Origin of the sequence: Streptomyces azureus (assembly GCF_001270025.1) — a bacterium.
Classification (GTDB): domain Bacteria; phylum Actinomycetota; class Actinomycetes; order Streptomycetales; family Streptomycetaceae; genus Streptomyces; species Streptomyces azureus.
The window spans coordinates 103,796-430,460 of record NZ_DF968533.1 but is presented as its reverse complement, the minus strand read 5'-3'; the positions used below and the strand labels follow the sequence as shown (position 1 = coordinate 430,460).

Here is a 326,665-nt window from a genome sequence, read left to right as displayed (position 1 = left end):
GCTCAGTGCCGCGCTGGTGCGGGGCGAACGGGAGACGCTGACCCTGCCGCCCCAGGAGGTGCGCTCCGTACCCGAGGAGCGGCTGTACGACGGCGCGTTGCGCACGCACTCGCCGACCGTGTGGCCGAAGGGCGTGCCGTCGGAGCGCGCCTGGGAGCGGGAGTTCGACAGCCCGGTGGCGCTGAGCACCTGTGAGCGGGAAGGGGAGGACGAAACCGGGGCCGAGGTCCCCTACCACCGGGACACCGTCGTCGGGGTCGACGACGACCTCGCCGCCGAGGGCGCGTCCGTGATCGGTGTCGACGCCCGCACGGGGAAGGAGCGCTGGCGCTACACGGTGCCGACGACCCGGCACGCCACCGTCGAGCAGGTCGGCGTGAGCGAGGACTGCGGCGTCCTCGTCCTGGTCGACAACTCCGTCACGACGCTCGACGCCTTCGACGGCTCGGTACGGGGGCGGCTGCTGCTGTCCTCTCTCCACCTCAGTGAGCAGACGAACTCCGGCGGCGGCAAGGCGGGCGTGAGGTGGGCGTTCATCACCTCGACTCGCCACACGCTGGACGACGAGGGCAACCCGCCCCGGGTGGTACCGCTGCCGGGGCAGGACTACGCCTACCTCCTCACCCCCAAGTCGGCGGTGCTGGCCGTCCGCAAGAGCGACGGCAGCACGGCCGCGGTGGGGTTCGACGACGACGCCTGCGGCCATCTGGTCCACGGCAGGTACTCGAAGTGGGGGCAGACGATGGTCGCCCACGACTGCCGCGGCGAGGAAAGGCTCCGCAGCTTCGGGATCGAGGAGCACGACGGCGAGGGCGAGACGACGCCGCTGCTTTACGGCAAGCCCCAGATGTCCTCGCCCGTCCCGACGGAATGCGGCGGCGCGGGTTCGGCGACGGCGGCGGTCGAGGGAGTCGGCAGGCTCCTGGTGCTCTACGAAGGGTGCCCGGCCGACCGGCGCGGGGCATGGTGGGTCACCTTCGATCCCGAGCCGTGGCGGGACGACCCGATGGTGCGGTGGGAGCGCTGGACGGGGTACTCGCCCCGGATCCGGGAGGCCACCCAGCCCGTACACACGCACACCGGTTTTGTACTCCCGCACCGCGACGGCATGCTCGTCGTGCACGACTTCTACCGCAAACCGTCGGACACCCGCGTCGTCCCGCTGCCGGGCCGGGACCCGGCGGTGGCCTTCGCGATGGAAGAGGTGCAGGGCATCAACAGCGACCGTATGCGCGACAACGGCCTGCTCGTCCTCGGCGGGTCCGGGAAGGTCCACGCCGTCGTCGAGACCATCACCGGCGCCAACGAGTTCAAGGTCACCGACAGCCAGCGCTCCCCCGTCGCCCCGGTGACCGGCTGCCAGGGCCGCACCGGCCTCCTGGCCGCCCACACCTCCCCGACGATGGTCCTCACCTGTACGTCCGGGAAGAACGGCAGCACGAAAGCGGTCGCGTACGCCGGGGAGGAGCGCGCAGAGAATTGGTACGAGCCGGATGAATGAAGTGATCGGCAACCAGGGAACCGTGAAGGCTGCCGGGTAATTGCCGTGATCCCCGGGCGTGGGCTGAGCGAAGATGTCCCGACCGGCATATTGGACACGGGACTTGGGGGATCTGTGTTTCGGTCCGCCGGCTCTGTGCGTCTCTGTTCCCGCAACCGCAAGGAAGGTCCACGCATGAGACTGGCCCGAGCCGCCCTGACCGTCGCGGCCACCGCCCTGACGCCCGCCCTGCTGCTCACCACCCCGGCCTTCGCCGCGTCCGGTGCCACGACCGTGGCGACCGCGTCCGACGCGACCGGCTCGGGCGTCGGCGAGATGTCCGGCGACGACGTCCGGGTCGCGATCATGCGCATCATCGCCGACCCGAACACCGGCAAGGCCGTCTACGCCGCCGCGCAGGCAGCCATGGACGGCACCATCGAGGACCAGCGGTACTTCCTGGAGACGGGCCGCTGGATAGCCCAGGCCGAGGACGACCGCGTCGCGATTGCCCGCATCCTCGCCCCCGCCGACCCGAAGACCGACAAGGCGGTCATCAGGGAGGCCAACGAGGCCCTCGACACCAACACCCCCGAAGCCCTGCGCGCCTTCCTGGAGACCGGCCACCGCCTCGCCGTGGCCGAGGACGACCGCGTCCGCATCGCCCGCATCCTCGCCGACCCGGCCATCAGCGACGCCCTGCGCGCGGCGGCCAACCAGGCCATCGAGGGTACGCCGGAGGAGATGCGGTACTTCCTGGAGGTCGGGCAGTACGAGTACCGCTAGAGGGAGCTGACGAAGAGGGCCCAGGCTCGGGTGGGGAACACCAGGGCGGGGCCCTCTGGGGTTTTGGAGTCGCGGACGGGGATGACGCCGGGGAGGTTGTCGGCTACCTCTACGCACTCACCGCCGGTTCCGCTGCTGCATCACAGAGCGCACACGGAGGCGTACCCCATGCACCCCCACCCCCACCACGAAACCGACACCTGCGTCGATGACCTCCGCGCAGCCCTGGAGGCGAACGGCATCACCCTCCCTTCCCTTGGCGTGGACCTGCCGACCTTCGCGAGCGCGCTCCCCGCACGGCCGCTCATCGCCCTCGGCAACTGCAACGAGGTCACCGCCCGCGCCCTGACCGCCGCCCTGCGCAAGGCGGCCGACCAGTGACCGAACCCCTCACCCTCGAACTGCTCGCGCTCCCCAAGGCCGTCCCCGAGGCCCGCCGTGCCGTACGCGAGCACCTGGGCGTGCCCTGCCCCGAAGTGCAACTCCGCGTCAGTGAGTTGCTGGCCAACGTGATCAACCACGTGGGCGAGGAAACCCCGGTGACGCTACGGCTGATCTCCACCCCCGACGACGGCACCCGCGTGGAGGTCACCGACCCCGACCCGTACACCTGGGTCGTCCTGCGCCGCCCCGGCGCTCAGGACGAGGCCGGACGCGGCCTGATGCTGCTGGACGCGATGGCCACGCGCTGGGGTGTGACCGAGGACGTTCGCGGCAAGACCGTGTGGTGCGAGGTGCCCGGCCGTCCGTGCGGGGCTCAGGGCTCGCTCTCCCACCGGAAGCCCGCGAGGCCCGCTGTCCCCTCCCCGCCGTCCTCTCCCGACACGTCGTCGGCGTCGTCGTAGCCCCGCAGCCGGCGGACGAGATGCCCCGCCGCGACCATCGCGCCCAGCATGAGCCCGGCCAGACAGAGGAGGCCGATCAGAAGACCGACGACACCCACAAGGCCGTATCCGCTCCAGGTCACCACGATCTTGTACGGGTCCATGCATCCGCAGGCCAGCATGCCGCCACCCCCTCCTGGCCGACAGTACTCGTCTTACGCGCGCCGCGGCCGGGAGAAGGGACGCCCCCCGCCGCAGTCTGGAGCACACCCACCTCCTGCCGTACCTACAACTTTGCAGGTTCCCCCGGACACCGGCCTCGCCCACCATGGCCACGCCACAACGGCACGGAAAGAAACGGGGGAAGACATGAAGCACTTCCGCGGATCCCGCACGGCCGCGGGTGCCGTCGCCGGTCTGACGCTGCTGTCCGGTCTCGGCATCGGCGTCGCCACCGCGGCACCGGCCGCCGCGTACGCGGGCTACTGCAACGACGGCTACGCGACGGTGTTCAGGAAGCTCGCCGGCGGCAACACCTACACGGCGTACCTGCCCGGCTACAAGGCCGACATGGTCTGCACGATGGGTAGCGGAGCGCAGAGCAAATCCGTTGCCATGCTCCAGCGGTCGCTGAACGTGTGCTACGGCAAGGACCTGGACTTCAGCCTGAAGGTCGACGGGATCTTCGGGCCGAACACCAAGAAGGCCCTCGCAGCCGCTCAGCGCGATGAGGGCATCGCGGGCGACGGCATCTACGGCAAGGACAGCCGCACCCACCTGAAGTGGGAGTTCACCCACCACACCACGACTACGTGCGCCCGGATCTGACATGAAGGAGTCCCTCATGCTGCGTACAAAGGCCGGCATCGCAGCCGGCGCGATACTGCTGTCCGGTCTCGGACTGGCCGCTACGACCGCCACTCCGGCCAACGCCGCCACCTACTGGTGCAACAAGACGAACGGCAATTTCATCGGCGGCGGCAACGGCCACGAGCTGGCCCAGATCCCCGCCTACAACAACACCTTCGACTGCATCACCGCCGAGGGGGCTTCCGGCCCCCACGTGACGGCGATCCAGAACGCACTGCGGCACTGCCACGGGCGGACCAGGGTGGCGGTCGACGGCCACTTCGGGCCGATCACCGAGGCGGAGCTGATGAAGGTACAGGCCGCCCTGCGCCTGGACGACGACGGCGTGTACGGCCCGAAGACCCGAGACAAGCTGAAGTGGCGCAGCAGCAACGGCCACTGCGCCACCCTCCCGTAGCCGAGAATCCGAAGGAAGCCATGCTGAAGAGACTCGCCGCCGCCGTGTCGACCGCCGCCCTCACGGCAACCGGCCTCGCCGTCACGGCCTCCTCCGCCGAGGCCGCCTCGTACCCGACGTGCGACTCCAAGAGGGTGGTGTACGCGTCCGGGTCGTCGCTGTTCACCTACCAGCCCTACTACACCGGTACGGGTTCACGGAACTGTGTGATGTCGCAAGGCGCCCAGTCGGACGCCGTCTACGGCCTGCAGATCGCCATCGACACCTGCTATCAGGACATCTCGCGGGACGGTATCTACGGCCCTCAGACCAAGGAGGCGGTGAAGGACGTGCAGCGAGCCGAAGACGCGGGGGTGGACGGCGTGTACGGACCGGAGACCCGCAAGGCCATGAAGTGGCCCCTCTACAAGGGAGGCAGCGGCTCGGTCCACGGCTGCTCGCGGCTGGGCGTCTGATGCGCGGCCGCGGTGAGGGTCACGTTTCCCCCGCTTACCGCGGCCGTCCGGCATGGCCCGGCGCCCCGTTCCCGGCTCCTTGGGGCCACTCCCCGACCCTCACGCGATAGCCTCACGTCAATTGACGGGGCTCAGCAGCGTGTTGGGAAGAAGCAGCACTCGGGGGATCGATGACAGACCAGCGGCAGCACATGCCGTCACACACCCCGGCGTCCGGTGACGCCGCTCTGAGGCAGGCTGGGGCGACACCGCTCCAGCCGCCGGATCCGGGGCGCATCGGACCGTACGTACCGCTCGGACGGCTCGGCACGGGCGGCATGGGCCGCGTCTACCTCGGTCGCCCCGCCGACAACACCCCCGGCCTCGCCGCCGTCAAGGTGATCCGCCCCGAGTACGCCGAGGACTCCCGTTTCCGGCGGCGTTTCGAGCGGGAAGCCGCCCTGCACGTCCGAGTGCGCACAGCGCGGGCGCCGCAGCTGCTCGGCACCGGATTTGACGACTCCATGCTGTGGATGGCGACGCAGTATCTGCCCGGCCTCAACCTCGCCGATGCCGTCCGCGAGTGCGGCCCGCTCGACGTCACCGGGCTGTGGCGGCTGGTCGGCGATCTCGGGCAGGCTCTGGCGGCGCTGGCCGTCGCCGGTGTCGTGCACCGGGATCTCAAGCCGTCCAACGTGATCCTTTCCCAGCAGGGCGCGCACATCATCGACTTCGGCATCGCGCGGGCCACCGACAGCAGCGCGATCACCTCGACCGGGAACCGGGTCGGCACGCCCGCGTTCATGGCGCCCGAGTATCTGCGCGAGGGCCACTGCGACACCGCCTCCGACGTCTTCTCCCTCGCGGGAAGCCTGATCTACGCGGCCACGGGGCGCGCTCCTTTCGGTGACGGGACGGGCGTCGACGTGATGCACCGTGTCGCGTTCGAGGAGCCCAAGGCCGAGATCATGGCCGGACTGGCGGCCCGGGACGCCGGACTGGCCGCAGTGCTTGCCGCCTGCCTCTCCAAGGATCCCGCCGGCCGCCCCACGCCTCGGCAACTGACCGAGGCCGCCGAGGCCGCCGGGGACTCCCACGCCGCCTCCTGGCACGAGCCGCTGCGCGACCGGCTGCTCGCCCGACGGCAGGCCTGCGACATACTGGAACGTTTCGCCGCACCGAAGGCCGCTCACGAGACCGTCCAGTTACGTACGCCGGCGCAGGGCACGGCGGTTCCTGCCCCCAGCCCCGGCCCCGACCCTGAGCAGAGTCCCACGCGGGACAGCGGCGGTGGGCGGACGAAGCAGAAGGTGTACCTCGCCGTCGCGGCCGGTCTCGCCGTGTGCGCCGCCGTTGCAGGAACCTTCTTCCTCTCCCGTCCGTCCGTCGGCGACACCGCCTCGGCCGCACCGACAGCGGTCGCTACCAGCGGCCGCGACGACGCTCGGACCTCCCCTCTGCCCGGGTCCTCCACATCACCCTCCGGCGCCAAGGACAAGGAGAAGGAAGAGGGCGGGGAGGAGAATCGAGGCGCATCGGGGGCGCGAGCGGACGAGGCGTCAACCGACCCGAGGGCAGACGGAGACGAAGCCCGAGCCGAACCCACCGCCGAAACCTCCGGCGCCTCGGACGGTGGCGAAGGCGGCGGCAGTGGTGGAGGCGACCCGACCGCCGCACCCACCAAGACGGCGACCGCGCCCGCCGACCCTCCCTGGATCTCCCGGTGCACGTACTACTCCGGCACCGAGCTCACCGTCCGCGGCGACAAGGGGCAGCGCGTGGTCCAGGTGCAGTGCATGCTCACCCAGCGCGGCTTCAAGGTCGGCGACGCGGGCGTGGACGGGCAGTTCGGCGGCGCCACGCTGGCCGCCGTCAAGAAGTTCCAGAGGGCCAAGGGCCTCTCCGCGGACGGCGACGTGGGACCCGACACCTGGGCGGCGCTGCGCAGTTCGACGTAGCTGCCGATCCGGCGCGGCGCCGCCCGGGTGGGGTGGAAACCGTCAGTGGAAGAAGTGCCGCGTCCCCGTGAAGTACATCGTGACGCCGGCCTTCTGCGCGGCCTCCACGACCAGTTCGTCACGGACGGAACCGCCGGGCTGCACGATGGCCTTGACGCCGGCGGCACCCAGGACGTCGATGTTGTCGGGGAACGGGAAGAACGCGTCCGACGCGACGTACGAGCCCCGGGCCCGCTCGGCCCCGGCCCGCTCCACCGCCAGCTTGCAGGAGTCGACCCGGTTGACCTGCCCCATGCCGACGCCGACCGAGGCACCGTCCTTGGCCAGCAGGATCGCGTTGGACTTCACCGCGCGGCAGGCCCTCCAGGCGAAGGCGAGCTGCTGGAGCTCGTCGGCGTCCAGCGCCTCGCCGGTCGCCAGCGTCCAGTTGGCCGGGTCGTCGCCGTCGGCCTGGAGCCGGTCGGTCACCTGGAGCAGCGCGCCGCCGTCGATGGGCTTGACCTCGACCGGGGCGGAGGGCCCGTCGGGGCAGCGCAGCACACGGATGTTCTTCTTCTTGGTGAGGGCTTCCAGGGCGCCGTCCTCGTAGTCCGGCGCGACGATGACCTCGGTGAAGATCTCCGCGACCTGCTCGGCCATCTCCTTGCTGACCGGGCGGTTGACCGCGATCACGCCGCCGAAGGCCGACAGCGGGTCACAGGCGTGCGCCTTGCGGTGCGCCTCGGCGACGTCCGCGCCCACCGCGATGCCGCAGGGGTTGGCGTGCTTGATGATCGCGACACAGGGCTCGGCGTGGTCGTACGCGGCACGGCGGGCGGCGTCCGTGTCCGTGTAGTTGTTGTACGACATCTCCTTGCCGTGCAGCTGCTCGGCCTCGGCGAGGCCGCCGCTGCCGGAGACGTACAGGGCGGCCGGCTGGTGCGGGTTCTCGCCGTAGCGCAGGGTGTGCTCGCGCTCCCAGGTGGCGCCGAGGAAGTCGGGGAACTGCGACTCGTCGACGGGCGCGTAGGAGGAGGCGAACCAGGAGGCCACGGCGACGTCGTACGCGGCCGTGTGCTGGAAGGCCTCGGCGGCCAGGCGCTTGCGGGTGGCGAGGTCGAAGCCGCCGTTCTGCACGGCGGACAGGACGTCGGCGTAGCGCGCGGGGCTGGTGACGACCGCGACCGAGGGGTGGTTCTTGGCGGCCGCCCGGACCATCGACGGGCCGCCGATGTCGATCTGCTCGACGCACTCGTCGGGGGTGGCCCCGGAGGCGACGGTCTCGCGGAACGGGTAGAGGTTGACGACGACGAGGTCGAACGGCTCGACACCCAGCTCGGCGAGCTGCCGCTGGTGGTCCTCCAGGCGCAGGTCGGCGAGGATGCCGGCGTGCACCCGGGGGTGCAGCGTCTTGACGCGGCCGTCCAGGCACTCGGGGAAGCCGGTGAGCTCCTCGACCTTGGTGACGGGGACGCCGGCAGCGGCGATCTTCGCGGCGGTGGAGCCGGTGGAGACGAGCTCGACCCCGGCCTCGTGGAGCCCGCGCGCGAGGTCCTCGAGCCCGGTCTTGTCGTAGACGCTGACGAGCGCCCGGCGAAGGGGCCGCTTGTTGCTCTCGGCGGTCACTGGATAACTACCTTTCGTCCCTCAATGCGATAGCCGTTGCGGGCGAGCCGCCCCACGACCTCGACGAGCAGCCTTCGCTCGACTTCCTTGATGCGCTCGTGCAGAGCGCTCTCGTCGTCCTCGTCCCGGACCTCGACCACACCCTGGGCGATGATCGGTCCGGTGTCGACGCCGTCGTCGACGAAGTGGACGGTGCAGCCGGTGACCTTGGCGCCGTACGCGAGCGCGTCCCGTACGCCATGGGCCCCCGGGAAACTGGGCAGCAGGGCGGGGTGCGTGTTGACGAACCGCCCGCCGAACCGCGCGAGGAACTCCTTGCCGACGATCTTCATGAACCCGGCGGAGACGACGAGGTCGGGCTCGAAGGCGGCGACGGCCTCGGCGAGCGCGGCGTCCCACTCCTCGCGGCTGCCGTACTCCCTGACCTTGCACACGAAGGTCGGCAGCCCGGCGCGCTCGGCACGGGCCAGCCCCTCGATGCCCTCGCGGTCGGCACCCACGGCCACGACCTCGGCCCCGTAGGCCTGCGCACCGGCGGCGTCGATCTCGTCGAGGAGCGCCTGAAGGTTGGTGCCGGATCCGGAGACCAGCACGACGAGGCGCTTGGCGCGCTGGGCCACGGGCTTGGCGGCCACGGTGGGGGCCTTTCTCGGGGGAGCGTCTGTCCAGGCGGCCGGCCTCGGCGTTTGTGCATTCATACGAATGCTTCGCGCCCCCGGATACGGGGAAGCCTACGAACCGGCCGACCGTCAGCAACGATACCGGCACACCGGGCAGCCCCCACGGGACGGGGGCATGGCCGGAAGGTAGCGTCTGGGCGGAGCCGGTTCGGGAACGCCGTCCGGACGTGATGCGTTCAAGAGGTGGCGGACCCGGGTCCGACACCGTTCAGTTCTGTCCACTCATCCCTGCTCTTCGATTCATTCCTACTCATCAACGGGAAGACGCTCACTTGATGCCGGACCGCAGCATGCGACTCCTCACGTTCCCCCAGCTCTCGGCGCAGGGAGGGGAGCGCGGCAGCGTGCTGCTGCGGGAGCGCCCCAGCTCACCACCCGACGCGCCTTCGGACGGCGACCGCGGCGACGAGCGAGGGCGCGGGTCCCAGGAGGACAATCCGTTCGCGCCGCCGCCCGAGGGCACCCCGGACCGGCCCTGGCAGCCGCGGCGCCCGTCGGGCGACGACTCCCAGGACGGCGGCGAGGGCGACCGCGGGCCGTGGGGCCGGCAGTGGAGCGACCGGCAGCCCGGCCGCTCGTCCGGCGGCTTCGGCGACCGCCCCCGCGGCGGCCCCGAGGGCCAGGGCGGTCCCCAGGGTGGTCAGAACCCGCGCTGGGACCCGACGGACCCCGCCCAGCGCCATGCGCGCTACGCCCTGCTCTCGGGCATGTGGGCCTTCTTCTTCGCCCTCTTCAGCTGGCCCTACGTGGCACTGCTGCTCGGCGCGCTCTCCCTCTACTGGGGCATCAGCGCCCTGCGCGCCAAGCCCCGCAGGGCCGACCCGGACAGCCCGGTCCCCGAGCAGACGGGCCGCCCCCAGACGACGGCAGCGGTGAGCGGCCTGGTGACGGCGTCCCTGGCCATCGCCCTGGTCGCCGCGTCCTTCACGGCCCAGTTGGTCTACCGCGACTACTACACCTGCACGAACGACGCCCTCACGAACGAGGCCAGGCAGTCCTGCACGGAACTTCTGCCGAAGGAGCTGCGGGGGTTGCTGGGGGCAAACGACTGACGGGCGGCCCGCTGCCTCACGGGGTGTCCGGCTCGGGAGCGGAGTCAGGCGGAGGCAGGACGTCGTAGGGCTCGGGGGCCGGGTCGGCCGGCAGGAAGTCGTACGGTTCGAATGCGGTGTCGTCCCGCTGGTCCTGGAGGCCGAACAGGGCGCCGTGGTCGAAAGCGGCGTAGGGGGCGTCCGGTGTGGGGGGCGAGGTGTCCGGCTTCGCGTCCCCGTCGGTCGGGGAGGCGTCGCCCCCTGCGACTCCGGCGATCCCGGCGATCCCGGCGACTCCGGCGATCCCGGCGACTCTGGCGATCCCGGTGATCCCGGCGACTCTGGCGATCCCGGCGACTCCTGTGCGTGTGAACCAACCCCGGCCGGGGCGCATGCCCTTCCGCGGTCGCCTGCCCTTTCGGGTGCCCTCGGCCGGTTTCTCCCGCTGCTTGCCGATTCTCGGGCCGTCCGCCTGGGGCGCCCGGCATCGCCAGGCCCGTACGGTCAACGCCGTCGGGACGGCCACCAGCACCAGCCACGCCAGTGTCGCCGCACCCACCTGCCACCACACCGGACCGAACCGGGCCAGGACGGTGACCCCGAGCGGCCCGCCCGCCAGCGCGGCGAGACCCGCGAGTACGGCCGCGCACAGCCCGGCCGCGAGGGCGGCGGCACGGGCGGTGCGCCCCGGCGGCCAGACGGCACCACACCCGCAGCCCGGCCGCGTCCCGCCGCGCTCTCCGGAGGCAGCCCCCCGCGCCACGACCCAGCCGACGACCACCCCGGCGGCCACCGGCACGACACCGGCCGCCGCCCAGTGCACCAGCCGCCCCTCCCCCGCCTCAGGCACCGCCGCCAGCAGCGGAAACGGCGGCAGGAACGCAGCCGGCGCGGAGGACAGCGGGTTGACGACATGGCCGGCGCCGAGGGCGAAACCGGGGCCGAGGGCGTAGGCGGCACCCCACACCGCCGCGTTCGGCACCAGGGCCGCACACAGCAACAGCACCGTGAACCGCCCCGACCACCCCTCCGTCAGCCGCAGCAGCGCCGCCTGGGCCGCCATGCCGTGCCCCACCAGCGACACCGCCACCAGCAGCGCACCGCCTCCGAGGAGCACCGCCACCCCGGCCGCCGCGGCCCGGGCGGCGACACCCGGGCGCCCCTCCGGCCCGAGGAGCAGCGGCCGTACGCCCACCGGCAGCACGCCCAGCAGCCGCCGCAGCGGCCCGCCCGGACGGCCGTACGCCGACCACACGCCCACCCCCGCCGCCACGACGGCGACCAGCGGCACGCACACTCCCGTCCACACCCACGACGGCCGCAGCGCACCGCCCGCGGCGTACAGGGCGGCGGGCGCGGCGACGGCGAGGTAGCCGAGGGCGACCCCCGCCCACGCGGTACGGGCCGAGACCAGCGGCGGCCCCGCGACCACCGCGATGTCCACGACCCCCTGGATGCCGTCGTCGAAGCCGTCACCCCCGTCCACCGCTCCGCCGTCCGTGGCATCCCGCGCCGCCCGGTGCAGCAGCCACACCGGCAGCGCGAGCAGCAGCAGCGGCGGGACACCCACGGGAGCCGGGACGCCGGCGAGCGTGTCGGTGCGGACCAGTTCGGCTCCGTGGGCCAGCAGCCACAGCGCCGCCGCCACGTGCAGCGCGCCGCCGGGCCCGCTGTCGGGATACGGCGAGGTGATCCACAGCATCATCACCAGCACGGCGAACGACACGAGTCCGAGTCCTGCCGCGACCGCGCCACCCACGAGGGCGCCGACCAGTCCGGGCGAGCGGTCGCGCATCCGGGTGAGCAGGGGAGACAGCTGACGTCGGCGAGCGGTCATCTCGATCACGCCGCCATGCTCCCAACGACACGCCCTTCCCTGTCGTAACAGGCGAACCATCGCTGTGTCGCTCAATATGCGTTTATGTACTTTTCCGTACGCAGGGGCGCCCTGTGACACAGAGCCCTGCCATCCCTCTCCCCCCGCCCAAGGAACGCCGACACCTGCGCGAGGCCGCCTCGCTGACGCGGGCTCAGCTGGCCTCCCGGGTGGGCGTCACCAGCGAGACGGTGCGCGGGTGGGAGACCGGCCGCTCGACGCCGCGCGGCCGAAAAGGGGAGAAGTACGCGAAGCTGCTGAACTCACTGGGTACGGAGGCGGACGCGACACCGCCTCGTACGGAGCGTAAAACCGCCGCCGCGAGCGATCGGAGCCGCCCCTCGGCCGGGGACCGAGGCCGTGCCTCCGGCCGGTACCGGGGCGGCCGCACCGCCGTCGCGCAGCAGGACCGCACCGCCGTCGGCCGCCGCAGCCGTGCCTCGGCCACCGAACGCAGCCGCGTCGCCGACCGGAACCACGCCATCGGCACCGATCGCGGCCACACCGCCGTCACCGATCACCACCACACCGCCGCCGCCGACCACGGCCGCACCACCGTCACCGGGCGGCGCCCCGTCCCGTCCCGCGCTGCGGCCCCGCGGCGGCCGGATGACGCGGCCGCCGCCCTGACCCCCGATCAGGCCTTCGACGCGCTGTACGCGTTCTGTGCGCCCGCGCTCGTCCGGCAGGCCTACCTGCTGACCGGCCGCCGCGAGCTGGCGCGGGAGGCGGTCGAGCGGGCCTTTCACATCGTCTGGCAGCGCTGGCCCGAGGTGGCCCGCGACCGCGACCCGGCGGGCTGGGTGCGGGCGGTGGCGTACGACTGTGCCCTCTCCCCGTGGCACCGGTTCCGCCTCCGCTACCGGCATCCCGAGCCACCGCCCTCCGACGCGTTCGACCGCGCGCTGCTGGACACCCTGCTGAAGCTGCCGCCCTCGTACCGCCGCACGCTGCTGCTGTACGACGGTGTCGGTCTCGGCCTGCCGGAGACGGCGGCGGAGACGGAGGCGAGCAGCCGCGCGGCCGCGAACCGGCTGATGCACGCGCGGGAGGCGGTCGCCGAGCGGCTGCCGGAGCTGGCGGACCCGGAGGTGCTCCACTGGCGGCTGGTCGAACTGGCCTCCATCGAGCGGCTGCGGGCCGCCAAACCGCTCGTCGTGCGCCGCACCGGGGAACGCCGGGCCCGTTTCTGGACCCGGGCCGCCATCGCCTTCACGATCTTCCTGATCGGGGCCACGGCCCTCACCGCCCGCACGGCCCCCACGCACTACGAGCCACCGGTGCCGCAGGGCGAGACCGTCCGGGACGTGCCGCCACCGATCGCGCCCGGACCGCTGTCGGAGTCGGAGCGGGAGCTGCGGGCGAAGCTGCGCGAAGAGGAGCTGCGGGGGCCGGTCCGGCTGATGCCGCAGCCACGCTGACGCCTGCTTGTGCTTGCTTCCGCTTCCGCGAAACGGCGGTGGGCCCGCCCCCGTGCAGGGAGCGGGCCCACCTATGAGCTGTACGACTGAGCGCAGGGCGCTGCCCCTGCTCAGCCGGCGAGGATCGCGCGAGCCAGCTTCGCCGTCTCGGTCGGCGTCTTGCCGACCTTGACGCCGGCGGCCTCGAGGGCCTCCTTCTTCGCGGCGGCCGTGCCGGAGGAGCCGGAGACGATGGCGCCGGCGTGGCCCATGGTCTTGCCCTCGGGCGCGGTGAAGCCCGCGACGTAGCCGACGACCGGCTTCTTCACGTTCTCCTTGATGAAGGCCGCGGCCCGCTCCTCGGCGTCGCCGCCGATCTCACCGATCATGACGATCAGGTCGGTGTCGGGGTCGGCCTCGAACGCGGCGAGGGCGTCGATGTGGGTCGTCCCGATGACCGGGTCGCCACCGATGCCGACGGCGGAGGAGAAGCCGATGTCCCGCAGCTCGTACATCATCTGGTACGTCAGCGTGCCGGACTTCGACACCAGGCCGATGCGGCCCGGCTTGGTGATGTCGCCCGGGATGATGCCGGCGTTCGACTGGCCCGGCGTGATGAGACCGGGGCAGTTCGGGCCGATGATGCGGGTCTTGTTGCCCTTGGACACGGCGTAGGCGTAGAACGCGGCCGAGTCGTGGACCGCGATGCCCTCGGTGATGACGACCGCGAGGGGGATCTCGGCGTCGATGGCCTCGACGACGGCGGCCTTGGCGAAGGCCGGCGGGACGAAGAGGACGGATACGTTCGCGCCCGTCTTCTCGATCGCCTCGGCGACCGTGCCGAAGACCGGGATCTCGTTGCCGTCGATGTCGACCGACGTGCCCGCCTTGCGGGGGTTCACGCCACCGACGATGTTGGTGCCGTCGGCCAGCATGAGCTTGGTGTGCTTCATGCCCGTGGCACCGGTCATGCCCTGGACGATGACCTTGGAGTCCTTGTTGAGGAAGATAGCCATGGCTGTTTAGTCCCTCGTCCCTTACTTCGCAGCCGCGAGCTCGGCGGCCTTGTCGGCCGCGCCGTCCATGGTGTCCACACGCTGCACCAGCGGGTGGTTGGCGTCGGAGAGGATCTTGCGACCCAGCTCGGCGTTGTTGCCGTCGAGACGGACGACGAGGGGCTTGGTGACTTCCTCGCCCTTGTCCTTCAGCAGCTGCAGCGCCTGCACGATGCCGTTGGCGACCTCGTCACAGGCGGTGATGCCGCCGAAGACGTTGACGAACACGGACTTGACGTCCGGGTCGCCGAGGATGATCTCCAGGCCGTTCGCCATGACGGCGGCGGAGGCGCCACCGCCGATGTCGAGGAAGTTGGCGGGCTTGACGCCACCGTGCGCCTCACCGGCGTACGCGACGACGTCCAGGGTGCTCATGACGAGACCCGCGCCGTTGCCGATGATGCCGACCTCGCCGTCGAGCTTGACGTAGTTGAGGTTCTTCTCCTTGGCGGCGGCCTCGAGCGGGTTGGCCGCGGCCTTGTCCTGGAGGGCCTCGTGCTCCGGCTGACGGAACTCGGCGTTCTCGTCCAGGGAGACCTTGCCGTCCAGGGCGATGACGTCACCGGAGGCGACCTTCGCCAGCGGGTTGACCTCGACCAGGAGGGCGTCCTCCTTGATGAAGGTGTCCCACAGCTTGACGAGGACGTTCACGACCTTGTCGGCGACCTCGGCCGGGAACTTCGCGGCCGCGACGATCTCGCGGGCCTTCGCCTCGGTGACACCCTCGTTGGCGTCGATCGGCGTCTTGGCGACGGCCTCGGGGCGGGTGGCCGCCACCTCCTCGATCTCCATGCCGCCCTCGACGGACGCGATGGAGAGGAAGGTGCGGTTGGCACGGTCCAGGAGGAAGGAGACGTAGTACTCCTCCACGATCTCCGGGGCCGTCTCGGCGATCATCACCTTGTGGACCGTGTGGCCCTTGATGTCCATGCCGAGGATGTTGGTCGCGTGCTCGACCGCCTCGTCGGGGGTGGCGGCGAGCTTGACGCCGCCGGCCTTGCCACGGCCGCCGACCTTCACCTGGGCCTTGACGACGGACTTGCCACCGAGGCGCTCGGTGGCTGCGCGGGCCGCCTCAGGCGTGTCGATGACTTCACCGGCCAGCACCGGTACATCGTGCTTGGCGAAGAGGTCCCTCGCCTGGTACTCGAACAGGTCCACGCGCTTCCGTCCCTATCAGTGATCTCGCGGTTCGTTGTCTGCGTGGGCGTGCCGCGAGGGCAACGTGACGTCCGCTGTCTGTCACAAGGGAGGCGCACACGGTGTCCGAGCGCGCGGCATGTCCGTCTCGCAGGTTATCGCTGCTTGCGGGGGGCCTCTAAATCGAGGGTCACACCTGAGCGGTGATACCTGTCACATGATGCCGCGCTCTCTGGCACGGCGTGCCTGGGGTGAGGGGCCTCACCGGGCTGGGGTTGACCCGGTGAGGCCCGGCTGACGCTCCCGAAGGACCACAAAGGCCCTGTTCAGGGCCCGGCTCTCCGGGGCGCGGGGTGGTTGGTCCCCACCCCAATGGGGACCACCCGACCCCATCCACGAGGTTTCGGCCTCGGACGACCGATGGTTTTCGCCCGTCCTGAGGCGATGCCTCGTGAAGTCGGTGGGGTGAGGGCACGGGGTGCGGGTGCGGGGTGCGCTCTCGTCGGTGAGTCAGGGAGTGGGTTGCACCGGCCCTGGTACTCCCGCCCTGGGCGATGGGATGCCGAGTGCTGTGTCCATCGAGCGGCACCGGAGGGTGGCGGTCTCCCCGTGCTAGTGCCCCGGCAGGCAACGTTTGCCCGGCAAGGAGCGGCGTCCGGTGCGTGCTCTGGGGGTACCCCCTGCTCGAAGAGCTTGGGGGAGTGCCGGCCGGAAGCCCTCGTACGGGGGATGTACTCGGGCTTTCGGCCGGTGCGGCGAGAGGGCGTACCGGGCGTCGCGACGGGGCGAACGTTGCCTGCCGGGGCACTAGCCGGGGAAGACGGGAATGTCCCGGTGACCGTCCCGGGTGCCGGCCGCGCAGGAGCGGGCCACGACACCGGGCAGGAGCCTCAGCGGCTCCCGGTCGCTCAGGGTGACGGCGTGCGGGTCGCCGTGGCGCGACGTGCCGTTGTCGGCCGCGGACCGGTTGCCGAGCGTGCCGTCAGGCCGACCTGCGGGCGCGTGCCCGCCGTGGCCGTGTCCGACGTGGACGGACGGGCCGGCGTGGTCTGCGGCTCTGGGGTGGCCCGCGTGCTCTGTCCAGCCGGCGGCGCGGTGCTCGGCGCCGCGCACGACGGTGTCCGCCCCGGAGGCGGCGAACTCCGCCCCACCGCTCCGTCCGACGGAGACAGGCCTGCCGGCCGGGGACGGCGCCGTTCTGCCCGGCTGTGGGTCGGCTGTGACCGGGGCGGGGAGGGGGTGGCCCGGGAGTGCGGGGTAACTGGGGAGGCCGGGAAGCCCGGGCGCTTCTGGGAACGTGCCTTCACCGGTGGGGGGTACGGGCGGGGGCGGGAGGAGATCCGACGGCCCCGGGAGGTCCGGGAAGTCTGGCGGGTTCGGGAGGTCCGGGAGGTCCGGGAGGTCTGGTAGGTCCGGCAGGTCCGGGAGCACTGGCAGTTTGGGCAGTGCGGGCAGGTTCGACAGGTCCGGCAGCGTCGGCGGCTTCGGAGCCGTCGGTGGGTCGGACGGCGCGGGCAGCTCGGACAGCACCGGCAGCTTGGGCAACGGCGACGACGGGGACGGCTCCATCGCCTGTGCCTCTCCCAGCCCCTTGCGCACCGCCTCGCCGGCATCACCGGCCACCCGTACGCCCCGCTCCCCCACGGCTCCCGCGTCGGACCCCGTGAGGGGAACACCGCCGACTCCGGACACGGAGCGAGGGCCCCGCGAGTCGATCCGCCCGGCCGGGGCGTGCGCGGTGGGCCGCTGCCGGGGCTCCGGGGCGTGCGCGTCCGGCCGGACCCTCCCTGCCGGGACGTACACGTCAGGTCGGGCCAAGGGCCTCTGCTCGTCGGCGACCCACGCCGCCGTGCGGTCCGTCAGCGCCCGCACGCCGTCCGCCGCATACGCCCGCTCCCCGCACAGCAGCCCGATGACGAGCACCCCGCCCACCAGCAGCGCCACTCGGAGCGCACGCCACCCGGCCGCCGTGCGCGGCATGCGCACAGCGGCACGGGGCAGGACTGCTGACCAGGTCAAGAGAGGGAACTTCCTCCCGTGCTACGGAACAAGTGCGGAACGCATCACGCGTTACGAGCAACGAGTCGGCACAACGTGGTGCTGCCCGGCGCGGCGCGACGCACCGCCGAGCAGGCGCAGATCCTCGCACGGGAGTGCGGAGGTTGCGCAAGCCCTTTCCCACTGATGGCCAGTCATATCCGTTTTACCGGCCGGAGTCGGACGACGATGCATCGACAAGTCGCCATCTGACATCCGACCACCCCTCACCCCCGCGATCCTCGGCACCTCACGCCGCATCCGGTATCGGCAGCGGACGCTTCTCGATCGCCGCCGCCATCACCTCCGGGAACAGATCGGGCGTGCAGGCGAACGCCGGTGCCCCCAGCGCGGCCAGCGCGGCCGCGTGCTCCCGGTCGTATGCCGGCGCGCCCTCGTCCGAGAGCGCCAGCAGCGTCACGAACTGCACCCCCGAAGCCTTCATCGCCGCGACCCGCTTGAGCATCTCGTCCCGTATGCCTCCCTCGTAGAGGTCGCTGATCAGCACGACCACCGTCTCCGCGGGCCGGGTGATCTGCGACTGGCAGTAGGCGAGTGCCCGGTTGATGTCCGTGCCGCCGCCCAACTGCGTCCCGAACAGGACGTCGACGGGGTCGTCGAGCTGGTCCGTGAGGTCGACGACCGCCGTGTCGAAGACGACGAGTCGCGTGGAGATCGTCCGCATCGAGGCGAGCACCGCTCCGAACACCGATGCGTACACGACCGATGCCGCCATGGATCCCGACTGGTCGATACAGAGGATGACCTCCTTCTTCATGGACTGGGACGCTCGCCCGTACCCGATGAGCCGCTCCGGCACGATCGTTCGGTACTCGGGCAGGTAGTGCTTGAGGTTGGCCGCGATCGTGCGGTTCCAGTCGATGTCGTGATGGCGGGGCCGGCTGATCCGGGCGCTGCGGTCGAGGGCCCCGGTGAGGGTGGCCCGGGTGCGGGTGGCGAGCCGCTTCTCCAGGTCCTCGACGACCTTGCGTACGACGGCCCGTGCCGTCTCCTTCGTCGTCTCGGGCATGGCCTTGTTGAGCGACAGCAGCGTGCCGACGAGGTGCACGTCGGCCTCCACCGCCTCCAGCATCTCCGGCTCCAGCAGGAGCATGGCGAGACCGAGCCGGTCGATGGCGTCGCGCTGCATGACCTGTACGACGGAGGAGGGGAAGTACGTCCGGACGTCCCCGAGCCAGCGCGCCACGGACGGCGCCGACGCCCCGAGTCCCGCCGAACGGTCCCGGCCTCCCTGCGGCTTCTCCCCCTTGCCGTAGAGCGCGGTGAGCGCTCCGTCCATCGCAGCGTCCCGCCCGGACAGTTCGCACCCGGTGCCGTCCGCCGCGTCGCCCCCGAGCACGAGCCGCCACCGCCGCAACCGCTCCCGCGCCGGGTCCGTCACCTCGGCCGTCATCCGCGTCCTCCCTCGCGAGGCCGTTCCCACAGCGGGATCACCGGCACGGCCCTCGTCGGCCGGCCTTCCGCCGGCGAACCGTCCCCCGCGCTGTCTCCCGTCTCCGCGCTCGGAGTCGATCGCCTCAGTCCGTCGGTCGTCATCCCGTCACCCCCACCAGGTTGTTGCCGATGCGCTCTTCCCCTTCGTCCAGCCCGAGCAGCAGCCGCACGACCGGCAGCACGGCGTCCGCGCGCACCGTGTCGAGCTCGGTCGCGAAGCCGGGTGTGCCGGAGCCTGTTCCTGCCGCGCTGCTCCCGGCCCCCGGTCCGCGCCGGACCAGTTCGCCGAGGGTCCGCCGCACCCCGGGCTCGTACGCCGAGAACGTCCGCCGCAACAGGGGCAGCACGTCCGTGAACGCCTCCGCCGGCACCTCGGTCAGCCACGCGTCGACCAGCCCGAGCAGCCGCTCGTCGTGCACCAGGAGCATCCCGCCCCCGGAGCCTCCTCCGACGAAGCCCTCGATCCACGCGGCCGCGTCCGCCGGTGGCGTGCCCGGGGACAGGACGAGCCCCATGAGGCGCGCCGCCTCGTCCTGCGCCAGCTCCCCGTCGTCCAGCAGGAGCCGCACGGCACGCCCCCTGATCACCCCGGGTACGGTGTCCCGCCCGCACAGCACACGCAGCACCGACTGCCAACGGGCTCGCAAGTGGCCTTGTCCCGCTGCGGGGGCCTCCCCCAGGAGACCCACCGCCCCGTGCACCGCGTCGACATGACGCCGCATCTCCTCGGCGCCGTCCGCGTCGAGCGCGGCGCAGGCCGGGGGCAGGCCGACGAAGACCCGCTCGGCCAGACCCGCCGCGACCTCTCCCAGGGCCCCGGTGTCCGTGCCGCGCACATCGCCGTAGCGCAGGGTGCGGACGAGGGCCGGCAGCGCCTGGGCGAGCTGGCCGACATCACTGTCGAGGGCCGCCCGGTCGGCGAGGATCCGCATCACCGTCGGCAGTACGTAGGGCAGTTCGGCCAGCAGGCAGCGCTCAGCGAGCGCGGTGACGTCGGTGAGCCCCTGCGCGGCGACGGCGTCCGCCTCGGCCTTGGCGGTCGCGGCGGACAGGACGGTCGTCCCCCACACCCCGGCCTCGGCGACCCGCACGGACAGCTCGGGCTCCCAGCGCAGCCGCCACGTCTCCCGGAACGTGCCCGTGCTCCCCCGCGAGGCGGCCGGTCCGCCCCACGCGACGCCGAGCAACCTCAGCCGGTGCAGCAGTCTGCTGCGGGCGGCGTCGGTCTCCTTGCGCAGGTCGAGCTCCAACTCCCGCTCCAGCGCCTCCGGCTTCAGCCGCAGCCGGCGCTGGAGCCGGGCGAGGTCCCGCTGCAACGGAACCGCCGGCGCCGTCGCAGGCACCTCCCCCAGCACGTCCCCCACGATCAGCCGGTCCTGCACCAGCGCCAGCGGCACGTCCGAGCCCTCGCACATCACCGCCCGCACCGCGTCGGTCGTCTCGCTCAGGCCGGGCAGCGGACGGCCGCGCATCGCGGCGAGCGTCTCGGCCAGCCGCACGGCCTCGATGACGTGCGCGGAGGAGACGAGCCGGTCCTCGGCGCGCAACAGCCCCGCCACCTTGGTCATCCACCGCTCGACCGGCCGGTCCGGGGCGCTGAACAAGTGCCCGTACCAGCCCGGCGAGTCGATGCCGGCGCCGTACCCGCTGATCCGGGACAGCCGGCGGTGGGTCCACGGCACCCAGGTCATGTCCGCCTTGACCTTGGGCAGCCCTTTCAGCAGCGCCTTGTCGGCGGCGACGGTGGTCTTCCGCCGCAGGGCGGGCACATGCCACGCCCCGCACACGACGGCCACGCTGTCCTCGAACTCCCGCTGCGCGGCCCGCACCTGGAGCCGCATGTACGCCTCGCGCACCAGGTCACGGTCATGTCCCCCGCTGCCGTAGGTCTCCCGCAGCGCCCCCATCGCCTCCTCGAGCACGGTGAACGGCGCGAGCGCGTCCCCCTTCCCCGCGCCCCGGTGCTCCACGACGTCCTCCCACCACCGCTCCGGGTCGTCGTAGCCGGCGGTCGCGGCGAGCACGCCGAGCGGATCGATCCGCAGGTCGGCGGGGCCGGGGCAGAGGCCGGGGCCGGGGTGGGGGCCGGAGTCGCCCTCGCGGTCCGCCGTCTCGGCGTCCAGAGGAGAGTCACCCTCCACTGCGGCCTCGTCCTCCTGCCTCGCCCAGGCCAGCGTGTGCGTGGCCGGCAGGTCGATGAAGCGGGCCGGGACGTCGTGTTCCAGGGCCCAGCGGATGGCGACCCACTCCGGGGAGAACTCGGCCAGCGGCCAGAAGGCCGAACGGCCGGGCTCGTCCACGGCATGGGCGAGCAGGGCGACCGGCGGCCGCATCTCCTCGTCGGCGGCGAGCGGAATCAGGGCATCGGCCTCGGGCGGCCCCTCGATCAGCACGACCCGCGGCCGGGCCTCCTCCAGCGCCGCCCGCACCGCCCGCGCCGACCCCGGCCCGTGATGCCGCACCCCGAGCAGCAGCGGCCCCGATCCGGCCGCCCGGCCTACAGCCTCTTCCCAGCCCGTCACTTGTTCCCCTCCCATCGCATACCCGGCCCCGCAACCGGCCCCCGCCCCGCGTCGCTCACACGCTCACCTCCCGGCAGGCGCGGTAGAAGTCCTTCCAGCCGTCCCGCTCGCGGACCACTGTCTCCAGGTACTCCTGCCAGATGACGCGGTCGGCCGCCGGGTCGCGGACCACCGCGCCGAGGATGCCCGCGGCCACGTCGCCCGGCCGCAGCACGCCGTCGCCGAAGTGGGCCGCCAAGGCGAGTCCGTTGGTGACGACCGAGATCGCCTCGGCCGTGGACAGCGTGCCGCTCGGCGACTTCAGCTTCGTCCGTCCGTCGGCCGTGACCCCGTCGCGCAGCTCGCGGAAGACCGTGACGACCCGGCGGATCTCGTCGAGGCCGTCGGGCGCGGCCGGCAGGTCGAGGGAGCGGCCGATCTGGTCGACGCGGCGCGAGACGATGTCGACCTCGGCCTCGGGGCTCTCCGGCAACGGCAGCACCACCGTGTTGAACCGGCGACGCAGGGCGCTGGACAGGTCGTTGACCCCGCGGTCGCGGTCGTTGGCCGTGGCGATCAGGTTGAAGCCGCGGACCGCCTGCACCTCCTGGCCCAGCTCCGGTATCGGCAGCGTCTTCTCCGACAGGATCGTGATGAGCGTGTCCTGCACGTCGGCCGGGATACGCGTCAGCTCCTCGACGCGGGCGGTCATGCCCTCGGCCATGGCCCGCATGACAGGGCTGGGCACGAGGGCGTCGCGGCTCGGGCCGTGGGCGAGCAACTGCGCGTAGTTCCAGCCGTACCGGATCGCCTCCTCCGGTGTGCCGGCGGTGCCCTGCACCAGCAGCGTGGAGTCGCCGCTGACCGCCGCGGCCAGATGCTCGGAGACCCAGGTCTTCGCCGTGCCGGGCACGCCGAGCAGGAGCAGGGCGCGGTCGGTGGCGAGCGTGGTGACGGCGACCTCGACGATGCGGCGCGGGCCGACGTACTTCGGTGTGATCACCGTGCCGTCCGGCAGCGTCCCGCCGAGCAGGTACGTCGCGACGGCCCACGGCGACAGCTTCCAGCGGGCCGGACGCGGACGGTCGTCCTGCGCGGCCAGCGCGGCGAGTTCGCCGGCGAAGGCGTCCTCTGCGTGCGGCCGCAGCGCTTCCGCCCCAGTCACGTCCGCGGGTGCGCCCACCCCCGCGTTCGCGGGCGCGGACCCGTTCTGGCTCGGGTCGACGGACGTCGGTTCTACGGACACAGGCATGGCTGAGTCCCCCTCCAGCTCGGCCGGTTCGGATCTGGCATCCACGTTGCACCACGCCACTGACAATGCGTTCCGACCTGCGCAAACGCCCAGCCTGAGCCGCTCGTGGACCCGATTGTCAGTGGTGGGATCTACCTTCGGTGGCATGACTCAGCAGGGGGTGCGCTGGACCGCGGACCAGGTGCTGGCACTGGCGCCTGACGCGGCATCACGCAAAGCGGGGAGCAAACTCGGCGCGGCGGGGCCGTGGTCCGAGGTGGGGAGTTCCGACGACGGGACGGTGTGGGGGCTGTGCAAGGGCAGCGGAAGCAAGCCGTATCAGACGGTCGTCGACATCGCGGACGCCTCCGGGCCCGCGTACAAGTGCAGTTGTCCGAGCCGCAAGTTCCCGTGCAAGCACGCGCTCGGGCTGCTGCTGCTCTGGGCGGGCGGCGACGCCGCGGTGCCGACGGGAGAGGCGCCGGCGTGGGCCGGGCAGTGGCTAGCCGGGCGGCGTAAGCGCGCGGAGGAGAAGAAGGCCGGGGACATCTCCGGTTCACCGTCCGGGGCCGCTGATCCGGAGGCGGCGCGCCGCCGGGCGGAGCGGCGGGCAGAGCGGGTCACGGCGGGCGCGGTGGAGCTGGAGCAGCGCCTGGCGGATCTGTTGCGCGCCGGCCTGGCGACGGCGGAGCAGTCGGGTTACGGCCTGTGGGAGGAGACGGCGGCCCGCATGGTCGACGCCCAGGCGCAGGGCCTGGCCGGCCGGGTCCGGGAGTTGGGGGCGATCCCGTCCACCGGGCCGGGCTGGCCGGTGCGTCTGCTGGAGGAGTGCGCGTTGCTGCATCTTCTCGGTCAGGGCTGGCTGCGCCGCGAGCGGCTGCCCGATGCCCTCGCCGCCACGGTCCGCTCCCGCATCGGCCTGCCGGCCTCGGCGGACGGCCCGCCGGTGCGGGACCGCTGGCTGGTGCTCGCCCAGTACGACACGGCGGACACGCGCCTGACGACCCGCCGGATCTGGCTGTACGGCACCGACTCGCACCGCACCGTGCTGCTCCTCTCCTACGGCGCCGCGGGCCGCGCCCCGGAGCTGGCACTGCCGGTGGGACTGGCCCTGGAGGCCGAGGTGTCCGCCTACCCGGGCGCCGGGCAGCTGCGGGTGGCCCTGGGCGAACAGTTCGCACCGCCCGCGCCGACGGCGATACGCCCGCGGGGGGTGACGACGTCCCAGGCGGCCGCCCGTTACGGCGACGCCCTGCGAGACGATCCCTGGCTGGAGTCCGTCCCGGTGACGCTGGGCCGGGTCGTCCCCACCCCGGACGGCGACTCCTGGCAGTTGGCGGACGCGGACGAGGACGCGGCATTGCCGCTCACTCCCGCCGCGCGCTCCCGGCCGGGTCTTTGGCGGCTCGTCGCGCTGTCCGGAGGCGCCCCGGTCATGGTCTTCGGCGAATGCGGCCACCAGGGCTTCACGCCGCTGACGGCCTGGCCCGAGGGTCCGGGCGGCGGCGCGATAGCCCTGTGCTGAGCCGACGACAATTCCGACACCCACGCGAATGTCGACGCCGGCGCCGGTGGCCCGGCCTTTCCGACCCGACCCACCCTTCTCTCAAATCCACGAATCTTTCAGGCATCCCGGGACAACCGGTAAGAGTGAGCCTTCAACCACCTCCGGGCGCCCCATGGAAAGGAAGCTCATGAACAGGACCTCCGCTCCTGTGGACGCGCCCGTGACGGGCGCCTGGGAGGGGCTCGTCACCACGGCACTGCTGGGCACGGACCGGCGCACCCCGCCAGGCACCGGGCCGGGCCCGGAGGCACCGGTGGCCCTGCTGGACGCGGCGGCCGCGGAGACCGTACGACGACGGGCCGGTCTGCGTCCGGCGCGGGCGGCGGAGCGTCCGCAGCCGGCCCCGGAGGACCCGCGTCCGCCTCTGCCGCCGGCGGCTGCCCGCAGACTCGCGCTGCTGCTGGCCGACCGCCCCGGCGCGTCCGGCGGCAGCCGCCGGGGCACCGCGCCCGACCTGACGGAGCTGCTGCCCCAGTGGCTCGCGGCGGCCAACGCCCGTGGCTTCGCACCGCCTCCGCAGATGCTTCCCGCGTTGCTGGACGCGGCCCGGGGGCGTACCGACCTGCGTCCGGCGGCGCTGGAGTTCGCGGGGCCGCGGGCCCTGTGGCTGGCGCGGCTGAACCCGGACTGGCGGTTCGCCCTGCGCTCGACACCGGGCGGCGGTGCGGCCCTGCCGCATCTCGAGGACGACGACAGCGTCCGGCAGCTGTGGCAGGAGGGGCTGTTCGCCGAACGGGTCGCCCTGCTGTCCGCCCTGCGCTCCCGCGACCCTGCCGCCGCGCGCGATCTGCTCGCGACGACCTGGTCGACGGAACGGGCCGAGGACCGGCTGATGTTCCTCGACTCCCTGCGCACGGGCCTGGGCCCGGACGACGAGCCGTTCCTGGAGCAGGCCCTGGCCGACCGCAGTCGCAACGTCCGGGCGACGGCGGCGGAACTGCTGTCGGCGCTGCCCGGTTCGGCGCTCGCCGCGCGGATGGCGGTCAGGGCGGAGGCGTGCGTGGCCATCGACCACACCCAGACCGTCCAGGCAGCAGGGATCGCTGCGGCTTCGGGAGCCACTGCGGCCACGCCGACGATCGCCGTCGAAGCGCCGCAGCAGTGCGATCCGGACATGGAGCGCGACGGCGTCGTGGCGAAGGCGCCCGCCGGGCGCGGGGAACGGTCGTGGTGGTTCGGCCAGCTGGCGGAGGCCGCCCCGCTCGGGACCTGGTCGCGGCGGCTGGGCGTACGGACACCCCGGGAGATCGTGGCCCTGCCGGTCGCGGACGGCTGGCAGGGCGAACTGCACGCGGCGTGGTGCCGGGCCGCCGTGCGTCAGCGGGACGCCGAGTGGTCGCGCGCGCTGCTCGGGGAGCCCTCGGCACCGGAGGCGGGCGGCCCGGGCGCGGTGTCCCTGGCCGAACGCGCCAAGCTGCTCGGCACGCTGGACGCCGCCGAGCGGGCCGACTGGGTGGCCGGCTTCATCGCGACGCACGGCCTGTCCGAAGCGTTTCAGCTGCTCGGGGTGTGCGCGGTGCCGTGGGCGCCGCCGCTCGGCCGGGCGGTGGTGGACGCACTCAACATCGCGCGGGACGCGGGGAGTTATCCATGGAGTTTCAGCGGAGTCATGGGCTTGGCCGAGCGCTGCCTGGACCCGTCCGAGGCCGGCCGCCTGGACGCCCTGCTGGCCGTACCGGACGAGCCGGAGAACGCGTCACCCGGCGCCGGAGGCTACTGGGCGGAGGCCTTTCAGCGCCTGGTCACGACGCTGCGCCTGCGCGCGGCGATGGCCGAGGAGCTGAACACTCCCTGACCCCGGCCCGCATCACGGAGCCGGCAGGAGCCGCAGCGGCCGAGCGTGTTGCCGTCACGCCAGAGGGCGACCACCCATCGACGACACCCCGGACCACCGGCCCGGAACCCGGCGCCACCGCCGGAGGCCTAGGCCCCGGCCGGCTGGCGTACGTTCGCCCGGACCCAGTCGACGATCGACGCCGTCGTCGCGCCGGGCGTGAAGATCTCCGCGACGCCCTTCTCCTTCAGCAGGGGAATGTCCGCCTCGGGGATGATCCCGCCGCCGAAGACCAGGATGTCCTCCGCGTCCCGCTCCTTGAGCAGGTCGATCACCGCCGCGAAGAGCGTGTTGTGCGCGCCGGAGAGGATGGACAGCCCGATCGCGTCGGCGTCCTCCTGGAGCGCCGTGTCGACGATCTGCTCGGGAGTCTGGTGGAGCCCGGTGTAGATGACCTCCATACCGGCGTCGCGCAGGGCCCGCGCGATCACCTTGGCCCCGCGATCGTGGCCGTCGAGCCCCGGCTTGGCCACCACCACGCGGATCGGACCGGCTGCCACACCCATCACTGCCTCCATGAAGCGACTACATCCATCCGTACCGACAAGTACCGCACAGATCGCGCACGCCGTACAGCACGGACACCCCGCCCCGAACCGTCCGGGCAAGTGAACGAACGTTATCTCCAGGATCCCGCAACCGGCAGTTTCGCGGTGCGGACCGAGGGGGAAATCACACGATGGGACAAGCGCAAGGGGAGCCGCGACGAAGTCGCCGTACCGCCGCCCCACCCACCACGCACAGCGGCGGTACGGCACTTCGGCGAAGGCACGCGGGACACGCAGGGCACGCACAGCACGCAGGGCAGACACGGCGCAACAGCGGGGAGCCTCGTCGCCACACCGACAGGGGACCTCGTCGCACCACGGGCGTCACATGCGCCACAAGCCGCGCTCCGTCCCCGCGGCTCACGCCGCTCACACAGTCGCCTGCCGTCTTCGCCGCTGCTTTCCACGAGGGCACACGGGGGGCGGCTGTCCTCCCGCGTGCCGACAGGAGGTCGGCCATGAAGGTCACCGGGGCTGTTCTGCCCTTTCTTCCGTTCTGCCAGCGTCTGCTGCCGAGCCGGCTGGCGGGACTCTCCCTGGCGCTCCTGAAGGCCACGGCCCTGGAGATCGCGATTCTGGCCGGGCATCTCCTCCTCTATCCCTCCGGCATCACGCAGGAGCGGCGGACCCCCGCCCCGGCCCTGCCCGCAGCCGGCGCCGCCCAACTGCCCACGGAGGCCAAGCCCCCGGTCGTCCTGCTGCACGGCTTCATCGACAACCGCTCGGTCTTCGTCCTGCTGCGCCGCAGCCTCGCCCAGCACGGCAGGCAGCAGATCGAGTCCCTCAACTACTCGCCGCTGACCTGCGACATACGCGCCGCGGCCGAGCTGCTCGGCCGTCATATAGAGGAGGTCTGCGAGCGCACCGGCGCGCCCCAGGTCGACGTCGTCGGGCACAGCCTCGGCGGCCTGATAGCGCGTTACTACGTGCAGCGGCTCGGCGGCGACACGCGCGTGCGGACCCTCGTGACACTCGGCACACCGCACTCGGGCACCCGAGTGGTGCCCCTGGCCAACGCGCACCCCATCGTGCGCCAGATGCGCCCCGGCTCACCGGTGCTCGAGGAGCTCACTCGGCCGGCCCCGGGCTGCCGTACGCACTTCGTCAGCTTCTGGAGCGACCTGGACCACGTGATGGATCCGCTGGAGACGGCCTGTATCGACCATCCCGATCTGACGGCTGAGAACGTGCGGGTGACCGGCATCGGCCATCTCGCCCTGCCTGTGCACCCCGCCGTCGCCAACGGAGTACGGCAGGTTCTCGACACGGCCCGCCCGGGTGAACCGTCCGCCGGCCGGACCGGCGGTCTGACGGTGGCCTGAGACTCGTCATACAGCCGACACGTAGCGTCGAAGCACCGACCAGCCTCGAACAGACTTCGAACACAGGGCCAAACCCGTGCCCGCAGTCCGCCAAAACACGGCCGAATGCCCGTTTCCTGCGCGCACGAAACCTGCCGAAGATTGTCGTGCCCGCGTACCGCCGGGTACAGTCGCCGCACTGCTCTGGCAGCCCCTGTTGTCGAGGCGAAAGAGAAGTTGGTGAACGACCGTCACCCGTCGGGGACCATGACCCCGGCTCCGGCTTCCGACGCCGACCCGGCGCACTACGCGTCGTACGGCACCCAGGAAGCCCAGTACGGCGACTTCACCACGTACGGCGACTACGCCGCCACCGGATTTGACACCACCGGTACGGACGGCACCGGTTTCGCCGCCACCGGCCACACCACCGCGACCTTCGCCAACGATCCCCTCTTCGGCGACATGCCGGGCAGCGGCCACGACACGGGCACGTACGACACCGGCCACTGGCCCACCGGCACGCATGAGAACCCGCACTACGACGCGTACGCGGCCCAGCACCACGCCGCCTACGACACCGGCGTCTACGACACGACGACCTGGACGGGCGAGCAGCAGCCGCTCTCGGTCATCCCGCCGCAGGCCACCTCCCCGGACGCCACCGGGCAGTGGGACGCCGGCACCTGGCTCCAGCCCGACCAGTCCGGCAATCCGGCCGACCCAACCCAGCAATGGGAATGGGGCACGCAGGCCTTCGACACCGGTGCCTACGACGCCACGCAGTGGAACACCGACGGCGCCGCCACACCGGCCCCCGACGCGTACGAGCAGCACGGCGAAACCTTCGAGCAGCACGAGACCGCGACGTTCGAGCAGGTCGCCTACGACGAAGCCGCCGGGGCGGCCTCTCACGACCCCGCCGCGGGCGACGGCGAGCCGGCCGCCACCGGCGAACTGCCCACCGTCGCCCCGCTCCTGGACGACCAGGAAGAGGCCGGCCCGCGCGCCGCCTCACGGGCGGCCTCGCGCGCCGGGTCCCGTTCCCGCCGCCGTACGCCCGCCAAGCGCTCGGCACTGATGACCATCGCGGTGCCCTCGGCGTGTGTGATGGGCGTCGCGGGGATCGCCGCCGCTTCCGTCGGCAGCCTCACCGACGACGGCGCCGTGGAGGCGCAGACGACCGCGGCGGACGCGCAGCCGGTGAAACCGGCCGCCGCCAACAACAAGCTGGACACACAGCTCCAGAGCCTCGCGGCCGGCGCCGACGACTTCGCCGACCGGGCCAGCCGTACGCAGGAGCGCATCGACCTCAAGGCCCAGCAGGCGGCCGAGCGGAAGCGGGCGGCAGAGGAGGCGGCCCGCAAGGAGCGGCTGCGCCCGAAGTTCGCCCTGCCGGTGGCCCGGCACGGACTCAGCGCCTACTACGGCCAGTCCGGCATCAACTGGATGTCTCTGCACTCCGGCATCGACTTCCCCGTCTCGTACGGCACGACGGTGATGGCCGCCACCGACGGCACCGTACGCACGCAGTGGAACAGCGCGTACGGCAACATGATGATCGTGACCGCGAAGGACGGCACGGAGACGTGGTACTGCCACCTCTCCACCTACACGGTCCCCTCCGGTACGACGGTGAAGGCCGGCGATCCGATCGCGCGATCCGGCAACTCCGGCAACTCGACCGGCCCTCATCTGCACTTCGAGGTGCGTCCGGCCGGCGGCTCGGCGATCGACCCGCTCCCGTGGCTGCGCAGTCACGGCATCGACCCGGCGTAACGTCCCGGCAGCCCCCGCCGGTCGCCCGGCAGGGGCTGGTCTCTCTGGCCTACAGCTTCTCCACCGGCGCGTACCGCAGCAGCAGGCGCTTCGGCTTGGTGTCCCCGAAGTCGATGGTCGCCTCGGCGTTCGCGCCCGTTCCCTTGACCGCGACGACGGTCCCGAGCCCGAACTGGTCGTGCGTGACCCGGTCCCCGACCGCCAGCCCCACGACCGGCTTCTCGGAGGTGCGGCGCGTGGCGAAACCGGACGCGCCCGACGCCGACGAACGCGAACGGGAAGAGGACAGCGAGGCCGCCACCCCGGAGACCGGCCCGGAGGACGCGGGCGCGGTCGCTCCCGTCCGCTTCCACTCCACGTAGGCCGGCGGGATCTCCTCCAGGAAGCGGGAGGGCGGGTTGTACGACGGCTGGCCCCAGGCGCTGCGCAGGGTGGACCGCGTCAGGTACAGCCGTTCCCGCGCGCGGGTGATGCCGACGTACGCCAGGCGCCGCTCCTCCTCCAGTTCCTTGGTCTGGCCGAGGGCGCGCATGTGCGGGAAGACGCCGTCCTCCATGCCGGTCAGGAAGACGACCGGGAACTCCAGGCCCTTGGCGGTGTGCAGGGTCATCAGCGTGATGACGCCGTCGCCGTCCTCCTCGTCGGGAATCTGGTCGGAGTCGGCGACCAGCGCGACCTGCTCGAGGAAGTCGGACAGCGTGCCCCCCGGGGCGGCAGCCCCTGGGGTCACCGTGTCCTCGCCGCGCTCCTGCTCGAACTCCATGGCGACGGCGGCGAGTTCCTGGAGGTTCTCGATCCGGGTCTCGTCCTGCGGGTCGGTGGAGGCCTGCAACTCGGCGAGGTACCCGGTGCGTTCCAGGACGGCCTCCAGCACCGTGGCCGGTCCGGCGCCGGACTCGACGATCGTACGAAGGTCCTCCATCAGCGTGTTGAACCGCTTGACGGCGTTGGTGGAGCGCGCGGCCATGCCGTACGCCTCGTCGACGCGCTTCAGCGCCTGCGGGAAGCTGATCTTCTCGCGCTGGGCCAGGGCGTCGATCATCGCCTCGGCGCGGTCGCCGATGCCCCGCTTGGGAACGTTGAGGATCCGGCGCAGCGGCACCGAGTCCTCCGGGTTGGCCAGCACACGCAGGTAGGCCAGGACGTCCCGGACCTCCTTGCGTTCGTAGAAGCGGACTCCGCCGACGACCTTGTAGGGCAGGCCGACGCGGATGAAGATCTCTTCGAAGACACGGGACTGGGCGTTGGTGCGGTAGAAGACGGCGACGTCGCCGGCCTTCGCCTCGCCGGCGTCCGTGAGGCGGTCTATCTCGTCGGCGACGAACTGCGCCTCGTCGTGCTCGGTGTCGGCGACGTAGCCGGTGATCTGCGCGCCCGTGCCCGCGTTGGTCCACAGGTTCTTGGGGCGGCGGGACTCGTTGCGCTCGATGACCGCGTTGGCCGCGCTGAGGATTGTCTGGGTGGAACGGTAGTTCTGCTCCAGCAGGATCGTCGTCGCGTCCGGGTAGTCCTCCTCGAACTGGAGGATGTTGCGGATCGTCGCGCCGCGGAAGGCGTAGATCGACTGGTCGGCGTCACCCACCACGCACAGCTCGGCGGGCGGGACGTCGTCCGGGCCCGGCGGTACGTCGACGGAGTGCTCGGAGGTGCCGACGAGCTCCCGGACGAGGGCGTACTGGGCGTGGTTGGTGTCCTGGTACTCGTCCACCAGCACATGGCGGAAGCGGCGGCGGTAGTGCTCGGCGACGTCCGGGAAGGCGCGGAGCAGGTTGACCGTCGTCATGATCAGGTCGTCGAAGTCGAGGGCGTTCGCCTCGCGCAGCCGCGACTGGTACATCGCGTAGGCCTGGGCGAGGGTCTTCTCGAAGCCGTCGGCGGCCTGGGCGGCGAAGTCCTCCTCGTCGATCAGCTCGTTCTTCAGGTTGCTGATCTTGGCGCTGAAGGACTTCGGCGGGAAGCGCTTGGGGTCGAGGTCCAGGTCGCGGCAGACCAGGGCCATCAGGCGCTTGGAGTCGGCGGCGTCGTAGATCGAGAAGGAGGACGTGAAGCCGAGCTTCTTGCTCTCGCGTCGCAGGATGCGCACGCACGCGCTGTGGAAGGTCATCACCCACATCGCGTTCGCCCGCGGGCCGACGAGGTGCTCGACGCGCTCCTTCATCTCCCCGGCGGCCTTGTTGGTGAAGGTGATCGCGAGGATCTGGCCCGGGTGCACCCCCCGCTCGGCGAGCAGGTGGGCGATGCGGTGCGTGAGCACGCGGGTCTTGCCGGAGCCGGCGCCGGCCACGATGAGCAGCGGGGAGCCGGAGTGGACGACGGCCGCGCGCTGGTTGTCGTTCAGCCCCTCCAGGAGGGCGGCGGTGTCCACCACCGGGCGCGGGGCGCCGTCGCGGTAGTAGGCGTCCCGGTCCGGGGGCACGTCGAACTTCCCGCCGAACAGATCGTCCGGAACCTGCTCCGGTACGTGATCGTCCTCGGGTGGCGGCGGGGGCTCGTCCGCGGGGCCCCGCTGGGCCTGGAGGTCCGCCAGGAAGCTGTCGTCAAAGAGGCTGCTCATCGCTCTCCGAGTCTAGGGCGCCCCACTGACAGCCCGCCGCCGCCCTGAGAACATCACCGAAAGACCCCCCTCGTCACCCTGTATCGCCGCATGATCACGGTGCGCTATGACCGTCACATTCATGGACGACTCGTGACCAACCCCCCGCGATCGATCACTCTCGGCGACGCTCCGGGATAAGGTCACAGAAATGTATCGGGCATATCACCCATCAACCTTCACAAGGGCCACACGAGTTGGCTACCGTGCGGGCAGGCCGCACGACCCCCTCCGGCGAACGTCGCCGGGCCGCGCGGCCACCGCCGAGTCCGGTGTGCCGCAGCGGCAGCCGGAGCCGGGGACCCAACCGAGAACTCTGGGGTGAATCGGCCCCACTCCCTTCGCGGAGACGGCCGTAGGGCAACCCTTCCGATGTACCCGCCCGAACCCGACAGCTAACCCGGTAGGCGGAGCATGGAAGGAGTCGCCTCCCTTGGCGTCGCACCGCAAGTCGCGTCCCGCGGGTACGCGCGTCGCAGGCATACGGACCCCCGCCCTCGCAACGGCGGCCCTCACGTCCGTGGCCCTGCTGTCCCAGTCGGCCAACGCCGCCCCCGAGGCCGACGACAAGCCGAGCCTGGAGGAAGTCGAGAAGAAGGTCGACGACCTCTACCGCCAGGCCGAGTCGGCCACCGACAAGTACAACGCGGCCAAGGAGAAGACCGCGAAGCAGCGCAAGCGGGTCGACACCCTCCTCGACGGCGTCGCGCAGCGAACCCAGAAGCTCAACGAGGCGCGGGAGAAGCTGGGTTCCTTCGCCGCCGCCCAGTACCGCACCGGCGCCTCCGCCCCGGACACGGCGACGTTCCTGCTCGCGGACACCCCGCAGGACTACTTCGACCGGACCCAGCTGATGGACCGGATGACCGGCCGTCAGAAGGTCGCGGTCGACGACTACGTCACCCAGCAGTCCGAGACGATGAAGAAGCGCCAGGAGGCCACCGAGAGCCTCGAGACGCTCAACGAGACGCAGGGCGAACTGAAGACGGCCAAGGCGACCGTCCAGCGGAAGCTCGCCGACGCGCGCGAACTGCTGTCGAAGCTGACCGCCGAGGAGAAGGCGCGGCTCGCGGCGATCGAGAGGGCGAAGCAGCAGGAGGCCGCCCGCAAGGCCGCCGAGCTGGCCCGGCAGCAGGCCGCACAGCAGCAGGCGCAGGAGGATGCCGCCCAGCAGCAGGAGAGCGGTTCGTCCTCGTCGTCGGGCTCGGCCTCGTCCTCCTCCTCGACGGCCCCGGCCGACTCCTCGTACGCCACCAAGGCCGAGAAGGCGCTCGCCTTCGCCCGCGCCCAGATCGGCAAGCCGTACGTCTGGGGCGCCGTCGGCCCCGGCTCGTACGACTGCTCCGGCCTCACCCAGGCCGCGTGGAAGGCCGCCGGTGTGACCCTGCCGCGCACGACCTACGACCAGGTCAACGCCGGCACCACGGTCTCCCTGGCCGACGCCCGGCCCGGTGACCTGGTCTTCTTCTACGACGACATCACCCACGTCGGTATCTACATCGGCAACGGGATGATGATCCACGCCCCGAAGCCCGGCACCTATGTGCGCGAGGAGTCGATCTACTACGACGGCGAGTCGTCGATCCACAGCGTGGTGCGGCCGGCCTGAGGGCCCGTACGTCACCGAGGACACGCGCGCGTGAGGGCGCTCACGCGTTTTTGAGGAGCACGCGCGCGTGCCCCGCAGGGAACGGACGCGGCGCCTCCTAGCATCGGCTCCATGCCCGGCCCCTCCCCCTCCGCCGCCTGGTGGGCGCAGCGAGCGCCGTCCGCGAGCGCCGCCGTGCTGGCGACCGGCACCCTGGCGGTCGGTCTGGGTCTGGCGGGGTACGGCGTCCTCTCCCGGATCACCCTCGGCCTGGCCTGCGCGGCCTGGCTGATGCTCGCCGCGGACTTCACCCTGCGGCTGCTGCTCGCCGGCACGAGATGGCGGGCGTACGCGGCGGTGCCGGGCCTCCTGGACACCGTGGCGACGGCCGCCCTCACCACCGTGGCGGCGACGGCCGTCCTGGGCACCGGCTTCTCGGCGGCCGGCTCGCAGTCCCTGGCGGCGGCCCTGCTGGTGCTGGCCGTGCTGCTCTGGCCCGTGCCGCCGGCCCTCCCCGCGCAGGACGGGGAGCGGCGCCGGCCCGGGACGGTGTTCGCGCGCTGCATGGCCACGCAGGGACTCGCCGTGCTCGGCGCCACGCTCGCCGCGGCGGAGTCGGCGGCCTGGCTCGCGCACGCGGCGCTGGTGCTGTTCTGGCTGGGGCTCGTGCTGTACGTCCTCGCCCTGGCCCGTTTCGATGTGCGGCAGGTGGCCGAGGGGCGCGGCGATCACTGGCTCGCGGGCGGGGCGCTCGCCATCTCGGCGCTGGCCGGGGCGCGGCTGATCAGCTCCGACAGCGCACGCATGTACCTGTGGAACGACGACGACCGCGGCGTCCTGCGCCATGTGACGGTCGTGCTGCTCGTGCTCGCACTGGCCGGCTGCGCCGTCCTGCTCGCCGCCGAGTTCCTACGGCCCCGGCCCCGTAACGACATCCGCCGCTGGGCGACCGTGTTCACCTGGGCCGAGACGGCGGCGGCGGCACTGGCCGTCGCCGCCGCCCTCGACGTCTCCTGGCTCGACGGCCTCGGGGAGGTCCTGCTGTGGGTCGCGGTGGCCGCGTGGCTCGGGGCCACCGCATGGGCGGTCGCCTCGGCCCGGACCTACGTCCTGCCCGGCCGGATCAGGTCCAGAGGACGGCGATGAAGATGTTCGCCGTGGTCAGCGCCCCGACCAGGCCGAACAGGCCCTTGTCCACCTGCTCGTCGTCCCGTTTCACGTAGACCAGGCCGAGGATCACGATCAGCAGGGCCAGCTTGACGCCGATCTTGATGTTGTTCACGGTCTGGTCGTCGGCCTGGTTGAGGCCGACCAGGATCACACCGGTGACCAGCATCGTCAGCGCGCCGTGCAGCATCGCGGGGGTGTAGCGGGCGGTGCCCGCGCCCATCGCCTTCATCTGGGTGAGGAAACCGCCCAGGAGGGCTGCGATGCCGATGATGTGGAGGCCGACGAAGAGGTGGATGAGTACGTCCATGAGGCCGGAGCCTAATCAGGGGCTCCACAGCCGCCCGACACCGGCCCGTCGGACGCATATATGCGCCCTATAGCACTCGCCCGCCGTCCCGCGCCCATGATTCGGCGCATCGGTCATCACGCTGAGTTAAGCCGACGGCGGCGAGACCAGGTCACGGTCGCATACGGTCACCGCCGGTCCTCTCGGGACACTTCCGCGCACCCGCCACCGGGCCGCCGCGACAAGCTTTAGCGTCCTCCCCCAGGTGCCCGGCTCCCCACCGCCGCCCGGGCCAGGGGCGGCAGTCGGACACCACCGCCGAGAAGGTCCGGCGGCGGTCCGCTTCCCCTGTGCGGGCCGTCGCCGGACGCGCACGCCGCCCGTCCGCTCCCCCTGGCGGCCGTACGCACCCGTCGGCGGTCGCAGGAAAGGACGTGGCCCCCAGGTGGCAGCGCATCGCAAGCCCCGCCAACGCTCCGCGAACGGCAACAAGGCCCGTACGGCCGCCACGATCGCCCTCGCGGGCGCGGCGACCGCGACGGGCTTCGACGGCACCGGACACGCCGAACCCGAGCTCACCCCCGGTCAGGTCAAGGCCAAGGTGCACGAGCTGTACCAGGAGGCGGAGGTCGCCACCGAGAAGTACAACGGCGCGAAGGAGAAGGCAGAGGCGGCCGGCCAGCGGCTGAAGGACCTCCAGGACCAGGCGGCACGCAAGGAGGCGCGGCTCAACTCCGCCCGCGATGCACTGGGTTCGGTCGCCGCCGCCCAGTACCGCGGGGGCGGCATCGACCCCGCGGCCCAGCTCGCCCTGTCCGACGATCCCGACCGGTACCTCCAGAACGCCGAGTTCGTCGAGCGGGCCGCCAACCGGCAGCACGCCGACGTCGCGCGCGTACGCCGGCAGCTCCGGGAGATCGAGCAGCTGCGCGGGGCCGCCCGCATCGAGCTGACCTCCCTGAAATCACGGCAGACGGAGCTGAGACGGCACAAGAAGACGATCACCGGCAAGCTGGGCTCCGCGCGTCAGCTGCTGTCCCGGCTCAGCGCGCAGGAACGTGCCCGCATCAGCGACGCGAGGGGCACGGACCGCGCCTCACGCTCCTCGACGGGCGCCCGTGACAGCCTCGCCGCCCCCGGGCCCGTCGACACGCAGGCGCCCAACGCCCGCGCGGCCGCCGCCGTCTCGTACGCCTACCAGAAGCTCGGCAGCCCCTACGTCTGGGGCGCCACCGGCCCGAACGCCTTCGACTGCTCGGGGCTCGTCCAGGCCGCGTACCGCTCCGCGGGCGTCTCCCTGCCCCGCACGACGTACTCCCAGATCGACGCGGGCCGCCGCGTCTCCCGCTCCGAACTCCTCCCCGGCGACCTGGTGTTCTTCTACGCCGGCATCAGTCACGTCGGCATCTATGTGGGCAACGGCCGGATGATCCACGCCCCGAACCCCTCCGCCCCGGTCCGGGTCGCCCCGCTCGACGAGATGCCGTTCACGGGCGCCACCCGGGTGGTGTGACCGGGCGTGGCCACAGCACCTTCGCCGATTCGGCCGCTCCCACCGTCGTCAGGCGACCCGGACTTCCCGCGTCACACCAGCCGCCGTGCCGTCGCCCACCGCGTCAGCTCGTGCCGGTTGGAGAGCTGGAGCTTGCGCAGGACCGCCGAGACATGCGACTCGACTGTCTTCACGGAGATGAACAGCTGCTTGGCGATCTCCTTGTACGCGTATCCCCGGGCGATGAGCCGCAGCACCTCGCGCTCGCGCTGGGTGAGGCGGTCCAGGTCCTCGTCGACCGGCGGCGCGTCCGTGGAGGCGAAGGCGTCGAGGACGAACCCGGCCAGCCGCGGGGAGAAGACCGCGTCGCCCTCCTGGACACGGAAGATGGAGTCGACGAGGTCCGTGCCGGTGATCGTCTTGGTGACGTATCCGCGGGCCCCGCCGCGGATCACGCCGATCACGTCCTCGGCGGCGTCCGACACGGACAGCGCGAGGAAACGGACGGGCTGCTCGGCGTCGGCCATCAACGGGGCGCAGCGGCGCAGCACTTCGACACCACCGCCACCGGGCAGGTGCACGTCGAGCAGGACCACCTCGGGCCGGGTCGCGGTGATGACCGTGACCGCCTGGTCGACGTCCGCGGCCTCGCCGACGACCTCGACACCGGTCTGCTCGGTCTGGCCGATCTCGGCCTGGACCCCGGTACGGAACATGCGGTGGTCGTCCACGAGGACCACGCGCACACGACGTCCGCCGGTGCCACCGCCCGGCTCCCCGGGCCCGGCCGCCTCCGCCGATCCCGCCGTACTGTTCGCCTCGGTCGGGTCGCTCATGACGTCTTCTCCGCCCTCTCCATCTCCAGCTCGACCTCCGTGCCGCCGTCCGGTACCGCGCGCAGCCGCGCCGTACCGCCGTTGCGCTCCATGCGGCCGATGATCGATTCTCTGACACCCATCCGGTCGGCGGGTATCGAGTCGAGGTCGAAGCCGGGGCCGCGATCCCGTACGGACACGAAGACCGTCTTCCCCTCGACCTCGGCGTAGACCTGTACGGCGCCGCCCTCGCCACCGTACTTGGCGGCGTTCACCATTGCTTCGCGCGCGGCCTGCATCTGTGCGGCGATTCTCTCGTCGAGCGGGCAGTCGCCCACGACCACGACCTCGATGGGCACGCCGTGCTTGTCCTCCACCTCGGCCGCGTTGCGCCGCACGGCGTCGGCGAGCGTGGTGGGTTCGTCGGCCTCGTCCTTGCCGGTGCCCTCGGGCTTGTAGAGCCAGGTGCGCAGGTCGCGCTCCTGGGCGCGGGCGAGGCGGCGCACTTCGTTCGCGTTCTCCGCGCTGCGCTGGATCAGGGTGAGAGTGTGCAGCACCGAGTCGTGCACATGCGCGGCGACCTCCGCGCGCTCCTGGGCGCGGATGCGCATCAGGCGCTCCTCGGAGAGGTCCTGGGTCATGCGCACCAGATACGGCCCGGCGAGCAGCGTTATCCCGACGAGGACCGCGAGCGCCGCCTGAAGGACGGAGCCTAGGTGCGCGGCGGAGCCCTGCAGCACGAAGATGCCGGAGACGCCGGCCGTCACCAGCAGCACCCCGCCCACCGAGCGCAGCAGCGTGACCGTGCGCCGGCGGCGGCCGACCTCGACCCAGCGGGCCCGGCGGGCGTTGTCCGCCTGCCGCCAGACCAGGGCGACGCCCGCGCCGACGAGCACCATCGGCCACAGATACGCCCTGGCCCCACCACTGAGGTTCACGTTGCCCACGAACACCATGGCCACGACGACCATGAGGAGCAGGGCCACGATCTGGCCCTTGTCGGGTCTGCGGGCGACGAGTCTGCGACGGCCGTCGGGCGAGGTCTCCGAGGCGACCGGCGTCGGCGGCTTCTGTGCCTCGACCCCGCCGACGCCGAGCGGGACGAAGAACCAGAACGCGGCGTACAGCAGCGCACCGAGGCCGTCGGCCATGAACAGGCCGACGAAGACGAGCCGTACCCAGATCACGGGCAGCCCGAGGTGCCCGGCGAGCCCTCGCGCCACACCACCCAGCCAGCGTCCGTCACTGCTGCGGTAGAGCTTGCGCGGCGGCCGCGGTTCGGCGAGTGGCGCTGCTGCGGCTTCCGACATGCCATTGATGGTCACACGGCCGCAAGGCCGGAGCATCAGGGTCTGCCCCGGAGACTCCCCTGATCTCCGAACCCGGCCCCTCGAACGCTTCCCGGTCCGTCCCTCAGGGCCGATATCAGGGTCCGGCCAGGGTCGTTCCGACTGCCGCCGCACCGCCGCGCCCGTCACCATGGACCCATGACCGATCACGACCACGCCGCGACGGGTCCGGGACCCGGCTCCGGCCCGCGCCCCGCACCGGGCGCCGGGCCGCAGGGTGCCGCGCCCGCCGCGGGCGCCGCCCCCGCCGGTTCCCCCGCGCCCCCGGGCTCGCACGGGCACGCGGGCGCGGAAGGACAGAGGGGGAGTTCGCCCGGTGCGGCTTCCCCGGCCGGGGAGGCCATCCCGCCCGGACCACCGCACAGATTCCGGCGCGACCGCCGCCACAAGGCCCTGGCCGGCGTCTGCGCCGGGCTCGGGCGGCAGTGCGACATGGATCCGGTGATCTTCCGGATCACCCTCGCGGTGCTCTCCGCCACCGGCGGCATCGGCCTCCTCTTCTACGGCTTCGCCTGGCTCCTCGTCCCGTACGACGACGAGGACGAGAACGAGGTGCGCAAGCTGCTGACCGGCCGCGTCGACGGCCAGGCCCTGACGGCCGTGCTGTTCGCGCTGGTCGGCTGCGGAGTGTTCCTGACCATGCTGAACAACGGCGGGGTGCTGACCTTCGCCGTCGTCCTCTCCCTCCTCCTCGCGGGCGCCGGTTACTGGTCGCGGCAGCGCGGTGCCCCCAGCCCCGACCCGCTGGCCGCCCAGGCCGTCGCCGACGCCCCACCGGAGCCTCAGGCGCCGCCGGTGTTCCTCACGACCCCCTCCTGGTGGCGCGACCCCATCGTCAAGGACGGCACCCACATCGGCGGCACGGGCTACCTCTGGGGCCCTCGCGACTCCCGCGACCTGGACGTGGCGGCAGCCGTCAACATCAGCCTCGGCGTCCAGCCCCGCGACCGCGAGGACACGCCCGCCCCGCACACCCGGCCACCCAAGCCGCGCGGCCCCCGCTGGATCGGCGGCTGGGTCTTCCTGCTGGCCCTGCTCGCGGGTGCCCTGGGCACGACCCTGACCTGGGACCAGCACCCGCTCGGCACGAGTCTCCAGACCGGCCTGTCCTGCGCACTCGCCGTCCTGGGCCTGGGCATAGCGGTCAGCGCCTTCCTGGGGCGGACCGGCGCCGGCTCGATCCTCCTGGCGATCATCACGGCCGGTCTGCTCGCCGCCTCTGCGGCGCTGCCCAAGAACATCGGCACACAGTGGGACCGCACGACCTGGCAGCCCTCCTCGGTGACGGACGTGCGACAGCAGTACGACCTGGGCACGGGCGTCGGCACCCTGGACCTGACCCGGGTGGACATAGGCCGGAACCAGACGGTGACGACACGCGCCGACATCGGCGTGGGCCAGGTGAAGGTGCTCGTGCCCGAGGACGTGACCGTGCGGCTGAGCGTCGACGTGGGGATCGGAGACCTCCAGCTGCCGGGCGACGACAAGAAGGACGTGGACGTGAAACCGGGCCGGCACAAGGAGATAACCCTCTCCCCCGCCGAGGGCGTCAAGAAGTCGGGCACCATCGACCTGGATCTCCAGGTCGGCATGGGACAGGCGGAGGTGGCCCGTGCTGCGTCATGAACTTCACCCCGGAAAGCTGGTCGCCGGCACCGTCCTCACCCTGGCGGGCGTCCTCTACGCCGGTGACGCGGGCGGCACCTGGGAGACCCCCTGGTTCGTGGCGATCCCCCTCGTCACGGGCGGGTTGTGCCTGGCCGGCGCGGTGGGATTCCTGACGGGCCGGATACGCCGACGCCGCACCTCGGGCCGTACCAGCACCGACGAGCCCGGCCCGGACATGGCGGCCTGACGAGAGGCCAGCCCGCCGCCAAGCCCACTGTCCGTCGCTCGCTACCGGTACCCCCCTGACCTCTGCCGTCGCCGCGACCGCAGGGCGGCATCCACGGAGAGCAGGGGAGCACCCGCGAGTACGAGAGGGATCCAGGCCATGAGGTAGGCGAGATCGTTGCCGTAGTAGTACGGGTCGGAGGCCCAGCTCACGGTCAGCCACAGGCTGAGGGAGATCAGCGCGCCGCCGAGTGCGGCCAGGCGGGCGAACAGGCCGAGCAGGGTGCCGATGCCGACGACCAGCTCGCCGAAGGCGATGGCGTACCCGAAGCCGACAGGGTTCTTCAGAGAGAGGTCGACCAGGGCGGGGAGGGCGGAGGAGTCGCGGACGGCACGCATCATGTCGCCGATCGAGCCGGAACCGGCGTCCTTCATGAAGGCACTGTCGGTGAGCTTGTCCAGGCCGGCGTAGATGAAGGTGATACCGAGGAAGATCCGCAGAGGGAGGAGGGAGTAGCGGACGGCGGTGTCCCGCCAGTCTCCTCCGCTGCTGAAGTGGGGGGTGTGCGTGTCCGATCTCATGCCGTGAGTCATCGCTGCTAGCCGCCTCTCGCCCGCCGGTGCCGAGACCCCCTCAACAGACCATACGTACGACGAACCGACCCGGCTCAATCCTGTGCGGCGGCTTTTGTTACCGGGGAGCCCGGCCCCGAGCGGCACGAATGCCCGCAGCCAGGGCAGGACAGCCGGCCCTCACTCCGTCACGTCAACCGCATACCGGTTCGTCTCCACCCCCGCCGCCGTGACCACCTGCACCTCCACCCGCCCCGGCTCCACATCCGCCGGCACCGGCACAGTCAGCAGCGTGTCCGTCGGGTTGCTGAATCCCCCGGGCACCGGCACCAACGGGACGTGCACATGCACGGCACCCACCCGGACGACCATCCGGGCCAGCCGGTCCGCCCCCTGCGCACCCGGCGGCACGAATCCGGCGCCCCGGATCTCGATGTCGTCGCCCGTGCGGATCGGCCCGTCCAGGTCCCCCGCCTCCCGCGACCGCACGACGGAGAGGATGACCGGCCGGCCACCCTCCGCGTACTTGCCGGCCAGGTACGTCGCCGCCGACACCAGGACCACCACCGCCAGCCCCCACGGCAGATCCGGCAGCTGGTCCGGCCGCCTGGCCAGCCGTACCGCCGCGAAGACCAGGGCGACGCCGCTGATCACGACGTACTGGATGTCGGCGAAGGTGCCCCGGCCCGCGTCGTCGGTCAGCAGGTCGGCGGCTCGTGGCCGGTCGGCCGGCACCTTCTGGAGCCGCTGCCCCAGCACCCGCAGCCCGACCACCCGCCGCACGAGCACGGCGATCCCGCACACCACGGCGAGCACGGTCACGACCCCCGCCCCGCGGGCGAGCTCCAGCCCGGACAGCAGAGCGTCCCGGTCGGCGTGCCGGGAAGCGCCCACCAGCCGCCCGGCCAGCACGAGCACCGAGTAGGCCACGAAGAGCACCCACGCCCCGGCGACCGTACGGGAGGTGGACAGCCGGTTGTCCTCACCGATGAGGGGGGCCAGCGCACCGCCCTTCGCCCGGTGGAACCACGACGCCGCCGTCAGCGCCCCGGCGACCACCAGCGCGGCGGCCAGCCCGGCCGTACGGGCCGCCGTCCAGCCCGCGCCGACCGCGGTGAGGGACTGCCCGAGCAGCAACAACACGACGGCCGCCCACACCACACCCGCCGTGCGGCGCCACAGGCCGGCCAGCCAGGCCTTGCCCTCGGCCCGGCCGCGCTCGGCGACGAGTTCCGCGGACTGCGCCAGTTCCTCCGAGACCCACTGGCGGGAAGCCGAGGCGGAGTGGGCCACCGCGGCCGGCAGCCCCTGCCCGGCCGCGAACTCGTCGCGTCTGCGCAGGAACGCGGCGACGGCCCGCCGATGCCCCTCACGCGCCCCGTGCGGACAGTCCCCACAGGCGCACCCACCTCCGTGCACACCGCTGTGCATACCTCCGGGCACACTTCCCTGCGCACCACCTCGGCCGCCCGCATACCCACCGGCATACGCACCCGCGGCCCCACCGGTGTACCGCCCCGCATACGCACCCGCGTCCGCATACGCACCCGCGTCCGTATACGCACCCGCGTCCGCGCCGCCCTGTCCCGACTCGCGCACTGTCACGCCCGACGCCCGCCTTCCCGCGACCCAACCACCGTCGGTCTTCCGGACCCCGGAAACACCGCTGAACAACTCCCGTGCGACGACAGCGGATTATCCCTTCACCACCCGGTCCGCGTCCGCCCGGTCAGGTCAGCACGGGTGAACTTCGGTGCGTCGTATTGACTTGGCTGCGAGAATTCCCTTATGGCCGAGATCATCCAGCGTGACGGGGCCTGGGCCTTCGACGGCAGCACGGTCCGGATCACGCCCGGTCTGCACCGCTCCGTGCCGCTGTTCCGGCAGACGTACGGAGAGATCGCTGGCCGCTGGAGGCGGTATCGGAAGGCGCCATCGAACCCGAACGCAAGCGCGCAGGGCTACGCTTGCGGCTGCGGTAGGGCGCCGACCCGCTGCTCCAGGCGACCGGCGGGCGGCTGCCGGACGCGCCGACCCGTACCGGCGGGCGGTGGACGTCGACCGGACGGGAGTCGCCGAGTACGTCGCCGAGGAGATCCGCCGCTCGCTGCTTCTCGACCGGATCCCGAAGGAGCCGGCGAAGGCCTGTCTGCTGCACGGCCCGCCGGTTCCGGTGCCGGTGCGTTCGTCCGACGGGACGGTCTCCTTCGACGGGAGCCGGGTACGGATCGACTGGGCCGACACCTCCGAGCGGGTCAAACGCGCCACCGGCCCGCGCATCATCAACCTTGGTGACCTGGTCCAGGTCGAGTGGCTGCCGAACTCCGGCCACGAGGACGGCTTTCTGCGTTTCGTCACCCGCGAGACGGTGTTCTCGAAACTGCCGCCGGAGAAGGACCCGTACGCCCTGGTCCTGTGGGGCAGTGCCCGCCGGGACCTGCTGACCGCGCTCATCGGGACGGCGGTCACCGCCCGGCTGCCGCACCCGTCCACCCGCACCTCGCCCGGGAACCACGAGGCCGACGCGCACGGCCCCAGCCCGGCACCCGCCGTACCGCCCGCGGCCGACCACCACGACGTAGTGCTGCGCCGCCTGCGCGAGTTGGGCGAGTTGTACCGGGACGGTGTGCTCACCGGCGAGGAGTTCGCCCTGGCCAAGGCGGCAGTGCTCCGCGGCTTCTGACGGGCCGGCCTCTCAGCTCATCAGATCCGGCTCACTCCGGCTGACCTCCTGCCACATCGGCTGGTAGTTGATCCACGCCACCAGGTCGCCCCCCAGCTGCTCCCGCGTCGCCACCGCCATCCGGTGATCGATGCGGACCGGCCGCCCGGCCGCCTGCGCCGTCAGCTGCACCTGGCATGACCGTTCCATCGATACGAACCACCAGGCGGCGGCGTCCACCGAGTCGCCGACGGTCAGCAGCCCGTGGTTGCGCAGCACGAGCGCCTTGCGGGAGCCGAGCGCGGCCGCGATGCGCCGCCCTCCCTCCGCGTCGACGGCGACGCCGGTGTAGGCGTCGTAGAGGGCGTGGTCCTCGTAGAAGGCGCAGCTCTCCTGGGTGATCGGCTCCAGCAGCTCGCCGAGGGCGGCGAGCGCCCGGCCGTGCACCGAGTGGCAGTGGGCGACGGCGACCACGTCGGGGCGGGCGGCGTGGACCTGGGCGTGCACGGTGAAGGCGGCCTGGTTGACGTGGTAGCGGCCGTCGACGACCTGGCCGTCCTGGTTGGCGAGCACCAGGTCGCTCACGGTGACGTGCCGGAAGGGAATCCCGAACGGGTTGACCCAGAAGCAGTCGCTGTACTCGGGGTCGCGGGCGGTGATGTGCCCGGACACGCCGTCCTCGTAGCCGAGCCGCCCGAAGATCCGCAGGGCGCCCGCGAGCCGTTCCTTGCGGTGCCGACGCTCGTCCTCGAGCGACTCGTGCATCGGCGGCATCGCGAACCGCAGCCGGTCGGTGGGCAGCGGCAGGGGCGGGGTGGGCCCGTGCATAGGTCCTCCAGCGCTGGTTCTACGTACGGGGCGGAAGCTACCGCCGGTCGGGCAGGGAAGAACAGAACCGTTTCGTGAAGATGAGGCGAGTGCCCCGGAGAACGCCGTGTGCGCACCAGTGCGCACCCCTTTCGCTCCCGGTCTCCCCGACCCCACGAATAGCGGACAGAGGATGTCGGGTTTCGGCGCCAGACTCTCCGTATGACAGAGAACTGGGCGGCTTTCGCCACCGCCGAACCGGATCTGGCCGGCACCGTCGAGAAGCGCTTCGGCGCCTACACGCACCACATCCTCGCCACCCTCCGGAAGGACGGCTCGCCCCGCACCAGCGGACTGGAGGTGCGGTTCCTGAACGGCGAACTGTGGCTCGGCATGATGCCGAACTCGCTCAAGGCGCTCGACCTGCGCCGCGACCCGCGTTTCGCGCTCCAGGCGAACCCCGGGGAGGGCACCGGCATGGGCGGCGGCGACGTCCGGATCAGCGGCCGGGCGATCGAGGTCGACGACGTGGAGACGAAGGCCGGATACGTCGAAGAGGTGGAACCGCCGGAGCCGTTCCACCTCTTCCGTACCGAGCTCACGGAGGTCGTGCGGACCTACGTCGAGGACGACAAGTACCTCGTCGTCCAGATCTGGACACCCGGCGAGCCCCTGCGCACGATCAAGCGCACCTAGGGGCAGGGGCCTGTCCGAAAGGCCCTACTCCCACTCGATCGTCCCCGGCGGCTTCGAGGTCACATCCAGAACGACACGGTTGACGTCACGCACCTCGTTGGTGATCCGGGTCGAGATCCTCGCGAGGACGTCGTACGGCAGGCGCGACCAGTCGGCCGTCATGGCGTCCTCGGAGGAGACGGGCCGCAGGACGATCGGGTGGCCGTACGTGCGGCCGTCGCCCTGGACGCCGACGCTGCGGACGTCCGCGAGCAGGACCACCGGGCACTGCCAGATGTCCCGGTCGAGGCCGGCCGCCGTGAGCTCCTCGCGGGCGATGGCGTCGGCCTCGCGCAGCAGGTCCAGACGCTCCTTGGTGACCTCGCCGACGATCCGGATGCCGAGGCCGGGGCCGGGGAAGGGCTGGCGCTGGACGATCTCCTCCGGCAGGCCGAGCTCCTGGCCCACCATGCGGACCTCGTCCTTGAAGAGCTTGCGCAGCGGCTCGATCAGCTGGAACTCGAGGTCCTCGGGGAGGCCGCCCACGTTGTGGTGGGACTTGATGTTGGCGGTGCCGGTGCCGCCGCCGGACTCGACCACGTCCGGGTAGAGGGTGCCCTGGACGAGGAACTCCACCGCCGGGCCCTCGTCCGCGATGATCTCGGCCTGGGCCTGCTCGAAGACCCGGATGAACTCACGGCCGATGATCTTCCGCTTCTCCTCGGGGTCCGAGACCCCGGCGAGCGCCTTGAGGAACCGCTCCTCCGCGTCCACGACCTTCAGCTGCACGCCGGTCGCGGCGACGAAGTCCTTCTCGACCTGCTCGGTCTCGCCCTTGCGCATCAGGCCGTGGTCGACGTACACGCAGGTCAGCTGAGAGCCGATGGCCTTCTGGACGAGGGCCGCGGCGACGGCGGAGTCCACGCCGCCGGACAGCCCGCAGATGGCGCGCTTGTCGCCGACCTGCTCACGGATCGCGGCGACCTGCTCCTCGATCACGCTGCCCGTGGTCCAGGACGGGGTCAGGCCCGCGCCCCGGTACAGGAAGTGCTCCAGCACCTGCTGCCCGTGCGTGGAGTGCATCACCTCGGGGTGGTACTGGACGCCGTAGAGCTTCTTCTCGTCGTTCTCGAAGGCGGCGACCGGGACGACGTCCGTGGAGGCCGTCACGGAGAAGCCCTCGGGGGCGGCGGAGCAGGCGTCGCCGTGCGACATCCAGACGGCCTGCTCGGCGGGGGTGCCCTCGAAGAGGGTGGAGGACGACTTGGAGACGTGCAGTTCGGTGCGGCCGTACTCGCGGGCTCCGGTGTTGTCGACGGTGCCGCCGAGGGTCCGCGCCATCAGCTGGAAGCCGTAGCACATGCCGAAGACGGGGACGCCGGCCTCGAAGATCTCGCGGTCCAGGCTCGGGGCGCCCTCCTCGTACACCGACGAGGGGCCGCCGGAGAGGATGATCGCCGCGGGGTTCTTGGCGAGCATCTCGGCGACCGGCATGGTGCTCGGCACGATCTCGCTGTAGACCCGCGCCTCGCGGACACGACGGGCGATGAGCTGGGCGTACTGCGCGCCGAAGTCGACGACCAGGACGGTGTCGGTGGCGCTGGCAGCGGGAGTCGCTGATGACACAGGGTGCCTTCCGGCGGTGGGGCGGGGGTCTTGTGCCACCCGATTCTACCGGGGTGCCGCAGGGTACCGTCCGGGCGCCGGGGACCGGGGCCGTCTCAGGATGCGAACCGTGTTGGACGCCCCCGGGGAGCGGGGCATACTTGCCCCATGCTCCAGCACCAGACGTTCGTCTTTACCTATGGCATCCGGCCTGCCGGCTGCCATGGTCGTGCTGCTTGAGCAACTGACAAGCGACTTCCCAGGCGCCCCGGGCCGGCAAGGCCCGGGGCGTCTGCCGTCGTCCGGGCCTTGCCGCTCCAGGGCACCCCTTGACGACAAGGAATTCCCATGAACGCCACCGACGTGACCGGCGCCCGTACCACCGAGGCCGCCGGCGTGATCACCGGCGCCCGTGAGCGCATCGACGCGCTGGACGACCGGATCATCGGCCTGATCCAGGAACGGGCGGCCGTCTCCGCCGTCATCCAGGAGGCCCGGATCTCCTCCGGCGGCCGGCGCGTGAACCTCTCCCGCGAGATGGAGGTCCTCGGCCGCTACCGGGAGGCGCTGGGCAAGCCGGGCACCGCCCTCGCGATGACCCTGCTGGAGCTGTGCCGCGGCAGGATCTGAATCCCCGTTCCCAGGACAGACGCGCGCCCCCTTCTCACCCGTACGGCGCGTGACCGCCCCGCGAGCCGCTTCGTTGGTCCCGGTGTCCGTGCCAGCCAGGCGCGGGCCCGACAGAAACCACGCGTGGCTCGCTGGAGCGATGAGACGTACGGATCGTGCCGTGCGTCGTGGGACCTCGCTCCAGGGAAGTGACCGGACGGCAGGGGACAGCAGCCCGGTCACCCATGAGAACGGCCGGCTCCGGGGACGCCCGGGGCCGGCCGGCGGACCTTCAAAATGCACCCAAGGATGGGTCGAACGGTTGCGGGCGCCGCATTCATCCAGCACGATGCGCAGACAGCCCGAGTTCCCCCGCGGACACCCGCATGGCCCGACCGCCAGAGGTCGAGACCAATGGTCCGGTCGGGTCCGGTCGAGACCAGCGGCGCACCCCCCGGCGCCGCTTCCAGGCACCGGCGCTGCCCTGACGTCGGTGCTGACGAGAAGAAGGGCCCCGCGGCTCCACCCCGCGGGGCCCTTCGCTCTGCGTCGGCAGTCCCGCGCCGGAAGCCGTCCTGCGCCAGCAGGCGTCCTGCGTACCGGCAGTCGCCCCGAAGGGCGTCAGGTGCGCGACACCGTCCCGCACTCGTCCGGATCGCGGTCGAGGTCCTTGCTCCGGTCGTACGGATCCGTCGTCGGGCCGCTCGGCGGCGCGCCCGTGGGCTCGCTCGACGAGAACTCCGGGTGCAGGTAGCCGTCGTGGACGGCGCAGGAGGAGTTGCCGATCTCCTGGTCGTACTCCAGGAGCAGCAGCCGGCCCGGGGTGACCTCGTACTGGGCGGGGTCGGCGAGTTCGACGTCGAGCACCCGGCGCACGATGGTGCGGGTGACCTCGACGGGGCCGTCGGCGCGCACGACGGGGTAGACGAAGGTGTAGTCGGCGCGTATCGCCACACCCCCGTGGGATCCCTTCTTGAACGTCATGCGCCCGCGTGTCTTGACCACGTCGCCGACCGGACGCACCTCGTCGGGGTCGAAACGGCTGAACAGCGTCACCGGGTCGTGCTTCTCGCTCGGGGAACGCAGGGCGGTGCCGAGCTCGTCGAGGAGTTCCGGCTGCTGGGGGTCGAGCACGGAGAGCGCGGCCTCGGGGCGGGCGCCGCGTACCGCCTTCGGGTCGAGGTTGGCGCCCACCAGCAGCTTCTTCGTCAGCTTGAGCGCCTGCTGCACACGCTCCTTGGGGACCGAACCGACGGCCTTGGCCTCGGGCAGCACGATACCGGCCTCGCCATCGGCCCAGCGCAGCGCCGGGGAGCCGGCGAACGGCTCGTCCAGAGTGGGGAGTTCGGGGTCCGACGCCCCGGGCGCGGCGGTGGGGGCCGCGGTCTCGACGGGCAGCGGTGAGGCCGCGGCCCGCGTCTCGTCCGTGCCGAAGGGGTCGCCGGGCAGCAGCGACGGCCTCAGGGCCACCAAGGCCACGGCGACGGCGACCGGCACACCGAGAACGGCCCACAGCTTGCGGCGCCGGGAAGCGCGCCCGCCCATCTCCTGCCAGGCCGGACCGGTGCGCCACCCCGGAGACGACTCCCCCCGGGCCTCCTGCTGCCGCAGCCGCTCGGTCACCATGCGCGCCCGCGCGGACGGTTCCTTCGGGGCGGAGGTGTGGATGTCCCGCTCGTTGTCGCGGGTGAACTGCTCCCAGACGTCGTCGGGGATCTCCGGGGCCGACGGCTGGTCGTCGGACGGCTTTTCAGACACGAAGTCCAGATCTAAGCGGACGGGAAGCACCTTCACAAGAATGTCTTGAGTGTGACCCAGCCCACATAAGAATTCTGTGAATGCCAGCACAACCATTCACAGGTTTCACGGATCAAACCTGCCGAACCACGGGCCACTCCCGCGCCCCACACGCGGAGGCCTCCCCCAACGTTCGTATCGCCTCCCGCGGTACGCCGGACTCTCCGAGGTCTTCATGAAGCTTCGCCGCGCAATGGCAGCAGCGGCCGCAACGGCGGTCATAGCCCCGGTGGCACTGCTCGCGGCACCGGCCGCGTACGCGACCGACGAAACGACGCCCACCCCGAGCCCGTCCGTGAGCGAGTCCACTCCCGAGACGTCTCCCTCGCCGAGCACCTCCGTGAGCGAGTCCGCTCCCGAGACGTCGCCCTCGCCGAGCACCTCCGTGAGCGAGTCCGCCCCGGAGACGTCGCCCTCGCCGAGCACCTCCGTGAGCGAGTCCGCCCCGGAGCCGAGCACGTCGGCGCCCGAGGAGTCCGAGACCCCGGACCCCGAGCCCTCCGTGTGTGCGGACACCAAGGTCGACGTGAGCATCACCGGCCTGCCCGGCAAGATCGCCGCGGGCAGCGGCTGGCACAAGTTCTCGCTGAACGTGGTCAACAACTCCGACTCCACGCTCAACGACCTCGACTTCTTCGCCGGGGCCTCCGCCGACAAGTACGGCGAGGAGTTGTTCTCCAGCAAGAAGGTCCAGCTCCAGGCCTGGGACCCCCAGGACAAGATCTGGGTCGACCTCAACGCGGGTGGCTACGCGGTCGGTTACGTCGGCTACACCGACGAGCTGAAGCCCGACTACCAGGTCAACATCCCGCTGCGCCTCAACGTCAAGCCGTCCGCCCCGGTCGGTGCCGGCTTCTCGCTCGGCGCGACGATCTACGGCGACAACGACGACGAGTGCACCGGCTTCGGTGAGATCTCGTACAAGTTCCAGATCGTCTCCGCCGGTACGGACACCGATGGCACCAAGCCGACGGAAGGCGGCAAGGCGCCCGTCACCGACGAGAAGCCGAGCGGCAACACGCCGGAGGTCACCGGCAGCCTCGCCGAGACCGGCTCCAGCTCCGCCCTGCCGATGATCAGCCTCGTCGGCGGTGCGGCGGTCGTCGCCGGTGCCGGTGCGATCTTCGTGGTGCGTCGCCGTAAGGCCGGCGCCCAGGCTTAAGACGGAGCGCCCCGCAAGGGGCGACGCCAAGCAGAAGAGGGACCTGCGCTCGGAGGGGGGCGCAGGTCCCTCTTCTGCTGTCTGCTGCCGGTCAGTTCTTCGGCGGTACCGCCGGCACGCCCAGGAACGGCAGCCGCAGCGCGCCGAACGCTTCCGCCGGGACCGCCGGGGACTTCGGCTCGACCGGCTGGAGACGTTCATAGGCCGCGCCCTGCCGCGGGCGCGGGTCGGGCTCGCCCTTGTTGGGCCAGAACGACATCGCCCGCTCGGCCTGGGCGGTGATGGTGAGGGAGGGGTTGACGCCCAGGTTGGCGGAGACCGCGGCGCCGTCGACCACCGAGATGCCCGGGTGGCCGTAGAGGCGGTGGTACGGATCGATCACGCCGGTCTCGCGGGAGTCGCCGATCGGACAGCCGCCCAGGAAGTGGGCCGTGAGCGGGGTGCCCATCAGTTCGCCGACGTTCGAGCCCGCGAAGCCGTTGATCTCGGCGGCGAGTGCCGACGCGCTCTCCGTGGCCGCCTTGATCTGCTTCGGGTTGGGCGCGCCGTGGCCCTGGCGTGCGGTGAGCAGGCCGCGGCCGACGCCCGACGGTTTCAGGTACGTCGTCAGGGAGTTGTCCAGCGACTGCATCACCAGGCCGATGATGGTCCGCTCCGACCAGCGGCGGTTGGACAGGGCGCGCAGCACCAGCAAGGGGTGTTTCGCCGCGTGGGCGAGGAAGCCCAGGACCCGCGAGGCGCCCGAGTTGTTCCCGGCATACGGGACCTGGAGGATCGACAGGCTGCCCATCGAGTTGGAGCCCTTGCCGTAGCGGACCGGCTCGATGTGGGTGTTCTCGTCCGGGTGGATCGAGGACGTGATGGCCACGCCCCGCGTGAAGTCGGCCTTCGGCGCGCCGTGCGCCTTGCGGTAGCGCCGGTCGTCGGTCTGGGCGCCGACCAGGGCCTCGGAGTTGGTGCGGGTCAGCCCACCCAACTTGTCCGATATGTGCGGCAGCTGGCCGCCGGCCTTCATGCGGTGCAGCAGCGTCTGGGTGCCGTAGGTGCCGGCGGCGAGGACGATCTGGCGGGCCCTGTAGGTCCGGCCCTTCGCCTTGCGGCGGTCGTCGGTGGGCAGGGTGGCGACCGCGTACCCGCCGCGCGAGTCGTCGGTGACCGAGACGACCGTCGTCAGGGGGTGCACGACCGCGCCGGCCTTCTCGGCGAGGTAGAGGTAGTTCTCGTTGAGGGTGTTCTTCGCGCCGTGCCGGCAGCCGGTCATGCACTCGCCGCACTCCGCGCAGGCCCTGCGGGCCGGGCCCGCCCCTCCGAAGTACGGATCGGGCACCTCCTGGCCCGGCTTGGCCTTCACCGTGCCGTCCGCGTCCTCGCCGTCGCCGAAGAAGACACCGACGGGTGCGAGGTGGAAGGAGTCGCCGCAGCCCATGCGCTCCGCGGCGGCCTTCAGGTGCACGTCGGACGGGGTCATGGTCGGGTTGAGCCGTACGCCGAGCATGCGCCGGGCCTGGTCGTAGTACGGCTTCAGCTCCTCCTGCCAGTTGGTGACGTCCCGCCACTGCGGGTCCTCGAAGAACGGCTTGGGCGGGACGTAGAGGGTGTTGGCGTAGTTGAGGGAGCCGCCGCCCACGCCTGCGCCCGCCAGGACCATGACGTTGCCCAGGAGGTGGATGCGCTGGATGCCGTACATGCCGAGTTTCGGCGCCCAGAGGTAGTTCTTGAGGTCCCAGGAGTTCTTCGGGAGGGACTCACGGGTGAAGCGGCGGCCGGCTTCCAGGACGCCGACCTTGTAGCCCTTTTCCGTGAGGCGCAGGGCGGTCACCGAGCCGCCGAATCCGGAGCCGACCACGATGACGTCGTAGTCGTAAGCGTCCTGAGGCACGTGCTCTCCTCGCTGAATCACCGGAACCGGAACGCCTTCATCAGGCGGAGGCTCCTGCTCATGAACTGGGCGTACTTCTCGTCGTCCATGCCCAGCGCGGGGGCCATCGGGAGCACGCGCTGGTGGGCGATCGTCTGGGCCTCGGTGTACTTGAGGATGCCCTCGGCGCCGTGGCGGCGGCCGAGGCCGGAGTCCTTCATGCCGCCCATGGGCGACTGGACGCTGCCGTACGCGGGCGCGTAGCCCTCGTTGATGTTGACGGTGCCGGTGCGCAGCCGGGCGGCGACCTCGTGGCCGCGTCGGCCGTTCTTCGTCCACACCGAGGAGTTCAGGCCGTATGCCGTGGCGTTGGCCCGCTCGATGACCTCGTCCTCGTTCGTGAAGCGGTAGACCGAGACGACCGGGCCGAACGTCTCCTCGGTACAGACGGACATGTCCGTGGCGATCCCGTCGAGGATCGTGGGCTCGAAGAAGTACGGGCCGACGTCCGGTCGTGCCACGCCGCCCGCGAGGACCTTCGCGCCCTTGGCGACCGCCTCCTCCACGTGCCGCGTGACGGTCTCCAGCTGGCGTTCGCCGACCAGGGAGCCCATGTCGGCGCCGTAGGCCAGGGACGTGCCGAGCCGCATCGCCTTCGTGCGGGCGGCGAAGCGCTCAAGGAAGGCGTCCGCGACCGACTCGTGGACGTACAGCCTCTCGATGGAGATGCACAGCTGGCCGGCCGAGGAGAAGCAGGCGCGGACGGCACCGGCGGCCGCCTTCTCGATGTCGGCGTCCTCCAGCACCAGCATGGCGTTCTTGCCGCCGAGTTCGAGGGAGACGCCGACCAGCCGGGCGGCGGCGCCCTGGGCGACCTCGCGGCCGGTGCGGGTGGAGCCGGTGAAGGAGACGTAGTCGGCGTGCCGGACGACCTCCGGGCCGACGACCGGGCCGTCGCCGAGGACGACCTGGAAGACGTCGGCGGGCAGGCCTGCCTCGATGAGCAGGTCACGGGCCCACAGGGCGGTGAGGCAGGTCTCCGTGTCGGGCTTCATGACGACCGCGTTGCCCGCGACGAAGGCCGGCAGCGCGTCGCCGACCGACAGTTCCAGGGGGTAGTTCCAGGGGGCGATCTGACCGACGACGCCGCGCGGGTGGCGCAGTTCGGTGACCTTGGTGAGGGTCGGCATGGCACCGGCGTGCCGCTTGGGGCGGAGGTAGGCGGGGGCCTTGCGGCCGTAGTGCCGGGCGACGACCGCGACGGCCTGAACCTCCTCGTGCGCGTGCAGCCGGGCCTTGCCGGTCTCCAGCTGGATCAGGTCCAGCACCTCGGCCTGGTGCTCCAGCACCAGGTCGTGGAAGCGCAGCAGGACGGCGGCGCGCTGCCGCACCGGGGTCTGCTCCCAGACGGCCTGGGCGGCGCGGGCCAGTTCGAAGGCCTTGGCCACGTCCTCGGGCGTCGACTCGGGGAGGTCGGCCAGCTTCTCGCCGGTGAACGGCGTGTGGTTGGCGGTCCGGCCGGAGCCGGCCACGCCCTTGGTGAGCTGGGCGACCAGCTCGGGGGTCACCACGTCGGCGGCGGTGCGGGCGCCCTCCGGTGCGGGGGCGAGGGGGTTCGTGCCGGCCTGTGCCGTGCCGGGCTTCTCCGGGGCGTGCGCGTCCGTCATGAGGCGCAGGGTATGCCCCGGCGGAGCCTTTGGGTACCCGCCGGTAATACGGCTTCACCGAGTGCACACAGGGCGCCAGTGGCTGCTGGCAGCGAACACCCTGATCAGGGCGTTGTGCGGTGACGAGTTGGAGTGATTCAGCCTTTTACGATCCCGGTGACTCAGTCTTCTACGATCCCGAGCCGGTCCCGGGCGCCCTTGAACACCGAGGTGCCCTCCTTCTCCTCGGGCGTGCCCTTGGGCATGTCGACGCGCAGTTCGTACATGCGGTCGTCGTCGGTGCGGATCATCACCCGCATGACCCGCCTGGTGTCCGCGTCCAGGTGGTAGGTGGTGTCGGCGACGGCGGCCTCGTAACCCTGGACGCTGGTGCGGGTGTACTGCGTGTCCCCCCGGACGACGGGTGTGTTCCGGACCTGGTCCATCGGGGAGCCCGGAGCCCGGTCCCAGAGGAGGAGGCGGACCTGGACGGTGCCACCCTGTTCATCGCCGTAGAGCACCGTGCGGGGCTGGTCGGTCGCGCTGCCGGTCCGGTCGAGTTCGCGGTAGTGGGGCGGGAGATGGAGTACGGCCGCCAGGTCCGGATCGCGGTGCGGGGTCCAGGTCTCCGTCGCTTCGGCGGTCTCCGCGCTGCTGGTGTCGCCGAGGTGGGTGACGGCCCCTACGCCGCCGGTGAGCAGCGCGCTCAGGAGAGCGATGGGGGCGGGGCGGAGGAGGCTCTGGCGCCTGGGCAGTGCGGCGTCCTGTCGCTCCGCGGGGCCGGCCTCCGGCGGTTCGGCCGCCTCCTCGGGCCGTGGCGTGCCGGCGTCCTCCGTGAACTCCTGCCCGTGCTCGGCCTTCTGGGCCACTTCCGGCACCTCGGCCACTGCCTGCCCGGCCGCCGCCGCCAGCGCCTTCGCGACCTCCTCTGCGTCCGGGCGCTGGTCGGGGTCCCGCACCAGCAGTCGCGCGATCAGCGGTCCGAGGGGTCCGGCCTGCTTCGGTTCGGGCGGCTCGGCGGCGAGGACCGCGGCGAGCGTGGCCTCCGGTGCGGTCCGGCGGAACGGGGACGCCCCCTCGACGGCGGCGTACAGCAGTACGCCCAGGGACCACAGGTCGGAGGCGGGCCCGGCGATGCGGCCGGACATCCGCTCGGGGGCGACGAACTCCGGCGAGCCGACGAACTCCCCGCCGGCCGTGAGCGACTCCTCGCCCTGCACATGGGCGATGCCGAAGTCGGTGAGGACGACGCGCTGGTGCCGACCGAGCAGCACATTGGCCGGTTTCACGTCCCGGTGCACGATGCCGACGGCGTGCGCGGCGCGCAGGGCACCGAGGACGGCGAGGCCGATCCGGGCGGCTTCTCGCGCATCGACCGGGCCGCGCCGGAGCACCTCGTGCAGGGACTCGCCCTGCACCAACTCCATGACGATCCAGGGAAGTCCGTCGAGTGCCGCGTCGATCGCCGTCAGCCCGTCGCGTCCGACCGGCCGGTGGCGATCGATGCGCCCGTCGCGTGCGTCCGGCTGCCGCTCCGGCTCGACGACCACGTCGTGGATGGTGACGGCGGCGGGGTGGTCGACGCGGGCGGCGGCGCGGGCCTCCCGGTAGAGCCGGTGGGCCGCGCGCCGGTGGCTCTCGTCCTCCGGGTCGCCCGGCAACCGGGGCTGCTTGACGGCGACGTCACGCTGCACGAGCTCGTCGTAGGCCCGCCAGACGGTGCCCGTCCCGCCGGAGCCGATGCGCTCGATCAGCCGGTACCGCCCACCGACCGACCGGCTCTGGGCACCCGTCCCGCCCCCGTCGTTGCTCATGCCCCATCAGTACCCCGCGGGACGGCGGCTTGTCGAAGCGAGTCAGTGGCCGGGCACCGGTTCAGGTCCCGTCGATGTCCAGGTTCGCGATCGCCGTGTCGGCCACCTCTCGCCCGCGATCGGTGAAGTCACCCTTGCCCGGGTAGCTGACGGTGAGCTCGTACATGTCGCCCCCGGAGGTCTTGTAGTAGAAGATCCTGAGCTCGCGGGGGCGGAGGTCCTCGCTGTCGTCGGTGTCGTAAGTGACGGTGTTCTCGGCGGCCTTCCCGCCCCTGTACGTGGTGTCCTTGGGGTCCGTCTTCGGGCCCTCCGGCATGTCCAGGCGGTAGCTGCCGCTGTCCTTGAACGCCCTGTCGTCGTCGTACATCTCGGCGGCAGCGGAGCCGGCGATGGCCCTGCCGGTGTCCTCCGCCTTCTTGTCGAGGGTCAGGCTGATCCAGATGCTGCCGCTCCAGTCGGTGTACGTGACCTGGTGCCCCTGGTCCGACTCCCGGTCGGGCACGGTCCGCTGGTAGGCACCGGGCACGGCCAGCGACGCGGCGAGCTCCTTCTCCTGGCGGATCTTCCAGCCCTCGGGCAGCGGCCCGGCGAACGGGTTCGCTAGCACCAGGTACGCCGTCACCGCCGCCGCGACGACCGCCGCACCGAGCCCGGTCCACCCCTTGCGTCCGAGCCGGAGTCTTCGGCCCTCACCGCCCTGGCCGCCCATGACCTGGACGACCTGCGTGGACCGGTCCGCCGGCGGGTTCGCGGCGGCCTCCAGCAGGGCTCGCACCCGGGCGGCGTCCGGGCGGCGGGCCGGATCCTTGTGCAGCAGGCCCGTGATGGCCTCGGCGAGGGGGCCCTGGGCGGAGGCGGGCGGCGCGGGCGTGGCGTTGAGGACGGACTGGAGCGTGGCGGCGGTGTTGTTCCGGCGGAACGGCGAGACGCCCTCCGTCGCCGCGTACAGCACCACGCCCAGGGACCACAGGTCGCTGGCCGGACCCGGGCGCTGGCCCAGCACCCGCTCCGGCGCGATGTACTCGGGCGAGCCGACGAAGCCGCCGGTGTCGGTCAGGTTGGTCTCGCCCTCGATCTGCGCGATGCCGAAGTCGGTGAGGACGACCCGTTCGTACCGGCCGAGCAGCACGTTGTCCGGTTTCACGTCGCGGTGCAGGATGCCCGCCGCGTGCGCGGCCTCAAGCGCGCCGAGCACCTCCAGGCCGATCCGGGCCGCCTCGCGCGCGGACAGGGTGCCCTCCTGGAGCGCGTCGCCCAGCGAACGGCCACGCACGAGCTCCATCACGATCCACGGCTGTCCCCCCACGACCGCGACGTCGTGGACGTCGACCACCGCCGGGTGGTCGAGCCGGGCCGCGGCACGTGCCTCACGGCGCATCCGCTCGAAGGCGTTGGCACGTTCCCGTTCGGGAAGATGCTCCGGGACACGAGGCTCCTTGACGGCGACCTCCCGGTCCACCGTCTCGTCCTTGGCGCGCCACACCGTGCCCATGCCGCCGTGCCCGAGCTTGGCGATCAGCCGGTAACGCCCGGCGATGAGCCGCCCGGCACCGGGATCCTGCACCGCTGCCACCGACTGGGGCGGCACGACCTGGGTGGGCGTCGCGTACGGGTTGCCCGGTACAGGCGCCGGCGGATTCGGCGGATTCGGTGGTTGCAGAGCGAAACTCGTTGGCTCGTCGGCCCCGGATCGGGCTCCCCCGTTGTTGCTCATGAGGTCATCCATATCGCGCCAAGCGCTTCCGCATCCAGCACGGACGCGTCCCGGTCACAGACCCGTGACGCGATCCGGGGCTTATCTCCCTCTCACACCGGTACGGCGCTTATTTCCCCTTCATGCCAGTACGGAGCTCATCGGCTGTCCGCCGTGTCAGGGCGAGGGTGAGGTGGTGGTGGCGGTCGTGGTGGCATTGGTGGCCGCCGGGGTGCTGGGAGTGCGCGTGCCGGGGGAGGACGGTCCGGCCGAAGGGGTCTTCGGCGCGGAACTCGTCGGCGTGCGGCCACCGTCCCCGCCGCCCTGCTCCATGAGCAGCGCCGCCGCCGACACACCCGCCCCGGCCACCGCGGCGACCAGCAGCGCGGCCACGAGCACCCGGCGCGTGGGCTGCCGGAGCATCTGCTCGTGCCGCCGGTCCGGGCCGGGCATGTCCGTCGGCGGCACCGGCGATCGCCGACCGGCGTCGTCCTGCGGCCGTCCGTGCGGGGCACCCCGCACCGTCGGCGCGTACCCGGGCGGCGGAGCCTGCGGCGTACTGCCCGTCTCGCGGAACACCCGCAGCATCCGCTCCGCCCGGTCCGCGTCCAGCCGCCGGTCCGGATCGCGTTCCAGCAGGCCCTGTACGACGGGCAGGAGCGGCCCGGCCTGCGCGGGCGGGCGTATGTCGCCGACGACGACCGCGTGCAGGACGCCGCCCAGCGAGTCGCGGTGGAACGGCGACTCGCCGCTGAGGGCCGCGCACAGCAGCGCGCCCAGCGACCACAGGTCGGACTCGGGCCCGGTCCGGACCCCGGCCATCCGCTCGGGCGCGGTGTACTCGGGCGAGCCGACGAAGGAACCGGTCTCGGTGAGTGTGGTCGCGCCGGAGACCTGGGCGACACCGAAGTCGGTGAGGACGACCCGGCCGTCCTCGGCGATCAGCACGTTCGACGGCTTCACGTCCCGGTGCAGCACACCGGCCGCGTGCGCGGTGTTCAGCGCGCCGAGCAGGGCGATGCCGATGCGGGCGGCCTCGGCGGCGTCGACCGGGCCGCCGGTGGCGATGCGGTCGGCGAGCGAGCCGCCCTCGACCAGTTCCATGACCATGTAGGGGCGTTCGTCCTCCTCGACGACGTCGTGGACGACGATGACGTGCGGATGGCTCAGCTGGGCGACCGCGCGGGCCTCGCGCAGGGTGCCGTCGCGCCGCCGCCGGGCCTCGGCCGCGGAGAGGGTCTCGTCGACGGGGAGTTCCTTGACGGCGACCTGCCGGCCGAGCAACTGGTCGGTGGCCCGCCAGACGACACCCATGCCGCCACGCCCGAGCCTCTCCTCCAGCCGGTAACGGCCCGCGACGACACGGCCGCCTGCCTCGGTCCCCATGCGCCCCATGATGCCGCAGGGGACGCACGCCTTCCGGGGCGGCGACCGGCCAAGTATGCCGCCGCCCCAAGACAGTCGATGGCACACTCCAGCGTGCTCAGGCCTTGGCGCGGACCATGCTGGATCGGATCGACGAGGCCACCGCGATGGAACGGCGCCTCAACGCTCGTGTCGAGGAACGCATTCGGCCGTTCGAGCGCCAGGTCCGCCGATGGGCCCTGGTGTCCGAGCCAACCGATCCGGTCGGCCGACTGCTGTGCTCTCACCCGCGTTGCGGCCGCACTCACGACCTGACCGCTGCCCGCACCCACCGGATTACGGGCATCTGAGAGCGCCAGGGGCGTCCCCGTCCTGGCCGAACTCCGCCTGCCAGGGCGGCGGCCCCTGGATGACCACCGGCATCGAACGCAAGCCTGCAGGACTCACCCACGGTGAGTCCGGCCAGGCCGTCGGCGCTGGGTTTGACCAGGTCGGGCCGGACGGCCACACCGCGATGCAGCGGCTCACCGCGGCGACAACTCCTGGGGTCGATCATTTTCAGCCACACAGTCTTGAAAACGGCTGCAAAGCACGACAATTGGCAGGACACATGCCCCATATAAGACAAAACGGGTGGCTGGAATCATGCTGTCATGTGAATCATGGAAGTCTTACCTTTTCCTTATGGGAAACACATGGAAGCGCTTTTCAGTCACGAGCGTCGCAGCGGTGGCAATATTCGCCACGACCACAGTGACCAATGCCAACGCGGCGAGTGGCGGAGCCGCGTGCTCGGTGACCGGCGCCTCGGGGAGCATGACGTTCACCAACTGGACATCCGACTACGTGGACATCAGCGGTTGGGTCAAGGACACCGCTGCCGATGGTCACCATGTGGCCATCAGATTCAGATCCATTGACCACTACACCGGATGGGTGACGGACTGGCCCTGGCGTACCGAATACGACGGAGACGGATCGACTACCTCCTTCACCACATACGCAAACCCCTCCGGCGATGATCTCGACTCCATCGGCGCGCAGGTGGCGGTCAGGGAAGGAACCAAGATCGTCCGTTCTTGCACGGACTGGGCCTGAGCCCCGGCGCGACAACCAATGTCATCGCGATGACGTATCGGCCCACGCCATGTCCGGTTGGGCCGATACGCGGCCGCCTTCCGTGCGGTCGTCGTCCACGTAGGTCACGACGTTCTCGATCAACCCTCCTGGAAGCCCCGCAGGATCCAGTCGAACTGCTTCCTGGTGGTGGCCCAGTCGTCGGTCGGTGAGGCCGCGTAGATGGAGTACTCGGTGCCGTCACCGTCCATGTACCCGACGTCGATCGCACGGTAGGGCCCCGGGAAGTAGTGCGGCGCGTCCTTGGCCAGCGCGTTCCACGTGTACTCCCAGCGGGCGCCCGGCTGATCGCGGAAAAGCTCCTCCTTGAGGCGCAGACCCTTGTAGTCCCGCAGCCGTGAGACCCGCTGTTCCAGGTTGCTCATGTGCTCGTAAGAGGTGCTGAAATCCGGTGCGGTGTCGACGGCGACCCGCACGAGGTGCTTGCCCTTGTCGGGCGAGTAGTCGACCTGCCGGAGGCCGTCCTGGTCGATGGAGACGGACCGCTTCCACCCCTTGGGCAGGGGGATGCTGAAGCCCACCGGGTCGTGGCGCCGCACCCAACCGGCTGGAACCACCCCCTGACCGCCCTCGTCACTCGGCGTGGCACTGGCGCTCGGAGTCGACGCAGAGGCGGAGTTGCCGGGGCCGGCCGTGCCGAATTGCTGCAGCGCGACCGCGGCTCCCGCACCGATGACCGCGGCAAGGGCGACGACGAGGGCGGCCGTTCGCAGACGGCGCCCCCCTTTCGGGGGCGCGGCGGACGGGCCGACCTGGGTGACGGCGGTCTGGTGCGGCCTGGTGACACCGGTCCGCGGCTGCTCGTGGGGCCCCTGATGTCCGTACGACCCGTGCCGCGTCGGCACGTACACCTGTGCCGCGCTCGGGCGCCGTCCCTCCACCGCCTCGACCAGCATCTGCTCGGCCTCGGACGCGTCGGGCCGGGTGACCGGATCCTTGCGCAGCAGGGCGGTGATGACGGGCGTGAGCGGACCCGCGTACTGAAGCTCGGCGGCCTCCTCCTCGACCACGGCCTGCATGGTGGTCAGCGGTGTGGTGCGGCGGAACGGCGACCGGCCCTCCACCGCCGTGTAGAGCGTCGCGCCGAGCGCCCACAGGTCGGAGGACGGGCCCGGATCGTGGCCGCGCACACGCTCCGGCGCCAGGTAGTCGACCGAGCCGACGACCTCTCCGGTCCGGGTGATGGTCGTGTCGCCCTCGATCTGGGCGATGCCGAAGTCGGTGAGCAGGACACGCCCGTCCCGGGCGAGGAGGACGTTGCCCGGCTTGACGTCGCGGTGCAGGACACCGGCGGTGTGCGCGGCGCGCAGGGCCCGCAGCACCCACATGCCGATGCGCGCCGCCTCACGCGGCTCGACGCGCCCCTCCTCCTTGACCGCGTCGGCCAGGGAGCGGCCCTCGACCAGCTCCATCACGATCCACGGGCGGCCGTCGTGCTCCAGCACGTCGTGCACCGTGACGACCGCGGAGTGGTTGATCCGCGCGGCGGCCCTGGCCTCGGCCCGGGTGCGCGCCAGCAGGATGGCCTGCTCGCTCTCGGAGACGTAGAGGGCAGCCGTCAGCTCCTTGATGGCGACGGACCGGTGCAGCACCTCGTCGTGTGCCCGCCATACCCGACCCATACCGCCACTGCCGATGGAGTCGGCAAGCCGGTAGCGGCCCGCGACGAGCAGGCCCTGCATCTGATTCACGTTGCCCCGCAATGGTCTTGACAGGGTCAGCGTAAGGACCCGCCCCTCCCCAGGGAACAAGCGGGGTACCACGGTGACCGCACTGTGACGGTTGCAGCCGTCTGGGACTGGAGGGAACCGTGAGGTGAACCTCCAGTGCACGGCAGTCGGGGTCAGGAGATCATTTCGTCGCCCGGTACGTCGCCGCCGCCTGGTCGTACAGCCGCGTCACCTCGTCCCGTTCGGACTCCGGGCCGCGCACCTGGATCACGTGGTACCGCCCGTCGACCAGCATCGCGAGGTTGCGCACATACAGCTCGCCCCCGTCGTCGCCGGTCCAGGTGAACTGCCCCTCGGCCATGGTCCGCCCGCCCACCTCGATCGTCTTCAGCCCGGTGGAGGTGGCCCAGCTGGAGTCGCGGTACGGCTGCAACTCGCGCTCCTCCTCCCGCTGGTACGCCATCGGATCGCTGCCGTACTCCGACGCGCTGTCCCGGCCCGGTACGACGATGAGCTCGAAGTCGCCCTTGGCGTAGACGACCTGGCCGCTGCCGCCCCGCGAGGTGCGGTCCCAGCCCTCGGCGACGGCGACCTGGAAGCCCGCCGAGTCCTTGCGCAGGGTGAAGCCGTCGGCGACCTCGGGGCCGGTGGTCTGTGTCTGAGTGGAACCGGCCGACGTCGACGGGCTCTTCTCCGGCTCGGGCGACGCCCGGTCGGGCCGGGGCTCGCCGCTGGCGTCCGGCTCGGGCGCCTGGCTGACCTCACCGGCGGCACCGGTGCGGTCGGTGCCCTGCGCGCCGTCGGTCGCCGACTTGGGCATGAAGAGCATGGCGTAGGCGACCGCCGCGGCCATCGCGAGCAGGACGAGCAGGAGCAGGATGCGGCCCAGCCGGTGCGGCGACCGCGAGTCCTTCTTGGCCCGCTTGTGCCGCCCGTGGTGCGCGGGCAGCCCGGCCCGCCGTCTGCGCACGAGCTCGCCCCGGCGCCGTACGACGGGCAGCCGGCTCGCGTCGACGGGCGGGGCCGCGACGACGTGCACACCGGCTTCCGGCTCGGGCGCCGAGCGCACGAGCGAGCGCAGCCAGCCGCGCAGTTCCTCGAAGTCGAGGCGCTCGGTCGGGTCCTGACGCAGCAGCGACTCGACGACCGGCCTGAGCGGCCCGCACTCCTCGGCGTACGCGGGCGGTTCCGCGCACACCATCTGCACCAGCTCGGCCGTCGACTCCTCCGGGTAGGGCGCATGCCCCTGTACGGCCCTGAAGAGCAGCGCGCCGAGCGCCCACAGGTCGGTGGCGGGGCCGATCGGCGCGGCCAACTGCCAGTTCTCGTGCACGGGTCCGGCCTGCTCCGGCGCCCAGCGCTCCGTCACGGGCCCCACCACGGCCATCCGTGCCTGCCGCGCCCGCTCGGCGGCCAGCGCCGTGGCCGGACCGCGCCGGGGCGCGGGGGTGTGGGCGACCAGGTCGTCCCACCGGGTGGCCTCGCTGTGGGCAGCGGGGTCCGAGGCAGGGGGAAGAGCCGCCTGCTCGTGTCCCTGCGGCGAGGGCGCACTGCCCGTTCCGCCTCGGGGTGTGGCGCCGTGCCAGGCGGTCGTGCGGGGAGCGCCGCCGACGCCGTAGGGGTCGGCTATCTGCCCCGGCGCGCTCTGCCCGGGGAGGTACGGCGACCGCGCCGGGCCGTTGCTGTGGGGCCCGGGCCCGCTGTCCGGGGCGGGCCGGGCACCGGGCAGCGCCGCGCGGCCGTTCTGCTGCGTCTCCTGGACCCGGGCGGCGGCCCGGGTACCCGCCCGGTAGGCCGCGATCGCCCCGGCTCGCGCGGCCCTCGGGTCCTCACCGTCCTCCACGCTCCTGCGGGCCGGCACGGCCGAGCCCCCGCTCCCCGTGCCGGCTCCGGCCGCCGGCAGCCCGCGGGCCTCCCGAGCCTCTATGGCGGCACGCCGCGCGGCCTCGGGATCGGTCGCGCCGCCGAGACTTCCCGGGCCGCCGGCACCACCGGGGCCATCGACCAGCCCGGCGCCGGCGGTCTCCTGGCCGGGTTCGTCGAAGGCCGGTGCCGGAACGGGGTCGTAGCCGCACAGTGCCTCCTCCGCCGCGCCCACCGCCAGCCCGGTCAGCATCACCCGGCCGTCGTCACAGACCAGGACCGTCCGCGCGGTGATGTTCCGGTGCACCCAGCCATGCGCGTGCAGCACCCGCAGCGCCGTGAGGACGTCGGAGGCGACCTCGGCCGCCCGGTACGGCGTCAGCGGCTTCTCGGCGAGCAGCGCCGCCAGCGGACGCGCGGCCACCAGCTCGCTGACGATCCACAGCGAACCGCCCTCGGCGAACACGTCGAAGACCTGGTCGAGCCGGGGGTGGTCGGGAATGGCCGCCGCGGCCTGCGCGGCCTCGACCGCGCGCCGTACCACCGGGTCCGTGGGCCGCCGGGTGCCCGGACGGGCTCCGGGCCGCCGCGCGCCACCGTCACGTGCCGTGAAGCCGTCGGGCAGACCCTCCGCGTCGAGGACCTCCGCCTCGACCACCTCCGGCAACGGCACTGCCCTGACCAGGACTTCCTGTCCGCTGTAGGTGTCGAAGGCCCGGGACTCGGTGAGTTCGTACTCGTCGGACGGCGGCAGCGGCAGGCGGTAGCGGTCGGCGAGCACCCGTCCCGCGTAGTCGTCCACGTTGCCTCCCCCGGCAGCCTGGTCGGTCACATCCGTTCGCCCCACGGTCCGTTCCGGCTGCGTACGGTCCGCAAACATTCACGATACGTGCCGCAGACAACCCGCAATGCGGGGATGCCAGATCTCACTCCCCAAACCCGGGCCCGCTCATGCTCAGGACTTGGGTTCGAAGGTCTTCGTCAGCGTCCGCCAGGTCTCCTTGCGCAGCTCACCGTCCCAGTCGGCCGCCTTCGCCGTGTACATCAGCGCGTACCCCTGCCGGTCGTCGACGACGAAACCGCGGTCGATGGTCCGGTACTTGGTGCCGCTCTCCACGTAGGTGAACTCCCAGTCGGCCGTGTTCCAGCTCCGGTAGTCCACCTGCTCTATTCGGAGCTTCTTGTACTGCGCGCGCTGCATGTAGCGCTCCTGGCTCTTCCAGTCCGCCACCGGGTCGCCCTTGGGCGTGGACGTCCAGGCGATGAGCAGCTTCTGCCCGTCGGGCCCGGTGAACCGGTCGCCCGCGGCCCCCGTGGACTGGTACTTCCACCCCTTCGGCAGTCCGATCGAGTACCCCTGGCTGCCCTGGTGCGTCGATTCCGCGGCGGTGCCCTTGCCGCCGCCGGAAGACCCGCCCGCTTGGTCGCCGGACGTGCTGTTCGCGGAGGGCTTCGACGGCGCGGGCTGTGTCGTCGCGCTGTCGGTGCGCGTGCCGTCGCTCTCGTCGCCCTTGGTGTCGGCACTGCTCGACGCGGTGGCGACGGTCTTGCCGCCGCTCTCGCCGGCGGCCCCCTTGGAGTCCTTGTCGTCTCCGCTCAGCGCGATGGCGAGCACGGTGCCGATCACGGCGAGCGCCACGACCACCGCGATGATCACCAAGGTCCGCCGCGGCACGACGTCGGTGAGCGGCGCCCTGGGCGGCGCGGGCCGCGGCGGCAGGTCCGGCGGCGTCATGACGGGCCACCCCGAACTCCCAACTCCGGGGGCCGCCTTCGCCCCCTGCGCACCCCACTCACCGGCCCCGGCGGCCGCCCCCGAGGCCGACGCCGAACCGGACTTCGAGACGGCCGCTCCCGTGCCCCCGCCCCCGGTCTTCCCGCCCCCCGGCCCGGAAGAAGCCGTAGCGTCGGCGGACTCGGTCCGGGACGCGGCCGACGCCCCGGCCGTTCCCGCAGCGGTCTTGCGCACGGAACGCAGCGCCCCGCGCAGCCGCTCCCCGGGCTCCTCGCCCCGCTTGCCCCCGGCCCCGGCGGAACTCCCCTTGCGGGAGGACTTCTCCGGCTGCGCCGGCAGCGGCACGACCTTCGTCGCGTCCAAGGGCTCCGGCTCGGTCTTCTCGGGCGCGTGGATGACCGAGTTCAGCATTGCCCGGGCGCCCGCGTCGTCGAGCCGCTTGGCGGGGTCCTTGGTGAGCAGTCCGTGGATGACCTCCCGCAGCGGGCCGGCGTTCTTCGGCTCCTCCAACGGCTCGGTCATCACCGCCGTGAGAGTCGCTATGGCCGACCCTTTGTCGTACGGCGGCGAGCCCTCCACCGCCGCGTACAGCAGCCCGCCGAGCGACCACAGGTCGGCGGCCGGGCCCGGCTTGTGCCCGCGCGCCCGCTCCGGGGAGATGTAGGAGGGCGCGCCGACGAGCATGCCGGTCGACGTGATGGACGGGTCGCCCTCGACCTGGGCGATCCCGAAGTCCGTGAGCACGACCCGGCCGTCCTCGGCGATCAGCACGTTCGACGGCTTCACGTCGCGGTGCAGGATGCCCTCGCGGTGCGCGGACCGCAGCACGTCCAGGACGGCGAGCCCGACCTCCGCGGCCCGCTTCGGTTCGAGGAGGCCGTCCTCCCGGATGACCTCGGCGAGCGACTTGCCCTCGACGAGTTCCATCACGATCCAGGGCCGGTCGTCCTCCTGGACGACGTCGAAGACCGTCACGGCGCTGTTGTTGCGGATCCGCGCGATCGCCTTGGCCTCGCGCAGCGTCCGGGTGATCAGCCGCCGCTTCTCCTCCTCGTCGATGTTCGACGGGAACCGCAGCTCCTTGACGGCGACCGTCCGACCAAGGGTCTCGTCCTCGGCCCGCCACACCGTGCCCATGCCCCCGCGGCCGAGCACTTCGCCCAGCCGGTAACGCCCCGCGAGGAGACGCTCCCTGTTGTCCTGACGAGTGTCCTGACGAGATGTGCCCGCCCGCTCCGCCTCCGACATGCGTCCCCTCATACAACCCCGCCCTGACAGAGCCTCCATTGTCTCTCACCCGACAAGTGCCCAGCGCCCAGGGGCCCCCTGGCGGAACGCCCCCGCCGGTCCGCACACCGGAACCCGGCTGCGGCACACCGCGCGCCGCCTTGCATGATGGGCCCCCGACGCCCCGCCGAGGGAGGAGCCCGCGTGCCGCCCTTTCGGACATTGCTGGCCCTGCCCGTGTCCGTCGCCCTCCTCGGCCTGCCTCCGGCCGATTCGTCGGCTCTCTCCGCTCCGCCCACGGACGCGGTTCTCCCGCTACTGGTCACCCAGGGCAGAGCACCCGCCGCGGCCCTGCTGGCCCGGGAGGGAACCACCACCCGCTATGCCCACGCCGGGCAGGGAATCGCCCGGTCCGACCACTTCCGCGCCGGCAGCGTCACGAAGACGTTCATGGCGACGGTCGTGCTGCAACTGGCCGCCGAGCACCGGCTGTCGCTGTCCGACACCGTGGAGCAGCACCTGCCCGGCCTGGTGCGGGGCGCGGGCAACGACGGCCGCGCGCTGACCCTTCGTTCCCTGCTCACCCACACCAGCGGCCTGTACGACTACACCAGGGACACCGGCGGAACCGCACCCGTCACACCCCGTCAGGCCGTACGCATCGCACTCACCCACCCCCCGGACGAACGCGGCCGCTTCTCCTACTCGAACACCAACTACGTCCTGCTCGGCCTGGTCGTGGAGCAGGTCACCGGCCACTCGTACGCCACCGAGGCCGAGCGCCGCATCATCACTCCCCTGGGCCTGACAGGCACCTCCTTCCCTGGATCCCGCTCCTCGCTGCCCTCTCCGCACGGCCGCGCCTACGCCGCCGACGGAACCGACGTCACCGATCTCGACCCGCGGGTGGCCGGCGCCGCGGGCGAGTTGGTGACCACCCTCGCCGATCTGGACCGCTTCTACTCGGCCCTGCTCGGCGGCCGGCTGCTGCCCCCGCGCGGGCTGCGCGAGATGCTCGACACCCGTGCAGCACACGGCGCGTACGGCATGGGTCTGTTTCCCGAGAAACTGCCGTGCGGCACCACGGTATGGGGGCACAACGGGCACATATCCGGCAGCTACGTGCGCACCGCAGCCACCGTCGACGGCCGGCGTGTCCTCACCTTCCGCGTGAACACGGACGCGATCGCAGATCCCGGTCTCGAACCCGCGGTACTCGAGGCCGAGTTCTGCCCGCGCACCTCGTAGAACGACCGGGTTCCGAACGAAGATCCCGATTCCCGACGCTCGTTCGGGTGATGTCGGGAACGCCGCCCGGTTCGCGGGAACAGCCGCCTACAGCGGCACGATGTCCGGCGCCCCCAGCCGGGCCGCGTCCGCCGTCAGGTCGTCCGGCTGGCGCTGCGACTCCCGCTCCGCCTCCACCCGCTTCTCGTAGTGCTGCACCTCGCGCTCGATCTGGTCCTTGTCCCAGCCGAGGACCGGGGCCATCAGCCCGGCGGCGTCGCGAGCGCTGCGCGTGCCCCGGTCGAAGGTCTCGATGGAGATGCGCGTACGCCGGGTCAGCACGTCGTCGAGGTGCCGCGCCCCTTCGTGCGAGGCCGCGTACACGATCTCGGCGCGCAGATAGTCGTCGGCCGCCACCAGAGGCTCGCCCAGCGACGGGTTCTCGGCGATGAGGGCGAGGACCTCCTCGGCCAGCGTGCCGTACCGGTTCAGCAGGTGTTCCACCCGCACCACATGGAGTCCGGTCCGGGCCGCGATCCGCGCCCGCGCGTTCCACAGCGCCCGGTAGCCCTCGGCGCCCAGCAGCGGCACGTCCTCGGTGACGCACTCGGCGACGCGCATGTCGAGCCCGTGCACCGCCGCGTCCACCGCGTCCTTGGCCATGACCCGGTAGGTGGTGTACTTGCCGCCCGCCACGACGACGAGCCCGGGCACGGGATGCGCCACGGTGTGCTCGCGCGACAGCTTGCTGGTGGCATCCGACTCCCCCGCGAGCAGCGGCCGCAGGCCCGCGTACACGCCCTGGACGTCGTCCCTGGTGAGCGGCACCGCGAGCACCGAGTTCACGTGGTCCAGCAGGTAGTCGATGTCGGCACTGGACGCGGCAGGGTGGGCCTTGTCGAGGTCCCAGTCGGTGTCCGTGGTCCCGACGATCCAGTGCCGGCCCCAGGGGATGACGAACAGCACGGACTTCTCCGTGCGCAGGATCAGCCCGGTCGTGGAGTGGATCCGGTCGCGCGGCACCACCAGGTGGATGCCCTTGGACGCCCGTACGTGGAACTGGCCGCGCTCGCCGACCATCGCCTGGGTGTCGTCCGTCCACACGCCGGTCGCGTTGACGACCTGCTTGGCGCGGATCTCGTACTCGCCGCCGGCCTCGACGTCCTGCACCTTCGCGCCGACGACCCGCTCGCCCTCGCGCAGGAAGCCCGTGACCCGCGCGCGGTTGGCGGCCTTCGCGCCGTACGCCACCGCCGTGCGCACCAGGGTCGCCACATAGCGGGCGTCGTCCATCTGGGCGTCGTAGTACTGAAGCGCCCCGACCAGCGCGTCCTTCTTCAAGCAGGGCGCCACGCGCAGGGCGTGAGAGCGGGTCAGATGGCGGTGCATGGGCAGGCCCCGGCCATGACCTCGCGCCATGGACATGGCGTCGTACATCGCGACGCCCGACCCGGCGTACAGGCGCTCCCAGCCCTTGCGCTGCAAGGGGTACAGGAACGGCACGGGCTTCACCAGATGCGGGGCGAGCCGCTCCAGCAGCAGGCCGCGTTCCTTCAGGGCCTCCCGTACGAGCGCGAAGTCGAGCATCTCCAGATAGCGCAGGCCGCCGTGGATCAGCTTGCTGGACCGGCTGGAGGTGCCGGACGCCCAGTCACGCGCCTCGACCAGTCCCGTGGACAGGCCCCGGGTCGCGGCGTCGAGTGCGGTGCCCGCACCGACCACGCCTGCGCCCACCACCAGCACGTCCAGCTCGCGCTCGGCCATAGATGCGAGTGACTCGACGCGCTGCGCCGGCCCGAGTGTCGCTGTCCTCACCGCTGCCTCCCGCTCATCGCGGCGGCTGGTGCCGCCTCGGTCGCGCAGGCCGCACCCGTCGGGTGAGACCCCGTCCGTATCCCCCATGCCCAAATTCTGACCGTGTTGCCCGACTTCAGCCACCACGGGCCGTAAGCCTGTGGACAACGCTCACGGAACACTCACCGAAACTCGGGCGAGCAATCCCGCATATCGGTCATATTTACTCCTAGTCTGACATTGCGCTCGCCCGTCCTGTCCACAGGGCTTGCGCACCTGTCCCACTTCGGCTACTGGGAAGGACGGCCACGCCATGCCCGCAGATCTCGCCGTCATCGGACTCGGCCCGTACGGCCTGCCCCTGGCCCAGGCCGCCGTCGCCGTCGGTGTCGCCACCATCGGCTACCGGACCGGCCCCGAGGCCGGCTCCCTCAGCGCGGCCGAACAGCGCCGGATGCTCTCGGGGGGCTTCCGGCCGGCCACGAACGCCGCCGAGCTCGGCCGGGTGCGCACCGCGGTCATCTGCGCACCGACCCCGCGGGGCGCGGACGGCGGACTCGACCTGAGCCAGCTGGAGACGGCCGCCCGCACCCTGGCCGCACACCTGCGCCCGCACACCACTGTGATCCTGGAGTCCCCTGTGTACCCAGGGACCACAGAGGAAATCCTGCGCCCCCTCCTCGAAGAGGGATCGGGTCTGCGCGCGGGCCGCGACTTCCACCTCGCCTACTCCCCCAGCCGCGTCGACCCCGGCAACCGCGACTTCACCCCCGCCAACACCCCCAAGGTCCTCGGCGGCCTCACCCCGGCCTGCACGGAGTCGGCCGCCGCCTTCTACGGACGGCTCACCGACAAGGTGGTACGCGCGCGTGGACCCCGCGAGGCGGAGACCGTGCAGCTCCTGGAGACCAACTACCGGCACGTCAACATCGCCCTCGTCAACGAGATGGCCGTCCTCTGCCACGACCTGGGCGTCGACCTGTGGGACGTCGTCCGCTGCGCCGAGACCAAGCCGTTCGGCTTCCAGGCCTTCCGCCCCGGCCCCGGCGTCGGCGGCCACGCCGTCCCGCAGGACCTGACCGCCCACGGCGGCCGCACCCTGCGCATGGTGGAACTGGCCCAGCAGGTCAACAGCCGGATGCCCGGCTACGTCGTCCAGCGCGCCGCCACGCTCCTCAACGAGCACGGCAAGTCGGCCCGGGGCGCACGCGTGCTGCTCCTGGGCGTCACCTACAAGCCCGACCTCGCCGACCTGCACGGCACGCCCGCCCAGGAGATCGCCCTGCGCCTGATGGAACTGGGCGCCTCGGTCAGCTACCACGACCCGCACGTCCCCACCTGGAGCGTCCTCGACCGCCCCGTCCCCCGCGTGGACTCCCTCTACGAGGCGGTCGCCGACGCGGACCTGACCGTCCTCCTCCAGCAGCACCGCACATACGACCTGCAAGGCCTGTCAGTGAAGGCACAGCTGCTGCTGGACACCCGGGGGGCGGCGCCCACGGGGGCGGCGCATCGGTTGTGAAGAGGGGCGCGTGGGGGCGCTGAGCCCCCTGGGCTGGTGGCGCGGGGCACCCCGCCGCCAGTACCTTGGGAGACGGTGGAGCCCACCGCAGAGGGCACTGCGGCAGGCTCCTGGATGGATCACGGAGTGTCCGCCCCTAGCTCTCTTGGGGGCGGCCGCTCACCATCCGAAGCAAGGCGGAGCCCACCGCAGAGGGCACTGCGGCAGGCTCCTGGATGGATCACGGAGTGTCCGCCCCTAGGTCTCGTGGGGGCGGCCGCTCACCATCCGAAAAGTCGCAAGATCCACCTCCTCCGGCACTGCACCATCCGAAGACGGAGTCGGTCCCAGCGGGTGGACTTACGGTGGCGTCCCATGGGCGCCCCCTTCCACGACGCCACCCATTGGCCCGGTAGGCAGCACGTCGGAATCGGGCCGGGCCCCGAGGGGCCGGGGTCCGGAACCGTGTCCTTGGAAGGGGGCACCCAGAAGAACCTGGGGCGCCGATCACGGACACTAGCGCCTCGAAACCGCCCTCCACCGCGCCATCCGGCCCGAAGGCAACCACGCGCCCCCATACGCCAACACGCGCCCCGCCAGGGCCAGTTGGGCACGCCAAAGGGCCTGGTCACTCACCCGAGTGACCAGGCCCTTCCTCGTCCTGGGGGCTACCGACTACCGCCGGTGCTGCGAGTCCGCCACCGTCACCTCGACCCGCTGGAACTCCTTCAGCTCGCTGTACCCGGTCGTGGCCATCGCCCGCCGCAGCGCGCCGAAGAGGTTCATCGAGCCGTCGGGGGTGTGGGACGGGCCCGTGAGGATCTCCTCGATGGTGCCGACCGTGCCGAGGTCGACCTTCTGGCCGCGCGGGAGCTCCTCGTTGACGGCCTCCATGCCCCAGTGGTTGCCCTTGCCCGGGCCGTCGGTGGCGCGGGCGAGCGGGGAGCCCATCATGACCGCGTCGGCGCCGCAGGCGATCGCCTTGGGCAGGTCGCCGGACCAGCCGACACCGCCGTCCGCGATCACGTGCACGTACCGGCCGCCGGACTCGTCCATGTAGTCCCGGCGGGCCGCGGCCACGTCGGCGACCGCCGTCGCCATCGGCACCTGGATACCCAGCACGTTGCGCGTGGTGTGCGCGGCGCCGCCACCGAAGCCGACCAGCACGCCGGCCGCGCCGGTGCGCATCAGGTGCAGGGCCGCGGTGTACGTGGCGCAGCCGCCGACGATCACCGGGACGTCCAGCTCGTAGATGAACTGCTTCAGGTTCAGCGGCTCGTGCGAACCGGAGACGTGCTCGGCGGAGACCGTCGTACCGCGGATGACGAAGAGGTCCACGCCCGCGTCGACGACGGCCTTGGAGAACTGGGCCGTGCGCTGCGGGGAGAGCGCCGCGGCCGTGACCACGCCCGAGTCGCGCACCTCCTTGATCCGCGCGCCGATCAGCTCCTCCTTGATGGGCGCGGCGTAGATCTCCTGGAGGCGCCGGGTCGCCGCCTCGGCGGGCAGCTCGGCGATCTCGTCGAGCAGCGGCTGCGGGTCCTCGTAGCGCGTCCACAGGCCCTCGAGGTTGAGCACGCCCAGGCCGCCGAGCTCGCCGATGCGGATGGCGGTGGCCGGGGAGACGACCGAGTCCATGGGGGCGGCCAGGAACGGCAGCTCGAAGCGGTAGGCGTCGATCTGCCAGGCGATCGAGACCTCCTTCGGGTCCCGCGTACGGCGGCTGGGGACGACGGCGATGTCGTCGAAGGCGTACGCCCGGCGGCCGCGCTTGCCGCGCCCGATCTCGATCTCAGTCACGTCTGTGGCCTTTCCCTGTTGCGTTTCAGCGTCTTCCAGTATCGCCGACGGGCACGACGAGGGCGGCCCCGGATGCTCCGGGGCCGCCCTCGCTGTGCCTCACGCGCGCGTGGCCGTCACTTGCTACGGCTGTAGTTCGGCGCCTCGACCGTCATCTGGATGTCGTGCGGGTGGCTCTCCTTGAGGCCCGCCGAGGTGATCCGGACGAAGCGGCCCTTGCTCTCCATCTCCTCGATGGTGGCGGCGCCCACGTAGCCCATGGTCTGGCGCAGACCGCCGACGAGCTGGTGCAGCACGTTGGCCAGCGGGCCGCGGTAGGGCACCTGGCCCTCGATGCCCTCGGGCACGAGCTTGTCGTCGGCGGCCACCTCGGCCTGGAAGTAGCGGTCCTTCGAGTACGACCGGCCCTGGCCCCGGGACTGCATCGCGCCGAGCGAGCCCATGCCGCGGTAGGACTTGAACTGCTTGCCGTTGATGAACTGGAGCTCGCCGGGCGACTCCTCGCAGCCGGCGAGGAGGCTGCCCAGCATCACCGTGTCGGCGCCGGCGGCCAGCGCCTTGCCGATGTCGCCGGAGTACTGCAGACCGCCGTCACCGATCAGCGGGACGCCCGCCGGACGGGCCGCGAGGGACGCCTCGTAGATGGCCGTGACCTGCGGGACACCGATACCGGCGACGACCCGGGTGGTGCAGATCGAGCCGGGGCCCACGCCGACCTTGATGCCGTCGACGCCGGCGTCGATCAGCGCCTGGGCGCCGTCACGGGTGGCGACGTTGCCGCCGATCACGTCGACACCGACACTCGACTTGATCTTCGACATCCAGCTGAGGGCGTTGCTGTTGTGGCCGTGCGAGGTGTCGACGACCAGGAAGTCCACACCGGCCTCGGCCAGCGCCTGGGCCCGCTCCAGCGCCTCGGGGCTGGCACCGACGGCGGCACCGACGATCAGGCGGCCCTCGGCGTCCTTGGCGGCGTTGGGGTACTGCTCGGCCTTGACGAAGTCCTTGACCGTGATGAGGCCCTTGAGGACACCCGCGTCGTCGACCAGCGGAAGCTTCTCGATCTTGTGGCGGCGCAGCAGCTCCATGGCGTCCGGCCCGGAGATGCCGACCTTGCCGGTCACGAGCGGCATCGGGGTCATGACCTCGCGCACCTGACGGGTGCGGTCGGTCTCGAAGGCCATGTCACGGTTGGTGACGATGCCGAGCAGCTTGCCGGCCGGGTCGGTCACCGGAACGCCGCTGATGCGGAACTTGGCGCACAGGGCGTCGGCCTCGGCCAGCGTCGCGTCCGGGTGCACCGTGATGGGGTCGGTGACCATGCCGGACTCGGAGCGCTTCACCAGGTCGACCTGGTTGACCTGGTCCTCGACGGAGAGATTGCGGTGCAGTACGCCGACGCCGCCCTGGCGGGCCATGGCGATCGCCATGCGGGACTCGGTGACCTTGTCCATCGCCGCGGAGAGCAGCGGGATGTTCACCCGGACGTTGCGGGAGATGCGGGACGAGGTGTCGACCGCGTTGGGGAGCACCTCGGATGCACCCGGCAGCAGCAGCACGTCGTCGTAGGTCAGCCCGAGTGTCGCGAATTTGTCGGGCACGCCGTCGACGTTGGCAGTCATGACACCTTCCCCAAATGGCCTTGATCGGTGCGGATGTCCATGCTAACGGGAAGCAGAGAGCCCGAATTCCAGTGTTCCGCCTGACCGGGGGCTTCGTATCTTCGTACGGAACCGGCGCACTCCCTGTTCAACGAAGGCACTACTGCTCGGCGAGCGCCCTCAGCCTGCTCAGGGCCCGGTGCTGGGCCACACGGACCGCGCCGGGTGACATTCCCAACATCTGACCCGTCTCCTCCGCCGTCAACCCCACCGCGATCCGCAGCAGCAGCAGCTCCCGCTGGTTCTCGGGCAGGTTGGCCAGGAGTTTCTTGGCCCATTCCGCGTCGCTGCTCAGCAGGGCGCGCTCCTCCGGGCCCAGGGAGTCGTCGGGCCGCTCGGGCATCTCGTCCGAGGGGACGGCCGTCGAGCCCGGGTGCCGCATCGCCGCGCGCTGGAGGTCGGCGACCTTGTGCGCGGCGATGGCGAACACGAACGCCTCGAAGGGGCGCCCGGTGTCCCGGTAGCGGGGCAGCGCGAGGAGCACGGCCACGCAGACTTCCTGGGCGAGGTCCTCCACGAAGTGCCGGGCGTCGCCCGGGAGGCGGGACAGACGGGTGCGGCAGTAGCGCAGGGCCAGGGGATGGACATGGGCGAGCAGGTCGTGCGTGGCCTGCTCGTCCCCGTCGACGGCGCGGTGGACGAGCGCGCCGATCGCCCCTCGGGCATTGACCGCCTCGTCGTCGCGCATCGGTCCATGGTGCCTTGCGGCCGCCGGGTCCGTGGCACCGCGCCCGTTGTTGTGCACCGAAGCGTTATGAGCAGGTGCGCCGGAACTCATACCCTGCGCCCTCCCCTTCCGCTCGACCGACTCGTCCCCGAGGAACTCCACACCCTCAAGGATGCGGCATCCGCGGCGAAACGAGCAGCGGGCATCCGGCGGACCCCCGGCCCGCCCCCGCCGACCTGGCTTTCCGTACCCCCATTGCGACCGCCGCCACATCCGCGATCGTCCCCAGGGCCTGCCGTTCGGATCATCCCGGGGACGCGGGTCCTCGCAGGCACCCTCCCGAGCTCTCGCCCTCGCTCGGGCAGGGCGGGACCCCCACCGGCGTTGTCGTCGGCCGCCGGCTTGCGCACGCGCTGGTGCGGCTCGCGCGGGGGCATCCGCATGCCCCCGCTCCCCGGCTCGCGCCGGACACCGCGCGTGGAAGCCGGCCCGATCCGAAGGACAGGCCCCAGGGGGTGTCCGCGAAGTCCGGCCTGCCCTGCGACGCCCGGCACTCCCCCAAGCTCTTCGAGCAGGGGGGACCTCCACTCTCGGCGCACCGGGCGACCACCCGCGTACCACCAGTACGCGGGCATCCGCCTGGCACGCCGAGAGCACGCACCGAACGCCGCAGCGCCCGCCCTCCGGGCGGACGCCGGGACTTCGCGGACACCCCCTAGCGCACCAGCCCCCACCGGAAGCCGAGCGCCACGGCGTGGGCCCGGTCCGAGGCGCCGAGCTTCTTGAACAGGCGCCGGGCGTGCGTCTTGACGGTGTCCTCGGAGAGGAACAGCTCGCGGCCGATCTCCGCGTTCGAGCGGCCGTGGCTCATGCCTTCGAGGACCTGGATCTCACGCGCCGTGAGCGTCGGCGCGGCACCCATCTCGGCCGAACGCAGCCGGCGCGGGGCGAGCCGCCAGGTCGGGTCGGCCAGGGCCTGCGTCACCGTCGCGCGGAGTTCCGCGCGGGAGGCGTCCTTGTGCAGATAGCCGCGGGCACCGGCGGCGACCGCGAGGGCCACACCGTCCAGGTCCTCGGCGACGGTGAGCATGATGATGCGCGCACCGGGGTCGGCGGACAGCAGCCGCCGGACCGTCTCGACGCCGCCCAGTCCGGGCATGCGTACGTCCATCAGAATCAGGTCCGAGCGGTCGGCCCCCCAGCGGCGGAGGACTTCCTCGCCGTTGGCCGCCGTCGTCACGCGCTCTACGCCGGGCACGGTTGCGACCGCGCGACGGAGCGCCTCTCGGGCAAGCGGGGAGTCGTCGCAGACGAGGACGGAAGTCATGGCCGCCCTCCGCAGCTGATGCGCGTCACCTTGAGCCTCCAGGCTGGTACGAAATCGTCACCTGTGCGGTCGACCGTCTCGGACGCCCGCCCGAGCACTTGTTCCTTCAACCGCCTCGCACTCTCAACGACGGTCACTCGAAAGAGTTACGGGGGTGGCTGACATCTTCGGCACTCTACGTGAGGGGCCGAACACGGTGCAGATATGCGCAACAGACCCTCGAACTTTCATCACAAGCTATGCCCCATTCAGACCCTTTTCTTCCGCTTTGCCGGTGTCTGGAGCTAGATTCGCAATGAGTCATATTTTCATCTCCTTAGATCGTAGTTGTACGGTCGTGGACACCAGATCCGCCCAGAACGGCTACAAGGGGTCACGTAATGGCAGATTTCTCCCGCCTTCCCGGACCGAACGCGGACCTGTGGGACTGGCAGCTGCTGGCTGCCTGTCGTGGGGTGGACAGCTCGCTCTTCTTCCATCCGGAGGGCGAGCGCGGTGCGGCTCGGAGCGCTCGCGAGAACTCGGCCAAAGAGGTCTGCATGAGATGCCCTGTGCGTGCCGAGTGCGCTGCCCACGCGCTGGCGGTGCGTGAGCCGTACGGCGTGTGGGGCGGGCTGACCGAGGACGAACGCGAAGAGCTGATGGGGCGGGCGCGCAACCGGCTGGTGTCGGCGTCGACATCCGGCGGGCACGCCGCCTCGAACAACTGAAGGAACGTTTCTGCGAGACAGGCACGCGCACGCGTGCCGTTGGTTTTTGACGCGCTTCCACGGTGCCCGGAAACCGGTCACCACCGTTGTGGCTAGCGGTGGCCCGCCCGTGCCAGTTGGTCGAGCGTCGCCGCCACCGCCGGGACCTGTGCGAGGTCGGGCAGGGTGAGCGCGACGATCTCCCGGCGCACCGCGGGTTCCAGTGTCACGGTCCGCACCCCCCGGGGCCGTACGGATTCGACGGCCAGCTGGGGCAGCACGGCCACGCCGAGACCGGCGCCGACCAGGCCGGCGACCGCCGGGTAGTCATCGGTCGCGAAGTCGATGCGCGGAGTGAAGCCGGCCGCCGCGCACACCTCGACCAGCTGGCCGCGGCAGCGCGGGCAGCCGGCGATCCACGGCTCCCTGGCGAGTTCGCCGATCGCGACGGACTCCGCGCCCGCGAGCCGGTGCCGCTCCGGCACGAGTGCGACGAGCCGGTCCGTCAGCAGGGGCCGCACGACGAGGTCCTCCCACTCCTCGGCGCCCGCCGCGCCCTCGTAGCGGAAGGCGAGCGCCACGTCGCAGTCGCCCTCGCGCAGCATGCCGACGGACGCGGGCGGTTCGGCCTCCTCCAGGAAGACCCGGGTGCCGGGGTGCGCGTCGCGCAGCGCGGCGAGGGCGGTCGGCACCAGGGTGGAGCTGCCGCTGGGGAAGGAGACGAGCCGGACCCGCCCGGCCCGCAGCCCGGCGATGGCGGCGACCTCCTCCTCCGCTGCCGTGAGTCCGGCGAGGATCCCGGCGGCGTGCCGCACCAGCGCCTCGCCTGCCTGGGTCAGGCGCATCTCGCGTCCCGTGCGGATCAGCAGAGGTGTGCCGACGGAGGCTTCCAGGGCCTTCATCTGCTGGCTGACGGCGGGCTGGGTGCAGCCCAGTTCGCGCCCCGCGGCGGAGAAGGAGCCGGTGGCCGCGACGGCGCGCAGTACGCGGAGATGACGAGCTTCGATCACCCTTCGAGGATAAGCGGCGCTTTGAAACCGCTCCCGATATTGCGTCGACGCTTTGAGGGCGGGTCCCCTACCGTGCGGGTATGAAGCTTCTGTCAGTGAATCTGGGCCGTGCCAAGGCTGTGCCGTACACGGACAACCCGGAGGGTGTGACCGGAATCGACAAGCAGCCGGTGGACGGGCCCGTGCGGGTGTCGGCGCCCGGGCCCAAGGGCGTCGGCGGGAGCGGGCTGGCCGGGGACGCGGTGTGCAAGCTGGAGCACCACGGCGGCGACGACCAGGCGGTCTACGCGATGGCCCGCGAGGACCTGGAGGCGTGGGAGCGCGAGCTGGGCCGGCCGCTGGCGCACGGGGCGTTCGGCGAGAACCTCACGACCGAGGGCCTCGACGTCTCCGGGGCGCGGATCGGCGAGCGCTGGCGCGTCGGGCCCGCGGTGGTGCTGGAGGTCACCTGCGGGCGGATCCCGTGCCGCACATTCCAGGGCCATCTGGGCGAGAAGCAGTGGGTGAAGCGGTTCACGCAGCGAGGAGCGCCCGGCGCGTATCTGCGGGTGATCGAGCCCGGTGAGATTCGGGCGGGCGACCCGGTCGAGATCGTGCACCGGCCGGAGCACGACGTGACCGTAGCCCTCCAGTTCCGCGCGGTGACCACCGAGCGGACACTGCTGCCGCGGCTGCTGGCGGCCGGCGAGGCGCTGCACCCCGAGTCGCTGAGGCTGGCGCGGGAGTACGCGGAGAAGCACGGGGCCTGACGGCCACTCACCGTGCGGGTCTCCACCGACCCTTCACCGGCGAGATGCCCGCACGGAAGCGGACGCACATGGTCCAGGTCACTAACCTTCTGCCATGACAACGGCTCTGATTACGGGATCGACGGCAGGCATCGGGGCCGCGTTCGCGCGGCGACTGGCGGCGGACGGACACAACCTGGTGCTGGTGGCCCGCGACACCAAGCGGCTCCGGGAGCAGGCGACCGAGCTGCACGACCGGCACGGCATCGAGGCGGAGGTGCTGACGGCCGACCTCGCCGAGGACAAGGGCATCGAGTCGGTGGCCGACCGGCTGGGCGACCGGAAGAACCCCGTCGACCTGCTGATCAACAACGCCGGCTTCGGTAACAAGGGGCGCTATCTCGACGTGCCCATGGCCGACGAGCTGCGGATGCTGAAGGTGCACTGCGAGGCGGTGCTGCGGCTGACGTCCGCGGCGACGGAGGCCATGCGGGAACGCGGCCGCGGCGGCGTGGTGAACGTCGCGTCGGTGGCCGCGTTCGTCCCGCGGGGCACCTACGGCGCGTCCAAGGCCTGGGTCGTGCAGTTCTCCCAGGGTGCCGCGCGCGACCTGGCCGGCAGCGGCGTACGGCTGATGGCGCTCTGCCCCGGTTTCGTGCGCACCGAGTTCCACGAGCGGGCCGGCATGGGCACGGACAACATCCCGGGCTGGATGTGGCTCGACGCGGACAAGCTGGTGGCGGCGGCACTGCACGACCTGGCACGCGGCAAGACGCTGTCCATCCCGGACCCGCGCTACAAGGCGCTGATGGGGGCGGCGAGGCTGGTGCCGCGGGGGGTGCTCGGGGCTGTCTCGTCCAAGACGGGCCGGAAGTACGGGCCGCAGTAGGCGCGGGCCGGAAGGCTTCGACGAGGAACGCCACGGCGGCGGGTTCCGACTCCTGGCTGTTGTCCCCCGTGACGGCGACCTCGGTGTAACCCCCTGCCGAGACGACCGACCCCCCGTGCGTGCATGCCGCAATGGTGCCGAAGCCCCGAGAGGCACAGCGCCCCTCCGGCTAGGACAATGGAGCTGTTCAGCCGGACCCAGGGGGGCCGGAGGCGAGAGCATGACCTTCGTACAGCTCATCGAATGCAGGACCAGCCGGCTCGACGAGATGAACCGGCTGATGGACAGGTGGGTCGAGCAGACCAAGGGCAAGCGGACCGCTACGCACAGTGTGGTGGCGAAGGACCGGGCCGACGCCTCGCACATCGTCGAGATCGTGGAGTTCCCGTCGTACGAGGAGGCGATGCGGAACTCCGAGCTCCCGGAGACCGACCGGATCTTCCAGGAGATGGTGGCGCTCTGCGACGAGACGCCGACGTTCACGGACCTGGACGTGGTGCGGGACGAGCAGCTGAACTCGGCCACCGCGCGCAGGTTCTTCGAGCTGGCGCCCGGGCAGGGTGCGGCGCCCGCGTTCAACGACGTGTTCATCGAGGGCTACCACGACCACGATCCCGCCAATCCGCAGGACGTCATCGGGCTGGACGCGGTGCGGCGCGAGGTGGAGGTGTGGCGGGGCGGGTTCGACTTCTCGTTCACCATCGAGGACCAGATCGCCCAGGGCGACCGGGTCTGCACCCGGTGGACCTTCCACGGCAGGCACAAGGGCGACTTCCTCGGGATCCCGCCGACCGGACAGGACGTCACCATGACGGGAACGACCATCCACCGCTGTACCCCGGACGGGAAGCTCGCCGAGGGCTGGTGGCAGTACGACCGGCTGGGGCTGATGCAGCAGCTCGGGGCGCTGGACCCGCTGGAATTGTGAGCCGCGCAGGGCAGGAGTTGTGAGCCGCGCAGGGCATACGGGAGAAGCCCCCGTTCCGCACGAGGCGGGACGGGGGCTTCTGCTGCGAGGTCGGTGCCTCAGTGGGAGTGGCCGTGGCTGTGGCCTCCGGCGGCCGGCTCCTCCTCTTCCTTCTTCTCGACGACCAGGGTCTCGGTCGTGAGCAGGAGGGAGGCGATGGAGGCGGCGTTCTCCAGGGCGGAGCGGGTGACCTTGACCGGGTCGATGACGCCGGCCTTGATCAGGTCGCCGTACTCGCCGGTGGCGGCGTTGAAGCCCTGGCCCTTGTCGAGCTCGGCGACCTTCGAGGTGATGACGTAGCCCTCGAGGCCGGCGTTCTCGGCGATCCAGCGCAGCGGCTCGACGACCGCGCGACGGACGACCGCGACACCGGTGGCCTCGTCGCCGGTCTTGCCGAGGCTGCCCTCGAGGACCTTGGCGGCGTGGACCAGAGCCGAGCCACCACCGGAGACGATGCCCTCCTCGACCGCGGCGCGGGTCGCGGAGATGGCGTCCTCCAGACGGTGCTTGCGCTCCTTGAGCTCGACCTCGGTGGCGGCGCCCACGCGGATGACGCACACGCCGCCGGCCAGCTTCGCGAGGCGCTCCTGGAGCTTCTCGCGGTCCCAGTCGGAGTCGGTGGACTCGATCTCGGCCTTGATCTGGGCGACGCGACCCTGCACGTCGTCCTTGTTGCCGGCGCCGTCGACGACCGTGGTGTCGTCCTTGGTGACGGTGACGCGGCGGGCGGAGCCGAGGACGTCCAGACCGACCTGGTCGAGCTTGAGGCCGACCTCCTCGGAGACGACCGTGGCGCCCGTGAGGACGGCCATGTCCTGGAGCATCGCCTTGCGGCGGTCGCCGAAGCCGGGGGCCTTCACGGCGACGGCGTTGAACGTGCCGCGGATCTTGTTCACGACCAGGGTCGACAGGGCCTCGCCCTCGACGTCCTCGGCGATGATCAGCAGCGGCTTGGAGGAGTTGGCCTGGATGACCTTCTCCAGCAGCGGCAGCAGGTCCGCGATGGCGGAGATCTTGCCCTGCGTGATGAGGATGTACGGGTCGTCCAGGACGGCTTCCATGCGCTCCTGGTCCGTCACGAAGTACGGCGACAGGTAGCCCTTGTCGAAGGCCATGCCCTCGGTGAAGTCCAGCTCCAGGCCGAAGGTGTTGGACTCCTCGACGGTGATGACACCGTCCTTGCCGACCTTGTCCATCGCCTCGGCGATGAGCTCGCCGACCTGGCTGTCCTGGGCGGACAGCCCGGCGACCGCGGCGATGTCGGACTTCTCGTCGATCGGGCGGGCGGAGGACAGGAGGTCCTCGGAGATCGCGGCGACGGCGGCGTCGATGCCCTTCTTCAGGGCGGCCGGGGAGGCACCGGCGGCGACGTTCTTCAGGCCCTCGCGCACGAGCGCCTGGGCGAGCACGGTCGCGGTGGTCGTACCGTCACCCGCGATGTCGTTGGTCTTGGTCGCCACCTCCTTGACCAGCTGGGCACCGAGGTTCTCGTACGGGTCCTCGATCTCGACCTCGCGGGCGATCGTGACACCGTCGTTGGTGATGGTGGGGGCGCCGAACTTCTTGTCGATGACGACGTTGCGGCCCTTGGGGCCGATCGTCACCTTCACCGTGTCGGCAAGCTTGTTGACGCCGCGCTCGAGGGCGCGACGGGCGTCCTCGTCGAACTTCAGGATCTTCGCCATGGGAGCGTGAGCCCTCTTCCGGAATGTGGGTTAACGGCACTGCGCCCCGGGCGCCCGGCTTCTTATCGATCGCGGGGGGCCAGGGGCGCAGCTCAAAGCAATGTGCTTGGGGTGAATTACTTCTCGACGATCGCGAGCACGTCGCGGGCCGAGAGGACGAGGTACTCCTCGCCGTTGTACTTCACCTCGGTGCCGCCGTACTTGCTGTAGAGCACGACGTCACCGACGGAGACGTCGAGCGGAAGACGGTTGCCGTCCTCGAAGCGGCCCGGGCCCACGGCCAGGACGACGCCCTCCTGGGGCTTCTCCTTGGCGGTGTCCGGGATGACCAGGCCAGAGGCGGTGGTCTGCTCGGCGTCGAGCGGCTGGACCACGATGCGGTCCTCGAGCGGCTTGATGGCAACCTTGGAGCTGGTGGTCGTCACGATCCGACCTCCCCCTTCGGAGATCTCACGGGGTTAACTGTCTGAGGTGGCGACCAGGTGGATCCGTCGTCGCGGGTGCCGGACCTGCCCGTCGCTGTGTTGGCACTCTCCAGTGGGGAGTGCCAGAGCCGAGACTATGACTGTGATTAGCACTCGGTCAAGCGGAGTGCCAATTGCCGGCGGCGCGTCGGCTGTGGAGCCGGGTCGTCGTACGTTTGTGCTGGGCACCCCGGGTTGGTGTCCTGGCCTCTGGGGGCTGCCGCCCCAGGCCCCCGCTTCGGGTTGGACGGCCTCGTCCCCAAGCGCCGGACGGGCTGAGCATCAGCACCACCCGGCGCTCAGAAGTCAGAGGTAGTTCTCCAACCGCCCCACCCGCAGCCCCCTTCCCTCGATCTCTCGCATCAGGCGCTTTGTGCGTTCCGTGAGCGTCAGGGACGCGGGCTCGCCGGACGGCACCGAAATGATGTCGCCGGGGCGCAGGCCGGGCTCGCCGCGGGTGTAGGTCAGGTCGCCGCCGGTCCCCAGGGACGCCCGCCAGAGGACGACCGCCGTGATGCCGCAGTCGGCGGCGGCGCGCAGGGTCGTCGTGTCGTACGCGCCGTACGGCGGGCGGAAGAGACGGGGGCGGATGCCGAAGCGGGAGCGGAGTTTGTGCTGCTGGCCGCAGATCTCGGCGCGCTGGCCGGCGTAGGGCAGGCCTCGCAGGGCGGGATGGTCGAGGGTGTGGTTCTGGATGGACGCGCCGACCGCGCGCAGGCGGGCGAAGTGGCCGTAGCCGGGCCCCACGACGCTGTCCGTGAGGAACATGCTGACCGGGAGCCGCCGTTCGCGGACGAGGCCGACGAAGCCGGGGTCGCGCTCGGCGCCGTCGTCGTAGGTCAGGAAGACCACCCGGTCGCGGGTGCGGACGTGGTCCACGACGGGCGGGAGACCGCCCCGGTCGCCTCGGTCCGGCCCGCGCACGTCGCTCGACGCGTGCGCCGGGGACCGGCCCCGGCCGTCCGCTCCCATCCGCTCCCCCGCCGCCCCGGCACAGCCGGCCAGCAGGATCGCCCCCGCGCACACCACGGCGGCCGGCGACCGCCGCCTCACAGGTAGTCCTCCAGCCGGCCCACCGCGTATCCCTCGGCCGTGACCTTGTTCAGGAAGCGGCGGATCATGTCGGGCATCGTGCCCTGCCACTGGTCGCGGCCGCGGAAGTGAGTGAGGACGATGTCGCCCGGGTGCAGTTTCCGGTCCTCGCGGTACTCCCAGCGGTCGGCGAAGACCTCCGCGTTCCAGAGGGGGACGTACTCGATGCCGCAGATCTTGGCGGCGCGCAGGGTCGCCCTGTCGTAGCTGCCGAAGGGCGGGCGGAAGAGGGTCGGGCGCTTGCCGTAGCGCTTCTCGATGAGGCGCTGCATGCCGCAGATCTCGCGCTTCTGCGCCCGGTACGACAGGCCCGGCATATAGCGGTGGCGGAGGGTGTGGTTGTTCAGGACCACACCTGTGTCCTGCATCTTCTCGAAGTAGCGGTAGTCGTCCTTGATCAGGTAGCCGCTGAGGAAGGCGCTGTACGGGACCTTCAGCTCGCTCATCATCCGCAGGAACGCCGGGTCCTTCTCGGCGCCGTCGTCGACGGTGAGGAAGACGACCTTGTCCCGGGTGGGGACCGTGGTGAAGACGGGTGGCAGGCTCCGTCTCCGGTGGCCGTCCACCTCGAAGCCCTCGCGGGTCCTGATCCTCGGCTTCTTCGCGGGGGCCGGCGGGGCGGTCAGGGGGACCCTTCTCAGCCCCCAGCGCTGTGCGGCGACGATCCGGGCGGCGTGCGCGGCGCTCAGCTTGGAGGCGTAGGAGTCGAGCGCGCGGGCCGGGGGCGCGTCGAGGGGCTGCTGGCCGCCGGCCGGGGGGATCCGGCCGCTGTCGCCCTCCGCGCAGCCCGAGGCGATGACGGCGAGGGTGAGCACGGCGAGGCCGATCCGCACACCGCCAGATGCCCGGCTTTTGCCATTTTGTACGACTACACGCATGGTGCGGGATCCTCGCAGCCGGCTTTCCCGGTTCGGCCCCGACACCGCGATCGGCGGCGCACCATCCACCGAGTGGCCCACACAACGTCCGGTCCGACTCCGCGCGCACGCGGACGGACCACGCCGGCCCACCCGGACCCGGGCCGACCTTCCGGCGCGCACCCAGACGGATCACGGCCCCCCGCCGCCCAGCCCGAGGCCGGCCCCCTCCGCCGTACGACGGACCACCGGGGCGTCCCCTGTTCCGGCGGCGCCGCAGGATGCCGGAGCCGACGCCGCGCCCGGCGCAGCCGGAGCAGGGGACGCCCGCGGAGCAGGAGCCCGCCACCCGCCGCCCGCCCTGAACCGACCCGCGTCCCGGCCCCGGAAAGACCGGCGCCCCGGGCCCGGACCGACCCGCGCCCCACACCTGGGCCGACTGGCACCCCAGCCCAGACGCCCCGCCGCCCGCACCACCCACACCGCCCGTGGCCGACAATGATCCGGTGAACGACCTCGCCCTCCTCCTCACCCCCGAAGGCCGCGCCCTCCTCGACGAGGTGCGGGACACCGATCCGGCGCGGGAGCTGGCCGTCGCGACCCGGTTGCGTCGCGAGCACCCGGCCGAGTTGGTGTCGGCGGCGTTGGGCCAGGCGCGGTTGCGGCAGCGTGCGGTGGTGAAGTTCGGGGCCGAGGACGCGGGACGGATGTTCTTCACGCCGAACGGGGTGGAGCAGTCGACCCGGGCGAGCGTGGCGGCCTACCGGGCGCGGCGGCTCGCGCAGTCGGGCGTGACCTCGGTCGCCGACCTGTGCTGCGGCATCGGCGGTGACGCGATCGCGCTGGCCCGGGCCGGGATCCGGGTCCTGGCGGTCGACCGGGACCCGATGACGGCCGTGGCGGCACGGGCGAACGCCGAGGCGCTGGGGCTGGCCGGCCTGATCGAGGTACGGGAGGCGGATGTCACGGAGGTGGACACGGCCGGTTACGACGCCGTGTTCGTCGACCCGGCCAGGCGCGGCGGCCGGGGCCGGATCTTCGACCCCGAGGCGTACTCCCCGCCCCTGTCCTGGGCGATCGCCGCCGCCCGCCTCGCCCCTCGCGCCGCCGCACTGAAGATCGCCCCCGGCATCCCGCACGAGGCGGTCCCCGAGGAAGCCGAGGCCGAGTGGATCTCCGACGGCGGCGACGTGAAGGAGGCGGTGCTGTGGTTCGGTACCGCGCCCGGGGCGGTACGGGCCACCCTGCTGCCGGGCCCTCGCACGCTGCTCTCCCGCGGCCTGCCCGACCCGGCGGTCCGCCCGCCCGGCCGTTACCTCTACGAGCCCGACGGCGCCGTCATCCGGGCCCACCTGGTCGCCGAGGTGGCCGACGAGGTCGGCGGCGGACTGCTCGACGCGACCATCGCGTACGTCACGGCCGACGCACTGCACCCGACCCCGTACGCCACCGCCTACGAGATCACCGACCACCTCCCTTTCAACGTCAAGAAGCTGAAGGCCCTGCTGCGGGAGCGGGAGGTCGGCAACCTCACCGTGAAGAAGCGGGGCTCGGCGGTCGAGCCGGAGGAGCTCCGCAGGAAGGTCAAGCCCCAGGGCCGGCACTCGGCCACGGTGTTCCTGACGCGGGTGGCGGGAGCACCGGCGATGCTCATCGGGCACCCCGCGTAGTCGGGAGCCGTCAGGACTGCTCCGCCGCCCGCCGCGACAACAGCTCCCTTTCCCGCTCGTTGCGCGCCAGCGACGCGGCCCGTTCGAACTCCGCCCGGGCCTCCGTCGTGCGGCCGAGGCGGGACAGGAGGTCGCCTCGCACGCTGGGCAGCAGGTGGTAGTCCCGCAGGGCGGGGTCGGCCAGCAGGGAGTCGACGATGGCCAGGGCGGGGGCCGGGCCCTCGGCCATGGAGACGGCCACCGCGCGGTTCAGTTCCACGACCGGGGACGGGGAGCGGGCGGCCAGGACGCCGTACAGGGTGGCGATGCGGGACCAGTCGGTCTCCTCGTAGGTGTACGCGTGCGCGTGGCAGGCGGCGATGGCGGCCTGGAGGAGGTACGGGCCGGGGGCGCCGGATGAGGTGGTCCCGGCCCTGCCCAGCGCGGCGATGCCGCGGGTGATGAGCATGCGGTTCCAGCGGGCGCGGTTCTGGTCCTTGAGGAGGACGGGCTCGCCTGAGGGGCCCGTGCGGGCTGCCGTGCGGGACGCCTGGAACTCCAGGAGTGCGGTCAGGCCGTGCACCTCGGGTTCCTTCGGCATGAGGGCCGAGAGCACCCGGGCCAGGCGCAGGGCGTCCTCGCACAGGGACGGGCGGAGCCAGTCGTCGCCCGCCGTGGCGGCGTATCCCTCGTTGAAGACGAGGTAGATGACGTCGAGGACCGAGCCGAGGCGGGCCTCGCGGTCGGGGCCGCAGGGCACCTCGAAGGCGATGTTCCGCGTCGCCAGGGTGCGTTTGGCGCGGACGATGCGCTGGGCGATGGTCGGCTCGGGGACCAGGAACGCGCGGGCGATCTCGGCCGTGGTGAGGCCGCCGAGGAGGCGCAGGGTGAGGGCGGTGCGGGCCTCGGTGGACAGGACCGGGTGGCAGGCGGTGAAGACCAGGCGGAGCAGGTCGTCGTCGATGTCGTCCGGGTCGGCGGGCTCCTGCGGGGGCGACACCGTCGACAGGTCCCGGCCGATCTCCGCCAGCTTGCGGGCGTAGTTCTCGCGGCGGCGGACCAGGTCGACGGCGCGGTTGCGGGCGGTGGCCATGAGCCAGGCGCCCGGATTGTCGGGCACTCCGTCGCACGGCCACCGCTCCAGCGCGGCGACCAGCGCGTCCTGCGCGAGTTCCTCGGCGATGCCGACGTCCCGGACGACCCGGGCGACGCCGGCGATGATGCGGGGCGACTCGATACGGAAGACCGTCTCGATGGCGGTGTTGGTGCCGCTCGGGTCGGCGGTGGTGCCGCTCGGGTCGGCGGTGGTGCCGCTCGGGTCGGCGGTGGTGCCGCTCGGGTCGGCGGTGGTGTCGCTCGGGTCGGCGGTGGGCTGCGGGGTCACAGCCCACCATCAGACACCCCTGGCACCCCCCGGCCAAGGAGAAGCGGTCAGCCCTCGGCGATCTGCCGGACCTCCGCGGTGATCGTCCAGTAGTCCTCGTGCAGGGACAGGAACCGCTTGGTCCACTCGATCGCCTCGGCCTTGTCCTTGCACTGGCTGATCGAATAGCCGCCGATGACCTCCTTGGACTCGGTGAACGGCCCGTCGGTGACGGACAGCTTCCCGCCCTCCCAGGTCACCCGGCTGCCGTCCGCGGTCGGGGTGAGACCGGCCGTGTCGAGCATGACCCCGGCCTTGGTGATCTCCTCCAGGAGCTTGCCCATCCTCTCCTGGAGTTCGGGGCTCGGGCTCTCGGCGGGGGCGTTCTTCTCGTCGATGCGGATCAGGGTGAGAAAGCGCGGCATGGTGACTCCTCGGGGCTCTGCGGAGCGAGGCCTTTCCTCGCTCTCACCCCTGCGTCGATCGGGAGACGCCCGGATCGACACGCGCCCCGGATTTCTTCGAAGATTTTTCTCCGCCGGCGTTTCCGCAGGCAGCGCCCTCCTCCCGTACAGCAGCCCGGCCGCCCCGGCCGCCACCGCCAGCAGTCCCGCCGACACCCAGTACGCGGTCGAGAACCCGTCGACCAGCCCGCGCGCTCCCGTGCCCCGGCCTGTGCCGCCACCGTGACCAGCACCGCGAGCCCGACCGCACCGCCCACCTGCCGTGAACTGTCGAGCAGCCCGGACGGGCCATGCCCGTCTCCGCTGCCGGGACGCCGGTCGCGGCCGTACCGAGCGGGACGAAGCACAGGCCGGTGCCCACGCTCGCCACCGCCGACGGTCCGAGGACGGTGAGCAGGAAGCCGCCGTCCACCGCCACCGCCGCCGCCGCGAACCAGGCGAACCCGGCGGCGCCGAGCAGCCCGCCCGCCACCCCGGCCGACGCCGCCGAACTGCCGCGCCTCGCCGCCCTGTCGGAGCAGTGGGAGGAGATCACCGGCGGCCACGGCGTGGCCGCACAGCTGGCGGCGGTGGTGGACGGGCTGCTCGCACACCGATAGGGCACGCCGACAAGGCACACCGTCAGCGCAGCGACTCCCACAGCTCCCGCGCCTGCGGTTCCTCGGCCACCACGCGGTTGGGATCCGAGGGCGCCCGCACCACCGGCATCGTCACCGTCCGCACCGCGCTCGCCGACAGGTCCTTCAGGCTCTGCCCGAGCCGGGTCAGCTCGCCGAGGGAGTCCAGGCCGGTGTCGGTGGTGAGGCCGGCGGTCACGGCGTCCGCGACCCGGTACAGCTTCGCCGGGTCGGTGAGCAGGTCCTGCGCGGCGATCTGATCCAGCAGCGCCTTCACCAGCTTCTGCTGGAGGCCTATCCGGCCCAGGTCGCTGCCGTCTCCTATGCCGTGCCGGGTGCGGGCCAGGGCGAGGGCCCGCGTGCCGTCCAGGTGGTGGGTGCCCGCCTTGAGGTGCAGATGGCTGTCGTCGTCGGCGATGTCCTCGTCCGTGGTGACGGTGACACCGCCGAGCACGTCGACGAGCTTCGCGAAACCGGAGAAGTCGATCTCGATGTAGTGATCCATGCGGACGCCGGTGACCGCCTCGACCGTCTTGACCGCGCAGACCGGACCGCCCACCGCGTAGGCGTTGTTGAACATGGAGCCGTACGCGACGGCCGTCGACCCGCCGGACGGGCGCGGGCAGGAGGGGCGGGTGACCAGGGTGTCGCGCGGGATGCTCACCACCGTGGCGCCGGTGCGCCCGGCGTCGAGGTGGACGACCATCGCCGTGTCGGAGCGGGCACCGGAGCTGTCGCCGCCGCCGAGCCTCCGGTTCTCCTCACCGCTGCGCGAGTCGGAGCCCAGGACCAGGATGTTGAGAGCCCCGCTGGGCAGGGCCGACGCGGAGGAGGAGGGCGTGACCGCCGGCCTCGGCGGGCGGTTGTCGCCCAGCGCGTTGTTGATGTCGACGCTGGTGATGTTGTTGTTGAGATGCCGGTAGGCCCAGCCCGCCGCCCCGACGCCCATCACCAGCGCACCCGCCAGGGCGAGGCCGGCGATCCGCAGCGCTCTCGACCGCCGGCCCACCGCTCTGTCCGCGTCCCCGTTACCGTCACGCCTCGTCACGGGCAGGAACATAAGTCCGAATTGTTACAGGCAGGACCCCCAGGGCGGTTTTCTTCGGAAATTCTCAGACTTCTCGGCCCGGCCTCACCCCAGAGTCACCGCGGGCACCGGGTTGCTCCCGCTCCACGAGCCGTTGAAGCCGAACGTGACCGAACCGCCGTCCGGCACGGACCCGTTGTACGAGGCGTTCACGCAACTGACCGCCCCACCCGACTGCGTGCAGCTCGCGTTCCAGGCCTGCGTGATCCGCTGCCCGGCGCCGAACGTCCAGTTCGCTTTCCACGACGACAGCGAGGCCCCCGAGCAGGCGATCCGCACCTGTCCCGTGTAGCCCGTGCTCCACTGGCTGGTGACGCTGTACGTCGCCGAGCAGGCGCCCGTGGGCGGCGGGGTCGTGGTCCCGCCGAGGGCCTCCGCGATGGCGTGGTACGCCGGTTTCGGCTGGTAGTTCTCGTCGTACGGCGTCGCCGCGCCCTGGCCGGGGAAGGTGTCCGGGATCCAGGAGTCGGAGTCGGTGAAGCCCCACACGGTGACGCCGGAACAGCGCGCGACCGCCAGGCAGGCGTTCATGACCGCCTTGTAGTCGGCGGCCTGCTGGGTCAGCTTCGCCTGCGTCGCCGGCAGCTGCATCCGAATGTCCAGCTCGGTGATCGCCACGTCGACGCCCAGGTCGGCGAAGCGCTGGATGTTCTGCTGCATCGTCGAGGGCACCTGGCCGACGATGAGATGAGCCTGAAGCCCGACGCCGTCGATCGGGACTCCGCGCTCCTTCAGCGACTTGACCAGGTTGTAGAGAGCCGTGCTCTTCGCATTGACACCCTCGACGTTGTAGTCGTTGATGTACAGCTTGGCGCTCGGGTCGGCGGCCCGGGCCCAGCTGAGGGCCTGCGCGATGTAGTCCTGGCCGAGGGTGTTGTGGAAGAGGGTCTGGCGGTAGGTGCCGTCCTCGTTGAAGGGCTCGTTCACCACGTCCCAGGCGGCCAGCCGGCCCTTGTAGCGGCCGACCTCGGTGGCGATGTGGTCCTGGACGATGGCGCCGAGCTGGTCCCGGGTCCAGCTGCCGTTGGTCAGCCAGCCCGGGTTCTGCTGGTGCCAGAGCAGGGTGTGGCCGCGCACCTGCTGGCCGTGGGCCTCGGCGAAGTTCACGATCTGGTCGGCCTCGGCCCAGTTGTAGCTGCCCCGGCTCGGCTCGACGGAGCCCCACTTCATGGCGTTGCCGGGGGTGAGCCAGTTGAACTCGCGCCCGGCGATCTCGCCGTAGGTGCCGGTGAGTTTCGAACCGGTGACCGCCGTGCCCATGACCTTGCCCTTGGCTTCGGCGAGGTCGCGCAGCGGGGCGTCGGCAGCGTGTGACGCGGGGGCCGCGAGCAGCAGGGAGCCGGCCGCGACGACTCCGGCCAGCAGGGACGCGAGTAAGCCCGATCTCAGCGATCTCATTGCGGGTGCCTCCGAAAGTTTCGGTGGTGCAACCGATTGGCTTCGGTGCAGTGTGGAGGGGACCGGAACACCCGTCAAGGCACACAGAACACCCGTCAAGGCACCGGAACAACCTGTCAGGGCACCTGGAACACCCGTCGATACAGCGACAGCGGCCAGTCAGCCGCCCGCGGGCGCCGCCGTACTGCTGCGCACCACCAGGCTCGTCGCCAGCTCCACCCGGGTCGCCGCCGGGGTACCCGCGTCGCGGCCCAGGTCAAGGACCAGCTTGGCCGCCGCCTCGGCCATCTCCGTCAGCGGCTGCCGTACGGTCGTCAGCGGCGGCCCGACCAGGGGCGCCACCGGCAGATCGTCGAACCCGACCACGCTCAGGTCCTCGGGGATGCGCAGCCCCAGCTCCCGCGCGGCCTCGTACAGCCCGAGCGCCTGAAGGTCGTTCCCGGCGAAGACGGCGGTCGGCCGGTCCGGGCGGCGCAGCAGCTCCAGGCCCAGCCGGTAGCCGGCCTCGTGGTGGAAGTCGCCGTTCGCGATCAGCCCGGGGTCGACCGGCAGCCCGGCCGTCTCCAGCGCGGCCCGGTAGCCGTCGACCCGGGCGCGGCTGCACATCATCTGCGTCGGCCCGCTGATCGCGCCGATCCTGCGGTGCCCCAGCTCGACCAGGTGCCGGGTGGCCGCGAGACCGCCCTGCCAGTTGGTCGCGCCGATCGACGGCACGTCGGCCCCCGGGTCGCCGGCCGGGTCCATCACCACGAACGGGATGGAGCGGCTGGTCAGCAGCGCCCGCTGCGACTCGTCGAGCCCGGACAGGACCAGGATCACGCCGTGCGGGCGGCGCGCTGCGACCTGGTCGGCCCAGGTCCGCCCGGGCGTGAGCCGCCCCGCGCTCTCGGACAGCACGACGCTGAGCCCCGCATCCCGGGCCACGTTCTCCACGCCCCGGATGACCTCCAGGGCCCAGGCGCTCTCCAGCTCGTGGAAGACCAGGTCGATCAGGGGTGAGCGGGTCGCCTCCGCGCGGCGGCGCCGGTAGCCGTGGGCCCGCAGCAGGTCCTCGACGCGGGCCCGGGTGCCGGGGGCGACGTCGGCCCGGCCGTTGAGGACCTTCGAAACAGTCGGTGCCGACACACCGGCCTCACGGGCGATCTCGGCGAGCGTCGCGGTCTGCGCGCTGCGCCCCTGCGTCCGGGTTTGCGTCCGGCTTTCCACCGGCTCCGGGGATGTCATGGCGGCGATCGTATCCCTGCGGGCCCCCTTGACGAAGTCCCCGTCGCGCCATAAGTTCCCGGAACATTCGACATACTTATCGAAACATTCGTTGTAGCGTGCGTGAAAGACGCTCGTGAGCACCGTTCGTGAGAGGGCCGTCCGTCCACCCGACAGGAGCTTCATGACCACCGCGCCCTGGCGTGACCCCGCCCTGCCCGCCGCCGCCCGCGTCGACGACTTGCTCTCCCGGATGACCCTGGAGGAGAAGACCGCCCAGCTGTACGGCGTGTGGGTGGGCGCCTCGACGGACGGCGACGGAGTCGCTCCGCACCAGCACGACATGACGGTCGACTACGACTGGGACGAGCTGATCACCCGCGGCCTGGGCCAGCTCACACGCTCCTTCGGCACCGCCCCCGTGGACCCGGCGCTGGGCGCGCAGGCACTGGCCCTCGCCCAGCGCCGCATCACCGAGGCCGGCCGCTTCGGCATCCCGGCGATCGCGCACGAGGAGTGCCTGGCCGGCTTCACCGCCTGGCAGGCCACGGCCTACCCGGTCCCGCTGGCCTGGGGAGCGACCTGGGATCCCCCGCTGGTCGAGGAGATGGCCCGCCGTATCGGCCACGACCTGCGCTCGGCCGGCGTCCACCAGGGCCTCGCGCCCGTCCTGGACGTCGTACGCGATCCGCGCTGGGGCCGCGTGGAGGAGACGATCGGCGAGGACCCGTACCTGGTCGGCACCCTCGGCACGGCCTATGTGCGGGGCCTGGAGTCGGCCGGGGTCGTCGCCACGCTGAAGCACTTCGCCGGGTACGCCTCCTCGGCCGGCGCCCGCAACCTGGCCCCCGTACGGGCCGGCGTCCGCGAGTTCGCGGACGTCACGCTCCCGCCCTTCGAGATGGCCCTGCGCGAGGGCGGGGCCCGTTCGGTGATGGCCGCGTACACGGAGCGGGACGGCGTCCCGGCCTCGGCGGACCCCGAGCTGCTGACCGCACTCCTGCGCGAGGAGTGGGGCTTCACCGGCACGGTCGTCGCGGACTACTTCGGCATCGGCTTCCTCCAGACCCTCCACCGGGTCGCCGGCACCCCGGCCGAGGCGGCCCACGCGGCCCTGGAGGCCGGCATCGACGTCGAACTGCCGAGCCTCAAGTGCTACGGCGATCCGCTGGTGGACGCGGTCCGCTCGGGCGAGATCCCCGAGGAGCTCGTGGACCGCGCGGCCCGCCGCGTCCTGCTCCAGAAGTGCGAACTGGGCCTGCTGGACGAGGACTGGACCCCCGAGCGGGCCACCACGGTCGACCTCGACTCGACGGGCAACCGGATCCTGGCCCGCCGCCTGGCCGAGGAGTCGGTCGTCCTGCTCGACAACCCCGACGGCCTGCTCCCGCTCGCCCCCGACACCCGGATCGCGGTGATCGGCCCCCGGGCGGCCGACGCCCTGGCCATGCTGGGCTGCTACTCCTTCCCCTCCCACGTCCTCACCCACCACCCCGGCGTCCCCACCGGCATCGAGATCCCGACCGTCCTCGACGCCCTGCGCACCGAACTCCCCGACGCCAAGGTGACGTTCGCGCCGGGCTGCGACGTGACGGACCCGGACACCTCCGGCTTCGAGGAGGCCATCACCCGCACCGCCGAGGCGGACGTGTGCGTGGCGGTCCTCGGCGACCGGGCCGGCCTGTTCGGCCGCGGCACCTCGGGCGAGGGCTGCGACGCGACGGACCTCGCCCTGCCGGGCGCCCAGGGCGAGCTGCTGGACGCGCTGGTCGCCACGGGCGTCCCCGTGGTGCTGGTGCTGCTGACCGGCCGTCCCTACGCGCTCGGCCGCTGGCACGGCCGCCTGGGCGCGGTCGTCCAGGCCTTCTTCCCGGGGGAGGAGGGCGGCCCGGCGGTGGCGGGAGTGCTGTCGGGCCGCGTGAACCCCTCCGGCCGCCTCCCCGTGAGCGTCCCGCAGGCCCCCGGCGGCCAGCCCTGGACGTACCTCCAGCCGCCCCTCGGCCTCGCGGGCGAGGTCAGCAACCTCGACCCGACCCCGCTGTACGCCTTCGGGCACGGCCGCTCGTACACGACGTTCGCGTGGGAGGACGGCACGGGCGGCGAGAAGCCGGCTCAGATCGGCACGGACGGGACGTACGACGTCTCGGTGACCGTCCGCAACACCGGCGACCGCGAGGGCGCGGAGGTCGTGCAGCTGTATCTGCACGACCCGGTGGCGTCGGTGACCCGGCCCGATGTGCGGCTGGTCGGTTACCGGCGCGTGCGGCTGGCGCCGGGGGACGCGGCCCGGGTGCTGTTCCGTTTCCACACGGACCTTTCGGCGTTCACCGACCGTTCCGGCCGCAGGGTGGTCGAACCGGGCGCCCTGGAACTACGGTTGGCGGCGTCCAGCACGGACGTACGCCACACGGCCCACCTCACTCTCACGGGCCCGGCCCGGGTGCTCGGCACCGACCGGCGGATGCTGTGCGAGACGGAGGTGTCGCAGGTGGGGTGAGCCTCCGTGCGGCGGACCACGGGGGATGCGGGGACGCATGGACAGACTGGTGCACCACGAACTGCGGGCCGTCGTCTCGGCCCTGGCCGCCACGGCCGTCGCCCTGACGACCGTGGGCCTGGTCCGCGGCTTCTCCCCGCCGTCCGAACCCGGGCGGCTGGGGCTGTACGTCGCCGCCGTGCTCGCCTCCATCGTGGTGTGGACGCTCCTCAAGGCCACCCGGATCAAGTGGTTCAGCGAGGTGCGGGACTTCGAGAAGGCGGTCCCCGTCGAGGAGACCGGCACGGTCCTGCCCACCGAGCGCTTCCTGCACGACCAGCCGTTCAGCCCGCGCCTCTTCGTGCTGTATCTGCTGTTCGCCGTGCCCCTGTCCCTGTGGGAACCGTGGGCGGCCACGCTGCTCCTGTGGTCGGCCCTGGACTGGCTGGGCCAGGCCGCCCTGGTCGCACGCTGGGAGCGCAGGCACGGCCTGCTGCTGTGGCGGGGCCACGTCGAGAGCAGGCCGTGGGAGCTCTCGGTCAGCCGGCGCCCACCGACTCGAACCGCCACCGGTGCACGGCCCGCGTGACCAACCCCCCGTCCGGCTCGGGCAGTTCCGGCAGCTCGGCCTCGTACGGAGCGTCCCACCAGGTGATGACGAGGACGCGGTCCTGGGGAGCGCGCAGGGTCTCCCGGCGCAGGGGTGCGCGGGGCAGCTCCTGCGCCCGTGCCCAGGCCAGCAGGTCCTCGCCCCGGCCGGGCACCGCCCGCGCCTCCCACATCAAGGCGACCGTCACGGGTAGAGGTTCTCCTTGCTGACCTCGTGCACATGGTCGTGGTCGTGCCGGTGGCCCGGCACGTGCGGCTCCGTCACCGGCAGCGAGGAGTCCGCCGACAGGTCCCAGCTCGACGCGGCGCGGTTGCGGGCCACCATCTCGGCGCCGAGCGCTGCGACCATCGCCCCGTTGTCCGTGCACAGCTTGGGCCGCGGCACCCGCAGCCGGATACCGGCCGCCTCGCAGCGCTCCTGGGCCAGGGCGCGCAGCCGGGAGTTGGCGGCCACACCGCCGCCGATCATCAGGTGGTCGACGCCCTCGTCCTTGCAGGCCCGGACGGCCTTGCGGGTCAGCACGTCCACGACCGCCTCCTGGAAGGAGGCCGCCACGTCCCGCACCGGGACCCCCTCCCCCGCCGCCCGCTTCGCCTCGATCCAGCGCGCCACGGCCGTCTTCAGCCCGGAGAAGGAGAAGTCGTAGGCCGGGTCGCGCGGACCGGTCAGCCCGCGCGGGAAGGCGATCGCGTCCGGGTCGCCCTCGCGTGCGTACCGGTCGATGACCGGGCCGCCCGGGAAGCCCAGGTTCAGCACACGGGCGATCTTGTCGAAGGCCTCACCGGCCGCGTCGTCGATGGTCGCGCCCATCGGGCGGACGTCGGAGGTGATGTCCGAGGACAGCAGCAGCGAGGAGTGGCCGCCGGACACCAGCAGGGCCATGGTCGGCTCGGGCAGCGCGCCGTGCTCCAGCTGGTCGACGCAGATGTGCGAGGCGAGGTGGTTGACGCCGTACAGGGGCTTGCCGAGGGCGTACGCGTACGCCTTCGCCGCCGAGACGCCGACCAGCAGGGCACCGGCGAGGCCGGGACCGGCGGTGACGGCGATGCCGTCGAGGTCGCGGGCGCTGACTCCCGCCTCCTTCAGCGCGCGGTCGATGGTCGGGACCATCGCCTCCAGGTGCGCCCGTGAGGCGACCTCGGGCACGACACCGCCGAACCGGGCGTGCTCGTCGACGCTGGAGGCGACGGCGTCGGCGAGCAGGGTGGTGCCGCGGACGATGCCGACGCCGGTCTCGTCGCAGGAGGTCTCGATGCCGAGAACGAGAGGCTCGTCGCGTGAGTCAGTCATTGGTCTGGGTTCCTTGTACGGGAGTCGAACCCGCGGCGGAGCCGCTGTCGGGTTTCGTGGTCAGTCGCATCACCAGGGCGTCCACGTTCCCCGGCTGGTAGTAGCCGCGCCTGAAGCCGATGGCCTCGAAGCCGAAGCGCTCGTACAGCTTCTGCGCGCGGACGTTGTCCACCCGGCACTCCAGCATCACTTCGGCGCACTCGAGGGCGGTCGCGGCCCGCAGCAGTTCGGTGAGGAGCCGGCCTCCCAGCCCCGTTCCCCAGTACTCCCGGGTGACGGCGATGGTCTGGATGTCGGCCTGCTCTCCGGAGGAGGCGACACCGGCGTACCCGACGATCCGTTCCCCCTCCTCGGCCACGAGGTACTTCCGGCTCGCCTCCGGCCCGCGCGCATGGGCCAGCTCGGACCAGAACATGCCCCGCGACCAGGCGTCGTCGGGGAACAGGTCCCGCTCCAGATCCAGCACGGGGTCGATGTCCCACCAGCGCATCTCGCGCAGCACACACGTCTCGGACTCGGTCACTTGGGCGTGACCACCTTGTAGTTCTTGGGGACCTGGGCGTCGGGTCGGCGCAGGTACAGCGGCCGGGGTGCGGGAAGTTCCTCGCCCGCCGCCAGCCTCTCCGCGGCCAGCCGGGCGAGCGCGGCGGCGGACACGTGCTCGGGCTCGTGCGCCTGGGGGAAGGTGTCCGGGTACAGCAGCGCGCCCGCGCCGACCGCGGGCAGTCCGGCGACCTGTTCGGCGATGTCGGCGGGCCGGTCGACGGCCGGGTCGGTGACGCGGGTGCGGGAGTCGGCGTAGCGCGCCCAGTACACCTCCTTGCGGCGGGCGTCGGTCGCCACGACGAACGGGCCCTCGAGGTCGGCGGCGCAGGCGAGGCCGTCCAGCGTGCACACGCCGTGCACGGGGACGCCGAGCGCGAGCCCGAAGGTCTCGGCGGTCATCAGACCGACGCGCAGCCCGGTGTACGGGCCCGGCCCGATACCGGCGACGACCCCGGTGACGGCGTCGAGCTTCAGACCGGCCTCGGCGAGCACCCGGTCGATCGCCGGCAGCAGCAGTTCCCCGTGCCGGCGCGCGTCCACCTGACTCGACGAGGCGATGACGTCCCGGCCGTCGTGCAGCGCGACGGTGACGGCGGGTGTGGCGGTATCCAGAGCGAGCAAGAGCACGCAAACAGCCTACGGCTCCCCGGGGCCCGTGTCGGACGTACCTGTCGGGCCGTCACCTGCTGCTACCGTCACCTACCGTCACGGAGCGGCATACGCACCGTGCGGGACAGGGACGTACGACACGGAGGTGGGCGCCGGTGGCACTCAGCAGCTCGGGGATCGTGGCCGGGCTCACCGCCGCGGCCCTCGCGACGGTCGGCTACCTCGCCCACCAGGCGTCACAGACTCTCCCGGCCGGCCTGGGCAGGTCACAGGCGAGCGCCGCACCGGCGGTCGGCGTCTCGAAGGCGCCGCCCCGGGCCAGGAAGGACCCCGCCGCGCCGCCCGACGGCTCCGGCAAGGGCGCACGGGTCGTGTACTCCCTGCGCGGCGACCGGGTGTGGCTGGTCGGCGAGGACGAGACGGTCACCCGCACGTTCGAAGTCGACCCGAGCACGGTGGACCCGGCCCCGGGCAGCTACGCGGTCACGTCCCGCTCGAACGCGGTCACCGGCTCCGACGGCGTCCCCGTCGAGCACGTCGTGCGCTTCACCAGCGTGGACGGCGTGGTCATCGGCTTCAGCGCGGCCGTGGACGACTCGACCGCCGCACCGGCCCCGAAGGTACGCACGGGCGGCATCCGCGAGTCACGCGAGGACGGCGAGGCGATGTGGACCTTCGCGACGATCGGCCGCAAGGTCGTGGTCGTCCGCTAGGCCGCTGGGCCGCTGGGCCGCAAGGTCATGATCGTCCGCTGGACCGCGATCATCGGCTAGGCCGCCGGACCACAAGCCCGCAACCTTCCGCCGGACCACAAGGCCGTGGTCATCCGCAAGGCCACAATCACCGGCTAGGCCGCCGGACCACAAGCCCGCAACCTTCCGCCGGACCACAAGGCCGTGGTCATCCGCAAGGCCGCCAGGCCGCCAGGCCGCCAGGCCGCCAGGCCACCGGGCCGCAAGGCCGCGATCATCGCTAGGCCGCCGGAGCACAAGGCCCCGACCGTCCGCTGGGCCGCTAGGCCGCTTCGCGGTGGTCCGCCACCGGCTCGACCGGCCCGACCGGCTCGGCGAACCCCGGCTCGGGAGCCCGCGGTGGCGTGGAGATCAGCGCCGCCGCCTCGCCCGCCGCCAGAAGGTCCCGCATGGACACCCCGGCGACCGCGAACGGCAGCGGCTGCCCCTTGCTCTCTGTAGCCGACATGGACGCCTCCCGAAGGCCGGGCGGACGTAGTTAGGTTCACCTAACTACGGACTGGATACCATGTGACCACGCACAAGACGCCGAACGCAACATTTTGCCGACGCCTTGTCGGAACGTTCATCAAAACACCACGCGCCAGGAGCTACGCCGCCAGCACGCTCAGGTCCGCCGAAGCCCAGCGTTCCCCCACACCGGTGATCGTCATCTGCCGGACCTCGTCGGTCGTGTCGCCCACCGCGCGGTGGATGACCACCTGGAGCCGGTCCTCGGTCAGCTCCTCGACCTTGCCCTCGCCCCACTCCACGACGACCACGGACTCGGGCAGCGAGACGTCGAGATCGAGGTCCTCCATCTCGTCCAGCCCGCCGGACAGCCGGTACGCGTCGACATGGACCAGCGGCGGCCCGTCGACCAGCGACGGATGCACCCGGGCGATCACGAACGTCGGCGAGGTGACGGCCCCGCGCACGCCGAGCCCCTCGCCCAGTCCACGCGTCAGTGTCGTCTTGCCCGCCCCGAGCTCTCCGCTGAGCATCACCAGGTCACCCGCGCGCAGCAGTTTCGCGAGCCGGCGGCCCAGCTCCCGCATCTGCTCGGGGGACGTGACGACGATCTGGACGGATCCGGACTCAGCCGGGTTGTGCGGTGCTGCTGGTGCTTCCATAACCCTTCACGGTAGCTCCTGCGGGCACGGCACCCGTGCGGGTGAGCAGGTCGGCGAGGCGGTCGGTGACCACTTCCGGGTGTTCCAGCATCACAAGGTGGCCCGCGTCCGGGACCAGCACGAGCTCGGCGTCCGGCAGCAGATCGGCGATGGCCTCGCTGTGCTCACTCGGCGTGACCAGATCCTGCACCCCGGCCAGGACGAGGACCGGCATGTCGGCGAAGTGGGCGAGCGCCTCGGTCTTGTCGTGGTCGTTGAACGCCGGGTAGTACTCGGCGACCACGTCGATGGGCGTGCTCTCGATCATCCGCTCGGCGAACCGGGCGATGGCCGGGTCGACGTCCCGGGAGGCGAACGAGTACCGCTTGATGATCCCGGCGAACAGGTCCGCGGTGGCCCGGCGCCCCTTCTCCACCAGGTCGGCCCGCTGCCCCATCGCCTTCAGCACGCCGGGCAGCACCCGCCGCACCACGTTGACGCCGGCCACCGGAAGCCCGTAGTTGACCTCGCCGAGCCGCCCCGACGACGTCCCCACGAAGGCCACTCCGGCGACCCGCTCCCGGACCAGCTCGGGGTACTGGTCGGCCAGCGCCATCACCGTCATGCCGCCCATCGAGTGCCCGACCAGCACGATCGGCCCCTCGGGCGCGGCCGCGTCGATGACGGCCTTGAGGTCGCGGCCCAGCTGCTCGATGGTGACCGGCTCGTCCCGGCCCTGGGCCACGCCCCGCCCGGACCGGCCGTGGCTGCGCTGGTCCCAGTGGACGGTCCGTACGACGCCTCTGAGTGCCGCCCGCTGGAAGTGCCAGGAGTCCTGGTTGAGGCAGTAGCCGTGGCTGAAGACGACGGTGACGGGGGCCGGGGCCTTGCGGCCGAAGAGCCGGCGGCGGCGCGGGCCGAGGGCGGCGGGGGCGGCCTCCGGGTCGACGTCGTCGACCTCGTAGTACAGCTCCGTGCCGTCGTCGGCGAACGCCTTGCCCGGCATGCCGCGCAGCGAGCCGTAGGGTCCCGCGGAGTCGAGGGCGAGCCGGGCCTTCTGGCGCATGCCCCGGCCGACCGTCATCCGCTCCAGGGCGACACCGGCGGCCGCGCCCGCGGCCACCACGCCTATCGCGACACCGGCGATGCCGGTCGCCCGGCGCCAGCCTCCCGCCGCCCCCGCGGCGGAGGCCGCGACGGCCGCGGTGGCGGCGTTCGCGACGACCTCCGCGCTGCTCTCGCTCACGTACCGCTCCTCTTCGCCGGGGTACTGCTGTGGATGCTTGTGGTGCTGGTGTTGCCAGGGTGCCTGAGGTTCTTCGGGTGACCGGTCCTCTGTGCGAGTTACCCGTCCTGTTCCTCATTCACATAGACGCGAGGAACGCGCGTTCCGATCCGGGTCACGATCTCGTAGGCGATGGTTCCGGCCGCCTGGGCCCAGTCCTCGGCGGTGGGCTCGCCGCGGTCCCCGGGTCCGAAGAGCACCGCCTCGGCGCCCGGCGCGGGCTCGTCGCCGCCCAGGTCGACCACGAACTGGTCCATGGCGACCCGCCCCGCGATCGTGCGCCACTTGCCCTCGACCAGGACCGGCCCGGCCGAGGAGGCGTGCCGCGGGATGCCGTCGGCGTAGCCCAGCGGGACGAGGCCGAGAGTGGTCTCGCCGGGCGTCACGTACCGGTGGCCGTAGCTGACGCCGTGCCCGCCCGGCACGTGCTTGACCAGGGCGAGCGAGGCGGACAGCGTCATCACCGGGCGCAGTCCGAAGTCGGCCGGGGTGCCGAGCTCGGGGCTGGGTGAGATGCCGTAGGTGGCGATGCCGGCCCGGACCAGGTCGAAATGGCTGTCGGGGAGCGTGAGCGTGGCCGGCGAGTTGGCGATGTGCCGGACCTCGGGGCGGGCGCCCTGCTCCTCGGCGTACGCGACCATCTCCCGGAAGCGGCCGAGCTGGGCGGCGATGGAGGGATGGCCGGGTTCGTCGGCACAGGCGAAGTGCGACCAGAGCCCCGTGACGCGCAGGAGCCCCTCGGCCTCGGCGCGCAGCGCCTCCCGGACCAGCCCGGCCCAGTCGTCCCCGGGCTGGCAGCCGCCCCGCCCGAGCCCTGTGTCGGCTTTGAGCTGCACCCGGGCGGGCCGCCCGGCGAGCCGGGCCGCCTCGGTGACCTCGGCCAGGGCCCACATCCCGCTGACGGACACGTCGAGGTCCGCCTCGATCGCCTCGCGCCAGGGTCCGCCGGGCGTCCACAGCCAGCACATGACGCGGCCCGGCAGCCCGGCGGCCCGCAGGGCGAGGGCCTCCTCGGGTGTCGCCGTGCCCAGCCAGTCCGCCCCGGCGGCGACGGCCGCGCGGGCACACGGCACAGCCCCGTGGCCGTACGCCTCGGACTTCACGACGGCCATCAGGGCCGCGCCCGGCGCGTGGGCACGCAGCGCCCGCACATTGGCCCGCAGGGCGGCCAGGTCGATCTCCGCGCGGGCGCGCAGGGGCGCGGTCCGCTGGGCTGTTCTCTCGCTCATCGCGCCCAGTGTCTCAGAGGGGCCCGACACGCCCGAGGCAGCGGCCCCCGCCGGCGGCTGCCAGGGCCTGTCGTTTGGACCAGGTCGCAGGAAAACGACGGTGCTCTTCAGCGCCGGTGAGCGGGGCCTGGTGCGTGCAGCCGCAAGGCGGAGGAGGGAGTCAACCCCCGGACCCGGGACGGGAAGGAGTGGAGGGGGCGACCCACCTCCACGGCAGCCCCCACCCACCCCCTCCGTCTCACTCAGCGGAGAACATCCGCCACTCAGCCCAGAACATTCCGCCAGGCCTCCGGAACCGCCTCCGCCACGTCATGCGCCCCCACCGGCGCCCCGTCCGCCGCCAGCCTCCCGGCCAGCCCGTGCACATACGCCCCCACACTCCCCGCGTCCACCGCGGAAAGCCCCGCCGCCAGCAGCGAGCCCGCCAGCCCCGACAGCACGTCCCCGCTACCCGCCGTGGCCAGCCAGGACGTCCCCGTCGGATTGACCCGCACCGCACCGCCCCCCGAGTCGGTGACCAACGTCGTGGACCCCTTCAACAACACGGTCGCCCCGTACCGCCCGGCCAGCTCCCGCGCCGCCGCCAGCCGTCCGCCTTCGACCTCCGCCCGGTCGACCCCGAGCAGCGCCGCCGCCTCCCCGGCATGCGGCGTCATCAGGGTCGGCGCCCGCCGCGCCCGTACGACCCCCGCCTCGGCCAACCGCAGCCCGTCCGCGTCGACCAGCACCGGGACGTCCGCCGCCAGCACCTCCCCGACCGTCGCCGCGTCGTCCCCGGCCCCCGGCCCGACGACCCACGCCTGTACCCGCCCGGCGTGCTTCGGCCCCTGGTCCGACACGAGCGTCTCGGGGAACCGCGTGAGGACGGCGTCACCGGCCGGCCCGACGTACCGCACGGCCCCGGCCCCGCCCCGCAGTGCCCCGGCGACGGCGAGGACGGCGGCTCCGGGGTAGCGCGCGGACCCGGCGGCGATGCCGACGACACCCCGCCGGTACTTGTCGCTCTCGGCCCGCGGCACCGGCAGCAACCGCGCCACGTCCGCGTGCTGCAACGCCTCCAGCTCCGGCTCGGTCGGCAGCTCCAGCCCGATGCCGACCAGCCGCACCGACCCCGCGTACTCCCGGGCCGGATCGATCAGCAGCCCGGGCTTGTGCGTCCCGAACGTCACCGTCAGGTCGGCCCGGACCGCGACGCCGCGCACCTCTCCGGTGTCAGCGTCGACCCCGCTCGGCAGATCGACGGCGACCACGGCGCCCCGCGACCGCTCGGCGGCGGCGGCCAACGGCACCGCGTCCGGCCGCAGCCCGCCCTTCCCACCGATCCCGACGATCCCGTCGACGACGAGATCCGCCCGCTCGACCAGCTCCTCGACGCCCTGCGCGGCGCCGCCGGCACCTTCGGCCATACCGGCGCTCACGGCCCGCCCCCCGGCCCGGCGCAGCGCCGCGAGTCCCCCGGTATGAGCCCGCTCCGGCGCGAGCAAGAGCGCCGTGACACCGGCTCCGCGCCGGGCCAGCCGGGCTCCGGCGTACAGCGCGTCACCCCCGTTGTCCCCGCTCCCGACCAGCAGTACGACCCTGCTCCCGTACACCCGTCCCAGCAGGTCGGCGCAGGCCGCGGCGAGTCCGGCGGCGGCGCGTTGCATCAGCGCCCCCTCCGGCAGCCGCGCCATCAGCTCCCGTTCGGCGGTCCTGACCGTCTCCACGCTGTACGCACTACGCATGCGGTCGAGTTTCCCGTACGACCGCCCGGCCACTCCCCCGTATCTCACGCAACTCCGGACCGTGTCGCATCCATTGACGCTTTGCCTGCCCTTTGCCAGACTCACCGGCCGCGCAGAAAGCGCTTGCACACCCCCCACGTTCGACGAAACCGAGGCCCCCATGGGACGCAGAGCCGCATTCCTCGCCGCCGCCGGTGCCACCGCCGTCCTCACTGCCGCCGGCACCCTGACCGCCCCCGCCACCGCCGCCCCCACGCGAGCGACGGCCTGCGGAGACGGCTCCTTTCAGGCCGAGGCCGTACAGAACGGCAGCAACTGGACCGCCCGGCGCGGCGGCAGCACCGTCTACACCGGCACCGACATGCGCGCCGCCGTCCAGGCGGCCGTCAACAGCCTCACGTCGGGCCGCACCTCGAAGGAGCGGGTGGTGGTCCGCGGCTCGGGCTCGATCTCGGCGGGCTCACGCATCTCGCTCCCGAGCTACACCGTCCTCGACGTCTGCGGCACCATCAACGTCACCGGCAGCGGCTCCGGCGACCAGGCGCCGGTCTACTCCCGCGGCACCCGCGACGTCGAGGTCCAGAACCTCAAGCTCACCGGCACCCCGCTCTACGGCATCTTCATGCGCAACGTCCAGAACGTCGTGCTCGGCCAGATAGACATGCGCCTCTCCCGCGGCCTGGGCGTCCGCATCGACAACCGCGGCGACACCAGCCAGTGGACGCGCAACGTCCGCATCGACAACGTCTACGTCTCCGGCGCGTCCAGCCACGCCGTCGAGACCTACGGCGTCGACGGCATCACCATCGGCACGGTGACCGCCCGCAACGTCGGCGAGTCCGGCCTGCTGCTCAACCAGACCATCAACGCCAACGTCACCAAGGTGGACGCGGAGAACGCGGGCACGGGCACCGGCTACGCGGCCTTCCGCATGGCCAACCGCAATGGCCGGGTCGGCAGTGGCTACCCGACCAACATCCGGGTCGGCGAGGTCATCGCGCGCGGCGGCGGACGCGGGGTGTTCTGCGTGTCGGAGAGCGGCGGGGCGACGATCAACAAGGTGACGATCTCCAACACCGGCAACAACTCGGTCCTGATCGAGAACTGCTACAACGTCAACCTCGCGGCCCAGAGCGGCACGATCTCGGGCGGCGGCGAACTGCGCCTGGCCGCCCGCTCGGAGTTCCCGAACAACAAGGACATCACCATCCAGAACCTGACGGTCACCAACTCGGCCATCAGGGAGAGCCCGTGCGGCGAGAACACGACGTTCCGCAACATCACGCGGGTGAACAGCAGCCAGTCGATCTGCTGACGCCCGCGCCCGCGAAGCCCTCGCCCTCATCCGGCGGGGGCTTCAGCGCGCAGGCGGCTCAGCGCCTCCATGGCTTCGCGTTCGACGCACGCGATGTCGCGGAGGACGGTGCCTGCCCGCACGAGGTACTGCTCATCGCCCGACTCACCGGCGTTCGTGATGAGCGCGGCGACGTCCGTCCACAAGCCGGCCGCCTCCGAGTACAGCCTGTGGCCGGTGCGCAGATGGCCGCTGTCGACCAGCTGGGCGCATTCGGCGAGAAAGTCGCGGTAGAGGTTGCGGAACAGAGCACCGCCGGTGCCGGCCTTCTCCATGAGGAGGGCGGCCTGCGGCAGGTCCCGCTGGGGGGCGTCGGTGCGCTGGAGCCAGGCGGGTACGAGCTTCCCGGCCTTCTCGATGCCTCGGTGGCCGAGGTTGGCGATGGGCGGGTCGAGGAACGCGCCGGCGCATTCAGTGATGGCCGGAATGATCCGACTCTCCAGGGAGGGCGTCTTCCCGGCGGCGGTGAGCGTGAAGGACCGGTGCCTGGCGGTCATCGGTCCGCGCGCGGCCCTGGCCCGGGCGAGGCTGTCCAGGCTCGTGGATACCGCTCCGCCCTGCTGGTCGGTGTCCACCAGGTAGGCGTCGTGCTCGTCGTAGCCGTACAGGGCGACGACGTGACCGCCGAAGTGCACCTTCGAGGTGAAGTAGTCCAGGTGGTGACTGTCGAGCTGAAGCCCGACGGGGCGGCCGGCGTCGACGGCGGCCGCCACGTGCTCCCATGCCTTGCGGGCGGAGCCGGTCTCCTGGACCGCGAGCTCCAGCCCCAGCCTGGCGGCCAGGTTCCTGGTGAGCTCGAAGGGCTTGACGCGCCCGCCGAGGAAGGGAAAGTCCATGTTCTTGCTGTCCCAGTAGATGAAGGACAGCCCGGACCCGAGGCCGAAGAGCATGGGCTCGGACAGATCGAGTCCCTGGTGCCGCAGCAACACCCCCAGAGCCGACGTCTCGCAGTGCTGCGTACCGCGAGGGTCCACGCCCTCCACCGTGGTCATGCCAAGCCCTCCGTCGCGCTACTATCGAGACGTATTTTGAACTCGTTCAAAAAGGGGGACCGAAACATGGCCGGATCACCCACACCCATGGAAACCGACACACCCGCCACCGCCCTGGGCCCCACGGCACTCGTCCTCGGCACCTTCTCCGCCGTGGGCACCTGGGCGTTCCTGATCCCCTGGACGGTGCTGGCCGGAGCGCTGGCCATCACGTTCGGCGTGATGGGCGTCCACCACGCCCGCCGGGGCACGGGCCGCATGTGGACCGCGGCGGCGGGCACCATCCTCGGCGCCGTGGGCTTCATCGGCACGGCCACGCTCCTGTGGTCCATGTCGTAGTCCCCCGGCCCCCTGTCACCCCTCCGCGATCACAACGGCCGAGGCGACACCGGCGTCATGGCTCAGGGACAGATGCCAGGACCGCACCCCGAGCTCGGCGGCCCGCGCCGCCACGGTCCCGGTCACCCGCAGCCAGGGCTGCCCACTGTCCTCGACACACACCTCGGCATCGGTCCACAGCAGCCCGGGCGGAGCCCCGAGCGCCTTGGCCAGGGCTTCCTTGGCGGCGAACCGGGCAGCCAGGGAGGCGACACCCCGGCGCTCCCCACTGGGCAGCAACAACTCCCGCTCCACGAACAGCCGCTCGGCCAGCGCGGGCGTTCGCTCCAGAGACGCCGCGAACCGCTCGATCTCGGCGACGTCGATCCCGACCCCGATGATGCTCATGCGCAGCACCCTACGGTGAGACTCGCGCCGCCTTCGGCCTCGACGGCGGTGACTAGCGCCCCGGCAGGCAACGTTCGCCCCGGGCAAACGTTGCCTGCCGGGGCACTAGCATGATCGGCATGGAATGGGACGGCCTCACCGACCGCGAGCGCTACGGGGACTGGTACCTGAAGGAGCGGGACCGGTTCTCGGACCTGGCCCGGGACGCAGACTGGGGCGGCCTGTTCGGGGAGCTGGTGAAGAATCCCGAGCGGGTCAATCTCGCCCGCCCCGGGAACCGCAGCGGGTTCGCCCCGCTGCACCAGGCCGCCTGGCACGGCGCCGCGATCGCGGTCGCCTCCCGGCTGATCGCGCACGGCGCCTGGCGCACGCAGCGCACCCGGGACGGACGGCGCCCGGTGGACATCGCGCGGGAGCGGGGTCACACGCATCTGCTGGAGCTCCTGGAGCCGGTCGCGGTGCGGCAACTCCCTGCTCCCTCCGAAGCGTTGGAGCGCCACTTCCACGCGATGCTGCGGGAGCGCACCGGCAGCTGCTTCGACGAGATCGAGCACCTCCTGCCACCGCTGTCCCCCCTGACGGAGGGCCTGGACGTGCGGATCTCCTTCCGGGTGGTCGGCATGATGGGCGGCTTCCACTACCGCCTCCACGCGGACATCGTGCACGTGCACGGCAGCTCGCGGATGGACGGCGACAACGGGGACTTCTACCACGTGACCCCCGACGGCTGGACCAAGCTCCCCTACAGCCCCAAGCCGCCGCCCCCCTGGACCTTCCCCTACTGAATTCCTGAACGTGAACTCCCCCTCCCCCTTGTACAGTTCGCGATGACCGCGATGAGCAACCGGCATCGCACACAACGGGAGGACGCAAGACCATGAAGTTCAAGTCGCTGGGAACGGCGGCCACTGCCGCGGCCCTCTTCGCCACGGCCCTCACCGGCACCGTCGCCGCCGCCGGCACCGCCGCCGCAGCCCCGCCGAAGGACTGCAGCAAGGCGATCGTCAACGTCAAGGCCAAGGAGACCGTCAAGGTCCGCACCTCGCCGAAGACGAGCGCCACCGCCCTCGGCATCTGGGGCAAGGGCGAGCGGGGCGGGATCTGCAACGACGGCAAGGCCTACAAGGGCGGCTCGTACACGGCCTGCGGCAAGAAGAGCAACATGTGGTACTACGGCGGCGACAAGGTGAACGGCTGGGTCCCCAAGACCTGCATCAACTGGTAGTCGCCCGACCAGCCGACCGACCAGTCGGCTGAGTGGCTGCTCAAGGGGCGAACGGCAACCCGCCGTTCGCCCCTTTTCCTCACTCCACCGTCACCGACTTCGCCAGGTTCCGAGGCTGATCCACCTCGTTCCCGCGAGCCGTCGCCAGCTCGCACGCGAACACCTGGAGCGGCACCGTGGCCACGAGCGGCTGGAGCAGCGTCGGCGTGACCGGCACCCGGATCAAGTGGTCCGCGTACGGCACCACCGCCTCGTCCCCCTCCTCCGCGATGACGATCGTCCGCGCCCCCCGCGCCCGGATCTCCTGGATGTTGGACACGATCTTGTCGTGCAGCACGGACCGCCCGCGCGGCGACGGCACCACGACGACCACCGGCAGGTCCTCCTCGATCAGGGCGATCGGCCCGTGCTTCAACTCCCCCGCCGCGAACCCCTCGGCGTGCATGTAGGCCAGCTCCTTGAGCTTCAGCGCGCCCTCCAGCGCCACCGGATACCCCACATGCCGGCCGAGGAACAGCACCGTGTTCTTCGAGGCGAGCGTGCGCGCCAGCTCCCGCACCGGCTCCATCGTGCCCAGGACCTGCTCCACCGCACCGGCGATCGAGGACAGGTCGCGAATCACCGCCCGGATCTCGTCGCCCCACTTGGTACCCCGCACCTGGCCCAGATAGAGGGCGACCAGATAGCAGGCGACGAGCTGTGTCAGGAACGCCTTGGTGGAGGCGACGGCCACCTCGGGACCGGCGTGCGTGTACAGCACCGCGTCCGACTCGCGCGGGATCGTCGAGCCGTTGGTGTTGCAGATCGCCAGCACCTTGGAGCCCTGCTCGCGGGCATGCCGCAGCGCCATGAGCGTGTCCATGGTCTCGCCGGACTGGGAGATGGCGATGACGAGGGTCTGCGCGTCCAGGATCGGGTCCCGGTACCGGAACTCACTGGCCAGTTCCACCTCGCACGGCAGGCGCGTCCAGTGCTCGATGGCGTACTTGGCGATCATCCCGGCGTGGAAGGCCGTACCGCACGCGACGATGACGACCTTGTCGATCTCCCGCAGCACCCCCGCGGGGATCCGCACCTCGTCCAGGGTCAGCGAACCGGAGCCGTCGATACGGCCCAGCAGCGTGTCGGCGACCGCCTTGGGCTGCTCGGCGATCTCCTTGAGCATGAAGTAGTCGTAGCCGCCCTTCTCCGCGGCCGACGTGTCCCAGTCGACGTGGTACGAGCGGACGTCGGCCGGGCGGCCGTCGAAGCCCGTCACCGTCACGCCGTCCCGGCGCAGCTCCACCACTTGGTCCTGTCCCAGCTCGATCGCCGACCGCGTGTGGGCGATGAACGCGGCGACGTCCGAGGCGAGAAAGGCCTCGCCCTCTCCGACGCCCACCACCAACGGCGAGTTCCGCCGCGCGCCCACCACCACGTCCGGCTCGTCGGCGTGCACCGCGACCAGCGTGAACGCGCCTTCCAGCCGTCGGCACACCAGCCGCATCGCCTCGGCGAGGTCCGCGCACGACGAGAACTCCTCGGCGAGCAGATGCGCGACGACCTCGGTGTCGGTCTCGGAGGCCAACTCGTGGCCCCGCACCTCCAGCTCGGCCCGCAGCAGGGCGAAGTTCTCGATGATGCCGTTGTGCACCACCGCGACCCGACCCGCGTTGTCGATGTGCGGGTGGGCGTTGGCATCCGTCGGTCCGCCGTGCGTGGCCCACCGGGTGTGTCCGATGCCCGTCGTGCCGGTCGGCAGCGGCCGGCCGTCCAGTTCCTTCTCCAGGTTGAGGAGCTTGCCGGCTTTCCTGGCCGCCGCCAGCCCGCCGTCGGCCAGCACGGCGACGCCCGCCGAGTCGTACCCCCGGTACTCCAGCCGCTTCAGCCCGGCCATCACGACCTCGAGCGCCGATTGCGGCCCCACGTATCCCACGATTCCACACATGGGCGGCAGCTTAGGGTCGATTCCCGCGCTGAACCGGTCGTAGCGTGCCCGAAATCGGAAATTCCCACCGGGGTACGAAGACCTGACCCCTCGATCTCACACCTTCGCCCGATAGGCCCTCATCGCCAGGGGATAGAACACCAGCGCGATACCCGCCGCCCACACCAGCGACCACAGCACCGGCTCCGCCACCGCCCCGCCGAGCAGCAGCCCGCGGAAGGCGTCGGACAGGTGCGTGACCGGGTTGACGTCGCTCCACGCCTGGAGCCAGCCCGGCATGGTGTCGACGACGACGAAGGCGCTGCTGGTGAAGGTGATCGGGAAGATGAGGGTGAAGGCGAACGCCTGCACCTTCTCCGCGTCACCGGCCAGCATCCCGATCAGTACCGCACTCCATGACACGGCCGCGGCGAACACCACCAGCAGCAGCACGCCGAGCAGGAACCCGCCGAACCCGCCGGTGATGCGGAAGCCGAGGGCCAGTCCGAGGCCGATCATCAGCAGCATGGCCCAGACGTGCTTCGCGAGGTCGGCGGTGATCCGCCCGATCAGCGGGGCGGAGCGCGCGATGGGCAGGCTGCGCAGCCGGTCGAAGACACCCTTGGTGAGGTCGGTGTTGAGCGCCATCGCCGTGTACATCGTCATGAACAGGGTGTTCTGCACGATGATCCCGGGCAGCGCGTACTTCAGATACGCGTCGGGCGATCCGGCCATCTGCCCGCCCAGCACGTAGGTGAACAGGAACACGAACATGATCGGCGTGATGCTGTAGTCGACCAGTTCGAGCGGGTTGTGCTTGACGGCGACCAGACTCCGCCAGGCCATCGTGAAGGTCTGCCGCACTCCGGCGAGGGGCGGCACGCGGCCCGACGCGGTGACGGGCGCGGTGATGGTGGTGGCGGTCATGAGCGGCTCACCGCCTTCTCCAGCTCGCTCTCGTCCTCTTCCCGGACGGCTGCGCCGCCGTCCTGCTCGGGCTCGCCCGGTTCGGCGCGGTGGCCGGTGAGGGCGAGGAAGACCTCGTCGAGCGAGGAGCGGCGCAGAGCCAGCTCGCCCACCGCGATCCCCTCCCGGTCCAGGGCGCGCACGACGGCCGGCATCAGCTCGGGGTCCTTCACCGGCGCGGTGATCATCTCGCCCTCGATCCGGGCCTCCGGCCCGGCGGCCCCGGCCACCAGCGCGTGCGCCCGCGCGAGGTCCTGTCCGAGGATCGGCCGGAGCTCCAGCACCTGGCCGCCGACCTGGGCCTTCAGCCGGTCCGGCGTACCCTCGGCGATCACCCGGCCCTTGTCGATCACCACGATCTCGTCGGCGAGCACATCGGCCTCGTTCAGATACTGCGTGGTCAGCAGCGCGGTCGCACCGTCCGCGACCAGGCCGCGCAGCATGTCCCACAGCTCACCACGGCTGTGCGGGTCGAGGCCCGTGGTCGGCTCGTCGAGGAAGAGGATGCGGGGCCGCCCCACCAGGCTGGCCGCGAGGTCCAGCCGCCGGCGCATGCCTCCCGAGAACGTCTTCGCGGCCCGGCCGGCCGCGTGCGTCAGCTGAAAGCGCTCCAGCAGCTCCCCCGCCCGCGCCTTCGCCTCCCGCCTCGGCAGGCCCAGCAGCCGGCCGATGAGCAGCAGATTCTCCGCGCCGGTCAGGTTCTCGTCGACCGCCGCGTACTGCCCGGTCAGCCCGACCATGGCCCGCACGACCCCGGCCTCCCGGACCACGTCGTGGCCGGCCACCCGGGCCGTGCCCCCGTCCGGGCGCAGCAGCGTCGCGAAGATCCGCACCGCGGTCGTCTTGCCCGCACCGTTGGGGCCCAGCAGCCCGAGCACCGTGCCCTTGCGGGCCGCCAGATCGACACCGGCCAGTGCCTCGGTCTCCTTGAACCGTTTGACCAGACCTTCCGCCTCTATCGCATACGTCATGGGTCACCCCTCGGCGTTCCTGGACCCCGGCCTGGGCCCACCTCTCCCACAACTGTGACGCACGCCACTGACATTCCTCCCCTTGGCCCGTTTCGTCCCGAACGGAGAAAGTCGGCGGCCCGCGGAGAACGTCACCGGCCGCGTGACGGATCCCACCTCACGGTCCGTTCGTACGCCCGTAACAATGGACTGTGATCTCTCCGGTCTCCTCGATACCCCGGAGCGCCCACCGGCAGCGGCCGGAGGCGACTCCCTACGTCGACCTCACCCGAGCCGAGTGGAGCGCGTTGCGTGACAAGACGCCGCTGCCGCTGACGGCCGAGGAGGTCGAGAAGCTTCGCGGTCTCGGCGATGTCATCGACCTCGACGAGGTGCGGGACATCTACCTCCCGCTGTCCAGACTTCTCAATCTCTACGTCGGTGCCACGGACGGCCTCAGAGGCGCGCTCAACACCTTCCTGGGCGAGCAGGGCTCCCAGTCCGGCACACCGTTCGTCATAGGAGTCGCCGGCTCGGTCGCCGTGGGCAAGTCGACGGTCGCCCGGCTCCTCCAGGCCCTGCTCTCGCGCTGGCCGGAACACCCGCGCGTCGAACTGGTCACCACCGACGGCTTCCTGCTGCCCACCCAGGAGCTGCAGACCCGCGGCCTGATGTCGCGGAAGGGATTCCCCGAGTCCTACGACCGCCGCGCGCTGACCCGCTTCGTCGCCGACATCAAGGCCGGCAAGGACGAGGTCACGGCCCCCGTCTACTCCCACCTGATCTACGACATCGTCCCCGACAAGAAGCTCACGGTCCGCCGCCCCGACATCCTGATCGTCGAGGGTCTGAACGTCCTCCAGCCCGCCCTCCCCGGCAAGGACGGCCGCACCCGGGTCGGCCTCGCCGACTACTTCGACTTCAGCGTCTACGTCGACGCCCGCGTCGAGGACATCGAGCACTGGTACCTCAACCGCTTCCGCAAGCTGCGCGCGACCGCGTTCCAGAACCCGTCCTCGTACTTCCGCAAGTACACCCAGGTATCGGAGGAGGAAGCCCTCGACTACGCCCGGACGATGTGGCGCACGATCAACCGGCCCAACCTGGTGGAGAACATCGCCCCCACCCGCGGCCGCGCCACCCTCGTCGTGCGCAAGGGCCCGGACCACAAGGTGCAGCGCCTCAGCCTGCGCAAGCTGTGACGCCCGGGGGAAAGACCGGTTAGATAGCCGTCATGCTCCACCTGCGCCTGATCACGCCGTCCGGGAAGACCGACGACGTGGTGCGGCTGATCGACAAGACGATCGGCACCGCCCACCTCGTCGTGCTGCCGGACACCGCCCGCAACCCCGCCGGGGACGTCGTGATGTGCGACGTGGCGCGCGAGGCCGGTGACGAACTGCTCACCGGCCTGCGGGAACTCGGCATCGACACCAGCGGTTCCATCGCCGTCGAGGCCATCGACCTGTCGCTGTCCGAGCGGGCCGACCAGGCCGCGGCCGACGCACCCGGCGAGGGCGCGGACGCGGTCCTGTGGGAGCAGCTCAGCGACGCGACGCACGAGGAGTCGACCCTCTCCGTCACATACCTCGCGTTCATCACCCTCGCCACGATGCTCGCCGCCTGCGGTGTGGTCCTGGACAACGCGATCCTGATCGTGGGCGCCATGGCGGTGGGACCGGAGTTCGGCCCTCTCGCCGGCATCTGCACCGCGATCGTCCGCAGCAAAGCACGCCTGGCCCTGCGCTCGCTGATCGCCCTCTTGGTGGGCTTCGCGGTGGCGATGGCGGTGACGGTCGGCTTCAGCCTCTTCATGGACGCGGTCGACCTGTTCAGCAAGCGGCAACTCAGGGCGGACCGCCCCAACACGGGCTTCATCTACGCCCCCGACTGGTTCTCGTTCGTCGTGGCGGTCCTGGCCGGCATCGCCGGCACGCTCTCCCTGACCTCCGCCAAGTCGGGCGCCCTGGTGGGCGTGGCCATCTCGGTGACCACGGTCCCGGCCGCGGCGAACGCGGCGGTGGCCCTGAGCTACGGCGACATGACCCAGACCAAGGGCTCCACAGAACAACTCCTGCTGAACCTGCTGGGCATCATCGTCGCCGGCACGCTGACCCTGCTGGTGCAGAAATGGCTCTGGTCCACGCAGCGCAAGAAAACGCCGTAGGGGCAGCTGTCTCAGGGGCGCGGGGCTGTACATCCATGTGCGGCTCCGCCGCCTGGGCGCGACAAGCCACACACAACCGGCAGCCCGCCCGCAACAGAACCCCCGCCTCCGGGCCCGCTCCCTAACCGAGCGCGGACTTCACCACATCAGCCAACCGCCCGGCCACAGACCGAGCCTGCTCGATATCCGCCGCCTCCACCATCACCCGCACCAGCGGCTCGGTCCCCGAGGACCGCAGCAGCACCCGCCCGGTAGCGCCAAGCTCCCGCTCCGCGTCGGCAACCGCCGCCGACAGCTCGGCCGACGTCGTCACCCGGGACTTGTCGACATCCCTCACATTGATCAGCACCTGCGGCAGCCGCTCCATCACCGACGCCAGCTCCCGCAGCGGACGCCCGCTCTTCGCGACCCGCGCCGCCAGCAGCAACCCGGTCAGTGTGCCGTCGCCCGTCGTCGCGTGGTCGAGGATGATCACGTGCCCGGACTGCTCGCCCCCGAGGGCGAACCCGTGCTCCTTCATCTCCTCCAGCACGTACCGGTCGCCCACGGCCGTCTGCACGAGCCGGATGCCCTCGCGCTCCATGGCGAGCTTGAAGCCGAGGTTGGACATCACCGTCGCCACGACCGTCTCGGACCGCAGCGTGGAGGCCTCGCGCATGGCCAGGGCGAGCACGGCCAGGATCTGGTCGCCGTCCACCTCCTCGCCGGTGTGGTCCACGGCGAGGCACCGGTCGGCGTCACCGTCGTGCGCGATGCCCAGGTGGGCCCCGTGCTCGACGACGGCGGCCTTGATCTTGTCCAGGTGCGTGGATCCGCACCCGTCGTTGATGTTGAGCCCGTCCGGCTCGGCGCCGATCGTGACGACCTCGGCACCGGCCCGCTGGAACGCCTCGGGCGAGACCCGGGCGGCGGCGCCGTGCGCCTCGTCGAGGACGACCTTCAGCCCGTCGAGCCGGTTCGGCAGGGCGCGCAGCAGATGCGCGACGTACCGGTCGAAGCCCTCCTCGTACTCGCGTACGCGGCCCACCCCGGCCCCGGTCGGCCGGTCCCACGGGGCGCCGGTGCGGTGCTCCTCGTAGACGGACTCGATCCGGTCCTCCAGCTCGTCGGCGAGCTTGTGCCCGCCGCGGGCGAAGAACTTGATGCCGTTGTCGGGCATGGCGTTGTGGCTCGCGGAGAGCATCACACCGAGGTCGGCGCCGAGCTCTCCGGTCAGAAATGCCACCGCCGGGGTCGGCAGCACGCCGACCCGCAGGACGTCCACGCCGGCGCTGGCGAGGCCCGCGACCACGGCGGCCTCCAGGAACTCCCCGGACGCGCGCGGGTCACGCCCGACCACCGCGGTCGGCCGGTGTCCCTCGAACGTGCCCGCCTCGGCCAGTACGTGCGCCGCGGCTACGGAGAGGCCGAGGGCCATCTCCGCCGTCAGGTCCGCGTTGGCGACACCGCGCACGCCGTCCGTGCCGAAGAGTCGTCCCACTGTGGTGTCCTCCGAATTGCGAGAGAGTGCGGCTCCAGTACATCCCCCGGGACGGTCCCACATCCGCAGGGGTTGTGTACGTGAACGCCCCGGCGGCACTGAACGTGCCGCCGGGGCGATCATTGCGAAGACAGTCGCAAGGACAGCGACGCGATTAGCGCTTGCTGTACTGCGGGGCCTTGCGGGCCTTCTTCAGACCGGCCTTCTTGCGCTCGACCGCACGGTCGTCGCGCTTGAGGAAGCCGGCCTTCTTCAGCGGGCCGCGGTTGTTGTCGACGTCCGCCTCGTTCAGCGCGCGGGCGACACCGAGACGGAGCGCACCGGCCTGACCGGAGACACCGCCACCGGCGATGCGGGCGACGACGTCGTAGCGGCCCTCGAGCTCGAGCACCTTGAAGGGCTCGTTGACTTCCTGCTGGTGCACCTTGTTCGGGAAGTAGTCCTCGAGGGTGCGCCCGTTGATCTTCCACTTGCCGGTGCCCGGGATGATCCGGACGCGGGCGATGGCGTTCTTGCGACGGCCCAGGCCGGCGGCCGGCTGGGGCTCGCCGAAGCGGGAGGCCATGGACTCCGAGGTGTACTCACCCTCGACGGGGACCTCGGACTCGGTGGTGTAGCTGTCGATGTCAAGCTCTTCGAGCGGCTGCTCGGCAGTGGTCTCGGCCACGATTCTCCTCAGATTCTCTTCAGTCTTAGGGGGTGGCCGGACTTACTGCGCGACCTGGGTGATCTCGTACGGCTGCGGCTGCTGCGCGCCGTGCGGGTGCTGGTCACCCTTGTAGACCTTCAGCTTCGAGAGCATCTGACGGCCCAGAGTGTTCTTGGGGAGCATGCCCTTGACGGCCTTCTCGATGGCCTTCTCGGGGTTCTTGTCGAGCAGCTCGTCGTAACGGACGGAGCGCAGACCACCCGGGTAGCCGGAGTGGCGGTACGCCATCTTCTGGGTCCGCTTGTTGCCGGACAGGTGCACCTTGTCCGCGTTGATGATGATGACGAAGTCACCAGCGTCGACGTGGGGCGCGTAGATCGGCTTGTGCTTGCCCCGGAGAAGGGTCGCTGCGGTGGTGGCGAGACGACCCAGGACAACGTCCTGAGCGTCAATGACGTGCCACTGGCGCGTCACATCGCCGGGCTTGGGGCTGTACGTACGCACGGTTCGTAGCCTTCGCTTCGAGTGAATGGTCCTGAACAGGTCACCGAAACGATCACGACAGCCTTGACCGCACTGCGGTGACGCAAACCGCGTGCTGGTCGCTGGTCATCGGCCCGGTGGACCGGTGTAAGGGCCCGTCCCGTGAGAATGAGCAAGCCAATACACAACGAAAGAGCAGAATACCGGGGCTCACCACAGGGGTCAAAACGCGGGATCATCGCCGACGACCCGCCACGCAGACGCACAGGCCCGCACACAGGGTAACCGCCCTGCTCAGCGTCCGGCGCCGCACCGGCCGCACGTACGGGAACACCGACGACAGCACCACATCGACGGCCACGGCGGCGCACCACCGCGGCAGGGAGCCGCCGCCGCGCGGACGGCGCAGCGCCCGCAGCACCCCGACCATGACCGACGGCCACACCCCGAGCGCGGCCACCGGCCACGACCACAGGCACACCAGCAGCACCCCGGTCGGCAGCAGTCGCCCCAACCACCCGCAGATGTCGCCTTTGCCCGTCCGCATGGGAGGAACGCTAGGGCTTCGAGGGCCCCTCCAGGCGGACCAGCACGCCCCATGTCCCGTCTAAGATGCGCCCCATGAGCTTTGGGCAGGGGGGACCCCAGTCCCAGTGGGATCCATGGAAACCGCAGTCGCAGCAGCCCTGGAACAGCGGGGGCGGCCAGTCTCCGGACTGGGCCGCGCTCGCCGAGGCGTCCGAGGCCCGTAACAGACGACGCCGGCTGCTCCTGGTCGGCGGCGGCGCGCTCGCCACCGTCGCGATCGGCGCTGCCGTCGCCGTGGCCGTGGTCTCGGCGGGCGGCGACAACCAGGCGAACAGCCCGACCTCCCAGGTGCCCTCGGCCGACATCCCGAGCGAGTCCGCCTCGGCCCCGTCGTTCGCCCCGACCAGCGCCCCGCCCCCGCTGGACCCGAAGGACTTCATCGCCAGCGCGAAGAAGGACACGGCTCCGCTCAGCCCGGACACCCTCTTCCCCGGCACCCAGCTGACCATGGGCGAGACGACGTACAAGAAGGGCCCCACGGCCGACACCAAGAACTGCGCCTCGGCCTCGGGCGGCACCCTCCCGAAGATCCTCACCGCGAACGACTGCACCCGCCTGATACGCGTCACCTACACCAGGGACGGCATCGCGGTGACGGTCGGCGTGGCGGTCTTCGACACCGAGGCACAGGCCGCCAAGGCCAAGAGCCAGACCAACAAGAAGAGCTTCGTCAAGTCGCTCTCCGGCGGAGGCGTGAAGGCCTTCTGCGAATCCGGCTTCTGCCGCACGACCAGCAACTCCTACGGCCGCTACGCCTACTTCACCAACGCCGGCTTCACCAGCGGCAAGGACGTGACGACGGAGGACACCGAGGTGTTCGCCACGGGCGACAACCTCCAGCTGTTCACGTTCCGCCAGATCCACCGCCGCGGTCAGGCGCAGGCGTCGGCCGCGGCCAACGGGTGACCGGTCGCCGCCGCGCGCCCGGTCACAGCCTCTTGGCGCTGCGCAGCGTCTTGGCGTAGTAGCCGTTGCCGTCCAGCCGGGACACTCCGCCGACGTCGCCGATGGTCGGGCCGTTGACCTCCTCGCGGCTGGAGACGAAGAGCAGGTGGCCCTCGGTGTCGTAGCCGAGCACCATGCCGACGTGGTCCAGGCGCTGCTTCGTCCGGGTGTCGAGCTTGAAGAAGACGAGGTCCCCGGGCTGGAGCTGGTCGATGCCGGTGGGCCGGTCCTTGGGCGAGATGCCGGTGAGCGGCAGGATGTCGGCACCCTGCTTGGAGCGGGCCATGCCGTTGGCGGTGCGCGGCAGGCCGTCACCCGACTCGTCCGAGGACATGAGCGGGTAGCGGGCGCGGTAGCCGAACACCATCCGCATGTATCCCGAGCAGTCGATCGACCGGGCACGCGCGGTCTCCGGCTGGCCGATCACGCCGTCCCGGAAGGGGTACTGGACGCCGAGGTAGTCGTAGAAGTCGGACTGCTCCAGGCGCAGGTCGCCGCCCTCCGCCCCGTTCGCGTTGAGGGGCCCGAAGTTGGCGTCACCGGCGTAGACGGTGCCCTGCTCGTCCTTCTTCTCTTTGGCGCCCGCGACGTACTGGAAGGCGATGGCCAGGAGGTCGTCCTCCTTGGCGGCCTCGTACTCGGCGTACCAGTCCTTGAACCACTTCTGCTTGTCCGCGCCCTTCTTCCAGGGCTCGGGCATGAGGCGGACCCAGTCCGTCGTGGAGACCTTGGAGCTCGTCGACGAGGGCTCGGTGAAGGTGCGTGCCGGTCCGGTCAGGGTCGCGGTGCGCGCCCCGTCGGTGAACACCGCCTTGACCTGGCCGTCGGACCCGCGCAGCACGGAGCGGGCGGGGTTCTCCAGCCGGGACCAGCTCTCCCCGCCCTTGTCGCGGGTCTTCGTCGCGCCGCCGGCCCGGTCCGAGCCGTCCAGCACGCCGACGTTCGTGATCTCCGGGACGCCCTTGTCCTCCTGCTTGCGGAGTTCCACGGTGAGGTAGCCGGAGGTCGCGACGAGCCCCAGCACCACGAGGCCGGAGAGGACCGGCCTCGATTTCTTCTTCCCTGCCATGTGTTCTCTCCTGGGATATCGGTCGCCGGGACGCCGGTTCTCAGACGGTGGGCATGATGCCGAGCAGCAGCCCGGCGGCGACGACGATGTAGGCCATGAGCGAGACGGTGCCGGTCGCCAGCAGCGTCGCCCCCTTGGGCTGGCGGACCATCTGGTACGCGATCAGGCCGGGCACGATGAAGCCGAGGGTCTGGTTGCCGTAGAGCAGCGGGAACTCGATCGACAGCACGATCATCACCGTGGCCTGGAGCAGCACGCCCAGCAGGACCACCGCGGCGAACAGCCGCTTGCCGTAGAGGATCACCAGCCGCTGCATGACCTTGGTGCCCGCGTAGGTGAGGGCGGTGACGCCGACCACCATGGCCGCCCGCTGGAGGTCCTCGATGAGGGTCAGGGCGAGCCAGCCCGGCGTGATCATGCCGCCGGGCGACAGGTTGGTGGTCAGGTAGCACAGCAACGAGAAGAACAGGCCGATGGCGATGCCGAGGGCGGCCATCTCGGGAGTCAGGGCGGCGGTGGTCAACGGGGTCTCCGGGCACGGGGTACGGGTGCGGGTTCGGTACGGGGCGAGCGGCGGTCCTGCGGGCGGCGCTCGCCCCGCCCGTGGACGTCAGGAACGGGGAGGCTGACCCCCGTCGTCGGCCGGGACGTACCCGTAGGGCTCGTCGGCGTACTGCCAGCCCTGCTGGGCCGGAGCGACGTAGGGCCCCTGCTGGTAGGGGGCCGGCTCGGGGTACCCGGCGTCGGCGTACGGCCCCGACGGCTGGGGAGGGATGCGGACCACCGGGATGTCCTGGGTACGGGAGGCCTGGTAGCGCTCCTCATAGGCCATGGGGTACGAGGCGTAGGGGTCCAGGCGCGCCGGCTGGGCCGGTGCGGCCGTGGCCGAGGGCCGTGCCGCGTCGGCGGGCGCGGACTCGTCCGCCGGGAGTTCGGCCAGGTACTCCAGCAGTTCCTCGCCCTGACCGTGGATGTTGCCGATGGCGACCAGGGAGGAGTCGGCGGCCAGGCGCTCCAGCAGGGCGGGCATGAACTCCTCGGCCGACCGGCGTTCACCCCCGAGGTCGACCGCCCGGTCGCGCCACTCGGCGGGGATGGCGTCGATCGCGCTCTTGGCGGGGTGCCCGATGACGAAGACGTGGTCCGGCTGGAGGTCGGGGATGATCTCGCCCATCTGCCCGTTGCGCTCCACGCGGTCGGGCCGGCAGTTGATCACGACGTTCAGCGGCCGGTGGATGGCTCCGAGGTCGAGCAGCTGGTTGATGTTCATCAGCGTCGACTCGGGGTCGTTGGCCGCGAAGACGTTGGCGAAGGCGAGCCGCTTGCCCTCGGGCGTCGCGTAGCGCTCGACGGACAGCACGCCCGGGTCCGGCGGGGCGTCGTACATGCCCTGCAGGGCGACCCGCCGTTCCACGCCGAGCAGTTCGGCCACGACGAGGGCGATCGCCACGTTCTCCTTGAAGGTGAACCAGCTGAAGCCGCGCAGCTCCTCGTCGGTGACGGTCTCCGGGTCGGCGAAGATCAGCTGGCAGTTACGGGCGTCGGCCTCCTCCTGGAGGATGTGGAAGCGCTCCTTCTCGGCGGTGACGCAGATGCCGTCCTCCGGCATGGAGCGGCACAGCGACCGCGCCACGTCGTCGAGGGTGGGTCCCATCTCGGCGAGGTGGTCCTCGCGGACGTTGCACAGCACGCCGATCGTGGAGCGGATCAGCTTGCTCTGGTTCACCTCCTGCAGGGCCGGCATGACGGCCATGCACTCGATGACGAGGGCGTCGGGCCGGTAGGTGGCGGCCCGGCGCACGATGCCGATCTGCTCCACCACGTTGGCGATGCCGAACTTGCGGTAGACCGGCTCCTCGGTGGCGTCCGGGTGGATGAACCGGGCCGCCGTACCCGTGGTCTTCGCCACGGTGACCAGGTCGCCGCCGCGCAGCGCCCCGGCGCACAGCCGGGTGATGGAGGACTTGCCGCGGATGCCGTTCACGAGCACGCGCGACGGGATGCTGTGCAGGCTGGCGTAGTGCCGGCGCTGTTCCACGATGCCCGCCACCAGCAGCAGCACGCTGCCGGTGAGCAGGACGAAGTACAGATAGAGCACGGCTGGGTCACCTTCCCCGAACGCTGGCTTCCGGCTCCGCGAGCCGGCGCGCCTGGGTCTGCTTACGGGCCTGGAGTTGCTGGCGGAGCAGTTCGAGGCTGCGCACGACGGCGCCGACCTCGTCCTGGTAGCGGGGGTACAGCACGGACTTGAGGTCGCCGTCGGCCAGCTTCTCCGCGCCGGCCGCCAGGGCCCGCATCGGCCGGGCCACGACCAGGTACAACCAGCCGAGGCAGACGACGATCAGGGCCAGACCGAGCAGTCCGGCCAGGACGCTGCGGTCCTCGCGCTGGTACGGAGTGATCTGGAAGTCCTTGGCGTTCTGCCAGCTGACCACGGTCCAGCCGATGTCGGCCGCCACGCCGCCGCCGGAGAACGGGGCGGCCGCGGCGACCGTGGTCCCGCGGCCTTCGCGGATCAGCAGGCCGTTCTCGACGGGACCGGCGCCGACGTGGACGCTGCCGGCCCGGACGAGGTCGGTGAGCGCGTCGCGCGGCAGGTCCTCGAAGGCCAGGAAGCCGTCGCTGGCGGCGATGGTCTGCGCCTTGGCGTCCACCACGCGGACCTCGCCGAGCCCGGGCCGCTTCAGCAGCGAGTTGAGGAACTCGACCCGGACCTCGCCGACCAGGGTCATGTCCTTGTGGCCCGGCAGGGGCGCCCCGGCCTGGACGACCGGCTTCTTCTCACCCTTGCCGGCCACCCGGACCAGCGGCAGCTCGTCCGCGTCGGCGAATCCGGCGCGCGGCTCCTTGCCCGCGCGGGCGACGACCTCGCCGTCCTCGTCGAGGAGGTACAGCGCCTGGTAGCGGGTGTGCTCGCGCAGGGTTTCCTCGAGCAGTGCGCGGCCGGCGTCGGCGTCGTCCGGGTCGATCAGCCGGGATGTGGAGACCAGGTCCGCCTGCGCCTCGTTGAGCGCCCGGCGCACCCGGTCGGCGACCAGGTCGGTGCGGTCACGCTGGTCCGCGACCATGCTGGCCGGAATGGTGACGGAGTCGTCGGTGCGGTTCAGCAGGAGGCCGACGGGCAGACACCACAGCAGCAGCAGTACGGCGGTCAGCGCGAGCGGCCCGCGCACCCCGAACCGCCCCTTGACGCGCTGGCGGCCACCGGGATCATCGGCCGGACCGCCCAGCTGCGCGCGCAGCCTCTCCAGCGCGGAGCCGATGCGCGCGGCCTCACCCCAGCGGGGCACGTCCACCGGGCGGGTCAGGTCGCCCCGGGCCAGTCGGCGGGACTCCAGGAACAGCCGCAGCAGCGGCCGCTGCACGGTCGCCCACAGCACGGCCGCGGCGAGCAGTCCGAGCACCACCAGGGCTCCGGCCGCCAGCAGCCCGTACAGCTCCCGGTCCGGAGCGGCGGCCTGCTGCTGGACCACGGGCAGCAGGGCGACGACGGTGAGCCCGAGGCCCGCGCCGACGCTCTTCTTCTCCTCCGGGTCGGCGGAGGAGAGGGAGGCGTAACCGGCCGTGGCGACACGGCCGTTGTAGCTCCCGCCGACCAGGGTCCCGCTGACACCGGGGTAGCCGCGGGAGCCCGGCTCCCTGGCACTGACCGGGTCCTGCTCGGTCTCCCGTGCCGCCTGGGCGGACAGCCCGCTCATCTGCTTCTGGAGGAAGGCCAGCTCCTGGCGCTCCTGGTCGGTGTTGAGCGCCTCGGACTGTTCGAAGCCTGCCGTGGCGAGGATCTCCCCGCCGGTGGCGACGACCGCCATGGAGCGGAACTGGCCCAGGTTGATGGCGGGCACGGACAGGCTGTTGGAGGCGAGCAGCAGCTGCTGCGGCCGGTCCTCGAAGTCCAGGACAGCCATGGTCATCAGGCGTACGTCGCCGGTCTCCAGCCGCACCATGCGGGGCTTGAGGGCCGTGTCCCCGGTGAGGACGTCCTTGTCCAGCCACCCGAGTGGAATCGTTTCCCCCCTGGCGGCCAGCACCTTGCCGCTCTCCAGGTCCAGGACCGTGGTGCCCGTCCACTTCTGGTAGGTCTTCCCCAGGTCGGACAGGACGCGCTCGGGCTTCACCGGCGGCCCCGCGTTCAGCGCGGCGGCGGTGCGGTTCAGGTCGGTGACCCGCTCGTCGATCGAGGCGCGCAGGGCGATGGCGCCGTCCTCCGCGAAGTGCTGCTGCGAGGAGAGCACCGCCTGCGGTACGGCCTGCTCACCGGCGGGGCCGAGCACCTGGGCGGTGAGGCCGGCGAGGGCGAGCACCAGCACGCACAGCAGCGCGATCGGGGGACGGACGCCGCCCAGCAGCGGCATGTCCGCGCGTCTCCGGCTGCGCCGCCGTCCTCCCTTCACGGGGCGCGCGGCGCGGGTGGGTGTCACCGGTGGTCTCCTCCGGCCTCTCTGGGGTGAAGGACGGCCGCACAGAACCCCTCTCCCGCGGGAGAGGTAACGGACCGCCGTTTATAAGACTGTTGGGGAGGGGCGAGGTTGTCTCGCTCGCCCCCAATGCGCTGTGGCGCTAGTCACGCTCCAGCGTGAGCTCCTTCAGGCCGTCGCCGCCCGGCGCCCCGCGGTTGTACAGGAAGCCACGCGTGCGGTCGGCCGCCAGCCGGTAGCGGGCCAGCCGTTCCTCGGAGAGATCGCCCGGCGCGTCGAGCGCCCGCCGTACGTCCACCACCCGGTGGTCCTCGACCGCGCCGGCGGGCGGCTTCTCACCGGACTCCACCTCGGGCGGGATGTCCACGAGCGTCGTGGCGTAGCGGGCGGAGACGTCCCAGCCGTCGGTCGTCTCACGGAACTGGAACCAGCCGATCGCGCCCTCCTCGGTGACTCCGGTGGGCGAGGAGTGACGGGCGACCTGGTTGCCCAGGCTGTAGGCGACCCAGGTGCCGTTCACTTTCTGGATCGGCTGCACCGCATGGGAGTGGTGCCCGATCACCAGGTCGATCCCGGTCTCCGCGCTGAGCCGCTCCGCCAACCGCAGCTGGGGGAGGCTCGGTTCGTTGTAGTGCTCGGCCCCCCAGTGAACCGAGAGGATGACCACCTCGGCGCCCTTCTCGCGGGCCCGGGCCTCGGCGTCCTTGATCGCGTCCGCGTCGAGCTGGTTGAACGCCCATTTCTCCTTCTCCGGCGTCGGGTGGCGGAACGACATCCAGGAGAACGAGAGGTGGGCGACCTTGACGCCCTTGACGTCACGAATGTTGATTCGTTCCGCTTCCTCGGGCGTGCGGGCGGAGCCGGTGTGCCCGAGGCCGGCCTTGTCCATGGCGTTCAAGGTGCGCCGTACAGCCCCCAGACCGTGGTCGTAGGTGTGATTGGAGGCCGTCGAGCAGGTGTCGTAGCCCACGCCCTTGAGCGTCGTCAGGATCTGCGGCGGGACGAGGAACTCCGGGTATCCCTCGAAGGGGCCCCGCGGATTCCCGACGGGCGTCTCCATGTGACAGATGGCCAGATCGGCCTTGCTGATGACCGGCTTGATCCCGGCGAGCAGCGGCCCGAAGTCCAGCCCGGCCTCTCCCTCACCGGTCTTCTTGGCATCCTTGGCGGCCTGGTCGACCAGCTCGGGGTGGATCAGCACGTCACCGGCGGCGGCGACGGTGAACGAGCGGCCACCTGGCTTCACCTGCGGTGCGGAAGCCGCGGAGGTGCACGCGGTCGTCACCGCAACGGTGGCCGCGAAAGCGGTTGCCGCCCGGGCGATCCGGAGAGGATTACGAAGTGTCACCGCATCATATTCACATGAAGTACACAAGCGCCACGGACGTTACCGTCACAAGACAGTCACACTTGACACGTATTTTGGTCCAAATCGGACTCGCCCTCGCCTTGTTCGGCTGTCAATCGGCACCAGACCGGTCAACGGACGACTCCACTCCGGGCGCCCGGGAGCTGGTGGACCTCCGCAGCAGGATCCTCACGTACACGGCGGACCTGGAGCCCGACGCCGCGTACTCCCCACCGGAGGACGCCCAGCGCGAGCGCGTCGCCGAGAGCGTCGGCCACCTCCTGGACGGCGACGCCACGCAGGCCGAACGGCTGCTCGACCCCCTCGGCCTCAAGCTCACGCGCCTCACCGACACCGAGTCCGGCCGCAGGTACGACGAGATCGCCGCCGCCCGCCCCGGCCGGGCCGAACGCTGGGGGCGCCTCTACCTGACCGCCGACTCCGACGTCCGCTGGAACGCCCAGGTACCGCACCCGGTCTCCGACCGGGACACCGAACGCCTGGGCGTGCGGCTCCTGGAGGACAACCCCGGCGGCTCACTGGTCATCGCCGGCGCGCACCGCGAGGCGGGCCGGGGCGACGCCGCCGACGTCGCCCACCGGGAGGACAGCGTCTTCCACGCCGTCGTCGTGGAGCTCCAGAAACGCGACGTCCCGGGTGTGCAACTGCACGGTTTCGCCAAGGACTCAGACCGCCCGTACGAGGCCGTCCTCTCCACCGGAGCCGCGCGGAGCACCCTCACCGAGGCCGCCGCGCTGGCCGACGCCATGCAGGCCGACGGGCTGCGGGTCTGCCGGAGCTGGTCGGCCCGCTGCCCCCTGGAAGGCACCACGAACGTCCAGGGCAAGGCCGCGGAGCGCCACCACGCCAAGTTCCTCCACGTGGAGCTCTCCCCCAAGGCACGCGGCGACGGCAACGACGCCGACGACGCCGCCACGGCCCTCTCGGGCCTGGTCACCACCTGGAACTCCGCCCACGGGTGAGGGGCCCCTGGAAGCCGGTCAGCAGCACCCCGCCGACGGCAGCGACCGCTTGTTCCGCGCCTCCTTGCTGCGCGCGGCGAGCAGTTCGTCGGCCGGGTAGCCGACCTCCTCCAGCGTCAGGCCGTGCGGTCGTACGACGTGCACGGCCGAGTCCCGTACGCCGGCCGCCAGCACCTTCCCGGGCCAGTCGGGCGGCCGGTGCCCGTCGCCCACGAACAGCAGCGCCCCGATGAGCGAACGCACCATGTTGTGGCAGAAGGCGTCGGCCCGCACGGTCGCGGTGATGATCCCGTCGTCGCCCTTGACGAGACTCAGCTCCTGGAGCGTACGGATCGTCGTCGCGCCCTCCCGCTTCTTGCAGTAGGCGGCGAAGTCGTGCTCCCCGAGCAGCCGCCGCGCGGCCTCGTTCATGGCATCGACGTCCAGGGGCCAGTCGTGCCACAGCACATGGTTGCGCAGCAGCGGATCGACGCCCCCGGGATTGTCGGTGACCCGGTACGCGTACCGCCTCCAGATCGCCGAGAACCGCGCGTTGAAGCCACTGGGCGCCTCCCTGAGGGCCCACACCCGTACGTCCCTGGGCAGCCGCCCGGCGAGCCGCTTCAGCAGCTTCGGGTTGTGCTCGGCCCAGACCTCACGCGGCAAGTCGACATGCGCCACCTGCCCACGGGCATGCACCCCGGCATCGGTACGTCCCGCCACCGTCAGCTCGTACGTCTGACCCGACCGCGTCACGGTCCGCAGAGCGTCCTCGATCTCCCCCTGCACGGTCCGCCGCCCCCCGGCCTGCTTGGCCCACCCGGAGAACTCGCTCCCGTCGTACGACAGGTCGAGACGCACACGCACGTAACCGGCTGCTGCTTCATCACTCACGTACAGATCCTCTCAGCAACACAAAAGCGGGCCCGTTCCCGGAAAGGAACGGACCCGCCAACGCCCTCAAGGGGGCGCGGGGAACTGCGCGACAAGCCACGACGAATCCGCAGCCGCCAAGGAACAGCCCCCAGCAGACGCTCAGGCGTCCTTGGACTCCTCGGCGTCCTCAGCCTTGGTCGTGTCGACCTGAGCCTCAGCGGCCTCGGCGTCCTTGGCGGCACGCTTGGTCGCGGCCTCGGCCTCGCCGGTCGCCTCCTGCGCCACCGTCAGACCCTCGACCAGCTCGATGACAGCCATGGGCGCGTTGTCGCCACGACGGTTACCGATCTTGGTGATGCGCGTGTAGCCACCCGGACGGTTCTCGTAGCGCGGGCCGATCTCGGTGAAGAGCGTGTGGACGATGCTCTTGTCCGTGATGACCTGGAGCACCTGACGGCGGTTGTGAAGGTCGCCCTTCTTCGCCTTGGTGACCAGACGCTCGGCGTACGGACGCAGCTTGCGCGCCTTCGCCTCGGTGGTGGTGATCCGGCCGTGCTCGAACAGCGACTTCGCGAGGTTCGCGAGCATCAGCTTCTCGTGCGCGGCGCTGCCGCCCATACGGGCACCCTTGGTGGGCTTCGGCATGGTGTTTCTCCTAGGTGTCTGCCCCGGCCGTATCAGGTACCGGGGTCAGTATCCGAGCGGGCGGTTGCCCGTCGGAGATCCGGGGCCGCCCCGAAGGGGCGCCCCGGAAGGGGCGCGGGGAACTGCGCGATCAAGCACAGCGACCCCGCACCCGAGTTCGGACCGGAAGGCCCGAGCTCTCAGTACTGCTCGGTCTCGACGAACCCGGCGTCCGCGTCGTCGTCCGCACCGAAGGCGTCCGCGGCCGCGGTCGGGTCGAATCCGGGCGGGCTGTCCTTGAGCGCGAGGCCCATCCCGGCCAGCTTCGCCTTGACCTCGTCGATCGACTTCGCACCGAAGTTGCGGATGTCGAGCAGGTCGGCCTCGGAACGCGCCACGAGCTCACCCACGGAGTGGATGCCCTCGCGCTTGAGGCAGTTGTACGACCGAACGGTGAGCTCCAGCTCCTCGATCGGCAGGGCGAGATCGGCGGCGAGAGCGGCGTCCGTCGGGGACGGACCCATGTCGATGCCCTCGGCGTCGATGTTGAGCTCGCGGGCCAGACCGAACAGCTCGACCAGGGTCTTACCGGCCGACGCCATGGCGTCACGGGGACGCATGGCCTGCTTGGTCTCGACGTCGACGATCAGCTTGTCGAAGTCGGTCCGCTGCTCGACACGCGTGGCCTCGACCTTGTAGGTGACCTTGAGCACCGGCGAGTAGATCGAGTCGACCGGGATCCGGCCGATCTCCTGGCCGACCTGCTTGTTCTGCACGGCGGAGACGTAACCGCGGCCACGCTCGACCGTCAGCTCCATCTCCAGCTTGCCCTTGCCGTTGAGCGTGGCGAGGACGAGGTCGGGGTTGTGCACCTCGACACCGGCCGGGGGCGCGATGTCGGCGGCGGTGACCAGACCCGGGCCCTGCTTGCGCAGGTACATCACGACCGGCTCGTCGTGCTCCGAGGAGACGACCAGCTGCTTGATGTTGAGGATCAGGTCGGTGACGTCCTCCTTGACGCCCGGCACGGTGGTGAACTCGTGCAGCACGCCGTCGATGCGGATGGACGTGACCGCCGCACCCGGGATCGAGGAGAGGAGGGTCCGGCGCAGGGAGTTGCCGAGGGTGTAGCCGAAGCCCGGCTCCAGCGGCTCGATCACGAACCGGGAGCGGAACTCGTCGACGACCTCTTCGGTCAACGAGGGACGCTGAGCGATCAGCATGTGTGGATCAGATCCTTCAGTCGGGGGCGCCCGCTATATGACGCCCGACTTGAACCGTCCCCGGCGAAAAGGGACGGGTACTGCAAGGGTACGGGCGATACGCCCCTTTGCAGAGCCGTACCGCCCGAAACCGCTGCCCGTGAAACGAACGTCAGACGCGACGGCGCTTCGGCGGACGGCAACCGTTGTGCGGGGTCGGGGTGACGTCCTGGATGGAGCCGACCTCGAGGCCCGTGGCTTGCAGGGAGCGGATCGCGGTCTCACGACCGGAACCCGGGCCCTTCACGAACACGTCGACCTTGCGCATGCCGTGCTCCTGGGCGCGGCGGGCAGCCGACTCGGCGGCCATCTGCGCGGCGAACGGCGTGGACTTCCGGGAGCCCTTGAAGCCGACGTGGCCGGCGGAGGCCCAGGAGATCACGTTGCCGGACGGGTCCGTGATCGAGACGATCGTGTTGTTGAACGTGCTCTTGATGTGCGCGTGGCCGTGAGCGACGTTCTTCTTTTCCTTGCGGCGCACCTTCTTGGCAGCGCCCTGACGACCCTTGGGGGGCATCTATAACTCCTACGGGAGGTGGTCGGTCCTACAGCGAAGACCGCTGGACGGCGAGTCCGCTGCGGACTACTTCTTGCCCGGCTTCTTCTTGCCGGCGATGGCGCGACGCGGGCCCTTGCGGGTACGAGCGTTCGTGCTGGTGCGCTGACCGCGGACGGGCAGACCGCGGCGGTGACGCAGACCCTGGTAGGTACCGATCTCGACCTTGCGGCGGATGTCGGCCTGGATCTCGCGACGGAGGTCACCCTCGGTCTTGATGTTGTTGTCGACGTACTCGCGGATCGCGACGAGCTGCTCCTCGGAGAGGTCGCGAACGCGGGTGTTCGGGTCGACGCCGGTGGCGGCCAGCGTCTGCTGCGAGAGGGTCCGGCCGATGCCGAACACATAGGTGAGGGCGATCTCCACGCGCTTTTCGCGCGGGATGTCAACACCGGAAACGCGTGCCATTCAATGGCTCCAGTTACTTGACGGAGGTCTTCCACAGAACCGACTCCCAGCCGCCGTACTAGGTACGAACTGGGTCCCCGGCCTCCGACCGGGGGTGTCAGACCCGGAGGTCTGGGTCCTGCGTATGAACATATTCAGCTTGCGTCGCGCGAAGTTCTGCGGATGCAGAGGTGCGGTCGTGCGTCAGCCCTGGCGCTGCTTGTGGCGCGGGTTCTCGCAGATGACCATGACCCGGCCGTGACGGCGGATCACCCTGCACTTGTCGCAGATCTTCTTGACGCTCGGCTTGACCTTCATGGGTGAGGTTCTCCGGGTCAGTGCCACCACCCCGGAAGCCGGGGCGCGGGCAAGATCTACTTGTAGCGGTAGACGATCCGGCCACGCGTCAGGTCGTACGGAGACAGCTCCACCACGACCCGGTCGTCAGGGAGGATGCGGATGTAGTGCATGCGCATCTTGCCGCTGATGTGTGCCAGGACCTGGTGGCCGTTCTGGAGCTCGACCTTGAACATGGCGTTCGGAAGAGACTCGACGACAGTGCCCTCGATCTCGATGGCACCTTGCTTCTTGGCCACGCTTCGCCCTTCGAATCGACTACCTTGATCGACTCAGTGCGAGCGCACGCAGACATGCGGATGCACAAGAGCCGACGAGTCAGTCTACGTCAGGGCCCTCGGAAACACGAATCGAGGGAGCCTGCCCCAGCGTGGAGATCTTTAAGCGCCCCGGCGAGGGGCGCGGGGAACTGCACGACCGGCCCCCACGGCCGACAGCCGCCGACGGTCGCGCCCCCTCCCCCAGAAGGCGCTCAGCCCAGCGGATCGGGAGCTGCCGTGATGCCCAGCTCGGCGAGCTTCGCCTTGCCCCCGTCGGGAGACGTCAGCACCAGCGGGCCCTCCTCCGTCAGCGCGACGGAGTGCTCCCAGTGGGACGACCAGGTGCCGTCCGTGGTGACGACCGTCCAGTCGTCCTCCAGCACCTCCGTCTTCGGCGTGCCCAGGGACACCATCGGCTCGATCGCGAGGCAGAAACCGGGCACCAGCTTCGGGCCCTTGCCGCGCCGCCGCTCGACGTAGTTCAGCAGGTGCGGGTCCATGTGCATCTCGGTACCGATGCCGTGGCCGCCGTAGTCCTCGATGATCCCGTACCGGCCGCCGCCGGGCTTGGGCTGACGGCGGATGTACGTCTCGATGGCCCGGGAGACGTCGACCAGCCGGTTGCCCTGCTTCATGGCCGCGATGCCGGCCCACATCGACTCCTCGGTCACCCGGCTGAGCTCGATCAGCTCCGCAGAGTGACCGGACCCCACGAAAACCGTGAGCGCGGCATCGCCGTGCCACCCGTCCACGATCGCCCCGGCATCAATGGAGATGACATCGCCGTTCTGCAGCACGGTCTTCCGGTCGGGAATGCCATGCACCACAACATCATTCACGGACGTGCAGATATTGCCGGGGAAACCCCCATACCCCAGAAAATTCGACTTCGCCCCATGATCGGCCAGCACCTTCGCCGCGATCTCGTCCAGCTCCTTGGTGCTCACCCCGGGCTGCGCAGCCTCAGCGCAGGCTTTGTGCATGGCGGCAACGACAAGCCCCGCAGCCCGCATCTTCGCAATCTGCTCGGGATTCTTGATCTCCACCATCTGGGCTGCCGCCTCCTGCCGCGGGTTTACGTCTATCCCCTCCACGATACGCGTCCACGCGAGCCGAAGCCGGGGTGACGGCCACCCCGGACAGGCCTCGCGCGGCCGGCCTCCGGTCGGCCTGCCAGGGTCACCGCGGCTGTGGCCACACCCGCACCCTCAGCAACAAAAGTCGTTGACGAACCCAACAGGCCACTCTAGCCTCGCAGTTACCACCTGGCGATGTCGGGTGTCAGCACTCAGCTCCGGACCGAATACACGGTCCCAAAAACGGGGGTACAAGTGATCAAGGGAACTCTGTCCCGCCTGGCCGCGGCCGGCGCCGCCGCCACTCTGATCAGCCTTACCGCAGCCTCGCCCGCCATGGCCGCCGACGAGGGGCCCCTCTGGTACGGCAACCGGGGCACGGTGACGTTCAACGACGATGGTGACGACATCACGGTCTGCGACAGACTGGCTGACGGCCACGGCGTCACGGGGTACTTGGAGCGACTCAACAGCACCGGCACCGGCCTGGTTTGGGTCATCAAGGAAGAGGACGGCGGAGACGCCGGCTGCGACCGGTCCGACAATGGCTACGACATGATAGGCAACGTCTCGCATGGTCTGGCCATCTGCTGGAACGGCACCGGCTCCTGCGTCCGCTCGGACTGGTACTTCGACGAGTAGGCCCGTTTGACACCGAGAGGTTTTGAGGTCTCTACGGAGACCTCGACAATGTGACGGTGTGTGCGCACGCCGCATATCTGCCCAGAAGCTCCGGCCGGTGCAGACGATCAATCGATTCGTCTGCACCGGCCGGAGCTCTTGGTGTGGCCGGTCCCAGGTGCACATCCGCCTGGGACCGCAGAGACGGTCAGCGCTTGGTGAAGACTGGATTCCAGCGGCCGACGTAGTCGACTTCGGCTTTACGGAAGCCCGAGAGCGGTGTCACCTTGTCGCCCTCCAGGCTGACCAGGACCAGCTGGTTGCGGAACTCACCCTTGCCGGGTTGGCACTGGCTGGGGTCACACCGCCAGGCGATGAGGTGGGTGTTGTCCGCCCACGCGAGAAGCTGCTGTCCGGGTACGACTGCGCTCCGCTTGCCGGTCTTCGCGTCCAGAACCGCGGAAACGATCTGGCCGTCCTTACCCCCCGCGAAGCCGCCAGTCACAAGTTTTCCGTCCGGGGACGTAGCCACCGGCGGAAAGATCAGATCAGTCTTCTGCTGCGGAAGCGACTTCAGCTTGCCGTTCACGTCGTAGTAGTTCCTGCCCGGCTGGTCGAGCCTCTGCTCCCACAGCATCTCGCCGTCACGGCTCCAGCTAAAGTCCTGACGCCCGGTGCCGGCCATGGCCGCAAGACTGTCCTTCTTGGCCGGCCGCTCACTGAATTCCGCCTGGCCGGAGTCGACGTCAATGACATAGAAGCCGGTACGGCTCTGCTTCGGCCCCGGCATCTCCTGACCATCGCCACTCTCCGACGCGCCCTCCACATGCACCGGCGCGTCCTGGAAGAGGCCGTCCGGGTTGTGGCTGTACGTCGTCGCCACCAGGCGCTCGCCGTCCGGCGAGTACTGCACACCGCCAACGCCCTTGTCGACCTCGATCCAGCGCTGGACCTTGCCCGTCGACAGATTCATCAGGCCTATGCGGTTGACGGGCAGATCGCCCTCCAGCACCGCGGCCGTCTTCATCCCGGGAGCGACATCGAGCCAGGCCCAGTCGGTCTTCTCGTACCGCTTGGTCGCGGCGTTGTACAGACTCCACTCACGCGCGTTCACCGCATCCCCGTCCGGCTGCTGCACGAGCTTCGTCGTGTAGTACGCCGAGACGGCGACCTGCCCTGCGGCTATCAGCTCGCGCGGCGGGGACTGGTCCGGACGGGCCACCACGTCCGAGGCCTCGGACTGCACTTCCGGGCCACCGCCCGTCAGGGCCAACGACACCCCGATGACGCCGGCGACCACGGCGACCGCGGCGACCGCGGCGACCGCCAGGCTGCGACCCCTGCGGCGGAGCAACGACGGCTGCTCCCGCTCGGTGGAATCGTCGGACCGTGGCGACTGTTCGAGCTTGATGGCCATACCTCCTCGGCAGAGCACTTTCGGGGTCCCCAAGAAGCAAGGCAGCGGCCCCCACCGGGGGCCGCTGCCTTCCTTTGCAAGCTGTTACGAACCGGGCAGCGCCGACATGGCCCGCTTCGTGACGTCCGCCACCTTCCCCATCGCGGAGACCGTGGTCACAAGGCCCTGGGCCTTGTAGTAGTCGATGATCGGCTCGGTCTGCGTGTGGTAGACCTCCAGCCGCCGGCGCACCGTGTCCTCACGGTCGTCATCACGCTGGTAGAGCTCACCACCGCACACATCGCACACGCCCTCCGCCGCGGGCGGGTTGTACGTGGCGTGGAACACGTGCGCCGAGTCGTTGCGGCAGATCCGCCGGCCGGCGATCCGCTTGACGACCTCCTCCTCGGGGACCTCCAGGTCCAGCACCGCGTCGATCTTCATGTGCGCTTCACCCAGCATCTCGTCGAGCGCTTCCGCCTGGGCGACGTTCCGCGGGAAGCCGTCGAGGAGGAAGCCCCCGGCCGCGTCCGGCTGCTGCATACGGTCGCGCGCCATGCCGATGGTGACCTCGTCGGGCACCAGCTGTCCCGCGTCCATGTAGGACTTCGCACGCAGCCCGAGCTCTGTGCCCTGGCTGATGTTGGCCCGGAACAGGTCGCCCGTGGAGATGTGCGGGATCGACAGGTTCTTGGCGAGGAACACGGCCTGCGTTCCCTTACCGGCACCCGGCGGCCCGACGAGGACGATACGCATCAGCGGAGGAACCCTTCGTAATTGCGCTGCTGGAGCTGGCTCTCGATCTGCTTCACCGTTTCGAGGCCGACACCCACGATGATCAGGATGCTGGTCCCGCCAAACGGGAAGTTCTGGTCTGCATCGAAACCAGCCAACGCCATCGTCGGGACGAGAGCGATCAGCCCCAGATACAGCGAACCCGGCCAGGTGATCCGGTTGAGCACGTACGACAGGTACTCAGCGGTCGGTCGGCCAGCCCGGATGCCCGGGATGAAGCCACCATACTTCTTCATGTTGTCCGCGACTTCCTCGGGGTTGAACGAGATGGCCACGTAGAAGAAGGCGAAGAAGACGATCAGGAGGAAGTAGAGGGTGATGTGCGCCGGAGCATTCGGCTTCGCGAGGTTCTGTTCGATCCAGGTCTTCCAGTCGGCGCTGCCACCGGCGAACTGCGCGATCAGTGCCGGGATGTAGAGCAGCGACGAGGCAAAGATCACAGGGATGATGCCCGCCTGGTTGACCTTCAGCGGAATGTACGTCGACGTGCCGCCGTAGGACCTCCGGCCGATCATGCGCTTCGCGTACTGCACCGGAATACGCCGCTGGGCCTGCTCGACGAAGACGACGAGGCCGATCATCACCAGGCCAATGACACACACGATGCCGAACTCGATCCAGCCGCCGGCCAGGGAGCCCTGCGACTTGATGGCCCACAGCCCTGCCGGGAAGGTCGCGGCGATCGAGATGAACATCAGGATCGACATGCCGTTGCCGATGCCTCGGTCGGTGATGAGCTCGCCGAGCCACATCACGGTCGCCGTACCGGCGGTCATGGTGATGACCATGGTGACGGTGACGAAGATCGACTGGTCGGGGACGATCTGGCTGGCCACCGGGCAGCCCTGGAACAGAGCGCCGCTGCGGGCGGTGGCGACGAGGCCGGTGCCCTGGAGGATGGCGAGGGCGATCGTCAGGTACCGGGTGTACTGGGTGATCTTCGCCGTACCGGCCTGGCCCTCCTTCTTCAGGGCTTCCAGACGCGGGATCACCACGGTCAGCAGCTGCAGAATGATGCTCGCCGTGATGTACGGCATGATGCCCAGCGCGAAGATCGTGATCTGCAGCAGCGCGCCGCCACTGAACATGTTGATCAGACCGAAGATGCCCTGGTTGGCCTGGGCGTTATCAATACAGGTCTGGACGTTCCGGTAGTCGACGCCCGGGATCGGGATGTGCGTACCCACCCGGTAGACCACGATGATGAAGAGCGTGAAGAGCAGCTTCTTGCGCAGGTCGGGCGTCTTGAACGCCCGGGCGAACGCGGTGAGCACGGTGCCTCCTGCGACCCCCGCGCAACTGCGTCAAGGGTGACGTCTTGAGAGTCCAATGGAACAACGACATAGGTAACGGTCAACTGCCGCTCAGAGTGCCCGTAGTGAAGCACCCTGTGAAAAGAGGGCAGTGCAGGCCACCTTACCGGCGAGACTGCCGCCCTAGGAACGACCAACCGGGGATACCCCATTTGTTGGGGTATCCCCGGTCGGGATCGCTCAGGTCATCGAGACGCCTGTGGTGCTCAGACGAGCTCGGTGACGGTACCGCCGGCAGCGGTGATCTTCTCCTTGGCGGAACCGGAGACGGCGTCGACCGTCACCTGGAGCGCCACGGAGATCTCGCCCTGGCCGAGGACCTTGACGAGGCTGTTCTTGCGAACGGCACCCTTGGCCACCAGCGACTCGACGGTGACTTCGCCACCCTCGGGGTAGAGCGAGGCCAGCTTGTCGAGGTTCACGACCTGGTACTCGGTCTTGAACGGGTTCTTGAAGCCCTTGAGCTTCGGGAGACGCATGTGGAGGGGCATCTGCCCGCCCTCGAAGCGCTCCGGAACCTGGTAGCGGGCCTTGGTGCCCTTGGTACCACGACCGGCCGTCTTACCCTTCGACGCCTCACCACGACCGACACGGGTCTTGGCGGTCTTGGCGCCCGGGGCGGGACGGAGGTTGTGGATCTTGAGCGGGTTGTTCTCCGCCATGATCAGTCGACCTCCTCGACCGTCACGAGGTGGCGGACGGTGTGCACCATGCCGCGGAACTCGGGACGGTCCTCCTTGACGACCTGCGTGTTGATGCCCTTGAGACCAAGGGAGCGCAGGGTGTCACGGTGGTTCTGCTTGCTGCCGATGTAGGACTTGACCTGCGTGATCTTGAGCTGCGCCATGATTACGCACCCGCCCCGGCACGCGCACGCAGGAGAGCCGCGGGAGCGACGTCCTCGAGGGGCAGACCACGGCGGGCCGCGATCTCCTCGGGACGCTGCAGGCCCTTCAGGGCCTCCACGGTGGCGTGCACGATGTTGATCGCGTTGTCGGAGCCGAGCGACTTCGACAGCACGTCGTGGATACCGGCGCACTCGAGCACGGCACGCACCGGACCACCGGCGATAACACCGGTACCGGGCGACGCGGGCTTGAGCAGGACGACGCCGGCAGCCTTCTCACCCTGGATGGGGTGCGGGATGGTGCCCTGGATCCGGGGGACCTTGAAGAAGTGCTTCTTGGCCTCCTCAACGCCCTTGGCGATGGCGGCCGGCACCTCCTTGGCCTTGCCGTATCCGACACCCACGGTGCCGTCACCGTCGCCCACCACGACCAGCGCGGTGAAGCTGAAGCGACGACCACCCTTCACAACCTTGGCGACGCGGTTGATCGCGACAACGCGCTCAACGTACGCGGTCTTCTCGGCGGCAGCTGCGCCGCCGTCACGGCCCTTCCGGTCCCGCCGCTCGCCGCCACCGGCACCGCCACCGCGGCGCTGGGGTCCAGCCATTGGAATTACCTCTCTCTGTCTCCGCTAGCTACGGAACCAGGACTCAGAACTTGAGTCCGGCCTCGCGGGCGGCGTCCGCCAGGGCGGCGATGCGCCCCGCGTACTGGTTACCACCACGGTCGAACACGACGGCCTCGACACCGGCGGCCTTGGCGCGCTCGGCGACCAGGGCGCCGACCTGCTTGGCCTGCGCGGACTTGTCGCCCTCGCCACCGCGGATCGAGCTGTCCAGCGTGGACGCCGACGCAAGGGTGTGACCCTTGATGTCGTCGATCACCTGGGCCACGATGTGGCGGTTCGAGCGGGTAACGACCAGACGCGGACGCTCCGCCGTACCGTTGATGTGCTTACGGATCCGGATGTGGCGGCGCTTGATCGCGGCGCGCTTGTAGGCGTCGCCCTTAAGGATCTTCTGTCCGTATGCCATGGCTTACTTACCCGCCTTTCCGACCTTGCGGCGGATGACTTCGCCCTCGTACTTGACGCCCTTGGCCTTGTACGGGTCGGGCCTGCGCAGCTTGCGGATGTTGGCCGCAACCTCGCCGACCTTCTGCTTGTCGATGCCCTCGACCGAGAAACGGGTCGGGGACTCCACCTTGAAGGTGATGCCCTCGGGGGCCTCGACCAGGATCGGGTGGCTGTAGCCCAGGGAGAACTCCAGGTTGGAGCCCTTGGCCTGGACGCGGTAACCGACACCGCTGATTTCGAGCTTCTTGACGTATCCCTGGGTCACACCGGTGATCATGTTCGCCACCAGCGTGCGGGACAGGCCGTGCAGGGCCTTGCTCTGCCGCTCGTCGTTGGGCCGCAGCACCTGAAGGGTGCCGTCCTCGGCCTTGGCGATGTCGATCGGCGCGATGACGGTGTGGGTCAGTTCGCCCTTGGGGCCCTTGACCGCGACCGTACGGCCGTCGATGGTGACGTCCACGCCGGCGGGAACCGGGATGGGGAGCTTGCCGATACGCGACATTTTGTCTCTCCTCCGTTCCCGAACTACCAGACGTAGGCGAGGACTTCCCCACCCACGCCCTTCTTCTGCGCCTGCTTGTCGGTCAGAAGACCGTGGGACGTGGAGATGATGGCCACGCCCAGGCCGCCCAGAACCTTCGGCAGGTTGGTGGACTTCGCGTACACCCGGAGACCGGGCTTGGAGATCCGCTTGATCCCCGCGATGGAGCGCTCACGGTTGGGGCCGAACTTCAGCTCCAGGACGAGGTTCTTGCCGACCTCGGCGTCCTCGACCTTCCAGCCCGTGATGAAGCCCTCCTGCTGGAGGATCTCCGCGATGTGCGACTTGATCTTCGAGTGCGGCATCGCCACGGAGTCGTGGTACGCCGAGTTCGCGTTCCGCAGACGCGTCAGCATGTCTGCGATCGGATCAGTCATGGTCATGAATTGGCCTTCGGCCTCTCTCGCCGGGGTTTCCTGGTGCGCCATCCCTCTCCCCGATCCGAGACGGGACGGGTGCGGCGCGGTGGACCTACGGCGTAGTAAGTCGTAAGGGCGGCGGCAGACGCCCAACCCCACAAGCCTAAGGCATGCGAGCTGGACGTCCTGCCGCCCCAGATGCTTACCGAGAGCCCTGCTAATCCCTGATTGGGGGGATTACCAGGAGCTCTTGGTCACGCCCGGCAGCTCGCCACGGTGAGCCATCTCACGAAGGCACACGCGGCACAGGCCGAACTTGCGGTACACGGAGTGCGGGCGGCCGCAGCGCTGGCAGCGGGTGTAGCCACGCACACCGAACTTGGGCTTACGAGCAGCCTTGGCAATCAGAGCCTTCTTCGCCATCTCGCTCACGCCTCCTTGAAGGGGAAGCCGAGGTGACGAAGGAGCGCGCGGCCCTCAGCGTCGTTGGTCGCCGTGGTGACCACGGTGATGTCCATACCCCGGACGCGGTCGATCTTGTCCTGGTCGATCTCGTGGAACATGACCTGCTCCGTGAGACCGAAGGTGTAGTTGCCACGGCCGTCGAACTGCTTGGGGGACAGGCCGCGGAAGTCGCGGATGCGCGGGAGCGCCAGCGACAGGGTGCGGTCCAGGAACTCCCACATGCGGTCGCCACGGAGCGTGACGTGGGCACCGATCGGCTGGCCCTCACGCAGCTTGAACTGCGCGATGGACTTACGGGCCTTGGTGACGGCCGGCTTCTGACCGGTGATCGTGGTGAGGTCGCGGATGGCGCCCTCGATCAGCTTGGAGTCGCGGGCGGCGTCGCCCACACCCATGTTGACCACGATCTTCACGAGACCGGGGATCTGCATGACGTTCTCGTACTTGAACTCGTCACGCAGCTTGCCCGTGATCTCCTCACGGTACTTCTGCTTCAGGCGCGGAGTGGTGGTGGTCGTCATCAGATGTCCTCACCCGTCCGCTTGGCAACGCGGATCTTGTTGCCTTCGTCGTCGAAGCGGTAACCGACGCGGGTCACGACCTTCTTGCCGTCCTTCTCCACGACCAGCTGGACGTTGGAGACGTGGATCGGCGCCTCGGTGGTGACGATGCCGCCGGCCTGCGAACCGCGAGCCGTCGGACCGGCCTTGGTGTGCTTCTTGACCCGGTTGACACCCTCGACCAGGACACGGTCCTCGCGGGGGAAGGCCGCGATGACCTTGCCCTGCTTGCCCTTGTCCTTACCGGTGATGACCTGGACCAGGTCGCCCTTCTTGATCTTCATGCTCACAGCACCTCCGGCGCGAGGGAGATGATCTTCATGAACTTCTTCTCGCGCAGCTCACGGCCGACCGGGCCGAAGATACGGGTGCCACGAGGGTCGCCGTCGTTCTTCAGAATGACAGCGGCGTTCTCGTCGAAGCGGATGTACGAGCCGTCCGGACGGCGGCGCTCCTTGACGGTGCGAACGATGACCGCCTTGACGACGTCACCCTTCTTCACGTTGCCACCGGGGATCGCGTCCTTGACGGTGGCGACGATGACGTCACCGATACCCGCGTAGCGGCGACCGGAGCCGCCGAGCACACGGATGCAGAGGATCTCCTTCGCACCCGTGTTGTCGGCGACACGCAGTCGCGACTCCTGCTGGATCACGTCTATCTCCTGGTTGTCTGCCGGTTCCCGCAGGGCCCTTTCGGGACGAACCTGCGAGCCTGGCGGAACTGTCCTGCGGGGTAGCCCCCGAAGGAATTACTTAAGCCTCTGTGGGCGAAAACCCGCGCCGGGGGCCGTACGGCCGCCCCCGGCGGGGGTCAGCAGGGGATGACCCCCTGCTTGGTTACTTCGCCTTCTCGAGGATCTCCACGACGCGCCAGCGCTTGGTCGCCGAGAGCGGGCGGGTCTCCATCAGGAGAACCCGGTCGCCAACGCCGACGGCGTTCTGCTCGTCGTGCGCCTTGACCTTGTTCGTACGGCGGATGACCTTGCCGTACAGCGCGTGCTTGACGCGGTCCTCGACGGCGACGACGACGGTCTTGTCCATCTTGTCGCTGACGACCAGACCCTCACGGGTCTTGCGGAAACCGCGGTCCGTCTTGGTCTCTTCAGTCACGTTGTTCTCGCTCATGCGTTCTCCACCGTCTCGATGCCCAGCTCGCGCTCACGCATCAGGGTGTAGATCCGCGCGATGTCCTTGCGGACGGCCTTGAGCCGACCGTGGTTCTCGAGCTGGCCCGTCGCCGCCTGGAAGCGGAGGTTGAACAGCTCTTCCTTGGCCTCGCGGAGCTTGTTGAGAAGCTCCTCGTTGCCCAGCTCGCGCAGCTCCGACGCCTTGGTACCGGCCGACATCACGCTTCACCTGCCTCGCGCTTGACGATCTTGCACTTCATCGGCAGCTTGTGAGCCGCACGGGTCAGGGCCTCGCGCGCGATCTTCTCGTTGGGGTACGACAGCTCGAACATCACGCGTCCGGGCTTGACGTTGGCCACCCACCACTCCGGCGAACCCTTACCGGAACCCATGCGGGTCTCGGCCGGCTTCTTGGTGAGGGGGCGGTCCGGGTAGATGTTGATCCAGACCTTGCCACCACGCTTGATGTGACGCGTCATGGCGATACGAGCGGCCTCGATCTGACGGTTCGTCACATACGCCGGGGTCAGCGCCTGGATGCCGTACTCGCCGAACGCAACCTGCGTGCCACCCTTGGACATGCCGCTGCGCTTGGGGTGGTGCTGCTTGCGGTGCTTGACCCTACGGGGGATCAGCATTTCGGTCAGGCCTCCGTTCCGGTGCTCTCAGCCGGAGCGGCGGACGCGGGAGCCTCGGCCTTGGGGGCCTCGGCGCCGGCAGCCTGCTGCGGCTTGCGACCGCGCCCGCCACGCTCGCCACCGCGGCCACCACGGGCCGGGCGGTCGGCGCCGCCGCGAGCCGGGCGGTTACCCGCACGGGCAGCGGCGTTCTCGGCGCGGACCTCGGCGATGTTCTTGACGTCGCCCTTGTAGATCCAGACCTTCACACCGATGCGGCCGAAGGTCGTCTTGGCCTCGAAGAAGCCGTAGTCCACGTTCGCGCGGAGCGTGTGCAGGGGCACACGGCCCTCGCGGTAGAACTCCGAGCGGGACATCTCGGCGCCACCGAGGCGGCCACCGCACTGGATCTTGATGCCCTTGGCGCCGGCCTTCATCGCCGACTGCATGCTCTTGCGCATGGCACGGCGGAAGGAGACGCGGGAGGACAGCTGCTCGGCGACGGCCTGGGCCACCAGCTGAGCGTCCGTCTCCGGGTTCTTGACCTCGAGGATGTTCAGCTGGACCTGCTTGCCGGTCAGCTTCTCCAGGTCACCGCGGATGCGGTCGGCCTCGGCGCCGCGGCGGCCGATGACGATGCCCGGGCGAGCGGTGTGGATGTCCACACGCACACGGTCACGGGTGCGCTCGATCTCGACCTTGGAGATGCCGGCGCGCTCCATGCCGGACGTCATCATCCGACGGATGGCGACGTCTTCCTTGACGTAGTCCTTGTACAGCTTGTCGGCGTACCAGCGCGACTTGAAGTCGGTCGTAACGCCGAGCCGGAACCCGTGCGGGTTTACCTTCTGGCCCATTACCGGGTTCCTTCCTTGCTGCTGACGACCACGGTGATGTGGCTGGTCCGCTTGCGGATCCGGTAGGCACGGCCCTGGGCACGCGGACGGAACCGCTTCAGGGTCGGGCCCTCGTCGACGTAGGCCTCGGAGATGTAGAGGCTGTCGACATCGGTGTGGTCGTAGTTGTGCGCGGCGTTGGCGATGGCGCTGTCCAGCACCTTGCCGACCGGCACGCTCGCGGCCTGCGGGGCGAAACGCAGGACCGCCTGAGCCTCCGTGGCGTTCAGGCCACGGATGAGGTCCACCACTCGGCGGGCCTTCATGGGCGTGACGCGGATGTACCGCGCCTGGGCCCTGGCTTCCATGGTTGTCCTTCCAGTGTCTGTCATGGTCATTCCACCCCGCGCTTAGCGGCGCTTCGACTTCCGGTCGTCCTTGACGTGACCCCGGAAGGTGCGCGTCGGCGAGAACTCGCCGAGCTTGTGGCCGACCATCGACTCGGTGACAAACACCGGAATGTGGGTCTTGCCGTTGTGCACCGCGAGCGTGTGGCCGAGCATGGCCGGCACGATCATGGAGCGACGGGACCAGGTCTTGATGACGTTCTTGGTGCCGGCTTCGTTCTGGGCGTCCACCTTCTTGATCAGGTGGTCGTCGACGAAGGGCCCCTTCTTGAGACTGCGCGGCATCTAAACCCGCTCCTAGCGCTTCTTGTTCGTCTTGCGGCGGCGGACGATGTACTTGTTCGACGCCTTCTTGGGCGAACGAGTACGGCCTTCCTTCTTGCCCCACGGGGACACCGGGTGGCGACCACCGGAGGTACGGCCCTCACCACCACCGTGCGGGTGGTCAACCGGGTTCATGACCACACCACGCACGGTCGGGCGGACGCCCAGCCAGCGCTTACGGCCGGCCTTGCCCCAGTTGATGTTGCTCTGCTCGGCGTTGCCGACCTCGCCCACAGTGGCGCGGCAGCGGACGTCGACCAGGCGGATCTCACCGGACGGCATGCGCAGGTGGGCCATGGAGCCCTCCTTCGCGAGCAGCTGCACCGAGGCGCCGGCGGAGCGGGCGAACTTCGCGCCGCCGCCCGGACGCAGCTCGATGGCGTGCAGCGTGGTACCGACCGGGATGTTGCGCAGGGCCAGGTTGTTGCCCGGCTTGATGTCGGCCCCGGGACCGTTCTCGACGCGGTCGCCCTGCGACAGGCCACGCGGCGCGAGGATGTAGCGCTTCTCGCCGTCCGCGTAGTGCAGGAGCGCGATGCGCGCGGTGCGGTTGGGGTCGTACTCGATGTGCGCGACCTTCGCCGGCACGCCGTCCTTGTCGTGACGACGGAAGTCGATCACGCGGTAGGCGCGCTTGTGGCCACCACCCTGGTGGCGGACGGTCACACGACCGGAGTTGTTACGGCCACCCTTGCTGTGCAGGGGGCGGACCAACGACTTCTCCGGCGTGGACCGCGTGACCTCGACGAAGTCGGCGACGCTGGAGCCACGGCGGCCCGGCGTAGTCGGCTTGTACTTGCGGATTCCCATTTCTCAGTCCTCGTCCGATATCGGACGATCCGACCCGCTTACGCGGTCGGACCGCCGAAGATGTCGATACGGTCGCCCTCGGCGAGGGTCACGATCGCGCGCTTGGAGCCGGCGCGCTGACCGAAACCGGTCTTGGTGCGCTTACGCTTCCCCTGGCGGTTGATCGTGTTGACCCCGGTGACCTTGACCGAGAAGACCGACTGGACGGCCTGCTTGATCTGGGTCTTGTTGGCGCTCGGGTCGACGATGAAGGTGTACTTGCCCTCGTCGAGGAGCGCGTAGCTCTTCTCCGAGACGACCGGCTTGAGCAGCACGTCACGGGGGTCCGTGAAGGACTTGCTCAGCGGGGTCTCGACGGTGTTCTTGCCCTCGGCGGCGTGGCGCCGCGCCTTCTTGACGCGAGCCTCCTTGGCCTTCTTCGCGGCCTTCGAGGCGATAGCGGGGTGACGGATGGCCATCAGACCTCGCTCCCTTCGGTGTCGTTGGCCTTCGGGCCGGCGACGAAGGACTCGAAAGCGGCCTTGGTGAAGACCACGTCGTCCGAGACGAGAACGTCGTACGTGTTCAGCTGGCCCGGCTCCAGGATGTGGACCTGGGGCAGGTTGCGGGCGGACAGCCACGCGGCCTCGTCGGAGCGGTCGACGACCAGGAGCAGGTTCTTGCGCTCGCTGATCTTGCCGAACAGGCTCTTGGCGGCCTTGGTGGAGGGGGTCTCGCCCTCGACCACGCCGGAGACGACGTGGATGCGGTTGTGGCGGGCCCGGTCGGTGAGGGCGTGACGCAGCGCGGCAGCCTTCATCTTCTTGGGCGTCCGCTGCGAGTAGTCACGCGGCACGGGACCGTGCACGACGCCACCACCGGCGAACTGCGGCGCGCGGGTCGAACCCTGACGGGCGCGACCGGTGCCCTTCTGGCGGTACGGCTTCTTGCCACCGCCGCGGACCTCGCCACGGGTCTTGGTCTTGTGCGTGCCCTGACGGGCAGCGGCCAGCTGTGCGACGACGACCTGGTGGATCAGCGGAATGCTGACCTTCTCGACGTCGAAGATCTCCGCGGGGAGCTCGACGGAACCGGCCTTGTCGCCCGCCGGCGAAAGGATGTCAACAGTGCTCATTACCTCAGGCCCCCTTGGCCGCGGTGCGGACCAGGACGAGGCCGCCGTTCGGACCGGGAACCGCGCCCTTGATGAGCAGCAGACCCTTCTCCGCGTCAACGGCGTGGACGGTCAGGTTCTGGGTGGTGACCCGCTCGTTGCCCATGCGACCCGCCATGCGGAGGCCCTTGAACACACGGCCCGGGGTGGCGCAGCCACCGATGGAACCGGGAGAGCGGTGCTTGCGCTGGGTGCCGTGTCCGGCGCCGAGGCCCTTGAAGTTGTGACGCTTCATGACACCGGCGAAGCCCTTGCCCTTGCTCTTGCCGGTCACGTCGACCTTCACGCCGGCCTCGAACACCTCAGCGGTGATCTCCTGGCCCAGCGTGTACTCGGAGGCGTCCGCGGTGCGGATCTCGACGAGGTGGCGACGGGGGGTGACGTCGGCCTTGGAGAAGTGGCCCTTGAGGGGCTTGTTCACCTTGCGCGGGTCGATCTCGCCGAAGGCGATCTGGACGGACTCGTAGCCGTCGACATCGTTCGTACGGACCTGGGTGACGACGTTGGGCCCGGCCTTGACGACGGTGACCGGGACGACGCGGTTGTTCGCGTCCCACACCTGCGTCATACCGAGCTTCTCGCCCAGGATGCCCTTGATCTGCTTAGCCATCTCTCAGATCACCGGCCTCAGAGCTTGATCTCGATGTCGACACCGGCCGGGAGGTCGAGTCGCATCAGAGAGTCAACGGTCTTGGGGGTCGGGTCGAGGATGTCGATCAGGCGCTTGTGGGTGCGCATCTCGAAGTGCTCGCGCGAGTCCTTGTACTTGTGCGGCGACTTGATGACGCAGTACACGTTCTTCTCAGTGGGCAGCGGCACCGGGCCCGCGACCGACGCACCAGTACGCGTCACCGTCTCGACGATCTTCTTCGCCGAGCTGTCGATGACCTCGTGGTCGTAGGCCTTGAGCCGGATGCGGATCTTCTGTCCCGCCATGGCTACTCAGTAGTCCTGTCTCTCGTAACGCTCTGGAACCCGATGTTCCAGCCCTTCTGTCCGACCCACGCGGTCGGGCGTGTCGCTCTCCCGCTGACACGGATGTCCCTTGTTCGAACATCCCTGCAGGGAATGCACACGGTCCTTCCGGAACCGCAGACCGGGACCAGAAGGCCACCGGGTGCCTGGCCAGTGCCGCACTGACACTTCCCGAAAGATTCCCGTACGTCCGCCCCAGCGCTGCCGTGTGGCAGTTAGGACGACGAGTACTGTGGGACTCGCTTCCGGTCCTCCCGGCGGGAGGCGCGCAGCATCAACACTCGACCGAGCAACTCCGACAGTCTGCCATATGGGGCAGCGGGGGCGCCAATCAAGGCGAGGACACCCCAGCCGCTCCAGGTCAGACAGGAGACGGGGCCCGGCCGAGCACGCCGGTTCCCCATCCGGCGTCGATCCTGGAGCACGCGGGCGCGGGCACCGCGCGGGGGGCTCAGTGAGAGCCGAGCGTACCCCTCAGCGCGAGCTCGTGATCACCATGCGCCTGATCCGTCAGGCGATCACGTCTTCCGGCCCGTGCGCGCGCAGGCGCAACGTGCGAGCGTCGGTGGCGCGCAGCCGAGCGGCCCGGTCGAGCAGCTCGTCGAGGTCGTCGGCGCCCGCATGGAGGAATCGTCCCGCCAGCGCGTCGAGGTCTCCTCGCGCCACTCGGACCATCGCCGCCACAAAGCGTGCCGGGTCTGTCCAGTCCTGGCGGTTCGCGCAGATGGCCATGCCGGACGTCATGTCGGTGCGCACCATGCCGGGGCTGATGTCGAACACGTGGACGCCCGACTCCCTGAGCGGGGCGTCCAGAATGCCGGACAGGGCCAGTACCGAGGCCTTGGAACTGCTGTAGGCCGAGTAGCGAGGGTCTCCTTTCACCGCAAAGACCGAGTTGACGTTGACGATCCGGCCCGACCGGCGCCTGATCATGTCCGGCGCGATCGCCCGGCAGGCGTTGACGGTGCCGCGGAAGTTCGTCTCGAAGACCTCCCACCAGTGCTCCGGGTCGGCTTCCCAGAAGGGAACCTCGCCCCGGTCCACGAGGCCGGCGTTGTTCACCAGCAGGTCGACGGGCCCCAGTGCTGCATGCACGGCCCGAGCGGCTCGCCGAACCTCTTCCGGGGATCGGACATCCGCCACCGAGACAGCGGTTGCCGCTCCGCGCTGAGCGCATTCGCGCGCGGTTTCGTCCAAGTGCTTCCTGTTTCGTCCGATCATCCCGATCGCCATGCCTTCTCCAGCGAGGGCGAGGGCGAGGAGCCGGCCGATGCCCCGGCCGGCTCCGGTGATCAGCACGACCTGCCCCGGCAGGGAGGATGTCCGGGCGCTCACCGGACCGGCTCCGCGGCGAGCTCCCCGATCAGGTCGGCGCCGCTCAGGATGGCTTCGCGGTCGCGCCAGTGCGCCCAGAAGGCACCTGTGTACCCCTGCCTGTTCAGGCTGGTGAGAAACGGGTTGTCGGCGTAGTTGTTGTCATTCTCGCTGCTTCCGGAGATCGTCGGCAGCATCACTCGGTAATGTTCGGACTTCGGAATGTAGTCCCACAGGAAGTCAACGGACGCACGCCAGATCCCATTGGGACTTCCCACGGTTTCCGGGGCTTCGGGAAGGTCCGGAGAAAAGTAACAGACCAGTCGAAAGTCTCCTGCGGAGTCGAACATGAACTGCCTCTCGTACTCAATGGGCCCGCTGCACTTCTCCAGGGGCTTCAGCACGATCGGCTGGGACGCGTTGTGGGACTGGAGTCCGGGGACCGTGCGGACCCCGTCGCACTGCTCGGCCAAGGAGATGGCCAGGTCCATGTAGGGGAAAAGGCGGAGTCCGAGGCTGAAACCGGTGACCGTGGCATCCAGCGCCATCATGCGGTCGACGCAATCGCGCATGGTCTCCAGGGTTTCCCCGGGCATTCCGAACAGCGCCTCCACCATCGTCAGCATCCCGTTGCGGTGGCACAGCTCCGTCAGGCGTTCGGTATCGCTGAAGTCGTAGTACCGCGTCCCCTTGCCGGTCACTTTCCACCCGTCGAGCATCTCGCGGCGTACGTGGTCCGCGCCGACGTTCACACCAGCGCATCCGGCAGCGGCCAAGAGCTCCGCGAATTCGGCGTCGAACGGAGCGGGCTGGCAGTAGACCCACAGCCTGAGATGGCGCAGCGGGCTGGACACATCGCTGTCCCTGCGCCTGATGATCTCCCGTAACAAGTTCTTGCTGGAGGCGATCGAAAGGTTGAACTCGCTGTCCGTGGTGTGCAGGTCGTAGACACCCTGAGCGGTCAGTGACTCGACCTCGTCCACCACCGCTTCCAGGTCTCGGCGCGCGAACCGGGTGCCCTTGGCGTCCGGCTCCACGCACTGCGTGCACCTGTACACACAACCGTTCTTGGTCAGGATGCTGCCCAGGCCTCCCGCCCTGTAGTAGCGCAGATTGTCGACCTTGTACGGCACGCCGGACCGCCGGGCATAGGACAGCTCGGTCTCCGCTTGCCAGGTCCGGCTCTCGAAGTGGCCGGGGGCGCCCAACGGCAAAGGCAGCGCGGTGGTGGCGGTGCGCCCGCTGAGCACGGGGGGCGGCACCCTCGTCACCTGCCCGGGGCCGTGGTTGATGAGCAGTCCGGGAATGCCGTCAGCGGGCCGGCCCTCGGAGAGGGCTTCGGCGAGATCGCAGATGATCTTCTCCCCCGGCCCCTTCACACCGAAATCGACATCGAAATAGTCAACCAGGGCGAAAGGCATGGTGGAGAACCCGACCCCGCCCGTGATGACGGGGGCTCCTGTGAGCCTGCGGATTTCGTCGATGACCGCCTTGTATCCATCGATGAAAGGGCGTTGCTCGAAGGCGTACACGGTGTCGGTGTTACGGCATGTGACGCCGACGAGCAGTGGCCGCCTGGCCTGGAAGTACTCCCGGAGCACTTGTTTCCAGTCGTCCAGGTGGAACGTCAGGTCGAGTACGTGTGTCTCGAACCCCGCGGCCTCGAGCGCTGTGGTCAGCACATCCAGGGCGTAGGGAGCGATAGGCGGGTAGATCTGGTTGGGATTGACCAGCGTGACGACGCCTCTGTCTTCCATGGTTCTCCTTCGCGGCTCGGCGGACTCGGGTTCACATCTGAGGGGAAACCGGGCGGGCCGTGGCCGTCGCTGTGCGCGGGGGCTGGGACGTTTCAAGGACGTACTCGGTGACTCGGCCACCGCGGCCTGCCGCGAGGGGGTCGGGCAGAGGCTCGGTGAAGGTCAAGGTGTCCCCCGGGGCGGCCACCGTGGCCGGCCAGCACAGGGGCTGCGACAGATCGACGTAGATCGGCTTGCGAATCGCAGCACCGGAAGAGGAACGTGCGGCCAGCACCGCGCGTTTGTCGGCCCTGCCGCGGACGACGTCCCATGGGTCCGGCAGCGTTGTGGTGCGCAGAAACGACCGGCGGGGGACGCCGCTGCGCGCACACCAGCGGTACCACGCCATGACGCCCTGCCGTGTCCCCGCCGGGGCCCTGCCGGGGAGGGCGGCAGCAGGTACTTTCCACGTGCGCCGGCACAGCACGAGGCGCCCAAGGGTCAGCCGTGGGTAGTGCCGGACGGTGGCGGATGTCTCCGGTGCCACCAGGGCGTCCACCTGGTCCCACAGGTCGAGCGTCGCACCGGACGCCGGACCGAGGCGACACAGCCATCTGTACAGTCCGGGCGCCACAGTGGACAGGGTCGAGTTGTGCGGGACGGGGAACAGGGGCCGTCCCGCGAAACGGTCGCTGAACAGCAGCAGCCGGCCGCCCCTGGCCTGCACGACGCACTCGGACAGGTCGATACGGGCCCGGGATTCGCACTCCAGCGCCCGCCCCGGATAGCTCAGCGCGGCGGGCAGCAGCAGTGGATGCTCATTGACCGTGGCCCCCAGCAGCGCGCGGATGTCGACCGCGATGCCGCCCTCCTGTGGCGTGTCCGCGGCCGCCGCCCAGTCGCGCAGCTCGGTCGTCCGCGCGTCGCCGAGGTCGGCGGCCACCCGGGCGGCGAAACGTCCGTGGCCACTGCCGACCCCGTTGACCACGACGCGGTCCCCCGCCAGTTGTACCGGCCATGCCGCGCAGGGCAGGTCCATGACCGCGTCCGGGAGTTCCGCCGCCACCTCGTCCAGCAGCGCGGGATCGCACCGCACTTCCGCGTCAGACCGGTCCGCCATCGTTCGAAGCCCGTCGAAGAGCCGCTTGCGAAGCTCGAGCGCTGCCGCCAGTTCCTGAGCGCCGCAGTCGACGAGCAGAGCGTCGGTCTCCTTGCGTCCTGACTCGAGAAACCACTGGTAGGCCGAGAGCAGGGGCACCGGATCCGAACCGAAGCGACGCCGGAACGCGATCGCCGTCGCGAGCTGGAACGGCAATTCGAAGCCGAGCAACGGCACGATGCGCTGAACCCGCCCCAGGTCGTCGAGCACCTCGGAGGAGGTGAGCAGGACGCCGTCGTCGGCCTGGACGCCTACGACGTCCTCACTGACCGCCGAACGGCCGGCTTCCCCGACGTCGATGTCCAGGGCTCGGGCGAGCGCGCCGATTCCCTCCTTCGCGCGGCGCGGTGCGCCGGTGTGCTGCACGCCCGCGATGGCGTCCTCCGCGTCACGCAACGCGCAGAGCGCGCGGTGCACCTCCTGAGCACGCGAGGCGCTGTCGTCTTCGCCGCCCGGAGCGGGGACCAGGGCGTCGGCGGCGGCGTGCAGTGTCCGGCGGCCGTGGGTGGGCAGGGCGGGGCCGACCTCCAGCAAGCCGCGCTCGATGAGGCTTTCGACGGCGGCGGGCAGCACTCCGCCCGTCGCGACGGTGTCCAGGCGGGCCGGGTCCCGCAACCGGTGCAGAGTGCGGGCCAGCGCCGCTGCGCACCGCGCGGTCAGGAAACGCTCGGTGCCGTTCTCCCTGGTCACCAGCCACGTCACGCGCAGGCCGTCCTCGTGTTCCCGGACCACGGCGCTCGGGTTCACGGTGAGCCACAGGTGTTCCGGTCGCAGGCTCCGGTAGCCGCCGCCCGTGACCCACTGCCGAATCCACTCGATCGCCGCCCGGTTCACTCTCACGTGACGGCGTGGCGGAATCTCCTCCACGTCCCGGAAGAGCAGGTGGGTCGTGGCGAAAGCCGCGAACGGCGTGGGCTTGGTCGCGGCGCGGTGCACCAGGCGCAGCAGCGTGAGCCCTCTGCGCCGTGCCTTTTTCTCCGCGGTCGCGTCCAGCACGCCGACCGGCCCGGCTTCCAAAAGGCCGGGCACGGACAGCTCGACGGACCATGCGATGTCCGGGTCGCTCAGCACCGCGTCGACTGTCTCGCCGGCGGTCCTGGCCAGCTGCCCCAGGGCCAGGTCGAGTTCCCGCTGGGCAGAGTCCCGGGATTCCAGGGTGCGCGCGTACTCCTCGACGGGGCCGGCGACGTCCTCGTCCACCAGCAGCCCTCCCGGCAGCTGCCGGGCGTTGAACGCGGCGCGGCGCGCTCGCAGCAGGTCGCGGCGCGGCTCCTTCGGCACCGTCGGCACCAGCGCACTGAGGTGGTCGGCGAGAGCGGCGCCGAGCCCGAGGGTGGCATCCTCGGCCTCGGCCAGAGCCGCGGCCGCCTGCCACACGCGGTCGCTGCCCAGTTCCGCCAGGACGGAACCCGGCAGCCGACACCGTCTGCGCACCGCGACCGGGCCCAGGGTGACGCGGCCACTGTGCCGGGATGCCTCGTCACCGCTCGCTACCGCCATGCGATCTCCAGCGGCAGGCTCTGTAGTCCCCGGTGGAGGAAGTGCGGGGCCCACACGGGCTCGGCCGCGAGCCGAAGGCCGGAACATCGCCGACCGATCGCCTCCAGCATCACCCTGCCCTCGGTGCGCGCAAGGTGTGCTCCGAGGCATACGTGACGTCCCTCGCCGAAGCTGACACCGGAGTGGTCGGCCTTCATGCCGCTGGTGAGCAGCTCGTGATTGGCGGCGCCGAGCATCACACGGAGTTTGTCCCCCGGGCGGATGCGCTGCCCGTCCAGCTCGCATTCCTCCCGTGCCACCCGGACGGTGAACGTGAGGGGTGATTCCGCCAGCAGGAGCCGGTCGACCTCGGCTGAGGTGTCGATGGCGCCGGCGGACAGGCCGTCCAGCAGCTCAGGATGCGTGGCCAGGCGCATCAGCAGGCCGCTGAGCATGTTGCGGGAGGTGTCGTGGCCGGCGATGTAGAGGCTGAACACATTGGCGACGATCTCGGTCTCGGACAGGGCTTCCGTCGTGTCCTTCGCCTCGACGGCGAGTGCCAGCAAGGAGTCGGGTATGAGGTGCTCCGGTGTGTCCATCCACCGCTTCACACGCCGGCCGAGCTCGTCGACACGCGTCAGCGCCGTACCGACGTCCTCTCCGGACGGCCGGCCCGACGCAACGCCGCCTCCCCTGCTGATCTCCCGGCAGATCTCACTGAGCTCACTCCGGTCGCCCGCGGGGATGCCGACCAGGTCTCCGATCACGGTGACCGGCAGTCGGGCACTGATCTCGGCGACGCCGTCGACGGCCGTACGCCGTTCCAGGCCGTCCAGAAGCGCTGTCACAGCGGCCTCGACCCGAAGGGTCTGCGCCCGGACGGCCCGGGGGGTCAGGAGCCGGCCGAGGAACCGGCGCAGTCGGGTGTGCCGGTCTCCCTCGGAGGCCAGCAGCATGCTCTGGAAGAAGCCGCCGTGACTGCCGCTCTCCGACCACTCCGACTGCGGCGGTGGGCCGGGCAGGTGGAAGCGCGGGTCGCGCAGTACGAGGCGCGCGAGTTCGTAGCCCGTGACCACCCAGGTCTGGTCCGGTCGGCTCCAGATCAGGGGCCCTTGGCGGTGCATGCGTTCGTACAGGGGAGCCGGGCATTTCAGCAACGCCTCGGTGACTGCCGCTCGGGCGGATCGTGTCGACATACCATCACGCTCTTTCTCAGCGAAGCACCTTGCCACGTGCGTCATAGGCGGCCGAGTCGGCGTGCCGGCAGACGACCCGGTGCGGTGTCACGGGTATGGGGAGGCGTCGGCAGGCGTCGCGGACCTGCGCCTCGGTGACATCACCCACCGCGATCACGGTCACACGGTCGGCGCTCCCGGAGCGTTCGACCGAGACCTGGGCGTCCACGACGCCGGCCAGCGCACGGACCGCTGCTGTGATCTGCCGTGGATAGACGCTCACACCGTCGACCTTGACGAGGTCGTCCTTGCGGCCGTCCAGGACGAAGCCTCCCCCTCCGGCCGGATGGGCCAGGTCACCGGTGCTCACGGCGCCGTCCTGCCGGGCCGCCAGCTGTCCCCCGGTCACGGCGAACCGGGTGTCGGGCCCCCTCGTCCAGAGAGTGCCGACCCCGTCCTGACCGACGTCCTCCAACCACACCGGTTTGCCGGGCAGCGGCGAGCCGACGTGGCCGTCGTCACGCACTTCGCGGTCAACGGTGAGGAGGCCTGTCTCGGTGGAGCCGAGCATGGTCAGGAAACGGCAGCCGGGGAATCCCGCGCTGATGCGTTCCGCTCTGTCAGGGGTGAGGCCACCACCTGCCGGTACGAACCAGGTGCCGTGGAAAGCGCGGCGTGCCGCTGCCGACCGGGATCCCAGCACGGCGACGGCCGGCGGCGCCAGGCACACCGCCGGCCGCCCGGCCAGTTCCGGGATCGCCGTCTGCCATGAGCTCGGCCGGAACAGGACCAGGTCGCGGCCGAGCATCATGGCCGGGGCGACCACCATGTAGAAGGCGGCGGCGAAATCGATCGCGGAACACGTGGCGAACACCTCGGCCGAGGCGTACTCCGGCATGCCGTCGGTGTACAGCTCCACCGCCGGTGCCACCGAGTGGGGCCGGCCGAAGAGGAGTTTCGGTCGGCCGGTGGTGCCCGAGGAGGCAGTCGCGTAGGTGGGGCCGTCGACACCGGTGGGTGGCGCGGCGTGCGGTCCGGCCATGAGCAGTTCCCCGGCGCCCGCGGCTCCGGTCCCGGCAGCGGACCAGACGGCGGGGTCGCCCAGTACCCAGCGCGGGGAGGGGGTCGTCAGACCGAGCGCGAGCAGCCCCACGATCGATCGTTCGCCGCCGTCCGCGGGGACGACCCAGCCGTGCGGCGCGTCGGGGAGGTCGGCCGCGAGACGCTCGGCCCTGTCCAGCAGCGAGGACCAGGAGAAGCGTCCTCGCTCGGTCACCACTCCGGCACGGGAGCCGCGCAGGAGGGGCTCGGCCTGCTTCAGCCACGCGCCGAGACCGCCCATGTCACCCACTCCCTGATCGTCGTCGGGCCCCGCAGTTCCTCGGGGACGGTGATTCCGTTCTCCTGGAGCACGACGAAGGCGATCTCGTGCTCCAGCGAGGTCAGCGGCCGGTCGATGTCCTGCTCTTCGATCGCCTCGGTGAGAACACGGGTGAGCAACCGGCCATCGGCCCGCGAGGGGGAGCACACCACCGGGAGCCGCCGCGGCATGTCGAATCTGATGTGCCGGACCCGTTCGGTCTTCTCGTCGGCCAGAGCGGCGTCCGGCGCGATGTGGTGGAGCGTCTGGAAGAGCTCCATCGCCTGCCGGCGGGCCAGCCGGGCGCCCAGGCAGCGGTACGCGCCCCACCCGAAGGAGAACAGGGCGCGGCCGGCCACCTCCTGGTCGTCCAGCCGGTTGGCTTCCGCGACTCTGACCGAGACGACCTGCCCGCGACGGAACTCGTGACCGTCGATGTCGAACGGCTCCCGGACCACGCGCTCCAGGGTCTTGAGCGGGGGCTCCGCACGGAGGGCGTCGTCGAGCAGACTCTCCCGGCGCTCCTGGTCGGCGAGTGCCCCGGGCGTGCCGAGGATCCGCACAGCCGTGTTCCCGAGCATGCCGGCGACCGTTTCCAGTGATGCCTGTACCAGCATCACCGCGTTGGCCTCGATGTCCTCGTCCGGCAGGTCTATCCTCCCGGCGGTCCACGCGCCGAGCACCGAGGCGGGAGGGGCGACCGCACGGGCGGCCGCGATGATCTCGCGGACGCGGGCCAGCGAGGTGTGGCCCGCGCGAACCGCCTCGGCGGAGTCGTCGAGCCGGGCGGCGTAAGCCACCAGAGCGACCTGCTGGCTCAGCTTGTGCAGCCGCCGGTAGTCCTCGTCCGTGAGGCCGATGAGCCGTGCCCCGGCGCGCACCGCGTACGGGAACGCCACGGAGGTCATGAACTCTCCGCCCCCGGCCGCCGCGAACGGACGCAGGATGTGTTCGGCGTCCGCCCGTATGAGCGGTGCCAGGGCTCCGACCGCGTCCGCGTCGAAGAAGCCGCCGAACGCCTTGCGGAGCACTGCGTGCCGGTCGTGCCCCGTCTGGAGCATGACGCGTTCGGCGAACGATGTGAGGTCGTCGACGAGTGGGTGCACCTCGTCGGGCAGTGTCGTGCGGAGATGGGCCATGACCGGCTGCGGTTCCAGGACGCCCATCCGCTGGTCGCTGAGCAGCCGAACCGCCAGGGCTCGGCTGCTGACCGTCCACCCCAGGCCGTTGGGCAGCGGACTCAGCCCGTCCGGATCGACCGAGGCGGTGGGAGAGGCTGCCGTGTCAGGGGAATGGGTGCGGCTCATGCCGTACCTCCTCGGAGGAGAACACGTGTTGGCTGACGCCGTTCCTGGCCCGGAACGCGTTGAGGGTCTCGGGCGGTGGCAGACGTCGATGCCGGTAGCCGAACGTCATCGGCACCGTGCCGGGCACGATCGCCTTGACGCAGCGCAAGCCCAGCCGGTGCAGTTCGCTGGTGGTGTGGTCGGCGACGAAGACCTCCTGCCCGTCGCGCCGGGCGGCGGCGAGCATCGCGGTGAGGTCGGCTGCGATGTCGCCGACCGGCTCATGGCAGGCCGGGGCGGGCGAAGGGTCCGGCTGCGGCCCGTCCAGGAGGAAGGAGAACCACGGCCGGGCCTGTGGCAGGGCCGCGACGAGGGCGTGGTCCTCCATGTGCCGCACGAGGTACGGGTCGTCCAGTGCTCGCTCCAGCTCGGGACGGCGGCGCTGGTACGCGACGGTGATCGCGGGCGCGGCGGCCGCCATCTCGTGAACGGCCCCGAGCAGCGCCTTCTCCACGGTGAGTCCCGAGCCTGCCGTGACCAGAGTCGCAGGCAGGGCCGGGTCCTCGGAGGTCGACACGAGCACGGCCACGGGGACGTCGAACGCGCCGACCGCCCGGAAAGCCCGAAGGTCGCGCCCGGTGCGGTGACGCACCGTCCGCACGGCCCTGGCGACCGTGCCCGTCATGTCACCCAGGTCGATCTCTGGAAGTGACGTCCCCGAATACCACGCGCACAGGAAAGCGTCGCGCTCGGCCACTTCCAGCATGGCCGCCAGAAGGGCCTCTTCCGGACCCGACCCCAGTGCGCAGCCGTTGGAGTTCTCGTAGACGAACCTCGGGCCGGTGTCCGGGCGTTTGGCGGCCCCGTAGTAGGCGACGTGGAACGGCATCAGCGCGCGCCGCCCTGTGAGCACGGAGTATGTTTCCGCCCACCCCGTCGGGGTGTTCGGACTGAACGGGGTGTACTCGAATCCGGGCTGCCGGTAGGCCTCGTCGGGGTGCAGGAGCAGGCTGCGCGGGTCGACCGCGTCGTCGAGCTCGGCGAAGGCGGAGAAGCGGACAGGGTCGCGGCCGCCGCAGTGCCACCCGGCGTAGCGTTCCAGGCCTTCGAGAACCGCGGCGGGCCGTGCTCCCGCGTAGTCCTCGGCACGTCCGATCGCGATCTCGTCGAACCCCCAGACGGTGGGCACGCCCACCTGAGTGGAAGGGAGGGCGGCCCCGTCGCCGACAGCGGCGGACCGGGTGATCCCTGACCAGGGGTCGAGGTACTCCCGCTCCAGACGTTCGGTGTACCGGGCGGCGGGGTAACGCCGCGCCGAGCCGGTGCCGGTCGCGGGCAGAGGCCGGGACAGGTCGGGAAGGGGCGGAGGGATCGGGCGGCGAGAAGCCAGGCAGTGCGGCGCGGTGCACAACGTGTGCGGCAGAGCCGGATGCCAGTCACCGCTCAACCGCGAGGGCCCGATCGCGAAGGCGGCCTCGACGGCGCGTGGCGGGGAACCGCCGGCGACTCTCTCCGCCTCGGCACGCAGGACGGCGGCCACGAGGTGCCCGGCTCCGGGCGACAACCAGCGGCCCGGCCTCACCGACAGGCGGCGCAGGGCTCCCACCTCGCTCACGGGAACGCCTTCCGGCCCGTCCGCCGCTCGTACGCGCAGCGCCAGGCAGTGCGGGCATCCCGGCTGACCGGGGCGCATCACCGGGCCGACGACGACTCGGCCCCGGAGCCCGTACACCGGCAGGATCACCCTGTCGGCCACGGGGAGGTGCGAGACATCGGCGTCCCAGTCCGGGTTCACCACGACGACCGGGCGCGCGTCCCCGGGCTCCCGCAGACCGGCCGCGGTGCGGACGTCCACGACGTCACCGACCAGACGCCGCAGCTGCGCCGCGAGGCCGGCGGAGAGGGAGGGCTCCTTGCGGCTCGGTGTCAGCGTTTCCCTCATGCGGCGGATCCCGGCCCGAGGACGATCCCCGCCAGGTCGGCGGCGACCAACGGCGGCAGGACGGCGTCGTGCCAGGCCAGGCCGAGGGCGGACGCGATCTCGCCGGCCCGGTCGACCGCCGGGATCGTCCCCGGCCACGCCGGTGCGACCTCCGAGTCGTCCACCGTTCCGAGTTGCTCCAGCGCCAGCGCGGCCAGCAGGGCGCGCTCCTCCGCCTGTTCGGGATCAAGACCCGTCCGTACGACTGTGCCGTTGAGCACAGTCCGCCACAGTCCGCTCGGATGGCGTTCCGTGCTCACGTCGACGTCCGCTCCGGCCAGGTCGGCCAGCTTGGCCGCGCGCTCGGAGCGCAGCGGCCCTGCCCGGCGTTCGGCACACGCGTCGTCCAGTGCCGTGTCCGCCCAGCGGAGCAGGGCTCGGGCCAGCGCTTCGCCGCTGTCCCGGCCCACGCCCACGACGGCGTCGCCCTCTGCGGGAAGTGTCGCCTCGACAGCGGTCAGGGCTGCCTCGGCCCGGGCGTCGGTCACCGATTCCGCCACGACGACGGGACCGTCGGCCGAGCCTGCCGGCTCGGTGCGTCCCGGAGGGTTGAGCCTGACGCGCAGTGCCGTGAGAGGGAATTGCGCGAGCTGTTCGGGAGCGCAGGAGAACAGCGGGCCGAAGCACCGGGCGCCGAAGACCGACTCGGGGAACCCGGCCCGCCCGCCAACCGGTGCGGTGGTCGAGAGGGCCGCCGGGCCGGCGTGTGCCGCGTGCGCGGGGCACTGGGGATCGGGGTCGACGGCCGTGCGCCAGATGCTGAGCCGGGTCAGATCCACTACGACGCCCTCGTGCAGCACAGCGGCGTCGCCCTGGGCGACGTACCGGAAGAGCTCGTGTGCGATCACGGTCGCCGCCATCGACGCCGGCACATGCCCGAGCCCGTCGGAGCGGGGCAGTTCAACGGCCTGGTGGGCGAGGCGCCGCCAGGCACACCGCACGCATGCGCTGCCCGACCCGGGCACCTGCCCCTTGAGGAGCATCGCCTGGCCGCGGACCAGTGCCGCCCACGCACCGCTGCCGAGGGCGTCGGCCCGGTCCAGGAACCGCCAGGCCTCGTCCTCCGCGCCCGGGGGGAACACACCGATCAGGGTGCGCCCTGCGATCTCGGCGTCCGGGCCGGAAAGGCGCACCGGCACACCTTCGCGGGCGAAATCCTCCGCGAGCTCCCGCAGTTCCGTGTCCGGGGCCGCGTCCAGCAGCATGATGTCGCCGAAGCCGGTCTCCATGAGTACCGTGACCAGCGGTGCCACCCGGCCGGCGGGGCCCGTCACGGCCAGCGGGTACCGCCGGACGCGGTCGAAGCCCGCCGCGGGGTCGGGAGCGAAGTGTCGCAGGTACTCGGCCAGTTGCGGGAAGAGCCGGGCCGGCGGCGAGTCGACGGCCTGCTCCCGCCGAAGGACCTTCCGCTGCTCCAGTGTCCGCAGGAGCCTGCCCACGTAGTCGGCCTGCTCCGGTTTGAGAGCGCCGAGGAGCTCGTCGGGGACGACACCGCGGTCCAGCAGAGGGGCCAGTTTCTCCACCCAGGTCGCGACCGTCCCACCGCTCAGGGTGAACGAGCCGTCCGTCGTACGGATCCACACCCCGTTCGGCACCGGTACGTAGTAGGCGTCGGCGCGCAGGCGCAGCAGTGTGCCGGTCATGTTCCACCCCCGTTGCCCGCCGGCGTGGCGAGCGGACTCAGACTGTTCTCCATATAGAGGCCCCGGCGATAGCCACCCACGGGAACCAGCAGCAGGGACGTCAGGCGTCGGGACCTCAGCCCGAACGCTTCGTCGAGCAGGCCGCTGACGAAGCCCAGCACCGGGTGGGCGGACATGCCGTCGCGGGCCGCGCACACGGCCAGTCGCTGGGCGAGAACACCCGCCAGCAGGTGCTGCGTTCGGTATCCCACCGGACCGCTGGCACCGCGGTGCGGCTCGGCGGAACCGACCATGACGGCGATCAGCGGGGCCTGCCCGACGTTCATGTAGTTCGCGAACATGCTCCGCTGGACCAGCGGTCCGAAATCACCGCCGGCGAGACGGGCCAGCCGGCGTCCGTCCCGGTGCGGCAGGTAGACGCCCGGGGGCACCCCCGGTACGGAACGGATGATCAGCAGACAGCGTGGGTCCGCCAGACCGTTGCCGCTCCCGGTCACGTCGCAGTCCACCGGGTCGAGCACCGCGGCCAGCCAGTGCGCCAGGGCCTCAGCGGGCATCGGCGAGCCCCGGAGCTGCTCACCGAGGGCGGAACGAGCCCAGGAGTCGGCCACCGACAACGGGCGGGCGGACACGGCGGGCAGCTCCGCGTCCACACGGTCGGCCAGATCCTCCAGCCCGTCGCACGGCAGGTCCACCGGCCGACCGGGGCGTGCGGCCGCAAGGCAGGCGGCGTGCATGCGGGAGGTGCCGGTGGCACGTCCGGGCGGCGCGGCCGCGCCGAGCCAGCGGAGCCGTCCGACCCGGGGCGCCTCGCGGTCGGCGGCGGGCTCTGCCACGGCAGCCTGCCCCAGGGCGATGTCGAGCACGGCGGGAGCGGCCTCTGCCTCGGGATCGAGCCCCAGTCGGTCCAGTACGCGCCGCTCGTCCACGCCGAACGTCACGCGACAGCCGAGATTCCAGGAGCGGGCGGCGAGTTCGAACTGGCCGACGACCGCCCCGGTGTCCATCGCGCCGAGCCGGTAGGAGAAGTCGCCGTACTTGAAGTAGTTCTTCCACAGCGGCTGGGTGAGGACGATGCGGACGCTCCCCTCGGGAGGCGTCAGCTCCGCTGCGGGCCGTCCGGGTGACAGCACGGCCAGTGCGTGGCGCACCGCGTCGTAGTGGTAGATCCCGGCGTCCAGACCGTCCGCGCCCGTGGTGGCCAGGTAGCACTCGGCGGGGTAGGTCACTCCTCCCGAAGGCATGGCGCGGCGGAGCTGGTAGTGGGGGTTGCGGTGGACCGGGGTGGGCTCCTCGGGGCTGCTCTTGGCGATGCCCTCGGGGTACCAGCGCACACCGGTCAGGCCGTAGCCGGCCTGGAGCAGCATTCCGATGCGCGTGCCGGGCCCGGCCGCGGCGAACGCCGCCGTGGCCGTGTCACCGGCCGCGGCGGCCCGCGACACCGTCGGCAGGTCCGTCCGGGGCACGTCGACGTACCAGCGGAACGGGCTGGGGATGTTCTTCCAGTCGATCTGCCAGTGCCTCGGGTGGACCTCCTCGTAGGCGCCGCGGAGCCTGCGGACGAAGCCGTCCACGCCCGCCGCGTCGAACGGTCCGTGCTCGGGCGAACCGCTCGGTGACAGTGGTACGTCGGTATCGGCCGCCGTCATCCCGCGACCTCGGCTTCGGGCCGCACCGACCTGATCATCTCGGCCGCGTCGAGGTCGAACTCCTCCTCGAAGGCACACGAGATCAGGTAGTAGAGCGTGTAGCGGTCAGCGAGCAGGAAGCCCAGCCGGTAGAGGTGCCAGTTGGTGTAGGCCTGAGCCAGCCGGGATGCCAGGAACCTGCGGTCCTCACGGATCATGCCCTGGTAGAACTTGTTGTCGGCGATCGCCCGGTGGATTCCGGCCACCGGCGGTTCCGGAAGGTCCGCGAGCCACTCCACCTTCGGCCTGCGATAGAGACCGTCGGGCGAGGGCATGAGCTTGGCCGTTTCGGACTTCCGGGGTGTGGCGTAGAGGTAGAAGCGGCCCTTGTCGAACCCCTCCTGGATGGCGGGGTAGTAGCTCCGCAGCCGTAATGTCCACTCGCGCGCCAACTCGGAGACGTCGGCCAGGTCGCCCTCGGGGTCTCGCATGGCCTCGACCAGTTCGCGCAGGCGGGGCCTGAGCAGGTGTTTGTTCTGCTCGTACCGCTGGGCGTGCTTGGCCCGGGTGCCCTCCGGGTCCCGGATCAGCAGCATGTACCCCTCGAACGTCGCGAGGTACGAGAGGTAGCCCGCCTTGAAGCCGAACTTGGCGATGGGGTCGGGCAGGCGGGGAGCGAGCAGCACACCGCTGCACACCAGGAAGTCGAAGGCCACGGCGAGGCGGAGGGCACGATGGCCGCGAGTGGAGCGAAGGGTCTGAAGGGCCAGCGGCGTCGTCTCGGTCCAGAACGCCTCGGCCAGCCCCAGCCCGGCGGTACCGCCCAGCCAGTCGTGCTCGTGGTTGTAGGGCTGGTACTCGAACACGTCACCGTCGTCGAGGGACCCGATGTGCTCCATGATGCGGGACTTCAGGCGGCGTTCGACTGAGGGACTCCCGGTCCTGAAACGCAGCCGCAGGAACGGTCGGCCTCCGTGGTTCTCCCGTAGGTAGAACCACGACTTCGTCTCACCGAGTTCCACGGAGGACTCGAGTGTGGGCGCGGCCACGTCAAGGAGAAGGTCCTCCTGCACAGACCACGGGACGCTGACGGTGAGATCCTTTTGTTCACTGGTGGACATGACGCTCATCCCTGTCGTGTGCCGTCGGCGCGGGGCGGGGTTGGCTCGGTGCCTGCTCGGTCGCCGCCCGGTAGGCCAGGTAGGCGACGAAGCATTCGCCCTGCGGGCGGACGTTCATCCGGTTGTTTGTTGTGTGCAGGTACTGGCTGACGAGGGCCGCGAGCGCCACCACGGAGGGCGCGGAGCGATCGACCTCCGCCGGCCACACCCGTCCTGCCTCAATGAGCGGACGCAGCCGCTCAAGGGCGTCTGCGATCGTTCGCTCCCACCGCTCGCCCAGTCCCTTGCCTATGGGTTCTCCGGCGTCGAGGCCGTCGATCAGAGCTGCGTAGGACTCCCGCTGCAACGCGTACTGCTGGTCCCAGGCGGCCAGCAGGCGCTCGTCGGAGACGTACGCGGCCCATCGCTCGTGGTAGGTGCGCAGGAAGAGGACGCGGTCGTCCCGGCCGAGACCCAGAGCCCGCGAGGCCAGGAGCAGCAGTTGCAGCGACACTCCCAGACGCGCCCGGTCGTTGCCGACCAGCCGGAGTACCTGCCCGGTCAGCAGCGAGCTCGCGTGGAAGACGTCCTCCGCGATGGCGATGCCTTCCGCCCCTCCGTACTTGTCCAGCTCGGGCCGGTATGCGAACCATCGCACCGAGTTCGGCGGTTCCGGGGTCTGCAACCGGCTGTCGGAGACGTCGCCGTGCTCCAGCTCACTGAGGCGGCGCAGCGCCTGCCGCAGCCTCACCGGGTCGGTGTCACCAGGGCCGGGGTGCCGCTCCAGGTAGTCGACGATCCTGCGTTCCGCCTCGGCCCGGACGATGTCCCGCTGGTCCGACGGCACCTGTAGCCGGAGCCGGACGTGCGGGCCACGTTCCCAGTGGCGCAGATAGAAGTGGCGCAGCAGGCGTCCCTCACGGCGCAGGTCGTCGGCCATGGGGAGGAGGAGGTCCGTCAGCAACGGGTCGGTGTCCCCGTGGTGGAAGACGTGACAGGACAGCCAGGAGTTCTCAGCGGTCGCGCTCACTGTGCCCCTCCGTTGTCTCGATGACGAACTCCTCGGTGAGCCCGTCGCCCCACCCCTCCGCGCCCTCCTCGCACACGGCCGGCAGGCACTCCTGGAAGGTCATGTCTCCCTGGCACCGGCGCAGTGCCCTCTGCCAGGCGCGCACGCTCGTGATGCTGGTGAAGTCCAGGAAGGTGGGCTTGCGTTCGGCCGAGGTCGGGAACCGCGCGAGCGTCCTGGCCCAACTGTGCTGCGCCTCTTCCGACACCGGCACGAGCGGGTCGGGGACCGTGAAGCAGCGGTAGAAGACACGCTCGGGCAGGCCCAGGGACTCCCGCCATCGCCGCACCTCGTCGAAGAGGGAGACACCGTTCAGGCCGGCGGTGTCCGGGAGCCCGTCCGCGGGAACCTTCCAGGTCCGGCGGGCCAGGACCAGGCTCCCGGAACGGACGCGCGGATACCGGCGGACCTTGTCCCGGATGCCACGGCGCTGGTCGACCCGGTCCCACCAGGCGAAGTTGGCCTGGCTGCCGGAGCTGAAGAAGTTGAGGAACTGGTAGAAGCGGGGGGCAAGGTCGTTGAGCAGGAAGTTCAGCATCACCAGCCGCAGAGGGGGACCGTCCTTGCCGTGGCTGAGCAGCAGTCGGCCGGAGTCCTCGTCGAACCGGGCCCAGCACTCCTCGATGGAAACGCCGGTGTCCCCGCCCCACTCCTGGGGGGTGGAACAGGGGTAACGGAGGTGACGGCCCAGCAGCGGAGGGTGCACATTCGCGTTGATGCCGAAGACGGCTGAAACGTCGGTGAGGGGCGCGGATTCGAGGTCGGCCCGGGCGATCTCCGCCCTGACCAGGTCGTCGAATCCCTGGTCCCCGGCTGCCGAGTAGGCGGGCAGGAACCGTGACACGGCACGTCCGAAGCCGATGGCGCCTGCGTTGACGACGAGCAGTCCGGCTTCGGGGGACCCGTGATGCTGGACGTGCCAGCTGGCTCTTGACCACCGGGGTACCCAGGACGGAAGGTTCTCGGCGATCTCGGCGGCCCGCCGCGGATCGATGACCGTTTCCACGCCGTCGTCAGGGCCTGCCAGCTCGAACACCGAGTCCTGTAGGTTGCGCAGTCGCGTCGGCATCGGGGCGGAGAGGTCGGTCAGCCGCTGCGAGAGCAGTGGCTGGAGCCTGGGCGAGGACAGCGCCGCGAAAAGGGAGAGGAGCCGATGCGGGCCCGGTCCGAACCGGGCCCTGACCACGTCGGCGACGATCGCTCGGACGTGGGCACCGTCATCGAAGACCGGCATCAGACGGTGCCAGTCGGACAAGGCGGGAAGGTGCCGTTGCCAGCGGCCGGAGTCCTCGACGCGTGGGCCGACCACCACGCTGTCCTCGTAGACGAGCGTTCTCGCGGCCTCGATCGGTGGTGTGTCCACGCCGCACCGCTCGGCGAAATCGGTGACGCACCGCTTTATCCGGGCGATCAGGTCCTGCCGCCGGTCGATGTCGGCGCTCGCGAACGCGGACTCGGCGGCGGCCATGCCGACCACGCACTCACGCAAGCCGGCTTCGAAATCCTCGGGAAGCAACTCGACCAGTCGCGCGATCGGGTGCGGGTTCTGTTCTCCCACGCCGAGGTCGCGGGCGAGGACGCCCTGCTCGATCAACGAGTCGATGTCCCCTTGCGTGGTTTCCGGCTCCGTGCCGGGAAGCGATGCGCATCTGGTTCGCAGCTCCCGCTCGGGCACCGGGGCATCCGCCGACAGCGCGAGGAGTTCCCTCACCACCGGACTGGGCGGGATGCGGACGAACCGCTCCTTGCTCGCGGGGTCGTGGGTTCCGTCACGGCCGCGGACGAGGAAGACGACGCCTTCGGGCGACGTGGCCACGACCGGTGCCCGGCGCAGTGTCGCCGCGGCGCGAAGCCCGGGATGTCCGGCGAGGCAGCGCTCCACCCAGCTCACGAGCTGACGAGGAAGCCGGCACACCGAGGCCCGCGTCCCCGCGGCGGGCGCCGAGCAGCCTGCCGGGGTCGGCTCCTCGTCGCGGACGAGAATCGGTTGCGTGCGGACCAGCTGCCCGAAGGGGGACGGCTTGAGGGCGCTGCGGGTCAGCAAGTTGATCAATGTGGACTCGGTCATGCGGTCCCGCTTGCTGTGCGCGGTGCCCTCGGCGACCGCAGCGACGTAGCGGTCCATGTTGTGCAGCAGACCGTCCGCGCTCAACTGAGCCCCCGCGCGCAGGGGCTCGTCGAGTGCCGCCGAGGCGAGCAGCCGCTGCTCCGCGCCCAGGGCCGCCTCGTACTCGATCTCCAAGCGGGAACTCAGGTCCTCGCGCCGAGCGGCCAGTTCCCTCAGTTCCCTGGCGCCGGCCGTCTCGCCACCACCGGGGTGACGAAGAACGTCGAGGTCGGCTGGCGTGACGTCCGACGCGCGGTGCAGGCGTCGCCTGAGCGCGAGTGCCGCGCGGCGCTGGTCGCGGTCGTCCAGGAGCGGGACCAGCGAAGTGATCTCCTCCGCCACCCGCGGCGCCCGGTCCCGCCAGTCACGCCGCAGCTCCCTCAGTTCGTCGCAGAGTCGGGCGACCTTCCGCGAGGAGAGCCTGGTCACCGCGTCGACCGGCTGTGAGCAGATCCGCACGACGCCGTAACCGGCGATCTCGATCCCCTGCCTAGACATGGGTCGTTTCCTCGGCTTCCTCGCCTTCTCCGGCGGAGATTTCGGTCTGCGCTGCCCGGTCGGCGGCCCGCCGCCGCTCGTGGAAGGCGGTGTGTCCGGCGTCGATGCGGTCGGCGAACTCCTCGACGGTGGCGGCGAAGACTCGCGGCGCGTCCACCGGTACGACGTGTCCCGCGCCGGCCACGACGGCGACGTCCGCACCGGAGGCCGCCGCTGGACCGATCGCGTTGCGCTCGTTCTGCAACAGCGCCCCGTTGACGAGTTGGACAGGGGCCTCGAACCGCTTGAGTTCATCCGCCCCGGGCAGGCGAAGGCACCCGTCGGCAATCTCGTCGAAGGTCGCGGTGAGCAACTTCTCCCACTTCTTTCCGTGCAGCTGCACAAAATGGTCCCGAGCGCGTTGCTGACGGGCCGCCATCCTGGTGAAGCCCGTCAGCCAGCGGTTCAGTACGTCGGGGGCCACCAGAAACGAATAGCCCGACATGACGACTCCGGCCACCCTGGTCGGAGCGTTCTCCGCCGCACGGAACGCCACGGCCGCCCCGAGGTAGGAAAGTCCCACTACTACCGGGGGCTCCGGCTGTTCATTGATCGCTTCTCGGAGACGGTCTATCGCCGCGGCGGCGGGGTGTGACGGGACTCCGCCCTCGATTCCGTGGCCAGGAAGTCGCATTTCGGTGACGGAATGTGTCCACCAACGCCGACACCCGCCGAAATGGGCATCTTCTGTTCCCATCAGACCGTGCACCAGGATTACAGGTCGCACGTGATAGCAGCTTTCTTTCGCCGGAAGCAGCACGGTAAAAAATCCAGTCGAGCCACCTGGCACCGGAACGGCTGCTCCCCGGCGCACACCAGGCCGACGTCTCATCCGAATGCCGGCCGCCATATCGGCCGAAGCCGTCCGGGCTCGCCCTCGGGCCTGCCCGATCATCACGGACAGGTCCGAGGCAGCGGGGCTGGAGGCCCGCGTCTGATACTGGATCAGGAACTGCAGCTACAGGAGCAGATGCAGGTGGTGCACGAGACGGAGCTGACCAGCGTCACGGTCAGGTCCTCGCTGTCGAGCAGCGCCTCGTCCATGTAGTCGCTGATCTCCAGAGCGTCGACGTCCAGGCCCGTCAGGCCCTCGACGCCGATATCCTGACCGATGGAGGCATTACTCATACCGACCACCCCTCATGAAACGCGGCCGTGTCCAGCGCGGCCGCACACAGACCGGCCGACCAGTCGGCCGCGGTTACCCCTCGGGCCTGCTCGATTGGCGCGGGCAGGCCCGAGGGCGGCGGGCTCTCAGACGCCGCGCCGGCGACTAACTCAGGAGCTGCAGCTGCACGTGCAGATGCAGGTGGTGCACGAGGCGGAGGCGATCATCGTCACCGTGAGGTCCTCGCCGTCGAGCAGCGTCTCGTCCACGTAGTCGCTGATCTCCAGAGCGTCGACGTCCAGGCCCGTCAGGCCCTCGACGCCGATCTCCTGACCGATGGAGGCATTACTCATTACCGACCACCTTTCATGAATTGCGGTCGCGTCCATCGCAGCCGCATACAGACAGGCCGGCCCTAGGAATTGTCAGCCGGCCCCCGGGACTTCTGTCACCCGGCTGCCGCCGACCATAAGCATGACGTCATCGGGCCGACAAGGGCTCGATTCCAGACACATCGCATCAAGTTCTCGCCACTCCACCATGTGACGCACGCCACATCGCGCATTTGCGTTAATTCGCATCACCCACTGGATCACGGGTAGGTTCGCGACACAGAGGCATCGGTTCAATGTGCCGCGGAATACGCTGGCGCATTGCATTCGCACGGCCGATGAAGCCACACATGGGGGATCTGGATGCAGATAGCCAGCTGTTTAATTCCGGACGATTCTGCCCTCGCCCGTTTCCGCGACAGCGGTGAGTACAAACACGCCGAGGCAGCGGCAGCTCCTATACCGGGTGAACAGAAGGTCGACGCCAGAGAGCTCGCCCGCCTGACCATGGACCGCCCCAGCCTGACCCCTGAACGGGCGTTCTGGCTGGTCGACGTATGGACATGGTTCCAGGGCCTGCTCTTTCGGCCTTTCGGAGTCAAGCCCAACACCATGCGCAGCACGCGGGAACAGCCCCTGCCCGAGGTCGGGGGGCGTCTGGGCCCCTACGAGGTGTTCGAGTCGAGCGAGCGCGAAGTCCTCCTGGGCGACGCCGACACCTTCCTCGAGCACCGGATGTCCTTCATCGTCGCCGAGGGAAAGGCCTTCATCGGCGTCGTGCTGCGGACCAAGAACGCGGGGGGTGACGCCTACTGGAACCAGGTGCGTCACAACCAGACGCAGATCCTCCACGAGTCGCTCCGCCGCGGCCTGACCCGCGCCACGGGAAGCGGGGACGGGACCGAGGGCCATGAGACGACCACAGGCCGGTGACGGCCCTCGCCAGACATCCCACCGCCCGGCTCACCCGAGAAGAGCACGATGTCGAGTCTGACCGAGACCGCCCACTGGATCGCCTGCGCCAGAGCAGCCGAATCATTCCGGCCCGATCGCCTGTTCGATGATCCGCTCGCGGTGGAATTCATCCGTCGCACGGCACCGGATCTGTACACCGAACTGCGGTCCGCGCCGAGTTCACGCTTCGACACCCTCGCGGTGCGGACCAAGTTCTTCGACGACTGCCTGATGCGTGCCGTGTCCGAGAGCGGGCATCGGCAGGTCGTCGTACTGGCGGCCGGCATGGACGGCCGAGCGTTCCGGCTGCCGTGGCCGGAGGGCGTCACCCTCTATGAGGTGGATCTGCCCGAGGCGGTCGAGGAGAAGGCCGGGTTCCTGGCCTCCTGTGGCCTGGCCACCGATCGGTGCAGCCGCGTCGCGGTCCCTGCCGACCTCACGGCCGACTGGCCGTCCGCGCTCTTGGACGCGGGATTCCGCAGTGAGCTTCCCACTGTGTGGTTGGCCGAAGGAGTCCTCTACTACCTGACCGAGGACCAGGTGGACGCGGTGGTCGGGCAGGTGACGGAGCTGTCCTCACCCGGCAGCGTCCTGTGCCTGGAGCAGGTGAACACCGATCTGTACCGCGCACCGTGGATGCGGGAGTGGCTCCAGCAGATGCGCGACGAGGGCCGCCCGTGGCGCTCCGGTGTGGCCGACCCGGAAACCTGGCTTGCCCACCGGGGATGGCACGCCGTCGTACGTGAGCCATGTGATCTGGCCGAGGCCACGGGCCGGCTGGTTCCCCGGACGCCCCCGCGCGGCGTCTCCGGAGCCGCCCGCACATGGCTGGTCCGCGCCGACCTCGTGAACGCGACCGCGGCTGCGTGATCACCTCCTAGAGCTGGAGTCTTTATGCGACCTCTCATCACACAGCCCGCGCGCGGGCGCCTCGTCGCGATGGCGGAGGACCTGGCGGCGGCCTTCCGGGAGCGGGCCGCGGAGTACGACAGGAACGCCGAGTTCCCCCACCTGAACATCAACGAGCTCCGGGAGGCCGGCTACCTGAGACTGACCGTCCCCCGGGAACTCGGCGGGCTGGGCGGCGACCTCGGCGACATGGCCGCGACCCAGGAGCGACTGGCCACAGGATGCGCTTCCACGGCACTCACCGTGAACATGCACCTGTCGATGGCCGGTCAGATGGCGAGGGTGTGGCGGACCACGGGTGACGAGCGCGCCCGGCGGATGCTCGCCGACATCGCCGACGGACGGGTGATCCTCATGGGCGCCACCGCGGAGCCAGGGCACGCGCTCGTCCGGAGCACCGGGGCCAAAGCCCGCAAGGTCGAGGGCGGTTACCTGGTCACCGGGGAGAAGACGTTCGGCACCGGCTCGGCCGTCATGACCCACATGACGTCGATGGCGGTGTACCGGGAACACCCGGACGGCCCGCAGGTCCTGGTGTTCCGCATTCCCGCCGACAGCCCCGGCGTCCGCGTCGTGGAGGGCACCTGGCACACCTCCGCCCTCAGGGCCACCCGCAGCGAGAACATCGAACTGCGCGACGTCATGGTGCCCGAGGAGAACGTACTGACGAGCTTCCCCGTCGGCTCACTGGACGGTTCGCTCCTCCAGACCGTGTGGGGCTGGGCCATGCCCACGTTCGCGGCCGTCTATCTCGGGGTCGCCGTGGGCGCCTTCGAACAGTGTGTGCAGGACGTCCTGAGCCGCGGCTGGGAGGAGCGGGCCTACGTGCGGTCCTCGATCAGCGAGTGCGAGGTCCTCATCGAGACGTCCCGTGCGGTCATCGAACGGACCACACGGGAGGTCATGGGCAACGCCCTGTGGGATTCCATGAGCATCCAACAAGGCATGTCCCGAGTCCTGTTGGCCAAGACCGTCGGAACCAACAACGCCGTGGAGATCGTCGACCGCGTGATCAGGATCATCGGCACGCCGGCCTTGCGTCCGGGCTCGCTGTACGAGCGTGCGCACCGGGACGTGCGTGCCGGGACCATGCATCCCTACAGCAACTCCGACGCGTGCGACCTCATCGCCGCTACGGCTCTGGGAGCCGAGGTCGCCCCGGCGCATCCCCCTCGTCTGCGGAAACTCGCCGAGCCGGCCGCCGACGACCGGAACCCCTGATACCGATCATGTGAAAGGCGATCAGCTGTGGACAGAGAAGGCGCGCTGCGACTCATGGACCACTTTCTGGCGGCCTACAACGAAGGAGACCCGCGGCACCTGGATCACTGTCTGCACCCGGATTACCGCCACCCCAATCCAGCGGTCGAGCGCGGCGTGGAGGGAATGCGTGCGGCAGTCCGTCGCTGGGCGGCGTCGGTGGAGGATCTGAAGCTGACTCTCGACGACCTCGTCGTCGAAGGAGACAAAGTCGTCGCGCGCATGACCTTCAGCGGTCGGCAAGTCGGCACGATCCTGGACATCCCGCCGTCCGGTAACCGTTTCTCCATCGGCCTCATCGACATCTTCCTCGTCGAGGAAGGCCTGTTCGCCCAGCACTGGGACCAGATGGATCTGCTGGGGCTGCACCGACAGCTCGGTGCGCTTCCCGCGTAAAGGCGAAGGCTGGAGGACATATGTGTGGAATCACGGGCTGGGTCGCCTGGGAGCGGGACCCCGGCGCGCAGCAACCCGCCGTCGAGGCGATGACACAGACCATGGCCTGCCGCGGACCCGACGCCGGAGGGATCTGGTACGGCGGCAACGTGGCCCTGGGCCATCGGCGACTGGCCGTCATCGACCCGGTCGGCGGCACGCAGCCCATGGTCGTGGAGGAGGAAGGGCGTGTCGCGGCCGTCATCTCCTACAGCGGAGAGGTCTATGACTTCCCTCAGCTCAGGGATCGTCTGCGCTCCCTCGGCCACCGCTTTCACACCCGCAGCGACACCGAGGTAGTGCTCCGTTCCTACCTGGAATGGGGTGATGACTTCGTCCGGCACCTGACCGGTATGTTCGCCTTCGCCCTCTGGGACGTGCGCAGCCAGAAGCTGCTTCTGGTCCGTGACCGGCTGGGGATCAAGCCGCTCTACTACTACCCGACCGCGGACGGCGTGCTCTTCGGGTCCGAGCCGAAGGCCATCCTGGCCCACCCCGAGGCGCGGGCCCGGCTGAGCTCCGACGGCCTGCGGGAGCTCATGACGTGGGTCAACACCCCGGGACACGCGATCTTCGAGGGCATGTTCCAGGTGCGTCCGGGGCACACCGTCCACGTCAGCCGCGGGAAGATCACCGAGACGCCCTACTGGAAGCTGGAGGCCCGTCCGCACGACGACGATCTGGACACCACGGTCAGCCGTGTGCGTGATCTGCTGCGTACGGCGGTCGCCGGCCAGACCGTCGCGGACGTTCCCCTGTGCTCGTTGCTTTCGGGCGGCCTGGACTCGAGCTCAGTGGCGACGTTCGCCGCGGAGGCACTGCGTACCCGAGCGGAACCTCTCAACTGCTTCTCTGTCGGCTTCTCACGCGGCGGACCGGATCCGGCCGCCCGTGGCTCCGCTCTCGTCGACGACGCCGACTACGCGGCGGAACTAGCCGGCCACATAGGCGCCGCGCACAAGGACATCGTGCTCGACGCGAAGCTGTTGTCCGACCCCACGACACGCGCCGCCGTGCTCCGTGCCCGCGACCTGCCGCAGGGGCTCGCCGACATGGACACGTCCTTGTATCTGCTGTTCAAGGCGATTCGGCAGCATTCCACGGTCGCGCTGTCCGGCGAGGGCGCCGATGAACTCTTCGGCGGGTATCCCTGGTTCCACGACGAGGACGCGACGCGCGCCCAGACCTTCCCCTGGATGTACATGCGGGGCGCCGGCGCCCCGCCGGGACCCTCGTTCCTCGACCCCGCACTGCCCCGACGCCTGTCGCTCGACGAGTACCGCGCCGACCGCTACGCGGAAGCGGTGGCGGACGTCCCCGTCCTGGCCGGGGAACCGGAACAGGAACGGCGCATGCGTACCGTCAGCCACCTCTTCCTCACCAGATTCCTTCCGATGCTCCTGGAGCGCAAGGACCGGATGAGCATGGCCGTGGGCCTGGAGGTCCGGGTGCCCTACTGCGACCACGCCTTGGTCGAGTACGTCTTCAACGTCCCATGGTCGATGAAGACGTTCGACGGGCGCGAGAAGAGCCTGCTCCGGGCGGCCGTGGCCTCGGATCTCCCTGAGGCCGTCCTGACCAGGAAGAAAGCGCCTTACCCGACGATCTCTGATCCGGATTACGACCACATGCTGAAGGGCAGGCTGGGCGATCTCATGGACGACCCCGCCGCCCCCGTGCGCGCGCTCATGGACGAGAGGAGCGCGTCGGAGGCCTTCAACACCGTGCAGAAAGCCTCTCCGGAGGAACTGCGCTTCCTGCGTGTCGGGTTCGAGTCACTGATCAAGATCAACGACTGGATGCGCGACTACCGAGTGGAACTTACGGAATAGCGGCGCCCGGATCACGAGGGAGGGTGATCGGGCGGCCCCACCCCCAGCACAACTGACCGCGAGGACTGGAAGGACAGCCATGGCCGAAGAGAGCGGGCGACGAATCGCCGGTGTCCGTCATACGATCCACACGCATCTGTGGCCGCACCCGGCACCCAGGTACACCGCCGTCTTCGTCCATGGCTACGCCGACCACGCGGGTCGGTACGGACACCTGGCCGGCGCCCTGACACGGCACGGCGCCGCCGTGTACGCCCCGGACCACATGGGAAGCGGCCGGTCGGACGGGCCACGCGCACTCGTGGAGGACTACGAGGAACTCGTCGACGACGTCGGCACCGTCGTGGAGAGCGCGCGCGAAGACCACCCGAACGTTCCCGTGGTCATGATCGGACACTCGATCGGCGGGATGGTGGCCGCGCGTTACGCGCAACGCCATCCCGACAGCCTGTCAGCCCTCGTCCTGGTCGCCCCCGTGCTCGGTTCCTGGCACACCGCGACCGCCCTGCTGGCCTTCGACGAGATTCCCGAGATGCCGATGGACGTCGGCTCGGTCATGTCCAGGGAACCCGACGAAGCGGAACGCTACAACAAGGACCCGCTGATCTGGCACGGCGCCTTTGTCCGGAGAACACTGGAATCGGTCGTCGCTTGCCTCGACCGCATCAACGACGGAGGCGACCTGGCCTTCCTGCCGACTCTCTGGCTGCACGGTGACGCCGATCCCCTGGCTCAGCTGGAAGAGACCAGGAGCGGCATTGAGAAGATCCGCGGCCTTCACCTCACCGAACAGATTTACTCAGGAGCACTGCACGGGATTTACCACGACTCCGACAAGGACCGCGCCATAGCCGACACCATGAAGTTCATCGACGACGCACTGGGGGCACCCAGGTCCCCGGAAAGGTGATCAGCCGGCTGCGCCGCCCAGGAGGACGGTTTGTCATGACAGAAGCTATCGGCGGCACAGAACTCGGCGACGTGCATCAGCTTTCCTTGAACGAGCTGCCGGACGTCCCCATCGCCGATCTGTACCACATACTTCAGCAGTCACTGCACGAGGTGAATCGCTATCCCGACCCCTTCTCCCACAAGCTGGCCCGGTCCATAGCCGACACCTACTCCACGTCTGAACTCGATGTGGTCGTGGGCCCGGGCTCATCTGCGATCCTCCAGCAGGTCATACAGTGGGCGTCGCCCCATCGCGGCGACGTCGTGTACGCCTGGCCGTCATTCGATGCCTACCCTCTGGTGGTGCACAACGCCGGTGCCGTTCCTGTCGAGGTTCCGCTCAAGGACTACACACACGATCTGCCCAGGATCCTCGACAGCATCACCGGAGACACCCGCGCCGTCATTCTGTGCAACCCCAACAACCCGACCGGGACCACAGTCGACACCGCCGGAATGCTCGCGTTTCTCCGCGAGATCCCGGACCACGTGGTGGTCGTCCTGGACGAGGCGTACCGTGAATTCGCCGGAGCTCACACCCCCGACGGGTGTGAGCTCTACCGCGACCTGCCGAACATGGTGGTCCTGCGGTCCTTCTCGAAGTCATACGGGTTGGCGGGCCTTCGTATCGGCTTCGCACTCGCCCACAGGGACGTGGCTCGCACCCTGCGCGGCAGACTGCTGCCCTTCTCGGTGAGCACCGTCGCAGAAGCTGCGGCGAGAGCGGCACTCGAGCACCGGCCTGAGGTATTGCGGCACACAGCTCGCGTGATCGCGGAACGGGAACGCATGACACAAGAGCTCAGAGACCAGAGCTGGGCCGTTGTGCCGTCAGAGGCGAATTTCTTGTGGCTGCCGACCGGCTCCCAGTCCGATGAATTCGCCGCGGAAGCGGCTCGGAACGGCATCATGGTTCGTTCCTGGAAGGACCAGGGCGTCCGCGTGACGGTTGGCGACATCAAGTCGAATGACGTATTTCTTCAGTTCGCGGAACGATTCGCCGAAAAAGCAGGGCCGGCCGAGGTCTGACCGCCATCTGAGGGCGAACGAGTTGAGAGCTCTCCGGTCCTCCGGCACCGTCGCGGCCATGGCTCTCGACGTTCGGCAGCTCACGCCCGATCCAGGGAGTCAGTGCCCCGGCAGACAGCGTCAAGGACGTTGCCTGCCAGGGCACTAGGATCCGTCCATGACCGAGTTGGAAACCATCACGCATATCTCCGACCCTGCGATGCAGCGAATCATCGATATCACCAAGCACTCGCGGTCCAGCATCAAGACCACGTTGATCGAGGACACCGAACCGCTTGCGCAGTGCATTTCCGCAGGGGTGGAGTTGATCGAGGTCTACAGCAGCGACACCAGCCCCGTGTCCCCCGAGTTGCTCGCACTGTGCGAGCGGCACAACGTACCGGTCCGACTCGTCGACTCATCGATCGTGAACCAGCTGTTCAAAGGGGAGAGGAAAGCCAAGACGTTCGGCGTCGCGCGTGTCCCCCGCCCGGCCAAGTTCAGCGATATCGCGAGCCGGGACGGGGATGTCATCATCCTCGACGGGGTGAAGATCGTCGGGAACATCGGAGCGATCGTGCGCACCTCCCTGGCGCTCGGAGCGTCGGGGATCATCCTTGTCGACAGTGATCTCACCAGCATCGCCGACCGGCGTCTGCTGAGGGCCAGCCGAGGCTACGTGTTCTCGCTCCCCATTGTCCTTTCCAGCCGGGAGGACGCCATCGACTTCATCCGGAACAGCGGTCTGCGACTGCTGGCGATGGAGGCCGACGGCGATCTCTCCGTGAAGGACCTCGCCGACGACAAGGAGCGGATCGCCATGCTGTTCGGCAGTGAAAAGGGCGGGCCGTCGGACTCCTTCAAGGAAGTGGCCTCGTCCACGGTATCGATCCCGATGATCAACTCCACCGAGTCCCTCAACGTCTCGGTCTCGGTCGGGATCGCGCTGCACGAGAGGGCCCAGCAGAATTTCGGGGCGGCTCATCCCGGATGATCCGCCCTCTTCGAGCGGCACGGCAAAGGGGCCCGCACGACCGAAGTCGTACGGGCCCCTCCGAGCCACTCAGGTCAGTCGACCCTCAAGCCAGTCCGGAGACTCACTTGGTGATCTTGGTGACCTGGCCGGCGCCCACGGTCCGGCCACCCTCACGGATGGCGAACTTCAGGCCCTCCTCCATGGCGACGGGCTGGATGAGCTCCACCTTCATCTCGGTGTTGTCACCCGGCATGACCATCTCGGTGCCCTCGGGGAGGGTCACCACGCCGGTCACGTCCGTCGTACGGAAGTAGAACTGCGGGCGGTAGTTGTTGAAGAACGGCGTGTGGCGGCCACCCTCGTCCTTGGACAGGATGTAGGCCTGCGCCTCGAACTCGGTGTGCGGGGTGACCGAGCCCGGCTTGATGATGACCTGGCCGCGCTCGACGTCCTCGCGCTTGATGCCACGGAGGAGCAGACCGACGTTCTCACCGGCCTGGCCCTCGTCGAGGAGCTTCCGGAACATCTCGATACCGGTGACCGTGGTGGTGGTCTTCTCGGTCTTGATGCCGATGATGTCGACGGTCTCGTTGACCTTCAGGACACCACGCTCGATACGGCCGGTGACGACCGTACCGCGACCGGTGATCGTGAAGACGTCCTCGATCGGCATGAGGAACGGCTTGTCGACGTCGCGCTCCGGCTCCGGAATCGCGGTGTCGACGGCGTTCATGAGCTCGAGGACGGAGTTGCCCCACTCCTTGTCGCCCTCGAGGGCCTTCAGAGCGGAGACCTTGACGACGGGAACGTCGTCGCCCGGGAACTCGTACTCGGAGAGGAGCTCACGGACCTCGAGCTCGACGAGCTCCAGGATCTCCTCGTCGTCCACCATGTCGGCCTTGTTCAGCGCGACGACGATGTACGGAACGCCGACCTGGCGGGCCAGGAGCACGTGCTCCTTGGTCTGCGGCATCGGGCCGTCGGTGGCGGCGACCACGAGGATGGCGCCGTCCATCTGCGCCGCACCCGTGATCATGTTCTTGATGTAGTCCGCGTGACCGGGGCAGTCGACGTGGGCGTAGTGACGCGTCTCGGTCTGGTACTCGACGTGCGCGATGGAGATGGTGATACCGCGCTGGCGCTCCTCAGGAGCCTTGTCGATCTGGTCGAAGGCCGAGGCCTCGTTCAGGTCCGGGTACGCGTCGTGCAGCACCTTGGTAATGGCGGCCGTGAGGGTCGTCTTACCGTGGTCGATGTGACCGATGGTGCCGATGTTGACGTGCGGCTTAGTCCGCTCGAACTTCGCCTTCGCCACTGGGGTCCTCCTGTGGAGTGGTTCTGGTACGCCTTACTCATCGGCGCCAGGTGATCTTTGCTGGAAAGCCCGGGCCCCGGGGCATTCTCACCATGATTGCGGCGGAATGCCCCTCAAGGCTCCGGAGTCAAGCCTACGGCGTGTAGACGCGGTGCGTTACTCGCCCTTGGCCTTCGCGATGATCTCCTCGGCGACGTTCCGGGGAACCTCGGCGTAGGAGTCGAACTGCATGGAGTAGCTGGCACGGCCGGACGTCTTGCTGCGCAGGTCGCCGACGTAGCCGAACATCTCCGAAAGGGGCACGAGGCCCTTCACGACGCGGGCACCGGCCCGCTCCTCCATGGCCTGGATCTGGCCACGGCGGGAGTTGATGTCACCGACGACCTCACCCATGTAGTCATCGGGCGTGGTGACCTCTACGGCCATCATCGGCTCGAGCAACACGGGGCTGGCCTTGCGCGCGGCCTCCTTGAAGGCCTGCGAACCGGCGATCTTGAACGCGAGCTCGGAGGAGTCGACCTCGTGGTAGGCACCGTCGAGCAGCGTCACGCGGACACCGGTCATCTCGTAACCGGCGAGGATGCCGAACTGCATGGCCTCCTGCGCACCGGCGTCCACCGAAGGAATGTACTCCTTCGGCACACGGCCACCGGTCACCTTGTTGACGAACTCGTACGAGGCGTCGCCGCCCTCGATCGGCTCGATCGCGATGATGACGCGGGCGAACTGGCCGGTACCACCCGTCTGCTTCTTGTGGGTGAACTCGACCTTCTCGACGGCCTTGCGAATGGTCTCGCGGTACGCGACCTGCGGCTTGCCGACGTTGGCCTCGACCTTGAACTCACGGCGCATACGGTCGACCAGCACCTCGAGGTGCAGCTCGCCCATACCGCCGATGATGGTCTGGCCGGTCTCCTCGTCCGAGTGGACCTGGAAGGACGGGTCCTCCTCGGCCAGGCGCTGGATCGCGACGCCCAGCTTCTCCTGGTCGCCCTTCGACTTGGGCTCGATGGCGACCTGGATGACCGGCGCCGGGAAGTCCATGGACTCCAGGATGACCGGGTTCTTGTCGTCCGACAGCGTCTCACCGGTGGTGGTCTGCTTCAGGCCCATGACGGCGACGATGTCGCCGGCGCCCACCGACTCGATCTCCTCACGCTTGTTCGCGTGCATGCGGTAGATCTTGCCGATGCGCTCCTTCTTGCCCTTCACCGAGTTCAGCACCTGGGTGCCGGAGTGAAGACGGCCGGAGTACACGCGGACGAAGGTGAGCTTGCCGAGGTGCGGGTCGCTCATGATCTTGAACGCGAGCGCGGAGAGGGGCTCGTCGTCCGACGGCTTGCGCGCGATGATCTGCTCAGGGTCCTTGACGTCGTGGCCCTCGATGGCCTCGACGTCGAGCGGGGTGGGCAGGTAGCGCACGACCGCGTCGAGCAGGGGCTGAACGCCCTTGTTCTTGAACGCGGTGCCGCAGAACACGGGGGTGACGGTGGTGCCGCCGCCCTTGCCGGACGCGATGGTGATGCGACGGATCGCGGCGTAGAGCTGCTCCACGGTGGGCTCGGTGCCCTCCAGGTACAGCTCCATCAGCTCTTCGTCGTTCTCGGCGACGGCCTCGAGCAGCTTGCCGCGGTACTCCTCGGCAGCCTCGACGTGGGTGTCCGGGATGTCGACGGTGTCGTACATCTCACCCTTGGTCGCCTCGGCCGACCAGACCAGGGCCTTCATCGTCACGAGGTCGATGACGCCCTTGAAGTCCGCCTCGGCACCGATCGGCAGCTGCATGACCAGCGGCTGCGCGCCCAGACGGTCGCTGATCATGTCGACGCAGCGGTGGAACTCGGCACCGGTGCGGTCGAGCTTGTTGACGAAGCAGATCCGCGGCACGCCGTAGCGGTCCGCCTGACGCCACACCGTCTCGGACTGGGGCTCAACGCCGGCGACACCGTCGAACACCGTCACGGCACCGTCGAGCACGCGCAGGGAGCGCTCCACCTCGACGGTGAAGTCGACGTGACCCGGGGTGTCGATGATGTTGATGGTGTAGTCGTTGTCCTCGAGCGGCCAGTGACAGGTGGTGGCAGCAGAGGTGATCGTGATGCCACGCTCCTGCTCCTGCTCCATCCAGTCCATGGTGGCAGCGCCGTCGTGGACCTCACCGATCTTGTAGGAAACGCCGGTGTAGAACAGGATCCGCTCGGTGGTGGTCGTCTTGCCCGCGTCGATGTGGGCCATGATCCCGATGTTGCGGACCTTGGCCAGGTCAAGTGAAGTGGTAGCCATAAGGCTTCAGTCTTCTCTCGGTCTCGATGTGGGTAGCGACTACCAGCGGTAGTGCGCGAAGGCCTTGTTGGACTCGGCCATCTTGTGGGTGTCCTCGCGCTTCTTCACGGCCGCACCGAGCCCGTTGGAGGCGTCGAGAAGCTCGTTGAGGAGACGCTCGGTCATGGTCTTCTCGCGACGGGCGCGGGAGTAACCGACGAGCCAGCGCAGCGCCAGGGTGTTGGCGCGGCCGGGCTTGACCTCGACCGGCACCTGGTAGGTGGCGCCACCGACACGGCGGGACTTGACCTCGAGGGTCGGCTTGATGTTCTCGAGAGCGCGCTTCAGCGTGATGACCGGGTCGTTGCCGGTCTTCTCGCGCAGGCCCTCCATGGCGCCGTAGACGATGCGCTCGGCGGTGGAGCGCTTGCCGTTCAGCAGCACCTTGTTGATCAGGGAGGTCACCAGAGGAGAACCGTAGACCGGGTCGATGATGACCGGGCGCTTCGGGGCGGGGCCCTTACGAGGCATTCTTACTTCTCCTTCTTGGCGCCGTAACGGCTGCGAGCCTGCTTGCGGTTCTTGACACCCTGGGTGTCGAGCGAACCGCGGATGATCTTGTAGCGAACACCCGGCAGGTCCTTCACACGGCCGCCGCGCACGAGCACGATGGAGTGCTCCTGCAGGTTGTGTCCCTCACCCGGAATGTAAGCGGTGACCTCGATCCCGCTGGTCAGACGCACACGCGCGACCTTACGCAGGGCCGAGTTCGGCTTCTTCGGGGTGGTCGTGAACACACGCGTGCAGACGCCACGACGCTGAGGGGAACCCTCGAGTGCGGGCGTCTTGTTCTTCTCGACCTTGTCCTGCCGGCCCTTGCGGACCAGCTGCTGGATCGTAGGCACTACTTCTCCGGTTTCTGTGTGCCGATAGGTGAAGCTAACCTGGAACGTCGCCGACCCACGCGGTCGGGTGTGTCGAATCCCGCGAACTCCCGCCGCCAGGCAGAATTAAGCGCGGATTACGGTGGCCGGTATCAGCTCGACGTGCGGTTCATGGCACGCACGAGAGCCAGGGCACACCCCAGGCACAAGGTCTGAGCGTACCTATCGCATTGGCTGCGGTCAAAACAAATGGGTGCCGGCCGCATCGCCATACGGGGCATGTCAAGACCCCCGGCCGTTGTCGATCTTCAATTCGATGACGGCTGTCCGATTTGCACATGTTCCTCGCAGCCCGGACGTCACGCTGCCGCGATGGACACCACCGTGAGCAACACCAGCACGAGTGCCCAGCCGGCCGTGGACAACCACCCCAATACGAGACCGGTCAGCGCGAGCCCGTCCCCGAGCTCCCCCCTGCTGCGGATCTCGGCCCGCGCCACGTGCCCCAGCACCACGGCCGGAATCCCCGTCAGCCCCATGGTCGGCACACACAGCAGCCCGCACACGCCGGCCGCCACCGCCTTCCCGTTCGTCTGCGGCCGCGGCACGGGCAGAAACGCCCGCGGCACGGGCATCACCCCGGCCGGCTGCGGCAGGGGCCCCTGAGGCAGATCCGCGACGAGCATCGCCAGCTCCCCCACGGTCCGCGCCGCGTACGCCCGCGCCACCCGCTTCTCGAACTCGCCGTGCTCCATCCGCCCCTCGCCGTACCCGGCTCTGAGCACGTCCACGGCCCGCTCCCGATCGGCGTGCGAGGCGAGCATGGACGGGGCACTGGGGCCCTGCCAGGGCTGCCAGGGCTGCCAGGAGGGATAGGGCGGCTGGGACACGTAAGGCACCTCCCCGGTACGCCGAGTCCCTCCATGATGCGCCCTGGCGGCTCTCCTGGCACCGGCGCGTCCCCGAGGACACGCCGAAGGGCGGCCACCCCGAGAGGTGACCGCCCTTCAGTGACTCTGACGTACGCCTTACTGGTTGTACGGACCGTAGTCGTAGTCCTCCAGCGGCACGGCCTGGCCGGAGCCCGTGCCGAACGGCGAGTAGTCGATGTCGTCGTAGCCGACGGCCGAGTACATCGCGGCCTTGGCCTCCTCGGTCGGCTCGACCCGGATGTTGCGGTAGCGGGACAGACCCGTACCGGCCGGGATGAGCTTACCGATGATGACGTTCTCCTTGAGGCCGATGAGGCTGTCGGACTTGGCGTTGATCGCCGCGTCCGTCAGGACTCGGGTCGTCTCCTGGAAGGAGGCGGCCGACAGCCAGGATTCCGTCGCCAGCGAGGCCTTGGTGATACCCATCAGCTGCGGACGACCGGAGGCCGGGTGACCGCCCTCCTGGACCACACGACGGTTCTCGGTCTCGAACTTCGAGCGCTCGACCAGCTCGCCGGGCAGCAGCTCGGCGTCGCCGGACTCGATGATCGTCACGCGGCGGAGCATCTGCCGGATGATGATCTCGATGTGCTTGTCGTGGATCGACACACCCTGCGAGTTGTAGACCTTCTGGACCTCGCCGACCAGGTGGACCTGGACGGCACGCTGGCCCAGGATGCGCAGCACGTCGTGCGGGTTGGTGGCACCCACGGTGAGCTTCTGGCCCACCTCGACGTGCTCGCCCTCGCTGACCATCAGACGGGCACGCTTCGAGATCGGGTAGGCCATCTCGTCGCTGCCGTCGTCCGGGGTGACGACGATCTTCTTGGTCTTCTCGGTCTCCTCGATCCGGACGCGGCCGGAGGCCTCGGAGATCGGGGCGACACCCTTCGGGGTACGGGCCTCGAAGAGCTCGACGACACGCGGCAGACCCTGGGTGATGTCGTCACCGGCCACACCACCGGTGTGGAAGGTACGCATCGTCAGCTGGGTGCCGGGCTCACCGATGGACTGGGCGGCGATGATGCCGACCGCCTCACCGATGTCGACCAGCTTGCCGGTGGCCAGCGAACGGCCGTAGCACATCGCGCAGGTGCCGACGGCGGACTCGCAGGTCAGGACCGAGCGGGTCTTGACCTCCTCGACGCCGTGGCGGACCAGCTCGTCGATGAGCACGTCGCCGAGGTCGGTACCGGCCGGGGCCAGCACCTTGCCGTCGACCACGATGTCCTCGGCGAGGCAGCGCGCGTACACGGACGTCTCGACGTCCTCCGCCTTGAGCAGCGTGCCCTCGGCGTTCCGGCTCGCGATCTGAAGACGCAGACCGCGCTCGGTGCCGCAGTCCTCCTCGCGAATGATGACGTCCTGGGAGACGTCGACCAGACGACGGGTGAGGTAACCCGAGTCGGCGGTACGCAGAGCGGTGTCCGCCAGACCCTTACGGGCACCGTGCGTGGAGATGAAGTACTCCAGCACGGACAGGCCCTCACGGAACGACGCCTTGATCGGACGCGGGATCGTCTCGTTCTTCGCGTTCGACACCAGACCACGCATACCGGCGATCTGACGCATCTGCATCATGTTGCCTCGTGCACCCGAGTTCACCATCATGAAGATCGGGTTGGTCTTCGGGAAGTTGTCGTTCATCGCCTCGGCGACCTCGTTGGTCGCCTTGGTCCAGATCGCGATGAGCTCCTGCGTGCGCTCGTCCTTGGTGATCAGACCGCGCTCGTACTGCTTCTGGACCTTCTCGTCCTGCGCCTCGTAGCCCTTGACGATCTCCTTCTTCGCCTCGGGAACGACGACGTCGGAGATGGCCACGGTCACGCCGGAGCGGGTCGCCCAGAAGAAGCCGGACGCCTTCAGGTTGTCGAGCGTCGCCGCCACGATGACCTTCGGGTAGCGCTCGGCGAGGTCGTTGACGATCTCGGAGAGCTGCTTCTTGCCGACCTCGTAGTCGACGAACGGGTAGTCCTCGGGCAGCAGCTCGTTGAAGAGCGCACGGCCCAGGGTGGTGTTCAGCCGGAAGCTGTCACCCTGCTGCCACTCGGGCTCGCCCTCCTCACGCGCCGGCGGGGTCCAGCCGCGCGGCGGGATGGTGCCGACCGGGAAGCGGACGTCGATCCTCGACTGGAGCGACAGCTCGCCCGCGTCGAAGGCCATGATCGCCTCGGCGACCGAGGCGAAGGAACGGCCCTCGCCCTTGAGCTCGCGCATCTCGCCGTCGGTGGTGAGGAAGAACAGACCGAGGACCATGTCCTGGGTCGGCATCGTCACCGGACGGCCGTCGGCCGGCTTGAGGATGTTGTTCGAGGACAGCATCAGGATGCGGGCCTCGGCCTGCGCCTCCGCGGACAGCGGCAGGTGCACGGCCATCTGGTCACCGTCGAAGTCCGCGTTGAACGCGGTGCAGACGAGCGGGTGGATCTGGATGGCCTTGCCCTCGACCAGCTGCGGCTCGAAGGCCTGGATGCCGAGGCGGTGCAGCGTGGGCGCACGGTTCAGCAGAACCGGGTGCTCCGCGATGACCTCTTCCAGCACGTCGTACACGACCGTGCGGCCGCGCTCGACCATGCGCTTGGCGCTCTTGATGTTCTGCGCGTGGTTCAGGTCGACCAGGCGCTTCATCACGAACGGCTTGAAGAGCTCCAGCGCCATCGCCTTCGGCAGACCGCACTGGTGCAGCTTCAGCTGCGGACCGACGACGATCACGGAACGCGCGGAGTAGTCCACACGCTTACCGAGCAGGTTCTGACGGAAGCGGCCCTGCTTACCCTTCAGCATGTCGCTGAGGGACTTCAGCGGGCGGTTACCGGGACCGGTGACCGGGCGACCGCGGCGGCCGTTGTCGAACAGCGCGTCGACGGCCTCCTGGAGCATGCGCTTCTCGTTGTTCACGATGATCTCGGGCGCACCGAGGTCGAGAAGGCGCTTCAGTCGGTTGTTCCGGTTGATCACACGGCGGTACAGGTCGTTCAGGTCGGAGGTCGCGAAGCGGCCACCGTCCAGCTGCACCATCGGACGCAGGTCCGGCGGGATGACCGGCACGCAGTCCAGCACCATGCCCTTGGGGCTGTTGGACGTCTGCAGGAACGCGGAGACGACCTTCAGTCGCTTGAGCGCACGGGTCTTCTTCTGGCCCTTGCCGGTCCGGATGATCTCGCGGAGGCGCTCGGCCTCCTCGTCGAGGTCGAAGGACTCCAGGCGCTTCTGCAGCGCCGCGGCACCCATCGAGCCGTCGAAGTACGTGCCGAAGCGGTCACGCAGCTCGCGGTAGAGCAGCTCGTCGCCCTCCAGGTCCTGGACCTTGAGGTTCTTGAACCGGGTCCACACCTCGTCGAGCCGGTCGATCTCGCGCTGCGCACGGTCACGCAGCTGCTTCATCTCGCGCTCGGCACCCTCGCGCACCTTGCGGCGCACGTCGGCCTTGGCGCCCTCGGCCTCCAGCTCGGCCAGGTCGGTCTCGAGCTTCTTGGCGCGGGCCTCCAGGTCGGCGTCGCGGCGCTGCTCGATCTGCTGACGCTCGACGGAGACGTGGGCCTCCAGCGAGGGCAGGTCGCGCGTACGGCGCTCCTCGTCGACGTACGTGATCATGTACGCCGCGAAGTAGATGACCTTCTCCAGGTCCTTCGGGGCGAGGTCGAGCAGGTAACCCAGCCGCGACGGGACGCCCTTGAAGTACCAGATGTGCGTGACGGGCGCGGCGAGCTCGATGTGGCCCATCCGCTCACGGCGCACCTTGGCGCGCGTGACCTCGACGCCACAGCGCTCACAGATGATGCCCTTGAAGCGGACACGCTTGTACTTGCCGCAGTAGCACTCCCAGTCCCGGGTCGGACCGAAGATCTTCTCGCAGAAGAGTCCGTCCTTTTCGGGCTTGAGCGTGCGGTAGTTGATCGTCTCGGGCTTCTTGACCTCGCCGTGGCTCCACTGACGGATGTCGTCAGCGGTAGCCAGACCGATCCGGAGCTCGTCGAAGAAGTTGACGTCGAGCACTATGCGTCAATCCCTCTCAGGGTTGTAAGTCATGGGGTCTGATACGGGGGTCCTGGGGCCGGCGGCCTTCATGACGAAGGCCGCCGAACTCCCGTCAGACCTCTTCGACGCTGCTCGGCTCACGCCGGGACAGGTCGATGCCAAGCTCCTCCGCAGCGCGGAAGACGTCCTCGTCGGTGTCGCGCATCTCGATGGACATGCCGTCCGAGGACAGCACCTCCACGTTGAGGCACAGGGACTGCATCTCCTTGATGAGCACCTTGAAGGACTCGGGGATGCCGGGCTCGGGAATGTTCTCGCCCTTGACGATGGCCTCGTAGACCTTCACGCGGCCGGTGACGTCGTCGGACTTGATGGTCAGCAGCTCCTGGAGGGCGTACGCGGCGCCGTAAGCCTCCAGCGCCCACACCTCCATCTCACCGAAGCGCTGGCCACCGAACTGGGCCTTACCACCCAGCGGCTGCTGGGTGATCATCGAGTACGGACCGGTCGACCGGGCGTGCAGCTTGTCGTCGACCAGGTGGTGGAGCTTCAGGATGTACATGTAGCCGACCGAGATCGGCTCCGGGAACGGCTCACCGGAGCGGCCGTCGAACAGCCGCGCCTTGCCGGACGGGAGCACCATGCGCTCGCCGTCGCGGTTCGGGATGGTGTGCTCCAGCAGGCCGGCGAGCTCGTCCTCACGGGCACCGTCGAAGACCGGCGTCGCGACGTTGGTCCGCGGCGGGACCTGGTCGGCGTCGATGGCCTGGAGACGCTGCGCCCACTCGTCGGCGAGACCGGAGACGTCCCAGCCCTGGCTGGCGAGCCAGCCGAGGTGGATCTCCAGCACCTGTCCCGGGTTCATTCGGGACGGGACACCGAGCGGGTTGAGGATGATGTCGACCGGGGTGCCGTCCTCCAGGAACGGCATGTCCTCGATCGGCAGGATCTTGGAGATGACGCCCTTGTTGCCGTGACGGCCTGCGAGCTTGTCACCGTCGGTGATCTTGCGCTTCTGCGCGACGTAGACGCGCACCAGCTGGTTCACACCGGGGGGAAGCTCGTCGCCCTCCTCGCGGTCGAAGACGCGCACACCGATGACCTTGCCGGTCTCGCCGTGCGGCACCTTCAGCGAGGTGTCACGGACCTCACGGGCCTTCTCACCGAAGATCGCGCGCAGCAGGCGCTCCTCGGGCGTCAGCTCGGTCTCACCCTTGGGCGTGACCTTGCCGACGAGGATGTCACCGGCGATGACCTCGGCACCGATACGGATGATGCCGCGCTCGTCGAGGTCGGCGAGGACCTCCTCGGAGACGTTCGGGATGTCCCGGGTGATCTCCTCGGGGCCGAGCTTGGTGTCACGGGCGTCGACCTCGTGCTCCTCGATGTGGATCGAGGAGAGGACGTCGTCCTGCACGAGGCGCTGCGACAGGATGATCGCGTCCTCGTAGTTGTGACCCTCCCACGGCATGAACGCCACGAGCAGGTTCTTGCCCAGCGCCATCTCGCCCTGCTGGGTGGCCGGACCGTCGGCGAGGACCTGGCCCTCGATGATCCGGTCGCCCTCGGCGACGATGACCTTCTGGTTGACCGAGGTGCCCTGGTTGGAGCGGGCGAACTTCGCCAGGCGGTACGTGATGTACGTGCCGTCGTCGTTGGCGGTGGTGATGTAGTCCGCGGAGACCTCCTGGACCACACCGGCCTTCTCGGCCTTGACCACGTCGCCGGCGTCGACCGCGGAGCGGTACTCCATGCCGGTGCCGACGAGCGGGGACTCCGCCTGGATCAGCGGAACGGCCTGGCGCATCATGTTCGCGCCCATGAGGGCACGGTTGGCGTCGTCGTGCTCCAGGAAGGGGATCATGGCGGTCGCGACCGACACCATCTGGCGCGGCGAGACGTCCATGTAGTCCACGTCTTCGCCGCCGACGTAGTCGACCTCGCCGCCCTTACGGCGGACCAGCACGCGGGCCTCGGCGAAGCGGAGTTCGTCCGTCAGCGGCGCGTTGGCCTGCGCGATGACGAAGCGGTCCTCCTCGTCGGCCGTGAGGTAGTCGACCTGGTCGGTGACCTGGCCCTCGAACACCTTGCGGTACGGGGTCTCGACGAAACCGAACGCGTTCACGCGGCCGTAGGTGGCGAGCGAGCCGATCAGACCGATGTTCGGGCCTTCAGGGGTCTCGATCGGGCACATGCGGCCGTAGTGCGAGGGGTGCACGTCACGGACCTCGAAGCCGGCCCGCTCACGGGACAGACCACCCGGGCCGAGCGCGGACAGACGCCGCTTGTGCGTCAGACCCGACAGCGGGTTGTTCTGGTCCATGAACTGGGACAGCTGGCTGGTGCCGAAGAACTCCTTGATGGAGGCGACGACCGGCCGGATGTTGATCAGGGTCTGCGGCGTGATCGCCTCGACGTCCTGGGTCGTCATCCGCTCGCGGACGACACGCTCCATACGCGCCAGACCCGTACGGACCTGGTTCTGGATGAGCTCGCCGACGCTGCGCAGGCGGCGGTTGCCGAAGTGGTCGATGTCGTCGGTCTCGACGACCACGGACGTGCCGTTGTCACCGACCGTCTCGGTCTCGCCGGCGTGCAGCTTCACCAGGTACTTGATCGTCGCGATGATGTCCTCGACGGTCAGGATCCCGGCGTCCAGCGGGGTGTCCGTACCCAGCTTCTTGTTGACCTTGTAGCGGCCGACCTTGGCCAGGTCGTAGCGCTTGGGGTTGAAGTAGAGGTTCTCGAGCAGCGTCTGCGCGGCCTCACGCGTGGGGGGCTCGCCCGGGCGCAGCTTGCGGTAGATGTCGAGCAGCGCGTCGTCCTGGCCCTGGGTGTGGTCCTTCTCCAGGGTGGCGCGCATGGACTCGTACTCGCCGAACTCCTCGAGGATCTGCTCGGTGGTCCAGCCGAGCGCCTTGAGCAGGACGGTGACGGACTGCTTGCGCTTGCGGTCGATGCGGACACCGACCATGTCGCGCTTGTCGATCTCCATCTCCAGCCAGGCACCCCGGGACGGGATGATCTTGGCGGAGAAGATGTCCTTGTCGGACGTCTTGTCGATGGAGGAGTCGAAGTAGACACCGGGCGAACGGACGAGCTGCGACACCACGACACGCTCGGTGCCGTTGATGACGAAGGTGCCCTTGTTCGTCATGAGCGGGAAGTCGCCCATGAAGACGGTCTGGGACTTGATCTCGCCGGTCTCGTTGTTCGTGAACTCGGCGGTGACGAAGAGCGGGGCCGCGTACGTGAAGTCGCGCTCCTTGCACTCGTCGATCGAGTTCTTCGGCGGCTCGAAGCGGTGGTCGCGGAAGGTCAGCGACATCGACCCGCTGAAGTCCTCGATCGGGGAGATCTCCTCGAAGATCTCCTCGAGCCCGGACTTGGTGGGGACGTCCTGACCGTTCTCGAGAGCCTCCTCGACCCGACTCTGCCAGGCGGTGTTGCCGAGCAGCCAGTCGAAGCTCTCGGTCTGCAGCGCGAGCAGGTTCGGAACCTCAAGAGGCTCCTTGATCTTTGCAAAAGAGATGCGCAGCGGGGCAGTGCTGGCGGCGTTGTTCGTATTCGCGGTCGAGGCGTTGCGCGAGGCGGCCAAGAGGGGGTCCTTCCGAGGGCTCGGACTCACTACGCGCGTACCGGCCCCTCTCCCGTACACGGAGACAAGCTATGTCGATCCGGCCGAAAAGCCAGGTCGGACAGGTCTTGTCGTCGATGCTCGGGCGAGGGCAGACCCCTGGTGACGGGCAGGGGACAGCTAACAGGCAGCGCAAAGGGTCAGTGTAGCCACACGGCACACTGATGTCCAGTCCGGGTTCTGAAACCCGTGTTCACCCTCGTTGTTCCACTCCTGCGACACGGCGCTGCCCTCAACGCACGTTGATACTGCCCTCTTCGTCGCCGATCCATACCTCGGATTCGGATCCTTGTGACGACGCGTCCTGAGAATTGCGCGCTGCGTGCGGTTCGTCAAGGCCCCACTGCCCGATCCGGGGCCGGCCCAGAGACACGACGAAGATCACCATACCCCCCGCCACAGAGGGTGCAAGGCAACCGTGGCCGGACCCCGGAAACGCCGAAGAGCGACCACCCGGATGGATGATCGCTCATCGGCGCTTACGCGTTACACGCCCACTGGGACGTGTTGTGGATCCTGGCGGATCCGGGAGGTCTTACTTGACCTCGACGGAGGCACCGGCGCCCTCGAGGGACTCCTTCGCCTTGTCGGCGGCCTCCTTGTTGACCTTCTCCAGAACCGGCTTCGGCGCACCGTCGACCAGGTCCTTGGCCTCCTTCAGGCCCAGGGAGGTCAGCTCACGCACGACCTTGATGACCTGGATCTTCTTGTCGCCGGCGCCGGTGAGGACGACGTCGAACTCGTCCTTCTCCTCCTCGGCCGGGGCAGCCGGGCCACCCTGGGCCGGGCCCGCAACGGCGACCGCGGCGGCGGCAGCGGTGACGTCGAACTTCTCCTCGAACGCCTTCACGAACTCGGAGAGCTCGATGAGGGTCATCTCCTCGAACTGCGCGAGCAGGTCTTCCTGGCTGAGCTTCGCCATGATTGGCGGTCCTTCCACTAATTCGGCAGGTGCCGGATGTACATGTGAGGCGGGCGTACGTCTGGCCCGCTACGGCCTCCGCGTTCAGGCAGCGGCGACCGGGATGCGAGCCGAGTTACTCGGCACCGCCCTGCTCGTCCTGCTTGGCACGGAGCGCGTCCACGGTGCGGACGAGCTTCGACGGCAGCGCCTGGAAGACAGAGGCAGCCTGGGACTGCTTGCCCTTCATGGCACCGGCCAGCTTGGAGAGCAGAACCTCGCGGGACTCGAGGTCCGCAAGCTTCTTGATCTCATCGGCGGACAACACCTTGCCGTCAAGGACGCCGCCCTTGATGACCAGGCTGGGGTTGTCCTTGGCGAAGTCACGGAGACCCTTTGCCGCCTCGACCGGGTCACCGGTCACGAAGGCGACGGCCGACGAACCCGTGAAGAGGTCGTCGATCTCGTTGATCCCGGCCGCGTTGGCCGCAATCTTGGTCAGCGTGTTCTTTGCCACACGGTAGTTAGCGTTCTCACCGAGTGAACGACGCAGCTGCTGGAGCTGCGCCACGGTGAGACCGGTGTACGCGGTGATGACGGCGCCGTTGGAGTTGCGGAACTTGTCCCGCATCTCCTCGACGGCATCGACCTTGTCAGGCCTCGCCATGAGCCTCGGCCTCCTTCCGGGTGATTCGGACCGCGCGGACCCGAAGGAGGACTGGGGAAAACGAAACGCCCCGGCGCAGGCGCACGGGGCGTAGCTCGACCGGTTGCACGCACGCACGGGGCGGCGGACTCCGGGAGCTTCTCCAAGTGTCACCTGCGCGGGTCGTCCGCCGTTCAGCGGATCCTTCGGCCACCACGCCCTCATCCGAGCGCGCGGTAACGACCAGCGGTCTTTGGCTTCTGTAGGAGAGTACGGGAACGGATCGCCGTCAAGCAAATCCGCCCGTACGACGGATCAGCTCGCATCGAGTTCCTTGAACAGGTCGGCGAGGTCGGCGATGTCCTTGGCCGGCGGGGCCGTGACGTTCACCGGCTTGTTGCAGTCGAGGAAGGTGATGGTCATGTCGAGCGGACCCTTGTCGGCCGCGCCCTTCATCCGGAACTGCTTGGTGCGGTCGTCGCCGTCGACCCACATGTCCATCGTGAGCTTTCGACGCCCAGCTTCTCGTACTGCTTGATGCTCTTCTCGCGCTGCTCGCGCGTGGCCGCCTAGCCTGTCCCAGAGGGGCACAAGTGATCTATGCGGATTCTCGGGGACCTCAGGACGTACCGGCCCGCTTCCGCATGAGGTCCTCGAAGTCCCCGGTGTCGGACGATGGGGGCCGCTGGGCCCGGACCCGCACGCCATAGTCGCCGTAGTGCGCGGTCTGGGTCATCTGGCCCGTGGTCATCCGCGCCTTCTCCACCTTCTTGACCAGCAGGTTCCGCTCGTCGATCCAGATGTCGACGGTCTCGGTGGTGACGCCGGCCTCGGTGAGCTGCTTCTTCAGGGCGGCGTCGGTGACGTCCGCGGCGGCCACGGTGCCTGAGTAGTGCGTGGCGGGCCGACCGCGCACGGACTCCTCGCCGACCTTCCGGACGTCCCCGGAGGCCAGCAGGAGCTTCACGGACTGGTTCGGCGTGGTGGTGCGCATCTGGTCGCCGAGGTGGGCGCCGGAGCCCCCGGCGAGGGCTTCCAGGTCCTCGTAGGCGTACCGGATCCAGTGCTTGCCGCCGGTCTGCTCGGCGAACTTCTCACCCATGCGCGCGTAGTAGGCGTCGGGCAGGTAGCGGGCCTCCATGGAGGTGCTGCCGAGCCGGCGCATGGTGTCGGCCAGGGTGCCGCCGGTGCACGTGATGGTCAGGGTGCCGGTGATGCCGTCGCTCCAGCCGAGAATGCCGTCGGCGGTCATGGACATCAGCGAGCCCATGGTCGTCGTGGACTCGACCCGGGCGGACGCGGCCCGCCGGGTGGCGCGCTCGGCGGAGCGCAGGGCTTCGACGGACCTGCCGTGGGCGGCGCGGTCGTCCTTGCCCGGGCCGTCGGAGGAGTCCGGAGACGTGCAGGCGGCCACCCCTGTCAGCGCGGTCGCCGCCGCGAGCACCAGGCTCACGCGGCGCACGGTCCTGCCCTGCATACGTCCCCCGTTCGCATCCGGTTCCCGCACGTTAACCCAGGCCACCGGCGTACGTACCGGAAAAGGGAACGGGCCCCGCACCTGTGAGAGGTGCGGGGCCCGTGACCGGTTGGGCGAGCCGTCAGGCTCAGACCGCGGCCGGGTCCTCCTCGACGAGGAGGTTGCGGGTGCGGTTCGGGTCGACAGGAATGCCGGGGCCCATCGTGGTGGTGATGGCGGCCTTCTTGATGTACCGGCCCTTGGCGGCGGACGGCTTCAGACGGAGGATCTCCTCCAGCGCGGCGCCGTAGTTCTCCACCAGCTTGGTGTCGTCGAAGGACGACTTGCCGATGATGAAGTGCAGGTTCGCGTGCTTGTCGACACGGAACTCGATCTTGCCGCCCTTGATCTCGGTGACGGCCTTGGCGACGTCGGGGGTGACGGTGCCGGTCTTCGGGTTCGGCATCAGACCACGCGGACCGAGCACGCGGCCGAGGCGGCCGACCTTGCCCATGAGGTCCGGGGTGGCGACGACGGCGTCGAAGTCCAGACGGCCCTTCGACACCTCGTCGATCAGCTCGTCGGCGCCGACGATGTCGGCACCTGCGGCACGCGCGGCCTCGGCACGGTCGCCGGTCGCGAAGACCAGGACCCGGGCGGTCTTACCGGTGCCGTGCGGGAGGTTCACGGTGCCACGGACCATCTGGTCGGCCTTGCGCGGGTCGACACCCAGACGGAAGGCGACCTCGACGGTGCCGTCGAACTTGGTCGTGGAGGTCTCCTTGGCGAGACGGACGGCCTCGAGCGGGGCGTAGAGCTTCTCCCGGTCGATCTTGGCGTCCGCAGCGCGAAGGGACTTGCTGCGCTTGCTCACTACTGCTCCTGTGGATTCTTAGGAGTCGTGGTCCGGGCCGAGCAGGCCCTGCCACTTCTGCTGATGGGGTTGGGGCTCAGCCTTCGACCGTGACGCCCATGGAACGGGCGGTGCCGGCGATGATCTTCTCGGCGGCGTCCAGGTTGTTGGCGTTGAGGTCGGGCATCTTGGTGGTGGCGATCTCGCGGACCTGGTCACGCGTGATCTTCGCGACCTTGGTCTTGTGCGGCTCGCCGGAGCCCTTCTCCACGCCCGCGGCCTTGAGGATCATCTTCGCGGCCGGCGGGGTCTTGGTGATGAAGGTGAAGGAACGGTCCTCGTAGACCGTGATCTCCACCGGGATCACCCAGCCACGCTGCGACTCGGTCGCGGCGTTGTAGGCCTTGCAGAACTCCATGATGTTCACGCCGTGCTGACCCAGCGCGGGGCCGACCGGCGGGGCCGGGTTGGCGGCACCGGCCTGGATCTGGAGCTTGATGAGCCCCGTGACCTTCTTCTTCTTGGGAGGCATTGCTCTCTCCGGGTCCTAGTGAGAGTTTTCCAGCCTCCGATCCGGATCATCCGGATGGAGGCATACCGCACAACGATAACGGGTATCCATGCGCGGCCAAAAACCGAGCAGGTCAGACGGGCCGCGAGGCCCGCCTGACCTGTTCGGAAGCTGGGTGACTGCTAGTTCTTCTGGATCTGGTCGAAGGAGAGCTCGACCGGCGTCTCGCGGCCGAAGATCTCCACGAGGCCCTTGACCTTCTTCGAGTCCGGGTTGATCTCGTTGATGGTCGCCTGGAGCGTGGCGAACGGGCCGTCGGTGACGGTGACCGAGTCGCCGACCTCGAAGTCCAGCACCTGGACCTCGACCTTGCGCTGCGGAGCCGGCTTGCCCTCGGCCTCGGCTGCCTCGCGGGCGGCCTTCTCCTCGGCCTCGGGGGCGAGCATCTTGACGATCTCGTCCAGCGTCAGCGGGTACGGGTCGTAGGCGTTGCCCACGAAGCCGGTGACACCGGGGGTGTTGCGGACGACGCCCCAGGACTCGTTCGTCAGGTCCATGCGGACGAGGACGTAGCCCGGGAGCTTGTTCTGCTTGATCGTCTTGCGGTCGCCGTTCTTGATCTGGACGACCTCTTCCTGCGGCACCTCGGCCTGGAAGATGTAGTCCTCGACGTTCAGCGAGACGGCGCGCTGCTCCAGGTTGGTCTTCACGCGGTTCTCGTAGCCGGCGTAGGTGTGGATGACGTACCACTCGCCGGGCAGGACCCGCAGTTCCTCGCGGAGCTTCTCGATCGGGTCGCGGTCGTCCTCGGGCTCTTCCTCGAGTTCTTCCGCTTCTTCCGTGGCCTCTTCGTCGGCCTCGGTCTCCGCCTCGGCGGCGTCGTCCGCGACGGCGTCGGCAGCCTCGACCTCGGCGGAGGCCTCGGTGTCCTCGCTGTCCGCGCCCTCGACGGTGTCGAGCTCGTCCTCGACGGACTCGACAGGCTCGATGGCGTCGTTCACGTTCGGGTCAGACACGGTGGCTGCTTCTTCCTGGATACATAGGGGTGGAACATGCGAAAGGAGCGCCGGGTACCTCGGCGCTCTTCGCTGGTGGATCAGCCGAACACGTACTTGGCGGCGTTGCTGAGTCCATAGTCAATCACGGTGACCAGGCCGATCATGATGACCACGAAGATGATCACCACGGTCGTGTAAGTCGTGAGCTGGTTGCGGGTCGGCCAGACGACCTTGCGCAGCTCCGCGACGATCTGGCGGTAGAAGAGGGCAAGCCGCTTCAGCGGGCCCTTCTTGCCGCGCTTGCCACCCTTGCGGGTCTTCCTGGACTCCGGCGCTTCGTCCTGGGCATCAGGCATGTCGATGGAGCCCACGGCGTCCGTCACTCGTCCTCACCTGATTCCGGGTCGTGGCCGTGCCGCGCCCGGTCTGAGCCGCACGGCGGTGCATTGCTGTACGTACATGCGCACACATCCTGGCGAAGGTGTGTGTAGCAGGGCCGGAGGGACTTGAACCCCCAACCGCTGGTTTTGGAGACCAGTGCTCTACCAATTGAGCTACGACCCTTTGTGTGTCCCCCAACGTACCGCATCCGTCCGGATGCTTGGTGTGCACCGAACGGGCGCGGCCTGCTGAAGGCCAACGAGGTGAGAGTGTACGTGGTCCGCGGCCGGTCGTCGAACAGAAAGGGCTCCGGAGAGGCCTCGTTGGCGGAAGATCGCCTGCGGAGCGGGGTGCGGACGAACGGGCTCCAGCTGAAGATCGCCCAGGCCGGGCGGTCGATCCGGACTGTTGTTCTGGGGTTTGCCCGGCGTTGTTCAGTCTGTGAAACCCGGTGCCGCCCACGTTTCCTGTCTGAAACGATGGGGCTCATGAGCCCTGCAACCCCTCCCACCGAGCGCCGGGTCTCCGCCCGAGTCGGCGCGATCTCCGAGTCCGCCACCCTCGCCGTGGACGCCAAGGCCAAGGCCCTCAAGGCCGCCGGGCGGCCGGTGATCGGCTTCGGCGCCGGTGAACCCGACTTCCCGACCCCGGACTACATCGTCGAGGCCGCGATCGAGGCCTGCAAGAACCCGAAGTTCCACCGCTACACGCCGGCCGGCGGCCTGCCCGAGCTGAAGGCCGCGATCGCCGCGAAGACGCTGCGCGACTCCGGCTACGAGGTCGACGCGTCGCAGATCCTCGTCACCAACGGTGGCAAGCAGGCCATCTACGAGGCCTTCGCCGCGATCCTCGACCCGGGTGACGAGGTCATCGTGCCCGCGCCGTACTGGACGACGTACCCGGAGTCGATCCGGCTGGCCGGGGGTGTCCCGGTGGAGGTCGTCGCCGACGAGACCACCGGCTACCGGGTGTCCGTCGAGCAGCTGGAGGCGGCCCGCACGGAGAAGACGAAGGTCGTCCTGTTCGTCTCCCCGTCGAACCCGACCGGCGCGGTCTACAGCGAGCAGGAGACCGAGGCGATCGGCCGCTGGGCCGTCGAGCACGGGCTGTGGGTGATGACCGACGAGATCTACGAGCACCTGGTCTACGGCGACGCCTCCGCCGTGTCGCTGCCGGCGGTGCTGCCCGAGCTGCGCGACAAGTGCGTCGTGGTGAACGGTGTCGCGAAGACGTACGCGATGACCGGCTGGCGGGTCGGGTGGATCATCGGCCCGAAGGACGTGATCAAGGCCGCGACGAACCTCCAGTCGCACGCCACGTCGAACGTGTCCAACGTCGCCCAGGCCGCCGCGCTGGCCGCCGTCTCCGGTGACCTGGTCGCCGTGGAGAAGATGCGCGAGGCCTTCGACCGGCGCCGCAAGACCATGGTGCGGATGCTCAACGAGATCGACGGCGTGGTGTGCCCGGAGCCGGAGGGCGCGTTCTACGCGTACCCGTCGGTGAAGGCGCTGGTCGGCAAGGAGATCCGGGGCCGGCGGCCCAAGGACACGGTCGAGCTGGCCGCGCTGATCCTCGAGGAGGCCGAGGTCGCGGTGGTGCCGGGCGAGGCGTTCGGTACGCCCGGGTATCTGCGGCTGTCGTACGCGCTCGGTGACGAGGATCTCGTCGAGGGCGTGAGCCGGATGCAGAAGCTGCTGGCGGAGGCCAAGGACTGACGTCCGCTTCGTCGGCCTCCCGGCCTGGGGCACATACCGGATTCGGCATGTGCCCCATTTGTTTGTGCGAGCAAGACCACGAAAGGGGAAACAGCTTCCGGGACGGCTGGGGCGTACGGCAGGATCCTGGAATGGAGCGTGTACGTGATGTCTCTGAACTGCCGAAAGCCCATCTGCATCTGCACTTCACCGGGTCGATGCGGCCCACGACCGTGCTGGAACTGGCCGACAAGCACGGGGTGCGCCTGCCCGACGCGCTGACCGAGGCTCTGGTCGGCGGGGAGCCGCCGAGACTGCGGGCGACGGACGAGCGGGGCTGGTTCCGCTTTCAGCGGCTGTACGACGCGGCGCGCTCGTGTCTGCAGGAGCCGGAGGACATCCAGCGGCTGGTGCGGGAAGCCGCGGAGGAAGATCTGCGGGACGGGTCGGGGTGGCTGGAGATCCAGGTCGATCCGACGTCGTACGCGCCGCGGCTGGGCGGGTTGATCCCGGCGCTGGAGGTCATCCTGGACGCGGTGGAGACGACGTCGCGGGAGACCGGGCTCGGTATGCGGGTGCTGGTCGCGGCGAACCGGATGAAGCACCCGCTGGACGCGCGCACCCTGGCGCGGCTGGCGGTGCGGTACGCGGACCGGGGGGTCGTCGGGTTCGGGCTGTCGAACGACGAGCGGCGGGGCATGGCACGGGACTTCGACCGGGCGTTCGGGATCGCGCGGGAGGCCGGGCTGTTGTCGACGCCGCACGGGGGCGAGCTGGCGGGGCCGTCGTCGGTGCGGGACTGTCTGGACGACCTCGGGGCGAACCGGGTCGGGCACGGAGTGCGGGCCGCGGAGGACCCCCGGCTGATGAAGCGGCTGGCGGACCGGCAGGTGACCTGTGAGGTGTGCCCGGCGTCGAACGTGGCGCTGGGGGTGTACGAGAAGCCGGAGGACGTGCCGCTGCGGACGCTGTTCGAGGCGGGGGTGCCGCTGGCGCTGGGCGCGGACGACCCGTTGCTGTTCGGGTCGCGTCTTGCCGCGCAGTACGAGATCGCGCGGCGGCATCACGGCTTCACGGATGCCGAGCTGGCGGAGGTGGCTCGGCAGTCGGTACGGGGGTCGGCGGCGCCGGAGGACGTGAAGGCGAAACTGCTGGCCGGGGTGGACGACTGGCTGGCGTCGTAGCGCCTGCGGGTGCTCAGCTGCCGTCGGCCGCAGCTGCGTGCGGCGCCTGCGGGTGCTCAGCCGCCGTCGGCCGCCGCTGCGGGCAATCGTGCAGCTAAGGGCGGCACGGGTGGGCGCAGCGGCACCCCGTTCCGCCGGGCTGCGGACCCACCCGGCAGCGGCACCCAGGCCGGGTGCCTACAGACTCACGCCTACCGTCACCGGCTCGTTGACCAGCGTGATCCCGAAGGCCTCGCGGACACCGGCCACGACCTCGCGGGCCAGGGCGAGCAGGTCCTCCGTGGTCGCGGTACCCCGGTTGGTGAGGGCCAGGGTGTGCTTCGTGGAGATGCGGGCCGGCCCGTCGCCGTAGCCCTTCGTGAAGCCCGCCTTGTCGATCAGCCAGGCCGCGGACGTCTTGGTGCAGCCCTCACCCGCGGGGTACGCGGGCGGCTCCACGCCCTCGCCGAGGCGCTCACGCACACGTGCGCGGAACGTCGCGAAGTCGGCGTCCGTGAGGATCGGGTTGGTGAAGAAGGACCCGGCCGACCACGTGTCGTGGTCCTCGGGGTCCAGGACCATGCCCTTGCCGGAGCGCAGCTTGAGCACCGTGTCGCGGGCCGATGCGAGCGGGACGCGGTCGCCGGGTCCGACACCGAGGGCGCGGGCCGTCTCGGCGTACCTGAGGGGGGCGGAGAGGCCGTCGGCGTCGTCCAGGGAGAAGCGGACGCGCAGGACCACGTATCGCTCCGGGTCCGACTTGAAGCGGCTGTGGCGGTAGGAGAAGGCGCAGTCCTCGTTGGCCAGGGTGACCGTCTCACCGGTCCGGCGGTCGTAGGCGACGACCTCGGTGATCGTCGAGGAGACCTCCTGGCCGTACGCCCCGACGTTCTGGATGGGGGTCGCGCCCGCCGAGCCGGGGATGCCGGCCAGGCACTCGATGCCGGCCAGACCCGCCTCGACCGTGCGGGCGACGGCGTCGGTCCACACCTCGCCGGCGGCCAGCTCCAGTCTCGTGCCGTCGAGGGAGTAGCCCTTGGTGGCGATGACGAGGGCGGTGCCCTCGAAGCCCTTGTCGCCGATGACCAGGTTCGAGCCGCCGCCGATGAGCAGCAGCGGGGTGCCCGCCTCGTCGGCTTCGCGGACGACGGCGATCACCTCGTCGTCCGTCGTCGCGGTGACCAGCCGGGTCGCGGGGCCGCCCAGCCGGAAGGTGGTCAGCGGGGCGAGGGGGGCGTCGTGGAGTTCCTGCACGGGCTCAAGAGTACGAGACGGCACTGACAGGCTCCGGCACGCATGGGTGCGGCCCCCGTTCGGGAGTGGATGCCGGTGAGTCCGTACGAGTGACGCCCGTACCTGCGTACGAGTAAGGGGCGCGCCCCGCAATGGAGAGCGCCCCCTATCCGGCAGCTGCCACCTCAGGCCAGCCGCACGACCGCACGCGACATGCCCAGCACCTTCTGCCCGGCGCTCATCGCCGTGAGGTCCACTCGGACCGTGTTGTCGTCGAGCTTGGCCGCGACCTTGCCGCCGACCTCGATCACGGCGCCCTGGTCGTCGTTCGGGACGACGACGGGCTTGGTGAAGCGGACGCCGTACTCGACGACCGCGCCCGGGTCGCCGACCCAGTCGGTGACCACGCGGATCGCCTCGGCCATGGTGAACATGCCGTGCGCGATGACGTCCGGAAGGCCGACCTCCTTGGCGAACTTCTCGTTCCAGTGGATCGGGTTGAAGTCGCCGGAGGCGCCCGCGTACTGGACGAGGGTCGCGCGGGTCACGGGGAAGGTCTGCGCGGGCAGTTCCGTGCCGACCTCGACGTCGGAGTAGGAGATCTTCGCCGTCATGGGATCGCTCACGCCTCCTCGGCCGCGCGGGCCACGAGCTTGGTCCAGGCGGTCACGACGTGCTCGCCGGCCTCGTCGTGGACCTCGCCGCGGATGTCCAGGATGTCGTTGCCCGCGAGGGACTTGATCGCCTCGATGGTGGAGGTGACCGTGAGCCGGTCGCCGGCGCGGACCGGGCGGCGGTAGGCGAACTTCTGGTCGCCGTGCACGACGCGGCTGTAGTCCAGGCCGAGCTGGGGGTCCTGGACGACCTGCCCGGCGGCCCTGAAGGTGATGGAGAAGACGAAGGTCGGCGGCGCGATCACGTCGGGGTGGCCGAGCGCCTTGGCGGCATCCGCGTCCGTGTACACCGGGTTGGTGTCCCCGACCGCCTCGGCGAACTCACGGATCTTCTCCCGGCCCACCTCGTAGGGCTCGGTGGGCGGGTACGTCCGCCCCACGAAGGACTGGTCGAGCGCCATGGCCCGGCACCTCCTGGTTGCGCTACTGAACGATTCGGGTCATTCAACGACGCGAGGCCGCCCCCGATCACTCGGGAACGGCCTCGCGTACGAGCCTGTTTTTATCGCGTTTCGCGGTGCGCGGTGTGCGCGTTGCAACGCGGGCAGTGCTTCTTCATCTCAAGACGGTCCGGGTTGTTACGCCGGTTCTTCTTGGTGATGTAGTTCCGCTCCTTGCACTCCACGCAGGCCAGCGTGATCTTCGGGCGGACGTCGGTGGCAGCCACGTGAGTGCTCCTAAGACGAACGGATGGACTGTTTAACGCAAGAAGAGTAGCCGATCGAAGGACCGACCCCGCAATCGGCTACTTAGAGTAGCGGTGACCGGACTTGAACCGGTGACACAGCGATTATGAGCCGCTTGCTCTACCGACTGAGCTACACCGCTTTGATGTGGTCGGGCCCCGCCTCGCGACGGGAACCGTTCACACCAGAGCCCCAAAACGGAATCGAACCGTTGACCTTCTCCTTACCATGGAGACGCTCTGCCGACTGAGCTATTGGGGCGAGCGATGAAGACATTACACGCTCCGCCGCCGTTCGCCCAAATCCGTTTCGGGTACCCGCCCCGGACGCGCGCACCGTCCTCCCGGCAGCCTCGTGCGTGCCTCTCGTTCCGCGCAGCGGCCACGCCGGTACGACTATTGCGCTCCTCCCCGCGACGGGCGGGAGGCCGTCCTAGGCTCGACTCACTCTGAGTGATCATGCGTCCTCGCGTGCGCAGCCGAGCCCCAGGAGCGCGATGCCCGACAGCCAGCCGCAGCCGCCGCCACCCCCGTCGTCCTCGCCGGGTCCGGCCGACCCGTCGTCGCTGCTGCTGTGCGGGGCGCGGCTCACCGACGGCCGGACCGTGGACGTACGGCTGGGCGGCGGGCGTATCGAGGCGGTCGGCACGGCCGGCAGCCTGGCGGCGGGCGGCACGCGCGCGTGCGGGGCGCGAGTGGATCTCGGCGGCTATCTGCTGCTGCCGGCCCCGGCCGAGCCGCACGCCCATGCCGACACGGCGCTGTCGGCCGATGCCGAGGGCCCGGTCTCGTACGAGCCCCAGGACGTCCAGCGCCGGGCAACCGAGGCCACGCTGTTCCAGCTCGGGCACGGGGCGACGGCGGTGCGGGCCCATGTGCGCGTGGGGGACGTCCAGGGGCTGGGCGCGCTGGCGGCCGTGTTGCAGGCGCGGCGGGCGCTGCGGGGGCTGGCCGAGCTGACGACGGTGGCGATGCCCCGAGTGCTGACCGGGGTGGCCGGGGCGGACGGGCTGGCGGTACTGCGGGACGCGGTGAAGATGGGCGCCTCGGTGGTGGGCGGCCGGCCGGATCTCGACCCGGATCCGACGGGGTACGTGGAGGCGGTCCTGGAGGTGGCCTCCGAGCACGGCTGTCCCGTCGACCTGCACACGGACGCCGGGGATCCGGCGCGGCTGGCCCGGCTCGCGGCGATGGCGGGCGGACTGCGTCCCGGGGTGACCCTCAGCCCCTGCGGCGATCTGGGCCGGCTGCCCTCCGAAGTGGCCTCGCGGACCGCGGACCAACTCGCGGCGGCCGGGGTGACGGTGGTGTGCCTGCCGCAGGGCGGCTGCGGTGGTGTGGACCGGCGGGGGGCGGCTCCGGTGCGGTTGCTGCGCGCGGCCGGGGTGCGGGTGGCCGCGGGGAGCGGGGCGCTGCGGGACGTGTCGAACCCCGTGGGGCGCGGCGACCCGATGGAGGCGGCGTTCCTGCTGGCCTCACGCTACGGCCTCTCGCCCGAGGAGGCGTACGACACGGTGAGCGGGTCGGCGCGGGCGGTGCTGGGGCTGCCGGAGGTGCGAGTGGAGGCGGGTTTCCCGGCCGAGTTGCTCGCGGTGCGCGGGGACCGGCTGGCGGGGGCGCTCTCGCTGGCGTACAGCCGGGTGGTGGTGCACCAGGGGCGCGTGGTGGCGCGGACCAGCGCGGTGCGGGAGTTCTGCAGTTCGGCGGCTTCGGTGGAGCTGGGGCTGCCGCGGCAGGGGCGGGGGCAGTTGTCGTAGGGCCCGGGGCGGGTGGGGCTCCGGGGCGTGGCTGAAGCCGTGCGGCGGACGGTGCTGTCCGGGCGTACGGTCGAAGGCATGCGTACTGTCATCGCTGGTGGTCATGGTCAGATCGCGCTGCGGCTCGAGCGGCTGCTCGCCGCGCGCGGAGACGAGGTTGCGGGGATCATCCGCAAGGCCGAACAGGCCGACGATCTCCGGGAGGCCGGTGCCGAACCGGTCGTGCTCGACCTGGAGTCGGCGTCCGTGGACGAGGTCGCGGAACGGCTCAGGGGTGCCGACGCGGCGGTGTTCGCGGCGGGCGCGGGCCCGGGCAGCGGGGCGGCCCGCAAGGACACCGTGGACAAGGCCGCGGCGGTCCTCTTCGCTGACGCGGCGGTGACGGCGGGCGTGCGGCGCTTCGTGATCGTGTCGTCCATGGGCGCCGACCCGCAGCACCAGGGCGACGAGATCTTCGACGTGTACCTGCGCGCCAAGGGCGAGGCGGACGCGTACGTGCGCGGTCTGGACGCCCTGGACTGGACGATTCTGCGCCCCGGTCAGCTCACCGACGACGCCGGCACCGGGCTCGTACGCCTGGAGGCGCACACGGGTCGCGGCCCGATTCCGCGCGACGACGTGGCCGCCGTGCTGGCGGAGCTGGTGGACACCCCCGCGACGGCCGGCCTCACTCTGGAGCTGATCAGCGGACCGGCTCCGGTGTCCGTGGCGGTGAAGTCGGTGGCAGGGAACTGACGACGCCGGGGAAGCGTTCCTAGAACAGGGGCAGTTGGCCCGGGAAGTCGGGGACCGCGTAGCCGTCCAGGGAGGGCTGTTCCGGGCCGAGCCGGGCCTGGCGGCGGGAGCCCGGGCATGAGGTGAGTTCGCCGTGTTCCCGGGCGCCGGGCGGGTCGTGGCGCGCGTACCGCCCGGCGACGACGGCGATCTCGCGACGGCACTCGGGGCAGGTTCTGCGACGGGAGGACATGGGGCCAGTGTGCCGCGCGTGCGGCCTGCGTATGCCTGTCCCCCGCCCCGTGGTCTTCTCCGCTCCCTCGCCCCGCGGCCTCCTCCGTCCGCTCGCCGTGCCTCCACCCCCATCCGATTGCTCAACTCAATCGATTTGGCTTGGCTTTGACGGGTCGCGCTGCCCCTGACGCCCCTACGGAGGCCCGGCCATGCCCCATGTCCTTCCCCGTCCCACCGACGACGGGAGGCCCGTGGCGCCGCGGGCGGACGCCGTGGTGGCGGTTCTGGCCTTCGGCGGGATCGTGGTCTCGCTGATGCCGACGCTGGTGATCCGATCGTCCCGGAGCTGCCCCGGCTGCTGAACGCCCCGGCGTCGGACGCCCTTTGGGCCGTCACCGTGACGCTGCTCACCGCCGCCGTCGCCACCCCGATGACGGGCCGACACCGCGTACGCCAAGTTCCTGAAGAACGGGATGAGGCAGCGAACGCCAAGATCTCGACGCGCCTGGAAGGGCCCGGCTGCTCGCCGAGCACGCCGTCCACGCCCCGTCCACACAGTCCGAGACGGGTGGTCGAACACGAGGCACAGTGAGACGGTGGACTGATCTCGCGACCGCACGACAAAGGGCCCGTGACCTGCAAGATTCGCAGGTCACGGGCCCTTTGTTTCCCGTGTGGCGGCGCCAGGATTCGAACCTGGGAAGGCTGAGCCGGCAGATTTACAGACCGCGCGCGTCTGTCTCTTACCAGGGATTCAAGCCACCACTGAGTGAAGCTGCCCCACACTTGCCCCACCAAGCTGAGAACCGTAAGCGCCGTCAGCATTCATGCCGCGTCTGCCCGAGCCGGGAGCTGATCACGGTGTGAGCGCGTTCCTGCATCGCGCATTGGAGGCGCTGGCCATGCTTCGTTAACGGCGTTTGCGGCCAAAGCGGCGTTTGCCCTGGTTCGACTTCCGACCAGTCAGCTGCTGCGCCTCATGTGTCCTTCCCATCGCGGTCAGTGCAGCGGCGAGATTCCGGGTGGCACGCTCAGTTTTGGGATGCGTCGCACCGAAGAGGCGCACGTAGCTGGCACGTACATCCTTCAAGAGTCGGACGGCCTCCGGGTACTGACGGAGAGCGTGCAGGGTGCTGGCGAGGTTGTTGGCGGAAGTGAGGGTGTCGGGATGGTCCTCACCCAGAACACGGCGACAACGCCCAAGGACATCCTCCTGCATGCGGCGGGCCTCCGCATGCTCCCCCAAGGCGTTCAGGGTGCCGGCGAGGTTGTTGGCGGAACTGAGGGTGGCGGGATGGTCCTCACCCAGAACACGGCCACGACGCGCAAGAACATCCTCATGCATGCGGCGGGCCTCCGCATGCTCCCCCAAGGCGTCCACGGCGCTGGCGAGGTTGCCGGCGGAACTGAGGGTGTCGGGATGGTCCTCACCCAGAACACGGCCACGACGCGCGAGAACATCCTCATGCATGCGGCGGGCCTCCGCATGCTCCCCCAAGTCGTTCAGGGTGCCGGCGAGGTTGTTGGCGGAAGTGAGGGTGTCGGGATGGTCCTCACCCAGAACACGGCCACGACGCGCGAGAACATCCTCATGCATGCGGCGGGCCTCCGCATGCTCCCCCAAGGCGTTCAGGGCGCTGGCGAGGTTGCCGGCGGAAGTGAGGGTGTCGGGATGGTCCTCACCCAGAACACGGCCACGACGCGCGAGAACATCCTCCTGCATGCGGCGGGCCTCCGCATGCTCCCCCAGGTAAGACAGGTTGGTGGATGCATCGTTGGCAGAGTGGAGCGTGTCGGGATGGTCCTCACCCAGAACACGGCGGCGACGGACAAGGGTGTCCTCGATGATGAGGTGCCCTTTGGCGTAGTCGCCGAGTCCGACGGTCGCGTGCCCCAGAAACTGTGCGCAGGTAAGGGTGTCGGGGTGATCTGGCCCCACATCGATGCTCCATGCCTGATGCAGTACTGCGCTGAGGTCATGGGCGGCGCGCGGCAGGCCGCTGCAGATGAGGAAGTGAGCCGCTTTCGAGAGGGTGGGGCGCAGTGCAGGCCGGTTGGTGATCGCGGTGGTGACGTGGGGGGCGGTGAGGTGGACGGTGAGAGAGGCCCACGCTGGCCAGTCAGCCGGAGATCGCGGGTCGCCCGGGTTGACTGCTGCAAGGACAGCGGTGACGTCATCGCGGATTGCTACGACCAGGTCAGGACTGGTCTGGGTGCGGATGATGGCCTGGGTCAGTCGGTGGATCTGGAAGGTGTCGAAGTCGGTGCGGGCCAGTCCGAAGCGGCCGAGGGGCTGGAGGGCGTTGCGCAGCCACATCGGGTCGTCTGGGTCGCCGGGAATGGTGGCCAGTCGGGGGCGGGCCGTCTCCAGCCAGGCGGTGGGGATGGGTTCGGGGCCGAGGAACGCGCCGAGACGGAGCAGGGCGGTGGCATCGGGGTGGCCATCTTCCACGAGGCGGGTAACGGCGATGTTGACCGTCGCAGCCAGCGGCGCGGGATAGTCGCGCACGTCACTCTCCTGCAGGAGGCGTGCGGTGTCGGTGGTCAGAAGTTGACGGTAGCGGTCCAGGGTCATGCCGCTGCGCAGAACTCCCGCAGCTTGGGCGAGCGCAAGGGGTAGGTCGCCGAGATCCTGCGCCAGGAGATCGGCGTGCTCAGTGGTCATTCCCGAGATACGACTCTTGAGGTAGGCCAAGGAGTCGGTGCGGGTGAACACGCCCAGGTCACTCTGGTGAGCGATCCCGTGCCAGTCGGGGTTGCGTGAGGTGATCAGAACGTGGCCTGGCCCCTCGGGGAGCCAGGGCTCAATCTGATCAGGGTGCTCAGCGTTGTCGAGAATGAGAAGCCAGCGGTGCCGCGTCCGCAGATGCTGGAGAAGAGCACGGGCGTTGGGTTCGGAGCCGGCATCGGATTTGGCAATGCCGAGGCGGTCGGCGAGTTCGGTGTAGCGGACGGGCAACTGGTCGGCCTGTTCCGCATCGACCCACCACACGAGGTCGTACTGGCTGGCGAAGCGGTGAGCGTACTCCAAGGCAATCTGGGTCTTCCCGATGCCGCCCATGCCGTGGAGCGCCTGGACCACTGCTTGGTGTCCGCTGAGCAGACCGGTACGAAGCTGCCCCATAACAGCCTCGCGGCCGGCAAAGTCGGGGTTGCGGCGACGGACATTCCACACCTCGGGCAGACCGACGCTGCTGGGTAGTCGGGGACGCTGTGTATCAGGTTCCGTAGTCGTATCGGCGGAGGCGGCACCAGGGAAGGCGACCGGACCGGTAGGGGTAACCGGTCCATGGACTGCTTCAAGCAGGGCAGCAGTAGCGGCGGTCTCGTCCAGACCGTGAACGTCTGTGCGCAGCATCCCGGCCAGGAGGGCGGGGATGTCGTCGTCGGCCAGAAGCTCGATCGCCACCGGAACGAGGCGTCCCCGAAGGGCCACGGTGGCCGACCACTCCTCTCGGGTCCATCGTTTGGGGGCGAAGTAGTGCCTGGAGAACAGGGCCACCACCGCGTCGGCCCTGTCGAGAGCAAGGTTCATCTTCTGGACGAAGTCGTCTCCGGTGCGCCAGTGCCACCGGTCCAGCTCAACCTGGTGCCCAGCCTGCTGGAGCTGCCAGCTGGCCCACTCCGCCCAGGCCCGGTCCGGGCCTGCGTAGCTGACAAAAATTCGTTGCGTGGTGTCGGTCACCGTTGACCCCCGAATCCCCTGACGCTCGTAACGTGGAGCACCGGCCATGATCTCGCGTATAGCGTGGGGCAGGGGAGAGAACGCCGAGATCTCGTAGGTAGGAAGAGGCAGAGAAATGGCCCAGGCGCCGAAGAACGTGGAAGTCAGGCTGAAGCTGCCGATGCTTGAGATCGCAGGCAGCTGGGAGCCAAACGACGCGGAGCGGCGAGCTGCCTGGGAGCTGTATGTAGAGCTGATCACCCGAGTATCTGTGGTGCCGCTGCGGGAGGACGAGGGCCTGCTGCGAGAGGCGCTGACGAGCCTGTACTCGCTGTTCGGCACCACTCGCGAGATCCTGCGCCGTCACGGGCCGCAAATCGCCGAACCGAAACGGAACGGCGAGTACAACTTCGGGTACCTGGCTGTGGCAATGCTCAACTACGGTGTACGCCCGCTCCTCGCCGCCTGGCACCCTGCGTTGGAGGACTGGGAGAGCCGTCGCCCCGCGGACCGCTCCCTCCGCGACCACGAGCGCGCCTGGCCCCAGTCGGCTCAGCTGCGAACCGCCTTGAACGACACCCGTCGCATCCTTGCCGCGTACGCCGACCTCCTCGCCACCGCCTGCGGCGTACCCAACCTCCTCGGCGCCTATCCAAACCCCCGCTCCTGACGCACCACGAGGCTGGAGGAGGGCGTTCCTCGTGATCGCGGGTGAGCATGCACCCGCCGCCCTGGCTCGGCAGCACATTTACAGCGGGCTACCTTCAGCATCAGTAACCTGCGCTTCTTCCTGTCCTTGCCGTAGTTGGGGGACGCGTGGGGGAATCGGGCCCGCCTCTAATCAGGCTCGGCTCTCTCAGCTCCTCGTCGGGCACCATCTTGCCGACCAGCCGGAGCAGGGCACCGCCATTAGTCGCCGGTCCAGCCGCTGTGCGGTCCAGCTCGAAGAGCGAAGCGCTACCCCGTAGGCGTGTTCGGTGTCTCATCTGCGCTAACGGAAGGACCCGAGACTATGAACCTGTCCATGGACTGCCCTTGAGGCCACCGAGCCAATACCTCAAGCGTTGCAGCGTCCCTTTGTGGGATGGGCTCAGAGCGCAAGAAGGCGCCGAGGCAGGCGATGCTGTCCAGGCACAAACTCATCCCATCCGCACGACGTTGCACGTCACTTCGCGGATCACCGGCCGGCCCAATCTGGGTATACAGGGCGTTGATGCCGAGTCGCGTCCTCAGCTCCGCATCGGGTAACCACTGCGAGTGCAGTTGGACGGTGGCGTGATGACGGCTTCTAGCACGGTTGTACTCGTGTACCTCGTCCCCGGTTACGTCGTAGGCCCCCCGCCGTAGGTTTTGCTGCATGACTAACAACTCGGCCAGCAGCTTCTCCGCAGCAGTGACTGCCTCACCTCGCCGCCGAGCAGTCTCCGCTGCGCGGGATGCATGGCGCTGTTGGTAGACCACACCACCGAAGGTGGCACCGGCGCCCGCACTTACACCGACAAGACCGATCAACGCACCCAGCACCGTCGCGTCCATGCTGAGGATGGTCCCAGGCAGAGCCGGGTCACGTCACTGACCTGTACGCCCTCGCAGTGCCCGCCACCCACTGAGGCGGAACGGCCAAGAGCGTCGTGGCAGCAGCGTCCGTACAGCGCGTGACCTGTATGAACGCTCATTCGCACACTCACGGCTGCTGCGCTGGCCCACAGATGGCCCACGTGCCTCCTCCTCCGCTTCCCCTGTCCGCCACCTCGGCCCCGGCGGACGGACTAGCCCATCCTCCGCCGCTGGCTTCAAGCAGGACTGGTGAACCTAGTCGCGACCGATCAGCACGAGGCAGAATTTCGGCGTGACTGAGTACAGAGACCTGGCGAGTACCCGTTCTCAACTCTCAGGTAGTAGCCTTTTCGCATTTTCGAATTCTTCTAGATGCGACGTGTAAAGATCAGACCACTCTCCCCCGTCGGCCTTTTGCAGAACAAGAAGAAGTTGGAGTATCAAATCTTCGGGAGAAGTGAACCCGTTGTTTTCTATTCCTTCGTTGCTCAGTGCTCTGAGCGCCGGTGCGATGTGCTCGTCGGCGTCCCGTAGCGTGTCGACAAGTGAACTCAGTTTCCCAATCGAGTAAGCATCAAGAGCCTCAGTCAGACGCGTGCGGTCGAAGGCGGCCTGACTGGACCCCCCCTCATCGATCCGGGGGTAACCGGCATCTTTGGCTCGCATGAGAAGATCTTGGACCAGCGGATCGACGGATATCCAGGCGGCGATGGAATCCGCGTTGATCTCGACATCGTAATCTCCGCCCCCGACAACCCGTGTGTACATTCGAGAGAGCTCCAGCCCCTCCTGCTTGATGTTGGAGAACTCCTCGTCTGCGAGCTCGAAGAGTGCACTGAGTCGGAATAGCTTGCGGCGCAATTCCCTGGGCACCTCGTGCGCCTTCTTGTACTCGATCTTATGGTTTACTGCCGCCCAGGCATGCTGAAGGGCGGTGCGGATTTGGATTTCTGCTCGATAGTTCTCGAAGGCTCGCCATTCAGGTAGAGATTTTCGAGAATCGCCAAGCTCGAATATGAGGTGGAATGAGGAGTATCCGAACTGATCGTCGGCCAACTCGGCCGCCTTGTCTACACTGTGCTCCTCTAGGACATGAAATTCGTTGCGGATCAAATCTGCTACTTCATTCACGTCCTCCATGTAGTAGGTGATCACGCGGATTCCTACGAGGTCGGTGACTTCTTTCAGTGGGTCGGTGTACTTCCCTGCCTTCCTGGTCAGCTTCTCAGCGAAGCTGTCCACGTCTTTCACTCGTCCGTCGATCTGCACCACGTCAACATCTGCTGAGTAGATGATGGTCTCGATGAGCTCCTTCAGTTTCCTACAGTATTCCGTGTACGTGGGTCGGAGCCGGCTGTAAGACTCTGTCCAGCTTGCCTGGTCATCCTTTTCCACAGATATCAGCCCCCTGGCTTGGCTGTAGGCGCGGCGAGACGCAATAGTTTCAGATGGGCGACCTTCTTGATGCCGACTCCAGGGAGCGCATCTGCTCAGACGTCGCCACGCTCCGCACCTCGGACACACGCGGACCCGCTTCCCTTCACCCTGCCCGCTGAACTCTCCGAAGGAGTCCCTGCCTTGGCCCGCCCCAAGATGCTCAAGCTCCCCGAAGTCCTCGAAGAGATCGAGATGAGCCGCGCCGCCTTCTACCGCATGCGCGCCCGAGGCAAGGCCCCCAAGCTCATAAAGCTCCCGAACGGGCATATCCGGTGTCGCCGCAGCGACCTGAACGCCTGGTGCGCCACGCACGAAATCGCAGCCTGATCTCTGACCGCACCACGGGGCCCCGCCATGGCGGGGCCCCTTTCGTAGGAAGGCCCTCGATGGAGAAGACGTACGACGTTCGGATCTGGTCCGTCCGCCAGCGGAAGGATCGTGGACAGACCTCCGCAGAGTTGCGCTGGAAGACGGGCGAGACGCCTCACTCGCAGCTCTGCGCCTCCGGGAGACTCGCCCGCGCTCAGGGTCGGCCTGGACGGACAGCGGTGAGGCGCACGGTCGGCGAGGGCTCAAGCACCGGCCCCGGAAAGCAGTCCGCACCGTTCCGATCCCGCCCGATCTCGTGAACCTGCTGCGGTGGCACGTCACGGCATACGGAGTTACCCCCGACGGGCGGCTGTTTCGGACGCAACGCGGCGGGCTCATCCAGGACACCGGATACGGCGAGGTGTGGGCGGAAGCCAATGCGCGCGCTCTCACGCCCGCTCAGTGCGCGTCACTGCTGGCGAAGCGTCCGTATGATCTTCGCCACGCCGCCGTGTCCACGTGGCTCAGTCCGGGGTGGAACCGCAGGAGGTAGCCGCGCGCGCCGGCCACAGCGTGGCCGTGCTGTTCCGGGTGTACGCGAAGTGCCTGGACGGCGGCGCCGCCACAGCGAACGCCCGGATCGAGCGGGCGCTAAGGAACGGCAGCTAGGAGGGTCGGAAGCTGCCCCACGCCTGCCCCACACGGACTGGTCAGCACCCGAATCAGGGTGAGACACACTGGGAAAAAGCGCCCATAGCGATCAGGTCGGGCCCGTGAACGACGAAAGGGTCTGTGACCAGCGTTGCTGCTGGTCACAGACCCTTTCGGTCGTGTGGCGGCGCCAGGATTCGAACCTGGGAAGGCTGAGCCGGCAGATTTACAGTCTGCTCCCTTTGGCCGCTCGGGCACACCGCCGGGGTTGCTGCCCGTCGAACCGCCTTTCCGGCGGCGCTCCGTGGCAACGACGTAAACAATACCTGATGTGGAGGGGTGCTTCGCCACCCGATTGATCGGCGCTCGGAGGGCGGGGGGTGGCTAGGCTTGTCCGGATGCGGCCCGGGATCCGAACAGGCCCGGCGGCCGCCCACGTACGCCGGTACGCACGATACGCACCCCGATACAAGGAGCCACAGGACATGGCCGACTCCAGTTTCGACATCGTCTCGAAGGTCGAGCGGCAGGAGGTCGACAACGCACTGAACCAGGCCGCCAAGGAGATCTCGCAGCGCTACGACTTCAAGGGCGTGGGTGCCTCGATCTCGTGGTCCGGTGAGCAGATCCTCATGGAGGCGAACTCCGAGGACCGGGTGAAGGCCATCCTCGACGTCTTTCAGTCCAAGCTGATCAAGCGCGGCATCTCGCTGAAGGCGCTGGACGCGGGCGAGCCCCAGCTCTCCGGCAAGGAGTACAAGATCTTCGCGTCGATCAAGGAGGGCATCTCCCAGGAGAACGCGAAGAAGGTGGCGAAGACCATCCGCGACGAGGGCCCCAAGGGCGTGAAGGCGCAGGTGCAGGGCGAGGAGCTGCGCGTCAGCTCCAAGAGCCGTGACGATCTTCAGGCCGTCATCGCCCTGCTGAAGGGCAAGGACTTCGACTTCGCCATGCAGTTCGTGAACTACCGGTAGGTCCAGTCGGGACCTCGGAGCTCCCGGTCTGCACGGGCGGGCTCCCGGTCTGCATGGTTACGAGGAAGGGTGGGCACCTGCTGGGTGCCCACCCTTCTCGCCTGCTGGCTGCGGTCGATGGGCGCGTGCCGGGCACGGGCGGTGGGCACCGGCCAGTCCTGGGGCGTGCGCACAGGCGGTGGGCACCGGCCAGTCGTGGGGCTGTGCGGGGCGGGCGTATGCCGGTCGAGCGTCGCGCGCGGTCAGCTGCGTGAGTTGCCGAACAGGAGGCGGTAGGCGATCAGGAGGACGAGCGATCCGCCGATCGCCGCGGCCCAGGTCGCGCCGTCGTAGAAGTTCTGGGTGATCGGGTGGTCCATCCAGCGGGCCGATATCCAGCCGCCGATGAACGCTCCCGCGATGCCTATCAGAGTCGTGCCGATGAGGCCGCCCGGGTCGCGCCCCGGCAGCAGGAACTTCGCGATGGCTCCGGCCAACAGTCCCAGGAGGATCCAGCTGATGATGGTCATGCCGTGAACCTGCCCTTCCACGCTGTGCCCGCACTGTCCCGGCCATGTGATCTTGCTCCCGGCAGGCCGTGCTCGTGCGTCGTGCGTCGTACGCCGGGTGTTCCGCGTGCGACGTCCTTGCCGCGCGCGTTCACACCGTCTTGGTGGGGAGGACGCCCTGGCGGCGCCCGCCGGTTGCACTGATCAGTAGGGTGCGGTGCATGACAGCCTCCGCTTCCGGACTGCGCCGCACCCTAGGCGTCGGGGACGCCGTCGTCGTCGGACTCGGCTCGATGGTGGGAGCCGGGATCTTCGCCGCCCTCGCGCCCGCGGCGCACGCGGCCGGCTCCGGGCTGCTCCTCGGGCTCGCCGTCGCCGCCGTGGTCGCGTACTGCAACGCCATGTCGTCGGCTCGCCTCGCCGCCCTGTATCCGGCCTCGGGCGGTACGTACGTGTACGGGCGTGAGCGGCTCGGGGAGTTCTGGGGGTATCTCGCGGGCTGGTCGTTCGTGGTCGGGAAGACGGCCTCCTGCGCGGCGATGGCGCTCACCGTGGGCACGTACGTCTGGCCGGGGCAGGCGCACGCGGTGGCGGTCGCGGCCGTGGTGGCGCTGACGGCGGTGAACTACGGCGGTGTCCAGAAGTCCGCGTGGCTGACGCGGGTGATCGTGGCGGTGGTCCTGGCTGTCCTGGCTGCTGTGGTGGTCGTGTGTCTAATGTCCGGCGAGGCGGATGCCGGGCGGCTGGACATCGGGGCATCGGACGGTGCGGGCGGTGTGCTTCAGGCGGCCGGTCTGCTGTTCTTCGCGTTCGCCGGGTACGCCCGGATCGCGACCCTCGGTGAGGAGGTGCGGGACCCGGCGCGCACCATTCCGCGCGCGATCCCGCTGGCACTGGGTATCGCGCTGGTGGTGTACGCGGGTGTGGCGGTGGCTGTCCTTTCGGTGCTGGGATCGGACGGTCTCGGGGACGCGACGGCGCCGCTGGCCGACGCTGTGCGGGCGGCCGGGATGCCCTGGCTCGTGCCGGTGGTGCGGATCGGTGCGGCCGTGGCCGCGCTGGGGTCGCTGCTCGCCTTGATCCTGGGCGTCTCGCGGACGACGCTGGCCATGGCCCGGGACCGGCATCTGCCGGGCGCGCTGGCGGCCGTGCATCCGCGTTTCCAGGTGCCGCACCGGGCGGAGCTGGCCGTGGGTGTGGTGGTCGCGGTCCTGGCCGCCACGGTGGACGTCCGGGGCGCGATCGGGTTCTCCTCCTTCGGGGTGCTGGCGTACTACGCCGTGGCCAACGCGTCGGCCTGGACGCTGGGTTCGGCGCCGACGGCACGGGTGGTGCCGGTGGTCGGGCTGGTCGGGTGCGCGGTGCTGGCGTTCTCGCTGCCGGGGGTTTCGGTGGTCGTGGGCGCGGGTGTGCTCGTGGTGGGTGCGGTTGCGTACGGGGTGCGGCGGGTGGTGCGGGCGAGGGCCGGGAGGGCGTAGTACTGCCCTGTTTGCTGTGGCCGGGGCTTCGTGGCCGTGGTCGGTCGGGGCTTCTTCAGCTGCGGTCCAGGGCCTCATGACTGCTGTCCGGTTGCTGCCCGTCAGGGGCCTCTGCCAGGGTCGGCAGGCTCAGGACGTGAAGTCCGACTGCGTGGGCAGGTGTTGTGGGCCTTGCCCCTCGCTCGTGTCTGCAACTGCTCGATCGCGGTCATGGGTTCATGATGCAGGCCGCCGCTGACAGCCGGGCGGGCCTGTGGATAACCCGTGGCCTGTGGAAACCGGGTGGCGTCGCCCCGCCGTCAGCGCACCGCGAAGGGCTCGTTCGTCCGCACGATGTCGCGGCCCAGCGGGAGCAGCGATACCGGGATGAGCTTGAAGTTGGCGACGCCGAGCGGGATGCCGATGATCGTGACGCACAGCGCGATGCCGGTGACGATGTGGCCGAGGGCCAGCCACCAGCCCGCGAGCACCAGCCACAGGACGTTGCCGACGCAGGAGGGCGCGCCCGCGTCACGGCGCTCGACCGTCGTGTACCCGAAGGGCCACAGGGCGTAGACGCCGATACGGAAGGCCGCGATGCCGAACGGGATGCCGATGACGGTGATACAGAGGAGCAGGCCGGCGACCATGTAGGCGAGGAAGAGCCAGAAGCCGCTCAGGACGAGCCATATGACGTTGAGGATGGTCTTCACTGGTTCCCACCTGCCATCTTCTCGAGCCGGGCGATGCGGTCCGCCATCGGCGGGTGTGTGGAGAACATCTTCGAAAGGCCCTGGCCGGGCCGGAACGGGTTCGCGATCATCATGTGACTGGCGGTCTCGATGCGCGGCTCGGGCGGCAGCGGGAGCTGCTTGGTGCCGAGTTCGAGCTTGCGCAGGGCGCTGGCCAGGGCGAGCGGGTCGCCGGTGAGCTGGGCGCCGGAGGCGTCCGCCTGGTACTCCCGGGAGCGGCTGATGGCCAGTTGGATGAGAGAGGCGGCCAGCGGGCCCAGGATCATGATCAGCAGCATGCCGAGCAGGCCGGGGCCGTCGTCGTCGTCCGAGCGCCCGATCGGGATCAGCCAGGCGAAGTTGACCAGGAACATGATCACGGAGGCGAGGGCACCGGCGACCGACGAGATGAGGATGTCGCGGTTGTAGACATGGCTGAGCTCGTGGCCGATGACGCCGCGCAGCTCGCGCTCGTCCAGGAGGCGCAGGATGCCGTCGGTGCAGCACACGGCGGCGTTGCGCGGGTTGCGGCCCGTGGCGAAGGCGTTGGGCGCCTCCGTCGGGGAGATGTACAGGCGAGGCATGGGCTGGCGGGCCTGTGTGGAGAGCTCGCGGACCATGCGGTAGAGCCCCGGGGCCTCGAACTCGCTCACCGGGCGGGCGCGCATCGCGCGGAGGGCCAGCTTGTCGCTGTTCCAGTACGCGTACGCATTGGTGGCCAGCGCTACCAGGACGGCGATGACGAGCCCCATACGGCCGAAGAAGCTGCCGATGACGATGATGAGTGCGGACAGTCCTCCGAGGAGGACTGCTGTCCTGAGCCCGTTGTGCCGGCGGTGCACGGTACGCCCTCCAAGTGGTGCGGCAGGGGGACCCTCGCTTGCTGATCTGCGGTGCCACTGGTGCCGTGAGGTTCACGTCCAGTGGAACTTCCCGTACTGGTCAACGCCAGGCGGGAGGCACTAGTTCCCTTGTGCGCGCCGCGGGGGGTGTGGACCGTCCGGGTGAACAGCGCCGGGAGAGCGGCACGCGCGCGTGGAGGGCCGGGTGCCCCACGCGCGCGTGGTGAATGCGCCTGTTGTTCAGAAGAGGGCCGTGTCGGTGAAGCGCAGGACCAGCTGGGGTGCGCCGGACAGGGCGATGCCGAGAACGCCGGTCAGCGCGATCGCGGCGGTGAGCGGGGCGGGGACGCGGTGCTTCTCGGGTTCGCCCTCGGGGGCGCGGAAGAGCAGGGCCGTCCACTGGAGGTAGTAGAACAGCGCGATGACGACGTTGACGGCCATGATCACGGCCAGCCAGCCGAGGCCGGCGTCGACGGCCGCCGAGAAGACGGTGACCTTGGCGAAGAGGCCGATGATGCCCGGCGGCAGCCCGGCGAGGCAGAGCAGGAAGAACGCCAGGAGCAGCGCGGACAGGGGGCTCGACGCGTACAGGCCGCGGTAGTCGGAGACGCGGTTGAGGGACTTCGTCCGGCCGACGAGGGCGGCCACGGCGAAGGCGCCGAGGTTCACGGCGCCGTACATCAGGGCGTAGGCGACGGTGGAGCCGATCGACTTCTCGGCGTCGCCGGAGTACGCGGCGGCCGCGATCGGTACCAGGAGGTAGCCCGCCTGGCCGACGGACGACCAGGCGAGCAGGCGTACCGCGCTGTACGCGCGCGTGGCCTGCTGGCGCAGGGCGCCGACGTTGCCCACGGTCATGGTGAGCGCGGCCAGGGCGGCCAGGGCCGGGCCCCAGACGTCGGCGTACGACGGGAGGGCGACGACCGTGACGAGGATCAGGCCGCTGAAACCGACCGCCTTGCCGATGACCGACAGGTAGGCGGCGATCGGCAGGGGCGCCCCCACATAGGTGTCGGGTACCCAGAAGTGGAAGGGCACGGCGGCCGTCTTGAAGGCGAAGCCGACGAGGGTGAGGACGACACCGGTCTGGGCCAGCGTGTGGAGCTGCCCGTCGACGTTCTGGATGCGGTCGGCGACCTGGGTGAGGTAGAGGGTGCCCGTGGAGACGTACAGGAAGCTGATGCCCATGAGGCTGACCGCGGTCGCGGTGACCGAGGACAGGAAGAACTTCAGGGCCGCTTCGGAGGACTTCCGGTCGCCGTACCTGAGGCCGACCAGCGCGAAGGCGGGCAGGGAGGCGACCTCGAGGGCGACGATCAAGGTCGCGAGGTCCCGGGAGGCGGGCAGGAGGGCGGCGCCGGCCGCGGAGGACAGCAGGAGGAACCAGTACTCCCCTTCGGGAAGTTCCTTGCGGGCGTCCTTCAGGGCGGTGACCGACAGGAGGGCGGCGAGGAGGGCGCCGCCGAGGACCAGGAACTGGATGACCAGGGTGAAGCGGTCGGCCGTGTAGCTGCACACGGTGGCGTCGCCGGTCAGGCAGAAGGTGCTGCGGTCGCCGTCCAGGAGGGGCAGCAGCAACAGCGTGGCGGCGGCCAGGCCGGCCACGGACGTCCAGCCGAGCAGCGTCTTGCGGTTCTCGGCGACGAACAGGTCGGCGACCAGGACGACGAGTCCGACGACCGCCGCGATGGTGGGCGGGGCGATCGCCAGCCAGTCGACGGACTGGACCAGCGACGCGGCCAGGGGCTGGGCCGGGGAGCTCATCGGGTGCCTCCTGCGAGGAGCTGCTGGACGGCCGGGTCGCTCAGGCCGAGGAGGGCCCTGGGCCACAGGCCCGCGACGACGGTGAGGACGACGAGGGGGGTCCAGGCCGCGAACTCGTACGAGCGGACGTCGGTGAGCTTCGGCGCGTCCTGGGGCAGGGCACCCATGCAGACGCGGCGGACCACGATCAGCAGGTACGCGGCCGTCAGAAGCGTCCCGAACGCGCCGATCGCCATGAAGGTGAGGAACGCGGGACGGCTGAGGCCTGCTGCCGGCTGGAACGCGCCGAACAGAGCCAGCATCTCGCCCCAGAACCCGGCCAGGCCCGGCAGACCGAGCGAGGCGACGGCTGCGAAGGCGAGCAGGCCGCCGAGGCGCGGGGCCCTGCCGTAGAGCGCGGCTCCGGTCTCCTCGGCGAGGGTGTCGAGGTCGGTGGTGCCGGTGCGGTCCTTCAGCGCGCCGACCAGGAAGAAGAGCAGGCCGGTGATGAGGCCGTGGGCGATGTTGGCGAAGAGGGCGCCGTTCACGCCGGTCGGGGTCATCGTGGCGATGCCGAGCAGGACGAAGCCCATGTGGCCGACGGAGGAGTAGGCGATGAGGCGCTTGAGGTCGCCCTTCGCGCCCTGCTTGGCGAGGGCCAGGCAGGCCAGGGAGCCATAGATGATGCCGACGACGGCGAGCGCTGCGAGGTAGGGCGCGAAAGTGCGGAAGCCGTCCGGTGCGATGGGGAGGAGGATCCGGACGAAACCGTACGTACCCATCTTCAGCAGGACACCGGCCAGCAGGACCGAGCCGACGGTCGGCGCGGCGGTGTGGGCGTCGGGCAGCCAGCTGTGCAGCGGCCACATCGGCGTCTTGACCGCGAGGCCGATCCCGATCGCCAGAACGGCGATGACCTGCACGGATGCGGTCAGCGACCGGCCGTTGTCAGTGGCGAGTGCCATCATGTCGAACGTGCCCGCCTTGATCCCGATCAGGAGCAGGCCGAGCAGCATGACCACGGAGCCGAGCAGCGTGTAGAGGATGAACCGCCACGCGGCCTGGCTCCGGCCCTCGCCGCCCCAGCGGGCGATGAGGAAGTACATCGGGATGAGGACCATCTCGAAGGCGAGGAAGAACAGCAGCAGGTCGAGCACGGCGAAGGTCGCGAGCGTGCCGGACTCGAGGACGAGCAGCAGCGCGACGAAGGCCTTCGGGGTCGGACCCGCGGGCATCTTGAAGTACGAGTAGAGCGCGCAGAGGAAGGTCAGCAGCGCGGTCAGGACCAGAAGGGGGAGGGAGATGCCGTCGATGCCGAGGTGGATGCGTACGTCGAGTGCGGGGATCCAGCTGATGTCCGTGCTGGCCTGCATCTGCGACGGCTGGTCGTGGTCGAAGCCGAGCGCGAGGACGATCGCCGCGATGAGGACCGCGCCGGTGACGGTGACGCCGTGCCGGAGCACGGCCTGCTCGGGTGACTTCCCCTTCAGCCCGGGCGGGGCCGGCAGCAGAGCCGCGGCGGCGCCCAGGAGCGGCCCGACGACGACGAACGCCAGAAGGAACTGCATCACGGACTCGTTGATATCGATCACGCCTGCTCACGCTCCCGTGGCGACGAGGACGACGGCGACCGCGAGGACGACGGTGCCGGCGAGCAGCGCGCTCACATAGGTCTGGACGTTGCCGGTCTGGGCACGCCGTACGGCGGCGCCGAGCCAGCGGGGCAGCGCACCCGCTCCGCGTACGTAGGTCTCGACGACCTCCCGGTCGAGGAACCGGACGAGGGCCGCCCCGGACTGGACCGGTCGGACCAAGACGGCCCTGTACACGGCGTCCACGTGGAAGCCGGCGGCCGCGTGGCGGTGCAGCGGGCCGAGCAGGAGCCGTCCGGGGTCGGCGGGGTCGGGCGCGTAGGCGATGTCGCCGTAGGCCGGCTTGTGGGTGGCGATGGCCTCCGCCTCGACCTGGGCGGCGTCGCCCTCGGGGTGGGCCGCGACCGCGCCCAGCGGGACGCGTGCGGTGAGCGCGGTGGTGTGCCGCCAGGCGGCGTAGGTGACGATGCCGCCGACCAGGGCCACTCCCGTGCCGAGCACCGAGGTGGTCAGGGTCGGGCTGAGGTCGCGGCCGTCGAACCAGTCGGGCAGCAGGCGGAACGCGAATCCGCCGAGGGCCAGGGACGGGGCGGCCAGCACCCACAGCACGACGGTCATCGTCAGCGGCTGCCTGCCGTGGTCGGGGGCTTCGGCGCCCCGGCCGCGGAAGGCCAGCAGCCACAGGCGCATCGCGTAGGCGGCGGTGAGCACGGCCGTGAGCAGGCCGGCGACGAGGACGATCCAGCCCGCGGCGGCGGGGGCGTGCTCGGTGTGACCGGTGACGACGTGTTCGGCGACGCCGAGGACGGCCTCCTTGGAGAAGAAGCCGCTGAACGGCGGGATCGCGGCGAGCGCGAGCAGCGCCACGGTCATCGTCCAGTAGGCGTCGGGGACGCGGTCGCGCAGGTTCCGCATGCGGGACATGGCGGCGAGCGAGTTGGTGCCGGCGGCGTGGATGATCACGCCGGCCGCGAGGAACAGCAGCGCCTTGAAGGCGCCGTGGGACAGGAGGTGGAAGACGGCGGCGCCGCGGTCGCCGACGGCCAGGGCGCCGGACATGTAACCGAGCTGGCCGATCGTCGAGTAGGCGAGGACGCGCTTGATGTCGTCCTGGGCGAGCGCGGCGAGCGCCGAGCCGGCCATCGTGACGGCGGCCATGACGGCGAGGACGACCATCGCGGCCTGGGAGGTCTCGAACAGCGGGAGGAGACGGGCGATGAAGTAGACGCCCGCGGCGACCATCGTCGCGGCGTGGATCAGCGCGGAGACGGGGGTCGGGCCCGCCATCGCGTCGGGGAGCCAGGTGTGCAGCGGGAACTGCGCGGACTTGCCCGCCACGCCCGCCAGGAGCAGCAGGGCGATCAGCGTCGGGTGGTCGAGCGAGCCGCTCGCGACGGCGCCGAGGACCCGGGTGATGCGGAACGAACCGGCGTCGGTGGCCAGGGCGAACAAGCCGATGAGGAAGGGGACGTCGCCGAGCTTGGTGACCAGGAAGGCCTTGAGGGAGGCGGCGCGGGCCTCCGGCGTCTCCCAGTAGTGGCCGACCAGGAAGTAGGAGCAGATGCCCATGACTTCCCAGCCGACCAGCAGGACGATCAGGTCGCCGGAGTAGACGACCAGGAGCATCGCGGAGGTGAACAGGGAGACGAGGGCGGCGTACGAGGGGTAGCGCGGGTCGTCGCGCAGGTAGCCCGTCGAGTAGATCTGCACGCAGGAGGCGACCAGGCCGACGAGGACGGCGACGAGGGCGGCGAAGCCGTCGATGTGCAGGGCGAGTTCGATCGGGACGGAACCGGTGGGGGTGAGTTCCGTGGCCGCGTTGACGGCCGCGTCACCACCCTGACGTACGGCGACCAGCGCGGCGAGCACCAGGGAGGTGAGCGTCGGCAGGACGGCGAGCGGGCGGACGAAGCCGGGTGCCGTGCGGCCCAGGAGCAGGCCGGCGACGGCGCCGAGGAACGGAAGGAGGGGGACGAGAACGGCGAGGGTGGTCGTGGTCACGCGGTGGCCTCAGCCTTCTGGGCCTCGCCGGACTGCTCGGCCGTAAGGGCGTCGTGGTCGGTGCCGTCGGGGTCGTGCCGTTCGGCGGTGTCGCGGAGCTTGTCGATGTCCGCGGTGCCGCGGTTGCGGTGGACGGCGAGGACGATGGCCAGGCCGATGCCGATCTCGGCGGCGGCGATGGCGATGGTGAACAGAGTGAGGGCCTGGCCGGAGTGCAGGGTCTCCTCGGCGGTCTTGCTGAGCCAGACGTCGAACGCGACCAGGTTGAGGTTGACGGCGTTGAGCATCAGCTCGACCGACATCAGGACCAGGATCGCGTTGCGGCGGGCGAGGACGCCGTACAGGCCCGTGCAGAAGAGGAGGGCGGAGAGGACGGCGGGATAGGCGAGGTGCATCAGCGGGTCCCTTCCTTCTCGCTCCCGGTGGCCGGGGTGCTCCCAGCCGCGGTCGCCCCGGCGGCCTTCGCCTTGCGGGACAGGACGATCGCGCCGACCAGGGCGGCGAGGAGGAGGACGGAGAGGGCCTCGAAGGGGAGGACCCAGTTCTGGAAGAGGCTCGCGCCGGTGGCCTTGGTGGACCCGGCGGCGGGGCCGTCCAGGTCGATCCAGGTCGTGCGGAACGCGTCGACGACGACCCAGACCAGGGCGGCAGCGGCGGCGACGGCCACCGTGAGGGCGGCCCAGCGGTTGCCGGAGTCGGCGTCCGGGGAGCGGCCGATGGGGGCCCTGGTGAGCATCAGACCGAACAGGAGGAGGACGACGACGGAACCGACGTAGATGAGGACCTGCACCCAGGCGATGAACTCGGCGGTGAGCAGGAGGTACTCGACGGCCAGGCCGCCGAGGGTGACCACCAGCCACAGGGCGGCATGCACCAGCTGCCGGGTGGTGACGGTGATGAGCGCGGCGCCGAAGGTGACCAGGCCGACGAGGAGGAAGGCGATCTCGACGCCCGTCGGGGAGAGGAAACCGTGGGTTTCGGCCGCGGCCCCGGTGGCCGGGCCCGCCGTGACGAGGGCTGCGGTTGCGGCGAGGGTCATTCCCGGCCCTCCTGCCCCGGCCTGGGCTGGTCGGTCTGCTGCTTGGAGTCGCCCTGCGGGCGGGTCGGCCGCTCGGCTGCGCGGGCCTGCTCGTCGGCGTGCGGTTCGGTGGCGGGCGGGGCCTGCTGGGCGGCCAGCTTGTCGGCGGTCTTGCGGGCGGTGGCGAGTTCCTTCGGCTCCTCCGCGCCGGGGTCGAGGGCCGGCGGGGCCGGGACGGTCCACATCCACTCGCGGAGCTTGTCGCGTTCGTGGGTGAGGTCGCGGATGTCGGTCTCGGCGTACTCGAACTCCGGGGACCAGAACAGGGCGTCGAAAGGACAGACCTCGATGCAGATGCCGCAGTACATGCACAGGGAGAAGTCGATGGCGAAGCGGTCGAGGACGTTGCGGCTGCGTTCGCGGCCGCCGGGGGTCGCCGCCGGGACCGTCTCCTTGTGGGAGTCGATGTAGATGCACCAGTCCGGGCACTCGCGGGCGCACAGCATGCAGACCGTGCAGTTCTCCTCGAACAGGCCGATCACGCCGCGGGTGCGGGGCGGGAGGTCGGGCTGGGCGTCGGGGTACTGCGCGGTGACGGACTTCTTCGTCATCGTGCGGAGGGTGACGGCCAGGCCCTTGGCCAGGCCGCTGCCGGGAATGGGGGCCATGGTTACTGGATCACCACCTTGACGATGCCGGTGAGGGCGATCTGGGCGAGGGAGAGGGGGACGAGGAGGGTCCAGGACAGTTTCTGGAGCTGGTCCTCGCGCAGGCGGGGGTAGGTGACGCGCAGCCAGATGACGACGAAGGCGAGGACGGCGGCCTTCAGCAGGGTCCAGACCCAGCCGAGGCCGTCGGCGCCCCAGGGGCCGTGCCAGCCGCCCAGGAAGAGGACGGTGGTCAGTCCGCACAGGACGACGATTCCGGCGTACTCGGCGAGGAGGAACAGGGCGAAGCGGAGGCCGGTGTACTCGGTGTACGCGCCGAAGATGATCTCCGAGTCGGCGACGGGCATGTCGAAGGGCGGGCGCTGGAGTTCGGCGAGGCCGGCGACGAAGAAGACGATCGCGCCGACGATCTGCCAGGGCAACCACCACCACTCGAAGGCGTCGAGGATGCCGGGGATCGAGACGGTGCCGGCCGCCATCGCCACCGAGGCGGCGGTCAGGAGCATCGGCAGTTCGTAGGCGAGGAGCTGGGCGGCGGTGCGGAGGCCGCCGAGGAGGGAGAACTTGTTCGCGGACGCCCAGCCGGCCATGAGCGAGCCGAGGACGCCGACGCCCATGATGGCCAGGACGAAGAAGATGCCGGCGTCGATGACCTGGCCGACGGCTCCCTCGTCCGGGCCGATGGGGATGGCGAGCAGGACGAGGAGGTAGGGCAGGAGGGCGACGGCGGGGGCCAGTTGGAAGATGCGGCGGTCCGCGCCCGCGGGGACGACGTCCTCCTTCTGCGCGAACTTCACGCCGTCGGCGATCAGCTGGGCCCAGCCGTGGAAGCCGCCGGCGTACATGGGGCCGAGGCGGCCCTGCATGTGGGCCATCACCTTGTGTTCGGTCTGGCCGATGATCAGGGGGAAGGTGAGGAAGACCACGAACACGATCAGGAGTCGCAGGATGACGTCGAGCACGTCGTTCACCGCGGGCCTCCTGCGGGGTCTTCGGGGTTGTCGGTGGGCTGCCGGTTGTTCGCCGGTTCCGGAGTGTCGGGGGTGTCCGAGGGCTCGGGACCGTCCGCGGGGACGGGGGTGTCCGAGGGCTCGGGACCGTCCGCGGGGGCGGGGGTGTCCGAGGGCTCGGGGTTTTCCGGGCTGCTCGATGTCTCCGAGTTGTCGGGCGACTTGCCGCTGTCCGTCGGCTTCGGGGTGTCCGGTGATTCCGGGGGGGTGTTCGAGGTCTTGGAGTCACCCGGCGGCTCGGGAGTCGGCAACGGTCCGGCCTCGGGCGACGGCTCGGGAGCCGGTTCGTCGAAGGCCGGGCGGGCGTGGTGCCAGGGGGCGTCCGTGCTGCGCGGGGGTCGCGAAGCCCTCCCGGGCCGGCTGTCGCCGGGTTGGGACGCGGCACGCTGGTCGGCGGGGCCCTCCGATGCGCTGCGCGTCCGGCGCGGGCCGGTAGGGGCACCTGGCTGCGTCCGCTGCGACGCCGAGCCGTCACTCACGCTTCGCGCCCGGCGCGGCTCCGCCGAGGTGGTCGGGGACCCTGGCTCAGTGGCCGACGGCCCCGGCTCAGTGGCCGACGGCTCCGGCTCGGTGGCCGGCGGCCGGGAGCCGGTCGCGGTCGCCGCTGGTTCGGATTCGGTCGCCTGGGATTCGGTGCCGGAGGTCGAGGATTCAGGGTCGGTGGATGTCTGGCTTGCCGAGCCCTCGGCCGCTGTGCGGGTACGGCGCGGTGCGGTCGGCGACCCGGAGAGCGTGTCGCCCGTCGTGGCCTGACTGGCCGATCCCTCCGCCGCCGGGCCCTCCGCCGCCGAGCGGTCGCGACGCGGTCCCGTCGACGCCGCAGCAGCCGACTCCTCCGGCACGGTCTGGCTCGCCGAGCCCTCCGCGGCTGTCCGCGCACGGCGTGGGGCAGCCGGAGACGGAGTGCCCGCGTCGCCGGAAGCGGCCCGGCTGGCCGAGTCCTCTTCCACCGAGCGGTCGCGGCCCGGGGCAGCCGGAGACGGAGTACCGGCGTCGCCCGCAGCGGACTGACTCGCCGGGCCCGCCGCCGCCGAGCGGTCGCGGCGTGGGGCCGTCTGGGACGGAGTGCCCGTGTCACCGGCAGTGGACTGGCTTGCCGAACCCTCCGACGCCGAACGGGTCCGCCGCACCGGGCGTTCGCCCGCGGGGCGGGCGGCGCCTCGGGCCGGGCGGTCGCCGGCCGCGCGGCCGGCGCCGCGGGCCGGGGCCGGGGGGAGTTGGCCCTTCAGGGGGCCCCATTCGTTCGGGTCGGGGACGCCGGGGGGAAGCATCTGACGGCGCTTGGGGCCGCCGTGTTCCGACTCGCCGGGTTCCTTAGCGCCGGGCCAGGCCTTGGCGACGCGTGCGGCCAGGACGAAGTCCTTGCGCAGGGGGTGGCCTTCGAAGTTCTCGGGCAGGAGCAGGTGGTCCAGTGCCGGGTGGCCCTCGAAGGTGATGCCGAACATCTCGTGCGTCTCGCGTTCGTGCCAGGCGGCACCCGCGTAGACGTCGACGGCCGAGGGCAGGGCGGGGGCCTCGTGCGGGACCGTCGTACGCAGGAGGAGGCGCCGGAGCGGGGTCAGCGCGGCGACGTGGGCCGTGACGCGGAAGCCCGTGCCCGGTTCGTCGACCGCGCTCAGCCAGTCGAAGTACGTGCAGCCCAGCCGGTCGCGTGCGGCCTCCAGGGCGGAGATCCAGGTCGTCGGCGGTACGTCGACCGTCAGGACCTCGTACGACTCCTCGGCCGTGGCGTCCGTGCCGAAGAGTTCCTCGACATCGGCGGGGAGCCAGCCGACCGCGGTCATCGCCCCTCCCCCGGCGTCGAGTCGGAGGCCGGAGCCGGCGGTCGCACCAGGCCGCTCTGCAACGCCGCCGCCGAAGGCCGCCCCGCGCCCGTGCTGCCGTACCGCTCCCCCAGCGACTCGCGAGCGATCTTCTCCTGGAGCTTGAGGACGCCCTGGAGCAGTGCCTCGGGGCGGGGCGGGCAGCCGGGGACGTAGACGTCGACGGGGATGATCTGGTCGACACCCTTGGTGACGGAGTACGAGTCCCAGTAGGGGCCGCCACAGTTGCTGCACGCGCCGAAGGAGATGACGTACTTGGGTTCCGGCATCTGCTCGTAGAGGCGCTTCACCGCCGGCGCCATCTTGTCCGTGACCGTGCCCGACACCACCATCAGGTCGGCCTGGCGCGGGCCCGGCGCGAACGGGATGACGCCGAGCCGGATGAAGTCGTGGCGGGCCATCGAGGCGGCGATGAACTCGATCGCGCAGCAGGCGAGACCGAAGTTGAAGACCCAGAGCGAGTAGCGGCGGCCCCAGTTCAGGATCACCTTCATCGGCTCGGGCGCGAGACGCGCGAGGGCGCCGAGCCGCTTCGGCTCCGGAAGCAGCACGGGCTCGGGGCTGGAGGGGGTCACGTCCATGCCAGCACGCCCTTCTTGTATGCGTAGAGCAGGCCCACGGCCAGGAAGCCGAGGAAGATGAACATCTCCACCAGGGTCGTCGCGCCGTAGCCGGGGGCTGCGAACACGGTCGCCCAGGGGAAAAGGAAGATCGAGTCGACGGCGAAGATCACGTACAGGAACGCGTAGACGTAGTAGCGGACCTGGGTGTGGGCCCAGCCCTCGCCGACGGGGTCGACGCCGCACTCGTACGTCAGCAGCTTCTCGGGTGTGGGGACCACGGGCCGCAGCAGCCGGCCCGCCCCGAAGGCGACGGCGACGAACAGCACACCGACGACGGCTAGCAGCCCGACGACCGAATAGGACTGGAAGTAGTCCGCCGCGACGACGGTCGTGGTGACGACGGTCAGTTCCGGCACGTCCGTCCCTCGCTCCCTGAAACTCGGACTGGATCCTGCGACGATTCCGCGACTCCGGAGTACGGCCGGGAACCACGGACGCCGCCGTTCGACGATCTGTACGCACGGGAGTCTAGGCCCTGATAAAGGCAGGGTAAGCAGCCCGTCACGCCCTGGCATGCGGGGGTGGGGTTTACCTCAGTTGATCCTGGCGGTCTACCTCATGGCGCGGCTGCCCGCCGCCGGGCACGCTAACGCATATGACCGAACGCATTCCGTCCTCCGGCACGAGCACGGCCGACGCGGCGGCCGGGCAGGACGACCGCCCGCCGCCGCCCCGTCTCGCCTACGACCGGCACACCTGGAAGGAGATCGCGCACCTCCTGGCGAACCTCCCGGTCGCGCTGCTCGGATTCACCTACGTCGTGACGGTGCTGTTCACCAGCTTCGGGCTGACGATCACGGTGATCGGGTTCCCGCTGCTCGCGGCCGGGCTCATGGGCGCGCGGCTGCTGGGCCGGATGGAGCGGGCGAGGGCCAGGGCGCTGCTCGGGGTGCGGGTGGACGAACCGAGCCGGCTGCCGCTGCGCGGCGCGGGCGGCCTGCTCCCGCGATTGTGGATGTCGCTGAAGGACCCGGTGGGCTGGCGCACGGTGCTGTACGAGTTCATCCGGCTGCCGTGGGGCGTCCTCACCTTCACCATCACACTGACCTCGCTGTTCGTGCTGTGGCCCGTGCTGCCGTTCGTCGCGCGGGGCCTGGCCAACGCCGACCGGGCCATGGTGCGCGCTTTGCTGTCCCCCTCCGACGAGCTGGAGCGGCGCATCGCCGAGCTGGAGTCGGACCGGGGGGTCGTGGTCGACACGGCCGCCGCCGACCTGCGGCGCATCGAGCGGGATCTGCACGACGGGGCGCAGGCCCGGCTGGTCAACCTGGCCATGGGGCTGGGCCTGGCGAAGGAGAAGGTGCTGGAGGACCCCGACGCGGCGGCGGCAATGGTCGAGGAGGCGCACGGCGAGGTGAAGCTGGCGCTCCAGGAACTGCGCGACCTGGCCCGCGGCATCCACCCGGCGGTGCTGACCGACCGTGGTCTGGACGCGGCCCTGTCCGCGGTCTCCTCGCGCTGCACGGTCCCGGTCAAAGTGACGGTCGACCTGCCGGCGCGGCCGGCCGCGGCCATCGAGGGCATCGCCTACTTCACCGTCTCGGAGCTGCTCCAGAACGTCAGCAAGCACAGCGCGGCGAGGTCGGCCTCGGTGGATGTGTGGCGGACGAACGACCGGCTGCTCATCCAGGTCTGGGACGACGGCCGCGGGGGCGCGAGCCTCGACGGCGGTACGGGGATGAAGGGCCTGGCAGAGCGGCTGGACGCCGTCGACGGGCTGTTCGTGCTGGAGTCGCCCGAGGGCGGCCCGACGACCGTCACGGCCGAACTGCCCTGGCGCGACCGCACGGACGCCGCCGGCCCGGACAACCGCTAAGTCCTGCCACCGACCAGGTCCTGTCGCCGCAGGCCTGGGGCCGGCGGCCGGAGGCGGGGCCGTGGCCGCAGGCGCGGGGCCGGTGGCCGACCACGCGGACCGGAGGCCGCAGGCACGGGCTGAAGGCCGACCACGCGGACCGGTGGCCACACACGCCGGCCGAAGGCCGCAGGCGCATGGTCGGTGGTCGCACGTGCGGGGTAGGGAAAACCCCCCGTCCAAGACGCCGACGGACTCCATGGTCCGCCGACTTGCGGCGGAGCAGGGTGGAGGTACGAGGGGACAGCCGCAGGACGAGGAGAAGGACGACGCCGATGGCCACGGAGTACGGACAGGGGTACGGGTTCGACGGCAGGCCCGGGTTCCCCGGGAGCACCGAGCGGCGGCACCGGCTGCCCGCCGCGCTGCGGGCGCCGGTCGAGGGCCGCACCTGGCGCGAACTCGGCCATGTGCTGCTCAGCCTGCCGATCAGCATCCTGCTGTTCACCTACGCGGTCACGATGGTGTCACTGGGGGCGGGACTGCTGGTGACGTTCCTCGGCATACCGGTGCTGGCGGCGGCGCTCGCCGGGTGCCGCGGCCTCGGGGCGCTGGAGCGGGCGCGAGCGCGGACGCTGCTGGGCATGGAGGTGGCCGACCCGGAGCCGCTGCGGATGAAGAAGCCCGGCGCCATGGCGTGGATGGGGGCCGTCCTCAAGAGCGGCGCCTCCTGGCGGGCCCTGCTGTACGCGGTGCTGCATCTGCCGTGGGCGGTGTTCTCGTTCGTCGTCGCCGTGAACGTCTGGGTGCTGGGCTGGGCGCTGCTGACGTACCCGGTGTGGTTCTGGGTGCTCCCGATGTACGCCGGTCAGGACGGGATCCAGCTGTACGGCGACGAGACGCACCAGGTGTACCTGGACAACCCCTTCGAGATCACGGTGACCGCGCTGGTGGGGCTGCTGTTCACGATCGCCGCGCCGTGGATCGTACGGGCGCTGACGATGGTGGACCGGCTGCTGGTGCACGGGCTGCTCGGGCCGTCACGGCTGGCTTCGCGGGTGGTGGAGCTGGAGTCGGACCGGGGCGTCGTGGTCGACACGGCGGCGGCCGACCTGCGGCGCATCGAGCGGGATCTGCACGACGGGGCGCAGGCGCGGCTGGTGGCGCTGGCCATGGATCTGGGGCTGGCGAAGGAGAAGCTCCAGGAGGATCCGGAGGAGGCCGTGCGGATGGTGGACGAGGCGCACGGTGAGGTGAAGACGGCGTTGCAGGAGCTGCGGGACCTGGCCCGGGGGATCCACCCGGCGGTGCTGACGGACCGGGGGCTGGACGCGGCGCTGTCGGCGGTGGCGTCGCGATGCACGGTGCCGGTGCAGGTCGAGGTCGATCTGGTGGAGCGGCCGGCGCCGGCCATCGAGGGGATCGCGTACTTCACGGTGTCGGAGCTGCTCCAGAACGTCAGCAAGCACGCGCGGGCGACCTGGGCCGGCGTGGAGGTGTGGCGGACGGAGAACCGGCTGATGCTCCAGGTCGTGGACAACGGTGTGGGCGGGGCCGACACATCCCGGGGATCGGGGCTGGCGGGGCTGGCGGAGCGGTTCGACGCGGTGGACGGGATTCTCGTGGTGGACTCGCCGGCGGGCGGGCCGACCCGGGTGACCGCGGAATTGCCGTGGCGGGGCGCGCACGTGAGGTGACCTTCGTTCGAGGGGGTGGCAGGGGCTGAGCCCCTGCCACCCCCTGAGGCTCCGCCCCCTGTGCCCGGCCTGGGATCTCCGCCCCTTGACACGGCCTTCGCCCTCCCCGCCCCCGAATCGCCGGATCGATCGGACAACAAGCCTGTCCAACCCCCATCCGGCGCCGGATCCTGAAATGCTGGGCCCGTCGCACGGGTGGGCGCGGAGCCGTTGTTGGCTGCGGACGGGCGACGTCGGGCTGTGGGGGGCCGAACATCGTGGAGGACAGGGTGCGGGTGGTCATCGCCGAGGATTCAGTGCTGCTCAGGGAGGGCCTGACTCGGTTGCTGACCGACCGGGGGCACGACGTCGTCGCCGGGGTCGGTGACGGCGAGGCGCTGATCAAGACCATCACGGAGCTGGACGCGCAGGGCGAGCTGCCGGACGTCGTGGTCGCCGATGTGCGGATGCCGCCCACGCACACCGACGAGGGGGTGCGGGCCGCGGTGCAGTTGCGCAAGGCGCACCCGGGGCTCGGCGTGCTGGTGCTGTCCCAGTACGTGGAGGAGCGCTACGCCACGGAGCTGCTCGCGGGGTCCAGCCGGGGCGTCGGCTATCTGCTGAAGGACCGGGTGGCCGAGGTGCGTGAGTTCGTTGACGCGGTGGTGCGGGTGGCCGAGGGCGGGACGGCCCTCGACCCGGAGGTCGTCGCGCAGCTGCTGGGCCGCAGCCGTAAGCAGGACGTGCTCGCGGGGCTGACCCCGCGGGAGCGTGAGGTGCTGGGGCTGATGGCGGAGGGGCGGACGAACTCGGCGATCGCCCGGCAGCTCGTGGTCAGCGACGGGGCGGTCGAGAAGCACGTCAGCAACATCTTCCTGAAGCTGGGGCTCTCCCAGAGCGAGGGGGACCACCGCCGGGTGCTGGCCGTGCTGACGTACCTGAATTCCTGACCGGACGACCAGTCCCCGACCGAACCACGGGACGGGCGCGGAGCGTCTCGGAGGACAGCACCGGTGATCGGAAACAGGACAAGTCAGGCCGCGAGATCGTCTCAAAGTCGTGTCCAACATGCGAATGACCCGCAGAAGGCGACCTCTGCGGTCGTAGTGTTGATCCTGGGAAGGCCTGCGGGAAGGCCCTCCCGGACAGCCGCCTCGAGGGAGGTCCAGTTCAGTGACCAGCCAGGTCAGTAGCCCAGCGGAGCAGGCCGACGAAGCAGTCGTAGGAGAGCAGCGCAAAGCGGCGGGCGCGAAGGACGTTCGCCGCCTCGACCGGGTGATCATCAGGTTCGCGGGGGACTCGGGTGACGGTATGCAGCTCACCGGTGACCGTTTCACCTCGGAGACCGCGTCGTTCGGCAACGACCTGTCGACGCTGCCGAACTTCCCGGCCGAGATCAGGGCGCCCGCCGGGACCCTGCCGGGCGTGTCGTCCTTCCAGCTGCACTTCGCCGACCACGACATCCTCACGCCCGGTGACGCGCCGAACGTGCTGGTGGCGATGAACCCGGCCGCGTTGAAGGCGAACATCGGCGACCTGCCGCGCGGCGCGGAGGTGATCGTCAACACGGACGAGTTCACCAAGCGCGCGATGCAGAAGGTCGGCTACGACACCAGTCCGCTGGAGGACGGGTCACTGGACGGCTACCAGGTCCACCCCGTGCCGCTGACGACGCTGACGGTGGAGGCGCTGAAGGAGTTCGACCTGTCCCGCAAGGAGGCCGAGCGCAGCAAGAACATGTTCGCGCTGGGCCTGCTGAGCTGGATGTATCACCGGCCCACCGAGGGCACGGAGAGATTCCTCCGCTCGAAGTTCGCGAAGAAACCCGATATCGCGGCGGCCAACATCGCCGCGTTCCGGGCCGGCTGGAACTTCGGCGAGACCACCGAGGACTTCGCCGTCTCCTACGAGGTCGCCCCGGCGGCCACGGCGTTCCCGCCGGGCGTCTACCGCAACATCTCCGGCAACCTCGCCCTGTCCTACGGCCTGATCGCCGCGTCCCGGCAGGCGGATCTGCCGCTGTACCTGGGGTCGTACCCGATCACGCCGGCCTCGGACATCCTGCACGAGCTGAGCAAGCACAAGAACTTCGGGGTGCGGACCTTCCAGGCCGAGGACGAGATCGCCGGTATCGGAGCGGCCCTGGGCGCGGCCTTCGGCGGTTCGCTGGCCGTGACCACCACCTCCGGCCCGGGTGTGGCGCTGAAGTCGGAGACCATCGGCCTGGCGGTCTCGCTGGAGCTGCCGCTGCTGGTGGTGGACATCCAGCGCGGTGGCCCGTCGACCGGTCTGCCCACCAAGACCGAGCAGGCGGACCTGCTCCAGGCGATGTTCGGGCGCAACGGCGAGGCCCCGGTCCCGATCGTCGCGCCCCGTACGCCGGCGGACTGCTTCGAGGCGGCTCTGGAGGCGGCGCGGATCGCGCTGACGTACCGCACGCCGGTGTTCCTGCTGTCCGACGGTTACCTGGCCAACGGCTCCGAGCCGTGGCGCATCCCGGACCTGGAGGAGCTGCCGGACCTGCGGGTGCAGTTCGCGCAGGGGCCGAACCACACGCTCGACGACGGCAGCGAGGTGTTCTGGCCGTACAAGCGCGACCCGCAGACCCTGGCCCGCCCGTGGGCGATCCCGGGCACGCCGGGTCTGGAGCACCGGATCGGCGGCATCGAGAAGGAGGACGGCACGGGCAACATCTCCTACGCCCCGGCCAACCACGACTTCATGGTGCGCACCCGCCAGGCGAAGGTGGACGGCATCGAGGTCCCCGACCTCGACGTGGACGACCCGCACGAGGCGAACCTGCTGGTCCTGGGCTGGGGATCGACGTACGGGCCGATCACGGCCGCGGTGCGGCGGCTGCGCCGGGCCGGGGAGTCGATCGCGCAGGCCCACCTGCGCCACCTCAACCCCTTCCCGAAGAACCTGGGCGCGGTCCTCGAGCGTTACGACAAGGTGGTGATCCCCGAGATGAACCTCGGGCAGCTCGCCACGCTCATCCGGGCGAAGTACCTGGTGGACGCCCGCTCGTACACCCAGGTCAACGGTATGCCGTTCAAGGCGGAACAGCTCGCCACGGCTCTGAAGGAGGCCATCGATGGCTGAGACGTCCACACAAGGCACGGGCACCATCGAGGCGCTTTCCCTCGTCCCCAAGGCCGAGGGCAGGCAGTCGATGAAGGACTTCAAGTCGGACCAGGAGGTGCGCTGGTGCCCCGGCTGCGGCGACTACGCCATCCTCGCCGCGGTGCAGGGCTTCATGCCCGAGCTGGGGCTGGCGAAGGAGAACATCGTCTTCGTCTCGGGCATCGGCTGCTCCTCCCGCTTCCCGTACTACATGAACACCTACGGGATGCACTCCATCCACGGCCGCGCCCCCGCCATCGCCACCGGCCTCGCCTCCTCGCGCCGCGACCTGAGCGTGTGGGTGGTCACGGGTGACGGTGACGCGCTGTCCATCGGCGGCAACCACCTCATCCACGCCCTGCGCCGCAACGTCAACCTCAAGATCCTGCTGTTCAATAACCGGATCTACGGTCTGACCAAGGGCCAGTACTCGCCGACCTCCGAGGTCGGCAAGATCACCAAGTCGACGCCGATGGGTTCGCTGGACGCGCCCTTCAACCCGGTGTCGCTGGCGATCGGCGCGGAGGCGTCGTTCGTGGCGCGGACGGTCGACTCCGACCGCAAACACCTGACGGAGGTGCTGCGCCAGGCCTCCGCCCACCAGGGCACGGCCCTGATCGAGATCTACCAGAACTGCAACATCTTCAACGACGGCGCCTTCGACGCCCTGAAGGACAAGCAGCAGGCCGAGGAGGCCGTGATCCGGCTGGAGCACGGCAAGCCGATCCGCTTCGGCAGCGACCTGGCCAAGGGCGTCGTACGGGACCCGGTGACCGGTGACCTGAAGGTGGTCGCGGTGACGCCGGACAACGAGGACCAAGTGCTCGTCCACGACGCGCACGCCGAGTCCCCGACCACGGCGTTCGCGCTGTCCCGCCTCGCCGACCCGGACACCCTGCACCACACCCCGATCGGTGTTCTGCGCTCCGTCGACCGGCCCGTCTACGACACTCAGATGGCCGACCAGCTGGACCACGCCATCGAGCAGCACGGCAAGGGCGACCTGGCCGCGCTGCTGGCGGGCGGCGACACCTGGACGGTCGTCGGCTGAGCACGGCCACGTCGTACGGCTACGAGGCCCGGGACTGCTGGGAAGCGGCCCGGGCCTCGTCGTACGCCCGGCGTGCCTTCTCCACGTCGTCCATGCGCCGGTGCGTCCACTGTGAGAGGGCCCGAACCTGCTCGGCGGCCTCGCGGCCCAGGCCGGTGAGGGAGTAGTCGACGCGGGGCGGGATCACGGGCTTGGCGTCGCGGTGGACGAGGCCGTCGCGCTCCAGGGTCTGGAGCGTCTGCGTGAGCATCTTCTCGCTGACGCTCCGGCCCCCGTCATGGCTGATCGCCCGGCGCAGCTCGCTGAACCGGTACGGGCGGTCCAGAAGCTCGATCAGCACGAGCACGCCCCAGCGGCTGGTGACGTGCTCCAGCACCAGCCGGTACGGGCACAGGGCCTCGCCATCACTTACTGCCATGCCAGTACCTTACTTCAAAGTGGGTACTTTCCAAGAGTTAGCGCGGTTCCTAGGGTTAGTGTCATCGCACCCCACAAGGAGAGTCAGCCACATGAGCATCATCGTCACCGGAGCCACCGGAAATCTCGGCCGTCACGTCGTGGAGCAGCTGCTGGAGAAGGTCCCCGCCGGGCAGATCACCGCGGTCGTCCGCAACGCGGAGAAGGCCGCCGACTTCGCGGAGCGCGGTGTGAAGATCGCGCTGGCCGACTACAACGCGCCCGCGTCCTTCGACGGCCTCTTCTCCGCCGGCGACAAGGTGCTGCTGGTCTCCGGCAACGAGTTCGACAAGGGCCGTGTACAGCAGCACAAGGTCGTCATCGACGCCGCCAAGGCGGCCGGTGTGGCCCTGCTCGCCTACACCAGCGCCCCGGGCACGCTGACCGCCGCACTCGCCGACGACCACCGCGGCACCGAGGAGCTGCTGCTGGACTCCGGCGTGCCCTACACCCTGCTGCGCAACGGCTGGTACCACGAGAACTACACCGAGAACCTCGCCCCGGTGCTGGAGCACAACGCGGTCGTGGCCGCCGCCGGTGAGGGCAAGGTCTCCTCCGCCGCCCGTGCGGACTACGCCGCTGCCGCCGTCGCCGTGCTGACCGGCGAGGGGCACGAGAACAAGACGTACGAGCTGGGTGGCGACACCCCCTGGAGCTTCGCCGAGTACGCGGCCGAGCTGAGCCGCCAGACCGGCAAGGCGATCACCTACAACCCGGTCTCGACCGAGGTGCTCACCGGGATCCTGACCGGCGCCGGCCTCCCCGAGGCGCTGGCGCAGACGCTCGCGGGCGTGGACGCCTCCATCGAGAAGGGCGAGCTGGTCGTCTCCACCGGCGATCTGTCCCGGCTGACCGGCCGCCCGACCACCCCGTTCTCCGAGGCCATCGCCGCGGCGCTCAAGGGCTGAACTCCCCCGGCGGGCCCTTGAGCCGCCCCGCCCCCGGCTGTCATGACCGTATACCGATACGGGCATGACAGCCGGGGGCGCTCGGCGTTACCTTCGTGCACGCGGAACACCACGTACGGAGGAGGGGCTCGTGAGCGGCAAGCCGAGGGGTGAGCGGCACATAGGACTGCTGAACGGCTTCGCGGCCTACGGGATGTGGGGCCTCGTCCCGCTGTTCTGGCCCCTGCTGAAACCCGCCGGGGCGATGGAGATCCTGGCCCACCGGATGGTGTGGTCGCTGATCTTCGTGGGCGCCGCCCTGCTCGTGCTGCGCCGCTGGGCCTGGGCCGGCGAGCTGCTGCGGCAGCCGCGCAGGCTGGGCCTCGTGGCGGTCGCCGCGACCTTCATCACCCTCAACTGGGGCCTGTACATCTGGTCCGTGAACTCCGGGCACGTCGTCGAAGCGTCGCTCGGGTACTTCATCAACCCGCTGGTCACCATCGCGATGGGTGTGCTGCTGCTGAAGGAGCGGCTGCGGCCGGTGCAGTGGCTGGCGGTCGGGACCGGTGGCGCGGCGGTCGTCGTGCTGACCGTCGGCTACGGCCGGCCCCCGTGGATCTCCCTCGGCCTCGCCTTCTCCTTCGCCACGTACGGACTGGTGAAGAAGAAGCTGAACCTGGGCGGCGTGGAGTCGCTGGCCGCCGAGACCGTGGTCCAGTTCCTGCCCGCACTCGGCTTCCTGGTGTGGCTGACCGCGCGGGGCGACTCCACCTTCACCACCGAGGGCGCGGGGCACGCGGCACTGCTCGCCTCGGCCGGGATCGTCACCGCGCTGCCCCTGGTCTGCTTCGGCGCGGCCGCCATCCGCGTGCCCCTGTCCACGATCGGCCTGTTGCAGTACCTGACGCCGGTCTTCCAGTTCCTGCTCGGCGTCTTCTACTTCCACGAGGCGATGCCGCCGGAGCGCTGGGCCGGGTTCTCGCTGGTGTGGCTGGCACTGACACTGCTCACCTGGGACGCCCTGCGCACCGCCCGCCGGGCCTCCCGCGCGCTCACCACCGAGAGGAACGCGCCCAGCACCGCCAGGACGACCGGAACGGTCAGCGCCGCACGGAACGCCGACAGCGTGGCCTCGGGCCCGGACCCGGTGGACGCCAGGCCGTAGACCGCGGTCACCGCCGAGATGCCGATCGCGGAGCCGAACTGCGTGGCGGTGGTCAGCAGCCCGCCGGCCAGACCCTGCTGCGACTCGGCGACCCCGTCCGTCGCCGCGATCGTCAGCGGCCCGTAGGCCAGGGCGAACGCCAAGCCCGAGAGGAACAGGGTGGGGAACATCGCGGCGTAGGACCACTCCATGCCGACCGGCAGGAACAGCGCGTACGCGATCACGGCCAGGACGAAGCCGCCGACGATCACCTGGGCATTGCCGAAGCGGGCGACCAGTCTCGGGGTGAGCGTCGGGGCGAGGACGGCGTCGACGCCCATGACGATCAGGGCGACCGCCGTCATGAGGGGCGACCAGCCGCGCAGTTCCTGGAGATAGAGCGTGACGACGAACTGGAAACCGAAGAAGGCGCCGAGGAACAGCAGCGCTCCCAGGTCGGCGCGCACGACCGCGCCCTGGCGCAGGATGCCGAGACGGACGAGCGGATCCGGGCTGCGGCGTTCGACCACGACGAAGGCAGCGGCCAGGGCGAGCGCCGCGAGACCGGAGATCACGGTGAGCGGCCAGTCGTGCAGGCCGTGTTCGAGGCGTATGACGGTGTAGGCGGCCAGCAGCATGGCGCCGGTGGCGGTGATCACGCCGGGCAGGTCGAACCCGCGCCGGTGCGCGGGCGGGCGGTCCTGCCGGGGCACCAGACGTACGGCCGCGACGAGCAGCGCCGCGGCCAGCAGTACCGGCGCGAAGAACACCCAGCGCCAGCCGAGCTGGGTGAGCAGACCGCCGATGACCAGGCCGAGGGAGAAGCCGGCCGCGCCCGTGCCGGCGAAGACCAGCAGGGCCTTGTTGCGCTTGGGGCCCTCCGCGTACGAGGTCGTGATCAGGGAGAGCGCGGCCGGGGTCATGAACGCGGCGGCGACACCCGTGACGAACCGGGCGACGACCAGCATCCAGCCCTCGGTCGCGAAGCCGCCGAGCCCCGAGAAGGCGAGGAAGACGGCCAGCCAGAAGAGGAACATCCGCCGCCGCCCGAGCAGGTCGGCCGCCCGGCCGCCCAGCAGCGTGAAGCCGGCGTAACCGAGCACATAGCCGCTCATCACCCAGGCCGCGGTGTCGGTGGCCAGCCCGAGGTCGGAGCGGATGGCCGGGATCGCCACCGCCATCATCGCGACGTCGATGCCTTCGAGGAAGATCGTTCCGCAGAGGACGAACAGCAGCGCCCAGGCACGGGTGCCCATGAGTCAACACTCCTTGCGTAAGGGTCGGTTACGCGAGTGAGGGTCGGTTCCCTCTTGTAACCACGACCACTCTGCGGGCAGCAGCGAGAGACTATGGAAGAAGGCACTTCGAAGTCACCGAGTAATTGCGAGAGCACCGTGGACTACGGCGACGCGGATCCCTTCCAGTGGGACACCCGCGAGGACTGCCAGGTCCGGCAGATCCTCGACCGGATCGCCGACAAGTGGTCGCTGCTCGTCATCGCGCTGCTGGAGAACCGGCGGCTGCGCTTCACCGAGCTGCGCCGGGAGATCGACGGGGTCAGCCAGCGGATGCTGACGGTGACCCTGCGGTCGCTGGAGCGGGACGGCCTGGTGAAGCGGACGGTGCACCCGGTGGTGCCGCCGCGGGTCGAGTACGAACTGACCTCCCTCGGAAGGACGCTGCACGCCACCATCCAGTCCCTGGTGACCTGGACGGAGCGGCACCAGGAGGAGATCGCGGCGGCCCGCACCGCGTACGACGCCCGCGAGGCGGAGGCGCGGGCCGCGGCGGTTACGGCGTCCTAGCGGGACGCGGCGGCTACGGCGTCCTGGGAGCCTGGCGGGACCGGTGCGCCCGGGCCTTCTCGCGGTTGCCGCAGTGCTCCATCGCGCACCAGCGGCGGCGGCCCGGACGGGAGGTGTCGACGAAGAGCAGGTAGCAGTTGTGGGCGCCGCACTCGCGGACGCGGTGTGCGTAGGGGCCGGTGAACAGGTCGATGGCGTCCCGGGCGACCGTGGAGAGCAGGTGGGCTCCGGTGGCGCCCGGGGCCCAGGCGCGGGTGCCGCCCGGCTCGATGCGGGCGATCAGCGGAGGTCCTGCCGCGGCGGCGTTGACGACGTCCAGGTGGGCGGCCCCCAGCGGGCGGCCGTGGGCGCGGTCGGCGGCGAGCGGGAACACGGCGTCGCGCAGGGTGCGCACGCGCTCCAGCTCGTCCTCGGTGACGGTGATGTCCAGGCCGTCCGGGAGGCGGCTGCGCGCGGTCCAGGCGACCAGGTCGGCGGGCTCGTGCAGCACCTCGTAGCGCGCGAACCGACCGGGGCCGCCCGTCGTCAGCAGCTCCAGGCACAGGGCGCCGGGGTCGAAGCGGTAGGCCTTCCCCTGGTGCGAGACCAGCGTCAGGCCGGGTGTCCGGTTCGGCGTTTCCCTTGCGCGTCCACTCATGTAACCACTATAACCGGTTACATGACACCGACTCCGGCATCACCCGCCCCCCTGCACTGGAAGATCGTCATCGACGCGAACGAGCCGCACGCGCAGGCCGACTTCTGGGCCGCCGCCCTCCGGTACGAGGTCGAGGACAACAGCGCCCTCATCGAGAAGCTGCTCGGTTTTGGTGCCATGCCGGAGGAGCTCACGGTCGAGTTCCACGGCCGCCGCGCCTTCCGGGACCTGATCGCCGTACGGCACCCCGAGGACCCGTTCGAGGAGGAGAGCGGGACCGGGCAGGGGCGGCGGCTGCTGTTCCAGCGGGTGCCGGAGGCGAAGACGGTCAAGAACCGGCTCCACCTCGATCTGCACCCGGGCGAGGGGCGGCGCGAGGAGGAGGTCGCACGGTTGGAGGGGCTCGGTGCGCGTGTGCTGCGGCGGGTGGCGGAGCAGGGCGGCGAGTGGGTCGTGATGGCGGACCCGGAGGGGAACGAGTTCTGCGTGCAGTGACCTTCCCGTGAGCGCCGGCGGCCCGGTTCACCTCAACGCCGTGGCTTGATCCATGTCTTGACGGAGAGTCAGTAGCAGCTTCACCATCCAGGCACCCCATTCACTGTGGGCTGCCTGTGGACACCCCACGGGCTTCCCGAAGGAAGTCGGAGCCCCCACATGAAGCTCTCCGTCTCCGCGCGTGCCGTGGCAGCCGGTGCCGTGGCTACCGCCATGCTCCTGACCGGCGGGGCCGTGGCGGACGCCGCGTCCGCTCCCCCGAGACCGGCCGCCGCGCCCGACATACCCCTGGCGGGCGTCAAGGCCCACCTGTCCCAGCTCCAGTCCATAGCCACTGCCAACGGCGGCAACCGCGCGCACGGCCGCCCCGGCTACAAGGCCTCGCTCGACCACATCAAGGCCAAGCTGGACGCGGCCGGATACACCACCGCGGTCCAGCAGTTCACCGCCTCCGGCCGCACCGGCTACAACCTGATCGCCGACTGGCCCGGCGGCGACGCGAACCGGGTCGTGATGGCCGGCTCGCACCTCGACAGCGTCTCCTCCGGGCCCGGCATCAACGACAACGGCTCCGGCTCGGCCGCCGTCCTGGAGACCGCGCTCGCCGTGTCCCGGGCGCAGTACAAGCCCGCCAAGCACCTGCGGTTCGCCTGGTGGGGCGCGGAGGAAGTCGGCCTGGTCGGCTCCCGCCACTACGTCAACCGGCTGGCCACCGGGGACCGTTCGAGGATCAGCGCCTACCTGAACTTCGACATGATCGGCTCCCCGAACCCCGGCTATTTCGTCTACGACGACGACCCGGCGATCGAGAAGACCTTCAAGGAGTACTTCGCCGGCCTCGGCGTCCCGACCGAGATCGAGACCGAGGGCGACGGCCGCTCCGACCACGCGCCCTTCAAGAGCGCGGGTGTGCCGGTGGGCGGCCTGTTCACCGGGGCGAGCCGGACGAAGACGGCGGCGCAGGCGGCCAAGTGGGGCGGCACGGCCGGGCGGGCCTTCGACCGCTGCTACCACTCCTCCTGCGACACCACCGCCAACATCGACGACACCGCCCTCGACCGCAACAGCGACGCCGTGGCGCACGCGGTGTGGGAGCTGTCGCAGTAACGGCGCCTACTGGTTGCGGGCGCGTTCGGTCAGGCGGCCCATGCGGGCGCGGGCCGACTCCAGTTGCTCGATCTCCTCGACGGCGGGGCCTTCCTCTGCGGCGAGTTCGGTCCACAGCCCGATCAGGTCCCGGCCCAGCTCCAGTCCCACAGCCGGGTCACGCACCGCGCGCCAGGCGGTGGCCGCACTCTGCACGTTGCCGTAGGCGGCCTCCGCGTCGCCCGAGCGGCGGCGGGCACCGGCCAGGTCGAGGGACAGCCGGAAGGCACGGATCGGATCGCCCGCCAAGTAGGCGACGTAGGCCGTGAGTTCGCGCAGCCGGAGCACCTCGGGGTGCTCCGGCCCGAGCGTCCCCGACACCTCCGCGACGGTCTGGTCCGCAAGCCCGAGGGCCGCCTCGATCCGGCCCTCCTTGACGGCCTCGTTGATCCGCGCGATCGGCTCCGCGATGAGGGCGGGGGTACCCGGTCCGCCGAGGGGTTCGTCGCCGAGCACCGCCTCCGCGACGGCGTCGAAGCCCCGGACGGGAGTCGGCTTGGCGTCGGCTTCGGCCGCGAGCAGCTCCGCTTCGGACATCGGCTCGGGCTCGCGCCTGCGGTTCGGACCCGGGCCTGTTCCGGGGACGGGGAGCGGCCTGACGTCCATGAGCGGAGGCGGCCCGAACTCGCCCGTCGGGGGTGCGACGGTGCCGGGGGGTGCGGCCGGGCCCGGTGGTGTGTCCCCCGGCTGGGGGTGTGGCGCCTCCGGTGCGGCTCGCGGCTCGAACGCCGGTGGGGGCGGATCGGCCGGCTGCTGCTCGGGCCCCGCCCGCAGCGGGAACGTCGGGGCCGTGCCACGGCCGGGCTCCGGTACGGGGCGCAGGACGTGCGTGGCCCTGTCGTCCTGCGGGTGCTGCCGCTCCGGCGCGGGCGGCGGGGCGGGCGGCTCCGTCACGGCACCCGCCGCAGGCGCTTCCGCGGCGGCGGCGTCCTCCGGCGGCGCCGTGCGGACCGGCTCGGCGGTGAAACGGCTGGAACCGTCCGGGTCGACCTGGAGCGGCACGACGTAGCCGATGCGCTCGTCGTGGACCGTGGCGAGGATGGGATGGCCGGTGGCGAGGGCGATGTGGTGAAGGCGGTTCAGGACGGCCTGCTGGATCTCCTCGCCGGGGGCCGCGAAGACGGGGACACCGCCGACCGACGCGCCGTCGGAGACACCCCCCGCGCCGGCTCCCGCCAGGTCCGTTCCGGCCCCGGGGACGCGGACGTCGATCGGCGCCGCCCGGGTCGCCGCGTGTGCGGCCTGCTTCTGTTCCCGCTTCTTCTCGCGGCTGAGTCGAGCCATCGTCCCCTCATTCGGCGTCGTACACCTAGTGTCGAGTGTGTCCGCTCGCTCCGGTTCCTCACGTCACCGCGGTGTCACAGGCTCGTCCCAAGGGTTCCTGGTCCCGGCATGGATCGTTCCGGATGGCATGAGGATCGAGAGTACGAGGGAGGAGAGGGGCATGCAGACAGGCATGCGACAGGGGCCGGAGATCTGGATCCGCGGCCCGGTGACCATCCAGGAGCCAGGGGCGCCGGGGCCCGCTCACGCCCAGGCCGCGGCACGGCGTTTCTCCTGGGTCGGCACCCACGGCGGCGCGGGCGTCTCCACCCTCGCCGCGGTCTACGGCGGTCATGACAGCGGCCGCGCCTGGCCCGGTCCGGGCGAGCCGGCATCGGTGCTGCTGGTCGCGCGGACGCACGCGGCCGGGCTGGACACGGTCGCCGGGGCGGTGGAGATCTTCCGGCGCGGTCAGGCCCCGCCCGGGCTGGACCTCGTCGCCGTCGTCCTCGTGGCGGACGCTCCGGGCCGGCTGCCGCGTCCGCTCGCCCAGCGGGTCAGGTCCCTGGAGTCGGTCATCGACGTGTACCGCGTGCCGTGGGTGCCGGCCTGGCGACTGGGCGAGCTGGGGCATCCGCCGCGTGAGACCTCGGCCCTGGTCCGGCTGACGGGAGCGGCGCGCTGACGGCGGTGCCCCTGTCGGCCGGGGAGATCGCGGCGGGCGTGCGGGCCCGGGAGCTGCGCGCGGTCGACGTGGTCGCGGCGGCGCTGGAGCGGATCGAGCGGGCCGATCCGGAGCTGTGCGCGTTCGTCGAGGTGTGGCACGAGGAGGCGCTGCGGCGGGCGGGCGAGGTGGACGCGCGCCTCGGCCGGCGGGCCGGGGATGTCCCCCGAAAGAGGGAAGCGCTACCGCTCGCCGGGGTGCCGGTCGCCGTGAAGGGGCGGCACGGGCTGCGTACGGCGGGGCCGCTGCTCGCGGCCGGTTGTGTCGCCGTGGGCGCGACCTCCGTGCCCGGGCCGGGGACGTCCTGGCAGACCTGGGGGCTCGGCGCTCGTGGCCGGACGGTCAATCCGTGGCGGGCGGACCGTACGCCGGGCGGCTCGTCGGCCGGGGCCGCGGTGGCGGTGGCGGCAGGGCTGGTGCCGCTGGCGACGGGCAGCGACGGAGCCGGTTCGGTGCGGATCCCGGCGGCGTGGTGCGGGGTGACCGGCCTGAAGACCACGGCCGGGCGGCTGCCCTCCGCCGACCGTACGGGGCTCGCCGTGCAAGGTGTGATCGCCCGCTCGGCGTCGGACGCGGCGAGCTGGTGGCGGGTGGTGTCGGAGGAACCGGTGCCGACCGGCACGCCTGTGCCCGTGACCGCCGTCTGGTCGTCCGACCTGGGTTTCGCCGGGCCCGATCCGGAGCCCGTCGCGCTCGCCCGGGCGGCGGTCGAACGGCTCGTGGCGGCGGGTGTCGTACGGCTCGTTCGGCCGCGGGCGCCGCTGCGGCTCCTGGACCCCGGGCCCGCCTGGCTCGCCCTGCGCACGCACGGTGCCGATCGGGGCGAAGCCCACCGTGTCCGGGCGGAGAACGACCGGCGGCTGGCCGGACTGTTCGCCGAAGCGGAGCTGCTGCTGACGCCGACCACACCCACCGCACCGCACGGACACGACGGCCCGGGCGACCGCTACTCCACCTCTCTCACCTGGGCGTTCAACCTCAGCGGGCATCCTGCGCTGAGCCTCCCGGCGGGCTTCGGCGGTGACGGCTGCCCGGCCGGGCTGCACCTGGTGGCGCCGCACGGCCGGGAAGCGCTGCTGCTGGCCGTGGCACGGGAGGCGGAGGTGCGCGTCGGGAGCTGACGGGCGGCCCTGGCGGATGGGGCGACTCAGGCGGACGACGGGCAGCCTTGGCGGACGACGGGCACCCCTGGCGGATTTGGTTGCACGCGCATATGATGCATGCGCGTGCAATTGATGTGCGCCTACCTTCTGGGGGGACACCAATGACCCGTCGCTTCCTCTTCGTCCTGGGCAGTGCCCGTGCCGACGGCAACACCGAGCTGCTCGCCCGCCGGGCCGCCGAGCAACTGCCCCCGGACGTCGAACAGCAGTGGATCGACCTCGCCGAGCATCCGGTGCCCGACTTCGAGGACCTGCGGCACGACAGCGACCACGTCCGCCCGGCCGAGGGCAACCTGGCGCTGCTCCTCGACGCCACCCTCGCGGCCACGGACATCGTGATCGCCTCGCCCCTGTACTGGTACTCGGTCTCCGGACAGACCAAGCGCTACCTGGACTACTGGTCGGGCTGGCTGCGCACGCCCGGCCTCGACTTCAAGGCGACCCTGACCGGACGCACCCTGTGGGGCGTCACCGCGCTCGCGCACAGTCAGCCGGAGGTGGCCGACCCGCTGGTCGGGACGCTCAACAACTCGGCCGCGTACATGGGGATGCGGTTCGGCGGGGTGCTGCTCGGCAACGGCAGCAAGCCGGGTGACGTGCTGAACGACACCGAGGCACTCGCCCGCGCGAAGACGTTCTTCGAGCAGGAGGCGCCACTGGCCCGGTTCGTGTACGAGGACTGAGTGCTGCGAGGGCTGAGTGCTGGGAGGGCTGAGTGCTGGGAGGGCTGAATGTTTCGAGGACCGAGCGCTACGCGGTGATGTCCTTCGTCGTGAAGCGCGCCCAGGCCGCCGAGCCGAACACCACCGCGTACAGGGCCTGGAGGCCGAGGTTCTTCGTCAGGTCGTCCCAGTAGACGGGCTCGCGCATGAGGTCGGCGAAGGACAGCCAGTAGTGCGAGAAGAAGTACGGCTGGAGGGCGTGCAGTTGCGGGATCTGGTCGAGGATCTGGACCGTGATCAGCAGGCCGACGGTGGTCGCCATCGCCGCGATGCCGCTGCCCGTGAGCGTCGAGACGAACAGCCCGAGCGCGGCGACGCCGATCAGTGACGCGGCGACGGCCAGGGCGATCAGCAGAGCTCTGCCCAGACCCTCGGCGAAGCTGATCTGTGTGCCGGAGATGGTCGTCAGGTCGCCGAGCGGGAACAGCAGCGCACCGACCGTCAGCGCGGAGACGGCCACGACAAGGGTGGCGGCCAGGCAGAAGATGACGACGGTCGCGTACTTGGTGAGCAGCAGGCGGCTGCGGCCGGCCGGGGCGACCAGCAGATAGCGGAGGGTGCCGGCGTTCGCCTCGCCGGCGATCGCGTCGCCCGCGACGACCCCGATCGCCATCGGCAGGAAGAACGGGAGGGTGGCGGCCAGCGCGGTGAAGACGAGGAACAGGCCGTTGTTGGTGATCTGCGAGATGAAGGCAGGTCCCCCGCCGCCGCCACCGCCGGGCGACGAACCGTCGCTCGTCTCGATCTTGATGGCGATGCCGACCAGGACGGGCACACCCGCCAGCACGGCGAGCAGCGCGAGGGTGCGCCAGCGCCGGAAGGTGGTGGTGAGCTCGCTGCGCAGCAGCCCGAAGGTCCACAGCGGGCTCACCGGCCGTACGGTCTGCCCGACTTCAGCCCGTGACATCGAAGCCCTCCCCGGTCAGCGCCACGAACGCGTCCTCCAGCGAGGCCCGTTCGACCGTGAAGCCGCGTACCCGCACACCGGCCGTCACCAGCGCGGCGTTCACGTCGGCGAGGTCGCTCTCCGGAGGTTCGCCGGTCACCCGGTCGTCCGTGACGACGACGTCGCCGACGCCCTGCTCCTTCAGCACCCGGGCCGCTTCCGCCGGGTCCGGCGTGGTCACCACCAGCCGGCCGCGCGCCCCGGCGGACAGCTCGGCGACCGGGCCCTGGGTGATCAGACGCCCCTGCGTCATCACAGCCGCGTGCGTGCAGACCTGCTCGATCTCGTCGAGCAGGTGGGAGGAGAGGAAGACGGTCGTGCCGTCCGAGGCCAGTTCCCGTATCAGGGTGCGGATCTCGCGCATGCCCTGCGGGTCGAGGCCGTTGGTCGGCTCGTCGAGCACGAGCAGCCGGCGTGGCTGGAGCAGCGCGGCCGCGAGGCCCAGGCGCTGTTTCATGCCCAGCGAGTACGCCTTGGCCTTCTTGCCCGCGGCGGCCGTCAGGCCCACCCGGTCCAGCGCGGCGGCGACCCGGGCCTTCCGGGTGCGCGGATCGGCGGCCGGGTCGGCGGAGTCGTACCGGATCAGGTTGTCGCGGCCGGAGAGGAAGCCGTACAGGGCCGGGCCCTCGATGAGGGCGCCGACGTGCGGCAGCACGGCGCGGGTGGCCAGGGGCATGGGCTGCCCGAGCACCCGTGCCGTGCCGGACGTCGGCTCGATGAGGCCCATCAGCATGCGGATGGTGGTGGTCTTGCCGGAGCCGTTGGGCCCGAGGAAGCCGAAGACGCTGCCCGCCGGGACGGTCAGGTCGAGGCCGTCGACGGCGAGCTGTCCGCCGCGGTAGCGCTTGGTGAGCGCGCGGGTGGCGATGACCGGATCCCCGGCCTCGGCCCGCACATCGCTGTGCTCCGGCTCCGCGGCGGACGGTTCGCCCATCGGCTTCCTCGTTCTCTCGATGCCCGCTGCTCTCGATGCCCGGTGCTCTCAGTGCCCGGTGCTCTCGATACCCCGTGGCGGTACGGGACTTACTTCCCGGCGTCGGCCGCCTTCACGAGCGCGTCCTTGGTGACCATGCCCACGTAGACCTTGCCGTCGTCCGTGATCAGGGCGTTGACCAGGCGGGTGGAGAAGACCGTGCCCGAGCCGAACTTGCCGGTCACCTTGTCACCGAGCGAGTCCACGAAGCCGCCGAGGTCGCCGCCGGCCTCGCCGGAGGGCATGCCCTCGCCGCCGGTGTCGAAGGTGGCTATGGAGTTCCAGCCCTCGCCGATGGTCTTCATGCCGTCGAGGCCCTTGCCGAGGTCGTCCCCGGACTTCGGGGCGTGCTCGCGGGCCTCGGCGCCCTTGTCCGCCTTGCCGGAGGCCTTCCCCTCGGAGGAGGACTTGCCTTCGAAGTCCTTCTCCTCGGTGACCTTCGCGCCCTTGGGCGGGGTGAAGTCGAAGGTCGACGCGGCCGGCTTGGCGAAGCTGACCTGGGTGAAGCCCGCGTCGACGACGGCGGCGCCGCCGCCCGCCGGGGTCAGCGTGAACTTCAGCGGCATGCCGGTCTCGGCGTCCACGGCCACGCTGACCGCGCCGACCGTCGAGCCGGACTGCTTCGGCTTGATGACCAGCTTGTAGGCGTCCCGGCCGGCGACCTGGGCGGTGCCGTCCACGGTCACGGAGGTCGTGTCGTCGACGGCCTTCAGGGCCTCCTCGGCGAAGTCCTTCGGCGTGGCCGGCGGCTGCTCCTTCCCGTGCTCCGGGCTCTCCGAGGCGGTGCCGTGGAAGACCTCGTTCGACTTGCTGTCGTAGCCCCAGACGTCCTTGCCGTTGTGGACGAGGCTGTACTCGGCGGCGTTCTCCAGCAGCGACAGCTTCTGCTTGTCCGGGCCGTCGGCGGCGACGCGCAGGGTGTGCGTGCCGGAGGCCAGTTCCGTGAGCTTGGCCGTCGGGTCGGCGGAGGAGCCGCCCTCGCCCCGGCCCGCGGCGCCGGACATCAGGCTGCTCTCCAGGCCGCCGAGGTCCGGAAGGCCGAGGTCCGTGCTGATCTTGACCGTGCCGGACAGCTGCTGGACGTCCGACTTGGCGATCTTCTCGATGAGCTGCTGGGCGGTGATCTTCGGGAGGTCGGGGTCACCGGAGTCGGCGAGTGCGGGGACCAGCCCGATCGTCGCGGCCGCCACCCCCATCACCGTGACTGGGACGACGTACCGCGCGGCTTTGCGCCGCCCGGAGCGCTGCTCGTCGACCTCCCCGCCGGTCGTGCTGTCGTCGGATGCGTACGGTGCCATGTGTGCCCTACCTCCGTGGTCGGCGGCGGCTGTCCGTGTCGTCCACGCACTCGTCCCTGAGCCGCCATTCTCACCCGAACTGGTGAGGAGTGGTGTGTTCTCCGTGGTGTCCATCTGACCAAATCGGCCAGGGAGATACGTCAGACCCCGGGCTCAACTCCACGTACTGCTGCGGTATGACACGAGAGGGCGGCTTCTCCCCCGACCCGTAGGGGTCGTACGGGAAGGACGTGCTAGCCGGCCCGGTGCACCACAGCGTCGGACAGCTCCACCAGCGCCGTCTTCGCGACGCACTCGGGCAGCGGCGCCAGCGCCGAGCGGGCGTCCTGGGCGTAGCGGATCGTGTCCTGCCGGGCCTGTTCCAGCGCCGGGTGGGCGCGCAGCAGGCGCAGGGCCTCGGCGTGCCGGTCGTCGTCGGTGAGATCGGAGTCCAGCAGCTCGCACAGGGCGATGTCGTCCGCGAGTCCGAGCCGGGCGGCGCGCTCGCGCAGCCGCAGCACCGGCAGCGTGGGGATGCCCTCGCGCAGGTCGGTGCCGGGGGTCTTGCCGGACTCGTGGGAGTCGGAGGCGATGTCCAGGACGTCGTCCGCGAGCTGGAAGGCGACGCCGAGCCGCTCGCCGTACTGGGTCAGCACGTCCACGACCGTGTCGTCGGCGCCGGACATCATCGCGCCGAACCGGCACGACACCGCCACCAGGGAACCGGTCTTGCCGCCCAGCACGTCCAGGTAGTGCTCGACGGGGTCGCGGCCGTCCTGAGGGCCGGCCGTCTCCAGGATCTGCCCGGTCACCAGCCGCTCGAACGCCTCGGCCTGCACCCGCACCGCCTCCGGTCCGAGGTCGGCCAGGATGTGCGAGGCGCGGGCGAAGAGGAAGTCGCCGGTGAGGACCGCGACGGAGTTGCCCCAGCGGGCGTTCGCGCTCGCCACCCCGCGGCGCACGGCGGCCTCGTCCATCACGTCGTCGTGGTACAGCGTGGCGAGGTGGGTCAGCTCCACGACGACGGCCGACGGCACGATCCCGGGCGCGTACCGGTCGCCGAACTGGGCGGAGAGCATCACGAGCAGCGGACGGAACCGCTTGCCGCCGGCCCGGACCAGGTGCTGGGCGGCCTCCGTGATGAAGGGCACCTCACTCTTGGTGGCCTCGAGCAAGCCTTCCTCGACAGCCGCCATTCCGGCCTGGACATCGGCTTCCAGAGCCTGGTCCCGCACGCTCAGCCCGAACGGCCCGACGTCGGTCACGAGGGGTCTCCTGTCTGCTGGTGTCTGCCGGTGATTACGCGGTTTGTCGATAGGTCGCTGCCATCACTCGAGTCAGCGTATCCGGTCACGTTTCGATCACCGCCAGCGCCCATGGTTACAGGCCGGGTGGTATCCGATCACGACCGCAATATTTTCGATCAGCTCATAAGAGCAGACATTTATCCACTTTCCATGAAGTAGTGGACTATGCACGATTTGCCGTTTTAGATAAGCAAATTCCCCTTGGTGCCCATTGCCCCACGGACTTGTGATCAGTGAGTTGAATCACGTTATCCCCTGCGACGCCCCACTCCGGCACCGGCCCGTACGTCCTTCCGTCGGACGCCAGTTGAGCCTTGGCTCCCGCAAAGGATCAAGCGGCTCATATACCCCCGCCCAAGGTCGACCGGCACGATGTGTGACTCAGGTGCTTGTTCCCGACATGTGCTCTCGCATACGTTCCGGGCCTGTCCGGCGGACGCCGAATCCTGCCACCGCCCGGACTCCCCACACGAACCCACTCACTCACGCATGGCAGGAGCGGGGGACCCAGGTAAGTCGCCGGTCCGCGCAGCGGAACGGCTCGGGGTGAAGCCGCCCACGGCACACAGCGCCGTGGGCGGCCGGGCACCTCCCGGCCCGAACCCGACAGCTCACCTCGCAGGCGTCGGAGAGGAATATCGCCATGCCCCGAGGCAAGCACCGTCGCCCCAGAAGCAACCAGCTCACCCGTCGTGTCGTGGCCGTCGGCACCGGCGGAGCGGCACTCACCCTGCCGCTGCTCGGCGCGACGCAGGCCAGCGCCGCCCAGCCGAGCCAGAGCGCACCCGCCGCCGCACGGTCCGTGCCGCAGGCGGCCCAGCCCGCCAAGTCCCTCACGTACACCGTGACCAAGGGCGACACGCTCTACCGCATCGCGGACAAGTACGACGTGTCGGGCGGCTGGAAGCAGCTCTACAAGGACAACCGCGCCGTCGTCGGCGACGACCCGAAGCTGATCCACCCGGGTCTGAAGCTGAAGGTGAAGACGGCCAAGACCGACGCCGCGAAGAAGACGGCGACCAAGTCCTCCGCCCCCGCCAAGCCGGCCGCGAAGCCCGCCGGTGGCGTCGCCGAGGCCACCCAGGCCTCCGCGAAGACCTACGCCAACAACCTGGACGGCTGGATCCGCGAGGCGCTGGACATCATGGCGCAGAAGGGGATTCCGGGCTCGTACGACGGCATCTACCGCAACATCATGCGTGAGTCGTCCGGCAACCCTCAGGCGATCAACAACTGGGACTCGAACGCTGCCAAGGGCACCCCGTCCAAGGGTCTGCTCCAGACCATCGACCCGACCTTCCAGGCCTACCACGTGGACGGCACGTCGTGGGACCCGTACGACCCGGTCGCCAACATCACCGCGGCCTGCAACTACGCGGCCGCCCGCTACGGCTCGATCGACAACGTCAACGGCCCGTACTGAGCCGTCCCGCCCAGCAGTCGCTCGAGGACGACGGCGATGCCGTCGTCCTCGTTCGACAGGGTGACCTCGTCGGCCACGGCCTTGAGTTCGGGATGGGCGTTGGCCATGGCGACGCCGTGGGCGGCCCAGTCGAACATCGGGATGTCGTTGGGCATGTCGCCGAAGGCGACGGTGTCCGCCGGCCGCAGCCCCAGGTGCTCGGCGGCCAGCGCCAGGCCCGTCGCCTTGGTGACGCCGCACGGCTGGAGCTCGACCGTGCCGGGCCCCGACATCGTCACCGTCGCGAGTGGACCGACCACTGAGCGGGCCGTCGCCGCCAACTCGTCGTCCGTCAGGTACGGGTGGCGCAGCAGCACCTTGCTGATGGGCTCGCCCCACAGCTCGTCGCGCCGGTCGACCCGTACCGCGGGCAGGGTCGGGTGCGGCATGAGATAGCCCGGCTCGATGAGCGTGAGCCCGTCGACCCCGTCCTGGTCGACCGCGGCGTACACCTGCCCCACCTCGGCCTCGATCTTGCCGAGGGCGGTCTCGGCCAGTTCCCGGTCCAGGGTGACGGACCACAGCAGCCGGTCCGCGCCCGCGTCGTACACCTGCGCGCCCTGCCCGCACACCGCGAGCCCCGTACAGCCGAGGTCGTCCAGGAGCGGCCGCACTCTCGGCGCTGGCCGGCCCGTCACCACGAGGTGCTGGGCACCGGCGTCCGCCACCCGCGCGAGCGCGGCGAGGGACCGGTCGGACAGGGTGTCGTCGCCGCGCAGCAGCGTCCCGTCCAGGTCGGTGGCGATGAGTGAATATGCGATGGGTGCGGCCATGATCAGAGAATACGGACAGCGCGCCCCTTCGTTTCATCGCGCGTCGGACGCCGATTGCCCGGTTGAAGGCCTCTGCACCAGTTGGCAACAACATGGTCCGCTACCTACCGTCGGGGCCGTCTCGGGCGGTACCTTCCAAGTGTCCAGGGGGGACTTGATCGGGGGGTCAGGTTGAGCAGTGGGCGCATACGTGTGGCTCGGCCCGGGGAGCTCGGCGAGGGGGAGAAGGAGCGCTGGCGCGCGCTGCGCGCTGCGTCGGAGGCACCGCGCAACCCCTTCATGGAACCGGAGTTCACCGATGCCGTCGGTCTGGTGAGGCCGCGGGCGCGGGTCGCGGTGGTGTACGAGGGGCTGGAGCCGGTCGGCTACCTGCCCCATGAGCGGGGCCCGTTGGGGCAGGGCCGGGCGATCGGGCTCGGCGTCTCGGACGCGCAGGGCGCGATCCTGCGGCCCGGCCTGGACCTGGACACGGGTGAACTGCTGCGGGCCTGCGCGCTGTCGAGCTTCGCCTTCGACAACCTGGAGGCCGGGCAGCGGCTGTTCGTCCGGTACGCGGCCGAGGAGCACGCCACCTACGTCATCGACGTGGAGAAGGGCTACGAGACGTACGAGTCGGTGCTGCGCGCCCAGTCGCCGAAGTTCCTGAAGACCACCCTGGCCAAGGAGCGCAGGCTGGGCCGGCAGGTCGGCGAGCTGCGGTTCGTCTTCGACGAGCGGGACCCGGCCGCGCTGCGCACGCTCATGGGGTGGAAGTCGGCGCAGTACCGCAGGACGGGCCGCCGGGACCGGTTCGCCCGGGAGTGGATCACCCGGCTCGTGGGGCGGCTGGCCCAGACCCGGGCGCCGGAGTGCCGCGGCACTCTGTCCGTGCTGTACGCCGGGCAGCGGCCGCTGGCCGCGCACTTCGGGCTGCGCTCGGCCTCGGTCCTGGCCTGCTGGTTCCCGGCCTACGACCCGGAGTTCGCGAAGTACTCACCGGGTCTGGTGCTGCACCTGCGCATGGCCGAGGCGGCGGCCGCCGAGGGCATCGGCATGCTCGATCTGGGGCGGGGCGCGGCCGAGTACAAGGACGCGCTGAAGACGGGCGAACTGCCCGTGTACGAAGGCGCGGTGACGCGTCCGGGGGCGGGCGCGGCGCTGCACTGGCTGAGCCGCGAGCCGGCGCGCCGCGCGCACAGCTTCGTCCGCGGCAGGCCACGGCTCGCGTCGCTGGCCGCGCGGACCCTGAAGGGCGCGGCTCGGCTGCGCCGTACCTGACGACGAGGGGGGAGGGCGCATGGCCCGTTCGGCACGCGCGCAGGAGGAGATACGCCGGTTCCTGGACATCGGGGCGGTGCAGGTCGCCGAGCTTGACCTCGACGGCGACGAGGCGGTGCTCAGACCGGGCCCGGGGAGTCCGCCGGTGACGCACGGTGAGGTGTTCGTCCTGGTCAGGCAGGGCGGGCGGCCCGTGGGGACGCTGCTCGCGCGAGTGCCGGAGGGGGCGGACGCGAGGTCCGTGCTCGTGGCGCGGGCGCGGGCGGAGTGTGCGCCGGCGCAGGTCGGTGCCCCCGCGGAAGCTCGCGGGCCTGGGGAAGCCAGTGAGGCCGGGGAATCTCATGGCCCCGGGGAAGTCGGCGGGACCCGGGAAGCTCATGGGCCCGGGGCAGCCGGCGAGTCCGGGAAGCCGCCGTACACGAGTGTCGTCATCGCGACCCGGGAGCGTGCCGGGCAGCTGGCCCGGGCGCTGGACTCGCTGCTGGCGCAGGACCATCCGCGGTTCGAGATCGTCGTCGTGGACAACGCTCCCGTGACGAGCGAGACGCGGGAGCTGGTCGAGCGGAAGTACGCCGAGCGCGTGCGGTACGTCTGCGAGCCGGTGCCCGGACTCGCGGTCGCGCACAACACAGGGCTCGCGGCCGTGCGGGGCGAGGTGGTCGCCTTCACGGACGACGACGTGGTCGCCGATCCGCGCTGGCTGACCGAGCTGACCGCGCCCTTCGCCGCCGACCCCGGACTCGGGTGCAGCACCGGGCTGATCCTGCCCGCGCGGCTGACCACCCCGGCCCAGGTGCTGCTGGAGAGCCACGGCGGCTTCGCGAAAGGCTTCACTCCAAGGACGTACGACCCGGCTCGTCCCCCGGGCGACGAGCCGCTGTTCCCGTTCACGGCGGGGCGCTTCGGCTCCGGCGCCAACATGGCCTTCCGGACGGCCGCCCTGCGGTCCGTCGGCGGTTTCGACCCGGCCACCGGTGCCGGCACGGCGGCCCGGGGCGGCGACGACCTCTACGGCTTCGTCCGCGTCCTCGCCCAGGGCCACCGGCTGCGCTACACCCCGTACGCACTGGTGTGGCACCACCACCGGGAGACCTGGCGGGACCTGGAGACCCAGGCGTACGGCTACGGCGCCGGACTCACCGCCTATCTCACCGCGGTGCTCGTGAACCGCCCGGCGCTGCTGCCGGCGTTCCTCGCGCGGCTGCCCCGGGGGCTCGCCCACGCCCGCACGCTGACCGCCGTACGCGAGACGGAGGGCGGCGGGGCGCCGGGCGACCACGACGTGCGGACGCATCCGTGGCCGCGGCGGCTGTCGCGGTTGCAGCGCAGGGGGATGGTGTACGGGCCTGTCGGCTACCTGCGCGCGCGGCGGGCGCTGCGCGCGCGTGTTGAGGGGGCGAGATGAGGACGTCTGCGCGTACGAGTGATGAGGGGCGGGGGGACGGCAGAGGCCGGGCGGAGCGGGGTGCGCAGGACGGTGAGGGGCCGATATCACCACCGGGTGCGGCCGTCTCCCCTGCCATCCCGGTCTTCCTGTACCACTCCGTGATGGACGATCCGCCCGACTGGATAGCCGAGTTCACGGTCACGCCGAAGCAGTTCACCGCGCATCTCGACGCCGTGGTCCGCAGCGGCCGTACGCCCGTCACGATCAGCACGATCGCCGACCATCTGGCCGGGCGGGCACCCCTGCCGCCCCGGCCCGTGCTGCTCACCTTCGACGACGGCTTCGCCGATCTGCCCGGCCCCACCGCCGAGGCGCTGGCCGAGCGGGCGCTGCCCGCCACCGCCTATCTCACGACCGGCGCCATCGCCCCGGGCGGCCGCAGTCTGCTGCCGCCCGCGCCGATGATGACCCTGGACCGGGCGGCGGAGCTGGAACGTTACGGCATGGAGATCGGCAGCCACACGGTCACGCACGCACAGCTCGACACCCTGTCCGGCAAGGACCTGGCGTACGAACTGCGCTCGTCGAAGGCCATGTTGGAGGACGCCCTCGGGCACGAGGTCCGCCATCTCGCCTATCCGCACGGCTACAACAGCCCGCGCGTACGGGCGATGTCGGCCCGGGCCGGCTACGAGACGGCGACCGCCGTACGGCACGCGCTCAGCTCCGACCGCGACGAGCGCTACCGCATCGCCCGGCTCATCGTCCGGCGCACCCACACCGTCGCCGACGTCGAGAGCTGGCTGGCGGGTGCGGGTGCGCGGGTCGCGCCGTACCGGGACGGGCCGAAGACGATCGCGTGGCGGTGGTACCGGCGGGCCCGCGCGGTGGTGCACGGGCCCGAGTTCGCGGGCTGACCCCTGCCTGAGTTACTTGAGCGGCTGGTTGAAGTACGGGTCGGCGACCGCCTCGCGCAGGCTGTCCCAGGCCGCGTCGTTCGCCAGGGCCAGGTTGCAGTGCGGTCCGGGGTCACGGTAGTTCCACTGGAGGGCGGCTTTGACGCCCTCCAGGCCCTTCAGCACGCCGGGCACCTGCGCGTACCACTCGGCCTGCCGCTGCGGGCGAGCCGAGTCCGCGGCGGTGCCGAACTCGGAGAGCATCAGCGGCTTGTCGTCGGAGATGTTCTTACGGATCCAGTCGTGCGCGGCGTGCTGCGTCTGCGCGAAGCTGAGCCAGCCGGTTTTGTGGCAGCGGTAGTAGTTGTACTGGTTGTAGCCGATCCAGTCGACGTACTCGTCGCCGGGATACATCGCCTTCATCTCGTCGGCGTGGTCGAGGTAGCCGGTTGTGATCCACGTCCACACCACGTTGTCGACGCCCAGTTCGCGGAACCGGTCGTGGATGTGCCGGTACGCCTTCACGTACTCGGCGGGGGTGCCGTTGTCCGGGGTGCGGGTGTCCATCTCCAGGTCGAAGGAGAGGAACACCTTCTTGCCGTAGTCCTTGATGCGCTTGGCCTGGACGTCGATGACGGTCCTGTCCAGCTCGCCGGAGGCGATCTGCCTCCAGGTCGGCTGCTGCTTCTTCGTCCCGCCCCACCACTTGCTCTCCCAGGACAGCAGCAGCAGACGGTCCTCGCCGACGCGCTGTTCCTCCGGGGTGAGCAGCTGGCCCTCCCGGCGGGTGCCCTCGGGCAGGGACATGTCGTGGTACGTGTACACGATGTCGAGTTCGCGGCCGACGCGCTTCTCGTAGGCGCGCACCTTCTCCGGCAGGTCGTCCCGCTCGTGCGGCACGAACGCCCCGAACCAGGCGCCACAGGGTGGTTCCAGGAGCGCCGTGGGGCGGCAGTCCGCCTTGGAACCGGCGGCTCCCGGGTCCGGCCCGGAGGCGTTCCGGAGGGTGAGTCCGGCTATCAGGACGGCGCTGACGATCGTGGCGGACGTGATCAGCAGACGGCGCCGGCTCGATGTCAACGGGCCGGCGGACGGCTGCTCCTCGTGTGGCTGTGGCCTCCTGCGGTGCTGTCCGGTCGTGGTCGGCTTGCGGCGAAAGGGACGGTGGGGACGGTTGAACCTCACTGAGCAGAACCCTTCGGTGTCCTCGGTGTCGTCCTCGGCGGCGGGGAGGCGCGCAGCGGCGGACAGAACGCGGCGAATGTGGTCAGCAGCGTCAGCGTCAGCAGCACCCGTTGCGCGCTGAAGGTGTGCGTGGCGATCAGCACGGTCGCGACGAGCATCACGGCGCCGATGCTCAGGAACAGCACCAGCATCAGCCGCTCCAGCAGGTCGGAGTGGCGGGCGAAGTCCGGGTCCCGGCGCTCGACGGGGCCTTCGGCCGGCCGCGCCCCCAGCGCGGGGGCACAGACTCTGACCACGGCCGCGCCCGGGCCCGCCGCCAGGAAGAGGACGACGGCGGCGCCCCGCAGCGGCGATCCGCCGGGCAGCGCGAGCGCGGCGAGCGCGAGCCAGCCGCCGAACGGCGGCAGCATCCGGACCACGAGTTCCTGCGGTGTCATCGCTCCGCTCCCTGCGCCTGCTTCAGTACGTAGAGCCATCCGGCGCTGTTCTCCGCCACGAGCTGGAACCGTGGTGAGGCGGCGACGGACTTCTGGATGCGGTCCAGCTGCGCCTCGCCGAGCTGTCCGTTCATCTCGGAGTTGGCCAGCTGCCCCTGGGTGAGCAGGAAGTAGGCCCGGGCCGGCCGCTCCACCCCGGCCATGTCGCTGGCGAGGGTGCCGGCCGGGTTCTGGACGATCCGGTCGACGTGGCTGCGGGCGTCGTCGAGGAACCAGTAGTGGTCGACGCTCCAGTAGCTGGCGTACGCGAGCGGGTAGTTGCGGTTGGCGGCCACGACGAGCGAGCCGTCGGGCGCCTGGTCGAAGAGCTGCCGTACGAGGGCCACTTCCTGCGGCGGGAAGTAGTTGATCCGGTCCTTGCCCGAGTAGGCCGGGACGAATGCCACGGTTCCGCCGAGCAGTGCGGCCAGCCCCACCCATGTGCCGAGCGCCCGTCCGCGGGCCTTCACGGGGGCGGCCTGCCGGCTGTCGGCCTCCTTCGCCGCGGCGTCGGCGGCCAGCGTACGGACCTTGGGCAGCAGCGCGGCGGCGGCGAAGAACGCGGCGCCGGGCAGCATGAACAGCAGCACCCGGAAGATCATCTCGCTGCCGTAGCTGCTCGCCGCGAACATCGGCAGCGGGGCCGCCGCGATCAGCAGCAGGGGCCTGGCCCGGTGCCGCAGCACCCGTTGGCGCAGGACCCCGAGGGCCGCGAGCAGCAGGACCGAGCCGGACAGAAGCCGGGCCGCCCAGGAGGTCGCGATCGCTCCGGTGCCGGTGGGGGTGGCGCCGTACCCCGTCTCCACATTGGCGCCGACGTCACCGACGGAGCGGATCATGTCCGGCATCGCCGCGGACAGGAAGGGCAGCGCGGCCGTGAGACACCAGGCCAGGAAGATCACGACGGTCGTGACCACCGGGACCCAGTCGCGGTAGCGACGGCTGAGGCACAGGGCGACCAGGCAGACGACCAGCATGCCCGGGGTGAGCTGGTGGGAGATGACGATCGCCACCAGCATGACGGTGAGCACCACCGTCCACACGGCCTGCCGGGGCCGCCCGCGCCGCACGGCGGACCGGCCGAAGCGGCGCAGGACCACGGCCAGGACGCCGACGTGCAGCGCGTAGGCCACGGACTGGGGGGAGAAGTAGTCCTGCCCGACCCAGTTGGCGACGTAGAAGAGCCAGACCGCGGTCCAGATCAGCCGCCGGTCCTCGGTGAAGGTGCGGTAGATCAGCAGCAGCGGGAGCAGCAGCATCAGGCTGGAGACCAGGGGCCACCAGGCCATGAACATCGCCGAGGACTCCACGCCCAGCAGCCGGACCAGGGCGGCCTGGGCGGCGAAGAAGCCCGGCCACTGGTCGTACACCGCCATGTCGCCGACCTGGTCGGCCGTTTGCAGACCACCGGCCGTCAGCAGATGGTCGATGACCGCCTCGTGCTTCCACGCCCACGCGTACAGCGGGGTCGGGTAGACCACGGCCTGCGTGACCCGCTCCATCACCAGCAGCCCGAGGACGTACGCCGCCGCCCAGGCACCCGGCCGGCGCGGATCGCGGACCGTGAACCAGAACCCGGTGGTGAGCACCACGAGTCCGGCCCAGAAGGCCGGGTGCAGCGCGGTGACCAGCCCGTAGTCGTCGAGCCGCGAGACGTCGGTGTGCCGCATGGCGTACGCCCACAGGGCGAGCGCGACGAGCAGCGGAACGCCGGGCCAGAGCGCGCGCCGCCCGGGCCGGGCAGGGGGCAGGTCGGACAGGTCCGTCACGGGCTCCTGGGCGGGGCTCGACGACTCCGAGGAGGAGGGGCTGGAGGACTGGCTGGAGGTCTCGGGGCTGCTGCCCGGGGCGCTCTCGCTGTCCCGTGCGGGTGTGGGTTCTGGCGTGGATCTCTCCCTCGGAGTTACTGGCGGACGCACGGTGGTTCCCCCCTGGCGGTTCGGCTCTGTTCGGCTCTGGAGCTTGATCAGTCGCTGGGTCGGCCGTTCGGACTTCTGCGGTGCGCTAGCCCCATGGCCGACGCGGCGCGGCGGCAGACCGGCAGGAGCAGGACGAGTACGGCAAGTACGGCGAGCAGGGGCGGCGCGACCGGTGCGAGCGCCTCACGCCACACCCAGCCGCCGACCGCGACGAGATACAGAACCCCCCAGCGCCCCGGCCACGTCAGCCGACCGCCCGCGCTGGCGAGCAGCAGCCACAGCGGAACGAGGCACAGCAGCTGGCAGACCGGCGGCGCCCAGCGAAGCAGCGGCTCGGGCCCGTCGAGCCCCACCGCGTCCGCGAGGAAGCCGGCCGTCTTCACATACAACGCCCCCTCCACCGGCCGCGGTTCCCGCCCGAGCGCGACCGCTGCGGCGTACAGGGCGAGCAGGGCGGCGGACAGCGCCGTGCCGGGCAGCCACGGGTCGCGCCGGGTGCACAGCGTGATGGCGGCGACGAACACCACGAGCAGCAGGCCTCCCGCGGTGAGCGACGGCAGCGGCAGGCCCTCCAGCAACTGACGTCCCGTCAGTTCCGCTTCGGTGACACCGCCGAGCCAGGGCAGGTCGCGCAACGGCGCCCAGAAGAAGACGGTGGCGACGCCGAGCAGGCTCCAGAGGGCACCTCTCAGCCGCCGCTCCCGGGTTTCGTCCTCGGCCTCGGGCGGCCCCGCCCAGTTGCCGGGGCTCTTACGCCGGGGCAGGACCGTCCCGCCGGTCTCCTCGGACCCGGCGGTTCCCTCGCGTTGGAGTGCTCGCGGCTCCCCGTGGCCGTCGCGGTCCTCGCCCGTATCCGCCGTCGCGACGGCCTCGGCCTCCTCGGCGCTCGCCTCCTTCTCCCCGGCGTCCGGATGATGCGGCCCGTCCGGATGATGCGGCCCGTCCGGATGGTGGGGCCGCACGATCAGCGCCAGCGTGTCCGCCTGGAGCGCCTCCCGTTCGTATCCGGGGCGCCCTATGAACAGCGTGACGGTGTCCTCGTCGCCCTCCTTGGGCTGGTACGCGGCCCGGCGGGCCCAGGCCGTGCCGTACCCGGCGGTGGCGTTCAGTTTCGCCCAGTGGGTGCCGTAGGAGGGACGGGAGGGGTCGGCGGGCGTACGGGCCGCGGGCGCGCTGTCGTTGGGCCGCAGTGCCGCCCGCAGCCCGGCCGTGGAGACGACGGCGATCAGCGTCATGCTCAGCAGTACCGCCCAGCCGGCGCCCGCGATCCCGGCCGGGGTGAACAGCACGGCCGCGCTGCCCAGCACCATGACGCACATGGCGCCTTGGAGCGCGGCGAGCACACCCGTGCGCCCCTGCACGCGCAGTACGCCGATGTACAGCTCCACCACCACCCGCGGCAGCGCGCCGAGGGCGAGCAGCCGCAGCACGGTCGAGCCGTGCTCGGCGTAGTCCGGGCTGAAGGGCGTGAGGATGTACGGGGCGAAGAGGACCAGCACCAGCACGACCGGGACCAGCAGCAGCGTCATGCGCCGCAGGGCGCCCCGGACTCCGTCGGCGAGTTGTCGCGGGTCGTGGGAGGCGTGCGCGGTGAGGGACGAGGCCATGTTGATGGCCATGAACTCCATCGTGCCGCCGACGGTGTACGCCACGTAGAAGTAGCCGTTCTCCGCGGCGCTGAAGCGGACCGCGACCATCACCGGCAGCAGGTTGATCATCGCCAGGCTGAACAGCGCGCCCAGCGAGTCCCCGGCCAGGAAGCGGCCCATGTCGCGGAGCTTCGGAGGTTCCTTCTCACGTTCGAGTTCGGCCTGGCGCGGGATGAGCCGGCGGAAGATCAGCCAGCCCAGTGGCAGTGTGGAGAAGGCGATCGCGACGGCCCAGGAGACGAAGATGCCGAGGACGGGCAGCGTGCCGGCGAAGACGGCCAGCAGGACCAGTTTTCCGACCGAGAACACCGCGTTCCCGGCCGGCACCCACTCCGCCTTGCGCAGTCCGGTGAGCACCCCGTCCTGGAGCGTGAGCAACGCCCAGGCCACGCACGCCGCGACGAACACCGCGCCCGCCATGGGCGTGCCCAGGGGGGCGTACGACGCTCCCCACGCGTCGAGCGTGAGCAGGAAGACGGCGGCGGCGAGCGCCACGATCAGCGAACTGGCCGCGTACGTGCCCCACACCAGGCGCCCGGTCTCCCGCCCCGCGCGCGGGACGAAACGGACCACGGCGCCGATCATCGTCGTCGCCGTGATGCTGGCGAGCAGCCGCATCGCGGCGATGGCGGCGGAGCCCTGGCCGACGGCCTCCTCGGAGTAGTAGCGGGCGGCCACCAGCCAGAAGCCCAGGCCCAGTACGGCGGACACGCCGGTGCTGAGCATGAGGAAGTAGGCGTTCTTGAACAGCGAGTCGTGCGTGTGCTCGTCGACGGCAGGCTTCGGTCCGCCGCCGCCGTCGGCGCGCGTGGTGGCGGGCTCGTGCACCTGGATCTCAGCCACGGGACTGATCCGGCCTTCCCGGTGTCTTCCTGCCGCGGGGCGGCTCTCCCGGTGCCTCGACCGGCCGTGCCCCGGACCGCTCCAGCGCCTCGACAACCGTCCGGGCCCTCAGCGGGTCCACGGGCAGCGCGTGCCGCGCGAACCAGCGGGCCGCCTCGGGGGCCGGTGAGGGGTCGGTGAACTCCGCGCCGGCGTAGTCGTCCAGGGGCGGGTCGTAGAGGTAGCCGACGACGACGCCCTGCCGTGCCAGTGCGGCGATCGCCGCGTCCCGGTCCGCCACGAACAGCGGGACGCGGAACAACGGCTGGGTGCCGTACGCGTCACGCGGCTTGGCCCAGGGCGTGGACAGCAGCAGCTCCGTGCCCGCCCGGCAGGCGTCCAGCACGTCGTCCAGCCGGTCGAGCTTGCGCCCGATGCGCCGCAGCCGCAGCCGGCCGGACTCCTGGCGGTAGTCGTGCATGTCGACGCGTACCCAGGGGTGGTGGGCGTCGAATCCGGGCGCCCGGCGGGCGGCCCGCGCGAGTTCGTCCGGGCGCAGCGGCATCCGGATCTCCTCGCGGTCCGCCAGCCCCAGCAGCCGGATCGCGGCCCAGGCGGCGCGCCGCAGCCGCAGCCCGCGCACCGCGGCCTCCGCGTACGGCCTGATCGCGTAGGCGAGTTCGGAGCTCGGACGGCGCGGTGTGAGCAGTCCCGCGCAGGTCTTCTCCACCGCGTCCCGCAGCCCCGGGTCGGCGAGCGAGAGCATGCCTCCGGCCTTGGCCCCGACGTGCTTGGACAAGCTGAACGCGGAGGCCTCGCCCCACGCCCCGACCGGCCGGTCCCCCACCCGGCTGCCGATGGCGTGGGCCGCGTCCTCGAACAGCGGGATCCCCAACGCGTCGCACTTCTGCCTGAGGCGCGGCACCGGGTCCGGGTTCCCGTACAGGTTCGTCGTGAGCACGGCCGACACCGATCTCCACGTCCCGTCCGGCACGGCATCGATGTCGATGGACGCGTCGAGCGGGTTCAACGGCGCCTGCACCGGGCGCAGCCCGGCCGCGAGCACGACGAAGAAGATGACGTCGTCGTTGACCGGCGACATCAGCACCCGCCCACCGGGCGGGCACCAGTGGCGCAGCGCCACGTACAGCCCGAAACGGCACGACGGTACATACACACATTCCCGGCCGAGCCGCACGCGCATGGTCTCTTCCAGCCGCTTGAGCTGCGAACCATGCCGTGCCGAGCCCGGACCGGCCTCCCCAATGGCCATCCGCCCCCCTGGTGTGCCGTCGGAACGCCCCCTCCCCGAGGCCTTCCGGCACTCGCCCAGAGTCGCCCCGTTCGCACCGCTCCGTCAAGATTGCGTCGCGTCCTGTGGATAACTTCCGGCACGTACGAATGTGGTGTCCCGTCCGCCGCGCCGGAGTCGCACCGTCCGGTCCCACCCGGGCCCACCTGACCCGTTCGCCCCCATCCGCCTCCTCGGACACTGCCCAGGACCGGTGTGCCACCCGTAACGTGTGGCACGACCACGAACACGTGGCGACGACACGGCACACCCGAAAGCGAGGCAGCACCCGATGCCCCCCTTCGATGTCCCCGAGGGCGACCCCTTCGGTCCGCACAACCTGCCGTACGGCGTGTTCTCCCTCCCCGGCTCCTCCCAGCGGACCGTGGGCGTCCGGCTCGGCGACCACGTACTGGACGCCGGTGCGGCGGCCCACGCCCTCGGCTCCCCGTACGCCTCCCTGCTCGCGCGGCCGACCCTCAACCCGCTGCTGGCCGCGGGCCGCACGGCCTGGTCGGACGTACGCCGGGCGCTGACGGCCTGGGTGTCCGTGCCGTCCCACCGCGAGACCGTCGAACCGATGTTCCACCCCTTGTCCTCGGTGACCCTGCACCTCCCCTTCGAGGTCGCGGACTACGTCGACTTCTACGCCTCCGAGAACCACGCCCGGAACGTCGGCCGGATCTTCCGCCCCGACGCCGAGGACTCCCTGACCCCCAACTGGAAGCACCTGCCGATCGGCTACCACGGCCGCTCGGGCACGGTCGTCGTCTCTGGCACGGACGTCGTACGCCCCTCGGGCCAGCGCAAGGCGCCCGCGGACCCGGCTCCCGTCTTCGGCCCGTCCGTCCGGCTGGACATCGAGGCGGAGGTCGGCTTCGTGGTCGGCGTGCCGTCCCGGATGGGCCAGCCGGTGTCTCTCGACGACTTCCGCGAGCACGTCTTCGGCCTCTGCCTCCTCAACGACTGGTCGGCGCGCGACATCCAGGCCTGGGAGTACGTCCCGCTCGGCCCGTTCCTCGGCAAGTCCTTCGCCACGTCGGTGTCGGCGTGGATCACCCCACTGGACGCCCTGGAGGAGGCCCGGGTGGCCCCGCCGGCCCGGACGCACGAGTTGCTGCCCTACCTGGACGACAGCGGTGAGGAACCCGGAGGCTACGACCTGCGGATCACCGTCGCCGTGAACGGCCACGTCGTCTCCGAGCCGCCCTTCTCCACCATGTACTGGACGGCCGCCCAGCAACTGGCCCACATGACCGTCAACGGCGCCTCCCTGCGCACCGGCGACCTGTACGGCTCGGGCACGGTCAGCGGCCCGGCGGACCGTGAGCGCGGCTCCCTCCTCGAACTGACCTGGAACGGCCGCGACCCGCTCGAACTCCCCGACGGCAAGCGGACATTCCTGGAGGACGGCGACGTGGTGACCCTGTCGGCCTGGGCCCCGGGGCCGGACGGTGTGCGGGTGGGGCTGGGCGAGGTGACGGGACGGGTGGTGCCGGCCTGACGGCTCTCCAGGGGGGCCGCGAAGTCCCGGCGTCCGCCCGGGGGGCGGGTGCTGCGGCGTTCGGTGCGTGCTCTGGGGTCCCCCTGCTCGAAGAGCTTGGGGGAGTGCCGGGCGGACGCCCGCGTACTGGTTGTACGCGGGTGGTCGACCGGTGCGCGGGTGGGGTCCCCCCTGCTCGAAGAGCTTGGGGAGTGCCGGGCATCGCGGGGCAGACGGGACTTTGCGGACGCCCCCTGGGACCCGGGTCTGGCCGACAGTCGCCCCTCCCGGCGCTTCTGATGCCGCTCGACCCCTGACTCACACCGCCCGGCACCGTCATACTGGGCGTCGGGCGGTGTGCCCGCACGTGCCCGGTGCAGGGCACGTTCGGCGCACTCGTCGGTGTGCACTTCAGCCGCGTCACCGGTGCGCTCAGCAGCCGCCCTCCCCCGCACGACCCGTAGCCGCCCCTCTTCCGACCAACCGGAGCCCGTGGCCATGACCGTCTGCCTGCTCCTGCTGAGCGTTGTCGCCGTGACGGCCGCCGTGCCCGTTCCCCGTGCGCTGACCCGGGCCGATTGGCCCGAGCGGGAACCGGTGGTCGCGCTGTGGGTGTGGCAGTGCCTGGTCGCCACCGTCCTGCTGTGCTGCGTGACGGCACTCGCCCTGGGCGCCGCCGCCGTCTTCGGCACGGTCCGCGCCCAGCTCTTCGCTCCGGCTCCGCCCGCGGTGACGGCGGCGTACGACCTGTCCACCACCCCGCCCGGGGCCGCCGCCCTCACCCTGCTGCTGGCCTGCGGTGCCGCCTGGACGACCGCGATGCTCGCGCGTGAATTCGTCGAGGCGCGCCGGCGCCGCGCCCAGGCCCGCGCCCACCTCCGCGAGCGCGCCCCCGACCTGCCGGCCGGACTGCCCGCCGCCCGCGGCCCCCTCCTGGTTCTGGAGGACGAATACCCCGATGCCTGGTGGATGCCCGGCAGCCCGCCCCAGCTGATCGTCACCACGGGCGCCCTGCACCGCCTCACGGACCACCAGCTCGACGCCGTCCTCACCCACGAGCGCGGCCACGCCCGCGCCCGCCACGACTGGCTGCTGCACCTGTCCACCGCCCTGGCCACCGGTTTCCCCCGCATCCCGCTGTTCGCCCACTTCTGCGACCAGACGCACCGCCTGGTCGAACTGGCCGCCGACGACACGGCGTCCCGCCGCTGCGGCCACCTGACCACGGCCCTGGCCCTGATCGAGCTCAACCAGCACCGCGGCGTCCTGTCCTGCGCCTCCAGCCACCGCCTGCTGGGCGAGCGGGTCGACCGGCTCCTGGAACCGCCGGCCCGGCTGGGCCGCCATCACCGGGCCCTGACGACCACCACGGCCGCACTGGTACCGCTGCTGCCCCTGCTGATCGTGTTCGCGCCGGGTCTGACTGCCCTGTCGTAGCCGTACGGGCCCGGGCGGCCGGTGGCGGACCTCGGCGCCAACCCCAACGCCCTGGTACGCACAGCGGCCTACGGAGCACCGGGCACCACCGCCTGCCCGGCACTCCTCACCGCGCGTGCCGCCGCCCTGTCCGAGCAGGCCTGACAGGTGCGGGCCGGATCCGCCACGGCGCTGTCCGTCACCGACCCCGAAGTGGCCGTCCCCGCCCTCGCCAGGTCCTCGCGGCCCCCAACGCCGATGTCCGCAAGGCCGCCGCCCTGGGGCTGCCCCTGACCCAGCCGAAGTCCGGCCCTATATCCAGTCGGGCTCCGGCTCCCCGGCCAGCTCCGGCCACTCGTCCGGCTCGCCCGCGTCCTGGCCGGGCGCCTCAGCCACGGTCGAGGCCGCCACCGCTGCCGAACCGGCCGCCGGAGCAGCACCCTGCGGACCGCCCAGCGACGCGAGCACCTCCAGCACGCCCTCCCCGTATGTCGTGAGCTTCTTCTCCCCCACACCGCTGATCCCACCGAGCTCGGCCACCGAGCTCGGCCACACCGTGGCGATCTCCCGCAGCGTGGCGTCGTGGAAGATGACGTAGGCCGGGACGCCCTGCTCGCGAGCCTGCTCGGCCCGCCAGGCGCGCAGTGCCTCGAAGGCCGGCAGCAGTTCCTCGGGCAGCTCGGCGGCAGCCGTCTTGCTCTTGCGCTCACCCCGCCCGGAGCCCGAGGACCCCGACGTTCCCGACCGGGAGGTCACCGGCTTCTTCGGCTCCTTCCGCAGCGGTACCTCCCGCTCCCGCCGCAGCACCTCCGCGCTGGCCTCGGTCAACACCAGCGTGCCGTACTCGCCCTCCACCGCGAGCAGCCCCTGGGCCAGCAACTGCCGGATCACACCGCGCCATTCACCCTCGGTCAGCTCGTCGCCGATACCGAACACCGACAGCTGGTCGTGGTCGAACTGGATCACCTTGCCGGTCCGCTTGCCCAGCAGGATGTCGACGATCTGCACCGCGCCGAACTTCTGCCCGCGCTCCCGCTGGAGCCGCACCACCGTCGAGAGCACCTTCTGCGCCGCGACCGTGCCGTCCCAGGTCTCCGGTGGGGCCAGGCAGGTGTCGCAGTTGCCGCAGGCAGGCTGGTCCGGGTCCTGGCCGAAGTAGGCGAGGAGCTGGCCCCGGCGGCACTGGGCCGTCTCGCACAGCGCCAGCATCGAGTCCAGGTGGGCCTGGGCCCGCCGCCGGAACGCCTCGTCACCCTCGCCCGACTGGATCAGCTTGCGCTGCTGTATGACGTCGTTCAGCCCGTACGCCATCCAGGCCGTCGACGGCAGCCCGTCACGCCCCGCCCGGCCCGTCTCCTGGTAGTAGCCCTCGACCGACTTGGGCAGGTCGAGGTGGGCGACGAAGCGTACGTCCGGCTTGTCGATGCCCATTCCGAAGGCGATGGTCGCCACCACGACCAGGCCGTCCTCCCGAAGGAAGCGGGACTGGTGGGCCGCACGCGTGCCCGAGTCCAGGCCCGCGTGGTACGGCACCGCCTCGATGCCGTTGCGGCTGAGGAACTCGGCGGTCTTCTCGACCGAGTTGCGCGACAGGCAGTAGACGATGCCCGCGTCGCCCGCGTGCTCCTCGCGCAGGAAGCTCAGCAGCTGCTTCTTCGGGTCGGCCTTCGGCACAATCCGGTACTGGATGTTGGGCCGGTCGAAGCTCGCCACGAAGTGCCGGGCTGACGGCATGCCCAGCCGCTCGGTGATCTCCTGGTGCGTCGCGTGCGTGGCCGTCGCTGTGAGCGCGATCCGCGGTACGTCCGGCCAGCGCTCGCCGAGCAGCGACAGCGACAGGTAGTCCGGCCGGAAGTCGTGGCCCCACTGGGAGACGCAGTGCGCCTCGTCGATCGCGAAGACGGAGATCTTCCCGCGTGAGAGCAGATCGAGCGTGTTCTCCAGCCGCAGCCGCTCCGGCGCCAGGTAGAGCAGGTCCAGCTCCCCGGCGAGGAACTCCGCCTCCACCACCCGCCGCTCGTCGAAGTCCTGCGTGGAGTTCATGAACCCGGCCCGCACGCCCAGCGCCCGCAGCGCGTTCACCTGGTCCTGCATCAGGGCGATGAGCGGGGAGACGACCACACCCGTACCGGGCCTGACCAGGGCCGGGACCTGGTAGCAGAGGGACTTGCCGGCGCCGGTCGGCATGAGCACCACCGCGTCGCCGCCCGCGACCACGTGCTCGATGACCGCTTCCTGCTCGCCGCGGAAGGCCTCGTATCCGAAGACCCGGTGCAGCGTGGCCAGCGCCTCGCTCGCGCCGGCGCACAGGGGCCCGGCGGGGTCGCTGCCCGCACCGATCCCGGTCCCGGTCACCGCGTCCAGTTCCGTCATCACACCCGTCCCGCCCATAGCGCCCATCGTTCCGTCCCCCGTGCGTCGCGCCTCGACCACTGCGTCCACCATAGGCGCCCGCACCGACAGCCCCGGAGTTATCCACAGGCCGCCTCGTACGCCTGCGTAAGGGGACACGGCAGTCGTTCACACGTTCGTGGGAGACCCCGCCCGTTTCCGCCCGATAGTCTGAAAGACCCGGCGAGACTCCGTCCCATGGGAGCACTGATGAGCGTCGCACCGAAGGCGTCCACGCCGACCTGGCCGACCCCGCCGGAAGGCGGCTGGACCGCCGACGACCTGGACCGCCTCCCGAATCTGCCTCCGCACACGGAACTGATCGACGGGAGCCTGGTCTTCGTGAGTCCGCAGACCATCTTTCACGAGCGCGCCATTGACTTCTTCAAGTGGCAGCTCCAGTCTCTGGCACCAGCGGAATTCGAGGTCTTTCGTGAGTTCACCATTGACATCGACCGCCAGAACAGGCCAGAGCCGGACGTGGTCGTGGTGCGCGGGAACGTGGTGAAGGAGCCGGACCAGACCCGGTTCCCGGCAGAGGCCGTTCTTCTGGCCATCGAGGTCGTATCGGACGACTCCGTGTCCCGTGACCGCGAGACCAAGCCTCTCAAGTACGCGCGAGCCAAGATCCCCCACTACTGGCGCGTCGAGAGCGAGAAGGGTCGCGCCGCGGTCCACGCCTTCGAGCTGGAACCGACCACGGGCGCCTACACCAGCGTGGGCATCTTCCGCGAACGGATGAAGATCGACGCCCCCTTCCCGCTGGACCTGGACCTGACCAAGATCAAAACGCGGCACGAGCAGAGCGAGTAACCCGGCCCCACGAGGGACAGCGGCCCGGCACCCCCTGAGGGAACCGGGCCGCTGTCTCGAAGCAAGCGCAGCGTCAGCGCACGAACACTCCTGCCTGCCCCGCCAGGTCCAGGAAGTACTGCGGCGCCACACCGAGCACCAGCGTGACCGCCACGCCGACCCCGATCGCCGTGATCGTCAGCGGTGACGGCACGGCCACCGTCGGGCCCTCCGGCCGCGGCTCGCTGAAGAACATCAGCACGATGACGCGGATGTAGAAGAACGCCGCGATCGCCGACGAGATCACACCGATCACGACGAGCGGGGCGGCCCCGCCCTCCGCCGCCGCCTTGAACACGGCGAACTTCCCGGCGAAGCCGGAGGTCAGCGGAATGCCCGCGAAGGCCAGCAGGAACACCGCGAACACGGCCGCCACCAGCGGCGAACGCCGGCCGAGCCCCGCCCACTTGGACAGGTGCGTCGCCTCACCGCCCGCGTCGCGCACGAGCGTGACCACCGCGAAGGCGCCGATCGTCACGAACGAGTACGCGGCCAGGTAGAACAGCACCGACGAGACACCGTCGGGCGTGGTCGCGATGACACCCGCGAGGATGAACCCGGCGTGCGCGATCGACGAGTACGCCAGCAGCCGCTTGATGTCGGTCTGCGTGATCGCGACGATCGCACCGCCCAGCATGGTGACGATGGCCACGGCCCACATCACCGGCTGCCAGTCCCAGCGCAGGCCCGGCAGGACCACGTACAGCACCCGCAGCAGCGCGCCGAAGGCCGCCACCTTGGTCGCCGCCGCCATGAAGCCGGTCACCGGCGTCGGCGCGCCCTGGTACACGTCTGGCGTCCACATGTGGAACGGCACGGCACCCACCTTGAACAGCAGGCCCATCACCAGCAGCGCGGCTCCGACCAGCAGTAGCGCGTCGTTGCCCATGGTGTCGGCGAGCGCCGGATTGACGTCCTGCACGGTGCCGTCGACGACCTGCGCGATCGTCGCGTACGACATGGAGCCCGCGTAGCCGTACAGCAGCGCGATGCCGAAGAGGGTGAAGGCGGAGGCGAACGCGCCGAGCAGGAAGTACTTGACCGCCGCCTCCTGCGACATCAGCCGCTTGCGGCGGGCCAGCGCGCACAGCAGGTACAGCGGGAGCGAGAAGACCTCCAGCGCCACGAAGAGCGTCAGCAGGTCGTTGGCCGCCGGGAAGATCAGCATGCCTGCGACGGCGAACAGCAGCAGCGGGAACACCTCGGTGGTGGTGAACCCGGCCTTGACCGCCGCCTTCTCGCTCTCGCTGCCCGGCACGGACGCGGCCTGCGCGGCGAAGGAGTCGACCCGGTTGCCGTGCACCACCGGGTCGAGCCGCCGCTCGGCGAAGGTGAACAGGCCGACCAGGGCCGTCAGGAGGATCGTGCCCTGGAGGAAGAGAGCCGGGCCGTCGACGGCGATCGCGCCCATCGCCGCGATGCGCGCCTTGGTCGTGCCGTATCCGTCCGCCGCGAGCGCGACGACCGCGGCGAAGGCGGCCGCGAGCGCGACGACGGACACGAACATCTGGACGTAGTAACGGGATTTGCGCGGTACGAATGCCTCGACCAGGATCCCGACGATCGCCGCTCCGACGACGATCAGGGTGGGCGCCAGCTGTCCGTACTCGACCTTCGGCGCGTCGATCTTGGTGATCGGTTCGGCCGCGGTTGTCCACAGGCTGTGGACGGCTGTTGCGCTCACTTGGCCGCCTCCACCTCGGGCTGGGGGTCCTTCTTCTGTACGTCGGACATGGTCTGTTTGACCGCCGGGTTGACGATGTCCGTGACGGGCTTCGGGTAGACGCCCAGGAAGATCAGCAGTACGACCAGCGGGGCGACGACCACGAGTTCACGCGCCCTGAGGTCCGGCATCGCCGCGACTTCCGGTTTCACCGGGCCCGTCATCGTCCGCTGGTAGAGGACGAGGGTGTAGAGCGCGGCGAGCACGATGCCGAAGGTGGCGATGATGCCGATCACCGGATAGCGGGCGAACGTGCCGACCAGGACCAGGAACTCACTCACGAACGGCGCCAGGCCCGGCAGGGAGAGGGTCGCGAGGCCGCCGATCAGGAACGTGCCGGCCAGCACCGGGGCGACCTTCTGCACCCCTCCGTAGTCGGCGATGAGCCGCGAGCCGCGCCGGGAGATCAGGAAGCCCGCCACCAGCATCAGCGCGGCGGTCGAGATGCCGTGGTTGACCATGTAGAGCGTCGCCCCGGACTGGCCCTGGCTGGTCATCGCGAAGATGCCCATGATGATGAAGCCGAAGTGGGAGATCGACGCGTAGGCGATCAGCCGCTTGATGTCCCGCTGGCCGACCGCGAGCAGCGCCCCGTAGATGATGCTGATCAGGGCCAGGACGAGGATGGCGGGCGTCGCCCACTTGCTCGCCTCCGGGAACAACTGGAGGCAGAAGCGGAGCATCGCGAAGGTGCCCACCTTGTCGACGACCGCCGTGATGAGAACGGCGACCGGGGCGGTGGACTCCTGCATCGCGTTGGGCAGCCAGGTGTGCAGCGGCCACAGCGGCGCCTTCACCGCGAAGGCGAAGAAGAAACCGAGGAACAGCCAGCGTTCGGTGCTGGTCGCCATGTCGAGCGAGCCGTTGGCGCGGGCCTCGGCGATCTCCGTGAGCGAGAAGTTACCGGCGACCACGTACAGGCCGATCACCGCGGCCAGCATGATCAGACCGCCGGCCAGGTTGTAGAGGAGGAACTTCACCGCCGCGTACGACCGTTGCGTCGCCGCCGTCTTCTCGCCGTGCTCGTGGGCACGGTCCCCGAAGCCGCCGATGAGGAAGTACATCGGGATCAGCATGGCTTCGAAGAAGATGTAGAAGAGGAAGACGTCGGTGGCCTCGAAGGAGAGGATCACCATCGCCTCGACGGCCAGGATCAGGGCGAAGAAGCCCTGCGTCGGCCGCCACCGGGTGCTGCCGGTCTCCAGCGGGTCGGCGTCGTGCCAGCCCGCGAGGATGATGAACGGGATCAGCAGCGCGGTCAGCGCGATCAGCGCCACCGCGATGCCGTCCACGCCCAGTTCGTAGCGGACGCCGAAGTCCGCGATCCAGGCGTGGGACTCGGTGAGCTGGTAGCGCTCGCCGTCCGGGTCGAAGCGCACCAGGACGGTGATCGCCAGGACGAGTGTGGCGAGCGAGACGAGCAGCGCCAGCCACTTGGCGGCGGTGCGCTGCGCGGCCGGTACGGCGGCCGTGGCGATCGCCCCGACGGCCGGGAGCGCCGCTGTCACTGTCAGCAGAGGAAAGGACATCGGTATCAGACCGCCCTCATCAGCAGGGTCGCGGCGACGATGACCGCCGCGCCGCCGAACATCGAGACCGCGTAGGAGCGGGCGAAGCCGTTCTGCAGCCTGCGCATCCGCCCGGAGAGGCCGCCGACCGAGGCCGCCGTGCCGTTGACGACGCCGTCGACCAGGGTGTGGTCGACGTAGACCAGGGACCGCGTGAGGTGCTCACCGCCGCGCACCAGGACGACGTGGTTGAAGTCGTCCTGGAGCAGGTCGCGCCGGGCGGCCCGGGTGAGCAGCGAGCCGCGCGGGGCGACGGCCGGCACCGGGCGGCGGCCGTACTGCGCCCAGGCGGCGGCGACACCGAGGACCATCACGGCGACCGTGGCCAGCGTGACCGTGAGGGCGCTGATCGGCGGGTGGCCGTGGTCGTGTCCGGTGATGGGCTCCAGCCAGTGCATGAAGCGGTCGCCGATGCTGAAGAACGCACCGCCGCCCACCGACCCGACGGCCAGCACGATCATCGGGATCGTCATGACCTTGGGCGACTCGTGCGGGTGCGGCGGGGTGTACTCGCCGCGCGTCTCGGCGGCGGGCTCCACGTCCGGCTGGGCCGGGGACGGCGTCGGGGCGTTGCGCCAGCGCTCCTCGCCGAAGAACGTCATCAGCATCACGCGTGTCATGTAGTACGCGGTGATGGCCGCGCCGAGCAGGGCGCAGCCGCCGAGGATCCAGCCCTCGGTGCCGCCCTTGGCGAACGCCGCCTCGATGATCTTGTCCTTGGAGAAGAAGCCGGACAGGCCCGGGAAGCCGATGATGGCCAGGTAGCCGAGGCCGAAGGTGACGAAGGTGACCGGCATGTACTTGCGCAGTCCGCCGTAGCGGCGCATGTCGACCTCGTCGTTCATGCCGTGCATGACCGAACCGGCGCCGAGGAACAGTCCGGCCTTGAAGAAGCCGTGCGTCACCAGGTGCATGATCGCGAAGACGTAGCCGATGGGGCCGAGGCCGGCGGCGAGGATCATGTAGCCGATCTGCGACATGGTCGAGCCGGCCAGTGCCTTCTTGATGTCGTCCTTCGCGCAACCGACGATCGCACCGAAGAGGAGCGTGACCGCTCCGACGATGGTGACGACCAGCTGCGCGTCCGGGGCGCCGTTGAAGACGGCTCCGGAGCGGACGATCAGGTAGACGCCCGCCGTCACCATGGTCGCGGCGTGGATGAGGGCCGAGACCGGGGTCGGGCCCTCCATCGCGTCCCCGAGCCAGGACTGGAGCGGCACCTGGGCGGACTTGCCGCAGGCGGCGAGCAGCAGCATCAGCGCGATCGCGGTGAGCTTGTCCTCACCGGCGGCACCGGCGAGCCCGGCCTCCTCGTGACTGCCGAGCACCGGCCCGAAGGCGAAGGTGCCGAACCACAGGAACATCAGCATGATCGCGATGGACAGGCCCATGTCGCCGACGCGGTTGACCAGGAAGGCCTTCTTCGCGGCCGTGGCGGCGCTGGGCTTGTGCTGCCAGAAGCCGATCAGCAGGTAGGAGGCGAGACCGACGCCCTCCCAGCCGACGTACAGCAGCAGGTAGTTGTCGGCGAGGACGAGCAGCAGCATCGCCGCGAGGAACAGGTTCAGGTAGCCGAAGAAGCGGCGCCGCCGCTCGTCGTGCTCCATGTACCCGACGGAGTAGAGGTGGATCAGCGATCCGACGCCCGTGATCAGCAGCACGAACGTCATGGACAACTGGTCGAGCTGGAAGGCGATGTCCGCCTGGAAGCCTTCCACCGGGATCCAGCTGAACAGGTGCTGGGCCATGACCCGGTGTTCGGCGTCCTGGCCCAGCATGTCGGTGAACAGCACCAGGCCGAGCACGAAGGAGGCGGCCGCGAGCAGTGTGCCGATCCAGTGGCCCACGGCGTCCAGCCGTCGTCCGCCGCACAGCAGGACCGCCGCTCCGAGCAGAGGCGCCGCCACCAGCAGCGCAATGAGGTTCTCCACGATTCTTCCGACCCCTTACAGCTTCATCAGGCTGGCGTCGTCGACCGAGGCCGAGTGGCGGGCGCGGAACAGGGACACGATGATCGCGAGCCCGACCACGACCTCCGCGGCGGCGACGACCATCGTGAAGAAGGCGATGATCTGGCCGTCGAGGTTGCCGTGCATCCGGGAGAAGGCGACGAACGCGAGGTTGCAGGCGTTGAGCATGAGCTCGATGCACATGAACACGACGATCGCGTTGCGCCTGATCAGCACGCCGGTGGCACCGATCGTGAACAACAGGGCCGCGAGATAGAGATAGTTGACCGGGTTCACTTCGACGCCTCCTCGGGCCGCTTGAGGTTCGCCGGCCCGACCGCCCTGCGCTCCAGGCGCTCCTCGGACCGCTGTTCCAGGGCCTTGAGGTCGTTGAGCGCCTCCTGCGACACGTCCCGGATCTGGCCCCGCTCGCGCAGCGTCTTGCTGACGGTGAGGTCGGACGGCGTGCCGTCGGGCAGCAGGCCCGCGATGTCGACCGCGTTGTGGCGGGCGTACACACCGGGGGCCGGCAGGGGCGGCAGTTGCTTGCCTTCGCGGACCCGCTGCTCGGAGAGTTCGCGCTGCGTCTTGGCGCGTTCGGTGCGCTCGCGGTGGGTGAGCACCATGGCGCCGACGGCGGCCGTGATGAGCAGGGCGCCGGTGATCTCGAACGCGAAGACGTACCGGGTGAAGAGGAGGGTGGCGATGCCCTCCACGTTGCCGCCGGCGTTCGCCTGGCCGATGCCGTTGAACTCGCTGAGGGAGGCGTTGCCGATGCCGGCGATCAGCAGGACGCCGAAGCCGAGCCCGCACAGCAGGGCCAGCCAGCGCTGGCCCTTGATGGTCTCCTTCAGGGAGTCCGCCGCGGTGACGCCGACGAGCATCACCACGAACAGGAACAGCATCATGATCGCGCCGGTGTAGACGACGATCTGTACGACGCCCAGGAAGTAGGCGCCGTTGGCGAGGTAGAACACCGCCAGGATGATCATGGTCCCGGCGAGGCAGAGCGCGCTGTGCACGGCCCTCTTCATGAGGATGGTGCACAGGGCGCCGATCACCGCGATCGTGCCGAGGATCCAGAACTGGACGGCCTCTCCGGTGGAGGTGGAGTAGGCGGCGAGCTGGGCGGTCATCGGCCGATCACCTTCTCCGACGCCGGTTCCGTCCCGCCGAAGGTCGAGTCGGCCTCCTGCACGACCTCGCCCTTGGAGTGGGCGACCTGCCGTTCCGTACCGGGTGCGGCCTCGGTGACCAGGCCCCGGTAGTAGTCCTGTTCGTCCGTGCCCGGGTAGATGGCGTGGGGCGTGTCGACCATGCCCTCCTCCAGACCGGCGAGCAACTGCTCCTTGGTGTAGATGAGGTTGGCCCGGCTGGAGTCGGCCAGCTCGAACTCGTTCGTCATCGTCAGCGCGCGGGTGGGGCACGCCTCGATGCACAGGCCGCACAGGATGCAGCGGGCGTAGTTGATCTGGTAGACGCGGCCGTACCGCTCGCCCGGCGAGTAGCGCTCCTCGTCGGTGTTGTCCGCGCCCTCCACGTAGATGGCGTCGGCGGGGCAGGCCCACGCGCACAGTTCGCAGCCGACGCACTTCTCCAGGCCGTCGGGATGGCGGTTGAGCTGATGCCGTCCGTGGAAGCGCGGAGCCGTGGTCTTCTGCTGCTCCGGGTACTGCTCGGTCAGCCGCTTCTTGAACATGGCCTTGAAGGTCACGCCGAAGCCGGCCACCGGGTTCTGGAAACCGGGCTTGGTGTCCTTCGGTTCCTCAGCCATCGGACGCCTCCTTTCCATCCGTAGTTCCGCCCAGAGATTCGTCACTCTGAGTATCGGGCCCACCACTGACAATCAGCTCCCGCTCACTGCGCGAGCGGCGTCGCGGGACCGGTGGGAGCTCCTGTCCCGGCAGGGGCGGTACGGGGAATCCGCCCGCCATCGGGTCGAAGGCGGCCGGGGTCTCGGCCGGCGGCTCGGCCTGCTTCGCCTTCTCGCGGAACATGTCGACGACGAAGGAGAGCACCAGCAGGGCCAGCACGCCGCCGCCGACGTAGAGGGCGACGTCGGCGAAGTCGTAGCCCTCGTTCCTGAAGGCACGCACGGTGGCGACGAGCATCAGCCAGACCAGCGAGACAGGGATGAGGACCTTCCAGCCGAGCTTCATCAGCTGGTCGTAGCGCACGCGTGGGAGCGTGCCGCGGATCCAGATGAACATGAACAGCAGCAACTGGACCTTGACCGTGAACCAGAGCATCGGCCACCAGCCGTGGTTCGCGCCCTCCCAGAAGGTGCTGATCGGCCAGGGGGCCCGCCAGCCGCCGAGGAACAGCGTCGTGGCGACGGCCGAGACGGTCACCATGTTGACGTACTCGGCGAGCATGAACATCGCGAACTTGATCGACGAGTACTCGGTGTTGAAGCCGCCGACCAGGTCGCCCTCGGACTCCGGCATGTCGAAGGGGGCGCGGTTGGTCTCGCCGACCATCGTCACGATGTAGAGGACGAAGGAGAGCGGCAGCAGCAGGATGTACCAGCGGTCGGTCTGCTGCTCCACGATCGCCGACGTCGACATCGATCCCGAGTAGAGGAACACGGAGGCGAACGCGGCGCCCATGGCGATCTCGTACGAGATCATCTGCGCGCAGGAGCGGAGGCCGCCCAGCAGCGGGTAGGTGGATCCGGAACTCCAGCCCGCCAGCACGATGCCGTAGATGCCGACCGAGGCGACCGCGAGGATGTAGAGCATCGCGATCGGCAGGTCGGTGAGCTGCATCGTGGTGCGGTGGCCGAAGATCGAGATCTCGTTGCCGGCCGGGCCGAAGGGGATCACCGCGATCGCCATGAAGGCCGGGATGGCCGCCACGATCGGCGCGAGGACGTACACCGCCTTGTCCGCGCGCTTGACGATGACGTCTTCCTTGAGCATCAGCTTGATGCCGTCGGCGAGCGACTGGAGCATGCCCCAGGGGCCATGCCGGTTGGGGCCGATGCGCAGCTGCATCCAGGCGACGACCTTGCGCTCCATGACGATGGAGACCAGCACGGTCACCATCAGGAAGGCGAAGCAGAACACCGCCTTGATGACGACCAGCCACCAGGGGTCGTGGCCGAACATCGAGAGGTCTTCAGCGGCGAGGTACGGGCTCATGCCTCCACCTCCTTGGGGGCCTCGCCGGCGAGGGTCGCCGGACCGATGCGGACGAGGGAGCCGGGCCGCGCCCCGGTGTCGGAGGCGACGCCGCCACCGGTGGAGTTCAGCGGGAGCCACACCACCCGGTCGGGCATCTCACTGATCTGGAGCGGGAGTTCGACGACTCCCTGGGGGCCGGTCACCGCGAGGAGGTCGCCCTCCTTGACGCCCGCCTCGGCGGCCGTCGCGGGCGACACGCGCGCGCGTGCGGCGTGCCGGGTGCCGGCGAGTGCCTCGTCGCCCTGCTGGAGGACGCCCTGGTCGAGCAACAGCCGGTGTCCGGCGAGCACCGCCTCACCGGCGGCCGGACGGGGCAGGACGCCCGCCGTCTCCAACGGTTCGATGGCCCGCGGGCCGTCCCAGGCGCCGAGCCGGTCGATCTCCGCCCGTACGGTGCGCAGATCGGGCAGTCCGAGGTGGACGTCCATGGCGTCGGCCACCATCTGCAGCACGCGCGCGTCGGTGGGCGCGAGACGGCGGGTCATGTGGTCGGGCTTGAGCGCGGCCTCGAAGAAGCGGACCCTGCCTTCCCAGTTGAGGAAGGTGCCGGCCTTCTCGGCGACCGCGGCGACAGGCAGGACCACGTCGGCCTTGCGGGTGATCTCGCTGGGCCGCAGTTCGAGCGAGACCAGGAAGCCGACCTCGTCGAGGGCCGCACGCGCGCGCGCCGGGTCGGGCAGGTCGGCGATCTCGACACCCGCCACCAGCAGCGCCTGGAGTTCGCCGGTCGCGGCGGCCTCCACGATCTGGCCGGTGTCGCGGCCGTAGCGGTGCGGGAGGCCGGCGACGCCCCAGACGCCGGCGACCTCGTCACGCGCGCGTGGGTCGGTGGCCGGACGCCCGCCCGGCAGCAGCGACGGCAGCGCGCCCGCCTCGATGGCGCCACGCTCCCCGGCCCGGCGCGGGATCCACGCCAGCCGCGCTCCGGTCGCGGAGGCGGCGCGTACGGCGGCGGTCAGACCGCCGGCCACCGCGGCCAGCCGCTCACCGACGACGATCACGGCCCCCTCGGCGCGCAGCGCCTCGGCGGCCAGAGCGCCGTCGTCCTCCAGTCCGACGTTGCTCGCGAGCGCGTCCAGCCACTCGGTCTCGGTGCCGGGGGCCGCCGGCAGCAACGTCCCACCGGCCTTCTCCAGACCGCGCGTGGCGTGCGTGGCCAGGGAGAACACCTTCTGTCCGTGCTTACGCCAGGCCTTGCGGAGCCGCAGGAAGACGCCGGGCGCCTCCTCCTCCGCCTCGAAACCGACCAGCAGGACGGCGGGTGCCTGCTCCAATGCGGTGTATGTGACGCCCGTACCGTCGAGGTCCCGGCCGCGCCCGGCGACCTGGGCGGCGAGGAAGTCGGCCTCCTCGCCGCTGTGCACGCGCGCGCGGAAGTCGATGTCGTTGGTGTCGAGCGCCACGCGCGCGAACTTGCTGTACGCGTAGGCGTCCTCGATGGTGAGCCGGCCGCCGGTCAGCACACCGGTGCGGCCCCGGGAGGCCAGCAGCCCCTGGGCCGCGATCTGGAGGGCCTCCGGCCAGGAGGCCGGTTCCAGCTCGCCCTCGGCGTTGCGCACGAGCGGCGTCTCCAGCCGGTCCCGCTGCTGCGCGTACCGGAACGCGAACCGCCCCTTGTCGCAGATCCACTCCTCGTTGACCTCGGGGTCGTTCGCCGCGAGCCGCCGCATGACCTTGCCGCGCCGGTGGTCGGTGCGCGTGGCGCAGCCGCCGGAGCAGTGCTCGCAGACCGACGGGGAGGAGACGAGGTCGAAGGGGCGGGAGCGGAATCGGTACGCCGCCGAGGTCAGCGCGCCGACGGGGCAGATCTGGATGGTGTTGCCGGAGAAGTACGACTCGAACGGGTCACCCTCGCCGGTGCCGACCTGCTGGAGCGCGCCCCGCTCGATCAGCTCGATCATCGGGTCGCCCGCCACCTGGTTGGAGAACCGGGTGCAGCGGGCGCACAGCACGCACCGCTCGCGGTCCAGCAGCACCTGCGTGGAGATCGGCACGGGCTTCTCGTAGGTCCGCTTGCGGCCCTCGAAGCGGGACTCGGCGTCGCCGTGCGACATGGCCTGGTTCTGCAGCGGGCACTCGCCGCCCTTGTCGCAGACCGGGCAGTCCAGCGGGTGGTTGATGAGCAGGAGCTCCATCACACCCTTCTGGGCCTTCTCGGCGACCGGCGAGGTGAGGTGGGTCTTGACCACCATCCCGTCGGTGCAGGTGATGGTGCAGGACGCCATGGGCTTGCGCTGGCCCTCGACCTCGACGATGCACTGGCGGCACGCGCCGGCCGGGTCGAGGAGGGGGTGGTCGCAGAACCGGGGGATCTCGATGCCGAGCTGTTCGGCGGCCCGGATGACCAGGGTGCCCTTGGGCACGCTGATCTCGATGCCGTCGATCGTCAGCGTGACGAGGTCCTCCGGCGGGACCGCCGCCTCTCCCCCGCCTGAGGGAGCGCTGGTGGTCACGGTCATGCGTTCACCTCCGTGCGGTCGGCCCAGGCCGTCGACTTGGCCGGGTCGAAGGGGCAGCCCCGGCCCGTGATGTGCTGCTCGTACTCCTCGCGGAAGTACTTGAGCGAGGAGAAGATCGGCGAGGCGGCGCCGTCGCCGAGGGCGCAGAAGGACTTGCCGTTGATGTTGTCGGCGATGTCGTTCAGCTTGTCGAGGTCGGACATCCGTCCCTTGCCGGCCTCGATGTCGCGCAGCAGCTGCACGAGCCAGTACGTCCCTTCGCGGCAGGGCGTGCACTTGCCGCAGGACTCGTGGGCGTAGAACTCGGTCCAGCGGGTGACGGCGCGGACGACGCAGGTCGTCTCGTCGAAGCACTGGAGAGCTTTTGTGCCGAGCATGGAACCCGCGGCGCCCACTCCTTCGTAGTCAAGAGGGACGTCGAGATGCTCGTCGGTGAACATCGGGGTCGAGGAGCCGCCCGGCGTCCAGAACTTGAGGCGGTGCCCGGGGCGCATGCCGCCGCTCATCTCGAGGAGCTGGCGGAGCGTGATCCCGAGCGGCGCCTCGTACTGGCCGGGGCTGGCGACATGGCCGGACAGGGAGTACAGCGTGAAGCCCGGGGACTTCTCACTCCCCATCGACCGGAACCATTCCTTGCCCCGATGCATGATCGCGGGAACCGACGCGATCGACTCGACGTTGTTCACCACAGTCGGGCACGCGTAGAGGCCCGCGACAGCGGGGAAGGGGGGACGAAGCCGCGGTTGACCCCGGCGGCCTTCGAGCGAGTCCAGCAGTGCGGTCTCCTCACCGCAGATGTACGCGCCCGCGCCCGCGTGCACGGTGATGTCGAGGTCGAGTCCGCTGCCCAGGATGTTCTCGCCGAGGAAGCCCGCCTCGTAGGCCTCGCGCACGGCCGAGTGCAACCGCCGCAGCACCGGGACCACTTCACCACGCAGATAGATGAAGGCATGCGACGACCTGATGGCGTAACACGCGATGATCATGCCCTCGATGAGGCTGTGCGGGTTCGCGAAGAGGAGCGGGATGTCCTTGCACGTCCCGGGCTCCGACTCGTCGGCGTTGACAACTAGATAGTGCGGCTTTCCATCTCCCTGAGGGATGAACTGCCACTTCATCCCCGTGGGGAATCCCGCGCCGCCGCGCCCGCGCAGACCGGAGTCCTTGACGTACGCGATCACGTCGTCCGGCGACATGGCGAGCGCCTTGCGAAGCCCTTCGTACCCGTCGTGCCTGCGGTACACGTCCAGCGTCCAGGACCTGTCCTCGTCCCAGAAGGCCGACAGCACCGGTGCGAGCAGCTTCTCGGGGCTCATGTCTTTCAGCTCGGGTGCCAAGGTCATCACTCCCCCTCCTCGGCGGCAGGCCCGGCCGGGTGGGCTGGGTCGGAGGCCGACGTGTCCTGCGGCGCGTCGTGCGAGCTCAAGTGCTCCGTCGGTGACGGCTCGTGCGGCTTGTCGCCCCGGGGCGCCTCGCCGCGCGGATGCACCACGCGGGCAGAAGCGGACTCGCCCTTGGCGAGCTTCAGGCCGACCAGGGAGGCGGGTCCCGCGCTTCCCCCGGACTCGACGGCTCCGTCCCGCTCGTCGGGGAAACCGGCCAGGACCCGGGCGGTCTCCTTGAAGGTGCACATCGGTGCCCCGCGCGTGGGGGCGACCGGCCGTCCCGCGCGCAGGTCGTCGACGAGGCGCTTGGCGCTCGCCGGGGTCTGGTTGTCGAAGAACTCCCAGTTGACCATCACGACCGGCGCGAAGTCGCAGGCCGCGTTGCACTCGATGTGCTCCAGGGTGACCTTGCCGTCGTCGGTGGTCTCGCCGTTGCCGACGCCCAGGTGCTCCTGGAGCTCCTCAAAGATCGCGTCCCCGCCCATGACGGCGCACAGGGTGTTGGTGCACACCCCCACCTGGTAGTCACCGCTCGGCCTGCGGCGGTACATGGTGTAGAAGGTGGCGACCGCGGTGACCTCGGCCGTGGTCAGGCCGAGCATGTCCGCGCAGAACCGCATTCCGGTGCGCGTGACGTGCCCCTCCTCCGACTGCACGAGGTGCAGCAGCGGCAGGAGGGCGGACCGGGAGTCCGGGTAACGGGCGATGACCTCGCGCGCGTCGGTCTCCAGACGGGCCCGGACGTCGTCCGGGTAGGCGGGTGCGGGCAGTTCGGGCATGCCCAGGCTGACGCCCCGCTCGGAAGATGAGGTGGTCACCGGTCGACGCCTCCCATCACGGGGTCGATGGACGCGACGGCGACGATGACGTCGGCGACCTGGCCGCCCTCGCACATCGCCGCCATGGCTTGCAGGTTGGTGAAGGACGGGTCGCGGAAGTGGACCCGGTAGGGGCGGGTGCCGCCGTCGGACACGACGTGCACCCCGAGTTCGCCCTTGGGCGACTCGACCGCCGCGTACGTCTGTCCCGGCGGGACGCGGAAGCCCTCGGTGACCAGCTTGAAGTGGTGGATCAGGGCCTCCATGGAGGTGCCCATGATCTTCTTGATGTGGTCGAGGGAGTTGCCGAGACCGTCGGGCCCCAGGGCGAGCTGGGCCGGCCAGGCGATCTTCTTGTCGGCCACCATGACCGGGCCGGGCTGGAGCCGGTCCAGGCACTGCTCGACGATCCTGAGCGACTGGCGCATCTCCTCCAGGCGGATGAGGAAGCGGCCGTAGGAGTCGCAGGTGTCGGCGGTCGGGATCTCGAAGTCGTAGGTCTCGTAGCCGCAGTACGGCTGGGCCTTGCGCAGGTCGTGCGGCAGGCCGGTGGAGCGCAGGATCGGTCCCGTCGCGCCGAGGGCCATGCAGCCGGCCAGGTCGAGGTAGCCGACGTCCTGCATGCGGGCCTTGAAGATGGGGTTCCCGGTGGCGAGCTTGTCGTACTCCGGGAGGTTCTTCTTCATCTTCTTCACGAACTCGCGGATCTGGTCCACCGCGCCGGGCGGCAGGTCCTGGGCGAGTCCGCCGGGGCGGATGTACGCGTGGTTCATCCGCAGGCCGGTGATCAGCTCGTAGATATCGAGAATGAGTTCACGATCACGGAATCCGTAGATCATGATCGTGGTGGCGCCGAGCTCCATGCCGCCGGTGGCGATGCACACCAGGTGCGACGACAGCCGGTTCAGCTCCATCAGGAGCACGCGGATGATCGAGGCGCGGTCCGGGATCTGGTCCTCGATGCCGAGGAGCTTCTCGACGCCGAGGCAGTACGCCGTCTCGTTGAAGAACGGCGTCAGGTAGTCCATGCGCGTCACGAACGTGGTGCCCTGCGTCCACGTCCGGTACTCGAGGTTCTTCTCGATGCCGGTGTGCAGGTAGCCGATGCCGCAGCGGGCCTCGGTGACGGTCTCGCCGTCGATCTCCAGGATCAGGCGGAGCACGCCGTGCGTGGACGGGTGCTGCGGGCCCATGTTGACGACGATGCGCTCGTCGTCGGCGCGGGCCGCGGACTGGACGACCTCGTCCCAGTCGCCACCGGTGACCGTGTAGACGGTGCCCTCGGTGGTCTCGCGCGCCGCGGCCGCCGCGGCGGCGGCGTCGGATGCGTGCGACGTGCTCATGAGTACGACCTCCGCTGGTCCGGAGCCGGGATCTGGGCGCCCTTGTACTCGACGGGGATGCCGCCGAGGGGGTAGTCCTTGCGCTGCGGAAAGCCCTGCCAGTCGTCCGGCATCATGATCCGCGTCAGGGCAGGGTGACCGTCGAAGACGATGCCGAAGAAGTCGTACGTCTCGCGCTCGTGCCAGTCGTTCGTCGGGTAGACGGAGAACAGCGACGGGATGTGCGGGTCGCTGTCGGGGCAGCTGACCTCCAGGCGGATCAGCCGGTTGTGGGTGATCGAGCGCAGGTGGTAGACGGCGTGCAGCTCGCGGCCCTTGTCGTTCGGGAAGTGGACACCGCTGACGCCGGTGCACAGCTCGAAGCGCAGGGCCGGGTCGTCGCGCAGGGTCCGGGCGACCCTCACCAGGTGCTCGCGTTCGATGTGGAAGGTCAGCTCGTCGCGGTCGACGACCGTCTTCTCGATGGCGTTCTCGGGGAGCAGTCCCTGCTCCTCCAGCGCGCCCTCCAGCTCGTCGGCGACCTCGTCGAACCAGCCGCCGTAGGGGCGGGTCGCCGGTCCCGGGAGCCGGACCGAGCGGACCAGGCCGCCGTAGCCGGAGGTGTCACCTCCGTTGTTGGCGCCGAACATGCCGCGCTGGACGCGGATCTCCTCGCCGCCCTGGCCGCGCTGGCCCGGGAGGTTCGACGCGCTGAGGTCCTTCTCGGGGTTGACCCCGTGGTCGTTCGCGTCGCTCACCGCAGCAGCCCCTTCATCTCGATCGTGGGCAGGGCCTTGAGCGCCGCCTCCTCCGCCTCGCGGGCCGCCTCCTCGGCGTTCACGCCGAGCTTGGAGCTCTGGATCTTCTGGTGGAGCTTGAGGATGGCGTCCATCAGCATCTCCGGCCGTGGCGGGCAGCCGGGGAGGTAGATGTCGACCGGCACGATGTGGTCGACGCCCTGGACGATGGCGTAGTTGTTGAACATGCCGCCCGAGGAGGCGCAGACCCCCATGGAGATCACCCACTTGGGGTTCGGCATCTGGTCGTAGACCTGCCGCAGCACCGGCGCCATCTTCTGGCTCACCCGGCCGGCGACGATCATCAGGTCCGCCTGGCGCGGCGAGCCCCGGAAGACCTCCATCCCGAAGCGCGCCAGGTCGTAGCGGCCGGCGCCGGTGGTCATCATCTCGATGGCGCAGCAGGCGAGGCCGAACGTGGCGGGGAAGACGGACGACTTGCGCACCCAGCCCGCGGCCTGCTCGACGGTGGTCAGCAGGAAGCCGCTCGGCAGCTTTTCTTCGAGTCCCATGACTTGTGGCCCCTCAGTCCCATTCCAGGCCGCCGCGCCGCCATACGTACGCGTACGCGACGAAGACGGTGAGCACGAAGAGCAGCATCTCCACGAGCCCGAAGATCCCCAGGGCGTCGAAGGTGACGGCCCAGGGGTAGAGGAAGACGATCTCGATATCGAAAATGATGAAGAGCATCGCCGTCAGGTAGTACTTGATGGGGAAGCGCCCGCCGCCGGCCGGCGTGGGGGTCGGCTCGATTCCGCACTCGTAGGCCTCGAGCTTGGCCCGGTTGTACCGCTTGGGCCCGATCAACGTGGCCATGACCACGGAGAAGATCGCAAAGCCTGCCCCGAGGGCTCCCAGTACGAGGATGGGCGCATAAGCGTTCACCGCTCCTCGCTCCTCTCAGTCGGCACTGACTGCTGGCGGTTTGCGTCGAGCTCACTTCCGCCCCACCCGGCCCACGAACCCCGCCTGTCCCGGCGAAGATCGGGAACATGTGAAGCAGGTCACAAGCCCAACCGCGTGCATCTTATGCCCGACCCTCTGTGATCTGCGACACGGGGTATTACACAAGCTTTGTGATCTCCACCACCTGACGATCGATCATGAAGTCGGATGAGCGGTGATCTTCACACCCGAAGCGTCCGAGTGATCACCAGAGGTGACATTTTGCCTTGTCAGCGCAGGCCGGAGAGGGCGTCTCAATATCAAGAGTGTTCCCTTGCATGCAAATTGGCGATGGGCTTGATCTCTTGATAGAGGCGCGTTCACACATCAGAGGGCGCGCGAAACGGGGTGTGGACGCGTGCATCCGTTCACGATCTTCGCGAGGCTGTGATCCGGCCGTGATCTACGGCGCCGGACGCGTCCGCCTCGGCAACCGTTCCGTGACCTCCGTCACACGCATGGGAGGCTCATGAGAACGGGGCTTGGCCAATCAACCCAACCGATGGTAGGTGCGGGGCAATTCGGGCGTATTGATCAAAGACCGTGATCACAGGCCGGTCACGGGAAGTCCACAATGTCCGTTAAGGCGTCAATAAAGGGCCTCGCACGGGGGTTTTGAGGGCCCGATTGAACAACTGTGGCGCAGCACACGTTTCTTGAAGATATGAAGGAGCCCCTGGTACCGGTTGTTCCCATGTCCCACACCGCTCACATACGCAGCCACCGGAAACCCCGCCGCAGCGCGACCTCTTCGATCGCCGTGCGTGCCGGAGTTGCCGGTGGCGTTCTCAGCATGGCAGCGGCGGGTGCCTCGGCCTCGGCGAGCGCCGCCGAGCCGGTCACCCAGACCATCGAACTGCCCACCCTGACGGCCGACCTGTCCGCCCAGGTCGCCCAGTCCGCTGCCGCCACCCAGCAGGCGGCCGCGAACTACGAACTGCGCGCCGAGCGTGACGCCGCCGCCGCCGAGGCGGCCGCCGAGGCCAAGAAGGACCTCGCCGAGGCGAAGAAGAAGGCGGAGGCCAAGAAGAAGGCCGCCGAGGCCGCCCGCAAGGCCGCCGCCGAGCGCGCCGCGCGCAACGCCGAGCGCGCCACGCTCACCGCCTCCGCGTCCGCGTCCGCCTCCACGTCGGTGTCGGCGCCCTCCAGCGGCAGCGTCGCGACCGTCATCGCCTTCCTGAAGGCCCAGGTGGGCGACGCCTACGTCATGGGCGCCACCGGTCCCAACGCCTGGGACTGCTCCTCCCTCGTGCAGGCCGCGTACAAGCAGGTTGGTGTGGACCTGCCGCGCGTCTCGCAGGACCAGTCGATGGCCGGCACGGACGTCCCGCTGTCCGACATCCAGGTCGGCGACATCCTCTACTGGGGCGGCAAGGGCTCCGCGTACCACGTGGGTGTCTACATCGGCGACGGCCAGTACCTGGACGCGGCCAACCCGTCCAAGGGCGTCGTCATCCAGGACCTGTCGGGCTACCCGGCGTCGGGCGCGGTGCGCGTCCTCTGATGCCGCGCTTGCACTGAATTCACGCATAACGGGTCAGAGGGCCGTTGCCGCTCGGGGTAACGGCCCTCCCGGACTGTCCCGAACACCCCCGGAAGGCCGTCAAGGCCCTCCAGGGCCTCTCAGGGTGCCCGCCCGAGGCCGAAGGCGCTCGGCAGCCCCAGCCGGTACCACAGTTCGTCCACGCGCTTCAGAGGCTCCAGCTCCGGCGGCCGGCACAGCTCCCAGACCCGGCAGCACTCGGCGTCCGAATTGTCCGCCTCCAGCAGGGCGTTGACGGCGTGCCTCGCGGACGTTCGGGCGGTCGGGCGGTTGCCGTGGGTGCCCGTGGGGTGGACGAGGCGCGGTTCTGCGGGTCGGGGCCGCCCAGGCCCGTCACCGCCGGGTCCATGAGCCAGCCCAGCCGGTCCTCGTCCCGCAGGGTCGTCTTCGATGATCGCGGAGAGACAGTCGCGGGCCTGGCCGTCGCCGGAATCGCGCGAGAAGTCCCGTACGTCCGAGAACTGGCACAAGCCGTGCCGGGACGTCACCGAGTTCGGTCCCGACCTCGCCGCACTGATCGACGACATGTTCCTGACGATGCACATCGCGGACGGGGCCGGACTCGCGGCGAACCGGGTCGGGGTCGATCTGCGGCTGTGCGCGCACGACCGCCCGGAAGACGACGGGGTGCGGCACGTCGGGCACATCGCAATCCGGCGCTGGAGCCGCTCGACCCGGCGGGCCGGCCGCTGCTCGACGAGGGCGAGGAGCGCCTGTCGGTGCCGGGCGCCACGATGGACGTACCTCGTCCGGACCGGGCCGTGGTGCGAGGGTACGACCGGGACGGCGAACCGCTCGTCATCGAGGGCACGGGCTACTTCGCCCGCTGCCCGGCGCACGGGACCGACCATGTGAACGGGCGGGTGTACCTGGACCGCCCCCCGGCGGGAGCGAAGGGCGCGCTGCGGCGGATGGCGGACCGGCGCGAGGCGGTGTTCGCGCGCCGGGCCGCCGACGTCGCGGCTCTGAGCGGCTGACCGGGCCTTCGGCGCCGAAGGCCCGCGTGCCTGGTCAGGCCTTCGGTGCCACCTTGCTCAGGCCGTTGATGATGCGGTCCATCGCGTCGCCCCCGGTCGGGTCGGTGAGGTTCGCGAGGAGCTTCAGCGTGAACTTCATCAGCAGCGGGTGCGTGAGTCCGCGCTGGGCCGCGATCTGCATGACCTTCGGGTTGCCGATGAGCTTCACGAAGGCCCGGCCGAGCGTGTAGTAGCCGCCGTAGGTGTCCTTCAGGACGCGCGGGTAGCGCTGGAGGGCCAGTTCACGCCCCGCGGGGGTCGAGCGCGCGTGGGCCTGGACGATGACGTCGGCGGCGATCTGGCCGGACTCCATGGCGTAGGCGATGCCCTCGCCGTTGAAGGGGTTCACCAGGCCGCCGGCGTCGCCCACCAGCAGCAGCCCCTTGGTGTAGTGGGGCTGGCGGTTGAAGGCCATGGGGAGGGCGGCGCCGCGGATGGGCCCGGTCATGTTGTCGGGGGTGTACCCCCAGTCCTCCGGCATGGACGCGCACCAGGCCTTCAGGACCTCGCGCCAGTCCAGCTCCTTGAAGGAGTCGGAGGTGTTCAGCACGCCCAGGCCGACGTTCGAGGTGCCGTCGCCCATGCCGAAGATCCAGCCGTAGCCGGGGAGGAGTCGGTCGACGGGGCCGCGGCGGTCCCACAGCTCCAGCCACGACTCCAGGTAGTCGTCCTCGTGGCGGGGGCTCGTGAAGTACGTCCGCACGGCCACGCCCATCGGGCGGTCCTCGCGGCGGTGCAGGCCCATCGCGAGGGACAGGCGCGTGGAGTTGCCGTCGGCGGCCACGACGAGCGGGGCGCGGAAGGTGACCTCGCGCTTCTCCTCTCCCAGCTTGGCGTGCACCCCGGTGATACGGCCCGTGCGCTCGTCCAGGATCGGCGCGCCCACGTTGCACCGCTCGAACAGCCTGGCGCCCGCCTTCTGGGCCTGCCGGGCGAGTTGCTCGTCGAAGTCGTCACGCTTGCGGACGAGGCCGTAGTCGGGGAAGGAGGCGAGATCCGGCCAGTCGAGCTGGAGCCGCACCCCTCCGCCGATGATCCTGAGGCCCTTGTTGCGCAGCCAGCCGGCCTCCTCCGAGATGTCGATGCCCATCGCCACCAGCTGCTTGACGGCGCGTGGGGTGAGGCCGTCGCCGCAGACCTTCTCGCGCGGGAACTCGGTCTTCTCCAGCAGAAGGACGTCGAGTCCCGCCTTGGCGAGGTGGTAGGCGGTCGTGGAGCCGGCCGGCCCCGCGCCCACGACGATCACATCGGCGGTGTTCTCGGAGAGCGGCTCGGTCACGACGGTCACGGCGGGATCTCCCCAAGTTCGAAATCTGCGTGCCGACCGGCACAGGACATGGGCAGTCTATGCAGCGGCATTCATCACCGGCCGAAGGGCTGCCTCATGCACCGAGCTCTCCCCGCCGTGCGGCTTCGCGTCCCCACCCACGAGGACGCGTTCGTCTGGCACCGGCTCTTCGACGACCCGGACGTCATGGAGTTCCACGGCGGCAGGGCCGCGGAGTTGTCGGTCTACGAGGAGCTCACCGCCCGCCAGCGCCGGCACGACGCCGAGCTCGGTTTCTGCCTGTGGAGCATGCTCGACGAGTCCGGGCAGGTGATCGGCTTCACGGGCGCCCAGCCATGGGAGCGGGGCTGGGGGCCGACGGGCCAGATCGAGATCGGCTGGCGGCTGGGCCGGGAGCACTGGGGCAAGGGCTATGTCACCGCGGCCGCCCGGCAGACGCTGGAGCGGACGCGGGCGGCCGGCGTACCGGGCCTGGTGGCGATGGTCGACGCCCGCAACACCCGGTCCATCGCGGTCGCGCGGCGGCTGGGAATGCGCCTCGCCGAGACGTTCACGACACCGGCCTCGGAGCGGTCGGGGCACTGCTACCGGCTCGACCTCCGGCCACCGTCTACTGACGCTGCGTAGTCGACTGTCACAGAAAGGCATCTGTCGCTTCCGGCCGGTGTGGAGCGGGAGTTACCCTGCCTGTACCGCTGGGGGTGACATCTGTGCACATATCCCGCAAAACACCCGAAGTGCGTGTACCGCGTCTCGTGGGCCTGATGGCAGTGGACGCGCGGGAGACGGCCCGGGCGCAGGGCCTGCTCCTCAACGCACCGGACCGGCCCGACTTCCATCTCGCCGTCGTCGACTACGTCGTACGCCAGTATCCGCAGCCCGGTGCCGAGGTGCCGCGGGAGTCGATGGTCTACGTGTGGTTCGGCTTCGGCCCCGGCGAGGGCGGCGGGGGCGTGCACGAGCCGCGGCTCCCGAGGCCGCCCAGGGGTGGTCTCCAGCGGGAGCTGGACGAGCCCGGCGACCCGTACAGGGCTCTCAGCTCCCCTTGGCGCCAGTCGGTCAGCTGTCCTTGAAGCCCCGGTGCAGGGCGACGATCCCGCCGCTCAGGTTGCGCCAGGCCACCCGCGACCAGCCGGCCTTGCCCAGCCGCTCGGCCAGCGCGGGCTGGTCGGGCCAGGCCCGGATGGACTCGGCGAGATAGACGTAGGCGTCGGGGTTGGAGGACACGGCCCGCGCCACCGGCGGCAGGGCGCGCATCAGGTACTCGGTGTAGACGGTGCGGAACGGCGCCCAGGTGGGGTGCGAGAACTCGCAGATCACGACCCGTCCACCGGGCCGGGTCACCCGGTACATCTCCCGCAGGGCGGCGTCCGTGTCCTGCACGTTGCGCAGCCCGAAGGAGATGGTGACGGCATCGAAGGTGTCGTCCTTGAAGGGCAGCCGCGTCGCGTCACCGGCGGTGTAGGGCAGCCAGGGCTGCCGCTGCTTGCCGACCCGGAGCATGCCCTGGGAGAAGTCGCACGGGACGACGTACGCGCCGGTCCGGGCGAAGGGCAGCGAGGACGTGCCCGTGCCCGCCGCCAGGTCGAGGACCTTCTGCGCCGGGCGCGCGTCGACCGCCTTGGCGACCTCCTTGCGCCATCGCCGGTCCTGGCCGAGGGACAGCACGTCGTTGGTCAGGTCGTACCGTTCCGCCACGTCGTCGAACATCGAGGCGACTTCGTGCGGCTGCTTGTCCAGGGATGCGCGGGTCACGGGCCCATTGTTGCAGTACGCCGCACGGGAGAAGCCGCGGCTTCCACCGTGACCAGAGGCAGATCGTCACCGTCCCGGCGTTGAAAACGGCCACGAGGCGGTCCGGCCCACGGAGGTACGTTTGCGGTGGCGATCGCGAGTGGGGCGGCGTTCGACGACGAGGTCGGAACGCATTCGCCGGACACAAAAACCTGCGCATCGCGGTGTGAGCGCCCGGCCTCGTGAGACGTTTGCTGCCGGGAAACGTACTTGGTGTGCGTACCCCTGAGGTCGCACGAGAACGGGAGCGCGTGCCATGAGCAGTCACCGGAAGCCGGCGGCGGTCGGACTGGGCTGCCTGATCGCCCTGGTCACCACGGCGTGCTCCGAACAGGGCGAGGCGGCCCGCGCGGCGCCCTCGCTGCCGGCCGCGACCGGCACCTCGCCGCCTGCCTCCTCCTCGCCCCCTGCCGAATCCGGCACCGCGTACGCCCCGTACGTGAGCGCCACCGAGGCCGCCGGCACCGACTTTGCCGGCTCCCCGACGACGTACAACCTCGCCTTCGTCCTGGCCGACGGCGACGACTGCACCCCGCGCTGGGACGGCACCCACGCCATCGGCGACCCGGCGGTGAAATCCCGGATAGCGCGGCTGGAGAAGAACGGCGGCCAGGTCCGGGTCTCCTTCGGCGGCGCCTCCGGCAAGGAGCTCGCGGCGGCCTGCGAGAGCGCGACGGAACTGGCGGCGGCGTACGGCAAGGCCCTCGACGCGGCCGGTGCCACCCGGGCCGACTTCGACGTCGAGGGCGACGAGCTGGCCGACTCCGCGTCCGTCGCCCTGCGTTCGAAGGCGATCGCGCTGCTCCAGAAGGAGCGTACGGATCTGGAGGTCTCCTTCACGCTCCCGGTCATGCCCTCGGGCCTGGGCAAGGACAGCCTGGCGCTGCTCGGCTCCGCCGACGACAACGGCGTCCGCATCGCCACGGTCAACCTGATGACGATGAACTACGGCACGTCGTACGACGGCGACATGGGCGGCTACGCGCTCACGGCCGCCAAGGCCGCGCACACCCAGCTGAAGAAGGTCTTCGGCACATCGGACGCGGCCGCGTGGCAGGGCATGGCGCTCACCTCGATGATCGGCGTCAACGACGTCGACGGCGAGACCTTCACGCTCGCCGACGCGGCCGAGGTCCGGGCCTTCGCCGAGGAGAAGGGCGTCGGGTGGGTGTCGATGTGGTCGGCCGCGCGGGACCGGCAGTGCGCGAACGGCTCCAAGTCCGGCCAGCCGGCGACCGATTGCAGTGGGGTGACGCAGAGTTCGGGGGCGTTCGGAGAGGCGTTCGCGGGCTGACGGATAATAAGGGCGCCGCTCAGCGCCGCCGATGCACGAGCCGCCCCGCACACACCGTCACCACGCACTCCCCCGCCTCGTCGAAGACGGCGAGGTCGGCGCGGCCGGTCGGGACGATCGCGGTGCGGCGCGCACTCGGCAGGACGACGACGTCGTTGCGGTCGGCGGCGGAGCGGAGTTCCGGCGAGTCGACGTACTCCTCCAGAACCGCGACCGCGCCGAGCTTCAGCACCTCGTGGACGCGTTCGCGGGGGCTGGGGGCGTCCGGGAGCGGGCCCTCGTGGACCCGGGCGGGACCGAGGGTCCCGGGCCACCTGCGAATCCGGGCCCGGGGGAACGCCTCGCGTACGTCGTCGAGCTTTCCGACGGCACCGATCCGGTCCCGTCCGACGGCCACGGCACCGCCCTTGACGGGCTCGGAGTCCCAGGTGACGCGGACGGCGTCGGCCGTGTGAATGGTTTCCAACTACCTCTCCGTGCCAGCTCAGTTGGGGGCGAGCAGCTTCAGCTCGGGGTGAGCCGTGCCGCCTTCGATGGCCGTGGAGGAGATGTGCGAGACCACGCGGTCGTCGACGGGGTCGTTCGCCGGGTCGTCGTGGACGACGAGGTGCTCGTACGTGGTCGACCGCTGCGCGGGCACCCGCCCGGCCTTCCGGATCAGGTCGATGATCTCCATCCGGTTGGACCGGTGCTTGGCGCCCGCGGAGGAGACGACGTTCTCCTCCAGCATGATCGAGCCGAGGTCGTCGGCGCCGTAGTGCAGGGAGAGCTGCCCGACCTCCTTGCCCGTGGTCAGCCACGAGCCCTGGATGTGGGCGATGTTGTCCATGAACAGCCGGGCGATCGCGATCATCCGCAGGTACTCGAAGAGGGTCGCCTGCGTCCGGCCCTTCAGGTGGTTGTTCTCGGGCTGGTAGGTGTACGGGATGAAGGCGCGGAAGCCGCCCGTGCGGTCCTGGACGTCCCGGATCATCCGCAGGTGCTCGATGCGCTCGGCGTTGGTCTCGCCGGTGCCCATGAGCATGGTCGACGTGGACTCCACGCCCAGGCCGTGCGCGATCTCCATGATCTCCAGCCAGCGCTCGCCGGACTCCTTCAGCGGGGCGATGGCCTTGCGGGGCCGCTCGGGCAGCAGCTCGGCGCCGGCACCGGCGAAGGAGTCGAGCCCGGCGGCGTGGATGCGCTGGATGGCCTCCTCGACCGACACCTTCGAGATCCGGGCCATGTGCTCGACCTCGGACGCCCCCAGGCTGTGGATGACCAGCTGCGGGAAGGCCTGCTTGATCGCGGAGAAGTGCTTCTCGTAGTACTCGACGCCGTAGTCCGGGTGGTGTCCGCCCTGGAACATGATCTGGGTGCCGCCCAGCTCGACCGTCTCGGCGCACCGGCGCAGGATGTCGTCCAGGTCGCGGGTCCAGCCCTTGTCGGTGTCCTTGGGGGCGGCGTAGAAGGCGCAGAAGCGGCACGCCGTGACGCAGACGTTCGTGTAGTTGATGTTGCGCTCGATGATGTACGTCGCGATGTGCTCGGTGCCGGCGTACCTGCGGCGGCGTACGGCGTCGGCGGCGGCGCCCAGCGCGTGCAGCGGGGCGTCCCGGTACAGCAGGAGCGCCTCGTCGGGGGTGATCCGCCCACCGGCGGCAGCACGGTCGAGGATGGGCTGAAGGTCGGCCTTCTCGGTCACCGGGCGTCCCTTTCGTAAGGGTTGTGGACGGACCAGCCCAGCGTACGCCAGCCGTTCGGGCGGCTGGACGCCAGGCCTTGGGCCCTGAGGACGTCAGGCCCTGGGGTGTTGGAGCCTTGGGAACGTCAGGCCTTGCGGCCTTGGGAACGTCAGGCCTTGGCAGGCCTTCAGGCACCGAGTGCGTCAGGCCGCGTACGCCCCGGCCAGCAGTCCGAGGAACGCGCCGGAGATCAGGAACGGCCCGAAGGGGATGGCCGTCTTGCGCCCGGCCCGCCGCGCGACGACGAGGGCACCGCCGTACAGCGCCCCGAGCAGGAACCCGGCGAACGTGCCGAGCATCACCGTCGGCCAGCCGTACCAGCCGAGTACCGCCCCCGCGCCCAGAGCGAGCTTGACGTCGCCGAAGCCCATCCCCGCGGGGTTGATGAGGAACAGCACGAAGTAGCCGCCGCCCAGCGCGAGCGAGCCGAGCAGGGCGGTCGTCCACTGTCCCGCGTGCTCGGGCACGAGCGCGGTGAGGCCGAGCAGGACGAGCGCGGCCGCGGCGAACGGGAGCGTGAGCGGGTCGGGCAGCCTCCGCACCCGGAAGTCGACGGCTGTCAGCAGCACCCCGACGGGCGCGAGCAGCAGCCACACCCCGAGCTCGGGCCGGGTGCCGGTGGCGGCGGCGAGGGCGGCGCAGACGAGGGCGGTGGCGATCACCAGTGGTGTCGTACGCGGCCCGTATCCGGCCTCCTCACACTCTGCGCCCTTCGCGCCCTTCGCGCCCTCCGCGCCTTCCGCGCACTCCGGGCACGAGGCCCGTCCCAGCCAGCCCTTGAGGGCGTGCCCGCCGGGGCACCGCTCCCGCCAGGGCTCCCCCGAGGGAGCCGAGAACCGGTAGGCCGCACGCGGCAGAAACGCACCCGCCGCCGCGCCCCACAGCGCGGCGGCGATGACCAGCGTCCCGGTGTTCATCCCACCGCGGCGATCGCGTCGCGCCACGTCGGCAGCAGCTCGTCGAGCAGTGCCTCGGTGCGCGGCGGCAGGCCGCGGGCCCCGCTGCGGCCGATGAGATCGGTGGCGAGCGCGGTCAGGCGGGACGTGTCGCCGGTGGCGTGGGTGGCGCGCAGCAGCTCGTGCCACAGGCGCTCGTCGGCCGGGGCGGTGCGCAGGGCCGCGTTGAGCGCCTCGATGGCCTTCTCGGCGCGGTTCTTCTCCATGTGGAACTCGCACAGCGCGAGCCCGGTGTCCGCGACGAGCAGCGGCAGCTGGGCGTCGACGATCTCGTGGGTGAGCCACCGGTAGCGGCCCTCGGGCCGGTCGGCGAGCAGCGGCCCGCGCACCAGCACGAGCGCGTCGGTGAGCAGCCGCCCGCGCACGGCCCGGCTGTCGACGCCCTTGCCCTGCGTGGCCTCGTGGTAGAGGGACCGCAGTACGTCCAGGTCGGAGACGACGGACTTGGCGAGCGTGAGCCGGCCGCTGCCGTCGGTGCCGAGGCGGGGCGTGCCGTCCGGGTCGGCGCCGAGCCAGTCGCGCAGCCGGTCCAGCAGCGCGTTGCGTACGTCGTCGGTGACGCCGCGCGGCCACAGCGCCGAGGACAGCACCCGCGGGTGCACACCCTCGCGGTGCAGGAGGAGCAGGGCGAGCGCCTCGTGGAGGAGGGCGCTGCGGTCCCCGTCCGGGGTGTCGAGGCCGATGATCTCGTACGGCCCGACGAGCCGGGCGTAGACGGCCGGCCGCCCCTGCTCGCTGATGTCGACGAGGAACGGCGGCCTGTTGGCCGGGCCGCCCTCGGGCCGGTTCTCGGGGTCGGCGTCGACGAACAGCTCGACCACGGCCCGCTGCTGGGCGGCGGGCAGCAACTGGGCGTCGAGTTCGAGCCCGAGGAGGGGCGCGAGCAGCTTGCCCTGGCCGGTGATCTCCATCTCCCAGGCGGCGCCCGGCAGATCGCCGGTCTCGGTGCCGACGAGGTAGCCGATGCCGAGACGGCCGGCGTCGGCGGCGAGTTCGGCGAGCTTGACGGCGTCCTCGGCGGACGGCTGGGCGGCGAGCAGGACCAGGTGCGGGGCCCAGCGGGTGTGCTGCGCGGGCCCGGTACGCCCGGTGAGGACGGAGTCGTGCCCGGCCGCGCCCAGGGCGCCCCGCCGCTGCCGCGTCTCGGCCTCCATGGTCTCGACGAGCGCCTCGACGTCCTCCAGGTGCCGGATGCGGTTCGGGGCGAGCGGGGTGAGGTCCTCCCCGAAGCCGACGAGGGTGATGGTCATGCGGTCGGACCAGCCGTTGGTCGCCAACTCGGCGGCGACGGAGGCGAAGACGGCGGCCCGGTCGGCCTCCCGGCCGCTCAGCGAGACGATGCCGGGCACGGCCTCCAGGTTGAGCAGCAGCCGTGAGTCGTCCATGGTGCCGAGGCTCACCAGGCCCGGGTAGGGCGCGGCCGTGTCGACGTCCTCGTAGCGCTCGGCGTCGGTCCGGGCCAGCATCCAGAAGGTCTGGTCCTGCCCCTGCTGCCAGGGGGCGGGCGGCTTCCCGGCGGGCTGGGCGAGTTGGAGGTGCAGGTCGCCGTTGCTGAGCCAGGCGGCGTACACGACCGGCAGCGCCCGCGACTCCTCGGCGAGGGAAGCGGCGAGACCGCGCAGGCTCCGGTCGAGCAGCCGCACGCCCTCGGGGTCGGCACCGACGAGCAGCGCGTCCTGGACGTCCTGCGCGTCCCCGCTCGGCGTGGGCGGCTCCATACCACGCCGCCCGCCGACGGCCCCGAACGCCGACTGCCAGAGCGCCTGCCGGCGCCGCCGCCCCAGGGCACCGAGGAGACCGGCGGCGAGGAGGGGAGCGGTGAGGAGGGCCTCGGGCAGACCGAAGGAGCTGCCGGACTCGGCGTCGACGCCGGTGGCCTGCTGGTGACCGGCGTCGGGAGCGGGCCGCTGCTCGGGCAGGGAGACCTGGGAGGTGGAAGGACCACCACCGACGTGCTCGTGCCCACCACCCTGGGCACCACTGCCCCCGGCACCGCCCTGCGCGTGATCGCCGGTCTGGGCGTAGTCGCTGATCTGCTGCTGCACGTCCGGGGACACGTTGGGAGCCTCGTCGGGCATCTCGACGAGCTCGCCGCCGCGCGCGTCGCCCGGCATCTCCATGATCCATCCGGGCCGGATGAGACTGGCCTCGGAGAGCCTGGACCCGTCCGGCTGGACGCGGTCCTTGTTGAGCTCGAAGATCTCCTTGTAGCGACGCCCGTCACCGAGGTGCCGTTCCGCTATCTCCCACAGGGAGTCGTGGTGACGCCCCTCGGGCGGCTGGATCCGGTAGTACTTCGTGTCGCCCTGCTTGGCGGTGCTGCCACCGGCGCCGGCGTGCGAGGCGGCGTGCGAGGCCTGCTCGGCGAGGGCGGCCGCGGTGTCGGCGGCCTGCTCCTGCTGCTGGGCGAAGAGACCCGGGGTCTGCTGGGCCGCGGCGGAGGCGGGCTTCTGATTGGCGTCGTAGCCGCTCTGCCCGAGCTGCGACAGCCCGGGCGCGAAGCTGGCCGCGGTGGCGCCGACGAGCAGCAGCGCGGCGACGAGCTGCCGGGCGAGCAACTGACTGGGCCCGGCCCCCGGCACCCGCCCCGGCACACCGACACCGGACAGCGCGGCCTTCATCTCCACCAGCACGCAGGCGGTGAACTGGGCCCAGGCGAGCCACACCACGACGGTGAGGATGTTCAGAAACGTATCGACGGTGATCTCTTGCTGAAGCCAGTCGAGGCTCGGCACCCCGTTCGGCAACGGCCACCCGATCTGCGTGGCCAGCGCACCGGGCACACCGACGAGGAGAACGGCCAGGGCGACGAACGCGAAGAACGCCCTGACGAAGTCCCCGAACGACCGCCGCCGGATCGTCACCGGCTGCGGCGTCCGATTCCTAGGTGCCGTCGTTCCCGACGTGCTTCCCGTCGAGCTTGACGAGCTTGAGGTGCGGCGTCGCGGCATGGCGGGTGTCCTGGGGTCGTGTATGGAGTGCGGTGAGGCGAACTGTGGGCCGAGGGGTGTGCTGAGCCTACAGAGATCTTATTGACTCTTATTGAGGTCGTCGAAGGGCGTAGGGAACGAACGCCGTTGACGTCCGATTTGCCCCGCCAGTCGTATGCGCCTGGCCGTGCGGCCGAGTCAACGGAATGACGTCCTTCGCAGCTGCCACGCGGACTCCTCACGTTCCGCACACAATCCGCCATGGCTGCTCAGGGGGCATGATCGACCGCTGACAGCTTCGTTCCCTGCCGCACACACGCACGACGACGATCGATCACCCGGGGGGGAACGCCCGTGGCCCGCCGCGCACTCACCACCACCGCCGCCGCACTCACCACGGCGGCGGCTCTTTTGCTCACCGCCTGCGGCGGGGGCGAGGACAAGTCGCCGGAGGACATCAAGGGGGCGGAGAGCGGGTCGAGCAGCCCGTCGGCCTCCGTTTCGGCGTCGTCCGCGGCGTCCGAGGTCAAGCGCCCGGTGATCAAGCTTCCCAGCAGCTTCCAGCTGACCTTCGGGAACTGGACGAGCAGCAACCCCGTCGAGCAGGCCGTACTCAACGACGGCAAGGAGCAACTCCGGGCAGGGTACGCGGCGATCGTCGAGAACGACCCGGACAGCAAGGCCCGGGCCTTCTACGACACCGAGGCCGGCTTCTTGCAGAGCCAGCAGTGGATCAAGACTTACACGGACAAGAACTCACCGTCATCGGCAAGCTGCCCGTGTTCGACCCCAAGGTCACCATCGCCAAGGACAAGGCAGCGGCATCCCTCTCCTACTGCACCGATGAGAGCAAAGCCTCCACGAAGAGCCGCAAGACCGGCGAGGTCAAAGGGAACCCGGCCGGCACGGACCCCGAGGTTCTCTACGTGATTTCCATGGGCAAGAACGCCCAGGGTGTGTGGCAGGCAGTGTCCGCCCATTCGGAGAGGGGTGGCTGCGCGCAGTGAGGCCCTCACACGCCTCCCGGCCCCTCACGGTCGTCTCGCTCACCGTCGCCCTCCTCGGGCCCTTGCCTGCCCTCGCCCTCGCGGCGACGGCAGTTACGGCGGCGGAGCCAAGAACAACGTGATCTCCGCTTCCGCCTCGCAGTCCCGGATCAAGGTCACCCAAGTGAGCGGCCCCACCGGCGGAAAGCAGGGCACCGTCGCCTCAACGGACGGCTTGTCCGGCTCGGAGCAGGCGCCACCCTCCCGCGGATGTCGCCCGTTACCAGAAGCGGGCCTGTCGTTTTCCAAGGTCCTTCGCGACCTGCGCGATCGACTTCCCGGTCCCGGTCACGATCCGCGCAGGAAACCGCGTTCGCGGCGATGGACGACGTCGTGGTCGAACTGGAGGAACCCTCAGGCCGCGCAGGCGATGCAGGCGGCGAGTCCGGGCTGACACGGCCGGCTTCTTCAGAAAGCCGCCGGGACCCGCGCCGCACTCGTGGGGGCCCGGCCCGTCCCCGCCGTCCCCGTTCCGCACGTCGTCCGGGCGGGTGATTCCGGACGACTCCGGACGCAGCCGTCCGGCCGCCGTGTGCCGGCCTTCACGAGCGGGCCGTCATCTCGTCGGGCGAGCCGGACACGTCGAAGGCGGTCTGTGGATCAGGCGTCCATGTGGAACTCGTCGATGTCCCAGTGCTGGTTGCCCCGCTCGGTGAAGACCAGGACGTTCAGCCGACCGCTGTTGAAGTTGAAGTTGCAGGTCTTGGACTTGCCCTTGCCGCTCACCTTGCACACGCGGACGTTGTCCGAGGCGGGACCGAAGAGACTGACGGCGAAGCTGCGGCCGTCAGCCTTGAGGTCCTTGACCGTGACATTGTCGGTGGCCGAGTTGTACGACATGGAGCCCTGGGCGTACCGCTCGCTCGTGTTGCGAGCGTCGGCCGAACTCGTGCCCGCGCCGACCGTGAGGGCGAGGCTGAGGCCAGCAGCGGCGATCAGCGTCCGGCGTATGGACTTGTGCATGCGCGTTTCTCTCTGTTTGGCATGACCACGAAGCAGTGGTTCTCTCTGCGCAGATGCTAGTTGCGCGGCGCGACTCGGCCGCAGAGGGTCGTCCCCGATGACAGGCTGCACACCATTGATCCAAGACCTGACGCTTCATCACGAAAGCTTCAACCGACGGCAGTACGCCTCCAGCTGCCCGCCCTGCCCCGGCCCGGCAGACCCCGGCACCGGCGACAACGGCCTGTTCGTTGCTCTCAGGCGCCGTCGTCGGCGAACAGGTCCTCCACGTTCGTGGCATGGACCGCCCTCCGCGCCCAGACCTCGAGCCGCTGCGGGTCGGAGCACCCCTTCACCCGGTCACGGACGAACTCCGGCACCGGGATACCGGGCCAGTCGCGGATCCGGAGAACCATCGCTGCGGTTCCTCATCTGCACCTTCCAGATCTGCTTGGCCTGGCTGTCGACCACGCATGACTCGACGAACTGTGTGCGGTCAGCGAGTGCCAGCCGGGCAGGCCCATGCGGATCGGCCGCGTCGCCCAACGCGCCGTGGATCTGCTCTGGGTCAGGACGATCAGCACCGGTCTCAGCCCTCGGCGTTCGCAACCGCTACGCCACACTCCTCACCATCCCCACGCAATCCACTACCTGCTCTCAAGGGCCCGCCATGCCTCCCTGATAGCTTCGTTCTCTGCCGCATACACCGAACACGGGGGAGACGAACCGTGGCACGCCGCGCTCTGACCACCACCGCCGCACTCACCGCCACAGCGGCGCTGCTGCTCACCGCTTGCGGCGGAGGAGGCGACTCTTCGGGTGACATCAAGGGGGCGGACAAGGGGGCGAGCAGTCCGTCGGCTTCGCCATCGAAAGCTGCGGATGCGGATCGCCCCGATCTCAGCCTGCCGAAGGACCTGAAGATGGTCTTCGACTTCGACAAGCCGTCCGACAGCGATGAGGCGGCTGCGCTGGACGACTCTGCCCATTTCATCCGGGCGCTGAAGCACGCCATCGTCGCCCAGGACCCGAACGACTCGGCTTACCGGTTCTACTCCCGAGCCGGAGCTGCCAAGTACGCGAAGTCGCAGATAGAGGCGTGGGTGAAGGGCGGCTGGACCCCGACGGGCGAGGACCAGTACTACGACGCCGCCACGAGCAAGTCCGAGGACGCGAAAGCCGTCCTCGTCACCTTCTGCCGTAACCAGGCCAAGTCGTACAGCAGGGACGTCAAAACCAACAAGATCCATTACACGAAGGAAAGCCTCGCCAGTTACCTGAAGTACCGCATCCTGATGCAGCCCTCGGCCGACTCCCCTGGCATCTGGGAGGCACAGCAGATCGAGGTCGCGGGCAAGGCCAAGGAGTGTCAGCAGTGACGGGGACCGGACGAAGCGCAGCATGGACAGCGGCGCTGACTGCCACCGTGTTCTTGTGCTCGTCAGGCGCAGCCTTCGCCGACGAAGTACCGGCGCCCACGACGCCCAGTCAGCCCGCTGAGAAGCCCTCCGGTGACTCCAACGGCCGCACCCTGCTGGCGTCCGTCTCGCAATCCCGCATCCAGGTCAGTCACCCCGACGGCCGAACCGAACAAGGTTCCATGGACGAGCTGACGTCCGTCGACCCCAATTGGGAGCCCCCGGTCTGCTGGTACGAGCCGGTCTTCACTCCGGAAGGGCTCAAATCCGCGGTCGAGGACTTGCAGAAGAACGGCGGGATGGGCGCCGTCAACGCCCACGAGTGGTGGACCTCGGGCATCTTCGTCGATCACTACGACAAGGGTGAACCGGAGGACAACTTCGATCTCAAGTCGCCCACCAACAGCACCGCCGAGGGGTACAAGAACTACAACATCGGCAAGGAGGGCATGTTCTGGCGCAGTGTTGTCCGCAAGGGCCACGAGAACGACATCAAGGCCTGGGACTGCGGCCGGATCATGTTCTGGCAGGACGCCGGCACGATCCCGGACGACGAGCACGCGCCGACTCCTGAGACGCTTGCGGCGTACGCCTACGACAAGATCGAGGTGCCCAAGACCAAGATCGAGCTGAGGCCGGAGGCCAAGTCCACGGTGAACCTGCCCACTTGGGTGTGGCTGGACAAGGGCACCTTCAAGGACATCAAGGTCCGGGCCGAGCTTCCCGACACGGGGCTGTGGGCGGAGACGACGGCCAAGCCGGTGGCCCTGCACCTGGAACCGGGCACGGACGATGCCGAGACCTTCCCGGCCTCCGGTGACTGCGAGATCAACGAGGACGGCTCGATCGGAACCCCCTACGCCAAGGGCGACGCCGACAAGACCCCGCCTTGCGGTATCAGGTACCTGCGCGCCACGAACGGTGAGCCGTACCAGTTGAAGGCCAGCATCACCTGGCAGATCTCGTGGGAAGGCACGGGCGGCGCGAACGGTGACCTCCCGGATGGCGCCTTCGAAACGACCCAGGACATGAATGTCCAGGAGATCCAGTCGATCAACCGCTGACGCGACAGGAGCATCAGCGGCCGTCCCCGGGGAGCAGCGCGTCGAGCGCCCGGTCATGCGATCATCGCGAACGACCCGGACAGCGAGGCCGTCGCCTTCTACGACACCGAAGGGATCCGCGGGCAGACCAAGGAGTGGATCAAGTCCTACACGGACAAGAACCTCACCGTCATCGGCAAGCTGCCCGCCTTCAACCCCAAGGTCAACCTGGCCGAGACCGGCACGGGAGCGTCGCTCAGCTACTGCACGGACGAAAGCGAGGCGAAGACCAAGAACCGCAAGACCAGCAAGGTCGAGGGGAATCCGGCAGGCACGGACCCCTACGTTTTCTACTCGGTCTCCCTGGCGAAGAACGAGCAGGGCGTGTGGCAGAACGCGCAGGTGCGTTCCGAGCGAGGGGCATGCTCCAGGTAAGGACGCGGTACCGAGCGATACCGGGTCACGCAGACGAGCGGCCCCTGGCGACGGCCGAGGTCGAGTTGAAGCCGGCGGCCAGGTCGACGGTGAACCTGCCGACTTGGGTGTGGCTGGACATGGGCGCCTTCAAGGAGGTCAATCAAGTCGAGCTGCAGCAAGCCCAGCTTCCGAGCACCAACAGGGTCACCGAACCCGCACCACGCCGGCCGGTCAAAACCCGGGTGCGGGCTGTCGGTGCGGTGGTGTGGGATCGGGCCATGGCGATTCGGTTGAGCAAGCCGGGAGTCGACGGGCTGAGCGAGGCCGTGGACGTGCTGCGGGAGTGGCAGTACGAGGGGGCGCCGATGCAACTGCATCCGGGGGACCTGGGCTGGTTCTGGCGGTCAGGTGCGGAAGCGACCGCCGCCGGGGTGCGGACATGGAGCCGGGACGGGCAGATTCTCGCCGTGGGGCTGCTGGACGGTCCCGGACTGTTGCGGCTGACGATCGCGCCGGACGCCCACCAGGACGAGGAACTGGCACAGCAGTTGGTGGAAGACGTGACCCACCCGGAGCGCGGCGTCCTGCCCGAGGGAAAGGTGAACATCGAGGCGCCGATGGGTGCGCTGCTCCAGAATCTGCTGTCCGACGACGGCTGGAACACCGACGAGCCGTGGACGCCGCTACGCCGCGACCTCTCGGAGCCGGTGCAGGACCCGGGCGTGCGGATCGTGGCGGTCGGGCCGGAGCAGGCGCACGAGTTTGTGGCCGTCCATCGGGCAGCGTGGGACGGGTCGAGGTTCACGAACGAGCGCTGGCACGCGATGGCGGCGGGACTGCCGTATGCCGACGCCCGGTGTCTGGTCGCTTACGACCACCAGGGCAACGCGGTGGCGGCGGTGACGGTGTGGTCCGCCGGCCGGGGTAGGCCCGGGTTGCTCGAACCGATGGGCGTGCACCGGGAACATCGCGGTCACGGCTACGGCAAGGCCATCAGCGTCGCCGCGGCGGCCGCACTCCAGAAGCTGGGCTCGTCCAGCGCGATCGTCTGCACCCCGAGCTCCAATGCCGGCGCCGTCGCCACCTACGAGTCAGCCGGCTTCCGGCAACTCCCCGAGGTCCGGGACCGATACCGGGACGCCTGTCCGATGTCCTGTCACAGTGCACCTTGATCATTTGCCATCGAAGTCTGGCTGGCGGGATGCCCCCATGGAAACCGGTATCTCATGGAGGTCCACGCCAACCGTCGATCTCCGCATGTGGCGCTCCGATGCCATCGTGCTGTTCGACTGGCTGATGAACACCGACCTGCACGCCGTACCGATCACTCATCCGGCTCGGAAGCAGGCTCTCGTAGACATGTCGGCGCGATTGGAAGAGGTGGACGTCATGGAGTCCACCGAGGAAGAGATCGCCACCATGAAGCTCTTCGAGTCCTATAGGGACGACATCAGCGAACGGCAGTGTCAATGACGCGCTCGGGGATTTCGAGTCCCATTGGGAGGACGGGCGCGAGGACATCACGCAGCAGCTCGATGCGCTGGCGAGTATGTCCGATGCCGTCGTTCGCGAGTTCAAGAAGCTTGATGACGAGCTCGCCAATCAGGTCAGCGATGCCACGAAGACCGAGGACAAGCGGGGCGGGAAGGGCAGTAAAGGGAACGGTGGCGGCGGCAAGTAAGCCGCGCCCGTGACGTGGAAAGGCCCCGGATGCGGAGATCCGGGGCCTTTCGTGTGCCTGGAGTCAGGAAGCGACGGCGGTGTTGAGGTGCAGGTCCGCCGCGACGCCCGCGGGCGAGACGGCGAGGCCCACGCCGCCGCCGACACCGGCGTTGACGCCGACGGCCGACGTCTCGACGTAGAGACCGGCTGCGGCGCCGGCACCCGCGGTGCCGCCCGCCTGTCCGCCAGCGATGGTGTCCAGCTCGGCGTCGGACATGTGGGCGGTCTGGATCTGCGGGGTGAAGGCCATGGAAGGCGGTTCCCTTCGTTTCAATAATTCGAAGTGCTCGAGCGCGACCGATCAAAGCACGTCGGGAGGAGAGTCGGCCAGTCAGTGGTTATCGGGGTGCGATGGATTTCGGTGACCGAATTCATGTGTGTGACCATTCGGTCACCGAAAGGCCCGTCACCTTCACATGTTCCGCCACTACGCGGTACCGGTGTGCAATGCACGGCGGGGTAAGTGAGTGGTGCTCAGTTCCTGCCCTGGTTTGTCACGACCTCACGGTGGACGGTGTGCAGATCCGTCGAATGTTCCGGATCAGCGGTTCACGGACTGGATCTCCTGCACCGTCACGTCCTGGGTCGTACCGAATGTGCCGTCGGGAAGGCCGCCGCCCTCGCCGCTTGTGCCGGTCCAACTGATCTTCCAGGTGACCGTGGCGCACAGCGGACAGGGGCCGTCGGAGCCGGACGAGCGCAGGTAGCTGACGCCGCAGGGCGGGTCCTGGTCGGCCTTGCCCTGCGCGTACGGTGCGCCGATGCTGCCGTCCTCGTTGATCGCGCATTCGCCGGAGTCGGGGTACGTCCGGGCGTCGGCCGTGCCCGGCTCGATGTGCGGGGAGACGGGTTCGGCGGTGGTGGTCGCGGACAGGCCCGTGCCGGGCAGGCTCGCCGTCACCGAGAGCTGTGGACTTGGCCTTGTCGAGCCAGATCAGGTGGGCAGGTTGACGGTCGACTTGCCCGCCGAGGCCATCTCGATCTCGGTGTCGGGAACGGGGAGTTTGTCGTAGGCGTATTCGGCGAGGACCTGGGGAAAGACAGCCAGGGGCGGAGCCCTCCGCGCTGCCCTCGCAGCCGCCCTTCTCACCGCCACCGCGACCGCCACCGGCCGTGGCCGTTGACGGCACGGCCGCCGCGACGAGGGCAGAGCCGACGTTGCGACGGCGCGCAGCACAGTCGCACGCCGCATCACATGCACCTCTTGGCGGCCTCCGTGGACGAGACCGTGGTGGTCTGCCAGACACCCTTGGCGTTCTTCTCGAGACGGGTGTTGTAGAAGACGTAGTCGCTCGGGGACGCCTTGACCGACCGGTCGACCTTGCCAGTCGTCCCGTCCTTCGGGTACGTCTGTGTCGCATCCACGCAGTACGTGACGGAGGCGGCGTCGTCCTTGTGGAACGTGACCTCGCGGTCGTAGTACCGAGTCCTGCCGGTGAAGCTCCGGTTCTCGTCACGGAAGGACATGATGTAGTCGGCCGCCGACACCAGCGCGTCGCCCTTGGAGTAGAACTTCAGGGCGGGGTACTTCTTGGCGTCGACGGTGATCGCCTCGTCGATGGAGTTGATACGCCGCTCGTTGTCCTCCAGCACCGCGTCCTTCGCCGGATCCCCGGTCGTACCGCCCTCGAAGACGTTGTTCACGTCGGACGGCAGCTTGATCTCCGGCCGCTCGATGTCGTCACCCGTCGCGGACGCCGACGGCTTCGAAGACCCCGAACCCGAATCCGCGCCCGCGATCTTGTCCGGGTCCTTCGGGTCCGACGATTCCGAGCCGTCACAGCCCGTCAGCAGCAGCGCCACCGCCGCGGTCAGGGCGGTCGCGGCCGCCGTGGTCGTGCGTGTGCGCATGGGGGTGTACCTCCAGTGGGGAAAACGTGCTCAGCGAGCCGAGAGGGACGGGCGACGAGGGCGGCGGGCATCAGCCGACCTCGTTCTCCGCCACCGCTTGCCCGTGGACGACCACGTCGCCGCCGTAGAACATCCCTGTGAAGACCGGGGAGTAGGTGAGCTGCACCTCGACCTGCACCTGCTGGGCGTCCGCCGCCACGCAGTGGGTCGCCGCGATGTCCGCACCCGTCATGTCCATCTCGCGGGCGAAGGCCTTCACGCGGGCGTTGCAGTTCTCGTAGTTGATCGGCCCCAGGCCGTTCAGGTCCGGGTTCTCGTAGAGGGCCTCGCGGTCGATGTCCTGGGCGGCGAAGCGGGCCGCCTGTTCCGCGATGTCGGCCGCCCGTTCCCGCTTGGAGATGGACAGGCCGCCGTCGATCACGAACGCGGAGAGGGAGAGGAAGACCAGCGCGAAGATGATGACCGCGCCGGCGCCGGAGCCACGGTCGTCCAGGTGGGCGCGACGGGCCGCCCACCACGACCGCCAGTAGGGCGGAAGGTGTCTCACGCCGACCTCCTGAACGGGTCGAGCGGGGAGCTGAAGCTCGCCGTCAGCGTCGTCGGGACGTCGAGGCCGAGCGTGGCGAGGCCCCGCACCTGGCAGCTCACCTCGACCGTGAAGATGGTGTCGGGCTCGAAGCCCTGGCTCGTCTGGACGACCGACACCGGGCCGGAGCAGACGTCCGCCAGGTTCGCCTCGGCGGCCTTCTTGGCCTCGGCCATGGCGGTGGCGTGGTCCTTCTGGATCGAGCCCGCGCGGGCCGCGTCCCGAGCCGCTCCGTCGAGCGCTCCGCGACCGTCGACGAGTTGGCCGAAGGCCACCAGGACAAGGATGAAAAGGATCATCACCGGTGCGAGGATCACGACCTCGATCGTGGACAGGCCCCGGTCGTCCGCCCGGCCGCTGTCCTTCCGAAGAGCCGGAGGAGACAGAGTCATCAGTTCTCCTCCTGTACGAACCGTTCCACCGGGCCGGCCGACTGCGCGTGCACCGTCAGGTCCAGCCCCGGGAACACCGTCGGCACGCGGGCCGCGATCTCCACACCGACCGTGTTCTGGTCCGGCTGGAGCATCTTCACGTCCGGCGCCAGCACCAGTTGCGGGCCCAGCTGGCGGATGTAGCTGTCCACCACGTTCTGGGCCTCGCCCCGCCACGCGCCCGGCCGTTCGTCGGCCGTGGCACGCGCCTTGCGCGCTCCCGCCTGGGCCGCCGCCTGGGCGACGTGGTCCGCGAAGAAGTACAGGGCGAACTGCACGGTCGCGAAGATCATGAAGAACAGTACGGGAGTGAGCAGCACGAACTCGATCGCGGTCATGCCGGAGTCGCCGCGGGCGGCCGCCGCTCTCCGCGCGGCCCGCACCCTGCGGCGTATCCGTCTGCTCACGTCCGCCAGCATCCCCGTGAACCCCGTTGTCCGTACGACTGTCCTGTGACTGTCCCTGCGTCTGTTCCTACGACGGTCAGCAGGTCTTGCCCGCGTCCGCGCCCTTGATGCAGTCGCCGACCTTGTTGGCGCCCTCGCTCAGCGCGGCGTTGATGATGGCGGCCACGACACCGACGATCGCCACGACGACCGCCGAGATGATGACCCACTCGACCGCGGAGGCACCTCGGTCGAGTTCGCCGGAACGGGCGCGCTCGGTACGGGCCTGGAGGAAGGTGACCAGGAAGTCCACGGCCGGGATGCCCGTGTGGAAGTTGCGTCCGTTCATGACGTCTTGTCCTTTCGAAATCGGTTCACGGAAGTTCGGAGTTGTGAAGGTCGGCTCACTGCACGGTTCACTGCACCTGGAACACCCGCATCGCCGCCGGAAAGATCAGGAACACCAGGAACCCGGCGCACAGCAGAAGCTGCGCCACGAGCATCGACTGGGACTTCTCACCCGCGCTGCCCTCGATCTCCGCGAGCTCCCGGTGCCGCATGGTCTCGGCCCGGGACGCGAGGGACTCGCGCACCTTCGCACCGTCGTCCGCGACCAGGGCCAGGGAGGCGGAGAGGTCCTTGAGCTCCTCGACGCCGATCTCCTCGCCGAGCGCGCCGAGCGCCTGCCACTGGCTGACGCCGGTGATGCGGGCGTCGGAGAGGGCGTTGCGGATGCGCTGGTTGGCCCAGCCGTCGGAGATCTCGGCCGCCGCCATCAGGGCCTCGGGCAGACCGCGTCCGCCGGCGAGGCTCATCGACACCAGGTCGAGGTACGCGCCGATCACGCGCCGGAGGTCGCGCCGCTTCTGGGCCGCGTCCCGCCGTACCTCCAGGTCGGGCAGGAAGAAGAAGATCACCGCGAAGAGCAGCGCCAGCCACACCGGGATGAGCGGGCTCCGGCCGACGCCGAGCGTGTAGACGATGGCGAACAGGAACGGGCCGAAGAACAGGCCCGTCACACCCAGCAGCACCTTCGTCGCCAGGAACTTCTCCCAGCTGCGGTCCAGGACCGCCAGGTCCGCGCGCAGCGAGCGCTGCTCCCAGCCCTGCTGGAGGTAGAACTCGGAGACCCGCAGGCCGACTTCGGCCCTCAGAGAGCCGAAGCGGCCCTTGGCCCGTTCGGCGCGCGCGGACTCGTAGGCCGAGCCGCGTGCCCGCATCGCGTCGATCCGCGCGACCTGCGAGATCGCGCTGCGCTTGCTGGGCATGAGGGCGCGTACGAGGGCGTAGATGCCCAGGCCGATGACGGCGCCTACGACGAGCGGCATCGTGAGGTTCACCGGCGTGCCCCCTCTTCCTGCGGCAGCTGCTGGGACTGCTGCGACGGCGTCCTGGGACGGACGAACTGGACGGCTGCCTCGTCCCGGACCAGGAAGCGTTCGGGCGTCTCGATGTTGGACAGCTTGCGCAGCCACCAGAAGCCGAGCGCGAACAGTCCGCAGACACAGGCCAGGACGAGCTGCCCGACGGCGGTGCCGTACGGCTCCACGAAGTCACGGTTGAAGATCGACAGGCCGAGGACGAAGGCGATCGAGACCGCCACGACGATCTGCACGGACCGGCGGGTCGAGGCGCGCTGCGCCATCACCCGCTGCCGCATGTCCACTTCCTCGCGCGCCGACTTCGCCAGCGCGCCCAGCACCTGGCGCAGACCGGGTCCGCGCAGGCGGGCGTTGAGGATCAGGGCCGCGACGATGATGTCGGCGGAGGCGTCGTCGATCTCGTCGGCGAGGTGCTGGAGCGCCTCGGGCAGCGGGGTGCGGGCGCGCAGGCGGTCGACGAGGGCGTCGAGGTGGGGGCGCAGGACCGGGGCGGCGGCGCGGGCGGAGGCCGGGATGGCCTGCTCCAGGCCCACCGCGCCGGCGATGGTGTCGCGCAGGGACTCGGTCCAGGAGGCCAGGGCCTCCACGCGCCGCATGGCGGCCCGCTCCTCGCCGGCGCCGCCGAACAGGCGGTCCCAGAAGAAGACGAGGACGCCGGCCGCGATGCCCGCGACCGCCCACCGGGTGAGCACGAGGACGACCAGGCCGACGATGGCGGCGAGCGAGCCGCGCTGGCCGGCGAAGCGGATCAGTTCACTCGCCCGCTCGGCCGCCTTCTGCTTCTCGTGGTCGGGCTTGGCGGGCAGTCCGCGTACGGCGACGAGGAGGAGGGCGAGGCCGCCGCCGACGGCGACGCCGCTTCCTATCGAGTAAAGGACGGTGGTGGAGAACAGGCCGCCCATGGAGCCGAGCGAGCCGATTGCTGCGAGAGTCGTGTTCATCCCCGGCTCACCCCCAGGTCCCGGACGGCCGGTAGCCGTGTGCCATCAGTTCCTCCAGGCAGGCTAGGGGGGCGTGCGGCACGATCCGGCCGTCGGGGGTCTCCGCGAACACCTCGCTGGACAGGACGCGTCCGTCGACGCCGTTGACCTCGCGGACGGAGGTGACCATGCGCTGGAGGCGGCCGCCGTCGCCGAAGTTGTTGCGCCGCTGGATGAAGACGACGAAGTTCACCGCGCCCGCGATCAGCAGCTGGCTGGCCTCGATGGGCAGCCGCTCGGAGGCCTGCAACGCGTAGGTGGAAATACGGTTGAAGACCTCGCTGGAGCTGTTGGCGTGGATCGTGGACAGCGAGCCGTCGTTGCCCTGCGACATCGCGTTGAGCATGGTGACGATCTCGTCGCCGAGGACCTCACCGACGATGACGCGGGAGGGGTTCATACGGAGCGAGCGTCGCACCAGTTCCGCCATCGAGATGGCGCCCTGGCCCTCGGAGTTGGGCAGGCGCTCCTCGAAGGCGACGACGTTGGGGTGCAGGTCGGGGAAGGTGTCGAGCCCGAGCTCCAGGGCCCGCTCGACGGTGATGAGGCGCTCGTGCGGCGGGATCTCGTTGGCGAGGGCGCGCAGGAGCGTCGTCTTGCCGGCGTTGGTGGCGCCGGCGATCATGATGTTCTTGCGGGCGCGGACCGCGCAGGCCAGGAAGTGGGCGACCTCGGGGGTCAGCGTGCCGTTGCCGACGAGGTCCGAGATGAACACCTTGCCCATGCGCGCGCGGCGGATGGACAGCGCGGGGCGCCGGGCGACGTCCATGACGGCGGACAGGCGCGAACCGTCGGGAAGCCGCAGGTCGAGCTGCGGGTTGGCCGAGTCGAAGGGGCGGGAGGACAGACCCGAGTAGGCGCCGAGGACCTGGATGAGCTCGATGAGCTCCTCGTCGGTCTCGGCGACGGGGTCGCCCTTCACCTCGCGCCCGTCGGCGTAGCCGACGAACACCTGGTCGCACCCGTTGATGTCGATGTTCTCGACTTCGGGGTTGTCCAGCAGCGGCTGGAGCCGGCCGACGCCGAACAGCGCCGCGTGCACGGCGGCCGCGTACTGCTCCTCGGTCTCGGCGTCCAGCGGCGTACGGCCCGCGTTGATCTCGGCGCGGGCGTACTCCTCCAGGATCTGGGCTATGACGGCACGGGCGTACTGCCGTTCGTCCTCCGTGGACATCGGAGTGACGTTGTTGATCTGGTCCTGTCGGCGCTGCTCGGCGATGCGGTCGCCGGCGTCCTGGCGGAACCGCTTGACCAACTGGTGGTCGACAGCGGTCATGTGCCGGCCCCCGCGTGGCCCTGCGTCTGGCCCGGGTGGTGGTGCTGGACGTGGTGGGCCTGCTGAACCTGGTGGGCCTGGTTCGCCTGGGCGGAGGCGGCCCAGGCGGCACCGTACTGCTGGTAGAGGTCGGCGGCGACCTTGCGGGCCGTGCGGATCAGCAGCGACTTGTCGAGACGGCCGCGCCTGCGGCCGGCCAGCTGGTCGGCGCCGGCCGGGTCGTCGGCGATGGTGCCGACCACGCGGGCGCCGGTCTGGGCGTGCACGAGCATGTCGTTGACCTGCGAGGCGAGCTTGCCGGCGTTGCCCGTGTCGGCGATCAGGACGACGCCGATCACCGGGTTGGCCAGGCTCGCGGCGCCGCGCGGACCGCCGTGCAGCTTGCCGGCCAGCGCCGCGGCGCGGTCACGCACCCGCGCGATCGCCTCCGGCTCGGTGCGGGAGAGCAGCAGCACGAGCGAGGCGTGCGGGAACAGCTCGACGGCGGGGGTGTCCCCGCTGATGCGTCCGCAGTCGGCGATGACGTCGGCGGCGGCGTTCGGGGAGTCGGCGAGGGAGGCGAAGGCGTGCCCGAGGGTGGGCCACAGCCCCGCGAGCCCGGCGGCCTGCTCGGCGATACCGAGCCCGACGAGCACCTCCAGTCCCCCGCTCAACGGCTGTACGTGGTCCCAGAGCTGGTCCGGCACCAGGCCGCGACGCGCGGTCGCGGCGATGGACAGCATGCCGGTGTTGGGGTTGAGCGGTCCGCCGTGCGCGGCGGCACTGCGGTAGACGAGGTCACCGCCCGCCGGGTCCGTCTCGGCGAGCAGGACGCGCCGCGGCCAGACCGCCGCGAGGGCGACGGCCGCGGTGGTGACGCCGGGGGAACCCTTGTCGGCGGCGAGAGCGATGAGCGCCATGGGTGGGGTGCCGCCTTCTAGTTGCCGGGGACGTGCACGATGGCGACCTCGTTCGCGGCCGCCGCGGAGGCGAGCGCGGCCGCGTCGGCCTCGTCGACGAGGACGGTGAGCGAGAGGTTGCCCGTGCTCACGGTGGCGTCACTGTCGTCCTCGACGGTGTTCACGCGCGCGTTGTCGACGAGGGCGCCGCCGGAGGACGAGGCGCCGCTCGAGCCGGTGCTGTTCGAGGGGGAGCCGCTGGTGCTGACGCGGTAGGCGGAGACGACGTCACCGGCCTTGATGTCCGACGGGTACTGGCCCTCCTTGAGGGCGAGGCCGACGGCGGCCTTGCCGGCGGGGAGGCTGGCCTTCTTGGCGAACATCTGGCCCATCACGACCGTGTCCTTGTAGATCGTGGACTTGGCCTTGAGGGTCTTCAGCGTGCCCAGCTGCGACCACTTGATGTAGTTGATGTTGTCGTCGGCCGCGACCATCACCGAGGTCACGTTGTCACCGACGGACTCCCCCGCCTGGATCTCGTCCGTCACCTTGACGACCTCGACCCGGTCGCCGACCTGGAGTACGAGCATCGTCACCCCCAGCGCACCCACCAGGATGAGCAGCACCGCAAGCGCGGCCAGTGCCGGTTTGCGCTCGCGAGGTGGTGTGGGAAGCCGGTCTCCGACCGACGGCTGAGCCGGAGCGGCGGAACGACCGGCGCCCGCCCCCGTACGCTCTTGGATCTTCACGCAACCGCTCCCCGTACACCCAAGATTATGTCTGTCAATTTGCCTTCAAATGTGGACACTTCACCCGCACCTTCCCGCACGAAGAAATGCGGGACGGGCCGGACGTACCCGCCCCACCTGGGCGAATAACCAGCACTGAGGGTGAGTGTCAAGCCATCGCACCGTATCAGCCGCACATAAGCCCCTCAAGGCGCGTCCGGCGTCACACACCTCACCACGCGCACCGTTATTCATCTGCAACTTCAGGGCTGGACAAACCCGTTGATGGCGGCACCCGGGCAGGCCCTTTGCTGTGCGGGAGCGAATTCGGCACGGGCGGACGCCGGGTGGGCGCGCGTCCGGCCGCCGGGGTCTTCGTCACATACCAGCCATGAGGCCCACACCATTCACTCACGTGATATCGGCATGGCCGTGTCATGATCTTCGCTTTGTCCCCCACGAGGAGTGCCCCATGAAGCGAGCCGCGCTCGCCGTCTCCACCCTGTCGCTGCTGTCCCTCACGGCGTGCGGCGGCAGCGCCGACTCGGACACGGCGACCGGGGAACCCCGGCCCACCGCGCCCCGGGCGAAGCAGGCGACCCCGGCCGAGCGGCTCGCGAAGCTCATGATCACGAAGGCCGACGTGCCGGGGCTGGACGTGAAGGCCACCTCCAGGAACAAGGGGGACGACAAGTACGTCTTCGCCAAGTCCACGGACGACGTCACGGTCGACAAGCCGGCCTGCGCCCAGCCTGCCTACGCGATGAACCAACTGCCCGTCGGCGAGCCGCAGGGTGACCTGACCCACTATGTCCCGCAGGGCAGCGAGTTCACCTACATCACGCTCACGAAGTACGCACCCGGCAAGGCCGAGTCCGCGTTCGCCGGGCTGGCCAAGGGCGTCGAGTCATGCGGCGGCGGCTTCACGGCGAAGGCGAACGGCACGGTGACGTACGACTCCGTCACCGCCGAGGAGCCGGTGGCGAAGGCCGGTGACGAGTCACTCGCCTTCCGCGCCACGATGCCCTTCCAGGGCATCACCCACACCCTGCACGCCCAGGCCGTCCGCAAGGGCGATGTCATGGCCGTCTACGTCTCCGTGGACGGCATGGCCATGGTCCAGGACAGGCCGGGCGACGCGAAGCTCCCGGCGACGGTGGTGAAGGCCCAGAACGCGAAGCTGGGCTGAACCGCGGGACGCCGCATCGCAGCCGACGGCGATCTGTAGCACTCGCGAAGCCCCGAGTAAAGTGCGGCCCGGACAGCGATCGGACCGTCGGGGGGCACACCGGTGAGAACAGTCACGGCGAACGGGGAACGCACAGTACAGACAGGGGCATGGGGGGCATCGAGCCCCCGCCGGACCCGCGTCCTCCCCCTGCTCCTCCTCGCCCTCTGCTCGCTGACGGCTCTCTTCGCAACCGCCACCCCGGCCCGAGCGGCGGACAGCGCCCCCGCCACCCAGGCCGCCTACTTCGCCGACCGCCTCCGCGAGGACCCGGTCTACGTCACCGACCAACTCCCCCGTGAAATCCCCCGGTCCACGGCCCGCGACTTCGCGAGGCTCGCGAAGAAGACCGGCGTCCCGACCTACGTCCTGGTCCTGCCCGACCAGAGCAGCGTTGACGGCAAGCAGTTGCTCGGCGCGGTGCACGACCGGCTCGGGCGGGACGGGTTGTACGTACTGGTCGACGACATCCAGGTCACGGAGGCCACGGCCTACGGCGTACCCGCGCCGGCCGAGGCCGCCTCGACCGTCACGCAGTACGAACTGCCCTACGACGCAGGGGCGTTGCTCAGCTTCGAGCGCTTCGTCGATGTCATCGCCCTGGGCGAGGAGAAGGCCGCGGCCCGTGCCGAGGCGGCCCGTGAGAAGTACCCGGACGACGGACCCGCCGACATGTACATCGGCCCGTCCGACCGCCGCAACCAGTCGTTCCTCACCGGAATCCTGCTCACCGGCGTACCGCTGCTGATCCTGCTGACGGCGGGGTACGCCAGGCGCCGCCGCCGGCGTTCCGGGGCCGAGCGGCGCGCCCCCCGTTGGGCCGTCCCCGGCGCGGCCGTCCTCAGCGCCGCCGCCATCGCCCTCACCGCCCCCACCGTCTTCGACCAGACCAGGTCGAGCGCGGCACCCCCGCCCACCCCCGCCGACCTGTCCGCCCGCGTCGAGCGGGTGGCTGCGGGCCTGAAGCAGGACCCCGTGTACGCCGATCCGGAGAGCCCGCGGGTGCTCGCCGCCCGCCAACTGGACCGGCTGCACGACCGGATCCGGGACTTCCGGCGCTCCGAAGGAGGCGGCCAGGTGTTCGTCTCGGTCGTGCCGCAGACCCCCGAGAGCGAGTCGGCCGGCGACTCGATGCTGTTCGCCGCGGCGGTGCACGCCAAGGTGCGCGAGGACGGGCTGTACGTGGTCGCCGACCCCGACGACGGCACGATCGACTTCTACAACCACGGCCTGCGCCTGGACACCGACCACCTGTCCTTCAACCTGCCGGACTCCGTCACGTTCGGCGACAGCAAGGCGGACGAGGCCGACGATCACCTCCTCGGCGAGCGTCTCGACCAGCTGATGGGCTTCCTCGACGAGACCCCGCGCACGGACCGGCCCGGCTCGGAACCCGCGCCGGCCGCCGCCCCGAGGGCCGCCGACGAGAACACCCTCCCGCCCCTCTTCGCCACCGACTTCTGGCCCGGCCTGTTCGTGGGCGCCTTCCTGGCACTCCTGCTGTCCGGGGTGGTGGCCGGGGCGGTGTGGATCGTGAACGGCCTGCGGCGGTGGCGCTCACCCGAACCCGACCCGGCCGGCCTCCTGCCCGTCACCTCGCCGACCGAGCCGTCGGCGTCCTACCTCCGCCGCACCGCCCACGCGGAACTCAGCGCGCTGACAAGGGAATTCATCAACGCCGACGGGCACGCCCGCGCCTGGGACTGCCTCGACGCGGCGATGCTCCTCCTGGACGGCGACCCGAACCGCACCCGGAGGCCGGGCACGGATCCCGCGACCCTCACCGCCGTCGTCGTACTCGCCCGGGCGGGCCGGGCCGCGCTCACCGGCGACACCAACGACCTGTGCTGCGGCGTCAACCCCCTGCACGGGCCCGCCGTCGGCCGTCACCACGTGCGCGTATCGGCGGCGGCGGCGGGAAGCAACCGCAGGCGCCTGCTCCCCGTCTGCAAGCCCTGCCGCGACACGGCCATCGCCCAACCGGGCGGTATCCCGGGCAAGTTGCTGAGGCTGCCCGGCTCGGCGTCCGATGACGGCGGCCGACCGCCCTACTACGAAGCGACCGACGGCCCACTGACCGCCGTGCCCGGCGGGATCGCCCGGCTCATCGACAAGGTGAGGGAGACCGCAGGTGTCCACTGACATCAAACGCGTGACCACCGTCCTCGCGGCGCTGCTGCTGGCCGCGCTCACCACCACCCCGGCCCGTGCGGCGGACGGCGACGGCCCGAGCGCCGGGCAGCGCATCGCCGAGGCCCTGCGCACCTCACCCGTCTACGTCGACGATGCGTACGCAGATGCCGTACAGCCCTCCCGGCAGCGGCAGTTGGCGGAGCGGATCCGCCGGACGGGCCTGCCGATCAAGGTCGTTCTCAGGCCGCTCACCAAGGGCGACGCTTTCGACGGCGACTCCGACGTCCTGGCCGGAGTCGTCCGCGACCGGATCCCGGACCAGCGCGAACTCATCCTCATCACGACGGACGGCGACTTCCCGGACTCCCTGAACGGCTACGAGTGGCCCGCCGACACCCACCAGGCCCGGGACGCCGTGACCGCCGCCGGTTTCCTGGACGAGACGCGGGACGCTGAGCTGGCCGATCTGACCGCCAAAGCGGTGGAGCTGGTGGCGGAGGGGAACGGCAGGGAGCGGTACGAGGAGGCGATGAAGGACCTGGACGGCGCCCCCGCGCGGAAGCCGGAACCCGTCGCGCCCGGCGCCTCGCGGTGGTGGCTGTGGCCCCTGGCCGCCGTACCGGCCCTGGCCCTGACCGCGCTCGCGACCCGCGCCCTGGTCCGCTCCCGCTCGCGGAGGACCGCTCCGGCCGTTCCCCAACTGGTGTTCACGAAGGCCCGAGCGGCCGACGAGGCGGAGCTGCGGCGCCGGGCCGAGGCGGAGGTGCTGGCTCTCGGCGAGGCGACCCAGGCGGCCGGTGTCTCCACGACACCCGGTCTCCAGCAGGCCCTCGACGCGTACGCCGCCGCAGGCAGGGTCCTCGACGAGGCCCGGGGCGTGCCGGACCTGGCGGGCGTCCTGGCCCTGGCGCAGGAGGGCCGCGACGCCCTGGCCTGCTCCCCCGGCCTGCCCCTCTGCTTCTTCAACCCCCTGCACGGCCGTGCAGCCCTCCGCACCGGCTGGCGTCCGCTGGGCCGGCAGGACCGGCTCGACGTGGCGGCGTGCCAGGACTGCGCGGACGCGCTGCGGGACCGCCGCGCCCCGGAGGTACTCACGGACAGGGCCAGGGACGGCCGTACCGTTGCCTACTTCGAGCTCCCGGCCGGGCGGAGCGTGTGGTCGGCGACAGGGTACGGGTCGCTGGCGTCACCGCTGGACGGCATCAACTCCCGCAGGCTCAAGGCGCGTTGACGCCTTGATCAGCCGGGCGGCCGGTCCTCGCGCAGCGCCGTGAACAGGGCGCGGGCCCGCCGGTCGTCCCACCTCACCGCGCTGCCCTGGGGTGTACGCAGGTCCGGGTCGGCCACGGGCACGTTGAGCTGTCTGCCCCCGCCCGACGCGGCCTTCCGCATGGCCTCGAACAGCGACATGAGGTCGGGCAGCTCCGTGCTCTCGTCGACGATGAGCGTGTCGAGGCCGGCGCGCAGGCTGGGGAAGGTCTTGGACGGGTCGGCGAGGGTGGACGGGGTGGCGGCCTTGCGGGCGAGGGCGGCGAGGAACTCCTGCTGGTTGCGGGTGCGGCCCAGGTCCCCCTGCGCCTCCTGCTTGCGCTGCCGTACGAAGGCCAGCGCCTCGGCGCCGTCGAGGGTCTGGCAGCCGGCGGGCAGGTCGGCGCCGGAGTCCTCGTCCCGTACGGGCTTGTCCAGGCACAGGCCCACGCCGCCGACCGCGTCCACCACCCCCACGAAACCGGCGAAGCCGATCTCCGCGTAGTGGTCGATGTGCACACCGGTGTTGCGTTCCACGGTCCGCACGAGCAGGCCGGGGCCGCCCAGCGAGAACGCCGCGTTCAGTTTGTTCGGCGCGGCCCGGTAGCTCCGGCCGGTGTCGGGATCGACGTAGGGCGGGAGGGTCACCCAGGAGTCGCGCGGCAGGCTGAGCATCGTCGTGCCGTTCGCCCCGGTGTGCAGCAGGATCACCGAGTCGGTACGGCGCCCCTCGGCCGAACCGGTGTTCAGCTCCTTCCGGTCCTGCTGCGACAACCCCTCGCGGCTGTCGGAGCCCACGACCAGGTAGTTGGTGCCCTCGCCGCGCGGCACCCGGCCGGAGAGCGTGCCGAGGTCGACCTGCTGGTTGAGCCGGCTGTCGGCCCAGACGTACGTACCGGCACCGGCGAGCAGCAGGACGGACGACAGCACGGCGGCGGTCCGCAGGAACCGGCGGCCCCTTCCGGCGCGACGTCGCGGGTTCCTGCTGCCTCGGCCGTCGCGCGCGCGGAGGCCGCTGTCGTAGCGTCCGGGGGCGGCGGGCGAGGGCATGCCCGGCAGGGGCGCGGTGCGGGTCGAGGGTGGTGGCGCGAGGGAGGGCGCGGGAGGTTCCCGCCGTGGGGTCCATTCCGGAGGGGATTCTCCCGGACGGCCGGTCCAGTCGCTCATCGACGCCTCGAAGGTGCTGTGGGGGGTCTCTCGGGTCAACGCATAGGCACGCTCCTATACGGAACCGGCCCGCCGATCTGTTCAGCGGCCGTCCCGGAGCGCTTCATCCGCTGCCACCTCAGCCGGCTGCCGAGCAGCAGCGCGACGAGCGACTGGATGACGACGAGATACATCAACTGCCGGTAGACGACGATCTGGAACGGCATCGACCACAGGGCCAGGACCGGCTCGCCGTCGAGTCTCAGCGCGTAACCGGAGCAGACGATCTGCACGCCGAGGAACGCGAACCACACGGCCGACTCCCACGGGTCGCGGAACAGCATGCCGTACAGGGCGTAGACGTCGATGACGGGCGCGAGCAGCGGCAGCGCGACCTGGAAGATCGCGAGGTAGGTCAGCCCGCGCCGCCCGAACCGCCCGGCGGGCCCCATGCCGAAGAGAGCCCCGCGATGCTTCCACATCGCCTGCAAGGTGCCGTAACACCACCGATACCGCTGCCGCCACAACTGCCGGAGCGTGGTGGGCACTTCGGTCCAGGCGACGGCGGACTCCTCGTACAGCACCCGCCAGCCGGCCCGCCACAGGGCCATCGTCAGGTCGGTGTCCTCGGCGAGCGTGTCCTCGCTGACCCCGCCGACGCCGATCACCGCGTCCCGGCGGAACGCCCCGATGGCACCCGGCACGGTCGGCATGCACTCCAGCACCTCGAACATGCGCCGGTCGAGGTTGAACCCGAAGACGTACTCGAGGTGCTGCCAACGGGCCAGCAGACTGCGCCGGTTGCCGACCTTGGTGTTGCCGCTGACGGCCCCCACGGCGGGATGCGCGAGCGGCTGGACGATCCGTTCGATGGCATCGGGCTCGAAGACGGTGTCGGCGTCGACCATCACGACGATGTCGTACCGCGCGTGGGCGAGCCCGGTGTTGAGGGCGGCGGCCTTGCCGGAGTTGGGCTGGCGGAAGACCTCCACCCTCGCGTCCCCCATGTTCCCGGCGATGTCGGCGGTCCGGTCGCTCGACCCGTCGTCGATCACGATGACCTGGAGCTCCCGATGGGTGGAGTCGAGCAGCGACCGCAGGGTCGACCCGATCCCGGCCTCCTCGTTGTACGCCGGGACGAGCACCGTCACCGGCCCGGACACCTCCCGCATCCAGGGCGCCCCGGTCCGGAACCGCTCCAGCCGGCGCACATGGGCCCGGGCGAACAGGGCGAGCAGCAACAGCCGCAGCACGCCGAGCCCGCCGGCGACACCGAGGACCCAGATCATGGCGGTCGAGAAGACCTGCCCGAGACGCGTGACCTGGATCAGTCCCGCCCCCAGCCACCTCTCGACAACGGACGGGGACGCGTACGGAACCAGCCCGAGCCCGTGGGACACGGTGGTGAACCGGTCGACACTCCGGTTCCTCAGAAGCCTGCGCACCTCCAGATAGGCGCTCTCCGTCTGGCTGAGCTGCCGCACGATCCCCTGCGCCGGCTTACGCGCTCCCTTGTCGGCGGCGACAAGCACGTACCCGTACCCGGTGGCCCGCCGCGCCGCCTGCCACTCACGGCCGCACAGGGTCTCGGGGGTGGTGGTCCGCGGCATGCGCAGCAGATTGGTACGCACCCCGGTGGCTCCGGCCAGCGCGCTCTGGGTCAGTTCGAGCTCGGACCGGAAGCGGGGCGCGGACGACTCGCCCAGGACGGCTCCGGTGTAGGTGTTGGACCCGATCTCGTGCCCCTCGGCACGGATACGTCGGATCAGCTCCGGGTGGCGGGCGGCCTTTGCCCCGTGCACGAAGAAGGTCGCGCGTGCCTGATTGCGACGCAGCAGATCGAGCAGCCGCGGGGTCCATACGGGGTCGGGACCCCCGTCGAAGGTGAGCGCGACGGTCCGGGCGGGCATCGACCCGGACCGGATCCCGTCCCGGTTGATCCCGATCACGGGCCCGCCCTTCGCGACGGCCTCCGGCACGGGCGAGGCACAGGGCGTCCGCGCCTTCGCGGCGTCGACCTCGTGCTGGGTCCAGCCCTCGAAGAGCAGGAGGGCGAAGACGAGGGGGAGGGTGAGGGCGAGTAACAGCCAGTGGGCGCGGGGGTCTCGGGACTGTTTGTGACGGGCTCGGGCCTTGGATTTGGCGGGGGCCTTGGATTTGGCGGGGGTCAGGGTGCGTCACCGCCCCCGAACACTTCCTCACGGCCTCCTCGGGAGGAACTTTCTCTTCTTGACTTGCGGTACTTGTTCAGGCTGGGGGTACGCATGGGGCGCGAGTGTAGTTTTGGGCTGCCGGTTGCATGGCAATAACAGCAACTCTCACAGGGACGCGGCGGCGCTCAGCTTCCGGCTGTCAGCGCACCGGGGTGTCCTGTCCCGGAGCAGGGTCATCTTTCCTGCGGTTAACGGACCTGCCGATCCTGTCCCGCACACGTCCACGTATCCGCCCTGCGCGTGCCCGGGTTGCAGGGCGACGCGATAGCAAAACGCGCGACAACGCCGACCGCCCCAGACACAGCACGATCAGGCGTCCGGGGTGTTCGCCGGTGAGGCACGATCAGGACACGGTCCGCTCCAGCACACCCGCCTTACGCCCTAAATGTCCGTCAAGGGCTTCGGCTACTACAGGATCGCATGGTCAAGTGCCCTACGGGCGAGGGCCTATGGCAGGCATCCAAGGTGTTCGTCGAGACGGGGGCGGTGAAGTACCGGTGCGCAGGTCACGCCATCCCCCCTGCGCGTCTCGCCCTAGTAGAACTCGCCCTTATCGAACTTTACGGGGTTCACCGCTCAATACCGCAGAGAAGATCGCCGCAGCAGCCATCCGCAGCGCCCGACTGAGGGACGGCGGATCGAACAGCGGGTCTGAGCAGAGCAAGGACACAACGTCACACCGACAGGACCCATTAGCCCCAATTGACCCGTCTTTCAATGAAGTTCGCTCTGGCGAAAACAGCAACTTCCCCGATAGCTTCAGTGCACTCGACCGATCTCATGTCCCACGGGGAGTCCACTGTGAAGCGCCGCCCATTGCCCCTTGCTGTCGCGCTCGCTGCGTCCACAGCCCTACTGCTCACCGCGTGCGGCAGCAGTGACGCCGGCTCGAAGGACAACGACAAGATCGCGGGCTCCGACACGGGATCCCAGGAGGCGACTTCAAGCCCAAGCGCTTCGGACTCCGCCGAGCGACCCGACATCAAGCTGACCGGCGGCGTGGAAGACGTCTTCGAGAGTTGGAAGACGGGCAACGCCACGGAGGATGCGGTGCTGGCGGACGCCGCGCGAGCACAGACCGCCATCAACGACGCCATCCTCAAGGGCGAGACGGACACCCCCGGCCTCACCTTCTACTACCAAGGCGAGGCCCTCACGACATCCGTGAAGTGGGTCCAGAAGTGGGTGGACGCCGGACTGACGTACACGGGCACCACTCGGTACTACAACCCCAAGGTCAAGTTGTTCAACGACACGTCAGCGGGAGTTTCCTTCTGCGCCGATGAGACCAAGGCGCACAACAAGGACCGAAGGTCAGGAAAGGTCGACAGGTCCCCGGCCTCGGACGATTCCTACGTGCTGTACAACACTCGCTTGGAGAAGAACAAGCAGGGTGTGTGGCAGACGACCAGCGGGACGTCCGTGCGCGGGAGCAAGGGATGCGTTCAGTGACCAAGGTCGGTTCCGCTGCGGCAGTGGGTACGCTCGTGATCGCCTGCACACTTCTGACGCCCAGTGCAGCCTTCGCCAAGGATCCCGGCGGGTCTCAGTTCGACGTCTCGGGGAGTAATGAGACGGACGGTGGTCAGACTCTCGAGTCGCGCATCGTCTTCCGTGGATCTACCGGTGGCGCTGGAGCCAAGGAAACCGGGCAGTTCACGCCCGTCGGCGACTGGACTCCACCGGCCTGCTGGTACGAGCCGAAGTGGACTCCCGCCGAATTCTCCAAAGAATTCCAGAAGCAATGGGACATCCCGCACGCCAGTGGTGTGGGAGAGGCCTATGCCTCGTCCAAGGACTACTACATCAACGGGGAACCGTACAAGGACTTCAATAAGTCCGAAACAGGCAAGGGCATGTGGTGGGACGCGGTTCGGGACAAGAGCCGAGAGGAATCGGGAGACCCGGCTGCCTTTGCTTGCGACACGAAGACATTCTGGGTCGAGAACGGCGAGACTCCTACGGTGGAGAACGCCGTGACCCCGAAGATTCTCGCCGACCTCGCCTATAGCAGAATCAAAGTGCCCGACACCGAGGTGACCCTCGCCCCGGCGAACACCACCAAGGTCAACCTTCCCACTTGGGCCTGGCTCGACCGGGCCAAGTTCGAGGACGTCTCAGTCACCGCCTCACTCGACGTCGGCGGTGTGAACCTCCAGGCCACAACCACCGCCAAACCCATCTCGCTCAGGCTGGAGCCAGGGACGCCGGATGCTGAGGTCTACCCCTCCTCGGGCGAGTGCACCTTCAACGACGACGGTTCGATCGGTGAACCATACGCAAAGGGAAAAGCTGACCAGACCCCGCCTTGCGGAATCAGGTACCTGCGCTCTTCTGGCGACGGCGCGTTCAAACTGCGAGCGACCATCACGTGGGAAGTGTCCTGGACCGGGACAGGCGGCGCTGGCGGGGACCTCCCCAACGGGACCTTCGGCAATGACCAGGACGTGACCGTCCAAGAAATCCAAGCCGTCAACCGCTGATACCTAGCACTGTCGCTGCTGAGCTCTCATGCCCATCAGCATGAGAGCACCCATCACCCTTCATAAGCGTCTGGGTACAGGGTTGAACGCCGATGAGGCCTCTTCGAGGATTCAGAAAGAGAACCATGCTCTACACCGAGAAGATGCCCAAGACTTGGTCCGTACTATGCATCGCCGCCTACCTGGCCGGCATCGGATACATGGGCATCGACACAATTCCTGACGAGATCGGGCTCTGGCTCGGTCTGTGCGCGCTGTTCCTTCTGGTGTTGTTGCCCTGCCTGGCAGTTCCGATCTCTAAGTTCATTTACCACCGAATCCAGATCGACGCGCAAACGCTGCGCGTCGGCCGTGAGCACATCCCTCTCGCAGACCTCGACCCCGCCTCCATCGAGGCAGCCGCCCTCGATGTGCACACAGCTGCGCAGCGGCACGCCAGCTCGCTGGCCACGGTCAACGCGCCTCTTCCTGGGCCTCGCTCCACCGACCAGGGCGGCGCTCCCCGCCTCGTAGGCGGTGGTTGGGGTGCCCCCATGGGCATGAGTACGGTAGTGATCCGCACCTGGCAAGGCGGACAACTCTCCATCGCGACCCGCGACCGAGCCGCCTTCCTCGCCGCACTGCGGCAGGCTACGAGCACCCAACACCAAAACTAGTAACAACGCCATGAAATCGGGCCGAAACGGTTGAGCTGCCTGCTCGTTGGCCGGGTGTGATCCAGGTTGACGATGCGCGTCGGCCGACGCCTGCCGCGCGGGAGGTGGTCCGGCTACGGGTGGTGGTCGCGCTGAAATCGGGCAAGGCACGTAGGTACCGGTAGGCGACCGAGGTGTCCGGGGTCAGCAAGTGTTCGGTGGGCAGCTGGCGGCAAGCCCACCGCTACGGCGTCCGTGACGCTTTTGGGAGTGCTGCCCACTCAGCGCCGCGGACCGCATAGCTGATCAGCGAGCCGCAGTGGTTGCGCCGGCACCGCTCCACTATGAAGCTGAATTCGAGAACTGTTCCCTGCCGGGCCCGAGTACAGAAGGAGTTCTGGCCGTCGACCGTGCCGCTGCGGCGGCACGGTCAGCCAAGCTCGACTAGCCAAACCGGAGCCTTATAGCCATGAAATCAGCTAGACCAACGACGTGGGCCCTTTTAAAGTGCACCACGATGCTCCAAGCGCGAACGAGAAACCGCCTGTCACTGTACCCCGGCTTCAACATCGCAATGGGTCAGTCGAAGGGGTTGAGGGCACTGCCCAACTTCTTCGCCCCGTCGACGAGCTTCCCCGCCCCCTCGCCGACCTTCTCACCAGCCCAGCGTCCGGCGTCAGCCACCTTACCGGGGAATGTTTTGACGGTTTCCCAGTTGTCGACGATCGTCGCAACGCCGTAGACCGCGCCTGTGACAACGGCCGCCCCAATCGTCACCGGGTTGGGCGCAACCATGGCGGCAGTGAGCGAGGCGTTGAAGGCCACACCCGACACCTTCGAGACGTATCCCGCCTTGTCCCGCTTGAAGGCCTCGGCGGGGTGCCCTTCCTGAATGACGTCGACGACACCCACAACCGTGGCCACGGCGCTACCGCCGACGCCAGCCGCCCGCCACCAGCCAGCAGTGCGCAGAGCCGTCCCCGCCCCCGAGGCGAAGGCACCTAGACGGCTCGCCCCAGCCACCCGTGCGGCTGTGCCAGCGTTCTTGCCGGCTTTGAGGAGATTAGTCTCCCAGGCCCACAGCTTTCCACCGTGAATCTGGGCGAGCCTGTCGGATCCAGCGAGGACGTCCAGGACAACGGTGGGCGTGGTCCTACCGATCTGCGCACCTAGCTGAGCGATCCGGGCCGGAATGTAGGAAGGGGCCCGACCTTTGAGGATCTGAGCGAGTGTCGTGCCCGGCGCTTTCAGGAAGTCGCCATTCTTGAAGTACTTTATCAGATGCAGCGTTCCCGCGGTCGCCATCTTGAAGGCGCCCGGGACGGTCGAGGCCATTGCGGTGAGCTGGATGTAATCGCCGACTACCTCACCGAGGTTCTCATTGCCACTGACCTTGGAAACGGCGTCCCCGGGAATGCGCTGTAGCCAGTCCTGGTATGTCTCGCCCGGCTTGCGTTTCAGCCAACTGGGGTCGAATTCACCACTGTTCGCAACGGCCGCGTTAGCGATTAGCATAGCGTCCGGAGACAGGTTCCCACCCCTCAGTTCCTCCGGCTTGAAACCCGCATAGAGCGCCGCAGCCTTGGGATCCCCGTTTTCGGCCCGCAGAATGGCCGCACGCCGCCGCAAGTCGACCGCCGTGTCATCGGCCCAATTCCGCATGGGCTTCAGAGAGCTCAGCTTATCCGTCACACCGAGGCGAGAGGCTCGGGTGAAGGCCTCATCCAGCCGGTCGCGTAGATTCCCTCTGCCGTCGAATAGCTTGGCCAGGTGTTCGAGGCCGTCCGGGTTGGCCATGCGCTTAGAACTGTCGCTCATTATTCCCCGTGATGAAGTACTGTGCTGCGTGCACGAATACATACCGGAAGACGGATGGCACCGGGAGAAATAGGGAGCGGGTCCCAGGCCCCGGGCGGGAACCGTCCTCAGACGGACTGCGGCTGGGCGGCGATCTGCGAGCCGTCCGGGAGTAGATCAGTGATCAGCTGCCAGAGTTCCTTGGCCGAGGTGCGTCGGATTCGCAGCTCACTATCGCTGTCCACCTGGCCGTCGAGGATCGGCTCGGCGGGCATCTCACGCAACCAGTAACCTTCCAGGCCGCAGTCCCAAACCGCCAGAGCGGAGACGGAAAGCCCACCTTCGCGCCGTTCCTCCTCTGCACCCTTCCACACGACGGTCATCCGCCACATGCAATTCAGCTGGGCCAGCACCTCGGCCAGCCGCGACGGGCCACCGGTCGCCTCCGCCACGACCTTAGGCTCTTCGAACTCGCTGTTCTCCATGCGCTCAAGCACCTGGTCGAGCACGCCCATCGTCGAGACGATCACCTCGCCGGAGTCGACCTCAGCCATGAAGTCCCGGTGCAGGTCCACCATCCGGCTCATGGCCCAGACGAGCGTCTCGGGCTCGGCGGGTACATACTCGGACTCGGCCTCGCCAGGCCAGCTCTCGTGCGTGAAGATGAAGTCGTCGCCGACGACGGCCCCGCTTCGCGTGACGCCCTGAGGACCGGTGGTCTCGACCCGGACAATGACGCGCGGCTCCATGAGCGTCGAAACGAGCGGGTAGAGGTCGGCCGAGATCTTACCGTCGGCCTCGACGATGCCCGCCTCCCGGAGTTCGTCATGCGCCCGCGTCAATTCATCCGGAAGCTGGCCTTCCTCCACAAGTAGTCCGAGCACACTTACATGAGCATCAGACAGCCGCAGCCGACGCCGAGCCGCATCCACGGAAGGCATTCTTCTTATCCCCCTGAGAAGTTGGAGATCACTGAATGAAAGTCTATTGATTTAGCGAGAGGGGTTAGACCGGTTAGAGATCATTGAACCTATTCAAGAAGCGCCCCGGCAGCGAGATCATTGCCCCCGGCAGCGACAAGTTTCGCGTGTAGACGCCCTCGAGGACGAGCGCGACACCAATATCGAGGGCATCCACCTCACCGATCCAGCTACCCGAAATGGTGCTGGGATTCCTCCAGCTGGAACGCGCCATGGAGACACTGGCACCTGGGCGGCCCAACGTATGACTCCGCTTGCCATGCCGCTCGGCATACGTGTACGTCCGCCCCTTGACCCCAATCCGGAGGGCACGCCCGTTCTTCCCTGGCCACCACACGTTCCGGGAGAGATCCGCAGGATCCCAGTCCACGCGCAATTCACCCCTGGCCAAGAGCGGCCGCCGGAGGTACCGGAGTCCGAGGTAAGTGACGAGCGGAAAGTTCTCGCCGCTCACCGCCACCTCGCAGTACTCCGACGGGTAGTCGCTGTGTTCCGTCGGAAAGGCAAGCTCGATTCGACCGAGGCCGTCCACGTGACCTACCCAGAGGTATACGTCACCACGGGGTCCTCGCGTGGACGTCGCCCGCTGCAGCTCGAACGTGACTCCACCCATAGGCCTTCCCTTTCCCTCTTCACCTGAGCCCTGGCCGACCGGAGCGGCTCACGCAAAGCCACTGTAAAGCAAGGACAATCGAGGCGTCTTGGCGGCGTCACCTAGGAGCGCGCCCGATTCACTCCAACATGGAGTCAACCTGACTTGTATGGCCATAGACGCGCCACAACCGGTACCTTGTGGCGAATAGCGGGTGATAACGGATGTACCTGCGCACAGCATCTCGACTGCCAGCCGGTCGTCATCATAGAAAAATCCTGGATTGTTCCCCTGTGCACACAGGGCCATCGTCACGGGACTGCAGCAGGGCATACCAGTCTTACGTAAGGGCAGTCTGAGCGATCAAGAGGCGCGCGGGTTGTGGCGGCCATGTGATGGTTGAGGAGATTCTCTACGCCTACGGAAGGGCCCAAACCGCACGTATGTTTTCTCAGCAGCGATGGGGATCAGTCAGGATAAACGGCAGGCACCACCCGTCAACGAGCACGTTCTTGGCGGCCGGCTACCCGCCAGGGAGGACCTGGGCGCCGACCACGCCCTGACCGGCTGCGGTTATGGTCAAAACCCATCCCCATGACCCGGAGAGGCACCGTGTTCGGCAAGAACAGGCACGCAGACGAACCTCCCATTCACGTCGTCCCCTGGACGGACGCCTGGGAATTCGTCATCACCGACGAGGAACGGCCTGCCGCAGGGCAGCGCAAGCGGGCCGCACTCGGTCTCCGTGCCTTCAGGGTCCCGCAGGGCTCAGGAGCCCAACGCGTCAACGCACCCTGTGCCTTCTTTCCGCCGCAGTCGTCGGCTGCGAACGATCGGCGCCTGTACGAGGACGCGGAGGGCGGCAGGCTGCTCTGCTCCCTCGACGAGCCGCAGGACGTCGAGGGCCGGCGTCACTACGCGGTGCGCGACGTGCAGGGGCAGGTCATCGGAACGATTCAGCGCATCGCTCCGCTGAAGCACGCCTTGAAGCCGACCTGGCGCATCGCCCAGCCGGGGCACCCCGAGATCGTGACCAGCGCGGAGTGGGCGAAGGGCGGCCCCAAGGAGATGGTCCAGCGCGGCGCGGGCAAGATGCTGCTCGGTGTCGTCCAAGCCGTCGCCGACATGGGGGCGGAGGGCGGTGACCAGCCGGCCAAGTCGCGAGTCCTCGAGTGGAGAGCAGGCGACGAACTCGTCCTGACCTCGGAGGGCGATCGCAGGTTCCTGGTCCGGGCCGCGTGGCTGGACCGGCGCCTCGTCTTCGCATATGCGCTCCTGCGTACCGGCTGAGCACGGCCGCAGAGCCGTGCCGAGTCAGGGAGGAAGCTTCCCT

General features: G+C 70.2%; 295 protein-coding genes, 4 tRNA genes, 9 pseudogenes and 2 riboswitches. Of the genes and pseudogenes, 101 read left to right on the top strand and 207 right to left on the bottom strand.

The window, feature by feature from the left end:
- On the top strand, positions 1-1,501 hold a 1,501-nt coding region (locus AOQ53_RS39945; RefSeq protein WP_148640450.1), incomplete at its 5' end, for an outer membrane protein assembly factor BamB family protein.
- A gap of 174 nt (positions 1,502-1,675) precedes the next feature.
- The gene (locus AOQ53_RS39940) at positions 1,676-2,266 is read left to right on the top strand and encodes an ALF repeat-containing protein (RefSeq protein WP_059425010.1); all 591 of its coding nucleotides are present in this window, start codon (positions 1,676-1,678) and stop codon (positions 2,264-2,266) included.
- Here the strand turns inward: AOQ53_RS39940 and AOQ53_RS42550 are convergent.
- Positions 2,263-2,403: pseudogene (locus AOQ53_RS42550) on the bottom strand (DUF397 domain-containing protein); the annotation flags it as partial. The gene AOQ53_RS39940 and the pseudogene AOQ53_RS42550 sit on opposite strands and share 4 nt — an antisense overlap.
- 31 nt (positions 2,404-2,434) lie before the next feature.
- On the opposite strand from AOQ53_RS42550, the gene AOQ53_RS39935 reads away from it, so the two are divergent.
- The 6 genes from AOQ53_RS39935 (at position 2,435) to AOQ53_RS39905 (ending at position 6,749) form a co-directional block, all read left to right on the top strand.
- Entirely contained in the window at positions 2,435-2,647 is a 213-nt protein-coding gene (locus AOQ53_RS39935; RefSeq protein WP_059425008.1) for a hypothetical protein, read from the top strand.
- On the top strand, positions 2,644-3,111 hold the full coding sequence (locus AOQ53_RS39930) for an ATP-binding protein (RefSeq protein WP_107084062.1): 468 nt from the start codon (positions 2,644-2,646) through the stop codon (positions 3,109-3,111). The genes AOQ53_RS39935 and AOQ53_RS39930 overlap by 4 nt, the downstream gene beginning before the upstream one ends.
- 348 nt (positions 3,112-3,459) lie before the next feature.
- Complete coding sequence (locus AOQ53_RS45140; RefSeq protein WP_059425004.1) at positions 3,460-3,918, top strand: peptidoglycan-binding domain-containing protein; 459 nt, start codon at positions 3,460-3,462, stop codon at positions 3,916-3,918.
- A 16-nt stretch (positions 3,919-3,934) separates the two neighbouring features.
- Positions 3,935-4,357, top strand: coding sequence for a peptidoglycan-binding domain-containing protein (locus tag AOQ53_RS39915; protein WP_167745816.1), 423 nt, complete (start codon positions 3,935-3,937; stop codon positions 4,355-4,357).
- Positions 4,358-4,377: 20 nt separating this feature from the next.
- Positions 4,378-4,812, top strand: coding sequence for a peptidoglycan-binding domain-containing protein (locus AOQ53_RS39910; protein WP_059425002.1), 435 nt, complete (start codon positions 4,378-4,380; stop codon positions 4,810-4,812).
- Between the two features lie 170 nt (positions 4,813-4,982).
- Complete coding sequence (locus AOQ53_RS39905) at positions 4,983-6,749, top strand: serine/threonine-protein kinase (RefSeq protein WP_059425000.1); 1,767 nt, start codon at positions 4,983-4,985, stop codon at positions 6,747-6,749.
- Positions 6,750-6,791: 42 nt separating this feature from the next.
- On the opposite strand, the gene purH is transcribed toward AOQ53_RS39905, so the two are convergent.
- The gene (gene purH / locus AOQ53_RS39900; protein WP_059424998.1) at positions 6,792-8,354 is read right to left on the bottom strand and encodes a bifunctional phosphoribosylaminoimidazolecarboxamide formyltransferase/IMP cyclohydrolase; all 1,563 of its coding nucleotides are present in this window, start codon (positions 8,352-8,354) and stop codon (positions 6,792-6,794) included.
- Positions 8,351-8,989 carry a phosphoribosylglycinamide formyltransferase gene (gene purN, locus AOQ53_RS39895; protein WP_059424995.1) on the bottom strand — a complete coding sequence of 213 codons (639 nt, stop codon included), beginning with the start codon at positions 8,987-8,989 and terminating at the stop codon, positions 8,351-8,353. The genes purH and purN overlap by 4 nt, the downstream gene beginning before the upstream one ends.
- Positions 8,990-9,309: 320 nt before the next feature.
- On the opposite strand from purN, the gene AOQ53_RS39890 reads away from it, so the two are divergent.
- Positions 9,310-10,086 (top strand): hypothetical protein, encoded by a 777-nt coding sequence (locus tag AOQ53_RS39890; protein WP_059424994.1) that lies wholly within the window; start codon positions 9,310-9,312, stop codon positions 10,084-10,086.
- Positions 10,087-10,102: 16 nt separating this feature from the next.
- On the opposite strand, the gene AOQ53_RS39885 is transcribed toward AOQ53_RS39890, so the two are convergent.
- Positions 10,103-11,902, bottom strand: coding sequence for a cell division protein PerM (locus AOQ53_RS39885; RefSeq protein WP_236711972.1), 1,800 nt, complete (start codon positions 11,900-11,902; stop codon positions 10,103-10,105).
- A 113-nt stretch (positions 11,903-12,015) separates the two neighbouring features.
- Between AOQ53_RS39885 and AOQ53_RS39880 the strand changes: the two genes are divergently transcribed.
- Complete coding sequence (locus AOQ53_RS39880) at positions 12,016-13,362, top strand: helix-turn-helix domain-containing protein (protein ID WP_059424990.1); 1,347 nt, start codon at positions 12,016-12,018, stop codon at positions 13,360-13,362.
- A 110-nt stretch (positions 13,363-13,472) separates the two neighbouring features.
- Here AOQ53_RS39880 and sucD read toward each other — a convergent pair whose 3' ends face one another.
- The 6 genes from sucD to AOQ53_RS39850 all read right to left on the bottom strand — a co-directional run bounded on the left by sucD (position 13,473) and on the right by AOQ53_RS39850 (position 22,781).
- The gene (gene sucD / locus AOQ53_RS39875) at positions 13,473-14,357 is read right to left on the bottom strand and encodes a succinate--CoA ligase subunit alpha (RefSeq protein WP_010036416.1); all 885 of its coding nucleotides are present in this window, start codon (positions 14,355-14,357) and stop codon (positions 13,473-13,475) included.
- A 21-nt stretch (positions 14,358-14,378) separates the two neighbouring features.
- On the bottom strand, positions 14,379-15,557 hold the full coding sequence (sucC, locus tag AOQ53_RS39870; RefSeq protein ID WP_059424988.1) for an ADP-forming succinate--CoA ligase subunit beta: 1,179 nt from the start codon (positions 15,555-15,557) through the stop codon (positions 14,379-14,381).
- 786 nt (positions 15,558-16,343) lie between these two features.
- The gene (locus AOQ53_RS39865) at positions 16,344-17,555 is read right to left on the bottom strand and encodes a hypothetical protein (protein ID WP_148640449.1); all 1,212 of its coding nucleotides are present in this window, start codon (positions 17,553-17,555) and stop codon (positions 16,344-16,346) included.
- 268 nt (positions 17,556-17,823) lie between these two features.
- A complete protein-coding gene (locus AOQ53_RS39860) occupies positions 17,824-18,987 on the bottom strand; it encodes a VWA domain-containing protein (protein WP_059424984.1) in 1,164 nt (387 codons plus the stop codon).
- Between the two features lie 139 nt (positions 18,988-19,126).
- Positions 19,127-21,565 (bottom strand): DUF5682 family protein, encoded by a 2,439-nt coding sequence (locus AOQ53_RS39855; RefSeq protein WP_059424981.1) that lies wholly within the window; start codon positions 21,563-21,565, stop codon positions 19,127-19,129.
- 40 nt (positions 21,566-21,605) lie between these two features.
- Positions 21,606-22,781: an ATP-binding protein gene (locus AOQ53_RS39850; protein ID WP_059424979.1), complete on the bottom strand. Its 1,176-nt coding sequence runs from the start codon at positions 22,779-22,781 to the stop codon at positions 21,606-21,608.
- Positions 22,782-22,926: 145 nt separating this feature from the next.
- Here AOQ53_RS39850 and AOQ53_RS39845 point away from each other — a divergent pair, with 145 nt between their 5' ends.
- Together AOQ53_RS39845 and AOQ53_RS39840 are read left to right on the top strand one after the other, a co-directional pair.
- On the top strand, positions 22,927-24,285 hold the full coding sequence (locus tag AOQ53_RS39845; protein WP_059424977.1) for an SWIM zinc finger family protein: 1,359 nt from the start codon (positions 22,927-22,929) through the stop codon (positions 24,283-24,285).
- Between the two features lie 169 nt (positions 24,286-24,454).
- The gene (locus tag AOQ53_RS39840; protein WP_059424974.1) at positions 24,455-26,122 is read left to right on the top strand and encodes a DUF5691 domain-containing protein; all 1,668 of its coding nucleotides are present in this window, start codon (positions 24,455-24,457) and stop codon (positions 26,120-26,122) included.
- Between the two features lie 128 nt (positions 26,123-26,250).
- Here the strand turns inward: AOQ53_RS39840 and AOQ53_RS39835 are convergent, their stop codons facing one another.
- Positions 26,251-26,667, bottom strand: a complete 417-nt coding sequence (locus tag AOQ53_RS39835) for a cobalamin B12-binding domain-containing protein (protein WP_059424972.1) — start codon at positions 26,665-26,667, stop codon at positions 26,251-26,253.
- Positions 26,668-27,167: 500 nt separating this feature from the next.
- Between AOQ53_RS39835 and AOQ53_RS39830 the strand changes: the two genes are divergently transcribed.
- Both AOQ53_RS39830 and AOQ53_RS39825 read left to right on the top strand, forming a co-directional pair.
- Complete coding sequence (locus AOQ53_RS39830; RefSeq protein WP_059424970.1) at positions 27,168-28,031, top strand: esterase/lipase family protein; 864 nt, start codon at positions 27,168-27,170, stop codon at positions 28,029-28,031.
- 219 nt (positions 28,032-28,250) lie between these two features.
- Complete coding sequence (locus tag AOQ53_RS39825; protein WP_078945719.1) at positions 28,251-29,789, top strand: M23 family metallopeptidase; 1,539 nt, start codon at positions 28,251-28,253, stop codon at positions 29,787-29,789.
- Between the two features lie 49 nt (positions 29,790-29,838).
- On the opposite strand, the gene pcrA is transcribed toward AOQ53_RS39825, so the two are convergent.
- Entirely contained in the window at positions 29,839-32,343 is a 2,505-nt protein-coding gene (gene pcrA, locus AOQ53_RS39820) for a DNA helicase PcrA (RefSeq protein ID WP_059424966.1), read from the bottom strand.
- 290 nt (positions 32,344-32,633) lie between these two features.
- Positions 32,634-32,807: riboswitch (cyclic di-AMP (ydaO/yuaA leader) on the top strand.
- A gap of 8 nt (positions 32,808-32,815) precedes the next feature.
- On the opposite strand from pcrA, the gene AOQ53_RS39815 reads away from it, so the two are divergent.
- Together AOQ53_RS39815 and AOQ53_RS39810 are read left to right on the top strand one after the other, a co-directional pair.
- Positions 32,816-33,991, top strand: a complete 1,176-nt coding sequence (locus AOQ53_RS39815) for a C40 family peptidase (RefSeq protein WP_059424963.1) — start codon at positions 32,816-32,818, stop codon at positions 33,989-33,991.
- A gap of 111 nt (positions 33,992-34,102) precedes the next feature.
- Positions 34,103-35,116 carry an SLAC1 family transporter gene (locus AOQ53_RS39810; protein WP_059424961.1) on the top strand — a complete coding sequence of 338 codons (1,014 nt, stop codon included), beginning with the start codon at positions 34,103-34,105 and terminating at the stop codon, positions 35,114-35,116.
- Here the strand turns inward: AOQ53_RS39810 and AOQ53_RS39805 are convergent.
- A complete protein-coding gene (locus AOQ53_RS39805; protein WP_059424959.1) occupies positions 35,094-35,447 on the bottom strand; it encodes a hypothetical protein in 354 nt (117 codons plus the stop codon). The two genes, AOQ53_RS39810 and AOQ53_RS39805, sit on opposite strands and share 23 nt — an antisense overlap.
- Before the next feature lie 424 nt (positions 35,448-35,871).
- Here AOQ53_RS39805 and AOQ53_RS39800 point away from each other — a divergent pair, with 424 nt between their 5' ends.
- Positions 35,872-36,939, top strand: a complete 1,068-nt coding sequence (locus AOQ53_RS39800) for a C40 family peptidase (RefSeq protein ID WP_059424957.1) — start codon at positions 35,872-35,874, stop codon at positions 36,937-36,939.
- A gap of 71 nt (positions 36,940-37,010) precedes the next feature.
- Here AOQ53_RS39800 and AOQ53_RS39795 read toward each other — a convergent pair whose 3' ends face one another.
- Together AOQ53_RS39795 and AOQ53_RS39790 are read right to left on the bottom strand one after the other, a co-directional pair.
- The gene (locus AOQ53_RS39795; RefSeq protein ID WP_059424955.1) at positions 37,011-37,754 is read right to left on the bottom strand and encodes a LuxR C-terminal-related transcriptional regulator; all 744 of its coding nucleotides are present in this window, start codon (positions 37,752-37,754) and stop codon (positions 37,011-37,013) included.
- A complete protein-coding gene (locus tag AOQ53_RS39790) occupies positions 37,751-39,043 on the bottom strand; it encodes an ATP-binding protein (protein WP_059424953.1) in 1,293 nt (430 codons plus the stop codon). The genes AOQ53_RS39795 and AOQ53_RS39790 overlap by 4 nt, the downstream gene beginning before the upstream one ends.
- Positions 39,044-39,220: 177 nt before the next feature.
- Between AOQ53_RS39790 and AOQ53_RS39785 the strand changes: the two genes are divergently transcribed.
- Positions 39,221-40,708, top strand: a complete 1,488-nt coding sequence (locus AOQ53_RS39785; protein WP_059424951.1) for a PspC domain-containing protein — start codon at positions 39,221-39,223, stop codon at positions 40,706-40,708.
- Complete coding sequence (locus tag AOQ53_RS39780; RefSeq protein WP_059424949.1) at positions 40,695-40,937, top strand: hypothetical protein; 243 nt, start codon at positions 40,695-40,697, stop codon at positions 40,935-40,937. The genes AOQ53_RS39785 and AOQ53_RS39780 overlap by 14 nt, the downstream gene beginning before the upstream one ends.
- A 41-nt stretch (positions 40,938-40,978) precedes the next feature.
- Here AOQ53_RS39780 and AOQ53_RS39775 read toward each other — a convergent pair whose 3' ends face one another.
- Entirely contained in the window at positions 40,979-41,509 is a 531-nt protein-coding gene (locus AOQ53_RS39775; protein WP_059424947.1) for a DoxX family protein, read from the bottom strand.
- A gap of 159 nt (positions 41,510-41,668) precedes the next feature.
- Positions 41,669-42,919: a hypothetical protein gene (locus AOQ53_RS39770; RefSeq protein WP_059424944.1), complete on the bottom strand. Its 1,251-nt coding sequence runs from the start codon at positions 42,917-42,919 to the stop codon at positions 41,669-41,671.
- A gap of 357 nt (positions 42,920-43,276) precedes the next feature.
- Between AOQ53_RS39770 and AOQ53_RS39765 the strand changes: the two are divergent.
- Positions 43,277-44,171 (top strand): annotated as a pseudogene (locus tag AOQ53_RS39765) (DUF4429 domain-containing protein).
- Positions 44,172-44,183: 12 nt separating this feature from the next.
- On the opposite strand, the gene AOQ53_RS39760 reads toward AOQ53_RS39765, so the two are convergent.
- Complete coding sequence (locus tag AOQ53_RS39760; RefSeq protein WP_059424942.1) at positions 44,184-44,978, bottom strand: class II aldolase/adducin family protein; 795 nt, start codon at positions 44,976-44,978, stop codon at positions 44,184-44,186.
- Positions 44,979-45,179: 201 nt separating this feature from the next.
- Here AOQ53_RS39760 and AOQ53_RS39755 point away from each other — a divergent pair, with 201 nt between their 5' ends.
- A complete protein-coding gene (locus AOQ53_RS39755; protein WP_059424941.1) occupies positions 45,180-45,653 on the top strand; it encodes a pyridoxamine 5'-phosphate oxidase family protein in 474 nt (157 codons plus the stop codon).
- Positions 45,654-45,677: 24 nt separating this feature from the next.
- On the opposite strand, the gene guaA is transcribed toward AOQ53_RS39755, so the two are convergent.
- Positions 45,678-47,258 (bottom strand): glutamine-hydrolyzing GMP synthase, encoded by a 1,581-nt coding sequence (guaA, locus tag AOQ53_RS39750; protein ID WP_059424939.1) that lies wholly within the window; start codon positions 47,256-47,258, stop codon positions 45,678-45,680.
- A 327-nt stretch (positions 47,259-47,585) separates the two neighbouring features.
- Between guaA and AOQ53_RS39745 the strand changes: the two genes are divergently transcribed.
- Positions 47,586-47,867, top strand: a complete 282-nt coding sequence (locus tag AOQ53_RS39745; RefSeq protein WP_059424938.1) for a chorismate mutase — start codon at positions 47,586-47,588, stop codon at positions 47,865-47,867.
- A 600-nt stretch (positions 47,868-48,467) separates the two neighbouring features.
- On the opposite strand, the gene AOQ53_RS39740 is transcribed toward AOQ53_RS39745, so the two are convergent.
- Positions 48,468-49,604 (bottom strand): hypothetical protein, encoded by a 1,137-nt coding sequence (locus AOQ53_RS39740; RefSeq protein ID WP_059425047.1) that lies wholly within the window; start codon positions 49,602-49,604, stop codon positions 48,468-48,470.
- 214 nt (positions 49,605-49,818) lie between these two features.
- Here AOQ53_RS39740 and AOQ53_RS39735 point away from each other — a divergent pair, with 214 nt between their 5' ends.
- Positions 49,819-50,805, top strand: a complete 987-nt coding sequence (locus AOQ53_RS39735) for an LAETG motif-containing sortase-dependent surface protein (RefSeq protein ID WP_059424936.1) — start codon at positions 49,819-49,821, stop codon at positions 50,803-50,805.
- 91 nt (positions 50,806-50,896) lie between these two features.
- On the opposite strand, the gene AOQ53_RS39730 is transcribed toward AOQ53_RS39735, so the two are convergent.
- The 5 genes from AOQ53_RS39730 to AOQ53_RS39710 all read right to left on the bottom strand — a co-directional run bounded on the left by AOQ53_RS39730 (position 50,897) and on the right by AOQ53_RS39710 (position 59,202).
- Positions 50,897-52,684, bottom strand: coding sequence for a GMC family oxidoreductase N-terminal domain-containing protein (locus tag AOQ53_RS39730; protein WP_059424934.1), 1,788 nt, complete (start codon positions 52,682-52,684; stop codon positions 50,897-50,899).
- 17 nt (positions 52,685-52,701) lie between these two features.
- Positions 52,702-54,330 carry a succinic semialdehyde dehydrogenase gene (locus AOQ53_RS39725; protein ID WP_059424932.1) on the bottom strand — a complete coding sequence of 543 codons (1,629 nt, stop codon included), beginning with the start codon at positions 54,328-54,330 and terminating at the stop codon, positions 52,702-52,704.
- A 161-nt stretch (positions 54,331-54,491) separates the two neighbouring features.
- On the bottom strand, positions 54,492-56,123 hold the full coding sequence (locus AOQ53_RS39720; protein WP_059424930.1) for a serine/threonine-protein kinase: 1,632 nt from the start codon (positions 56,121-56,123) through the stop codon (positions 54,492-54,494).
- 61 nt (positions 56,124-56,184) lie between these two features.
- On the bottom strand, positions 56,185-57,837 hold the full coding sequence (locus AOQ53_RS39715) for a serine/threonine-protein kinase (RefSeq protein ID WP_059425046.1): 1,653 nt from the start codon (positions 57,835-57,837) through the stop codon (positions 56,185-56,187).
- Positions 57,838-57,993: 156 nt separating this feature from the next.
- Complete coding sequence (locus tag AOQ53_RS39710) at positions 57,994-59,202, bottom strand: serine/threonine-protein kinase (RefSeq protein ID WP_167745815.1); 1,209 nt, start codon at positions 59,200-59,202, stop codon at positions 57,994-57,996.
- A 116-nt stretch (positions 59,203-59,318) separates the two neighbouring features.
- On the opposite strand from AOQ53_RS39710, the gene AOQ53_RS48340 reads away from it, so the two are divergent.
- Complete coding sequence (locus tag AOQ53_RS48340) at positions 59,319-59,531, top strand: hypothetical protein (RefSeq protein ID WP_059424925.1); 213 nt, start codon at positions 59,319-59,321, stop codon at positions 59,529-59,531.
- 334 nt (positions 59,532-59,865) lie between these two features.
- Entirely contained in the window at positions 59,866-60,279 is a 414-nt protein-coding gene (locus AOQ53_RS39700; protein ID WP_148640447.1) for a hypothetical protein, read from the top strand.
- 119 nt (positions 60,280-60,398) lie between these two features.
- Here AOQ53_RS39700 and AOQ53_RS39695 read toward each other — a convergent pair whose 3' ends face one another.
- From AOQ53_RS39695 to AOQ53_RS39685, 3 genes are all read right to left on the bottom strand, one after another.
- A complete protein-coding gene (locus AOQ53_RS39695; protein ID WP_059424921.1) occupies positions 60,399-62,000 on the bottom strand; it encodes a serine/threonine-protein kinase in 1,602 nt (533 codons plus the stop codon).
- Positions 62,001-62,169: 169 nt separating this feature from the next.
- Positions 62,170-64,653, bottom strand: a complete 2,484-nt coding sequence (locus AOQ53_RS39690) for a protein kinase (protein ID WP_059425045.1) — start codon at positions 64,651-64,653, stop codon at positions 62,170-62,172.
- Positions 64,654-64,806: 153 nt separating this feature from the next.
- Positions 64,807-66,834, bottom strand: coding sequence for a serine/threonine-protein kinase (locus AOQ53_RS39685; protein WP_059424918.1), 2,028 nt, complete (start codon positions 66,832-66,834; stop codon positions 64,807-64,809).
- 183 nt (positions 66,835-67,017) lie between these two features.
- Between AOQ53_RS39685 and AOQ53_RS39680 the strand changes: the two genes are divergently transcribed.
- Positions 67,018-68,061 (top strand): serine hydrolase domain-containing protein, encoded by a 1,044-nt coding sequence (locus AOQ53_RS39680; RefSeq protein ID WP_059424917.1) that lies wholly within the window; start codon positions 67,018-67,020, stop codon positions 68,059-68,061.
- Positions 68,062-68,148: 87 nt separating this feature from the next.
- Here the strand turns inward: AOQ53_RS39680 and AOQ53_RS39675 are convergent, their stop codons facing one another.
- Positions 68,149-69,855: a glycerol-3-phosphate dehydrogenase/oxidase gene (locus tag AOQ53_RS39675; RefSeq protein WP_078945717.1), complete on the bottom strand. Its 1,707-nt coding sequence runs from the start codon at positions 69,853-69,855 to the stop codon at positions 68,149-68,151.
- Positions 69,856-70,147: 292 nt separating this feature from the next.
- On the opposite strand from AOQ53_RS39675, the gene AOQ53_RS39670 reads away from it, so the two are divergent.
- The gene (locus tag AOQ53_RS39670) at positions 70,148-71,356 is read left to right on the top strand and encodes a nucleotide sugar dehydrogenase (RefSeq protein ID WP_059424914.1); all 1,209 of its coding nucleotides are present in this window, start codon (positions 70,148-70,150) and stop codon (positions 71,354-71,356) included.
- A gap of 654 nt (positions 71,357-72,010) precedes the next feature.
- Here the strand turns inward: AOQ53_RS39670 and AOQ53_RS39665 are convergent.
- From AOQ53_RS39665 to AOQ53_RS39650, 4 genes are all read right to left on the bottom strand, one after another.
- A complete protein-coding gene (locus AOQ53_RS39665) occupies positions 72,011-73,135 on the bottom strand; it encodes a GuaB3 family IMP dehydrogenase-related protein (protein WP_059424913.1) in 1,125 nt (374 codons plus the stop codon).
- A 116-nt stretch (positions 73,136-73,251) separates the two neighbouring features.
- Positions 73,252-74,757 carry an IMP dehydrogenase gene (gene guaB, locus AOQ53_RS39660; protein ID WP_059424911.1) on the bottom strand — a complete coding sequence of 502 codons (1,506 nt, stop codon included), beginning with the start codon at positions 74,755-74,757 and terminating at the stop codon, positions 73,252-73,254.
- A gap of 139 nt (positions 74,758-74,896) precedes the next feature.
- Positions 74,897-75,484 (bottom strand): sigma-70 family RNA polymerase sigma factor, encoded by a 588-nt coding sequence (locus AOQ53_RS39655; protein WP_059424910.1) that lies wholly within the window; start codon positions 75,482-75,484, stop codon positions 74,897-74,899.
- 694 nt (positions 75,485-76,178) lie between these two features.
- The gene (locus AOQ53_RS39650) at positions 76,179-76,790 is read right to left on the bottom strand and encodes a response regulator transcription factor (RefSeq protein WP_003948568.1); all 612 of its coding nucleotides are present in this window, start codon (positions 76,788-76,790) and stop codon (positions 76,179-76,181) included.
- 380 nt (positions 76,791-77,170) lie between these two features.
- On the opposite strand from AOQ53_RS39650, the gene AOQ53_RS39645 reads away from it, so the two are divergent.
- Positions 77,171-77,500, top strand: a complete 330-nt coding sequence (locus AOQ53_RS39645) for a WhiB family transcriptional regulator (RefSeq protein WP_031119978.1) — start codon at positions 77,171-77,173, stop codon at positions 77,498-77,500.
- Positions 77,501-77,592: 92 nt separating this feature from the next.
- Here AOQ53_RS39645 and AOQ53_RS39640 read toward each other — a convergent pair whose 3' ends face one another.
- Positions 77,593-78,489 carry a LysR family transcriptional regulator gene (locus AOQ53_RS39640; protein ID WP_059424908.1) on the bottom strand — a complete coding sequence of 299 codons (897 nt, stop codon included), beginning with the start codon at positions 78,487-78,489 and terminating at the stop codon, positions 77,593-77,595.
- 80 nt (positions 78,490-78,569) lie between these two features.
- Between AOQ53_RS39640 and AOQ53_RS39635 the strand changes: the two genes are divergently transcribed.
- The 3 genes from AOQ53_RS39635 (at position 78,570) to AOQ53_RS39625 (ending at position 81,034) form a co-directional block, all read left to right on the top strand.
- Positions 78,570-79,238 carry an MOSC domain-containing protein gene (locus tag AOQ53_RS39635; protein ID WP_059424907.1) on the top strand — a complete coding sequence of 223 codons (669 nt, stop codon included), beginning with the start codon at positions 78,570-78,572 and terminating at the stop codon, positions 79,236-79,238.
- Positions 79,239-79,332: 94 nt separating this feature from the next.
- Positions 79,333-80,106 (top strand): SDR family NAD(P)-dependent oxidoreductase, encoded by a 774-nt coding sequence (locus AOQ53_RS39630; protein ID WP_059424904.1) that lies wholly within the window; start codon positions 79,333-79,335, stop codon positions 80,104-80,106.
- Between the two features lie 220 nt (positions 80,107-80,326).
- The gene (locus tag AOQ53_RS39625; RefSeq protein WP_059424899.1) at positions 80,327-81,034 is read left to right on the top strand and encodes an ester cyclase; all 708 of its coding nucleotides are present in this window, start codon (positions 80,327-80,329) and stop codon (positions 81,032-81,034) included.
- Between the two features lie 98 nt (positions 81,035-81,132).
- Here the strand turns inward: AOQ53_RS39625 and groL are convergent, their stop codons facing one another.
- The 4 genes from groL to AOQ53_RS39605 all read right to left on the bottom strand — a co-directional run bounded on the left by groL (position 81,133) and on the right by AOQ53_RS39605 (position 85,192).
- Positions 81,133-82,758 (bottom strand): chaperonin GroEL, encoded by a 1,626-nt coding sequence (groL, locus tag AOQ53_RS39620; RefSeq protein ID WP_059424898.1) that lies wholly within the window; start codon positions 82,756-82,758, stop codon positions 81,133-81,135.
- A 116-nt stretch (positions 82,759-82,874) separates the two neighbouring features.
- Positions 82,875-83,183, bottom strand: coding sequence for a co-chaperone GroES (gene groES / locus AOQ53_RS39615; RefSeq protein ID WP_003974211.1), 309 nt, complete (start codon positions 83,181-83,183; stop codon positions 82,875-82,877).
- Between the two features lie 345 nt (positions 83,184-83,528).
- Positions 83,529-84,275 carry a polysaccharide deacetylase family protein gene (locus AOQ53_RS39610; protein WP_059424897.1) on the bottom strand — a complete coding sequence of 249 codons (747 nt, stop codon included), beginning with the start codon at positions 84,273-84,275 and terminating at the stop codon, positions 83,529-83,531.
- On the bottom strand, positions 84,272-85,192 hold the full coding sequence (locus tag AOQ53_RS39605; RefSeq protein WP_078945716.1) for a polysaccharide deacetylase family protein: 921 nt from the start codon (positions 85,190-85,192) through the stop codon (positions 84,272-84,274). Before AOQ53_RS39605 ends, AOQ53_RS39610 begins: the two co-directional genes overlap by 4 nt.
- 485 nt (positions 85,193-85,677) lie before the next feature.
- On the opposite strand from AOQ53_RS39605, the gene AOQ53_RS39600 reads away from it, so the two are divergent.
- Positions 85,678-86,841 (top strand): class I SAM-dependent methyltransferase, encoded by a 1,164-nt coding sequence (locus AOQ53_RS39600; protein ID WP_059424895.1) that lies wholly within the window; start codon positions 85,678-85,680, stop codon positions 86,839-86,841.
- Between the two features lie 10 nt (positions 86,842-86,851).
- Here the strand turns inward: AOQ53_RS39600 and AOQ53_RS39595 are convergent, their stop codons facing one another.
- Entirely contained in the window at positions 86,852-88,075 is a 1,224-nt protein-coding gene (locus AOQ53_RS39595; RefSeq protein ID WP_059425044.1) for an RNA polymerase sigma factor, read from the bottom strand.
- Between the two features lie 176 nt (positions 88,076-88,251).
- The gene (locus AOQ53_RS39590) at positions 88,252-88,608 is read right to left on the bottom strand and encodes a YciI family protein (protein WP_059424894.1); all 357 of its coding nucleotides are present in this window, start codon (positions 88,606-88,608) and stop codon (positions 88,252-88,254) included.
- A 329-nt stretch (positions 88,609-88,937) separates the two neighbouring features.
- On the opposite strand from AOQ53_RS39590, the gene AOQ53_RS47925 reads away from it, so the two are divergent.
- Entirely contained in the window at positions 88,938-89,246 is a 309-nt protein-coding gene (locus AOQ53_RS47925) for a hypothetical protein (protein ID WP_059424893.1), read from the top strand.
- Positions 89,247-89,268: 22 nt separating this feature from the next.
- On the opposite strand, the gene AOQ53_RS39580 is transcribed toward AOQ53_RS47925, so the two are convergent.
- The 3 genes from AOQ53_RS39580 to AOQ53_RS39570 form a co-directional block, all read right to left on the bottom strand.
- Positions 89,269-90,324 (bottom strand): LCP family protein, encoded by a 1,056-nt coding sequence (locus tag AOQ53_RS39580; RefSeq protein WP_059424892.1) that lies wholly within the window; start codon positions 90,322-90,324, stop codon positions 89,269-89,271.
- A gap of 72 nt (positions 90,325-90,396) precedes the next feature.
- On the bottom strand, positions 90,397-91,749 hold the full coding sequence (locus AOQ53_RS39575; RefSeq protein WP_059424891.1) for an endo-1,4-beta-xylanase: 1,353 nt from the start codon (positions 91,747-91,749) through the stop codon (positions 90,397-90,399).
- A 159-nt stretch (positions 91,750-91,908) separates the two neighbouring features.
- The gene (locus AOQ53_RS39570; RefSeq protein WP_059424890.1) at positions 91,909-92,973 is read right to left on the bottom strand and encodes a LacI family DNA-binding transcriptional regulator; all 1,065 of its coding nucleotides are present in this window, start codon (positions 92,971-92,973) and stop codon (positions 91,909-91,911) included.
- A gap of 163 nt (positions 92,974-93,136) precedes the next feature.
- On the opposite strand from AOQ53_RS39570, the gene AOQ53_RS39565 reads away from it, so the two are divergent.
- Both AOQ53_RS39565 and AOQ53_RS39560 read left to right on the top strand, forming a co-directional pair.
- Positions 93,137-95,449, top strand: coding sequence for a beta-xylosidase/alpha-l-arabinosidase (locus AOQ53_RS39565; RefSeq protein WP_059424889.1), 2,313 nt, complete (start codon positions 93,137-93,139; stop codon positions 95,447-95,449).
- A gap of 37 nt (positions 95,450-95,486) precedes the next feature.
- Positions 95,487-96,017 (top strand): hypothetical protein, encoded by a 531-nt coding sequence (locus tag AOQ53_RS39560; RefSeq protein ID WP_059424888.1) that lies wholly within the window; start codon positions 95,487-95,489, stop codon positions 96,015-96,017.
- Here the strand turns inward: AOQ53_RS39560 and AOQ53_RS39555 are convergent.
- The 4 genes from AOQ53_RS39555 to tsaB are packed head-to-tail and all read right to left on the bottom strand — an operon-like array spanning position 95,968 to position 98,501.
- Complete coding sequence (locus AOQ53_RS39555) at positions 95,968-96,225, bottom strand: hypothetical protein (RefSeq protein WP_059424887.1); 258 nt, start codon at positions 96,223-96,225, stop codon at positions 95,968-95,970. The genes AOQ53_RS39560 and AOQ53_RS39555 overlap by 50 nt on opposite strands.
- Positions 96,222-97,328: a tRNA (adenosine(37)-N6)-threonylcarbamoyltransferase complex transferase subunit TsaD gene (tsaD, locus tag AOQ53_RS39550; protein ID WP_059424885.1), complete on the bottom strand. Its 1,107-nt coding sequence runs from the start codon at positions 97,326-97,328 to the stop codon at positions 96,222-96,224. Before tsaD ends, AOQ53_RS39555 begins: the two co-directional genes overlap by 4 nt.
- On the bottom strand, positions 97,321-97,818 hold the full coding sequence (rimI, locus tag AOQ53_RS39545; protein WP_059425042.1) for a ribosomal protein S18-alanine N-acetyltransferase: 498 nt from the start codon (positions 97,816-97,818) through the stop codon (positions 97,321-97,323). The genes tsaD and rimI overlap by 8 nt, the downstream gene beginning before the upstream one ends.
- A gap of 29 nt (positions 97,819-97,847) precedes the next feature.
- Positions 97,848-98,501, bottom strand: a complete 654-nt coding sequence (gene tsaB / locus AOQ53_RS39540; RefSeq protein WP_059424884.1) for a tRNA (adenosine(37)-N6)-threonylcarbamoyltransferase complex dimerization subunit type 1 TsaB — start codon at positions 98,499-98,501, stop codon at positions 97,848-97,850.
- A gap of 137 nt (positions 98,502-98,638) precedes the next feature.
- On the opposite strand from tsaB, the gene AOQ53_RS39535 reads away from it, so the two are divergent.
- A complete protein-coding gene (locus AOQ53_RS39535) occupies positions 98,639-99,196 on the top strand; it encodes a hypothetical protein (RefSeq protein ID WP_059424883.1) in 558 nt (185 codons plus the stop codon).
- A gap of 301 nt (positions 99,197-99,497) precedes the next feature.
- Here the strand turns inward: AOQ53_RS39535 and AOQ53_RS39530 are convergent, their stop codons facing one another.
- The 5 genes from AOQ53_RS39530 to AOQ53_RS39510 all read right to left on the bottom strand — a co-directional run bounded on the left by AOQ53_RS39530 (position 99,498) and on the right by AOQ53_RS39510 (position 104,564).
- Positions 99,498-99,683, bottom strand: a complete 186-nt coding sequence (locus tag AOQ53_RS39530; protein ID WP_059424882.1) for a hypothetical protein — start codon at positions 99,681-99,683, stop codon at positions 99,498-99,500.
- A gap of 142 nt (positions 99,684-99,825) precedes the next feature.
- Positions 99,826-100,347: a tRNA (adenosine(37)-N6)-threonylcarbamoyltransferase complex ATPase subunit type 1 TsaE gene (tsaE, locus tag AOQ53_RS39525; RefSeq protein ID WP_059424880.1), complete on the bottom strand. Its 522-nt coding sequence runs from the start codon at positions 100,345-100,347 to the stop codon at positions 99,826-99,828.
- Positions 100,313-101,572, bottom strand: a complete 1,260-nt coding sequence (locus tag AOQ53_RS39520; protein ID WP_059424879.1) for an alpha/beta fold hydrolase — start codon at positions 101,570-101,572, stop codon at positions 100,313-100,315. The genes tsaE and AOQ53_RS39520 overlap by 35 nt, the downstream gene beginning before the upstream one ends.
- 98 nt (positions 101,573-101,670) lie before the next feature.
- Complete coding sequence (gene alr / locus AOQ53_RS39515; protein ID WP_059424878.1) at positions 101,671-102,840, bottom strand: alanine racemase; 1,170 nt, start codon at positions 102,838-102,840, stop codon at positions 101,671-101,673.
- 263 nt (positions 102,841-103,103) lie between these two features.
- Positions 103,104-104,564, bottom strand: a complete 1,461-nt coding sequence (locus tag AOQ53_RS39510) for a bifunctional ADP-dependent NAD(P)H-hydrate dehydratase/NAD(P)H-hydrate epimerase (protein WP_059425041.1) — start codon at positions 104,562-104,564, stop codon at positions 103,104-103,106.
- A gap of 160 nt (positions 104,565-104,724) precedes the next feature.
- Between AOQ53_RS39510 and AOQ53_RS39505 the strand changes: the two genes are divergently transcribed.
- Positions 104,725-105,879, top strand: a complete 1,155-nt coding sequence (locus AOQ53_RS39505) for a hypothetical protein (RefSeq protein ID WP_059424877.1) — start codon at positions 104,725-104,727, stop codon at positions 105,877-105,879.
- A gap of 26 nt (positions 105,880-105,905) precedes the next feature.
- Here AOQ53_RS39505 and AOQ53_RS39500 read toward each other — a convergent pair whose 3' ends face one another.
- A complete protein-coding gene (locus AOQ53_RS39500; RefSeq protein WP_059424875.1) occupies positions 105,906-106,910 on the bottom strand; it encodes a BtrH N-terminal domain-containing protein in 1,005 nt (334 codons plus the stop codon).
- Positions 106,911-106,976: 66 nt separating this feature from the next.
- Between AOQ53_RS39500 and AOQ53_RS39495 the strand changes: the two genes are divergently transcribed.
- On the top strand, positions 106,977-107,249 hold the full coding sequence (locus tag AOQ53_RS39495) for a hypothetical protein (RefSeq protein WP_063889062.1): 273 nt from the start codon (positions 106,977-106,979) through the stop codon (positions 107,247-107,249).
- A gap of 15 nt (positions 107,250-107,264) precedes the next feature.
- On the opposite strand, the gene AOQ53_RS39490 is transcribed toward AOQ53_RS39495, so the two are convergent.
- Positions 107,265-107,636 carry a holo-ACP synthase gene (locus AOQ53_RS39490; RefSeq protein ID WP_059424872.1) on the bottom strand — a complete coding sequence of 124 codons (372 nt, stop codon included), beginning with the start codon at positions 107,634-107,636 and terminating at the stop codon, positions 107,265-107,267.
- 119 nt (positions 107,637-107,755) lie between these two features.
- Here AOQ53_RS39490 and AOQ53_RS39485 point away from each other — a divergent pair, with 119 nt between their 5' ends.
- Together AOQ53_RS39485 and AOQ53_RS39480 are read left to right on the top strand one after the other, a co-directional pair.
- Positions 107,756-108,421 carry an ankyrin repeat domain-containing protein gene (locus AOQ53_RS39485; protein ID WP_236711966.1) on the top strand — a complete coding sequence of 222 codons (666 nt, stop codon included), beginning with the start codon at positions 107,756-107,758 and terminating at the stop codon, positions 108,419-108,421.
- A gap of 92 nt (positions 108,422-108,513) precedes the next feature.
- Positions 108,514-108,861 carry a hypothetical protein gene (locus AOQ53_RS39480; RefSeq protein ID WP_059424870.1) on the top strand — a complete coding sequence of 116 codons (348 nt, stop codon included), beginning with the start codon at positions 108,514-108,516 and terminating at the stop codon, positions 108,859-108,861.
- Between the two features lie 79 nt (positions 108,862-108,940).
- Here AOQ53_RS39480 and glmS read toward each other — a convergent pair whose 3' ends face one another.
- From glmS to AOQ53_RS39465, 3 genes are all read right to left on the bottom strand, one after another.
- Positions 108,941-110,788, bottom strand: a complete 1,848-nt coding sequence (gene glmS / locus AOQ53_RS39475; RefSeq protein WP_059424868.1) for a glutamine--fructose-6-phosphate transaminase (isomerizing) — start codon at positions 110,786-110,788, stop codon at positions 108,941-108,943.
- 96 nt (positions 110,789-110,884) lie between these two features.
- Positions 110,885-111,694 (bottom strand): ABC transporter permease, encoded by an 810-nt coding sequence (locus AOQ53_RS39470; RefSeq protein WP_059424866.1) that lies wholly within the window; start codon positions 111,692-111,694, stop codon positions 110,885-110,887.
- Positions 111,691-112,704 carry an ATP-binding cassette domain-containing protein gene (locus AOQ53_RS39465; RefSeq protein ID WP_059424865.1) on the bottom strand — a complete coding sequence of 338 codons (1,014 nt, stop codon included), beginning with the start codon at positions 112,702-112,704 and terminating at the stop codon, positions 111,691-111,693. The genes AOQ53_RS39470 and AOQ53_RS39465 overlap by 4 nt, the downstream gene beginning before the upstream one ends.
- Before the next feature lie 191 nt (positions 112,705-112,895).
- Between AOQ53_RS39465 and coaA the strand changes: the two genes are divergently transcribed.
- Both coaA and AOQ53_RS39455 read left to right on the top strand, forming a co-directional pair.
- Positions 112,896-113,885 (top strand): type I pantothenate kinase, encoded by a 990-nt coding sequence (gene coaA / locus AOQ53_RS39460; RefSeq protein WP_059424863.1) that lies wholly within the window; start codon positions 112,896-112,898, stop codon positions 113,883-113,885.
- 32 nt (positions 113,886-113,917) lie between these two features.
- Entirely contained in the window at positions 113,918-114,850 is a 933-nt protein-coding gene (locus tag AOQ53_RS39455; protein ID WP_059424861.1) for a DUF389 domain-containing protein, read from the top strand.
- A 121-nt stretch (positions 114,851-114,971) separates the two neighbouring features.
- Here the strand turns inward: AOQ53_RS39455 and glmM are convergent, their stop codons facing one another.
- The 4 genes from glmM to AOQ53_RS39435 form a co-directional block, all read right to left on the bottom strand.
- Positions 114,972-116,330 (bottom strand): phosphoglucosamine mutase, encoded by a 1,359-nt coding sequence (gene glmM / locus AOQ53_RS39450; RefSeq protein WP_059424860.1) that lies wholly within the window; start codon positions 116,328-116,330, stop codon positions 114,972-114,974.
- Between the two features lie 154 nt (positions 116,331-116,484).
- Positions 116,485-116,997, bottom strand: coding sequence for a 30S ribosomal protein S9 (gene rpsI, locus AOQ53_RS39445; RefSeq protein ID WP_059424859.1), 513 nt, complete (start codon positions 116,995-116,997; stop codon positions 116,485-116,487).
- 42 nt (positions 116,998-117,039) lie between these two features.
- Positions 117,040-117,483 (bottom strand): 50S ribosomal protein L13, encoded by a 444-nt coding sequence (rplM, locus tag AOQ53_RS39440; RefSeq protein WP_010036634.1) that lies wholly within the window; start codon positions 117,481-117,483, stop codon positions 117,040-117,042.
- Positions 117,484-117,697: 214 nt separating this feature from the next.
- The gene (locus tag AOQ53_RS39435) at positions 117,698-118,009 is read right to left on the bottom strand and encodes a hypothetical protein (protein ID WP_059424858.1); all 312 of its coding nucleotides are present in this window, start codon (positions 118,007-118,009) and stop codon (positions 117,698-117,700) included.
- A 74-nt stretch (positions 118,010-118,083) separates the two neighbouring features.
- Between AOQ53_RS39435 and AOQ53_RS39430 the strand changes: the two genes are divergently transcribed.
- Positions 118,084-118,956 (top strand): hypothetical protein, encoded by an 873-nt coding sequence (locus AOQ53_RS39430; RefSeq protein WP_059424857.1) that lies wholly within the window; start codon positions 118,084-118,086, stop codon positions 118,954-118,956.
- A gap of 22 nt (positions 118,957-118,978) precedes the next feature.
- Here AOQ53_RS39430 and AOQ53_RS39425 read toward each other — a convergent pair whose 3' ends face one another.
- From AOQ53_RS39425 to AOQ53_RS39405, 5 genes are all read right to left on the bottom strand, one after another.
- Positions 118,979-120,064: an NlpC/P60 family protein gene (locus AOQ53_RS39425; protein ID WP_059424856.1), complete on the bottom strand. Its 1,086-nt coding sequence runs from the start codon at positions 120,062-120,064 to the stop codon at positions 118,979-118,981.
- A gap of 40 nt (positions 120,065-120,104) precedes the next feature.
- Positions 120,105-120,587, bottom strand: coding sequence for a poly-gamma-glutamate biosynthesis protein PgsC/CapC (locus AOQ53_RS39420; protein ID WP_020276280.1), 483 nt, complete (start codon positions 120,585-120,587; stop codon positions 120,105-120,107).
- 87 nt (positions 120,588-120,674) lie between these two features.
- The gene (gene pgsB / locus AOQ53_RS39415) at positions 120,675-122,162 is read right to left on the bottom strand and encodes a poly-gamma-glutamate synthase PgsB (protein ID WP_236711965.1); all 1,488 of its coding nucleotides are present in this window, start codon (positions 122,160-122,162) and stop codon (positions 120,675-120,677) included.
- A gap of 7 nt (positions 122,163-122,169) precedes the next feature.
- Positions 122,170-124,416: a HAMP domain-containing protein gene (locus AOQ53_RS39410; RefSeq protein WP_059424854.1), complete on the bottom strand. Its 2,247-nt coding sequence runs from the start codon at positions 124,414-124,416 to the stop codon at positions 122,170-122,172.
- A 205-nt stretch (positions 124,417-124,621) separates the two neighbouring features.
- On the bottom strand, positions 124,622-125,764 hold the full coding sequence (locus AOQ53_RS39405) for a CapA family protein (RefSeq protein WP_099054784.1): 1,143 nt from the start codon (positions 125,762-125,764) through the stop codon (positions 124,622-124,624).
- Between the two features lie 230 nt (positions 125,765-125,994).
- Here AOQ53_RS39405 and AOQ53_RS39400 point away from each other — a divergent pair, with 230 nt between their 5' ends.
- Entirely contained in the window at positions 125,995-126,810 is an 816-nt protein-coding gene (locus AOQ53_RS39400) for a hypothetical protein (RefSeq protein ID WP_059424853.1), read from the top strand.
- A gap of 18 nt (positions 126,811-126,828) precedes the next feature.
- On the opposite strand, the gene truA is transcribed toward AOQ53_RS39400, so the two are convergent.
- From truA to map, 8 genes are all read right to left on the bottom strand, one after another.
- A complete protein-coding gene (truA, locus tag AOQ53_RS39395) occupies positions 126,829-127,683 on the bottom strand; it encodes a tRNA pseudouridine(38-40) synthase TruA (RefSeq protein ID WP_059424852.1) in 855 nt (284 codons plus the stop codon).
- Positions 127,684-127,824: 141 nt separating this feature from the next.
- Positions 127,825-128,310, bottom strand: a complete 486-nt coding sequence (rplQ, locus tag AOQ53_RS39390) for a 50S ribosomal protein L17 (RefSeq protein ID WP_059424851.1) — start codon at positions 128,308-128,310, stop codon at positions 127,825-127,827.
- A 179-nt stretch (positions 128,311-128,489) separates the two neighbouring features.
- Complete coding sequence (locus tag AOQ53_RS39385) at positions 128,490-129,512, bottom strand: DNA-directed RNA polymerase subunit alpha (RefSeq protein WP_003966937.1); 1,023 nt, start codon at positions 129,510-129,512, stop codon at positions 128,490-128,492.
- A 151-nt stretch (positions 129,513-129,663) separates the two neighbouring features.
- Complete coding sequence (gene rpsK, locus AOQ53_RS39380) at positions 129,664-130,068, bottom strand: 30S ribosomal protein S11 (protein ID WP_003956432.1); 405 nt, start codon at positions 130,066-130,068, stop codon at positions 129,664-129,666.
- Between the two features lie 66 nt (positions 130,069-130,134).
- Positions 130,135-130,515 (bottom strand): 30S ribosomal protein S13, encoded by a 381-nt coding sequence (gene rpsM / locus AOQ53_RS39375; protein WP_004984507.1) that lies wholly within the window; start codon positions 130,513-130,515, stop codon positions 130,135-130,137.
- 183 nt (positions 130,516-130,698) lie between these two features.
- Entirely contained in the window at positions 130,699-130,812 is a 114-nt protein-coding gene (gene rpmJ / locus AOQ53_RS39370; RefSeq protein ID WP_003998809.1) for a 50S ribosomal protein L36, read from the bottom strand.
- Between the two features lie 56 nt (positions 130,813-130,868).
- Positions 130,869-131,090 (bottom strand): translation initiation factor IF-1, encoded by a 222-nt coding sequence (gene infA / locus AOQ53_RS39365; protein WP_003948620.1) that lies wholly within the window; start codon positions 131,088-131,090, stop codon positions 130,869-130,871.
- Positions 131,091-131,323: 233 nt separating this feature from the next.
- Positions 131,324-132,160: a type I methionyl aminopeptidase gene (map, locus tag AOQ53_RS39360; protein ID WP_059424849.1), complete on the bottom strand. Its 837-nt coding sequence runs from the start codon at positions 132,158-132,160 to the stop codon at positions 131,324-131,326.
- Between the two features lie 222 nt (positions 132,161-132,382).
- On the opposite strand from map, the gene AOQ53_RS39355 reads away from it, so the two are divergent.
- Positions 132,383-132,829, top strand: coding sequence for a hypothetical protein (locus AOQ53_RS39355; RefSeq protein ID WP_236711964.1), 447 nt, complete (start codon positions 132,383-132,385; stop codon positions 132,827-132,829).
- Between the two features lie 187 nt (positions 132,830-133,016).
- Here the strand turns inward: AOQ53_RS39355 and AOQ53_RS39350 are convergent, their stop codons facing one another.
- The 39 genes from AOQ53_RS39350 to AOQ53_RS39160 form a co-directional block, all read right to left on the bottom strand.
- Positions 133,017-134,225, bottom strand: coding sequence for a TolB-like translocation protein (locus AOQ53_RS39350; protein ID WP_236711963.1), 1,209 nt, complete (start codon positions 134,223-134,225; stop codon positions 133,017-133,019).
- Positions 134,226-134,309: 84 nt separating this feature from the next.
- Positions 134,310-134,960, bottom strand: coding sequence for an adenylate kinase (locus AOQ53_RS39345; RefSeq protein WP_059424844.1), 651 nt, complete (start codon positions 134,958-134,960; stop codon positions 134,310-134,312).
- On the bottom strand, positions 134,960-136,273 hold the full coding sequence (gene secY / locus AOQ53_RS39340; RefSeq protein ID WP_059424842.1) for a preprotein translocase subunit SecY: 1,314 nt from the start codon (positions 136,271-136,273) through the stop codon (positions 134,960-134,962). Before secY ends, AOQ53_RS39345 begins: the two co-directional genes overlap by 1 nt.
- A 245-nt stretch (positions 136,274-136,518) precedes the next feature.
- A complete protein-coding gene (gene rplO / locus AOQ53_RS39335; RefSeq protein ID WP_059424841.1) occupies positions 136,519-136,974 on the bottom strand; it encodes a 50S ribosomal protein L15 in 456 nt (151 codons plus the stop codon).
- 2 nt (positions 136,975-136,976) lie between these two features.
- Positions 136,977-137,159 carry a 50S ribosomal protein L30 gene (gene rpmD, locus AOQ53_RS39330; RefSeq protein WP_003974250.1) on the bottom strand — a complete coding sequence of 61 codons (183 nt, stop codon included), beginning with the start codon at positions 137,157-137,159 and terminating at the stop codon, positions 136,977-136,979.
- Positions 137,160-137,161: 2 nt separating this feature from the next.
- Positions 137,162-137,767 (bottom strand): 30S ribosomal protein S5, encoded by a 606-nt coding sequence (rpsE, locus tag AOQ53_RS39325; protein WP_009190144.1) that lies wholly within the window; start codon positions 137,765-137,767, stop codon positions 137,162-137,164.
- 43 nt (positions 137,768-137,810) lie between these two features.
- Complete coding sequence (gene rplR, locus AOQ53_RS39320; protein WP_003992369.1) at positions 137,811-138,194, bottom strand: 50S ribosomal protein L18; 384 nt, start codon at positions 138,192-138,194, stop codon at positions 137,811-137,813.
- A 3-nt stretch (positions 138,195-138,197) separates the two neighbouring features.
- Complete coding sequence (rplF, locus tag AOQ53_RS39315) at positions 138,198-138,737, bottom strand: 50S ribosomal protein L6 (protein WP_059424839.1); 540 nt, start codon at positions 138,735-138,737, stop codon at positions 138,198-138,200.
- Between the two features lie 23 nt (positions 138,738-138,760).
- A complete protein-coding gene (rpsH, locus tag AOQ53_RS39310) occupies positions 138,761-139,159 on the bottom strand; it encodes a 30S ribosomal protein S8 (protein ID WP_003992367.1) in 399 nt (132 codons plus the stop codon).
- A 213-nt stretch (positions 139,160-139,372) separates the two neighbouring features.
- Positions 139,373-139,558, bottom strand: coding sequence for a type Z 30S ribosomal protein S14 (locus AOQ53_RS39305; protein ID WP_003948630.1), 186 nt, complete (start codon positions 139,556-139,558; stop codon positions 139,373-139,375).
- A gap of 5 nt (positions 139,559-139,563) precedes the next feature.
- The gene (rplE, locus tag AOQ53_RS39300) at positions 139,564-140,121 is read right to left on the bottom strand and encodes a 50S ribosomal protein L5 (RefSeq protein WP_010036711.1); all 558 of its coding nucleotides are present in this window, start codon (positions 140,119-140,121) and stop codon (positions 139,564-139,566) included.
- Positions 140,121-140,444, bottom strand: a complete 324-nt coding sequence (gene rplX, locus AOQ53_RS39295; protein WP_010036713.1) for a 50S ribosomal protein L24 — start codon at positions 140,442-140,444, stop codon at positions 140,121-140,123. Before rplX ends, rplE begins: the two co-directional genes overlap by 1 nt.
- Positions 140,445-140,446: 2 nt before the next feature.
- Positions 140,447-140,815, bottom strand: coding sequence for a 50S ribosomal protein L14 (gene rplN / locus AOQ53_RS39290; RefSeq protein WP_003998823.1), 369 nt, complete (start codon positions 140,813-140,815; stop codon positions 140,447-140,449).
- A gap of 184 nt (positions 140,816-140,999) precedes the next feature.
- A complete protein-coding gene (rpsQ, locus tag AOQ53_RS39285; protein ID WP_059424838.1) occupies positions 141,000-141,287 on the bottom strand; it encodes a 30S ribosomal protein S17 in 288 nt (95 codons plus the stop codon).
- Positions 141,284-141,508: a 50S ribosomal protein L29 gene (gene rpmC, locus AOQ53_RS39280; protein WP_059079052.1), complete on the bottom strand. Its 225-nt coding sequence runs from the start codon at positions 141,506-141,508 to the stop codon at positions 141,284-141,286. The genes rpsQ and rpmC overlap by 4 nt, the downstream gene beginning before the upstream one ends.
- Positions 141,508-141,927, bottom strand: a complete 420-nt coding sequence (gene rplP, locus AOQ53_RS39275) for a 50S ribosomal protein L16 (RefSeq protein WP_059424836.1) — start codon at positions 141,925-141,927, stop codon at positions 141,508-141,510. Before rplP ends, rpmC begins: the two co-directional genes overlap by 1 nt.
- 5 nt (positions 141,928-141,932) lie before the next feature.
- Positions 141,933-142,763, bottom strand: coding sequence for a 30S ribosomal protein S3 (gene rpsC / locus AOQ53_RS39270; protein ID WP_059424834.1), 831 nt, complete (start codon positions 142,761-142,763; stop codon positions 141,933-141,935).
- A complete protein-coding gene (rplV, locus tag AOQ53_RS39265) occupies positions 142,763-143,110 on the bottom strand; it encodes a 50S ribosomal protein L22 (protein WP_010036727.1) in 348 nt (115 codons plus the stop codon). Before rplV ends, rpsC begins: the two co-directional genes overlap by 1 nt.
- 42 nt (positions 143,111-143,152) lie before the next feature.
- On the bottom strand, positions 143,153-143,434 hold the full coding sequence (rpsS, locus tag AOQ53_RS39260) for a 30S ribosomal protein S19 (RefSeq protein WP_003992359.1): 282 nt from the start codon (positions 143,432-143,434) through the stop codon (positions 143,153-143,155).
- Between the two features lie 12 nt (positions 143,435-143,446).
- Complete coding sequence (gene rplB / locus AOQ53_RS39255) at positions 143,447-144,283, bottom strand: 50S ribosomal protein L2 (protein ID WP_010036731.1); 837 nt, start codon at positions 144,281-144,283, stop codon at positions 143,447-143,449.
- A 38-nt stretch (positions 144,284-144,321) separates the two neighbouring features.
- Complete coding sequence (rplW, locus tag AOQ53_RS39250; RefSeq protein ID WP_059424832.1) at positions 144,322-144,741, bottom strand: 50S ribosomal protein L23; 420 nt, start codon at positions 144,739-144,741, stop codon at positions 144,322-144,324.
- A complete protein-coding gene (gene rplD, locus AOQ53_RS39245) occupies positions 144,741-145,397 on the bottom strand; it encodes a 50S ribosomal protein L4 (protein WP_059424831.1) in 657 nt (218 codons plus the stop codon). The genes rplW and rplD overlap by 1 nt, the downstream gene beginning before the upstream one ends.
- Positions 145,398-145,401: 4 nt before the next feature.
- Complete coding sequence (gene rplC / locus AOQ53_RS39240) at positions 145,402-146,046, bottom strand: 50S ribosomal protein L3 (RefSeq protein WP_059424828.1); 645 nt, start codon at positions 146,044-146,046, stop codon at positions 145,402-145,404.
- 17 nt (positions 146,047-146,063) lie between these two features.
- Positions 146,064-146,372 carry a 30S ribosomal protein S10 gene (gene rpsJ, locus AOQ53_RS39235; RefSeq protein WP_003948644.1) on the bottom strand — a complete coding sequence of 103 codons (309 nt, stop codon included), beginning with the start codon at positions 146,370-146,372 and terminating at the stop codon, positions 146,064-146,066.
- A gap of 549 nt (positions 146,373-146,921) precedes the next feature.
- Positions 146,922-147,746, bottom strand: coding sequence for an SDR family NAD(P)-dependent oxidoreductase (locus AOQ53_RS39230; protein ID WP_059424826.1), 825 nt, complete (start codon positions 147,744-147,746; stop codon positions 146,922-146,924).
- Positions 147,743-149,482: a tryptophan 2-C-methyltransferase gene (tsrT, locus tag AOQ53_RS39225; protein WP_059424824.1), complete on the bottom strand. Its 1,740-nt coding sequence runs from the start codon at positions 149,480-149,482 to the stop codon at positions 147,743-147,745. Before tsrT ends, AOQ53_RS39230 begins: the two co-directional genes overlap by 4 nt.
- A gap of 31 nt (positions 149,483-149,513) precedes the next feature.
- A complete protein-coding gene (locus AOQ53_RS39220) occupies positions 149,514-152,120 on the bottom strand; it encodes a lantibiotic dehydratase (protein WP_059424822.1) in 2,607 nt (868 codons plus the stop codon).
- Positions 152,111-153,295: a cytochrome P450 gene (locus AOQ53_RS44025; protein ID WP_167745814.1), complete on the bottom strand. Its 1,185-nt coding sequence runs from the start codon at positions 153,293-153,295 to the stop codon at positions 152,111-152,113. The genes AOQ53_RS39220 and AOQ53_RS44025 overlap by 10 nt, the downstream gene beginning before the upstream one ends.
- Before the next feature lie 16 nt (positions 153,296-153,311).
- On the bottom strand, positions 153,312-154,616 hold the full coding sequence (locus AOQ53_RS39210; RefSeq protein ID WP_059424818.1) for an AMP-binding protein: 1,305 nt from the start codon (positions 154,614-154,616) through the stop codon (positions 153,312-153,314).
- Positions 154,592-155,941, bottom strand: a complete 1,350-nt coding sequence (locus AOQ53_RS39205; protein WP_059424816.1) for a cytochrome P450 — start codon at positions 155,939-155,941, stop codon at positions 154,592-154,594. Before AOQ53_RS39205 ends, AOQ53_RS39210 begins: the two co-directional genes overlap by 25 nt.
- A complete protein-coding gene (locus AOQ53_RS39200) occupies positions 155,919-157,862 on the bottom strand; it encodes a TOMM precursor leader peptide-binding protein (protein ID WP_059424814.1) in 1,944 nt (647 codons plus the stop codon). Before AOQ53_RS39200 ends, AOQ53_RS39205 begins: the two co-directional genes overlap by 23 nt.
- On the bottom strand, positions 157,859-159,544 hold the full coding sequence (locus AOQ53_RS39195; protein WP_059424812.1) for a hypothetical protein: 1,686 nt from the start codon (positions 159,542-159,544) through the stop codon (positions 157,859-157,861). The genes AOQ53_RS39200 and AOQ53_RS39195 overlap by 4 nt, the downstream gene beginning before the upstream one ends.
- Positions 159,541-161,193, bottom strand: coding sequence for a SagB family peptide dehydrogenase (locus tag AOQ53_RS39190; protein WP_059424811.1), 1,653 nt, complete (start codon positions 161,191-161,193; stop codon positions 159,541-159,543). Before AOQ53_RS39190 ends, AOQ53_RS39195 begins: the two co-directional genes overlap by 4 nt.
- Positions 161,190-162,293, bottom strand: a complete 1,104-nt coding sequence (locus AOQ53_RS39185; protein ID WP_059424809.1) for a lantibiotic dehydratase C-terminal domain-containing protein — start codon at positions 162,291-162,293, stop codon at positions 161,190-161,192. The genes AOQ53_RS39190 and AOQ53_RS39185 overlap by 4 nt, the downstream gene beginning before the upstream one ends.
- The gene (locus AOQ53_RS39180; RefSeq protein WP_059424808.1) at positions 162,280-163,302 is read right to left on the bottom strand and encodes a lantibiotic dehydratase C-terminal domain-containing protein; all 1,023 of its coding nucleotides are present in this window, start codon (positions 163,300-163,302) and stop codon (positions 162,280-162,282) included. The genes AOQ53_RS39185 and AOQ53_RS39180 overlap by 14 nt, the downstream gene beginning before the upstream one ends.
- Positions 163,286-165,946 (bottom strand): lantibiotic dehydratase, encoded by a 2,661-nt coding sequence (locus AOQ53_RS39175; protein WP_059424807.1) that lies wholly within the window; start codon positions 165,944-165,946, stop codon positions 163,286-163,288. The genes AOQ53_RS39180 and AOQ53_RS39175 overlap by 17 nt, the downstream gene beginning before the upstream one ends.
- Positions 165,939-166,817: an alpha/beta fold hydrolase gene (locus AOQ53_RS42525; protein ID WP_269085498.1), complete on the bottom strand. Its 879-nt coding sequence runs from the start codon at positions 166,815-166,817 to the stop codon at positions 165,939-165,941. The genes AOQ53_RS39175 and AOQ53_RS42525 overlap by 8 nt, the downstream gene beginning before the upstream one ends.
- Before the next feature lie 113 nt (positions 166,818-166,930).
- The gene (locus AOQ53_RS39165) at positions 166,931-167,113 is read right to left on the bottom strand and encodes a thiocillin/thiostrepton family thiazolyl peptide (protein WP_059424805.1); all 183 of its coding nucleotides are present in this window, start codon (positions 167,111-167,113) and stop codon (positions 166,931-166,933) included.
- 150 nt (positions 167,114-167,263) lie between these two features.
- A complete protein-coding gene (locus AOQ53_RS39160; RefSeq protein WP_059424804.1) occupies positions 167,264-167,446 on the bottom strand; it encodes a thiocillin/thiostrepton family thiazolyl peptide in 183 nt (60 codons plus the stop codon).
- 342 nt (positions 167,447-167,788) lie between these two features.
- On the opposite strand from AOQ53_RS39160, the gene AOQ53_RS39155 reads away from it, so the two are divergent.
- The 8 genes from AOQ53_RS39155 to nshR all read left to right on the top strand — a co-directional run bounded on the left by AOQ53_RS39155 (position 167,789) and on the right by nshR (position 175,768).
- Complete coding sequence (locus tag AOQ53_RS39155; RefSeq protein ID WP_078945709.1) at positions 167,789-168,358, top strand: DUF2867 domain-containing protein; 570 nt, start codon at positions 167,789-167,791, stop codon at positions 168,356-168,358.
- A gap of 48 nt (positions 168,359-168,406) precedes the next feature.
- Positions 168,407-169,249 (top strand): SAM-dependent methyltransferase, encoded by an 843-nt coding sequence (locus AOQ53_RS39150; protein WP_059424801.1) that lies wholly within the window; start codon positions 168,407-168,409, stop codon positions 169,247-169,249.
- A gap of 24 nt (positions 169,250-169,273) precedes the next feature.
- Positions 169,274-170,509, top strand: a complete 1,236-nt coding sequence (locus AOQ53_RS39145) for an acyl-CoA dehydrogenase family protein (RefSeq protein WP_059424800.1) — start codon at positions 169,274-169,276, stop codon at positions 170,507-170,509.
- A 54-nt stretch (positions 170,510-170,563) separates the two neighbouring features.
- Positions 170,564-170,944, top strand: coding sequence for an ester cyclase (locus AOQ53_RS42520; RefSeq protein WP_078945708.1), 381 nt, complete (start codon positions 170,564-170,566; stop codon positions 170,942-170,944).
- 20 nt (positions 170,945-170,964) lie between these two features.
- Positions 170,965-172,815, top strand: a complete 1,851-nt coding sequence (gene asnB, locus AOQ53_RS39135; RefSeq protein ID WP_059424797.1) for an asparagine synthase (glutamine-hydrolyzing) — start codon at positions 170,965-170,967, stop codon at positions 172,813-172,815.
- 79 nt (positions 172,816-172,894) lie between these two features.
- Positions 172,895-173,725 (top strand): alpha/beta fold hydrolase, encoded by an 831-nt coding sequence (locus AOQ53_RS39130; protein ID WP_059424796.1) that lies wholly within the window; start codon positions 172,895-172,897, stop codon positions 173,723-173,725.
- A gap of 35 nt (positions 173,726-173,760) precedes the next feature.
- Complete coding sequence (locus AOQ53_RS39125; RefSeq protein ID WP_059424795.1) at positions 173,761-174,795, top strand: histidinol-phosphate transaminase; 1,035 nt, start codon at positions 173,761-173,763, stop codon at positions 174,793-174,795.
- A 157-nt stretch (positions 174,796-174,952) separates the two neighbouring features.
- On the top strand, positions 174,953-175,768 hold the full coding sequence (gene nshR / locus AOQ53_RS39120; protein WP_059424793.1) for an NshR/TsnR family 23S rRNA methyltransferase: 816 nt from the start codon (positions 174,953-174,955) through the stop codon (positions 175,766-175,768).
- Between the two features lie 103 nt (positions 175,769-175,871).
- On the opposite strand, the gene tuf is transcribed toward nshR, so the two are convergent.
- The 16 genes and pseudogenes from tuf to AOQ53_RS39040 form a co-directional block, all read right to left on the bottom strand.
- Positions 175,872-177,065 (bottom strand): elongation factor Tu, encoded by a 1,194-nt coding sequence (gene tuf, locus AOQ53_RS39115; RefSeq protein WP_059424791.1) that lies wholly within the window; start codon positions 177,063-177,065, stop codon positions 175,872-175,874.
- A gap of 156 nt (positions 177,066-177,221) precedes the next feature.
- Positions 177,222-179,348 (bottom strand): elongation factor G, encoded by a 2,127-nt coding sequence (fusA, locus tag AOQ53_RS39110; RefSeq protein ID WP_059424789.1) that lies wholly within the window; start codon positions 179,346-179,348, stop codon positions 177,222-177,224.
- 39 nt (positions 179,349-179,387) lie between these two features.
- Positions 179,388-179,858 (bottom strand): 30S ribosomal protein S7, encoded by a 471-nt coding sequence (rpsG, locus tag AOQ53_RS39105; protein WP_003998848.1) that lies wholly within the window; start codon positions 179,856-179,858, stop codon positions 179,388-179,390.
- A 2-nt stretch (positions 179,859-179,860) separates the two neighbouring features.
- Entirely contained in the window at positions 179,861-180,232 is a 372-nt protein-coding gene (gene rpsL, locus AOQ53_RS39100; protein ID WP_003948652.1) for a 30S ribosomal protein S12, read from the bottom strand.
- Positions 180,233-180,570: 338 nt separating this feature from the next.
- The gene (locus AOQ53_RS39095) at positions 180,571-181,101 is read right to left on the bottom strand and encodes a DUF1707 and DUF4190 domain-containing protein (RefSeq protein ID WP_059425039.1); all 531 of its coding nucleotides are present in this window, start codon (positions 181,099-181,101) and stop codon (positions 180,571-180,573) included.
- A 138-nt stretch (positions 181,102-181,239) separates the two neighbouring features.
- Positions 181,240-185,139, bottom strand: a complete 3,900-nt coding sequence (locus AOQ53_RS39090) for a DNA-directed RNA polymerase subunit beta' (protein WP_059424787.1) — start codon at positions 185,137-185,139, stop codon at positions 181,240-181,242.
- Between the two features lie 94 nt (positions 185,140-185,233).
- Entirely contained in the window at positions 185,234-188,719 is a 3,486-nt protein-coding gene (rpoB, locus tag AOQ53_RS39085) for a DNA-directed RNA polymerase subunit beta (protein WP_059424785.1), read from the bottom strand.
- Between the two features lie 574 nt (positions 188,720-189,293).
- Positions 189,294-189,680 carry a 50S ribosomal protein L7/L12 gene (gene rplL / locus AOQ53_RS39080; protein WP_059424784.1) on the bottom strand — a complete coding sequence of 129 codons (387 nt, stop codon included), beginning with the start codon at positions 189,678-189,680 and terminating at the stop codon, positions 189,294-189,296.
- A 115-nt stretch (positions 189,681-189,795) separates the two neighbouring features.
- Entirely contained in the window at positions 189,796-190,326 is a 531-nt protein-coding gene (gene rplJ, locus AOQ53_RS39075; protein ID WP_059424783.1) for a 50S ribosomal protein L10, read from the bottom strand.
- A 294-nt stretch (positions 190,327-190,620) separates the two neighbouring features.
- Positions 190,621-190,871, bottom strand: a pseudogene (locus AOQ53_RS39070) (DUF1396 domain-containing protein); the annotation flags it as partial.
- A 53-nt stretch (positions 190,872-190,924) separates the two neighbouring features.
- Positions 190,925-191,782 carry a hypothetical protein gene (locus AOQ53_RS39065; protein WP_059424780.1) on the bottom strand — a complete coding sequence of 286 codons (858 nt, stop codon included), beginning with the start codon at positions 191,780-191,782 and terminating at the stop codon, positions 190,925-190,927.
- 127 nt (positions 191,783-191,909) lie between these two features.
- Complete coding sequence (gene rplA, locus AOQ53_RS39060) at positions 191,910-192,635, bottom strand: 50S ribosomal protein L1 (protein ID WP_010036794.1); 726 nt, start codon at positions 192,633-192,635, stop codon at positions 191,910-191,912.
- A 76-nt stretch (positions 192,636-192,711) separates the two neighbouring features.
- Positions 192,712-193,146 carry a 50S ribosomal protein L11 gene (gene rplK / locus AOQ53_RS39055; protein ID WP_059424778.1) on the bottom strand — a complete coding sequence of 145 codons (435 nt, stop codon included), beginning with the start codon at positions 193,144-193,146 and terminating at the stop codon, positions 192,712-192,714.
- A 161-nt stretch (positions 193,147-193,307) separates the two neighbouring features.
- Positions 193,308-194,141, bottom strand: a complete 834-nt coding sequence (gene nusG / locus AOQ53_RS39050) for a transcription termination/antitermination protein NusG (protein WP_059424776.1) — start codon at positions 194,139-194,141, stop codon at positions 193,308-193,310.
- 80 nt (positions 194,142-194,221) lie between these two features.
- On the bottom strand, positions 194,222-194,506 hold the full coding sequence (gene secE, locus AOQ53_RS39045) for a preprotein translocase subunit SecE (protein ID WP_059424774.1): 285 nt from the start codon (positions 194,504-194,506) through the stop codon (positions 194,222-194,224).
- Positions 194,507-194,614: 108 nt separating this feature from the next.
- Positions 194,615-194,687 (bottom strand) — tRNA-Trp (locus AOQ53_RS39040).
- 305 nt (positions 194,688-194,992) lie between these two features.
- On the opposite strand from AOQ53_RS39040, the gene AOQ53_RS39035 reads away from it, so the two are divergent.
- Both AOQ53_RS39035 and AOQ53_RS39030 read left to right on the top strand, forming a co-directional pair.
- Positions 194,993-196,219: a pyridoxal phosphate-dependent aminotransferase gene (locus AOQ53_RS39035; RefSeq protein WP_059424772.1), complete on the top strand. Its 1,227-nt coding sequence runs from the start codon at positions 194,993-194,995 to the stop codon at positions 196,217-196,219.
- 131 nt (positions 196,220-196,350) lie between these two features.
- On the top strand, positions 196,351-197,382 hold the full coding sequence (locus AOQ53_RS39030; RefSeq protein ID WP_059424771.1) for an adenosine deaminase: 1,032 nt from the start codon (positions 196,351-196,353) through the stop codon (positions 197,380-197,382).
- A gap of 177 nt (positions 197,383-197,559) precedes the next feature.
- On the opposite strand, the gene AOQ53_RS39025 is transcribed toward AOQ53_RS39030, so the two are convergent.
- The 6 genes from AOQ53_RS39025 to AOQ53_RS39000 all read right to left on the bottom strand — a co-directional run bounded on the left by AOQ53_RS39025 (position 197,560) and on the right by AOQ53_RS39000 (position 200,215).
- A complete protein-coding gene (locus AOQ53_RS39025) occupies positions 197,560-198,615 on the bottom strand; it encodes a UDP-N-acetylmuramate dehydrogenase (protein WP_059424769.1) in 1,056 nt (351 codons plus the stop codon).
- A 164-nt stretch (positions 198,616-198,779) separates the two neighbouring features.
- The gene (locus tag AOQ53_RS39020; protein ID WP_059424767.1) at positions 198,780-199,208 is read right to left on the bottom strand and encodes a MaoC family dehydratase; all 429 of its coding nucleotides are present in this window, start codon (positions 199,206-199,208) and stop codon (positions 198,780-198,782) included.
- 8 nt (positions 199,209-199,216) lie between these two features.
- Positions 199,217-199,669, bottom strand: coding sequence for a MaoC family dehydratase N-terminal domain-containing protein (locus AOQ53_RS39015; RefSeq protein WP_059424764.1), 453 nt, complete (start codon positions 199,667-199,669; stop codon positions 199,217-199,219).
- A 101-nt stretch (positions 199,670-199,770) separates the two neighbouring features.
- Positions 199,771-199,935, bottom strand: a complete 165-nt coding sequence (gene rpmG, locus AOQ53_RS39010) for a 50S ribosomal protein L33 (protein WP_003948671.1) — start codon at positions 199,933-199,935, stop codon at positions 199,771-199,773.
- An 88-nt stretch (positions 199,936-200,023) separates the two neighbouring features.
- A tRNA-Met gene (locus AOQ53_RS39005) sits at positions 200,024-200,096 on the bottom strand.
- A gap of 46 nt (positions 200,097-200,142) precedes the next feature.
- A tRNA-Thr gene (locus tag AOQ53_RS39000) sits at positions 200,143-200,215 on the bottom strand.
- Between the two features lie 235 nt (positions 200,216-200,450).
- Here AOQ53_RS39000 and AOQ53_RS38995 point away from each other — a divergent pair.
- Both AOQ53_RS38995 and AOQ53_RS38990 read left to right on the top strand, forming a co-directional pair.
- Positions 200,451-201,710 carry an amidohydrolase family protein gene (locus AOQ53_RS38995; protein WP_059424762.1) on the top strand — a complete coding sequence of 420 codons (1,260 nt, stop codon included), beginning with the start codon at positions 200,451-200,453 and terminating at the stop codon, positions 201,708-201,710.
- Between the two features lie 78 nt (positions 201,711-201,788).
- Positions 201,789-202,445: an NAD(P)H-binding protein gene (locus tag AOQ53_RS38990; RefSeq protein ID WP_059425037.1), complete on the top strand. Its 657-nt coding sequence runs from the start codon at positions 201,789-201,791 to the stop codon at positions 202,443-202,445.
- Positions 202,446-202,464: 19 nt separating this feature from the next.
- Here AOQ53_RS38990 and AOQ53_RS38985 read toward each other — a convergent pair whose 3' ends face one another.
- Positions 202,465-202,677, bottom strand: coding sequence for a hypothetical protein (locus tag AOQ53_RS38985; protein ID WP_059424760.1), 213 nt, complete (start codon positions 202,675-202,677; stop codon positions 202,465-202,467).
- Positions 202,678-202,867: 190 nt separating this feature from the next.
- Between AOQ53_RS38985 and AOQ53_RS42510 the strand changes: the two are divergent.
- A pseudogene (locus AOQ53_RS42510) lies at positions 202,868-203,100 on the top strand (MFS transporter); the annotation flags it as partial.
- Between the two features lie 468 nt (positions 203,101-203,568).
- Here the strand turns inward: AOQ53_RS42510 and fxsT are convergent.
- A complete protein-coding gene (gene fxsT / locus AOQ53_RS38980; RefSeq protein ID WP_059424758.1) occupies positions 203,569-206,343 on the bottom strand; it encodes an FxSxx-COOH system tetratricopeptide repeat protein in 2,775 nt (924 codons plus the stop codon).
- A gap of 115 nt (positions 206,344-206,458) precedes the next feature.
- Here fxsT and AOQ53_RS38975 point away from each other — a divergent pair, with 115 nt between their 5' ends.
- Positions 206,459-206,992: a hypothetical protein gene (locus AOQ53_RS38975; protein WP_059424756.1), complete on the top strand. Its 534-nt coding sequence runs from the start codon at positions 206,459-206,461 to the stop codon at positions 206,990-206,992.
- A 1,214-nt stretch (positions 206,993-208,206) separates the two neighbouring features.
- Here AOQ53_RS38975 and AOQ53_RS38970 read toward each other — a convergent pair.
- Positions 208,207-209,274 carry a GTP pyrophosphokinase gene (locus AOQ53_RS38970; RefSeq protein ID WP_059424754.1) on the bottom strand — a complete coding sequence of 356 codons (1,068 nt, stop codon included), beginning with the start codon at positions 209,272-209,274 and terminating at the stop codon, positions 208,207-208,209.
- 183 nt (positions 209,275-209,457) lie between these two features.
- Between AOQ53_RS38970 and AOQ53_RS38965 the strand changes: the two genes are divergently transcribed.
- Both AOQ53_RS38965 and AOQ53_RS47195 read left to right on the top strand, forming a co-directional pair.
- Positions 209,458-209,643 carry a helix-turn-helix transcriptional regulator gene (locus AOQ53_RS38965; protein WP_059424753.1) on the top strand — a complete coding sequence of 62 codons (186 nt, stop codon included), beginning with the start codon at positions 209,458-209,460 and terminating at the stop codon, positions 209,641-209,643.
- 169 nt (positions 209,644-209,812) lie between these two features.
- Positions 209,813-210,294, top strand: a pseudogene (locus AOQ53_RS47195) (site-specific integrase); the annotation flags it as partial.
- 164 nt (positions 210,295-210,458) lie between these two features.
- Here the strand turns inward: AOQ53_RS47195 and AOQ53_RS38955 are convergent.
- Positions 210,459-210,540: transfer RNA gene (locus AOQ53_RS38955), tRNA-Tyr, on the bottom strand.
- A 221-nt stretch (positions 210,541-210,761) separates the two neighbouring features.
- Between AOQ53_RS38955 and AOQ53_RS38950 the strand changes: the two genes are divergently transcribed.
- Complete coding sequence (locus AOQ53_RS38950) at positions 210,762-211,250, top strand: YajQ family cyclic di-GMP-binding protein (protein WP_059424751.1); 489 nt, start codon at positions 210,762-210,764, stop codon at positions 211,248-211,250.
- A gap of 242 nt (positions 211,251-211,492) precedes the next feature.
- Here the strand turns inward: AOQ53_RS38950 and AOQ53_RS38945 are convergent, their stop codons facing one another.
- Positions 211,493-211,759 (bottom strand): GlsB/YeaQ/YmgE family stress response membrane protein, encoded by a 267-nt coding sequence (locus tag AOQ53_RS38945; protein WP_059424749.1) that lies wholly within the window; start codon positions 211,757-211,759, stop codon positions 211,493-211,495.
- A 200-nt stretch (positions 211,760-211,959) separates the two neighbouring features.
- Between AOQ53_RS38945 and AOQ53_RS38940 the strand changes: the two genes are divergently transcribed.
- Positions 211,960-213,216, top strand: a complete 1,257-nt coding sequence (locus tag AOQ53_RS38940) for an APC family permease (RefSeq protein WP_059424747.1) — start codon at positions 211,960-211,962, stop codon at positions 213,214-213,216.
- Between the two features lie 299 nt (positions 213,217-213,515).
- Here the strand turns inward: AOQ53_RS38940 and AOQ53_RS38935 are convergent, their stop codons facing one another.
- From AOQ53_RS38935 to AOQ53_RS38880, 12 genes are all read right to left on the bottom strand, one after another.
- Positions 213,516-213,908 carry a YccF domain-containing protein gene (locus AOQ53_RS38935; protein WP_059424745.1) on the bottom strand — a complete coding sequence of 131 codons (393 nt, stop codon included), beginning with the start codon at positions 213,906-213,908 and terminating at the stop codon, positions 213,516-213,518.
- The gene (gene htpX, locus AOQ53_RS38930) at positions 213,905-214,768 is read right to left on the bottom strand and encodes a zinc metalloprotease HtpX (RefSeq protein WP_031118818.1); all 864 of its coding nucleotides are present in this window, start codon (positions 214,766-214,768) and stop codon (positions 213,905-213,907) included. The genes AOQ53_RS38935 and htpX overlap by 4 nt, the downstream gene beginning before the upstream one ends.
- Before the next feature lie 240 nt (positions 214,769-215,008).
- On the bottom strand, positions 215,009-216,532 hold the full coding sequence (locus tag AOQ53_RS38925) for an NADH-quinone oxidoreductase subunit N (RefSeq protein WP_059424742.1): 1,524 nt from the start codon (positions 216,530-216,532) through the stop codon (positions 215,009-215,011).
- Positions 216,529-218,103 carry a complex I subunit 4 family protein gene (locus AOQ53_RS38920; protein WP_059424740.1) on the bottom strand — a complete coding sequence of 525 codons (1,575 nt, stop codon included), beginning with the start codon at positions 218,101-218,103 and terminating at the stop codon, positions 216,529-216,531. The genes AOQ53_RS38925 and AOQ53_RS38920 overlap by 4 nt, the downstream gene beginning before the upstream one ends.
- A gap of 6 nt (positions 218,104-218,109) precedes the next feature.
- A complete protein-coding gene (locus AOQ53_RS38915) occupies positions 218,110-220,104 on the bottom strand; it encodes an NADH-quinone oxidoreductase subunit 5 family protein (RefSeq protein ID WP_059424738.1) in 1,995 nt (664 codons plus the stop codon).
- Positions 220,101-220,499, bottom strand: a complete 399-nt coding sequence (nuoK, locus tag AOQ53_RS38910) for an NADH-quinone oxidoreductase subunit NuoK (RefSeq protein WP_059424736.1) — start codon at positions 220,497-220,499, stop codon at positions 220,101-220,103. The genes AOQ53_RS38915 and nuoK (AOQ53_RS38910) overlap by 4 nt, the downstream gene beginning before the upstream one ends.
- Entirely contained in the window at positions 220,499-221,143 is a 645-nt protein-coding gene (locus tag AOQ53_RS38905) for an NADH-quinone oxidoreductase subunit J family protein (protein WP_059424734.1), read from the bottom strand. Before AOQ53_RS38905 ends, nuoK (AOQ53_RS38910) begins: the two co-directional genes overlap by 1 nt.
- Positions 221,140-221,790, bottom strand: coding sequence for a 4Fe-4S binding protein (locus AOQ53_RS38900; protein ID WP_020275041.1), 651 nt, complete (start codon positions 221,788-221,790; stop codon positions 221,140-221,142). The genes AOQ53_RS38905 and AOQ53_RS38900 overlap by 4 nt, the downstream gene beginning before the upstream one ends.
- Before the next feature lie 2 nt (positions 221,791-221,792).
- Positions 221,793-222,761 carry a complex I subunit 1/NuoH family protein gene (locus AOQ53_RS38895; RefSeq protein WP_059424732.1) on the bottom strand — a complete coding sequence of 323 codons (969 nt, stop codon included), beginning with the start codon at positions 222,759-222,761 and terminating at the stop codon, positions 221,793-221,795.
- Positions 222,758-224,584 (bottom strand): NADH-quinone oxidoreductase subunit C, encoded by a 1,827-nt coding sequence (locus tag AOQ53_RS38890; protein ID WP_059424731.1) that lies wholly within the window; start codon positions 224,582-224,584, stop codon positions 222,758-222,760. Before AOQ53_RS38890 ends, AOQ53_RS38895 begins: the two co-directional genes overlap by 4 nt.
- Positions 224,581-225,204 carry an NADH-quinone oxidoreductase subunit B gene (locus AOQ53_RS38885; RefSeq protein WP_059424729.1) on the bottom strand — a complete coding sequence of 208 codons (624 nt, stop codon included), beginning with the start codon at positions 225,202-225,204 and terminating at the stop codon, positions 224,581-224,583. The genes AOQ53_RS38890 and AOQ53_RS38885 overlap by 4 nt, the downstream gene beginning before the upstream one ends.
- Complete coding sequence (locus AOQ53_RS38880) at positions 225,195-225,602, bottom strand: NADH-quinone oxidoreductase subunit A (protein WP_059424728.1); 408 nt, start codon at positions 225,600-225,602, stop codon at positions 225,195-225,197. Before AOQ53_RS38880 ends, AOQ53_RS38885 begins: the two co-directional genes overlap by 10 nt.
- Before the next feature lie 239 nt (positions 225,603-225,841).
- Between AOQ53_RS38880 and AOQ53_RS38875 the strand changes: the two genes are divergently transcribed.
- The 5 genes from AOQ53_RS38875 to AOQ53_RS38855 all read left to right on the top strand — a co-directional run bounded on the left by AOQ53_RS38875 (position 225,842) and on the right by AOQ53_RS38855 (position 232,891).
- Positions 225,842-227,062, top strand: coding sequence for a sensor histidine kinase (locus AOQ53_RS38875; RefSeq protein WP_059424726.1), 1,221 nt, complete (start codon positions 225,842-225,844; stop codon positions 227,060-227,062).
- Between the two features lie 314 nt (positions 227,063-227,376).
- The gene (locus AOQ53_RS38870) at positions 227,377-228,738 is read left to right on the top strand and encodes a sensor histidine kinase (protein WP_059424723.1); all 1,362 of its coding nucleotides are present in this window, start codon (positions 227,377-227,379) and stop codon (positions 228,736-228,738) included.
- 269 nt (positions 228,739-229,007) lie between these two features.
- Positions 229,008-229,667: a response regulator transcription factor gene (locus AOQ53_RS38865; protein ID WP_330219386.1), complete on the top strand. Its 660-nt coding sequence runs from the start codon at positions 229,008-229,010 to the stop codon at positions 229,665-229,667.
- Between the two features lie 223 nt (positions 229,668-229,890).
- Positions 229,891-231,819, top strand: a complete 1,929-nt coding sequence (locus AOQ53_RS38860; protein WP_059424720.1) for a 2-oxoacid:acceptor oxidoreductase subunit alpha — start codon at positions 229,891-229,893, stop codon at positions 231,817-231,819.
- A complete protein-coding gene (locus tag AOQ53_RS38855; protein ID WP_059424718.1) occupies positions 231,812-232,891 on the top strand; it encodes a 2-oxoacid:ferredoxin oxidoreductase subunit beta in 1,080 nt (359 codons plus the stop codon). Before AOQ53_RS38860 ends, AOQ53_RS38855 begins: the two co-directional genes overlap by 8 nt.
- Positions 232,892-232,910: 19 nt before the next feature.
- Here AOQ53_RS38855 and AOQ53_RS38850 read toward each other — a convergent pair whose 3' ends face one another.
- Positions 232,911-233,309 (bottom strand): winged helix-turn-helix transcriptional regulator, encoded by a 399-nt coding sequence (locus tag AOQ53_RS38850; RefSeq protein WP_059424716.1) that lies wholly within the window; start codon positions 233,307-233,309, stop codon positions 232,911-232,913.
- A 91-nt stretch (positions 233,310-233,400) separates the two neighbouring features.
- Between AOQ53_RS38850 and AOQ53_RS38845 the strand changes: the two genes are divergently transcribed.
- Together AOQ53_RS38845 and rarD are read left to right on the top strand one after the other, a co-directional pair.
- The gene (locus tag AOQ53_RS38845; RefSeq protein ID WP_059424714.1) at positions 233,401-234,255 is read left to right on the top strand and encodes an SDR family oxidoreductase; all 855 of its coding nucleotides are present in this window, start codon (positions 233,401-233,403) and stop codon (positions 234,253-234,255) included.
- Between the two features lie 193 nt (positions 234,256-234,448).
- Positions 234,449-235,399 (top strand): EamA family transporter RarD, encoded by a 951-nt coding sequence (rarD, locus tag AOQ53_RS42505; RefSeq protein WP_408055230.1) that lies wholly within the window; start codon positions 234,449-234,451, stop codon positions 235,397-235,399.
- A gap of 80 nt (positions 235,400-235,479) precedes the next feature.
- On the opposite strand, the pseudogene AOQ53_RS38830 reads toward rarD, so the two are convergent.
- A pseudogene (locus tag AOQ53_RS38830) lies at positions 235,480-236,559 on the bottom strand (MFS transporter); the annotation flags it as partial.
- 168 nt (positions 236,560-236,727) lie between these two features.
- On the opposite strand from AOQ53_RS38830, the gene AOQ53_RS38825 reads away from it, so the two are divergent.
- Positions 236,728-237,183 (top strand): winged helix-turn-helix transcriptional regulator, encoded by a 456-nt coding sequence (locus AOQ53_RS38825; protein WP_059424708.1) that lies wholly within the window; start codon positions 236,728-236,730, stop codon positions 237,181-237,183.
- 13 nt (positions 237,184-237,196) lie between these two features.
- On the opposite strand, the gene AOQ53_RS38820 is transcribed toward AOQ53_RS38825, so the two are convergent.
- On the bottom strand, positions 237,197-237,820 hold the full coding sequence (locus tag AOQ53_RS38820; RefSeq protein WP_059424707.1) for a CGNR zinc finger domain-containing protein: 624 nt from the start codon (positions 237,818-237,820) through the stop codon (positions 237,197-237,199).
- A gap of 21 nt (positions 237,821-237,841) precedes the next feature.
- Here AOQ53_RS38820 and AOQ53_RS38815 point away from each other — a divergent pair, with 21 nt between their 5' ends.
- A complete protein-coding gene (locus tag AOQ53_RS38815) occupies positions 237,842-238,315 on the top strand; it encodes a VOC family protein (protein ID WP_059424705.1) in 474 nt (157 codons plus the stop codon).
- Positions 238,316-238,474: 159 nt separating this feature from the next.
- Complete coding sequence (locus AOQ53_RS38810) at positions 238,475-239,422, top strand: M28 family metallopeptidase (RefSeq protein WP_059424703.1); 948 nt, start codon at positions 238,475-238,477, stop codon at positions 239,420-239,422.
- 6 nt (positions 239,423-239,428) lie between these two features.
- Here the strand turns inward: AOQ53_RS38810 and AOQ53_RS38805 are convergent, their stop codons facing one another.
- Positions 239,429-240,745, bottom strand: coding sequence for a tetratricopeptide repeat protein (locus tag AOQ53_RS38805; protein WP_059424701.1), 1,317 nt, complete (start codon positions 240,743-240,745; stop codon positions 239,429-239,431).
- A 160-nt stretch (positions 240,746-240,905) separates the two neighbouring features.
- Here AOQ53_RS38805 and AOQ53_RS38800 point away from each other — a divergent pair, with 160 nt between their 5' ends.
- The 3 genes from AOQ53_RS38800 (at position 240,906) to AOQ53_RS38790 (ending at position 243,294) form a co-directional block, all read left to right on the top strand.
- Positions 240,906-241,409 (top strand): DUF6668 family protein, encoded by a 504-nt coding sequence (locus AOQ53_RS38800; RefSeq protein WP_059424699.1) that lies wholly within the window; start codon positions 240,906-240,908, stop codon positions 241,407-241,409.
- Between the two features lie 5 nt (positions 241,410-241,414).
- Positions 241,415-242,569 (top strand): amidase, encoded by a 1,155-nt coding sequence (locus tag AOQ53_RS38795; protein ID WP_078945705.1) that lies wholly within the window; start codon positions 241,415-241,417, stop codon positions 242,567-242,569.
- Positions 242,570-242,712: 143 nt separating this feature from the next.
- A complete protein-coding gene (locus tag AOQ53_RS38790; protein WP_059424697.1) occupies positions 242,713-243,294 on the top strand; it encodes a flavodoxin family protein in 582 nt (193 codons plus the stop codon).
- 67 nt (positions 243,295-243,361) lie between these two features.
- Here AOQ53_RS38790 and AOQ53_RS38785 read toward each other — a convergent pair whose 3' ends face one another.
- From AOQ53_RS38785 to AOQ53_RS38770, 4 genes are all read right to left on the bottom strand, one after another.
- Positions 243,362-244,240 carry an ABC transporter permease gene (locus tag AOQ53_RS38785; protein ID WP_059424695.1) on the bottom strand — a complete coding sequence of 293 codons (879 nt, stop codon included), beginning with the start codon at positions 244,238-244,240 and terminating at the stop codon, positions 243,362-243,364.
- On the bottom strand, positions 244,227-245,213 hold the full coding sequence (locus AOQ53_RS38780; RefSeq protein WP_059424693.1) for an ABC transporter ATP-binding protein: 987 nt from the start codon (positions 245,211-245,213) through the stop codon (positions 244,227-244,229). Before AOQ53_RS38780 ends, AOQ53_RS38785 begins: the two co-directional genes overlap by 14 nt.
- 89 nt (positions 245,214-245,302) lie before the next feature.
- Complete coding sequence (locus AOQ53_RS38775; RefSeq protein WP_059424692.1) at positions 245,303-246,550, bottom strand: LolA family protein; 1,248 nt, start codon at positions 246,548-246,550, stop codon at positions 245,303-245,305.
- Positions 246,551-246,783: 233 nt separating this feature from the next.
- Positions 246,784-247,794, bottom strand: coding sequence for a polyprenyl synthetase family protein (locus AOQ53_RS38770; protein WP_059424690.1), 1,011 nt, complete (start codon positions 247,792-247,794; stop codon positions 246,784-246,786).
- Between the two features lie 508 nt (positions 247,795-248,302).
- Positions 248,303-248,476: riboswitch (cyclic di-AMP (ydaO/yuaA leader) on the top strand.
- Positions 248,477-248,479: 3 nt separating this feature from the next.
- Between AOQ53_RS38770 and AOQ53_RS38765 the strand changes: the two genes are divergently transcribed.
- The gene (locus AOQ53_RS38765) at positions 248,480-249,259 is read left to right on the top strand and encodes a transglycosylase SLT domain-containing protein (protein WP_059424689.1); all 780 of its coding nucleotides are present in this window, start codon (positions 248,480-248,482) and stop codon (positions 249,257-249,259) included.
- On the opposite strand, the gene AOQ53_RS38760 is transcribed toward AOQ53_RS38765, so the two are convergent.
- Entirely contained in the window at positions 249,223-250,071 is an 849-nt protein-coding gene (locus AOQ53_RS38760) for a Cof-type HAD-IIB family hydrolase (protein ID WP_059424687.1), read from the bottom strand. The genes AOQ53_RS38765 and AOQ53_RS38760 overlap by 37 nt on opposite strands.
- Positions 250,072-250,263: 192 nt before the next feature.
- Here AOQ53_RS38760 and AOQ53_RS38755 point away from each other — a divergent pair, with 192 nt between their 5' ends.
- The 3 genes from AOQ53_RS38755 (at position 250,264) to AOQ53_RS38745 (ending at position 253,632) form a co-directional block, all read left to right on the top strand.
- Positions 250,264-251,328: a GNAT family N-acetyltransferase gene (locus AOQ53_RS38755; protein ID WP_236711962.1), complete on the top strand. Its 1,065-nt coding sequence runs from the start codon at positions 250,264-250,266 to the stop codon at positions 251,326-251,328.
- A 19-nt stretch (positions 251,329-251,347) separates the two neighbouring features.
- Positions 251,348-252,733: a glycosyltransferase gene (locus AOQ53_RS38750; protein WP_059424683.1), complete on the top strand. Its 1,386-nt coding sequence runs from the start codon at positions 251,348-251,350 to the stop codon at positions 252,731-252,733.
- 143 nt (positions 252,734-252,876) lie between these two features.
- Entirely contained in the window at positions 252,877-253,632 is a 756-nt protein-coding gene (locus AOQ53_RS38745; RefSeq protein WP_059424681.1) for a polysaccharide deacetylase family protein, read from the top strand.
- A gap of 12 nt (positions 253,633-253,644) precedes the next feature.
- Here AOQ53_RS38745 and AOQ53_RS38740 read toward each other — a convergent pair whose 3' ends face one another.
- The 5 genes from AOQ53_RS38740 to AOQ53_RS38720 all read right to left on the bottom strand — a co-directional run bounded on the left by AOQ53_RS38740 (position 253,645) and on the right by AOQ53_RS38720 (position 260,935).
- A complete protein-coding gene (locus AOQ53_RS38740; RefSeq protein WP_236711961.1) occupies positions 253,645-254,691 on the bottom strand; it encodes a glycosyl hydrolase in 1,047 nt (348 codons plus the stop codon).
- A 101-nt stretch (positions 254,692-254,792) separates the two neighbouring features.
- The gene (locus AOQ53_RS38735) at positions 254,793-255,233 is read right to left on the bottom strand and encodes a hypothetical protein (RefSeq protein ID WP_059424677.1); all 441 of its coding nucleotides are present in this window, start codon (positions 255,231-255,233) and stop codon (positions 254,793-254,795) included.
- Positions 255,230-257,041, bottom strand: coding sequence for a hypothetical protein (locus AOQ53_RS38730; protein ID WP_059424676.1), 1,812 nt, complete (start codon positions 257,039-257,041; stop codon positions 255,230-255,232). Before AOQ53_RS38730 ends, AOQ53_RS38735 begins: the two co-directional genes overlap by 4 nt.
- A 197-nt stretch (positions 257,042-257,238) precedes the next feature.
- Positions 257,239-259,683: a lipopolysaccharide biosynthesis protein gene (locus AOQ53_RS38725; protein WP_059424674.1), complete on the bottom strand. Its 2,445-nt coding sequence runs from the start codon at positions 259,681-259,683 to the stop codon at positions 257,239-257,241.
- Entirely contained in the window at positions 259,676-260,935 is a 1,260-nt protein-coding gene (locus tag AOQ53_RS38720; RefSeq protein WP_078945704.1) for a DegT/DnrJ/EryC1/StrS family aminotransferase, read from the bottom strand. Before AOQ53_RS38720 ends, AOQ53_RS38725 begins: the two co-directional genes overlap by 8 nt.
- Positions 260,936-261,245: 310 nt before the next feature.
- Here AOQ53_RS38720 and fahA point away from each other — a divergent pair, with 310 nt between their 5' ends.
- The 3 genes from fahA to AOQ53_RS47920 all read left to right on the top strand — a co-directional run bounded on the left by fahA (position 261,246) and on the right by AOQ53_RS47920 (position 264,017).
- Positions 261,246-262,457, top strand: a complete 1,212-nt coding sequence (gene fahA, locus AOQ53_RS38715) for a fumarylacetoacetase (RefSeq protein ID WP_059424668.1) — start codon at positions 261,246-261,248, stop codon at positions 262,455-262,457.
- Positions 262,458-262,934: 477 nt separating this feature from the next.
- On the top strand, positions 262,935-263,873 hold the full coding sequence (locus tag AOQ53_RS38710) for a M56 family metallopeptidase (RefSeq protein ID WP_059424667.1): 939 nt from the start codon (positions 262,935-262,937) through the stop codon (positions 263,871-263,873).
- A gap of 21 nt (positions 263,874-263,894) precedes the next feature.
- Complete coding sequence (locus AOQ53_RS47920) at positions 263,895-264,017, top strand: hypothetical protein (RefSeq protein ID WP_330219384.1); 123 nt, start codon at positions 263,895-263,897, stop codon at positions 264,015-264,017.
- Positions 264,018-264,164: 147 nt separating this feature from the next.
- Here AOQ53_RS47920 and recQ read toward each other — a convergent pair whose 3' ends face one another.
- Positions 264,165-266,243, bottom strand: coding sequence for a DNA helicase RecQ (gene recQ / locus AOQ53_RS38705; protein ID WP_059424665.1), 2,079 nt, complete (start codon positions 266,241-266,243; stop codon positions 264,165-264,167).
- A 210-nt stretch (positions 266,244-266,453) separates the two neighbouring features.
- On the opposite strand from recQ, the gene AOQ53_RS38700 reads away from it, so the two are divergent.
- Positions 266,454-267,056, top strand: a complete 603-nt coding sequence (locus tag AOQ53_RS38700) for a Uma2 family endonuclease (protein ID WP_059424663.1) — start codon at positions 266,454-266,456, stop codon at positions 267,054-267,056.
- Positions 267,057-267,129: 73 nt separating this feature from the next.
- Here the strand turns inward: AOQ53_RS38700 and nuoN are convergent, their stop codons facing one another.
- The 14 genes from nuoN to AOQ53_RS38630 are packed head-to-tail and all read right to left on the bottom strand — an operon-like array spanning position 267,130 to position 283,186.
- Positions 267,130-268,779: an NADH-quinone oxidoreductase subunit NuoN gene (gene nuoN / locus AOQ53_RS38695; RefSeq protein ID WP_059424661.1), complete on the bottom strand. Its 1,650-nt coding sequence runs from the start codon at positions 268,777-268,779 to the stop codon at positions 267,130-267,132.
- Positions 268,776-270,347 (bottom strand): NADH-quinone oxidoreductase subunit M, encoded by a 1,572-nt coding sequence (locus AOQ53_RS38690; protein WP_059424659.1) that lies wholly within the window; start codon positions 270,345-270,347, stop codon positions 268,776-268,778. The genes nuoN and AOQ53_RS38690 overlap by 4 nt, the downstream gene beginning before the upstream one ends.
- 5 nt (positions 270,348-270,352) lie before the next feature.
- Positions 270,353-272,317 (bottom strand): NADH-quinone oxidoreductase subunit L, encoded by a 1,965-nt coding sequence (gene nuoL, locus AOQ53_RS38685; RefSeq protein ID WP_059424657.1) that lies wholly within the window; start codon positions 272,315-272,317, stop codon positions 270,353-270,355.
- Between the two features lie 15 nt (positions 272,318-272,332).
- Positions 272,333-272,632, bottom strand: a complete 300-nt coding sequence (gene nuoK / locus AOQ53_RS38680; RefSeq protein WP_003992252.1) for an NADH-quinone oxidoreductase subunit NuoK — start codon at positions 272,630-272,632, stop codon at positions 272,333-272,335.
- Complete coding sequence (locus AOQ53_RS38675; RefSeq protein WP_059424655.1) at positions 272,629-273,471, bottom strand: NADH-quinone oxidoreductase subunit J; 843 nt, start codon at positions 273,469-273,471, stop codon at positions 272,629-272,631. The genes nuoK (AOQ53_RS38680) and AOQ53_RS38675 overlap by 4 nt, the downstream gene beginning before the upstream one ends.
- On the bottom strand, positions 273,468-274,109 hold the full coding sequence (gene nuoI, locus AOQ53_RS38670; protein ID WP_010041534.1) for an NADH-quinone oxidoreductase subunit NuoI: 642 nt from the start codon (positions 274,107-274,109) through the stop codon (positions 273,468-273,470). The genes AOQ53_RS38675 and nuoI overlap by 4 nt, the downstream gene beginning before the upstream one ends.
- Positions 274,102-275,478, bottom strand: a complete 1,377-nt coding sequence (nuoH, locus tag AOQ53_RS38665) for an NADH-quinone oxidoreductase subunit NuoH (protein WP_059424654.1) — start codon at positions 275,476-275,478, stop codon at positions 274,102-274,104. The genes nuoI and nuoH overlap by 8 nt, the downstream gene beginning before the upstream one ends.
- Complete coding sequence (locus tag AOQ53_RS38660; protein WP_059424652.1) at positions 275,475-277,979, bottom strand: NADH-quinone oxidoreductase subunit G; 2,505 nt, start codon at positions 277,977-277,979, stop codon at positions 275,475-275,477. The genes nuoH and AOQ53_RS38660 overlap by 4 nt, the downstream gene beginning before the upstream one ends.
- Positions 277,976-279,322: an NADH-quinone oxidoreductase subunit NuoF gene (gene nuoF / locus AOQ53_RS38655; protein WP_059424650.1), complete on the bottom strand. Its 1,347-nt coding sequence runs from the start codon at positions 279,320-279,322 to the stop codon at positions 277,976-277,978. The genes AOQ53_RS38660 and nuoF overlap by 4 nt, the downstream gene beginning before the upstream one ends.
- Positions 279,322-280,182 (bottom strand): NADH-quinone oxidoreductase subunit NuoE, encoded by an 861-nt coding sequence (gene nuoE / locus AOQ53_RS38650; protein ID WP_059424648.1) that lies wholly within the window; start codon positions 280,180-280,182, stop codon positions 279,322-279,324. The genes nuoF and nuoE overlap by 1 nt, the downstream gene beginning before the upstream one ends.
- On the bottom strand, positions 280,179-281,525 hold the full coding sequence (locus AOQ53_RS38645) for an NADH-quinone oxidoreductase subunit D (protein WP_059424646.1): 1,347 nt from the start codon (positions 281,523-281,525) through the stop codon (positions 280,179-280,181). The genes nuoE and AOQ53_RS38645 overlap by 4 nt, the downstream gene beginning before the upstream one ends.
- Positions 281,522-282,262, bottom strand: coding sequence for an NADH-quinone oxidoreductase subunit C (locus AOQ53_RS38640; protein WP_059424644.1), 741 nt, complete (start codon positions 282,260-282,262; stop codon positions 281,522-281,524). The genes AOQ53_RS38645 and AOQ53_RS38640 overlap by 4 nt, the downstream gene beginning before the upstream one ends.
- Positions 282,259-282,813, bottom strand: a complete 555-nt coding sequence (locus tag AOQ53_RS38635) for a NuoB/complex I 20 kDa subunit family protein (RefSeq protein ID WP_018528252.1) — start codon at positions 282,811-282,813, stop codon at positions 282,259-282,261. The genes AOQ53_RS38640 and AOQ53_RS38635 overlap by 4 nt, the downstream gene beginning before the upstream one ends.
- A 13-nt stretch (positions 282,814-282,826) precedes the next feature.
- On the bottom strand, positions 282,827-283,186 hold the full coding sequence (locus AOQ53_RS38630; protein WP_003974383.1) for an NADH-quinone oxidoreductase subunit A: 360 nt from the start codon (positions 283,184-283,186) through the stop codon (positions 282,827-282,829).
- 724 nt (positions 283,187-283,910) lie between these two features.
- Between AOQ53_RS38630 and AOQ53_RS38625 the strand changes: the two genes are divergently transcribed.
- Both AOQ53_RS38625 and AOQ53_RS38620 read left to right on the top strand, forming a co-directional pair.
- Entirely contained in the window at positions 283,911-284,750 is an 840-nt protein-coding gene (locus tag AOQ53_RS38625) for a C40 family peptidase (protein ID WP_059424643.1), read from the top strand.
- Positions 284,751-285,179: 429 nt separating this feature from the next.
- Positions 285,180-285,766, top strand: a pseudogene (locus tag AOQ53_RS38620) (peptide deformylase).
- Between the two features lie 34 nt (positions 285,767-285,800).
- Here the strand turns inward: AOQ53_RS38620 and AOQ53_RS38615 are convergent.
- Positions 285,801-287,093: a geranylgeranyl reductase family protein gene (locus AOQ53_RS38615; protein WP_059424641.1), complete on the bottom strand. Its 1,293-nt coding sequence runs from the start codon at positions 287,091-287,093 to the stop codon at positions 285,801-285,803.
- Between the two features lie 96 nt (positions 287,094-287,189).
- Between AOQ53_RS38615 and AOQ53_RS38610 the strand changes: the two genes are divergently transcribed.
- On the top strand, positions 287,190-287,720 hold the full coding sequence (locus AOQ53_RS38610) for a GNAT family N-acetyltransferase (RefSeq protein ID WP_059424640.1): 531 nt from the start codon (positions 287,190-287,192) through the stop codon (positions 287,718-287,720).
- A 110-nt stretch (positions 287,721-287,830) separates the two neighbouring features.
- On the top strand, positions 287,831-288,166 hold the full coding sequence (locus AOQ53_RS38605; protein WP_078945703.1) for a PASTA domain-containing protein: 336 nt from the start codon (positions 287,831-287,833) through the stop codon (positions 288,164-288,166).
- Here the strand turns inward: AOQ53_RS38605 and AOQ53_RS38600 are convergent.
- Positions 288,153-288,848, bottom strand: a complete 696-nt coding sequence (locus tag AOQ53_RS38600; protein WP_059424639.1) for a demethylmenaquinone methyltransferase — start codon at positions 288,846-288,848, stop codon at positions 288,153-288,155. The two genes, AOQ53_RS38605 and AOQ53_RS38600, sit on opposite strands and share 14 nt — an antisense overlap.
- Positions 288,849-289,143: 295 nt before the next feature.
- Here AOQ53_RS38600 and AOQ53_RS38595 point away from each other — a divergent pair, with 295 nt between their 5' ends.
- A complete protein-coding gene (locus AOQ53_RS38595; protein ID WP_059424638.1) occupies positions 289,144-290,181 on the top strand; it encodes a chitinase in 1,038 nt (345 codons plus the stop codon).
- A gap of 19 nt (positions 290,182-290,200) precedes the next feature.
- Here the strand turns inward: AOQ53_RS38595 and AOQ53_RS38590 are convergent, their stop codons facing one another.
- The 5 genes from AOQ53_RS38590 to AOQ53_RS47190 all read right to left on the bottom strand — a co-directional run bounded on the left by AOQ53_RS38590 (position 290,201) and on the right by AOQ53_RS47190 (position 296,384).
- Entirely contained in the window at positions 290,201-290,647 is a 447-nt protein-coding gene (locus AOQ53_RS38590; RefSeq protein WP_059424636.1) for a hypothetical protein, read from the bottom strand.
- Positions 290,648-290,665: 18 nt separating this feature from the next.
- Complete coding sequence (gene mqnC / locus AOQ53_RS38585) at positions 290,666-291,865, bottom strand: cyclic dehypoxanthinyl futalosine synthase (RefSeq protein ID WP_059424634.1); 1,200 nt, start codon at positions 291,863-291,865, stop codon at positions 290,666-290,668.
- A 183-nt stretch (positions 291,866-292,048) separates the two neighbouring features.
- Positions 292,049-292,822: a prepilin peptidase gene (locus AOQ53_RS38580; protein WP_059424633.1), complete on the bottom strand. Its 774-nt coding sequence runs from the start codon at positions 292,820-292,822 to the stop codon at positions 292,049-292,051.
- Positions 292,819-295,812: a bacterial transcriptional activator domain-containing protein gene (locus tag AOQ53_RS38575; RefSeq protein ID WP_059424631.1), complete on the bottom strand. Its 2,994-nt coding sequence runs from the start codon at positions 295,810-295,812 to the stop codon at positions 292,819-292,821. The genes AOQ53_RS38580 and AOQ53_RS38575 overlap by 4 nt, the downstream gene beginning before the upstream one ends.
- A gap of 248 nt (positions 295,813-296,060) precedes the next feature.
- Positions 296,061-296,384 (bottom strand): hypothetical protein, encoded by a 324-nt coding sequence (locus AOQ53_RS47190; protein WP_236711960.1) that lies wholly within the window; start codon positions 296,382-296,384, stop codon positions 296,061-296,063.
- Positions 296,385-296,519: 135 nt separating this feature from the next.
- Here AOQ53_RS47190 and AOQ53_RS47185 point away from each other — a divergent pair, with 135 nt between their 5' ends.
- On the top strand, positions 296,520-296,798 hold the full coding sequence (locus tag AOQ53_RS47185) for a hypothetical protein (protein WP_236711959.1): 279 nt from the start codon (positions 296,520-296,522) through the stop codon (positions 296,796-296,798).
- 639 nt (positions 296,799-297,437) lie between these two features.
- Here AOQ53_RS47185 and AOQ53_RS38565 read toward each other — a convergent pair.
- Together AOQ53_RS38565 and AOQ53_RS47180 are read right to left on the bottom strand one after the other, a co-directional pair.
- Positions 297,438-297,800, bottom strand: a complete 363-nt coding sequence (locus AOQ53_RS38565) for a hypothetical protein (protein ID WP_059424629.1) — start codon at positions 297,798-297,800, stop codon at positions 297,438-297,440.
- A gap of 236 nt (positions 297,801-298,036) precedes the next feature.
- Entirely contained in the window at positions 298,037-298,195 is a 159-nt protein-coding gene (locus AOQ53_RS47180; RefSeq protein WP_236711958.1) for a hypothetical protein, read from the bottom strand.
- Between the two features lie 312 nt (positions 298,196-298,507).
- Between AOQ53_RS47180 and AOQ53_RS38560 the strand changes: the two genes are divergently transcribed.
- From AOQ53_RS38560 to AOQ53_RS43385, 4 genes and pseudogenes are all read left to right on the top strand, one after another.
- Positions 298,508-299,158, top strand: a complete 651-nt coding sequence (locus tag AOQ53_RS38560) for a hypothetical protein (RefSeq protein ID WP_059424628.1) — start codon at positions 298,508-298,510, stop codon at positions 299,156-299,158.
- A gap of 221 nt (positions 299,159-299,379) precedes the next feature.
- Complete coding sequence (locus tag AOQ53_RS38555) at positions 299,380-300,261, top strand: hypothetical protein (protein ID WP_236711957.1); 882 nt, start codon at positions 299,380-299,382, stop codon at positions 300,259-300,261.
- Between the two features lie 674 nt (positions 300,262-300,935).
- Positions 300,936-301,829, top strand: coding sequence for a GNAT family N-acetyltransferase (locus AOQ53_RS38550; RefSeq protein ID WP_059425033.1), 894 nt, complete (start codon positions 300,936-300,938; stop codon positions 301,827-301,829).
- A gap of 187 nt (positions 301,830-302,016) precedes the next feature.
- Positions 302,017-302,338: pseudogene (locus AOQ53_RS43385) on the top strand (hypothetical protein).
- 63 nt (positions 302,339-302,401) lie between these two features.
- On the opposite strand, the gene AOQ53_RS38540 reads toward AOQ53_RS43385, so the two are convergent.
- The 12 genes and pseudogenes from AOQ53_RS38540 to AOQ53_RS38485 all read right to left on the bottom strand — a co-directional run bounded on the left by AOQ53_RS38540 (position 302,402) and on the right by AOQ53_RS38485 (position 310,898).
- Entirely contained in the window at positions 302,402-302,629 is a 228-nt protein-coding gene (locus AOQ53_RS38540) for a hypothetical protein (protein ID WP_059424621.1), read from the bottom strand.
- Positions 302,630-302,920: 291 nt separating this feature from the next.
- Positions 302,921-303,430: pseudogene (locus tag AOQ53_RS38535) on the bottom strand (hypothetical protein); the annotation flags it as partial.
- Between the two features lie 140 nt (positions 303,431-303,570).
- Positions 303,571-304,230 (bottom strand): hypothetical protein, encoded by a 660-nt coding sequence (locus AOQ53_RS38530; RefSeq protein WP_059424617.1) that lies wholly within the window; start codon positions 304,228-304,230, stop codon positions 303,571-303,573.
- Between the two features lie 70 nt (positions 304,231-304,300).
- Complete coding sequence (locus AOQ53_RS38525; RefSeq protein ID WP_059424615.1) at positions 304,301-304,777, bottom strand: pilus assembly protein TadG-related protein; 477 nt, start codon at positions 304,775-304,777, stop codon at positions 304,301-304,303.
- The gene (locus tag AOQ53_RS38520) at positions 304,774-305,208 is read right to left on the bottom strand and encodes a TadE/TadG family type IV pilus assembly protein (protein ID WP_059424614.1); all 435 of its coding nucleotides are present in this window, start codon (positions 305,206-305,208) and stop codon (positions 304,774-304,776) included. Before AOQ53_RS38520 ends, AOQ53_RS38525 begins: the two co-directional genes overlap by 4 nt.
- Entirely contained in the window at positions 305,208-305,666 is a 459-nt protein-coding gene (locus AOQ53_RS38515; protein ID WP_059424612.1) for a TadE family protein, read from the bottom strand. Before AOQ53_RS38515 ends, AOQ53_RS38520 begins: the two co-directional genes overlap by 1 nt.
- 64 nt (positions 305,667-305,730) lie before the next feature.
- Entirely contained in the window at positions 305,731-305,982 is a 252-nt protein-coding gene (locus AOQ53_RS38510; RefSeq protein WP_010041603.1) for a hypothetical protein, read from the bottom strand.
- 67 nt (positions 305,983-306,049) lie between these two features.
- Complete coding sequence (locus tag AOQ53_RS38505; protein WP_059424610.1) at positions 306,050-306,973, bottom strand: type II secretion system F family protein; 924 nt, start codon at positions 306,971-306,973, stop codon at positions 306,050-306,052.
- A complete protein-coding gene (locus tag AOQ53_RS38500; protein WP_059425031.1) occupies positions 306,970-307,917 on the bottom strand; it encodes a type II secretion system F family protein in 948 nt (315 codons plus the stop codon). Before AOQ53_RS38500 ends, AOQ53_RS38505 begins: the two co-directional genes overlap by 4 nt.
- 46 nt (positions 307,918-307,963) lie before the next feature.
- Positions 307,964-309,271, bottom strand: a complete 1,308-nt coding sequence (locus AOQ53_RS38495) for a CpaF family protein (protein ID WP_059424608.1) — start codon at positions 309,269-309,271, stop codon at positions 307,964-307,966.
- Positions 309,268-310,170, bottom strand: coding sequence for a hypothetical protein (locus AOQ53_RS38490; RefSeq protein WP_059424606.1), 903 nt, complete (start codon positions 310,168-310,170; stop codon positions 309,268-309,270). Before AOQ53_RS38490 ends, AOQ53_RS38495 begins: the two co-directional genes overlap by 4 nt.
- 17 nt (positions 310,171-310,187) lie before the next feature.
- A complete protein-coding gene (locus AOQ53_RS38485) occupies positions 310,188-310,898 on the bottom strand; it encodes a hypothetical protein (RefSeq protein ID WP_059424604.1) in 711 nt (236 codons plus the stop codon).
- 451 nt (positions 310,899-311,349) lie between these two features.
- On the opposite strand from AOQ53_RS38485, the gene AOQ53_RS38480 reads away from it, so the two are divergent.
- The 3 genes from AOQ53_RS38480 (at position 311,350) to AOQ53_RS38470 (ending at position 315,469) form a co-directional block, all read left to right on the top strand.
- Positions 311,350-312,066 (top strand): hypothetical protein, encoded by a 717-nt coding sequence (locus AOQ53_RS38480; protein WP_059424603.1) that lies wholly within the window; start codon positions 311,350-311,352, stop codon positions 312,064-312,066.
- Positions 312,067-312,168: 102 nt separating this feature from the next.
- Positions 312,169-314,247, top strand: a complete 2,079-nt coding sequence (locus AOQ53_RS38475) for a hypothetical protein (protein WP_059424602.1) — start codon at positions 312,169-312,171, stop codon at positions 314,245-314,247.
- On the top strand, positions 314,237-315,469 hold the full coding sequence (locus tag AOQ53_RS38470; protein ID WP_059424600.1) for a hypothetical protein: 1,233 nt from the start codon (positions 314,237-314,239) through the stop codon (positions 315,467-315,469). The genes AOQ53_RS38475 and AOQ53_RS38470 overlap by 11 nt, the downstream gene beginning before the upstream one ends.
- A gap of 8 nt (positions 315,470-315,477) precedes the next feature.
- On the opposite strand, the gene AOQ53_RS38465 is transcribed toward AOQ53_RS38470, so the two are convergent.
- Both AOQ53_RS38465 and AOQ53_RS38460 read right to left on the bottom strand, forming a co-directional pair.
- The gene (locus tag AOQ53_RS38465) at positions 315,478-316,416 is read right to left on the bottom strand and encodes an LCP family protein (protein ID WP_408055229.1); all 939 of its coding nucleotides are present in this window, start codon (positions 316,414-316,416) and stop codon (positions 315,478-315,480) included.
- Positions 316,417-316,688: 272 nt separating this feature from the next.
- Positions 316,689-318,611 carry a glycosyltransferase gene (locus AOQ53_RS38460; protein ID WP_059424599.1) on the bottom strand — a complete coding sequence of 641 codons (1,923 nt, stop codon included), beginning with the start codon at positions 318,609-318,611 and terminating at the stop codon, positions 316,689-316,691.
- A gap of 1,035 nt (positions 318,612-319,646) precedes the next feature.
- Between AOQ53_RS38460 and AOQ53_RS38455 the strand changes: the two genes are divergently transcribed.
- The 3 genes from AOQ53_RS38455 to AOQ53_RS38445 all read left to right on the top strand — a co-directional run bounded on the left by AOQ53_RS38455 (position 319,647) and on the right by AOQ53_RS38445 (position 321,984).
- A complete protein-coding gene (locus tag AOQ53_RS38455) occupies positions 319,647-320,297 on the top strand; it encodes a hypothetical protein (protein ID WP_059424598.1) in 651 nt (216 codons plus the stop codon).
- Positions 320,294-321,328 (top strand): hypothetical protein, encoded by a 1,035-nt coding sequence (locus AOQ53_RS38450; RefSeq protein WP_078945701.1) that lies wholly within the window; start codon positions 320,294-320,296, stop codon positions 321,326-321,328. Before AOQ53_RS38455 ends, AOQ53_RS38450 begins: the two co-directional genes overlap by 4 nt.
- Before the next feature lie 125 nt (positions 321,329-321,453).
- Positions 321,454-321,984 (top strand): DUF3093 family protein, encoded by a 531-nt coding sequence (locus AOQ53_RS38445; RefSeq protein WP_059424595.1) that lies wholly within the window; start codon positions 321,454-321,456, stop codon positions 321,982-321,984.
- Positions 321,985-322,542: 558 nt separating this feature from the next.
- Here AOQ53_RS38445 and AOQ53_RS38440 read toward each other — a convergent pair.
- From AOQ53_RS38440 to AOQ53_RS38430, 3 genes are all read right to left on the bottom strand, one after another.
- Positions 322,543-323,760: a mucin-2 gene (locus AOQ53_RS38440; RefSeq protein ID WP_236711956.1), complete on the bottom strand. Its 1,218-nt coding sequence runs from the start codon at positions 323,758-323,760 to the stop codon at positions 322,543-322,545.
- A 128-nt stretch (positions 323,761-323,888) separates the two neighbouring features.
- A complete protein-coding gene (locus AOQ53_RS38435; RefSeq protein ID WP_236711955.1) occupies positions 323,889-324,629 on the bottom strand; it encodes a hypothetical protein in 741 nt (246 codons plus the stop codon).
- 145 nt (positions 324,630-324,774) lie between these two features.
- Entirely contained in the window at positions 324,775-325,272 is a 498-nt protein-coding gene (locus tag AOQ53_RS38430; RefSeq protein ID WP_059424589.1) for a hypothetical protein, read from the bottom strand.
- A gap of 654 nt (positions 325,273-325,926) precedes the next feature.
- Here AOQ53_RS38430 and AOQ53_RS38425 point away from each other — a divergent pair.
- The gene (locus tag AOQ53_RS38425) at positions 325,927-326,622 is read left to right on the top strand and encodes a hypothetical protein (RefSeq protein WP_148640445.1); all 696 of its coding nucleotides are present in this window, start codon (positions 325,927-325,929) and stop codon (positions 326,620-326,622) included.
- Positions 326,623-326,665: the final 43 nt, after the last annotated feature.

Bases quoted from the DNA above. Each gene is read 5' to 3' on its own strand.
- AOQ53_RS39165 (WP_059424805.1), bottom strand. From the start codon at position 167,113: ATGAGTAATGCCTCCATCGGTCAGGATATCGGCGTCGAGGGCCTGACG.
- AOQ53_RS38575 (WP_059424631.1), bottom strand. From the start codon at position 295,812: ATGCCGCGACGCCGCACCTCAAGCTCGTCAAGCTCGACGGGAAGCACG.
- AOQ53_RS39725 (WP_059424932.1), bottom strand. From the start codon at position 54,330: ATGACGGACGCGCACGCCCCGGAGAAGCCCGGCACGGCACAGGCCGGC.
- rplR (WP_003992369.1), bottom strand. From the start codon at position 138,194: ATGGCATACGGACAGAAGATCCTTAAGGGCGACGCCTACAAGCGCGCC.
- AOQ53_RS39745 (WP_059424938.1), top strand. From the start codon at position 47,586: ATGAACGCCACCGACGTGACCGGCGCCCGTACCACCGAGGCCGCCGGC.
- AOQ53_RS39735 (WP_059424936.1), top strand. From the start codon at position 49,819: ATGAAGCTTCGCCGCGCAATGGCAGCAGCGGCCGCAACGGCGGTCATA.
- rplJ (WP_059424783.1), bottom strand. From the start codon at position 190,326: ATGGCGAGGCCTGACAAGGTCGATGCCGTCGAGGAGATGCGGGACAAG.
- AOQ53_RS38760 (WP_059424687.1), bottom strand. From the start codon at position 250,071: ATGGCCGCACCCATCGCATATTCACTCATCGCCACCGACCTGGACGGG.
- AOQ53_RS38690 (WP_059424659.1), bottom strand. From the start codon at position 270,347: ATGTCCTTTCCTCTGCTGACAGTGACAGCGGCGCTCCCGGCCGTCGGG.
- AOQ53_RS38975 (WP_059424756.1), top strand. From the start codon at position 206,459: ATGGCCCAGGCGCCGAAGAACGTGGAAGTCAGGCTGAAGCTGCCGATG.
- AOQ53_RS39695 (WP_059424921.1), bottom strand. From the start codon at position 62,000: ATGCAGGGCCTGCTCGTCGCGGGCCGCTACCGGCTTGCCGACTCCATC.
- AOQ53_RS38805 (WP_059424701.1), bottom strand. From the start codon at position 240,745: ATGGCTCGACTCAGCCGCGAGAAGAAGCGGGAACAGAAGCAGGCCGCA.
- rpsQ (WP_059424838.1), bottom strand. From the start codon at position 141,287: ATGAGCGAGAACAACGTGACTGAAGAGACCAAGACGGACCGCGGTTTC.
- AOQ53_RS39710 (WP_167745815.1), bottom strand. From the start codon at position 59,202: ATGGGGACCGAGGCAGGCGGCCGTGTCGTCGCGGGCCGTTACCGGCTG.
- AOQ53_RS39435 (WP_059424858.1), bottom strand. From the start codon at position 118,009: ATGCGGACGGGCAAAGGCGACATCTGCGGGTGGTTGGGGCGACTGCTG.
- AOQ53_RS39130 (WP_059424796.1), top strand. From the start codon at position 172,895: ATGGCCGAAGAGAGCGGGCGACGAATCGCCGGTGTCCGTCATACGATC.
- AOQ53_RS38645 (WP_059424646.1), bottom strand. From the start codon at position 281,525: ATGAGCACGTCGCACGCATCCGACGCCGCCGCCGCGGCGGCCGCGGCG.
- AOQ53_RS38595 (WP_059424638.1), top strand. From the start codon at position 289,144: ATGAGCAGTCACCGGAAGCCGGCGGCGGTCGGACTGGGCTGCCTGATC.
- AOQ53_RS38855 (WP_059424718.1), top strand. From the start codon at position 231,812: ATGGCTGAGACGTCCACACAAGGCACGGGCACCATCGAGGCGCTTTCC.
- rplL (WP_059424784.1), bottom strand. From the start codon at position 189,680: ATGGCGAAGCTCAGCCAGGAAGACCTGCTCGCGCAGTTCGAGGAGATG.
- nuoK (WP_059424736.1), bottom strand. From the start codon at position 220,499: ATGCACCTCGCCTATCCCGCCGTCCTCTCCGCCCTCCTCTTCTGCACG.
- AOQ53_RS39700 (WP_148640447.1), top strand. From the start codon at position 59,866: ATGGGAAACACATGGAAGCGCTTTTCAGTCACGAGCGTCGCAGCGGTG.
- tsaE (WP_059424880.1), bottom strand. From the start codon at position 100,347: ATGGAAGCACCAGCAGCACCGCACAACCCGGCTGAGTCCGGATCCGTC.
- AOQ53_RS38785 (WP_059424695.1), bottom strand. From the start codon at position 244,240: ATGTCACGGGCTGAAGTCGGGCAGACCGTACGGCCGGTGAGCCCGCTG.
- AOQ53_RS38580 (WP_059424633.1), bottom strand. From the start codon at position 292,822: ATGAACACCGGGACGCTGGTCATCGCCGCCGCGCTGTGGGGCGCGGCG.
- AOQ53_RS39650 (WP_003948568.1), bottom strand. From the start codon at position 76,790: ATGACTTCCGTCCTCGTCTGCGACGACTCCCCGCTTGCCCGAGAGGCG.
- rplF (WP_059424839.1), bottom strand. From the start codon at position 138,737: ATGTCGCGTATCGGCAAGCTCCCCATCCCGGTTCCCGCCGGCGTGGAC.
- rplE (WP_010036711.1), bottom strand. From the start codon at position 140,121: ATGACGACCACCACCACTCCGCGCCTGAAGCAGAAGTACCGTGAGGAG.
- AOQ53_RS39935 (WP_059425008.1), top strand. From the start codon at position 2,435: ATGCACCCCCACCCCCACCACGAAACCGACACCTGCGTCGATGACCTC.
- AOQ53_RS38750 (WP_059424683.1), top strand. From the start codon at position 251,348: ATGGCCCGTTCGGCACGCGCGCAGGAGGAGATACGCCGGTTCCTGGAC.
- AOQ53_RS38905 (WP_059424734.1), bottom strand. From the start codon at position 221,143: ATGACCCTCGCCGCAACCGCAGCCCTCGTCACGGCGGGCCCGGCCACC.
- AOQ53_RS39530 (WP_059424882.1), bottom strand. From the start codon at position 99,683: ATGTCGGCTACAGAGAGCAAGGGGCAGCCGCTGCCGTTCGCGGTCGCC.
- AOQ53_RS39495 (WP_063889062.1), top strand. From the start codon at position 106,977: ATGGCCGGATCACCCACACCCATGGAAACCGACACACCCGCCACCGCC.
- AOQ53_RS39720 (WP_059424930.1), bottom strand. From the start codon at position 56,123: ATGAGCAACGACGGGGGCGGGACGGGTGCCCAGAGCCGGTCGGTCGGT.
- AOQ53_RS38990 (WP_059425037.1), top strand. From the start codon at position 201,789: ATGCGTACTGTCATCGCTGGTGGTCATGGTCAGATCGCGCTGCGGCTC.
- AOQ53_RS38775 (WP_059424692.1), bottom strand. From the start codon at position 246,550: ATGGCACCGTACGCATCCGACGACAGCACGACCGGCGGGGAGGTCGAC.
- AOQ53_RS38925 (WP_059424742.1), bottom strand. From the start codon at position 216,532: ATGAGCTCCCCGGCCCAGCCCCTGGCCGCGTCGCTGGTCCAGTCCGTC.
- AOQ53_RS39805 (WP_059424959.1), bottom strand. From the start codon at position 35,447: ATGGACGTACTCATCCACCTCTTCGTCGGCCTCCACATCATCGGCATC.
- AOQ53_RS38710 (WP_059424667.1), top strand. From the start codon at position 262,935: ATGACCGTCTGCCTGCTCCTGCTGAGCGTTGTCGCCGTGACGGCCGCC.
- glmS (WP_059424868.1), bottom strand. From the start codon at position 110,788: ATGTGTGGAATCGTGGGATACGTGGGGCCGCAATCGGCGCTCGAGGTC.
- fahA (WP_059424668.1), top strand. From the start codon at position 261,246: ATGCCCCCCTTCGATGTCCCCGAGGGCGACCCCTTCGGTCCGCACAAC.
- AOQ53_RS39355 (WP_236711964.1), top strand. From the start codon at position 132,383: ATGTCGGGTGTCAGCACTCAGCTCCGGACCGAATACACGGTCCCAAAA.
- AOQ53_RS39830 (WP_059424970.1), top strand. From the start codon at position 27,168: ATGAAGGTCACCGGGGCTGTTCTGCCCTTTCTTCCGTTCTGCCAGCGT.
- rplB (WP_010036731.1), bottom strand. From the start codon at position 144,283: ATGGGAATCCGCAAGTACAAGCCGACTACGCCGGGCCGCCGTGGCTCC.
- AOQ53_RS39885 (WP_236711972.1), bottom strand. From the start codon at position 11,902: ATGACCGCTCGCCGACGTCAGCTGTCTCCCCTGCTCACCCGGATGCGC.
- alr (WP_059424878.1), bottom strand. From the start codon at position 102,840: ATGAGCGAGAGAACAGCCCAGCGGACCGCGCCCCTGCGCGCCCGCGCG.
- AOQ53_RS42520 (WP_078945708.1), top strand. From the start codon at position 170,564: ATGGACCACTTTCTGGCGGCCTACAACGAAGGAGACCCGCGGCACCTG.
- AOQ53_RS38565 (WP_059424629.1), bottom strand. From the start codon at position 297,800: ATGCACAAGTCCATACGCCGGACGCTGATCGCCGCTGCTGGCCTCAGC.
- AOQ53_RS39755 (WP_059424941.1), top strand. From the start codon at position 45,180: ATGACAGAGAACTGGGCGGCTTTCGCCACCGCCGAACCGGATCTGGCC.
- AOQ53_RS39860 (WP_059424984.1), bottom strand. From the start codon at position 18,987: ATGACGGCCGAGGTGACGGACCCGGCGCGGGAGCGGTTGCGGCGGTGG.
- AOQ53_RS39410 (WP_059424854.1), bottom strand. From the start codon at position 124,416: ATGCCGCTGCTGGGCGGCGTCCGTCCCCCGATCGCGCTGCTGTGCGTG.
- AOQ53_RS39770 (WP_059424944.1), bottom strand. From the start codon at position 42,919: ATGCACAGCGGTGTGCACGGAGGTGGGTGCGCCTGTGGGGACTGTCCG.
- AOQ53_RS39605 (WP_078945716.1), bottom strand. From the start codon at position 85,192: ATGCGTGTAGTCGTACAAAATGGCAAAAGCCGGGCATCTGGCGGTGTG.
- rpsH (WP_003992367.1), bottom strand. From the start codon at position 139,159: ATGACCATGACTGATCCGATCGCAGACATGCTGACGCGTCTGCGGAAC.
- AOQ53_RS39590 (WP_059424894.1), bottom strand. From the start codon at position 88,608: ATGCCGCGCTTTCTCACCCTGATCCGCATCGACGAGAAGAACGCCCCC.
- rplC (WP_059424828.1), bottom strand. From the start codon at position 146,046: ATGGCTAAGCAGATCAAGGGCATCCTGGGCGAGAAGCTCGGTATGACG.
- AOQ53_RS39580 (WP_059424892.1), bottom strand. From the start codon at position 90,324: ATGTTCCTGCCCGTGACGAGGCGTGACGGTAACGGGGACGCGGACAGA.
- rpmD (WP_003974250.1), bottom strand. From the start codon at position 137,159: ATGGCGCAGCTCAAGATCACGCAGGTCAAGTCCTACATCGGCAGCAAG.
- AOQ53_RS39425 (WP_059424856.1), bottom strand. From the start codon at position 120,064: ATGGCAGGGAAGAAGAAATCGAGGCCGGTCCTCTCCGGCCTCGTGGTG.
- AOQ53_RS39645 (WP_031119978.1), top strand. From the start codon at position 77,171: ATGGCAGATTTCTCCCGCCTTCCCGGACCGAACGCGGACCTGTGGGAC.
- AOQ53_RS39715 (WP_059425046.1), bottom strand. From the start codon at position 57,837: ATGAGCAACAACGGGGGAGCCCGATCCGGGGCCGACGAGCCAACGAGT.
- AOQ53_RS39630 (WP_059424904.1), top strand. From the start codon at position 79,333: ATGACAACGGCTCTGATTACGGGATCGACGGCAGGCATCGGGGCCGCG.
- AOQ53_RS39205 (WP_059424816.1), bottom strand. From the start codon at position 155,941: ATGAGCCGCACCCATTCCCCTGACACGGCAGCCTCTCCCACCGCCTCG.
- AOQ53_RS39155 (WP_078945709.1), top strand. From the start codon at position 167,789: ATGCAGATAGCCAGCTGTTTAATTCCGGACGATTCTGCCCTCGCCCGT.
- AOQ53_RS39760 (WP_059424942.1), bottom strand. From the start codon at position 44,978: ATGCACGGGCCCACCCCGCCCCTGCCGCTGCCCACCGACCGGCTGCGG.
- AOQ53_RS39775 (WP_059424947.1), bottom strand. From the start codon at position 41,509: ATGACTCACGGCATGAGATCGGACACGCACACCCCCCACTTCAGCAGC.
- AOQ53_RS39795 (WP_059424955.1), bottom strand. From the start codon at position 37,754: ATGAGCGACCCGACCGAGGCGAACAGTACGGCGGGATCGGCGGAGGCG.
- rplX (WP_010036713.1), bottom strand. From the start codon at position 140,444: ATGAAGATCAAGAAGGGCGACCTGGTCCAGGTCATCACCGGTAAGGAC.
- recQ (WP_059424665.1), bottom strand. From the start codon at position 266,243: ATGGGCGGGACGGGTGTGATGACGGAACTGGACGCGGTGACCGGGACC.
- AOQ53_RS38530 (WP_059424617.1), bottom strand. From the start codon at position 304,230: ATGCGCACACGCACGACCACGGCGGCCGCGACCGCCCTGACCGCGGCG.
- AOQ53_RS39855 (WP_059424981.1), bottom strand. From the start codon at position 21,565: ATGGGAGGGGAACAAGTGACGGGCTGGGAAGAGGCTGTAGGCCGGGCG.
- AOQ53_RS38520 (WP_059424614.1), bottom strand. From the start codon at position 305,208: ATGACTCTGTCTCCTCCGGCTCTTCGGAAGGACAGCGGCCGGGCGGAC.
- AOQ53_RS38745 (WP_059424681.1), top strand. From the start codon at position 252,877: ATGGACGATCCGCCCGACTGGATAGCCGAGTTCACGGTCACGCCGAAG.
- AOQ53_RS38985 (WP_059424760.1), bottom strand. From the start codon at position 202,677: ATGTCCTCCCGTCGCAGAACCTGCCCCGAGTGCCGTCGCGAGATCGCC.
- AOQ53_RS39345 (WP_059424844.1), bottom strand. From the start codon at position 134,960: ATGCGTATCGTCCTCGTCGGGCCGCCGGGTGCCGGTAAGGGAACGCAG.
- AOQ53_RS42525 (WP_269085498.1), bottom strand. From the start codon at position 166,817: ATGAGACGTCGGCCTGGTGTGCGCCGGGGAGCAGCCGTTCCGGTGCCA.
- AOQ53_RS39490 (WP_059424872.1), bottom strand. From the start codon at position 107,636: ATGAGCATCATCGGGGTCGGGATCGACGTCGCCGAGATCGAGCGGTTC.
- AOQ53_RS39035 (WP_059424772.1), top strand. From the start codon at position 194,993: ATGAGCCCTGCAACCCCTCCCACCGAGCGCCGGGTCTCCGCCCGAGTC.
- AOQ53_RS48340 (WP_059424925.1), top strand. From the start codon at position 59,319: ATGCTGGATCGGATCGACGAGGCCACCGCGATGGAACGGCGCCTCAAC.
- AOQ53_RS39305 (WP_003948630.1), bottom strand. From the start codon at position 139,558: ATGGCGAAGAAGGCTCTGATTGCCAAGGCTGCTCGTAAGCCCAAGTTC.
- AOQ53_RS39560 (WP_059424888.1), top strand. From the start codon at position 95,487: ATGGACAGACTGGTGCACCACGAACTGCGGGCCGTCGTCTCGGCCCTG.
- rpsC (WP_059424834.1), bottom strand. From the start codon at position 142,763: ATGGGCCAGAAGGTAAACCCGCACGGGTTCCGGCTCGGCGTTACGACC.
- rplO (WP_059424841.1), bottom strand. From the start codon at position 136,974: ATGGCGGAGAACAACCCGCTCAAGATCCACAACCTCCGTCCCGCCCCG.
- AOQ53_RS39835 (WP_059424972.1), bottom strand. From the start codon at position 26,667: ATGGGTGTGGCAGCCGGTCCGATCCGCGTGGTGGTGGCCAAGCCGGGG.
- AOQ53_RS38820 (WP_059424707.1), bottom strand. From the start codon at position 237,820: ATGAGTGGACGCGCAAGGGAAACGCCGAACCGGACACCCGGCCTGACG.
- AOQ53_RS39210 (WP_059424818.1), bottom strand. From the start codon at position 154,616: ATGGGCGGTCTCGGCGCGTGGCTGAAGCAGGCCGAGCCCCTCCTGCGC.
- fusA (WP_059424789.1), bottom strand. From the start codon at position 179,348: ATGGCTACCACTTCACTTGACCTGGCCAAGGTCCGCAACATCGGGATC.
- AOQ53_RS38765 (WP_059424689.1), top strand. From the start codon at position 248,480: ATGCCCCGAGGCAAGCACCGTCGCCCCAGAAGCAACCAGCTCACCCGT.
- AOQ53_RS38500 (WP_059425031.1), bottom strand. From the start codon at position 307,917: ATGGGCGGCCTGTTCTCCACCACCGTCCTTTACTCGATAGGAAGCGGC.
- AOQ53_RS38940 (WP_059424747.1), top strand. From the start codon at position 211,960: ATGACAGCCTCCGCTTCCGGACTGCGCCGCACCCTAGGCGTCGGGGAC.
- AOQ53_RS38995 (WP_059424762.1), top strand. From the start codon at position 200,451: ATGCCCGACAGCCAGCCGCAGCCGCCGCCACCCCCGTCGTCCTCGCCG.
- AOQ53_RS38440 (WP_236711956.1), bottom strand. From the start codon at position 323,760: ATGGCCAACCCGGACGGCCTCGAACACCTGGCCAAGCTATTCGACGGC.
- AOQ53_RS39175 (WP_059424807.1), bottom strand. From the start codon at position 165,946: ATGTCTAGGCAGGGGATCGAGATCGCCGGTTACGGCGTCGTGCGGATC.
- rarD (WP_408055230.1), top strand. From the start codon at position 234,449: ATGTGGGGCCTCGTCCCGCTGTTCTGGCCCCTGCTGAAACCCGCCGGG.
- nuoH (WP_059424654.1), bottom strand. From the start codon at position 275,478: ATGAGCCCGTACCTCGCCGCTGAAGACCTCTCGATGTTCGGCCACGAC.
- rplK (WP_059424778.1), bottom strand. From the start codon at position 193,146: ATGCCTCCCAAGAAGAAGAAGGTCACGGGGCTCATCAAGCTCCAGATC.
- rpsK (WP_003956432.1), bottom strand. From the start codon at position 130,068: ATGCCCCCCAAGGGTCGTCAGGGCGCTGCCAAGAAGGTGCGCCGCAAG.
- nshR (WP_059424793.1), top strand. From the start codon at position 174,953: ATGACCGAGTTGGAAACCATCACGCATATCTCCGACCCTGCGATGCAG.
- rplV (WP_010036727.1), bottom strand. From the start codon at position 143,110: ATGGAAGCCAGGGCCCAGGCGCGGTACATCCGCGTCACGCCCATGAAG.
- rpsS (WP_003992359.1), bottom strand. From the start codon at position 143,434: ATGCCGCGCAGTCTCAAGAAGGGGCCCTTCGTCGACGACCACCTGATC.
- AOQ53_RS39150 (WP_059424801.1), top strand. From the start codon at position 168,407: ATGTCGAGTCTGACCGAGACCGCCCACTGGATCGCCTGCGCCAGAGCA.
- AOQ53_RS39350 (WP_236711963.1), bottom strand. From the start codon at position 134,225: ATGGCCATCAAGCTCGAACAGTCGCCACGGTCCGACGATTCCACCGAG.
- tsrT (WP_059424824.1), bottom strand. From the start codon at position 149,482: ATGGAAGACAGAGGCGTCGTCACGCTGGTCAATCCCAACCAGATCTAC.
- AOQ53_RS39145 (WP_059424800.1), top strand. From the start codon at position 169,274: ATGCGACCTCTCATCACACAGCCCGCGCGCGGGCGCCTCGTCGCGATG.
- AOQ53_RS39480 (WP_059424870.1), top strand. From the start codon at position 108,514: ATGAAGTTCAAGTCGCTGGGAACGGCGGCCACTGCCGCGGCCCTCTTC.
- AOQ53_RS38635 (WP_018528252.1), bottom strand. From the start codon at position 282,813: ATGGGACTCGAAGAAAAGCTGCCGAGCGGCTTCCTGCTGACCACCGTC.
- AOQ53_RS39810 (WP_059424961.1), top strand. From the start codon at position 34,103: ATGCCCGGCCCCTCCCCCTCCGCCGCCTGGTGGGCGCAGCGAGCGCCG.
- AOQ53_RS44025 (WP_167745814.1), bottom strand. From the start codon at position 153,295: ATGTCGACACGATCCGCCCGAGCGGCAGTCACCGAGGCGTTGCTGAAA.
- rimI (WP_059425042.1), bottom strand. From the start codon at position 97,818: ATGCGCTGGTGGGACATCGACCCCGTGCTGGATCTGGAGCGGGACCTG.
- AOQ53_RS38950 (WP_059424751.1), top strand. From the start codon at position 210,762: ATGGCCGACTCCAGTTTCGACATCGTCTCGAAGGTCGAGCGGCAGGAG.
- AOQ53_RS39670 (WP_059424914.1), top strand. From the start codon at position 70,148: ATGCCCGCAGATCTCGCCGTCATCGGACTCGGCCCGTACGGCCTGCCC.
- AOQ53_RS38850 (WP_059424716.1), bottom strand. From the start codon at position 233,309: ATGGCAGTAAGTGATGGCGAGGCCCTGTGCCCGTACCGGCTGGTGCTG.
- AOQ53_RS39570 (WP_059424890.1), bottom strand. From the start codon at position 92,973: ATGACATCCCCGGAGCCGGTGGAAAGCCGGACGCAAACCCGGACGCAG.
- rplQ (WP_059424851.1), bottom strand. From the start codon at position 128,310: ATGCCGAAGCCCACCAAGGGTGCCCGTATGGGCGGCAGCGCCGCGCAC.
- AOQ53_RS39505 (WP_059424877.1), top strand. From the start codon at position 104,725: ATGGGACGCAGAGCCGCATTCCTCGCCGCCGCCGGTGCCACCGCCGTC.
- AOQ53_RS38540 (WP_059424621.1), bottom strand. From the start codon at position 302,629: ATGGCCTTCACCCCGCAGATCCAGACCGCCCACATGTCCGACGCCGAG.
- AOQ53_RS39635 (WP_059424907.1), top strand. From the start codon at position 78,570: ATGAAGCTTCTGTCAGTGAATCTGGGCCGTGCCAAGGCTGTGCCGTAC.
- AOQ53_RS38945 (WP_059424749.1), bottom strand. From the start codon at position 211,759: ATGACCATCATCAGCTGGATCCTCCTGGGACTGTTGGCCGGAGCCATC.
- AOQ53_RS39840 (WP_059424974.1), top strand. From the start codon at position 24,455: ATGAACAGGACCTCCGCTCCTGTGGACGCGCCCGTGACGGGCGCCTGG.
- AOQ53_RS39510 (WP_059425041.1), bottom strand. From the start codon at position 104,564: ATGCGTAGTGCGTACAGCGTGGAGACGGTCAGGACCGCCGAACGGGAG.
- rpsE (WP_009190144.1), bottom strand. From the start codon at position 137,767: ATGGCTGGACCCCAGCGCCGCGGTGGCGGTGCCGGTGGCGGCGAGCGG.
- AOQ53_RS38890 (WP_059424731.1), bottom strand. From the start codon at position 224,584: ATGACCGCGGTCGGCTGGCTCCCCGCCGATGTCGAGGAACTCTTCGGC.
- groL (WP_059424898.1), bottom strand. From the start codon at position 82,758: ATGGCGAAGATCCTGAAGTTCGACGAGGACGCCCGTCGCGCCCTCGAG.
- AOQ53_RS38780 (WP_059424693.1), bottom strand. From the start codon at position 245,213: ATGGGCGAACCGTCCGCCGCGGAGCCGGAGCACAGCGATGTGCGGGCC.
- AOQ53_RS39455 (WP_059424861.1), top strand. From the start codon at position 113,918: ATGCTCCACCTGCGCCTGATCACGCCGTCCGGGAAGACCGACGACGTG.
- AOQ53_RS38885 (WP_059424729.1), bottom strand. From the start codon at position 225,204: ATGGACGTGACCCCCTCCAGCCCCGAGCCCGTGCTGCTTCCGGAGCCG.
- AOQ53_RS38825 (WP_059424708.1), top strand. From the start codon at position 236,728: ATGGAAGAAGGCACTTCGAAGTCACCGAGTAATTGCGAGAGCACCGTG.
- rplW (WP_059424832.1), bottom strand. From the start codon at position 144,741: ATGGCCATCCGTCACCCCGCTATCGCCTCGAAGGCCGCGAAGAAGGCC.
- nuoI (WP_010041534.1), bottom strand. From the start codon at position 274,109: ATGGCTGAGGAACCGAAGGACACCAAGCCCGGTTTCCAGAACCCGGTG.
- AOQ53_RS38610 (WP_059424640.1), top strand. From the start codon at position 287,190: ATGCACCGAGCTCTCCCCGCCGTGCGGCTTCGCGTCCCCACCCACGAG.
- AOQ53_RS39940 (WP_059425010.1), top strand. From the start codon at position 1,676: ATGAGACTGGCCCGAGCCGCCCTGACCGTCGCGGCCACCGCCCTGACG.
- guaB (WP_059424911.1), bottom strand. From the start codon at position 74,757: ATGACTGCCAACGTCGACGGCGTGCCCGACAAATTCGCGACACTCGGG.
- AOQ53_RS38900 (WP_020275041.1), bottom strand. From the start codon at position 221,790: ATGGCCCCCATTCCCGGCAGCGGCCTGGCCAAGGGCCTGGCCGTCACC.
- sucD (WP_010036416.1), bottom strand. From the start codon at position 14,357: ATGGCTATCTTCCTCAACAAGGACTCCAAGGTCATCGTCCAGGGCATG.
- AOQ53_RS39785 (WP_059424951.1), top strand. From the start codon at position 39,221: ATGACCGATCACGACCACGCCGCGACGGGTCCGGGACCCGGCTCCGGC.
- rpmJ (WP_003998809.1), bottom strand. From the start codon at position 130,812: ATGAAGGTCAAGCCGAGCGTCAAGAAGATCTGCGACAAGTGCAGGGTG.
- AOQ53_RS38490 (WP_059424606.1), bottom strand. From the start codon at position 310,170: ATGGCGCTCATCGCTCTCGCCGCCGACAAGGGTTCCCCCGGCGTCACC.
- AOQ53_RS38510 (WP_010041603.1), bottom strand. From the start codon at position 305,982: ATGAACGGACGCAACTTCCACACGGGCATCCCGGCCGTGGACTTCCTG.
- AOQ53_RS39385 (WP_003966937.1), bottom strand. From the start codon at position 129,512: ATGCTGATCGCTCAGCGTCCCTCGTTGACCGAAGAGGTCGTCGACGAG.
- AOQ53_RS38875 (WP_059424726.1), top strand. From the start codon at position 225,842: ATGACCGAACGCATTCCGTCCTCCGGCACGAGCACGGCCGACGCGGCG.
- AOQ53_RS38700 (WP_059424663.1), top strand. From the start codon at position 266,454: ATGAGCGTCGCACCGAAGGCGTCCACGCCGACCTGGCCGACCCCGCCG.
- AOQ53_RS38735 (WP_059424677.1), bottom strand. From the start codon at position 255,233: ATGACACCGCAGGAACTCGTGGTCCGGATGCTGCCGCCGTTCGGCGGC.
- nuoF (WP_059424650.1), bottom strand. From the start codon at position 279,322: ATGACCTTGGCACCCGAGCTGAAAGACATGAGCCCCGAGAAGCTGCTC.
- AOQ53_RS45140 (WP_059425004.1), top strand. From the start codon at position 3,460: ATGAAGCACTTCCGCGGATCCCGCACGGCCGCGGGTGCCGTCGCCGGT.
- AOQ53_RS39910 (WP_059425002.1), top strand. From the start codon at position 4,378: ATGCTGAAGAGACTCGCCGCCGCCGTGTCGACCGCCGCCCTCACGGCA.
- AOQ53_RS38790 (WP_059424697.1), top strand. From the start codon at position 242,713: ATGACCCGTCGCTTCCTCTTCGTCCTGGGCAGTGCCCGTGCCGACGGC.
- AOQ53_RS39575 (WP_059424891.1), bottom strand. From the start codon at position 91,749: ATGAGATCGCTGAGATCGGGCTTACTCGCGTCCCTGCTGGCCGGAGTC.
- AOQ53_RS38675 (WP_059424655.1), bottom strand. From the start codon at position 273,471: ATGACCGCCCAGCTCGCCGCCTACTCCACCTCCACCGGAGAGGCCGTC.
- AOQ53_RS38555 (WP_236711957.1), top strand. From the start codon at position 299,380: ATGGACGAGCTGACGTCCGTCGACCCCAATTGGGAGCCCCCGGTCTGC.
- AOQ53_RS38495 (WP_059424608.1), bottom strand. From the start codon at position 309,271: ATGACCGCTGTCGACCACCAGTTGGTCAAGCGGTTCCGCCAGGACGCC.
- AOQ53_RS39915 (WP_167745816.1), top strand. From the start codon at position 3,935: ATGCTGCGTACAAAGGCCGGCATCGCAGCCGGCGCGATACTGCTGTCC.
- AOQ53_RS38720 (WP_078945704.1), bottom strand. From the start codon at position 260,935: ATGGCCATTGGGGAGGCCGGTCCGGGCTCGGCACGGCATGGTTCGCAG.
- AOQ53_RS39190 (WP_059424811.1), bottom strand. From the start codon at position 161,193: ATGACGGCGGCCGATACCGACGTACCACTGTCACCGAGCGGTTCGCCC.
- AOQ53_RS39500 (WP_059424875.1), bottom strand. From the start codon at position 106,910: ATGACCACGGTGGAGGGCGTGGACCCTCGCGGTACGCAGCACTGCGAG.
- rplP (WP_059424836.1), bottom strand. From the start codon at position 141,927: ATGCTGATCCCCCGTAGGGTCAAGCACCGCAAGCAGCACCACCCCAAG.
- AOQ53_RS39685 (WP_059424918.1), bottom strand. From the start codon at position 66,834: ATGTCGGAGGCGGAGCGGGCGGGCACATCTCGTCAGGACACTCGTCAG.
- rpsM (WP_004984507.1), bottom strand. From the start codon at position 130,515: ATGGCACGCGTTTCCGGTGTTGACATCCCGCGCGAAAAGCGCGTGGAG.
- AOQ53_RS39030 (WP_059424771.1), top strand. From the start codon at position 196,351: ATGGAGCGTGTACGTGATGTCTCTGAACTGCCGAAAGCCCATCTGCAT.
- AOQ53_RS38425 (WP_148640445.1), top strand. From the start codon at position 325,927: ATGACCCGGAGAGGCACCGTGTTCGGCAAGAACAGGCACGCAGACGAA.
- AOQ53_RS47925 (WP_059424893.1), top strand. From the start codon at position 88,938: ATGCCCGTCTCCGCTGCCGGGACGCCGGTCGCGGCCGTACCGAGCGGG.
- AOQ53_RS39890 (WP_059424994.1), top strand. From the start codon at position 9,310: ATGCCGGACCGCAGCATGCGACTCCTCACGTTCCCCCAGCTCTCGGCG.
- AOQ53_RS38660 (WP_059424652.1), bottom strand. From the start codon at position 277,979: ATGACCGTGACCACCAGCGCTCCCTCAGGCGGGGGAGAGGCGGCGGTC.
- AOQ53_RS38445 (WP_059424595.1), top strand. From the start codon at position 321,454: ATGCTCTACACCGAGAAGATGCCCAAGACTTGGTCCGTACTATGCATC.
- AOQ53_RS39905 (WP_059425000.1), top strand. From the start codon at position 4,983: ATGACAGACCAGCGGCAGCACATGCCGTCACACACCCCGGCGTCCGGT.
- AOQ53_RS38870 (WP_059424723.1), top strand. From the start codon at position 227,377: ATGGCCACGGAGTACGGACAGGGGTACGGGTTCGACGGCAGGCCCGGG.
- AOQ53_RS38815 (WP_059424705.1), top strand. From the start codon at position 237,842: ATGACACCGACTCCGGCATCACCCGCCCCCCTGCACTGGAAGATCGTC.
- AOQ53_RS47180 (WP_236711958.1), bottom strand. From the start codon at position 298,195: ATGGTTCTCCGGATCCGCGACTGGCCCGGTATCCCGGTGCCGGAGTTC.
- rpsJ (WP_003948644.1), bottom strand. From the start codon at position 146,372: ATGGCGGGACAGAAGATCCGCATCCGGCTCAAGGCCTACGACCACGAG.
- tsaD (WP_059424885.1), bottom strand. From the start codon at position 97,328: ATGACTGACTCACGCGACGAGCCTCTCGTTCTCGGCATCGAGACCTCC.
- AOQ53_RS39200 (WP_059424814.1), bottom strand. From the start codon at position 157,862: ATGAGGGAAACGCTGACACCGAGCCGCAAGGAGCCCTCCCTCTCCGCC.
- AOQ53_RS39470 (WP_059424866.1), bottom strand. From the start codon at position 111,694: ATGACCGCCACCACCATCACCGCGCCCGTCACCGCGTCGGGCCGCGTG.
- AOQ53_RS39020 (WP_059424767.1), bottom strand. From the start codon at position 199,208: ATGACGGCGAAGATCTCCTACTCCGACGTCGAGGTCGGCACGGAACTG.
- AOQ53_RS39465 (WP_059424865.1), bottom strand. From the start codon at position 112,704: ATGACGTATGCGATAGAGGCGGAAGGTCTGGTCAAACGGTTCAAGGAG.
- AOQ53_RS39185 (WP_059424809.1), bottom strand. From the start codon at position 162,293: ATGTCCACCAGTGAACAAAAGGATCTCACCGTCAGCGTCCCGTGGTCT.
- asnB (WP_059424797.1), top strand. From the start codon at position 170,965: ATGTGTGGAATCACGGGCTGGGTCGCCTGGGAGCGGGACCCCGGCGCG.
- AOQ53_RS39015 (WP_059424764.1), bottom strand. From the start codon at position 199,669: ATGGCGCTCGACCAGTCCTTCGTGGGGCGGACGTACCCGCCCACCGAG.
- rplD (WP_059424831.1), bottom strand. From the start codon at position 145,397: ATGAGCACTGTTGACATCCTTTCGCCGGCGGGCGACAAGGCCGGTTCC.
- AOQ53_RS38480 (WP_059424603.1), top strand. From the start codon at position 311,350: ATGAAGCGAGCCGCGCTCGCCGTCTCCACCCTGTCGCTGCTGTCCCTC.
- rpmC (WP_059079052.1), bottom strand. From the start codon at position 141,508: ATGTCGGCCGGTACCAAGGCGTCGGAGCTGCGCGAGCTGGGCAACGAG.
- map (WP_059424849.1), bottom strand. From the start codon at position 132,160: ATGGTGGAGATCAAGAATCCCGAGCAGATTGCGAAGATGCGGGCTGCG.
- AOQ53_RS39065 (WP_059424780.1), bottom strand. From the start codon at position 191,782: ATGCAGGGCAGGACCGTGCGCCGCGTGAGCCTGGTGCTCGCGGCGGCG.
- AOQ53_RS38800 (WP_059424699.1), top strand. From the start codon at position 240,906: ATGCAGACAGGCATGCGACAGGGGCCGGAGATCTGGATCCGCGGCCCG.
- AOQ53_RS39125 (WP_059424795.1), top strand. From the start codon at position 173,761: ATGACAGAAGCTATCGGCGGCACAGAACTCGGCGACGTGCATCAGCTT.
- AOQ53_RS39220 (WP_059424822.1), bottom strand. From the start codon at position 152,120: ATGGCGGTAGCGAGCGGTGACGAGGCATCCCGGCACAGTGGCCGCGTC.
- AOQ53_RS39845 (WP_059424977.1), top strand. From the start codon at position 22,927: ATGACTCAGCAGGGGGTGCGCTGGACCGCGGACCAGGTGCTGGCACTG.
- AOQ53_RS38845 (WP_059424714.1), top strand. From the start codon at position 233,401: ATGAGCATCATCGTCACCGGAGCCACCGGAAATCTCGGCCGTCACGTC.
- AOQ53_RS39485 (WP_236711966.1), top strand. From the start codon at position 107,756: ATGGAATGGGACGGCCTCACCGACCGCGAGCGCTACGGGGACTGGTAC.
- AOQ53_RS39655 (WP_059424910.1), bottom strand. From the start codon at position 75,484: ATGCGCGACGACGAGGCGGTCAATGCCCGAGGGGCGATCGGCGCGCTC.
- AOQ53_RS39195 (WP_059424812.1), bottom strand. From the start codon at position 159,544: ATGACCGGCACACTGCTGCGCCTGCGCGCCGACGCCTACTACGTACCG.
- pcrA (WP_059424966.1), bottom strand. From the start codon at position 32,343: ATGAGCAGCCTCTTTGACGACAGCTTCCTGGCGGACCTCCAGGCCCAG.
- AOQ53_RS39850 (WP_059424979.1), bottom strand. From the start codon at position 22,781: ATGCCTGTGTCCGTAGAACCGACGTCCGTCGACCCGAGCCAGAACGGG.
- AOQ53_RS38550 (WP_059425033.1), top strand. From the start codon at position 300,936: ATGGCGATTCGGTTGAGCAAGCCGGGAGTCGACGGGCTGAGCGAGGCC.
- rpsG (WP_003998848.1), bottom strand. From the start codon at position 179,858: ATGCCTCGTAAGGGCCCCGCCCCGAAGCGCCCGGTCATCATCGACCCG.
- AOQ53_RS38810 (WP_059424703.1), top strand. From the start codon at position 238,475: ATGAAGCTCTCCGTCTCCGCGCGTGCCGTGGCAGCCGGTGCCGTGGCT.
- AOQ53_RS39790 (WP_059424953.1), bottom strand. From the start codon at position 39,043: ATGTCGGAAGCCGCAGCAGCGCCACTCGCCGAACCGCGGCCGCCGCGC.
- AOQ53_RS38515 (WP_059424612.1), bottom strand. From the start codon at position 305,666: ATGCTGGCGGACGTGAGCAGACGGATACGCCGCAGGGTGCGGGCCGCG.
- AOQ53_RS39160 (WP_059424804.1), bottom strand. From the start codon at position 167,446: ATGAGTAATGCCTCCATCGGTCAGGAGATCGGCGTCGAGGGCCTGACG.
- AOQ53_RS38625 (WP_059424643.1), top strand. From the start codon at position 283,911: ATGAAGGAGCCCCTGGTACCGGTTGTTCCCATGTCCCACACCGCTCAC.
- AOQ53_RS39625 (WP_059424899.1), top strand. From the start codon at position 80,327: ATGACCTTCGTACAGCTCATCGAATGCAGGACCAGCCGGCTCGACGAG.
- AOQ53_RS39565 (WP_059424889.1), top strand. From the start codon at position 93,137: ATGACCACCGCGCCCTGGCGTGACCCCGCCCTGCCCGCCGCCGCCCGC.
- AOQ53_RS39430 (WP_059424857.1), top strand. From the start codon at position 118,084: ATGAGCTTTGGGCAGGGGGGACCCCAGTCCCAGTGGGATCCATGGAAA.